We start from the raw sequence: 451681 nt of genomic DNA, 5'->3' as shown, positions 1-451681 counted from the left end.
GCCGCACCAGAAGTACGGCAGCAGCAGCCCCACGTCCGGCAGACCGAACGAGATCAGGATCAGCAGACTCAGCAGCGGGATGTTGCGGAAGATCTCGACGTACACGGTGGCGGCCCAGCGCAGCGGCGGGATCGGGCTGACCCGGGCGACCGCGAGCACGGTGCCGAGGATGAGCGCGAACGTGTAGCCCAGCAGGGTCAGGGCGACCGTGGTCCCGATGCCCTGGAGCAGCAGGGGGATGTTCTCGCGGATGGCGTCCATCTGGAACCTCTCGGTGCGGAAGGGGGACGGCCGACGGGGACCACCGGGCCGGGTGCGGCCGGGGTCCCCGTCGGCGCCGGTCGCCGCGGGGATCTGGCGGCGGTGGCAGGGATCAGGCGGGCAGCTCGCCGGGGACGGGCGGCTCGGGGGCGTCGCCCTCGATGACCTGGCCGATGGTGGCGGTCCAGAGCTGCTCCCAGGTGCCGGAGTCGATGATCTCCTGGAGGAAGGTGTTCACGAAGTCGAGGGCGTCCTCGTTGTCCTGGGACAGGCCGATGCCGTAGGGGTCGTCGACGAAGGGCTCGCCGACCACGGTGACGTCGGGGTCCGCGGCGGAGTTGCCGAGCAGCACGCCCTGGTCCAGGACGTATGCGTCGGCGCGGCCCTGCTTCAGCGCCGCGACGCAGGACTCGTTGTCCGGGAGGGTCTGGACGTCGCCCGGATCGGTGACGAACTCCTCGATCGCCTGGATGCCGGTGGAGTTGGCCTGGGTGACCAGGTTCAGACCGGTGAGGTCCCCGGGGCCGGAGATGGTCTCGGCATCCTCGGTGCGGACCTGGATGGCGGTGCCGGAGAGGTAGTAGGGGCCGGCGAAGTTGATGACCTCGAGACGCTCGGGGGTGATCGAGTAGGTCGCGATCACGCAGTCCACGGTGCCGTTCTGGACGAGGGTCTCGCGGGTCTCGACGGTGGTGTCGATGTACTCGACCTTCTCCTCGCCGCCCTCGCCCAGGATGTACTTCGCCAGCAGCTGGGTGATGCCGGCGTCGAAGCCGGTGGGCTGGCCGCCGGAGGTGGAGGCGAGGGAGAAGACCTGGTTGGCGAGGGTGCCGCCGCGAATGAGCTGGTCCTTGTCCTTGATGGCGGTGGCCCAGGCGCTCGCGGCGACGGCGTCGTCCGCGGCGACGGGACCGGAGGCGATCACGTCGGCGAAGGCGTCGCCGCCCGCACCGCCGCCGTCGCTGGCGTCGCCGCCGCTGTCACCGCCGCCGAGGTCGGGGCCCTCGCCGGTGTCCGAGGAGCAGGCGGCGAGGCCGACGAGGGGCAGGGTCGCCGCGGCGGCGACGATGGCCCGACGGCCGGGGCGGAAGCTGGTGCTGGTCATGGATCTCTCCGATCTTCGGTGCCGTCCGGTGGGACGGCGGTGCAGGGACAGGTGGGGAGCTGGTGGCGGTGCTCGCGCGGGGCGAGCTCCGGGAACGGGGGCGCCGGGTGCGGGGCGCTGTCAGGGGCGCATGTCAGGGGGTGCCGGTCAGTGGGCGAGGATCTTGCTGAGGAAGGCCTTCGCGCGGTCGCTGCGCGGGGCGGTGAAGAACTCCTCGGGGTCGCCCTGCTCGACGATCTCGCCGCGGTCCATGTAGACCACGCGGTCGCAGACGTGCCGGGCGAAGCCCATCTCGTGGGTGACGACCAGCATCGTCATGCCGGCCTCGGCGAGCTCGGTCATCACGTCGAGCACCTCGTTGATGACCTCGGGGTCGAGCGCGCTGGTGGGCTCGTCGAACAGCAGCGCCTTGGGCTTCATCGCGAGCGCCCGGGCGATCGCGACGCGCTGCTGCTGGCCGCCGGAGAGGGCGGTGGGCAGGGAGTTCGCCTTGTCGGCGAGGCCCACGCGCTCCAGCAGCTCGAGCGCCTGCTTGTCCGCCTCGGCCTTGGAGACGCCGCGGACCTTGCGAGGCCCGAGGGTGACGTTGTCGACGGCCTTCAGGTGCGGGAAGAGGTTGAAGCTCTGGAACACCATGCCGACGTCCGCGCGCAGGCGGGTGAGGTCCTTGCCCTCCTCGGGCAGCCGCTCCCCGTCGATGGTGATCTCGCCGCTGGTGATCGTCTCGAGCCGGTTCAGGCAGCGGCACAGGGTGGACTTGCCCGAGCCGGAGGCGCCGATGAGGGCGACGACCTCGCCGCGGTGGATGTCCAGGTCGATGTTCTTCAGCGCCTGGAAGTCGCCGAAGAACTTGTCGACTCCGCGCACGGAGATCAGCGGATCGCCGCTCGGCGCCGGGCGGCGCGTGCGGCCCGCGGACGGCGTGGTGCTCTCGTTCATGCCCCTGAGAATGCTGTGATGCGCGACATCTGTCCACATGACGGGTCAGAGGACCGCATTTCGGAACAGATTCGTGATCGAGGGACATACCCCGTCATCACCCCGGTGAACGGGGCAGAACGGCCCGAAGGGCGCCGCCTGCGCGACGCCCTCCGGTGAATCTCCTGCGGTCCTCGCCGCGGGGGCGGTGAGGCGCCCGCGACGCGGCCCGGCGGGGCCGACGGTGATCAGCCCTCGAGATCAGCCCTCGTAAGCGCCCTGGTAGACGGCGTCGAAGGGGGTGTGCCCGGACTGGCGGTGCTCGATGGAGCTGGTGACCACGGCCTTCGCGGTGCGGGCGGCCTCCAGCGGGGTCGCGCCCTTGGCGAGCTCCGCGGTGACGGCGGCGGCGAGGGTGCAGCCGGCGCCGGAGACGCGCTCGTCGCCGATCTTGGGGCTGCGCAGCTCGACGGTCTGCTCGCCGTCGTAGAACACGTCCACCGCGTCCTCGCCCTCGAGCACCACGCCGCCCTTGGCCAGCACGATCACGTCATAGGTGTCGTGGATGCGCTTTGCGGCCTCGGCGAGCTCCTCGACGGTCTCGATGGAGTCCATCCCGGACAGCGCGAGGGTCTCGAAGTGGTTGGGGGTGACGTAGGTGGCCAGCGGCAGGATCTTCTCCTTGAGCGCATTGTCCGTGTCCAGTGCCGCGCCGGGCTCCTGGCCCTTGCAGATCAGCACCGGGTCCAGCACCACGTTGGTGAAGGAGTGCTCGGACAGGGCGGTGGCGACCGTGTCGATCGTGACCGGGGTGCCGAGCATGCCGATCTTGACGGTGTCGATGTCGTTGACCGCGGTGGTCGCCTCGATCTGGTCGGCGATCACCTGCGGGTCCACCGGCACGAAGCGGTGGCCCCAGTCGTTCTTCGGGTCGAAGGAGACGATGCAGGTCAGCGCGGCGGTGCCGAAGGTGCCCAGCTGGTGGAAGGTCTTGAGGTCCGTCTGCGCGCCGGCGCCTCCGGAGGCCTCGGAACCGGCGATGGTCAGGGCGACGTGGGTCAATGCATGCCTTTCTCGATTCGCTGCTCGAGGGATGGTGCTGCCCTCGAGGACGCCGCGCGCTCCCAGGCGTCCGCGGCCCGAGGCCGTCGGCGCCGTCGCATCGGCGATGACCGCGCGCTCCCAGGGCGGGGCTCCGTCGTGGAGACCGCGCCCGTCGCAGCGGCCGTGCCGCGCGCTCCCAGGGCCGGGCACCTCGCCGCTCGTGTGAGGTGCCGCCGACCCGTCGCTGCGGCAGAACCTCGATCGTACCGCCTCGGGTACAGTGCCGCTCGTGCCGACCCCGGAACGGACGACGGAGCTTCCTGCCTCGTCAGATGCGAGCCCGGGCACCACTGTGCGCGAGGCCGGTCGGCCGGTGTCGGGCCGCGAGGCCCCGTCGGCCGCACCCGCAAACCCGTCGGGCACCCGCGCGGCCCCGTCGGCCGCCCCCGGGTCGACCCGCCCCTCCCTCGGCGAGCGCGCGCGGCTGCTGCTCGACGAGCACCTGAGCTCGACGGTCAAGTTCCTCATCGTCGGCGGGCTCGTGTTCCTGCTGGATGCGGCGATGTACAACCTGCTCGTGTTCTGGCATCCCACGCACGGCTGGGGTCAGGGGCTGATGCACGGCAACCCGCTGACCGCGAAGCTGCTGACGATCGCCGCGGCGTCGTGCCTGACCTATCTGGGCAACCGGCTGTGGACCTTCGGGGACCGGCCCCGCCCGGACACGACCCGCTCGATCATGCTGTTCATCCTGGTCAACGTCATCGCGACCGGTCTGCAGCTGGCATGCCTGGGCTTCTCCCGCTACGTGCTCGGGCTGGACTCGCCGCTGGCGGACAACATCTCGGGCACGTTCATCGGCCAGATCGTCTCGACGTCCTTCCGGTACGTCACCTACGGCCGGCTGGTCTTCCCCAAGCGCTGAGCGCGCGGACGATCACGGTCGGGCGCCCCCGAGGTCTGCGAGACTCGGGCGCATGAACACCTCCGGCCCCTGGACCCGCGCCGCCGCCGCTGCCGGTCTGCTCGTGGACGGGCAGGCCCGTCCCACGATCTTCGCCCAGATGTCCGCCCGCGCCCTCGAGCACGGCGCCCTGAACCTCGGTCAGGGCTTCCCGGACGACGACCCGCCCGCCCTCGTCGCCGAGGCCGCGATCGAGGCGATCCGCGCCGGGCGCAACCAGTACCCGCCGGGGGCCGGGGAGAAGGTGCTGCGCGACGCGATCGCCGTGCACCAGCAGGACTGGTACGGCCTGACCTGGGATCCGGCCACCGAGGTGCTCGTGACGACGGGCGCGACCGAGGCGCTGGCCGCGACGGTCCTGGCTCTCGTGGAGCCGGGCGACGAGGTGCTCACCCTCGAGCCGTTCTACGACCAGTACGCGGCACTGATCGGCCTGGCCGGCGGTGTGCACCGCACCGTGCCGGTCACCACCCGCGCCGACGAGGCGACCGGTGACCTGGTGCTCGACGTCGACGAGCAGGCGCTGCGCGCCGCCTTCACGGCGAGGACCCGACTGGTCCTGGTGAACACCCCGCACAACCCCACCGGGCTCATGCTTCCGGCCGCGCTGCTGCAGGCCATCGCCGAGGAGGCGGAGCGGCACGACGCCCTGATCGTCACCGACGAGGTCTACGAGCACCTCACCTTCGCCGCGCCGCACGTGCCGCTGGCGGCGCTGCCGGGCGCGCAGGACCGGACGGTCTCGATCTCCTCGGCCGGCAAGACCTTCTCGGCCACCGGCTGGAAGATCGGCTGGATCACCGCGCGCCGCGAGCTGATCACCGCGATCACCGGGGTGAAGCAGTGGCTGACCTACACCTCGGGTGCCCCGTTCCAGCCCGCCGTCGCCGCAGGCCTGGCGATGGACCGCGCCGCCTTCGACACCCTCACCGATGATCTGCGTGCGCGTCGCGACCTGCTCACGACGGGTCTGCGCCAGATCGGCTTCCGGGTCAACGAGGCGCAGGCGGGGTACTTCACCGTCGCGGACGCCTCCCCGCTCGGCGAGCCCGACGCCCGCGCTCTCGCGGACCGGCTCCCCGAGGAGGCCGGGATCGTCGCGATCCCGCTGTCCGCGTTCTACCGCGACGGGCAGGCCGGGGACGCCTCCGCCCATCTGCGTCTCGCGTTCTGCAAGAGCCGGGAGACGATCGAGCAGGCCCTCGAACGGCTCGAGACGTGGGCGGCCCCGCGGCGCTGAGCGCAGCCGCGGGGCCGGAGGGTCGAGGAGCCGGGCTCAGCTCGCGTCGACCCAGACGTCGTCGGCGCTGAAGTTCCACATCGGGCGGACAGTGAAGTACCCGTCCTGGACCTGGTCCTTCGGGACGATGAAGGCCAGGTCCCAGGTCGCGGTGCCGCCGTCGCGGAGCGTTCCGATGTTCAACCAGCTGTTCTCGACGTACGCCCCGGGCTCGTCGTAGGAGTTCCCGGCGTTCGAGACGTAGCTGGCGATCGTCATGAGGCCCGGCTCGGCGGAGTCATCGCCGTGGTAGGTCACCGTGATCGGGACGACCACGTAGGTCTCGTCGTCGCCGGGCTGCTCATTCCCGTCGTAGAAGCCCATGACCTCGTCGGTCGCATCCCAGTTGACCTCGCCGAGGCTGATGTCGAAGGTTCCCCCTTCGCCGTCCTCGACGGTGAAGGTCTCTCCGAGGGCGTACGGGGCGTCCTGAGTGCCCTTGCCGTCACCGGAGGCAGCGGCGGTGGCCTCGTCGGTGGTCGGAGCCTCGGTGGTGGCCTCATCGGTGGTGGGGGCCTCTGTCGTCGCCTCGTCGGTGGTGGCTTCGTCCGTGGTGGCCTCGTCCGTGGTGGCCTCGTCGGTCGAGGACTGCGCGGTGGTGGTCTCGTCGCCGCCGCCGGAGCCGCCTCCGCCCATGCCGAGCAGGAAGATCCCGCCGCCGACGAGGATGAGGAGCAGTGCGAGCACCGCGCAGCCGGCGCACACGATGATCGGCACCTTGATGGACTTCTTCGGCGCCCCGCCCTGCGGGGCGAAGTTCTGCTGGCCCTCGTTGCCGAAGCTCGGCGCGAAGCCCTGGTCCTGCCCGTAGGAGCCGTTGGGCGAGGGCTGGCCATAGCCGCCCGCGGACTGGGCGCTGTAGCCACCGGCCGGGGAACCCTGACCGTAGCCCTGCTGCTCATAGCCCTGCTGACCGTAATTCTGCTGGCCGTATCCCTGGGGGTCCTGGCCGTACCCGCCGTTGCCGGACTGCTGACCATACGGATCCTCCGGCTGGGGCTGACCCCACCCGTTCTGCGGTGGCTGCGACATCTTCTGCTCCGACGCCGGTCCGGGCGCCGACCCCTCTCTGCTGACACGACCTGCACTGGCCGAGCCCCGTGGCCCGTGCGCGCCATCGTACGGGGCGTCCAGGAACTATTCAGTGTCCGAAGTGTCGCGTTCAGGTTACGAAGCCGGGGAGTCACGGGACGGTCCGAGCGCCCCGGTCCGGCGGGGCAGGGATCGGTCGAAGTTGTCCACAATCGAGGCGAACCGTGGAGATCGGCCAGGCATCCCCGTTAGGTTGGCCGTGACCCGCTTCACTCCCCGGAAGGCACTCCCCATGCCCCGACGCCTCCTCAGCGCCGCTGCTGCCTGCGCTTTCGTCCTCGGACTCGCCGCGTGCGGCGACGGGAGCGATGACCCCGTCACCTCTGCCCCGCCCAGCATCGACATCGATGCACCGAGCGACGGCGGTGGGGATGCGAGTCCGAGCAGCGGGGGTGACGATGCAGAGCCGAGTGACGGTGGAGGGAATGAGGACACCACTGCCGCGTCCGACATCCCGGCCCCCGACCCGGCGGACTACCCGGGAATGGACGAGAACACGGAGGAGGGGGCGATTCAGGCGTCGCGATACTTCCTGGCGTCCATGCTTTGGGGGTATCAAACCGGCGAAACCGATGAGCTTGCCTCGCTCTTCGAGAAATCCTGCAAGACTTGCCAAGCCAATTTGGAAAACATCGAGGAACTGTCCGACATTGGCGAATATTGGTCCGAGACTCGGGTCACCTATGAAGACATCGTCCCCTCAGACCCCGACGAGACCTACGAGGCAATCATTGGATATTCGGCGACAATTTCCCCGCACACCGAACCTGACGGCAAAACGGGATCTAGAATAGAGGTGCCAGAAAATTATTACCAGATGGGGTTTGGCTTAAATTGGAGTGAGGGTCGATGGGTCATTAGCGGCCTCAGTATTGAGGTGTTCGAGTAATGAGACTTCGGGCCGCCCTCAACCTTGCGGGCGCGATACTCTTGTTCGCCGGAACTGCGACCGCCCCCCAGTCACCTGCGCTGGCCGCAGGCGAGTGCCGCTCCGGAAAAAGCTCCGCGGTGACTGCAACGGCCGACAGCGAGAAACTACATACGGCCGGAACGAGGTCATCAAGAGAATGCAAGCCATCCTCAAACTTCCTGGGGAGCGGAAATCAGTCCCCCAACGACCGCGGATCCTCCAACAAAAGCCAAGACGCCCGAGATAGCTCGCAGTCCTCCCGGGCCTCCAACCCCGCCCAGCAGATCCTCTTCCACACCTTCAACCGCTCCCTCCCCCTCCACGGCGTCTTCGAGCGCAGGGGGAACACCTTCACGGCCACGCGCAACGCCTGCAACAACACCGCGAACTACACGATCACCCAGACAGGGGACTTCGTCTCCGAGCGGCGCGCGGGCAGCGGCTCCCTCGGCGGCGTGCGCACGGTCGAGTCGATCACCCGGACCCTTGCCACCGGTGCTGAGCGGAGCAACGGCTACGCCTGCCTCGGCCCGGCCGCACCCGGCCAGCCAGGTGCTGCTCCCGCCGCAGGCACCCCCGGCGCCCCCGGCGCAGCTCCCGAGCCGATCGTCATCATCGTGACGCAGGAGGAATTCGCCTCACTCCCCATCACCCCGCTGGTCGCGAGCGCCGGCCCGCCGGACGGCTGGCTGCCGGTGAACATGGCCAACGTGCTCTACGCGGAGCCGGAGGTGCAGACTCTGGACACCGAACTGCTCGGCACCCCGGTCGCCGTCCGCGCCATCCCCGTCTCGTTCCACTGGGACCTCGGGGACGGCAACACGATCACCACGAGCACGCCCGGCAAGCCGTACCCGGCGGAGGACGTCTCGGCGACCTACCCCTCCGAGGGCTGGTACGACATCACCCTCACCACCACGTTCGCCGGGCAGTTCTCGGTGGACGGCGGCGAGTGGCAGGACATCGACGGGACGATCGAGGTCTCCTCCGACCCGATCCCCCTGTACTCCAAGTCCCTCGAGTCCAGGCTCGTGAACCCGGACGTCCCCGTGGACGAGTCCGAGGATCCCTGGATCCCGCCGCGCACCCCGGAGACCGAGGGTCCCAAGGACCCCCAGGCACGTCACCGCGAGATCTGACCCCGCACCGCCGCTCCCCGCACCGCCTCTCCCCGCACAGCAGAGCGCGGCGCCGCACCCCTCGTGCGACGCCGCGCTCCCCCGCACCCGATCAGTGCCCGCTGGCGCTCATTCAGCGTCCGGCGGTGAACCGCTCCCCGTGGAACGCAGCACCGGTGGTCCGCTCGGACGCACCGGAGGCGTCGAGGTAGGGCGTGATCCCGCCGCGGTGGCGCGGGAACCCGGCGCCGAGGATCATCGCGAGGTCCACCTGCTCCGGCTGCTCGACCACACCGGCCTCGAGCATCAGCGCGATCTCCTCGGCGAGCCCGTCCAGGACCTTCTCCAGCAGGGCCTCGCCGACCAGCGCCTCCACCCCGGCGACCTTCTCGCCCTCGCCGAACACCTGGGCGACGGTCGGGGAGACCGCAGGGTGCACGGCGGTCCGGCTGCGCTCGGTGAAGTGCGCCTTGCCCTGGGCCATGAGGCCGAGTCCGGGCGAGGCGTGGAAGCGGTCGCCGAGCTCCTCGACCAGCACCTGGCCCACGTGGTCGGCCACACCGAGACCCACGAGGTCCAGCAGTTCGAAGGGGCGCATGGGCATGCCCATCGCGTCCAGCGAGGCGTCGACCTCGGCCGGGTCCGCGCCGGCATCGACGGAGGCGAGCACGGCGCCGAGCACACGGAACAGCAGCCGGTTGACGATGAACCCCGGCGCATCGGCGCTGCGCACCGCGAACTTGCGCAGGCGGCGCACCACCTCGAGGCCGGTGGCGAGGGTCTGCTCGTTCGTCGCCTCGGTGTGGATCACCTCGACCAGCGGCATCTTCGCGACGGGGTTGAAGAAGTGCAGGCCCACCACGCGCTCGGGGTGCTGGAGATCCTCCGCCATCTTCGCGACCGACAGCGAGGAGGTGTTGGTGACCAGCAGGGCATCCTCGGCGAGGACCCCTTCGAGCTTGCCGAACACGGCCTTCTTGATCTTCAGCACCTCCGGGACGGCCTCGAGGACGAGGTCGCAGCCGGCAAGGTCAGCGATGTCAGCGGTCGCGGAGAGGTTGTTGGCGATCGCGGTCGCGGCCTCCTCGGAGAGCTTCCCGCGGGCGGCGGTCTGGGCGATGACGTCACGCGCGTTGGCGAGGCCCTTCGCGGCGATCTCCTCGTCGAGGTCGCGCATCACGACCGGGACCTGGAGGCCGAGCGCGAGCTGCGCGGCGATCTGGGAGGCCATGAGGCCGGCACCGGCCACGCCGACGCGGCGGATCTCGCGGGCCCCGTCCACGGGGGTGCGGCCGGGCTTGCCGCGGCGCAGCAGCTCGGCGGAGTAGAGGGAGGCGGCGGCGCCGTCGGAGCGGACGAGCTCGGCGAGCGAGGTCGCCTCGCGGGTGAGCGCGTCCTCGAGGGTGGAGCCGGGCAGTGCCTGGAGCAGCGCGAGGGCGCGGCCGACGGAGGGGGCGCCCTGCGCCTCGAGCCGGGCGGCCCAGGCGCGGCGGGTCTCGGCGGGGCTGTGGGGGGCGTCGAGCGCGTCCTGCAGCTCCTCGGCCTCGGGGGAGCCGGCGGCAGGCAGAGGCGCGGTGCGGCCCGGCCAGATGCCTGCGGCCTGCGGGGACCCATCGGCCGCGGCGTCCGCGACGTCGGGGGCGAGGACGTCGGCGTCGGCGCTGCCCACGTCGTCATGTGCGGCGACGAGGGCCGCGAACTGCTCGAGCGCCTCGCCGAGGTCGGCGGCGAGCTCGTCGACCAGGCCGATCTCCTCGGCCTGCTCGGCGGTGAGCTGCTTGTCGCGGGCGGGGTCCTCGAGGATCATCCGCACGGCGGTCTCGGGGCCCACCACGGACTGCAGCAGGGTGGTGCCGCCCCAGCCGGGCAGGATGCCGAGGCTGGTCTCGGGCAGGCCGATGCCTCGCACACCGGGGGCGGCGGTGCGCACGTCGGCCATGAGGGCGACCTCGAGGCCGCCGCCGAGGGCGACGCCGTTGAGGTGCGCGAGCAGCGGGACGGGGCTCTGGCGCACGCGGACCTGGAGGTCGTGGGCGGCGCGGGTCATGCCCTCGACGTTCTGGGCCGCGGTGGGGTCGGCGAACATCGACAGGTCGGCGCCGGCGAGGAACACCTTCCCGACACCGGTCATGGCGATGGCCTGGATCTCGCCGGCCTCGGCGCGGTCCAGGGCGGTGGCGATCGCGCCGGTGACGGCGTCGATCGAGAGGGGGCCGAGGGTGGCGGGGCGGCGCTCCTCCCCCTCCGGCGGCGCGAAGGTCAGCACCGCCACCGTCCCCAGTCCGGGGTGCTCGCGGTCCTCGGTGAGGACTCGGGTGACGTGCTCGGTGTAGCTGCTCATCAGTGACCTTTCGCGATCTCGTCATCGAGGGCTGTCGGTGCCCGCACGGTTGTCTGATACCGCGGGTTTCAGGTAGATCATGCCTCAGTTGGCGGCCGAGTGTCCACCGCAGGACCGAGGCCATGCGGGCCCATCAGTCCTCGGAGCTGCCACGGGGCTGTCATGGGGTCTCGAAATAGACCACGTCGCCGTTGAAGGTCTCCAGCCCCAGGCGGAAGGTGTTGATCTCGGCATCGGGGACGAGGAAGGCGCTCTCGAACTGGGCCGTGCCGCCTCCGCGCAGCGGAGGGACGGTGCGCATCGGGTCGGGCACCATGCCCTCGCCGACGTCGGGGAAGTAGGTGCGGTCGGACTCGCCGGTCAGCCACAGCTCCTCGGCCGGGGCGAGCTGGGCCGGGCCGTCGTAGCGCGCCTCGTAGCGGACGATGACGAGCCGGTAGCCGTCCTGGACGACGTCCGCCTCCCCCGCGCCGGGCACGGTCGCGTCGAGGTCGACCGAGAGCGGCGTGACCGAGAGCGTGCCGCCGGTCCAGACCGGCCAGCCCACGGTGTGCTCGCCGATGGTCGCGGGGTCGTCGTAGCCGCCGGTCCCGTCGGTGACCGCCCTCCCGTCGGAGTCGGTGACGGCGCCGGGCTCCTTGACCCGATCGGTCGGGTCGGCGGAGGTGGAGCGCGTGGCCTGGCCGCCGCTCGGGGCGGCCGACGGATCCTGCTGCCCACCGCCGAGCACTCCCTGGAGGGCGCCGAGCACGAGGGCGACGATGGCGACGGCCGCGGCGCCCTGGACGGCGACGATGCCGAGTATCGCCCAGGCCGGCAGCACGCGGTTGCGGTGCCGCTCGCTCACCTCGCCCTCCTCGTCGACGTCGTCGTAGGAGAAGACAGGGGCGCCGTAGGGTCCGGGGTCCTCGGGGATCCGCGACTCGCGGCTCAGCTCCTCAGGGATCCGCCGGGCGTCCGGCTCCGGGGCTTCGGCGTCCGACGGGGTCGTCGGCCCGGCGAACGCGCCGCGGCCGGCGGGGCCGACGTCGAGTGCGTGTGCCCGGCTCTCGTCCCGCGCCCGCGCATGGTCGGGCAGCGCGAAGTCCTCCGACCCGTCCGGCGCGAAGCTCTCCGCCCAGACGTAGTCGGAGGGGTTCTCCCGCCCCGATGTCATGTCTCGAGGATAGGGGCCCGCCGGGACGCGGGGGATCGGGCCGGCGCGACGGAGTGCCCGCCCCCGAAGATCTCCGGACGGCGGTCGCTCGTGGAGGCGTCACGACGCTCAGGACGGCAGCTTCGAGAAGATGTAGTGCTTGCCGTCGTAGGGATTGCGCTGGAGTCCGGGCTGAGCGGTGGCATACCAGGTGCCGTCCCCGCCGCCGTCCTCCGTGCCGGTCAGCTCGCAGATCGCATGGGCGCCGCCGTCGAGCATGGTGCAGGACGCGGCGATCTCGGCCGGGAGATCACCGTCCGGATGGGCTGCGTAGCTGACCCCGGAGATGACCGCGCGCTCCATGTCCTCCGCGGTGGGGTCCTCCCCGAGGTAGGGGTCGACCTTCCCTTGGGCGATCTCGACGCCGGCGGGGATCGCCAGGTCCGTGCGTCCGTCGGCGTTCACGCTGATCAGCAGGGCGGAGCCGCCGAAGGCGGTGGGCACGAGCCGCACCTCCGCCGGGATGCGCTCCTGCTCGTAGGGATCCGCGAAGGCATCGGGCACGACCATGCAGGTCGCGGAGTCCCCGGCGATGGTGGCGACTCCCTCGCACTCGGCGCCCTGCTCGGCCAGGAACATGGAGCCGTGGTTCACCGCGAGGTCCAGCTCCTGGACGCCGTGGAGGTCGCCGTAGAGGTGACTCACGTAGAGATAGCTGATCCCGTTCGAGGGTTCGAGGGTCTCGGCGGAGATGGTGCCGGCCCAGCCGGCGGGCAGCTCGACCTCGCCGGGGGTCCCGTCGCCCGGGTCCTCGCCGGGGTTCTGGCCGTGGTCACCGCCCTTGCCCTTGCCGTTCCCGCCGCCGTGGCCGGATCCCTTCCCCTTGCCCTGGCCGACTCCGCCGTTGCCGTTGCCGTCCTCGCTGCCGTTGCCGTTACCGGCGCCCTTCCCCTTGCTGCTGCCGGATCCCTCGCCGTTCCCGGACCCGCCTCCCTGGTGGCCGGACGGGGAGACCGTGATGGTCCCGCCGGTGCCGGCGCCATCGGCGCTGCCCTCGCCCGTGGAGTCGGCGCCGGCGCCCCCGAGGTCCGAGGACGCCTCCCCTTCGGCAGAGATCTCGTCCGCGGACGTGGCCGCCGGGGCACCGTCGGCCGTCGGCAGCGCGACGTCGGCCCCGCCGCAGCCGGCGAGGAGTGCGGCGCTCGCGAGCGCCGCGGTGAGTGAGGTGAGCGGCGTCGCGAGCCGCCCGCGGGTCGTGGTCCTGGTCATGTCTCTGTCCCCATGCATGGTCGTGCGGATGGCCCGACTCGAGCGATGCGCCATCCCCCGGCGCCGCGCCCCTGTCCCCCCGGACCGGTGGCCTCTGTGCCACCGAGAGTGACTTTACGAACTCTTTACCTTCGCAGCAATGACCCTCAGACCCCCTTCACGCAACCCGCACATCCCGCCCGAACCCTCTCGGCAGAGGCTCGGCGGACATCGCCGACCCCCTTGCTTCCACAACCGAACGGTTGTAGATTCTCGGCATGCTGTGGACCGATGAGGACCGGGCCGATGCCTGGTTCCACGCACTCTCCGACCGGACCCGGCGCGACATCCTGCGCCGCGTGCTCGAGGAGGAGCAGTCGGTCTCCGCGCTGGCCCGGAACTACCCGATCAGCCTCACGGCGGTGCAGAAGCACGTCGCGGTGCTGGAGCGGGCCGGACTGATCATCCGGAGGCGCCGAGGGCGGGAGACCCTCACCCGCGGCGACACCGAGAACCTGCTGGCCGCCGCCCGACTGCTCGAGGGCCTCGAGCGCCGCGGCCGCGAGCACGTCGAGCGGATCGATGCCCTCCTGGACGAGGAGAGCAGCGCTGCGCACCACGCCCGGACCCCAGGGCCCGCCCCTGAGGAGTGACCATGCCCGTCACCGACATCACCCACGACCCGGACGACCTCACCATCACCATCACCGCGCAGTTCGCGGCCCCCGTGGAACGGATCTGGCAGATCTACGCCGACCCGCGCCAGCTGGAGAGGGTGTGGGGGCCGGAGGAGTACCCCGCGACCGTCGTCGACCACAGCCTCACCCCGGGCGGGACGGTCACCTACTACATGACCGGCCCCGAGGGGGACCGCCACTACGGGTACTGGACGGTTCTCGAGGTCGACGAGCCGCACTCGTTCTCCTACGAGGACGGCTTCGCTCTCGAGGACTTCACCCCGGACTCCTCGCTGCCCGTCTCTCGCTGCGTCAGCACGTTCACCGCGCACGAGGGCGGCACCCGCGCCGTCTACGTCACGACCTTCGCCAGCCGCGAGGGCCTGCAGACGGTCCTGGAGATGGGCGTCGAGGAGGGCTCGCGCTCCGCGATCGACCAGATCGACGACCTGGTCGCCTGACCCCGTCGGCCGACAGGCCCGCCCCTCCGGAGGGCCGACGGCCCGCAGGGCCGACCCCTCCGCGGAGCCGACTGCCCGCCGGCCGCAGGCGGGTCACCCGGAGGGGTCCGCGCCTGCGCTCAGCCGCCCAGGAGGGAGGTGGCCACCCCATAGGCGACGAGGGAGGCGACAAGCACGATCCCGAGGAGGATCGCGGCGACGGCGCCCTTCGCGGGCCGACGGGGCCCGCCGGGCGGCGGGGTGGGCGAGGACTGCTCCATGGCTGGCGGCGCGGGCCGCTCTCCTTCCGACGAGTTCTGGCGACCCCTTGCGCGAGGAGCCGGTGGTGCACGCTACCGGGTGGACCTGCGCCCCTGTGCACTGCGGCTCTGTGCACTGCGGCTCTCCGCACTGCGCCCGTCCGCACCGCCGCCCCCCGGCGCCTTGACCACGCGCGCGACGACCCCGGCGGCCCCGCCGAGATCCTCGACCTGCTGCGGGGTCAGGGCATCGAAGACGTAGCGGCGCACCGCGGCGACGTGCCCGGGCGCCGCGGCCTCGACCTGCCGCCAGCCCTCCTCGGTGAGGCGCCCGAGGGTGAAGCGGCCGTCGGCCGGATCGGGAAACCGCTCCACCCATCCGACCTTCTCCAGCCGACTCAGCACCCGCGAGAGGTGGGAGAGGTTCATGTTGGCGACCAGGCCGAGCTCGCTGAGGCGCATGGTGCGCTCGGGCGCCTCGGAGATCTGGGAGAGGGCGCTGTACTCGGCCAGGCTCATCCCGGCGGCCGTGCGCAGCTGGGCGTCGAGCCGCGCGGGCAGCCAGGTCATCACGGCCCAGACCGCGCGCCAGGTGCTCTCCTCCTCGGAGGAGAGCCAGTCGGCGGCGGGCGGGGTGCTCATGCGGCCAGCCTACCGGTTACTTGACATGGAAAGCCATTCCGCCTAGCGTCGAGGCATCACTTTCCACGGAAAGCGGACCATGAACGGCGGCCGCCCTGCGGCCCCGTCGGACCGGCCGCATCCCGCCGACCCTGTCCCAGGAGGCACCATGACGACCACCCTCACCACCACGCGCATCAACCGCACCGACCTCGACATCCTGCCGCTGAACCTCGGCGGGAACACCTTCGGCTGGACCTCGGACCGAGAGACCTCCTTCGCCGTGCTGGACGCCTTCGTCGAGGCCGGCGGCAGCTTCATCGACACCGCCGACTCCTACGCCATGTGGGCCGAGGGCAGCGACGGCGGCGACTCCGAGCGCATCCTCGGCGACTGGATGGCCGAGCGCGGCAACCGCGAGAGCATCGTGCTGGCCACCAAGGTGGGCGGCAAGCCCGGCCGCCAGGGCCTCGCCGCCGAGAACGTGGACGCGGCGCTGGACGAGTCCCTCGAGCGCCTGCAGACCTCCTACGTGGACCTCTACTACGCCCACTACGACGACGAGTCGGTCTCCATCGAGGAGCAGGTCCGTATCGCCGACGGCCTGGTCCGCTCCGGCCGTGTGCGCCACGTGGCGCTGTCGAACTTCTCCGTGGACCGCATGCGCGAGTGGTTCGAGGTCGCGACCCGCGAGGGCCTGACCGTCCCCGTCGCGATCCAGCCGCACTACAACCTGCTGCACCGCGCCGAGTTCGAGCAGGGCTACGCGGCGATCGCCCGCGACTTCGACGTGGCGGTCTTCCCCTACTTCGCCCTCGCCTCCGGCGTGCTCACCGGCAAGTACCGCACCAAGGCCGACCTCGAGGGCCACGCCCGCCAGGGCTTCGCCGAGGACCTGCTCACCGACGACGCCCTGAAGGTCATCGACGCGCTGGTCCGGATCGCCGGAGACCACGACGTCGAGCCCGCCTCCGTGGCACTCGCCTGGCTGCTCGCCAAGGGCGTCACCGCCCCGATCGCCTCGGCCTCCACCCCCGAGCAGCTCCCGGCGCTCATCGCCGCGACCTCGCTCGAGCTCACGGCCGACGAGGTCGCGGCGCTGGACGACGCCTCCGCGCCCTTCGCCTGAGCCGCGCCGTCCCCGCGGGTCCGCCCGCACCTCCGCGCCGTGGGCGGGCCCGCGTCCGGGCCCGCCCACGGGCGCTGTGCGTACGACGGGGCGCGCGAGGAGTAGCGTGACCCGGTCGCCCGCCCCCGTCGGCCGCCGTCGCGCCCCCGCGCCCGGCCCGCGTCGGCCGACGGGCCCGCCCGCGAACGATGCACCCCGAGGTCCTGCGATGACGTCTCCCGATCCCACCCTGTCCGGCGCACACGCGACGAGCGCCGGCGCCGCGCCTGCCCCTGCCGCACCCGCCCCCGTCGCCTCTCCGGACGCCCCCTTCGCGGAGGAGACCGTGCTGGACAGCCCCATGTGGTCCTCGCTGACGGGCTTCCACCGCGACCTCGCGATCGGCAACGAGCACGTGCTGCGCTACCCCGCGGACGTCTCCCCCTTCGTGGGCGTGCGCGACTGGGAGCACCCGGACGTGTGGGACGCGATCCTGGACGTGTTCGGGCACGACGCGGTGGTGTCCGTGTCGCACGCCGATCCGGTGCTGCCCGAGGGGTGGAAGCCCGAGTACCAGTTGCCCGGGGTCCAGCTGGTCCAGACCGACCGGCTCAAGGCGCGCCCGGAGGAGGAGGCAGTCGAGCTCGGCGCCGCGGACAGCGAGGACATGCTCGCGCTGACCGCACTGACCAAGCCCGGCCCCTTCCTCCCGCGCACCCACGAGCTGGGACGTTACGTGGGCATCCGACGGGAGGGCAGGCTGGTCGCGATGGCCGGCGAGCGCATGCACCCGGGCGGCTGGACCGAGATCAGTGCGGTCTGCGTCCACCCCGACCACCGCCGCCAGGGCCTCGCCTCGCGCCTCGTGCTCGACGTCGCCCACGGCATCCAGCAGCGCGGGGACCGGGCGCTCCTGCACGCCTCGGCGGAGAACACCTCCGCGATCGCCGGCTACCAGAAGCTCGGCTTCGCGCTGCGGCGCACCCTCACCTTCGGCGCGGTCCGCACCCCCTGAGCGCGGGCCCCTCGAAGCGCGGGCGCGCCGCAGCGGCCGCGGCGCACTGACCGCGGCGCGCTGGCCTCGGGCGCGGCCCTGTGAGGGGGCGGCGCTCAGGCCTGCGGCAGGCGAGTGAACACGTAGGCGGCGGTGTGCCCCGGGTAGCCGCGCTGTGCGGTGGCGTACCAGGTGCCGTCGCCGCCGCCGTCCGGGGTGCCGGTGACCTCGCAGGTCCCGTGCACCCCGGCGTCGGAGACGGTGCAGTCGATGTCCAGGCCATGAGGCAGCTCGCCGTCGCTGGCCCACTGGAGCATCACGGCACTGAGGGCGATGTCGGAGAGATCCTGGTCGGTGACCGCGCCGACGTCCTCGGTGAAGGCGGGCTGGAAGCCGAGCTCGGCGCCCGGGGCGACCTCCAGCAGGTCCCCCTCGGCGGCATCCACCCCGTACAGCAGGGCGGTGTTGTCCCAGGCCGTGGGGACCAGGCGCACCTGGACCCGGTGCTCGGCGCCGTCCTCGCCGGTGAAGGTGCACGCCGCGGCGGAGCCGTCGAGCACGGCGGTGCCCTCGCAGGTCGCGCCGAAGCTGCCGAGGAACTCGGTCTGCTCGAGCTGCGCGGCGGCCATCTCGCGCGCCGCCCATTCGCCGTGGAGGTTCTCCATCGTGAGGTAGGAGCCGTCGGCCGACGGGGAGAAGCGCTCGGTCGAGACCGTGCCGGCCCAGCTCCCGGTCGCGCCGCCCGGTGCGCCCGACGGGCCGGTCGCGCCGCCGTCGGACGCTCCGCCACGAGCTGCGCCCCCATCGGTCGCGCCGCCGCTGTCCGAGGTCCCGGCCTCCACGCCCGCCGGGTCCGTGGGAGAGGGGGACTCCTGGGCGTCGGTCGGCCCGCACCCGGCGGCGAGCGCCGCGATCGCGCCGAGCGCGAGGAGTCCGGCGATGCGGCGCTGACGCGGCGCTGGGCGGCCGACACGCTCCGGCCCGGCGTATGCGGTGCGGTGGTGGATGGTGGAGGTCATCTGCCCTCTTCCCCCTCGACGAGCGGCCGGCCCCCTGCCGACCCCGGTGCGGCCGTCGGACGACGACCACGAGCCGACTTTACGATGTCTTTACCCTCGTCGGCGCCGACCTTCACCACTCCTCCGCAAGGCCTCCCCGCAAGGACTCCCCCGGCCCTTGGGGCGCGGTCTCACCGGTCGCCGCGCAAGGGGCTCACAGCCCCAGCACCTCCGGCGTGCAGCTGCTCGTCTCGACGTGGGCGCCGCGCATGCTGAGCCTGCCCTGCTCGTCCAGCACCAGCTCGGCACCATGGGCGTCCGTCGAGGTCACGCTGTACAGCGCGCCCTGCCGCCGGGGATCGCCGAGGTCCTCGAAGCCGTGCACGGCGAGCACCGGGTCCAGTCTCTGGGCGAGCTCGTCCCAGCCGTCCTCCCCCGAGACGCCGTCCAGGGTGCCCTCCGCCTCCCAGGTCCCCGGGGAGTACAGGCACTGCCCGTCCTCCTCGGCGACGCTCCGGCGGCCCTCGTCGAGGGTCCACTGCTGGGAGGAGAGCTCCGCGAGGAGCGCCTGTGCCGCCTGGTCGTAGTGCTCGACGGCGTCGGCCGCGGGGAGCGGCTCAGCCCCACCCGTGCAGCCGGCGAGCAGGAGTGCCGCCGCGCCGCACAGGGCGACGCGCCGCGTACGGGCTCCCTGGAGCGTGCCGCGAGAAGACCCTCCGCGCGGGCCGACTGCTCTGTCCATGGCTCCCCTCCCGTCCCCGTCGTGCGGCGGTGTCGTCCCGCGCCCCACGCCTCCGATGCCGCGGATCCTACGGGGCGCCCGGCGGACGGCAGCGCGGCCCTCCACCGCCGCACCGGCTACGGTCATGTCATGGACGAGCGCATCGGGTGGCCCGAGGACCTGCAGGACGTGGATCGCCGCGACGAGGAGCTGCGCGTCTGGGTGGCCGAGCGGATCCGGCGCCTGGAGGCCGATGCGCGACGCAGCGCCGACACCCATCTGGTGCCGCTGGACCTGCCCGAGGAGTGGGGCATCCAGCTCTACCTCAAGGACGAGTCCACCCACGCCTCCGGCAGCCTCAAGCACCGCCTGGCCCGCTCGCTGTTCCTGTTCGCCCTGGTCAACGGGCAGCTGCGGCCGGGGATGCCGGTGATCGAGGCGTCCTCGGGCTCCACCGCGGTGAGCGAGGCGCACATGGCGCGGATGCTGGAGATCCCGTTCATCGCCGTGATCCCGCTCGGCACCAGCGCCCGCAAGGTCGCGCTCATCGAAGCGGCGGGCGGCAGCTGCCACGTGGTGGACAGCGCCGAGCGGATGGGACCGGAGGCGCAGCGCCTGGCCGAGGAGCTGGGCGGGCTGTTCATGGACCAGTTCACCCATGCCGAGCGTGCCACCGACTGGCGCGGCAACAACTCCATCGCCGTCAGCGCCCTCGCGCAGCTGGAGCTGGAGCCGCATCCGGTGCCGGCCTGGATCGTGGTGGGCGCCGGCACCGGCGGGACCAGCGCCACCTTCGGCCGCTACCTGCGCTATCGCCGACTCCCCAGCGCCCTGTGCGTCGCGGACGTGGAGGGTTCGGCCTTCTTCGAGGGGTGGCGGCAGGGCGATCCGTCGGTGACCACCGGGCGCGGCTCGCGGATCGAGGGGATCGGCCGGCCGCAGGTGGAGCCGAGCTTCGTGCCCGGCGTCGTGGACCGCATGATCCGGGTGCCGGATGCCGCCTCGGTCGCCGGTGCCCGCTTCCTCTCGCAGCGTCTGGGCCGACGGGTGGGCGCCTCGACCGGCACGAACCTCGTCGCCGCCGCGCAGCTGATCGACGAGATGCGGCGGCGGGGCGAGAGCGGCTCGGTGCTGACGCTGCTGTGCGACGCCGGGGATCGCTACACGGACACCTACTTCGACGACGACTGGGTCGCGGCGCAGGGCTGGGACCTCGCCCCGTGGCTCGAGGCGCTCGCGGCGCGACTGCCGTCGGCCGAGGGGTGAGCGGCCCCGAGGCCGGGCCCGTCGGCCGACGGAGGATCCGGGCCCCTCACACCACCGAGGTCACGCCCCCGTCGACGTACAGCGTCTGGCCGTTGACGAAGGCGCTCGCGTCCGAGGCGAGGAAGACCAGCGGGCCGACCAGCTCCTCCACCTCGCCCCAGCGCCCGGTGGGGGTGCGCCGACCCACCCAGGCGGAGAACTCCTCATCCTCGACGAGGGCCCTGGTGAGCTCGGTGGCGAAGCAGCCGGGGCCAGGGCGTTGACCTGGATGCCATGCGGGGCGAGGTCCGCGGCGAGTCCCTTGGTGAGCATCACGATCCCGCCCTTGGTCGCGCTGTAGGCGGCAATCCACGGACGGGCGAGCTGGGACTGGAACGAGCCGATCTGAATGATCATGCCGCTGCCCCGCGCCGTCATGCCCGCCGCGACCCGGCGCGCGCAGTAGAACGCGGCGGAGAGGTTGGTGGCGACCAGCGCGTCCCAGTCCTCGTCGCGAAACTCGGCGATCGGTGCGCGGCGCTGGATCCCGGCGTTGTTGACCAGGATGTCCGGGGTGCCGTGCTCCGCCTCGATCTCGCCGATCGCCGCGTCGACCGCGGCGGGATCAGTGACGTCGACGCCGACGGACAGGGTGCTGCCCGAGCCTGCAGCGCCTGCGCCCGCAGTGTCCGGGCCCCCGGCGTCCGCGGAGCCGGAGGTCTCCGCGGCACCCGCCTCCCGGGCGATTTCGTCGGCCGCTGTCGCAGCCCGCTCGGGGTCGCGGCCGTGGACGATCACCCGCGCCCCGGCGCGCACGAGACCCGTGGCCAGGGCGCGGCCGATGCCGCGGGTCGACCCGGTCACGGGCGCCGTGCGGCCGGTGAGGCTGAACAGGGAGCTGCTGCCCACCCCGGGTCGGCTGTCGCGCACGGCGCTGCTCTCAGACATGGGGCTGCGATCGGTCACTCGATGCTCCTCGCTCAGGCGAACGCACTCACCCCGGTGATCGACCGGCCGACGATCAGCGACTGCATGGTGTCGGTGCCCTCGTAGGTGTGCAGGGCCTCGATGTCGCTCCGGTGGCGCACCACTCGGTTCTCGAGCAGGATCCCGGAGCCGCCGAGGAGATCGCGGGCGTCGGAGGCGATCGCGCGGGCGGCGCGAGTGTTGTGCACCTTGGCGAGCGACGCCTGCTCGGGCCGGATCTCGCCCTTCGCCTCGAGCTCGGCGAGGCGAACGCAGTACAGCTGCATCGAGGTGAGGGTCTGGAGCATGTCGGAAAGGCGCACCTGGACGTGCTGGGCCTTGGCCAGCGGGCGGCCGAACTGGATGCGCTTGGTGGCGTGCTCGAGCGCCGCCTCGTAGCAGGCGATCGCGTGGCCCAGCGCGCCCCAGGCCACGCCCGCGCGGGTCGCGAACAGGACCTTCGAGGTGTCCTTGAAGGAGCGTCCGCCGGGCAGCCGCGCATCCAGCGGGACGCGCACGTCGGCGAGGGTGATGTGGGCCTGGTGGATGGCGCGCAGGGCGACCTTCCCGCGGATCACCTCGGCCTCGTAGCCGGGCAGGGACTGGTCCACGAGGAAGCCGGAGACCTGACCGTGCAGCTCCGGCTGGGACTCGTCCTCGACGCGCGCCCACACCACGGACAGGTCGCAGCCCGCACCGTTGCCGATCCAGCGCTTCTCGCCCGTGATCACCCAGTCCTCGCCATCGCGGCGGGCCACGGTCTCCAGCGACACGGAGTCGGAGCCGTGGTCGGGCTCGGTGAGGGCGAAGGCGGCGTGCTTGGTCCCGGTGGCCAGGGCGTCCGCCCACTGGGCCTTCTGCTCCTCTGAGCCGAGCAACATGATCGAGCGCAGCGCGAGGCCGCCCTGCACGCCGACCATGGTGCCGATGCTGCCGTCGATCCGGGACAGCTCCATGTTCACCAGGCCCGTCGCGAGCGGCGTCAGGACGCGGTGGCCGGGGACGTCCAGGCCGTCGGTGAGCAGGTCCAGCTCGCCCAGGCGGGCGATGAGCTCGATCGGGTACTCGCCGCGGTCCCACCAGTCGTTGATGCGGGGCAGCACCTCGGCGGCGAGGGAGCGGGCGTCGCGCCAGGCGGCGAGGTCCTCGCCCGCGACGTCCTGGAACAGGGCCAGATGGTCCATGGTGCGCGGCAGCAGCTCGGCAGGGGTGGAGGCCGAGGCATCGGGCGCGGAGACGACCGCGCGCTCGGTGACCACGGAGTCCCGTCGGCCGTCCTCGCCCGAAGGGGCGACGGAGCCGCCGAGGGAGATGTGGCCGGGCGCGGCGGCGTCCCAGCCGCCGGTGCTGTTCTCGCTGGTCGCGTACCGGGGGGTCTGGGTCATCACTTGATCCTCTCGATGATCAGGGCCATGCCCTGGCCGCCGCCGACGCACAGCGTGGCCAGGCCGTAGCGGCCGTCGCGCTCGTCGAGGCCGTTCAGGAGCGTGGTGGTCAGGCGGGCGCCGGTGGAGCCCCAGGGGTGGCCGAGCGCGATCGCGCCGCCGTGGACGTTGAGCTTGTCGTGGTCGATGCCGAGGTCCTCGGCCGACGGGAGCACCTGCGCGGCGAAGGCCTCGTTCAGCTCGACGAGGTCGATGTCCTCGATGGTGAGGCCGGCGAGCGCGAGCGCCTTCCGCGTCGCCTCGACGGGGCCGAGGCCCATGATCTCGGGGCTGAGCCCGGAGACGCCGGTGGCGACGATGCGGGCGAGCGGGGTGATGCCCAGCTCCTTGGCGTACTCCTCCTCCATGATCACCAGCGCCGCGGCGCCGTCGTTCAGGGGACAGCAGTTGCCGGCGGTGACGGTGCCGTCCGGGCGGAACACGGGGTCGAGCCCGGCCACGGCCTCGTAGGTGACGCCGGCGCGCGGGGAGTCATCGGTGTCCACGACTGTCCCGTCGGCCAGCGTGATCGGCGCGATCTCGCGGGCGAAGAAGCCGGACTCGCGCGCGGCCTCGGCGCGGTTCTGGGACAGGACCGCGAACTCGTCCTGCGCCTGGCGGGTGACGCCGCGCAGCTCGGCGACGTTCTCGGCGGTCTGGCCCATGAGGATGTACGGGTCGGGCAGCTCGCCGTCCTCGCGGGGGTCGTGCCAGGGGGCGGGGATCTCGCGGGAGGCGCGCTTGTCGGTGCGCTCCCAAGCCTCGCGGAACTGCGGGTCGCGGGCGTCCTCCTCCATGAGCTTGCCGGTGCTCAGCGAGATCGACTCGACCCCGGCGGAGATCACGGCCCGCGCCTCACCCGAGACGATCGCGTGGAAGGCGGCGCGGGTGGTCTCGATCGAGGAGGCGCAGAAGCGGGTGACGGTCGCGCCGGGCACGGTGTCCAGGCCCAGCGCGACGGCGACGGTGCGGGCGAGGTTCCCGCCCTGATAGCCCTCGGGGATCGCGCAGCCGAGCTGGAGGTCGTCGATCGTGGTGGGGTCGAGCTGGGGCACCTTGTCCAGCGCCGCGCGGATCGTCTGGGCGGCGAGGTCGTCCGGGCGGACGTCCTTGAGCGAGCCCTTGCGGGCGCGGCCGATGGGTGAGCGGGTGGCGGCGACGATGACGGCCTCGGGCACGGGGTCCTCCTGGGACGGCGATGTCTTCGGGTGGGTTCTGCGACTTCCGACGGGTGCTACGGGCAGGGCCCGGCACCGGAGCGGTGCGCACCGTTAGTGATACTACGGGTTGCAGGTACCTGGTGGGAAGTCGGCCGGCGGGGCCGGGAGGTCCGTCGGCGCGAGCCGTCGGCGCCCCTCCTCGCGGCAGGGGCTGCGCGCCGGCGGCGCCCCTCCTCGCGGCAGGGGCTGCGCGCCGGCGGCGCCCCTCCTCGCGGGAGGGGCTGCGCGCCGGCGGCGCCTCAGCGGCGGCGCGGGCTCAGCAGGACCCGCGCGAGCAGGTCGATCACCGTGCCGAGCAGGCCGATCACCAGGATCACCACGAGCATCTCTTCGTAGGCGAGACGGTCCCGGGCGTTGAGGATCTCGTAGCCCAGGCCGCTGGTGACCCCGAGCATCTCCGCGGGGACCAGCACCACCCACGCGATGCCGAGAGCGAGCCGCACCGACTGCAGCACCGCGGGGCGCACCGACGGGATGACCACGGTGCGCAGGACCTCCGCGCGGCCGGCACCCAGGGTGTGGGCGACGGCGACGAGGCGCGGGTCGATCGCGGCGACAGCGGCCGAGGTTCCCAGCAGCACCGGCCAGACCGCGGCGGCTGCGACGAGGAAGACGACCGGCGCGGAGCCCACCCCGAGCAGGGCGACCGCGACGGGCGCCCAGGACAGCGGGGAGATCATCCGCACGAACTGGACCGGCAGGGCCGTGGCCCAGCGAGTGGGCCGGTGCAGCCCGATCAGCACCCCGGCGGGGATTCCGAGCACGGCGGCGATCGCGAGCCCGGACAGCAGCCGCATCGTGCTGGTGAGCAGATCCTGGAGCAGCACCCCGGTGGACAGCAGCGAGGCCAGCGCCCCCGGGACCCCGAGCGGGGAGACGGCGGCGAGCATCGGGTTGCCGGGTCCGCCGATGGCGGTCAGCGCCCACCAGGCGAGCACCGCGGCGACCGCCCCGAGCACGCCCCAGGCGAGGGCGCTCCCCCGGGGCACGGCGGGACGTGCGGGACCTCGGGCGCCCGACCCGCCGGGGCGGGCGCGCCCGGGTCCCGCCGGAGCGGGGTCCGCGGCGCGGGGGTCGAGGTCGGTCGGGGAGACGCTCATGGGTCGATCACCTCGGGATCTTCGAGTGCGGTCAGCGAGTCCGGATCCAGCCGTCGGGCTGCATCCCGCAGCGCGGTGTCGTCGACCACCAGGTCGTGGACCGCAGCAGGGTCCAGCTCCCCGAGGGCGCCCAGCGGAGCGTCCAGCAGGGTGGTGCCGAGCTCGCGCACGAGCTGGGCGGTAAAGCCGGGGCGCAGCACGGGGGTGAAGCCGATCTCCTCGCCCCGCCAGTCGGGGTGGGCGACGTGGGCGTGCCCGGCACCATCGCGGTGCATCGCGGCGCGGATCGCCGGCAGGGGCTGCGGAAGATAGGTGCCGGCGAGGTCGGCCGCGACGCCCTCGCGGTCCTCCCGGCAGTCGATCTGGGCGAGGACCAGGGCGTCGGCGACCGCCTGGAGCTGCTCGGCCGGCCGCCGCAGCAGACCGGAGGTGGCGACGGTGACGCAGCACGGATGGGAGCGCCACACGTCCCCGAGGAACCGGCCGATGGTGCCCACGCCCGTGGACTCCCCCATCGCGTTGAAGGGGTCCGCGACCGTGTATCCGCCGATCGAGCCCGCGTCAAGCGCGGGGATCATGTCCGCCGGGGCCATGGGCACGAGCGTCACCTCGCCACGGTCACGCGAGGCGGTGCGGCGCACGACGGGGGTCAGCCCCTCGGCGCGCAGCATCTGCTGGACGATGACGTTGTGGATCGAGTACCAGCCGGGGACGGCCAGGGTGCGGCCGGCGAGGGCCGCGACCTCGGGCACGTCCCTGCCGAGGGTGAGCGCGGAGCCGTCGACATGGTTCGCGCCGAGCACCCGGATGTCCGCGCCGAGGTCCAGCCGCATCCGCAGCGCCATCGGGAACAGCAGGTGGACGAGATCGACGCTCCCGGCCAGCAGGGCCTCGCCCATCGTGGACCAGGAACGCAGCCGGATCGGCTCGGCGACCTCGATGCCCGCCCTGGCGAAGTGCCCGCGCGCGTGGGCGATCAGCAGGGGTGCGGCGTCGGTGATGGGGAGGTAGGCGATGCGCAGCGGCCGCTCGGGGTCCGGCGGGGCCGCCTCCCCGCGGCGAGCTGCGAGGCCGAACCCGGCCCCGGTCGCCCCGGCGAGCGCGAGCGCTCCGCCCCCGCCGAGCAGCGCCCGCCGGGTCGGTCGCGGCCGGGAGCGCCCGCCCGCCCCTGTCCGTCCGGTCACCCCTTCCCGTCCGGTCACCGCAGCGCACCCGCCCGGTAGTGGGCGAGCACCTCGTCCCGGCCGGTGCCGTCCTCCCGGGGGCGCCACTGGGCGGTGATGCCCTGGCGACCGTCCAGGTACACGATGCGATCGGCGACGGTGAGCGCCTCGTCGATGTCGTGCGTGACCAGGACGGCGGAGATCCCCACCCGGGTGAGCACATCCCGCAACCAGGTCTGCAGGTCTGCACGGATGGCCGGGTCGAGAGCGGAGAAGGGCTCGTCGAGCAGGACCACCGCGGGCTGCACGGCGAGCGCCCGGCCCAGCGCCACGCGCTGCGCCTGGCCTCCCGAGAGCTCCCCGGGGAGCGCGTCGGCGAGCTCGGCGATGCCCAGGTCGGCCAGCAGCTCGGGGACCCGCTCGGGCCGGAAGTGCCCCGCGTTGGCGTCGTAGCGGCCGCCGAGGGCGACGTTCTCGGCCACGGTGAGCCAGGGGAACAGGTCCGGGGACTGCGGGACCAGGGCCGGACGGCGCGGGTCCGCCCCCCCGGTCGATGCTCCCCTGCTGGGGTCGGTCGAGACCAGCGAGCAGGCGCACGAGCGTCGACTTGCCGGCTCCGGAGGCCCCGAGCACCGCGAGCACCTCGTGCTCGCGGACCTCGAGATCGAGATCCTCGAGCACGGGCGCCGCGCTGCCGGGGTACTGGCGGGCCACGCCCCGCAGGGCGAGGATCGTCATGCCGGCCCGCCCGCGCTCAGCAGATGCCGCAGGTGGATCTCCGTCGGGGACTGCACGGGCAGGAACGCTGCCTCCCGCGCACGGCGGGAGGTGGCCGAGGCGAGGGCGAAGCCGCGCCCGCCGACGAGCTTCTGCTCGAGCCGGGTGGCGCTCCCGGCCAGCAGGGCGGCGCCCAGGCGCACGGCCACCAGGTCGCGCGGGGACGCCGGACCCGACGACCACGGCGGGGTCGACTGCTCGCTGAGCCGCACGAGCTCCGCCCGCAGCCGCTCCTCCTCCCGCGCGGCCTGCTCGAGCTCCCCGGCCAGGACGCGGCGCGCGGTGTCGTCGGCCGCGGCCTCGGCGGACTCCCGCGCCGCCTGCGCCAATCCCAGGCACATCGCGGTCTGGATCAGCAGGAACGGGGCGCGCACGCGGGCGCGGAACTCCTGGAGGTTGTCCGTGAGCACGTCCTCGGCGGGGACGCGCACGTCCTCCAGCCGCAGCACCCCGGAGGAGGTGCCCTCGAGCGAGGTGAGGCCGGCGAGGGGGACCACCTGCACCCCCTCGGCGTCGCGGCGGATCCGGACGATCGCACGGTGGCCGCCCTCCCCGCGCACGGGCGTGGTGACCAGCGCCCCGGGGCGGAGGTTCGAGCACCACGGCAGCGTCCCGGAGACGGACAGCGCGCCGCCCGGCAGCTCGGCGGCGACCAGGGGGATCTCGCCGAGCCCCGCCTCCTCCTTGAAGGCGGGCGCCATGCCGGAGGCGAGGGGGACCGTGCCGTCCTCGGACCCCTCGGGCCGCGGTGCGCCGGTCGCGTCGTGGAACGTGAGCGAGGCGCGGTGCCCCCACAGCGAGAACGCCGTGGGGGTGCAGCGGCGGGCGAGGGCGTGGGTCAGCTCGAGCGCGACCGGGAGCGGGGCCTGTCCGCCGCGATCCTGCTGCTGACCCTCATGCACCTGGGCAAGTTCCGCCAGATCCGCTCCGGCTTCGTCGACGGCGTCAAGGGCGCGCTGCTGCCGATCATGTCGGTCGCCTCCGAGGTCGGCTACGGCGCGGTCGTCGCCTCCGTCGCCGCCTTCGCGGTGATCCGCGACGCGATGTTCCAGGTCCCCGGCAACGCCCTGGTCACCTCGGTGGTCTCCACCTCCGCGACCGCCGCGATCACCGGCTCCTCCTCCGGCGGCCTGGACCCCCTGCCCCACTCGGGCGCCGTGGTGACCCTGCTGCTGGTCTGCGGCATGACCCACCGCCAGTCCTACAAGGACCTCGCGATGATGACGGTCGTGGCCCCGGTCATCACCGTGATCGCCCTGGTGGCGCTGGTCTCCGCCGTCGGCTCGTTCTGAGCCCCACGGCGCCGGACCGGCCCGCCACCAGCCCCGCGGCCACCGGAACCCGCAACCTCTCGCTCCGAAGGAGAATGCACCCCATGACCGACACCACCACCCCCGCCCCGCGCACCGACGGCTCCCTCGAGGGCCGACGGGCGCTGGTCACCGGCGGCGCCTCTGGCATCGGCGAGGCCTGTGCACGGGCCTTCGCCGAGCGCGGGGCGCACGTCACGGTCGCGGATCTGAACGGCGAGGCCGCCGAGGCGCTCGCCGCCGAGATCGGCGGCACCGCCTGGCAGGTCGACCTCGCCGACACCCCGGGGCTCGAGGACCTCTCGCTGGACATCGACATCCTGGTCAACAACGCCGGGATCCAGCGGATCGCCCCGATCCAGGAGTTCGACCCCGAGAACTGGCGGTTCATGCACCGCCTCATGCTCGAGTCGCCGTTCCTGCTGATCCGGGCGGCGCTGCCGGGGATGTACGAGCGCGGCTTCGGCCGCATCCTGAACATCTCCTCGGCCCACGGCCTGCGCGCCTCGGCCTTCAAGAGCGCCTACGTCTCGGCGAAGCACGGCCTCGAGGGCCTGTCCAAGACGACCGCGCTCGAGGGCGGCCCGCACGGCGTGACCTCCAACTGCATCAACCCCGGCTACGTGCGCACGCCGCTGGTGGAGAAGCAGATCGCCGACCAGGCCCGCACCCACGGCATCGACGAGTCCGAGGTCGTCGAGAAGATCATGCTCACCGAGAGCGCCGTCAAGCGCCTGACCGAGCCGGCCGAGGTCGGCTCGCTCGCCGCCTGGCTCGCCTCGGACATGTCCGGCATGGTCACGGGTGCCAGCTACACGATGGACGGCGGCTGGACCAGCCGCTGAGGCGGTCGCTCCGCACGGCCTTCAGCAGACGACCGACAGCGGATCACCGTCGACCGACAGTCGATCCCCGTCGGCCGATGCGACCCCGGTCCCTCCCCTGGAGGTGCCGGGGTCGCATCATGTCCGGGGCTGTCCGGTGTCCCCGTCGGACGGGGCGGGATCCCCTGCCCTCCGGTCGCCGCCGTCCCGCAGCGCCCGGTGCGCCTCGGCCTCGGCGGTCATGCGGGCGACGTGCAGGGCGAGGTAGGCGATCTCGTCGAAGGTGAGCTCCTCCCCCATCCGCAGGCGCACGATCACCGCGAGCTGCTCGGCGGTGCGGGTCGCCTCGGGGTACTCCTCGCGGATGGTCCGGGAGATGACCGACTGCTCCCCGGCGAGCTGACGGTGCTGCTGGATGCGCACGAACATGTAGCGCACGTGGGTGATGAAGCGTGCCGCCGCCATCGAGTGGCGGTCCACCCCTATCCCGTACCGCTCCCCCACGATGGTCAGCATCTGCTGGATGACCCCGGTCATCGTGTACGTGAAGGACAGGTCACCGGTGGAGAACCCGGCGTTGACCAGGTGCAGCGCGAGGGCAGTGGCCTCGTGCTCGGGAAGCTTCGGGTCCACGAGACGGTTCACCTCGACCAGCAGCGCCCACGCCTTGTCGTACTCCTCGGGGTAGAGGGTCTGCACCTCGGCCCGCAGCGGGTACTCGATCTCGATCCCGCCGCGCAGCCGGTCCAGCGCCCCGGAGACGTGGTCGGCCACGGCGATGGCGAGCGTGGGGCGGGAGGACTCGCGCCCCTCGGTGCCCGTCTCGCGCAGGGCGATCACGGTCGCGCGCAGCACCTCCGCGTCGATCATGGCGAAGGCCTCGGCGAGGTGGTCGGGGTCCCGCCCGTCGGCCGGGACGAAGACCTGCACGATCCGGGAGGGATCGACCTCGTCGCCCGGCTGGGCGCGGAAGCCGATGCCGCGCCCGGTGAGGATCACGCCGCGTCCGGAGTCCTCGCGCGAGAGGACCACGTTGTTGTTCAGGACCCGGAGCACTCGCATCGGTCCCTCACCTCCTGTCCTCCCTCGTCGTCGAGGGAACTGGTCGGCCGCGGCGCGCGCCCCTCTGCGCAGGAGGGTACGCGCACCGCGGCCGGTCGGTTCAGCGCTGACGAGTCAGACGGGGCTGCTCACCGCTGTCTGTTCAGCGCCGGACCACGACCGCCGCGTCGCCCGCGGCGACCTCGCCCGGCGCGGCGGGCTCCACCGCGGCAAAGTTCGAGGTGTTCGGGACGGTGAGCAGGGTGACCGTGTCGTACCCGGCGGCGCGGACGGCGTCGAGGTCGACCTCGGCCAGCAGGTCGCCGGCGCTGACCCGCTGACCCTGCGCGACGTGGACGGTGAACCCGGCCCCGTCCATCTTCACGGTGTCGATGCCGACGTGGACCAGCACCTCGGCACCGCCGTCGGCCAGCATCCCGAAGGCGTGCCCGGTCTGCGCGACCGTGGCGAGCAGGCCGTCGGCCGGGGCGAGGATCCGTCCGTCGGCCGGGACGATCCCGACCCCCTGCCCGAGAGCGCGGGAGGCGAAGACCGGGTCGGAGACGTCGTCGAGGGCGACGAGCCGCCCGGCGACGGGGGCGACCAGGGTGGTCGCGTCGGCCGACGGGGTCCCGCCGGCAGGCGACGCCTGACCGGCGGTGCCGGTCGAGGACGCAGTGCCGGCCGAGGACGCGGCGTCGGCGGACGACACAGCGCCGGCGCCGGCGGCGGCACCCGCCGCGGCCGGGGCGCCGACGGTCGCGAGCTCGCGCTCGTCGGCCGGGGCGGCGGCCTTCCCGCTCGCGGCCTCGGCGGCGTCACGGGCGGCGTTGGCCTCCGCGCGCTGCTCGGGGGTGCGGTAGTCGGAGACGTACACCAGCACCATCGCGATGACGAAGGCGACCGCGATCGCGATGACGTAGGTGAGCATCGGGTCGAAGACCGGGATGGTCAGCAGCGAGGTGAAGGCGAAGACGCTGGTGTTCACGCCGCCCAGGAGGCCCACGACCAGGCCGCCGGCGAGGCAGCCGACGAGCATGCGCGGGTAGATGCGCTTGAAGCGCAGGTGGATGCCGTACAGGGACGGCTCGGAGATGCCGCCGAACAGGCCCGCGGCGAGGGCGCCCGTGGCGGTCTGGCGCATCTCGGTCTCGCGGTGGCGGATCGAGAGCAGCAGCACGCCGGCGGTCGCGCCGAAGGCGGCGAAGTTCCATGCGCCCATGGGGCCCTGGATGAAGTCGTAGCCGAGGGCGTTGATGTTCTGGAGCATCAGCGCGTTCAGCGGCCAGTGCAGGCCCAGCGGCACCAGGAAGGGGTAGAGCAGCGGGATGAGGATCGCGAAGACGATCGGGGCGTTGCCGTTCAGCCAGGCCAGGCCCGCGCCGAGGCCGTTGCCTGCCCAGATGCCGAGGGGGCCGATGAGGAAGGCGGTCACCGGGATCATCACGAGCATCGAGATGAAGGGGACGAAGACGAGCTGCACGTTGGCGGGGAAGACCTTCTGCAGGCCCTTGTAGACCAGCGCCAGCACCGCCACCATCAGCAGCGGCACGAACACCTGGCCGCCATAGTCGTTCAGCTGCATGGGCAGGCCGAACACCTGGGCGACGCACTGCTGGGTGCCGAGCACCTCGTTGGTGGTGCAGGTGACGCCGGGGGTGGTGCCGCCCAGCATGCCCATGTAGTCGGGGGTCATCACCGCGGCCATGACGGCCGCGCCGACCCAGCCGTCGATCTGGAGCTTCTTCGCGGCGTTGAAGGCGACCATGATCGGCAGGAAGTACAGCACCGAGCGCCACATCGCATCGACGAACACCCAGGTCGCGGACTTGTCCTCGGCGCGGAAGTCGACCCAGCCGAGCGCGTCGAAGACCGAGGCGAGCGCGATGATGAGCGAGGCGCCCAGCAGCACGCCCATCAGCGGGCGGAAGGAGTCCGAGAGGTACTCGAAGAAGCTGTCCAGCCAGGCGAAGCGGCCGCGGCCCTTGGCGCGGATCGCGGCCTTGACCTCGGCGTCGGTCTGCGGGCGGGGGGTGCCGCCTGCGGCCATGGCGGGCAGGTTCATGATCTGGGAGTGGACGCCGGCGACGGCGCCGCCGATGACGACCTGGAAGCGGTCGCCGGACTGCGGCACGGTGCCCATGACGCCGTCGAGGGCATCGATGCCCTCGCGGTCGACCTTCTCGGCGTCGTGCAGCTGGAAGCGGAGCCGGGTGGCGCAGTGCGTCAGGCTCTCGATGTTCTCGGGGCCGCCGACGCCGCGGACGATGTCCTCGGCGATCGACGGGCGCCCGTCGGAGGAGGTGTTCATGGGGACCTCGTTGACCTTCCGGAAGTGGGGACTGCGGGGTGCGCTGCGTCCGCGGGCGACGTCGACGTGCCAGCGGGCGGCAGTGCGGGCAACAAAAAAGACCCGGGTCCCGAGGGTGCGCGACGAGCGCACGGCACGGGTCCCAGGTCTTGCTCCGCCGTCGTGGACGGCGGATGACAAACCGATGAACCCGAAGGTTCGGGGAGGATCGTAGCAGGCGCCCGGAGCGCGGCCGACGGGACCTGGGTCCCGGGGCGGCCGACGGGGCCGTCCTGGGCGACGGGTCATGTCGGGGTGGCCGGGGTGCCCAGGGTGCCCAGGGTGGCCGGGGAAGACGGTCCGGCCGGCTCCTGCCCTGGCAGACTCGTCCCATGTCCGGCTCCCCTTCCACCCGCACCACTTCCGACCCCGCGTTCCCCGACCTGCGCATCGGCGCGCCCGCCGCCGCACCCTCCCCGTCCGGACCGCGCCGCTTCACGATCGACGCTCCCGTCCCCGCCGATGCCGAGGCGATCGCCCGGGTGCACGTGCGCGGCTGGGAGGTGGCCTACGGACACGCCCTGGACGGCGAGGAGTGGTTCGGCGAGCCTGCGCTGCGCCGCCGCCTGGAGCAGTGGACCGCCACGCTCTCCGCCGGCCCTGACACCGAGGGCGCGCCGCGGGTGCTGGTGGCCCGCGACGAGGACGGGGTGCCCGTCGGCTTCGCCGCATCGTGGCCGGTCAGGGACCCGGAGCCCGTGCGGGAGCAGGAGCTGTCCACGCTGTACGTCGAACCGGGCTGGCACGGCACCGGCCTCGCCCGCGAGCTCGTGGAAGAGCTGCTCGGCGGCCGGTCCGCTAGCCTGTGGGTGGCCGAGGACAACCCCCGTGCCCGGCGCTTCTACGAGAAGCTCGGGTTCGCGCCCGACGGCACCCGGCAGGTCGACGAGCGCTGGCCGCAGCTGCCGGACATCCGCATGGTGCGCTGAACCGCTCGAGCGTCCGAGCACCGAGGTCACCAGGGTCGAGCGCAGGAGCGCTGAGTTCCAGAGTGAGGAGCGCCGGAACGCCGGAACGCCGGAACGCCGGAACGCCGAGGATCATCCCGCGGGATGACGAGGTCGCGCTTCCTGTCGGACGCGCGGGGATCCCCCGTCGGCCGAAGGTGGAGCCATGCAGAACGCCACCATCGCCACCAGCCGCACCCGAGCCACCGCCGACCACCTCATCGACTACCGCCCCCTGCCCGCGACCTGGGGAGACGTCGATGCCCTGCGGGCCGTGCGCGCCCGCCGGGCCCGCGCCGCCGCGCAGGGGATGGATCCCAGCACCGTCGGGTTCGCCCCGGACAGTGCCGACGCCTTCGCGCGACCCACCGGGCCCGCACGCCCCGCGGGGAGCGGGCGAAGGGCCCCGCGCCGTCGGCCGCAAGCCCGCCACCTGCGCCCGCGCCCTGCACTCGCGTTGTTCGGGGGCCTGCGCAGCTCCTGATCCCGTCGGACCAGCATCGCCGGCGTTCCCATCGGCCCCACGGTGACCGTTCCCGTCGGTGCCACGGTGACCGTTCCCGTCGGTGCCGGGCCGAGGCGTTCCAGCGCGCCGCACCGAGAGGTGCCTCCACGATCCGGACATGACGGAAGCCACGACGAGCACCTCCGACGGCAGCGCTGCCGACCGCAGCGCCTCCCCCCATCGCATCCCCGCGCTGCCGACCGTCGGCGCGACGACGCCCGTGCACCCCACCCCGCTGGATCGCGCGGTCCGCCTCGCCGTCGGGGCCCTCGGCCACCTGCCAGAGCCCGTCCTGCGTGCCGTCGCCGGCGCGCCCGTGGTCCGCGACGACCAGCACCTCGAGACGGAGGTCCAGGCGGGTCTGCGGATGCTGTCCGCGCTGCCCGAGGAGAGCTTCTAGGAGCTGCCGCTGGTGCAGGGTCGCAGGCAGATCGACATCGAGGCCTGGCAGTTCGGCGGCCGCCCCGCTCCCATCGGCCTGATGCAGGACCTGCTGATCCCCGGGGCCGACGGGCCGATCCCGGCGCGGCTGTACCGTCCGCTCGGCTCGCCCGGGACGGTCGGCGGCAGCTCCGGGAGCAGCAGGAGGAGCAGCTCCGGGAGCAGGGAATCCGCGCGCCCCGTCCCCCTCACGGTGTACTACCACGGCGGAGGCTTCGTGCTCGGCTCCATCACCTCGCACGACCCCATCTGCCGCTTCCTCGCCCACCGGGCCGGGGTCGCGGTGCTGTCGATCGGCTACCGCCTCGCCCCGGAGCATCCGTTCCCTGCCGGGCACGAAGACGCGATCGCCGCTTACGCCTGGGCCGCCGCGCACACCGAAACCCTCGGCCTCGCCCCGCACCTCGCCGTGGTCGGCGACTCCGCCGGCGGCAACCTCGCCGCTGCGGTGTCCCTCGCGGCCCGCGACCGCGGACTGCCGATGACCGCCGGCCAGGTGCTGATCTCGCGCTGGCTGGACCTCACCTCCTCGGCCCCGTCGCGCACCCAGTCCGCCAAGGGGTTCTTCCTCACCACCGCGCAGCTGGACTGGTACGCCGACCACCCGCTGCCGGACCCCGACCTGGCCACCGACCCGCGCGTCTCGCCGCTGCGCGCCCCCGATCTGTCCGGACTGCCGCCCACGGTGCTCTCCTTCGCGGGCTTCGAACCGCTGCGCGACGACTCCCTCGCGGCCGCCGCGCGGCAGGGCGAAGCCGGGGTTCCGATGACGACCCACCTGCAGGAGGGGCACATCCACGCCTTCTCCAACGTCCTCGGGGCGGGGCGCACCGGCCTCCGCGCCGCCGGGGAGATCGCGGAGATGCTCGCGGGTCTCCTCGCCGCGAGGTGAAAGCGCGCCGGGGCGGGATGACTGCACCGGAGCCAAGAGGCTGCGTCGCGGCGGAGAGGCTGCGCCGGGGCGGGATGAACGCGCACGACGCCCGGCCTCCGCGCGGTACCGGTCGCGGCCTAGGATCCAGGTCATGACCGGTTCAGCCGACAGCCCCGCACAGCCCGTCCACCACGACCTGGCCGGCGAGCGCCTCGACTACCTCGCCGGGTCCCTGGCCGACGACGCCCCTGCCGACCCGCTGGCGCTGCTCGACACCTGGCTGGACGAGGCCTTCGCCCGACGCGAGACCCACGGCGACATCTCGGACCCCTCGGCGGTGGTGCTCTCCACCATCGCGCTCGGCGAGGACGGCGCGCCGCGACCCCGCTCCCGCACCGTGCTGCTGAAGGGCCGCTCCGGCGAGGGGCTCGTGGTCTACACGAACCTCGCCTCCGACAAGGGCCATGAGCTCGCGGAGACCCCGCGCGCCTCCCTGCTGCTGCCCTGGTACCCGCTGCAGCGGCAGGTGCGCATCGAGGGCGCGGTCCACGAGGGGTCGGCCGCGGAGTCCGACGCCTACTGGGCCTCGCGTCCCCGCGGCTCTCAGCTCGGGGCCTGGGCGTCGCACCAGTCCGCGCCGATCGACTCGCGCGACGCGCTCGAGGCGCAGTACGCCGAGGTCGAGGCCCGTTTCGAGGGGCAGGACGTGCCGCGCCCCGAGTTCTGGGGCGGACTGCGCATCGATCCCGTGCGGATCGAGTTCTGGCAGGGTCGGGCGAACCGTCTGCACGACCGGATCGTGTACTCGCGAGCGACCGACGGCACCTGGGAGCGCCACCGGCTCCAGCCCTGAGAACGGTGTGCGGGCCGTCGGCTGGCCGCTGGGGTGGGGACCCGCGGGCCGTCGGCTGGCCGCTGGGGTGGGGACCCGCGGGCCGACGGATGGGCCGGGGTTTCGCACGCCGCTCAGTCGGGGTGGCGCAGGAAGCAGGCGGGCTCGTCGAGGAACGCCCGCCAGGTGCGCACGAGCTCGAGGTCGTCGTAGCCGCTGGGACGCAGCCCCCACTCCCCCAGCTCGTACAGGTCAGCGCCCGGCAGCGCGGCGAGGACCGGGGAGTGCGTGGACAGCACGATCTGGGACCCGCCCGCGGCAAGCTCCTGCAGACGGTCGAGCAGCGCGAGGCAGCCCGCCACGGACAGCGCCGACTCGGGCTCGTCCAGCAGCCACAGCCCGCGGATGCGGGAGCGCTCCTCGACCAGGGCGAGGAACGACTCGCCGTGGCTGCGCTCGTGCATCATCCCGCCCACCCCGATCTCCTCGTAATAGGTGAACAGGGAGTGCATCGTCTCGGCGCGCAGGAAGAACCCCGAGCGCGGGGCGCCGGCACCGCGGGTCACCTGCAGATGCTCAGCCAGCGGCGACTCGGTCGAGCGGGTGGCGTGCATCGCCCCGGTCCCGCCGCCCTCGGGGTTCAGCCCGCAGGCCCCGGCGAGCGCCTCGACGAGGGTGGACTTCCCGCTGCCGTTCTCGCCGGTCAGCACGGTGATCTGTCCGAGTGCGAGGCCTTCGCGGAGCACCTGGCGCACGGCGGGCACGGTCGCGGGCCAGGTCGCGGGGTCGGCGGGAGCCTTCGGGTGCCCGCGCACCTCGCGGACCGGCAGGGCGAGGTCCGTGAACGGGTCCCGGGACGGGCCGGGCTCGTCGAAGGAGTCGTCGAACAGGCCGTCCATCACGCCGCCGCTTCCCCGTGCGGCGCGTCGTCCCGCACCGTTCTCCCGCGCATGGCGCTCACACCCCGAAGGCGGGCGGGTAGACGATCTCGCCGCGCGGCACGGGACGGGCGGGGTCCAGGGCGAGGGCGAGGAAGGCCTCGTCGGGCACGTCGAACGGGGCGGTGACCCCGAACCGGGAGGCGGGGGTGAAGCCGAAGCGCGGGTAGTACTCGGCGTGCCCGAGCACGACCACGACGTTCTCCCCCAGCGCCCGCGCCGCCTCGAGGGCCGCGCGGATCGCCGCGGAGCCCGCGCCGCGGCGCTGGTGGGAGGGGAGCGTCGCACAGGGCGCGAGGGCGAGCACGGGCTCGCCGCCGACGTGCGCCCGGGTCAGCAGCGCCTGCGCGACCAGGCGGCGGGGCTCCGGTGCGGGCCCGTCGGCCGACGCCTTCTCGGCGGCCGCCGCATGCCCGTCAGCCGCCGCGTGCCCGTCGGCCCCCGTCGGCCCCGCGACCTCCCAGGCCGTGAGCGAGAGCCCGTCGATCCAAGCCTGCGGATCACGGCGCAGGGCGTCGACCAGGTCCGCCTCCTCGTCCGACGGGAACGCGGCCAGCAGCACCTCGCGCAGCGCCGATACGTCCTCCGGGCGCTCGGCTCGGGTCAGCCAGGCGGGATCCGGCATGGAGGACGAGGGAGGGGCGGACGGGGTGGGATGGTCGCCGGAGGCGGAGGAAGCAGCGGGCATGCCCCCAGCATGGCGGGTCCGGCGGACATCCGGCGACCCCTCACGCACCGTCCCCTCGCGCACCGTCGCCGGCTCCTGCGCGCCCGCGTCGCCTCCTGCGACCCGTCACGAGCTGCCCCGAACTACCCCGAACCGTCCCCTCAGCGACGACGATCGGTAGTGTCGGCCCCACGCAAGCATCCCGCCCCTCGCACACTTGCATCCCGCACCCCGTCCTCGGGAGGACCGCTCGTGAACACCCCGCGCTCGCGCACCCCGCTGATCATCGGCATCATTGCCGGCGCCGCCTGCCTCGTGGTCGCCGTGATCCTCGTGATCGCCGTCGCGACCGGCGGCTACCTGGTGCTGCGCGGGAATTCGGAGCCCGAGTCCGGCGGCGGCCCCGCTGGCAGCTCGGCCGAGCTCGTCAGCCCGCCCGGCGTGGCCGAGGACCAGCCCTACCTCGAGCTCAGCACCAGCGCCGACGGCCCCGTCGTGGACGTCTACCTCGACTTCCTCTGCCCGCACTGCAAGACCTTCCAGCAGGCCCAGGGCGAGGACATCACCGCGATGGCCGACGCCGGGGAGATCACCCTCCGCGTCCATCCCCGCCCGATGCTCGACGCGAACTCCACCCCGCCCGGGTACTCCGGCCGCGCCGCGAACGCCGCCCTGTGCGCCTACGCCGAGGACCAGCGCAGCTGGCCCGCGGTCGAGGCGGCCCTGTTCGAGGAGCAGCCCGGCGCAGAGGGGCTCGAGGACGAGGATCTCGTGGGGATCGTGGACGGCGTCGCCGGCACCGACATCGCCGAGTGCCAGGCCGCCGGCACCTACATCCCCTGGCTAGAGGACGTCGTCGAGCCCGAGGCGCGCGAGTCCACCTCCGGCACCCCGACCGTGCTGATCGACGGCGAAGTGGTGCAGGTGGACTTCACCCAGCCCGGTGCGATCCGCGGCGCGGTCGAGGCGGCCTGAGCGGGTCGAGAGGGCATTCGAGCTCCCGACTCGAGCCCGCGACACGCCGGGACCGGTGTCCCCCGGGAGACGACTGGACGAACAGCAGTGGACAGTCCGGTGCGATCGCTGGGCACCCCCGCCGCCCCGCCCTACCGTGGAGGCATGCAGACCGAGTCCTGGCACTCCCCCGTCGGCCTCACCCATGACGCCGGGTGGGAGCTCGACGTCCTCCGCTCCCTCCCCTCGTCCGTCGCCGAGACCTGGAAGCTCCTGATCGCCGAGTGGCTGCCGCAGTGGCTCGGCATCGACTCCGTCCCCCAGATGGTGGGCGCACCCCTGCGCCGCGACGGCCGCGTCCACGGCCGCGTGATCGGCTGCCATGTCGGCCGCCGCGTGCGCCTGCGCTGGACCCCCGACACCCTCGACCACGAGACGATCTTCCAGGTCACGCTACAGGAGGACCTCGAGTCCCCCGAGGGAGGGACCGTCATCGCGATCCACCAGGAGCGCCTGCTGGGCCCGGCCGAGCGGCAGGGCCTGCTGGACCGCTGGACGCAGGTGCTCGACGCCCTCGTCGGCGCGCACGAGCGCGAGCTCGCGGGCGGCGGGGCGGACCTTCCCGGCTGAGCGGGACCGGGCACGTCCGAGCGGAGCTGCCGCTCAGGCGTCCTCGGGGGCGTGCGTGAGCGCACCCTCCCCGCGGGGGATCTCCGCGTGCTCCCGCAGCATCTCGATGCGGGCCACGTCGATGTCGACCCCGCCCTCGATGCCCGAGACCGTCCCGTCGAACCTCAGCTGCCACACCGACCAGTCGTCCTGCGCCGGGCGTCCCCGCTCGGAGAACAGCCAGTCGGGACGGGAATCGGTCACCGGCAGCCCGTAGTGCTCGCGCCACTGCGACGACGAGTAGATGACCAGACGCCGACCCCACGCCTCCTCGACCACGGCGGTGAAGGCATCGATCTCGGCCTGGGCGCGCTCCGCCTCGGGCCGCTCCTCGCACGCCCCGTCGAACTCGAGGTCCAGCGCCGGGGGCAGGGCGGAGTCGTCCGGCGGCGCGGCGGCCAGGAAGTCCTCCGCCTGGTCCGCGCCCGGGGAACACAGGGTGAAGTAGTGGTAGGCGCCGGGCACGACCCCGGCCGCCTGCGCGCCGTCCCAGTTGCGGCGGAAGTGGGTGTCGGTGAACCCGGCGCCCTCGGTGGCCTTGATGTAGGCGAAGCCGAACCCGTCGGCCGCCACCTGCTCCCAGTCGATCTCCTGCTGGTAGCTGGAGACGTCGATGCCCATCACCTCGCCGGACTCGAGCTCGACCCCGTCGGGGAGGTTCTCGAGCCCGGGCGCGTCGCGCGGGGTGGCCGAGACCGTCATCGCCGCGTCATCGGCGCGGAAGGCCCCGGACTCGGTCAGCGGTGACGCGGCGCCCCCGCCTCCGCCGATCCCGCGGACGAGCGAGACCGTGCAGCCTCCGATCGCGAGGAGCAGCACGAGCACGATCGCGCCCGCGACGATCTGACGTCGGCGGACCTGCTCGGGCGTGTATCGGGGCACGGTGCGGACGGTACCGGAGCGGGCGCGCCGACCGTGGGAGACGTGCCGGGTCGGGCGGGTCTCGGGCGGGTCACGGGATGCGCTTGCCGCGCGAAGCGGGCCGGGCCGGCGGGGCTGGCGGGGCAGGCGGGTGCTCCCGCCGTCAGCGGGCGAACAGCGTCGCGAAGGCGCGCAGCAGTCGCGGCGGCTGGTCGGCGTCCACGTGCTGCAGCGACGTGAAGATGTCGTCCATCTCGTCGGGCGAGAAGTAGCCGTGGTCGCGGTAGGCACGGGCCCGCTCGATGATCGAGGGGACGTCGAGCTCCGGATGGAACTGGGTGGCGTACTGCCGGGTGCCCACGCGGAACATCTGCACCGGGCTGGTGCGGCCGGTCGCGAGGGTCACGGCGTGCTCGGGCAGGGTGTGCACGGCCTCCTTGTGGCCGACGAGTCCGGTGAACGTGTCCTCCAGCCGCGCCTCGCGGACCAGCGGATCCTCGCGACCGGCGTCGGTGAGGCTCACCTCGACGGCGCCGAGCGGCTCGCCGTAGGTGCGATCGATGCGGGCACCGATGTGGGTGCCCAGCGTGCCGATGCCGTAGCAGGCGCCGAGGAAGGGCACGTCGTGGGCGAAGACCGCATCCAGGACCCGGTCGATCTCCTTCTCGGCCCGCAGCTGGGCGTCGCTCTTGTCCTCGATCGGGTCGGAGGCCGTGAAGGGGCTGCCGCACAGGATGATGCCCGAGATCTCGTCCATCGCCAGGTCGGGGAAGGGCTCCCGGTCCAGCCGCGCCCAGAGCAGCTCTTCCTCGGCGAGGCCGGCGAAGTCGAGCACGGCGGCGCGCTCGGTGAGGGCGACGTCGTCCTCCGGACGGGTGGCGATCTGCACGAACGGTTTCACGGGTGCATGCTAAACCCCTGCAGGTGAGAGGTCGGGACGGTCGGTCCGGGCACAGCGCACCGGGTGCGGAGCGGAGGGTGATGACGCAGGACCACCACGATGCTGTTGACGCGCGCAGGGGCTCCTCTCACGCGCGCGCGGACTCCTCGACGCTCATCGGCGGACACCCCCTACCCGTCGGTCTGCGAGACGTCGCGGATCCCGCGCTCGTCGCGTGGCGGGACCGTCTGCCGGGCACCGTCGAGGCCGTGCTCGAGGCCTGGGAGCTGATCCCGGAGGCACCGTTCCAGCCGGGCGGCTCCAGCGCCTGGGTCGCGCCGGTGCGGGCTGCGCAGGGCGCTGCGGACGGCGCGTCGGAGGGCGGCGGGGATGGCGCTGCAGAGGACGCTGACCTGGTACTGAAGGTGGCGTGGGCGCATGAGGAGTCGCGAGACGAGGCCGCAGGGATGCGGGTCTGGCAGGGGCGGGGCGTGGCCCGGCTCCACCGCGCCGAATGGCGCGGGGACACGAGCGTGCTGCTGCTGGAGCGGGTGCGCCCGGGGACGCCGCTCTCGGAGCTGCTGACCGGGCCGGAGCGGGACGAGGTGGTCGCCGGACTGCTGCGCCGTCTGTGGATGCCGGTCCCGGCGGGGGCGGAGTTCCGCCCCCTTGCCGACATGTGCGAGGGGTGGGCCGAGTCGGCCCGGCGCCGGGCCGAGGTGGGGGCGAACCCGCTGCCGCCCGCCCTCGTCGAGCACGGGCTGGGGCTCTTCCGCGATCTGCCCCGGCAGTGGGACGGGGAGCCGATGCTGCTGGCCACCGACCTGCACCCGGGCAACGTGCTGAGGGCGCGGGGAGAGTCCGGCGGCTGGGCGGTCATCGATCCGAAGCCGTATGCGGGAGATCCGCATTACGACCTGCTGCAGCACATGCTCAATGATCCGGGTCGTCTGCGCTCGAGCCCCAGCCCCTTCGCCGACCGGATGGCCCGCCTCGCCGGCCTCGACCCCGCCCGCGCCCGGCGCTGGCTCCTCGCGCGCTGCGTGCAGGAGGCGGGGGTGTTCGACGCGGCGGCTCCGGCCGCCCTGCGGCTCGCGGCCGACGGGGTCGGGTGAGCGACATCGGGATCCGGCGGGCATCGTCCGAGGGGGGCTCGGTCGACGAGGGCTCACTCGTGCGGGTCTCGTCCGATGGGGGCTCGGTCGACGGGGCATCGTCCGACGACGTCCTCTCCGGACCCGCAGCGCTCGAGGCAGACTCCTCCCCCGACTCCTCCTCGCTGCGCAGTGGAGGCTGCGGTGGCCGCGGAGGCTGCGGCGGTTCCGGAGGCTGCGGTGGCCGCGGAGGCAGCAGCGGCGTCGGCCCGGTCTCGCGCGAAACGCCGGAGAGTCCGGTCCAGCGCACGCGGTGACCGGTGCCCTCGCCGTCCTCGATCCGCTCGACGGCCGCGGTGTCGCGCTCCTTCTGGTTGCAGTGGGCGCACAGCCCCTGCCCGTTGTCGAGGCTGGTGGTGCCGCCGCGGGAGACGGGGACGATGTGGTCGTTCTGGCGGATGGCCGCGTTGCAGTAGGGGCCGCGGCAAGAGGTGTCCCGCCACCGCAGGAAGCGGCGCATCGCGGGCGGGAAGGCGCGCGAGGTGGCGTCCATGGCGACGAGCTCCCCGGTGGTCGGGTGGGTGTAGAGGCGGCGGATCATCACCCGCACCGCGTCGCCGTCCTCGCCGTAGGGGTCGTCCTCGTCCTCGCCCGGCGCCTTGAGTGCACCGCGCAGCTGGGCGCGCACCGCCTCGGCGGGCACCGCGCCGTAACCCTCGAGATGGGCGACGTCCCCCGAGTCGGGGCGGAACAGAGCCCGGTCGGTGACGATCACCCCGACCTCGAGCGATACCGGTGCCGGCTGGTCCTCGGGCCGCAGCAGCTGGTCGGTCAGGGCGTCGGCCATCGCGGCGCCGTGCCCGATGCGGGAGCCCTCGGCCCGTCGGCGCTCCGCCTCCAGGGACAGCCGCCGATAGATCTGCTGGGCGTCGAGGGCGGTCAGGCGCGCACTGACCGTCGCCATCCCGTGCTGACCGGGGGTCATGGAGACGTGCCGCTCGGTGCGCGCCTTCCGGTGGCGCAGGGCGGCGCCCTCGGGATCGAGCTCCCCGGCAGTGGTCGCGACTTGATCCCTCCAGCGCCGCACCCCGGCACCGTCGAGCTCGGGGATCTTCTCGCCGAGCGCCCGGTCCACCTCGCCCACGATCTCGGGGTCGAGCACCGCGGAGGCGTCGGCGACCGCGTAGGCGGCGTCCCCGGCGATCCGTCCGTCGGCGAGCGCCGCCATGATCTCGGGCAGGGTCTCGACCAGGCGGCGGGCGGAGGCGAGGGTGCGGCCGGCCATGTGCGGGGAGCGGCGGGTGAGCAGGGTGATGTCGGCGATGGTGGCGCCATCGGCCTCCCGGTGGACCCGGGTCTGGGAGGGGGTTGCCTTCCCCTCGTGGGCGGCGCGGTCGCGGGCCGCATCCCAGCGCTCGCGGCGGGTGAGGTCCTGCAGCGCGGCCACCGCGCGTGCCTCGAGGGAGTCCAGCGCCCCGCGGGATCCCTGCAGCGCCCCGAGGAGATGGGTGAACTCCCGGCGCTGCCGACCCTCGATGTCGAACAGGGTTCCGGGGTCGGAGGCGAGGTGCTGCAGGAGGAAGGCGAGGTCGCCGAGCATCGCGGAGAGTGCGGCGGGGTCGCCGTCGCGCAACGCGTCCACGGCCGCGTCGGGGGACTGCTCCCCCGGCGGGTCCGGATACGTCTCTGCGCTGGTCATGGGGCCATGCTTCCCGGCGGGCGGCGCGTCGGGAACGGCGAGGCCGGGAATGTGGACGAGGAGGGGGTGGGGAGGAGAGGTCACCCGCCGGACAGTCCACCGGACCGTCCACCGGACCGCCCGCCACACCGCCCACCGCATCCCACCGCGCGGATCAGGACCACAATGACCCCATGACGACTCTCGCCGATTTCTCCGCCGCCTCCCTCGCCGGGAAGGACACCGACCTCTCCGCGCATGTCGGCTCCGTGGTGCTCGTGGTCAACACCGCCTCCAAGTGCGGCCTGACCCCGCAGTACGAGGGCCTGCAGGACCTCCATGAGCGCTACGTCGACCAGGGCCTTGCCGTGCTCGGCTTCCCGTGCGACCAGTTCATGCACCAGGAGCCCGGGACCGACGCCGAGATCTCCGAGTTCTGCCAGGTCAACTACGGCGTCACCTTCCCGATGTTCTCCAAGGTCGAGGTCAACGGCGAGGGCGCCCACCCGCTGTACCGGTGGCTGACCGGCGAGCACACCGCACCCGACGGCACCGCGATCGACGGCGGGGACATCGAGTGGAACTTCGGCAAGTTCCTCCTGGACCGCGCGGGCAGGGTGCTGCGCCGCTACTCCCCGCAGACCGAGCCGGCCGCCCTCACCGCCGACATCGAGGCCGCCCTCGCCGGGGAGCAGCTCCCCGCCTGAGAACCGCTTCCCGCCTGAGAACTGCTCCCACACCCGCGCCCAGCTCCGCGCCCGAGCGCGCCGCTCACCCGCCCGAGCGCGCCGCTCACCCGCCTAGCGTCCACCCCTCCGCGACCACCTGCTCCCGGTCCGCGCGCCGGTCGGTGTCCATCAGCACGGTGCGCCCGTCGGCCGCGAGGCCCCGCAGCCGTCCCACCCAGGCGCCGAGCCCGCGCGTGGAGCCGTCGGTGGTGAGCACGAGGCGGAGCTGCACCTCGCCGGTGAGCGCCTGCCCGCCCTGGACCAGCGGGAACGTCCCGTTCCAGACCACCCGCCGACCCCAGCCGGTGAGGGTGCCGTCCTCGACCTCGACAGGGTCCTGGTCCTTCGCGGTCAGCCGACCGGCCAGTGGTGTCCAGGTCGCGCCGTCGTCCGCGGAGGCCTCGAGGCGCAGCAGGTCGTAGCCGGTCTCGAGGTGGACGAACAGCTCCGCCTCGAGCGTCGCAGCGCCCGCGTCGGCCGCACCCCCGACGGCCGCACCCCCGTCGCCGCTCCCACCCGACGGGCCCTCCCCGAGCCCGACCGCGAGGGAGAGCACGCTGGTGGCAGCGTCGGCGTCGCCTGCGTGCCAGCCGTCGCGGACCTCGCGGGGCACGAGCCCGAGCGCACGGGCGACACAGGTGGAGACCTCGCGCCGCGTCACCGAGGTGGTGGACCACTCGCGCGTGGGGTGCACGGAGTTGGTCAGCAGTATGACGACCGTCTCTGTGAGGGGGTCGATGACCAGCGACATGCCGGTGAATCCGGTGTGCACACCGCTGTAGGGGCTGGTCAGGCCCGCGTGGTAGTACCAGGCCTCGAGCTCGGGGCCGAGGCCGCGGCGGGCCCCGCCCACCCCGGTGACCTCGGCGATGCGGTCGGTGAACATCGACTGCACGGTCTCGGCCCGGAGGATCTCCGCGCCGCCGTAGCGCCCGCCGCCGAGGAACATCTGCGCGAACACGGCGAGGTCGTCGGCGGTGGAGAACACGCCCGCGTGCCCGGCGACCCCGCCGAGGGAGTAGGCGTTCTCGTCGTGGACGTGCCCGTGCACGAGCCGGCCGTAGTACTCCACGTACTCGGTCGCCGCGATGCGCGGCAGCAGCTCGGCGGGCGGGTTGTACATGGTGTCGTCCACGCCGAGCGGCGCGGTGATGTGCTCGCGCACGTACGCGTCGAGGCTCTGCCCGGACAGCTTCTCGACGATCAGTCCGAGGGTGATCAGTCCCAGGTCGCTGTACACGTACCGGGTGCCGGGCGCGGAGGTGGGGGCGACGGTGAGCACCGCGTCCAGGCGCGAGGGGATGTCGGGGTAGGCGGAGTAGAGGTTGATGAAGGCGGGCAGCCCGCCGACGTGGGTGAGCAGCTGCTGCACGGTCACCTCGCCCTTGCCGTTCTCGGCGAAGCGCGGCAGGTGCGAGGCGACGGTGTCCTCGAGCCCGAGGCGCCCCTGCTCGACCAGCTGCATCACGGCGGTGGCGGTGAAGATCTTGGAGATCGAGGCGAGGTCGTAGAGCGTGTCGGTGCGGGCAGGGATCCGCTCGGCCTCGGGCAGCTCGATGGCGCGGCCCGCCCAGCGCAGCGCGTACCCGTCGGCGTGGCGGTAGGCGATCCCGCCCTGGGAGGCGACGAGCACGGTCGCGCCTGAGAAGCGCGGAGGATCGAAGTCCAGCCCGGCGCCGACGATCGCGGGGATCTCGCCCAGCACGCCGGCGTCCAGGCCCACGGCGCGAGGGGTCATGTCCTTCAGTGTCCTCCCGCTGCGCTGTCGGTCCCAGGGGTGGCGGTGGGGTCGGCCGCGGCTCCACTCCGGGGCGGAGCCCTGGGCACGGGCCGTGGGGCGGTCCTTGTGCGGGGCGGGGTCACCCATCGCGTGGGCGGCGGCAGGCAGGCCGACGGCGCCTGCGGCGGCCGTCAGCGCGGTCGCGGCGAGGGAGGCGCGGCGGGTGATGCCCGGCCGACGGGACTCCCCCGGGTGGTCGCGTCCGTCCTCCGGCGGGCGGGCATCCTCCGGCCGACGGGGCTTCTCCGGCCGACGCGGTTCCTCCGGCCGACGGGTTTCCTCCGGCCGACAGGCCTGGTCGTGCGAGGACGGGTGGGGGCGCTGCTGGTCCACGGGGACTCCTTCGCATCGGTCCCCGCGGTGCCGGGGCGTCGTCGGTGACGCCCCAAGCCGTCACCGCGGACGGGACCAGGCAGGCGCAGGGAGGCGGTGTCCCGTGGCGGTGCTCCAATGCAGTACCCCAGGGCAGTGCCGCGCGGCGAGCTCCCTCGCGCCGCCGTCCAACCTACCCGCGGGTCACCGGTGTGACAAGCGTCACTCCGGGCCTGGCCCCGCTACGCGGTGCCCGGGCAGGGCCGTCACGCGCGCGCCGCGCCCTTCCGTCGGACCTCCGAGATCCCGAGGATCACGACCACGACCCCGGCGAGCATCACGAGGCCGCGGAGCACGTCGACCACTCGCTCCATCAGGGCGAACGCGTTCCCCGCGGCCACCGCAGCGTCCGGCATCTGCGAGATGTCACCGGTGACCGTGAACGACACGGCCAGGCCCAGCAGCGAGCCGATGATGATCATGACCGCGCCGATGCGGAGCTTCCCCGAGCCGCGCACGGTCACGAGGATCGCGAGGACGAGCGCCGCGATCCCGAGCCCGAGCAGGACCGCCAACGCGGCGAGCGCCACCACGACGATCACCACGTTCGCCACCGTGCCGAGCATGGCATAGGCCTGGGAGGGGTCCACGATCGCGCCGGCCACCTCGGTCAGGACGCTGCCGAGGAGCAGCAGCGCCGTGACCACCACGAGCGCGGTCGCCGCACGCACGGGCTCCTGGGTCGGGGGTGCAGACGGCGGAGGCGGGTCCATCGGAGGGTTCGTCATCGGTCAGCTCCTTCGCAGCTCGAGCACCGGCACGTCGACCGGGCTGAAGCCCAGCACCTGTCCGTAGAAGGACAGCGACGCCTCGGTGGAGTCGATGATGGTCTCGGCCCGGCGGAAGCCGTGCTGCTCGCCGGGGTAGAGCAGGTAGGCGTGCGGGATGCCCTTGGCGGCGAGCGCGTCGCGGAACAGCTCGGACTGGCTGGGTGGCACGATCCGGTCCTCCTCGCCCTGGAGCAGGAGCACGGGCACCTCGAGCTCGTCGACGTGGCTGAGCGGTGCTCGCTCCACGTAGAGGTCGCGGCGCTCGGGGTAGGGGCCCACGAGTCCGTCGATGTAGCGGGACTCGAAGTCGTGGGTGTCCTGGCGGAACTTCTCGAGCTCGGCGACGCCGAAGCTGGAGACCCCGGCGGCGAAGGTGTCCGTGCGGGTCAGGCAGGCCAGCGTGGTCCAGCCGCCGGCGCTGCCGCCCTCGATGGCGAGCCGCTGCCCGTCGGCGATGCCCTGCGCGACCAGGTGCTCCATCACGGCGACGGTGTCCTGGACGTCCACCACGCCCCACTGCCCGCGCAGGCGGTCGCGGTAGGCGCGGCCGTAGCCGGTGGAGCCCCCGTAGTTGACGACCACCACGCCGAGGCCGCGGGAGGTGTAGTACGCGATGGGCAGCGACAGCACGGGCGGGACGTGCGCGGTGGGGCCGCCGTGGACCTGCGCGATGAACGGCGGCAGCTCGTCCTCGCGGCCGGCGAAGCCCTCCTGGCGGGGACGGTGCACGATCGCGTGGACCACTCCGCCGCCGGGCAGCGGCACCTCGATGCTCTCCGCCTCGGGCAGGAGCCCGGGGGCGGGGGCGTCGTCGCGGGAGGAGCGCAGCCCCGCCAGCGGTGACAGGGACGGGGCACCGCCGTCGCCGAGGTCGAGGTGCGCGGTGTGGATCGCGGAGAACTGGGTCGGGGATGCACCGGCGAGCACCAGCAGCCCGTCGGCCCGCAGCACCGCGGTGGAGATCTGGGTGAGCGGGCAGTCCAGGGCGGTCAGCTCGCCGGTGCTGATCCGCAGCAGCGACAAGGAGGTCGCAGCGCGGCCGTGCCGGACCAGCGCGAGATCGGCGCCGAGCACCTGGTACCAGGTGGTGCCGAGCGCCCACATCGCGCCCGCGAACTCCTGGTCGAGCTCGAGGATCTGGCGGGTGCCGGTCTCCGCGGACCACACCCACGGGTTCCACCAGCCGGAGGCGTCGGAGAGGAACATCAGGTGCTCGTCGTCGAGCCATTCGGGCTGCAGCACGGAGGTGTCGGTGCCGCCGACGATGATCTCGCCCTCCCCGGCGCTGCCGTTCATCAGCGGTGCGACGTGCAGTTCGGTGCCATCCCACGGCATCTGCGGATGCTCCCAGCTGATCCAGGCGATCTGGTCACCGCGCGGGCTGAGCCGGGGATGGGCGACGAAGCGGGCCGACGGGGTGACCCGGCGCAGGGCGGTGAGGTCCTCGGCAGCGGAGCCGTCCAGCGGCACCGCGGCGATGTACCGCTCGATGTGCGGGGCGCCGCCGCCATGCGAGCCCTCCGGGGCCTCGAGGGTGTGGTCCTCGCAGACCCACCAGACCTCGCTGCCGCCGCCGGGGAGGGCGACGACGGTGGGATCGGCCCAGCGCAGCGAGGGTCCCTGCGCGGTCTCGACCTCGGGGCCGACGGGGGTGAGCGGGCGCGGCTGCTCCCCCTCGACCAGGGCGTAGACCCGCTGGTCCTCGAAGTTCACGAAGACCACCAGCGGGGTTCCCTGCGGGGCCTCCTCCGCACCGGTGACGACGGTCCAGCTCGCGCCGCCGTACTCGTGCACGCGCGAGCGGGCGTTGTAGGGCGCGGGCAGCACGGTGACTGTCTCGACGCGGGCCTGCTCCCCCGCGCCTTCGCGGGCGGTGCCCTCCCAGGGCTGCGGGAGCGCGACCGGCCCGGCGGTGCGCACGATCGCCTGGCGCCCGCCCTCGGTGGCGATCCCCTCCGTCCACCACACGGCGTCACCGACCAGGCGCGGACCGCCCAGCTGGGTGCCCCCCGTCGCGAGGAGCTCAGCGGTGATGGGCGAGGGCCAGGAGCCGTACGGGAGAGAGGTCACCATGACACCACACTAGAGGGGATCCGCCGACGGCGGGGATGCTGTGGAGAGAGGACCGCTGCGCGCGGCACCACCCCTCACACCACAATCGCCCCCTCGGCCGTCAGCACCGTGTCCCCGCCCACCCGGATCGTCCAGTCGGCATCGAGGACCACGGCGAGCGGGTTGCCGCGCTGGGGCCGGTCGGCGAAGACGTCGAGCGGGACGAAGCGGCGGCGTGCGGACCGAGGAGGCGACATGCCGCTATGCTCGCACCGGTCCGTCAGAGGGGAGGGCCCTCGGACGTCTCGCCGCTCGGTCTCGGACCGCTCTCCTCGGTCAGCGGCATCCCGGCGAGCTTGGCATCGGCCTCGTCCAGATCGATCAGGCTGGTGCCGGGGGCGAAGGCGTGACCGGAGTTCACCGCCGCCCTCGCGATGATCGTCGAGCCCACCGCCGCGGTGGCCAGCTGCAGCACGACGGCCACGGCCGCTTTCACCAGGTTGGCGGTGGTGGGCATGGTGAGCACGGCCCCGATCGTGACCAGGGCGATGCCCAGGCCGGCAGCCGTGCCGACGGCAGAGGCACGCATATAGGCGTCACGGAACTTCAGCAGCCCCGCCCCGGCTCCGGCGAAGACGACCGCGCCGGCGAGGATCAGGACATACGCGATGACGGTCAGCACACTCATCGTCGACCTCCCATCAGTCCCCGCGCCAGGGAGACGGCCGCGAGGAACGAGACCAGCGTGGCGATCAGGACGAGATCGAACGTGCCGAGGCGCTCCCACCGCGCTCCGATGAGCACCAAGATCCCCACCACGCTGAAGGTGAGCAGATCCGCGGCGACGGCGCGGTCGGCGGCGGTCGGCCCCGCGACGATCCGGTACACGGAGGCCAGCAGCACGGCGGCGATGCACACGATGGCGATGTCGAGAGGAGTCATGAGCGACCTCCGATCGTGATCGAGCGGGTCATCCGCTGATCCATGTCGTGCAGATCCGCCAGGGCGCTCTCGTCGTCCTCGTGGTACATCGAGTGGACCAGGATCTCGCGGAACCCGGTCCCTCCGCCGAGCTGCCCGAGCGTCAGCGTGCCCGGGGTGAGCGTGATGAGGATGCTGATCATCACCACGTGCAGATCGCCGACCTCGCCCAGCTCCATCCGGACCACCCGAGGAGTGGAGGCGTGCCCGGGGGTGAGCGAATCGCGCACCACGGCGAGCGAGGACACCACGATCTCCTTCGCGAACCACAGCGTGAAGCCGATCAGGCGGAACGGCAGGGTGAGCAGGGATGCGTTCACGGCAGCACCGCCTCGACGTACGCAGAGGTGTCGTACAGACCCGCCGCGGCGACCTCCGACAGGGACAGCAGGCCCTGGGCGCCGAGGCCGAGGGTCAGGGTGACGGCGGCGAGGGCGAGGGCGGGAGCGGCAAGGGCCAGAGGCGTCGCACCCGGCAGGACCGCCGTCGCCGACGGCTCCGCGGGCGCGGGGTGGCCCTTGATCGTCGGCGAGAAGACGCCGTTGAAGATCTTCAGCATCGACTGCAGAGTGATCAGCGAGACGAGCAGGGCCACCACCGCAGCAGCGATCTGTCCCGCCTCGAAGGTGGAGGTGATGAGGGAGAACTTCGCGATGAAGCCGGAGAAGGGCGGCAGGCCCGCGAGGGACATCGCGGCGGCGCCGAAGGCGACCGCGAGCACCGGCTCCTTGCCGATCCGGCCCTTGAGCTCCGAGAGCTTGTCGGTGCCGAACCGCTCCTCGATCGCGCCGGTGGACAGGAACAGGGAGGCCTTCACGATCATGTGGTGCAGCAGGTAGGCGATGCCGGCCGTGAGGCCGAACGGGGTGAACAGGGCGACGCCCAGCAGGATGTAGCCGATCTGGCTGACCATGTGGAATGCCAGGATCGACCGCATCCGATCCTCGCCCACGGCTCCCAGCACACCGATCAGCATGGTGGCGCTGAACAGCAGGATCCCGATCCACAGGAAACGCTCGTCCCCCTCGAAGATCACCGCGTAGAGCCGGTAGATGGCGTAGATCGCGACCTTGGTGTGCAGGCCGGAGATCAGCGCTGTGATGGCTGGGGACGTCGAGGGGTAGGCCCGTGCCAGCCAGCCGTGCACAGGCACCACCGCGGCCTTCATCGACAGGGCGAAGAGACTCACCCCGGCGGCGGCGGCCACCAGCGGATCCTCGCTCGCCGCTCCCGCGAGCTCTCCGAGGTTCACGGTGCCGGCCGTGCCGTAGATCATCGCGACACCGGCCAGGAACAGGGTCGAGACGAACAGGTTGAACGTGACGTACAGGCGCGAACCGACCACCGAGGCGCGCGTCCCGCGCCCGCGTGCGGCCAGGACCAGCAGACCGTAGGTCGGCAACAGCATGACCTCGATGAACACGAACATGTTGAACACATCTGCGGTCAGCAGGGTGCCGACGACGCCCGCCTGGAGCACCATCACGAGCGGCGCGTAGAAGCGGTGACGGCCTGCATCGACCTGCAGCGCGAACAGCGTGCACACGAGGATGAGTCCGCCGGCGACAGTGAGCATCAAGGCGGAGAAGGCGTCGACCGCGAACGGGATCGCGATCCCGGGGATCCATCCGCCCACCTGGTGCGCATGCACGCTGCCGTCGGCGGTCTCGATCACGAGCAGGGTCGCCGCGACCAGCTGCGCGGTCTGCACCAGCAGCAGCACGACGACGGTCCAGGGCCGCCGTGCGCGTGCGAAGGCGGTGATGCCGGCGGCGAGGATGGGGATCGCGACCAGCAGGGGGAGCGCGGCATCGAGCGTCATCGGTCAGACCCCTGACGCTCGTCCGCGGAATAGGGGTCGGTGTCCCCTACCGGGGCGCCGAACTCGCCGTAGCGATCCTCGAGGGTGCCGACGGGAGCGGCGCTCTCGTCGGTCCCCTCCTCCGGGGGGTCCTCGTCCTTCGGCCCGGTCACCGCGAGGACCAGCAGGTAGATGGTGATCGCGAAGGCGATCACGATCGCCGTCAGCACGAACGCCTGAGGCAGGGGGTCGGCGGTCACGGAGGGGTCGAGATCCGCTCCGAGCGGCTCGTCACGGCGGAGGGTGCCGCCGGCGCTGAAGAGCAGCAGGTTGCAGGCATGACCGAGCAGCACGAAGCCGAGGATCACGCGCAGTCGGTCGCGCTGGAGCATGAGGTAGACGGAGCCGCCGAACAGCACACCGATCACGAGGGCGAGGATCATCGCGTTCCACCTCCATCTGTCGCGATCGATGCTTCCTGAACGGTCTCTGCGGCGGTGACGCTGTCCTCCGGCGCCGTGCTCCCCGTCGGCGGAGGATCGTCCTCCGGCCGCGGCCTGCGCCCCGTGCCGTCGTCCGGGGTGGAGACGCCCAGGCGGTTGATCGCGGCGAGGATGACCCCGAGCACCGCGAAGTACACGCCGAGGTCGAAGACCAGCGCCGTGGTGAAGTGGTAACCGAGGATGTCGACGTGCAGAGCACGCAGGAACGAGCCGTCGAACAGACCGATCAGGCCCGTGCCCGCGGCGACGACCATGCCCAGCCCCGCGATCGCCAGGTAGGGGCGCTGGACGCGCGGGACGTCATCGGTCGGCGCGGACAGGTAGGAGAGCACCACCGCGCCGGCGCCGAGCAGCGCCGCGATGAAGCCGCCGCCGGGGGCGGTGTGCCCCCGCAGCAGCATGAACAGGGAGGCGACGATCATCACCGGCACCAGCACGCGACCGAGCAGCCGCAGATAGTCGGCATTGCCGAACGGGTTGGCGAGTGCGGGCGAGGCGGGCGCCGGCCGCTTCCGCTCGACGAGCGGGCGGGCGTCCAGCAGGGCCGCGACGGCCACCGAGCCGATCGCGAGCACCACCAGCTCGCCGAGCGTGTCCAGGGCACGGAAGTCGACCAGGATCACGTTGACGATGTTCGTGCCGCCGGTGAGCTCCTCGGCACTGCCCATCATGTACTCGCCGACGTCCGACAGCCCCCGGTGGCCGGTGAACACGAGGGTCGCCGCCGTCGCAGCGGCCCCGGTGAACACCGCCGCGACCACCGCAGCGAGGCGCCGTCGGGCGTCCTCCTTCGGGAACCTCCAGGACATCCGGCGCAGCACCAGCACCATCACCACGACGGTGAGCACCTCGACCAGCAGCTGGGTCAGCGCGACGTCGGAGGCGCCGAGAGTGAAGAACGTGAGCACTACGGTGAACCCGACGATGCCGCTGGCGATCACACCGCCCAGCCGGGTGCGGGAGCGGACGATGGCGACCACGCCCGCCACGACGAGCACCAGCAGGATCCCGTCGAGGAAGGTCGAGGAGCTGTACTCTCCCACGCCCTGCCACAGCAGCGGCGTGGTCAGGGCGGCGGCGCCGATGAGCACGAAGGGGATCGCGAGCTGTCCCGCGGTGGAGTCGAACCGGGTCAGGTCTCCGACCCGGTGGCCGAACGAGATGATCCTGTCGTGGATCCCCTGGACCACGCCGACGCCGGTCACCGGGGCGACCCACTCGGCCGGCGCCTGGGCTCCGGACGCTGAGCGGGCTCTGTCGCGACGGCCCATCAGCACGGCGATCGCCAGACCGGCGGCGATCGCGAGGATCGAGAGCACGAGCGGGATGTTCACGCCGTGCCACAGGGCCAGGTGACCGACCTCCGTCGGCGCGACGCCCGCCGCGACAGCCGCTGCGGGAATGGCGATGGGGTCGAGGATCCCCACGGTCGGACCGAGCACCAGGCCGGTGAGGGCGGTGGCGCTGACGGCCACGGACATCGCGGCGGCATAGCGCCAGGGCTTGACCCCGTCCATCGCCGGGCCGGGCAGGGTGGGCAGGACGAGGCGAGCGCTGTACGCGACGGTGAACACCGTCGCGGCGGCGGCGAGCAGCGCCAGCAGCCATCCGCTCCCCCACGGCGAATGCAGCAGCGACTCGAAGATCAGTTCCTTGCTCACGAACCCGACCAGGGGGACGATCCCGGCCATGCTCGCGGCGGCCAGCACCAGCATGACCGCCTCCCAGCGCATCACGCGCCACAGCCCGCTCAGCTCGTGGAGGTCGCGGGTGCCGGTGCGCTTCTCGATCAGGCCCACGCCCATGAACAGGGAGGACTTGAACAGCGCATGTGCGATGACATGGATCGAGGCCGCGAGCATCGCCACCTCGGTGCCTACGCCGATCGCCGCGACCAGCAGCCCCAGCTGGCTCACGGTCGAGTAGGCGAGCAGGGACTTCAGGTCACGCCGGGTCACGGCCAGCACGGCGCCCAGTGCGGCGGTCAGCAGGCCGATCGAGACCAGCAGCGCGGGCCATATCACCGCATGCGAGGCGGCGGGCGAGAACAGCATCAGCAGGTAGATGCCGGCCTTCACCATCGCTGCGGCGTGGAGATAGGCGCTGACCGGGGCCGGGGCGACCATCGCGTCAGGCAGCCAGCTGTGGAACGGGAACTGCGCCGACTTGGTCATCGCCGCCACCGCGACCAGCGCGGCGACGGCCGTGGCGAAGCCGGCGTCCGAGGACCAGGCGGGGTCGGCGAGCGCGGCGCTGAGCTGCACCGTCCCGGTGCGCACGATGATTAGGCACACGGCGCCGAGCAGGCACAGTCCGCCCGCGACGGTGACCAGCAATGTACGGGTGGCCGCCGGGCCCGCATGCGGACCGGAGCGCAGGATCAGCAGGTAGGAGCACAGCGTGGTGAGCTCCCAGGCCACGTAGAGCAGCAGGAGGTCGTCAGCGAGCACCAGGGTGAGCATGGCGGCGGCGAAGGCCGTCATCAGCAGGTAGAAGCCCGGCGAGCGGGGCGCTCTGAGGTACGAGCTCGAGTAGATCAGCACGACCGCGCCGATGACGAGGATCAGCAGGACGAACAGGAAGGCGAGTCCATCCATCCTCAGCCTCAGCGCCACGTCCAGAACCGGGATCCACGGGACCGTCTGGCTCACGTCGCCGGCATCGAGGCGCAGTCCCGCCAGGATGCCCAGCGGGAACAGCATGCCCAGGGCGAGCGGCCACCCGGCGTAGCGGCCGAAGAGTCGCACGAGGACCGGAGCAAGCGGCACCAGGATCCAGGCGGAGGCGACGGCCAGCACGAGGCTCATGCACACTCCGCTCGCGCAGGGAGGCCCGCCCTCATCGCGTCGGTGTCCCTTCGTGGGGCCAGAGGTGTCGGTCCGCTCATCGTGTCACTCCGTTGTCGGCTGGTCGGGTGGGTAGAGTTCTAGCCTCTGCCGACCAGACTTCCCGGCTCACCGTCGACAGATCCGAGGGCCGGACCGCCGTCGGTGCAGACTAGCAGGATTCCCCGGGATGCCCGGACGCAGGGCCTCCTCAGAAGCGCGTCGGCGCCACGAAGTCGCGGGGCTTGACCAGCACCACCGGCACCGGCGACTCGATCGCGACGCGCTGGGAGGTGGAGCCCAGCAGGATCTTCCCGATCGGGGTGCGCTTGCGGATGCCGAGCACGGCCAGGACGGTGTCCTCGTGGTGCTCGATGGCGTCGAGGATGTCGTCGGCCGGGTCGTCGCGCTTGGGGACGGTGCGCAGCTCGAAGGCGAGCCCCGTCTCCTCCAGGCGCTCCTGGAGCGGGCGCAGATCGGTGACCCCGCGCGCCTTGCGGGGGTCGGGGGCGCGCTCCGAGGCCAGGACGAGCAGGCTCGCGTCGCGGCGCGCGGCCTCCTCGACGGCGAACTCGAAGGCGGCCTCGCTGGTGGCGCTGGGGACGTAGGCCAGCAGGACGGTGGGCATGGTGTCTCCCTCGTGGGTCAGGGGGTCGGGACGGGGCTCAGTGACCGAGGTCGTCGGGGTGGCGGAAGCGGGTGCGACGCGCCTTGACGGCGCTGTTGTAGAACCACGTGATGATGTACAGCAGCAGGCCGATGCCGAGCAGACCGCCGGCGATCACGTAGTTCTGCGTGGGCTGGGCGATGGGGCTGACCAGCAGGAAGGACGTGATCGCGCCGATCACCGGCAGCACCGTGGGGGTGCGGAAGTGACGGGCATCGACCTTGTCCTTGCGCAGCACCAGCACGGCGATGTTGACCAGGCCGAACACGGTCAGCAGCAGCAGCGCCGTGGTGCCGCCGAGGGCGCCGATGGTCTCCTCGGCCAGCACGAAGCGCACCGTGAACACGAGCACGAAGGCGAGCAGGGTGGAGAAGACGATGCCGGCCCAGGGGGTGCGGCGGGTCTTCAGCACGCCCCGCAGGAAGCCGGGCAGCACGCCCTGCTTGGCCATGCCGTAGAGCAGGCGGGAGGCCATCATCATGTTGATCAGCACCGTGTTGGCGACCGCGAAGATCGAGATGAACGCGAAGATCGTGTCGATCGGGATGCCGGGGGCACCGTGCTCGACCACGGTGAGCAGCGGGGTGGTGGCGCTGGTCAGCTCACCGATCGGCACCACGGCCACGGCCAGCACGGAGATCAGCACGTAGATGCAGCCGGTGATCGACAGGCCGCCGATGAGGGCCTTGGGGAAGTTCTTGACCGGGTCGACGGTCTCCTCGGCCATGTTCACCGAGTCCTCGAAGCCGACCATGGAGAAGAACGCCAGCGCCGTCGCGCCGATGACCGCCATGAACAGGCTCTTGTCGCCCTGGGTCTCGAACAGGATCACGCGGGAGAAGTCCGCCTGGCCCCGGGAGATCGCGAAGAAGCCCACCAGGATCACGAGGGTCAGACCGCTCAGCTCGATGAGGGTGAGCGCGACGTTCGCCTTCACCGACTCGGAGACGCCGTACATGTTGATGCAGGCGATCAGGGCGATGAAGAGGATCGCGATGGCGGTGGCGGTGCCGGCGGAGGCGCTGCCGAGCGCCTCCTCGAGCCGGAAGGCCTTCAGCACGTTCTCCGCGAGGAAGATCGCGCTGGTGGAGGCCGAGGTGATGCCGGAGGACAGCACCGCGAAGGTCACCATGAAGGTGAGGAAGTGGATGCCGAAGGCCTTGTGCACGTACAGCGCCGCACCGGCGGCCTGCGGGTACTTGGTGACCATCTCGACGTAGGAGAGCGCCGAGACCATCGCGACGGCGAAGGCGATGATGATCGGCAGCCAGCCTGCGCCGCCCACCTCGCCGGCCACGCGGCCGGTCAGGGCGTAGACGCCGGTGCCGAGGATGTCACCGACGATGAACAGGAGCAGGAGCTTGGGCGTGATCGCCTTCTTCAGCTCCGGCTGGTCGGTGCCCGACGGGTGGGTCTCGCCGGCCGCGGCGGGCGCGGACTCGTGGGGCTCGCTCATGGGGATTCCTCCCGGGGAAGGCAGGGACAGGAGTCGCCGGCGGGAGCGTGACGGGCCCGGGGAGCGGACCCGTCGCCGCGGGGATCCCGGCCGGCGGTGCAGGCACTCTACTCCCCGGTGATCGCCCTCACAGTATGCGCGGGGGTGCGTCGGCCCCGGTGGTGACGCTCTCCGCGCGTCCGACGGGGCCGCCCTCGCCCCTGCCGGGGTTCGTCCGGGCGTCCTTGTCGCCGTCCTTGCGAGCGTCCTTGGGGCGGTCCTTGCGAGAGTCCTTGTCGCCGTCCTCGTCGGCGTCACGGCTGCGGGAGTCCAGGCGCAGGGTCTGCACCCACTGCCGGGAGGCGTCGGAGCTGATCGCCATCACGCCGAGCGCGGAGGCCCCCGCGCCCACCAGGAGCGAGTGGGCGACGTCGCCGAGCATGGAGCTGGCCACGACCAGGCGCGCGAAGGCGTCGACCGTGAACAGGGCCATCAGCGCGATCCTGGCCCAGCGGCTGCGGCGCAGCACCCCGATCTGGAGCACGAGCAGCGCGGCGGCGAAGACGGTGGAGAGCACCAGGCTGTCCGGGTCCGGCAGCACGAGCGCCAGGTCCGGGAATCGCTCGGTGAGGTCGATGCCGCCGCCCACGAGCGACCACTGCACCGCCACCAGCACGGATTGGAGCAGCACGAGCGCTCCGGTGAAGATCACCGAGGGCGGGGGCAGGTGGTGGTCGGCGGCCCGGGCGATCGCCTCGTGGAAGTCGTCGACGGTCCCCTGCCACTGGGCGCTGATCTCGTCGGCGACCTCGGCGCGGCTGCCGCCGCCGCGGGTGGCGTGCAGGGCGGTCTGGGTGGCGGCGCGGGCGCGGGACTTCATCACGGACGTGCCCGTCGGCCGATGGCGCGCGAGCATCATGGCGCTCGCGCCGTCGGAGCGGGCGGCGGCGCCGGCCACGTCGATCACGGGCAGGTGGCCGTCGGTGCGGAAGCGGTCGCCCTGGCCGTTGCGGTCGTGGTACGAGGTGGAGAAGTCCTGGATGAGGTCGACCTGGATCACCGGGTCGGCGTAGCGGACCGTGTCCACGAGGTAGTCGCGCTCGACGTCGATGTTCTCGTCGATGCGGTGGGTGATCTGCAGGGTGAAGAAGGAGAATCCGACCGCACGGTCGTAGGTGCCGGCCGCGAGCCAGTCGGTGCGGTAGCCGCCCGGGAGCACGAAGTCCGGCGGCATCCGCCAGAAGCGCACGTGGTGGCGCTTGTCGGTGGTGCCGCCCACCTCCTGCTGGTAGGTGAAGTCGTGGCGGCGCCCCATGAGGTACAGGTCCGAGACGGGGGCGGCCGGGTAGGAGCGGCGGGTGAGGGTGGAGCGGACCATCGACCAGGCCGAGGAGAGGGTGCGCTCCTCGGCGAGCACCCAGCCCGCCCGTCGCAGCGCCACGTGGAGGTCCTTCTCGGGACCGTCCAGGGCGATGTTGATCGGGTCCGAGAGCACGCCCTCGGTGGTGCGGGTGCGGCCGAAGAAGTAGTCCGGGAGGTAGATCCAGGTCATCAGCTGGTGCAGGCGCGGGAGGGTGATGTAGGTCAGCAGGACCCAGAAGCCCAGCAGGTACAGCAGCCGCACCGGGGTCAGGGAGAAGCCCTCGACCAGGTACAGCAGCGCCAGCCAGATCGCGACCACCACGCCCGCGGCGATGAAGAGGTTGTCCAGCAGCGCGTACAGCTCGAAGCGCCGCCCCTGCGGGGTGTGGCCGCGGGCGTGGTCGTGGAGTGTCCCCGATTTTTCGGAGTGTGGTTTAGGCTGCGATTCCTGTGAGTGTGCGATGTCCTTTGTCCCATTCGGCTGGGGTGAGGTATCCCAGGTGTGAATGGCGGCGCTGTCTATTGTAGTAGTGTTCGATCCAGGTGAAGGTCTCTTTCCGCAATGTGGACAGGTTTACCCAGGGGCGGGTGTGGATGAGTTCCTTTTTGTAGGTCGCGAAGAAGGACTCGGCGACGGCGTTGTCGAAACAATCCCCGGTGCGACCCACGGAACGCCGGATGTGGTGGTCCTTACAGTACGTGGCGAATTCGGCCGATGTGAATTGAGACCCGCGGTCGCTGTGAAAGATGATTCCGGCCGGTGGCCGGCGGCGCGCGATAGCCAGCGTCAGTGCCTCGATGACAAGGTCGGTGCGCATGTGGTCGGCCAGTGCCCAGCCCACAACGGCTCGGGAGTGCAGGTCGATGACTATGGCCAGATACGCCCAGCCGTTCCAGGTCTTGATGTAGGTGATATCGGAACACCACTTCTGGTTCGGCCGCTCGGCTGTGAAGTCGCGCCCGATCAGGTCTGGGGCCGGCGCCGGGTCCGGGCCGCTGGTGGTCGTGCGCTTCCAGGCACGGGGGTGGCGTCCGCGCAGCCCGGCGGCCTGCATGAGGCGAGCGACGCGATTCTTGCCGACCCGTTCGCCCAGGGCGCACAGCTCGGCATGGATCCGTCGAACACCAGGGTTGCCGCGCAGCCGCCGGTAGGCCTCGGTGATGATCGCCAACAGGCGATCGTTGTCCTGATCGCGTGGGCTGGGCCCCCGGCCACGCCAGGCATAGAACCCGGAGGGCGACACGGCCAACTGCTTGCACATGAAATCCACCGGATACTCGTCACGGTCAGCCCAGTCCGCGATCGCGGCGTACTTCACCGCTGGTCTTTCGCGAACCAGGACGCTACTTTTTTTGCGAACTCCGCCTCCATGCGGGCGTGTTTGACTTCCTCCCGAAGCCGGATCAGTTCCTCGCGTTCGCTCTCTGACAGTGGCTTCTCGGGACGTTTCCCGCTCGAGTCACGCGCCTTCTTCACCCATTTACCCAACGTCATCTCGTGCACGCCGATATTCCTGGCGGTCTCGGCGATGCTGTGGCCATCATCCAGGACCAAGCCTACCGCGGACGCCTTGTACTCCTCCGTGAACGATCTCCTCGTCGAACCCATCACGACTTCCTTTCAGTTCAGAAAGGAATCACGACTTACCCCAACTATCCACCAAACCGGGGACGGTCCATCGTACTCCGGAGCGGTGGCGGGGACGGGCCGCTCCAGGGGCGCCAGGCGCAGCGGACGTGCCGGCGTCATGCGACGCGCGCCGGGCTGCAGGAGCTCATGAGCACCATCGTAGGGCCGAGGGCCTGATCGCCCACGGGCCGCCCGCGCCCAGCCCCGTCGGCCGACGGCGCCCGGCTCCGCCGGGCTCCCCCGCAGAGTCCCGTCAGGCGTGGGGCGTACTCTCGTCCCCGACCCGACGCCCCTCCCCGGAAGGACCCCCGATGTCCCCTGTGACCTCCGTGCCCCTGAACGACGGCCGCTCCATCCCCCAGCTCGGCTACGGGGTGTTCAAGGTCGACCCCGACGTGACCGCCGACGTCACCGGCCAGGCGCTTCGCGCCGGCTACCGCCACATCGACACCGCCAAGGTCTACGGCAACGAGTCCGGCGTGGGCCGGGCGCTGCGCGAGTCGGGTCTGGACCGCGAGGACGTCTTCGTGACCACCAAGCTGTGGGACGACGCCCATGCGCACGACGACGCGATCGCCGCCTGCGAGACCTCCCTGCAGGAGCTGGGCCTCGAGCAGATCGACCTCTACCTCATCCACTGGGCCGCCCCCTCGCAGGGGAAGTACCTCGAGGCGTGGAAGGCGCTCATCGAGCTGCGCGAGCGGGGCCTGGTGCGCTCCATCGGCGTCTCGAACTTCCCCCTCCCCCAGCTCGAGGAGATCATCGAGGCCACCGGCGTGGTGCCCGCGGTCCACCAGATCGAGCTGCACCCCTACTTCCCCCAGCACGAGCTGCGCGAGGCCCACGCCCGCCACGGCATCGTCACCGAGTCCTGGGGCCCGCTCGGCCAGGGCAAGTCCGACCTGCTGGAGAACGAGGTGATCACCTCCGTCGCGCAGGCGCACGGCGCCTCCCCCGCGCAGGTCGTGCTCGCCTGGCACCTCGCGCACGGCATCGTCGCGCTGCCGAAGTCGGTCACCCCGGAGCGCATCGTGGAGAACCTCGCCGCTGCGGAGCTCGAGCTCTCGGCCGACGAGATCGCTGCGATCGACGGCCTGGATCGCGGCCCCGCCGGTCGCGGCGGCACGGATCCGTCGAGCAAGTGACGGTCGGCTGAACGGTCCGGCGCGGTCCGTTCCACCGACGGCGCCGGACCGCAGCCTGTTGATGCAGGGGCTCCCGCTACGAGCTCCAGCGCATTCATCGAATCCCGGCCCCAAGTGCTGTCGCACGAACGATGGTGTGGAGGTGGACCGCGACGTGCTGGCGATATCGATAGCTCACTCCGAAGCGTGCGCCGACACCGGGCACGCCTGGTGCGGCGCAGAGGACATCTGCGCCGACATGGCACAGCGAGCCAGCTCCGCCCTTGCACGAGCCGATGAAGCATCGAGCTTCGATGCTGGACAGCTAACCTTGCGTTTCGAGCGCCAGATGCCCGACGAATCGTGGCCCACGGCAGCCCTGTTCGCTGTCGCCGAAAGGCTCCTCGTCGCACAACCGAATATCGACGGCGCCTTCCGGACCATCGCAGCCACCACAGCCTTGGCACGACTCGCAGAACGCGGCGTCGATGCGGACTGGGTCCTGCGCGAGCAGTTCGGCCCTTCGCTCCTCCGCGCGATCATCCTGGCCTCCGTGGGCGTGTGGAACCGGATGCGGATCGGAGAGATCGCCTGGCAACAGGTGCCGGAGCTGCACGGATGGTTGCGGCTGATCGCCGACGAAGTCCCTGATGAGTACACCCCCGAGAAAGACCTGCCTCGTCTCATCACGACCTGTCTCGCCGGGGATACATATGCACAGGGAGCGGAGTGGCTCATGGAGGCGAGCACATCCGACATCGTCGCCTGGCGGCTCGGCGACCACTTCTCCTCGCCGCCTCTGCAGGAGGACATGCGCAGAGCAGGCGGCCGCACTGCGCGACGCTGGCTGGCCGAGAGGTTCACTCGGACCTACCTTCACGACTGGAGCCCCGAATCGCTGGACTGGGAGACTGCCTTCCTCGAGAATCCCAGGGCTGTTTCCCACCGCGTCGGAATACCTGCATCGACGCTTGAGGAGCGCGCGGTCACAGGTGATCAGATCTCCGCTGCCACGAGCATGCATGTTCTCGAGGCTCTCGGAGAAGTGCTACCCGGGATGGACAAGGGCGAACTGCTCGATCGCTCATTGCGGCTGCTCGAGACTCGGAAGCTGAAGGAGGCCGTAGCCTTGAGCCGCGCCGCACTCGACAACAGGCCGTCGGACGAAGATCTTCGCGCCCTGAACGCCTTCTGCGAGATCCCCACGGACCCCTCACGAAGCCTGCGCACCATCCTCGAGCTCGACTCTCCTCGATGGATGGGGACCGCAGTGCGAGCCGTGAACGTCATCTGCTGCCGCTCTCTCGACGTGAAGAGCGCTCACGTGGAGACGGGGCGGATTCAAGCGGTGGGCGCAAGGAACTCTGCGAGCTTCTCTGATGGTGTCAGATAGCCCAGTGTCTTGCGGGGGCGTCCGTTGAGGCTGTCCTGGATCGCGTCCAACTTCTCGCGGCTGACGACGCTCAGGTCGGTGCCTTTGGGCAGGTACTGGCGCAGCAGGCCGTTGGTGTTCTCGTTGCTCCCCCGCTGCCAGGGCGAGTGGGGATCGCAGAAGTAGATCGGGATTCCTGTGGCGATGGTGAACGCGGCGTGCTTGGACATCTCCGCGCCTTGGTCCCAGGTGATCGTTCGGATCAACGAGGGCGGCAGCTTGCTGATTGCGGCGCGCATCGCGGCCTCGACCTGCTCGGCGCTCTTGCCGTCGGGCAGGTGCAGCAGCAGTGTCATTCGCGTCGAGCGCTCAACGAGCGTGCCGACGGCGCTGCGGCTGCCCTCGCCGAGGATGAGATCACCTTCCCAGTGGCCTGGCACGCCGCGGTCGTCGGCTTCTGCGGGGCGTTCGCTGAGCATGACCATGCCGGGGATGCGGCCGCGACCGTCCGTGGTTCGGCGGGGCTTGCGGGCCGCTCTTCCGGACCGCAGGCACCGCGCCAGCTCACGGCGCAGTTCGCCTCGGCCCTGCACGAACAGCGACTGGTAGATCGTCTCGTGGCTCACGCGCATCTCCGGGTCGTCGGCGTGATCCAACCGTAGGCGCGCCGCGATCTCCTCAGGTGACCACAGTTGCTCCAGCCGGCTGGCGACCTCCTCGAGCAGCCGGCCCGACGCAAGCTTGAACGGCTTCGGTCGACGTGCCTGCTCGCGGGCACGTTCATGACCACGCCACGCCGAGTAGCCGCAGCGACCCCCGCCGCGCTTCACCTCACGGCTGACGGTCGACACCGCACGCCCCAGCTGCTCGGCGATCGCGGTGAAGGTATCGCCACGATTGATCCCCAGCAGGATCTGCTCGCGCTCGTGGATCGTCAGACAGCCCTGACGTGGCTCCCACCCGAACGGCCTGGCGTCAAGGTGCCTGCCGGTGCGGGCCATGATGCCGACCATCGGCGCGCTGCAGCCGATCTCTTTCGCGATGTCGACCAGCCGCCAGCCCTTCCCGTGCAGCCTGAGCCCGAGCTGCTTCTGCTCCCGGCTGAGATGACCGTGCCTGCCCTGCATCCGGATCCTCCTGTGATCAGTGACTGCCTCATCTCACAGGACTCGTTGCACTGACCGCTTGAATCCGCCCGGGCATAGCCGCTCTTGACCTCTCGCTACCTGGATCCGAGGACCGCGCCTGGCTGTGGGACCCGCGAACGCTCCGCACAGACCCCCCTGTCATCTTCGCCAGCCCCTCGGAGTGGGCGTCACTCGCACGAAGGGCTTGAACTCACCGTGCTCAGTTGCGGATCTGCGCCGCGATGGCTGCGATGGGAAGGACGAGCTGCAGCTCTTCGACGGGCGACTCAAGGGCATCGGTGTGCCTCAGGTAGAACTGCTTCGCAGCGTGATCGCGGCAGTGGATCAACATCGCTGCTGCACCGATGGAGTCACTGGCCTGCACCGAGCGGGTCATGGCATCCCTGAGGAGCGCGGCACCCACGCCCTTGCCCTGGGCGCGCCGATCGACGGCCAGCCTGGCGAGGAGGACACAGGGGATCGGATTCGGACGATGCTTCGAGAAGGCTTCTGTCGTCTCCTCGTGAGCGACTCCCGCCGCCGCAATCGCGTAGTAGCCGACGACGACCTCGTTCATCATCGCGACATAGGTGACCGCGTTGTTCGCTCGCTGGTTCTGCCAGGCGAACTTCCTCAACCACGTGTCGAGCTCATCCGCCCCGCTATGGAACGACGAGCGGTCATCACCCTTCTCAAGACGCCTCGGCGCCTGCAGCACACCAACGGTCATCAGAAAGCACTCACGCCCCGTGGAGAAGTTCGGCCTGTACGCACTGGTGCACGATCAATCATCCAGCTCGAACGGCGCATCGAAGAGCGCGGGCCGAGCGAACAGTTCTGCCAGCTTCTCCGTCCGCGGCTTCCTGTCGAGCGCATCGACGAACTTGGCATAGGTCTCGGAGTCCACCTCGAACCACCGACGGTCGGCCAGGACCTTCTCTGCCTGCTCGACCGCGCTTCCGAGAACGAAGTCCGACAGAGTCGAGTCCTCGGTCTCTGCGGCGCGCCGCAGCACGGACTCCTGGTGCTCAGTGACACGAAGATTGATTCGCGAGCTCTTGGTCGCAGGCATGGAAGGCTCTCCTGATCGAAACACATGCCCGCAAGGGGCTCCGGCCTCGGCACTATCGAGGCGTACAGACAATGTACACACGACTTTGCGTGCGCGCAACGAGTTTCGTCACCGACCAGGCAGCCGTCACATCCCGGACCGAAATCCCAGGTGGAGCGGTGGGAAAGCGCGGCTCAGTAGTACACCGCGAGCGGCCCCGTCGGCCCCTCGACGACCTGCACCGGGGTGTCGAACACGCGGGAGAGCACCTCGCCGTCCATGATCCGCTCCACGGGGCCGGCCTCGACCACGGCGCCGTCCTTCATCGCGATGATGTGGTCGGCGTAATGGGCGGCGAAGTTGATGTCGTGCAGCACCACCACGATGGTGCGGCCCAGCTGCCGGGCGGCGTCGCGCAGGCGCCCCATCATCTGCACGCTGTGGCGCATGTCGAGGTTGTTCAGCGGCTCGTCCAGCAGCACGTACTCGGTGTCCTGGGCGAGGACCATGGCGACGTAGGCGCGCTGGCGCTGGCCGCCGGAGAGCTGGTCGAGGTAGCGGTCCTCGAGGTCGTCGAGGTTCAGGAAGTCGATGGCCTCGGTGATCTTCTGCTCGTCGAGCTTCGTCAGGCGCCCCTTGGAGTAGGGGAAGCGGCCGAAGCCCACCAGCTGGCGCACGGTGAGGCGGGTGATGAAGTGGTTCTCCTGGCGCAGCACCGAGAGGATCTTGGCGAGGTCCTTGGAGGCGGTGGAGGAGACGTCGTAGCCGGCCACCTCGATCACGCCCTCGTCGATGCCGAGCAGGCGCCCCACCATGGTCAGCAGGGTCGACTTCCCGGCGCCGTTCGGCCCCACGAGGGCCGTCACGCCGCCTTCGGGGATGGCGGTGGTGACCGGGCCGATGTCCACGGTCCCGGTGGCGGATCGGTACTGCTTGCGCACCGCGTCGATGGTGATCACAGGCGCCCCTTCCTCATGATGACGATCAGGAACACGGTCCCGCCGACGAGTTCGATGATGACGGACACGACGCCCTGCGCGTAGAACACGTGGTTCATGACGAAGTAGGCGCCGGCGAGGACGACGAAGCCGACGAGCGCCCCGAGCGGGAGCAGGCGCCGGTGGTCGTGGGTCCCCGCGAGCTGGTAGGTGAGGGTGGCGACCAGGAACCCGAAGAAGGTCATGGGGCCGACGAGGGCGGTGGAGACCGCCATCAGGATCGAGACCAGGACGAGCGCGACGATGGTCTGGCGGCCGTGGTCCACGCCCACGTTGATGCACACGTCGCGTCCGAGCGCGATGACGTTCAGGGTCCGCGCGTTCAGCCAGATCAGCAGCGCCGCGACGACCACGAGCGGGATCGCGTAGGGCAGGTACTCGGCGCTGGCGTTGCTGATGGAGCCGAACAGGCGCGCGGAGAGCACGTCGAACTCGCTGGGCGACAGGAGTCGCTGCATGAAGGTGGAGACCGCGCCGAGACCGCCGCCGAGGATGATGCCCACTAGGAGCATCACCTGGATGTTCGCGTAGCGGCCGCGCAGCAGCCAGCCGTAGAGCAGCAGGGAGAAGCCGACCATCGCCGCGACCTGGGCGAGGAACTGTCCCGGCCCCTGCAGGGCCGCGATCCCGGCCACGCCGAGGATGTACACGGCGGCGGTCTGGATGACCGTGTACAGCGACTCGAAGCCCATGATCGAGGGGGTGATGATGCGGTTGTTGGTGACGGTCTGGAAGGTGATCGTCGCGACCGCCTGGCAGACGGCGACCACCGCCATCACCACGAGCGACGTGATGCGCAGCTCGGCGATCAGCCAGAAGCCGGGGGTGCCCACCGGCATGGGGTTGCCGATCGCGAGCAGGCCGAGGGCGAGGCCCGCGGCGGCCACGATCATCACCACGAGCATGATCCGGTAGCGGCGGCGAGCCTTCTGGTCGGCGAAGGCGCCGGAGCCGCCGCGCACGCGGTGCGGGGCGGCGAGCGGGCCGAGGTCCCCCGCCACGTCCGACGGGGCGGTGCTCAGCTCGACCGGGGCCTCCTCGACGGCCCGTCCCAGGCGCCGCTCAGCCATGTCGGCGCTGCCGCATCAGGAGGGCGATGAACACGACCGCGCCCACGATCCCGAGGATCAGGGAGACGGGCACCTCGAAGGGCATGATGATCGTGCGGCCGATGAGGTCGCAGACGGTGACGATCGCGATGCCGAGCAGGCACACCCAGGGCAGGTTGGAGCGCAGGTCATCACCGCGGATCATCGAGACCACGTTGGGCACGATGAGTCCGAGGAAGGGCAGGTTGCCGACCACGACGGTGACCACGCCCGCGGCGATCGCGACCAGGCCCGTGCCCATCAGCACCACGCGGCGGTAGTTCACGCCGACGTTGGTGGCGATGTCCTCGCCGAGGCCCGCGACGGTCAGCCGGTCGGCCACCAGGAACACCGCCACGCCCACGGCCAGCACGATCCACAGCACCTCGTAGCTGCCGCGCAGCACGGAGGTGAAGGAGCCGGCGAACCACACCCCGAGGGTCTGCAGCGCGTCGAACTGGAGTGCGATGAAGGTGGAGAGCGACCCGACCACGGCGCCGAGCATGATGCCGATGATCGGGACGATCAGGGAGCTGCGCAGCGTGACCCGGCGCAGGAACAGGAAGAAGATCATCGTCCCCACGAAGGAGAACAGGATCGCCACGCTCATCCGGGTCAGCAGCCCCGCGCCGGGGGCGATCACCATGACGAGGATCAGTCCGAGGCCCGCCCATTCGGTGGTGCCGGTGGTGGTCGGCTCGACGAAGCGGTTCTGCGTCATCAGCTGCATGATCAGGCCCGACATCGCCATGGCGGCTCCGGCGAGGACCAGCGCGATGGTGCGCGGGATGCGGGTGACCTGGAACATCTCCGCGCCCGCCTCACCGCCGACCACGTCGTAGACGCCGGTGAACAGGGAGGCGACCAGCAGCAGCGCGACGATCACGATGCCGATGACGAGCTTGCCGTCGACGAGGCGCTCGCGGCGCCGGGAGGGGGCCGCGGCGGAGGCGTCGGGCGGGACGTCGGACGGCACGCCGGGCGAGGCGCCGGGCGACGCGCTGGACGAGGCGCCGGGCGACGCGCTGGACGAGGCGCCCGGCGACGCGGCGGGTGAGGGGGTGGACATTCAGTGCTCCTGGGAAGGGCGGGCGGCCGACGGGCCCGCCGGGTCGGCGGGGCGGCGCGTCGGCCGTCCGACGGGGTGCCCCGCGGCATGCCGCACGGCGGGCCGGACCGGGAGGGTCCTGCCCGCCGTGCGGCGGTCGTCGAGGTGTCTCGTGGCGGTGCTGTTCTCTGTGGCGCGGGGGTCTGCAGTGCAGGAACGCGCTGCAGCAGGCGGCGGAGCCCTCAGGCCTTGGCCTCGAGCGCCTCCGCGAAGGCGTTGAAGAACTCGGTGAAGGTCTGGATCGACTCGTTGGTGTAGGTGTCCGCGGGCATGTAGACGATGTTGCCCTCGGCCACGGCCGTGACGCCGGCGAGCGCGTCGGAGCTCTCGAGCAGCTCGTTGGCGGGCTTGTAGGCGGGGTCGTCGGCCGCGACGGCCGCATCGCGGTCCATCACCAGGATCCAGGTGGGGTTCGAGGAGGCGATCGCCTCGACGGAGATGTCGTCGCCCTCGTGGTCGTCGCTGGCACCCTCGACCTCGAGCGCGGGCACCAGGCCCAGCGCGTCGAAGGCCCAGCCCAGGGTGCGGCCGGCGCCGGGGGCGATGTAGCCGATCTCGCCGCCGGAGGTGTTCACGGCCATGACGGTGTCGGAGCCGTTGTAGGCGGCGGTGACGCGCTCGATAGCGGCGTCGAGGTCGGCGCCGAGGGTCTCGGCCTCGGTCTGCTTGGAGAAGATCTCGCCGAGCACGGAGATCTGGCGCTTGAGCTCGTCGGCGAAGGGCTGGTCCTCGCGGGGGTCGAGCTCGAGGACCACGGCCTCGGGGGCGAGCTTCACGAAGTCGTCGTGGTAGTCGACGAAGCGCTGGCCGTTGATGATCAGGGTCGGCTCGGCGGCGACGACGGCCTCGAGGTCGGGCTCGCGGTGGTTGCCGAGGTCGATGATCGACTCGTCGTCCTTGTAGGGGTTGGTGACCGGCATCAGGGCCCGGGCCGCGGCGGTGAGGGTGACGCCCCAGTCGGAGAGGGTCTCGAAGGTGCGGTTGTCGGTGGCGACGACGGACGCCGGCGGGACCTGCACGGTCTGGGTGCCGTTGTTGTCCTCGACCTCGATGGTGCCCGCGGCGGCGCTGTCGGCACCGCCCGCGTCGGAGGAGCTGCCCTCGGCGGCGTCACCCGCGCCGCCGCAGGCGGTGAGGGCGAGGCCGAGCATGCCGGCGGCGGAGAGGGCGCCGAAGCTGCGGCGGGAGAAGGGGATCATGGGAAGGCTTTCTCTCGGCGGGACGCGGCCGACGACCGGTGGTCGGGGGCGCCCCTCGCGGAAGGGACCGGGGTCGATGCCCGGGTGGGGACCCGGCGGCCCGCGGGGCAGGTGCCCGCGGCGACGCCACTGAGGCTAGCCTCACCTCCAAGGTTTTCGCCACTCCAGGCTTGCATTATTCGAATGCTGGACCTGTGATCGTTGGCACAGCGGGTGCGGCGCTCCCGCTAGGGTGGCTCCGACGCCGCGGGTGGGCGCGGCGCAGAACGCAGAAGCACGACGGCGCAGTAGCACGACGGCGCGCGGGGACGCGGCGAAGGGGAGCACGATGACCGATCAGCAGGGCGGCACCGGGCCGCGACTTCCCGACTTCTCCGCGGGGCCCGCGGGCGGCGCCGGGAGCGGCGGCCCCTCCCTCCCGGACTTCTCCCGCGGCGCAGGCGGCACGGGGCAGGGCGGCGGGCCGCACACCCCCTGGGGTGGGGAGAGCGGCGGCGCTGCCGGCAGCGGCCGCCCGAACGGCGGCCCTCCCGGCCGGGGCCCGCGGCTCGCGCTGCTGCTCGGCGGCGTCGGCTGCCTGGTCGTCGCCCTCGTCGTGGTGGCGCTGGTCCTGTCGCAGACCGTCTTCCGCGGAGCGGACGAGGAGGAGACCGCCTCCCCGTCGGCCGGCCCGACGCCCATCGAGGCGCCCTCCACACGCCCGCCGGAGGTCACCGACCCTCCGACGCCGACGGACCAGGATCCCGCCACCCCGGCCGAGGAGCCCACGGTCGCGTGCACCGTGCACGACAACGAGACCGTCACCGCCCAGGAGGACGGCGTCGTGCGCGGCGGCGGCCTCGAGTTCCCGGTCCAGGAGGGCTGGGAGGTGGGCAGCAACTGGGGCTCCCAGGGCTCCTACATGACCGACCAGCACTTCGCCGACCAGCCCGTCGAGGGCGGCTGGTACACCGTCGCCGGGGTCGGCGCCGTCGAGTTCCCCGAGGACGAGGGCGGCTACCCGGGCGCCGAGGAAGCGGCCCGGGCGATCTTCCAGTGCAGCCTCACCCGCGAGCAGGGCGAGGAGATCTACGGCTCCCCCGCCCAGCTGCGGAACCTGCGCGACGAGGCGACGACCATCGACGGGCACGACGCCTGGATCGTCTCGGCCGACGTCGAGATCTCCGATCTCGCGATCCTGCACTCCACCGATGCCTGGCGCCTGGTCGTCATCGTGGTCGACACCCCGAGCGGCCCCGCGGCCTTCGACGGCGGCGCCGCGCTCGGCCACTCCCAGCAGGTCACGGACCTGGAGGCGATGATCGACGGGCTGCGCGTGCTCTGACCCGTCGGCCGCCCCAGAGGGTCTCGTCGGCCGCCGCGCGCACGATCCCGCAGAACTTCTCTCCCCCAGGGTGTCGATTCCGCCCCACCCCGTTCGTCATAGTGGTGTCCGGACCGCACGGCTCGGTCGACACATCGAACGAGGAGTCACCATGAAGTACGTGCTGCTGATGATGGGAAATCTGGCCGACGACCGCTGCGGCGAGGCCGAGGAGGGCCCCGGCGAGGAGGACTTCATCGCCTTCGACGCCGAGCTCGAGAAGGCCGGGGTGCTGGCCGGCGGCTTCGCCCTGTCCGAACCGGAGGAGGGCACGAGCATCACCCGCGCCTCGGCCGAGGCGGAGCCGGTGATCACCGCCGGCCCCTACACGGAGAGCCGGGAATTCGTGGGCGGGACGATCATCCTCGACGTGCCGTCCCTCGACGAGGCCCTGGCCTGGGCGGCGAAGTGCCCGGGCGCGATCGGCGGACGCGTCGAGGTGCGCCCGCTGGTCGAGTACTGAGCGGCCGGGCGGGAGCGGCGGACGAGGGGCGGGGCGCGATGGACGCGCCGGACCCGGCGGGCGCGACGGGCGCAGCCGACGACGTGCTCGCCCGGGTCCACCGCGAGGAGCACAGCCGGCTGCTGGCCACCCTCGTGCGCCGCTTCGGGGATCTCGACCTCGCCGAGGACGCCGCCTCGGAGGCGATGGAGGCCGCCCTGCGCGCCTGGCCCGCGCAGGGCGTCCCCCGCGTGCCGCTCGCCTGGCTGACGACCGCCGCGACCCGCGCGGCCCTGGACCGGGTGCGCCGCGACGGGGTGCTCGCCCGGCGCCTGGCGGAGCTGCACCTCGAGGAGGGCGCCGGCTCCGGGCCGTGGCCCGACGGACGCCTCGCGAGCCCGGGCAGCGGAGCGGACGGCCGGGCCGACCGGAGCCCCGTCGAGTCGGCGGTGCTCGCCCGGGGCGACCTGCCCGACGAGCGGCTCGCGATGCTCATGGGCTGCTGCCATCCGGCGATCGCCCCCGCGGACCGGATCGCGCTCATGCTCCGCTTCGTCGGGGCGATGACCACCGCCGAGGTCGCCCAGGCCCTGCTGCTCCCGGTGCCCACGCTGCAAGCGCGGATCACCCGGGCGAAGAAGCGCATCGCCGTGAACCGCATCCCGCTCACCGTCCCCGAGGACGCGGGTGAGCGGGCGCGGCGCCTCCCGCTCGTGCTGCGCGCGATCTCCCTGATCTACACCGAGGGCTACGCCGCGACCAGCGGCGAGACGGTGCTCCGGCGCGAGCTCACCGCCGAGGCGATCCGCCTGGCCCGCATCCTGCACCGACTGCTGCCCGGCGCGGCGGAGACCCAGGGGCTCCTGGCCCTGCTGCTGCTCACCGAGGCCCGCTCCCCCGCCCGCGAGGAGACGGACGGCACGCCGATCCCGCTCGAGGACCAGGACCGCTCGCTGTGGTACCGCGACCTGATCGAGGAGGGGCTGCCCCTCGTGGAGGAGGCGGCGGGGCGCGAGGACGCCGGCCGCTTCACGCTCCAGGCCGCGATCGCCGCCCTGCACGCCGAGGCACCGACCTTCGAGGAGACCGACTGGGCGCAGATCGTGGCGCTGTACTCGATGTTGCTGGGCCTCGGCGAGGACCCGGTGGTGCGGATGAACCGGGCGATCGCCGTGGGGCGCGCCCGCAGTCCGCAGGAGGGCCTGACCCTGCTCGAACAGCTCGCCGACGAGCCGGAGCTGAGCTCCCACGCCCCGTTCCACGCCGCCCTCGCCCTCTTCCACGAGGAGACCGGGCAGCAGGCGCGGGCGGTCGAACACTGGGAGCGAGCGCTCGCCCTCAGCGGCAGCGGCGGCGAGCAGCGCTTCCTCGCCCGCCGACGCGACAGGGCCCGCGCCCGGACCTGACCTGCGAGGTGGCACCTCGGAGGTCGGTCGCGGGCGCGGGCCCCGGAGGCCGCGCGGCGCTTCAGCGGTTCAGCGGCTGCGTGGCTCTGCGGCTCAGCTGCTGGGACTCAGGCGTCGGCCTTGTCCTTGCCCTTGCCGGTGTTGGCGACGAGCAGCGCCGCGGCGATCGCGAGCAGCCAGGAGTCCTTGGCCAGCGCGGTGCCCTCCTGCGAGGGGCGCACGCCGTCGTCCTCGGTCATGCCGGGGGTGCGCAGGTACATCGAGACCATGGAGCCGGAGAAGCCGGCGAGCGCGAGGCCCGCGAGCTTGGTGGGCACGAAGGGCAGCAGCAGGGAGGCGCCCACCGCGATCTCGCCGTAGGAGAGGAACTTGGCGAACTGCTCGGGGGTCAGCTTGCCCAGCGGCGGCACGCCCTGCGCGGCCATGCCCTGGAGGTACTGGGCGGTGCCCGCGTCCATGCCGATCTTGCCGATGCCGGAGTTGAGGATGAACGCACCGGGGACGGCGCGGAGGATGGCGGTGCTGAGGCTCATGGGGCTCTCCTGGATCGGATCGTTGCGTTTTCAACTACACGATAGGGGCGGGAGCGCCTCCTGTCGAGTGCCGGGACCGTTCGCGGCGGTGCCGCCGCTCACACCCGGGCGAGGATCTCGCCGTGCAGAAGAGTGAACCACCCATCGGGGTCCGCTGACCAGCGTCGGAAGGTCTCGGCGATCTCCTCGCGCTCGGCCTCGTCGGCCCATCCCTCCCGCTCGAGCTGCGCGGCGAGCGGCGGCGAGGTGATCCGGCCCGCCCAGCTGGCAGCCCAGCTCTCGCGGCTCTCCGGGGTCGCGTACAGCCAGGTGGAGGTCGAGGGCTCGACGTCCGTGAAGCCGGCCGCGTGGGCCCATGCCAGCAGGCGCCGCCCGGCGTCGGGGGTGCCGCCATTGGTGCGGGCGGCGCGCAGGTACAGCTCGCGCCAGCGGCTGAGCCCAGGCAGATCCGGCCACCAGCGGAAGCCCTCGTAGTCGCTGTCGCGCACGGCGACGAGGCCCCCGGGCCGGGTGACACGCCGCAGCTCGCGGAGCACCCCGACGGGGTCGGCGACGTGCTGGAGGACCTGGTGGGCATGGACCACGTCGAAGGTGCCGTCCTCGAAGGGCAGGTCGTGCGCGTCCCCGACGACGACCTCGGCGCCGGGCCGGGCGTGCCCGTCAGATGCCGCGCCATGGGCCTCGCCGTCGGCCGACGGCTCACCGTTCGCGCCCGGGCAGGCGAGCAGACCCTGCCGGTCGAGCTCGGCGCGGGTGAGGGCCGCGGACTCCTCGGCGACCTCGAGGGCGACCAGGTGCTCGGGGCCGACGAGGCGGGCGAGGTCCGCGGTGATGGTGCCCGCGCCGCTGCCCACGTCGAGCAGGCGCTGGCCGGTGCGCAGGTGGGGCAGGAGATGGGCGGCGGAGTTCGCCGCGGTGCGGGCGCGGTGGCTGCCAAGCGCCGCCTCGCCGTAGCCGTGGGTGTAGGCGGCCATGCGGGTCTCCTCCGTCGAGGGTGTCACTGCGCCTGGGGCGGGGCGCCGCCGCTCGCGAGATGCTGCAGCAGCGCGGTCACCTCGCCGGACCGCGTGCGCTCGGCGACCTTGAAGGTGATGTCCTTGCCGCGGTGGAGCCGCACCCGGATGCGCCCCGAGAGCAGACGGGTCTCGAGCTCGGCGCCGGCGACGTCGGCCGCGGGGACCTCCCGCAGGATCTTCCAGCGGTTCCAGGGCAGGTCCTTGGTGACCAGCACTCGTCGGTCGGTGATGATCAGCAGCGGGAAGGTGTCGTCGCTCTGGCCGCCGACGGCGACGTCGTGCACCGTCTCGTCCGGCAGCAGGATCCGCTCGGGCAGGTCGATGTCGTGGAGGCCGCCACCGATCCCCGCGTTGCGCTGCATCGCCGCTCGGTACGTCTGCGCCGAGCGGGTGGCTCCTGCCGCGGCGACGTGGTCCTGCATCGCCTGCTGCGCACCCCCGGCCCTGTGCTGCTCCTCGAGCGCACGCTTGCCCTCGGCCGCCATCTTCATGGTCTCGCGCCATCCTCGTGCCATGGCGCCACCCTATGCGGCATCGGCCGACGGGGCCGGGAGATCTGGAGCAGCTGATCGGGAGGAGTGCGGGAGCAGTTCGGGGCATGGGGAGGGCATGGCGAGGAGAGGGGAGGACATGGGGAGTACTCCCCATTCACCCCGTCCAGCCGCGCACCTAAGGTGGGTCGCGCGGCGCCGGGGTGGCGGCGCGCACCAGAGGACGAGACGGGCGGAGCGGGGCACGATGGGATTCCAGGGAGCCGATACCGAGCAGCTGCGGACCCACCGCGAGCTGCTTCGCACGCGGGCGCAGTCGCTGTCGGAGCTGCGGGAGCGGCTCGAGCCGGCGGTGATGGACGAGAGCATCTGGCGGGGGCCGGATGCGGAGGCCTTCCGCGCGCGCTGGTCCTCGGAGACGGCGTTGCTGTTCTCCGAGGTCACCAGCGGGCTGGGCGAGAGGTCCGGGGAGCTGGAACGGCACGCGGACGAGCAGGACGAGGCCTCCGCGGGTGACGGCGGCGGAGTCTCCGGGGGCGACGGCGGCGGCTCGGGGCAGCAGGGCGGGGTCCCGGGCCGGCAGGGCGGGCCGCTCCGCGCCCAGGACGAGCCCTCGCTGTGGGACCGGATCACCGACGGCCTCGGGGTCTACAACAAGCTCCAGGGCCTGTTCTCCAAGGGGAAGAAGGTCTGGGACATCCTCTCGGACATCCGCACCTCGACCCGCTTCCTCGAGGGCGCCCAGGACATCTTCCAGGTCGCCGCGGGCACCTTCCTGTACGGCCAGAAGATGACCGACGCGGCGTTCTCCGCCGGCAAGGAGTTCGGGGGCCTGGCCGGCAAGCTGCTCGGCAAGCTCGGCGTGCCCACCGGCTTCGGCACCACGAACTTCTTCGGCTGGGTCGACGACGCGGCCCGGTGGGCCGGCGACGCGATGCCCTTCCTCTCGAAGGCCGCCCCATGGGTGGGCAAGGCCCTGCCGGCGCTCGACGTCGGCTTCGGTCTGCACCAGATGGTGGACGGCATCAACAGCGGCGACACCTTCAGCGCCGTCACCGGCGGCGCGAATGCGCTGGGCGGCGGGCTCATGCTCGCCGGCGGCGCGCTGTCCACCACGGGCGTCGGCGCGGTCGTCGGCGGGCCGCTGATGGCCGCGGGCGCGATCATCTCCGGCGGTGCGGCCCTGGCCGATGTGGGCAGGATGGTCTACGACAACTGGGACGGGATCACCGAGACCGCCTCGAACGTATGGAACGGGGCCGTCGAGGGGGCGTCGAACGCCTGGAACGGGCTCGCCGAGGGCGCCGGCAACCTCTGGGACGGCCTCACGGGCGCCTTCGGCTGACCCCTGCCCGACCCCCTCCCGGACCTCGCGGTCCCCCGCAGCACCTTCCGCCCCACCACCCAGAAGCCCACGACCCACCACAGGGAGCTCCGTCCATGACCCAGCCCGCACAGTCCCCGGCCGAGCCCACGATCACCGAGCGCGACATGCTCGGCGCGATGGAGGTGCTCTCGGGCGCCTCCGCGGAGCCGACGATCCTGCTGACGCTCACGGATGAGGAGATCATGGCGCTGGACGGCGCCTCCGCCCTCGAGCTGCTGGGCAGCCCCTACGTCTCCCAGGACGAGGTCGATGCCGAGGCGTCGGCCGCCGCAGCGCTGCGCTCGCTCGTGGCCCGCGCGATGGTGTTCACCGGCACCGAGGGGCGAGAGGAGGAGGGCGACGTGCTCAGCGGACCCGGCGACCCCGCGCAGCGCCCGGTCCAGCTGGACCGTCGCCTGGCCGGGGTGATCGCGCTGCGCCGCATCCCCGAGGGCATGGTGACCTCGCAGCGCACCCTCGCCGGCGGCACCACGACTCTGGCCCACTACTTCTACCCCAGCGGCGGCGTGCTCGAGGAGTACGTGACCATCGACGGCTTCCACCACTTCGCGGTGCCGGAGCTCGCCACGGTGGCCGAGCGGATCCGTGCCTTCACCGACCCCTTCGAGGTCGCGAGCGAGGACGGCCAGCCGCAGGCACTCCCGCTGCAGGAGGCCGTGGCCGCACTCGAGAACGAGGACACCCGCGCGCTGACCGTGGTCACCGCCGTCACCGACGGCGCGAGCCGGCGCGCGACGGTGGGTGCCACCTCGCAGGCGGTGCTGGTGCTGGACAACGGCCCGCTGGACCGTGAGCCCGCCCCGACCGAGACGGTCCAGGTCTCCGAGGTCTCCTCCGAGGCCCTGCGGACCGTGCTCGACGTGATGCTGCCGCGCGAGGCGGACGACGAGGCCGACGCGACGCCCGAGGGCTGATCGCCCCGTCGGCCGATCCTCAGGCGCCGACGGCGGCCTGCCGCTGCGTCGCCCGGCGCTCCCAGGCCCAGCGGCCGATCACCATCGCCAGGCCCACGACGGCACCGATCACGGTCTCCAGCACACGCGCCTGGAGCATCGGCCCGACGGGCTGGGTGTGGCCGAGCTGCACCATGAGCAGGGCGAGCGGGGTGATGAACAGCAGCGCGAGCGAGTAGTTGCGCATCACGTACATCTCGGCGAGGAACTGCAGGATCACGATCCACACCACGAGCTGCCAGGGCTCGACGGGGAAGGACAGCAGGAACGCGGTGACGACCACGCCGAGGGTGGTGCCGACGATGCGGTGCACGGCTCGCTCGGCGCGCGCGCCGTGGCCGGACGGGGTCAGCGGTGCGACCGCCGCGACCTGCGGCCAGTACGGGAAGGGCAGGCCGGAGGCGAGGCCGAGCACGCCCGCGATGAGCGCAGCGACCGTGTAGCGGGTGAACTCCGAGGCGAGCTCCCCGTGGGTGACCAGCTCGTGGTCCCGGCCGAGGACCACGTCCGGATGCCGCTCCCCCGCCCAATGGCCGAGCAGGCCGAGCAGCACGCACAGCCCCGCACAGGCCGCGGCGATCAGGCCTGCACCCCAGGACGGGGCGGCGACAGGGGCGGAGGCGACCGCGGCGGTCGCGAAGACGGGGAAGATCGCGCCGCCGGGCTTCAGACCCTTGGAGGTCACGAATGCGGCCGACGCCCCGGCGACCAGCGAGGTCACCACGATCACGAGCCACGACCCGGCCGCGGGCGGGATCAGCTCGGCGATCTGCGCGAGGCCCGCGCCGAGGGTCACGCAGAGGGTGAGCATGATCCCCGCCTGGGACTGTCGGCGGAACCGGTCGCGGGTGGGCTCGTACTTGGAGTAGATGCCGGTGAACGCGCCGAAGCCCGCGAACATCGCCCACTGGATGTTGTCGGTGAGCAGCAGGATCACCAGCGGGATCGCCAGTCCCACCGCGATGCGGAAGGCCGGGATGTGGTCCACCCGCGACGGGGCGAGGGTCACGAAGCCGCGCAGTCGCGCGGCGAGGGATCGCGAGGCGGGGGACGAGTCGGGAACGCGGCTCCTTCCGGGGTGGGCAGGCGGGAGCGCGACCGTCGGCCGGGGGCAGGGGGGACTCGCTCGAAGGGTAGTCCCGCCTGGGCCGATCCCGCCAAGACCCAGCAGACACGGCACCGGGATGTGGCCCGCGAGACCCGGGCGCGGGGACGGCGTGGGAGGATCTCGCCAGCGCATCCCGCATCCGCGGCGACCGTCGCGCGCCCCCGCGCGCTCGTCCCTCCTCTCCCCCGGAGCTGCCATGTCCACCACGTCCCCCGCGCCGGACGGCGCCCGGTCCTCGACCCTCGTCGAGACGACCGGCATCGAGATCATCGCCGAGTCCGAGCGGACCGCCCGGCCCCGCGATCTGTTCTGGCCCTGGTTCGCCGCGAACGTCTCCGTGTTCGGCATGAGCTACGGCTCCTACCTGCTCGGATTCGGCATCAGCTTCTGGCAGGCCACGATCGTCGCCGTCATCGGCATCATCATCAGCTTCATGCTGTGCGGGCTGGTCGCGATCGCCGGCAAGCGCGGCTCCGCGCCGACGATGGTGCTCTCCCGCGCCGCGTTCGGCGTGCACGGGCAGAAGGTGCCCGGCATCGTCTCGTGGCTGACGTCGATCGGCTGGGAGACGTCGCTGGCGATCTCCGCCGTGCTCGCCACCGCCACCGTGTTCGAGATCCTCGGCGTCGGCGCGGGCAGCACCGTCACCGTCATCGCGGCGCTCGCGATCGCGACGCTGATCGTGGGTGCCTCCGTGCTCGGCTACCACACGATCATGAGGCTGCAGTCGATCCTCACCTGGGCGACCGGCGCGATGACCATCCTGTTCATGATCCTCACCATCCCCCACATCGACCTCGCCGCGGTGCTGTCCGCCCCGTCCGGTCCGCCGCAGGCGATGATCGGTGCGCTCGTGATGGTGATGACCGGCTTCGGGCTGGGCTGGATCAACATCGCCGCGGACTGGTCGCGCTACCAGAAGCGCTCCGCGTCCGACGGCTCCATCGTCCTGTGGAACACGATCGGCGGCGCGGCCGCCCCGGTGGTGCTGGTGACCTTCGGCCTGCTGCTGGCCGGCTCGGACCCGGCGCTGGACGAGGCGATCGCTGGCGACCCCATCGGCGCGCTGATCTCGATCCTGCCGCTGTGGGCGCTGGTGCCGTTCTGGATCGTCGCCGTGCTGACCCTGGTCTCCGGCGCGGTGCTCGGCATCTACTCCTCGGGCCTGACCCTGATCAGCCTCGGCATCGACATCCCCCGCCCCGCCGCCGCGGCGGTGGACGGCGTGATCCTCACGGCCGGCACGATCTGGGTGGCGTTCTTCGCCCAGAACTTCATCGGCCCCTTCCAGAGCTTCCTGATCACCCTCGGCGTGCCGATCGCCGCCTGGGCCGGCATCCTCATCGCCGACGTCCTCTCCCGCCGCGCCGACTACGACGAGCAGGCGCTGTTCGATCCGCGCGGGCGGTACGGCGCCTTCGACTGGATCTCCATCGGCACCATGGTCGTCGCCTCCGTGATCGGCTGGGGCCTGGTGGTGAACTCCTTCGCGGAGGACGCACCGTGGAACAACTGGCAGGGCTACCTGCTGGAGCCGCTGGGCATGGGCACCTTCGTCGAGGACCCGGCCGGCTCCTACTGGGACGGCAACTGGGCGTACGCGAACGTGGGCGTGCTCTTCGCGCTGGTGTTCTCGTTCCTGGTCACCTGGTTCGCCCGACGCTCGCGGATCCGGGCGCAGGAGCGGGGCTGAGATTCCGTCGCTCGTCCACAGTCCCCCGGAGCCGCCTCGACCGCGCCGGTAGAGTCGCGTCATGGACAGCACCGTCTCCCCGCCCTGGCTGCTGATCGTCGACCCGCAGCGGGTCTTCGCCGACCCCGGCTCCGACTGGGCCTCCCCCTTCTGGGACGAGGCCTGGGAGAAGATCCGTGAGCTCGCCGCGCACATCGGTCCCGAGCGGACGGTGATCAGCCGCTGGCTGCCCACCGCGGACCGGGACACCGCCTGGGGCGACTATTTCCGCGTCTGGCCCTTCGCGGACGTTCCGGCCGAGGATCCGCTGTACGACCTCGTCGACGGGGCCGCGGAGCTCACCGCCCACCCCACCGTGGACGAGCCGACCTTCGGCAAATGGGGACCGCAGCTCGCGGCCCGGATCGGCGCGGCACCCGGCACCACCCCGCACCTGCTGGTCACCGGGGTGTCCACCGACTGCTGCGTGATCTCCTCGGTGCTCCCCGCGGCGGACGCCGGCGCCCGGGTCACGGTGGTCACCGACGCCTGCGCCGCCTCGACTGCGCAGAACGGCGCCGCCGCCCTGCACACGATGGGACTGTTCGGCCCACAGGTGGACCTGCGCACGAGCGCCGAGGTGCTCGCCGCGGGCGAGGATCATGCGGGAGGGGAGCGGTGATGGCGGCGAACGAGCCGGTCACCGCGATCGCTGGCGAGCGCCAGGTCACCTGCACGCACTGCGGCGAGGTCTGGTTCTGGTCGCGGCGGGTGGTCATGTCCAGCAGCTCGGCGTCGCTGTTCAACCTGGACGGGTTCAGCCCCACGGTCATCCAGCTCTCCTGCACCCGCTGCGGGAAGGTCGAGCTGTTCCAGCCCGACGCCCTGCTGACGCGCGGAGCCTCGGCGTGACGGTGCCGTCCCCGCCTACAGGTTCCGCTCCGTCCGGCGCTCCGAGCGGTGCCCACGGCACCGTCCCGCTCCCGCGCACCGCGCTGATCACCGGCGTCGGCCGACGGCAGGGGATCGGTGCCGCGATCGCGCGGGGCCTCGCCGAGGACGGGTTCGACCTGGCGCTGTCCTTCCACGCCGACTACGACCGGCGCGTGCTCGGGGCGGAGGCCGACGTGGACCTTCTTGCCGAGGAGCTGCGGGCTGGCGGCCGACAGGTCGTGCTGCTGCCCGGCGACGTCGCCGACCCCGCAGTGCCGGGCCGGCTCGTCGAGACCGCGACGCAGGAGCTCGGGCGGCTCGGCGCGCTGGTCACCTGCCACTGCGAGTCGGTGGACTCCTCACTCCTGGACACCACGGTGGAGAGCTTCGACCGCCACTACGCGGTCAACGTCCGCGCGACCTGGCTGCTGCTGAAGGCCTTCGCGAAGCAGCTCCCGCTCGTCGCGGCCGACGGGGGCCCGGATTCGGCGCCCGGCGGGGCGATGATCGCCCTGACCAGCGACCACACCGTGCACAACCTGCCCTACGGGTCGACCAAGGCGGCGCTGGACCGGCTGGTGCTCGCCGGCACCCACGAGCTCGCGGACCGCGGCCTGCGCACCAATGTCGTGAACCCCGGCCCGATCGACACCGGCTGGATGGATGACACGACCCGCAAGGCCCTCGCCGCGGCGACGCCCGGCGGGCGACTGGGCACCACGGACACCGTCGCGGATCTGGTGCGCTTCCTGCTCTCGGAGCAGGGCGCCTGGATCCGGGGGCAGCTGCTGCACTCCAACGGAGGGTTCGCGTCTCCGGCGCTGTGAGTGGGGGTCGGAGACCACGCCGGCCGCGCCCCACGCACCCCGCCCCGCACGCAGAAAGGTCGATCCCGTTCCATACCCGGGGGGATCTGGAACGGGATCGACCGATCTGTGCAGTGCGCCGGGCGGGCGACGCCGGGTGGGCCGCGCCGACTGGGCGGCGCCGGACCCGGGCCTCAGGCCTCGAGCTCGGCGTTGTCCTTCTTCCGGGCGGCGACGAGCGAGGCGATGATCGAGACGCCCATGGCGACGACGATGAAGCCCAGCGACATCCAGATCGGCACCTCGGGGATGCGCTCGAGCGCGTGGAAGCCGGGGATGAAGTCCAGCGGCGCCTCGTGGATCGCGTGGATCAGCAGCTTGATGCCGATGAAGCCGAGGATCGCGGCGATGCCGTAGTGCAGGTAGGCCAGGCGATCCAGCATGCCGCCGAGCAGGAAGTAGAGCTGGCGCAGGCCCATGAGCGCGAAGATGTTCGCGGTGAAGACAAGGAACGGGTTGCGGGTGACGCCGAAGATCGCGGGGATCGAGTCCAGGGCGAACATGACGTCGGTGAGGCCGAGGGTGATGAAGACCATCAGCATCGGGGTGAACATCTTCTTCCCGTCCACGACGGTGCGGATCTTGTTCCCGTCGTACTCCTCGGAGACGGGGATGAACTTCCGCACCACGCGCATGATCGGGGACTCGGCGTTGTCGCCCTCGTCCTCGAAGGCCTGCTTCCACGCGGTGTACAGCAGGAACAGGCCGAACAGGTAGAACACCGCCACGAAGCGGTCGATGATCACGGCGCCGACCAGGATGAACAGGCCGCGCGCGATGAGGGCGATGATGATGCCCACCATCAGCGCTTCCTGCTGGTACTTCCTGGGCACCTGTAACTTCGCCATGATCAGGATGAAGACGAAGAGGTTGTCGACGCTGAGGGAGTACTCGAGCAGCCAGCCGGTGACGAACTCGGAGGAGGGCTTCGCGCCGCCCACGAAGAAGAGCACCACGGCGAACACCAGCGCGAGGCCGACGTAGAAGCCGATCCACGCCGCGCACTCCTTCATGGAGGGCACGTGGGGCCGCTTGAGGACGAGCAGGAGGTCGGCGAGCAGGATCGCGCAGAGCACGACCAGCGCGACGATCTCGAACCCGAGATGGAGTTCTCCCATGGGACTTCTTTCAGGCGGCCCGGGTCGAGGAGGTCCCGGGAACAGGGGACGGGGATGTGCGGCTCGACTGTCGCTGGAGACATCGAGCGGCGCTGGTGAGGCTACTCCCCCGCCACCCCCGACGTCCCTCCTTCCGCGGTGACCTCCCGCTCATGACGCGGGACCTGCGCGTTCCCGCGCCTCTCGGACGGAACGGCCGACGGACCCGCCGCGTCTCCGACAGTCCCGTCGGCCGATGGCGTCTCCCAGCGCATGGCGCCTCCCCGTCGGCCGATGGCGCCTCAGCGCAGCGGCCCGACCACTTCGCTCGCGGCGGCCAGCACGCTTCCGTCCAGCAGTCGCGCCTCGGCGGCGGCGATGTCGGGCGCGAGGAAGCGGTCCGGGCCGGGCCCCTCGACGTCCTCGCGCAGCACGGCGATCGCGGCCGCGCAGGCGGCCGACGGGACCAGCGGCGCGCGGAGGTCGATCGCGCGGGCGGCGGTCAGCAGCTCGATCGCGAGGACGCGGCGGAGGTTCTCGACGCTGGTGCGCAGCTTGCGTGCTGCGTGCCAGCCCATGGAGACGTGATCCTCCTGCATGGCGGAGGAGGGGATCGAGTCCACGCTCGCGGGGACGGCCAGTCGCTTCGTCTCGGAGACGAGGCCGGCCTGGGTGTATTGGGCGATCATGAAGCCGGAGTCCACGCCGGGATCGTCGGCGAGGAAGGGCGGCAGGCCGTGGGAGCGGGACTTGTCGAGCATCCGGTCGGTGCGGCGCTCGGCGATGGAGGCGAGGTCCGCGGAGACGACGGCGAGGAAGTCGAGCACGTAGGCGACGGGGGCGCCGTGGAAGTTGCCGTTGGAGGTGACGGTGCCGTCCTCGAGGACGACGGGGTTGTCGATGGCGGAGTCGAGCTCCCGCAGGGCGACGGTGCGGGCATGCTCGATCGTGTCGCGGACGCCGCCGGCGACCTGGGGTGCGCAGCGCAGCGAGTAGGCGTCCTGGACGCGGGAGCCCTCGGAGGCGACGTCGGCGACGATCGGCGAGCCCTCGAGAAGTGCGAGGATGTTCGCGGCCGACGCCTCCTGACCGGGATGGGGGCGCAGCGGCGCGTGCAGCTCGGGGCGGAACACGGTGTCGCGTCCGCGCAGGCCCTGCACGGACAGGGCGGTGGTGAGGTCGGCGGTGCGGACCAGCTCGTCGAGGTCCGCGAGCGCCATCAGCAGCATGCCGAGCATGCCGTCGGTGCCGTTGATCAGCGCCAGGCCCTCCTTCTCCTCGAGCAGCACCGGCTCGATCCCGGCCTCCTCGAGCAGCTCCGGGACGGGGCGCTCCACACCGTCGCGGTCGCGGGCGCGGCCCTCCCCCATGAGCACGATCGCGCAGTGGGACAGCGGCGCGAGGTCGCCGGAGCAGCCGAGGGAGCCGTACTCGTGGACGATCGGGGTGATGTGCGCGTTCAGCAGCGCAAGCATCGTCTCGACGACGACGGGGCGCACGCCGGTGCGGCCGGAGGCGAGGGTGCGGGCGCGCAGCAGCATCAAGGCGCGCACCACCTCGGTCTCGACCTCGGGACCGGCACCCGCGGCGTGGGAGCGGATCAGCGAGCGCTGCAGGGCGTGACGCATGGAGGGCTTGATGGAGGTGTCGGCGAGGGCGCCGAAGCCGGTGGAGACCCCGTAGACGGGGGTCGAGGACGCGGCGAGCTCCTCGATGTGGCGGCGCACGGCGGCGACGTTCTCGCGCGCCTCCGGGGAGAGGTCGACGCGGGCGCCGTGGCGGGCGACGGCGAGGACGTCGGCGGCGGTGATCCCGGAGGAGTTCAGGACGACGGGGGCGGCCTGAGCGGGGGTGGAGGGGGCTGCGGTGGCGGTCATGGGGAGCCTTTCGGTGACGGAGCGGGCGGCCACGGGGCGGATGGTGAAGGGCGGGCACGAGGCGGAGGGGGCGGGACGGTCGGGTGCCGAACGGACCGGTTCGGGGCGGACGAGTGCGGGCGGACGGGCGGCGGCGCGGACGGGACCGCGACATTCACAGGCGGTGGGGAGCGCTCCTCGCGCCTATGACGCGAGCATCGCCGTATTCCGCCAGTGAATGCAGCCGACGCCGCGGACAGGTCGACGCCGCTGGCAGGTCGGCGCCGCGGCCCTAGAGCAGCAGATGCCCGAGCGGAGCGGCGATGAGGATCGTCAGCACCACGCGCTCGAACCACAGCAGGACGAGCTGGCCGACATTCACCGGGATCTTGGTGGCCAGCACGGAGGGCACCAGCGCCGAGAAGAACACGATCTGGGAGACGGCCGTGACGCCCACGGTGAAGCGCAGCACCTCGGACTCGTGCCCGGAGACGATCGTGGCGGGCAGGAACATCTCGGCGATGCCGACGGCGAAAGCCTTCCCCGCCAGGGCCGGGTCCGGCAGCTGCACCAACCAGGCGAAGGGCACGAACACCCAGCCGAGCACGTCGAACACGGGGGTGTAGGTCGCCAGCAGCAGGCCGGCGAGTCCGACGGACAGGATCGAGGGGACGATCGCGGAGGCCATGAGGACACCGTTCTTGAAGGTGTCCCAGCTGCCGCGCACGATGCCCGGCGCGATGGCCAGGGCGCGCATCGCCTCGTCCCAGGCCTGGCGGATCCGGTTGCCGCTGGAGACGGGCTCGGGCAGGTGCTGCACGCCCTCGTAGGGCTCGTCGGGGATGCCCCGCAGCGGAGGGATGCGCACAGTGATCGCGGTGACGGCGAAGGTGATCGCGAAGGTGAGGAAGAAGTAGAGCGTCCAGTGCTCCATCAGCGCGAGGGTGTCCGCGACGATCACCATGAAGGTCGCGGACACGGTGGAGAAGCCGGTCGCGATGATCGCGGCCTCCTTGCCGGTGTACCGGCCCTCACGGTAGACGCGGTCGGTGATCAGCAGGGCGAGGGAGTAGGAGCCGACGAAGGAGGCGACGGCGTCGACCGCGGCACGGCCGGGCACCTTCCACACCGGGCGCATAATCGGCTGGACCAGCACGCCGATGAACTCCATCAGCCCGTAGTTGATCAACAGGGCGAGGAACACGGCACCGACGGGGACGATGAGCCCCACCGGGATGCCGAGCCGCTCCCAGAGGAACGGGCCGATGTCGGGGTTGGCGAGGGGGCCGGGGTAATAGCCGAGCGCCGCGCAGACCGCCACGACCAGGCCGAGGATGTTCGCGAAGGCGAAGGCGGTGCGCAGCCGGGAGCTGCGCCAGGAGCCGGTGACGAAGGGGCGCACGGTCCCGAGCACCACGAGGGCGACCACCACCCAGGGCACGGCGGGGCCGAGCACCCAGCGCACGAGCGTCAGGGCATGGTCGACGAGGATCGTGGACTTCCCGCCGATCTCCACGCTCACGAAGAACATCACGATGCCGAGTGCGCTGTAGAGGAAGAAGCGCCAACGGCGCGGCGGGATGCTCCGCTCGGTGCCGTCGGCGCAGATCACGGACTCGGCGCGAGCGTGGGCGGAGCGGGCAAAGGGCTGGTCCCCGGGAACGGGCGTGGGCGTCGTCATCGACGGCCTCCTCAGTGGACGCGCACCCCGGCGCGCAGCACCTGGTGGGTGAGCGGCATGCCGGGGCGGTAGGCGAGATGGATGGCGGCGGGGGCATCGAGCACGTGCAGGTCGGCGCGGGCGCCGATCCCGAGGTGGCCGACGTCGGTGCGGCGCAGGGCGAGCGCCCCGCCGCGGGTCGCGGCGCGCAGCGCCTCGGCGAGGCTGAGGCGCATCTGGAGCACGGCGGTGGCGACGCAGAAGCCCATGGCGCTGGTGTAGCTGGTGCCGGGGTTGCAGTTGCTGGCGATCGCGAGGACCGCGCCGGCGTCCAGCAGCTCCCGCGCGGGGGCGAGCGGTGCGCGGGTGGAGAGGTCGCAGGCGGGCAGGACGGTCGCGACCGTCGGCCCCTGGTCCACGGTGAGCCGGCCGGACGAGTGACCGTCGGCCGCTCCCCCGTCGGCCGACGGCCCCGCGCCCTCAGGCGCGACCCCTCCCTCCGGCGCGACCGGCCGCGAGGCGGTGGCGGCGAGGGTCTCGACGTCGGAGGAGTCGAGGTGGTTGAGGTGGTCGACGCTGGCGGCGCCGAGCTCGGCGGCGAGCGCGACGCCGCCGCTGCGGCCCAGCTGGTTGCCGTGGACGCGCAGGCCGAGCCCGGCCTCCGCCCCGGCGCGCAGCACCCTCGCGGACTGCTCCGGGTCGAAGGCGCCCTCCTCGCAGAACACGTCGATCCAGCGCACGTGCGGGGCGACGGCCTCGAGCATCTCCCCGCAGACCAGGTCCACGTACTCCTCGGCCCGGCCCTCGAACTCACCGGGCACCAGGTGCGCGCCGAGGAAGGTGAGCTCGTCGATCTCCCCGTCGGCCGCGAGGTCAGCGAGCAGACGCGCGGCCCGGGCCTCGTCGGCGACCGTGAGGCCGTAGCCGGTCTTGGTCTCCATGGTGGTGGTGCCGCCGGCGGCGGCTTCGGCGAGGCGGCCGCGCACGAGGGCGCGCAGGCGCTCGTCGGACGCCTCCCGGGTCGCCGAGGTGGTCACGCCGATGCCGCCTGCGGCATAGGCCTGCCCCGCCATCCGCGCCTCGAACTCGGCGGCGCGATCGCCGTCGAAGACCAGGTGGGAGTGGGAGTCGACCCAGCCGGGAAGCACGGCCCGGCCGCCGAGGTCCTCGCGGGCGTCGGCGGCCGGGGCCTCCGCCGCCGGGCCGGTCCAGGCGACCTTCCCGTCCTGGATCACCAGCGCCGCCTCCCGCAGGACCTGTCCCTCGGCGACGCCGCCGGGCGCGGCGGGGTCGTCGAGGGCCGGGTCCAGGGTCCACAGCTCGGAGATGCCGGTCAGCAGCATCGAGGTCGGGGCGGTCATCGGGGTGGTCCTCAGTCCCGCCGGGTGGGGGTCATGGGGACGCGGACGCCGCGCTCGTGGGCGACCTCGTCGGCCCGCGAGTAGCCGGCGTCGACGTGGCGGATCACGCCCATGGCGGGGTCGTTGGTGAGCAGGCGCTCGAGCTTGCGGCGGGCGAGGTCGGTGCCGTCGGCGAGGCCCACCTGGCCGGCGTGCTGGGAGCGGCCGATGCCGACGCCGCCGCCGTGGTGCAGGGACACCCAGGTCGCGCCCGAGCTCGCGGCGGTCAGCGCGTTCAGCAGCGGCCAGTCGGAGATCGCGTCGGAGCCGTCGAGCATCGCCTCGGTCTCGCGGTACGGGGAGGCGACGGAGCCGGAGTCGAGGTGGTCGCGGCCGATGACGATGGGGGCCTTGACCTTCCCGTCGCGGACCAGGTCGTTGAAGAGCATCCCGGCCTTGTGCCGCTCGCCGTAGCCGAGCCAGCAGATGCGGGCGGGCAGGCCCTCGAACTCGACCTTCTCCGCCGCGCCGTCGAGCCAGCGGTGCAGGTGCTCGTTTTCGGGGAACAGCTCCTTCAGCGCGGCGTCGGTGACGGCGATGTCGTTGGGGTCGCCGGACAGCGCCACCCAGCGGAACGGGCCGAGGCCCTCGCAGAACAGGGGACGGATGTAGGCGGGGACGAAGCCGGGGAACTCGAAGGCGCGGTCGTAGCCGGCATGGCGGGCCTCGTCGCGGATGGAGTTGCCGTAGTCGAAGACCTCCGCGCCCTCGTCCTGGAACTCGACCATGGCCTTGACCTGGCGGGCCATCGCCTCGCGGGACTTCTTGGTGAAGCCCTCGGGGTCGGCCTCGGCCTCGCGCTGCCAGTCCTCGAGCGCGACCTCGGTGGGCAGGTAGCTCAGCGGGTCGTGGGCGGAGGTCTGGTCGGTGACCACGTCGATGTGCACGTCGCCGGCGCGGTGGCGCTCGAGCAGGGCAGGGAAGACCTCCGCGGCGTTGCCGACGATGCCGATGGAGAGCGCGCGGCCCTCCTCCTTGGCGCGATTGGCGCGCACGATCGCGTCGTCGAGGTCGGTGGCGATCTCGTCGAGGTAGCGCTTGTGGACGCGGCGCTCGAGGCGGGTGCGGTCCACGTCGGCGATGAGGCAGACGCCGCCGTTGAGGGTGACGGCGAGGGGCTGGGCACCGCCCATGCCGCCGCAGCCGCCGGTGAGGGTGATGGTGCCGAAGAGGCTGCCGCCGAAGCGCTTCTTGCCGACCGCGGCGAAGGTCTCGTAGGTGCCCTGGAGGATGCCCTGGGTGGCGATGTAGATCCAGGACCCGGCGGTCATCTGGCCGTACATGGTCAGGCCCTCGGACTCCAGGCGCCGGAACTCCGGCCAGTTCGCCCAGTCGGGGACGAGGTTGGAGTTGGCGATGAGCACGCGCGGCGCCCACTCGTTGGTGCGCAGCACGCCGACGGGCTTGCCGGACTGGACCAGCAGCGTCTCGTCGTCCTCGAGGTCCTTCAGGGTGTCGACGATCGCGTCGAACGCCTCCCAGGAGCGGGCGGCGCGGCCGGTGCCGCCGTAGACGACCAGGTCGTCGGGGCGCTCGGCGACCTCGGGGTCGAGGTTGTTCATGAGCATGCGCAGCGGGGCCTCGGTCTGCCAGGACTTGGCGGAGAGGGTCGTGCCGCGCGGGGCGCGGACGGGGCGGGCTCCGGGGAGGGACATCTTCGGCTCCTGGGGTCGTGAGTCGGGTCGCGTCGGCGGCGGCCGACGGGGCTGGTCGGCGGGACGGCGACGGGCGGTGCCCCCAAGGACATCACCGTCGGCGCGCCCGGAGAACCCCCGCCGACGCGATCATGTCCGGTATACCGGACGGACGGGGTGCGAGCCTCGTCGGCCGCTGCGTCCCTTCAGCCGCCGGGTGAGCTCCGCGGCGGCGTCCTGCACCGCCGCCTCGAGCCGGGCGCGGGCCGCGTCGTCGACGCGCCGCTCGAGGTAGGTCAGCGCCACGGACGCCGCGGGCCAGCCGGTGTGGTCGTGCACCACGGCGGCGACCGAGGCGAGGTCCTCGGTGACCTCGCCGCGCTCCCTCGCCACGCCCTCGCGCCGCACCTGGGCGAGCAGCTCGCGCAGCTCCCTGGGCCGGGCGGGGCCGGTCACCTCGGTGCGGGCGGAGAAGTCGCCCGCGCTGCCGTACAGCGCCCTGACCTGCGCGGGCGGCAGGGCGGCGAGGATCGCACGGCCGCTCGCGGTGAGGTGCGCGGGGATCCTCACGCCGACGTCGGTGACCAGGCTCGGCCGGTTCCGCGCCCGCTCCTCGACCACGTAGAGCACGTCGCGGCCGTGGAGCACGGCGAGGTGACCGGACTCCCCCACCTCGTCGACCATCGCCTCGACCACGCGCCGCCCGATCCGGGCCAGCGGCTCCTGGCGCGCATAGGCGCCGGAGAGCTCGTGGGCCGACGGGCCCAGCCCGTACAGCCGCTCCTGGTCCAGGTGCAGCACGTAGCCGTGCTCGACGAGGGTGGCGAGGAGGTCGTAGGTGCGCGAGCGGGGAAGGTCCAGCTCCTCGGCGATCCGCGCGGCGGCGACGGGCGCGCGGCGGGAGGCGAGGAAGGTCAGCAGGCGCAGCGTCGCGTCCGCCGCGGGGACCTTCGGGGTCGTCATGACGCCCAAGGATGCCATCGCGGGGCCGCGGTCAGCGGCTCGGGCCCGCCGTCAGCTGCCCTGGGCCCGCAGGGCGCGCTGGGCCTCCCGCTCCGCGGTGACGAGCTCCCAGGTGCGCACGAGGCGCGGCAGAGTGATGATCACGAGGCCCCCGACCATGTTCAGCGGGATCACCCAGGCGCACCAGACCAGCCACTCGAGGTAGGTCGTCTCCGCACCGGCATGCATCGCCGCGAAGATCACCGAGGAGGTCAGCGCGCCGTGGAACATCCCGAGACCCACAACGAGCAGCCCGGAGACGAAGGAGTTCGCGAGCGTCGCGATCCCCTCGTCGGAGCCCTGGCTCATGCGGGTCACGAGAGTGATGGTGAAGCCGGCGAGGATCGCGAGGCAGGCTGTCTCGAGGGTGAGGCCCGACTCCATGTACGTCGCGGTCGACTCCAGCAGCACGTCCTCGAAGTGGGGGAAGGCGGCCACGATCAGCCAGGTCAGCGCCCATCCACCGGCGAGGTTGGTCACGAGCGTGACGCTCCACAGCCGCAGCAGCTGCAGCCAGGTGCCGTGCCCGGCGACGATCGCGTTGATCGGGACCAGGAACTCCTCCGTGAACAGCTCCGAGTGCGCCAGGCGCAGGGCGTACAGGCCGACCCCGAAGGCGAGCCCGCCCAGCAGCTTCGACCCGGTCGCATCGACCACCGCGAGCATCGCCAGCAGGCCCAGGCCCACGTCGATCCCGCCGAAGAGCCCGGTGACCACGAGCGCCCGCCAGGTGCGGTTCAGCCGGTTCGCGCCCTCGGTGACGGTGTTCTCGAACTCCTCGACGAGGGCGTCCTCGATCGCGTGGTCGTGCTCGCCGAGGCGCCGCCTCTCCGCGGCCTCACCGCGCGGCTCCTCGCCCCGCGCGTCCTCGCCGTGCGCGACTCCGCCGTGCGGGTCCTCACTGCGCGGGGCCTCGCGCGGGACGTCCCCGGTCTGCGCTGCGACATCTGCCATCGTGCCTCCTCGTCGTGGGTCGCGACCCGTCTCCGGGCATCCTGCCGCTCCCTGACCTCCCGGAACGCGGCCGTCGAGCGCCCCGCGTTCCCTGTCCGGCGGGCCGGACGGCGGCGATGCTCCGTCGGCCGACGGCGACGCTCACGATGCCATGATGGGGGGAACCTACCCCCTGGACCGCCGACGAGGAGCCTTCGATGACGACCTCTCCCACCCTCGCATCCGCGTGGACCGGCCGACACGACGGCGACGGGCGCGAGCACGCCCGCTGGCACCAGGCGGTGCAGGTCGTGGAGCCGGGTGCGGCCGTCGCCGCCGGCACCCCGGACCCGGCCGCCGACCACGTCGCCCTCCTCGGGTTCCGCTCCGACGAGGGCGTGCGCCGCAATCGCGGTCGCGTCGGCGCGGCCGACGGTCCCGCGGCCCTGCGCGCCGTCCTCTCCCCGCTGGCCCTCCACGGACCGCTCGCGACCGGCGAGGTCGCCCTGCACGACCTCGGCGATGCGGAGACGGCCGGCGAGGACCTCGAGCAGGGGCAGGCCGACGCCGCGGCGCTCACCTCCCACGCCCTGGACCGGGCCGGGTCCCGCCTGACGGTGGTGCTCGGCGGCGGGCACGAGACCGCCTGGTCCAGCTACCTCGGCCTCGTCGGCTCCGGGATCGGCCCGCGGGCCGGGCAGCGCTGGGGCGTGCTGAACCTCGATGCGCACTTCGACCTGCGCGAGGAGCCCCGCCCCACCTCCGGCACGCCCTTCGCGCAGATGGCCGAGGCCGAGCGCACTGCCGGCCGGGACCTGCGCTACGCGGTCCTCGGCATCGCCGAGCCCTCCAACACCGGGGTCCTCTTCGACCGCGCCCGCGAACTGGGCGTGACGTGGTGGACCGACCAGCAGTGCCTGGACGCCGGGGCCGACGGGATCCGTGGGTTCGTCGAAGAGTTTGCCGCGGACCTCGACGTGCTCTACCTGACCATCGACCTGGACGTCCTGCCTGCGGCAACCGCGCCCGGCGTCTCGGCACCCGCCGCCTACGGGGTGCCGCTGCCACTGGTCGCCGCCGCCGTGCGCGCCGCCGCCGGCACCGGGAAGCTCGCACTGCTGGACGTGGTGGAGCTGAACCCGTCCCTCGACATCGACGGGCGCACCGCCCGCGCCGCCGCACGCCTCATCGACGACGCCGTGCGGGGCGCAGTAGGCGTCGAAAGCGCCTGAACCCTGCCCTGCCCCGGGGCCACGGTGCCCCACGCGTCGGTACCCCGGGGCCACGGTGCCCCACGCGTCGGTATCACCGTCGGATACCGACACACCAGGCGCCCTGGCCGCCCCTTCAGCGCAGGCGCACGAAGGCGCGCAGCTCCGCGGGGTGGTCGCGGACCTCGGTGAAGCCGAGCGCCTCGTAGAAGGCGCGCTGCCCCGGCTCGGCATCGGTGAGCAGCACCTGCTGGCGCACGGCGGCGAACGGGGCGAGTGCCTCCTCGACGAGGCGTCGGCCGATTCCTTCACCCTGCGCGTCGGGCCTGACCAGCACGTCCTGCAGGTATGCGATGACGGCCCCGTCGCCCACCACGCGAGCGAGTCCCAGCAGTTCCCCGTCCCGTCGGGCGGCGACCACGCGCAGGCTTCCGGCGAGGGCGCGCTCGAGGAGCGTCGGGTCCTGGGTGTAGGCGCTCCAGCCCACGGCGTCGTACACGACGAGAGCGTCGGCGAGCACGGGCACCTCAGCGCGGACCTGCACGTCCCCGCTCACTCCCCCGTCCTCCCGTCGATGACCTCGCACAGTAGGTCGAGGTGGCCGAGGTGGCGCGCGTACTCCTCGATGAGGTGCGTGAGGATCCAGCGCAGGTTCACCTCGGCCCCGCCACGGTCACCGCGCACCGGCAGGTCGAGGTCCTCCCACTCGGCCTGGGCCTCGCGCGCGGCCGCGACCTGCGCACGGTAGATCTCGAGGTCCTCCGGCGCGCTCTCGGCGGTGCCGTCGAGGTGGTCGCCGTCGGGGTTCTCCGGGGCGCAGTACGGGTCGGGCTGCTCGTCGTCCCACAGCACCTCGCGCAGCCAGTACGCCTCCACGGTGCCGAGGTGACGGACGAGTCCGAGCGGGCTCAGCGGGGAGGGCGGGATCGGCCGACGCGCCAGCTGCTCCGGGGAGAGCCCGTCGATCTTGCGCAGCACCGCCGCGCGGAAGTACTCGAGCCAGGCGTCCAGCGACTCCCGCTCCCCGGCGAGCAGCGGCGGGTCAGCGGCAGGCGGGGGCGCGGCCGAGGGCGATGCGACAGGCTGCGGCACAGGGGACGGCAATGCTGCCGCGGCAGGGTTCGGCGTGGTCATGGCCCGCACTCTCGCACGCCGGGCCGTGCGCGGCGAGTGGATTGTCGGTGCCACGGCAGTGCCGACGTCGGTGCCGGGTCCGCGCACCCCGCTCACGATGCCTGACGCGTCGGTATCCCGGGGCCACGGTGCCTGAAGCGTCGGAGCCCCAGGGCCAAGACGCCTCACGCGTCGGAACCCCACGGCCAAGACGCCTCACGCGTCGGAACCCCACGGCCAAGATGCCTCACGCGTCGCTATCCCGGCACGAGGGGTGCAGTTTGCGTCGCTGTTCTGCGTTGTGGCGACGCAAACTGCACCCCTGCCCCCGGGGCACCGCCGCGCGAGAACGCCGCCGCGGAAGGACGGTCCCGAGAGTGGACGCAGACGCGAGAGGGCACCGCCGCGGGAGCGCAGGGCCGCCCCGGGGTAGCGACAGCTCAGAGCAGCAGCGTCTCCACCAGGGTCACCACCGACACCCCGGTCAGCAGTGCCGCGAACAGCAGGGTGAGGGTGGAGGGGCGGGCACGGGCGGAGAGCGGTCCGCCGAGGATCCCGCCGAGCGCGGAGCCGGCGGCGAAGATCAGCGTCACCGGCCAGTCGATCTGCACGTCGGTGCCCAGGCGCGCCAGCAGGCTCGCGGCGGTGGCGATGACCATGACCAGCAGGCTCGTGCCGGAGGCGCGGCGCATCGCCAGGCCCAGGGCGAGCACGAGCATGGGCACGACCATGAACCCGCCGCCGACGCCGAAGAAGCCGGTGAGGAACCCGGTGACCGTCGCCGCCGCGATCACCACGCCGAGTCGCGGCGAGGAGGACGGGGGCGGGGTGTGCGGAAGCTCGGGGGTGCCGTGGTGGCGGTGGATCCCGTCGGCCGATTCGACCGTGTCGGGGCCGGGCTGGTCCAGGACCGGATCGTCGTGGGTGGCGATCGGGGCGATGGTGTCGGCCTCGCCGGGGAAGCCGTGGGCGGCGGCCTCCGCCGTCTCGGCCCGGCGCGTGCGCACGCCGCGCACGAGCATGGCGACGGCGACGCCGGCGAGGAGCACGCCGAACAGGGTCAGCAGCACGTCGGCCGGGACCAGGGCGGACAGGCGCGAGCCGAGCACGGCGCCGACCACCGAGACGCCCGCGAAGACGAGGCCGCTGCGCCACTGGACGTTCCCGTTGCGGGCATGGTGGGGCAGGCTCACCAGGGCCGTGATCAGCACGATCACGAGGCTGGAGGCGGTCGCCTGGTGGGGCGGCATGCCCAGGAGGAAGACCAGCACGGGGACGGCGAGGATGCCGCCGCCGGCGCCGAGCGCCCCGACCACGACCCCCACCCCGATGCCGACGGCGACCGCGAGCAGGACCATCTCCATCGGGGGGTCTCCTTCTCGCGGTGCGGTCTCTCGTGGTGCAGCGTCGCCTCATCGTATCCACGGCTCGTCTCCACGGTCGCCGCAGGTCGGTGCGGCACCGCGGCCCGCCCCACCGCAGGCCCGCCCCGTCGGCCGACGGACCCCGGCCGATAGAATCGTCGGACCCTCACGGAGGAGGATCCCCCATGGTCCGCGACCTGTCCCCGAGCGCCCCGGCGCCGCTGGATCCCGCCTCCCCGGCGATGGGGGCGCGGATCGTGGAGGCGTGGCGGCGCGGTGCGCTGGTGCTGCCGCTGCGGGAGGACGAGTCGCCGCTGCGTCTGCCGGGCCTGCACAAGTCCGTGCTGCCGCCGTCGCTGTCCGGGCAGGCGCGGGTCACGCTCGCCGGGGTCGGCGAGCGCTTCGCGGCCTGGCGGGTGATCCCGCAGGAGAACGCGCCGGTCATCGCGCGGATCGCGCATGTCGCGCCCGACGAGCTGCATCAGGACCTCGGCCACGAGATCGCCGCGCTCACCCTGGTCCCGCCGGAGGTGGGGCCCGACCCGATCGCGGTGCACCACGACGCCGAGACCAGTCCGCTCGGCCACCCGTACGTGGTGACCACCGAGGTGCGCGGCACCGCCGCGGCCCCCGAGGCGTGGACCGGCGCGCACCTGAGCGCGCACGCGTCGCGGCTCGCGCACCTGCACTCGGTCCCGGCCCCGGGCCGCGGCCCGGTGACCTTCGGCGAGGAGCCGTGGAGTTCGGTGCCGGCCGGCCCGCAGCGGCTGCTGGCCGAGGTGGAGGGCGAGGTCGCCTCCTGGCGGGAGCGGCACGGGGCGGTCATCGCCGAGCACGGCCTGGAGCCCTTCCTCGACGCGGCGCTCGCGGAGGTCGCCGGCATCGAGGAGCAGATCGCGGGGCTCGAGGCCTTCGTGCTCTCCCACGGGGACCTGTGCGCGACGAACATCCTGTGGGACAGGGTCGACCCTGGCGGCGCCCCGCATGTGCAGTACATCGACTTCGAGTGGGCGCAGGGCGACGACCCCGCCCGCGACCTGGCGATCATCGGCGGCCCGGTGCACGGCGGGCCCTGGTACGTGCCGCTGGACGAGGAGCAGGTCGCAGGCTTCGTCAGCACCTATGTCGCCGCTCGTCGCGAGCTCGGACCCGTCACCGACGCGATCGCCGACACCGAGGCGCTGCGCTCCCGGATGCGGGCCTGGACCGCGTACGAGCGCACCGCGATGCTGGTCCACGTCGCGACCCGCGCCGCGACCCGGTCGACCCATCGCCGGGTGCTGCCGGTGCTGCGCAGCACCCTCGCCGCGCACCTCGGCCTGCCGGACTGATGAACCCCGCGGGGCTGTCCCTCACACCACACCGCTGACCTGCGCGGTGGCGTCCGCCCGCCCCGGTGTGCCTACGGTGGGCGGCATGGACGACTTCCTCAAGCACGCACCGAACGCCCCCACGGGGTACGTCGCGGCCGAGGCGGCGGGCCTGCACTGGCTCGCCGAGCCGAAGGCCGTGCCCGTGGTGGAGGTCCTCGAGGAGGGGAAGGACTCGCTGCGCCTCGCGCGGCTCGAGTCCGTCTCCCCCACCCCCGAGGCCGCGCGCGAGCTGGGCCGGGGCCTGGCGCGACTGCACGACGCCGGCGCCCCCGCGTTCGGGTTCGCCCCGGCGGAGCCCGCCTTCTTCGGCCCGCTCGAGAGTCCCTTCCCCGTCGCGACCGACCAGCGGGAAGACTTCGCGGACTACTGGGCCGAGGACCGTCTGCGCCCTCTCGCGGACAGGGTCACCCGCCTGCTCGGGGCCGACGGGCACGACACCGTCGACGAGGCCATCGACGTGATCGCGGACGGCGCCTTCGACGGCGTGAGCGGCCAGGGCGCCGAGCAGCCCGCCCGCGTCCACGGCGACCTGTGGGCCGGGAACGTGATGTGGACGGCGAGCGGCGCGAGCCTCATCGATCCCGCGGCCCACGGCGGGCACCGCCTCGAGGACCTCGCCATGCTCGCCCTCTTCGGCGCCCCGCACCTGGAGGAGATCTTCGAGGGCTACACCGAGGTCCACCCGCTGCCGGACGGCTGGGAGCAGGACCTGCCCGCGCACCTGTTCTTCGGCCTGCTCGCGCACGTGCACCTGTTCGGCGAGGGCTACGTGGACCGCGCCATCGCCACCGCCGAGGCGATCATCGCCCGCGCCGACGCGCTGGGGGCCTGAGGGCAGGCACGTCGGCGCGGCTCAGTGGTCGTGGCCCCCGTGCCCGCCCTCGGACTCCTCGCCGCCCGCGCGCACCTCGTACTCGCCCGTGGCGGTGCCGGTGGTCACCTGGATCTCGTGGGGGACGACGGGAAGGTCGAGCTCGCGGTAGATCTCGCCGCTCGCGACGTCGACCATGCTGAGCTTCTGGTTCGCGGGGTCGACGACGAAGGCGGTGCCGTCGGCGACGGCCATCATCGGACCCGCTTGCTGCCAGTCGTCGGGCTCGATCCACTTCTGGACGACCGGAACCTCGTGGAGGATCTCCCCCGTCTCGGGGTCCAGGATGTTCAGCTCGCCGTCGTAGGTGAGCACGAGCGCCTCGCCGGAGGGACCGCGGTCGAGGCTGCGGAACCAGTAGGGGGAGCCCAGGTCGACGATCTGCTGGGAGTCGTCGCGGGTGTCGAGCAGCGCGATCTCGGTGGGCCGCTCGATGCCGTCCTCGGGGTCGGCCTCCACCTTCTGGTCGGCCAGCACGATCGGCGAGGACGGGTGGCCCTTCTGGTTGCCGTTGCGCTGGTAGTCGGCGGCGGGGGCGATCTTGTGGAACTCGCCGTCGCGGTAGACGACCGCGCCGTTCTCGCAGCCCAGCGACACCACGTCGCCGGACTCGGTGGGCTGGGCGACGGCCTCGCCGTGCACGCCGGGGCAGTCGTCGGTCTCGGCGGTGACGTTCCCGTCCGCGTCCAGGACCTGCACGGTGGAGCGGGAGTCCTCGGTGCCCTGGGTGGTGAGGAGGCCGCCGCCGGTCAGCGGCACCGCGACCCCGTGGTGGGGGTCGTCGGTCGCGGTCTCCTCGAGCACGTCGAGCTCACCGTCGGCGAGGGCCGACGGGTCGATCAGGGTGATCGCGCCGGTGCCGTCGGCGAAGATCGCGGTGCGTCCGTCGTGGGGGACGACGTGGCCGGGGTGGGGCGCCTCGACGGAGAGGTCGGTGAGCGCGGGGGACTGCACGTAGTAGTGGAAGTGGTCACCGTGGCCCTGGGCGAGCAGACCGGTGTCGTAGAAGGTGACGGCCTCGCCCGCGCTGACGGCGACGTGGCGGCCGTCGCCGGCGGGGTTCAGGCGCGCGTAGCCGTCGAGCTCGCTGGTGCCGAGCACCGCGCCGTCGGCCGAGTCGATCGTGGTGACGCCGCCGTCGTGGGCGAGCACGATCCGCGGGGTGAGCGCGCCGACCTCGGTGCGGTCCGAGGCGGGGGCCTCGGAGGCAGCGCTCGTGGCGTCCGTCGTTCCGCCGTCGGACGCGCCGCCCGAGGTGGTCTCCGGGGTGCTGCAGGCCGCGAGGGCGAGGACGCCGAGGCTCGCGACCATCGCCGCCCCGCGCTTGCTGATACTCATTCTCATATAGGACATGCTCCGGAGGTTATCAGCAGATGCGCATGATTCTCATTAGCGCTCCGTGTGTGGACACCCGCGAACGCCGACGGGGCGGCGGACCATGCGGTCCGCCGCCCCGTCAGGTGCGGTCGTGCATGCGGCGCACAGGCGCCGCGGGGTGCTCAGATCACGCCGAAGGCGAGCATCGCGTCGGCGACCTTGCGGAAGCCGGCGACATTCGCACCCACCACGTAGTCGCCCGGGCGGCCGAGCTCCTCGGCGGTCTCGAGGCAGGTGGTGTGGATGTTCTTCATGATCTGGGTGAGGCGCTGCTCGGTATGGTCGAAGCTCCACGCGTCGCGACTGGCGTTCTGCTGCATCTCGAGCGCCGAGGTCGCCACGCCACCGGCGTTCGCGGCCTTGCCGGGACCGAAGGCGATGCCGGCCTCGCGGAAGGCGGCGACGGCCTCGGGGGTGCAGGGCATGTTCGCGCCCTCCGAGACGGCGAGCACGCCGTTCTTGAGCAGGGTGCGGGCGGCGGTGCCGTCGAGCTCGTTCTGGGTGGCCGAGGGCAGGGCGATGTCCACCGGGACGTCCCAGACGCTGCCGCCCTTCACGAAGCGGGCACCCTCGCCGCGGCGCTCCGCGTACTCGTGGATGCGGCCGCGCTCGACCTCCTTGATCCGCTGGAGCAGCTCGAGGTCGATGCCGTTCTCGTCGACGACATAGCCGGAGGAGTCCGAGGCGGTGATCGGGATGCCGCCGAGCTGACGGGACTTCTCGATCGCGTAGAGGGCGACGTTGCCGGAGCCGGAGACGGCCACGCGGCGGCCCTCGAAGGACTCACCCCGCGCCTTCAGCATCTCGTCGGCGAAGATCGCCGCGCCGTAGCCGGTGGCCTCCTTGCGCACCAGGGAGCCGCCCCAGTCCAGACCCTTGCCGGTGAGCACGCCGGCCTCGTACCGGTTGGTCAGGCGCTTGTACTGGCCGAAGAGGTAGCCGATCTCGCGGGCGCCCACGCCGATGTCGCCGGCCGGGACGTCGGTGTACTCGCCGATGTGGCGGTGCAGCTCGGTCATGAAGGACTGGCAGAAGCGCATGACCTCGCCGTCGCTGCGACCGTGCGGGTCGAAGTCGGAGCCGCCCTTGCCGCCGCCGATGGGCAGGCCGGTCAGGGAGTTCTTGAAGATCTGCTCGAAGCCGAGGAACTTCACGATGCCGAGATTGACGCTCGGGTGGAAGCGCAGGCCGCCCTTGTACGGGCCGAGCGCGGAGTTGTACTCGACGCGGAAGCCGCGGTTGACCTGGACGACCCCCTGGTCGTCCACCCACGGGACGCGGAAGATGATCTGGCGCTCGGGCTCGCACATCCGCATGAGGATGCCGTGCTCCTGGTACTCGGGGTGGCGGTCCTGGATGAGCTCGAGGGACTCGAACACCTCCCGCACGGCCTGATGGAACTCGGGCTCGCCCGGGTTGCGGCGCAGCACGCGGTCGAAGGCGTCCTGGAGCGTCGAGTCGAGCATCGCAGTCCTTTCAGGGGCCCGGGGCCCGGAGTCGCGGGGCCCTCGGGGATGGAGGGCGGAGCGGGGCCAGAGTACGCGTACGGACGCAGGGTGGGAACGGGACGTTCGGTGAGTGGTCATGCATGCACCTGTCTCCCCATGCAGAACTGAGGCGGGGCTCACAAGCGCGCCGCCGAGCACTCTCTCGACTCGGCTCGTTCAGGTTGCGTACGATCGTACACATGTCGCTCGCACCAGCCCCCACCCGCGTCCCCCCGGACGAGTCCGTCGTGCGTCGGGCGCGCCTCGCCGTCGGCGCCCTGTTCCTCACCAACGGCGCACTGCTGGCGAACCTGCTGCCGCGCTACCCGGAGGTGAAGGCGGAGCTGGGTCTCGCCAACTCGACCTACGGGCTCGCGCTCGCCGCCTTCCCGACCGGCGCGATCCTCGCCGGACTGCTCGCAGCGACCCTGATCCGGCGCCTCGGCTCCGCCTCCGTGGCGGCGCTCGGCACGGCGGCGACCGCGGCCGGTCTGCTCGCCGCGGCCTGGGCCCCAGGCGCGGCACTGTTCGCGCTCGCGCTCCTGGTCGCGGGCGCCTTCGACGCCCTCACCGACGTCGCGCAGAACGCGCACGGTCTGCGGGTGCAGCGCCACCTGGGCCGCTCGGTGATCAACTCCTTCCACGCGCTGTGGCCGGTGGGCGCGGTGCTCGGCGGCGTGATGGCGGCCGCGGCGATCGCGCTGGACGTGCCGCTGCGGATCCATCTGCTCATCTCCGGGCTCCTGTTCACGGTGGTCGCGCTGGTGGCGCGACGCTTCGCCCTGCCCGGCCGGGACACGGACGACGTCGCGCACGCGGCCGACGGGTCGGGCGCGACCGACGGGGAGGGCTCCTCGGGTGCGGCTGACAGCGTGAGCGCGGCCGATGGGGCCGGCGGCTCCACCGCCCCCGCGACCTCCCCGGCACCCCGTCCCGGGCGCGGCCGCACCGCCGCGATGCTCGGCGCGCTCGTGCTCATCGCGATCGCGGGCACGCTGGTGGAGGACGCGGGCAACTCGTGGGCGACGCTCTATCTCTCCCGCGATCTCGGCGCCCTCGCGACGGTTGCCGCGAGCGGCTTCATCGCCCTGGTGGGGGCGCAGTTCGTCGGGCGGATGCTGGCCGACGGGTTCGTGGACCGCTTCGGGCAGCGCGCGGTGGCCCGCAGCGGCGGGGCGCTCATCGCGCTCGGCATGGGGGTGGCGCTCGCGCTGCCCACGGTGCCGGGCACGATCGCGGGCTTCGCCCTGGCCGGCTTCGGCAGCGCGAGCCTCGTGCCGGCCGCGATGCAGCAGGCCGACGCGCTTCCCGGTCTGCGTCCGGGCACCGGCCTCACCGTGGTCTCGTGGCTGATGCGGCTGGGCTTCCTGGCCTCGCCGCCGCTCGTGGGGGTGGTGGCCGACGCGGCCGGGCTGCGCGCGGGGCTGCTCCTGGTGCCGCTCGCCGGCCTCGCGGTGGTGCTGCTGGCCGGGGTGCTCACCGGGCGTCGGCCGACGGGCTGACCCGCCCCTCCCCTGCGATGCGGGCGACGCCGTCGCGGGCGAGGCCGGGCGGGGGCGGCGTCAGGTGCAGGGCGCGCTGGATGACCAGGCCCTCGTTCAACGCGTCCAGCAGCGCGGCGGTGCGCTCGTCGACGAACGGGGTGAGGCAGGCACGGGTGCGGGCCATCCAGGCGCTGGTGATCTCGCGGAACTCGGGGCGGCGCGCCGCGAGGGTGTAGAGCTCGAGGGCGAGCACGAGCTCGCGGTCGGTGCCGAAGACGTCCAGGTCGATGTTCGCCTCGAAGCCGGCGAGCGCCTCCTCGAGGGTGGTGGCGTTCTCGGTGCGGCGCTCCACGCGCTCGGCGGAGCGGTCCGCGAAGCGACTGAACGCCTCGCGCAGCAGCTCGTCCATGCCGGTGAAGTGGTAGGTCATGGAGCCGAGCGGCACGTCCGCCGCGGCGGCGATGCGGCGGTGCGAGGTGCCGGCGACCCCGTGCTCGGCGATCACGTCCAGGCACGCGTCGATGATCCGGTCGCGGCGCGCGGGATCGTGGCGACGGCGGCGGGGCGAGGGCGCGGACGGCTCGGGCATGCCCCGACGATAGCGAGGCCGGCGCCCGGACCGGTCGGCCCGCCGCGGTCAGACCGCGGCGAGCGCCTTCTCGTAGGCGGCGTAGGTCGCGTCGTCGAAGAGCCAGAAGCGCAGCTCCTCGACGCCGCCGAGCTCCACGGCACCGGCCCGCAGGGTGTCGATCGCGATCCGGGCGGCGCGGTCGACGGGGAAGCGGTAGACACCGGTGGAGATCGAGGGGAAGGCGAGGCGGGTGAGCCCGTTCTCGCGGGCGACCTCGAGGCTGCGGCGGTAGCAGGAGGCGAGCTGGGCGTCGCGCCGGGCGCGCCCGGCGGCGTCGGCCCCGGCGGACCAGATGGGGCCGACGGTGTGGATCACGTGCACGGCGGGCAGGTCGTACCCGCCGGTGATCTTCGCGTCCCCGGTCTCGCAGCCGCCGAGGGTGCGGCATTCGGCGAGCAGCCCGGGCCCGGCCGCGCGGTGGATCGCACCGTCGACGCCGCCCCCACCGAGCAGGGTCGAGTTGGCGGCGTTGACGATCGCGTCGACCTCGCCGTCGCGGGTGATGTCCCCGCGGTGGAGGGTGATCAGGGCGTGATCCGTCGCATCGCTCATGCCCTCGAGGCTACGCGGGACCTCCTGGCTGCGCGGCGGGGACGGCGCCGGGGCGGCTCCCTCTACCCGCCCCCCGCTGCTCACTCCCCGATGCTCAGCGCGATCTTGCCGGCCGTGTGCCCCTCCATGGAGGCGCGGAAGGCGTCCGCGGCCTGCTCGAGGGGGAAGGTGCGTGCCACGTCCACCCGCAGGGACCCGGCCTCGACGAGCTCGGCGAGACGGGCGAGGTCCGCGGCGTCGGGGCGCACCCACATGTAGGCGCCGCCGGCGCCGGCGACGGTCGGGTCGGCGATGGAGGCGTGGCGGCCGCCATCGGCGAGCACGGCGAGGGTCTGCTCGAGGACCCCGCCCACGTAGTCCACGACCACGTCGGCGCCCTCCGGCGCGAGCGCGCGGACCCGGTCGGCCAGGCCGTCGCCGTAGGCGACCGGCTCGGCGCCGAGCGCACGCAGCCGGTCGTGGTTCCGCTCGGAGGCGGTGCCGATGACCCGGGCGCCGAGCGCGGCGGCGATCTGCACGGCGAAGGAGCCGACGCCGCCGTTCGCGCCGTGGACGAGCACCGTGTCACCGGCGGAGACGCCGAGACGGGTGAGGGTCTGCCAGGCGGTGAGCCCGGCGAGCGGGAGGGAGGCGGCCTGCTCGAAGCTGAGGGAGGCGGGCTTGCGGGCGGCGGTGCGCACGGGCACCGTCATCTTCTCGGCGAAGGAGCCCTGCTGGATCCAGTCCTTGCGGGCGTAGGCCATGATCTCGTCGCCGACGGCGAACTCGGGCGCGTCCAGTCCCACCGCCTCGACGACTCCGGCGACGTCCCAGCCGGGGATCACCGGGAAGGTGGTGGTCAACAGCGGATCCAGGCCGCCGGACATCACCTTCCAGTCCACGGGGTTCACGCTCGCGGCGCGCACGCCGATGCGCACCTCCGCGGGGCCGAGCTTCGGCTCCTCGACCTCGCTCAGGGTCAGGTTCTCGGGTCCGCCATAGCTGCTGTAGGTGATCGCCTTCATGGGGACGGACAACGCGCACCGCCCGGCCCGCATTCCTGCGGGACGGGCGGTGCGCCGGTGATCACGATGGGCGCGTGGTGCGCACTCACGGCCGACGCTCACTGCGGGGCATCCTCCTCGGGGAAGAACACCTCCTCGATGCGGGTGCCGAAGAGCCGCGCGATGGCGAAGGCGAGCGGGAGGGAGGGGTCGTACTTGTCGTTCTCGATGGCGATGACGGTCTGGCGGGAGACGCCGAGCTCCTTGCCGAGCTCCGCCTGGGACCAGCGCCGCTCGGTGCGGCGGGCCTTGATGTCGTTGCGCATGGCGAGCCCCTCTCAGCGGTAGCGGACGACGGAGATGACGGTGCCGACGACCCAGCCGAGCATCAGGATCGAGAAGGCGAAGATCCAGTTGAGTGCCGGGAGGAAGAAGAACTGCAGGAACCCGACGGCGAGGATCAGGGGCACCGACGCGGCGAAGGCGATGAGGATCGCCTCGGCGATCTTGCGCTTCTCGAACTCGTCGGCGCTGCGGTACATCCCCACGTTCGCCCAGGCCATGAGGCCGGCGGCGGGGAGGACGAGCAGGGCCGGCAGCCAGGCGGGGATGGCGCTGCCGTCCACGGCGACGGCGAGGCTGAGGGCGATCGCGTACAGGACGATGCCGGCGACGAAGCGGGCGACGAAGGCGCGGTTGGCGCGGGATCGCGCGGAGCGGGCGGGGCGGCGGTCGGTGCTGTTCATGCCTCGAAGGTACAGAGTCCTTGACATAAGAGTCAAGGGTCCTTGACAAGAAAAGTCAACGTCCCTTGACTTCGCTAGTCAAGGAGCCTTGACCTCCCGGACTCGCCGCGATACGCGGCCTCAGCCCCGGACGTCGAGCTCGCGCTGCACCCAGGCGGGGTCGTCGGTGGTGATCGAGTCGGCGCCGCAGGCGAGGGCGATCTCGAGCTGCTCGGGATGGTTGATGGTCCAGGGGTTCAGCGCGAGACCGGCCTCCTTCGCGGCGCGGGCGGCAGCAAGACTGAGGCCGTCGATCGACGGCCCGATCCCGGTGGCGCCGAGCTCCACGGCGGTGGCGATGGCCTGCTCGTCGATGGTCTCGACGAGGTAGGAGACGGGGGTGTCGGCGTCGCGGCGGATCTCGGCGAGCGCCTCGGCGTGGAAGGAGATGACGGTGGAGGCGGCGGCCGGGGAGTCGGCCGGCAGGCGCTTCAGCAGCTCGGCGACGGCGCGGGCGGCGGCGGGGGCCTTGACCTCGATGAACACCGGCACCGACGTCATGGTCAGCAGCTCCTCGAGGGAGGGGACCTTCTCGCCGTCCTCGAGGACGACCTCGTCGAGCTCGGCGCGGGTGAGCTCGCCGAGCGCGCCGGTGCGCCGCGGGGAGTCCGCGGCGGCGGTGCGGTCGATGGTCTCGTCGTGCATGACGACGATGTGCCCGTCGGCGCTCAGGTGCACGTCGCACTCGAGCAGTCCGGCGCCATCCTCGATGGCCCGACGGAACGCGGCCAGGGTGTTCTCCGGCGCGTGCGAGGCGGCTCCTCGGTGGCCGACGATCGCGGGGCGGGCGGCGGACGGGACGGGCGGGGCGGTCATGGCTCTCCTCGGGAACGGGTGGCGCGGGCTGGACGGGATGGACTCGCGGTGCTGGCCGATGCTGCGGACCCCTGGATCTTCGCCGGGGCCGGGGTCACACTGGGGGTCCGCGCTCCGGCACGGCGCACGGTACCCGGCGACGAGGTCGGGGAGGGCCCGCTCGCGGTCCGGGAAGGGGAACATCGCATGTCGGGGAAGGAAACGCACCGCACAGCCACCGCTCCTCCGGGCCGACGCGCGCTGGCCGCGCTGGCCGGACTCGCCGCCGCCACGGCCCTGCTGGCCGGATGCGGAGGGGCCCGGGAGGCGGAACCCGCCTCCCCGTCGGCCGATGAAGCGACCTCCACCGCCGCGACCGCCAGCCCGGCAGGGACCGCGACGGACTCCGCCACCGACGACCCCGCGACCGACGACGGTGCCACGGACCCCGCCACCGACGACCCGACCACCGACCCGGTCACCCGCGACCCGGACTCCGACCACGCGATCGACGAGGAGCTCTTCGAGGGGACCTGGGGTTTCGGGCACGACGAGAAGGTCCTCGACGCCGACCAGCTCGCGGCCGTGCTCCAGCGGGAGGCGCTCTCGCGCGGTCCCGAGGGGATGAGCCTGGAGGTCCGCTGCGAGGACGGGGTCGACACCTCGATCCCGGACTACGAGGCGGACTGCACCGCCTACGCGGACGAGGGCGTCGCGCATGCCTGGCACGTCACCGTCGGCCCCGCGGACGCCGGGATCGGCGGCGAGGTCGAGAACGTCCCGGGCGGGGAGGGAACCGGCAGCGACAAGACCGACGGGGACGACAGCGCCGCCGGGGTGCTCGACGGGCCCTCCGAGCCGCAAGGACTGACGGGCCTGAACTTCTTCCGAGGCACCTGGGACGTCGCCACCGACCACACCTCGCTCGACCCCGCGAGCCTCGGGGACCTCCTCACCGAGCACGTGGGCCAGCACGGCCCACAGGACGTCAACATCCTGGTGACCTGCACGGATGCCGTGGACCTCTACACCGCCGACCTCGAGGCCGACTGCACCGCCGTCGAGGTCGGGAGTGCGCGGCACCCCTGGCACGTCACGATCGACGCCGCCGGAGAAGGGATCGAGATCTACGTCGAGAACCTCGGCTGAGGATCACGCACGACCGTCGGCCGCCCGCCGACCCGTCGGTCGCCCACCCCCTGACATCCGCGCCCGGCGGGACTAGGGTCCACACCATGAAGATGAGCACCGATCTCGAGAAGAAGTTCCAGGACCAGATCACCCTGGAGTTCGCCGCGTCCATCACCTACCGCCAGCTCGCCATCGAGGCGGACGAGCAGGACCTCCCGGGCATCTCCGCCTGGCTGCGCCACCAGGCCGACGAGGAGATCGTCCACGCCAACAAGTTCATCCAGCACGTCTCGGACCGCGGCAACCACGCCGCGATCGACACCATCCCCGCCCCCGGCGTCACCCCCGGGCTGTCGGTGCTGGAGATCTTCGAGGCCGCACTCGCCCACGAGGAGAAGGTCTCCGAGGCGATCCGCGAGCTCTACCGCAGCGCCGACAAGGAGGGCGACTACGATTCCCGCCCGCTGCTGAACTGGTTCGTGGACGAGCAGATCGAGGAGGAGGCCACGGTCTCCGAGATCATCGGCCGCCTGAAGCTGATCGGCGACGACGGCTCCGGCCTGCTGCGCCTGGACTCCGAGCTGGGCCAGCGTCCCACCGAGTCCACCGAGGCCGACGAGAGCTGAACTCCCCGTCCACCCCGCACCCCTCGCGGCCCGGGTGCCCGTGTCACACTGGCGCCCGGGCCGCGATGCCGCCGCCCCGCCGCACACCCCGGAGGTCACCATGCCGCAGCCCCAGAACTCCCCCTACCTCACCTTCCCCGGCAACGGCGCGGAGGTGCTCGAGCACTGGCGCGATCTCTTCGGCGGCGAGCTCGAGGTTCAACTCTACGGAGACCTCCCCGACCTCTCCGGCTTCCCCTTCGCTCCGCCGCCCGGCGCGGTCGCGCATGGCACGCTGACCGGTGGCCTGCTCACGGTCTCCGGCGGTGACGGGATCGCGGACGCCGGCCAGGAGCTCCCGCCGCTCGGCTCGGACGTCTACTCCTTCCTCATCGGCCTGGACTCGGTCGAGGAGGCTCGGGCGCTGATCGCGAAAGTCACCGGCGCGGGCGGCAAGCTCGCCATGCCCTTCGAGCTCGCACCCTGGGGCGACCACTACGGCCAGGTCCTCGACCGCTTCGGCGTGATGTTCGCGCTCGTCGTCGCCGGAGACCACGGCCCGGCCTGATCCCACAGGCCCGATCCCGCCGGGGCCAGATCCTGTGGGCCCGCCCCAGCCGCCGCCAGCCCGCGCACAGCCCCGCGGGTCTATGATGATGGAATATTCAACGACTTCGACGGGTTGGTGACGCCATGCGTGCTTTCGGATTCCTCAGCTTCGGCCACTACGGCGGCAGCCCCGCCCAGGGCGGGATCACCGCCCGCCAGATGCTCCACGACGCGATCGACATCGGTGTGGGCGCGGACGAGCTCGGCGTGAACGGCGCGTACTTCCGCGTCCACCACTACGCCCGCCAGTCCGCCTCCCCCATGCCGCTGCTGTCCGCGGTTGCCGCGCGCACCCAGCGCATCGAGGTGGGCACGGGCGTGATCGACATGCGCTACGAGAACCCGCTCTACCTCGCCGAGGAGGCCGCGGCGCTGGACCTCATCGCCGACGGCCGCGTGGCCCTCGGCATCTCGCGCGGCGCTCCCGAGGCGGCCGAGCGCGGCTGGGAGTCCTTCGGCTACACCGGCTCCAGCGACCCGCGCGGGGCGGACATCGCGCTGTCCAAGTTCGACGTGTTCCTGAAGGCCATCCAGGGTCATCCGATGACCCGCGCCGCCGCGCAGCCGTACATGTCGGACGCGCGCCCGCATGCACCGCTGGCGATCGAGCCGCAGTCCGAGGAGCTCATCCGCCACATCTGGTGGGGTGCCGGCTCCCGCGCGACGGCCGAGCGGACCGGGCAGATGGGCCTGAACCTCATGAGCTCGACCCTGCTCACCGAGGCCACCGGCGCCGCCTTCGGCGACCTGCAGGCCGAGCAGATCGACGTGTTCCGCGAGTCCTTCAAGGCCGCCGGGCACACCCACGCCCCGCGCGTGTCCGTCTCCCGCAGCGTGTTCCCGATCGTCACCGAGCAGGACCGTCGGATCTTCGGCATGCGCCCGGGCGAGGACTCCGACCAGATCGGCATCATCGACGGCACCCGCTCCACCTTCGGCCGCTCCTACACCGGCGAGCCCGATCAGCTCATCGAGCAGCTGAAGGCCGACGCGGCCGTGCAGTCCGCGGACACCCTGCTGCTGACCATCCCCTCGCAGGCCGGCGTGGACCTGAACCTCCACATCCTGCAGAGCTTCGCCGAGCACGTCGCCCCGGCGCTCGGCTGGAAGCCCAGCACAGAGGGCCCGGTCCAGGGCGATCCCGTCGCCTGACGCAGGGGGCCGGGCGCGCTCGCGCTCCCCGCCGACGGTGCCGGGCAGGCACGGCCATGCCCGCGTACGCTCGCAGGATGCTGCGCATCGCCACGGTCAACGTCAACGGGATCCGCGCCGCCCAGCGGCGCGGGTTCACGGACTGGCTCACCGGTCGCGGCCTCGACGTCGTCGCCCTCCAGGAGGTCCGCGCGCAGGCCGACAAGCTCCCCGGCGACGCCTTCGGCGACTTCCACGTCGCCGCGGACCTCGGCACGATCCCGGGTCGCAACGGCGTCGCGGTCCTGACGCGCGAGGCTCCCGCCGCGGTGCGCACGTGGAGCGGCGAGGCGCTGGTGGGCAGGGCGCCCGCGTGGGGCGACGGCGAGTCGTCGGGCGACAGCCCCTCGTCGGCCGGGTCTCCGTCGGTCGGGTCTCCGTCGGTCGGGTCCCCGTCGGCCGACGAGGGCCTCGCCCCCGCCCCCGCGCCCGATCGCGTCACCCTTCCCCTCGCCCTGCGGCCCTTCGCCCTCCAGGGCCGCTACCTCGAGATCGATCTCGCGGACGCGCCCCTCACCGTCGCGAGCCTGTACCTGCCCAAGGGCGGTCTGCCGGCGGAGATGCAGCGTCCGGAGCGGATGCGCGAGGCCCCGGACGGCGGGGCGCGCTACGCCCGCAAGATGGCGTTCATGGACGGCTTCGCCGCCTATCTCACCCGCACCCGCAGGGCGGCTCTCGCCGACGGCCGCGAGTACCTACTGATGGGCGATCTGAACATCGCCCACACCCGCCAGGACCTCGCCAACTGGCGCAGCAACCAGAAGAACGACGGCTTCCTGCCCGAGGAGCGGGAGTGGCTGGGCGCGCAGCTCTCCCCGCGCACGCTCGTGGACGTGGTCCGCACGCTGCACCCGGGCGAGGACGGTCCCTACTCGTGGTGGTCCTGGCTCGGCGGTGCCTTCGCACGGGACACCGGCTGGCGCCTCGATTACCACGTGGCCACGCCGCGCCTGGCCCGTGCCGCCGTGCACGATGCGGTGGATCGTGAGGTGGACGGGCAGCGGCTGTCCGATCATGCCCCGGTGGTCGTGGACTACGCCTGGCCCGCCGCCGACTGACCCCGCCCGAGGAGCATCTGACCAGGGATCCCGTCCCCTCCGGCGACCCGGGTACATCCCCGGGCACCCCCGGCGCGTCGCGCGGGGACGACCGTAGAGTACGGAGGTGGGCGCCGGTCGGTGCGCTCGTCCCGCACCAGCTCGAAGGACCGCGATGCCCTCGCCGCAGCCCGCCGCCCCGGCCGCACCCCGCCCTGCGCGGGGCGGAGCCGTCGCGACCGGCACCGAGGCCTCGCGCCGCCTCCTCGCCCCCACGGCCGACGCCCGGGCGCTGACCCTATGGGGCTCCTCCTCGATGAGCTCGGAGGGCGGGGACCAGTCCACGCCGCTCGCGGTGCGGATCCACGAGCACCTGGCGCTCGCCGCCGCGCCCGCCGCGGTGCACCCCTTCGGCGTCGGCGCGACCCGCTCCCCGCACACCGTGCTGATGCGGGGCCTGGACACCCCGTCCCTGCGTCTCCTCGGCGCGGCGGACCCCGACACCGGCGAGGTGGCCGTCGAGCTCGACTCCGGTCTCGCCCCCGCCGGTCCGCTGCGGATGCCCGGCGCAGTCGATGGGGTGCCCGGCACCCTCGACGGCACCCGCGGCACCTGGGCCTTCGTCCCGGACGATCCTGCCGCGAAGGTCCCGGAGGGCGTGTTCCGCTCGGCCCTCGCCGCGGTCGCCGCCGGGTCCCGCCAGGTGCTGTGGATGGGGAGGAACAACATCCTGCAGGTGGAGCGGGTCCTCGAGGACACCCAGCGCGTCCACGACGCGGCGGAGGATCCCGAGGCGGACAGCCTCGTGCTCGGCCAGTGGACCACCGCCCACGACCCCGTGGGCTCCGACACCGCCGAGGCCGTCGCCGAGGTCAATGCCGAGCAGGCCGCCCGCTACGGCGACCATTTCCTCGACCTCGGCGCGCTGCTGACCTCCGAGGAGGGGCTGTGCTGCCCGCCGCTCGCCCCGCTGCGACTGCTCGAGCAGGCCGACACCCAGGGTTCCCTCTCGCTGAAGGTGGTGCCCGCGGCCCTGCGCGCCCCGGACGGCCTGCACCTGAACGGCTGGGGGAACCTGGCGGTGAGCTGGGCGATCGTCCAGCGGATGCGGGAGCTGCGATGGCTGTGAGACGACCTCCGGCTCCGCGCCTGCGCCCCGGACGTCCCGGCGTCACCCCGGTGCCGCCTGTCACGACGCCGCCCGCCGCCGACACCGAGTTGTGTACGAATTCCTTCCAGGAACGTGGAAGCGATTCGTGCACAACCTCCGCGAAGCCCCTCGCCGGCTCGACTCCCGCGGCTGCACCCACCGCGACCGCACCCACCACCCCCGCTCCCGCCCGCCCCCGTCCGCGCCGCCGCACGGTCCTCGTCGCGGGCGCCGCCGCGGTCGTGGTGCCCGTCGGCGCAGCCGCCGTCGCGCACCGCAGTGCCTCGACCAGCGCCTTCACGGATGTGGCTGCGGGCTCCGAGAGCGCTGACGCGATCCGCTGGGCGAGCGACACCGGTGTGCAGCCGCCGCTGACCGCCACGGCCTACGGCCCGGAGGAGCCGGTCGCCCGCAGAGACCTGGCGCTGGCCCTCCACCGCTTCGCCGGCTCCCCCACCCTCGACCTCGCCGCCGCCCCGGCCCTGTTCAACGACCTGCCGGACGACGACGCGCAGGCCACGGCACTCGCCTGGCTGCACGGGCGCGGCGCGCTGTGGGGAGATGCGGAGCTGCGGGTGCGCCCGGCGGAGACCGCGACCCGCGACGAGGCCGCGATGATGCTCGCCGCGCTGCTGCGCCCGGCGCTCACGGCCGTCGGGGCGCGCTGGGACACGGGCACCCTGCCCGAGCAGGCCGACGGCGCCGACGACGCGGACCTCACCGCCCTCGCCGATCTCGCCTGGCTGACCGCCGCTGGCATGGTGCCGACCGCTGAGCTCTCCGGGGCCCATGACGGCGCGGCCCCCGTGACCCGGCAGGAGCTCGCCGTGGCCCTGCACCGTGCCGACCGGGTCGTCGAGGACGCGCTCGGCTGACCACCCCGTCGGCCGACACCAGCCCACACGACACCCGCGCACACGACACCGCACCCGCTGTTACCTGCCCGTCACAGCACGCGCTTAAGGTGGGGCGCATGTCGACGACGCCTGCCCATGCCGCGTACCTCCGCCACCCCGATGTGCGCGGTGACACGATCACCTTCACCGCCGCGAACGATGTGTGGCTCGCCCCGCTCGCGGGCGGGCGCGCCTGGCGGCTGACCGACGAGGGCGCCCCCGTCGGCTACCCGCGCTTCTCCCCCGACGGCGACCACATCGCCTACACCTCCCGCACCTCCGGCGGCCCCGAGGTGTGGGTGATCTCGGCCGAGGGCGAGACCACACCGCGCCGCCTGACCCACTGGGGTCGGCCCGCCACGAAGGTGGTCGGCTGGCTGGCGGACGGCCGGGTCCTGGCCACCACCAGCTACGGCGCCCCGATCGCGCGCGACGCCCAGCTGTGGGCGATCGACCTCGAGGGCCGCGCCGAGCTGCTGCCGCTGGGCCGCAGCGGCGAGCTCGCGATCCATCCCACCACCGGCGCCACGGTCGTCGCCAACCCGTGGCGCCGCGACCAGGCCTCCTGGAAGCACTACCAGGGCGGCACCGCCGTGAAGCTGTGGATCTCCCGGCAGGACGTGCCGCTGGACGCGCCCGCCGCCGAGCACGCCGCGCGCTCCTGGGAGCCGCTGCTGGACGACATCCTCGCCTCGAAGCTGCGGATCGCCTGGTACGGCGACCGGCTGCTGTTCGCCTCGGACACCCCCGGGCCCGGCGCCGCGCTCACCGACCGCGCCTCGGGGAACCTCTGGTCGATCGCGGCCGACGGGTCCGACCTGCGCTCCCACACCTCCTTCACCTCCGAGCAGGGCTACCTGCGCGAGCCCGCGACCGACGGCACGACGATCGTGTTCAGCTCCCGCGGGCGCCTGTACGCGATGGACTCGTTGGACGCGCAGCCCCGCGAGATCGAGGTGCTCGCCTCGGGCGTCGGCGCCGCGCGTCTGCCCCGCCCCGCCTCCCCGAGCAGGAACCTGCTGGCCATGCGGCCGGTGCACGACGCCCGCTCGTCGGTCGTCGAGTGGCGCGGCAGCGCCCACGCCCTCACCCATCGCGGCGGCCCGGCCCGCCTGCTCGCCGGGACCTGCGGGCTGCGGCTGCGCGAGGTGCGACCGCTCGGCCGCTCGCCCTTCGCCCTGTTCGTCTCCGACGTCGCCGCGCAGCGCGACCGCGAGGAGGGCGGCGTCGGCTCGGACATCCTCGCGCTCGCCCGCCTGGACGGCGGCGGCGAGGAGATCCGCCTGGACCTCGGCGAGGTGGGGCGCATCCTCCACGCGCTCCCCTCCCCCGACGGCTCCCGCATCGCGATCACCAGCCACGACAACGTGGTGCGCCTGGTGACCCTGCGCGGTCTCACCGACCCCGCCAGGAGCACCTCCGCCTCGGGTTCCGCATCGTCCATCGGGTCGTCGTCCACCGGGTCGTCCGCCGAGCAGACCGGCTGGGAGACCGACGCCGAGCACGCGATCGAGGCCCCGCGCCTGGACTCCGTGCGCGAGATCGGCCGCTCCGGCGGCGGGGAGGTGCGGGACCTGGCCTGGTCGCCCGACGGCCGCTGGCTGGTGTGGGCCGAGCCGAACTCCTGGCAGCTCTCGCGCCTGATGATCTCGGACACCGTGGACGCCGAGCCCACCGGCCGCGCCCTCACCGCCGGGAAGTACCTCGACTCCGCCCCGGCCTTCAGCGCCGACGGCAAGCACCTGGCCCTGCTGAGCCTGCGCACCTTCGAGACCGTGTACGACGACATGGTCTTCGACCTGGGCTTCGTCAACGCCGAGCGGCCCTTCCTGCTGCCGCTCGAGCGCAGCACCCCGGACCCCTTCGGACCCCATCCTGACGGCTGGGGCGCGGGGCCCGAGGCCGCCGAGAAGCCCGGGGCGCCCGGGACCGGTGGCACGTCGGCCGACGGAACCCCCGCGGGCGGCGCGACCGACGGCTCCGGCGCGAGTGCCGCCCCGACGGCGAGCGCCGCGGCGAGCGCGGCCGCGTCGGCCGAGGCCTCCTCGAAGCCGGCGACCTCCTCCTCCGCGGCGGGGGCCGACGAGGCCTCCCGGCCGCCGGTCACCACGATCGACCTCGACGCGGTCGAGTCGCGGCTCGTGCCCTTCCCGGTCGTCTCCGGCTACTACTCGCACCTCACCGCGGTGACCGGCGGCTTCGTGTGGCTGCGCCATCCCCAGCAGGGCGTGCTCGGCACCGCCCGCGCCGGGGTGAAGGGCGATGCCCCGGAGCCGACGCTCGAGTTCTGGTCGCTCGCGGACCGCAAGCTCACCGTGCTCGCCGAGGGGGTCACGGACCTGTCCGTCTCCGGCGACGGCGAGACCCTCGTGATCCGCCAGGGCGAGAACTGGGTGCAGGTCCCCGCGACCCGCAAGGCCGAGGACGAGGACCCCGCCCGCATCGTCATCGACACCTCCCGCCTGCGCCTGACCGTCGACCCGGTCAAGGAGCGGCGCGGCATGCTGTGGGACAACTACCGCCTCATGGCCCAGCAGTACTGGCGCGCGGACATGGACGGCATGGACTGGCACGCCATGACCTCCTGGTACGACCCGGTGATCGAGCGCCTGGTCACCGAGGACGACTTCCAGGACATGATGTGGGAGGTCCAGGGCGAGCTCGGCACCTCGCACGCCTATGTGCAGGGCGCGGTGTACAAGGCCGATCCGCCGATGCTCCCAGCCCATCTGGGGGCCGACGTCGAGCAGCGGGACGGGAAGTGGGTCATCACCCGCATCCTGCCCGGCGACTCCTCGGACCCGGACGCCCGCTCCCCGCTGCTCGCGCCCGGGGTCGGTGCGCAGGTGGGCGATGCGATCGTGCGCGTGGACGGCCGGGAGGTGGGTCCCGAGGGCGTGGAGGCCGCTCTCGTCGGCGCCTCCGGCAAGGCCACCGAGCTGGTGCTGCTGCGCGACGGGGCCGAGCACCGGGTGGCCGTGACCCCGCTCGGCGACGACTCCGAGCTGCGCTACCAGGCGTGGGTCGAGTCGCGCCGCGCCCTGGTCGCGGAGCTGTCCGGCGGACGCCTCGGCTACCTGCACATCCCCGACATGGTCTCCTCCGGCTGGGCGCAGATGCACCGCGACCTGCGCGAGGCGACGACCAAGGAGGGCCTGGTCGTGGACGTGCGCTACAACAGCGGCGGCCACACCAGCCAGCTGGTCACCGACCGTCTCGCCCGCCGCGTGCTCTCCTGGGACTACCCGCGCCACGAGCGGCCGGGCACCTACCCGCAGTCCGCGCCGCGCGGCGCGGTGGTGCTGGTGACGAACCAGGAGGCCGGCTCCGACGGCGACATCGTGAACGCGGTCTCGCGCGCGCTGAAGATCGGGCCGATCATCGGCACCCGCACCTGGGGCGGCGTGATCGGCATCGACGGCCGCTACGACCTGGTCGACGGCACCGGCGTCACCCAGCCGAAGTACGCCAGCTGGTTCGAGGGCGAGGACTGGGCGATCGAGAACTACGGCGTCGAGCCCGACATCGAGGTGCCGCTGCCCCCGAACGCCTGGGTGGCCGGGGACGACCCGCAGCTCGCCCGCGGAGTCACCGAGGCGCTCGCACTGCTGGAGGAGACGCCCGCCGCGACGGCGCCGCCCCTACCCGCGCCGCGCTTCGCCCCGCGCCGCGAGGACTGAGCGGGCGCTGCTGAGCGGGCGCTGCTGAGCAGGATCGCCCGAGCGGGCCCGGGACTCCCGGCCCTGGCTGGTCGGGTCCGCCGTCCGTACCCTTGGGGGTACCGACGGCGGGCCCGGCCGATGGGGGCGCCCCCGTCGACGGCCGCCCAGCGCCCCCGGATCCGGAGGCCCGCGATGAGCACCGACGACCGACTGTCCCCCCTGCCCGTCGAGCCCGAGGCCCACGACATCGGCGTCCTGGTGGGCTACGACGACTCCGAGCACGCGGTGCAGGCGCTGCACTTCGCCGCCGTCCTCGCCCTGCGCGCGCACTCGCGCCTGACCGTGGTCTCCGCGTACACGGTCCCGCCGATGGTCTACCCGAACATGGCCTCGCTGCCGCCCGTGCCCGAGAAGGAGGCACGGGAGCTGGCGACCCGGCAGATCCTCGATTCCGCCGAGGCGCATCTGCGCGGCTACCCCGGTGAGGTGGTGCTGCGGGCTGTCGAGGGCGATGCCGCCGGGGTGCTCGTGGAACTCTCCTCGCGGGCGACGATGTCCGTGGTCGGCGCCCGCGGTCGCGGCGGCTTCCTGGGCCGCCTGCTCGGCTCGGTCTCCGCGGCCCTGCCTGCGCACTCCCACTGCCCCACCATCGTGGTCCCCAAGAGCTACGTGGTCCCGGGCGGCACCGGGCCGGAGCGCTTCGCGAGCGAGGGCGGGATCGCCCCGGTGGTGCTCGGGATCGACGGGACCCCGCCGCGCGAGCTCACCGAGGTCGCGCTGAAGGTCGCCGCCGACGCCGGCGCTCCCCTGCACCTGCTGCTGGTGCTGCCGCCGCTGGAGACCTGGATGGCCTCCGCCCAGGCGATGGTCCCGGACAAGGAGATCCTCGAGCGGCGCCGCGACGAGCTCGCCGAGGAGATCCGGCGCGAGGCGCTGGCGCTCACCGAGGCCACGCCCGGGGTGACGGTCACGGCGGGCGTGGAGATCGGGGATCCGGCGGGCCGGCTCGCCGAGCACTCCCGCACCGCGCAGCTCACGATCGTCAGCACCCGCGGGCACGGTCGGATGGTCAGCGCACTGCTGGGCTCCGTCTCCCGCGGTCTGCTCGAGCGGGCCGAGGGCCCGGTGATGGTGGTGCCGGCGCCGGACCACGTCCGCCACGCGCCGCGCCGTCCGCGCTGAGGCGGGGCAGGACGGGGTCGGCGGCAGGGCGGGTTCGGACGCAGAGCGGAGCGCGCTCTGACAGACTCGTCCCGCACGCCGACATCCCGCCGGCCCGCACCCCAGGAGGGCCCATGACCACGCAGCAGCCGAGCACAGGGCAGCCCGACAGCCAGCAGCCCGACATCGACACCCGCATCCAGGACCTGCTGGTGCGGGCCGAGATCGCGGAGGACCTGCTGGTGATGGAGGTGGATGTCGCCGGCACCGCCGCGCAGCTGTGGCAGGCGATCACCGATCCCGCCCGGCTCGCGCAGTGGTCGCCCGTCGTACCCGACCGCGTGCTGCACTCGGTGGGCCCCGCCCTCTCGCGCGAGAACCCGGAGGACGACCCGGTCACGGCCGACGTCCTCGCGACCGCCGGCGACCACGCCCTCACCCATCGCTGGGGCGAGGCGACGGTGGCCTGGGTGGTCGACGACGGCCAGGTGGACCTGCAGATCACCCTGCCGGACGTGCAGCAGGCGCAGTACTTCGCGGCCGGCTGGCACGTGTGCCTCGCCGTCCTCGACGCCCAGCACTCCGGGGAGGAGCAGGCGCGGATCGTGGGGATGGACGCGCTGGACCACGGCTGGGACGCGCTGCGCGTGAGCTATGCCGAGGAGTTCGGCCACCCCGTCGGCCCCGCCCCCGGCGAGGACGCCTGAGCCCTCAGCCGTCCAGCGGGTAGTCGACGAACGCGAAGGCCGAGCCGTCCGTCGCCCAGCCGGGCACGTTCAGCGTGCCCTGCCCGCCGAAGAGGGTCACGAGCGTGCGCGGCGCGTCCCATTCCTCGCCCTCGACCAGGCGCAGCTCCACCTCGAGGTCGGCAGGGTGGCCGGTCGTGCCGGGCGGGAAGCTGAGGTAGACCGTCACCTTCCGGTCGGGGCTCGGATGCGGGAACCAGTTCACGCGCTCGTCGCGGGTGAGCTGGGCCAGCTCCGTGCCGTCAGGACGCACGCGGGCGATCTGCGCGTGGCCGGGGACCTCGGAGAACTGCTCGGTGTTCAGCAGGATCCACTCGCCGTCCGGGGTGAACTCGCTGCCGTCGGCCGGTCCGGGGTGGGTGGTCACGGCGCGGTCGCCGGTGCCGTCCACGCCGATCAGCCGGATCGTCGCCGCGGCCCACCAGTCCTCCCCCTCGAGGCGCAGGTGCACGTAGGCGAGGGTGGTCCCGTCGGGGCTGACCCCGTGGAGGAAGTGCAGGCCGCCGTCCTCGGGCGTGATCCGACGCGGCGCGCCCGCGGCCGCTCCGCCGTCCGGAGCGGACCCCAGCGGTACCTCCCACACGTGGAAGTCGTTGCCGGAGGCGTAGACCGCGGAGCCGTCCGGGGCGAGGACGTGGTCGTTGTTCACCGGCGGCAGTCCCGGCACGTCCAGCACCTCCGGGGCCGAGGACAGGGCGGTGGTGAACTCGGTGTCGCCGATCCGTGCGGTGACCGGGATGCAGCCCCAGCCGTAGCTCGCCTCCCGCGCGATGGCGGCGATCGCGTCGGCCGCCTCCTCGGGCATGCGCGCGAAGAGGTACGGCGGCGGTCCGCGCCACTCGAGGGTCGGCGCGCGGACGCTGAGATCCATGCACGGAAAGTAGCCCTCACCCCGCGCAGGGGCCCCGACGGGGAAGGTTCCACGGTCGGGACCAACGGCCGGACGGTGCAGCGCCCCGGTGCCTACGATGAGGGGACCGACGGCGGAGTCGATCACGGGGGCATCCCCGTCGGCCTCTGGAAGCCCCCGGCCCAGGAGGCCGAGATGTCCGACAACGACACCGCCCGCTCCGTCCCGTCCGCCGACCTCGGCGATCGCCCGCTGGGCGTGCTCGTCGGCTACGACGGCTCCGACCAGGCCGAACAGGCCCTCGTGTACGCCGCGCGCGCGGCGCAGCGCGCCGGCTCCCCCCTCACCGTGGTCACCGCGTACACCGTGCCGACCATGGACTACGCCGAGGCGGCACTCACCCCGGTGGTCCCGCCGGAGGTCGCCCGTCTGAACGCCGCCCGCGAGCTGCTGGACCAGGCCCGCGAGCACCTGCGCGGCTACTCCGGACAGCTCGACCTGCGCACCGAATACGGCGACGCCGCCGGGGTGCTGGTGGGCCTGTCCTCGCAGGCACGGCTCGCCGTGGTCGGTGCCCGTGGCCGCGGCGGCTTCCTGGGCCGGCTCCTCGGCTCGGTCTCCTCCGCCCTGCCCGCCCACGCCCACTGCCCGACGGTGGTCGTGAACCGCGGCTACGACGTCGGCGAGGGCGCGGACCGCTTCGCGCCGATCGAGGACGACGCCCCGGTCATCGCGGGTGTGGACCGCTCCGCGCACGCGGACCTGGCCCTCGCCCACGCGATCGAGGCCGCGGAGGGCCGCGGATGCCCGCTGCACATCCTCATGGTGATGCCGCCGCCGGACGACTGGGGCGGCTCCTACACCGCCTGGCTGCCCGACCCCGCGGTCCTCGAGCAGCACCGCGTCACCGCGGAGCGGGGCCTTGCCCGGGTCGCCGAGGAGCTCAGCGCCGCCCACCCCGGCCTCACCATCACCTCCGAGGTGATCGTCGCCGATCCGGCCGAGGAGCTCGTCAAGCGCTCCGGCGGTGCGCAGCTGACCGTGCTCGGCACGCGCGGCCACGGCCGACTCACCAGCACCCTGCTCGGCTCGGTCTCCCGCGCCGTGCTGCAGCTGGCCGAGGGGCCCGTCATGGTGGTGCCGAACCTCGATCCGCAGCGCGCGCACAAGGACTCCCAGCGCCCCCGATGAGCCGGGCGAGCCGATGAGCGCAGGGCCCGTCGGCCGCGGATCCCGCCGTGGATCCCGTCGGCCGACGGGCCCTTCCGCGCGCCGCGAGCCCGGGCCGCCGCGAGCGGCAGCCGGCCGTGGCAACCAGTGGCGAAGCCCCCGACGGGCCCGCATCGTCCCCCTATGCTGGCCACACAGCCCGCGCCCCCGCATCGCAGCCCTCCGGCGCGCAGGCCACCCGACGATCGCAGGAGATTCCCGATGCCCCGCTTCAACATCTCGGTCGACGACGCCCAGGGTCCTCTGGTCGTCGGGATCGACATCGGCTCCGGCGGCACCCGCGCCGCCGTGTACGACGTCTCCGGTCGCGAGGTCGGCAAGCTCAACCACAAGGAGGAGCACGCCTTCACCGTCGACGACGACGGCACCTCCACCATCGACGCCGACCAGATCGTCGAGGAGATCCGCACCTCGCTGCACAAGGTGCTGACGTCGGACAAGCTCCCCGGCGAGGTGCTCGCCATCGGCTTCGACACCTTCGCCTCCTCCCTCGTCGCGGTCGACGCCGCCGGCAACGCCCTGACCCCGTGCATCACCTACGCGGACACCCGCTGCACCAGCCACGTCGACGTGCTCGCGCAGTCCCTGGACGTGGACGCCCTCCACGAGCGCACCGGCGCCCGCCTGCACTCCTCCTACACCGCCCCGCGCCTGGCCTGGCTGCGCGAGTCCGCCCCCGACGTCTTCTCCCGCACCGCGCGCTTCATGGCACTCGGCGAGTACGTGGCCTTCAAGCTGCTGGGCACCCCGGCGCTGGGCACCGCGTCGGCCGCCTGGTCCGGCATGATCGACCGCCGCACCGGCGAGTACGTGCCCGAGCTGCTGGACGCCGTGGGCGTCGAGGCCTCGATGATGGGCACCGCCCTGGATCCCTCGGATGCGCTGCCCGTCGCGGACACCCCCCTCGCCGCCGAGTTCCCGCTGCTCGCCACGGCCGTGTGGGTGCCGGTGATCGGCGACGGTCTGGCCGCGAACCTCGGCATCGGCGCGCTCGGCACCGGCACCTGGGGCATCTCCACCGCCACCTCCGGCGCGATCCGCCAGCTGCTGGACACCGAGATCCCCACCCTCCCCCGCGGCCTGTGGGCCTACCGGGTCGACGCCCAGCGCACCCTGGTCGGCTCCGCGATGAGCGACTGCGGCCGCGTGCTGGACTGGTGCCGCAACGAGCTCGCCATGCCCTTCGACATCGACAAGACCGACACCGCCACCCTGTTCTCCGGCCCGCCCTCCAACGGCACACCGCTGGTGATCCCCTTCTTCTCCGGCGAGCGCGGCACCAAGTGGCGCGGCTCCTCCCGGGCCCTGTTCGCAAACGTCGGCGCGTCCACCACCTGGAAGGACATGCTCCTCGGCGCGATGGAGGGCGTGGCCCTGTCGTTCCTGCGCATCGCCGACCAGATGAAGGAGGCCGGCGGCGAGCCCGAGCGGATCGTGCTGTCCGGCGGCATGACCGGCGCGGTCCCCGGCTGGCTGCACCTGCTCTCCGACGCGCTCGCGATGCCGATCGACCACGTCGCGGTCTCCCGCTCCACGATGCGCGGCTCCGCCGTGCTGGCCCTCGAGCAGGCGGCCCCGGGCGTGGCCGTGGCCGAGGCCCCGGTGCTCACCCGCGTCGAGCCCGTCCTCGCCCACCAGGACTACTACCGCGAGCGCCTCGAGCGCTTCGAGAAGCTCGCCGACCTGGCCTGAGGCCCCGCGCACGAGAACGGCGCCCTCCCTCCGCACTGGAGAGAGGGCGCCGTTCTCGATGCGGCCTCAGTCTCAGGGCCGCGGGAGGCGCTTCTCCTCGGCGACCACAGCGACGATCAGCGGGTCGTCGCCCGCCACGTCGATCAGGGCCAGCAGCGCCGCGACGCGCTCGGTGTCGTCGGACAGCGCGGCCGCCTCGGCGATCTCGGCGCCCTTGGGGTCCTGGACCTCGTGGCCGGCGGCGACGCGGTCGGTGACCCAGGCGGTCCACGCGGCGACGGCCGCGACCTCGCCGGGGGCCTTGTCCGGGCCGCCGGACTCGGCGATCACCGGCAGCGCCCGCACGGGGAGCTTCGCGGTGCCGTCGGCGGCGATGCGGATGAGGTTGTCCGCCAGGCGCGGGTTGCGGAACCGCTCCTCGAGCGCGGCGGTGTAGTCGTCGAGCTCCTCGGCGGGCAGCGGCAGGGTGGCGCGGGCCTCGCTCCACAGCTGCTCGACCAGGGCGCGGACGTCCTTGTGGGCGATGGCCTCGTCCACGCGCTCCACGCCCGCGACCTGACCGGCGTAGGCCATGAGGGTGTGGGCGCCGTTGAGCAGGCGCAGCTTGCGCAGCTCGTGGACCTCGATGTCGTCGGTGAACTGCACGCCCGCCTTCTCCCACTCGGGGCGGCGGCCGCGGAAGCGGTCCTCGACGACCCACTCGGAGAAGGGCTCGGTGACCACGGGGACGGAGTCCTCGAGGCCGACCTGCTCGCGAACGGTCTCCGAGGCGTTCTCGTCGGCCGACGGGGTGATGCGGTCGACCATGGTGGAGACGACGTCGACGTGGTCGTCGAACCAGGCGAGCGTCTCCGGATCGAGCTCGGCGCGCACGGCCTGGCCCAGCACCTCGCCGTTGCCGGTGAGGTTGTCGCAGGAGACCAGGGCGATGGGCTCCTCGACACCGTCCTCGCGGCGGGCCTTCAGGCCGAGCGCGATGCGGGCGGGGGCGGAGGTGGCCGGGTCGCTGCCAGCGGAGTAGCCCTTCTCGGTGATGGTCAGGGTAACCACGGCGGTGAAGGGATCAGCGAGGAGGCCGACCAGGGCGTCGACGTCGGAGGCGGGGTGCACCTCGTCGATGACGTCGACGACGCTGACCTCGTCACCCTCGCGGCCGCGCACGATCAGGCCGTACTTGCCGCCCTGGGCGTTGAGCGCATCGGCCATGCGGGCGGAGCGGCCGGTGAAGGCGACCACGGACCAGCCGCCGGCGACGGCGGTGTTGTACAGGGTGTGGGCGCGGGCGAAGTTGCCGATGCCGAGGTGGACCAGGCGGCCGACGTCGGAGGCGGTGGGGGCGTTCATCCGAGGATCTCCTCTCAGGCGGACTCGCCGAGGCGGAAGACCTCGCGAGGCTGCTGCGTGGGCAGGGTGGCGACGAGCTCCTCGGCATCCTCGAGACGGATGCGGTGCTCGGCGACCAGGCCGGCCAGGTGGGTCGCGTCGATGCGGCGCGACATGTCGTGGCGCGCCGGGATCGAGCAGAAGGCGCGGGTGTCGTCGATGAATCCGCTGGTGCGCGAGTAGCCGAGGGTCTCGGAGACGGCGCGGCGGAAGCGGAGGATCGCGTCCGGCGAGTCGATGAACCACCACGGGGCCCCGGCGTAGACCGAGGGGTACACGCCGGCCAGCGGCGCGATCTCGCGGGAGAACACGGTCTCGTCGATCGTGAACAGCACGGTGCGGAAGCCCGGGTGGTGACCCACGTCGTTGAGCATCGGGCGGACGTGGCGGACGTAGTCGACGGCGACGGGGATGTCGAAGCCGACGTCGGCGCCGAACCTCTCGAACATCTTGTCGGAGTGGTTGCGGGAGACGGCCGGGTGCAGGGTCATCACGAGCCCGTCCTCGGCGGCCAGACGGGCCTGGTCGGCGAGCAGGTGGCGGCGCAGCGCGGTGGCCTCGTCGGCCGAGATGCGGCCCTCGCGGGCGGCGGTGTACAGGCGGCGGGCGTCCTCGAGCGCGAGGCGCTCGGTGCCCGGGTCGATGTGCGCGTGGTCCGAGGAGACCGCGCCGTGGTCGCGGAAGTAGAGGCGGCGCACGCGCATGGCCTCGAGGTGGCCGTCGTAGGTGCCGGTGTCCACGCCCGCGGCCTCGCCGAGCGCGTCGGCGAGGGCGACGAAGTCCTCGCGGCCGGGCTCGAGGTACTTGTCCGGGCGGAAGGTGGGCAGGACGCGGCCGGTGAAGGCCGTGTCCGCGGCGAGGGCGTCGTGCGGGGCCAGGTCGTCCACTGGGTCGTCGGTGGTCGCCATGATCTCGATCTTGAACTGGTCGAACAGGGCGCGGGGGCGGAACTCCGGGCGGGTGAACTTCTCGGCGATCTCGTCGTACATCGCGTCGGCGGTGCGCGGGTTCAGCACGGTCTCCAGGCCGAAGACCTCGTAGAACTCGTGCTCCATCCAGTAGCGCGAGGGGGTGCCGGCGTAGGCGTGCCAGTGCTCGGCCAGGAGGTGCCAGGCCGTGCGGGAGGCCTTCTCGTCCAGCGGGCCCTGGTTCACGCCGAGGTCCGCCAGGTCCACGCCGCGGGCGTGCATGAGGCGGTTGACGTAGTGGTCGGGCGTGATGAAGAGCGAGGTCGGATCGTGGAAGGGCTCGTCGTCGAGCAGCAGCCGGGGATCGACATGGCCGTGCGGCGAGACGATCGGCTGGTCCTTCTCCAGCTCGTAGAGGCTGCGGGCGATCCCGCGGACAGCCGGGTCCGCGGGAAGGAGTCGGTCGGGGTGCGGAACGAAGGCGTCGTTGCTCATGGCCCCATCCTCGCAATCACTCCGTGACCCGACGGGCGGTTGTCACAGGTTGCCGGGGTCACAGCGCGTCATACCAGGCTGGGGGCCCAGCTCGCGCGGCCCAGCGCCGCCGGCTCAACAGCCCCGGCTCAGGGCACCTCGCGGGGCCCGGTGGTGCCGCGCGGCACGAGCCGCACGGGCAGGGAGCCCTCGACGGGGGTGCGATGGGCCGACGGGTTCTCGATCCTGCGCACGAGCCGCTCCACGGCGGCGCGGCCCTGGGCGCGCTTGGGGCTGACGACGGTGGTGAGCCCGCCGCCGACCAGGCGGGAGAGCTGGATGTCGTCGTGGCCCATCACCGACAGCTCGCCGGGCACCCGGATCCCGGCGCGCAGGGCGGAGATGAGGAAGCCGAAGGCGACCAGGTCGTTGTAGCAGACCACTGCGTGGGGCAAGGAGTCGCGCAGCTCCTCGAAGGCTTGCTCGCCGCCGGAGGTGGTGGGGGCGAAGGGGCCGTGGCGCTGGATCTGCAGGCCGTGCTGGCGGGCGGCCATGCGGGCGGCGCGCCACCGCTCCCCGTCGGACCAGGAGTTCACGGGCCCGGCGACGTAGGTGACGGTGCGCAGCCCGTGCTCGGCCAGATGCGCCATCGCCTGGCCCATGCCGTGCTCGAAGTCGGGGGTCACCGAGTCCAGTCCCGCGACGCGGCGGTTCATGACCATGACGGGGATGCGCTTGGAGAGGTGGTTCAGGGTCGCGTCCGACAGTCGCGTGCCGGACAGCACGATCCCGTCGACCACGTTCACCGCGCTCTCCAGGCTCGAGCGCTCGCGGGCCTCGTCCTCGACGGTGTCCAGCAGCAGGAGCAGGAAGTCCTGCTCCTGGGCGGCCTCCTGCATGCCGGAGACGAGCTCGGCGAAGTAGGGGTTGGTGAGGTCGGGGACCTCGATGCCGAGGCGGTGGTGGCGGTGGCCGCGCTCCTGCGAGGGCGGGGCGGAGGTGCGGTAGTCCAGCTCCTTCGCGGCGGCCATGACCTTGGCGTGGGTGGCGGCGCTGACGCGGCCGGGCCGGGAGAACGCGCGGGAGACGGTGGACGGGGCGACCCCGGCCTGCTTGGCGACGTCGTAGATCGTCACGCGCTTGCCCGCCATGCGTGCGGCTCCCTCCCGCCTCTGCGGCGGCTCCTGCGCCCGATGCGCTGAGGGACGATCCTACCCCGACGATGGGGCAACCGGCGGCAACATCCGAGGTCCGGCGCGGGTCGCGCTGCTCGCGCCGCGGCGCGCCCGGGCCGGACCGTGGGGGTGCGTCAGTGGGTCCCGCCGAGCTCGACGAGGAGCACGCCGACGACGATCAGCCCCATCCCCGCGAGCATGGTCCGGGTGAGCGGCTCGTGGAACAGCACGCGCGAGAGGACGGCGGTCGCGACGATCCCCGCTGCGGTCCAGATCCCGTAGGCGACCCCGAGCGGCATCCCCGCGGAGAGGGTGGCGGAGAGCAGCCCGAAGGCGATCACGTAGCCGAGCGCGACCGGGATGTACGCCCAGCGCCGTCCGGTCGCGGCGACGCGCAGGCACAGGGTGGCGGCGACCTCGGAGACGATCGCGCCGGCGAGCAGCAGCCAGCTCATGCGCGCTTCTCCCCGCGGTCATCGGTGATCCCGGCCTCGAGCTCGTGGAGCAGCTCGGCCTCCCCACGGGAGCCGAGCGCGGTCGCCCCCGCGAGCCACTCGTCGGCCGCGAAGGGCGCGCTCGGACCGGCCGACGGGTCGGCCGACGAATCGGCCGACGGGTCATCCGACCGATGGGCGCCGGCCTCGTCGGCTGCGGCAGCCTCGTCGGCCGCCGCCTCCCGCCGCGCCTGCTGGGAGCCGAGCTCGACGACCGCGACCCCCGCGGCGATCAGCACGATGCCGGTGATCTTCAGGGCGGTGAGCGACTCGCCGAAGAGCAGCGCCGAGGCGCCGGCGGTGAGGACCACGCCGCTCGCGCCCCAGATGCCGTAGGCGACGCCGAGAGCCATGCTCCGGCTGAGCACCTGGGCGAGGAGCACGAAGGTGAGCAGGTAGCCGGCGACGACCACGCCGTACAGCGCGGGGTGGTCGAGCGCGCCGCGCAGGGAGAGGGTGGCGGTGACCTCGGAGAGGATCGCCGCGACGAGCAGCATCCAGGTGGTCATGCCGCACCCCTGCCCTCGACGAGGACCCCTTCGGCGAGCGTGCGCAACGCGGGCGCCTCGTCGGCCGAGGTCTCGAGCAGCCCGCTCGCGCGGTCGAACCAGAGCCCGTCGGCCATGAGCCGCACGGCCAGCAGGCGCGCACGCCGCGGCGCGGGGGCGTCCGCGGGGACGAGCAGCCAGCGCTCGATCTGACCCTGCCAGCGCTCGGTGAGCGCGACGCGCAGGTGCGGGTCGGCGAAGATGACGAGGTCGGCGGCGGAGAGGTCGGCTCGACAGGCCCAGTCGAGATAGGCGAGGACGCGCTGCTCGGCGGAGATCTCGCCGGGGTTCTCGCCGGTCATCACCGCGACTTCGGCGAGCATCTCGCGCTCGTAGCGCTCGGCGATGCGCTCGAGCACGGCCGCGAGCAGCTCCTCCTTGGTGGCGAAGTGGTACATCAGCCCGGGCTTGGTGACCCCGGCGGCGCGGGCCGCGGAGTCGAGGGTGAGGGTGCCGTCCGCGCCGAGGTGTGCCTCGGCGGCGGCGAGCATCGCCTCGCGGGCCGACGGGCGGTGCGCGGGGCGCGCGGGATCGGCGGGTGCCATGGAGCCTCCTCCGGAGTTGTCGGGAACGCGACTTACTTTACTTGCCGGTCGGCTAAGTAACGCAGGCCCCGAGAGGCGTCGCGTGCGTCACGAGGGGCTCGAGCCCCGCTCACTCTTCCGGCGCGGGGGCCCAGCGGGCGATCTGGGCGGCGAGGTGGCCGGCGCCGTAGCCGTTGTCGATGTTGACCACGCCGATGCCGGGCGCGCAGGCCGAGAGCATGGTGAGCGCCGCGGTGACGCCGCCGCTGGCGACCCCGTAGCCGACCGACGTGGGCAGGGCGACGACGGGCGCGCTGATCTGACCGGCGACCACGGTGGGCAGCGCCCCGTCCATCCCGGCGGCGACGACCACGCAGGCGGCCTCGCGCAGCTCGGGCAGGCGGCCGACGAGCCGGTGGAGCCCCGCGATGCCGATGTCGGCGATAAGGCGGGTGGGGCGGCCCAGGTAGCGGGCGGTGAGCTCGGCCTCGCGCGCGGCGGGCAGGTCGCTCGTGCCGGCGCAGGCCACGATCACGAGGCCGCCGGTCTCCGCGGGCGGCTCCGCGGGCCAGGCGAGCAGGCGCGCGGCGGGGTCGTGGAGGGCGCCGGGCAGCGCCTCGAGGACCACCGCGGCGCGGGCCTCGTCGGCCCGGGTGAAGAGCACCGGGCCGAGGTCCTCGCGCCCGGCCGCGGCCAGGCGCGCGTACTCGCCGGCGATCGCGGCGACCTGCTCGACGCTCTTGGCGTCGCAGAGCACAGCCTCCGGCGCCCCGCGGCGGCGGGAGCGGTCCAGGTCCAGCTCGAGCAGGCCCTCGATGCGCCCGTCGGCCGCACCGTCGCCGCCCGCGCCCGGCGCGTCTGCGCCCAGCGCGCCCGCGCCGTCAGCCACGCGCACCCTTTCCGACGATCTGGAGGGAGAACAGGCCCGAGCGGATGCCATCGAGGTCGATCGTGACGTGCTGGAAGCCCGCCTCCTTGCCGGCGGCGACGAGGGCCTCGCGGATCGCGGGCTCCATCGCGCGGGGCAGCTCGTCGGTGGGCAGCTCGATGCGGCCGACGGCGCCGTGGTGGCGCACCCGGCAGTCGCTGAAGCCCTGCTCGTAGACGACGTCCTCGAGGTCGTCGATCTGGCGCAGCTTCTCGGGGGTGACCTCCTGGCCGAAGGGGATGCGGGAGGCGAGGCACGGGGCGGCGGGCTTGTCCGCGACCGGGAGGGAGAGCTGCCGGGCGACCTCGCGGACCTGCGACTTCGTCATCCCCACGACCGAGAGCGGACGCAGCACCCGGTGACGGGTGGCGGCGCCGGCGCCGGGCCGGTCGTGGCGGGTGGCGTCGTCGGCGTTCTCGCCGTACGCGACGGCGTCGAGCGCGTGCGCCTCGACGACCTCGTCGCCGATGCGGGTGAACAGCTCGTCCTTGCAGTGGAAGCAGCGAGCGCCGTCATTCTTGCGGTACTCAGGATTCTCGCCCTCGTGGGTGTGCACCTCGGTGACCTCCACGCCGATCACGGCGGCGACCTGGTGGGCCAGGCGCCGCTCGCGGCGGGCGAGGGAGGGCGAGACTCCGAGGAGCGCGACCACGTTCTCTTCGCCGAGGGCGCGCACGGCGAGCGCGAGCAGGGTCGCCGAGTCGACGCCGCCGGAGTAGGCGACGCCCAGGCGGCGCACCCCGGCGAGGTCGGCGGAGACCGCGTCGGCCAGGGCGAGCGCCTCCCCGTGCAGGGACTCGGGGGTCATCCGCTCGGCCTCGAAGCCGGGGTGGCCGGGGCCGAACAGCGAGGTCGGGGCCTTGGGGGCGGTGCCGAGCGTGAGCGACACAGGGCCGCGGGACGGACTGGGGTCGGTGTGCTGCGCGGAGGTCACTGGTCCGTCGTCGCCCCGCCGTCGCGGTCGGAGGCCAGGCGGAAGAGCACCTCGCCGGCGTGGTCGATGACCAGGGTGTCGGGGTCCTCGCGCAGGGCGTCGAGGTCGAGGGAGGCCGGGTCCATGTACAGGACGTTGTAGGCCTCGGTCTCCTCCTTCGAGATGGCGGTGGCGAAGTAGCGATTCACGCGCTGCGTCTCCTCGCCGGTCTCGGGGTCGTAGGTGCCCAGGCCCGTCACGTGCGTGGAGTGCGCGAGCTCGCCCCACGGGTGGTCCTTGAAGCGGTCCCACTGCTTCGTGAAGTACTCGATGTTGTGGTACCCGATCTCGCGCAGGCCGGGGTGCATCGCGGCGACCTCGGTGATGTGCGGGGCGTAGATGATGACCTCGCCGCCGTCGGCGCACACGGGCTCGGACTTGTAGAAGCCCTTCGCGCCGGTCCACATGTCCTCGTACATCTCGGGCACGATCGCGACGATGCGCTTGTAGGGCTTGTCGACGTAGGTGATGTGGGTCTGCGCGGAGATCTTGGCGCAGGCGGCCCAGGCGGCCTGCGGGTCGCCGAAGGCGATGGCGCCGAGATCCGCTCCGCCCTCGGCGACGTCCATGGTGAAGCAGAGCTTCTCGGAGGGGATGAGGTCGCTCGCGGCGTCGATCAGCTGGCGCACGGGGGTGATTCCGAGGGCGCCGATGATGCGGCTGGCGGTGATGAGCGCGCCCACCCAGTGGGAGATGTCGATGACGTCGTGGACGGAGCAGCCGGGGAAGAAGTACTTGTTGCCGCCGGAGAAGCCGACGACCTCGTGGGGGAAGACGGGGCCGACGATGAGGTTGACGTCGGACTCGACGACGAGCCTGTTGATCTGCACGTCCATGGGCTGGCCGTTCAGCAGCCCGCCGGTGAGCTCGGAGATCTGCTCGGCGGAGATCACGCCGAGGTCGGCGATCTGGTCGGGGTCGTCCCAGGCGTGGTTGACGACCTCCCAGCCGGGGTAGGTCGCGGCGACGCCGCGCTCGGTGGAGCCCATGAGCCTGTCGATGGCCTGCTCGCTCATCGCGGCGTGGGTGCCGAGCGCGATGAGCACGGTGACGGAGGCGGCGCGGCCGTCGAGGGCGCCGTGGATGGCGGGGAGGACCTTGGGCAGCGGGACGGAGCGGGTGCCGTCGGGGACGATGAGGCAGATGCTCTTGCCGTCGAGGTCCTGGCCGGCGAGCTGCTCGAGAACGAAGTCGTGGATCTGCTGGTCGCCGAGGATGCCCTCGGGGCCGCCGAGGAGGGCCGCGCGCTCGGCGAGGCCTTCCGGGATCGGGGTGATCTGGGGGGTCCGGGTGTCCGTCCTCGCACTCATGCCCCCATGATGCTCCGTCGCCGCAGGCCGGACAAGGATGGCCCGTCGGTTGCCATAGCGTGCGGGCGGGCTCGTCGGCCGGGATCGTCGGCGGAGGGTCGGTTGCCCGCGCCCCACTGATCGAATCCGTAGACATGAGTAGACACTCGCGCCTACCTTGGAGCATGCGCACCATCTCGGTCGGCGAGCTCCGGCAGAACCCCACCCGCATGCTCGAGGACATCGCTGCGGGCGAGGTCTACGTCCTCACCCGGCACAACCACGAGGTCGCCCGCATCGTGCCGAGTGCGTCGTCGACCTCCCTGATCCCGCCTGCGCGCAGCGGCCCCGCGCGCACCAGCGGACTTCCTCGCGTCGACCTCCCGGACGGTATGTCGATGGACGAGTTCCTCGACGATCTCTCGGGGGACCGGTGACGGTCTTCTACCTCGACACCTCCGTCGCCGTTCGGATCCTCTTCCACCACTCCCCTGCCGCCGCCTCGTGGTTCGACGCGACGACCGGCGCCCCCGAGCATCTCCTGGTCTCCTCGCGGCTCCTGCGCACGGAGATCACCCGGGCTCTGCGACGCACCGGGGTGGAGGTGCAGCGGCGCGACGAGGTCCTCGAGTACCTCGGCACCCTCCCGGTGGACCACGCCGTGCTGCAGGAGGCAGAGGCCATCGTCCCGGCGGTGAAGACCCTGGACGCCATCCATCTGGCCTCCGCACTGCGCAGCGGCATCGAGGGGCTCGTGCTGGTCACCCACGACCGGGCGATGGAACGGGTCGCGGCGGAGATCGGCATGCGGACCCTGGATCCGGTCACCGACGACCCTGGACTCGCCTGAGCGCCGCCGCCCCGCAGGGGATCGGACCCGCTCCGGCGTCCCGTCGAGCCGTCGACGGTCGGCGATGGCCCTCGCGGCCTTCCAGGCGGGGCCGGTCTGGCCGATCGCAGTGCAGCAGCTCCGCTCGACGTGGTCGGACACACATACCCCCACCCGGCATCCCGGTCGTACCGTGGCAGTGGCACACCAGGTGTCACGGGCACAAGAAGTGCCTCCGTCCCCCACCCCGGAGCGTCCCCGCGCGATGAGCACGACCACCACGTCCCCCGGCGGCCCCGCCGCCGGCACCTCGTCCAACGGCTCGGCACCGGCCCGCCGCTCCCCCGGCCTGAAGGCCCGCCACCTGCACTTCATCGCGCTCGGCTCCGCGATCGGCACGGGCCTGTTCTACGGCTCGGCCGGCGCGATCCAGGCCGCGGGCCCCTCCGTGCTGCTGGTCTACCTGCTCGGCGGCGCGGTCGTGTACTTCATGCTGCGGGCGCTCGGCGAGATGGCCGTGCGCATGCCCATCTCGGGCTCCTTCGCCGAGTACACCCGGCGCTTCCTCGGCCCGTGGGCGGGGTACATCACCGGCTGGATGTTCGCCTTCGAGATGCTGATCGTGTGCCTGGCGGACCTCACCGCCATCGCGATCTACATGAGCTTCTGGTTCCCGGACACCGCACAGTGGGTGTGGGTCGCGGCGACGCTGCTGATCGTGGGCGCCGCGAACCTCGCGAGCGTGCGCTGGTTCGGCGATCTCGAGATCGTCTTCACGGTCGTGAAGGTCGGCGCGGTCATCGCGATGATCGTGGGCGGCGCGGCGATCCTCGCCTTCGGCCTCGGGGATCCCTCGACGCCGACGGGCCTCTCCAACCTCACGGCCGACGGGGGCTTCTTCCCGAACGGCCCGGGCGGCATGATCTCGGCGTTCATCCTGGTGCTCTTCGCCTTCGGCGGCACCGAGATCATCGGCGTGGCCGGCACCGAGGCGGAGGACCCTGGGCGGGCGATCCCGAAGGCCGTGAACACGGTCCCCGTGCGGATCCTGCTGTTCTACGTGCTCGCGATCGGCGTGATCCTGCTGCTGAACCCGTGGCGGGAGATCACGGGCGAGGAGTCGCCCTTCGTGCAGATCTTCGACACGCTCGGGGTGAACTGGGCGGCCGGTCTGCTGAACGTCGTGGTGATCACCGCGGCGCTCTCGGCGATCAACGCCGACCTGTTCGGTGCGGGCCGTGTGGTGGCGGGCATGGCCCGCACGCACCTGGCCCCGTCGGCCCTCGCCCGCACGGTGCACGGGGTGCCGGTGGTGACGACGCTCGCGATGCTCGGCGTGCTGGTGGTGGGCGTGGCGCTGAACTACGCCCTGCCCGAGGAGGTGTTCACCATCGTCGCGTCGCTGGCGACCTTCGCGACCGTCTTCGTGTGGCTGATGATCCTGCTGGCCCAGGTCGCCTCCCGTCGCGGCATGTCGCGGGAGGAGCGGGATGCGCTCGCGTTCCCGGTGCCGCTGTGGCCCTACGGGCAGCTGTTCGCGATCGCGTTCATCCTGTTCACCTTCGGGATCATGGTCTGGCAGCGCGAGTACCACACTGCCCTCGCCGTGGGCGTGGGCTTCGTGGTGCTGATGAGCGTGCTGTACCTGGTCACGGGCCGGCACCGTCTCCCCGCGGAGGACTGACGCCGCCGCCCCGCGGAGCCGTCAGGCCGTCACTGCGCGTACTGCGCGACCCCTCCTCCGAAGGACCAGTTCTCCTTGGCGACCTCGACGAGGGAGATCATCACGTCCTCGCGCCGCAGGCCGATCGCCTCGTGGAGCCCGTCGGCGATCGCCGCGTAGAGCGCCTTCTTCAGCTCCGTGGTGCGTCCGGCGTTCAGGGTGATCTGGATGATCAGCGCCCGCTCTGTGCGCTCGACGAAGTAGGTCGGGTCCATGACGAGACCAGTGCGGGGGTGGGAGGTGATCACCTGGAAGCGGTCGTCGGCCGGGGCGCCGGCGACCTCGACGAGGGCGCGGTGGACGACCTCGCCGATCGCCTCCTGCTCGAGCGGGGTGGTGATCTCGGGGACGTCGATGCGGACCAGTGGCATGGTGCTCTCCTTCGTGCAGCGGTTGACGGGGACGGCGGGCGCCGCCCCGCCGAACTCAGACCCGCTCCAGCTCCTCCTCGCCGACGGGCTTGCCGTCGTGGCGGACCATGATCGAGAGCACCGCGGCAATCGCGCACAGCGCCGCACCGCCCCAGAAGGCGTAGGCGTAGGTGCCGAACACGTCGCGGATGATGCCGGCGCCGGCGGCGGCGATCGCGGCACCGACCTGGTGGCTGGCGAAGACCCAGCCGAACACGATGGTGCCGCGCTGGCCGAAGATCCGCCGGCACAGCACGGCGGTGGGCGGCACGGTCGCCACCCAGTCCAGGCCGTAGATGATCACGAACAGCACGATCGGGGGTTCACGGTCTCGGCCAGCAGCAGCGGCAGCAGCACGAGACTCACGCCGCGGAAGGTGTAGTAGATCGCGAGCAGCTTGCGGGGGTCGAAGGTGTCGGTGAGCCAGCCCGAGGCGATGGTGCCGAGGATGTCGAAGACGCCCACCGCGGCGAGCAGTCCGGCGGCGGTGGTGGTGGCCATGCCGTGGTCGTGCGCGGAGGGGATGAAGTGGATGCCGATGAGGCCGTTGGTGGTCGCGCCGCAGATCGCGAAGGCGAGAGCGAGGGCCCAGATGGCGCGGTGGCGCACGGCGACGGAGAGGCCCTCCAGCGCCCGCTGCATAGCGCCGCCGTGGGCGCGGGGCGGGGCGACGTAGGTGGCGGGGTCGGCGCCGAAGGGCAGCACGCCGCGGTCCTCGGGGTGGTCGCGGATCACGGCGAGCACGAGCGGCACGGCGGCGAGCGCGACGGCGGCGATGACCAGGGACGCCGCGCGCCAGCCCACGTTCTCGGCGAGCGAGGCGACCGGCGGCAGGATCACGAGCTGCCCGGTCGCGGAGCCTGCGGTCAGCACGCCCATCACGAGGCCGCGTCGGGCGACGAACCAGCGGTTGGAGATGGTGGCGGCGAGCACGAGCGCCATCGATCCGGTGCCGGCCCCGATCAGCAGGCCCCAGAAGACCAGCCGCTGCCAGGACGCGGTCATGAGCACGCTGCCGCCGGCGCCGAGGGCGACGAGGGTGAGCGCGATCGCGATCACGCGGCGCATGCCGAAGCGGTCCATGAGCGCGGCGGCGAAGGGCGAGACCAGCCCGTAGAGCAGCAGGTTCACACTCACGGCGAGGGACATGATCGAGGTGGACCAGCCGAACTTGTGGTGCAGCGGCACCATGAGCGCGCCGGGCGCAGCGCGGAAGCCGGCGGCGGCGAACAGGGCGAGGAAGGCGACGGCGGCCACCCACCAGGCGGGATGGATCCGCCGACGGGCGCCGGGGTGCGGGGCGGGGCTGGTGGTCATCGGTCTCGCTCGGGCTCGGGGCGGGGCAGGTGCCGGGCACCGGGCATATCGCCCCGATCCGCGCGGTCTGGGAGCTCGCCCAGCCCTGGTACGGGGACCGCCTCGACGCCGACTTCACGCCCCACACCCGCGAGCACAACCAGCTGCTGCTCGAAAACTGCGGGTTCACCGGGGAGTTCTGGCGGCTGCCCTGAGAGGATGCTCAGTCGGTGCCGCGCCCCGTCCGCGACGACTGGCGCGGCGTACCGGGTCTTCATACCGGCCCAGCGATCCTGATACCCACCGGGGGTATAGCATCGGCGCGTAGGCCACCGCTCAGGAGGACCCCGATGTCGACCCATGGACTGCTCACCCGCCGGACTGCGCTCGTCGGCATCGGGCTCACGACCCTTGCCGCCTGCTCGGGCGGCGGCGGCGAGGAGATGCCCGGCATGGACCATGGCGGCGGCCACGGATCCGACCAGGGCGGCGCCCACGCCGGGCACGCCATGGACGGCGGAGCCCCGCCGGAGGGGATCGCGCAGGCCGCCGACCCCACCTACCCCGTCGGCACGGCAGTGACCCTCGCCGCGGATCACATGGAGGGCATGGAGGGCGCGAGCGCCACGGTCTCCGGGGCGTTCGACACCACGACCTACGCGGTCTCGTACACCCCCACCGACGGCGGCGCCCCCGTCAACGACCACAGGTGGGTCGTCCATGAGGAGCTGGACTCTCCCGCGCAGGCCCCGCTCGCCGAGGGCACCGAGGTGATGCTCCGCGCCGACCACATGCCCGGCATGGACGGCGCGGAGGCGACCATCGACAGCGCGACCGATGAGACGGTCTACATGGTCGACTACGAGGCGGACGGGATGATGATGACGCACCACAAGTGGGTCGTCGAGAGCGAGCTCCAGCCCGCCTCCTGAGCTCAGCGGCGTTCGCGCACCGTCTCGACGGATGCCTCCGGTGTGAGGTCCAGACGCCGCAGCGTCTGGGCGTTCAGCGCGACGATGATCGTGGAGAGCGACATGAGGACCGCTCCGACGCTCATCGGCATGATTACTCCGACCGGTGCCAGGACGCCCGCGGCGAGAGGCACGGAGATGAGGTTGTAGCCGGCGGCCCACCAGAGGTTCTGCGTCATCTTGCGGTAAGCGGCGCCGGAGAGACGGAGGACCGAGAGCACCGAGCGCGGGTCGGAGCCGGCGAGCACGACCCCGGCCGAGCCGATCGCGACGTCGGTGCCGGCGCCGATGGCGATGCCGACGTCCGCCTGGGCGAGCGCGGGGGCGTCGTTGACGCCGTCGCCGACCATCGCGACAGTCCTGCCCTCGGCCTGGAGCTCGGCGACCTTCGAGGACTTGTCCTCGGGGCGCACCCCGGCGTACACCCGGTCGATGCCGAGCTCGCGGCCGACACTGTGGGCCACGGCCTCGGCGTCGCCCGTGATCATGACGACCTCGATCCCGCGCTCATGGAGGGCCTCGACGGCCTCGCGGGACTCGGAGCGGATCTCGTCGGAGAGCTTCAGCCCGCCGACGACCTCGCCATCCCTCAGCACGTGGAGGATGATCGCGCCGTCCTCGCGCCACACCTCGGCGTCCTCGATCTCCGCGGCACCTACCTCCTCGAGCAGGCGTGGGCCGCCCACCCGGATCTCGTGGCCGTCGACCTGCGCGCTGACGCCGAGCGCCGGGGTCGAGGTGACGCCGGTGGCGGCGGGGATCTCGACCCCGTCGGCCTGGGCCTTCGCGACGATCGCGCGGGCGAGCGGGTGCTCGCTCTCCGCCTCGGCGGCGGCGGCGAGCGCCAGCACTTCGGCGGCGTCCAGGCCGCGTGGTGCGATCTCGGAGAGGACGGGCTCGCCCTTGGTGAGGGTGCCGGTCTTGTCGAACAGGACCGTGTCCACGGTGCGCATCTGCTCGAGGGCCAAACGGTCCTTGATCAGGACGCCCCCGCGGGCGGCGCGCTCGGTCGACACCGAGACGACCAGCGGGATCGCGAGGCCCAGGGCGTGGGGGCAGGCGATGACCAGCACGGTCACCGCGCGGACGACGGCCTGGTCGGGCATGCCGAGCACGGACCAGACGATCGCGGTGATCACCGCGGCGGTGAGCGCGAACCAGAACAGCCAGCCGGCGGCCTTGTCGGCGATCCGCTGGGCGCGCGAGGAGGAGTTCTGCGCCTCGGCCACGAGGCGCTCGATCCCGGCGAGGGCGGTCTCGTCCCCGGTCGCGGTGACCTCGATCCTCAGGCTCGAATCGGTGGCGACGGTGCCGGCCACGACCCGGTCCCCGACCTCGCGGGTGACCGGCCGCGACTCGCCCGTGATCATGGACTCGTCGACGTCGGCGCGGCCCTCGCGGACCATGCCGTCGGCAGGGACGTTCGCGCCCGGCCGTACCAGCACGAGGTCGCCGACGCGGAGGTCCGACGGGGCGACGGTGACGAGCCGGTCCCCCTCGATCCGCTCGGCCTCATCAGGGAGCAGGGCCGCGAGCGAGTCCAGAGCGGAGGAGGTCTGCGCGAGAGACCGCATCTCGACCCAGTGGCCGAGCAGCATGATCACGATCAGCAGCGCGAGCTCCCACCAGAACTCGAGCTCGTGGGAGAGGATCCCGAGGGCAGAGCCCCACGAGGCGAGGAAGGCGACGGTGATCGCGAGCCCGATCAGCAGCATCATCCCGGGCTTCCGGGCGCGGATCTCGGACGCTGCGCCCACGAGGAATGGTCGACCGCCCCAGACGTACATGACGGTGCCGAGCAGCGGCGCGATCCACATGGCTCCCGGGAAGCTCGGCACCGCGTAGCCGAGGACCATCGCGAACATCGGTGAGAACGCGACGACCGGCACCGCGAGGACCAGGTTTATCCAGAACAGACGCCGAAACTGCGTGACGTGGTCGCCGTGGCCGCCATGCCCCGAGTGGTCGCCGTGCATGGCGTGGCCCGCGTGAGCACCGTGACCCGCGTGCATGTCGTGGCCCGCGTGTATCTCCTGCTCCGCGTGAGTGTCATGCCCCGTGGAGGCGGTCATCGACGCATGGCCTAGCGTCGACCCATGGCCCCCATGTTCTCCGTGCCGTGTGGATCTCTCTGTCGCCATGGACTCGACATTATACCCCCCGGGGGTATCTGTCGAGAGGTCTGGGTGGCGGGTTCTGCATCCTGGTTCACATCGCTGTTCGGCGATATGATCGCTTCATGTCGATGAATCCGGCGGACGTGGTCCGCGACCCCGCCACGCCCCTCTTCGAGGTGGACGAGTCCCAGGCCGCGCTGTTCCACGCGCTGTCCGAGCCGACTCGCCTGGCGCTGCTGCGCCACCTGTCCACCGGCGAGCACCGGGTGCGGGACCTCGTGGACCACATGCACCTGGCCCAGTCGACGGTGAGCACGCACCTGGCCTGCCTGCGCGACTGCGGGCTGGTGCGCGGCCGGACCGAGGGGCGCGCCTCCTGGTTCTCCCTCGCGGACCCGGAGCGTCTCGTCGAGCTGCTCGCGGCGGCCGACGTCCTGCTCGGCGCCTCGGGCGCCTCGCTCGCCCTGCGACATCACGACCACGACGATCCCGTCGGCGGCGAGCTGCGATGACCGCGGGCCACGCGCACGGCGGGAGCTCCCCCTCGCACTCCCACTCCCACTCGCATGCCGGCGCCGACACCGGCCGCACCCGGCTCGCGATCGCCTTCGGCCTCACCGCCGCGATCGCCCTCGCGCAGCTGGTGGGAAGCATCGTCACCGGATCCCTCGCCCTGCTCACCGACACCGCGCACGCGGTCGTGGACGCCTCGGGCCTGCTGATCGCGCTGATCGCGGCGACGATGGTGGCCCGCCCTGCGACCAGCACCCGCACCTGGGGCTTCGCCCGGATCGAGGTGCTCGCCGCCCTCGCCCAGGCCACCCTCCTCATCGTGGTCGGCACCTACACGGCGATCGAGGGCATCTCCCGCCTCGGCGCCCCGCCCGAGATCGCCTCGGGGCAGCTGCTGGTCTTCGGCGTGATCGGGCTCGTCGCGAACCTGATCGCGATCCTGGTCCTCGCCGGCGGGCGGGGCACGAGCCTGAACCTGCGCGCCGCCTTCCTCGAGGTGCTGAACGACGCCCTCGGCTCCCTCGGGGTGATCGCCGCGGCGCTCATCATCACGTTCACCGGTTTCCAGCAGGCCGACGCGCTCGCGGGCCTGTTCATCGCGGCGCTCATCGTGCCGCGGGCGATCCGGATCCTGCGCGAGACGCTGCGGATCCTCATGGAGTACGCCCCGGCCGGGGTCGACCTCGACGAGGTGCGCGAGCATCTCCTGGCCCTCGAGCACGTGCAGGACGTGCACGACCTGCACGCCTCGAGCGTCGGCAGCCGCCTGCCGATCATCTCCGCCCACGTGGTGGTCTCCGAGGAATGCTTCGAGTCCGCGCACGCCCTGGCCATCCTCGAGGAGGTCCAGGACTGCGTGCGCACCCACTTCCCCGTCGCCTTCGAGCACGCCACGATCCAGATGGAGAGCCCCGCCGTGCGCGAGCGCGAGGCGGGCAAGGGCCTGCACGAGTAGCTCCTGCTCACCCCACCAGCAGGCAGAACGGATGCCCCTCGGGGTCGCCGATCACGTACAGCGGCTCCCCGGGATCATCGGAGCGATCCATGAGCACCCTCGCCCCGAGCTGCTCGGCGCGGGCGCGGTGGGTCTCGAGCGCGTCGACATCGGGCACGCGGAAGTCCATGTGCAGCTGCATGGGCACCTCCTCGCTCGGCCAGGTGGAGGGGCGCAGATCAGGCTTGGCCTGGACGGCGAGAACCCGTAGGCCGGACTGATCCAGGAGCACCAACCAGTCGGCCTCGTCGGCCGCAGGCGCCGCCGGCGGCTCATCGCCCGGCCGATACCGGAGTGCGAGCAGCTCCCGGTAGAACTCGGCGAGCGCGCGCGGGTCGCGGGCGTCGAGAGCCGTGTGCAGGAGCTCGGGGTACGCGCTCACAGCGCGAGCGGGACGACCTCGGCCCCGGGCAGCGCGGCCAGCTCCCGGCCGGGCACGAGGATCTTGGAGGTGCGCACACCGCCGCCGATCAGCGCCTCGTCGAGCTCCGCGACGGCCGGGTCGATGAGCACCGGCCATCCCTCGGGCAGACCGATCGGGGTGACGCCGCCGCCGGTCATCCCGGTCAGCTCCTCGGTGAGCTCACCCGGCGCGAAGGACAGCTTGCTCGCGCCCAGATGCTTCTTCACGGTGCGGTTCACATCGGCGCGGTCGCTCGCACGCACGAGGACCGCGGCGAGGATGTCCTGGCCGCCGCCGCGGCCCTTGACGATCACGCAGTTCGCGGTGACGGACTCGTCCACGCCGTAGGCGGCGCAGAACTCGGCGGTGTCGGCGAGATGGTCCTCGACGGGGGCCACGCGGGCGCTCGGCGCCGCACCGGCGCGCGCGGCCTCCGCGGTGGCCGGGGCAACGAGGTCGAGGGCCTCGGTGAGCGGGGTCCAGTCGAGGGGCAGGGTTCCGTGCTCGGGAGTCATGCCTCCACGATAGGTTCGGATGTGCCGCCGTCGAAGGCGTTCCGCACCCCGACTCGGAAGGAGCCGATGCCGTGCTGCTGACCGTCTGCGTGAACGGTGCCCGACTCCCGTCGGCCCATCCGGCCCTCTCCGCGGACCCCGAGGTCCTCGCCCGCGATGCCTCTCGCGCGATCGCGGCCGGGGCCGACGAGGTCCACCTGCACCCGAAGGACCCCGCCGGGCACGACTCCCTGCGAGGCGAGGACGTGGCCCGCTGGCTGGAGGTGTTCCGCCGGGTCCTGCCGGGGGTGAGGCTCGGCGTGACGACCGGGCTCTGGGCGGCCGACGGGCCGGCGGAGCGACTCGCCCTGGTCCGCTCCTGGGAGACGCTGCCGGATCTCGCCTCGGTGAACTGGCACGAGGAAGGGGCCGCGCAGCTCGCCCGGCACCTGCTCGAGCGCGGCGTCGACGTCGAGGCGGGGCTGTGGACCGCCGAGGCCGCCGAGGCCTGGGCCCGCTCCCCGCTCGCACCGCACTGCCACCGGGTGCTCGTGGAGCTGCCGGACGTGCCCGCCGGCCACCTCCGTCCCGCCGCCGAGGGGATCCGCACAGCGCTCATCGCCGCGGGTCACCGCCGCCCGCTGCTCCTGCACGGCGAGGAGCGCTCCGCCTGGCCCGGCGTCCTGCTCGCCCTCGAGGCCGGCGCGGACACCCGGATCGGACTCGAGGACACGCTGACCGGCCCCGGGGGTGCTCCCGTCGGCTCGAACGCCGAGCTGGTGACCCTGTGCCGGGAGTTCCTCGGCGGCTGAGTTCTGCCAGGTCATAGCCCCACTTAGAGCGCGACGGAGCACCGATGCCGGGCCCCTGCCGGCCGGGGCGCACGTACGCTCGCCTCATGGATGCCCCCTTCCGCCTCCGGCTCGCCACCCCCGACGACGCCGAGGCATGCGGCGCCGTCCACCACCGGTCCTGGGTCGAGACCTACTCCCACCTGCTGCCCCCGGAGCACTGGAGGACCGACACGGTGGAGCGTCGCGCAGCCCTGTGGACCCGGGTGCTCCGCGATGGCTTCGAGGTTCCCGTCGCCGAGGTCGACGGACGGATCGTCGGCCTCGCCCTGGCCGTTCCCGGCAGGACGATCGGGGCGCACGGCCCGGTGCGCGACCGCGAGCTGTCCACGCTCTACGTCCTCGCCGAGCACCACGGCACCGGCGCCGGTCAGGCCCTGCTCGATACGGCGCTCCCGCCGGGCACCCCCGCACAGCTGTGGGTGCTCGACGACAACCCCCGGGCCAGGCGCTTCTACGAGCGCAACGGCTTCACCCCCGACGGTGCCCGCCACCTCGACGAAGGACTCGGGTTCACGGAGCTCCGGTACATCCGCTGACCGTACCGGCGGGTCCGGGCGGTTCCGTCCGTCAGCCCCTGGGCCTACGCTCGCACTGAGCGTCCGGCACGGTGCCGTTCGCCATGCCGAGGAGGCATCATGCCCGCAGCCCTGCACCCCTACCTCAACTTCGACGGCAAGGCCCGCGAGGCGTTCGAGTTCTACGGCCAGGCCCTGGGTGGGACGCCGCAGTTCTCCACCTTCGGCGAGTTCCAGGCCGTTCCCGAGGGCCACCCGGCCTCGGACCTGATCATGCACGGCGCGCTCGAGGTCACCGACCTGATCCGCCTGTACGTCTCGGACTACATCGAGGGGATGAGCCCCGGGAAGTTCACCGTGGGCAACAACGTCACCCTCTCCCTGATGGGCGACGACGAGCAGGTGCTCCGCAGCGCCTTCGAGAAGCTCTCCGAGGGCGGCGAGATCACGATGCCGCTCGAGAAGCAGATGTGGGGCGACGTCTACGGCTCCTTCACCGACCGCTTCGGCATCGTGTGGCAGGTGAACATCTCCGGCGGCGAGGGCTGAGACGTCGCCGACGACCTCCGCGCCCTGCTCGAGGCGGAGCGCTCCCGCACCCGGGAGAGGATCGCCGCGCTGCGACGCGACCACGCCGCGATCCTCGACGGGATGGAGCTGACCTCCACGGACGACGAGCACGACCCCGAGGGGCAGACCACCGCGGTGGACCGCTCCCGTACCGAGGCGCTTCTGGCGAGCGCCGAGCAGCATCTCGTCGATCTCGACGCCGCGGAGCAGCGGCTCGAGGAGGGGACCTACGGCCGCTGCGAGGTGTGCGGCCGGGAGATCCCGCGCGCCCGGCTCGAGGTGCGGCCCACGGCGCGGACCTGCGTGGACCACGCCGCCTGACCGTAGGCTTCGCCGTATGAACGCCTCGACCCCGCCTCCGGCCGACGGCTCGATCGTCGTCGTCGGCTCCGTGAACGTCGACCTCCTCGCGCAGGTGCAGCGCCATCCCGCGCCCGGGGAGACCCTCCACGGCACGGGCGGGCAGATGCTGCCCGGCGGGAAGGGCGCGAACCAGGCCGTCGCGGCCGCGCGGCTCGGCGCGCGCGTCACGATGGTGGGCGCCGTCGGGACCGATGCGCAGGCCGAGGTGGCGCTGTCCGCGCTGCGCGAGGCCGGGGTGGACCTCACCCATCTCGCCGAGATCGAGGGGCCGACGGGCCTCGCGATCGTCACGGTCGCGGAGGACGGCGAGAACTCCATCGTCGTCATCGCGGGCGCGAACGACGCAATGGATGCCGGGCGGGTGCGCGCGGCGCGCGAGGCGATCGCCGCGGCGCGCATCGTGGTGTGCCAGGGCGAGATCCCGCGGGACGGCATCGAGGCGCTGCCCGCCCTGGTCACGGGACGTTTCCTGCACAATCCGGCACCTGTGATGGAGCTGGATCCGGCGGTGCTGCGTGCGTCGGACCCGCTGGTCGTGAACCAGCACGAGGCCGGGCTCGTCCTCGCCCAGCTCGCCGGCGAGGCCCCCGACGCTCCTGACACGCCCGCGCCGACGGATCCGGATGCGGTGGTCCGCGCCCTGCAGGCGCAGGCGATCGCCTCCGTGGTCCTCACCCTCGGCGCGGACGGCGCCCGGGTCGCGGACGCGGACGGCATTCAACCCATCCCGCCCGCACCCGTCGACGCGGTCGACACCACCGGCGCAGGCGACGCCTTCATCGGCGCGCTCGCCCTGGGCCTCGCGCGCGGCGACGACCTCGCCACGGCGGCCCGACTCGCCTCGCGCGTCGGCGCGTACGCGGCGACCGGCGAGGGCGCCCAGCCGAGCTATCCCTCCGCGGACGACACCCTCCCTGCGCTCCAGGAGACGTGAACCACCCACGCTCGGATCACGAATGTACAGGTCAGCGCAGCCCTCGCCGGACTGTCGCGGACGCCGCCTCCCCGCACCGGACCCAGGAGTATCCTGCGGCGGGACGTGACCCCACGAGGCCGCGTCCCCGCGCCGAGCGGTCCCGCTCGGCGGTCCCCGCACGATTGGATCCCCTCATGAGCAACCCCCGCGTCACCCCCCAGCAGGCCTGGGATGCCCTCGCCGAGGGGAACGAGCGATTCATGGCGGGGACGCTGAACCACCCCCAGCAGAGCGCGGCCCGGCGCAGCGAGCTGAGCACCTTCCAGGCGCCGAACGCGGCGTTCCTGGGGTGCTCCGATTCGCGCGTCGCGGCGGAGATCCTCTTCGACTGCGGCCTGGGGGATCTCTTCGTGGTGCGCAACATCGGCCAGATCGCCAACGAGAACACGGTCGCGACGATGGAGTTCGCGGTCTCGGCGCTGGGCGTGTCCGTGATCGTGGTGCTCGCCCACGGCTCCTGCGGTGCGGTGAAGGCCGCGATCGACCAGACCACCGCCGATCCGAGCCCCGTCACGCCGGCGATCCGCAAGGAGCTGGAGGAGATCCGCCCCGCCGTGCAGCAGGAGTGGTTCGCGACCCAGCAGGTCAGCCCGTACGTCGACACGGACCTCATCGAGGCCGACGCCGTGGGCCGCCGCCACCTCGCCGAGACCGTCAACGCGCTCATGCGCCAGTCCACCGTCATCTCCGACGCGGTCGCCGCGGGTGAGCTCGGGATCGTCGGCTGCCAGTACCAGCTCGAGGAGGGGCGCGTCGCCCCGATCTCCTGGGTGGGGAAGCTCGACGTCACGCGCTGAGCGGGCGGACCCCACCGCCAGACAGTACATCGCCCGCTGAACTATCGAGGCATGCATGAGACCGTCACCCTGAGCCATACCGCGTCGCTGGCCCGGCTGGGCCACGCGCTCTCCGATGCGACGCGGGCGCGCGCCCTGCTCGCGCTGCGGGAGGCCCCCGGGCTCCCCTCGGATCTCGCCGACGCCCTCGGCGTCTCCCGGCAGACGATGTCGAACCATCTCGCCTGCCTGCGCGGCTGCGGGCTGGTCGAGGGAGTGCGGGAGGGGCGACACACCTGGTACCGGCTCGCCGACCCGCAGGTGGCCGACGCCCTCTCGGGCCTCGTGGAGCTCGCGCTCGTGGTCGACCCCGACTGCTGCACCGGCGCGGAGTGCCGCTGCGCATGAGCACGTCGCACACCGCACTCACGCCTGCCCGTCGGCGCATCCTACAGCGCCGGATCCGCTGGGTGGTCGCCGCGACCATCACCTACAACGTCATCGAAGCAGTGATCGCGCTGGCCGCAGGGCGTGCGGCGTCCTCCTCCGCGCTGATCGGCTTCGGTCTGGACTCGATCGTGGAGGTGCTCTCCGCCGCGGCGGTGGCCTGGCAGTTCGCCGGGCCCGACCCGCAGCGGCGCGAGCGGATCGCCCTGCCGGTGATCGCCGTGGCCTTCTTCGCCCTCGCCCTCGTCGTCACGATCGATGCGCTGCGCTCCCTGCTCGGCACCGGCGCGGCGGAGCATTCTTCCGTGGGCATCACCCTGGCGGCCGTGAGCGTGGTGCTGATGCCCGCCTTCTCCCTGTTCGAGCGGCGCACCGGCCGCGAGCTCGGCTCCGCGAGCGCGGTCGCCGACTCGAAGCAGACGCTGATCTGCGCGTACCTCTCCGCCGCGGTGCTGATGGGGCTGGTGGCCAACAGCCTGCTGGGCTGGTCCTGGGCAGATCCGGTCGCCGCCCTGATCATCGCCGTCTTCGCCGTGCGCGAGGGAGTGGAGGCCTGGCGCGGGGAGGCGTGCGCGCAGCCGGTCTCCGCGCTCGTGCAGGAAGACAGCGGGAAGGAGGGCGGTGGGTGCTGCTGAGCAGGCGTACCCGCCCGCATGCCGCGGCCTGCCGGCCCCGTGCCCCCGGCCTCACGCCTCCACGCCGGCGTCGACAACGTCATGACCAACTACACCTAACCCCAGCTGTCACCCAACCGTGCACCAGTCCCACTTCGGCCGACGACCAGGAGTAGACCTCCAGGCCGTCAGCCGAATAGTGGCACTCAGTGGTTGCTGAACGACTCCGGGCGCGGGGCGGGATTCCTTACCTGCTTGGAACTACCCTTCCGCAAGAGGTGCCGCACGATCATAAAAACCGCCACTCCAACCAGTGCAGTCACGATTACAATCGTCGCGATGATCGGAAGTGTTTCTGCAACCCCCGGGGTGAACAGCCGGGGAGCTTCGGCAATCAGTTTGTCCATGCGCTGGACCCCCTAACGAATAGCTGAATATATCCGGTCGTGGTGGCACCAAGTCCGCCCACCTGAACGCGCATCTCTGCCTTGGCCGGCCCGTTCAGGTCCGCCGTCTTCTTGACGATGCCGGTCTTCTCGATGTTACAACCGAACCCGGCGCAGCCCCAGTTGTAAGCCTTGGAAATGTAGCTGTTGCCGCCGTTGACGAGAGTATAGTTCGCGTTGAACTGTCCCACGTAGAGAATAGTGCTGACCTTCACCTTGCAGTCGCTCATACTGGAGCCTCCACTGAACGTGCTAGTGGTGCAGCCAGTGATTCCCCTGGTAGTAATGCCGTCTACTGATTCGGCCCCTGTCTCGAGGTCAGATTTGGTGCGAGATCCATCCTCATAGACGTAGATGGTGCTTTCGAAGCCTGGCTGGTCGACGGGGATGGTGTCGATCGGCTCTGCAGCGACATTGAAGGAGTCGAGCAATTCGCCTCGCTCGAGCTTCTGGACAAGCTGTTGCTGTGTGGCATCGGCGATACCAAGCGAGTCCATGTTCTGCTCGATCTCGGCTCGCTCCTCTGCGGTGAGCGCGCTTGTTCCCCCCTCGGCGTTGGCGGGGGCGGCAAGCGATACCGCCGACAGTGTGGCGACGGCGAGAGCTGCGAAGAGGCGGCGGGGCTTCGTGATCATCGGTGATCCTCCGGCTGGTTGGCTGAGCGGCGCGGGCTTCTCCGACCGCGTGATCCACGTTACCTGGGGAGCGACTGGGAAGTGCCAGTTCACGGTTACTGGCAGTTGAGTCCCGCATAGTGGTGTAGCGCGGTGGCCTCGTCGTGAACGTCCCGGACGTGAACGCGGTCACCGTGTGATCCTTCGAGTTCACCTACCAAAGCTCTCTCGAACGGAGTCATCACGACGACCGCTCCTCATATTGTCGACCCTCATGGCCTGCTCAGCCACGCTCTGTCCGAAGCATCACCGGATCTGATGCGTGACCTGCTTCAGAACACCATCAACGTGCTGCTTTCCGCGGACGCCGACCTCGTCGCCGGCGCCGAGTACGGCCAGGCCAGCCAGTCCCGGACCGCCCAGCGCAACGGCTACCGCCACCGCGAGCTCGACACCCGCGTCGGCACGATCGACGTGGCCGTGCCCAAGCTCCGCACGGGCAGCTACTTCCCCCACTGGCTGCTCGAACGACGAAAGCGAGCCGAGGCCGCGCTGATCACCGTGGTCGCGGACTGCTATCTCGCCGGCGTCTCGACCCGCCGCATGGATAAGCTCGTCAAGACCCTCGGCATCGACGGGCTCTCCCGCTCCCAGGTCTCCCGCATGGCTGGCGAGCTCGACGAACAGGTCAAGACCTTCCGCCACCGCCCGCTCGGCGAGGCCGGTCCCTTCACGTTCGTCGCCGCGGACGCTCTGACGATGAAGGTCCGCGAGGGCGGGCGCGTGATCAATGCTGTCGTGCTGGTCGCAACCGGGGTGAACAACGACGGGCACCGCGAGGTGCTCGGTATGCAGGTTGCGACCAGCGAGACCGCCGCAGCGTGGAACACGTTCTTCGCCGACCTCGTCGCTCGCGGCCTGACCGGGGTGCGCCTGGTGACCTCTGACGCCCACCGGGGACTGGTCGAGGCAATCGCGGCGAACCTGCCCGGCACCGCCTGGCAGCGATGCCGCACCCACTACGCGGCGAACCTGATGAGCGTCTGCCCCAAGGCGGCCTGGCCCGCGGTGAAGGCCGGTCTGCACGCGGTCTTCGACCAGCCCGACGCGGCGTCCGTGAACGATCAGTTCGACCGGCTGCTGGAACAGACCAGCGAGCGTCTGCCCGAGGTCGCCGACCACCTCGCCGCCGTACGGGAGGACCTGCTGGCGTTCACCGCGTTTCCCAAGGAGATCTGGCGACAGATCTGGTCGAACAACCCCTAGGAGCGCCTCAACCGCGAGATCCGACGACGCACCGACGCCGTCTCGATCTTCCCCCATCGCGACGCGATCATCCGCCTCGTCGGCGCGGTCCTGGCCGAGCAGACCGATGAATGGCTCGAGGGTCGTCGCTACCTCGGCCTCGACGTCCTCCGCCGCTCCCAGCTCCACCTCATCGCCACCGAGACCACCGTCCAGGAGGTGACTACCCCAGACCACACGACCCCCGCCCTGACCGCCTGAACCACCCACACCGAAGGATCCGACCGCTACACCACTTCCCGGGACTTGACCCGACCTTGACGAGGAGTGGCCTGCGGGGATGCGTGTCATCGTCCGTCGCGAGCGTCCTCATCCCGGGGCGCAGCTGCGGTTCGACGACGTCGAGGGATACCGTTTGACCGCGTTTGCGACCAACACGACGCAGGGTCAGCTGGCGGACCTCGAAGTCCGTCACCGTCGGCGTGCTCGCTGCGAGGGCCGGATTCGGGCTGCGAAGGACATGGGCCTGCGGAACCTGCCTCTGACATCGTTCGCGCAGAACCGGATCTGGTGCCAGATCGTGGGCCTGGCCAGCGAGATCACTGCCTGGATGGGGCTGCTCGGCTACACCGACCAGCCCGCCCGGCGGTGGGAGCCAAAGCGCGTGCGCCACCGCCTGTTCCAGATCCCCGCGAGCATCGCACGGCATGCCCGTCAGCAGGTCCTCCACGTCTCGGACCGTTCGCGCTGGGCCGAGATCGTCCTGGCAGGCCACGCCCGCCACGTCCAACTCCCCGCCCCCGCTGGATAGCCACATGATCTCGCCGCTGACAGCACTCCCCGAGGACCACAGGCACTGGACGCCCGACCACCGCGACCGACACGCGGCGGACCGTCACACCCCGATGCCAGAATCAGCTGCGAACATCGGCGACGACGCCGACCGAGCTGACCGGCCTACCCCGTGAAAGATCGAGGTTAGAGTCCACTCATCATCGAGGACCTCGACGCCTATCCCCAGCCATCCCGCGCCACCGGCGCGCCCACACTCAGCTCTGAAGATCCAGATAACTAAACTGTAACGGTTCCTGTGAACGGGCAGGACCCACACTGCGCCGCTGTAGCCTTCGGAGGGAAAAGCCTTGGAGGCGACTTTTACCACATCAACCTAGGGGGACCCATGTTCACGGTCAAAGACCGGATCCCGCGACTCCTGGCGATCGGGCTGATCACCTTTGGGCTCATCGGTGTAGTCCAGGCCACCAACGCTACGCCCAGCTCTGCAGCAAATTGCGTTTCGATGAATAGTGTCGATACGCGTGAAGCCCGAACGAAGCCGTTGGTAGCGATTGCCTTGACGTCAACGTAAATCGCGTTTATTTCCCCGCACTCACACCGTATGTGACTAGCTGGGGACAGTATCAATCGAACGGCGTTTGGCACAACTCGATCATGGGCTCCAAGAAGCACACTTGGGGATTTTCTCAAAGCCAATGGGTAGCCATCAAGAATCTTGCCTCCGGATCGAAGTTCCGCATCAACTCGGACGTCAATACGCGGTTTGACCTTCGTGTGTGAATGCTTTCATACGGCAATCGCGTTCGATCGCACCGTCGGAGGTTCGAAGCATGCAGTGGCGGAATTCGGTCTGGCCTGCGGTGGTTCTTACAGCGCTCACACTGTCAGCGTGTGGAAGCCCTGATCCCGGAAACAGGGAGCTGGACGCACGTATAGTTAATGCGGTCGTCACCTCGCCGGGCGAAGGCGCCTACAAAGATCCGGTCTGGCTCCGCAATCAGCTCAGGGCGACACTCATGCCCGACATCGAAGACTGCTTAGAAGATGCGGGGCGCGCAGATGCGGTCGCCAGAGCAAGCGACTACGTCGCATACCATGAGGAAATGAACGAGTTCGCCTTCCCTGATCCGGATCGATACCGGAACGGCGGAGTGAGGCCCGCAGGTACATTGAACGGGATTCCTGACGCCGAACTTTCGGCGAACGACGCAACACTCCAGTGCTATTTCGATGCGACGCGGGGCCAGCAGAACCAAGCGGTCTCGTTTTTCGATTCTCTTCACTCGGAATGGACTTCGAAAGTGGAGTTGACGGCCGATCCGTCGCGTTTGCCGTCGGAGTTTGCAGAATTCGAGACATGCCTGTTCAAGGAGACAGGGTTTCCCGGTGGACAGACTGATGCAGGGACTTCGGTGACGATCTACGAGTTCCTGTATTGGTGGCCTGATCAGCACGGAGGCGAGGCGGCTATGACCGAGGAAGAGAACCTCCGAGGCGGACGGATCTTCGCTGACTGTCTTACGCCTCTTACGGAAGCTCAAGCAGAGATCGTCGCTGATGATCGTGCCGAGTACATCGAGCAGCACCACGACGATCTCGTCGTCATTGCAGATGCCATCCAAGGCTGATCGGCCCGAGCAGGCGGAACGGGGCGTCTTCACCCCGCGCCGCTCCGTCGTCGTCCTCGCGGTGGTCCTCACCGTCGGCATCATGCTCGGCCTCGGCCTCGGATACGTGGTACTCCGATCGCAGATGGCCACCCCGGAGCAGCGCGCGGCAGCAGCGTCACCGCTGGAGCCGCTCACAGTGACCGCTCCTGTGTTGCGAGAGGAGAGGCAGCAGACGGTCACCCTCACCGGCGCCGTGGAGAACTCAGACACCATCGCTGTCCGTCCTGCGCTCCCGCAGGATGGTTCGGCGTCGGTGTTGGTGAAGTCGAACATGAAACGCGGAGAAAACGTCGATCCGGGGATGTTCCTTGCCGAAATTTCGGGATATCCTGTCTTCGCCATATCCGGGGCTTTCCCGTTCTACCGGGATCTCACTCTCGGAGACACCGGCGAAGACGTCGCCCAGTTGCAGAAGGGTCTCGAGCAAGCTGGCTACTCTCCGGGAGAGCTTGATGGGGAACTCCGGTCCTCCACCCAGCGAGCGCTTGAGCACCTGTTGCGCGATGCCGGGTATCCCCCGGATCTTCTCTACGACGGAAGCGCCGACGAAGGGAGGGAATCCTCGGCGTCAGGAGGTGATTCCGCCCCGCTGCTGGTCCCGCGGAGCCTCTTCGTGGTGATGACAGATCTTCCGGTGTCCATAGTCGACGTGGGCGTTTCCGTGGGCGATCCGCTGGACGAGACCTCTACGCTTATGAGCGTCACCAACGGTCCACTCGTCGTCACTGCGTCGATCTCTACGGTCCAGGCTGCGAACGTCACCGAGGGACAGTCCGTCACCTTCACGGTGCAGGACCAGGATGGTGAACTCACCGGCACGGTGAGCGGCGTAGAGAGCGACCCAGACAACCCCGATCTTTCGTCGATCTTCATCACCCCCGACACCGCCCTTCCGGCCGACGCCGTGGGCCGTGACGCCCGAGCCGAGGTCGTGACCGCTTCCACCGATGGCGCCGTCCTCGTCGTGCCGATCGGCGCGGTGCGCAGCGACTCCTCCGGTTCTGACTATGTGCTTCTCGCCCCGGAGCGCGCGAACGACGAGACGGCGCTGCCCGAACGTCACCCCGTCGTGGTCCGTGAGGTCATCGACGGTGCCGCAGTGCTCGATGAGGGCACCGCCCCTCCGGAGGGCGCAGAGGTGATCGTCGCGCAATCGGAACGCGGCACCTCGCCGGCCAGTGATGACGCGGGTGACGGGGATGGCTCGTGATCACCGCTGCGCCGGTGATAGCTCTCGACGGCGTACACCGCTCCTTCGCCGGACCACCGCAGGTAGACGCCCTGCGGGGTCTCGACCTCCGCGTGCACGCTGGTGAGAGTGTGGCTTTGATCGGCCCAAGCGGTGCAGGAAAGTCGACTGCACTGAATATGTTGGGCTTGCTCGACACCCCGACCCGTGGTCGTGTCCTGCTCGACGGCCAGGACATCAGCAACCTCGGGGACGACGAGCTCTCGCGACTCCGCGGCCAAGAGCTCGGATTCATCTTTCAATCGTTCCACCTGATCCCGTACCGCACCGTCCTGCAGAACGTGGCCCTCGGGCTTCGCTACACCACACGAACACGTGCGATCACCACACACCGCGTCCGCGACGCCGTGAGCGCAGTCGGACTCGACGCCCGGCGCAATGCACGCTGCAGTGACCTCTCCGGCGGCGAAGCGCAGCGAGTGGCGATTGCTCGCGCCGTGGTGCACCGACCCCGACTGCTGCTCGCCGATGAACCAACCGGAAATCTCGACAGCGCCCGCGGCGCTCAGATCCTGGATCTCCTGGACTCGTTGCGCACTGACGAGTCCTCGCGCATCACCGTCACCCACGATCCTGCTGTCGCCGAACGTGCCGATCGCGTCATCGAGATCATCGACGGTCAGAGTGTTTCGGATGACATGCAATGATCCGAACCCGGGAACTGCACGCCTCTCCCCGACCTTCCGTCGCCGAAGCTGTTTCCGCCGTACGTGGCGACCCGGCCCGAAGCGCCGTCGCCGTCATCGCCCTCGCCCTTGCCGTCACCCTCGTCATCACGGTGAACTCACTCGTCAGCACCGTGCGATTCCAGGTCTCTGACAACTTCGACGCCTATGCCGCGTCAACTGTGCACGCCACGACGCAGCCCGACACCAGCGGCGCAGACCAGTCCCTCACCCCGGAGCACGTCGCACGCGCGGCGTCCCTCACGGGAGTGCGGAGAGCCGCCCGATACATCGATGCTTCTTCGGCAGGCATCTCCGTGGCCACCTCGAGCGTGCGCGAGTCCGCACTCGGGCACCGGGTCCCGGTGTTCGCCTCCGATGCGGGCTTCCTCGACACCGTCGATGCTCGTGTCAGCGGTCGTTCCTTGACCGGGGTGGATCCGGCGCTGCCTGTGGCGGTGATCGGTCGAAGCCTTGCTGACGAGATCGATCTGCGTCCGGAGGAGTTCGGCAGTCGCTCCCTGTTCCTCGATGGCGACGCCGTGACGATCATCGGCGTGATCGAGTCCAGTCCACGAATGGAGGCGCTGACCGTGGGAGTCCTCGTCCCCACGGACGCCCCGCTCCGGTCACTCGCTGCAATGCCGCCGAGTTCCCTCGTCGTTGCTGCCGACGATGGCGCAGCCTCGGCCGTCGCAGACGCTCTTCCGATGGTCCTGGATCCTTACCACCCCGAGCTGCTCCAGGTCACCGCCGTCGGTACGGGCTCCGGATTGCGGGGCGACGTCGACTCTCTGATCATCCGACTCGGGCTCGGGGCAAGCGCATTGGCTGCCCTCGTCGGCGCCATCGTCGTGGCCGCCCAGGCGATGGGAGGTGTCGCCTCTCGGATCGGCGAGATCGGGTTGCGTCGGTCTCTCGGTGCACGCCGCTCGCAGATCGGAGTCCAGTTCATCGCCGAAAGCGGCGTCGTCGGGCTCGCTGGAGGGCTGCTGGGCCTCGTCCTCGCTACCATCACGGTTCTTGCAGTCTGCGCTGCTCAGGGCTGGGTCCCGGTCATAGATCTACGACTCCTCCTCTCCGCACCTCTGGCTGCGGTGCTCATCGGAGTGATCGCCGGAACGGTCCCCGCGCTTCGCGCCAGTCGCATTGATCCCGCCCAAGCACTTCGACGGTGACGACGATTCCTCTCGGGGCCGACCACACCTGGTGTCGGACCGCGGCCTGATCCAGTCCGCCGCGAGCACGGCCCGTCGCCACCCGCGGGCGGAGCTGAGCAGCGCGATCTCCTCGGCCCGGTGCAGGTCCGCCACGGTGAGCTCTCGCTCCACGAGCGTCCCGTCCTCGCGCGCGAGGCGTCGCCCCACCCCGTCCAGGCAGCCGTCGGCCAGCGGCGGCGTGCACCAGGTGCCGTCCAGGCGCAGAGCCAGGGACGCGATGGTGGTCTCCACCAGCCGCCCGTGGACGCCGCGGAGGATCACGTCGTCGGCCTGCGGGTGGCGGGCGCGCGCCGCGACGAAGTGGTCGCGCACGGTGGTCTTGTGCGCGCTGAGCTCGGTGGGGATGTCGGTGAGCTGGTCGTCGACGGCGAGGAGCACCGGCTCCGGCGCGGCGGTGAGCGGGCGCGGCTCCGCGGCGCAGCTGCCGTCCCGGCGCAGTCGCAGCCGCACCAGCTGGGCACCGTCCAGGGAGGCGAGCCGTGCCAGCGCCGCGGTGAGCGACTCCTCGTCCACCGCGATCCGGAAGTGCGCGGCCGAGGCCCGCAGCCGGCGCAGGTGGTGCTCGAGGTGCCGGGCGTGCCCCTCATGCACGGCGATCGTCTCCAGCAGCGCGAAGGGCTCGCGCTCCCCCACCGGCAGCACGGCGGCCTTCGCGAGGAGCTCGTCGTACTCGCCGTCGGCCGTGGACCCCCAGGTGATGCCGCCTCCGGCGCCGTAGACGGCGGTGCCGTCGGCCCGATCCTGCACCACGGTGCGGATCGCGACGGAGAAGCGCGCCCGGGGCCTGTCACCGGGGGCCACCACACCGATCGCGCCGCAGTACACGCCGCGCGGGGAGTCCTCGAGGCGGGTGATCAGCTCCATCGTGGACAGCTTCGGGGCGCCGGTGATGGACCCGCACGGGAACATCGCCGCGAGCACGTCCACCAGCCCGGTGCCGGGCCGGGTGCGGGCGCGCAGGCGCGAGACCAGCTGGAGCACTGTCGGGTACTCCTCCACACCGAGCAGCTCGGTGACCTGGACGCTGCCTGGCTCGCTGATGCGGGCGAGGTCGTTGCGCAGCAGGTCCACGATCATGACGTTCTCGGCGCGGTCCTTCTCCCCGCCCACCAGCGCCTCCCGGGCGGCGCGGTCGCGGGCGGGGTCGCCGGTGCGCACGGCGGTGCCCTTCATGGGGGCGGTGGTGACCTCTTCGCCGTCCCAGGTCAGGAAGGTCTCGGGGCTCGCGCTGACGATCACGGCGTCGCCCAGGTCGAGGTAGGCGTGGTGGGCGCCGCGCTGGCGGCGGGCGAGGTCCCCGTACAGCCCGTACGGATCGCCGGTGAGCTGCGAGCGCAGGCGGGTGGTGAGGTTCGTCTGGTAGGTGTCCCCCTTGGCGATCGCGCCGCGGACGGCGGCGATGCGGTCGGCGTGCTCGGCGCGGGACCAGTCGGGGCGCCAGGGCTCGAGCGCGTAGCCGCCGGCGGGGGTGAGCGGGGCGGGGTGCGGGTCGGGGCCGTCGGCGATCCCTGCCCACACCAGCGGCACGCTCCCGTCGCCGGGGTGCGTCTGCGCCTGCGGGTCGAGCCCGGCGGCGGCCTCGTAGGCGAGCATCACCACCGCCCAGGAGCCCGCGGCGACGGCCTGCTCGATCTCGGCGAGCGCCGGGCGCACCTCCTCGGGCCGCTCGGCGCGGATCTCGCGCGTGAAGCGCTCGAACTGCAGCACCTCGCCGGTGACGAGGTCGTCGAGCCGGGCGCGTGGCACCGCGAGGGAACTGGAGGTCACCGCAGCATGATGCCCGATACGCTCCGGTCATGGATGTCATCGCCGCTCGCACCGCCCACATCGACGCGACCGCGGGGATCGCCGGGGACATGCTGCTGGCGGCCCTTATCGATGCCGGGGCGGATCTCGCCGGCGTGCAGGCCGTGCTCGACGCGCTGGTGCCGGGCTCCGTGCGCTTCGTGCGCGACGACGTGGACCGCGGCGGGCAGCGGGCGGTGAAGGTCGACGTGGAGGTGCTGGTGGAGGACCCGCCGCACCGCACCTGGGCTTCGATCCGGGCGATGCTCGAGGACGCGCGGGGCCGGGACGACGTCCCCGGGCGCACCCTCGACCTGGCGCTGGCGGTGTTCGGCCGTCTCGCCGACGCGGAGGGCGCGACCCACGGGGTCCCGGCCGACGAGGTCCACTTCCACGAGGTGGGGGCGCTGGACTCGCTGGCCGACGTGATCGGGGCGTGCGAGGCGTGGCGGCAGCTCGGGATCGAGACCGCGACCGGCAGCGTGCTCGCCGTCGGCTCCGGCCGGATCCGCGCCGCGCACGGCGACATCCCCGTGCCGGTCCCGGCGGTGACGCGGCTCGCGCTCGGCTGGCCGACGGTCGCCGGCGAGCTCCTCCCGCCCCGCGGTCATGGGCACGCGCACGGCCACGGCCACGGACACAGCCACGGGCACTCCCACAGCCACACCCACGCACATGGCGAGGAGCACGGCGAGGAGCACGACCACCCCCACGACCACAGCCACCCCCACGACCACCCGCACTCCCCCGTCCCCGACTCCGACGCGACCCTGCCCGCCCACGCCCAGGGCGGCCCGCACGAGCACGGCGGCCGGCGCGTGCCGGACGGGGTCGCCCCCGGCATCGGCGAGCTCGCCACCCCCACCGGCGTCGCGCTGCTGCGCGGCCTCGCCACGACCGCCGGCCCCCAGCCGATGCTGGTCGCCGACGCGCTCGGCGTCGGCGCGGGGACCAAGGACACCCTCGGCCGCCCGAACGTGGTGCGCGTGCTCGTCGGCCGCGCGTGGGGCGCGACCCCGTCGGCCGACGCCCCGCACCCCGCCGACGCCCACCAGACCCCCACCGCCGCCGTCCAGCTCGAGGCCAACGTCGACGACCTCGACCCGCGCCTGTGGCCGCGGGTCGTGGACGAGCTGCTCGAGAACGGGGCGCTGGACGCCTGGCTGGTCCCGATCTCGATGAAGCATGGCCGCCCGGCCGTGACCATCCACGCGCTCGTGCGCGAGGGCGAGGAGCAGGCCGCCTCGGACCTGCTCATGGACCGCACCGGCACCCTCGGCGTGCGCCGCCACCGCGTCGAGCGCACGATCCGCACCCGCGAGTTCACCCATGTCGAGGTGCGCGGGCAGCGGATCGCGGTGAAGATCGCCCGCGACGGGGACGGCGCCGTGGTGCGCCGCGAGCCCGAGTTCCGCGACGTCGCCGCGGCCGCGCGGGTGCTCGGCGTCAGCGAGCGGGCGATGCTCGATCTCGCACGGGAATCCGCATCCGGCCTCGCGGACGGGCGGGCCTGACCGATACTGGGGACGGACCACCGACGCTCCACGAGGAGGACCCCATGGCCACCCTGTCCGACGCGATCAACGTCGCCATCGCCCAGGCCCGCAAGGCGGAGCACGGCCGCCACGCCGAGCTGCTGATCCACGACGGGCCGCTGCGCCAGACGGTCCTCGCCCTGAAGCAGGGAGTGCGCCTGGCCGAGCACAACTCCCCGCCCGCCGCCTCGATCCAGATGATCCGCGGCCGCGTGAAGGTCACCGGCGAGGAGCCGGTGGTGCTCGAGACCGGCGAGGTCGCCGCCCTCACCCATCACCGCCACAGCGTCGAGGCGCTCGACGACTCGGTGTTCCTGCTGACCACGGTCACCTCCGTCCCCGGCTCCGAGAGCCACGGCGGGCCGGGCACGAAGACCGGCGAGCTGCGCCGGCTCCGCGAGGAGGAGCTCAGCGCCGCCGAGCGGGAGCGCGTCGGCGGCGCCTGAGCCCGCTCAGCGGCTCACCCCACCTCACCGCCGCCCTGGCTCGCCAGGCGCAGCCAGGTGTCCACGACGGTGTCGGGGTTCAGGGACATCGAGGCGATGCCCTGGTCCAGCAGCCACTCGGCGAGGTCCGGGTGGTCGCTCGGGCCCTGACCGCAGATGCCGACGTACTTCCCGGCGGCGCGGCACGCCTCGATGGCGCGGGAGAGCATGAACAGCACCGCCGGGTCGCGCTCGTCGAAGGCCTCGGCGACCAGGGCGGAGTCGCGGTCCAGACCCAGGGTCAGCTGGGTCATGTCGTTCGAGCCGATCGAAAAGCCGTCGAAGTGCTCGAGGAACAGCTCGGGCGTCGCAGCGTTCGAGGGGATCTCGCACATCATGATCACCTCGAGCCCGTCCTTCCCGCGCACCAGCCCATGGGTGGCGAGCAGGTCGATGACGCCCTTGCCCTCGGCGGGGGTGCGCACGAAGGGGATCATGAGCTTCACGTTCGTCAGCCCCATGTCCTCGCGCACGTAGCGCAGGGCCTCGCACTCCATGGCGAAGCACTCGGCGAAGTCCTCGGACAGGTACCGCGAGGCGCCGCGGTAGCCGATCATCGGGTTCTCCTCGTGCGGCTCGAACAGCGGACCGGCCAGCAGGTTCGCGTACTCGTTGGACTTGAAGTCGCTCATCCGCACGATCACGGGCTCGGGGTGGAAGGCCGCGGCGATCGTGGCGACGCCCTCGGCGACGCGCTGGACGAAGTACTGCCGCGGGCTCTCGTAGGCGGCGATCCTCTCCTTCACCTGCGCGGCCACCTGGGGCTCGTCCTTCTCCAGGCGGTCCAGCTCGAGCAGGGCGCGGGGGTGGATGCCGATCTGGCGGTTCACGATGAACTCCAGGCGTGCGAGGCCCACGCCGGCGTTGGGCAGGCGGGAGAAGGCGAAGGCCTGCTCCGGGTTGCCCACGTTCATCATGATCTTGGTGCGCAGCGGCGGCATGGAGTCCACCTCGGAGGAGGAGACCGTGAAGTCCAGCAGGCCGTCGTAGACGTAGCCGGTGTCGCCCTCGGCGGCGGAGACGGTGACCTCGTCCCCGTCGGCGAGCGCGGAGGTCGCCCCGCCGGTGCCGACCACGGCCGGGATCCCCAGCTCGCGGGCGATGATCGCGGCGTGGCAGGTGCGGCCGCCGCGGTTGGTGACGATGGCGCTGGCGCGCTTCATGATCGGCTCCCAGTCGGGGTCGGTCATGTCCGCGACGAGCACCTCGCCGGGCTGGAACTCGTGCATGCGGTCGATGGAGTCCAGCACCCGCACGGGGCCGGCGCCGATCTTCGCGCCGATCGCGCGGCCCTCCACGCGCACGGGGCCGCGCGCGGACAGGAGGTACTTCTCCACAGTGCCGCCGGCGCGGGACTGCACGGTCTCGGGCCGGGCCTGGAGGATGTACAGCTGGCCGTCGGCGCCGTCGAGGCCCCACTCGATGTCCATCGGGCGCCCGTAGTGCTCCTCGATGATCAGCGCCTGCTTCGCCAGGTCCGTGACCTGCTGGTCCGTGAGGGACAGGCGGGTGCGCTCGGCCGCATCGACGTCCACGAAGGCCGTGGTGCGGCCCACGGCGGAGTCGGTCGTGTAGACCATCTTGGTGGCCTTCTCGCCGACCTGGCGCTTGAGGATCGCGGGGCGACCCTCGCGCAGTCCGGGCTTGTGGACGTAGAACTCGTCGGGGTTGACGGCGCCCTGGACCACGCCCTCGCCGAGCCCGTAAGCGGAGGTGATGAACACGGCGTCCTCGAAGCCGGACTCGGTGTCGACGGTGAACATGACGCCGGAGGAGCCGATGTCGGAGCGGACCATCTTCTGCACGCCTGCGCTGAGCGCCACGGCAGCGTGGTCGAAGGAGTGGTGGACGCGGTAGGCGATCGCCCGGTCGTTGTACAGGGACGCGAAGACCTCGCGGATCGCCAGGAGCACGTCGTCGATGCCGCGCACGTTCAGGAAGGTCTCCTGCTGGCCGGCGAAGGACGCATCGGGCAGGTCCTCGGCGGTGGCGGAGGAGCGCACCGCGAAGGATGCCTCGTCGCCGCTGCCGGCGGCGAGCTTCTCGTAGGCCTCGCGGATGCCCTCCTCGAGCGTGGCGGGGAAGGGCTGGTCGATGACGAGGCCGCGGATCTCGCGCCCCGCCTCGGCGAGCGCGAGGGTGTCGTCGGTGTCGAGGTCCTTCAGCCGTTCCTCGATCCGCTCGGCGAGACCCGTCGCCCCGAGGAACTCGCGATACGCGTCGGCGGTGGTGGCGAAGCCGTCGGGCACCTGCACCCCGAGCCGGGAGAGGTTCGAGACCATCTCGCCGAGGGAGGCGTTCTTGCCTCCGACCTGCTCGAGGTCTGCCATGGCGAGCTCGGAGAACCATCGGATGCTCTGCGTCATTGCTGCTCCTTCGGGGGGTGGGGGTGAGGCGGTGGCGGCTCAGCGGGCGGTGGTGCCGCGCCGGGCGAGGGTCTGGAGGATGAGGGTGGACATCTCCTCGACGGACTTGTTCGAGGAATCGACGAAGGGGATCCTGTGCACGTCGTAGACGCGGCGGGCCCGGGACAGCTCCCAGCGCGTCTGCTCGACGGAGGCGTACCGGGAGTCGGGGCGGCGCTCGGAGCGCACGGCGGAGAGGCGCTGCGGGGAGGTGAGCAGGCCGAAGCAGCGGTCCGCCGCCTCGGCGATGGTGCGGGGCAGCACCTCGCCCTGGAGGTCCTCGTCCACCAGCGGATAGTTCGCCACGAAGATGCCGTGCATGAGCGCGAGATACATCGAGGTGGGGGTCTTGCCGCAGCGCGAGGGGGCGATGAGGATGACGTCGGCCTTCTCGATCGCGCGCACGGACTGGCCGTCGTCGTGCTCGATCGCGAACTCGACGGCCTGCATGCGGCGGTTGTAGCGGCGGGAGTCGCCCACGCCGTGCAGGCGGGCGGGGGCGTGGTCGCCGGTGACGCCGAGGCGGGCCTCGAGCTGGGCGAGGTGGTTGCTGACGAAGTCGATGACCGGCGCCTTCGTGGTCAGCAGCTCCTGGCGGACGGCGTCATCGACGACGGTGAGGAACACCAGCGGCGCGACGGGGCCGTCCATCGCGGCGTCGAGATCGTCGCGCACCTCGCGCGCCTCCTCGACGCTGCGCACGAAGGGGATCAGGCGGCGTTCGAAGGGGACCGAGGGGAACTGGAGCAGCAGGGCGTTGCCCATGGTCTCGGCGCTGATGCCGGTGGAGTCGGAGATGAAGTAGACCGGCACTGCGCCGTGGGCGCCGCTCGCGGCGGGGGCGGCCGACGGGCCCGGACGGTCCGGGGCGCGGGCGCGATCGGGCAGCGGCGGCGGTATCGGTAGCGATGCGTTCATTCGGCGCCCCTTGCTCGAAGCCCGGCCGGGACCGGGTGCACGTCGACGTGCTGGCCACACCGTAACCGGAGCATGCGCCGCGCGTCCTGCAGGTTCGTGACAGTGGCGCGGCTCACCCCGCCTTTGCGCGAGATCGCCGGGGTGTGCGCTCACCCGTGCGCGTTCGCGCAGAGCGCGGCCGACGGGGCGTCTCAGCCCTCGGTCTCGGCCTCGCTCTCCTCGTCGGATTCCTCCTTCGGGGCGGCCTCCGCCCGCACGGGCCAGCGCTGCACGACCGCGTCCCTCAGCGGCTGCTCGCGCTGGTGGAGCCAGACGCCGACGACGGCGGTGAGCAGCAGGACGACGAAGGCCGCGAGCGCCAGCCACGCACCCAGCGGCGCCGCGGCCCGCAGCGCGGGCCCGGCGGCGGCGTAGGTCTGCCAATCGGGCTGATCGGCGATAGCGTCGACGAACCACAGAGCGGCACCGAGCCCGACCGCGGTCCCGACGAGAACCTGCACCACGCGCAGCGAGGGCGGGGTCGAGGGTTCCAGCTCCGCCACGGGGCTCGCGTGCTCAGGGAGCGGCGCCCCGGGGTCGGCGAGCACGGCGCGGAACCTGCGCGTCGCGGCCCGGTGGATCACCACGTCGCAGGCCACGGCCCCCGCGAACGCGAGCAGTGCCAGCAGCGCGCAGACGGCCATGATCACTGCCAGCAGATCCACGACCTGCTCCGCGGCCTCGGTGAGCTCGGCCCGCTCCCCCACCTGCCCGCCGGGACCCCTCTCCGCGTCCGGGTAGGCGATGACGAAGATCAGCTGCAGGGCGATGAGCCCTACGCCCGCCGCGGGGCCGAGAATCGCGAACAGCGCCTGTTCGAGCCGCTTCGCCGTGGGGGCGGGGTGCCGCTCGGGCGGCAGCCCCGCCCGCCGCGCCTCGACCTCTGCGCGGGTGAGGACGTGCCCTGCGGCGATGATCCGGTGCTGCTCGGTCCAGTGCTCCTCGGCCCTCCGGAACCGCGTCTCCTGCCACCCGCCCATCACGCGTCCGGTCAGGGGGATCCCGCCGGCGACGAGCGCGAGCGCGAGACCGCCGCCGAGGACGATCCCGTCCGCGCCGTCACCCGAAGAGATCCCCGCCGCCACCCAGAGCAGGTAGAAGAATCCGCCGACGACCAGCACGGCGATCGCCACGTACTTGTACGGAGACCCAGTGGGCTCCTGCCCCCACCTCCACTGCTCCGGGTGCGGCACCTCCTGCGGTGGCGTCCTCTCCGCGGCGCGGTCAAGCGCCCATGCATGTGCCGGCCCGTGGAGAGATCCGGCGAAGGCCATGAGCAGTCCTCCGACCGCGCCGAGCACCAGTGCGGCACCCGCGGACGCGCGCGCCACCAGGTCCATCGTGGTCCCCACCTCGGTGCCCGCGAGGACCTCCTCACCGGCGAATCCCCCGATGAGGGCCATGACGAACAGCAGGACCAGGCCACCGAGCCCGAACAGCAGCGCCCCGGCGAGCTCCAGGGGCAGCGCCGCGAGCAGCCCCAGCCGCAGGTACCGCCACCGGGACTCCGCGATACGACTGCCCAGCTCACTCATGTCTCATCCCTCTCCCTCGTCGTCGGCGTCGTCGTTCGGTCCAACTTCCGCCCGCACGGGCCAGCGCTGCACGAGCACGTCCCGCAGCGGCTGCTTACGCTGGTGGAGCCACGTGCCGACGACGGCGGAGAGCGTCAGCAGGGCAAGGGCACCGAGTGCGCTCCACCCGCCGAGCGGACCCGCGGCCCGCAGCGCCGAGCCGGCGACGGAGTAGGTCCTCCAGTCGGGATCATCGGCGACGGCACCGACGAACCACAGTGCGGCGCCGAATCCGACCGCCGCCCCCGCGAGGGCCTGCAGCAGGCGCAGCGACGGCGGGGACGTCGGCGCCAGCTGCGCCACGAGCCTCCGATGCGGCGGCAACGTCGCCTCCGGGTCGGCGAGCACGGCGCGGAACCTGCGCGTCGCCACCCGGTGGATCACCACGTCGCAGGCCACGGTCCCCAGGTAGGCGAGCAGCCCGATCAGTGCGCAGACGGAGAAGATCAGGATCAGCAGATCGACGAGCTGCTCTCCGGTGTCGCTGAGGTCGGCCCGGTCCCCCGGCCGTCCGCCGGGCCAAGGCTCCCGGTCCGGGAAGACGAGGGCGAGGGCCGCCTGCAGAGCGGTCAGCCCCACGGCGGCAGCGGTGCCGAGGATCGCGAACAGCGCCCGCCCGAGCCATCGCACGCCGGGAGCGGGGTGCTCCTCGGGCGGCAGTCCCTTCCGCCGCGCCCCGAACTCGGCCCGGGTGATCACGTGCCCCGCGGCGATGATGCGGTGCGGCTCGGTCCAATGCGCGCGCACGACCTCGAAATGCCGCCTCTGCCACCGACCCATCACACCCCTCGTGAGGGGGATGCCCCCGGCGAGCAGCGCCATCCCTCCTCCGATGCCGGCGAGGATGGCCCAGGAGCCGTCGGTCCCGTCCATCACGCCCCACACCGCCGCCGCGAGGCCGATGCTCGCGACGAAGAGCACGATGACGGCGACGAGCAGGTATCCCGCCCCGCTGGGTTCGCGCGCCGCCTCCCACTGGACGGGGTAGGGGACGGCCGACGGAGGCGTGGACCCCGCGGCGCGGGAGAGCCCCCGGGCACTGAGCGGTCCGTGGAACGCGCGAGCGAGACCCCACGCCAGCAGCCCTGCCGCACCGAGGCTCAGCAGGGCACCGAGCACGCCGCGGCCCACGAGGTCGAGCGTGGTGCCCACCTCCGTGCCGGCGAGCAGCTCCTCGCCGAGAAACCCCGCCACCATCGCCGTGCCGGCGAGTCCCAGAAGGCCGAACAGCGCGAAGCGCAGTGCGGACGCGATCTGATGCGGCAGCGCCGCGGCCGGCCCGAGCGGCAGGTACCGCCAGCGGGAGTCCGCGATCCCGCCGCCGCTCTCAGCCATGGCTCAGCACTCCGACGAGGAAGTCGTCGGCCGCGGGGCGCAGGTCCCAGGTGGAGAAGCGCTGGGTGAGCCCCAGCTCGGCCGCGGCGGCGTCGGCCTCGAAGTCCGCGAGCGCGTATCCGCGGTCCAGGCCGAAGCCGACCACGAGGCGTCCGTCCTCCGCGAGGTGCGCGGCGAGCGCCGCGAGCGCGGGCCGACGCTCGGAGGCGGCGAGGAAGGTGAGGACGTTCCCGGCGCACACCGCGAGATCGAACTCCAGCCGCTCCCCGTCCTCGCCCCACAGGTCGAGCGCAGCGAGGTTCCCGGCCTCCCAGCGGGAGCCGGGGTGGTCGGCGCGGGCCACCTCGATCAGCTCCGCATCGAGGTCGACGCCGACGACCGCATGCCCCCGCGCCGCGAGATATCCGCCGACCCTCCCGGTGCCGCAGCCCGCATCCAGGATCCGCGACCCGCGTGCGGCCATGGCGTCCAGCAGCCGCGCCTCGCCGTGGATGTCCTGCCCCGACGCCTCGATGCGGCGCCAGCGCGCGGCGTAGCCGCGGGCGTGCTCGGGGTTCCGGCGCACGGCGGCGCTCCAGAGGTTCTCGGCGGGTCCGGAGGCGCGATCGGAGGAAGGGTCGGTACGGCTCATGGACCCTATGGTGCCCCGTCGGCCGCCGCGACCTCGCGCTCCTCCTCGACCCGAGCCGTCGGGCGCGGCGCGACCGCAGGGGCGAGCACCGCCGCGACGAGCACCACGGCGAGCGGCACGATCAGCGCGCCGCGCAGCCCGATCTGCTCGCCGAGCAGCCCGAGCACGGGCGGGCCGACGAGGAAGGCGAGGTAGCCGACCGTGGAGGTCAGCGCCATGCGGGCCGCAGGATCCGGGCCGGAGTCCCCGGCGGCGGAGAGGGCGAGGGGGAAGCCGAGGGAGGCGCCGAGGCCCCACAGCACCACGGCGGCGAGCGCCACGCCCGCGTGGTCAACGTAGGCGACGAGCCCGAGGCCGAGCGCGGCGAACAGGGCGCTGACCGTCAGCACCCGGGAGCGGCCCACGCGCTCCACGATCGGTCCGCCCACGAAGCGGCCCACGGTCATCGAGGCGGCGAACAGGGCGAACACCGCGGAGCCGAGCGTCGCGTCGAGGCCGTGGCCGTCGACCATGATCAGCGGCAGCCAGTCGTTGGCGGTGCCCTCGGCGAGCGCCATGGCCAGCACGATCGGGCCGAGGAGCAGCAGGCGCGCGTCCTTCCACAGCGCGGGACGCGGGGACTCCGCCCGGCCGGCGCGCTCGGCGGCGGTGACCTTCCCGGTGCCGGAGGGGATCGCAGGCAGGGCATAGGCGAGTAGTCCCGCCCCGACCACGGCGGCGAGCACGAGGTGCGCGACCACCGGGAAGCCGGCGGCATTGGCGAGGATGCCGAGCAGCGCGCCGAGCACGGTGCCGAAGCTGAAGAAGCCGTGCATGGCCAGGAGGAAGGGCCGCCCGCCGAGCTTCTCGACCTCACCGCCCTCCACGTTCATCGCGACCTCGCCGGCGCCCATGCCGCCGCCGAACAGCGCCAGCCCGAACGCGGTGAGGACGGGCTGCCCGAGCGCCGCGCCGAGCGCGATCACCGGCATCGACACGACCACGAGGGACGAGCCGATCGTGATCACGGGCCGGGTCCCGAGCCGCAGGACCAGCGGTCCCGAGGAGAGGATCCCGAGCATCGACCCGACGGACAGTCCGGCCAGCACCATGCCCATCTCCGCGGTGGAGGCGTCCAGCAGGTCCCGCACCGCCGGGGTGCGGGTGACCCACGAGGACATCGCGAGCCCCGGCATGAGGAACAGCGCGAAGAGCGCGAGGCGGCGCCTGCGAAGCGACACGGGCACCGCCGCGCCTCAGGCCATTACGCGGGAGTCGTCGCGGATCTGGCCCACGAGCTCCTCGAGCATGTCCTCGAGGGTGACCACGCCGATGACGCGTCCGTCCCTGTTGGTCGCGGCGCCGAGGTGGGCGCCGGAGTCCTGCATCTCGGCGAGCGCGTCGCGCAGCGGCTGGTCGCCGCCGATGCGGGGGAGGGCGCGGATGCGCGCGGCGGGGATCGGCTCGTCGCGGTGCTCCTGGACCGAGTCGAGCAGGTCCTTGATGTGGACGTAGCCGGTCAGGGTCCCGTCGGCCGCCTTCATGGGGAAGCGGGAGTAGCCCTCGACGGCCGCGGCCTCCGCCTGGGCGGCGGTGACGCCCTCGGGGAGGGTGGAGACCTTCTCGAGCGGGATGACCAGGTTCGCGACGCTGCGCGCCTCGAACCGCAGCGCGCCGAGCAGCAGCGCCTCGTCGTTGTCCTCGAGCAGTCCGCCCTCGCGGGACTCGCTGACCATCGCCGCGACCTCGTCGCGGGTGAAGGCGCTGGTGACCTCGTCCTTGGGCTCGATCTTCATCATCCGCAGCACGAGGTTGCCGGTGGAGTTCAGCAGCCACAGCAGCGGTCGCAGCACGGTCACCACGGCCACCAGCACGGGGCTGAGGATCATCGCCATCCGCTCCGGGCCGGCGAGCGCGATGTTCTTGGGCACCATCTCGCCGAAGACGACGTGGAGGTAGGTGACCAGGGACAGGGCGATCACGAAGGCGATCGGGTGGGTGAGCGCGCCGGGCACGTGCAGCCACTCCAGGGGCGCCTCGATGAGGTGGGCGATCGCGGGCTCGCTGATCGCGCCGAGCGCGAGGGAGCACACGGTGATGCCCATCTGGGCGCCGGCCATCATGAGGGACACCTGCTCCATCGCGGAGATGGTGACCTTCGCGGCCCAGTTGCCCTCGAGGGCCTTGGGCTCGATGACGGAGCGGCGGGCGGAGATCAGGGAGAACTCCGCACCCACGAAGAAGGCGTTGAACAGGAGCAGGACGAGGGTGGCGATCAGGCCGATGTAGTCGTTCATCGCTGCTCCTCGCGCTCGTCGTCGGCGCTCTCGTCGGACCGATCGGACTCGGTGTCCTCGTCGGGCGCGGCCTCGACCTTCACGTGCACGGTCTCGATCCGCATCCCGTCGATCTCGGTGACCTCGATGCGCAGCTGGGCGGGGTCCTCGCCGGGAGCGGGGTCGGTGTCCACCACGATCTCGTCGCCGACCTCGGCGAAGCGGCCGAGTTCCATGGTGACCAGGCCGCCGAGGGTGTCGTAGTCCTCGTGCTCGGGGACGGTCACGCCGAGGCGCGCGGTGGCCTCGTCGGGGCGCAGGCGCGCGTCGAGGTCCCAGGAGCCGTCGGCCTCGGGGGCGTCGTCGGTCTCCTCGTCGTGCTCGTCGCGGACCTCGCCCACGATCTCCTCGACGAGGTCCTCGAGGGTGATGAGGCCGGCGTGGTCGCCGAACTCGTCGACCACTATCGCCATCTGGAGGCCGCCGGCCCGCAGGGTGTCCATGAGGTCGTCCAGCGGCACGGTGTCGGGCACGAACGTCGCGGGCCCCATCACGGCGTCCACGCGGGTGGTGGGGCGCTGGTCGAAGGGGACGGCGAGGCCGTGGCGGATGTGGGCGACGCCCGCGATCTCGTTCTCGTCGTCGATCACCGGGAAGCGCGAGTGGCCGGTCTCCCGGGCGAGCTCGAGCAGGTCGGCGACGGACTGGTCGACCTCGAGGGAGTCCACGCGGCCGCGCGGCACCATCGCGTCGTGGGCGCGGCGGTCGCCGAAGGCAAGGGTGCGCTGCACGAGGAAGGCGGTCTCCTCGGCGAGGGCGCCCTCGTCGGCCGAGCGCTTGACCAGCACGGACAGCTCGTCGGCGCTGCGGGCGGAGCCGAGCTCCTCCTGCGGCTCCACGCCGAGGGCGCGCACCACGGCGTTGGCGTTGCCGTTGAACAGCCGGATCGGCAGGGCGAGGATCTTGGTGAACAGGCGCTGGAAGCCGACGACGGCCTTGGCCGTGCGCAGGGGCTGGGAGATCGCCATGTTCTTGGGGACCAGCTCGCCGAAGACCATGGTCATGCCCGTGGCGAGCACGAGGGCGAGGGCCACGGAGGCGGAGCGGGCGGCGACGGGGCTGAGCCCCGCGTCCTCGAGCGGCGGGCTCACGAGCGCCGCGATCGCGGGCTCGGCGAGGAAGCCGATGGCGAGGTTGGTGACGGTGATGCCGAGCTGGGCTCCGGAGAGCTGGGTGGAGAGGGTCTTCATGCCCTCCAGCACCCCGCCGGCGCGCTTGTCGCCGGAGGCCGCGGCCTTCTCGACGTCGTTGCGGTTGACCGTGATCAGGGAGAACTCGGCGGCGACGAAGGCGCCGCAGGCCAGCACGAGCAGGAGCCCGATCGCCAGCGAGAGGAGGGGACCGATCAGATCCATGGACGGATCCCCCCGAGGTTCGTGAATGTGTGCAGGCCCGAAGGCCTGGGACTGTCACTCGGGGCGTCGCTGGCGGCGCTCATGATCTCCTGGTGCTCCTCAAGATCCCCGCCGGCTCTCGGCGAGGGCTGAGGGAATGCTACAACCCGGTGCCTGGACGCGGCAGGGTGTGTGGACGACGTCTCGGACGGCGGTTCAGGAGGCGGCGGCGCGCTCGTCGGCCCGACGCTGGAGGAACGCGGCGACGGCCCGCAGCTCAGGCTCGTCCACGGCGTGGCCGAGGTAGGGCCGACGCTCCTCCTCGACCCGGGTGTGCGCGGTGAGGAACTCGCGCACCTGCTCCTCGATCTCGCCGCCGAACAGCGGGTCCAGCCCGCCGTGCCCCCACATCACGCGCGGGCGCACCTCGGCGAGGTGCTCGTCGCCGGGCAGCGGGGCGGGGAAGGGACGGCCGGAGAGGTTCACGACGAAGTCGAGGGAGGCGGGGTCGCGGCGCAGCAGGTGCAGGGCGAGCAGACCGCCCTGCGAGAAACCGATGATGCCGGCGATCTTGCGCCCGGCCTCGCGCTGCGCGGAGATCCACGCCTCGACCGCCTCGGCGGCAGGCTCGATCATCTCGGGGCGCGCCGGGTCCACGGGCATCTCGAACCAGGCGTAGCCCTGGACGTAGGCGAGGATGCCGCGCAGGGAGACGTAGGCGAAGTCCGGCGGGAGGAAGGGGACCAGGCCCGTCAGGTCGCGCTCGTGGCTGCCGAGGCCGTGCAGGAGCACGACGATCGGCTTCGCACCGTCGTCCTGCATGCGCACCGCCGCGTCCTCGTCGATGCGGGGGGAGATCAGCGTGAAGTCGCCGTGCTGCGCGGGAGTAGTCATGGCGCCAGAGTAGGGGAAGAACCCCCAGGTCGCGCGGTGCACTGAGCGGCGCGCTGGTCGGAGGGACGAGATCCGACCCCTGGGGGTCCCGGCAGCTCGGTGGTATTCGCTGCGCGTCCGGATGAACGGTCGCCTCAGCGGCGAGCCACCTCACACGTCCGATAAGAAATCACTTCTCGGATCACCTCCTTCCCTGTGGGCTACCACGGTAGGACCGTGCGACGCGCGCGGCAACGGATTTATCGCGACCGGGTCGATCTATTGCTTTTCGATAGATATCCCTCGATACTCGTCGCATGACATCACCCGCTTCGCGCCTCCGGATCGACGTGCTCCGCGCTCTGCTCGTTCTCGCCCTGGTCCTCGTCCTCGTCCTCCAGCTCGGCGTGCTGCCCTGGCTGTCCGGCGCTCTCGCCGAGGCCCTGCCCGACGAGGCATACATGCGCTGGCCGGTGCTTCTGCTCGCCGTGGCGGGCCTGGCCTGCGTGGAGGTGGGGATCGTATGCACACTGCGCCTGCTCGGCATCACCCGCCGCGGCGAGGTCTTCGCCGAGAGCTCGCTGCGCTGGGTCGACGGGATCATCGTCGCCTTCGTCGTGGGCGCCGCCGTGTGCGTCGCGACCCTCGTCTACCAGTCCTTCACCGTCGGCGGACCGCCCGCCTGGACCCTCCTGCTGCTCCTCACCACGCTCGGCGGGGTCGGGATGGCGCTGCTGATGAGCGTGATGCGCACCCTCCTCGTGCAGGCCACGACCCTGCGCCGGGAGATGGAGGCGGTGATCTGATGCCGATCGTGGTGCGGATCGACATCGAGCTCGCCCGGCGCAAGATGTCCGTCGGCGAGTTCGCCGAGCGGGTGGGCATCACCCCCGCGAACGTCGCGGTGCTGAAGAACGGCCGCGCCAAGGCGGTGCGGTTCAGCACCCTCGAGGCGATGTGCGAGGTCCTCGACTGCCAGCCCGGGGACCTGCTCGAATGGGTGCCGGACGGCGAGGACTGATCGCTGCTCCGCGGGTCTCAGGTCCCGCAGAAGGTCATGAAGTGCTCGCCGCCCTCGCCCGGGCCCTCGAGGTGCTCGAGCCCCGGCCGGCGCGTGAACGGTGCCCTCACCGCGTCGAGCATCTCGCGCACCGGCGCGAGGTCGCCGAGGTGCGCGGCACGCAGCGCCGCATCGAGGTGGAGGTTGCGCGGCGCATACAGAGGATTGCGCGCCGGGGTCCTGTCGTCCGCGCTCCCGTCGGCCGACGAGGCGCGCAGCGCCTCCCAGCGCGCGATCCACGCCCCCATCCCCGCAGGCAGCTCGCTCGCCCGCCCCTCCTCGAGGGTGCGGAAGGTGCCCGTGTGGTCGAGGCCGTGCTCCTCGAGCAGCGCGAACAGCTCCTCGCCGAGCGCGAGCACCGCCGACTGCTCCGCGCGGATCCCGAGCTTCCTCGCGAGCCCGTCGGCGTAGGCCTCGAGGTACCAGCCCTCGTACTGCTCGAGCACGGCGGTGGCGCGGGCGACCGCACCGTTCGGGTCGTCCTCGTCGATACGCTGGACGAGAGTCTCGGCGAAGCGGGAGAGGTTCCACAGCGCGATGCCGGGCTGGTTGCCGTAGGCGTAGCGGCCGCCGCGGTCGATCGAGCTGAACACGGCGCCGCGACGGTGCGCATCGAGCACGGCGACGGGGCCGTAGTCGATGCCCTCGCCGGACAGCGCCATGTTGTCGGTGTTCATCACGCCGTGGACGAGGCCGAGCAGCATCCACTGCGCGACGAGCCGCGCCTGGGCGCGGGTGACGGCCTCGAGGAGGCCGAGGGGCCCGTCGGCCGACGGGTGGTGGCGGGCGATGGTGTGGTCGACCAGGGCGCGGCGTACGCCGGGGTCGAGATGCCAGGCGGCGTACTCGAAGGTGCCGACGCGCAGGTGGCTCGCGGCGACGCGGACCAGCAGCGCGCCCGGTTCGGGGGTGATGCCCTGGCGCGGGGCGATCCGCTCGCCGGTGGTGAGCACGGCGAGGGCGCGGGTGGTGGGGACGCCGCAGGCGTGGAGCCATTCGCCGAGCACGGCCTCGCGCAGCATCGGGCCGAGCGGCGCCTTCCCGTCGCCGCCGCGGGCGAAGGGGGTGCGACCGGCGCCCTTGAGATGCAGGTCGCGGCGGTGGCCGAGGGTGTCGACGAGGTCGCCGAGCAGCACGGCGCGGCCGTCGCCGAGCACGGAGTTCGGGGTGCCGAACTGGTGGCCGGCGTAGGCCTGGGCGGTGGTGCCGTCGATCTGGCCGGTGAGCAGGGCGAGGCCGTCCTCGCTGCGCAGCCAGGCGGGGTCGATTCCGAGTTCGCGGGCGAGGTCCTCGTTCAGCCACTGGAGCTCGGGGTCGGGCGGCACGTCGGCGCGGAAGGCGACGGACAGCTCGGGGAGGGCGTCGGCGTAGGTCTGGTGGAGCGTCGGCGCAGCCGTGCTCGGAGCGGTCATCGCGCACCTCCTTCGGGCTCCACGGTAGCCCCGTGCGACCACCCGTTGACTTCGTGACGTGGAACACAGAGGGTGGCGGGGTCGGCTCGCACCGGCGGGCCACGGCAGGCAAGGAGGCCTCCCTCATGTCCAGCAACCGCGCGATCGCCTATCAGGGCCCCGGAAAAGTCGAGGTCGTCGACATCGACTACCCCACCTTCGAGCTGAAGGACGGCCCGGGCGTGAACCCTGCGAACGTCGGCCGCCAGCTGCCCCATGCAGCGATCCTCAAGGTCGTCACCACCAACATCTGCGGTTCGGACCAGCACATGGTCCGCGGCCGCACCACCGCGCCCGAGGGCCTGGTGCTCGGCCACGAGATCACCGGCGAGGTGATCGAGACCGGTCCGGGCGTCGAGTTCATCAAGGAGGGCGATCTCGTCTCGGTACCCTTCAACATCTCCTGCGGTCGCTGCGAGATGTGCAAGACGCGCCGCACTGAGATCTGTCTGAACGTGAACCCCGACCGTCCCGGCAGCGCCTACGGTTATGTCGACATGGGCGGCTGGGTGGGTGGCCAGGCCGAGTACGTCGTGGTCCCCTACGCCGACTGGAACCTGCTGAAGTTCCCCGACAAGGACCAGGCGATGGAGAAGATCCTGGATCTGACCATGCTCTCGGACATCTTCCCCACCGGCTTCCACGGCGCGGTCACCGCGGGCGTGGGCCCCGGCAAGTCCGTGTACATCGCCGGCGCGGGCCCGGTGGGCACCGCCGCCGCGGTGGGCGCGCAGCTGCTGGGCGCCTCGGTGGTGATCATGGCCGACATGAACGCGGACCGCCTGGCGAACGCCGCGAAGTTCGGCTGCGAGACGATCGACGTGTCGACGGAGGATCCGCGCGAGGGGATCGCCCGGATCCTCGGTCGCGAGGAGGTCGATGCGGGCGTGGACGCGGTGGGCTTCGAGGCTCGCGGCCACGGCAAGGACGCGGGCGAGGCGCCGGCGACGGTGCTGAACACGCTGATGGACGTGACCCGCGCGGGCGGCCGGCTCGGCATCCCGGGGCTGTACGTCACCGGCGATCCGGGCGGCGTGGACGCGGCGGCGCAGGAGGGCTCGCTCTCCCTGCGGCTCCGCCTCGGCTGGGCGAAGGCGCTGTCGTTCACCACGGGCCAGTGCCCGGTGATGAGCTACCACCGCCAGCTGATGGAGGCGATCCTGCACGACAAGGTGAAGATCGCCGACGCCGTGAACGCCACCGCGATCTCTCTCGACGACGCCCCGAAGGGCTACGCCGAGTTCAATTCGGGTGTCGCGAAGAAGTACGTCATCGATCCGCACGGCGTGACAGGGAAGGTGCAGGCCGCCTGACGGCTCGTCGGTGAGGCGCGCGGGACACGCGAGTCGGGCTCGCTGGGTTCGGCGGGTGCGCCGTGGGCGGCCGAGGGGATCTCTCGCTCGCACCTCACACTGATGTCAGGAATGCCGCCGACCGGGGATGTCGACCCAGGTCGGCGGCATTCCTCACGCGGCTGTCAGGGTGGGGGCCACCGGTGCCACGGCGGTCCGGGGTCGCGGGGGTCAGGGTCCGTGGGGGGAGCTGGGGCCGCGCATGCCCGGCGGTCAGAAGGGTGGTTCGCCGTAGTCGGGGTGGGGCGGGATGATGCGGCGCCGCTCGAGCTCGATCCGCTGCTCCCGCGTGAGGGCTTTGAGCTGCTCATGGATCGAGAGCTTCTCGGCGTAGGTGCGTTCGTGGATGCGGGCGGCCATCTCGAGTTCCGCGGCGACTATCGGGGTGAGCAGGTCCGTGTCCTCGTAACTGGTGGTGGTGATCCCGTCACCGAGGTGCCATGTCGTCGGGTAGGGACCGGCGATCGTGGTGCCGTCCCCGCGAGCAGGGTCCAGTGCCTCGTCCCGCACCGGGTCGAGGAGCTGCTTTGTCTTCACTTGATGGTGGATGTGACAGAGGCGGTGGAGGTTGAACAGACTCGTCTGGCCCCCTTCGTCGGGATGGTCATGGTCGTATTCGAGGATGTGATCGTCCTCGGCCATGAGGACTGTGGGTCTGTCACACCCGGGCATGGCGCAGACGGGGTGTCTGAGCCGGAGCTGTAATCGCATCTGCGCTGTGGGGGTGTAGGTGGAGGCGTTCACGGGAAGGTATGCGCCGGTGATCGGGTCGGTGAGGATCCTCTGCCACGTCTTCTCCCCCGCCGCGAGACGGCGGGCCTGCTCGGCCGGGATCGGGGTCATCCCCTCCAGCATCGCGGGCGTGTTCGAGTACCCCATCATCGTGGTCACCGGCACCGTCATCAACAGCTTCACCGCACTGGTGGTCTCCTGGACCGGGTCGATGTCGATCACCGAATGGGTCAGGATCGCGTAGCGCAGATGACGCAGAGACATCGGCCGGCCCTGCTCCCGCAGCACATCGTCGAGGTCGAACGGGAGAGGGCCTTCCTCCTCGTCCTGCAGCATCCGCCGCTGCTCCTTCTGGACCGTGTGCGCAGCAACATCGAGGCGGTGCATGAGAGCTTTGATCTCCAGGATCGGGCCCGTGATCGTGAGCGTCGCCGTCCCGGCGTCCTCATCGATCCCGACCAGATCCACCGAGCGGGCCTTCGACGGAAGAATCGGGACGGCGCCGGCGGTGACGAGCTTCGTCCCGACCCTCACCTGTTTCTCGAACGCGAGCTGGGGAACGTTCGCGATCTCCACCCCCGCCATGTACTCATCCAGGCGCCGCGCCTGCTCCGGCGTGAGACGACGCGCATGCCGCAGCAGGTAGCGGTGGAACGACTCCGGCATGTCCCCCGCCAGCAGGACAGCGAACGTCGAAGGCATGTCCTTCACAGCGCGGTGGGCGTCGTGGACCAGCGCCGTCGCCGACAGGTTCGAGACCCTGAGGCCGGTCGCGATCTTCACCGCCGTCACCTCTGCCCAGTCCAGCGACCCCTCATTCTCCGAATCGTCAGTGAACAGGTCCGCGACCAGCTGCAGATGCAGGCCGTACAGGTGGGCGCGTTCACGCATCAGCAGATGGATCTCCAGCACCGACCCCGCCAGCGGAGACTCGAACCCACCCGCATCCTCCACCACCACCGATGCGTCCAGCTTCCGCCGCGCACGGGTGTGGAACGACCGCGCAGGCTCCGGCGCAGAATCCGAGGGGTCTACCGCCTCCGCATCGTCCACAGCAGGCATCGGAACCGGGAAGTGAACAGGCCTCGGCGGGACGTCCTGGGCAGCGACAGCATCCGACGCGGGCGCGCGTCGCGACGACGTCTCAGCGTCCCCGGACTTGCTCGTCTTCCCGGTCTTACCCGGCACGTCGTCCTCGAACTCCCCCACCACACTCACCCCCTCCGCGAACCCCTCGAACACCCACCTATGGGCGCTCCATTTCGAATACCCCCACCCTACCGACCACACCCCCTATTACTAAAGAGTCAGAACCATATGGGGACGAATTTGTGGATAACCCTGGAGCGTGGAGGAAAGGTCAGCGACAGGGAGTGGTGCGCCACAGCCGAGAGGACGAACCGCGGGCACCAAGAGGGCGGCCACGGGACGTCGATCGGACACCCCGCGACACGAGTCCTCCCGTACCGGCCGAACCCCCAAAGTGGATCTCACCGCAGGCAGCATGGACATTCCAGATGCGGATCCCGGAGTCATGACGGACCACCCGCCCGGCGCTGGCGAGCACTCCGACGTCCATCTCGACGCCTACGCGAGCCCACCTCGGGAAATCCCCGCACGCCCTACCAGGAACCTCCGACAAACGAAGCCAGACCCCGAGTGAATTGTGGAAACGTGGGTCATGTGGAGAATCCATCACCCCCGCACAAAGAATTCTGCCCGCCCCCGCGATCACGTCCTCGCACCCGCTCTCACTCCCCGAGCCCGGCCCCGGGCGCCCGGCGAACGCCCACCCCGTCGGCCGCCCCGCAGCACCCACCCCGGCACGCCGACCCCGGCGAGCGCGTAGGGTTCGCACCATGACGGAACGCACCACGTACCTCCTGGTGGACGGCGAGAACATCGATGCGACGCTCGGCGTCTCGGTGCTGGGGCGTCGGCCGCAGCCCGAGGAGCGGCCGCGCTGGAACAAGCTGATCCAGCACGCGGAGAACGCCTGGCAGCAGCCGGTGAAGGGCCTGTTCTTCCTCGCGGTGGGCGACAACCTGCCCTCGGGGTTCGTGCAGGCGCTGATCGCGCTGGGCTACAAGGCCGTGCCGCTGCGCGGCGAGGGCAAGGTCGTGGACATCGCGATCCAGCGCACCGCGGAGGCACTGCAGGAGCGTCCGGCGGACGTCATGCTGGTCAGCCACGACAAGGACTTCGTCCCGCAGATGGAGGACCTGGCCTCGACGCCGGAGCGCCGCACGGGGCTCGTGGGCTTCCGCGAGTTCATGGCGGCGGACCTGCAGGACATCCCGGGGATCGAGTTCCACGACCTGGAGTACGACGTCTCGGCGTTCACGAACCGCCTGCCCCGCGTGCGGATCATCGACATCGACGAGTTCGACCCGCTGGAGTTCATCTGAGCACGTCGGCGGCGTCCGCGCCCCGCGCCCTGCTCACATCCACTTCAGCTTCTTGAACACGACGTACAGCAGCACGCCGAGGCCGAGCATCATCCCCAGCGCCATCGGGTAGCCGAAGGCCCAGTGCAGCTCGGGCATGTGGTCGAAGTTCATGCCGTAGATCGCGCCGATCAGCGTGGGCGCGAAGAGGATCGCGGCCCAGCCGGAGATCTTCTTCATGTCCTCGTTCTGCCGCTGGGCGACAAGGGTCGCGTTGACGGAGAGGATCTGCGTCAGCGCCTCGCGCAGCTCGGCCACGCGGTGGATCGCCCGGGTGAGGTGGTCGGAGACGTCGTCGAGGTAGGCCTGGAGAGCCTCGGGGATGGCGTACTTGTCGAAGCCGCCGCGCAGCGCCTCGATGACGTCCTCGAGCGAGGTGACGATCTGCTGCATCTCGACGACCTCCTGGCTGAGTCGGTAGATGCGCTCGGTGACCGCGGCATCCGCGCCGAAGACCTGCCGCTCGATCTGCTCCTTGTCGATGAGCAGGCCGCGTAGCACGGGCTCGTAGCCGTCGACGATCACGTCGAGCACCCGGTACACGACCGCCTCGGGGCCGAGGGTGAGCAGGTTGGTGCCGGCGGGCATGGAGCGCTCCCGACGGGTGGAGGTGAGCGGGTGGTCGGCGTCGAGCTCGGGGCTCGCGGTGCCGTCGATCCAGCGTCCGTCCTGGCAGAGCACGGCGACGGCGCCGGGGCGCAGCAGCACGTGGAACTCGGCCACGTCGATCTCCTCGCGGGCATCGTCGTAGCGGGCCGAGCGCAGCACGAGGAAGCGCACGTCCCCGTAGCGCTCGAACTTGGGCCTCTGGCGACCGGTGAGCAGGTCCTCCATGAGCACGGGGTGGAGGTCCCAGGCCTCGCCGAGAGCGAGCACGTCCTCCTTCCGCGGCTGGGGGTAGAAGAACATCGCCATCCGATCGGGAGCGGAGGCGGCGAACTCGAGCGCGTCGCCCGCGCTCGTCCCCGTCGGCGCGACGGAGGGGACGCCGTCCTGGACGTAGCGGATGAGGGCGTCGGAGCCGGGCTCAGGGGTCGGCTCCGGGGTGGGGCCGACGGTGGGGCGGGGGCGGCGGATCGCCATGTGAGAGCTCCTTCGGTGCGCCGGCGGACCGGCTGCGCCGGTCGACCCCGTATCCTCACACACCGGGGCGGGCGGGGCGCGCGAGGGCGCGGCCGACAGGGCCGGGCGGCCGACGGGGCTCCGCGTCCGACGGGGTCGGCCGACGGGCACGACTCAGTCTCCGGCGGGCACCAGCGAGGGCACGACGAACAGCCTCAGGTAGCGGCGGACCTCGTCGGCCGTCTCGGGGCGGCCGTCGGACTGCGACATGAACATGATCTCCAGGCGCACGATCCAATCGGCGACATCCTCGATCGCGAGGTCCTCGCGCAGCTGCCCGGTCTCCTGCGCCTCGCTCAGCAGCGGCTCCCAGACCTGCTGGTTCAGCTCGGCATACAGACGCGGCCGGCCGATGGAGGTCGAGGCGCCGCGCGGATCCGTGCTCAGCAGCGGGTCGGCGGAGCCGCGGGAGACGTCGTGGACGATCCCCTCGACCAGACGATCGGCGAAGGGGCGGCGGGACGCCTCGGGGCGCAGGTGCGGCGGGGGCTGCTCCTCGGCGACGACCTTCAGCACGTGGTGGCGCACGGTGGCCTCGACGAGGGTCTCGCGGTCGGCGAAGTAGCGGTAGAGCGAGGCGCGGGAGACGCCGGCGGCGCGGGAGACGTCCTTCATCGTGGTCTTCGCGATGCCCAGCCGGAGCAGGGTCCGCAGCGCGGCGTCGAGGATCCGCTCGCGGGTGTCCGGGCGTGGCGTGGTGGGCATCCGCTCATGGTAGCCAGAGACGCCTGCGCACGGGTTGAGACATGAGACAGCTAGTGTCTTATGTATAGTCGGAGGGAAGATCGCACGCGGACGTGCGGACGCCTGACGGAGGAGGAACTCCCATGAAGGCAGCGCTCATCAACGAGCTCGGCGGACGGTTCGAGATCGAGGAGGTGAGCATCGCGGAGCCGATCGGCAAGGAGGTGCTCATCGACGTCAAGGCCTCGGGCCTGTGCCACTCGGACCTCGGCACCAAGAACTACGACTACGGCTTCCCGATGCCGATCCTCGCCGGTCACGAGCCCGCGGGCATCGTCACCGCGGTCGGCCCCGACGTCGAGGGATCGCGGTCGGCGACCACGTCATCGGCTCCACCGCCGGGTACTGCGGCTACTGCGCGAGCTGCCTGCGCGGCGCGCGCGCCTGGTGCACGAACCTCGCCCCGCTGGTCCGCGCCGAGGGCGAGGCGCCCCGCGTGGCCGCGAGGACGGCACCCCGGTGTACCTCGCCGGCAACGTCGGCACCTTCGCCGAGCAGATGATCCTCCACGAGAACTACGTCGTGAAGTTCCCCGACGAGATCCCCTTCGACAAGGCCGCACTGCTGGGCTGCGGCGCGATCACCGGCGTCGGCGTGGTGCTGAACGTGGCCGACGTGAAGCACGGCTCCACCGTCGCCGTGATCGGCTGCAGCGGCGTGGGCCTGAACACCATCTATGGCGCGCACCCGGCCTCGGCCTCGCGGATCATCGCGATCGACGTGGCCGACGACAAGCTCGAGCTCGCCCGCAGCTTCGGCGCGACCGACGTCGTCAACTCCCGCGAGGTCGACCCCGTCGAGGCGGTCCGCGAGCTCACCGGCGAGGGCGTCGACGTGGCCTACGAGGTCATCGGCCTCGAGCCCACCCTGCGCCAGGCGCTGGACATGACCCGCCGCGGCGGCATGTGCTACGCCGTGGGCGTCGCGAAGCCCGGCACGAAGCTGCCCGTGGACATCACCGGCGGCATGGTGCTCGGCATCAAGGGTCTGCGCGGCACCTACATGGGCTCCTCGAACATCAAGCGCGACATCGCCTTCTATGCGGACCTCTACCTCCAGGGCCGCCTGAAGCTCGACGAGCTGGTCGCCCAGACCATCTCGCTCGAGGAGATCAACGAGGGCTACGCGGCCATGGCCGGCATCGTCGGCCGCAGCGTCATCACCTTCTGAGCCTTCCGGCCGCCGCCTCTCGGCGGCCGACGGAGAGGCCCCGGGACCCGCGAGAGCGGGTGCCGGGGCCTTTGCCCGTCCGGGGGGCCGGGACGCCGAGCCGACGTCAGACGGTCGCCGGGACCTGGATGAACGTGGAGTTCACGAACTCGCGGATGCCGTGGGGACCCATCTCCTTGCCGAGGCCCGAGCGCTTGGTGCCGCCGAAGAGCACGCCGGACTGGTTGTTGATCGACTGGTTGATGGCGACCATGCCGGTGTCGAGGCGGCGGGCGACGCGCTGGGCGCGCTCGATGTCGGTCGAGAAGACCGAACCGCCGAGGCCGTACTGCGAGTCGTTCGCGAGCGCGATCGCCTCCTCCTCGTCCGCGACGCGGAAGATCATCGGGACCGGACCGAAGATCTCCTCGTGGAAGACCGGGTTGTCCGGGGTGACGTCCAGCAGCCGCGTGGGCTGGACGAAGGTGGCGATGTCGGGCACCTTCGGGCCCATCTAGACCGCGGTCGCACCTGCCTCGACAGCGCGGCGGATCTGGTCCCGAACCTCGTCGGCGGCCTGGACCGAGACCATGGGGCCGTAGGTGGTCGCCTGATCCTTCGGATCGCCGGCCACCATGGAGTCGCCGAGGAAGCGGAACTGCTCGAGGTACTCGTCGAAGATCTCGCCCGCGACGATGATCCGCTTGTTCGAGATGCAGGCCTGGCCGGCGTTGAGGAAGCGGAACATGGAGCACTGGGCGGTGACCGCCAGGTCCGCGTCCTCGAGCACGACCATCGGGTCGGAGCCGCCGAGCTCGAGCACGGCGGGCTTGATGGCCACGTCGGCCTTCTCGGCGATGCGCGCACCGGCGGCGTCGCTGCCGGTGAGGGTCACGCCGCGCACGCGGGAGTCGGCGATGGTCGCGTCGGACTGCGCATGGGAGGCGTAGAGATTGGTGAACACGCCCTCGGGCAGGCCCGCCTCGCGGAAGATATCGGCCACGGCGTTCGCGCAGCCTGGCACGTTGCTGGCGTGCTTGAGGATGACGACGTTGCCAGCCATGAGGTTGCCGCAGGCGGGACGGACGGGCTGGTAGTAGGGAACGTTCCAGAACTCGATGGCGTAGATGATGCCCATCGGCTCGTGGGAGAGGTAGTCGGTGCCGCCCTCGGGCGCGGCGGCGATGGGCTCGTCGGCGACGAACGACTCGGCGTTGTCCGCGTAGTACTCGAGCATGTCCGCGATCATCTCGCCGGACATCATCACCGAGAAGCCGATCGGCATGCCCATCTCGGCGGTCTGCAGGGCGCCGAGCTCCTCGGCGCGCTCGCGGAAGAGGGCTGCAGCGCGGCGGATCGGCTCGGCGCGCTCGGCGAAGCTCAGGGCGCTCCAGCTGCGGAAGGCCTCGTGCGCGGTGGCGAGCGCCTGCTCGACCTCGGCATCGGTCGCGGTGGGGGCGGGGAAGACCTCTTCGCCGGACATGGGGTCGATGGACTGGTACGCCATCACGTCACTCATTCGTGTCGGGACGCGCGCGGCAACGCGCGATGGCGACGATGATACAGATCCTGTCTTATGTCTCAATGTGAGTCCGTCCCCGGAAACGAGAAGAACCCCCGCGATCAGCATTTCTGCTGATCACGGGGGTTCTCACCACGGTGCGCAAGGGGGGACTTGAACCCCCACGCCGTTTCCGGCACACGGACCTGAACCGTGCGCGTCTACCAATTCCGCCACTTGCGCGTGTCTCCGACACCGGGTCTCGAAGCGCCGAGGTCGAAGGTTCCTCCAGAGTACCCCCGGCCAGGCCGTCGGCGCGAACTCAGACACCGCACAGTAACCAACGCCACTCGCCGAGCGCGTCGGCGCCCGTCCGCAGCCGCGCGGGCCCGCGTCACCGCAGGGCCTCGGCCTCCTCAAAGGCGGCGTCGATGTCCTCGGGGACCAGCCGGCGTCGGCCGACGGCGACGTACAGGATCGTCGCGACCAGCACCGCCGGGATGCCCACCATCGCGGCGATCTGCATGCTCGGGCGCACGAACACGGTCGCGAACACGGCGGCCAGGCCCACCAGGCCCCCGCATGCGGTGACCACGCCGCCGGGCATCCGGAAGGAGGTGCCGTGGCCGCCGTGGCGGCGGAACGAGAGGTAGGTGACCAGGATCAGCGCCCACACCATGATCACGGAGAAGACCACGAGGCTCATCATGTAGCCGAACACGCCGCCCACGCCGGTGAAGGCGAGCAGCGCCGCACCGACCAGGCCGATCGAGGAGAAGGCGATGCCGACCGCGGGGACGCGGCGCGCGGTGAGGTGGGCGGCGATGCGCGGGGCGAGGCCGTCGGACGCGAGGGAGTGCAGGATCCGGCTGCCGGCATAGAGGTTCGCGTTCGCGGCGGACAGCGCCGCGATGAGCACCAGGAGGTTCGTGATGTGGGCGGCGCCGGGGACGCCGATCCGGTCGAAGACCATCACGAACGGGGAGGTGGCGACGTCCCCGCCGGTGCCGGCCGCCTGCTGCCACGGCACCAGGCACAGCACGATGCCTATGCAGAGCACGTAGAAGAACGCGAGGCGCACGATCGTGGTGCGCGCCGCGGTGCGGATGGAGCGGGCGGGGTCCTTCGCCTCGGCGGCGGTGATGGACAGCAGCTCGATGCCGCCGAAGGAGAACATCACGACCGACAGGGCGATCCACACGGCCGGCCAGCCCATGGGGGCGAAGCCCCCGTCGGCCGTGAGCGCCGAGAAGCCGGCCGCCGGCTGGCCGGGCATCCCGAAGAGCACGAGGAGCGCGCCGATCAGGATGAACACGACCACTGCGATGACCTTGATCGAGGACAGGAAGAACTCGATCACGCCGAAGGAGCCGACGGTGGCGAGGTTGATCGCGATGATCACCGCGGCGAACAGGAGGATCCCGGCCCAGATCGGCACCCCGGGGAACCAATAGGCGAGGTAGGCGGCGCAGGCGACGAGCTCGGTGCCGGTCACGCACACCGTGACGATCCAGTACAGCCAGCGGCTGAGGTAGCCCCAGAACGGGGAGAGGTAGCGGGCGGCGAGGGTGCCGAAGCCGCCGCGCACGGGGTGGCGGGAGGCCATCTCGCCCATGGCCAGCGCGATGGTCGCGGCGATCAGGGAGCCGACGGCGAAGGAGATGATCACGGCGGGGCCGGCGATGCCGATCGCCTCGCCGGAGCCGAGGAACAGGCCGGTGCCGAGCGCCGAGCCCATGGCGATCATCGCCATCTGGCCGTGGCCGAGGGAGCGGGCGAGGTGCCCGTCGCCCTGGGGGATGTCGGTGGTGGAGGAGGTCACCCGTCGAGGGTAGTCCGGGCCGGCGGGGCCGCACGGGACCTGGGGTCAGCCCTCGGTGTCGAGGTCGTCACGCACGGTGGCGTTCAGGCCCACCAGGAGCAGCACGCCGGCGGGGACGAGCACCAGCAGACCCATTCCGCCGATCCCGGGGACGAGGGTGAGGCCGTAGCCGAGGGAGAGCAGGAGGACCGCGAGGGCGACGAGCACCATCGCGGCGGGACCGCGGGGACGGCGAGGACCGCGGGGTCCAGGTCGGCGCGGGCGTCGAGGGGGCGAGGGGCGGAGGGCGGGGTCGAAGGTCGTCATGGGACGACTCTGCCGGAGCGTGCCGCGCGCCACATCCTGCGATCGGCGGAGGCGAGGAGGGAGTTGGTCGCGGGGGCGGCCGACGAAGGTCGTGGGGGTCGACCCCGTGGTCAGCCCCGTGCCTCGTACGCCTCGACCGCGTCCTTCGCGTCCTTGAGGCCCGCGCCCGTCTCCTCGCGGTAGACCTTGATCGCCTCGATCTTCTTGCCCTCGGCGAGGAGCTGCCGGCTGCGCTCGGGGATCTGCTGGCCGATCTCGCCGCGCAGGCGGAACAGCTCCGCCTCGCCGACGCCGGCGCGCTCCGCAAGGTGCGCGACCAGGCCCTCGAGGTCGCGGACCTGCTTCTGGAGGGTCTCGATCGGCTTCTGCTGCTGGGCGCTGCGGCCGAACATGGCGGCTCCTCGTCTGGGGGCGGGGTGCGGGGGCACCCATCCTGCCATCGGCCGACGGGGGCGGCGGGGGCGGCCGACGGGGCCGACCGGGTGGCAGGGCGCGGGATGCGGAAGGACCCCGCCTCCCGGGGTGCGGGGGGCGGGGTCCTTCGAGGGTCGTGCAGAGGGGGTCAGCCGGAGCCGATCAGGCCTTGGCCGAGCCCTTCGCGGCGACGACCTGGACGACGAGGTTCGCGAAGATGTCGTCGTGCAGTCGGACGGTCGCCTTGTGCTCGCCGAGCGAGCGGATGGAGGTCGGGAACTCGACCGTGCGACGGTCGATGTCCTTGCCGAACAGCTCCTTGACGCCCTCGGCCAGGTCCTTGGAGGACACGGCGCCGAAGAGGCGGCCGTTCTGGCCGGCGCGCTCCGCGATGACGACGGGCTTGGACTCCAGGGTCGCCTTGAGCGCCTGGGCCTCCTCGAGGCTGGCGATCGCACGCTTGCCGCGCGCGGCGCGGATCTGGTCGAGCTGACGCTGACCGCCCTTGGTCCACGGGGTCGCCAGACCGCGCGGGAGGAGGTAGTTGCGGGCGTAGCCGTCCTTGACCTCGACGACATCGCCGGCGGCGCCGAGGCCGGAGACCTCGTTGGTGAGGATGAGCTTGCTGGTCATGTGCTTCCCTTCCTCGCTCAGCGACCGGAGGTCGAGTACGGCAGCAGGGCGATCTCGCGGGCGTTCTTCACGGCCTTCGCGATCTTGCGCTGCTCCTGGACGGAGACGCCGGTGACCCGACGGGCGCGGATCTTTCCGCGGTCGGAAATGAACTTGCGCAGCAGCGCGGCGTCCTTGTAGTCGACGGTCTCGAGACCGGCGGCCTTCAGCGGGTTCTGCTTCTTCTTCGGCTTGCGAAGAACAGGCTTGGCCATCGTGGTGCTCCTTCTTTCCTGGGGAGCCCGGGCATGGACCCGGGATGGGGTTGTTCTGTGGTCTTTACTGCTCGGCAGGGCCGATCAGAAGGGCGGGTCGTCGTACCCGCCCTGGTTGCCGCCTCCGGCCCAGGGGTCGGAGTCGGGAGCGCCCTGCGGGGCGCTGTTGTAGCCGCCGCCCTGACCGCCCTGGTTGCCGTAGCCTCCCTGGCCGCCGCCCTGGGGGGCGCCGCCGCCGAAGCCGCCGCGGCCACCGCCACCGCCACCGCCGCGCTGGACCCGATTGGCCTTCGCGGTCGCGTAGCGGAGCGAGGGGCCGATCTCGTCGACGTCCAGCTCGATGGAGGTGCGGTTGTTGCCCTCACGGTCCGTGAAGGAGCGCTGCTTGAGGCGACCCTGCGCGATCACGCGGGAGCCCTTCTCGAGGGACTCGGCCACGTTCTCGGCGGCGTCGCGCCAGATGGAGCAGCGCAGGAACAGGGCCTCGCCGTCCTTCCACTCGTTCGACTGACGGTCGAAGGTGCGGGGGGTGGACGCGATGGTGAAGGACGCCACCGCAACGCCGGACTGCGTGAACCGCAGCTCGGGGTCGGCGGTGAGGTTGCCGATCACGGTGATGACGGTGTCATTCGCCATGGATGCTCCTGTGCTCCGTGTGGGGGGTGGGTGGTGCGAGGATCAGCGGCTGCAGGTCACTCGGCGTCGAGACGCATGAGCTTGGTGCGCAGCACGGACTCGTTGAGCCCCAGCTGGCGGTCGAGCTCCTGCGCGGTCGAGGACTTCGCGGTGAACTGCAGGACGATGTAGATGCCCTCGGGCTTCTTGTCGATCTCGTAGGCGAACTTCCGCTTGCCCCAGACGTCGACGTTGTCGATGGTGCCGCCCTCGGTCGGGATGACCTGGACGAGCTTCTCGAAGGTTCCGCTGACGGTCCGCTCATCGACGGACGGGTCGAGGATCACGACCATTTCGTACTTGCGCATGTTCTGGTACCCACCTCCTGTGGTCTCTGCGGCCACGGTCTTTCCGTGGCAGGAGGGTTCATGCCATCCGCTCGGGCATCGGCGATGCACGTCACGGACCGGCCCAGCGTACCCGCGCGCCCGAGCATCGGCCAGGGGACGCCGACGGGTGCGCGGCGCATCACAGACCGGCGCGCCGCGACGCTTCCGCGCCGCCGTGACCGATCGGTCCGGGTCCACGGCCGTCCGCCCACTAGCGTGGCCCCATGACCAGCACCGACGAACGCACCTCGCTGCGCCGCTCCGTCACCACCACCGGCCTGTTCCTGTTCATCCTGGGAGACGTCCTCGGCGCGGGGGTCTACGTCCTCGCCGGGGAGATCGCAGGCATCGCGGGCGGGGCCCTGTGGGTGCCGCTGGTCGTCGCCCTCCTGCTGGCACTGCTGACCGCGGGCTCGTACGCCGAGCTCGCCACCAAGTACCCGCGGGCCGGCGGCTCCTCCCACTACGCCACCCGCGCCTTCGGCCCCTTCGCGGGCTTCCTGGTCGGGTTCTGCATGCTCTCGGCCGGCATCGTCTCCGTGGGAGCCCTGGCGCTGGGCTTCGCCGGGGACTACCTCGGCGCCTTCGTCAGCCTGCCGACGGCCCTGGTCGTGATCGTCTTCCTCGGCCTGCTCGCCGCGCTGAACACCCGCGGGATCTCCGAGTCGCTCGGCGCGAACCGGGTGGCGACCGTGATCGAGGTGGGCGGTCTGCTGATGGTGATCGTGCTCGGCGCGATCGTGATCGGCCGCGGCGAGGGCGACCTGGGTCGCCTGACGGAGCTCGGGACCCCGGAGAACGGTCCCGTCGCCGCGGTGCTGGCCGGGACGGTGCTCGCCTTCTACTCCTACGTCGGCTTCGAGACCAGCGTGAACATCGCCGAGGAGACGAAGGACCCGGCCCGCTCCTACCCGCGGGCGCTGTTCGGCGCGCTGCTGGTGACCGGCGTCGTCTACGCGCTGATCGGAGTGGTCGCCGCCGCCGCGGTGCCGACCGCCGAGCTCGCGGGCTCCACCGCGCCGCTCGCGCTGGTGGTCGAGGCGGCGGGGATCGTGCCGCCGGTCGTGTTCAGCGCGATCGCACTGATCGCGGTGGCCAACGGCGCCCTGCTGACGGGCATCATGAGCTCGCGCCTGGCCTACGGGATGGCCACCGACGCCCTGCTGCCGCAGGTCCTCACCCGGATCCTGCGCGGGCGCCGCACCCCCTGGGTGGCGATCCTCGTGACCACGGCCCTGTCGATCGTCCTCGCCCTCACCGGCACCATCGACGTGCTCGCCGGCACGATGGTGCTGCTCCTGCTGGTCGTCTTCCTCTCCGTGAACGCGGCCGTGCTGGTGCTGCGCCGCGACCGGCCGGGGCACCGTCACTACCGGGTGCCCGTGGTGCTGCCGATCGGAGGCCTGGTCTCGTGCCTGCTGCTGATGACGCAGGTGGAGTGGGCGGTCTGGCGGCTCGGACTGCCGTTCCTCGCGGTGGCGGCGCTGCTGGCCGGCATCGCCGCGTGGCGGCGGCGCCGTCGCCCGGCCGAGGAGGCCGGGCGGGTCGACGCCGCCTGAGCAGGCCGCGGGGTCAGAGGCCGGCCGGGAACCGCTCCCAGACGCGGTGGTTCTCCAGCAGCGGGATGATCTCGCCGAGCACGGCCTGCCCGTCCTCCCCGGCGACGAGGCCCGCGCCCCGGGGGGCGGTGCGCGCCTCGAGCGCCTCCCGGCCGGTGCCCCAGGCGCCGATCGCCTTCGCATGGCGCCAGCACTCGTCGATCAGCTTCCCGACCCGGGGCTCGACCTCGCCGGATCCCGGTGCCCCGGCCTTCGGATCCACCGAGGGGCGCGAGTCCGGGGCGATCAGCGGGTTGCCCGCGAGCAGCAGGGCGTCGAACTCGACGGAGGCCGCGGTGCCGAGGGTGCGGCCCACCGGGATCCCGGCGACCTCTCCGCCGCGGGGCGCGATGACCACGGGGGTCATGGAGGCGCTGACGATCGTCTCGTGCAGGGCGAGCAGGTCCTCGTTGTCGGCGTCGGGGTCGACGACGATGCCGATCATGCGGCCGTCGACGGGCCAGCTGCCGCCGAGCTGGGACAGCGGCCCGCTGGTGACCACCGGTCCGTCGGCCCCCTGATCGGCGGCGATCGTCGGCTCCGGGGCGGGCATGCCGAGCGCCGCGGCGACCCGGGCGCAGAGCTCGCCGTCGATGTTCGCCAGGCACTGCAGCTGGCGTTCGCGGATCGTGTCCTCAAAGCACTTGCCGAGCTCGAAGGAGTAGGCGTCGACGATGTGGTCCTTCTCGACCTCGGTCATGCTGCGCCAGAACAGGCGGGCCTGGCTGTAGTGGTCCTCGAAGGTCGCCGAGAGCTCCCGCTCCTTCACGCCCTCGGGCACCCGCACCGGCAGGTCGGTGAGGGCGCCGTCGTGCTCCCCGGCCATGAAGGGGCAGCCGCCGTCCAGGGAGTTCGGGTGGTAGGGCGCGACCCCGGCGTGATCGGCCTGCTGGCCGAAGCCGTCGCGGAGCATGTCGTTGATCGGGGCATGGGCGCGGTTGATGGGGAGCTGGGCGAAGTTCGGCCCGCCCAGCCGCGTGAGCTGGGTGTCGAGGTAGGAGAACAGCCGCACCTGCAGCAGCGGGTCGTCGGTGACGTCGATCCCCGGGACGAGATGACCGGGATGGAAGGCGACCTGCTCGGTCTCGGCGAAATAGTTGCTGGGGTTGCGGTCCAGCGTGAGGCGGCCGACGCCCTGCACCGGTGCGAGCTCCTCGGGGACGAACTTCGTGGGGTCCAGCAGGTCGATGCCCTCGAAGGTCTGCTCCTCGGTGTCGGGGAACACCTGGATGCCGAGCTCCCAGGAGGGATGGGCTCCGGACTCGATCGCGTCGGCGAGGTCGCGACGGTGGAAGTCGGGATCGGTGCCGCCGAGGAGCTGGGCCTCCTCCCAGGTCAGCGAGTGGACGCCGAGCTTCGGCTTCCAATGGAACTTGACGAGGCTCGTCTCGCCGTCGGCGTTCGAGAGCCGGAAGGTGTGGATGCCGAAGCCCTCCATCATCCGGTAGGAGCGCGGGATGCCGCGGTCGCCCATGAACTACAGGGTGTGGTGCTGGGCCTCGGTGTGCAGGGAGACGAAGTCCCAGAAGGTGTCGTGCGCGCTCTGCGCCTGCGGGATCTCCCGGTCGGGGTGCGGCTTCGCGGCGTGGACGATGTCGGGGAACTTGATGCCGTCCTGGATGAAGAACACCGGGATGTTGTTGGCGACCAGGTCGAAGGTGCCCTCGTCGGTAAAGAACTTCGTCGCGAAGCCGCGGGTGTCGCGGGCGGTGTCCATCGAGCCGCGGGAGCCGACGACGGTGGAGAACCGGGTGAACACCTCGGTGCGCTTCCCCTGGGCGAGGAAGCCGGCCCGGCACACGGAGGTCGCGGTCCCGTATCCCTCGAAGACGCCGTGGGCCGCGGCGCCGCGGGCGTGCACCACCCGCTCCGGGATCCGCTCGTGGTCGAAGTGGGTGATCTTCTCGCGCAGGTGGTGGTCCTGCAGCAGGACGGGGCCTCGGCGACCGGCCTTCAGCGAGTGGTCGGTGTCGCGCAGGCGCGCACCCTGCGAGGTGGTGAGGAAGGCGCCCTGCTGGGCGGTGGTGGTGCGGTCGGGGCCGGGATCGGCGCCGGTCGCGGTGCGGGGCTGCGCCCCCTGCTGATCGGGCGCGGGAGGGAGCGGGCCGGTGGGCCGCGTGGGCTCCTCGAGCGAGGGCGGGCGGGCTCCGGGCCGGCCGGGAGCGGGCGTGGGGGTGTTCTTCTGGAAGGTCATGACGCGCTCCTCCTGGAGGGTCGGACGTATCGCCGTTGACCCCGTCCACCGTAGGTCCGGCCGCACCGCCCGGGACAGGGAGGAGACCGATCGGTCCGTCGGCACCGGACGGTCGGTCCGTCCCTGCCGGCACTGCCCCCGATGTGCCTACCGTGGGCGTGACCGTGCCGACCGCGCCCGTGCCGACCGGGAGCCGACCGAGGAGGGACCATGGACGATGCGCCCGCCGCGCGCTCCGGCGTCAGCGTGCTGGTGCTCAGCGATCCGGGGCAGTGCACCGCGCGCGCGGAGGTGGTGCAGGAGCGCTTCGAACAGGAGCTCACCAGGGTGTTCGGCGCTGCGACGGTCCGGGTGCGCCCCCAGTTCTTCGGCGTCAGCGACACCCGCACCCTGGATTTCGCCCCGATCGACACGCTGCGCGGCGGGTTCGACCGCGTCGACGCGGTGCTGATCCTCACCGAGATGCCGCGCCTCTCCCACGGCAGGCCGGAGATCGCGAAGCTCTTCCCCGAGGAGTCCGCCGCGGCGCTCTCGTATCCGGCCCTCGGGGTGCTCGCCGGGGAGCGACGGCTGGTCGGCCTGTTCATGTCCTGCGTGCTGCGGCTGGTCGACGGCGCCCCCGCCGAGGAGCGCGAGCGCTACGCGCTGCGATGGAACCGCTGGACGGAGCCTCGGGAGGGCTCACCGGGGTACCTGCACTCGCACACGATCACCGGGATGCCCCGCACGGTGCTCGGCATGGTCGCGACCAACGCACCGTGGCGGACCGCCCCGCAGCTGTCCTCGGCGCTGGCCGCGGCCGCCGCGGTCGGCGCGTTCGGCATCTTCTACACCTCGATCTGGCAGATGTCCGCAGCGCTGCCGACGACGCGCCTGCTCCTGATCGGACTGCTCGCCATCACCCTGATGGTGCTGTGGCTGCTGCTGAGCAACGGGCTCTGGGAGCGCGCGGGCCGCACGGCGCCCGGTGAGGTCTTCGTCTACTACAACCTCTCGACGCTGCTCACGCTGTTCCTGTGCGTCCTGGCCCTGTACCTCGCGCTGTTCGTGGTCATCCTGGGCGCGAGCCTGGTGGTGATCGACCCCGACTACATGACCGACATCATGGGGACATCGGTGGGGCTCACGAACTACGTGGACCTCGCCTGGCTGAGCGCGGCGATGGGCGTGGTCGCCGGTGGTCTGGGCACGAGCTTCGACGAGTCCACGGATCTGCGCCAGCTCACCCACGGCCGCCGGGAGATGCAGCGGCGTCCGGAGGAGGGAGGTGCCGAGGGGTGAGGTCCTCGACGGCGGGCCCCTCGAGCAGGGCCCCGTCGGCCGCGAAGCGCGAGCCGTGCAGGGGGCAGTCCCAGGAGCGCTCCGCATCGTTCCAGCGCAGGACGCCGCCCAGGTGGGTGCAGACGCCGGAGACGGCGCAGGTGCGTCCGTCCACGGTCGAGACCGCGACCGGCGCCCCGTCGGAGCGGCCGACGACGCCCTCGCCCTCGGCCGGTGCCTCCGAGGGGAGCGCCGTCAGCTCGGCCTGCACCCAGTCCTTCGCGAGGTGGGCGCCGACCTGGGCCGCCATCGCCGCTCCTGACGCGATCGCCCTGGGGCCCGTGCCGCTGGTGAGCCCGGCATACCAGTCCGGCGCACGCCCCTGGAGCAGTCCGGTCATGGCGAGGGCGGCGGCGACGCCGCCCGTCATCCCCCATTTCGCGAATCCGGTGGCGGCGACGAGGGTGCCGCCGCTGCCGGGCAGCGCGCCGACGAGCGGGAGCCCCGAGGCGCTGTGGTAGTCCTGCGCGGCCCAGTGATGGGTGCGCACGGCGCCTGGGACGAGGTCGCGGGCCCAGGCGTCGATCTCCTGGACGCGGCCGGCCGGGGACTCGGCGCGGCCCGTGACGTGGTCGCCGCCGCCGACGAGCAGCAGCTCCTCGCCCTCGTGCGGGACGGAGCGCAGGGTCCGGGAGGGGCCGTCGGCGGCGATGTGCATCCCCTGCGGCACCCAGGCGCCCGCCGGCACCCGGTAGGTCATGGCGTAGGAGCGCCGCGCCGTCATGCGCTCGGCATGCCCGCTGCGGTCCAGGATCGTGCTGCCGGTGGCGAGGACCAGTCGCTCCGCGCGCACCTCACCGCGCGAGGTGGTGAGCGTGAACGGGCCGCGCCGGCCCGCGCCGGTGACGCGCACGCCCTCGACCAGGACCCCGCCCAGGGCGTGCAGCTCCCTCGCGAGGCCGACGAGGACCTGCATCGGGTCGAACTGCGCCTGGTCCTCGAGCACCACCGCGCCGGTGGCGGGGAAGGGCAGCTCGGTGGTCTGCGTGAAGGAGGCCGCGAGTCCGAGCTCCCGGGCCGTCCGCCACTCCTCGCGCACCTGCTCCGCCCCCTCCGGGGTGGTCGCATAGGTCGTGGCGGGACGGCGCTGGACGGGGACGTCCTGGGCCGCGCACGCGGCGAGCAGCCAGCGCTGGGCCTCGGCGCCGGCCGCGAGATAGGCGCGTGCCGTCTCCAAGGAGTGGCGGGAGCGGAGATCCGAGAGCCGCGTGGCCTGCAGAAGTGTGAGCTTCGCGGTGGTGCTCCCGGTCGCCCCCGCGCCCGCTTCCCGCGCCTCCAGGACGATGACGCGGAGGCCGGCGCGCGCCAGCATCACGGCCGTCGCGAGGCCGGTGAGGCCGGCGCCCGCCACGGCGACGTCGAAGGAGATCCCGCGCGGCATCTCCCCGACCGGGATCTCGGAACGGTCCAGGGTGTCGAGCCAGAGCGAGCGCATCCGCCCTCCTCCATCGGTCGCCGGGCATGGTCAGGCCACCCTACGGAGGCGCGCGGCGCGGGACACCGGTACCGGACGGACTGGACCGAACGGTCGTGTCGAGTATTGTCCGTGCGGAGAAGCGCTTCTAGTGTTCGCGGAGGCGAGGTCCCCCTGAGAACCTCCGCTCGGGAGGAGTCGACATGAGCGTTGCGGCACGGACCGCCCCCACGGCGATCCCCCGTCGACGACGACGGCGGTTCGACCGGGAGGCCCTGGCAGGCTACGCCTTCATCTCGCCCTGGATCATCGGGTTCCTGGTTTTCACGGTGATCTCGATGAGCTACAGCGCCTACCTCTCGGCGACCGACTACGACCTCGCCACGAACACCGCCCCCTGGGTCGGCGGCGAGAACTACGCCCAGCTGATCGAGGACCCGAAGGTGCTGCAGTCGCTCGGCAACACCTTCACCTTCGCGCTGATGTCCGTGCCGCTGGAGACCGCGTTCGCGCTGCTGCTGGCCATGCTGCTGATGTCCATACCCCGCGGCCAGGGGTTCTTCCGGGTGCTGTACTACCTGCCGAAGATGACACCGGCCGTCGCCACCGCCGCGGTGTTCCTCCTCCTGCTCAACGGCAATCAGGGGGCGGTGAACCAGTTCCTGGGCCTGTTCGGCATCCAGGGACCGCAGTGGCTACTCGATCCCGACTGGATCATCCCCTCGATCGTGCTGATGTCCGCCTGGGCGGTGGCCGGCTCGATGATCATCTACATGGCAGCGCTGCAGGCCGTCCCGGCCGACCTGTACGAGGCGGCGGCTCTCGACGGCGCCGGAGCGGTGCGCCGCTTCTGGCGGATCACGGTGCCGCTCATCTCGCCCACCACGTTCTTCCTGGTCGTCACCAACACCATCTCGTCCCTGCAGATCTTCGACCAGGCGTACCTGCTCTTCTATCGCGACACCAGCAGCTCGGCCCCGTCCGACTCGCTCTTCTACGGCATCTACCTGTATCAGCAGGCGTTCCAGCAGTTCAACTTCGGTCTCGCCGCCGCGATGGCCTGGGTGCTGTTCGCGATCATCATGGTGATCACGCTGGTCCAGGTGAAAGTCTCGAAACGCCTCGTGCACTACCAGGGGGAGTCCCGATGACCACGGTCAAGCGCACGATGCCCGCGAAGCCCGCCCAGTCCGCGATCCAGGACGCGGGAGCCCTCGGAGCCCGCGTCGCCGCTGCTCCCGACCGCCGCACCGCGGCGCTGTCCGGGGCGGTCACCGGGCACGCCGACGGCCCCCGGCGGGTGATGCGCCGGATCGGCACGGTGCTGCGCTGGGCGCTGACCCTCGCGATCGGCGCGATGTTCCTCTACCCGCTGGTGTGGCTGCTGGCCGCGAGTCTCAAGCCCCGCGCAGAGGTGTTCGACAACCGGCTGATCCCCAAGACCTGGTCCTTCGAGAACTACACCGAGGTCTGGTCGCAGCTGCCGCTGGCGAGCTGGTTCCTGAACTCGGTGTTCATCGCCGTGGCAGGCGCGACGCTGATGACCCTGGCCAGCTCGATGGTCGCCTTCGGCTTCGCCTACTTCCGCTTCCCGGGGAAGAACGTCCTGTTCGGCCTGGTGCTGGCCACGATGATGCTGCCGGGAGCCGTGACCCTGGTGCCGAACTACCTGATCTGGAAGTACCTGGGATTCCTGGGCACCACCGTGCCGCTGTGGGGCGGTGCGCTGTTCGGCTCGGCCTTCTACATCTTCCTCATGCGTCAGTTCTATCGCGGCATCCCACGGGAGCTGTTCGAGGCCGCCCGGGTGGACGGCTGCACGTACTTCGGGCTCTTCCGCCGGATCGCCTTCCCACTCGCGCTGCCCTCGGCGGTGATCGTGTGGCTGTTCGAGTTCCAGGCGTCCTGGAACAACTTCCAGGGAGCGCTGATCTACCTGAACTTCGGCACGCCCGAGGAGTACACGGTGCCGCTCGGCATCAACTACGCGATGACGCTGTTCTCCCCGACAGCCGGCGGCCACGGCGACTACCAGTACGTGATGGTCGCGTCCGTGGCCGTCACGCTGCCGATGCTGATCCTCTTCGCGTTCGGCCAGCGCTACTTCGTCGGCGGCCTCGCCGGTGTCGGGGTGAAGGGCTGAGCGACTCCCTCAGGAGGCGCTCTCGAAATCTCCCTGCGCGCTCGCCTGCGCGTCGGCGAGCGCCTGGGCGGGCTCCTTCTCACCGTTGAGAGCGGCTGTCGTGGCGTCCAGCAGCGCCTGCTTGATCTGCTCCCCGACCGGGGACGAGCCGGTGGACCGGGGCTCGGCGAGGACGTCGTAGTAGACGGAGATCGCCTGATCGAAGTCGGGATCGCCGGAGGGGTCCACGAACTGCTCGCGCACCTGCTGGTCCGCCTCCGGGGAGCCGGTGAACAGTCCGGTGTTGATCCCGCCCGCCTCGGCCGCGGTGGCCTGACGCGCTTCGCCGGCCTTCAGCCAGGCCTCGGTGGAGGTCGCCGCGAGCGCCCAGGCGAGCGCGCCGTCGGCGTTGGCGGCAGCCGTCGGGACCGCGAAGGCCGAACCGCCGGCGAAGCCGATCGCGGTGCCGTCGAGGCTGCGGACGGGCACCGCCTGGATCTCCACGGCGTCCGCGAAGTCGGTGAGGACGTTGAGGTACCACTGCGCCCAGGACTGCGCGACGACCTGATCGGTCACGTACTGGTTCTGCTCGCCGAACACGTCCATCGCGTTCTTCAGGGAGGTGACCTCGGCGTACCCTCCCTGCAGGTCGAGCAGCTCCTTGATCCAGGTGAGCGCCTCGACGTTCTCGGCCCGGTCGAGGGTGGGGGCCCCGTCCTCGCCCACGCTCCCCCCGCCGAACACCTGCATCCACATCTCGGCCGAGCCGGGGATGTCGCCGTCGAACCCCAGGGTGACGGGGGCGGAGCCCTCCATCGTGGTGCCCTTCTCGACCACGCGCAGCAGCGCGTCCGGGTCGGAGGTGTCGAAGTCCCCCGGGGCCAGCCCCGCGGCCTCCGCCGCCCGGGTGTTGACGAGCAGGGCGCTGGGCTGGAAGAACTGCGGGACCGCATAGATCGCGCCGTCATGGGTGACATCCCGCAGGGCGGCGTCGTAGTACTGCGCGGCAGGATCGACCCCGTGCACCTCGAACCCCTGGTCCAAGGGCATGATCAGACCGTTCGCGGCGAAGGTCGCCACCAGGGCACGATCGAACTGGATGAGGTCCGGGACCTGACCGGCGGCGGCCTGCGCGGTGAACTTCTGCGAATCGAAGTTGGTGGTGTCCATCTCGACCTGGAGGTCGGGAAGCTGCGCGGCGGCGTAGTCCGCGCGCGCCTGACCCACCTCGTCCGAGGGATTGAAGCCCATCGAGGCCAGCGACCCGCTCGCAGTCGTGGTGAACTCGTGCGGCCCCTCGCCGCCGGCATCACCGGAGGCGCCGCCGCCGCGGGAACAGGCGGCCAGCCCCAGGACGGAGGTCGCAGCTCCGATCTGCAGGGCACGTCGTCGACTCAGCATAATGATCTCCTCCCGGGGCGTACGGTCGGCACCGGCCGGGACGGCTCGTATCGCTCCTGGTCGCAGGCTAGGACTGCACGGTACGAGCGGCAACGAAACCGTCCGAGCGGTCCGCCGCCCTCACGCCGGTCCCTCGCTCCGGGTGCGTGCCGCCGCCTCCCGCGCCCCGCCGTGCCAGACCTCGCCGTGGCCGGGCAGCACCGTCGTGGCCTCGGTGCCGGCGATCGCATCCAGCGAGCGCAGCGCCATGGCGCTGTCCGCCGTCGCGGCACCGGCGATGATCCGCGGCCCGGTGCGGGCGGTGTACGGATCGAGCGTCACCAGCGCATCACCCGTGAGCACCGCGTCCCGGTCCGGCAGGTGGAGGGCCACGTGGCCGTAGGTGTGCCCGGGGGTGGCGATCACCCGCGGTGCACCGGGCACGTCGAGCACGGTGTCGACCCCCAGCGCCGTCGTGCGATCGATCCCGCGCACCCACGCCGCGCCGCCGGCGACCATCGCCCCGAGGACCGGCAGGGCGCGCGGGTGGCGCAGCGGATAGAGCGCCCGCGGGTTCTCGTGCGCATACCGGTAGGGGTGGGCGGCGAGCTCCGCGTCCTGGTGATGGACGAGGACCGGGATGCCCAGTCGTTCCACCAGGCGCCGCGCGACGCCGACGTGGTCGAAGTGCGCGTGGGTGAGCACCAGGGCGCGCAGGTCCTCGGGACGACGGCCGAGGGTCCGCAGGGCGAGACCGAGCTCGTGCCAGACGCCGGGGAGCCCGGCGTCCACGAGCAGCAGCCCGTCCCCGCCCTCGATGAGATAGCAGTTCACCTGGGCGTGCGCGATCCGGTGCACGCCGGGGGCGACGTCGCGGTCCAGCATCCGTCCTCCTTGCTCGATGTGCAGGAGGGTACGGCCGAGGGACGACGCGGGTCACGGGTCGACCGGTCGGCTGATCGCCCGGTCTCGCTACAGCGCGCCGATGACGTCGGCGTCCGTGCCGGTCCCGCCGCCGCGCCCCGAACCCTGGCCGCGGCCGGTATCGGCGGTCCCGCCGCCCTGCGCCTCGTTCGTCGGGTCCTCGGTCGGCTGGACGTTGTCATCCCCGCCGCCGCCGGGCTGGGCCGGCTCGGAGGCCTCCTCGCTCGACTCCTCCGACGGCTCCTCGCTGGGCTCCTCGGACGGCTCCTCGCTCGGCTCCTCGGACGGCTCCTCCGAGGGCTCCTCGGACGGCTCCTCGCTGGGCTCCTCGGACGGCTCCTCGCTGGGCTCCTCGGACGGCTCCTCGCTGGGCTCCTCGCTCGGCTCCTCCGTCGGCTCGGGCGCCTGCGTGGTGGGCGGCGGAGGCGGCGGCGTAAAGCTGCGCTCGCGGTTCTCGTTGTCGAGCCTGACCTCCTCGGGGAACTCGAGCACCTCCTGGCCCTCCAGCGAGGGCGCCATGATGTCGCCCCAGATCGTGGTCGGGAAGTTGCCGCCGGTCATGTTCTCCACGCCGCCGAAGGGGGTCAGCGACTGCTCGGAGCCGTCCTCGCCCGGCTGGAACATGCCCACGGACGTGACCAGCTGCGGGGTGAAGCCGACGAACCAGGCCGAGCGGAACTTCTCGGAGGTGCCGGTCTTCCCCGCCACCGGACGGCCGTCCATGGTGCTCCGGAGGCTCCGGGCGGAGCCCTGCGTCGGCGGGCCCTGGAGCGCGACGGTCGCGTTGATCGCGACCTCCTCGTCCATCGCCCGCGTCTCCTCCTCCTCGTGCTGATAGCGGGAGGAGCCGTCCGGCCGGGTCACGGACTCGACGATGTAGGAGTCCCGGTGCACGCCGCCCGCGGCGATGGTCGCGTAGACCTCGCCCATCTCGGCGACCGTCGGGGAGGCGGAGCCCAGCACGTTGGAGGCGTCGGCGGTCAGGCCCGGGGTGTCCTCCGGGAGTCCGAGCGCGATCGCGGTGTCCATCGTGCGCTGCGGGCCGATCTCGATGTTCGCCTCCGCGTAGGCGGTGTTGATCGAGCTCGTGGTGGCCTTCTGGAGCGTCACGCGGCCGTAGTCGGTGTTGTTGAAGTTGTTGACCTCCCAGCCGCCCGGGAAGGTCTTCGGGGAGTTCCCGTCCCAGCGGGAGTCCAGCGGGTAGCCGTCCTCGAGGGCCGCGATCAGGGTGAAGGTCTTGAAGATCGAGCCCGCCTGCATCCGGGACTGGGTGGCATCGTTCTGCGCCTGGGAGACGTAGTCCGGCCCGCCGTACATGCCGCGGATCGCCCCGGTCGCGGGATCGATCGTCACCGTGCCGACGCGGTTGTTCTCCGGGCGGTCGTCCGGCAGGTTCTCGACGGCCTGGACGGTGTTCTCCTGGATCGACGGATCGATCGTCGAGACGATCGTGAAGCCGCCGGTGTTGATCTCGTCCTCGGTGAATCCCTCGGCGAGCAGCTCCCTGCGCACCTCGGCCAGGAGGTAGCCCTCGGTGCCCCCGAGGGAGTTCTCGCTGCGCGGCTCGATCGTCTCGGGGAACTCGAGTGCGTCGGCCTCGGCCGGGGTCATCTGCTCCTCGGCGACCTGCCGGGTGATCACCCGGTCCCAGAGGCGCGTGGCGTCCTCGGGGCTGTTCGCCGGGTCGTAGGTGGAGGGGCTGGGGATCACGGCCACCAGCAGCGCCGCCTCGGCGTCGGTGAGCTCGGCGGCGTCCTTTCCGAAGTAGGCCTGCGAGGCCTCCTGGACGCCGTAGGCGCCGCGACCGAAGTAGATGGTGTTGAGGTAGCGGGAGAGGATCTCGTCCTTGCTGAGCTCCTGGTCGATCTTCAAGGCCATGATCGCTTCCTTGGCCTTGCCCAGGTAGGACGTCTCGGTGCCGGTGTAGTACCGCTCGACGTACTGCATGGTGATGGTCGATCCGCCCTGTCGGGCCCCACCCTGGAGGTTGTTGACCAGCGCGCGCACGATGCCGCGCGGGGAGACGCCGCGGTTCTCGTAGAAGCTGTCGTCCTCGCTGGCGACGACCGCCTGCTTGATGTTGTCGGGGATCTCGTCGGCCGGCAGCTCGGTGCGGTTGATCTCGCTGAACGAGCCCATCTCGGTCTCGCCGTCGGCGAAGTAGACGCGGCTGGTCTGCGCGAGCGCGAAGTCGGAGGGCTCGGGCACCGCGGTGTCGTTGTACAGCCACACCGCGAAGCCGAGGCCGGCCAGGACGAACAGCGCCATCGCGCCGACGATCATGCGCAGCGAGGGGATCCAGCGCCAGGGGTTCTTCTTCCCGGCGCGCGGGTAGTTCAGGAAGTTCGTGGCCGCGACCTTCTTCTTGTCGCCCTTCGCGGCACCTGCGCCCTTGGGGGCGGCACCGGCGTGGCGCGCGGCGACGGAGGTGCGGGCGACCGGCTTCTTCGACGCGCCCGAGGCGGCGGCACCGGAGGCGGCGGCGCCTGCGGCCGACGGGGTCTTCGCGGCCGACGAGCCCGTCGCGGACGAGGACTTGGCGGTGCGGCTGCTGCCCTTGGCGCTGCCCGGGCTCTTCGCCGGCTTCGCGGCGCCGGACTTCCCCGAGGGGGCGCGGCGCACTCCGGCGGCACGGCGGGCACCGCCGCCGTTGGTCGAGCGTCGAGAGTCGCTCATGGCTGCTCCTGGTCCTTCGGGGGCACGGACATGGTCGGGTGCCGCGGCACCCAGCTCCCCAGTATGAGCACGCCCCCCGCACGGACGGAACGACCCGGCGGCGAAACACACAGGGTGTGCACGTCCGGTGCGGTGCCGCTCACATCTGCTCAGGCGCTCCCGCGGGCCTCCCACCAGGCGCGCAGCTCCGCCTCGGCGCGCTCCTCGCCGAGCGGTCCGTGCTCCATCCGCAGCTCGAGCAGGTGCTTGTACGCTTCGCCGACCTCACGCCCCGGGGGCAGGTCCAGGATCTCCATGATCCGGTTGCCGTCCAGGTCAGGACGGATCCGGCCGATCTCCTCCTGCTCGGCGAGGTGGTCGATGCGGGCCTCGAGCTCGTCGTAGGCGCGGGCGAGGGAGCGGGCCTTGCGGCGGTTGCGGGTGGTGACGTCCGCGCGGGTGAGGCGGTGGAGGTGCTGCAGCAGGTCGCCGGCGTCGGTGACATAGCGGCGCACGGCCGAGTCGGTCCACGGCGAGTCGACGTAGCCGTGGAAGCGCAGGTGCAGCTCGACCAGGCGCGCCACCTTCTTGGTGGTGTCCTTGTCGAAGGTCAGCGCCTTCATCCGCTTCGCGGTCATCTTCGCGCCCACGGTCTCGTGGAAGCGGAAGGTGACCACCCCGCCCTCCTCGAAGCGGCGCGTGGCGGGCTTGCCCACGTCGTGCATGAGCGCGGCGAGGCGCAGCACCAGGTCGGGGCCCTCGCAGGGACCGCCGGAACCGGCGGGGCTCTCGAGGTCGATGGCCTGGTCGAGCACGGTGAGGGTGTGCTCGTAGACGTCCTTGTGGTGGTGGTGCTCGTCGATCTCGAGCTGCAGGGCCGGCAGCTCGGGCAGCACGTGCGCGGCCAGGCCCAGCTCGGTCATCAGCTCGAGGCCGCCGCGGGGGTGAGCGCCGAGCATGAGCTTGACCAGCTCCTCGCGCACCCGCTCGGCGGAGACGATGGTGATCCGCTCGGCGAGCTGCTCGATCGCGTCGGCCGTGGCGTCCTCGATCATGAAGCCGAGCTGGGCGACGAAGCGGACCGCCCGCATCATCCGCAGCGGGTCGTCGTCGAAGGACTGCTGCGGGGAGACGGGGGTGCGCAGGCGGGTCGCGGCGAGGTCGGCGAGCCCGTCGAAGGGGTCCACGAGCTCGAGGGAGGGCAGGCGCACCGCCATGGCGTTCACGGTGAAGTCGCGGCGGGACAGGTCGCCCTCGAGGGTGTCGCCGTAGGCCACCTGCGGCTTGCGGCTGGAGGGGTCGTAGGACTCGGTGCGATAGGTGGTGATCTCGACCTTCACCCTGTCGCGCACCCCGCCGAGGGTGCCGAAGTCGCGGCCCATGTCCCAGATCGCGCCGTCGCGGGTCCAGCCGCGCAGGATCTGCTCGGTCTGCTCGGGGCGAGCGGAGGTGGTGAAGTCGAGGTCCGCGCTCGAGCGGCCCAGCACCGCGTCCCGCACGGGACCGCCGACGAGGGCGAGCTCGTGCCCGGCGGCCTCGAACATCCGACCCAGCTCATGGACCTCCGCGGGCAGGGCGCGGAACATCGAGGCGGCGCGGGTGCGGGCGGTCCCGAGCCGCACTGCGGCGTCGGGCGCTGCGGTCTCGGGCACTGCGGCGTCGCGCGCTGCGGTGTCGGGAGCTGCGGGGTCGGTCACGGGCGGTCCTGTCCGGAGGTCGGCGGTCTGGGGCGGGGAGCGGGCGGGGCGACGGTTGTGGAGGTCCGGTGCCGCCTCGGCCCTACTACGGTAGCCGCCGCTTACAGTGTCCCCATGCCGTCGTCCCTCCCTGCCGTGCGCCCTGCGCTCGCGGCACTGCTGACGGCGCTGCTCGTGGCCGCGTCGGTGCTGGTCGGCGGCATGGCGCTCCCTCTTCCGGCGGCCTCGGCGGCATCGGCCGACGTCCCCGCCGCGCCGCCCGCCCCGTCGGCCGACGCGCCGGTGAGCATGGATCTGGTCTCCCTGACTCCCACCTCCCTCGCCCCCGGCGGCACGCTCGAGGCGACCGTGGAGGTGACCAACACCTCCTCGGCCCCGCTGAGCGACGTGGCGCTCGAGCTGCGCACGCGCGACTCCCGCGTCACCGACCGCGCCGTGCTCTCCTCCTGGCAGGCCGACACGGCCCCGGACGCCGAGGGCGCGGCGCTCACGACCTCGCCCTCACATCCGACGCTCGCCCCGGGCGAGTCCGCGACCCTCACCGTCAGCCTCGACGCGGAGGAGCTCGGCTACTCGCCCGAGGCCTACTACTGGGGGACCCGCCGGATCTCGCTGACCGTCACCGCCGGGGACGAGGGCCTCGCGAGCCTGCGCAGCTTCGTGGTGTGGCGGCCGAGCGGCACGGACACGACGATCACCCAGTCGGTGCTGCTGCCGGTGTCCGACCCCGATCCGGCCGCCGCCGTCCTCGCCCCCGAGGAGCAGGCCGCCTCGCTCGACCAGGGCCGCCTCGCCCAGCTGGGGCAGCTCGCCGCCCGCGCCGACGTGGACTGGTGGCTCGACCCCGCCCTGCTGGACCCGCCCGCCGTCGCGGAGGACCCCGCCGGCGGTCCCGACGCGGACGAGTCGGCCTCGACGGTCCTCACCTATGCCGCGTCGCCGCAGGCCACCGCGCTCGCGGACGCGCTGGACGGCGCCGTCGGGGAGCGCACCGTCCTGGCCATGCCCTACGCCGGGGCGGACACCGTGAGCCTCGAGGCAGCCGGCACGGAGACGCTCCAGGGCGCGGTGCGGGACGCCGGCGACCGGGTGTGGGAGGAGCACGGCATCTCCCCGCGCAGCACGACCCTGCGGATCGACGGGCAGGAGGCCGACGCCGAGGCCCTCGAGGACGCCCTCGACGCGGGCGCCACCTCGGTGATCGTGCCGTCGAGCTCGCTGCGCGCGGACCCGTCGGCCGGGATCACCCCGAGCTCGATCGGGGTCTACGAGTCCACCCGCACCGAGGGGGCGCAGCTCGCGCTGCTCGCCCCGGATCCGGTGCTCTCCGACGAGTTCTCCCTGCTCACCGGGCGCTCGGACACTGAGCAGACCCGTCAGCGACTGCTCGCCGAGACCGCGACCATCGCCTCGGAGTTCACCGAGGCGCCGCGCCACCTGCTGATCGCCCCGTCGGCCGACGCGGCCCTGGACCCCGCAGCGGCCGGGGCGGTGCTCGACGCCTTCTCCGAGGCGCCGTGGATCGAGACCGGCCCGACCTCGCGCCTGCTCGACGCGGCGGAGCACGGCGATCTGACTACGAACCCCAGCGCGACCGGGGAGGACCTCCTCGCGCTCGGGACCGTGGCCGCGGGCTCCGTGGTCCCGAGCGGTCCGGCCGACGGCACCTGGCGCCACCTCGAGGCGGTGCGCGCCCGCACGCTGCTGGACCCCGACGCGCTCACCGCGCTCCAGGGCACGTGGGAGCACCTGGACGTGCTCGCCGAGGTCATGGAGGACCGCGCCCCGCTCGAGGGTCCCCGGCTGGAGGTGCTCGGCGCGACCTCGCAGCGCTGGCGCGGCGACGCGGAGGCGACGGCGACCCGCGCCGCCGATGCCGCGGAGCGGACCGCCGCGCTGCGCGAGAGGATCCAGGTGCTCCCCGCCTCCGGCTACAACGTCATCTCCGACAGCGCCGCGGTCCCGATCACGATCACGAACGACCTGGACACCCCGATCACGGTGCAGGTCGTGGTCGCGTCCGACAAGCCGCTCGTGCAGGTCGGGGAGCCGCAGACGGTCGAGGTCCCTGCGCGTGGCCAGGTCGACGCCTCCGTCTCCGTGGAGGCCGTCGCCAACGGCCGGGTCACCCTAACCACCACCCTCGCCACACAGGACGGCCGCGAGCTCTCCGAGCCCGTGGACGTGCCGCTGACCGTGAACCCGTCCTGGGAGAACTGGACCACCTTGGTGCTGGTCATCGCAATGGGGCTGCTGGTGGTCGTCGGCGTCGCCCGCGCCCGGCGCACCGGGTCGAGCACGCGCGCCCCCGCGATGCGCGGCCCCGAGGACCCCGAGGTGCTGGCCCGCACAGGACGCTCCACCCCGGACACCGGGCCGAGCGCGAAGGTGTGGGCCGCCCGCAGAGCGGAGGAGCCCGGCACCCCTGAACCCCTCGACAGCCCCGACAGCCCCGACAACCCCGACCGCACGGATCCCGAGGAGGACCCCCGATGAGCACCACCCGCCGGGTCCACCACGTCCCCCGTCACCGTCGCCACGGCACCCCGTCCAGCCGCTCCCGCCTGCTGCAGGCGAGCGTGGTCATGGCCGCGGGCTCGATGGTCTCGCGCCTGCTCGGCTTCGTGCGCAACTTCCTGTTCGGCGCGATCCTCGGCGGTTCGATGTCCGCCGCGGCGAACGCCTTCTCCGCCGCGAACACCCTGCCCAACACCATCTGGCTGCTGGTGGGCGGCGGCACCCTGAACGCGATCCTGGTCCCCGCGATCGTGCGCGCGGTGAAGCGGCCCGACCGCGGCAGCGACTACATCTCCAAGCTGATGACGCTGGTGGCGACGGTGTCGCTCGGCCTCACCGCGATCTGCATGGTCGCCGTGCCGGTGCTGCTCACGGTCACCAGCGGCGTGCTGCCCACCGAGACGTACGCGCTCGCGGTGCAGCTGGGCTACTGGATGATGCCGCAGATCTTCTTCTCGGCCCTGTACGTGATGTGCGGGCAGCTGCTGAATGCCCACGACTCCTTCGGGCCGTACCAGTGGGCGCCGGTGCTGAACAACCTCGTCGGCATCCTCGGCGCGGCCCTGTTCCTCGGCCTGTGGGGGACCGTCGGCGAGCCCGAGCAGTGGACGCTGCAGATGATCGTCGCGATGGCGCTGATCAACGTCGGCGGCTCCGCCGCGCAGGTGCTGTTCCTGTTCTTGTACGTCAAGAAGCTCGACCTGCGCCTGCGCCCGAAGTGGGGGTTGCGCGGACTGGGCCTGGGGAAGCTCTCCCGCATCGGCCTGTGGTCGCTGGCGATGCTGGGCCTGGGGCAGCTGGGCATCTGGGCGACCCGCTGGGCCACCGGCGGCGCGGTCGCCCTGACAGAGCAGTATCAGGAGCAGCCGGACCTCGCCGCCCGCTACCCGGCCCTGCTCACCCTGGAGTGGGCGTACCTGGCCTTCATGATCCCGCAGGGCATCATCGCGGTCACCCTGGTCACCGCAGCGTTCCCGTCGATCTCCCGCAGCGCCGCGGAGCACGATCACACCGGGGCGCTCGCCCGCTACGCGGAGACCAACCGCATGCTCGCGGTGCCGATGGTGCTGTGCACCGCCGTGTTCGTGGCGCTGTCCGGGCCGATCATGTGGGTGATCGGCGGCGGCACCGGCGAGATCGGGGCGCGCGCCAACGGCGCCGTGCTGGTCGCCTACATGCTGGGCCTGGTGCCCTTCGCGTCGCTGTACCTGATCAAGCGCGTGTTCTACGCCTACGAGGACGCCCGCACCCCCTTCATGGCGCAGATCCCGATCGCGGTGGTCACGCTCGTCTCGGTGCCGGTGATCCTCACGGTGGTGGATCCGATGTACGCAGCGGCGGCCGCGGCGGGCGCCTCGAGCCTCGGCAATCTCGCGGGCTGGCTGTACGGCGTGTGGCGCCTGCGCAAGGTGGCCGTCGCCCACGACGCGGCCCCGAAGGCGTCGCTGTCCGGCGGTCCCGTGCTCGCGAAGCTGATCGGCGCGGGCGTGGTGAGCTGGGCGGTGGGCACGGGGCTCGTGCTGCTGCTCGGTGACCTGTTCTGGCTGCACCGCGCCCTCGCGGTGGTGCTGGGGATGCTGGTGGGCGGCGTGATGGTCGCGGTCTTCGCCGCGGTCGCGTACGCGCTGAAGGTGCCGGAGGTGCGCCAGCTCGTCGGCGCCGCGCAGCGACTGGCCGGACGGCTGGGTCGGCGCGGGGCGGGGGTGACCTCGTAGCATGGTCGAGCCAGGTGGCGGGCACGGTCCCGCCGGACGAGGAGAGGGAGGGTCCGTGAACGCGAGCCCTGAGCAGGATGCGCTGAGCGCGAGGTGGACGCTGGAGGGCAGAATCCCGCTGTCCGGTGTCGCCGACGGTGCCGAATGGTGCCGCGCCCGCTCGGTCGCCACGGGCGAGGGCGTCGTGCTCTTCATCGTGCGCGGGGAGGCCGCCCTCGAGGCGGCCGACGCGGTGCGCCGCGCCTACCTCGTGGAGGATCCGCGCCTGCTTCCGGTCCAGGAGATCGTCGTGCTCGACGATCCGCGCGAGGACTCCGAGGGCGGCGAGGACTCTGCGGCCGACGGGGGCCCGAGCGATGAGGGCGCGGCCGACGAGGGCCCGACCACCGTCGTGCAGTACCCCCTGCCGCCCGCGCCGCCGCTCGCGGCGCTGCTCGGCTCCGGTCCACTGCACCCCGAGACCGCTCGCGCGATCATCGGCGAGGCCGCCCAGGGGCTCGAGGCCGCCCGTCGTCGCGGTGTGCGCCACCAGTTCCTGGACTCCAACCGCGTGTTCGTGGACACCCGCTCCGGCGCGGTGACCGTGCTCGGCGTCGGGGTGGAGGCCGCCGCGCACCCGGGGCTGGACCGCTCGCGGGAGACCGCGTCCTTCCAGGACACCGCGGCGCTGGTCGCCCTGCTCTACCGGGCGCTGACCGGCCGCACCCCGCAGCCTGGGGAGGACGGCGTCGTGCCGCGCCCCTCCACCGTGGTCGACATCGACATCCCGGCGGACCTCGATCTGCTGTGCGAGCTCGTGCTCAACGAGACCGACGAGGACGTCCCGGAGACGACCCGCGGCCTCATCGAGGCGCTCGAGCCCTGGCAGTCGATCCCCGTGACCCTCGAGGCGTACCCCCGCGGGGGGCGCAGCGCAGGAACGGGGACGGGCGCAGCGGCGGCAGCGGCATCCGCCGCAGGGTCGGCGGAGGAGGGCGCGGTCGCGCAGGAGCCCGCCGGCGAGCAGGCCGGCGTCGACGAGGCCGGCGTCGACGAGGCCGAGAGCCTTCCCGAGGACGACACGGTCGCGCGCCCCGTCGGGGCGACCGACGGGTCCGACGCCGAGGCGTCTGCCGACGACGAGGATCCCGTCGACGAGCAGGCCCGCGAGCACTCCGCGGCGGCGTCCGAGAAGCTGCCGGAGGACGACACCGTGGCCCGCCCGGTGGCGGGCGCCGTTGCGGGTGCTGCGGCGGGTGCCGGCGTCGCCGGAGCCGCGGCTGTCGCCGCGCAGGACGCGCACGGGGAGGGCGGCGACGCGGCCGCGAGCTCGGCGGCGTCTGCCCCGAGCAGCTCCGACGCGCCCGAGTCCGACCCCACGCCGACCGCCACCACCTCCGCCCCCACCACGTCCGCCGCCGCGGCGGAGACCTCCCGCGAGGCGAAGGCGCTGGTCGATGACCTGCACCTGAACGAGAAGCGCAGCACCAGCCCGTTCCCCGGCCGGCTGGACATCGTCGCACCGGTCGCCCCCGTCGAGCCCGGGCCCGCTCACGAGCCCGCGGACGAGGCCGGGAGCGCCGAGGGCGCGCCGGGCGCCGGGACGCAGTCCCCGTCGGCCGCTCCTGCCGCGGCGGGCGCTGCCCTCGCGGGCGGCGCGGCAGCCGGCGGGGCCGTCGCCGGTGGGGCCGCCGCCGGTGGTGCAGCCGCGGACGAGGACGCGATCCCGTCGGCGACCTCCGGCACCCAGTGGACCCTGAGCCCGGCCCGGGCCCCCCAGGGGACCGACGGCCGTGCCGAGCAGCCCCCGTCGGCCGCCCGCGCGGAGACCGCGACCGCCGACCATTCCGCGCCCACGCCGGATGCCGAGGAGCTCGCCGGCGCGGTAGGCGCCGACGACCCGTCGGCCGACGACTCGGCGACCGTGCCGGTCGCGGTCTCCGGTCGCACAGTCCCGATGGCGCAGGTCGACGAGGACCGGCCGATCGTGGTGCAGGGGCGGCGCACGTCCCTGCTCGACGACGCTCCGGAGGAGTCGACGGTCCCGCTCTCGCGCGGGTCCCTGCTGCGCGACGTGGTGGGCGTGGCCGTGGATGCGGACGATCCGGACACCTTCACGATGGGTCCGCGCGACGAGGACAAGCGCTCGCTGCAGTCGCAATGGATCATCGTCGGCGGCGTGATCGTGGTGATGTTCGCGCTTGTCTTCGCAATCACCGCCGTCACCCGGGACCTGAGGGAGATCGTCTCGGACCCGCTGGCGACCTCGCAGGCGGAGACCACCGAGCCGCCCGCGGAGGAGGACACCGGCGAGGCGCCGGTCGAGCCGACCCCGACGGACACCGAGACCCCGGAGCTGCCTGCGCCGGAGGTCTCCGGCATCGAGCTGTTCGCACAGGGCAGCGACAACCCGCCGGACAACGCCGACCAGCTCGACCGCATGACCGACGGCGACCCTGCGACCTTCTGGTCCACCCAGCACTACGCCAGCCCCGACTACGGCGGTCTGAAGGAGGGGGTGGGCGTGCGGATCGACTTCGCCGAGCCCTCGCAGCTGACCACCGTCACCGTCACCACCGCCCGCAACAACGGCGGCACCCTCGAGCTGCGCGCCGTGAACGACGACGGCTCGCTCGGCGACGTGCTGGACAGCGGGGAGCTGGTGGGCGACGGCGAGATGCTGCTCCAGCCCGATGAGCCCGTGGACGCGAGCGCTGTCGCGCTCTACATCCCCGAGCTGCCCGCGGACAGCAACGAGGCCGGTCGCTTCCGCGCCCGGATCGCGGAGATCCGCGTCGAATGACCCCTCGCGCCGTCCGGGGCTCGTCCGCACGCAGTGCGGGCGGCAGTCGCTCGCGCTTCCCGACGGTGCTGGGCATCCCCCTGCCGCTGATCGTGATCGCGCTCGTGCTCGCCGCCCTGCTGGGTGCCCAGCTCGCCGGCGCCCTCGAGCAGTCCACGACCAGCCGCTCCCACATGTCCGGGGCCTCGGTCGACTCCCTGACGGGCACCGGGAACAATTCCACCGGCCTGCCCGTTGTCACGGAGACGACGCTCGGCGCCGAGGTGCAGCGGTTGGTCGACACCGGAACGATCCAGCCGATGACCAGCTTCGATGCCGCCCAGTGCCTGCGCGAGCAGGGCGTCGACGAGTCGATCCTGATTATGGACGAGATCGCATGGGGCGGGGAGGAGGCTCCCGGCTGGCTGCTTGTCCACGGTCCTGTGGACCGCGAGACGCTGCGCGCCAATGGCGGTGTCATCTCGGCGACCGTGGTGCTCCCCGAATGCGGCACGGGCGTCCACACCGACGACCCGGGCCAGGACCGCATCTGGTCCGGGGACGTGATGATCGGCTCTCTCTGACCTCGCTCACGACCCCTCCCGCGTTGCTCCTCGCACCCGCATACTGGACGACGGTCCTCCCGCTGACCGTCCACCGCACCTCACCCCGGAAGGACATTCCATGACCCAGCCGATCCAGGCGCTGAACATCCTCGGCAGCCCCGCCCCGGCCGCGCAGCCCGCCCCCGTCGCCCAGGACGGCGGCGACGGCACCGTGCACGAGGTCGTGATCGTCGGGTCCGGCCCCGCCGGGTACACCGCCGCGATCTACACCGCCCGCGCCGAGATGAGCCCGATCGTCATCGCGGGTGCTCTCGACGCCGGCGGCGCGCTCATGACCACGACCGACGTGGAGAACTTCCCCGGATTCCCCGAGGGTGTGCAGGGTCCCGAGCTCATGGCCTCCCTGCAGGAGCAGGCCGAGCGCTTCGGCGCCGAGGTGGTCTACGAGGACGCCGTGGATCTCCAGCTTGAGGGCGACATCAAGACCGTCACCCTCGACGACGGCACCGTGTACCGGGCGAAGGCCCTGATCATCACGACCGGCTCCGCGTACCGCAAGCTCGGCGTGACCGGCGAGGAGACCCTCTCCGGCAAGGGCGTCAGCTGGTGCGCGACCTGCGACGGGTTCTTCTTCAAGGACCAGGACATCATCGTGGTCGGCGGCGGTGACAGCGCGGTCGAGGAGGCCACCTTCCTCACCCGCTTCGGCAAGTCCGTGACCCTCGTGCACCGCCGCGACGCGCTGCGCGCCTCGAAGATCATGGCACGCCGCGCCGAAGCCGATCCGAAGCTGAGCTTCGCGTGGAACAGCGAGATCGTCTCCATCAACGGCGAGGACAAGGTCGAGTCCGTGACCCTGCGGGACACCGTCACCGGTGAGGAGCGCGAGGTCGCGACCAACGCCGTGTTCGAGGCGATCGGACACCTGCCCCGCACCGACCTGCTGCGCGACAAGCTCGAGCTGGACGACGAGGGCTACATCGTCTGCCAGGGTCGCAGCACCTACACCTCGGTGCCGGGCGTGTTCGCCGCCGGCGACGTCGTGGACCACACCTACCGCCAGGCCATCACCGCCGCGGGCACCGGCTGCCAGGCAGCGCTGGACGCGGAGCGCTGGCTCGCCGACCGCGCGGCCGGCATCGACGCCTCCGAGGAGGCCGCGGCGGACGACGTCGCGGTGGAGGTCGCCGCGCAGTGACCGCGGCGGAGGGGAGGGTCCCCGTCCTGGTGCTGCTGAGCGCCGACTGGGCCGGGCCCTCCCGCCCCGCGCCGACGCTCCTTCGCGAGCTGGCGCGGCGCTGGGGCTCCTCCATGCACACCCTCCTGGTGGAGGATCCCGACGACGGGATCCTCGATCGGTGGCAGGTCGAGCACCTTCCGACGTGGTTGCGGTTCGTCCCGGCCGACGAGGGCGGCGCGGATGAGCCGCTCGGCTGTGAGGGACCGGAGGGCAGCGAGGGAGCTGCTCCCGTGGTCGAGGCGGAGCTGCGGGGACTCTCCCCGCGCGGGGAGGAGAGTCTCCTCCCCGGACCCTGGCGGCTGGACGTGCGACGAAGCGGCGCCCTGCCCAAGCATGTCGTCGATGCCGAGCTGGGTCCGCTCGCCGTGCCCGATGCCGCCGTGAAGCCGGTTCCCGGGGACTGTCAAATCACCTGAGAACGACCCTTCTGACGTGCACGAACTGACTGTCCACAGTGTCGTCCACAACGATGTCCACACTGTCGCACGCCCCTGTCCACAGAGTTGTCCACAGAAGAATGTGGATAACTCGGCGTGAGGGATCAGCCATCCTCGGCGGCCGGATTGTGCCGCTGACCTGGGCGTTCTCTCTCCACGGGGGCGCGGCTTGCCGCGCCTGGACCATCGGTGGTATGGCCGCGGGGAGGCTCCGGACAGATTCCTGACACGCGTCGGAATCGAGTTGTCCACAAGGTTCTGCACACTGTGCACGAACACGCGACGACGCCGTTCTCGCGACATCGGGCAGACCGTGCCGGGCGTACAAGGCGCCACGTGGAACGGCCGATCGGTCACGTAGATCGAGCGCATCCCCCGCAGAGCCGAACTGCATGTGCGACCCAGTAGAGCGGGGCCGAAGGCGTTGCACGTGAACCCCCTCGATCTCGCTGCGCGGCGCAACGGACCGTGAGGACCGACCCGACCGGCCATCACTCGGCCACTCCCCGTTCATTTACCGGAGAAGGATGTTCCCCGTGAAACGTCAGTCTGTGCTGACCAGTCGGCGACCACCTCGGGCGGCAGTGGGGGCGGGCATCGAGGTTCGGCTCCCGGACAGGCGCAAGGCCAGGGGCAGGGGTCGCTGCCTGGCACACCCATGGTCCTCGCCAATGTGGATCGGTTGGCACCACTGCGGAGTCCCCTCATGCCCAGCTCTGCACTTCGTCCTCCCTCTTGCGGCATGGTGGACGGCAGTGCCGTGTACCGGCCGGCCTAGCGGGCGTGAGCGTGGGGTGTAGGAACCCCTGAGATCGGAGCGCAGCCCGGCCCCGAGGGCGTGGAGGTCAGCGTGGACCAGGCCGCTCGATGGTGACGTTTCCCGTGGAACGCCTCGACTCGTGAGCCCGATACCCGGATGCAGGCGAAAAAAGCGTGGGGAAACTCCGCTGGAGTCAGTGCTGCTAACACTGATCTGCGTGCGACCAGCGATGCTCCACCGTGTGCAGAAGGCGACGACGCTCGAGCCAGTCACGGATGTTCCCCGTGAAACCCGCTGGCGCGCGCACGGCAATGGAGTAATCAATTGGACATTGGGGGCTGAAGTCTTCCAGGGATGGCGGATGCCATCTCGGCAGCCCACGGCGTCTCACGGGAAACGTGCCTCGCTGTACTACCTCAACCGCGACCTCCTTCAATGAAGGCACTACACACGGAACGGCGGGAGTGGGGCACTCCCCTGGGGGAGGGTAGGGGATGCGCAGCACGCCGCTTGAACAGGTCGAACATGCGATGTTCCATCGTCGAGGTTTCACGGGAAACCAGTGTAGGCATGTAGCTTGGTTCAGTTCATTGTCGAGCGCCGGCGCTGCCATCCCTGAGTGCCAGAGAGTCCTGTCGGGTACTGCGTGGGGATCACACTCGAGTCGGAGACCGATCGTCCTGGAAAGCCGGGCAAGAAGTTTCACGTGAATCCGTCTCCCCTTCCTGGAGGAGGAGGCTGGAGGTGGAGGAGGAGTAGGAACTACGTTTCACGGGAAACGCTGCTGACTAGCAGGGTGACGAGCGAAGTAGCGCCGGCACCAGTCCACTCCATCGACGGTATCTGCTCCCGCCGTGGATGCACCCCGAGCAGAGACACACCGACTCTCTTCGCATCGCAAGCCCGACGAATGCGGTGTTTCACGGGAAACCACGCAGTGGCCTGTCTGCTGTTCCGATTGCACAGCCCCTGGCATGCCCTGCCACTCGGGCAGGTGCTCATGACGCCGCCAGCGGTTCACGGGAAACCCACTCCCCTGGGGCAGAGGGGCGATTCTGGTGCAGTCGTCCATGTTTCACGGGAAACCAAGGGTTCGGTGCAGCTGGTTGTGAAACTCTCTCTCACCTAGAGGAAGGCTCAGAGCTCTTCAGACGTAGTTCTACGTGAATCATCCTCACTTCCAACGCGATCATCATCGCTTGCACTGCTCCGTCAGACCACGAAGTGGGCTCTGCATAAGCGCCTTTGAATCTCTCTGCTGCGACAGGCGGCTGTGCCTCGTACCGCTCGCTTGAGATGTCGTCTGCTGCGATCGGTGGAGGACGCCATCTCCTGTGACGAACAAGGAGTGTTTCCCGTGAAACTCAGCCAACTCTCCGAGGAGCGGACGCACCGGGGGGAGATACGCCGAGGTGCTCACGGGATGGACCGAGGGCGTCCACATCATCTTTTGGTCCGCAATAGGGTGAACTACGAGAGAGGGGTGGGCTCTGCACGGCGGAGAAGCACGCGCGCGTTTCACGTGAATCTCTGCAGTGGTAAACAGTTCACACGCTTCTGGTCGCCAGGAGCTCGACAACCTCACGCGACTCCTCCCCTGGAGAGATAGCCTCAAGAATTTCATCTCCCGATCGACCGATTCGCGAGGGTGATCAAGAGCTTCGACGTGCCGGCCCCATGGCCCGTTCGCCAGCGGACCCGACGTACGATGCCGCGGTTTCGCGTGAAACCTCGACCCCAGGGTGAACGACGAGGTCCACACCAGTGGAAGTGGTGGGCGATGGTCGAGACGGCTGCACATGACGTGAACACCCGCGCACTCACCGCCACGGGATGCGGCGACGAGGAGCTTCCCATGACCTGGCGTCCCGACCCCCTTTCGTCCATACTCTCCAGCAGGGCAGGTGAGGTTTCGCGTGAAACCCACAGCCAGGGAGTACGACGCCGGAACTCGTGGTCAAAAGGCCTTCCGCGAGTTGTGCGTGTCTGGCACTCACGAAAGCGTCACAACGCATGCTCGACCTCGCTGTCCACACTGTTGTACACAGTGGTGGAGAACCGCTGCGCAGCCCTCTCACCTGCACACCTGCACACTCTGCGACGTCTCGTCCACTGCAGGTGCACAGAGTCCGTCCGAGGAACTCTCCTATCCGCTGTCGGTGCCTCCGGGGGAGCGGGGATTCGCTTATCTGACGTTATATCTACTTTCCGTCATCTCCGGGGATGGCCCTTCCCGAGGGGAGCTGTCCGCCCCTTCGCTCCTCGCCGGATGACCGCCGTCCGATGCAGAAGAGGGACCCGCCGTCGTCCGGCGGGTCCCTCCGTGGTCGTGCTACTCGAGCTCAGTGCTCGCTGGTCTGCTGCTGCTCGGGGAGCGGGATGTCGAGGCCCATGTTCTCCACGAGACGCTCGAGATCCTCGAGGTTCGTGAACTCCAACGTGATGCGGCCCTTGCGCTTGCCGACATCGATCCGGACGGGTGCCTCAAGCCGGTTGGACAGACGGCTGGTGAGGTCGACGACGTGGGGATCGTAGGTGCTGCGACGCACGGTCCGGGTGCCCGTCTGCTGCTGCCCTCCCCTCGCCACGAGGCGCTCCACCGCGCGGACAGAGAGGCCCTCGCTGACGATCCGCTGCGCCAGCTCCTCCATCAGCGCCGGGTCGTTTAGGGAGAGCAGGGCGCGGGCATGACCGGCGCTCAGGGCACCGCTGGCCAGGCGCCGCTGCACGAGGGCCGGCAGGCGCAGCAGGCGCAGGGTGTTGGTGATCTGCGGGCGCGAGCGGCCGATGCGCTCTCCGAGCTCGTCCTGCGTGCAGCCGAAGTCGTCGAGGAGCTGCTGGTAGGCGTTGGCCTCCTCCAGCGGGTTCAGCTGGGCACGGTGCAGGTTCTCCAGCAGAGCGTCGCGGAGGAGATCGTCATCGCTGGTCTCGCGGATGATCGCCGGGATCGCGGTGAGTCCTGCGCGCCGCGCGGCACGCCAGCGGCGCTCGCCCATGACCAGCTCGAAGGACTCCCCGTCCTCGGTGACCGGGATCGGTCGCACGACGACGGGCTGCAGGACGCCCACCTCGCGCAGGGAGTACGCCAGCTCGTCGAGCTCGTCCTCGTCGAACATCGTGCGAGGGTTGCGCGGGTTCTCGCGGACCTCGTGGATCGGGATCTCGGCGAACTCGGCACCCGGGACGCTGACCAGGCCCTGGTGGTCAGCTCCGGAGTCAGCCGACTCCGCGGGCGAGGTCTCGGCCAATTCCTCGGCGGGCTCCTCGGCAGAGACGTCAGTCGACTCGTCCGCGGAGTCGTCAGCGGACTCCTCTGCGGGCGCGGGCGCCTCCACAACGGGAGTCGACTCGACCTTCTCGACATCGACGACGGGGCTCTGCTCGCGCTCCTCCGCGGCCGGCTCGGCGGCGGTGGGCGCGCTCGGTGCCTCGGCGGCCGCGCCGGCGGGCTGCTGCGGGGTCGAGGTCGCGGGGGTCGACGCCTCGGCCGGCTCCGATGCGGCGGAGGTGGCCTCGGGGGAAGGAGTCGCCGACGTCGTCGCCTCCGTCGCCTTCGCGGGGGTGGTCGTCGCAGCAGCGGACCTCGACGTGGCGGTCTTCGACGCGGCAGTCTTCGAGGCCGGGGTCTTCGCAGGCGCACTCTTCGCCGGAGCGCTCTTCGGCGCCGCCTTCTTCGCGGGGGCGCTCGTGGACGCAGAGCTCTTCGTGGCAGTCGTCGAGCCCGTCGACTTCGCGGTGCTGGTCTTGGCAGTACCGCTCTTGGCGGTGCCGGCCTTCGCAGTGCCGGACTTGGCAGTGCTGGTCTTGGCAGTGCTGGTCTTGGCGGTGCTGCTCTTCGAGGAGGCCGTCTTCGAGGAGCTCGGCGCCTTCGCCTCAGCGCTGTCCTTCTCGGAGGCGGACGCAGTGGTGCTGCCCTTGGCAGCACTGCTGCGGGAGCCGTTCCGTCCGCGGCGCTCGGCGGCGGCGCGGGCCATGCCGGTGGCGAGATCGCGCGCGCTCTCGCTGCCGCGCTGGGGAGCCTCGTCGGCCGCGACCTTCTCGCCGGAGAAGAACATGTCCACGGGGCGGGTGGTGCCGTTGCGACCGCCCTCCCCAGCGGACGGGCGCGTGCGCGTGCGCAGCTCCTGCTCGGGGGCGGGCGAGGTGCCCGCTCCCGGGATCAGGGCGCCGAGACCTCTGCCGAGTCCTCGCTTCTGCGTCATGCCGTTGTCCTTCCGGGAGAGATCGTCATCGTCGCGGAGACCTCGATGTCAGCGCGGCGTGCGCGCGGTGCTGCGGCCCAGCGGGGTGAATGTCAGGAGTGGGGTCGTGGTCGGGATCAGGGAGCGGGACGCGTGTTCAGCTCGTACGCCGCCGCACGGTACGCCAGGGCTCCGCTGGAGCTCGGATCGTAGGTCAGCACGGTCTGGCCGTAGCTGGGCGCCTCGGAGATCCGCACCGACCGCGGGATCGTGGCCTCCAGGGTCTGCTCCGGGAAGTGTTCGCGCACGTCCTGGGCGACCTGCGCCGCCAGCCGCGTGCGGGCGTCGTACATCGTCAACAGGATCGTGGAGACGACCAGCTCCGGGTTCAGGTGCTGGCGGATCAGATCGATGTTGTTCAGCAGCAGCGTCAGACCCTCGAGCGCGTAGTACTCCGCCTGGATCGGGATCATCACCTCGCGGGCCGCGACCAGGGCGTTCACCGTCAACAGGCCGAGAGACGGCGGGCAGTCGATGAGCACGTAGTCCAGCCGCGGCAGACCCCGGGCGGCGCGGTCCTCGAGGTGGTCGCGGATGGCGTTGCGCAGCCGGTTCTCCCGCGCCACGAGCGAGACCAGCTCGATCTCGGCGCCGGAGAGGTTGATCGTGGCGGGCGCGCACTGCAGGCGCTCCATGTCCGGGACGTCCTGGACCACGTCGGAGATCGGCGCGGACTCGACAAGCACCTCGTACATGCTGGGCACCTCGGCATGGTGCTCGATGTTCAGCGCGGTGGAGGTGTTCCCCTGCGGATCCGCATCGATCACCAGCACGTGCAGGCCACCCATCGACAGCGCTGCCGCCAGGTTCACGGCGGTGGACGTCTTGCCCACGCCGCCCTTCTGGTTGGCGATCGTGATGATCCTCGTGCTCTCCGGGGCGGTGAACTCCACGCCCTCGAGCTGCCTGCGCCGGGCGTGATCCCGGGTGAGCTCCCGCATCAGCGGGGTGTCGTCCATCGACCCCGCCCCCTGGGAGGAGTCGTCGCGCTTCTCAGCCACGCGCATCTCCCTTCCTGCTCGCCTTCGCTCGGCGACGCACTTGGACCACTGTAGTGGGAACCTCGACCTCGCCCGTCCCGTACTGCGCAATGGTGGGATCGACCCCGCCGAGCTTCGTGAGGACCTTCTCGGCCTTGACGATCTCGTCGGCCGCGGAGGAGCCCTTCATCGCCAGCAGCACCCCGCCGTCCTCCACCAGGGGGAGGGTCCAGCGGGCCAGCTTGTCCAGCGCCGCGACCGCCCGGGCGGTGACGACCTCGAAGGTCCGCTGCCCGTGCAGGTCCTCGGCCCGGGCGCGCACCACCTCGAGGCCGAGGCCGAGCTCGGCGTCGACCTCCTCGAGCCACGTCGTACGACGCTGCATGGTCTCGATCAGGGTGACCGACAGGTCCGGGCGCGCGATCGCGAGGACCACCCCGGGCAGGCCGGCGCCGGAGCCGACGTCGGCCAGGGTGCGGGCGTCCGACGGGATCGCATCGGCCATCAGCGCGCAGTTGAGCAGATGCCGCTCCCAGAGCCGGTCCACCTCACGGGGACCGATGAGCCCGCGCTCGGGACCCTGCTCGGCGAGCAGGTCGACGAAACGCTCGGCGAACTCGAGACGGTCCCCGAGGACGCGCTCGGCCGCCGGTCGCAGCGGATCGGGAAGAGGCAGCACGGGGAGCCTCAGGAGGCCGGGTAGATCACGACGTGGCGGCCCTTGCCGTCGCCGTCGGACTCGGAGCGCAGGCCCTCGCGCTTGGCGACGTCGTGGACCACCTTGCGCTCGAAGGGGTTCATCGGGCGCAGCGGCACGGGGGCGCCGGTCTCCTTCGCCTCCGCGATCGCGGTGGCCGCGAGCTCCTCGAGCCCGCCCTTGTGCTCGGCGCGGAAGCCGCCGATGTCGAGCATGAGGCGGGAGCGGCTGCCGGTGCGGGTCTGCACGGCCAGACGCGCGAGCTCCTGGAGGGCATCCAGCAGCTCGCCCTTGGGGCGGTTCAGCTCGGCGAGGCGGTCGGCGCCGCGGATCTCGACGGAGGCCCGGTCGCCGTCCACATCGATGTCGATGTCGCCGTCGAGATCGGCGATGTCCAGCAGCTCCTCGAGGTAGTCGGCGGCGATGTCGCCCTCCTCCTCCAGGCGGCGCAGGCGCTCCTCCGCGCTCTCGCCGGCCTGGTCGTCGTCGGACGGGTCGCCGCCGGCCCGCTCCTCCGCAGCCTGGTCGTCGGCGTCGTTGTCTGCGTCGGTGTCGGTGTCAGCCGATACGGCCGACGGCGCGGCGCTCTCCTGCGGGGCAGTGCTCTCCTGCGGCGCAGCGCTCTCCAGCGATGCGGCCTCGCCCTGCGTCGCGATCTCCTGCTGCACGTCGTCGTCGACCGCGGGCGCGTCGGGGGTGGTCTCGTTCATTCGGGGTCCTCCGGGAATGCTGGGGATGGATGTCTCCCGGGAGCGACCGTGCTCCCGGGGGTGAGGTCACTTCTTCCGCTTCTTCTTCGCGCCCTTGTCCAGCGCGCTGGAGCCCTTCTGGGGAGCGGAGGGCGTCTCTCCGGCGGCTTCCTGCGCCGCACGGCGCTCCTCGGCGGCCTTCGCGCGCGCCTCGCGGGCGCGCTGCAGCTTCTCCTCGTCGGAGAGCTTCTTGCCGCCAGTGTTCTTGGCGGAGGGCTGGACGCGGATCTGGCGCTCCGGCTCCGGATCGGGCTCGGAGACCTTCTTCGGCGGGGTGAAGTCCAGCGGCTCCAGACCCTTCTTCGCACGCTTGTCGTTGATCCGCTCCTGGCGGTCCTTCTCGGCGTCGGAGCCAGGGGTCGGGGTCGCGCGGATGACGATGTACTGCTGGGCGAAGGTCCACACGTTCGTGGTGAGCCAGTAGATGAGCACACCGATCGGCATGCCCGGTCCCGTGATCACGTAGATGAACGGGAGCATGTACAGCATCATCTTCTGGGTGCTGGCCATGGGACCCTCGAGGGCCGCCTTGGGCATGTTCTTCATGGTCAGCTCCTTCTGGGTGAAGAAGGTGACCGCGCACATGGCCGCGATGATGATGCCGGCGACGATCTTGGTGGTGATCCCGCCGTCGCCCGAGTTCAGGAAGCTGTCGGCGATGGTGACGTCGCCGAAGAAGGTGGAGTTGCTGGCGGAGCGCGCGAGCTCCGGGGTCAGGGGGCCGAAGCCCTCACCCGCGGCGGCCTGGGGCAGCTTGTTGAACAGGACTCGGAACAGGCCGAAGAAGATCGGCATCTGCAACAGCACCGGCAGGCACGAGGAGAACGGGCTGGCGCCCGCGTCCTTGTAGATGGCCATGGTCTCCTCGGCCATCTTCTGGCGGGAGTCCGGGTCCGTCTTGCCCTTGTACTTCTTCTGGACGGCCTGCAGCTCCGGGGAAACCATCTGCATCGCCCGCGACGCCCGGATCTGGCGCACGAACAGCGGGATGATCAGGGTGCGGACCACGACCGTGAGGCCGACGATGGACAGGGCCCAGGTGAGGCCGGAGTCCGCCTCCATGAACAGCGACAGCAGCGCATGGAACTGGACCATGAGCCATGCCACGGCCCATTCGATCGGATACAGGGGATTCATCGGCCTGGTCTTCCTGCCGCACGGATGCGCATGTCGTTCATGCGAGGTGACGGCTGTGGTCGGGAGTCTTGGACAAGGGTAGGCCTTAAGGGGCCGGGTGCCGCAGTCGGCGTGGATTGCTCCACATGCCGGGCGCGGGCACCGGGTCGAGCCCGCCCCTGGTGAAGGGGTTGCAGCGCAGGATGCGCCAGGTGGTGAGCAGGGTCCCCTTCACCGCGCCATGGGTCCGCAGGGCGTCCATGCCGTACTGCGAGCACACCGGGTCGTACCGGCACGCGGGCGGGGTGTAGGGAGAGATGCCCACCTGATAGGCGCGCACCGGCAGCATCAGCAGCCGGCGAGGTAGCCTCGTGAGGGAGCGGAGCGGACCGGGGGCGGTCACGGCGCGGCCCTCATGGCACTGCCGCCGTGCGCCGCTCGAGCTTGCGCTCGGCGGTGCCGAGCGCCGAGTCGACATCGTCCCGGAGCTCGGCGAAGGACTGGTCCTGGATGCCCGGAAGCGCCCGCAGCACGAGCGCGCTGCCGGGGGGCAGGGTCTCGAGGTGCGGGCGCACGATCTCGCGCAGCCGACGGGTGACGCGGTTGCGCACCACGGCGTTGCCGATCTTCTTGGACACGACGAATCCCACGCGGGGTGCGTGCTCCCCCTGCGTCAGCAGGGTCAGATGCACGACCACGTGGGATCGGGCGCTGCGCACACCACCGCGGGTGACCGCACGGAACTCGTCGCTGCTGTGCAGTCGACGAGCGGACCAGTACACGCCGTGAGGCTCCGGCCCGGTTCGCCGCTCAGGCGGAGAGCTCGGAGCGGCCCTTGGCGCGACGGGCGTTCAGGATGGCGCGGCCGGCGCGGGTGCGCATGCGGGCGCGGAAGCCGTGCTTCTTGGCGCGGCGACGGTTGTTCGGCTGGAACGTGCGCTTGCTCATGGTTCTCCTCGATGGTCGGGCACGGACGTGCCCCTCGCGGTGGCGTGTGGTCTGCTGCGCGGACGGGTGTCCGGGCGCACCCGCGTGAGCGGGGCGGCTGCCATGGCCCCTGGGAGCCCAGGGACGGCGCCGGAACGGGCGGCGCGCAGCGCTGACTGCACGATTTTAGGCGCGAGGGTGCACGGGGTCAATGGAAGATCCCCGGAGAGGCCTGGTTGTGGCCCGATTCTCACTGCCTGGCACGGCGCGGAGGGGGTCCTGTGGGGACGCCCACCTTCTATCCACATCTCCTGTCCACAATACTGGGGATCTTGTGGAAAACTGTTCCGACCCGCGCCCGACCTGTAGGGAGTGACTGATGTCCGAGGCTGACGCCGACGCGATCTGGGAGCGCACGCTCAGCACGCTGCGCCGCGACGACACCGTGTCGCAGCGCGTCATCGCCCTGCTGACCCTGTCCCGTCTGATGGCCGTGGTGGCGGACACCGCCCTGCTCGCCGTGCCCTCGACCTCGGCGAAGGAGCTGATCGAGCACCGGATCGCCGGCTCGCTCAAGGCCGCGCTCAGCGAGGCGACCGGCAAGGACCTGCGCTTCGCGGTCACGGTGGACGAGTCGCTGCTGCTCGAGGGCGACGACGACGAGGCGCCCGCCGCGGCACCGTCCGCACAGACCGCCTCCGCGGCCCCGTCGGCCCCGCTGACCTCCTCCTCCACCTCCTCCGGTGCACATTCTGTGGACAACGATGTGGACAGTGCCGGACAGGATGTCCACAACGCGCCGTTCCGGCGTGGGGACGGCTACTCCGCGGGCCCCTCGGACGCCGACGGCGGCCGCGGCTCGGTCCTTCCCCGCAGCGGCGAGCTGGGCCGGGCCGCCCTGCCCTCGAGCACGTCGGCCGGCTCGGCCGGCGCCTCCCCGTCGGCCGGACCCTTCACGCGCGGCGGCGCGCGCCTGGACACCGGATTCCACGGCTCCGCGGCCGACGACCCCAGCGCCTACGCGGGACTCTCGGCGCTGACGGGCTCGTCGGCCCCCTCCCCGATGCCGGCTCCCTCCCGGCCCGCCCCGTCCGCGGGCGGCTCGACCCTCGGCGAGGACTCGCGCCTGAACAGCAAGTACACCTTCGACACCTTCGTGATCGGGTCCTCGAACCGATTCGCCCAGGCGGCGGCGTCGGCCGTGGCGGAGACGCCGGCGAAGGCCTACAACCCGCTGTTCATCTACGGCGGCTCGGGCCTCGGCAAGACGCACCTGCTCCACGCGGTGGGCCACTACGCGCAGAGCCTGTACCCGAACGTGGTGGTGCGGTACGTGAACTCCGAGGAGTTCACCAACGAGTTCATCAACTCCGTGCAGTCCGGTCAGTTCGGCAAGGCGCAGGAGTTCCAGCGCCGGTACCGCGACATCGACATCCTGCTCATCGACGACATCCAGTTCCTGCAGCGCGCGCCCGAGACGATGGAGGCGTTCTTCCACACCTTCAACACGCTCTACAACTCGGACAAGCAGATCGTCATCACCTCCGACCTGCCCCCGAAGGAGCTCGGCGGCTTCGAGGACCGGATGCGCTCCCGGTTCGAGATGGGCCTGATGACGGACGTGCAGCCGCCGGACCTCGAGACCCGCATCGCCATCCTGCGCAAGAAGGTGGCGCAGGAGAACACCGGCGAGGTCCCGCACGACGTGCTGGAGTACATCGCCTCCCACATCGCCACGAACATCCGCGAGCTCGAGGGCGCGCTGATCCGCGTGCAGGCGCTGCACTCCCTGTCGCGCCAGCCCATGGACGTCACCCTCGCCGAGTCGGTGCTCAAGGACCTGCTCTCCCACGACGACGGCGCCCAGATCACGGCGTCGACGATCATCGCGCAGACCGCGACCTACTTCGGGCTCTCGGTCGAGGAGATCGTGGGCACCGGCCGCAGCCGGCGCCTGGTCTCCGCCCGCCAGATCGGCATGTACCTCTGCCGGGAGCTCACCGACATGCCGCTGATCCGCATCGGCGAGGAGTTCGGCGGCCGCGACCACACCACCGTCATGCACGCGAACAAGAAGATCAGCGAGCTCATGAAGGAGCGTCGGGCGATCTTCAACCAGGTCACCGAGCTGACCGCACGGATCAAGAGCTCCTCGAGCCGTCAGTAGTCGCCCTCGCGCAGTGTGGGACAGCCGTGAGGCGCCGCTGCGCGTGACGTCGGCAACGCTTCCGTCGGCCGACGAGCGGCGGGAAGTGCGCGGAACCGCGACGAAGGGGAGCTGTGGATGCTCTGGGGACGAGCGAATGACAGTCCAGGTCATCCTGTCGCTCTCCCCAATTGTGGATAACTCTGTGGACAGTGTGGAACGACGAGCATCCGCGCAGGAGCCGATGTGCATGGAGAAATGACAGGAACCGGCGGAGCACGCTGATCCGTGCACAGTCCGCCCACGGAGGAGTTGTCATTCTCCACGAGCGACCCACGCCGTCAGTTCCGATTGCGACCTGCGCGAATGACACTTTTCCACGGAATCCACAGCCGTGATGATGAGGACTGCAGGTAGTTGCTCGACGGGGATGTGGACGGGGAGGGCCGGGCGGCGACGGCCGGCGGAGGGCAGCGGCGGAGCGAGGAGCACGGACGAGGAGGGGATCGGATGTCAAGGATCGGCGCCGGTGTGTCGGCGGCAGGGCTCGAGACCCGATACGCTGTGCACCGTTCGACGACGTCGATCACGTTCTGGCATTCGACCACTGCGAAGGAGTGGAAACGGTGAAGTTCCACCTCGATCGCGGCGTCCTCGGTGACGCCGTCTCCTGGGCCACCCGTACCCTCCCCGTCCGTCCGGCGATGCCGATCCTGCAGGGCGTGCGCATCGTCGCCGATGCCGGCGGTGAGCTACAGCTGTCGACCTTTGACTACGAGGTCAGCGCGCAGATCCGGCTCGAGGCCGAGGTCGAGCAGCCCGGCGAGGTGCTGGTCCAGGGCCGCATGCTCTCCGACATCGTCCGGGCCCTGCCGAACAAGGACGTCTCCATCGCGCTCGAGGGCACAAAGCTCCAGGTCCGCTGCGGCAGCGCCCGCTTCGCCCTGGCCACCCTCCCCGTCGAGGAGTACCCCCAGCTGCCCGCGATGCCGCCGGTCGCCGGCACCGTCGCCGCCGACCTCTTCTCCGAGGCGATCTCCCAGGTCACCGTCGCGGCGTCGAAGGATGACACCCTTCCGCTGCTCACCGGTGTGAAGGTCGAGATCGCCGGGGAGACCATGACCCTCATGGCCACCGACCGCTACCGCCTGGCGCTGCGCGAGCTGACGTGGAACCCCTCGACCCCCGGCACCGAGCTGACCGCCCTGGTCCGCGGCCGCACCCTGCACGAGGTCGCCCGCTCGCTGGCCACCGGCGGCGGCGTCGAGATCGCTCTGAACGACGACGACTCCGCGAACCTCATCGGCTTCGAGGCCGGCGGTCGCCGTACCACCTCCACCCTCGTTGACGGCGAGTACCCGCCGGTCAGGCGCCTGTTCCCCGACACGACCGCGATCACCGCCGTGGTCTCCACCGGCGCTCTCATCGACGCGGTCAAGCGCGTCTCCCTCGTCGCCGAGCGCAACACCCCCGTACGCCTGTCCTTCACCGAGGGCCAGGTCGCCCTCGAGGCCGGCGCCGGTGACGACGCCCAGGCCAGCGAGGTGCTCGAGGCGCAGCTCGAGGGCGAGGACCTGGTCGTCGGCTTCAACTCCGGTTTCCTGCTCGACGGCCTCGGCGCGCTCGGCACCGAGTTCGCGCGCCTGACCTTCACCGACTCCATCAAGCCGTCCGTCATGACCGGCCAGGAGTCCCTCGAGGGCGAGCCCGACAACTCGTACAAGTACCTGATCATGCCGATGCGGATCTGAGGGAGGTCGAGCTCCCTCCGTGCAGCTGACCGCCCTCGATCTCACCGCCTTCCGCTCCTACCAGCGGCTGAGCCTGCCCGTCGAGCCCGGAATCACCGTCATGGTGGGCCCGAACGGCCAGGGCAAGACCAACATCGTCGAAGCCGTCTGGTACCTCGCGACCCTCTCCAGCCATCGCGTCCCCCACGACGCGGCGCTCGTGCACCGCGGGGAGTCGACCGCCATCATCCGGGCGAGCTTCGTGCGCGCCGGGCGTCCCCTCCAGGTCGACCTCGAACTCACCCCCGGGCGCTCCAACCGCGCCCGACTGCAGGGTCAGAACGTCTCCCGCCTGCGCGACCTGCTCGGCGAGGTGCGCGCGGTGCTCTTCGCCCCCGAGGACCTGGGCCTGGTCAAGGCCGACCCCGAGGGCCGGCGCCGCTTCCTCGACGAGCTGCTGTTCGTCATCGCCCCCCGCTACGCCTCGGTGAAGGCCGACTACGACCGCGTCCTCAAGCAGCGCGGCAACCTGCTCAAGCAGATGCGCTCCATGCGCCGCGGCGGCAGCGGCCGCAGCGTGGGCGGGCTCGACCCGGCCGAGTCCGCGGCGAGCACGCTCGAGGTGTGGGACCAGCAGCTCGCCCGCCACGGCGCCGACCTGCTGCGCGCCCGGCTCCACCTCGTCAACCGCCTCCGCCCGCATCTGGGCTACTCCTACCTGCGGGTCGCGACCGACGAAGGTGCCGAGGCGGCACTGGATCTGCCGCCCGCCCAGCGCGGCGAGGTCAGCTCCCCGGCCGACGTCCGCTACCGCTCCGCGGTCCTCGACGAGCTCGGCACCGCGCCCGGCGAGCTGCCCGGGCTGCGCGAGATCCACGACGCCATGCTCGAGATGATCGCCGCCCGGCACGACGAGGAGATCGACCGCGGCGCCTCCCTCACCGGACCCCACCGCGACGACCTCGAGATTCGCCTGCACGACTTCCCCGCCAAGGGCTACGCCAGCCACGGCGAGTCCTGGTCCCTCGCCCTCGCTCTGCGCCTGGCCAGCTACGACCTGCTGCGCCTGGAGGAGGGGGACCTCGGCGACGGTGAGCCGATCCTCATCCTCGACGACGTGTTCAGCGAGCTCGACGTGCACCGCCGCGAGCGCCTCGGTCGGATCGTCACCGGCGCATCCCAGGTCCTCATCACCACCGCCAACGACACCGACATCCCCGCCTCGCTCGACGGGGAGATCCACGTGGTCGACGTGCGCCTCGGCGAGGCGGTGCCGCGGTGAGCAGCAGCGGCGGCCGACGGGGCGGGGCGGGGCGCGCCGGCCAGGGCGGTGCAGCCGCCGGCGGGAGCGGCAGGGCCGCGGGCCCCGCGCGGCCGCGGCTCGCGAACCCCTACGACCTCGGCACCTGGCGAGGTGCGGGAGCGGCGGGGCCGGGAGAGGCGGGTCCAGCCGACGGGACCGCACAGCTCGGCGCCGCGGCCGGTGTCCCAGGCGATGTCCCGGCCGACGCCGCACCCCGCGTCGAGGCCCCCGTCGGCCGCCGTGCGCCGCGCGTCGCGCTGCCGGCCGAGCCCGGCGACGGGGCTGCCCCCGCGCTCGGGCCCGAGCCCGACCAGGAGCTCTACGACCCGCCGGACCTGCCCACCCCCGCCGATCCTTTCGAGCTCGCGCGCCGCACGGTGAACCGCTCCCGCGCCGCCGCCCGCGACCGCGGACTCTTCCCCATCTCCGCGAAGACTCAGGCCAGGGATCTGCGCGACCGGTCCGACCGGGCGCCGGGCTACTCCGGCTCCCGCCCCGACCCCCGCGACCCGCAGGGCATCCAGTCGGTGCTGAAGAAGGTGCTCGGCAACCTCGGCTGGATGGAGGGAATGAGCACCGGCCGGGTCCTGGACGAGTGGGACGAGATCGTGGGCGAACGGATCGCGACCCACTGCCGGCCCGTGTCCTTCGAGGACGGGGTGCTCGTGGTCAGCGCCTCCTCCTCCGCCTGGGCGGCGCAGCTGCGGATGCTCACCCCGCAGCTGATCACCACCATCGAGGAGCACGTGGGCTCCCACGTGGTCTCCGAGCTGAAGGTCACCGGGCCCGCCGCGGCCGAGCGCAGCTGGAAGAAGGGACGCCGCACCGTCACCTGGCGCGGCCCGCGCGACACCTACGGGTGAGCAGCATGGTGGGGCTGCGCGGCTGACCTGCGGCGTCTCGTCCCGCGTTCACAGGAGGACACGCACCCGGGTGCGCTTGCTACGGTGTGGGAGTCGAGCTGACACAGCTCGCGTGCACTGGGGTCGGTGAAATTCCGAGCCGGCGGTGACAGTCCGCGACCCGAGGGCTCTCAGGCCCCCGGTTGACCAGGTGGAACTCCTGGACCGACGGTGAGAGTCCGGATGGGAAGAGCACGCGACGACGTCCATGGGACGGTCCGCCGTCGGTGCTTCCGTGCACCGTCCGCGCCGCACCCTGCGGACGTCGCCCTCGTCGCCCCTCCCTCTCCTCGGACCGCGAGCCGCGGACCGGAGGAGAGCAGATGAGCAGGGCCGATACCGAGGCCACCACCCCGTGCACCACCATGTCGTGCACCACCGAGGCGGAGCGCGCCGCACTGCACCACGCCCTCGACCTCGCCGCAGCTCCGGGAGTGCCCGCCGGTCCGAACCCCCGCGTCGGCTGCGTGCTCCTCGCCCCCGACGGGCGGATCCTCGGCGAGGGCCGCCATCGCGGCGCCGGCACCGCCCACGCCGAGGTCGACGCGCTGCGCAGCGCCACCGGTCCCGTCCGCGGAGCGACCGCCCTGGTCACCCTCGAGCCCTGCGACCACCACGGCCGCACCGGCCCCTGCACGCAGGCGCTGCGTGACGCCGGCATCGCCCGCGTCGTCGTCGCCCGCCGCGACCCGAACCCCGTCGCGGCCGGGGGCCTGGACACCCTGCGCGAGGCCGGGATCGACGTCGCCGTCAGCGAGGACCCGCAGCTCACCGCGCGGGCCGAGGAGCTGCTTCGCGGCTGGGAGCACGGACTGGTCCACCACCGCCCCCTGGTCACCGCCAAGCTCGCCCTCACCCTCGACGGCCGCGCCGCCGCGGCCGACGGCACCAGCCGCTGGATCACGGGCCCCGCCGCCCGCGCCGAGGTCCACGACCTGCGCGAATGCTGCGACGCGGTGCTGGTCGGCACCGGCACCGCGCGCCTCGATGCCCCGCAGCTCACCGCCCGCCATGAGGACGGCACCCTCCGCGCCCGCCAGCCCCTCCGGGTCGTCATGGGCGAGGGCGAGGCGCCGGCCCTGCCCACCCTCCCTGGCGCCGGTGAAGCCCTCCGCCTGCGCACCCGTGACCCCGAGGCCGCACTCGAGGACCTCTTCGACCGAGGCATCCGCCATGTGCTGGTCGAGGGCGGGCCGACCCTCGCCGCGGCCTTCCTCACCGCGGGCCTCGTCGACGAGCTGATCGTCCACCTCGCTCCGAGCCTCCTCGGCGCCGGCCCCGCCGGCATCGGAGACCTCGGCATCACCACGATCACCGACCGGCTCGACCTCGAGCTGCGCGACCTCCGCCCGCTCCCCACCCCGGACGGCCCCACCGACCTGCGCCTGCTGCTGCAGCCCCGCACCCGCTGACCACCCCACCGCTCCCACCAGGAAGGACGCCCATGTTCACCGGCATCATCGAGGAGCTCGGCACCGTCGAGTCCCTCACCCACGACGCGGACGGTCCCGCACGCCTGCGCATCCGCTCCCCGCACGTCCTGGACGGCATCCGCCTCGGCGACTCGATCGCCGTGGACGGCTGCTGCCTCACCGTCACCTCCCACGAGGGGGAGGTCTGGACGGCCGACGTCATCGCCACCACCCTCGCCGCCACCACCCTCGGCCGCCGCACCTCCGGCGACCGCGTCAACCTCGAGCGCTGCGTCCGCGCGGACGGGAGGCTCGACGGCCACATCGTGCAGGGCCACGTCGACGCCGTCGGCGAGATCGTCGGCCGACGCGAACAGGACGGCACCACCCTGATCGATATCGCCCTGCCCGCCGGGCTCGCCCGCTACGTCGTGGACCGCGGCTCCCTCGCCGTGGACGGGGTGAGCCTCACCGTCGCCGGTCTCGAGGACGGCGCGATCGACGTGGGCACAGCCGACGAGGTCACGGCCGACGGCGGCGCCCGGGTGACGATCGGGCTGATTCCCGAGACCCTCGCGCGCACCACGCTCGGCCACCGGGCGGTCGGCGAGGGCGTGAACCTCGAGGTCGACGTGCTGGCCAAGTACGTCGAGCGGCTCACCGGCAGACTCCTTCCGGCGGCTGCGCGGGGTGCAGCGACTCCCGTCGGGGAGACCTCTGTCCCGGCGACCTCTGTCGCGGGGGCCGTGCGATGAGCGGCCTGCGCCTGGACCCGATCCCGGACGCGCTCGCCGCCCTCGCGGCCGGCCGCCCGGTCGTCGTCGTGGACGACGAGGACCGCGAGAACGAGGGCGACCTGATCCTCGCGGCCTCCGCCGCGACCCAGGAGTCGATCGCCTTCGCCGTCCGCCACTCCAGCGGCCTGCTGTGCGCCCCGATGAGCGCCGAGCGGGCCGACGCCCTCGAGCTCCCGCTCATGGTGGCGGACAGCACCGACCCGCTGCGCACCGCCTACACGATCAGCGTCGACGCCCGCGAGGGCGTGACCACCGGCATCTCCGCCGCCGACCGCGCCCGCAGCCTGCGCCTGCTCGCCGATCCGGAAACCGCCCCCACCGACCTCGCCCGCCCCGGCCATGTCCTCCCGCTGCGCGCCCGTCCCGGAGGGGTGCTCGAACGTCGCGGGCACACCGAGGCGGCCGTCGACCTCACGCGCCTCGCCGGCCTCGAGGCCGTGGGCATGATCGTCGAGCTCGTCCACGACGACGGCACCATGCAGCGCGGTCCGGCCCTGCGCGAGTTCGCCGACCGGCACGGCCTGGTGTTGATCTCCATCGAGGACCTCGCCGTCCACCGTCTGGCCACCGGCGACCTGGCCCTGGACGTCACCGCCCCGGTCACCCTCCCCACCGACCACGGCACCTTCGAGGCGCTCGCCGTGCGCGAGCCCGGCCGCGGCGGCGGGGCCGACGCCGAGCACCTCGTGCTCGTGCGCGGCGACGTCACCAGCGACGAGCCCGTCCTCACCCGGGTCCACTCCGAGTGCCTGACCGGGGACGTGCTGGGCTCGCACCGCTGCGACTGCGGCCCCCAGCTGCACGAATCCCTGGACCGCATCGACCGCGCCGGACGCGGCGTGCTCGTGCTGCTGCGCGGCCACGAGGGACGCGGCATCGGCCTGGCCGACAAGCTGCGCGCCTACGCCCTGCAGGACGCGGGCCGCGACACCGTCGAGGCCAACCTCGACCTCGGCCTGCCCGTGGACGCCCGCAGCTACGGCATCGTCCCGCGGATCCTCGCCCACCTCGGCGTGCACAGCATCGACCTGCTCAGCCACAACCCCGACAAGGCCCGCGAGCTCACGGCCGGCGGGGTCGAGGTGCGCCGCGTCGTGGACCTCGACACCCACCCCACCGCCCAGAACCTCGCCTACCTCACCACCAAGCGCGACCGGCTCGGCCATCACCTCCTCGGCCTGCCCGAGCCGGTGCTGACCCGTCCCACCCCCACGAGCACCACCCCCTCGAGCACCGCCCCCACGAACGGAGTCCCCGCATGAGCGGCCACGGAGCCCCCGCCCCGCAGATCACCCCCGCCCGCCCCGGCACCCGCGTCGCGATCGTCGCCGCGTCCTGGCACGAGGAGGTGATGGACGGCCTCGTCAGCGGGGCCCTGCGCGCCTGCGCCGAGGCCGGGATCGAGCGGCCGCGCCTCGTACGGGTCCCCGGCTCCTTCGAGCTGCCGCTCGTCGCGGACCGCCTCGCCCGCGACCACGACGCGGTGATCGCCCTCGGCGTCGTGATCCGCGGAGGCACCCCGCACTTCGAGTACGTGTGCGCCGCGGCGACCGACGGGCTCTCCCGCGTCGCCCTCGACCATGGAGTCCCCGTCGGGTTCGGCCTTCTGACCTGCGACGACGATGACCAGGCCCGGGATCGCGCCGGGCTTGCCGGCTCACACGAGGACAAGGGGCACGAGGCGGCGGCCGCCGCGCTCGCCACGGCCGGGCTGCTCGCGGAGCTCGGGGACCCGGCGCCCGCCGAGGAGGTGCCCGTCGCGGGCTGAGCACCCCCGGGGTTCGGGCGCCGGACCGACGGGCGGAGCGCGGTGACCCGCCGGTCACCGGAGCGCGGAGATCGGGAGCGTCAGACGCGCCGCAGCCGCTTCAGCACCCCGGGGGGCGTACCCGCCCCCATTTCCCGCCCTCCCCGCGCGTTCCCGAGGCCGCCACGAGGCGTCTGAGGCGGCTTCCGGGCCGCGTCGTCCACAGGATCGGGGCGTCCGAATAGGTTCACAGGGCCTTCTTCGCTAGAATGGGGGAGGTTCGGCCGACGTCGACCGGGGGACCCCCACCAGGGCGCGCCCGCCCGGCGATCTCGATGCCGTCGGCCCGATCTCCGCGGCCTGCGGATGCTGCTCGCGCGCACGCGCGCGAGGGAGTCCGCGGGCCTCGTGTGTGTCGGTCCGCAGCGGGCGCCCGCCCGACGGCGCCGCCGGACCACCCTCGGTCCTCCCCCGATCGAGGGACGCCAGGACTGCGAGGAGCCACATCAGGTGAGCGACAGCGACCGCCCCATGCCCGATCAGGACGTGCCGGAGACGACCCCGGACCCGGCACCGGGAGGGGCAGCACCTGCCGAGGCTCCCCACGAGACCGCGCCTCATGAGACCGCGGGCGAGCGCGCCGCGCACGCACCGGCGCACTACGAGGCCTCGGACATCACCGTCCTCGAGGGCCTCGAGGCGGTCCGCAAGCGCCCCGGCATGTACATCGGCTCCACCGGTGAGCGCGGCCTGCACCACATGGTCCAGGAGATCGTCGACAACTCCGTGGACGAGGCGATGGCCGGCCACGGCGACACCATCGAGGTGACGCTCCTTCCCGACAACGGCGTGCGCGTGGTCGACCACGCCCGCGGCATCCCCGTCGCGATGCACCCCACCGAGGGCCGCCCGGCCGTCGAGGTCGTGCTCACGGTCCTGCACGCCGGCGGCAAGTTCGGCGGTGGCGGGTACGCCGTCTCCGGCGGTCTGCACGGCGTGGGCTCCTCCGTGGTCAACGCCCTGTCCACCCGCATGGAGGTCGAGATCCGCCGCGACGGTCACGTCTGGCGCCAGGCCTACTCCCGCGGCGTGCCGCTGGTCGACCTCGAGCAGGGCGAGGCGACCGACGAGACCGGCACCACCATCACCTTCTGGGCCGACGACGAGATCTTCGATACGACCGTCTACGACTTCGAGACGCTGCGCAAGCGGTTCCAGCAGATGGCGTTCCTGAACAAGGGCCTGCGCATCACCCTGACCGACGAGCGCGCCCCCGAGGGCGGCGAGGATCAGGACGAGGAGGTGGACGTCGAGCTCGAGGCCGAGAAGAAGGAGGGCCCCCGCAGCGTCTCCTACCTGTACGAGCGCGGTCTGCAGGACTTCGTCGAGTTCATCAACAGCGCCAAGCGGGCCGAGGTGATCCACCCCGACATCATCTCCTTCGAGTCCGAGGACACCGACGCGAAGATCAGCGTCGAGGTCGCGATGCAGTGGACCGGCGCGTACACCGACTCGGTCCACACCTACGCCAACACGATCAACACCCACGAGGGCGGCACCCACGAGGAGGGCTTCCGCTCCTCGCTCACCTCGATCGTGAACCGGTACGGCCGCGCCCAGGGCCTGCTCAAGGAGAAGGACGCCAACCTCACCGGCGAGGACATCCGCGAGGGCCTCACCGCGGTGATCTCCGTGAAGCTCGGCGAGCCCCAGTTCGAGGGCCAGACCAAGACCAAGCTCGGCAACACCATCGCCCGCACCTTCATGGTCAAGGTGATGACCGACCAGCTCACTGACTGGTTCGAGTCCCATCCGAACGAGGCCAAGGCCATCGTCCTGAAGGGCCAGGCCGCCGCGGCCGCCCGCGAGGCGGCCCGCAAGGCCCGCGACGCGACCCGCCGCAAGTCGCCGCTCGAGACCGGCGGCATGCCCGGCAAGCTGCGCGACTGCTCCTCCCGCAACCCCGCCGAGTCGGAGATCTTCATCGTCGAGGGCGACAGCGCCGGCGGCTCCGCCGTGCAGGGCCGCGACCCGCGCACCCAGGCGATCCTCCCCATCCGCGGCAAGATCCTCAACGTCGAGAAGGCGCGGCTGGACCGGGCGCTGGACAACCAGGAGGTCCGCTCGCTGATCACCGCCTTCGGCACCGGCATCGGCGAGGACTTCGACGCCACCAAGCTGCGGTACCACAAGATCATCCTGATGGCCGACGCGGACGTCGACGGCCAGCACATCTGCACCCTGCTGCTGACGCTGCTGTTCCGCTACATGCGCCCGCTCATCGAGCTCGGCCACGTGTTCATCGCGATGCCGCCGCTGTACCGCCTGAAGTGGTCCAACGCCCCGCACGAGTACGTCTTCAGCGACGAGGAGCGCAACGAGCGCCTCGCCGCCGGCCAGTCCGCCGGTCGCCGCATGCCCAAGGACAACGGCATCCAGCGCTACAAGGGCCTGGGCGAGATGGACTGGAAGGAGCTGCAGTCCACCACCATGGATCCCGCCTCCCGCACCCTCAAGCAGGTCACGGTCGACGAGGCCGCCGACGCCGACACCATCTTCTCCGTCCTCATGGGCGACGACGTCGAGTCCCGGCGCCGCTTCATCCAGGAGAACGCCAAGGACGTCCGCTTCCTCGACATCTGACCCCGACGTCGGACCCCAGGTCCCGTCGGCCCCCGGCGCGGCGCCCTCGCGGCGCGCCCCCGGGGGCACCCTGAACCACCGGCCCCACCCGAAAGGCCCTCCGCCCCATGAGCGACACCCCGCAGGACCCCACCACCCCGGACGAGACCCCGTCGGGCGACCAGACCCCGTCGGGCGAGCAGACTCCGTCGGACGGCCCGACCCCGTCGGCCGACGCCCCCACCCCCGCCGAGAGCGCGGGCCTCGGCGGGCAGGAGACCCCCGAGGGCTCCGTCGAGCTCTCGGCCGACGAGGCCGCCTCCCGCACCGTCACCCTCGTGGACCCGCTGGACGAGGGCGAGGTCGACCGCATCACCCAGGTCGACCTCAACCAGGAGATGCAGCGCTCCTACCTCGACTACGCGATGAGCGTCATCGTCTCGCGCGCCCTCCCGGACGTGCGCGACGGCCTCAAGCCCGTCCACCGCCGCATCGTCTACGCGATGTACGACGGCGGCTACCGCCCCGACCGCTCCTTCTCCAAGTGCGCGAAGGTCGTCGGCGAGGTCATGGGCAACTACCACCCCCACGGCGACTCCGCGATCTACGACGCCATGGTGCGCCTGGTCCAGCCGTGGAACATGCGCTACCCGCTGATCCTCGGCCAGGGCAACTTCGGCTCCGCCGGCGACGACGGCGCGGCCGCCCCCCGGTACACCGAGTGCAAGATGGCGCCGCTGGCCCTGGAGCTGGTCCGCGACATCGAGCAGGACACCGTGGACATGCAGGGCAACTACGACAACACGGTCGACGAGCCGACCGTGCTGCCCGCTCGCTTCCCGAACCTGCTGGTCAACGGCTCCGCCGGCATCGCCGTCGGCATGGCGACCAACATCCCGCCGCACAACCTGCGCGAGGTCGCCGACGCCGTCCAGTGGCTGCTGCAGAACCACGAGGCCACCAAGCCCGAGCTGCTCGAGGCGTGCCTGAAGTTCATCAAGGGCCCCGACTTCCCCTCCGGCGCCACCATCGTGGGCACCGACGGGATCGAGGACGCCTACCGCACCGGCCGCGGCTCCATCACCCAGCGCGCCGTGGTCTCCACCGAGGAGATCAACGGGCGCATGGCGCTTGTGGTCACCGAGCTTCCCTACCAGGTCAACCCGGACAACCTGGCGCGCAAGATCGCCGAGATGGTCAAGCTCGGCAAGATCCAGGGCATCGCCGACATCACCGACGAGACCTCCGGCCGCACCGGCCAGCGCCTGGTCATCACCCTCAAGCGCGACGCCGTCGCCAAGGTGGTGCTGAACAACCTCTACAAGCACACCCAGCTGCAGGAGAACTTCTCCGCCAACATGCTGGCGCTGTCCGGCGGGGTGCCGCGCACCCTGTCCATTGACTCCTTCGTGCGCGAGTGGACCAAGCACCAGATCGACGTCATCGTGCGCCGCACCCGCTTCCGCCTGAAGAAGGCCGAGGAGCAGATCCACATCTACCGCGGCTACCTCAAGGCGCTGGACGCGCTGGACGAGGTCATCGCGCTGATCCGCCGCTCCCCGGACGTCGACGAGGCCCGCACGGGCCTGATCGAGCTGCTGGACATCGACGAGATCCAGGCCAACGCCATCCTCGCCATGCAGCTGCGCCGCCTCGCCGCCCTGGAGCGCCAGAAGATCATCGAGGAGCACGACCGGCTCCAGGCCCTCATCGAGGAGTACACCGCGATCCTCGCCGACCCGGCGCGCCAGCGCCAGATCGTCTCCGAGGAGCTCGCCGAGGTCGTCGAGAAGTACGGCGACGACCGCCGCACCCAGATCCTCCCCTTCCACGGCGACATGTCGATGGAGGACCTCATCCCCGAGGAGGACGTGGTCGTCACCATCACCCGCGGCGGCTACGTCAAGCGCACCCGCGAGGACCAGTACCGCGCCCAGAAGCGCGGCGGCAAGGGCGTGCGCGGCGCTTCCCTGCGCGAGGATGACGTGGTCGAGCACTTCTTCACCACCACCACGCACCGCTGGCTGCTGTTCTTCACCAACCAGGGTCGCGTCTACCGCGCCAAGGGCTACGAGCTGCCTGAGGCGCCGCGCGACGCGAAGGGCCAGCACGTGGCGAACCTGATGGCCTTCCAGCCGGACGAGCGGATCGCCTCCGTGCTCGCCATCGACTCCTACGAGGACGCCGAGTACCTGGTCCTCGCGACCGAGTCGGGCCTGGTGAAGAAGACCCCGATGACGGCCTTCGACTCCAACCGCACCGGCGGCATCATCGCCATCAACCTGCGCGACATCGACGGACCCGACGGCACCCATCCGGACCGCGTGATCGCGGCCCGCGCCGTCGACTCCGACGACCACATCCTGCTGGTCTCCCGCAACGGCCAGTCCGTGCGCTTCCCCGCAGCGGACGATGTGCTGCGCCCGACCGGCCGCGCCACCAGCGGCGTCACCGGCATGAAGTTCCGTCACGACGACCAGCTGCTGGCCATGGACGTGGTGCGCCCCGGCACCTTCGTGGTCACCGTGACCGACGGCGGCTTCGCCAAGCGCACCAGCATCGACGAGTACCGCCTCCAGGGACGCGGCGGCCTGGGCATCCGGGTCGCGAAGCTGCCCGACGACCGCGGCCACCTCGCCGGCGCCGCCGTGGTCGAGGAGACCGACGAGCTGCTCGTGGTGATGGCGCGCGGCCGCGTGGTCCGCTCCAAGGTCGCCGAGGTCCCGCCGAAGGGCCGCACCACCATGGGCGTCACCTTCGCCAAGCCCGACAAGGGCGACCGCATCCTCCTGGTCACCACCGGCCCGGAGAGCGAGCTCGACGAGGACGAGGCCGAGAAGCCCGTGCTCGAGAGCGCCGATCCGGCCGGCGAGGAGCAGGCCGGTGAGGACTCCTCAGGCGAGGATGCTGTGGAGATCACCGACACTGAGGGAGCGGAGGACCCGTCGGCCGAGGGCGATGATCTAGGCTCGGAGCAGTCCGAGACGTCGCCGACCGGCGACGCCGGGACCGACGACGAGTCCGACGACGACAGCGAGGAGTGACCCGTGAGCACCAGCGACTCCCGAGCGGGTTCCGCCAAGGCCCCCGCGGCCGAGTCCACCACGAAGCTCCCGGCCTTCGACAGCGCCTCCTCCCCGTCGGAGAAGGGCGCGGAGAAGGGGCTCGGCACGGGCAAGGGCTCCGCCAGCCGCGGCGCGAGCCGCAGCCCGCAGAAGTCGGCCGGCAGCGGCAAGGGCACCGAGAAGGAGCGCCGCGGCCCGCGCCGCGTGCGCCTGACCCTCGCGCGTCTGGACCCGTTCTCGGTGATGAAGCTGTCCTTCCTGGTCGCCATCGCGATCGGCATCGCCACCGTCATCGCCGTGGTGCTGCTGTGGAACCTCGTCGAGGCCATCGGCCTGTGGGACCAGATCGACCAGCTGGGCCGTGACCTCAACGGCGGCGACCCGCTGCCCTTCATGGAGTTCTTCAGCTTCTCGAAGATGACCAGCTACGGCACCATCGTCGCCGTGGTGAACGTCGTGATCATCACCGCGCTCGGCACGCTGCTCGCCTTCCTGTACAACCTGGTGGCGGCGCTGCTGGGCGGACTGAAGATGACCTTCACCGACGAGTGAGTCCGGGGGCCGGCGGGCATGTCCTCCGCGACGCCCGCCCGCCCTGCCGGGCACTGACCCGCCCGGCGGAGGTGACAGGCTCGCCCGCAGAGCAGCGACGACTCCCTCGACGCCGCCGCGCCTCCCCGAGGCCGGCGGCGTCGTCGTGTCCGGGACCATCCGACCCTCGCCCGGTGCCCCGAGGGGCCGGCTCGGGTCGGCGCGGCCCCCTGGTGAGCACCTTTTGTGGCCCGGAGGACTCATGCGGGGGTCGACATGAGTCGCCAGCGCAGCAAACATTGGAGGATGGCGGTCCCGAAGGCCCTGGTTCGCTAGGGACAGGGATCCGCCGGCCAGTGGCGGATGTCGGGTGTCGGTGGTCCAGGGCGGGGTGCCGGATATCTGCCGTCCGCCCGGGGTCAGGGCTGCTGGAGCTCGGTGACGTCGGCGACCTGGGCGTCGAGGCGGGCGAGGGTCTCCTCGGCGGGGACGGTCGCGGCGACGCCGTGCGCGCCGGCGCCCATCGAGATCCGCCGCTCGGGATCCCCGGCCAGGGACGCGTCGGCCACCACCGGCCAGGCCGTGGTCGCGCCGAAGGGCGTGATCGTGCCGCGCTCGTAGCCGGTGACCTCCTTGGCGACCTCCTTGTCTGGCATCGACAGGCGGTTCACGCCCAGCAGCGCGCGCAGCTTCGGCCAGGAGATCTCCCGGTCGCCGGGCACCAGCACGAAGAGGAAGTCGCCCTCGCCACGTCGCACCACGAGGGTCTTGACGATGTCCCGGGGCTCGACGCCGCGCGCCGCAGCGACTTCGGCGAGGGAGCCGACCCTCCCGTGCCGGGTGATCTCGTGGGGCAGGCCCAGGGCCTCCAGGGCGTCGGTCGCACGCTGCTCGCTCATGAAGCCAGCGTAGGCCCCGAGCCCGGGCACGCAGTCTCCGGGCGCGCAGTCACTGAGAGCGAAGCTCCATCCGGCCGTCGGGACCCTCGAGCGGCGTCCAGCCCGCCCTCTCGTACAGCGGCCTGCCCGCCTCGGACACGCCTGCAGCACGATTCGGTTCGGCCCCATCGGCTCCAGGTCCTCCCGGACGCGGTCGACCTGGGCGGCGCCCAGTCGTCGTCCCCTGTGCGCGGGAGCCACGATCGATTCGGCGAGCCTGGCCAAGGTGACGCGGTCGGCGGTGGACGTGAGCGCGGTCGCGCTGACCTGGGGAGCTCGCGGGCGCCGCGCTACGGTCGAGGGATGTCCGTCGCGTGTCCCGATTCCCTGCCTGCTGCAGTCGCCCCCGAGGAGTACCCGTGGCTCGGGCCGTCGGCGACCTCCGCTCTCCTGCTGGCCGACGGGGTGGTGGGTCTCGAACCGGGTACGGACGGCGGCGGGCGGCACGACGACGCTGCGTACGACGGCGGATCGGCCGGGGACGGCCTGCACCACGCCGGTCGGGAGGCCGACCGCGTCGCCCGGGCGCGTCCGGCCGAGGACCAGGACCGCCCGTTCGTGGACCGAGGGGAGATCGAGCGGGCCCTCGCCGCGGCAGGCGCCGCGCCGCTGGCCGAACGGACCCTGGTCCTCGCCGTCGGCTCCAACCAGACTCCCCGGACCATCGCGCGGAAGTACCGACGTGCTGGGCGCGAGCTCGACGTGACCACGCCCTTCGTGCGCTGCACCGTGCACGGCCTCGCCGTCGGCCATGTCGCGCGGGCCGCCGCTCCCGGCTACGTGCCCGCCGCGCCCTATCGCGCCGAGGGTGAGCGGATCGAGCTGGTCGCGACCTGGTTCGACGAGGAGCAGCTGGCTGTCGTCGATCGGACCGAGCCGAACTACGACCGGCTGCGTCTGGCCGCGGCCGACCTCCCCCTCGTGCTCGCGACGGGCGAGCGGCCGGCGCGCGTGGACGTCTACGCCTCGCGCTGGGGCGTGCTGGCCCGCGACGGGGTGCCGATCCCGCTGCGGCACCGGCAGCAGGAGCTGTTCGACGAGCTCCAAGGACTCACCGGCGAGACGCGCCTGATCGGCGACGCGGCGGAGGTCTGCGGCCGGCTCGCCGCGCAGCCCGACCTGGTGCACGACCTCGCCCGCGAGCACCGCCTCGTGGTCGCCGACGGGCTGCCGAGGTCCTGAGCTCCGCGCGAGCCCGCGCAGTGCGGGGACAGGGGGCGACAGAGGCCTCACGGCGATCATTCGTTAGCATCATTCGTTAGCTAGGCTACGTAATGACGGGTGCCTCGCCGACCCATGATCCGTCGAGGACAGGAGCACCTCCGATGACCGCTCTCTGGTGGGTGCGCGACGACCTGCGCCTGCACGACAATCCCGCGCTCGCCGCCGCCGCGGAGGACGGCGACGTCATCGCCGTGCACATCGACGAGCGCATCGAGGGCGTGCGGGAACTGGGCGGGGCGACCCTGTGGTGGCTGCACCACTCGCTGACGCGCCTCGGCGCCGCGCTGCGCGCACTGGGCGTCCCGCTGGTGCTCGTCAGCGGGGACCCGGAGGAGCTGATCCCCCAGCTGGTGCGTGACAGCGGCGCCGATTCCGTGCTGTGGAACCGCCGGTACCACGCCCCCCGCAGGGCCGTGGACGCTCGGCTGAAGGGCGCGCTGCGCGAGCAGGGCCTGCGGGCGGAGAGCTTCGACGGCTATCTGCTGCACGAACCCTGGACGATCACCACGCAGTCCGGCGACCCGTACAAGGTGTACTCGGCCTTCGCCCGCGCCTGCGGTGAGGCGGGTCCGCCCCGCGCCGCCGCCGGCCTCCCGCCGCGTCTGGCCGGACCGCCCGACGGAGTGCGCGCCGGCGGGCACGAGATGCGCACCTGGCTCCGCGCGGAGCACTTCGGGCAGGCCCTCGACCGTCGGGGCTGGCTGCCGACGTCGCCGGACTGGGCGGGTGGGCTGCGCGAGGCCTGGTCCCCGGGGGAGAAGGTCGCCCGGCAGCGCCTCGAGGACCTCGACGGGGTGCTGGGCGCGTACGCGGAGGATCGGGAACGGCCCGCCATGGAGGGGACCACCCGCCTGTCCCCGCATCTGCGCTTCGGCGAGGTCTCGCCTCATGAGGTGTGGCATCGGAGCGTGGAGTGCGGCCGCGGGACGGGCCCGGAGTCCTTCCGCAGGGAGCTGCTGTGGCGGGAGTTCGCGTGGCACCGGCTGTTCCACCTGCCGGAGCTCGCGACCCGCAATGTCCGCCGGCAGTTCGACCGCTTCGACTGGCGGGAGGACTCGAAGGAACTCCGCGCCTGGCAGCGGGGACGCACCGGCATCGACCTCGTCGACGCCGGAATGCGACAGCTCTGGGAGACCGGGTGGATGCACAACCGGGTGCGGCTCGTGACCGGTTCCTTCCTCACCAAGAATCTCCGGCAGCACTGGCGGCGCGGGGAGGAGTGGTTCTGGGACACGCTGGTGGACGCCGACGAGGCCTCGAACCCGTTCAACTGGCAGTGGGTGGCGGGGAGCGGGGACGACGCCGCGCCGTACTTCCGCGTGTTCAATCCCGCCCGGCAGCAGGAGCGCTTCGACCCCGACGGCGACTACGTGCGTCGGTGGGTGCCCGAGATCGGCACCGAGCGTCGGGACGACCCGATCGTGGACCTGCGCGACTCGCGGCGAGACGCATTGGCCGCCTACGAGGAGGTCAGGGGCTCGCCGGACGGGGTGTGACCTCGCGAACAGCGGTCCGGGTCGGTTGGACGGGGTAGGGCTGTTCGGGGTAGCGTTATGCGTCGGCGGAGATCACCGAGATTCGTCCCGAGATCGCCCCGCACGGGCCTATAGCTCAGTCGGTTAGAGCGCTGTCCTGATAAGACAGAGGTCGCTGGTTCAAGTCCAGCTAGGCCCACTTCGAGGATCGGAGGAACTCATGAAGAAGTTCATCGCGACCACCGCTGTCGTGCTCACCACGGCTGTCGCCGGGATCCTCACGTGGCGGAAGGTCGAGTCCGACCGGATCCGCAACGATCTGTGGAACGAGGCGGAGCGCGTCTCCGTCGAGCAGGACATGGCGGCGCGGAAGCACGCGCAGCACTCCTGATCCACACCGGTGCCGCAGCGAGTACGATCGGCACCACCCACGGGGACTTAGCTCAGTTGGTAGAGCGGTAGCTTTGCAAGCTTCAGGTCAGGGGTTCGACCCCCCTAGTCTCCACCAGGCAGGACAGACGAAGGCGCCCCTCCCCCAGGAGGGGCCTTCTGCGTGTCCGGTCGTGTCCGCACCGCCGTCGACTCGGGCCGGCCTCACTCCCGCGCCGTCGTCTCCGCGACCGTCCCGTCGACGCTCACGAGCGTGACGACGTCGTCGTCGCCGAGACGGGCCCCGGGCGGGACCTGCGCATCGTCCTGCACGAGACAGCCGCGCAGACGGGCTCCGGAACCCACGCGCGCACCGTCGAGGACGACGCATTCCACCAGCTCGGCACCGGCCTCGACGACCGCGCCGGGACTGATCACGCTGCGGGTCACGCTGCCGGCCACGTCGCTGCCCTGGGCGAGCAGGGAGGTGCTCACCGCGGCGCCGTCCCGGACGCGGGCGGGCAGCAGCTGAGGCTGGGCGGAGAAGATCGGCCAGTCGGGATCGTCGAGGGTCACGCCGTCGCCGTCGAGCAGGTGCATGTGCGCCTCCCAGTACGAGGCGAGGGTGCCGATGTCTCTCCAGTACCCCTCGAGGCGGTGCTCGACGGTCCGTTGCCGCTCGACGAAGTGGGGAATGAGGTCGTCGCCCCAGTCCTGCAGCTCGCCGACCTGGTCCGGCAGAGTCCTCAGGGCCTCGAGCAGCGCGGGGGCGTCGAAGCAGAAGATCTCGGTGGCGACGAGATCGGTGGGCGGGTACTTCGGCTTGTACCAGAACTCCTCGACGATGCCGCCCTCCCCGGTGCGCACCACGCCGTGGCGGGAGGCGTCCTGCGGGAGGCGGGTGGTGACCATGGTGAGCTCGGCGTCGGCGGCCGCGTGCGTGTCCAGCACGTCCAGCAGATCGATCGTGTAGAGGTGATCAGCGCTGAGCACCAGCACGATCTCCGGGGCGAACTCGGCGATGAGCTCCTTCTGCCTCCACAGGGTGTCGCTGTTGCCGGTGGCGAAGCCTTCGCCCTCGGCGCCCTCGAAGGGGGTGAGGGTGCGCAGCCCGTCGTGGGTGCGGTCGAGGTCCCAGGGCCGGCCGGCCGACAGGTGCTCGTTCAGCGAGTGCGGGAGATACTGCTCGACCACCCACACCGCCCTGAGGTGGCTGTTTGCGAGATTGGACAGGGCGATGTCGATCAGCCGGTAGGAGCCGCCCACGCGGAGGGCGGGCTTGGCCTGCTCGTCGGTGAGCGCTCCCATCCGGGAGCCCTGTCCGCCGGCGAGCACGATCGCGAGGGTGCGGGGGATGCGCATACGGGCCAGGGTACGGCCGTGGCGCGCGGGGGAGGAGCGGACCGACCGGCGGGTCCAGCCCGTCGGCCGCCCCGCCGAGACGCCGAGGGGCCGCGATCCGGTCGTGCGGAGTCCGTGGCCGCGCCCCCTCCCGTTCCGGTGGACGGTCGGCTAGATTCTCCATGCACGACACTCGACCCCGTCATCCGCCTCCGACTCTCGACGATGATGTTCCTGGAGTTCTTCGTGTGGGGCGCCTGGTTCGTCACGCTCGGCACGTACCTCGCCGCGGACCTCGGCGCGAGCGGCAGCCAGATCGCCCTGGCTTTTCTCACCCAGTCCCTCGGCGCGATCCTCGCCCCCTTCATCGTGGGCCTGATCGCGGACCGCTGGTTCGCCGCGCAGCGCATCCTCGGCGTGCTGCACCTGTTCAGCGCCGTGATGCTCTTCCTCGCCGGCCGGCAGGGCGAGTTCGGGGCGTTCTTCGTGTTCGCGCTGCTGGCGATGATCTCGTTCATGCCGACGCTCGCGCTGGCGAACTCGATCTCCTTCCGCCGCCTGACCAGCCCCGAGCGGCAGTTCCCCGCGATCCGCGTGTTCGGCACGATCGGCTGGATCGTCGCGGGACTCCTCATCGGCTGGCTCGGCTTGGAGGCCGGGGGAGCGCTCGAGAACACCTTCGTCATGGCCGCGATCGGCTCGGCGCTGCTGGGCGTCTACGCCTCCACCCTCCCGCACACCCCGCCGGAGACCACGGGGGAGCGCGTCACCGTGCGCGACGTGCTGGGCCTGGACGCCCTCGCGCTGCTGAAGTCCCGCTCCTAGCTGGTGTTCTTCCTCGCCTCGATCCTGATCTGCATCCCGCTGGCGTTCTACTACAACTTCACGAACCTCTACCTCAACGAGATCGGGGTGCAGTCCGCCGCGGCGGTGCAGTCCCTCGGCCAGGTCTCCGAGGCGCTGTTCCTGCTGGTCATGCCGCTGATGCTGAGGAAGCTCGGCGTGAAGCGGACGCTGCTGATCGGCATGCTCGCCTGGGCGCTGCGCTACGCCCTGTTCGCGTTCGGGGACGCCGGCTCCCTGCTGTGGCTGGTGATCATCGGGCTCGTGCTGCACGGCGTCTGCTACGACTTCTTCTTCGTCGCGGGGCAGATCTACACCGACCGCTTCGCCCCAAGCACGTGCGCAGCGCCGCCCAGGGCCTGATCTCGCTCGCCACCTACGGCGTCGGCCTGCTGATCGGCTCTCTGATCTCCGGCCCCATCGTCGACGCCTTCCTCGCGGCCGATGGCACGCACGACTGGCGCACCGTCTGGCTCATCTCGGCGGCGCTCGCCGTCGGCGTCGCGCTGTTCTTCGCGGCGCTGTTCCGGGAGCGGGAGACGGCCGAGGCGGTGGAGGTCCCGCACGGGCCTGAGGCGGCCCGGAGTCCGGGGGAAGCCCTGCGTCACACCGTCCGCAGCGAGCTGAACAGCAGGTTCGTCTGCGTGGTGCGCACCCCCGGGGTCGCCCGGACCCGCTCCAGCACGAGGTCGAACTCGGCGAGGTTGCGCGCCCGGATCTGCAGCACGAGGTCCCAGGTGCCGGTGGTGGAGTGGACCTGCTCGAGCTCGGGATAGCCGCGCAGCTCGCGCACGATCTCGGGGCTGCGGCTGTTCTCGGTCGCGACCAGCATCACGCCCTGGACCGAGTCGTGCTCGATGTCGCCGCTGACCCGGATCGTGAACCCCTCGATCACGCCGTTGTCCACGAGGCGGTCGATCCGCGAGGTGACGGTGGAGCGGTTGACCCCGAGCTCGCGGGCGAGGACGGCCACCGGGGTGCGGCTGTTCGCGCGGAGGAGGGCGATGAGGCGGTAGTCGAGATCGTCGAGCACGCAGACAGCCTAATACCGCCCAGCAGACTGCTCGTCATGATGCCGTTCTGTCCGGCATCTCGATCGTTGCGACGCCGCATCGCCGCCTCCTAGAGTCACTGTCGGCCCAGGTGAGGGCGTGATTCCGGGAGCTCCTCCCGCAGTGAGATCAAGGTGGTGAGAAGTGCTCGACGTGTCCGTCCTGCCCGCCTTCCTGCTGGCCGTCACGGTCATCCTCGTGACTCCCGGACCGGACATGGCGTTCATGGTCGCCACCGGCATCAACCAGGGCAGGCGCGCCGCCGTCCAGGGCGCCTTCGGGGTCACCTCGGCGATGACGATCTGGGTGCTGGTCGCGGCGACGGGTCTCGGCGTCGCGCTGACCCAGCTGCCGGCTGCGCTGGACGCGATCCGCCTGGCCGGCGCCGGCTATCTGGCGTTCCTCGGGGTCACGACCTGGCGCCGGGCCGGCGGGCCGCTCGCGGAGGCCTCGGTCGTGCCGAACGTCTTCCGCCGCGGCTTCGTCGTCAACATCACCAACCCCAAGATCGCGCTGTTCTTCGTCGCCTTCCTGCCCCAGTTCCTGGGCACGACGGGCGGCTCCGGGGAGAACCCCTTCGCGCAGATCCTCATGCTGGGCCTGCTGCTGCAGCTGACCGGCCTGCTCACCGATCTCGCGATCGGCAGCGCCGCGGGGCTCTTCCGCGACGCCGTGCTCAGCCGGCCGCGCCTGCGCTACCTGCTCGACGGCGCGGCAGGCACCGTCTACGGCGCGCTCGCGGTGCTGCTCGTGCTCGGGGTCGTGCACGGCTAGACCCGCGCCGCCGGTCGGTAGCAGACTGGACGCATGACCACCGCCGAACAGCACAGCACCACCCCTCGCACGGCTCTCGTCACCGGCGCGACCAGCGGGATCGGCCGCGAGGTCGCCCTGCAGCTCGCCGAGCTCGGCTGGAGGGTGATCGCCGTCGGCCGCGACCGCGAGGCCCTCGCGCATCTCGCGGAGGCCTCCGCGCTGATCACCCCGCGCGCCGCGGACTTGCTCACGGGCGACCTCGCCGCGCTCGTGCCCGACCGCGTGGACGCCCTGGTCCACGCCGCCGGGATCTCTCCCTCCACCCGGGTCGAGGACACGGCCAATGCGGACTGGGAACGGGTCTTCGCCCTCAACGTCACCGCGGGTGCGGCGCTCGTCCGGAACGCCCTGCCCGCCCTGCGCGACGCGCGCGGCACCGTGGTGCTCGTGAACTCGGGCGCCGGCACTGCCGCCCGTCCCCGCAATGCCCCGTACGCCGCGAGCAAGCACGCGCTCCGGGCGCTCGCGAACGGCCTGCGCGCCGAGGAGGAGGAAAACGGAGTGCGGGTCTCGACCGTGTACCCCGGCCCCACGGACACCCCGATGTTCGGAGGGGACGTCGACCGGCGCGAGCTGATCCGGCCCTCCTCCGTCGCGAGAGCGGTGGTCATGGCCATCACCGCGAGCGAGGACGTGCAGCTCACGGACATCCACGTCCGACCCCGCCGCGAGCTGACCTGGTGAGCAGGCCGACGGCCCCGGGACCGATGCGCTCTGCGCGGTCCCGGGGTGTCGTGCGTCGTGGACGCAGGGCCTGCCCTTCGTCAACGCCGACGCAGAACATCCGCGAGCGGCATGCGCGGCTGTGGGGTCATGTCGAGAGGGCGATACGTCTCGCCGACGTGGCGGAGATGCGTGACAACTCCCGACCCTTGGCGCCGTTCCGGCTGTGCGCGAGGTTCGAGCATGGGGTGCGGATCGGGGATCCGGACTGGCCGTCCTGGGCGCCCGACGAGCTCCGAGGGATCCCGGGATCGCCCTGACCGGCGCGTTCGCTCGACCCGGTCCGGCGACGTCTCCGAGCCGGTCCTTGCGCCCAGTCCCCGTCTGCTCAGCTCCCGTCGGCCGACGGCGCCTGCGGCTGTGCCGGCGCCTGCGGCTCCGAGGGCGCGTGCCGCTCGAGGAACTCGAGCATCGCCACCCGGTCCACCCCGGTGAAGGTGCCCGTCGGCATCGCGGCGAGCAGCGAGGCGTGCAGGCGCGCGACCGGCCACACCGAGCCGTGCCAGCGCTCGACCAGCTCGGGGGACGGGCGGCGGCAGCAGTCCGGGTCGGGGCAGCTCGAGGAATGGCGCACGCTCGTCTCCCGGCCGCGGAACCACTTGGTGTGCGCGAAGGCGGTGCCCACCGAGATCGAGAACTCCCCGCCGGAGCCGGACTCGATGCGGGAGGTGCACCAGTAGGTGCCGCCCGGCTTGTCCGTGTACTGGCTGTACTGCGCCATGCGGTCCTCGCTGCGGAACACGCGCCGCGCGCTCCACCACCGGCACACCAGCTGCCCCTCGACCGCGCCGAGCGCATCGGTCGGGAAGTGCACCTGATCGTTCTGGTAAGCCTTCACGATCGTGCCGGAGGAGTGGACCTTGAGGAAGTGCACGGGGATCCCCAGATGGTGGGTGGCGAGGTTCGTGAAGCGGTGCGCGGCCAGCTCGTAGGTCACCGCGAACTCGTCGCGCAGGTCCTCGACCGACAGCTCCCGCTGCGCCTTCGCTCGCTGGAGGAACTCGCTCGCCCCCGCCTCGGGCACCAGCATCGCCGCGGCCAGGTAGTTCACTGCCACCCGTTGGCGCAGCAGCTCGCCGTAGTCTGCCGGCTCCGCCATCCCCAGCAGGTGCGCGGCCAGGGCCTGCAGCACGGTGGTGCGGGGATCCGCGGCGCCCCGCCCGAGCGGCAGGTAGATCCGCATCGACGCCGCGTCGGTGATCGAGCGGGCCGAGTGCGGCAGGTCCGGCACCGAGTGCAGGCTGAAGCCGAGGCGCTCGGCCAGCAGCGACACCTTGCGGTGCGAGAGCGGCCCGCCCGTGTGGTCGATCCTGCCCAGCAGGTCCCGGGCGGTCTCCTCGAGGTCCGGGTAGTAGTTCCCCGCGGCGGACTGCTCCTCGCGCAGCTGCCCGTTCACGCGCCGCGCCTCCTCCGGGGTCGCCGCCCGCTCCTCGTGCAGGCGCCGCAGCTCCCCGTGCAGGGCGAGGATCGTCTCGATCGCCGCGTCCGAGAGCGACTTGCGCACCGGCAGATCTGGCAGGCCGAGCCCCTGGTACAGCGCTCCGGCCTGCGCCTTCTCCAGCGCGATCTCGAGCGCCGCCCGACGGGTGGGCGGCTCGGGGTCCAGCAGCTCGTCCACGCCCACCTCGAGCACCCGCGCGATGCGCCGCAGCTCCCCGAGCCGCAGCTCGCGCCGGCCGTTCTCGATCACCGACAGCTGCGAGGGCGCCCGGTCCAGGCGTGCGGCGAGCTCGGCGAGGGACAGACCGCGCGCAGTGCGCACGGCGCGGATGCGCCTTCCGATCAGCAGCGGATCGAACTCCTCGTCGTCGGCCGACGGGATGACGGCCGACGGGGCCTGGGTCTGGGTTCTCTGGGCCATGCGGGACAGAGTGACACAGGTTACTTCTGAAGAACAGAAATATCGCAGAAGTTCTCCGGAACAAGGTCTTCTGAGGGGCTTGCGCAGCCGACAGAGTGTGACCACTCGACGAAGTTCGCCGAGGACGGCAGCCCCACCGGCTGCCGCAGCACCCCCGAGGAGCCGACGATGACCGACTCGACCCCGCGCACCGCCCCCCGACCCGGCGATCCGACCATGACCGCCGAGGAGCTCGCCCGCGATTGGGAGATCGACTCCCGCTGGGCGAACGTGCGCCGCGACCACACCGCCGCCGACGTCGTCTCCCTCGCCGGTCCCGTCCGCGAGGAGCGGACCCTCGCCCGCCGCGGCGCCGAGGCGCTGTGGGAGATGATCCAGCGCAACACCGAGGACCCGGAGTCGTGGGTCTACGCGCTCGGCGCGCTCACCGGCAACCAGGCCGTCCAGCAGGTCCGGGCGGGGCTGAAGGCCATCTACCTCTCCGGCTGGCAGGTCGCCGCGGATGCGAACCTCTCCGGCCAGACCTACCCCGACCAGTCCCTGTACCCGGCCAACTCCGTCCCCGCCGTCGTGCGCCGCATCAACAACGCCCTCAAGCGCGCCGGGCAGATCGAGTTCGCCGAGACCGGCACCACCAGCCGCGACTGGATGGCCCCGATCGTCGCCGACGCCGAGGCCGGGTTCGGCGGGCCGCTGAACGCCTACGAGCTGATGCACCAGATGATCGAGGCGGGCGCGGCCGGGGTCCACTGGGAGGACCAGCTGGCCAGCGAGAAGAAGTGCGGGCACATGGGTGGGAAGGTCCTCATCCCCACCTCCCAGCACGTGCGCACCCTGAACGCGGCCCGGCTCGCGGCGGACGTCGCCGGCACCCCCACCGTCATCATCGCCCGCACCGACGCGCTCGCCGCGACGCTGCTGACCAGCGACGTCGACGAGCGGGACCGGCGCTTCCTCACCGGTGACCGCACCGCGGAGGGCTTCTACGAGGTCACCCCCGGCATCGAGCCCGTCATCGCCCGTGGCCTCGCGTATGCGGAGTACGCGGACCTGCTGTGGGTCGAGTCGGCCACCCCGGACCTCGAGCTCGCCCGCCGCTTCGCCGAGGAGATCCACGCGCAGTTCCCGGACCAGAAGCTCGCCTACAACTGCTCGCCGAGCTTCAACTGGAAGCGCAATCTCGACGACGACCAGATCGCCCGCTTCCAGCGCGAGCTGTCCGCGATGGGCTACGCCTTCCAGTTCATCACCCTGGCCGGCTTCCACTCCCTGAACCACGCCATGTTCGAGCTGGCCAGCGGCTACCGGGATCGGCAGATGAGCGCCTTCGTCGAGCTGCAGGAGGCGGAGTTCGCCTCCGCCGCCCACGGCTTCACCGCCCACAAGCACCAGGCCGAGGTCGGCACCGGCTACTTCGACCGGGTCGCCACCGCCCTGAACCCCACCTCGTCCACGCTGGCGCTCGCCGGCTCCACCGAGACGGCGCAGTTCCACTGAGCGCCGACGGCCCCGTAGCCGGGGCAGCGAGCGGAGACCCCGCCGCCCCCGGTCGATCCCTCAGCACCCTTCTGACCTGCACCGCAGGCCCGCCACCCCGCGCCGGGCCACCTCCCGATCATCACCGCATCTCCCCGTAAAGGATCCCGCCATGACCCTCATCGACTACCGCCGCCCGATCTCCGAGCAGCGACGCCCCGGCCAGACCCCGTCGGCCGCGCCCCGGCCCGCCCCGCGCGGACGGATCGAGATCACCGCCCCGCTCCAGCCCCGCTTCGAGGAGATCCTCACCCCCGAGGCGCTGGACTTCCTCGCCCTGCTGCACGACCGCTTCGCGGTGCGCCGCACCGAGCTGCTCACCGCCCGGGCCATGCGCCGCGAGTCCATCTCCGGCGGGGCGATGTTCGACTTCCTGCCTACCACCCGGCACATCCGCGAGGATCCGACGTGGCGGGTCGCGGGCGCCGGCCCGGGCCTCGAGGACCGGCGCGTGGAGATCACCGGCCCCACCGACCGGCGCATGACCATCAACGCCCTGAACTCCGGGGCGAAGGTGTGGCTGGCCGACCACGAGGACGCCCTGAGTCCCACCTGGGACGGCGTCATCGGCGGGCAGCTGAATCTGCGCGACGCGATCCGTCGGCAGATCGACTTCACCGGCGCGAACGGGAAGGAGTACCGGCTGAAGGAGGAGACCGCGACGATCGTGTTCCGGCCCCGCGGCTGGCATCTCCCCGAGCAGCACCTGCGCTACGTCCGCGCCGACGGGCGCACCTCGCGCACCTCGGCGTCGCTGATCGACGCGGGGCTGTACCTCTTCCACAACGCGGCCGAGCTGATCGCCCGCGGCTCCGGCCCCTACCTCTACCTGCCCAAGCTCGAGTCGCACCTGGAGGCGCGGCTGTGGAACGAGGTGTTCACGCTCGCCGAGCAGGAGCTGGGCATCACCCACGGCACCATCCGGGCGACCGTGCTCATCGAGACGCTGCCGGCAGCGTTCGAGATGGAGGAGATCCTCTACGAGCTGCGCGAGCACTGCGCGGGCCTGAACGCGGGGCGGTGGGACTACCTCTTCTCCATCATCAAGATGTTCCGCGACCGCGGGCGGCGCCGCGTGCTGCCGGACCGCTCGCAGCTGACCATGACCGTCCCCTTCATGCGCGCCTACACCGAGCTGCTGGTCTCCACCTGCCACCGTCGCGGCGCCCACGCGATCGGCGGGATGAGCGCCTTCATCCCCGACCGCGGGGACGAGGAGGTGACCCGGCAGGCGCTGGTCATGGTCTCCGAGGACAAGCGCCGCGAGGCCGGCGACGGCTTCGACGGCACCTGGGTGGCGCACCCGGACCTCGTCCCCGCCGCGCGCGCCGAGTTCGACGCGGTGATGGGCGAGCGCCCGAACCAGCTGGAGCGCCTGCGGGAGGACGTGCACGTCACCGCCGAGGACCTGCTCGACCTCACCGTCGAGGGCGGCACCATCACCGCCGCCGGGATCCGGCAGAACATCCGGGTGTCCCTGCGCTATCTCGACGCGTGGCTGCGCGGCTCCGGGGCGGTCGCGATCGACCACCTCATGGAGGACGCGGCGACCGTGGAGATCTCCCGCTCGCAGCTGTGGCAGTGGATCACCCAGGGCATGCTCACCGACGAGGGCATGCCGGTCACCCGGGAGCGGGTCGAGTACTTCATCGACCGGGCCGTGCTCGAGCTGGACACCGAGCAGGGCAGCCGCGTCCCCGAGGCGGCCGAGCTGCTGAAGGAGGCGGTGCTGGGGGAGGACTTCCCGGCCTTCCTCACCACCGGCGCGTACGACCGTCACCTGGGGTGATGCCGGCGCGCTGACCACCGTCGGTGAGCGCTGCGGATGAACGCCGGGGCGGGGTGCGGGGAACAGTCTGGAACATCAGGCGCCCCGCACCCCGTCCCGGCTAGATTCATGCCTATGCGGATCGGAATCGACATGGGCACCACGAGGACCATCGCGGCAGGGGCGGACCGGGGCAACTACCCCGTGCTGCACTTCCTGGACCCCGACGGCGACGCGCACGAGCACTTCCCCTCCCTGATCGCCCTGGACGGCGAGGAGCTCGTGCACGGCTTCGAGGCCGAGCGCGCCGCCCGCGCCGGCGCCCCGCACCTGCGCTCCTTCAAGCGCCTGCTCGGCGACCCGGGCACCCATCCCGGCACCACGGTCGAGCTCGGCGGGCGCGAGTTCGCGCTGCTGGACCTCATGACCGCCTACCTCACCGCCGTCCGCGAGGCGCTGCCCGTCCCGCCCGGCCAGGTCGCCGTCTCGGTCCCCGCCCACGCCCACTCGGTCCAGCGCGTCATGACGCTCGAGGCCTTCCGACGCGCCGACATCGACGTGATCGCGATGCTCAACGAGCCCTCCGCCGCCGGCTTCGAGTACACCCACCACCAGTCCCGCAGCCTCACCGCCCGCCGCACCCGCATCGCGGTGTACGACCTCGGCGGCGGCACCTTCGACAGCTCCCTGGTGGAGGCCGACGGGGCCGGGCACTCCGTGCTCGGCAGCCGCGGCGAGAACCGCCTCGGCGGCGACGACTTCGACCTCGCCCTCGCCGAGCTCGTGCTCGAGCGAGCGGGCCTCACCGAGGCGGACCTCGGGGAGCAGGGCGCGACGCTGCTGCTCGAGGAGTGCCGCGCCGCCAAGGAGCGCCTGACCCCGCAGACCCGCCGGATGATGATCGACCTCGGGGACGACCACGACCCCGTCGTGCTGCCCGTCGAGAACTTCAACACCGCGGTCACCCCGCTGGTGGAGCGCACCCTCGAGGTGATGGCGCCGCTGGTCGGCGACCTCGACGCCGACTCCGGCATCGCCGGGATCTACCTCGTCGGCGGCGGCTCCGGCCTGCCCCTCGTGGGCCGGATGCTGCGCGAGCGCTTCGGCCGCCGCGTGCACCGCTCCCCGCACCCCGCCGCCTCCACCGCCATCGGGCTCGCGATCGCCGCCGATCCCGAGGCGGACGCCACCCTCACCGACCGGCTCTCCCGCGGCATCGGCGTGTTCCGCGAGGCCCGCGCCGGCGAGGCCGTCGCCTTCGACCAGGTCCTCACCCCCGACGCGCCCCTGCCGAAGTCCGGCACCACCACCGTGACCCGCACCTACACTGCCGCGCACAACCTCGGCTGGTTCCGGTTCGTGGAGCACTCGGCACTGGACGAGGGCGGCGAGCCGCGCGGCGACCTCGTGCCCTACGCGGACGTGCTCTTCCCCTTCGATCCGGCGCTGCGCGGCCTGGACGAGGCCGCGCTCGCCGAGGTGCCGGTCGAGCGCCGCGAGGGCGGGCCGCAGATCGAGGAGATCTACTCCGTGGACGCCTCCGGCGTGGTGCGCGTGCGGATCACGGACCTGACCAGCGGATACAGCCGCGAGTACGGGCTGGCGCGCCGCGGCTGAGAGCCGCGGCGGAGTCACTCCGGGCGGCCGACGGGCCGGGCGGGCTCGGGGATTCGGCCGACGGGGCTCAGCCCCGCGGGGCGTGCTCCTCGAGCACCTCGTCGAGGATCTCGGCGGTGTCGCGCAGGCGCGCGATCCGGGCATCGATCCGACGACGGTGCTCCCGCAGCGCACCGATCCCTTCGGCCGCGCCGTCCTCCCGGCCCAGCAGGCTCGGCAGCAGCGGCGAGATCTCGGCGCTGGAGAGGCCGGCCGCGAACAGGCGCTGGATCAGCAGCACCCGGTCCACCGCCTCGGCGTCGAAGCGGCGGTGACCGGCCGGGGTGCGGCGCGGCGCGAGCAGTCCCTGCTCCTCGTAGTACCGCAGCGAGCGGGGGCTGACCCCGGTGCGCACCGACAGCTCGCCGATCCCGAACAGGGACGACTCCCCGGCGGGCCCGGTCGCGGGGTTCACACGGGTGTCAGCATCGTTCACACGGGTGTCAAGAGCGGTCATGGAAGCACCGTACTCGTGCGGATCGCAGGATTCGTGCAGGTCAGCGGCGTGTCGTCGGAAATGACATTGATGTGATCCCTGGGGTCGTGGGGGGCGGCGCGGACGGGGCTGGGGGACACTGGTGCGCATGCTGACCCTCCGCCTCGACGGCGCCCGCATGCGCGACATCCCCACGTTCTACGACGAGATCAACCGCGTGTTCATGGCCGGGGAGGACTGGACGCTCGGGCCGAGCCTCGACGCGCTGGACGACATGCTCCGCGGCGGCTACGGCGCCCTCCACGGCGCGGGCGAGGCAAAGGTGATCTGGCAGGACCACGCGATCGCGGCCGAGGCGCTGGGACTCGAGACCACCAGGGCGCAGCTCCTCGCGAAGCTCGAGGACCCGCGCTTCGACCGGGACGCCGCGCAGCGGAAGCTCGACCGGCTCGAGGCCGACGGCGGGCCCATCTACTTCGACACTGTGCTCGAGATCTTCGGCGAGCACCCGCATATCGACCTCGTGCTCGCCGGAGAGCCGACGGTCCTCTGACGGCGGGTGGGTCAGGCGGTGTCGTGCGCGGCGATCACCGAGACCACCACGATGAACAGCGCGATCACCCCGAGGCCGGCACCGAACGCAGCCGGCAGCACCCGGTGCTCGAGCCCGCGGTCGTGCCGGCTTACCCCGAGGTAGCCGAGCACCAGTGCGGCGAGGCCCGGCGGCACCGCGAGCACGTCCCCGACCACGGGGACGAAGGCGCAGAGCAGGGCGATGATCCCGAAGCCGAGGGAGAGATCGCCGGGGGAGCGCCGCCCGCGTCGGGGCGGACGGGCGGAGTCCATGCCCGCATCGTAGAGCGGTGGGGAGGTCGGCGGGCGCGCGGCGCGGCTCCACGCGGCCGATGGCACGCGACCTGCACGAGCGAGCACGGGATCGATCACCGGTGCCGGTGCCTGCTCGAGGACCGTCAACCTCCAGGGGGCCGCAGGTCGCAGTACGATTCGCGGACGCGAGCAGACGGACCATGACATGCCGCGCCCGCTCTGATCCGACGACGCCCGGGAGCCGGAATGACCACCCCACTCACGGAGGGACGAGCCTTGCTTCGCCGCCTCCGCTGCATGGGGGACCGCTCAGTGCTGCGGGACTGGTCGGCGGACACGGAAGGGACGGACCTTCCGGACACGGAAGGGAGGGACGGTTCATGAGGACGCTGTTCACCGCTGCGGGCACCGTCCTGGGGTGGATCGTGCTCGCGCCGCTGTGGCTCGCAGTGATGGTCGTCCTCCTTCCCATAGCCGCGGTCTTCGGGGCCGTGGAAGAGGTCCTGGCCATGGTGAGGAGGGAGCCGCGAGTGCGGCTTCCCGAGACGGGTGTCGTCCTCATCGGGGGGCCGGAGGAGGAGACGAGCCGCGAGATCGTTGCGACAGCCATCCTGTCGCAGTGCTCGAGCCCCGTGAGCCGTCGGGTCGGTGAGGACGGGGACATCACGCTCACCGCACAGGGGGCGGCCCAGCGGCGGGTGGTCGTCCGGCGGGTCGAGGAGCTCTCCGAGCAGGATGACGAGATCGGGGAGGAGCTCGAGGTGGACATCGGCCCTTGGACGGTGAACAGCCCCGACGGATACGACAACGGTGAGGGGGATGTCGCGGTCGCCATGGCCGCGACGTATCTGGACCGCGGTCTCGTCTGCCGCGTGGTCGGTAAGCGCACCGTGGCCCTGCTGCGGTGGGAAGGGGCAGGGTTCGAGGGGGCAGAGGTCGACGAGGCAGGCGTCTGGTGGCGTCCTGAAGCTGACGGCGGCGGGCCCTTCAACCAGGAGTGGTTCCGGGACCTGCCGGGTAGGCCCGCCACCGAGGCCGAGCGCCCGCGCCACCTCGCGCGGGACGTCACGACATGACGAGGAGGGCGGGTGATGATTCCGCGCGACGAGTCCGAGGAGTTCATGAGAATCGACGGGGGCAGGCGCATGGGCGGAGGTGACCGATTGCGCTGGTGACGAACGATGACGCCCTGGCTGCCCACTGCCGGGCGGGAGGATCTAGGGTTGAGGCATCACCTCGACGAAAGGACTGATCATGGCGGACTACACGCTTCCGGATCTCGACTACGACTACGGGGCGCTGGATCCCTCGATCTCGGGCCGGATCATGGAGCTGCACCACTCCAAGCACCACGCGACCTACGTCAAGGGCGCGAACACGGCGCTGGAGAAGCTCGCGGCGGCGCGGGAGGCGAACGACTTCGGGTCGATCAACCAGCTCTCGAAGGACCTCGCGTTCAACCTGGGCGGTCACACCAACCACTCGATCTTCTGGAAGAACCTCTCCCCGGAGGGCGGCGACAAGCCGACCGGCGAGCTGGCGGCCGCGATCGATGAGTACTTCGGCTCGTTCGACGCGTTCCGTGCGCACTTCACCGCGGCGGCGCTGGGCATCCAGGGCTCCGGCTGGGCCGTGCTCGCCTACGAGCCGGCCGGTGGGAACCTGGTGATCGAGCAGTTCTACGATCAGCAGAACGGTGTGCCGGTCGCGACGATCCCGCTGTTCCAGCTGGACATGTGGGAGCACGCCTTCTACCTGGACTACCAGAACGTGAAGGCCGATTACGTCAAGGCGATCTGGGACATCGTGAACTGGGCGGATGTCCAGGCACGGTTCGAGAACGCCCGCTCGAACGCGTCCGGGATCGTCGTCCCCGGCGCCTGAGCCCCACTCCGCTCGCTCCCTTCCCGTCATCGCGGGGGAGTGACAAGACAGCGGCCGGTCCCTCCACGAGGAGGGGCCGGCCGCTGTCATGTCCGGGTCCGGACTGACCCCGTCGGCCGCCCTCAGCCGTGCCGCCCTCAACCCCGCCGTGCCGCCGCGCGCTCGAGCAGCCGGCGGTGGAAGCGGTCCTCCCCGGCGACCTCCGGATGGAAGGCCGTCGCCAGCAGCGACCCCTGCTCGACGGCCACGATCCGCCCGTCCTCGAGCTGCGCCAGGACGGTGGCGCCCGGGCCGACCTCCGTCACCTCGGGGGCCCGGATGAAGGTCGCCGTCACCGGCGCGGGGCCGAGCGCCGGCACCGCGAGCGTGGTCTCGAAGGACTCCGTCTGCCGGCCGAAGGCGTTGCGGCGCACCGTGACGTCGAGCCCGCCGAGGGTCTGCTGCCCCGCGATCGCGTCCTCGACCCGGTCCGCCAGCAGGATCATCCCCGCGCACGTCCCGTACACAGGCAGTCCGTCCACGATCGCGGCGCGCAGCGGCTCCCGCAGCCCGAACTGCCGCGAGAGCTTGTCGATCACGCTGGACTCCCCGCCCGGAAGCACGAGCGCGTCGAGGCCCTCCAGCTCGGCGGGACGGCGCACCTCCGCCGCCTCGGCCCCCAGCCGCTGCAGGGTGCGGGCGTGCTCGCGCACGTCCCCCTGCAGGGCGAGGATCCCGACCCGGAGCGCGATCGGGGCGCTCACCAGCCGCGCTCGGCCAGGCGGTGCGGGGCGGGCAGGTCGGCGACGTTGATGCCGACCATCGCCTCGCCGAGACCGCGGGACACCTCGGCGATCACCGCGGGATCGTCGTGGAAGGCCGTCGCCTTCACGACCGCGGCGGCGCGCTTCGCGGGCTCGCCGGACTTGAAGATCCCGGAGCCGACGAACACCCCGTCGGCCCCGAGCTGCATCATCATCGCGGCGTCCGCCGGGGTCGCGACCCCGCCCGCGGTGAACAGCACCACCGGCAGCTCACCGGTCTCGGCGACCTCCGCGACCAGGTCGTAGGGGGCCTGGAGCTCCTTCGCCGCGACGTATAGCTCATCCGGGCTCAGGTGGCGCAGGCCCGCGATCTCCGCACGGATGCGGCGGATGTGCTTGGTGGCCTCGGAGACGTCGCCGGTGCCGGCCTCGCCCTTGGAGCGGATCATCGCCGCGCCCTCGCTGATGCGGCGCAGGGCCTCGCCGAGGTTCGTCGCGCCGCAGACGAACGGGACGGTGAAGCGGTGCTTGTCGATGTGGTGCGTGTAGTCCGCCGGGGAGAGGACCTCGGATTCGTCGATGTAGTCCACGCCCAGCTCCTGCAGCACCTGCGCCTCCACGAAGTGGCCGATGCGGGCCTTGGCCATGACCGGGATCGAGACGGCCTCGATGATGCCGTCGATCATGTCGGGGTCGCTCATGCGGGAGACCCCGCCCTCGGCGCGGATGTCGGCCGGGACCCGTTCGAGCGCCATGACGGCCACGGCGCCCGCGTCCTCGGCGATGCGGGCCTGCTCGGGGGTGACGACGTCCATGATGACGCCGCCCTTGAGCATCTCGGCGAGGCCGCGCTTGACGGTGCGGGTGCCGGTGCTGGGCACAGCAGAGGTGGGTGCGGTGGGGGCAGGGGCGCTCATCGGAGCTCCTTCGCAGCTCGCGCGGCGCGGGCCGACGGCTCCTGACGCCGCGACCCTCCCTGCACCACTTTGATCTAGGCCAAAAGGTAGCACGGGCGGGCCACGGGGCCGACGGCCGCCCTACACTCGAGCACGTGGAGGCCCCCGCGAGCGCGCAGATCAGCGGCACCACCGCGGCGGAGATCGCGGGCAGTGTGCGGTCCCTCGTCGAGCGCGGCGAGCTCGGGGCCGCTGACCTGCTCCCGCCGGTGCGCGCCCTCGCCGAGCGCCTCGGCGTCAACCGCAACACCGCCGTTGCCGCCTATCGCCGCCTCGCCCGCGACGGGGTCGTCGTCGGACAGGGTCGCGCCGGCACCCGCGTGGCCGGCACCCCCGATGTCCCCCAGGAGGGCTTCGCCGCCGCCTCCACGCTCGCAGGGCTCTCCGCAGACGTTCCCGCGGGAACGCTGCGCGACCTCGGCACCGGCAACCCCGCCCCCGCCCTCATCCCCGATCCCGCGCCCGTGCTGCCCGGCGTCGTCGGCCGCCCCGTGCTCTACGGCGAACCGGTCATCGACCCCGGCTTCGAGGCCTGGGCGCGGGGGTGGATGGCGCCCGACGTGCCGGGCGGGACCCGTGCGGCCGACGGGCCGGGCAGCGCCGACGCGGGCGGCGACGGCGGCGCGGAGATCGCCCTGACGCTGACCAGCGGCGCCGTCGACGCGATCGAGCGCCTGCTCACCCAGGCCCTGACCCGCGACGACGCGGTCGCGCTCGAGGACCCCTGCTTCCTCGCGAGCATCCAGACCGTCCGCCACGCCGGCTACCGCGCGCACCCGGTGCCGGTCGACGACGAAGGCATGACCCCGGACGGTCTGCGCGCCGCGCTCGAGGCCGGGGCCCGGGCCGTGGTGCTCACCCCGCGCGCCCAGAACCCGACGGGCGCCTCGCTCACCGAGCAGCGCGCGGAGGAGCTGCGACAGGTGCTCGCGGAGCACCCGTACGTGCTGGTCATCCAGGACGACTACTACTCGATGCTCTCCCGCAGCCCCTTCCGCTCGGTGGTCCCCGCGGAGCACCGGCGGTGGGCGCTGATCCGCTCGGTCTCGAAGTTCCTCGGCCCGGACCTGTGCCTCGCCGTCACCGCCACCGATCCGGAGACCGCGCGGCGCCTGGCCCTGCGCCTCAGCCCCGGCACCACCTGGGTGAGCCACCTGCTGCAGCGCCTCGCCCACGGCATGCTGCGCGCGGAGGGGACGCGGGAGATCATCGAGCGCGCCGGCGACCACTATGCCGAGCGCAGCGCCGAGGCCGCCCGCCGCTTCACCGCCCAGGGCGTGCCGGTGACCCCCGGGGACGGGATGAGCCTGTGGGTGCCGGTGCCCCGTCCCGCCGCGCAGGTCGCGGCCGACCTCGCGCGGAGCGGCTGGCTGGTGCGCACCGGGGACGAGTTCCGCCTGGTCCCGGACGAGCCCGGCGCCGCAGCGGAGGATCACCTGAGGATCACCGTCCACGACCTCGACGACGCCGAGCTGGACGCCCTGGCCGCAGATCTCGCCGCGGCGTGCCGCTGACCCGGGGTGGAGGAGAGCACAGGGCGTCCGACCGTTCCGGCGGTCAGCAGGCTCACGCCTCCGCGGTCTCCAGCGCATGCACGTGCCCGTCGCGCAGGGAGATGACGCGGTCCGCGTCCTCGGCGAACTCCTCGTCGTGGGTGACCATCACGGTGCCCACCTGCAGCTCGCGGGTGATCCCCACCAGCAGGTCCACCACGGCGCGGGAGCGCTCGTGGTCCAGGGCGCTGGTCGGCTCGTCCACCAGCAGCACCGCCGGATCCGTCACCAGCGCGCGGGCGATGTTCACCCGCTGACGCTGGCCGCCGGAGAGCTCATGGGGGCGGCGCCGGGCGTACTCGCCCATGCCCACCCGCTCGAGCATCGCGTCGGCCCGCTCGCCGAGCGCCTGCAGCGCGCGCCCGCGGAGCCCTGCGATGTGCCCGGTGATGGTGAGCTGCTTGCGCACGGTGAGGGCGGGCAGCAGGTTCGGCTGCTGGAAGACCACGCCGATCCGGTCGCGGCGCACTGCGGTGCGGCGCTTCTCGGAGAGGCCGGCGAGGTCCGTGCCGCCCACGAGCACGTGCCCAGCATCGGGGACGACGAGCCCGGCGGCGACCGAGAGGAGGGTGGACTTCCCCGAGCCCGAGGGGCCGAGGATGACCGCGAACTCGCCGCGGCCGACGCTCAGGTGCGCGTCGTCGAGCGCGGTGACGGTGCGGGGAGTGCCGTCGGCCTCGCGACCGTCGGGATAGCGCACGCTCACCCCGGAGATCTCGAGGGCGGGGGCGGTGATGACAGTGCTGTCAGTGGTGGCAGTGGGTTCGGTGGTGTGCATGGGGATCAGTTCCCTCCCAGGGCGAGCAGCGGATCGACGCGGGTGACGCGCCGGGTGGCGAGGATCGAGCCGAGCAGCCCGATGACGAGCACCCCGCCGACCGGCAGGGCGACGGTGAGCGCGGAGGACTCGAAGGGGGCGACGGTCGCGAGGGCCGCCCCGCCGGCGCCGCCGACGAGACCTCCCACGGCCGCGCCGACGACGAGCAGGATCGCGGCCTGGCCCACGGTGTCCCGCAGCACGTAGCCGCCGGTCGCGCCGAGGGCGCGCAGCACCGCAATGTCGCGGGTGCGCTGGATCGTCCACACGGACAGGAACGCGATCGTGACCAGGGCGGAGATGCCGTAGAGGAAGGCCTGGATGAGGGTGAGGGAGCCGTTCTCCGAGGAGTAGCTCGGCAGCGCCTGCAGCGAGGCGCCCACGCTCATCACGCGGGTGCCGGTGGCGTCCGCGGCGCTCACGGCGGCAGGAGCCTCCGCACCCTCGCCCCCGTCGCGCACCAGCAGCGCGCTGCCCGCCGTGTCCTCACCCTGGTGGGCGAGCGATCGGAAGGTCGCCGCGTCCACGTACCCGACCTCGGAGTGGGAGTACCAGGTCGTCCCCACGGTGCCGGCGACGGTGAGGTCCTGGCCGTTGACGCTGACGGGGTCGCCGGTGGCGACGTCGAGTGCGTCCGCGATGTCGGCCGGCAGCAGCACCTCGCCGTCGGCGGGCGCAGCGGGCAGAGCGGCGGCGACCTCGCCGTCCGGGGCGATGCCGAACAGGGCCAGTGAGGTCACGGCGTCGTCGGCCGCGATCCTCATCTGCCCGACCGACAGCGGCTCGGTCCCGAGCCCGGGGGTGTCCTCCCAGGTCGCGGCCTGGTCGGTCGTGATCTGCGAGTCGGCCCAGGAGACGGAGTCCCCGAGGGTGGGGGTGAGGACCACGGCATCGGCCGGGAGCTCCTCGATGGCGGAGATGTTCTGGTGGGCGAGGCCCCGGGTGAGGCCCGTGAGCAGCACCAGCAGGAGGGTGAGCAGGGCGATCACGCCGATCATCAGCGTGAACCTCCCCTTGGCGTGGACGATGTCTCTCAGTGCGACGAACATGCCCCCATCCCATCGCCGCCGGCGCCCGGGCACATCGGCCCGCGAGGGCCCCGTCGGCCGACGGACGGACCGTTCCGGACCGGTCCTTTCGGACGATGCCGCGCGGAGCGCGCGGACCTAGAGTGGCCGGGTGACCGCCCTGCCCGCCCCCGACCCCGCCCTGCCCAGCGCCGCCGAGCCCGCCGCGCCGCGCACCCTCGCGACCGTTCTGCGCGGCGCGATGCACCTGGCCTTCGCGGCGCTGCCGGCGCTCGGGGCGCTGCGCGCGATCACCGCCGACCACGTCCACCCCGCCCTCGCTATCGCCGCAGCACTCCTGGTCGCCGGGATCTACGCCGCCGGCTCCGCCCTCGCCCGCCGCGGCCGAGGCCCCGCCGACGTCGCCGCGACCGACCTGCTGCTGCCCTCCCCGGCCTGGATGCTGGGCCTGCTCGCCGCCTGGGTCGCCGCGACGCTCGTCTCCGCCGCGTTCGTGTGGGTCGCGTTCCCGCTGTTCTTCCTGGTCCTGTTCACGCTCGGCCGCCCCGCCGGGCCGCTCGCGCTCGCCGCCGTCACCGCCTGGGCCGTACTCGCCCCGCTCGCCGTCGGCGCCCAGGACTCCCTCGGCGTCGGCGAGATCGTGGGCCCCGTGGTCGGAGCGGTGTTCACCCTCGTCGCCCACACCGTGTGGCGCTCCCTGCTGGAGGAGTCCGCGCGGACCCTTCGCCTGCTCGCCCAGCTGCGCGAGGCCCAGGCCGACCTCGCCGACTCCGAGCGGCGCAAGGGCGTTGCCGAGGAGCGCCAGCGCCTCGCCCAGGACATCCACGACACCCTCGCCCAGGGCCTGAACTCCATCGTGCTGCTCTCCCGCAGCGCCGGCGCCGCCCACCCCCAGGCCGCCGGCGACTTCACCCGCATCGAGGAGACGGCCCGCGCGAATCTCGCCGACGCGCGCCTGCTCGTGCGCGACCTCGCCGAGCGCACGTCGGCCGACGACCTCGAGCAGGCACTGCGCGCCGTCGTCGACCGCACCGCCCCGCTCGCCCCCGCCACCCGACTCGAGCTGCGCGTGGACGGGCAGGCCCGCGAGCTGCCCGCGGCCACGGTCGGGACCGTCCAGCGCGCCGCCCAGTCGCTGCTCGCAAACGTGCTTCGCCACGCGCGCGCCGAGCGGTGCGTGCTCACGCTCGGCTGGTTCGAGGACCGGCTCACCCTCGACGTCGTCGACGACGGGATCGGCTTCGACCCCTCGGCCCCGGCCCGGCCGACGGGGGAGGGCGGGGACGGGCTGCGCCTGCTGCGCTCCCGCATCGCCGCCGCGGGCGGCACCGTGAGCATCGACTCGACCCCGGGGGAGGGCACGACCGTCGGCCTCGCCCTGCCGTTCGCGGCGCCGGGGCCACAGGCTGACCTGCAGAGGGAGACGCGATGAGCATCCGCGTGATGATGGTGGACGACCACCCCGTGGTCCGTGCCGGGCTGCGCGCCCTGCTCGAGGCCGGCGGGAACGTCGAGGTCGTCGCCGAGGTCGACACCGGCGAGGCGGCGCTCGCGCGGATCGACGAGCTGGCCGCCGCCCCGGAGGGCGCACCGGACCTGGTGCTCATGGACCTGAACCTCGGCGCCGGGATCGACGGCATCGAGACCACCCGTCGACTGCGCGCCGCCCATCCCGGCGTGCAGGTCCTCGCCGTGACCACCTTCGACGCCGAGGCGGACATCGTCGGCGCCCTCGAGGCCGGCGCCACCGGCTACGTCCTCAAGGATTCCCCGACCGAGGCGCTCTCCGCCGCCGTGCACGAGGCGGCGAGCGGCCGCAGCGTCCTCTCCCCGGAGGTCCAGCAGCGCCTGGTGCGGCGGATGACCGACCCCGCCGGCGCCCTGTCCCCGCGCGAGGCGGAGATCCTCGAGGCCCTCGCCTCCGGCGCCACGAACCGCGAGGTCGCCAGACGGCTGTTCATCTCCGAGTCCACGGTGAAGACCCACCTCGTCCACCTCTACGAGAAGCTCGGCGTCACCAGCCGCACCGCGGCGCTGCGGGTGGCGCGGGAGCGGCGGCTGATCCGCTGAGCAGCCCTGACATGACGGACCGGTGATCCCGAGGGCGGGATCACCGGTGCGTCGGTGGAGCGGGGTGCGAGGTCACCACTTGTGGGCGACGTCGATGACGAGGCGGGACCCGTTGCCGGGACCGTCCAGCACGAGCACCCTCATGGGGAGCCGGGCGCGGACGCCCAGACCCAGCGTGGTCTCGCCCTCGAAGCTGCCCGCCATCGCGACCTGGCGGAACGTCGTGTAACCGCTGACGTTCACGAGCTGACGCGGGTTTGAGCGGGGGTTGTAGGTGATCCGGCCGTTGTCGTCATAGGCCGGAGCGAGAACGGTGATCTGGAGATCCGCGGCGCCCGACAGCGGCACAGCGAATCCGGAGCCGGGCGAGCGCACCACGTCGACGTAGCGCACGGAGTAGCCCTTGACCTTGTAGTTCAGGTCGACGACGAGCCGGTCGAAGCAGTCATGCTTGCCGGCGCGGAAATCGGTGATCTTGGCCGTGGACATCCCGGCCTTGGACTTCTGGAGGGACCCCCAGGTGATGCCGCAGTACGGTGCGGCCTCCGCTGCGGGTGCGACGGTCATTCCCAGACCGAGGACGAACGCCGCGCTCGCGAGCGCGGCGAGGATACGCTTTCTCATCCCAGCCTCCTTCATAGGACGACCGGGTCGGGCGACCACGGCCGATAAGGTATGGTGCGCCTTTCCCGCGCCCGGAATCCAGTGACCGGGAAGTCATGACTGTCAAACCGTAATAATTGGCTGAACTGGGCTTTCGCTCACTCCCGTCCGGTAGTGGAGGAGCTGTGGAGGCGGTGTGGAGGAGGTGCGGACACGGCCCGCGGAAAAGGGCTCGGAAATGCTTTTCGTGCACTCTTCGCCCATTTCTCGGGGTTCTGCGGGCCCTTCGGCGCGCAGGATGGCCGGCCGGGCGGCCAGAGGTCCCGAAGGGGCGGCCGACGCGCCTGGCACGATGAGCGGCATGACTGCGCTCGTCGCCTACGCCACTCATTCCGGAGCCACCCGCACCCTCGCCGAGACGCTCGTCGGCGCCCTGACGGAGCAGGGGGTGGACTGCGCGCTCGTGGACCTCGCCGAGGCCCCGGACCCCGCCGGCTACGACGCCGTGGTGCTCGGCTCCGGCGTGCGCATCGAGTCCGTCGAGAAGAGTGCCTCCTCCTGGGCGAAGAAGTACGAGTCGACCCTGGCCGCGAAGCCCTTCGCCTTCTTCTCCTGCTCCGGCGGTGCCGCGAACCCCGCCAAGCGCGAGCACAGCAAGGCCACCGACGGCCTGCTGAAGGACCTCTCGCTCACCCCGGTGGCGGTCGCGAACTTCCCCGGCTGGGTGCTCATGGATCGCATCCCCCTGCACGAGCGCGTGATGCTGAAGTCGATGCGCACCCCCGTCGGCGACTTCCGCGACCTCGACGCGGTCGCCGCCTGGGGGCGCGAGATCGCGCCGCTGCTGAAGGGCTGACTGCTCAAGGGCTGACGCCGCTCGCGGGGTGAGGGCCGAGGTCCTGGAGGGCCGGGTCCGGCCGACGCGGTGAGTGCTCGGCCGGCGGGTGCGCCCTGGACCTCAGTCCTTTGCCTCGATCGTTCCCACGATGCGCCGGCTGATGGCCAGGAGCTGCCGCTTCTGGACGGTGGAGAGCGGATCGATCGCCAGGTCGCGCACCTCGTTGGCGTGGCCGGGCGCGGTGGCGACCACCTTGTCCCAGCCCTGCTCGGTGAGGGTCGCCAGGGTGAAGCGGCCGTCGGCCGGATCGAGCCTGCGCGAGATCCAGCCCTTCTTCTCCAGGCGTGAGACCACCTGCGAGAGGCGCTGCAGGCTCGAGTCCGTGCGCTCGGCGAGCTCGCTCATCCGCAGGGTGCGTCCCTCCTGCTCGGAGAGGTGCGACATCACCTGGTAGTCGAAGTGGGTGATCCCTGCGTCCCGGCGCAGCTGCGCGTCCAGCGCCGCCGGCAGGCGCACGATCAGGCTGCCCAGGGCGCGCCAGGTCTCCTGCTCCTCCGCGGTGAGCCAGCGGGGTTCGTCGTCGGCCGTCATGAGGAGAAGAGTACTTCTGGGAGCGCGCTGGATCGGCGCAGCTCCGCGGCACGGGGCCGCAGAGCACCGCGCAGATCCGCAGACCTCCGCAGAGTTCCGCCGAGGCCCCGCGCATCGCGGGCACCTTCCCGCTCTCCCAGGGCGTCGAGGCCTTCGCGGCCGACGCCTCCTCCCGCGGCAAGACCGTGGTGACCATGGGGGCCTGATCCCCTCGATCGCGGTGCACGATGCCTGAGGCGTCGGCATCGCTGGACCAGGATGCCTGGGGCGTCGGTATTCGCGCGAATACCGACGCACCAGGCATCCTCGCGTTCTAGGGAGAGGTGCTTCGGGGAACCTTCGGCAAGGCCTTCGCGCATGATGCCTGGCACGTGCCAGGCGAGGATTCGGCAACGATGGAAAAGGGTTGCCCCGGACCCCTGTCCCGTCAACCGCCCGAGGGGCAGCTTCCCGGGACATGACCCTTGACCCCGTCATCCGCCTCCGTCTGTCGACGATGATGTTCCTGGAGTTCTTCGTCTGGGGAGCCTGGTTCGTCACCCTCGGCACCTATCTCGCCTCCGACCTCGGCGCCTCCGGCAGCCAGATCGCGCTGGCCTTCCTCACCCAGTCCCTCGGGGCGATCCTCGCGCCCTTCATCGTGGGCCTCATCGCCGACCGCTTCTTCGCCGCCCAGCGCATCCTCGGCGTGCTGCACCTGTTCAGCGCCGTGATGCTCTTCCTCGCCGGGCGGCAGGACGACTTCGGGGCGTTCTTCGTGTTCTCGCTGCTGGCGATGATCTCGTTCATGCCGACGCTGGCGCTGGCGAACTCGATCTCCTTCCGCCGCATGCAGAGCCCCGAGCGGCAGTTCCCCTCCGTGCGCGTGTTCGGCACCATCGGCTGGATCGTCGCGGGCCTCCTCATCGGCTGGCTCGGCTGGGAGACCGGCGGACTGCTCGCCAACACCTTCGTCATGGCCGCGATCGGCTCCGCGCTGCTCGGCGTGTACGCGTTCACCCTCCCGCACACCCCGCCGGAGCAGACCGACGGCCCCACCACCGTGCGCGACATCCTGGGCCTCGATGCGCTCGCGCTGCTGAAGACCCGCTCCTACCTGGTCTTCTTCATCGCCTCGATCCTCATCTGCATCCCGCTCGCCTTCTACTACAACTTCACCAACCTCTACCTCAACGAGATCGGCGTGCAGCGCGCCGCGGCGCTGCAGTCCCTCGGCCAGGTCTCCGAGGCACTGTTCCTGCTGATCATGCCGCTGATGCTCAAGCGCCTCGGCATCAAGAAGACCCTGCTCCTCGGCATGATCGCCTGGGCCCTGCGGTACACCCTGTTCGCCTTCGGCGACGCCGGCTCCCTGCTGTGGATCGTGGTCATCGGCCTGCTCCTGCACGGCATCTGCTACGACTGCTTCTTCGTCGCCGGGCAGATCTACACCGACCGCTTCGCCCCCGCGAAGGTGCGCTCGGCCGCGCAGGGCCTCATCTCGCTGGCCACCTACGGTGTGGGCCTGCTGATCGGCTCGCTCATCTCCGGCCCGATCGTCGACGCCTTCATCGCCGCCGACGGCACCCATGAATGGCGCGCCATCTGGCTGATCCCCGCCGGGCTCGCGGTGCTCGTGACGCTCTTCTTCGCGACCCTGTTCAAGGAGAAGGAGGCGCCGGAGCCGGCGGCCGTGCAGTCCTGATCCCGTCAGCTCGTCACGCGCCACAGGGCCCGCACCTCACTGACATCGGTCAGCAGGTGCGGGCCCTGTGGTGTCGGTGCGGTGCGGTCAAGGTGCCTGACACGTCGGAATTCCGAGGCCACGGCGCCTGGTGCGTCGGTGCTACGGCGCCGTAGCGACGCACCAGGCACCGTGCCCGACGTGCACCGACCCTCGCTAGGATCGACACCGGCCCACGCCCCTCCAGCGACGGAGACCCACCCCATGCCCCAGCAGGACCCTCCGGCCATGCACGACCTCGCCGCCCCGCTGCGGGTCGGCATCGTCGGCACCGGCGAGATCGCCCGTGCGCACCTGCCCGGCTGGCAGGACCTCGGTGCGGAGCTGCACTGCGTCGGCCTCCAGGGCGCGGACGAGTTCGCCCGCGAGGCCGGTGCGACCGCCCACGGCTCCCTCGAGGCGCTGCTCGCCGCGGTCGACGTGGTGGACGTGTGCACCCCCACCCCGGACCACCCCGCGATCGTGCGCGCCGCCCTCGACGCGGGCCGCGACGTGGTCTGCGAGAAGCCGCTGGCGCTGACGGGGGAGGAGGCGCTCGACCTCGTCGCCCATGCCGAGCGTGCAGGTCGCATGCTGTTCCCCGCGCACGTGGTGCGCTACTTCCCGCAGTACGTCGCGGCGCGCGAGGCGGTGCGCCGCGGCGACATCGGGACCCTCGCCGTACTGCGCTTCGAGCGCACCGGCGCGCTCCCGGACCGCCCCTGGTACGCGGACGAGGAGCTCTCCGGCGGGATCGTGATGGACCAGATGATCCACGACCTCGACCAGGCGCTCTGGCTCGCGGGCGATGCCGAGCGCGTCTACGCCCAGCAGAGCATCGCCGCCTCCGACGGCGCCGTGCGCACCGCCCACGTGGTCCTCACCCACCGCTCCGGCGCGCTCAGCCACTGCCGCGGCTTCTGGGGGCCGGAGGGCACGCAGTTCCGCTACACCTTCGACCTCGCCGGGGACGCCGGGCGCCTCCAGTACGACAGCGCGGCCGACGTCGGCATTGCTTTCGACCCCGTCGCCTCCGCGCGCCAGGCCGCCGGCGACGGCTTCCTCCCGGACGTCTCTACGATGCGCGATCCCTACGCGGCCGAGCTCGCCGACTTCGTGCGCGCCCGCGCCACGGGTGCTCCCGCCCGGGTCGAGGCGGCGGACGGGGCTCGCGCCGTCGAGGTCGCCCGTGCGGCCCTCGAGTCCCTCCGCACCGGACGGAGCATCGCATGCTGACCTCGCCCTCCACCTCGCCCCAGCCCCAGTCCCAGGCCGCGCGTCGGCCCCTGCGCATCGCGCTGCTGAGCTGCGCCCACACCCACGCCGCCACCTACGCGGCCCTCCTCGAGGCGCGCGACGACGTGGAACTCGTCGTCGCCGACCCCGACGGGTACGGGGACGTGCAGGGCGTGCGGGTCGTCGCCGGCTACGAGGAGGCGTGGGAGGCCTGGCCGGGCGGGCCCGACGCCGTCATCGTCACCAGCGCCAACGCCCACCACTGCGACCTCGTGCTCGAGGCCGCACGGCGCGGTGTCCACGTGCTGTGCGAGAAGCCGCTGGCCACCACCGTCGCCGACGCCGAGGCCATGCGTGCCGCATGCGACGAGGCCGGCGTGGTGCTCATGACCGCCTTCCCCGTCCATTTCTCCCCGGCCGTGCAGGCGCTGCGCGCCGCGATCGCGGACGGCACGCTCGGCGAGGTCGTGGGCCTGACCGGTACGAACAACGGCGTGCTTCCCACCGCGCGGGATTGGTTCACCGACGTCGCGCTCGCCGGCGGCGGATCGCTCGTGGACCACACCGTGCACGTCGCCGAGATCCTCGACTCCGTGCTCGGCGAGCCCGCGAGCGTCCACGCCGTCACGAACCGCATCCTCGCCGCCGACCGGGCGGGGGAGGGCGCCGAGACCGGGGGACTGGTGACCCTGACCTACGACTCCGGCGTCGTCGCGACGATCGACTGCTCCTGGTCCCAGCCGGCCGACGCCCCCACCTGGGGCGGCCTGACCCTCCAGGCCGTCGGCACCGGCGGACAGCTGCAGATCGACGCCTTCGCCCAGCACGTGGGCGGGCCCGGACGCTGGCTGCCCTACGGCACCGATCTCGACGCCCTGCTGCTGGACTCCTTCCTCACCGCCGTGCGGCGTGGGGAGGCCGCGGCGCCGGACGGCGAGGTGGGGCTGCGGACTCTCCGCGTGGTCGCCGCAGCGCAGGAGTCGGTGCGCACCGGGCAGCCGGTCGCGCTGGCGCGCTGACCTGCGCCCTCTGGTCGACAGCGCCCTCACGTCGACGGCGCCCCCAATTCCGCAGCGCCCTCACCCCTCCAGATCCCGCTCCAGCACCGGCGCGAGGCGGAACGGGATCAGCTCGCCCATGGCGAGCGACGTGTCCGTGCGGATCACGCCCTCGCAGCCGAGCACGAGCTTGTTGACCCGGTAGAGGTCCTCGGTGTCCCGGCACACGCAGCGCACCAGGATGTCGTTCAGGCCCGAGAGGCCGTGGACCTGCACCACCTCGGGGATCTCCCGCAGCTGCTCCACCACGTGCTCGAGGTGCGGCTGGTCCACCTGCGTGGTCATGAAGACCGTCAGCGGGTAGCCGAGCGAGGCGGCGTGCAGGCGCCGGTCATAGCCCTGCAGCGCCGGGCCCGCCTCGAGCGCCGCGAGCCGTGCCTGGACGGTGTTGCGGGACAGGCCCAGCTTCTCCGCGAGCGCCACGATCGTCGAGCGGGGGTTCTCGGTCATCGCCAGCAGGATCCGACGATCGGTGTCATCCACGGTGTGCATAGTGCGTGATCCTACGGGACCGTAGGCTCCCAGGAAGAGCGTTATGCACAATCTGGGACGGCATGATTGCTCGGACTGCACCGGGCGCGTAGCGTGGAACGGGACGACGACGTCACGGCGCCCACAAGGCGCCGCGGAACCTGGAGGTCCGTATGTCGACGACCATCCCGGAGACCGACCACGATCTGGTCGGCGGCCCGGACCAGCCGCTGCAGGTGCTCGCCGAGGACGGCACCCGCCATCGCAGCCCTACGCTCGACCCCCTGCTCACCGACCTCGACCAGGACGCCCTCGCCGACCTGCTCGCCGACATGACCGTGCTGCGCGCGATCGACGACGAGGCCGTCGCCCTGCAGCGCCAGGGCGAGCTCGGGCTGTGGCCGCCGCTGAAGGGGCAGGAGGCCGCGCAGATCGGGCTCAGCCGCGCCCTGGACCCGGACGACTTCCTGTTCACCTCCTACCGCGAGAACGGCCTGGCCTGGCTGCGCGGGGTCACCCCGGCGGAGATGCTCGCCGTCTGGCGCGGCACCGCCCTGTCCGGCTGGGACCCCTTCGCGCGCCGCATGGCCACCCCGCAGGTGGTCATCGCCGCCCAGACCCTCCACGCCGTCGGCCACGCCATGGCCACCCGCACCCGCGGGGAGGACGGGATCACCGTCGCCTGCTTCGGCGACGGCGCCACGAGCCAGGGCGACTTCGCCGAGGCACTCGTGTTCGCCGCGTCGTTCCAGGTCCCGGTGCTGTTCTTCTGCCAGAACAACCAGTACGCGATCTCCGAGCCGATCGGGGTGCAGTCCATCGTGCCGCTGTCCCACCGGCCCGTCGGCGTCGGCATCCCCGTGCTGCGCGTGGACGGCAACGACGTCCTCGCCGTCCGCGCCGCGAGCCGGCTCGCCGCCCAGCGTATCCGCGCCGGCGGCGGCCCGATGTTCCTCGAGGCCGTCACCTACCGCCTCGGCCCCCACACCACCAGCGACGACCCCACCCGCTACCGCGATGAGGCCGAGCTCGACCGCTGGCGCCGGCGCGACCCGATCCTGCGCCTCGAGCGCCACCTCGAGCAGCTCGGCGCGCCCGTGGAGCAGGTCCGGGCCCGGGCCGCCGAGCGTGCGGCCGAGGCTGCCACCGCCCTGCGCGCCGCGCTCGCCGAGCTCACCCCGCCGGACGTGGAGAGCATGTTCCGCCACGTCCTGGAGACCGAGCACCCCGGCCTCGTGCGCCAGCGCGATCAGCTCGCCGCCCTCGAGGCCTCCCTCGGCCCCGCGCTCGGGGAGGACTCATGAGCGCCCCCACCACTCCGGCCCCCGTCGGCCGACGCGACCCCGCGCCGGAGGGCGCGCCCACCACGGAGACCATGACCATGGCGCAGGCCCTGAACGCGGCGCTCGCCGACGAGCTCGCCGGGGACGACCGCGTGGTTCTCATCGGTGAGGACATCGGCACCCTCGGCGGGGTCTTCCGCATCACCGACGGGCTGAAGACCCGCTTCGGCGGCGAGCGGGTGATTGACGCGCCGCTGGCCGAATCGGGGATCGTCGGCACCGCGATCGGCATGGCCTACGCCGGTCAGCGTCCCGTCTGCGAGATCCAGTTCGACGGCTTCGTGTACCCGGCGTTCGACCAGATCGTCTCCCAGGCCTCCCGCCTGCGCTATCGCACCGGCGGGTTCGTGGCGATGCCGCTGACCATCCGGATCCCCTTCGGCGGTGGCATCGGCGCGGTCGAGCACCACTCCGAGTCGCCCGAGGCGTACTTCGCCCACACCCCGGGGCTGCGCGTGGTCACCGTCGCCGATCCGCAGGACGCCTACTCGACCCTCCGCGCCGCGATCCGCAGCGAGGACCCGGTGATCTTCCTCGAGCCCAAGCGCCGCTACTGGGGCAAGGGCGAGGTGGACCGCACTCTCCGCGCCGACCTCGACAGTGCGCGGGTGCTGCGGCCCGGCCGGGACGCGACGCTCGTCGCCTACGGCCCGCTCGTCCTCACCGCGCTCGAGGCCGCCGTCGCCGCCGAGGACGACGGCATCGACCTTGAGGTCATCGACCTGCGCTCCCTCGCACCGCTGGACCGGGCGACCGTCGCCGCGAGCGTGCGCCGCACCGGCCGCCTCGTCGTCACCCACGAGGCCCCCGGGACCGTGTCCCTCGCCGCCGAGGTGATCACCTCCGCCATCGAGGACTGCTTCGACCATCTCGAGGCCGCGCCCGAGCGCGTGACCGGCTACGACATCCCCTACCCGCCCTCCGCGTTCGAGGAGCACCACCTGCCCGGCATCGACCGGATCCTCGACGCCGTCGACCGCACCCTCGGCAGGCGCCACTCCCGGGAGGTGCGCGCATGAGCATCTTCCGCGTCCCCGACCTCGGCGAGGGCCTCACCGAGGCGACCGTCGTGACCTGGCACGTCGCCGTCGGCGACGAGGTCGCGCTGAACCAGGTCCTCGCCGAGGTCGAGACCGCCAAGGCCACCGTCGAGCTGCCGAGCCCTCGGGCGGGACGCATCACCGCCCTGCGCGCCGAGGAGGGGGAGACCCTCGACGTGGGCGCGCCGCTCGTCGAGTTCGCGGAGATCGCGGCCGACGGGGACGCCCCGGCGGGGCCGGCCGACGGGATCGGCGCGGCCGACGGGATCGGCGCGGCCGACGGGGAGAGTGCGGCCGACGTGGCGAGGTCGGCCGACGCGCCCGCGCCCGAGGGCACGCGTGGTCCGCGCCGCCAGCAGGTGCTCGTCGGCTACGGCCCGAAGCTCCCCACCACCGGCCGACCTCGTCGTCGGCCCCGCGTCTTCGAGACCGTCGCCTTTGTGGGGCGAAGCGCCGAGGCCGCCGCCCGCGAACGGCCGGCCGCGATGCCGCCGGTGCGCCGACACGCCCGTGACCTGGGCGTCGACCTCGAGACCGTGCACGGCAGCGGACCGGGCGGGCGCATCCTCCGCGAGGACGTCGACGCGTGCGCGAAGGGCGGCACAGCGACCTGCCCGGCTCCAGGCACCACGCGCTCCCCCAGCGCATGCTCCGACACGGTGCGCCCAGACACCGCGCTGGCCGATTCTGCTGCGAAGGCGGCGAGCCCCGCCGAGGCGACCACCGCCCAGCCCCCGTCGGCCGCCCCCGCCTCCCACCGGATCCCGGTGATGGGGCTGCGCCGCGCGACCGCGGCGGCGATGACCGCCTCGACCACAGCGCCGCAGGCCGCGGTGTTCCACACCGTCGACGTCACGCCCACCCTGAAGCGCCTGCGGCGAGCGGAGCAGGAGGGACGGCGCACCTCCTTCCTCGCGGCGGTGTGTCGGGCGGTCCTCCCCGCCGTCGACCGGACGCCCCTCGCGAACGCCCGCTTCGACGCCGGCACCGGCGAGATCGAGCAGTTCGACGACGTCGCGCTCGGGATCGCCGTCGCCACCGACCGCGGCCTCGTCGTCGTGCGCGTACCCACCGGGACGGACGAGGACGCCCCGGCACACACCGGCCATCTCGCGGGCGGACCCGCCCTCACCGCCCGCATCGCCCGCGCCGCCGCCCGCGCCCGCGAGGGCTCGGCGACCCCGGCCGAGCTCACCGGCTCCACCCTCACCCTCACCAACGTCGGCGTGTTCGGCGTCGAGGGCGGCGTGCCTCTGCTGAACCCCGGCCAGAGAGTCATCCTCGCGATCGGCGCCGTGCGCACCCAGCCCTGGGAGCACAGGGGACGGATCCGGCTGCGCGAGGTCGTCACCCTCACCGTCTCCTTCGACCACCGCGTCCTGGACGGGGCCGAGGCCTCCGCGTTCCTTCGCGACGTCGCCGACGTGCTCGCCGACCCTGGCCTGCTGCTGACGAGGTGACCATGACCAGCACCCGCAGCGAGCCCAGCACCCGCACAGACCCCGTGACCAGCACCCAGCTGACCATGGACGCGCTGGTCACCGAGCTGCGCACCCGCCTCGCCGCCGTCGCCGAGGGCGGACCGGTGAGCGCCCGCGCGAAGCACCGCGCCCGCGGGAAGCTGCTCGCCCGGGAGCGGATCGACCGGCTCCTCGACCCTGGCAGCCCCTTCCTCGAGATCGCGCCGCTGGCCGCGTGGGGGATGTACGAGGACGAGGCCCCGTCGGCCGGGGTCGTCGCAGGGATCGGCATGATCCACGGCCGCCACTGCCTGGTCCTCGCCAACGACGCGACCGTGAAGGGCGGCACCTACTTCCCGCTCACCGTGAAGAAGCACCTGCGCGCCCAGGAGATCGCGCAGGAGAACCGCCTGCCCTGCGTGTACCTCGTCGACTCCGGCGGCGCCTACCTCCCGCTGCAGGACGAGGTGTTCCCCGACCGCGACCACTTCGGGCGGATCTTCTACCACCAGGCGAGGATGAGCGCCGACGGGATCCCGCAGCTCGCCGCCGTGCTCGGCTCCTCCACCGCCGGCGGCGCGTACGTGCCCGCCATGAGCGACCAGACCGTCATCGTCCGCGGCCAGGGCACGATCTTCCTCGGCGGGCCGCCGCTGGTGAAGGCCGCGACCGGCGAGGAGGTCAGCGCCGAGGAGCTCGGCGGGGGAGTGCTGCACACCGAGGTCTCCGGCGTCGCCGACCACCTCGCCGAGGACGACGCGCACGCCCTCGAGATCCTCCGCGACATCGTCGACACCCTCCCGCCGTCGGCCGAGCCCGCGACCGGCGCTCGGAGCGAGCCTGCGCCGCCCGCGAAGGATCCCGCGACCCTCGCGGACGTGGTCCCCGTGGACCTCTCCACCCCCTACGACGTGCACGAGGTGATCGACCGCCTCGTCGACGCCGGTTCCGTCAGCGAGTTCAAGCCGCTCTACGGCACCACCCTCGTCACCGCCTTCGCCCGGATCGACGGGCACCACGTGGGCATCGTCGCGAACAACGGGGTGCTGTTCAGCGAGTCCGCGCTCAAGGGCGCCCACTTCCTCGAGCTGTGCGACCAGCGCGGCATCCCGCTCTTGTTCCTGCAGAACATCGCCGGGTTCATGGTCGGCGCCGAGTACGAGCGCGGCGGCATCGCCAAGGACGGCGCGAAGATGGTCGCCGCCGTCGCCTGCGCCCGCGTGCCCAAGCTGACCGTCGTCATCGGCGGCTCCTTCGGCGCGGGCACCTATTCCATGTGCGGGCGCGCCTACTCGCCGCGCTTCCTGTGGCTGTGGCCGAACGCGCGCGTCTCCGTGATGGGCGGGGCGCAGGCCGCGTCCGTGCTCGCGACCGTGCGCCGCGACGGCATCGAAGCCCGCGGCGGCACCTGGAGCGAGGCCGAGGAGGAGGAGTTCCGCCGCCCGATCCGGGAGCGCTACGAGTCCCAGGGCAGCCCCTACTACTCCAGCGCCCGGCTGTGGGACGACGGGATCATCGACCCCGCCGAGACCCGCACCGTCCTCTCCCTCGCCCTCGACGTCGTCACCCGCACCCCGCTGCCCCCGCCCGCGCGACCGATCTACCGGATGTGAGGCCGCGATGACCAGCCTCTTCACCCCGGCACCCCTGTCCCTCACCACGGTCCTCATCGCCAACCGCGGCGAGATCGCGCTGCGCATCCTGCGCACCGTCCATGCCCTCGGCCTCACCGCGATCGCCGTCCACACTGACGAGGACGTGGACGCGCCGCACGTCGCCGCTGCCGACCGCGCCGTGCGCCTCGACTCCTATCTCGACGTCGACGGCCTGATCGCCGCGGCCCGGGCCGCAGGGGCCGACGCGCTCCACCCCGGCTACGGCTTCCTCTCCGAGCGCCCGGCCCTCGCCCGCGCCTGCGAGGAGGCGGGCATCGCCTTCGTCGGCCCCTCGGCCCGCGCGATCGAGACCATGGGCGACAAGATCGCCGCCCGCGCCGCGGTCACCGCACGCGGTGTCCCGGTCGTGCCGGGGCTGTCCGCGCCGGGCCTCGACGACGCGGTGCTCGTAGCCGGCGCGGCGGAGGTCGGGTTCCCGCTGCTGGTCAAGCCAGCGGCGGGTGGGGGAGGCAAGGGCATGCACGTCGTCGAGTCCGCGGACGCGCTGCCCGCCGCGCTCGCCGCCGCGCGGCGTGAGGCCGTGGGGGCCTTCGGCGACGACACCCTCTTCCTCGAGCGGTACGTCGCCGCGCCCCGCCACCTCGAGGTGCAGATCCTCGCCGACGCCCACGGCCGCGCCCTCCACCTCGGTGAGCGGGAGTGCTCCCTCCAGCGTCGCCACCAGAAGGTCATCGAGGAGGCGCCGAGCCCCGACCTCACCGCTGACCAGCGCGAACGCCTTGGCGCGCTCGCGCTCGAGGTCGCCCGCTCCGTGGACTACGTGGGCGCCGGCACCGTCGAGTTCCTGCTCGACGCTGCCTCCCCGGACGAGCCGTACTTCCTCGAGATGAACACCCGCCTCCAGGTCGAGCACGCCGTCACCGAGGAGGTCACCGGCACGGACCTCGTCGCCGCCCAGCTCCGCATCGCGGACGGCCAGCGGCTCGCCGCCCGGCAGGAGGACGTCCAGGTGCGCGGCCATGCGCTCGAGGCCCGCGTCTACGCCGAGGACCCCGCCGCCGGGTTCCTCCCCACCGGCGGTACCGTCCTCTCCCTCGCCCTGCCGCAGAGCGCCCGGGTGGACCACGCGCTCGCCACCGGCATGGACGTGACCAGCAGCTATGACCCCATGCTCGCCAAGGTCATCACCCACGCCGGAACCCGCGAGGCCGCCCTCACCGCGCTCGACCGCGCCCTCGAGCAGACCCACATCCTCGGCGTCCGCACCAACGCGTCGTTCCTGCGCGCACTGCTCGCCCTGCCCGAGACCCGCGCCGGGAGGGTCGACACCGGCCTCATCGAGCGCTCCCTGGACCGGCTCGCGCCGGCGTCCCCGGGCGCGGCGGTGTGGGCGGTCGCCGCGGCGGTGCGCTGGCAGGAGATCGCGGCGGCGCGCCGGTCGGGGATCTGGCAGGCGCCGACGGGCTGGCGCCTCGGCGCGCAGGCTCCGCTCGTGGTCCGCTTCGCGGCCGACGGGGAGGCGGTCGAGGTCGCGCTGACCGGCACGCCCGAGCGTGCGGTGGCGGAGGTGCGCAGCGGCTCGACGGCGGCCCTGTCCGCGACGGCCGAGCACGTGGTCGAGCTGCACCCCGGGGCGGTCACCGTCGACGGCCACCGCGTGCCGATGACCTGGGCGACCACCGCGCAGGCCGTATGGCTCGGATTGCCGGGCGGAGACCACGAGCTGGCCTTCCACGTCCCTGCTCGTCGCACGGGTCCCGGTGCCGCGGCCCCCACCCTCGCCTCCCCGATGCCGGGCATCGTCACCGCCGTCCTCGCCGAGGGCGGCAGCGCGGTCACCGCCGGGGACCCCGTGCTCGTGGTCGAGGCGATGAAGATGGAGCACACCCTCACCGCCCCGAGCGACGGCACCGTGCGCCTGCACGTCCGCCGCGGAGACCGCGTGGTGCGCGGCCAGGAGCTCGCCCAGGTCGTCACGGAAGAGACCCCGCTGGCCGCCCCATCGCTCCAGGAGGTGCACCCATGAACGAGCGCCCCGCCCCGCCGCGGATCGTGCAGCGCGGCCTCTACGCCGACGAGCTGCAGATCGGCGCGATCTACGAGCACCGGCCCGGCCGCACCGTCACCGAGGCGGACAACGTCCTGTTCACGACCATGACCATGAACCCGCAGGCCCTGCACCTCGATGCGGCGTGGGCGGCGGGCACCGAGTTCGGGCAGCGCCTGGTGAACTCGATGTTCACCCTCGCCACCGTGGTCGGTGCCTCGGTCGCCCAGCTCACCCAGGGCACGCTGGTCGCGAACCTCGGGTTCGGCGAGGTCACCTTCCCCGCACCGCTGCTGCTCGGCGACACCCTGTACTCCGAGACCGAGGTGACCGCGGTGCGGCCCTCCCGCTCCCGCCCCGGTAAGGCGGTGGTCTCCCTCGTCCACACCGGCCGCAACCAGCACGGTGAGGTCGTGGTCCGCGCCGTGCGCACCACGCTCATGCACTGCGCGCCGACGGACGAGCCCGCTCCTGGGAGCCCGTCATGACGCGCGAGCCGGCCCCCGGCGAGCATGTCCAGCGCCGGGCCGGGGAGGTGCCGTTGGGCGCGGAGGAGCTCGCCGCCCTCGGCCCTGCCCTGCTGTTCTGCCCCGGAGACCGCCCGGACCGCTTCGCGAAGGCCGCCGCCCGCGCCGATGCCGTCATCCTCGACCTCGAGGACGCGGTCGCCCTCCCGGACAAGCCCGTCGCGCGCGCCGCGGTCGCCGCCCACCAGCTCGACCCCGCACGCACCATCGTGCGCGTGAACCCCGCACGCACCGCCGAGTTCGAGGCCGACACCGCCGCTCTCGCCGCCCGCCGCCCCACGTGGGTGATGCTCGCCAAGACCGAGAGCGCCGCGGACGTCGGCCGCCTCGTCGCCCGCCTTCCCGGGACGCGCGTCATCGCCCTGTGCGAGACGGCGCGCGGCGTGCTCGCCGCCGGGGAGATCGCCGCGCATCCCGACGTCGCCGCGCTCATGTGGGGCGGGGAGGACCTCATCGCCTCGCTCGGCGGCACCTCCTCCCGCCGGTCCGACGGGAGCTACCGCGACGTGGTCCTCCACGCCCGCTCGGCCGTGCTGCTCGCCGCCCGGGCCCACCAGCGCGCCGCGATCGACGCTGTCCACCTCCACCTCGCCGATCTCGAGGGTCTGCGTGAGGAGGCGGAGGACGCCGCGGCCTCTGGCTTCACCGCCACCGCCTGCCTGCACCCGGACCAGGTGGCCGTGGTCCGTGCCGCCCACGCCCCGGATCCCGCCCAGCTCGCCCGCGCCCGGGACCTGCTCGCCGCCGCCGCGGAGCATCACGGTGGGGTGTTCGCCCACGAGGGCGCGATGGTCGACGAGCCGCTCCTGCGTCACGCCCGCACCCTCGTCGCCCGCGCGGAGCACGCCCCCGATCCTGAGGTGCCAGAAGCCGTCGATCCCGTCCCGTTCCCCACCTGACCAGCAGCGCCGCTCGAAGGAGAACCCCATGACCACCACCGTCGCCCCCTCGCCCCCGCCCGGCACCGAGATGCTCCCCGAGGACCACCAGCGCCTCGCCGCGCAGGTGCGCGACTTCGCCGACGAGGTCGTCGCCCCCGCCAGCTACACCTACGACACCGAGCGCCGCCTGCCGATGGAGATCATCGCCGAGATGGGGAGGATGGGCCTGTTCGGCCTGCCGGTGCCGCGCGAGTTCGACGGTCAGGGCCGCGATTACCTCTCCCTCTGCGTCGCCGTCGAGCAGCTCGCTCGCGTGGACCAGTCGATCGCCGTCACCCTCGAGGCGGGGCTCGGTCTCGGCACCATGCCGATCCTCAGCTACGGCACCCGCGCCCAGCAGGAGCGCTACCTGCCGTCGCTCGCCCGTGGGGAGCAGCTCGCCGCCTTCGGACTCACCGAGGCGGACGCCGGCTCCGACGCCGGTGCCACCCGCACCACCGCCCGCCTCGAGGACGGGACCTGGGTGATCGACGGGTCCAAGCAGTTCATCACCAACTCCGGCACCCCCATCACCTCGCTGATCACCGTCACCGCCGTGACCGGGCAGAAGGAGGGACGGGACGGGAAGCAGGTCCCCGAGCTGTCCACGATCATCGTCCCCGCGAACACCCCCGGGCTCACCGTCCTGCCGAGCTACGACAAGGTCGGCTGGCACACCTCGGACACCCACCCGCTGCTGCTCGAGGACGTGCGCGTGCCCGAGGAGAACCTGCTGGGGGAGCGGGGCCGCGGCTTCGCGAACTTCCTCGCCAGCCTCGACCAGGGCCGCGTCGCGATCGCGGCGCTGTGCGTCGGCGCCGCCCAGGGCTGCCTCGAGCAGGCGGTCGAGCGCTCGAAGAGCCGCATCGTGTTCGACCGCCCCCTCGGCGAGCACCAGCACGTCGCCTTCACCCTCGCTCGCATGCAGGCCCGCGTGGCCGGGGCGCGCGCCCTCATGCACGAGGCCGCGCGCCGCCTCGACGCCGGGATGCCCTTCTCGAAGGAGGCCTCGATCGCCAAGCTCGTGGGCAGCGAGGCCGCGGCCGACAACGCCCGCGACGCCTGCCACATCTGGGGCGGCCAGGGCTTCCTCAACGAGAACGTCGTCGCCCGCCACTACCGCGACTCGCGCGTGCTCCAGGTCGGCGAGGGCACCAACGAAGTGCAGCTCGCGATCATCGCCAGGCACCTCGGGTTCCCGAACGCGCTGGCGAGGTGAGGGGGAGAGCTCAGCGGCCGGTCGCCGGGCCGTCCTCATCGTCGGCGAAACGGGTGCGCAGGAACTCCTGGTGCACGTCGAGGGTGCGGGTGACGCCGGAGACGACGTCGTCCTCGATCCTCGCGACCCGGCCGTCCAGCGTGGTCAGCTGCTGCTCGATGCGCTGGAGGTTCGTCATCGCCTTCCGCTGCGCATCGCCCTCCACGGTGGTGAGGATCCCCGCGGTCTCCTCGAGCGCGTCCAGCAGCTCGGGGACGTAGCGGGTCGCCATCCCCTCCAGCGCCAGCACGTCCGCGTCCGAGGCGCGGCGGGACTGCAGGGTGCCGGAGGCGAGGAGCCCGTCGATCCGCTGCAGCAGCGTGTCGGCGCGGTCCAGCGCCGGGGTGAGAAGTGGACCGCGGGTGTGGCGCCGGGCCCGAAACAGTCGGCGGCGCTGCTGGGACGTGGCGTGGAGGATCTTCACGAAGACGGCGCGGGTGCCGGCGGTGAGCTCCTCGGATGAGCCGCTGAGCGTCACCCGCTTCGGCCGCCGGTTCCGCAGCAGGAACGCGCTGCCACCACCGATCACGGCGGTGACGCCGAGTCCGGCGAGGGTGGGGGCGAGCAGACCGGCACCGCCGACGAGGCTGCTGACGCCGAGGATCAGGAAGGTTGTGAAGCCGAGGGTGCCGCCGAGCACGGTCGGCACGCCGACGGTGAGCCAGCGCCCGCGGCGACGATGCTTCGACAGGGCGCGGGAACGGGGCGGGAGGATCGTGCCCTCGTGCACCTCGTTGCGCGGCGGGGCCCACCTCTGCTGCGGCTGCGACCAGGTCTCCCGCTGCCGTGCCCAGGACTGCGGAAGACCGGGTATCCCCCCGGGCCGTGAGGGAGCACGGCCCTGGACGGGCCGGCCGTTCCTCGGCAGTCGGTTCTGGGTGTTCACAGCGGGGTGCAGACCTCTCGGGGCTCGCGGCGTCGTCCGGTGGGGGCGGGCCGCCGGCACGGCGGCCAGGTCCTCAGCCTAGTCGCGGCCTCCGAGAGCCGACTGGGGGCTGACGCGCCGCCGGGGCGGGGGATGGCCCCCGGGGCTCGGTGCGGATCAGCTCGGTACCGGGGCGCTTCCCCGTCGTTGAGCGAACTCCATGGGCAACGCGCCGCCCGCCCCGGTCGGCCGACCTCCCCACCCGCGCGCCCCGCCCACCCGCCATACCCACCGGTCACCCCCATCTCTAAGACTGAATCAGCCGTCCCCCCTCCCGATTTGCGCCGATAGTCACGCAGCGGCTCGTCCCGCCTGCGCGGCCTCCCGCGGTCGGTCCCGTCCGGACACGCCCCTTCGGGACCAGAAGACACACATGGCATTCGTAGGCATCGTCCGCAACAACTCCACGGACTCGACGAACCGGTCCCTGATGCAGTGCATCGCCGCTCACTTCGCGGACAGGGTGCAGGTCGAGCCGTTCGAGATCCGTCCGCTCCCGGCGTTCCGCGCGAAGGACTCGCAGACCCCGGAGGTGCGCTTTGATCGACGCGGTCTCCGCCTCGGACGGCGTCATCATCGCCACCCCGGAGTACGACCCCTCGTTCTCCGCCCCGGTACACCTCGAGACCGACGTGGTCGTGGTCGGCGCCGGCGGTGCGGGCCTCGCCTCCGGGCGTACCTCGCCGTTGTCGAGCGCACGGAGCAGCACCTCCTCGACCCTCGCTGCGGTACCGGATCCAGACCTACAAGGCCGGCAAGCGCACCGACCTCACTGGCCGCAGCGTCTACGGCAACTGCGACCTGGTCAAGATGCTCACCGACAACGTGCTCGACTCCGTGCACTGGCTCGAGGACATCGGCGTCGAGTTCGACTACGGCACCCTGACGTCAAGAAGCTCGTCCTCGAGGACGGCCGCGTGGTGGGCGTCGAGGCGCAGAACACCGACCAGCGCGTCATCGTGCGGGCCGGCGCCGTGGTGCTCGCCTCCGGCGGCTTCGGCGCGAACACCAAGATGCTGCAGAAGTACAACACCTATTGGGCGGAGATCGTCGACGACACCACCACGCCGAACTCCCGGGCCATCCAGGGCGACGGCATCACCCTCGGCCTCCAGGCGGGCGCGGTCGTCGTGGGGTGAGTGTAGGCCGCTTCGACTTCGGCCGGGGTGCGATAGTCGAGTGCTTCGTGCAGGCGCTTCGTGTTCCACCAGGTGACCCAGTCCAGAGTGGCGATCTCGACGGCGGTCGCTGAGGGCCAGGTGCGGCGTCGGTGGATGAGCTCGGCTTTGTAGAGGCCGTTGACGGTCTCAGCCAGGGCGTTGACGCTCCTATAGTTGTCAACCCGCGATTTCGCCGGTGCGGGGGTTGACCTTGATGAGGTGGTAGACCTCGCGGATGACGTAGCGCTTCAGGCAGCGGATGATGTCGCGCTTGCTCTTGCCCTCGGCGGTCCGACGGGCAACGTAGGCGATGGTCGGCTCGTGGAGCTTCGGAGGGATCGACGCACGACCCACCTACTGGGAGACCTCGAGCTCGATACGGTCGAGCAGTGACTCGAGCGACAACTCGAACTCCTCGGCGCCGTGGTTCTCGCTCAGCATCGGGCGCAGTCGCAGCACCTCGCTGCCCGGGGAGAGCTGGATGCGCCCGTCCCGGTTGGGCACGTCCGCGTCCCCCTCGTCGAACGGTTCCTCCGGCGGCGCGACCCCGTCGCCGCGCGCGGCCGCCTCGAGAAGCAGCTGGCCCAGCAGGAAGCTCGTGAAGGAGCGATACGCGCCGACCTTCTGCTCGTCGCTGAAGCCGAACTCGCCGAGCGTCGTGAGGAAGTCCTCGACCACCTCGAGGCTGCGCAGCGGCGGCCGCAGCCACGGGGCGGCAGGATGCCGGGTCGCGACGAGCGGGAAGGCGAGCGGGTGCTCGAGAGCTAGATCACGCACGATGTGCGCGAGGGTTTGCAGATACTGCTGCCAGCTCGCCGGGCGCGCGTTCGCGAGCTCGGCCGTGACGCCCTCGAGCAAGCACACGACGATGCCCTCGAGAAGATCCTCACGACCCGTGACGTAGCGGTACAGCGACATGGCCTCGACGCCGAGCTCCTGACCGAGGCCGCGCATCGTGAGCGCGCGAGAACCTTCTCGATCGACCACGCGCAGCGCCTCCTTGATGACCGTGTCGCGGTCGAGCCGCCGACCGCTCCTGCGGGATTCCGTGCCCTCTGCCGTGCTGTCCATGGAGCCAGTATCCAGTCCTCGCTGATTCGATGCCACCCCGACCTCGCAGTACATCGTTAGCCTTACGGTGTAAGAACGCGATTGAGAGGATGGACGATGTCACGACAGGCGACCCACGACCACGAGAACCCGGCTGATGCCCCTGACCCTGAAGACGACCGTAAGCCCGACAGTCCGGCGGAGATCACGGCTCCATCCTGGAAATACGTGATGCGCACGACCGTGCGGGAGTTCTCGGCCGATGGGTGCACGGACCTCGCGTCCGGGCTCACCTACCGCACCGTGCTCTCGATGTTCCCCGCGCTCGTGGCGCTCGTCTCGATTCTCAGCCTCTTCGGCCAGAGCGGATCGTTGACCTCGATCCTCGATCAGGCTGAGGGCATCATCCCGGCCGACACGTGGCAGACGATCCGGCCCGCTCTCGAGTCCGTCCTGACCGCTCCCGCCCCCGGTCTGGGCCTGGTCATCGGCCTCCTCGCGGCCCTCTGGTCCGCCTCGAGCTACATCAAGGCCTTCGGGCGCGCGATGAACCAGATCCACGACGTCCCCGAGGGGCGCGGTGCGATCAAGCTAACCGTGCAGATGTACCTACTGACCGCACTCGTGCTCGTACTCGGCGCGGTGGGCCTCATGATCGTCGTGCTGTCCGGCCCGGTCGCCGAGGCCGTCGGCGGCGCGATCGGGCTGGGCTCGACGGCGATCACCGTGTGGAACGTTGGGAAGTGGGTGGTACTCGCGGCAATCGTCGTGATCGTGGTCGCGCTGCTCTACTACGCGACACCCAACGTCCGCCAGCCGAAGATGCGCTGGATCAGCCTGGGCGCCCTGATCGCGATCATCGTCGCTGTGCTCGCGAGCCTCGCGTTCTTCTTCTACGTCTCCAACTTCGGCAACTACAACAAGACGTACGGTGCCCTGGCCGGGGTGATCATCCTGCTGCTCTGGCTCTACATCATCAACGCGATCCTGCTGTTCGGCGCGGAGGTCGACAGCGAGATCGAGCGGGGCCGGGAACTGCAGGCGGGCATGTCAGCCGAGGAGACACTCCAGCTGCCGGCCCGCGACACCAAGGCCAGCGACAAGCGCGAGCGGAAGTTCGCCGAGGACGTCGAGCGGGCGCGCCGGCTGCGGGAGACCGCGGGCCGCAGCCAAGAGAAAGGCGACATGGACGCGTGACCCCCGCGCACCACGGCGGGTGGACGAGGGACGCCCCTGAGCCCGGCCGGGCTCAGGGGCGTCCCTCGCGGGGCGGGGTCCAGGTCGTCAGTTTCCGGGCCATTCTCCGAACACGCGCTGGAACCCTCGCGCACCTCCGCGGTCGACGAGCGCCTTGACGAAGGCGAAGATCGCACCCTGCAGCGCGGCTGCGAGAAGTACCTGGCCGAGGTTGAAGTCTGACTTCAACGCTTTGGGGGCTTCGTTGCTCCTGGATTGTGGGGTGAGGAGCTTCCACGCCTGCTTAAAGATGACCCCGGCGATCGCTCCGCTCACGAGGCCGCCGAGCATGCCGATTGGGCGGTAGAGGATCTTGGCAGACGTGCTGGTGGACTCATTCTTGGACATGCGATGCCTTTCGTTGTCGACGGGGTCCCCGTGGCCTCAGCGGCGGGCCGCGTGGATGATCAGGTAGATCCCGAGGGCGACCCCGGCACCGGCCACGGAGGCGGCGATCCAACCGTTGCGATTGAGCTGACCGTCGTCGTCGGTGACCGCGTCGCGGGCCGCCGAGAACTGTTGTGCGGCTCGATCCTTCACGTCGTCGAGCTGCCGACGAGCTCGTTCGGTGGCCTGGCCGACCTGCTGCTTGGCCTGCGTCTTGACATCAAGAGCGGAGGTCAGCTGCTCAACGGTCTTGCCGAGCTCCTCACGGGTACGGGCGATATCGGCCTCGAGCTCCTCGGGCGAAGCGTCGGCGTCGGGCTCGGGATGCTGGGGATCAGGCATGCTCATGGTGTGTGTTTCCCTTCACTTCGGCGACGTCTTCCTGCAGGCTGTCGATTGTGCGCTCGGGGGCGAGGGAAAGGTCCTGGACCTTCTTCTTGCCGACGAGGGCCGCGATGGCCGCCGCGATGAACAGGACGGCCGTGACGATCAGTGCTGCCGCCCATGCCGGGAGCACAAGGGCAAGGGCGATGATGGCAGTCGCGATCAGCGCCGCGAAGCCGTAGGCGGCGAGCACGCCGCCGGCGCCGAGAAGCCCAGCGCCGACCCCTCCCTGCTTGGCCGTAGCGGTCATCTCGGCGCGTGCGAGCTTGAACTCCTCGCGCACGAGGCGCGAAGTCTGCTCCGACAGACGGCTGATGAGTTCGGCCGGCGATGGCTGCGATGAGGATTCCGGATGACTCATGGGGACTCTCTTTCTCTCGGACGAGGCGAGCGGCTCCAAGGACGCCCGTTCCACGATGAGTTCCGGATCGCCGGGACGTACGCCCGAGGATCACGCCGGGCAACGACGAACCGTCCGCACATCGGGGGGACGAGAGCCCCGGACGACCTAACCCACCGGGGATGATGCGTTCAACCTTACAACGTACAACCTTACAACGTAGGGGGTGAGCAGCCGAGGCATTGACGGCTCCTGGCGACGCGCTCGGGGCACACCCCGACCGAGTTCCACGCGCCGTGTTTACATTGTAAGCTCACGGCGATACGGTGGCCAGACCCGGCATTCGGGAAGGCAGACCGTCCGGCCAGAGGGCGGTGATGAGCAAGGAAGCGAGATATCACATGGGCGATGACAAGAACGATCTCCAGGCGCTCGAGAACTCCACCGTCTACGACAGCGAGAACAAGAAGATTGGGTCCGTCGGACAGGTCTACGTCGATAACGAAACCGGGCGACCGACGTTTGTGACGGTCAACACGGGTCTCTTCGGCACGCGCGAGACCTTCGTGCCCGTCGATGCCGCCCGCCCCGCCGACGGCGACCTGGTGGTGCCCTTCACGAAGGACTTCATCAAGGACGCCCCCAGCGTCGAGGCCGACGGCCAGATCTCGCCCCAGGAGGAGCAGGAACTGTTCCGCTACTACCAGAACGGTGGCGGCACCACCGACCGCACCGCTCCGGCGCCCACGGCTGACACCGCCGGTCGGGACGAACGCCGCGACGATTCTCGCGCCCAGGCGGGACGCACCGCCGCGGGTGACGGGGTCGAGGACGACAGCCAGATGGTCGCCCACGAGGAGCGGCTCCGCGTCGACACGCATCAGCAGGAGGCCGGACGGGCGCGGCTGCGCAAGCGCGTCCGCACCGAGGCCCAGAACATCGAGGTCCCCGTCCGGCGCGAGGAGCTCGTCGTCGAGCGCGAGGCGATCGACCCCGACTCGGCGGATGCGCGCTCGACCGGGTCGATCGACGAGTCCGCCAACGAGGAGGAGGTCGTCACCCTCAAGGAGGAGCGGCCCGTCGTCCAGAAGGAGACCGTCGCCACCGAGAAGGTGAACGTGGGAAAGCGCACCGTGCAGGAGACTGAGACCGTCAGCGCGGACCTGCGCAAGGAAGAGATTGACGTCGATCGGGACACCGATCCGCGCGGGCGCTGACAACCCGCTTCGACGGCTCCCGGGGTCGAAAGGCCCCGGGAGCCGTCGCACGTGCGGCCTGTGAAGATCTCGCCTGCTGGTGATCACAGCTTGAGCATCAGCGCGATCAGGTCGGCTAAGAAGCCCGGATTGAAGCGCCCTGGGTTCCGTTCCGTGGTTAGACGGTCGCGGGCGCGGTCGTCGTGGGGTGAGTGTAGGCCGCTTCGACTTCGGCCGGGGTGCGATAGTCGAGTGCTTCGTGCAGGCGCTTCGTGTTCCACCAGGTGACCCAGTCCAGAGTGGCGATCTCGACGGCGGTCGCTGAGGGCCAGGTGCGGCGTCGGTGGATGAGCTCGGCTTTGTAGAGGCCGTTGGCGGTCTCAGCCAGGGCGTTGACGCTCCTATAGTTGTCAACCCGCGATTTCGCCGGTGCGGGGGTTGACCTTGATGAGTTGGTAGACCTCGCGGATGACGTAGCGCTTCAGGCAGCGGATGATGTCGCGCTTGCTCTTGCCTTCGGCGGTCCGACGGGCGACGTAGGCGATGGTCGGCTCGTGGAACCTCATCCGGACGATCACGGTGCGGTAGATCGCGGCGTTCAGCTGCCGATGGCCGCCGTGGTTGATGCGATGTCGACCGCTGGTCATCCCGGAACCGGTCGGGACGGGGCTGATACCGGCGAGCTTCGCGAATGCGGCTTCGGAGTGGATCCGCTCGGGGTTGTCGCCAGCGACGATCAGGATCTCGGCTGCGGTATCGACGCCGATGCCGAACTGCTCCAGCAGCTGGGGTGCGGTGCGAATGACGAGCGCCTCGATCGACGCCCTTAGTTCCTTGGCTTCGCTGTCCAGGTGCTGCCATCTGCGGGCCAGTGACCGCAGCGCATGGCGGAGAGAGTCTGCGGGCGTCTCGAGGTTGCGAGGGCGCAGCGCTGCGAGGTGTCGGGCGAGCTTGATCGGCGTCATCCGGTTCGTCTCCCGGCGCAGCGTGTCGTCGGCGTGGACGAGCATCGCCTTCATCGAGATCATCGCGGCGGAGCGGTCGGTCACGGCTGAATCGTGCGCGATCTTGAGCTGCCTGATCATCTCGACGCTGCTGTCCGCGGTCTTCGGAATGACCGTCGCGAACCCCGCGAGCACGGAGCGGGCGGCGTTCTCCGCGTCGAGGGTGTCGGATTTCCCGTTCAGGCGCCGCTGGCGGCGATCAGGGCGTCCTGCTTCGACGACCTTGTGTCCGTGGCGGCGCAGGAACGATGTCAACGTCGCACCATAGGAACCGGTGCCCTCGATGCCGAACGCAAGGACCTTGCCGAACGAGTCCGCCCAGGTGAGAAGCTGCTCGAAGCCACCCGTGTCGGTGGGGACGGTGAGTGTCGCCAGGATGCCGCCGATGGTGTCGAGCACGGCGGCGACATGGATGTGCTTATGGGTGTCGACGCCGATGACGACGTGCCCGGAGCGGACGGTTTCGAGTGTGCTCATGGTGCCTGTCTCCCTTGACGGTTAACGTGGTCTCACGCTGTCGCCGGCGGGTGGACAGGACTGTCACGGGGACGCTCTCGACATGCTGCTCCAGGCTCCTATTAGGTCACGCCCGATCCGGCGGCAGCGCTTACTGCGTGCCCGGCCGGGCGGTCGACAGATCAACGCAAAGGCACCACTCGGGCCAATCGTAAGCAAGGGTCAGACCGCGCCGGCCGGGGCTCCCCAATCCTCGCGGGACCGGGTAGAAAGAGACTGACAGTCGTAGCTGTCTCCGACGGATCCGACCGAGGCCTGGACTCCGGCGGTGATCAGCGCATCGGAGTAGGCCAGCGAGACGTAGTTGTTGCCCCTATCGCTGTGATGGGTCAGCCCAGTCCGAGACGCTTCTGCCGGGGAGGTCTGGAGGGCCTGCTCGAGAGCCTGCAGTGGCAGTGCCTCAGTGCGGAGGCTGGTGGCCACTGCCCAGCCGACGATCCTTCGCGTGAAAACGTCTGTGATGAACGCGGTGTAGCAGAACCCGGACGGGATCCGGACGTAGGTGATGTCAGCGACCCAGAGCTGATTCGGTCCGGCAGCCGTGAAGTTCCGCTCGACCAGATCAGGACGACGGTCCAGGCCACCAGCAGGGCTCGTCGTGAACACCTTTCGACCACGGCGTATCCCGCACAGACCAGCAGCTTTCATCAGCCGAGCGGTCTGGTCGCGGCCGACTTCCCATCCGGCACGGCGCATCGCGTGATGCATCTTCCGATACCCGTAGAGGCCGTAGTTCTCGGCATGAATCCGACGGATCTCTTCGACGAGCACCTCGTCACGGACCGCTCTGGCCGATGCCGGGCGCTGCTTCGCGGCACGGTAGCCGCGAGAGGTGAGGAACCCACGTTCCGTCGCGCCCAGGACGCGGCAGATGGCCTCGACCCCGAAGTGATCGCGATGCCTATCGATGAAGGCAATCTTTTCGTCGTGGGGTGGCCTGGTTCCCTGGCGAAAAACACGGAGGCGGCCTTGAGGATCTCGTTGGCCCGCCGGGACTCGGCGAGCTCTCGACGCAGTCTGCGGTTCTCCTCCTCGAGAGACTCCGCGGGGCCGGCCGAGGGCTCGGCTGGCCCGTAGCGGTTGCACCAGATCCTCAGCGTCTCCATGCCAACGCCGAGTTGGGGCGCGACAGCTCGGATCGACTCCGATCGTGGGCCACCTTCGAGTGCCTGGCGGTCGTAGACCATGCGCACGGCACGGTCACGCAGCTCCGGACTGAACTTCTTGGGCATACTCCGATTCTCCTTGCTGAGACTCGGAACGGAACCCAGGGCGCTTCAGTCCAAGAAGTGAGCCGACTCATCCCATGAACCGATGACGGCGGCACCGAGGCCGGTGCCGCCGACCCGGTCACCAGTTGTAGTCGAGGAACTTGCCGTCGAGGGTCACCACGACCCGGTCACCCGAGGGGTCGGGCCGTCGGGACACGTCGAGCTTGAAGTTGATCGCGCTCATGATCCCGTCGCCGAACTCCTCGTGGATCAACTCCTTGATCGCCGGGCCGTAGACGTTGATCGCCTCGATGAAGCGGTAGATCGTCGGATCGTTGGCGGCATCGCCAAGCCCCGTCCGGTAGGGCTGACGCTGCAGCGCCTGCACCGACTCGTCGCTGAGCCCGAGCAGTTCGCCCACCTTCACCGCCGCATCCTCGGGGACGGGATGCTGCCCGAGGAGGGCGGAGACGGTCCACTCCTTCGGCTTGCCGATCGCCTCGGCGATCTCGGCCCAGGAGAGTCCCTCCCTCTGTTTCGTCGCCCGGATCTCCTCGGCAGCCTTCGCCTTGGCCTCGTTCATGATGCACCGCTCCTTCGTGTGGTTATCTGAATGGTTCTGCCAAACCTAGACGTAGAGGATGTAACTGTCCCCCGGCAAGGGGGCGTGTGACCCGAAACTTGACTGGCGGCCCCGCAGGGGGTCTGTCTTTGATCTGAACCGTCCACGACCCCTTCGCCGGTGGGGTGACCGACGAGGAGCGCCGGTCGAAGGCCTTGCATGACCTCATATGAGCCTGGAGAGCCCCATCAACGTCTTGTCTGCCCGGCCCCCGACCGACGTGCCCACCATCAGGAAGGCAGACCACCATCATGACAACAACAACTGTCCCGCGTAAAGTAGTTGGCACGTTTTCGGTGGTGGGAAAGGTAGGGGTGTAGGGGTCGGCGTGGTCGAGGTGGACGTCCAGCGGTCGGTTCCAGGCCAGGGCCTCGTGAGGACGGATCTGGTTGTACTCGCTGCGGTAGGCGTCGGCGTGCTCGACCAGCGCCAGGACGTCGTCGATCTCCTCGAGGAACAGTCTTTCGTACTTTAGCGTGCCGAACCCGCGTTCACGGGACCCGTTCTGTCCCGGAGTGCGAATTCTGGTGCGGACGTGGCGCAGCTCGGGATGGCTGGTGATGAAGTGCTCGAATCGGAATGAGCGGAACGGGCCGCCGTTGTCCGTCACGATCGTGAGGGCGGGGATGACCTCGCCGTTCTCGTCTGCCTGGCAGGTCTCGATCAGCGGATGACCGAACAGGGCTTCGTAGTGTTCCAGGGCGGTCTCGATCGCGGTGATCGCGTCGTGCTGGTTCGCGGTGGGAGAGACGTGCCAGGGATACTCGTACTTGCTCCAGTAGTCCCGGCATCCTGCGATCCTCCAGGTCCCGCCGGTGTTGGTCTCGAACTCGGAGAAGTCCAGCTGCCATACCTGGTTCGCCCCGGTGGGTTCCTCCGCGAATGCCGCCTTGCGCCTCTGGGCGAGCTGGCGGCGTTCGCGCTGGTAGGCGGCGGGAAGGGGCTCTTCACGAATGAGGGTGTAGCGCGGGTCTGAACCCTCCGGCTTCGAGCAGCGACCGAGCGATGTAGTGGGTGAGGTTGCGGAAGCCGAGGGCGGAGCCGCGGAGGTGTTCGAGTCGCCCGTTGAATCTCCTATGTCTGTCAAGCCCCGGTGAGCTCATTCTGAGCGGCGGTGTTGAGGCGGCGGTAGATGTCGCGGGCGAGGTAGCGCTTGAGGCAGCGACGGATCTCCCGGAGGGTGCGCCCTTCGGCGGTACGGCGCTCGACGTAGGCGCGGGTTCGCGGGTCCATTCGCATGCGGGTGACGACGGCCATGTGGAGTGCTCGGTTGAGGCGCCGGTCGCCACCCCGGTTGATCCGGTGCCGGACGGTGTTGCCCGATGACGCGGGGATGGGGCTGGTTCCAGCGAGGCTGGCGAACGCGGACTCGGATCGAATGCGGCCCAGGTGTGACCACGCGGTCAGAGCGACGGCGGCGGTGACTGGGCCGATGCCGGGCTGGTTGAGCAGGCCACCGGCGGGGCTCTGCCGGACCAGGTCCGTGATCCGCGTGGTGATCTCCTTGAGCTCGCCGTCGAGGGCGGCGACGCGTTTGGCGAGCCGGATCGCTTCACCACGGGCGGTGGCCGTGGCGAGCTCTTCGTCGCGGGTGCGCCACGCCGCGGTCGTGGCGATCTGGGTCGCGGTGAGCGGGCGGCGGGCATCGATACCGAGGTCGACCACGCGCAGTAGCGCGGTGAGCGCGTTGATCGTCGCGGTGCGCTCGGTGCTCATGTGGTCGCGGGAGGCCAGCAGGACCTTTATGGCAGCGCGAATACCTTCGTCGGCGCGCGGTTGACGCAGTTGCGTCTGCTGCAGCGGGAGCGCTGCTGCGGCGATGCGGCGCGCATCCAGCGGGTCGGACTTGCCGATGCCGCGGTTCGCCCGAGCGTTCATCCGCGGGGCCTCGACGACGGTGTGTCCGGTGTCTGCTGCAGTGCGGGCAAGGCGTGCGCCGTAGGTGCCGGTGCCCTCGATCACCCACAGCGTGTCGAGGTCCCCTCCGGTGCGGCGCCCGACCCAAGACACCGCGCGTGACAAGCCTGCTGCCGTTGCGGGAAACTGAGCCTCATCGACAATCTCGCCCGTCGGGCAGGCCAGGATCGAGACAGCGTGGTTGCGGGCGTGGGTATCCACGCCGATGACGAACGGGCGGGTATGCGCGACGATAGCCATGGCGATCGACGCTCCTCTCTTCGAGACGGACATGGTCACGGTCGCCAAGCGGCCGGCACGGGTCCGGGAAGAGGTCACTTCGGGGCGAATCTGTGATGGGCCACGGCCCGAGGGCCGGGCAGTCTCCTGATGAGGTCACCGAGGTGGGCCGGACGGTGTCGGCCGCACCGACCCGGGCGGACAATTCAACGGGAAGACACCGCAAGCGGGCCAATTGCTTCGAGAGTCACACCCGGTTCGATACGACCGACATCCATCCTGACCGGCCAGTCCCAGACCAGCCAGATCCAGACTCACAGATGGCCTCGGTCGGGCCGTTGCTGGTGCCGGGGCGGTCGAAGAACGCGAGGATGTCGCCCGCCCGCGGCTTCATGGTCCGGCCGAGCTTGCGGACCTCGACGAGCGCCGCGGGAACGCCGCTGCTGATCGCAGCGATCACCTCCTGCATCATCGCCTTCGCTTTCTTCTTGTCGGGCTCCCGGTAGGCCGCGACGATGCGCTGGTAGATGCCCCAGGTCGCCTCGACCTCGACGTGCTCCTCGCTCGCGAACACTGCGTCCAGGCGTGCCCGCTGCCGGTCGGTGAGCAGGCTCGCCCCGGTGTGCAGGGTGCGGCGGGCTTTGTAGAGCGGGTCGCCCTTGAGCCCGCGGTGACCGGTGGTGTCTTGCTGGACCCGACGCCGGCAGACATCCAGCGCGTCGCCGGTGAGGCGGACCACGTGGAACGGGTCCATGACGGGGACGGCGTCGGGGAGTTCCTCGGCGGCAGCGGTCTTGAACCCGGCGAAGCCGTCCATCGCGACCACCTCGATCCGCTTCGCCCAGTCCGCAGGGCGGGCGGCGAGCCACTGCTTGAACACCGCCTTGGAGCGGCCCTCGACCATGTCCAGCAGCCTCGCCGGCCCGGTCTTGTTCCTCGCGGGCGTGAGGTCGATGATCACGGTGACGTACTTGTCGCCCAGCCTCGTGTGTCGCCAGACGTGCTCGTCGACACCGATCGTGGTGACCCCGTCGAACCGGGCGGGGTCGTCGATCAGGCGCCGCTTGCCTTCCGCGAGGACGGCGGCGTTCGCGGCACTCCAGGACACCCCGAGACCTGCGGCGACGCGGGTGACGGTGAGGTGGTCGATGACGATGCCCCGCAGCGCCCACTCCAGGCCGCCGCGGGAGATCTTCGCACGCGGCGCCGCTGCCCGCGTCATGTCCTGCCGCCACGTGCGCCGGCAGTGTCCGCACCGGTACCGGCGCACCCGCACCAGCAGGGTCGTCGGCCTGTGCCCGAACGGCTCGTGCGCCAGTCGACGCGTGACCGTGTCCCGCGGCACGCCCTCGACACCGCACTTCCGACACCACGGGTCGTCCTCGACGACGCGGCATTCGATCGTGGCCCGATCCGGCTCGATCAGCTGGCCGACGGCGACGAGGCCGAGCTCGTCGAGGCGGCAGAACGTGGTCAGGTCAGGGGTCGCGAAAGTAGGGTGGAGCACGTCGAGGTCTTTCGGGATGGCGAGCGTGAAGAACTTCCATCATCCGGGAGACCTCGACCCCTACCCGGCCACCGACGCGCTCAACCGACTACACCCTCGTTCGTGAAGAGCCCCATTTGGTCCCGAAGGGCACCAGTGACACGAGGATCCACAGCGGTTGGAGGGTCGCGACCATGGACAGCGCGGGCCAGCGCGACAGGACGGCGTAGACGGTCGTGGCCGGCCCGCCAACGCCCCCGATCACCGTGCCGAGCCCCACCCCGACCCCGGTCGCGACCTGCACGGGAACCCCGTCCACAGTGGTGTTCACCCGGGCCAGCAGGACGGAGATGACGAGGCTCAGCAGCACGAGCGAGGCGACCACGAGGTAGAGCGGTGCGGGTGGGGAGATCGAGGACAGCCACGCCGCGAAGGGCATCACCGCGATCGCGGGCAAGCCGATGCGCAGCACCTTGCCCTATTCGATCCGGGACCAGATCCGCGGCAGCATCACGATCGGCACGAGCCCGCCGAGGAGGTTCGCGAGCATGATCCCCTCGTGCGCGCCGATCAGCACCACCGCGTACGGAGCGAACACGATCCCGAGGCCCATCCCCGCCACGCGCTGGATGATCGCGCAGACCAGCACCAGGCCGATCAGGGTGAGGGAGAGGGGGAGCGTCACCCGGCCACCGTATCCAGCGGGCGCGTGGGGCGGGACCGCGTCCGGGGCAGCGGTCCCTCGTGGTGAATGGGGGCGGATTCTGGCGGACCTCGCGCTCAGGAGGGCCGCTCGGCAGCCTTCCGCCAGCATTCGCCGTATCGCCGGCTCAGGCCACACCGCCGGTGAACGCCACGGTGCAGATCCGCCCCGCCGCCCACGACCGACGGATCGGGGACGGCCCTACGGATGCTCCCAGAGCGCGGAGACGGGAAGCCCCCAGATGCGCTCGGCCAGCTGACGGCTCTCGGGGATGAGCCCGAGCACGGCCCCTCCGAGGAATCGCGGCCCCAGGCGCTCCGCGAGCGCCCGGATCCCCTTCGAGTGATCGGCACGGAGAGTGGACGACGCTTTCACTTCGAGGAGGAAGACGCGGCCGTCGTCGAACTCCATGACGACATCGACCTCCAGCCCGTCGCGATCGCGGAAGTGGAAGACCTCGAAGTCCTCCGCGGACCATCCACGCTGCGCGAGCAGTTGTGCCACGACGAAGGCCTCGAGCTGAGCGCCGAGCACCTCGGCGCTGCGCACCTGCGCGAGCTGTGCGGCACGGAGCCGGGTCAACCTGGTGGCGAGCCCGGAGTCGGCGACGGAGACCTTGCGGCGGCCGACCTCTCGCTTGGTGAGGTTCGCGCGCCACGGGGGGAGATCGTGCGTGAGGTACATCGTGGAGAGCGCGGCGAGGTATGCGGAGACGCCGGAGCGGGGCATGGACAGCTCGTCGGCGAGGCGCGCCTGAACGAGCTCGCCGCCCTGGTTCGCCGCCACGAGTCGGAGGACGGCCGCGAGCCGGTCGGTCGACAGGCCGCGGGAGACGTCACCGACATCCCGGGTGAGCAGACGGTCCAGGTAGCTGTCGAACCAGGTGCGATGGTGGCGCTCGGCTAGTCTCTGGATCTCCGGGTAACCACCCTTCATCACCGCGTCGATGTAGGCCTCACGGGGCCACCCCGGGCGACTCCCGGCGAGGGAGCCGTCAGCGGCACGGACCCAGCGTGCGAAGTCCTCGGCTTCCCCGCGGATCTCGCCCTGGCTCAGTCCATGGAGATCGAGCGTCACGGCGCGACCGGCGAGGGAATCGGGGGAGCGGGAGAGGCGCAGGAGATCCGAGGAGCCGGTCAGGAGGAAGCGTCCGGGCGAGCGGTCGGCGTCGATCGCCGACTTGATCGCGAGCAGGATCTCGGGGCTCCGCTGCACCTCGTCGATCACGAGGAGGCCCTCGCCCGCCTGACGCACGAACGCACGAGGATCCAGCTTCGCGGACTCCCGGACATCATCGTCGTCGAAGCTCACCGAGACGTGCGGCCTTCCCTCGGCCACCATCGCGGCGAGAGTGCTCTTCCCGACCTGCCGTGCGCCCTGCATGACGACGGCGGGGAAGGCGTCGAGCAGGTCGGTGGCTTGGGGGAGAAGGTGCCGTGTGAACAGCGAGTTCATAACGGCACCGTACCTCAGGTCGAACATTCGCGGTAGGCCAGGTCGAACAAACGCGGATGACTAGGTGCTACAAACGCGGAGAGTCAGGTGCTACAAACGCGGAGTCGTAGGTCGAACAAGCGCGACCGCTGAGCTCGCCCGTCCGGGGCAGAGGGCCGTCGTGGTGAGCGGGCCGTCGTGGTGAAAGGGGGCGGAATACGGCGGACCTCGCACTCACGAGCGGAGCTGCCCGCATGCCGCCAGTGATCGCCATACCGCCGATGAACGTCACGGCCCGACCTGCTTCGGGGCTCAGCCCCTCCGGCTCAGCCCCCCTCCGGCTCAGCCCCTCCCGAACAGCGCCGCGATCTGCGGGTGCCCCGCCTCGTATCCCTCGAGCAGCTTCCGCCCCAGCTCCGGGGAGCTGACCAGCGGGTGGGTGGAGAAGCCGCGCCAGGCGGCCTCGCGGGAACCGGTGCGGGCTGCCTCCAGGATCGCCCGCTCGGCGGAGCGCAGCGTGGACATCATGCCGATCCGCCCCAGCTCCACCGGGGCGACGGGCAGGGGGTGCACCCCGTCGCCGTCGACCTCGCACAGCACCTCGAGCACGAGGTCCGCGGGCAGCTCGGGGACGATCCGTTCGCTCGCGGGGGCGTCCTCACGGCCTGCGGCGATGTTGCCGACGTCCAGGATCATCCGCTCCTTCGTGCCGGTCGCGATCGCGGTCATCAGCCGCATCGCCACCTCCTGGTAGCCGCCGCCTGCGATGTCCTCCTCACGCCGCTCCTCGTCGCGGGACTCGGCCATGTAGGTCGCCTCGCGCTCGTGCAGGGTGGAGCGCCAGAGGTCCAGGGGCGAGGAGCAGCACGCGCCGCCTGCCCTCGCAGGCCCGTCGGCCGCCTCCGCCGCCGCGAGGTAGAAGTCCCCCTGCTGCTTGGCGAGGAACTCGCCGCGCGTGGTGGCCGCGGCGGTGATCCGGCGGATCGCCTCGTCGGTGTGCAGGTAGTAGAAGAGGTACTCGTTCGGCAGCGCCCCGTCGGCGCGGACCCAGTCCTTGCCGATCAGCCGCGCCTCCTCGATCTCCTCGAGCGCCGCGTCGTCGGCCAGCAGCCCCGGCAGGCGGTCCACGCCCTCCACGGTCGCCGCGCGCAACCATCCCAGGTGGTTCAGGCCCACGTAGTCCACGCCCGTGCCCGGCGTGCCGGCGACCAGGTCCGCGCCGAGCAGTCGGCCCACGCGGCGCACCAGGCCGATGGGGGTGTCGCAGATGCCCACGGCGCGGTCGCCGAGCACGCCGCGCAGCGCCTCGGTGACGATCCCGGCGGGGTTGGTGAAGTTGATGACCCAGGCGTTCGGCGCGACCTCGGCGATGGTCCGGGCGATGTCGAGCGCGACGGGAAGGGTGCGCAGAGCGTAGGCGAGGCCGCCGGGGCCGATGGTCTCCTGGCCCAGCAGGCCGAGGCCGAGCGCCACCCGCTCGTCGACGGTGCGGGCCTCGGCACCGCCCACCCGGATCGCGCTGAACACGAAGTCCGCGCCGGTCACGGCCTCGCGCACGTCGGTCGTGGCGGTCAGCCGCGGCAGCGCCGCCACCCGACCCGAGGCGAGGAGCTGCGCGCCGAGCCCCTCGATGACCGAGGTGATGGTGCGCAGGCGCGCCGCATCGACGTCCTGCAGGGAGATCTCGTCGACCACCAGACCCGTCGCGCCGATGGCCGCTGCCTCGTAGACCAGCGGGACGCGGAACCCGCCTCCGCCCAGGATCGTGAGCCTCATGGCGTCACCGTAGCACCGCACCTCAGCCGCGCCGAGACCCGTCATCGCAGGTCACCACCTGGTCACGGTTCGCGCCGCGAGGCCTCGCGCGTGAGACGATGACGAGCCCGGGCGTCCCGGCCCGGTCGCTGCTCAGGAGGCCTGCCATGCGTCGTCGTCCCGTCCTGCTCACCGGTGCCGCCCTCGGCGCCCTCGGCCTGCTCGCCGCCTGCGCGCCCGGCTCCGACTCCGGCGGCGGGGATGCCTCCGACGGCGGCGCCGCGGCCCCGTCGGCCGACGAGGTCGTCACCGACGTCGCCTCCCTCGGCGACGTCACCCTCGTGGTGTGGGACCAGGAGGTCCGCGGCGCCCAGAACGACGCGATCACCGCGCTGATCGACGCGTTCCAGGAGAAGTACCCGAACATCACCGTCGAGCGGCAGAGCCAGTCCTTCGACGACCTCCAACAGCAGACGGGCCTGGCACTGTCCGGCAACGACGTCCCCGACGTCCTCCAGGTCAACAACGCCCGCGGCGACATGGGCACCTACGTCGCCGACCAGCTGCTCACCGACCTGTCCGGCTACGCCGAGGCCTACGGCTGGGAGGACCGCTTCAGCGCGAGCGTGCTGGGCAAGATGCGCTACTCCGAGGACGGCGTCACCTTCGGCGAGGGCAACCTCTACGGCCTCGCCCAGACCGGCGAGGTCTGCGGTATCTACTACTCCCAGGCGAAGTTGGACGCCCTGGGCCTCGAGGCCCCCACCACCTGGGAGGAGGTGTTCGCCCTGGTCGACGCCGCCTCCGCAGCCGGGGAGCAGCCGATCATGCTCGGCAACCTCGACCAGTGGCCGGCGCTGCACGTCTTCGGACCGCTGCAGGCGAACTACGTCCCGGCCGACGAGATCGTCACCCTCGGCATGGGCAACGCCGGTGCCGCCTGGACCGACGACGCGAACGGGGAGGCGCTCGCGAAGCTCGCCGAGTGGGGCAGCTCCGGGGCCCTCGGCGACTCCCCGAACGGTCTCGCCTACGACGACGCGTGGCCGCTGTTCACCAAGGGCACCGGTGTGCTCCTCATCGGCGGGTCCTGGCTCGGCCCGGACATGGAGGCCGTGATGGGCGAGGACCTGCGCTTCATGGCCCCGCCGCCCGGCGTCGACGGAGGCGTCGCCACCACCGGCGGCACCGGCATCCCCTTCTCGATCCCCGCCGCGGCCGCGAACAAGGACGCCGCTGCTGCGTACATCGACTTCATCACCAGCGACGACGCGATGGCGCTGATCGCCGAGAACGGCGGCATGCCCGTGAACCGCACCGCCGAGCTGGCGCCGGAGTCCGGCGTCAACAAGGACATCTACGAGGCGTTCGACGCGGTCTCCACCGAGGGCACCCTGCTGCCCTACCTCGACTACGCGACCCCGTCCTTCGCTGACACCGCCGGCGCCACCCTCCAGGAGGTCATCGGCGGGCAGACCGACCCGGTCACGGCCGCCCAGGCGCTCCAGGAGGACTACGCGGCGTTCACCGAGGGCTCCTGACACCCCATGTCGGTGACCACCCCGGCCCCTCGCAGCACCCCGGCCGCGGGCTCTGCCCCCACCGCGGGCGAGTCCCGGGCCCGGGGGCGGAGCGGGCGGCCCTCCGCGGTCGCCCGCTCCGCCCTCTCGCCGTACCTGTTCATTTTCCCCGCCCTGCTGGTCTACGGCGCGTTCGCGCTGTACCCGCTGCTGCGCGCCGCTCAGTTCTCCCTCTACGAGTGGCGGGGCTTCGGCGCCAGCACCTTCGTGGGCCTGCAGAACTACATCGACCTCGCCGGGGACGCCGCCTTCCGCGCCGCGATCGGGAACGCGCTCGTGCTCATCGTGTTCTATGCGGTGATCCCGCTGGTCGTCGGGCTCGTGCTCGCCGCGATCCTGCGCCGCGGCCAGGTGCGCGGCATGGGCTTCTTCCGCACCGTGATCTTCCTGCCCCAGGTGATCGCCCTGGTCGTCGTCGCGGTCGCGTGGCGGCAGATCTACTCGCCCGTCGGCCCGCTGAACCAGCTGCTCAGCGCCGTGGGCCTCGACGGTCTCACCCGCGGCTGGCTCGGCGACCCGCAGACCGCGCTCGCGTCCGTCGGGTTCATCGGCACCTGGATCGAGATGGGGCTCGTGATGCTGCTGATGCTGTCCGGCATGAGCCGCATCCCCGCGGAGCTGTACGAGGCCGCGCGGCTGGACGGCGCGGGTCCGCTGCGCGAGTTCTTCGCGATCACCCTGCCCGCCGTGCGCGGCGAGATCACCGTCGCGCTGGTGCTCACGATCATCGCGGCGCTGAAGACCTTCGACCTCGTCTACATGACCACCTCCGGCGGGCCCGGCAACGCCACGACCGTGCCCAGCTACGAGGTGTACTTCCGCGCCTTCGACCTGCGCGAGGTGGGCTCCGCGTCCGCCGTCGCGATCGTGCTGACGCTGCTGATCTTCGCGATCAACGTGGGCGTCACCCGCATCGGGGAGCGCGAGTCATGAGGGTCTCCCGCGGCGAGGCCGTCATGAACTACGTGCTGCTGATCGCCTTCGCGGCCTTCGCTCTCGGCCCGGTCCTGACGATCCTCGCGACCTCCGTCTCCGCGCCGCTGGGGGAGCCGGCCGGGTTCTACCTCTCCAACTTCGTCGACGCCTGGACGATCGGCGGCTTCGGCAGGTCCCTGCAGAACTCGATCGTGGTCGCCGCGATCGTGGTGGTGGCCGCGACCGCGCTGTCGATCCTGTCCGGCTACGCCTTCGGGACCATGCGCTTCCGCGGCGCGACGGCGCTGTTCTACCTGTTCCTGCTCGGCATGATGATCCCCGCCGAGGCGACGATCATCCCGCTGTTCTTCGACCTGCGCACCCTGGGCCTGACCGACACGTACCTCGCGATCGCCCTGCCCCAGGTCGCCCAGTCCATCGCCTTCGGCACCTTCTGGCTTCGCGCCCAGTTCCGCGCCATGCCCGTGAGCCTCCTCGAGGCCGCGGCGCTCGACGGCGCCGGCGCCTTCCGGGCCCTCAGGAGCATCCTCGTCCCCGCCAGCCGCCCCGCGATCGTGACGATGCTGGTGCTGGTGTTCATGTGGACCTGGAACGAGTTCCTCATCGCCCTGATCATGACTCCGTCGGGGAAGCTGCGCACCGCGCCGCTGGGCCTCGCGAACTTCCAGGGCCAGTACACCTCCGAGATCGCGCTGCTCTCCGCCGGCGCCGTGATCGTCGCGCTTCCCACCGTGATCCTGTTCCTCTTCCTGCAGCGCCACTTCATCCGCGGGATGCTCGAAGGAGTCGCCAAGTGATGACCGAGAACAGCAAGATCCTGTCGGCCAACGGGGCTCCCGCCGCCGGCGGCCCCGTGCCCGCCCCTCCGGAGGCTCCCGAGGTGGGGGACTGGGACCCGCTGGCCGCGCAGCGCACCGCCGACGACCCGCCGCTGGACGTGCTGCTGTCCGGCACGGTCTTCTTCGACATCGTCTTCACCGGCATGGACCGCCTCCCGCAGCCCGGCGAGGAGCTATGGTCCAAGGGCATGGGCTCCAGCCCCGGCGGCATCGCGAACCTCGCCACCGCCACCGCGCGGCTGGGCCTGCGCACCGGGCTCGTGGCGGGGTTCGGCGACGACGCCTACGGCGACTGGATGTGGCACACCCTGGCCGACGAGGAGGGCATCGACCTGTCCGCCTCGAAGCAGTTCCGGGACTTCCACTCGGCGCTGACCGCGTCGATCGCCGCCCACGGCGACCGCGCCATGGTCACCCACGGGCACGAGCTGCCGGAGCCCCTCTCCTCCCTCATCGCCCGCGCCCCCGCCGCCCGTGCGGCCGTGGTGGACCTGGCAGGGGAGACGTCCTGGTGGTCGGAGCTCGCCCGCGGCGGCGCGCTGATCTTCGCCGACATCGGCTACGACAGCACCGGGAAGTGGGACCCTGCCGACCTCGCCCCGCTCCAGCACTGCCACGCCTTCACCCCCAACGCGCTGGAGGCCACGGCCTACACCCGCACCGACAGCCCCGGGAAGGCGGTGCGCGCGCTCGCCGACCTGGTGCCCCTTGCGGTGGTGACCGACGGGGTGGACGGCGCCTACGCGATCGACTCCTCCACGGGCGAGGAGGTGTACTGCCCCGCCGTGCCCGTGCACGCCATCGACACCACCGGCGCCGGGGACGTGTTCGCCGCCGGGCTCGTGCTCGGCACCCTCGCGCAGTGGCCGCTCGCGCAGCGGCTCCGCTTCGCGTCGCTCTGCTCCGCCCTCGCCGTCCAGCAGTTCGGCGGCTCGCTGGCGGCCCCCGGCTGGGGCGACATCACCGACTGGTGGCGCCACCTCTCGGCGGCCGCGGCCGACGGGGACCTGCGCGCCGCCTACACCCGCGGCGGCTACGAGTTCCTCGACGGCGTGGTCCCGGACCACCCGGTGCTGGGCCGACGCCGCGCCCAGGGCACGTTCGCGCTGCGCAGCGACGCGGGCGGGCACTGACCGGGAGCGCCTCGAGTGGTGCTCCCGATCTGTGGTGCCGCCGGCGTCAACACCTCCCTTCTCCCCACGACCTCCCCACGACGAAAGGACCCTCCTCCTCCCTGATCGCAGCATCCCCACGTCTGCACGACTCGGCGTGAACCCCACCGGCGCCCCCGCGACGCCGTCCGCCCGGCGCAGTGACGCGCCGCCGCACGAGAGAAGTCAGCACCCATGTCGCAACAGTCCACCCTCACCGTCTCCCGCCGTCGCCTGCTGCAGGGCACGGCCGTCCTCGGTCTCGCCGCCGGCGCGACCGCCCTCGACCTCACCGAGCTCACCCCGACGGAGCGAGCGCTCGCCGATGGCGGCGTCGACCTCGACATCCTCTACATCGGAGCCCACCCGGATGACGAGGCCTGGACCCTCGCCGCCTTCGGCCAGTGGAACGAGTACGAGGGGCAGCAGGCCGGCGTCATCACGATCACCCGCGGTGAGGGCGGCGGCAACGCCGTGGGCCTGGAGGAGGGCCCGCCGCTGGGTCTGATCCGCGAGGGCGAGGAGCGCACGGCCGTCGGCTTCGCCGGCATCGAGCACGTCTTCAACCTCGACGCGGTCGACTTCTTCTACACGCTCTCGGCGCCGCTGAGCTACGACGTGTGGGGCGGGCAGAACGTGCTCAGCCGTGTGATCCGCGTGGTCCGCGCGACTCGGCCGGACGTCATCGTGACGATGAATCCTTCGGCCGTGCAGGGCAACCACGGCAACCACCAGCAGGCCGCGATGTTCGCCGTCGAGGCCTACCTCCTGGCCGGGCGCGAGGACGTCTTCCCGGAGCACTTCGACGAGGGCCTGAAGCCGTTCTCCCCGCGACGCCTGCTGCGCTCGGGGTCCGACGGGCAGGGACCCACGGGACCGGACGCGGTCTCCACCGGGTACACCCCCGTGATCGCGAGCGACGTTGTCTTCGGCGCCTGGAACGGCACCGAGTCGCGCCGCCACGGCAAGCGGTGGAGCGCTGTGCGTGACGATTCGATCCACGCCTACCGCACCCAGGGCTGGCACGTCTTCCCGCCCACCACCTCCGACCCCGCGAAGATCCCTGCTGCCTGGTTCACCCTCATCGACTCCCGCACCCCGCTCGCGGACCCGACCAGCTCGGACACCGCAGCGCTGCAGGGCGCGACCCTCCCGATCGAGGGCGGGCTGCCGCTGGGCACCACGCTCGAGCTGCGCAGCGAGCTGTTCGCCGTCCGTCCCGGCGCGAGCGTCGACGTCGACGTGGTGATCGGCGCGCCCGGCAGCGCGCTGCCGGGGGTGAGCGTCGCTCTCGAGGTGCCCGAGGGCTGGTCCGTCGGCCGTGCCCAGAACGTCGGCACCGTCCCTGCCAAGCAGTCCCGCACCGCGACCTTCACGGTGCAGGTCCCGGCTGACGCCGCCCCCGGGCAGCATGTCCTGCTGCGTGCCCGTGCGACCTCGAAGAAGGGCAGCGGCGAGAACGTGCTGCCTCTGCGCACCGCCGGGATCGTGGAGGCCGGGATCGCCGACCGCCCCGAGATCGCGGCATTCCTGCAGTGGACCGAGGAGCTCGGGATGCAGCGCCTGGACGCGCTGGTCCCCACCCGGCGCTCGCTCGGCCAGGGCCGCGCCGAGGAGTTCGGCATCGTGGTGCGCAACAACTCCGAAGAGGTGCGCGACGCGGAGGTCACCCTCGAGCTGCCGGAGGGCTTCGCCGCCGACCCGCCGCAGCTGCTCGTCGAGGGCGTGCCCGCGCTCGGCGAGGCGACGGCGACGGTGCGGATCGAGAACACCGATCCTTCATTGCCCACCGCCAACCGCGCCCCGGACGGCGGGGTGTACGCGGTGACGGTCACCGCCGCGGCGGGCGGCGTGAGCGCGCCGAGGGCGCAGGGCCTGCACCTGGTGCCGCGCCTGGTCGCCACCCGCACCGAGGGCGTGGAGGTCGATGCGCAGCGCGGCACGGGCGAGTACCCGGGCGACCCGATCGACATCGGCACCCTGTGGGAGGGCCAGGCCGTCACCCCCGAGGACGCCTCCGGCACCACCTGGGTCACCTACGACGACACGGCGCTGCACGTGTTCGTGCAGGTCACCGACGACGTGCTCGGCACCCTGCTGCCCCCGGAGGACAACAAGCAGCGCTTCCGCACCGACTCGATCGAGATCATGATCGACCCGCGCGGCACCTCCGACAACACCGCCACCACCTTCATCCTCGGTGCCCTGCCCGGCACCGCGGTGGACGGCGGGATCGGAGGCCCGGTCGCCGGGCGCGACCACGACAACCGCCAGGGCCCGATCGACCAGGTCGCCCCGTCCGTGCGGATCGCCGCGAAGATCTCGGACCCCTACGAGGGGTACGTCGTCGAGACGACGATCCCCTTCGCGGAGCTGCCCGACGGGATCGACCCGACGAAGGTCGGCTTCAACGTGGTCGTCTACGACTCCGACACCCAGGACAACACCGGTCAGTCGCGTATCGGCTGGTCGACCTTCCCCGGGGTGCAGGCGGATCCGTTCCGCTGGGGCGTGCTCGAGCTTCCCGGCCTCGCGCCGGGGCCCGACGCGCCGGTGGAGCCGCGCATCCCCGATACGTCCGCGCGCTCTGTCGAGTCCGTGCAGTCGATCCTGCAGGCGGCGGCCGACGAGGTCGGGCTCGGCGGGTTCCCCTGGCTGGGCAGCGGCGCGCTGCGCCTGGACCAGGCCTCTCGCCGCGGCGGCGAGGTGTCGGTGCGGATCCGCACCGGTGAGGCGGGGACGCTGCGCGCGTACCTTTGGGACGGGGAGAAGCGGGTCGGTGCGCTGGACGCCCAGGACGTCGGCGCCGGCCGGTCCACCTACGCGATCCCGGTCGACGCAGATGTTCCCGCGGGAACGTCCCTGACGGTCGCGGTGTCGCTCGAGAACGACCACGGAGCCGTTGCCGGGACCGTGGCAGTGAAGTGAGCGACGCGGAGTAGTTCCTGCTCATGCGGGGAAGGCGGGTGCCGGAGCGATGCTCCGGTGCCCGCACTCCGGCGCTCACGCGACGAGGACGCGGCGCGCGTCCTCAGTCATGCCTCCCCTCGACCGCCTGCGCCAGGCTCTCGAGCGACTGCTCGAGGAACTCCTGGCCGAAGGGCGGGAGGCTGAACCTCTCGCGCAGGGGCTCGGGCACGGCGGACCAGTCGTAGGTCAGGGTCACGTCGGTCGCGGCGGCAGCTCCGTCGGCGGCAGTCCCGTCGGCGGCAGTCCCGTCGGCGGCAGCCCCGTCGGCCGACGGGCCCGCGGTCGGCGCGAGGTCGTACCGCCAGGTCCACCCGGCCGCGCCGATCTCGCCGTCCGGCCCGTACTGCCCGGGCATCCAGGCGATCACGCGGTTCGGCTCCAGGGCGAAGACCGCGGAGAGCGGGGCATTCACCTGTCGGCGGGCGGACATCTGGGCGGTGGACTGGTCCTGCGTGGCGGTCATGGCGACTCCTCCTCGTGCTCGGAGTGGTGCTCGGGCGGTGCGTCGGGTGCGGTCTGTCGGGCTCGGGCGGCGTTCCAGCGGGTGTAGGTGATGCCGGAGGCGAAGGAGAGGTGCTCGACGAGCTCCAGCGACTCGACATGCCCCTCGGGGAACAGGCGACGGCCGCGCCCCTGGACGTACGGATATGTCCACAGGACGTAGGCGTCCACGAGCCCCGCCGCGATCAGGGCGTGGCACAGCGTGATCGAGCCGGTCAGCGAGATCTCCTCGCCCTCCGTCGCCTTCAGCCCCCGCACCTGCGCGACGGGGTCGCCGGACAGGATGGTGGAGTTCTGCCAGCCGGGGTCGGTCATGGTCGAGCTGACCACGTACTTCTGCAGCGCGTTCAGCTCGTCGGTGATGCCGGTGGTGTCGTCGGCCTGCTGCGGCCAGTAGCCGCGGAAGTCCTCGAAGGTCTTCCTGCCCAGCAGGATCGCGTTGCAGGCAGCGCTGCCGCGGGCGGTGATCTCGAGCTGGTCGGAATCGTCGGCCGACGGGTCGAACCAGTCGTCGAGCATCTCGATGCTGCCGTCGGCGGTGACGTTCTGGGTGAGGACGAGCGGGCGCATGAGGCCTCCTTCGGTCCCCTCCACCGTAGGGCAGGCGCACCGGCGGGGTGTGTCCGATCCTGCGGCGCCCTGCATGACGACGAGCCGGTCCCGCCGCGGGAGCACCCGCGCCGGGACCGGCCCGCTGAGGGTCGAGGAGGATCGAGAAGGCTGTCAGCCCACCTGGACCGCCGCGCCGGTGCGGCTGGACTCCAGCGCCGCGCCGACCACGCGCATCATCGCCGTCGCCGCGGCGAAGTCGGTGTCCATCGCGGAGCCCTCGCCGATCGCGCGTACGAACTCCTGGATCTCGGCGGTGAACGCCTCGGCGTAGCCGGTGCCGACGCCGCCGCCCGGCATCGCGGCGACGTCGCGGAAGTAGGGGTGCTCGGGGCCGGTGACCACGGTGCGCGGGCCGTTGTAGGCGTCGTCGGTGAGCCCGGCCTCGAAGATCGTGAACTCGCCGGCGCGCTGGGACTCGAAGGTGACGTGCCCGTTCGTGGCGAACACCTCGACGCCGAGGGAGTTGGGAACGCCCTGGGCGATGCGGCTGAGCTCGATCTGGCCGGCCGCACCGTTCTCGAAGGCGACGTTCAGCAGCGCGATGTCGTCGTTGTCGACGGGGCCGCGCTCGGTGGAGGTCGAGGCGCCGTGGCCGATCGCGCCGGCGGCGGGCTTCGGGCGCTCGGTGATCACGGTGCGCCACACTTCGGGCATGACCAGCTATGCGAGCTCCACCAAGCTCAACCATCTCCACCGCCGCACCCTGCGCGCCTACGGCGAGGCCGGCTCCTACGAGGCGGAAAGCACTGATGTGCAGGCCCAGGCGATCTTCGCCGGCAAGCGTCCCGCGGACGACCCGAGATCCTGGGGCTACGACGCCCCTGAGTACTGGGGCACCCTCCACACCGCCGCCGGCGACCGCGAGATCCCCTCGGCCCAGGGCTCCTAAGTCGAGTACTACGAGCAGTTCGCCGCCGCCCGCCGCTCCGCGGAGACCGGGGAGGTCGTGCGCCTGGGGTGAGTGGTGGGCGTCGGCCGGCAGCCATTCGGCTGGCACCCATCCGCCGGGCATCCACCCATCGCCCGGAGCCCACCCGATCGGGCGCCCACCCGGTCAGCCCCTCGCCCCCGCGGCGGCGTCGGCCTACCCTGTCGCCGGACAGGGACGCCCACCCCGTGCGTCCCGCCCGCAGCATCGAGAGGACCCGCGATGACCGAGAACGACCCCACCCCCGGGAACTCTGCCGAGCAGAGCGACACCGCCCCCGCCGAGGGCGACTACACGCTCGGCAGGCCCGTCCACTTCGAGATCCAGGCCGAGGACCCCGCTCGCGCCGTCGCCTTCTACTCCGAGGTGTTCGGGTGGAGGAGCGAGGACTGGTCCGGGTTCGCGGGCATGCCCTACTTCGGGATCACTACCGGCACCTCGGGCGCTGGCATCGACGGCGCGATCATGGGACGTCCGGGCGGGACGAACGCCGAGGTGGGTGGCCCGGTCATGGGCGCCGTGATCACGATGGGGGTTGCCGACTACGACGCGGTCGCCGCGAAGATCCTCGCCGCCGGCGGCACGGAGGCGCTGCCCAAGTACGCGCTGCCGGGCATGGCATGGCAGGGCTACTTCCACGACACCGAGAACAACGTCTTCGGCATCCACCAGCCCGATCCCGAGGCCAAGTGAGTCCTGCCCCGTAGGGGTTACCCGAAAGGCATGTGCGTCTGTGTTCCATGGATGGAACACAAACGCACATGACTTGTCAGTAACCGGGGGAGGGGCGCCTCAGCACCGCGCCTCGGCCACCTGCCCTCAGCGCGCCCCCACCCGCGTCACCGGTCCTCGATCTCCAGCAGGCTCGCGGCGCTCTCGATCTCGGCGTGCTCGGGGCGCTCCTGCTGCATCCGCTCCAGGTAGGGGCGGGCGCGCTGGACCTGGTGCTCCAGGTTCGTCACCGTGGTGAGGAAGTTCTGGTTCGCCTGGGTGCGGAAGGTGTCGATGCCGTCCATCGTGGTGAACAGGTTGTCGAACGCCTTCTGCAGCGTCTCCGCGGAGACGCCCGAGGTCGCGGCCTGCTGCTGGATCTTCACCGAGTTCTCGGCCAGCATCTTCGAGGTGCTGTTGATGAGGCCGTCGGTGGTGGCGTTGACGGCATCGATCTGGTCGAGCACCAGCTTCTGGTTCTCCAGCGCCTGCGCCGTGATCACCGCGGTGCGCAGTGCCGTGACGGTGGTCGTGCGTGCCCGCTCCACGCCCTGCTGGAGCTTGGTGTTGTTGTCCTCGATGACGCCCATGGACATGTAGGCCTGGACGGTCACCGCGATCTGGGTGGCCACGTCCTGGCGCCGCTGGCGCACGGCGAAGAGCACGTCGCGCTCGAGCGCGTCCGCCTCGGCCTGCTTGCCGGTGGCGCGCAGCTCGTCGGCCTTCGCGACCGCCCGGTCGTCCAGCAGTCCCAGCAGGTGTGAGGCCTTCTGCAGGGCGCCGAGGTCGTCCCACAGCGCCCTTCGCTCCACGGCCAGCTCCGCGTTGTCGCGCTGCAGACCCTCCTGCCCGCGGGAGAGGGAGGAGAGGACGGCGTCGAGCTGGTCCTGGTTCGACTCGAAGCTGCGGAAGTAGCGTTTGGCGCGGTTGCGGCCGGGCAGGAAGCCGAGCGCCTTGTCGCGGAAGGTCTCCTCCTTGGGGGCGAGTTCCTCCATGGTGGTGCGCAGCTCGCTGAGCGACTTGGCGACCGACTCCTGGGCGTTGCCCTTGTCCTTCGCCTGGCGCAGCGACTGCTCCATGAACCGCGACGACGTCTGGGAGGTGCGCTCGAAGGTGCGGCGGGCCACGGCGCCGAGGGCGTTGACCTGGTCGGTGAACTCCTGGGAGTGCGGGTTCATCGCCGAGACCTGGTCCACCCAGGCGTCGGCGCGCTGCTCGAGCTGCTGCTGCTGCTCGGCGGGCAGGTCCGGGAGCACGGAGACGGCGTCGGAGTCGCTGATCTCCTCGACCGGCTCGGCCGGGGTGATCTCCTGGGCGGGGGTGGGGGGCTGGAGCTTGTCCATCGGTGCCTCCTGGCGGGTCGGTGGGATGGTCTGCGGGTCTGTCTGTGTGGGTCTGGGCGGGTCGACCGACGGGATCGGCCGACGGGGTCTGCCGACGGGTCGGGTCAGACGTCGATGATCGGGTTCAGGTGCTGGTCGGCGAAGCGGGCGCGGAGGAACTCGGCGTGCACCTCGAGGGAATGGGAGACCCCGCCCACGACGTCCCGCTCGATCCTCTCCACGCCCTCGCCGAGCACGCCGAGCTGCTGGTCGATGGCGGTGAGGTTCGCCAGCGCCTCCTCGCGGGCGGTGCCGGCGAAGGTGCGCAGGAAGCCGATGATGTCGGCGGCGGAGTCGACGAGGTCGGGGACGTAGCGGGTCGCCATGCCCTCAAGCATGGTCACCTCCCCGGCCGACGGGCGCAGCGACTGCACCTGCTCGGAGCCGACGAGCGCGTCGATCCGCTCCAGCAGCGTCTCCACGTCGGTGAGCAGCTTGGCGGCCGGCGCCGCGCTCGCCGCAGGGCGCAGGCTCACGAGCCGCTCGCGGGTGCTCGCGTTCGCGTCCAGGATCCGCTGGAGCACCTCGCGGGTGCCGCCGTGCAGGGACGTGTCCAGCACCGGCCGGTCGGCACTCTCCTTCTCGGGCAGCAGGCGCACGGCCGCGCCGGTGCCGCTGCCGGCGACGATGCCCACGCCCGCCGCGGCGACGAGCGCGAGCAGGGGGCCGACGATCCCGGTGCCGAGGCCGAGCACGAGGGTGGCGACCCCGGCGATCCCGCCCACCAGCAGCGGCACGCCGAACCGCAGCAGGGGGCTGTGGCCGCGGGGGCGGTCCAGGGCGCGCGAGGCGGGGGAGCGGACCGTGCCCTCGAGCGCGCGGTTCTCGTCGGGCGCCTTCGGGCCCCACAGGTCGCGCCGCTCGGCCGTCGCCTTCCACGGCAGGTCCTGGTCCCCGGGCCGCACGTGCTCGGGGCGGGCGTCGGCCGACGGGCGGGCCTCTGCCGACGGACCGGCGTGCTCGGGCGCGGGCACAGCGCCTTCGGGCAGAGCGGCTTCGGGCACGGCGTCTCCAGGCACAGCGGGGTCCGGGAGGCGGCTGGCGCCGGAGCTCCCGTCGGCCGACGGCTCGTGTCCTCGGGTCACTGGCTCCTCATGGCTCACTGGAAGTGGCGGGCTTCTGGAAGGCTATCGCGCCGGCCTCCGCGGAACATGGGGGTTAACCGGACGGTGCATGGGCGCGATCCCCCGGCCCGCCGCCCGCCGCCTGCACCACCACCGCACGACCTACCACTGCCGGCGAGATGCCCGATCCGCCAGGGATGGGGAGTTCTCCCCAGGGAGTTCACCCCATCGCGCTCCCGCCGGTCACGCCCTAGATTTCAGGTACTGGGTGCGGGCCTCGCAAGGGGCGCGGGAACAGGGCACGGGACCGGCCTTCGCGGGAGTCGGACCGGACGGCGGGGGCCGTCCGGACGGCGCGGATCGTGGCAGGTCTGGTCCCCGTGCTCCGTCCCGCACACACGGGGGAAGGGCCGACGAGGCTCCGCGGGGGCGGAGCCGGCCCGCAGGGCCTTGCGCCCGGTGAAGGAGGCGGGACGCTGAGCGGGGGCTCCGGGATCCCGCCTCCGCTGTGCGCTCTGACTGCAGTCGGTCCGCCAGGCGATGAGCTGCTCAGTCGCCCGCCAGCATCGCGAGCACCGCGGTCGCCGCGGCCGTGGTGCCTGTGGTGAGGGTGGGCTGCTCATCCGGGGCGAAGAAGGGGGAGTGGTTCGGGAACGTCTCCCGCCCCTCGACGAAACCGCCGAACACCCAGTAGCAGTACGGGGCGCCGAACGCATCGGGGATCGTGGAGAAGTCCTCCGAGGCGGTCACCGGGTCCAGGTGCTCCACGTTCTCCTCGCCGAGCTGCGCCACGAACGCCTGCCGGACGCGCTCTGCGACCTGGGCGTCGTTGCTGGTCAGGGGGACGTGGTTGTACAGCTCGATCTCCGGGTCCTTCGGGAATGGGCCGCCTCGCACTCGGCGTGCACGATCCGCTGCACGCACGCGACGGGGTGGTCGAGCACCAAGTCGTCGTAGGCGCGGAAGTTCAGCTCCATGGTCGCCCGGTCGGGGATGACGTTCGCGCTGGAGCCTGCATGCAGAGAACCGACCGTGACCGCGCCGAAGTCGCCCGGGGCGATCTCGCGCGCCACCAGGGTCTGGATGCGGGTGACGATCGCAGCGGCGAGCACCACCGGATCCACGCCCAGGTGCGGCATGGAGCCGTGGGAGCAGGCGCCGTGCACGACGATGCTCATCGACACCGCCGCGCTCATCGCCGGCCCCGCCGTCACCGCGACCTTCCCGGCCACGGGCCCTGCGAGCACGTGCTGGCCCAGGCACACGTCCGGCGTGGGGACCTTGTCGACCAGGCCGTCCTCGACCATCGAGCGGGCGCCGGCGGCGATCTCCTCGCCGCGCTGGAACAGGGCGATGCAGGTGCCGGTCCAGTCGCCCCGGTGCTCGGCGAGCACGGTCGCGGCACCGAGCGCGGCGGTGACGTGGGTGTCGTGGCCGCAGGCGTGCATGGTCGCCTGCTCGGCGCAGTCCTCGAGCGCGGCGGTCAGGTGCGCGGGCAGGTCACCGCGACTGAAGTCCTCGGGGCGCGGCTCGCGCGGGCGCGTGTGTGATCCCGCCGACGAGGGGACCTGCGACCTTCCCTGGGCGGGCCGCACGCCCCTAGTCTTGTCCTGCGCACCAGAAGTGTGCGTATTTCTTGTCTGACCTGGCACGACGCGCCCCTCGATGTGGGCGTGGCCCTGTAGTACGAACGGAGGTCCGCGGCGTGGATCCTCGCCCCGAGAACCCCCTGCTCCCCGAGCTTGCCGTCACCACCGAGACCGGGCAGATCCCGGCTCTCCCCACCGCGGCCGACGCGGGCGAGCGCACCACCACCTGGCGCACCACCGCCGGGGTGGGAATCGCGCTCGTGGCGGTGTTCGTAGTCATCGTGCTGATGGGGCTCTGAGGGGCCCACGAGAGCCCGCCGACTCGATCTTGGAGCGTCGAAGATCCGGCTGCTGCACCGCACCCTGAACGGCTCCTCTCCACCGTGAGACAGATCAGTACATCTGTCTGAATATGGTGGTCATGGACGAAAGTCCCGTGCCAGGCGGTCGTTGGACCATAATCTTTCGGCGGCTCCCTCGGTGGAGCGAGGGGGCGGAGCATCGCGGCCGACGCCCTCGTCCGCGCGCGCGGACCAGGCGACGAGTCAGAAGGACGGGCATGGCCCCTCAGCACCCCACGACGCCGGAATCCGACGACATCGGATCCTGGCCCTCGGCCCCCAGCTTCGGCACCTCGCCCACCGGAGGGCGCGAGCAGCGTTTCACCCCGGTGGCCCCGCGACCCCCGCAGAACGCCCGCCGTACGGGCCCGACTCCTCAGCGCCCGGTCCCTGCGACGCTGAAGAGCTTTCCGGTCGCCTGGGCGCTGTCGCTGTTCCTCGGTGTGTGGGGTGTGGACCGCTTCTACCTGGGCAGGTGGAAGACCGGACTGCTGAAGCTCGTCACCTTCGGCGGCCTGTGGATCTGGTGGCTGATCGACCTTCTCCTGCTGACCACCGGCAGGGTGAAGGACGCCAAGGGCCGGCCCCTGCGCCAGTTCGACACCGTGAAGTGGCCCTCTCGCGTGATCTCGGGACTGGTCACGCTCGGGCTCGTCGGCATGTTCGCGATCGGAGCCTCGGTCGACACGTCCGAGACCCCGCCCACCGAAGCCGCCGGTGTCAAGGCGGCGGTGGTCGAGGAGGATGCGGTCCCGAGCGAGGAGCCGACCACGGCGAAGCCGACCGAGACCGTCACCCCGACGCCCGTAGCCACCACCACCGCGTCGCCCAGCCCGTCCCCGCGCCCCACACCGTCGGCCACCCCCAGCCCGACTCCCGAGGTCGTGGAGGCGGCCAACGGGACGGCGCTCGCCATGCTGGTGGGGCTCGAGGAGAAGGGTCGCGCGCCGAAGACCGGGTATGACCGGGAGCTGTTCGGCTGGCGTGAGGACATGGATCGCAACGGTTGCGACACCCGCAACGACATCCTGCGCCGCGACCTCACCGCCTTCACGCTCAAGGCCGGCACGAACGGGTGCGTGGTCCTCACCGGCACCCTCGACTCGCCGTACAGCGGCAGCACCGTCGACTTCGACCGTGCGAACAGCACGGTCGACATCGACCACGTCGTCGCCCTCTCCGACGCGTGGCAGACCGGTGCCGCGAGCTGGGACGAACAGACCCGCCGCGAGTTCGCCAACGACCCGCTGAACCTGTTGGCTGTCGAGTCGAGCCTGAACCGGCAGAAGGGCGACGGCGACGCCGCCACCTGGCTCCCGCCGAACAAGTCCTTCCGCTGCGAGTACGTGGCACGGCAGCTCGCGGTGAAGGACAAGTACGACCTGTGGGTGAAGCCCGCCGAGGCCGACGCCATGGAGCGCGTGCTCAACGACTGCGAGGGCTTCGAAGCGATCACCGACCAGGACCCGTGGCCCGCGACCGGCGAGGGCGACGTCGTCGCCACCGAGGAGGAGCCCGCGCCGGAACCGGCCCCCGCGCCCGAGCCCGCCCCGGAGCCCGCCCCGGAGCCCGAGCCGGAACCCGCGCCCGAGCCTGCGCCGGCCCCCGCTCCGGTGTACGAGCCCGCGCCGAAGGAGGAGTCGAACGACGGCGGCTCCGGCGGCGGCAGCGTCTACTTCAAGAACTGCGACGCGGCTCGCGCGGCCGGAGCTGCACCCGTGCACGCCGGCGACCCCGGCTACAGCAGGAAGCTGGACCGCGACGGCGACGGGGTCGGCTGCGAATGAGGCCGACGGCGCGGCCATGACCTGACCGGTCACGCCCGCGCCTGGCGGAGGATTCTTGCCCCTGTCTGCTGTGCCTGCTGAGGGCGAGCGGTCGTCAGCGCCGCCGCAGCACCAGCACTGCGTCGAGGTGCTCGCCCACCGAGCCGTCGGGGGCAGTCGCGGCACGGGTCCGCTCCTCGGCGAGCTCGACCTCCCACTCCTCGGAGGAGCCGACGAGCTGCTCGGCCTCCTCCTGCACGGAGACCATCTTCGCAGGGTGGTCCTTCGCCCAGGACGGCGGTGCCGCGTGCGAGATCGTGACCAGGCGCCCGCCGGGGCGCAGCGCCGTCATGGCCCGGCGCAGGATCGCCGTGCGGTCGAGCGCAACGTTCGACTGGAAGAAGCTCGCGGTGACCAGGTCGACCGAAGCAGGGCCGGGTTCCCACGCGTCGAGGTCGACTGCCTCGAAGCTCGCCCCGTCGAGCCCTCGTGCAGCGGCCTCATCCCGCCCGCGCCCGACGGCGGTCGCCGAGATGTCCAGGCCGAGCGCTTGCCAGCCCTGCTCGGCGAGCCAGAGCACGTCCCCGCCCTCCCCGCAGCCGAGGTCGATCGCTGTGCCCGGCGCGAGCTCGGCGACGACCGAGGCCATGGTCTCGTTGACCTTCCCCGACCAGACCCGCTCGCTGCCGGAGTAGCGCTGCTCCCAGTACTCGGTGGGGGAGAGATCGGGGTCCGGCTCGGCGTGCGCGGGCGCGTGGGCGTGCGAGGCGTGGTGGTGTGCGGTCATGGACTGAGCCTCGCAGACCCTGCCGCGGCGTGGAAGCGCTCTTGCCGGGGACGCCAGGGAGGGGCGGTCCGGCATGCGAAGTGCGTGGCTCGGGGTAGATTGTCGCCACTTCCAGCGGCTCTGCTCCGTGGGCCGACGCGGGAGACGAGGGGAGGGGACCCGATGACGAGCACGCGCCCGAGCCGCGCCGAGAAGGTCGACGCCGCGACGCCCGCGAGCCGTAATCGCGTGGTCGACTTCCTCCGCGCCGCGGCGATCACCGTGGTGGTCCTCGGGCACTGGACGATCATCGCCGTCGACCCCGACGGCGGGGTCCTCCCGCACGGCGTCCTCGACGGCGCGAGGTGGACGCACCCGCTGACCTGGGCGTTCCAGGTGATGCCGATCTTCTTCCTCGTCGGCGGCTACTCCAACGGCCTCTCCTGGCGCTCCGCGAGGCGCAAGGAGATCGGCTACGCGGAATGGCTGCGCACGAGGCTCCGACGCCTCGGGATCCCGCTGATCCCGCTGCTGCTCGCCTGGCTCGTGATCGGGGTGGTCGCCGTTCGGGCGGGGGCGCCGACGGCGACCGTGCAGCTCGCCTCGCAGATGGCGCTGATCCCCAGCTGGTTCCTCGCTGCGTACCTGATGGTGATCCTCGTGGGCCCGCCGTGCCTGTGGCTGTGGGAGCGCTTCGGGTGGTGGTCGATCGTGGGCGGCATCGCGCTCGCCGGGATCGTCGACGCGACCAGCATCGCCGCCGACCAGCCGCTGCTCGGCTACCCGAACTACCTGCTCGTCTGGGCGGCGTTCCACCAGGTCGGCTACGCCTGGCTCGACGGCCGGCTCTCCGGCATGGACCGACGGATGCTGCTGGCCGGGATCGGTCTGGTCGGCCTCCTGCTACTCGTGCTGGTGGGCCCTTATCCGCTCTCGATGATCACTGCCGGGGGAGATGCGATCTCCAACTCGAGCCCGACGCGCGTGACGATGGCGTTCCTCGGCATGCTCCAGGCCGGGCTCGTGCTCTCGCTGGAGAAGCCGCTCGAGGCCCTGCTGCGCCGGCCGAGGCTGTGGTTCGTCACCGTGCTCGTGAACCAGCGGATCATGACCTGGTTCTTGTGGCACCTCACGGTCATGGTGGGCCTCGCCCATCTGCTGCTCGCGCTCGATGCGCGGGTGCTGCTGCCCGAGCCGCTGACGGGGATGTGGTGGGTGACGCGGCCGTTGTGGGTGTTCGTGCTGCTCGCTCTGACGGGCCTCGTGGTGCTGGTGATGGGCCGCTTCGAGACACCGCGCGCCGACGACCGCCCTGCGCCGCCCGTGTGGAAGCCGATCGCCGCAGCGGTGTGCGTGATCGCGGGCCTCGCCGTGATGGCGTCCGTGGGCGTGGTGGGGGAGAGCGGCGTGACCTGGTGGTGGCCGCTGCTGCCGGTGGCGGGGATGTGGATGTTCGGGGTGGTGGCAGTCGCAGGCCAGAGGACATCGGCGACCCGGCCCTAGCGCGTCCGCTTACGCCACCGCCCGAGCTTCCATGAACAGGTCAGCCGGCATCGTCCGGTCTAGCCGCCACACGATCTGCATTGGCCGTGACCCCGTCGCCTGCTGGAACTGCGCTATGCCGAGGCACGTGTAGGGCTCGGTGCCGATGTCGCCTGTCTTCGCGCGCCGAACGAAGAGTACGACGCTTGAACCCCGCGAGGCGTGGTTGATGTATCGCTGACCAGTGCGACTCTCCACGCTTGTCGTGCTCTGGGACTCCCAGTGGAAGAGCTCCTGGTTGATCGCGTAGTCGCGGTACATGGTGGTGGGGGAGTAGTCCGCTTCTGACTTCTTCAGCGTCACCAGCAAGGCGTCCACGCTCATGCTGGGCAACCACTTCACGCCTTCGCGAATCGAGCCCGGCGCGCCGGTATCTAGAGTGCCAAGCCCCAGTCCGGCCAGAAGTTCCTCGCGCGAGTAACTCGCGTGCGATCGCAGCGGAGAGCGCGCGACAGAGCCCGTCAGTGCCTCCGGTCGCACTCTCGAGGACTGCTCTAGGTACGTCAGCAGCTGGAGGATCTCCTTCACGACAACGGGATGGGAACGCAGCTGCTCGAGTCCTTCGCGGATGCTCCGCTCGCCAGTAGGCCAGAAGGAGTACACGAGCATCGCTGCGTAGAGGTCCGTCTCGACAGCTGAGGGGAGAGACGGTGCCGTAAGCAGCCGGCGATACGCCTGAATCCGCTCCGGATCGTCGACGTGGGTCAGCGTGACGAGTCGTCGAAGGAGCGCGTCGGCTGCTTCCGTCAAATCTTTCGTTCGGCTGGCAGGGAAGGCCCAGTCCACGAGAGTGGACCAGCTCGCAGAACGCTTCTGGCTGTTCAAGCTGCGCGTCCCCGGTCCGTAGATGTCAGCGAGGGACCGCTCTGCCGAGTGCAGGTACGAGCCCAAGCCGTAGTCCACAGGGGTAGCGTCGGCCGGCTTGTGCTGACGAACGTCTGCCACCAAGTCACGCGTGGACAGCTTGAGTTGCTTCTTCACGTTCGACAGCACGATGTCCTGTGCGACGCGGTCGAAGACGATCTGCGTTCCAGGAGGGAGAAACGGAAATCCGTCCCGGATGCTCCGCTCGAGCTTGTTCCGGGAGAGCCCGGTCAGCGCGCGGTACTTCAGGTCGAAGCGGAAGTTCGTGTGCTGGAGGCCGACGAAGTCGAGCACGGTGAGTACGGCCTTGTTGTCCGCTCGACGGAGCCCGCGGCCCAGCTGTTGGAGGAAGATTGTGGCGGACTGCGTGGGGCGCAGCATGAGGACCGTGTCGATCATCGGGATGTCGAGGCCCTCGTTGAAGAGGTCGACGGCGAACAGGCACACGATCTCGCCGCGCCGTAGCTTCGCGAGCCCCTCCTGTCGCACATCGGACCCGGAAGCGCCGCTGAGTGCAAGCGAGGGGAGACCTGCGCGACGGAACACCTCGGCCATGTAATGGGCGTGCTCGACACTGACGCAGAACCCGAGCGCTCTCATTCGACTCGGGTCGGTGACCTTGTCACGCAGGGCCTGAAGCACCTTTGCGGCTCGAGCATCGTTGCCGGTGTACAAGCTGTTCAGCTGGTCAATGTTGTACGCACCGCGAGTGAATCGCATCCCGCTGAGGTCCACTCCGTCGGCGATCCCGAAGTAGTGGAAAGGCACAAGCAGGTCGGCGCGGAGCGCGTCCCACAGCCGCAGCTCGCTCGCCACGCGACCCTCGAAAAACGCTTGGGACACGTCCACCCCGTCGGCCCGCTCGGGTGTCGCGGTGAGCCCAAGGAGTGCTCTGGGGGTGAAGTGGTCGAGGACCTTTCGGTACGTCGCCGCCTCGGCATGATGGAACTCGTCGATGACGATGATGTCGAAGTGGTCGCGCGCCCATCGCTCGAGCTCGCCGGCTTGCTGCAGCGACTGGATCGAGGCGAAGACATGGCGCCGCCGGATGGGCTTCCGCCCGTCGACGAACAGTTCCCCGAACGCGCCGTCCTTCAGCACGTCGCGGTAGGTCCTCAGGGACTGCTCGAGGATCTCCTTGCGGTGCGCGACAAAGAGGATGGTCGGTTGGTCGGCGTCCGATGTCTGCAAGCGCTTGTAGTCGAGCGCGGCAACCACGGTCTTGCCCGTGCCTGTTGCCGCGACAAGCAGGTTGCGGCGTCGATCGTGCACCTCCCGCTCGGCGGCGAGGTCATCCAGCATCTCTGTTTGGTGCGGGTATGGACGTACGTCGAGATGGCTGATCGACAGGTCTGTCGAGGTGGCGCGGCCGCTGTTCTTCGCGAGGAGTGCATCGAGGAATTCGGCGTCGGTGTCTGGGTTGTACGGCGCAAACGCCGCGTCGTCCCAGTAGGTCTCGAAGGTCGACTCAAACTTGTCGACCAGGCTCGGGGTCGCGAGGTGCGAGAGACGGACGTTCCATTCTAGTCCGTCGACGAGCGCTGCCCGGCTCATGTTCGAGCTGCCCACATACGCGGTGGTGTAACCGCTGGACCGATGGAACATCCACGCCTTCGCGTGGAGATGGGTGGACTGCGCGTCGTAGTTGACCCGCACCTCGGCGTTCAGTGAGCGCACGAAGTAGTCCAGCGCCTTCCGGTCCGTGGCACCGATATACGTGGTGGTCAGAACCCGGATGGGCACTCCGCGATCAGCCGCCTCGCGCAAGGCCGATTCCAGCACGCGGATCCCGCTCCACTGCACAAACGCGCACAGCAGGTCAATCCGATCCGCGCTCCCCATCTCGAGGCGCAGTTCCGAGCCGAGCTGCGGATCCATTCGTGAGTTCGTGAAGAGCGCGACGTCGCTGAGCGGTGTCGACGGACGGGGCAGGAGGGGTGTCTCCGGTGGCGTCACCGAGGTGAGAAGGCGCGGCCCAGGAGACACTTCGGGATCCGGGGCAGTGGAGGGCAAAGCCGAGAGGAGACGGTTCGCGAGGGCGATGCGCTCCTCACGGGGTGCAGTCTTCAACGCCTGCTCGACGGTTCGTGCGACGTGCTGGGAGAGGACATGCACGACATCCGCGTCGTCCACGTCCTCCGTCGGAGTGAGGAAGCCCTGCTCTTCGGTCGACTGCACCGCATCAGTGAGGCCCGTGGTGAGGAGCAGTTCGTAGAGGCCGGGATCCAGGGCCGGCTGCGCCTCCATCACTTCGCCTTGGACTCGTCGCGGAGAGTTGCGAGCCGCTCTGGCAAGCCCTCGAGGAGTGGGACATCGCCAGGCGCCCATTGCAGCGAGGACAACTCCGTGAGAGGCACCCACTGCATCGCGTCGTGGTCGCTGCTGGTAGTCGGATCCTCGCCCGTGAACTGCGCGGCGTAGCAGGAGAGCTCGATGCGCGCGGTGCCAACATCGCTCAGGCTCCGGTCGACGAACGGGCCAACAGCGACGTCGACACCCAGCTCCTCCTGAAGTTCGCGGCGCAGTGCGGCCTCGGGCGTCTCGCCGGTTTCGATCTTGCCCCCGGGGAATTCCCACAGCCCGCCGGCGCTGCGCTCGGCGTTGCGTCGAGCGGCGAAGACCGCGCCGTTTCGTTCGACGATGGCGCCGACGACTCGGATGACTGGATTCTCCACCGCGCAATCTCCTCTGCCTGGGCCGACACCGTCGATCGTACGAAGCGGCGGTGACATGCGCAGCGAAAGCCGAGGGTCGAGAGGTGCCGCGGCTGGGGAAGCGAGGGTTCTCAAGTGTCTCGAGGCGCATGGCATGTGGATCTTCGACCGGCGGCCGTCGGCCCCCTCTGTCATGATCACGCCATGAACCAGGCGGACCTGCTGAAGCTGTCCAACCACGAGATCGAGGCCCGAGCCATCGAGGCCGTGATCGCCTACGAGCGCGCTGCTGGACGGATGGCCGTCGACCTGCGCAGCAAGAAGGACGCCCTGGTCGATGTCGAGTCCTTCGACGACACCACCGGTGAGAAGCGCCTGATCGAGATCAAGGCCTTCGGCGGCGCCGGCCGCGGCGACTTCCTGTGGCTCGAGCCCAACCAGGTCGAGGCCTTCGAGACGGATCCCGCCGCGCACCTCTACCTCGTCACGAACGTCCGCTCGGCGGACCCGTCGGCGATAAGGATCCTCGACCTCGCGGGGGACCAGCTCCGCGAGAGGATCGAGCAGAAGCGGGAGAAGCACTACTTCGAGGTGCCGATGCCCGTCGCCCTCTACGACGACCTCGTCGCGAGCGCCGCATCACTGCCCGCCCTGGTCGGCACCGGCTTCCTCCTGCAGATCCTGGACGGCGTCATCGCCCTGCACGACCGCGGCTATCACCGGACCCGCTTCGCGGTGACATGGGCGCCCGACGGGCTTCACGTCCGCCTGCACGTCGGCCGGGAGTCGGAGATGCCGGGCGACCCGCTCCAGGTGACGACCTCGGATCTGATCCTGTCCACCTCGCTCGAGGACGTGCAGAGGACGGCCCGCGAGTTCGCGGGCGTCATGATCCCCGCCTGGTGGGACCGCGACCAGATCGCCGACCAGCTCCTCGCCGCGCTCCCGCCGATGGAGCCGGCCGGTGACGATCCGGAGTACCGGGATCACCTGCGCGAGCTGTACGAGCGCCACCGCGCCGCGGGCACGCTCCCGCTCACCGACGGCGAGGGCGGCGCCTGGGGCTGAGCCCGCGGACGCCGCCCGTCGGCCGAGTGCGACGCCCTCAGCGTCGCCCCGCCCGCACCCCCAGCACCCACGCCCCCACCAGCGCCACCACGATCCCGGTCAGCGGCGCGATGCCGATCCCGTACTCATTGCTCACCCACGCCACCACGCAGCCGAGCACGTACGGCACGAGCGCCTGCCAGCGCACCTTCTCGGTCAGCGTGGACAGGGCCGGCTGCCCGCCGCGCCAGCGAGCGATCCAGTCGCCGATGAGCACCCCGCCGACCGGCGGGATGAGGATGCCGATGAGGCTGAGGTAGCCCACGATGTGCCCCTCGACGCCGAGCAGCGCGAGCACGGTGCCGATGGCGACGCCGCCGATGATGAAGGGGCCCTTGCGCCGGGCGTTCGCGAGCTCGGCCCCGGCGACGCCGAAGGCGTAGGCGGCATCGGCGTTGGACTTCCACAGGTTCCCGAACAGGAAGAACAGGCCCCAGCCGATCATGCCCATGCCCAGCAGCAGCGTGGTGAAGTCGCCTTCTCCGAAGGCCAGCGCGGAGACGGCGCCGAAGAACACCATCAGCCCGTTGCCGATCACGAAGCCGAGCCCGCAGGCGATCACGGCGTCGCGGCCGCGCTTCGCGAAGCGGGTCCAGTTCGCGGCCTGCGTCCCGGCGGAGGCGAAGGTGCCCACCACGGTCGTCACGGCCGCGGCCCAGGTCATGGAGGTGGTGGGCGCGATGTCGAACAGGCCCCGTCAGCCGCCCACCTCGGTGAGCGCGAGCGCGGTGATCCAGAAGGCGAGCACCAGGATCAGCGGCGTGGAGATCAGCGAGACCCAGTACATGCCCTCGTAGCCGTACAGCGCCGTGAGCATCATCAGGGCGGAGACCCCGATCATCACCAGCGCCGGCGCCCAGGCGCTCTCCCAGCCGAAGGCGAGCGCGGTCATCTGCCCGATCGAGCCGACCGCCACCCCGTACCAGCCGATCTGCGTGCCGCCCAGCAGCACCGAGACCAGCTTCGACCCGGCGGTGCCGAAGGTGTACCTCGACATCACCACCGTGGTCAGACCGGTGCGGGCGCCGAGGAAGCCGATCGCGGCGACGTACGCGCCGAGCACCACCGAGCCCACCAGCAGCACGGCCAGGAACTCGCTGAAGCGGAAGGCCGCGCCGATGGAGGCGCCGGCCATGAGCGTCGGCGCGAAGACGGTGAACCCGATCAGCACCACCGAGATCGAGACGACACCGCGCCGCGCCGAGGCGGGGACCGGAGTGACCGGGTAGTCGGGGTCGACGGGCTCGGTGCCCGCCTCCTGGCGCAGCTCGGCCGCGGTCACCGGCCGGCGCCGTCGACGTCGGAGCCCTCGGCGCCGGCAGCGCGCGCGCCGTCGGCCGACGCGCTGAGCTCGCCCGTCTCCACGCCGATGTCCTCGCTCCAGATCTCGGGCCGCTCGGCGATCATCCGCTCCATCAGCGCGATGCAGTCGGGGTCGTCGAGCACGTCCACGGTGACGCCGCGCTCGCGCAGCAGGTCCTCGGCCATCTCGAAGGTGCGGTTCTCGCCCACCACGATCCGCGGGATCTCGTACAGCAGCGCGGTGCCGGAGCACATGATGCACGGCGACAGGGTCGTGTACAGCACCGACTCCCGGTATACGCTCGCGCGCAGACGCCCGGCCTTCTCGATCGCGTCGGTCTCGCCGTGCAGGATCGCGGAGTCCTTCTGGACGCGCTGGTTGTGCCCGGCGCCGAGCACCTGCCCGTCGTGGACGAGCACGGCACCGATCGGCACCCCGCCCTCGTCCCAGCTGGTGCGCGCCTGCTCGATGGCGAGGGCGAGGAAGCGGCGGTCGTCCTCGGCGGTGGGGGTCCAGGCCATGGGGGAGTGCTCCTCTGCTCGGGAGCCGGTGGGGCTCGGCGACGGCTCAGCTCCGCATCGTAGAAGCCCCCGCCCACCCCTGGGACGCCACATCACGGAACGGTCACGGCGCCCTCCCGGCCTTCGTGTCCGGGGGACGAGAGCCCAGGATGGCCGCACCCCGCTGCAGGCGCACGGGACATGACCACCCTCCACTCTCCCCGGGAGATGCCATGTCCTACGTCCAGCCCGTCGACCTCGTCGACCGCCTCACCGCGGCCGGTGCCTCGAAGGTGAAGTACTCCGCCGGCGCCACCATCCTGCGCGCCACGATGGCCGGCGCGATCCTCGCCCTCGCCGCCGCGTTCGCCGTCTCCGTCTCCACCCAGACCGGGCAGCCGCTGCTCGGCGCGATGCTCTTCCCGGTCGGCTTCATCATGCTGTACCTGATGGGCTTCGACCTCCTGACCGGTGTGTTCACCCTCGTGCCCCTCGCCTGGATCGCGAAGAAGGACGGCGTCACCCTCCCCGCGATGCTGCGCAACTGGGGCCTGGTGTTCCTCGGTAACCTGATCGGCGCGGTCGCCGTCGCGCTGCTCATGGCCATCTACTTCACCTACGGCTTCTCCACCGAGCCGAGCGCCGTCGGCCAGGCCATCTCCGAGATCGGCCACGGCCGCACCGTCGGCTACGCCGAGTACGGCGCCGCCGGGATGCTGACCCTGTTCGTGCGCGGCGTGCTGTGCAACTGGATGGTCTCCACCGGCGTGGTCGGCGCGTTCATGTCCGACAGCATCCTGGGGAAGATCGCCTGCATGTGGATGCCCGTGATGCTCTTCTTCTACATGGGCTTCGAGCACTCCATCGTGAACATGTTCCTGTTCCCCTCCGGCCTTCTGCTCGGCGCGGACTTCACCCTCATGGACTACCTGCTCTGGAACGAGATCCCGACCGTGGTCGGCAACCTCGTCGGCGGCCTCACCTTCGTCGGCCTCCCCCTCTACTTCGCCCACCGCCGCAAGCAGGCGTCGGCCGGCGCCCCCGGCGCGCTCCCGTCGGCCGACGTGGCCGGCGCCCCCGCTGCGACCGGCGCCCCCGCGGCCGACGTGCCCGCCCTCGCCCTCCCGTCGGCCGCCGAGGCGGAGGCGCCCCTGGTGGGAGCGACCCGATGAACAGCCCCACCCCGCAGAGCCCCACCACCCAGAGCCCCCGGATCGTCGTGATCGGCGCGGGCATGGCCGCGCACCGCCTGGTCGACTCCCTCGTCACCCGCGCTGAGGAGCGGATCTCCGTGACCGTCCTCGGCGACGAGTCCCGCCTCCCGTACGACCGGGTGGGCCTGACCCGCTACTTCGACGGCGAGGGCGAGGACGCCCTGACCCTGCCCGCCACGATCTTCGCCGACCCCCGCGTCACCCTCCACGAGGGCGACCCGGCCCTGGCGATCGACCGCGGCGCCCGCACCGTCACCACCGCCTCCGGCGCCGTCCACACCTACGACCACCTCGTCCTCGCCACCGGCTCCGTCGCCTCCCGGCCCCCGGTCGACGGGGCGGAGCTGCCCGGCTGCTTCGTCTACCGCACCCTCGACGACGTCGCGGCCCTGCGTGTGCACGTCGAGGAGCGGGCCGCCGCGCTCGGCCGGCCCGTGCGCGGGATCGTCGTCGGTGGCGGACTGCTCGGCCTCGAGGCCGCCGGCGCCCTGCAGGGCATGGACGCCGAGGCGACCGTGCTCCAGTCCAACGACCGGCTCATGTCCGCCCAGCTCGACCTGCCCGCCGGCGGCGTGCTGCGCCGCCTCATCGAGCAGCGCGGCATCGCCGTGCGCACCGGCGCCCGCACCACTGCCGTGCTCGCCGGGGACACCGGTGCCGTCCGCGGCGTGACCCTGAAGGACGGGGACGAGCTGGAGGCGGATCTGGTCGTCTTCACCGTCGGCGTCCGCCCCCGTGACGAGCTCGCCCGCGCGGCGGGCCTCATCTGCCATCCCCGTGGCGGTGTCGAGATCGACGCGGGCTGCGCCACCTCCGACCCCCAGGTCCTCGCGATCGGCGAGGTCGCCTCCTACGAGGGGCAGTGCGTGGGCCTGGTCGCCCCCGGCAATGCCATGGCCGAGGTGGCCTGCGACCGGATCCTCGGCGGGGACGCCGAGTTCGCCGGCTACGACCTGTCCACCAAGCTCAAGCTCTCCGGGGTCGAGGTCGCCAGCTTCGGCGACGCCTTCGCCACCACTCCCGGCGCGCTGGACGTGGTCTACACCGACCCCGTCGCCGGGGTGCACAAGAAGCTCGTCCTCTCCGACGACGCGAAGACCCTGCTCGGCGGCATGCTCGTGGGCGATGCCTCCGCCTACGGGGCGCTGCGTCCCCTCGTCGGCGGTGCGCTCGGCGGGGACCCCGCCGCCTATCTCGTCCCTGCCGGCGGCATCGCTCCGCCGACCGCGGAGCTGCCGGACGAGGCCGTGGTCTGCTCCTGCTCCTCGGTGACCGCCGGCGCGATCCGCCACGCCGTCGCCGAGGAGGGATGCGCCGACCTCGCCGACGTGAAGGCCTGCACGAAGGCCGGCGCCACCTGCGGGTCCTGCGTCGTCGCGGTGAAGGGCCTGATCAGCGGGCAGCTGACGAAGATGGGCCGCAGCGTGGGGACGGGGCTGTGCGAGCACTTCGCCCTCACCCGCCGTCAGCTGTTCGACGCCGTGCACGTCTCGGGCCTGACCACGTTCAGCGCCGTCATCGAGCGGTTCGGCCGCGGCCGCGGCTGCGACACCTGCAAGCCCGTGCTCGCCTCCATCCTCGCCGTCCTCGGCGGGGAGCACGTGCTGGACGGCGAGAACGCCACCCTGCAGGACACCAACGACCACGTCATGGCGAACCTCCAGAAGGACGGCACCTACTCGGTCGTGCCCCGCATGCCCGGCGGCGAGGTCACCCCCGAGGGCCTGATCACGGTCGGGGAGGTGGCCCGCGACTACGGGCTGTACACCAAGATCACCGGCGGCCAGCGGGTGGACATGTTCGGTGCCCGCCTCGAGCAGCTGCCCGAGATCTGGAAGCGCCTGGTGGACGCCGGCTTCGAGTCCGGCCACGCCTACGGCAAGTCCCTGCGCACCGTGAAATCGTGCGTGGGCTCCACCTGGTGCCGCTACGGCGTGCTGGACTCCACCTCCATGGCCGTGCAGCTCGAGCTGCGCTACCGCGGCCTGCGCGCCCCGCACAAGTTCAAGCTCGGCGTCTCCGGCTGCGCCCGCGAATGCGCCGAGGCCCGCGCCAAGGACGCCGGCATCATCGCCACCGCCCAGGGCTGGAACCTGTACGTGGGCGGCAACGGCGGCGCCACCCCGCGCCACGCCGAGCTGCTGGCCGAGGGGCTGGACGACGCCACCCTCATCCGCACCCTGGACCGCTACTTCATGTACTACATCCGCACCGCGGACAAGCTCCAGCGCACCGCCCCGTGGATGGTCTCCCTCGAGGGCGGGATCGACGGGCTGCGCGAGGTGATCATGGAGGACTCGCTGGGCCTGTGCGCCGACCTCGACGCGGCGATGGAGCGCCACGTCGCGAACTACCGCGACGAGTGGGCCGAGACCCTGGCCGACCCCGCCAAGCTCGCCCGCTTCCGCTCCTTCGTCAACGCCCCCACCACCCCCGACCCCGACCTCGCCTACGTCCCCGAGCGCGGACAGGCCCGCCCCGCCCGCCCCGAGGAGCGCACCGACAGCCGCGTCCTGATCGCCGGCACCACCCTGGAGGTACGACGATGACCACGACCCACTCTTCCGACATGCACCTCGCGGTCCCGCACACCACCCCCGGCGCGCGCCGCCACCGCGCCGTGCCCAAGGCCCTGCCCCGCGCGATCGCCGCGAACTGGGTGAAGCTGTGCCCGCTGACCGACCTCGAGGTCGAGCGCGGCCGCGCGGCGCTCGTGGACGGGGAGCAGGTGGCGCTGTTCCTCCTGGCCGACGGGGACGTGCGCGCCGTCGACAACCACGACCCCTACTCCGGGGCGAACGTCATCTCCCGCGGCATCGTCGGCTCCCGCGGCGACCGCCCCACCGTCGCCTCCCCGATGTACAAGCAGATCTTCGACCTGCGCTCCGGCACGTGCGTGGACACCCAGGGCAAGGAGTTCCGGCGCCTGCGGGTCTGGCCCGTGCGCACGCTCGACGGCGACCTGTACCTCCTGCGCGGCGGCGCGCGGTGACGGGGGGCTTCGCGACGGGGAACGTCGCGACGGGGCGAGTCGCCCTGGTCGGCGGCGGACCGGGACCGCTGGACCTCCTCACCGTGCGGGCGCTGCGGCTGCTGCGCGCGGCGGACGTGGTGGTCGCCGACCGGCTCGGCCCCGGCGCCGAGATCCGCGCCGAGCTGCGCGAGGACACCCTCGTGCTCGACGTGGGCAAGCGCCCCGGCCACCACCCCGTCCCGCAGGACGGCATCAACGCCCTGCTCATCGAGCACGCCCGCGCCGGCCGGAACGTGGTGCGGCTGAAGGGCGGGGACCCGTTCGTGCTCGGTCGCGGCGGGGAGGAGCAGCTCGCCTGCCTCGCCGCCGGGATCGAGGTCGAGGTCGTCCCCGGGATCTCCAGCGCCCTCGCCGTCCCGCAGGCCGCCGGGGTGCCTGTCACCCACCGCGGCGTCGCCCAGTCGGTGCATGTGGTCTCCGGCCACGATATCGACGGGGTGCACGGACCGTCGGCTGCGACCCTCGCGGCGCTCGCCGACGACACCATCACCACCGTGGTGCTGATGGGCGTGCGCGCCCTGCCCTCCCTCGTCGCCGCGGCGCTCGCGCACGGGGTCCCTGCGGCCCGGCCCGTCGCGATCATCGAGAACGGCCACAACCCGCGCCAGCGCACCACCCGCACCACCCTCGGGGACGTGCGCCGCGCGGCCCGCGAGGCCGATGTGCGCAGCCCCGCCGTCATCGTCATCGGCGAGGTCGCGAGGCCCGGCCTGCTGGGGGAGGACCCGTCGGCCCGACGCAGCACGGATACTGGAGCGGCAGTCCCCGCCCTCGCCGTCCCCGCCCCGCCCCTCCAGGAGCCCGTGCCGTGACCGACCCGTCCCGCCCCGACGCGCCCCGGCTCTCTGGCGCTCTCCAGGGACGGCGGCTCGTCCTCGCCCTGGATCGCCGGGCCGACGAGCTCGCCGCCGCCCTGCAGCGCCACGGTGCCCGGATCCAGCACGCCCCGGCGATGAGCATGATCCCGCACGTGGACGATCCCCAGCTCCTCGCTCGCACCGCCGAGCTCCTCGCCGCCCCGCCGCAGCTGCTGATCGTCACCACCGGCGTGGGCGTGCGCGGCTGGTTCGAGGCGGCCGACGCAGCCGGGCTCGGCCAGGCCCTGCGCGACGCACTCGCCCGCACTTTCGTCATCGCCCGCGGGCCCAAGGCCCGCGGCGCCGCGCAGGCGATGGGGCTCGGCGTCGGCTGGGTCGCGCCCGACGGCACCTCCGCCGAGATCCTCGACCACCTCGAAGGTGCCGACCTCACCGACGTGCGGGTCGCCGTCCAGCACCACGGCTCCGGGGCCGACGGGCTGGACGAGTTCCTGCTCGATGCGGGCGCGGACCTCGTGGCCCTGACCGTGTACCGCTGGGGCCCGCCGCGGGACCCCGAGGCCGTGCACCGCTCCGTGCTCGACTGCGCCGCGGGCGAGGTGGACGCGGTGCTGTTCACCGCCGCGCCCGGCACCGAGAACTGGCTCGCCGTCGCCGAGCGCGCCGGCGCCCTGCCCGGCATCACCGAGCACGTGAGGAGCGGGAGGCTGCTCATGGCGGCCGTCGGTCCGCTCACCGCCGGACCCCTCGAGGCCCGCGGGCTGCCCGCGATGATCCCCGAGCGCAGCCGCATGGGCGCGCTGGTCCGCGCGGTGGTGCAGCACTACGACCCCACGACCGTCCCCAGTTCCGCGGGCGCGACCCCCGCCTCCCCGAACCCTGCCCCCGCTGCTGAGGAGCCCGCCCCGTGACCACCCTCGTCGCCTGCTCCCACGGCACCAGCTCCCCGGACGGTCGCGCCGAGATCGTCCGGATCCGCGAGGGTCTTGCCCGCACCCTGCCGGAGGTGAAGGTGCGTGAGGCCTACGTCGACGTCGAGCAGCCCGAGGTGGCGGACGTCGTCGCCGAGGCGCTGGGCGCGGAGCATGGTGCGCCCGGCTCGTCCGACGAGCCCGGTGCGCCCGTGGTGGTCGTGCCGCTGCTGCTGTCTACCGGGTTCCACACCTCCGTCGACATCGCCGCCGCTGTCGCCCCGCACCCGGGCGCCCTTGCCGCTCCCGCCCTCGGCCCCCATCCGGGCCTCGTGCGGGTGCTGCGCGAGCGCCTCGCGGAGGTGAGCGGCGGGGACGCCGGGCATCGTCCCGGCGACCACGTGGTCCTCGCCGCGGCCGGCTCCACCGACCCCGCCGCCGCGCTCGCGGTCGAGGAGATGCGCGCTCAGCTCGCCGCGCACCTGCCCTGCCCGGTCAGCGTCGGCTACGGCGCCGGCTGCTCCCCGCGCCTGCCGGACGCGGTCGCGGCGGCCCGCGCGGGCGGGGCGCGGCGTGTGATCGCCGCGAGCTACGTGCTCGCCCCGGGCCACTTCGCAGGCCTTGTCGAGAAATCCGGCGCGGACCTCGTCACCGCCCCGCTCGGCGCGCACCCCGAGGTGATCGTCGTGGCCGCCGAGCGGTTCCGCAGCGCTGCCGACGCGCTCGCTGTCACGGCGAGCTGACGCGGAGTACTCGGCGAGAGGCGTTCCCGCGGGAACGCCCGGCATGCAGACCCGTCCGGCGAAGAACGTTCCCGCGGGAACGTTTCTGGGCCCGCGGTCAGGCCCGCGCCTCGGCCCGATCGTCGGCCGTGACGTCGTGCTTCGTGCCGGACAACAGGTGCTCTCCGCCGACGGGGCTCGCCTCCCAGTCCTCGACGCTCCAACCGCTCTCCACGCTGCCCACCACCGTGACCAGGCCCGTGTTGAACAGCGGACGCTCCGCGAGGCTCGCCGCCCCGAGCCCGCCCGCGACCGCGGCGAAGGTGCGGATCGCGGCGCCGTGGCTGACCACGACCACGGAGGCGCCTTCCGCATAGAGGCCGGAGATATGGCGCAGCGCCGCGGTCCAGCGGTCCCAGAACTGCTGTCCACTCTCGCCGCCGGGCACGCCGTCGTCGAACTCGCCCGCGCTCCAGCGGTGGTGCATGCCCTGGTAGGCGCGCACCGCGTCGGCGTCCTGCCGGCCCTGCAGCTCCCCGGCGCGGATCTCCTCAATCCCCTCGGTCAGGCGCGGGCTGATCCCGCGCGCGGCCGCGAGCGGGGCGGCGGTCTCATGGGTGCGCAGCAGGCGCGAGACGTGGATCCCGGCGATGTCCTCTCCCGCGAGCGCGTCCGGGACGGCGCGGGCCTGGGCGTGACCGAGGTCGGTGAGACCGGGCCCGGGGTAGGCGGCATCCAGGATCCCGCCGACGTTGCTGGGGGTCTGGCCATGGCGGAGCAGGAGAAGTCGCATGACCAGCAAGGTACGGAATCCGCGGAGAGCCTGCCGAGTTGGCCGACCACTGCCCGCCCCACCCACGCCCTCCAGGTGCCCGCAGGGCATGCCACCACGGAGGTCCCGGTCACAGGGGCAGGTCCATGGCCGGTCGACAGCAGATGCACAGACTCCGTTCCTACGTTTCCCTCATCAGCCCCCGCGACGAGAGGACCCGCCATGAACCAGACCGAGGACACCCCGGGCCGCCGGCCCGTCGGCCACCGCTTCGGCCGCCCCTTCCCCGAGGCGCGCGAGCACGACCCCCACGACCCCAGCGCCGCCGGCACCACGACCGACGCCCGCTTCGAGGGCCGGCGCCTGCACCACCCCGAGGAGGACGTGGAGGACCAGGGCCTCGCCTTCGACGTCGCCACCGTCGTCACCCGCCGCGGCGCGCTCGGCGTGCTCGGCGCGGGCAGTGTCGTCGCGGTCCTCGCCGCCTGCTCCAGCACCGACGCCTCGACCACCACCGGCACGAGTGGCGGGACGAGCGCGAGCGACGGCGGCGGCAGCGCCTCGTCGGCCGACTCCGCCCTCACCGAGATGCCGGGCGAGACCGCCGGGCCCTACCCGGGCGACGGCTCCAACGGTCAGGACGTGCTCGAGACCAGCGGGGTGGAGCGCAGCGACATCCGCACCAGCATCGACTCGGACACCACCGCCGACGGCGTGGGCCTCGAGATCACCATGACCATCATCGACATGGCCGCGGGCGACGTGCCGATGGAGGGCGCGGCGGTGTACCTGTGGCAGTGCGACGCCGAGGGCCGGTACTCCATGTACTCCTCGGGCGTGGAGAACGAGACCTACCTGCGCGGCGTCCAGATCGCCGACGCGCAGGGGAAGGTCACCTTCACCTCGATCTTCCCCGGCTGCTACTCCGGCCGCTGGCCCCACCTGCACTTCGAGGTGTTCCCCGACGCCGAGTCGATCGTCGACTCGACCAACGCGATCCTCACCTCGCAGATCGCCCTGCCGCAGGACGCGGCCGACGGCGTCTACGCGCTGGACGCCTACACCGGCAGCGCCGAGAACCTCGCCCAGCTCACCCTGGAGACCGACGGGATCTTCTCCGACGGCTACGACCAGCAGCTCGCCCAGCTCTCCGGCAGCCTCGAGTCCGGCTACTCCTTCAGCATCGACGTCCCGATTGACACCACCACCGAGCCCGAGGCCGGCGGCATGGGCGGCGGCGGGGCCATGGGCGGCGGGGAGCCCCCGTCGGGCGGGGAGGGCGGCCCCGGCGGGGCGTCCGACGGCGGCGGCATGGGCGGCCCCGGGGGCGAGCCCCCGTCGGGCGAAGCGCCGTCGGGTGAGGCGCCGGCCGACGGGAGCGGCAGCACCGAGAGCGACAGCACTGATACCAGCGGCTCGGACACCAGCAGCTCGGACACCAGCAGCTGAGAGGGATTGTGCCGAGGGGCGGCGGGCGGTGGAGCCCCCGCCCCGTCGGCCGACCCGTCAGCCGAATTGCGGGAAGCCCGCCATCATCGTCTGGCTGCCGACGATGAAGAAGGTGATGAACACGAGCATCACCACGGCGACGACGATCTTCACGATCGCTCCGCCGGGGGAGAGGCTGCGCCCGTTGTGCGGGGCGATGAACTGCTCGGGGCGGTCGCGGTCGTAGAAGACGGGGACGGTCATGCCCTGGCGGTCCACGGACTTGTGGTCTGCCACGGTCGGGTTCGCGCGGATCGTCTGCCCGCGGTCGGTGACGAACTCGATCGTCTCGACCAGCCTCGAGGTGCGGTTCTCGCGCGAGCCGCTGTAGTGGATGTGCGAGGAGATCACCAGGCCCTGCGTCTGCTGGCCCTGGGAGGTCAGGCGCGAGGAGCGCCGCAGGTCCCGCACCGCGGTGATCGCCATCCACAGCGCGCTCAGCCCGATGATCGCCGGGATCAGCAGGAAGAACAGTCGGAACATCCCGAAATCCATGGCCACCCTTCGTCTGGCCGGCACCCCCGCGCCGACACCGAATGTCTGTCAGGGAGAGGTTACCGCCGGGTGCGGCGGCTGCGATCGCGGGCGGTGTCGCAGTTCTGCGACCTTCAGCGCAGCGACCCGTGTGGAACGCGAATCCCCGTCACTTGTCGCCGGCGTGCTCGACGGCAATCTTGGACGCCTTCAGCTGGAACTTGTCGGCGAGGCGCAGGAACTCCACATCCAGAGGGTCATCCACGTAGAAGGCCTCGTTGTTCATGGACTCCATGACCACGAGCGTCGGCTGGTGCTCAGCCTCGACGTGCTCGGACGGGTCGAACGAGGGCTGGGTCGTCATCTCTGCCACCTCCTCCGAAGTGTGTCCTCAAGTCTACGGGCCCCAGCAGTGACGGCGGAAGTGGGCCGTGGCCGTGGGGCCGGATCGTCGTGGGCATCGCCTTGGGGAGTCGCGGTGGGGGCGGAGCCAACTGAAGGCGCCGGAGACGTCTCAGAGGCGCGTCTCGCGCGGGCGGTGATCTCGTTGATCAGCACTTGATTGGCCTTCCCCAGGGTGACGACGTCAGCGGCATCCCACCGTTCGTCGTCCAGCAGGCCATAGAGGAGAACCATGCCCGTGTTCCGGCCGACCTTGTTCTCTTCGCGGATGAGGTCCAAGGCGTACTCGGCGCGGGTCCACCATTCCGCCCGGCTGTCGGCTCGGATTCGGTGGCGGAGGGTGAGGAGTGCGATTGCCGCCGCGACGGCCGCAACTGTTGCCGTGACGTAGGGGGCGAACGGCTCGGCGAGTCCGAGCCAATGCGCCAGCCCATCAGCCGTATCGCGCAACCAGTCGCCCATCGGGTCCTCCTCGGAGCAGGGGGTTCGCGTTTGCGGATGAGGCGGACGCGCTGCGTCAAGTGTGGCGCACCTGCTCCGGTGGAGGAAAGGTATGTGGATAGAGGGCCGCGGCTGCGCTGAGCTCAGCCCCGCGACCTCCGGTGCAATGCCAGCCCCACACCCACCGCAGCCGCGCGCACCGCCTGCATGCTCACCCGCGCCACGAGCACGACGCCCACGGCGTACAGCGGCCACGACGGCGGGCGCGGCACCCGCTCGGGCTCGACCGGCAGGGGGATGTCGGTGAGGTCGGTGGGCTCGCCGAGCTTCTCGGTGAGGGCGGCGCGGACGTCCGACGGAGGTTTCTGCGGGAGGGCGCACCAGTTGGTCGAGTACGAGCCGTCCCCGCCGTAGGCCCACAGTCGAAGGCGCGAGTCGGGCGGGATCCGGCCCAGACCGCAGGCGGTGGTCTGCTCGTGGGTGCCGAGGCGGATCGTCCGGGCGTGCTCGCCCTTCCAGACCCTGTCGACGACGGCGTAGTAGGTGACGTAGCCGTCCTCGGCCTCGAGCTCGTGCTGAACCCGTACGTCGGCGATGAGGTCCGCCTCTTCGACCGCTTCGTCGAAGTCATAGCCGACGCAGCTGCAGGCGTGGGCGACCGGCGCCCCGCCGAGCGCGAGCAGCAACAGGCCCACGAGCACCGCCAGCAGCGTCCCTCCCCGACGGGCCGTGGTGGTGTCCATGGCTGGAGGATAGGCTCGACGAGGGCGCTCCGTCCCGGCCCTCGAGCATCCGTGCTCGAGACGTGACCGGGTCCGTGCCCTGCCCGCCGCCCCCGACCGGAAGGCGCTCCCGTGCGACGCAGCATCCTCAACGACCCCGACCAGATCGTGCCCGAGGCCCTCGAGGGCTTCGTGCTCTCCCACCCTCACCTGCTCGACCTCGACGCCGAGCACCGCTTCGTCGCCCGCAAGGAGCGTGCCCGGGACAAGGTGGGCCTCGTCTCCGGCGGCGGCTCCGGTCACGAGCCCCTGCACGCCGGCTTCGTCGGCACCGGCATGCTCGACGTCGCGGTCGCCGGCGCCGTGTTCGCGAGCCCCACGGCCCTGCAGGTCCTCGAGGCGACCAAGGCCGCGGACTCCGGCCGCGGCGTGGTCCAGATCGTCAAGAACTACACCGGCGACGTGCTGAACTTCCGCATCGCCGGGGAGATCAGCGGCGACGATGCGATCGACACCGAGATCGTGCTGGTCGACGACGACCTCGCGACCGAGTCCTCCGACGGCGAGGGCCCTGGCCGGCGCGGCACCGCCGCCACCGTCATCGTCGAGAAGGTCTGCGGCGCCGCCGCGGAGGAGGGGAAGGACCTGCACGAGGTCGCGGAGGTCGGCCGACGGGTCGCCGCGTCGGCCCGAACGATGAGCCTCGCGCTCGCCGCCGGCACCCACCCCGGGGACGACGCGCCGCAGTTCGAGCTCGGCTCCGACGAGGTCGAGCTGGGCGTCGGCATCCACGGCGAGCGCGCCGCCCGCCGCGTCCCCTTCACGGATGCTGACGGGCTCACCGACCTCCTCCTGGACCCGCTGCTCGAGGAGCTGGGGCTCGCCAAGGGCGACCGCGTGCTCGCGATCGTCAACGGGCTCGGCGCCGCCTACCCGCTCGAGCTGAACCTCGCCGCCCGGCGCCTCCACCACCGCCTGCGCGATGCTGGCATCGAGGTGGGCCGCTCCCTCGTCGGCTCCTACGTGACGAGCCTGGACATGCACGGCTTCTCGCTGACGCTCATGCCGCTGGACGACGAGCTGCGCCGCCTCTGGGACGCCCCCGTCCGCACCCCCGCCCTGACCTGGTGAGGAGACCACGATGAACGACACCACCAGCACTTCCCGCACCCTGCCGGACGACCTCGGCCACGCCTTCGTCACCACCCTGCGCGAGGTCCTGCTCTCCGCGGCCGACGCGCTCGGCGACCTCGACCGCCGCGCGGGCGACGGCGACTTCGGCGCCAACGTCCGCACCGCCATGAAGAACGCCGAGAAGGAGTTCGACACGGCGGGCGAGGGCTCCTACCGCGACTGGGTCACCGCCATGTCGCGTGCCTGGCTCGGCGTGGGCCGGACGAGCGGGCCCCTGTTCGGGATGTTCTTCCGCGATCTCGCCCGGGCGGTCGATGGGGATGCGGTCCCCACCCTCGGCGAGCTCACGGAGGCGCTCGCCGCTGGCCAGGCCGTGATCCAGAAGTACGGCGAGGCGAAGGTCGGGGACCGGACCATGGTCGACGCGCTGGCGCCTGCCGTGGACGCGCTGCGCCAGCAGTCGGACGAGGGTGCGGGAGAGGGCGAGGGAGGCGCCGACCCGTCGGCCGCCCTCGCCGCCGCCGAGCAGGCCGCCGTCGACGCGGCGACGGCGACCGCGGACCTCACCGCCCGCCGCGGACGCGCCAGCTACGTCGGCGACAGCGCCAAGGGCGTCATCGACCCTGGCGCCGCTGCGATGGCGCTGGTCATCGGCGCGCTGCGCGCGGCGGTGAGCGGCGGGGGAGAGGTCGACACCGCCTGGATCCGGTAGGTCCTGCCCGATAGCGCGAGCGCGCCCTCGAATCCGCCGGTCGTGAGGGGCGCGCCGCTGGCCGCCCGGTGCCTCCCTTCCCCGGACGCCAGAAGCTCCGCACGCATGGCGCTGGTAGGTTGACCATCCGTGCCTGATCTCGCTTCCCTGCTGCCGACCCTCCCCGCCGCGTCCTGGGCGCTGGTGGTGCTCGGCGCGCTGATCGTCGGCTTCTCCAAGACCGCCCTGCCCGGTGCCGGAACCCTCGCCGCGGGCGCGTTCGCGCTGGCCATGCCCGCGAAGGAGTCGACCGCCGCGCTCCTGCTGCTGCTGATCGTGGGAGACATGACGGCGCTGTGGGTCTACCGGCGCGAGCCCGACTGGCGCACCCTCGTCCGCCTGCTGCCGAGCGCCATGGTGGGCGTGATCATCGGGGTGTTCTTCTTCGCCGCGGTGGACGACACGACCGTGCGCGTCACCATCGGCATCATCCTCATCGCCCTCGTCGCGCTCACCGTCGCACGGCGGATGCGCGCCCAGCGCCGCGCCGAGGCGGAGAAGGCGAGTGACACGCCCTCCGGCGCCGCCTCGAGCGGCACCACTGCCGCCACCCCCGAGGTCGGCTCGCAGAAGGGCGCCGCCGCGACCGCGCAGGGCGTCGCCTACGGCCTGCTCGGCGGGTTCACCACCATGGTCGCCAACGCCGCCGGGCCCGTGATGTCGCTGTACCTGCTGATGATGCGGATGCCGGTGATGACGTTCCTCGGCACGAGCGCCTGGTTCTTCGCGGTGATCAACCTGTTCAAGCTGCCCTTCTCGGCGGGGCTGGGCCTCTTCACCCGCGAGACGCTGATGATGGACCTGGTCCTGATCCCGGTGGTGCTGATCGCCGCCTACTTCGGCGCGAAGGTCGCCCGGCGCATCCCGCAGCAGGTCTTCGACAAGCTCGTCCTCGGCCTCACGGTCCTCGCCGCGATCGGCCTGCTCATCCCCTGACGCCCCTGGGGTGCAGGCCCCGCCTCACGCCGCCGGCTTCACCCCGCCTGCATCACCCCGCCGCTTCACTCCGGTCGCCACCCGAGCTCCCAGCCGTGCTCGTCGAGGTCCTCCTCGGTCGCGGCGAACACCGCCTCCCGCACCGCGACGGTGCGAGGCGCCCTGGCGCCGACGCCGAGCTCGGCCGTCCACAGCCCGTCCTCGCGGTCGAAGTACTCGCTGGCCGAGCGCTGGTCCAGCAGCAGCGCCGAGTCCTCTCCGCAGTGCAGCCACGACTGCCGACCCGCGTTGTGGTCCATGTCGTCCCGGCCCACGGCCTCGCAGATGGTCCCGTCGGCCAGCACCACCAGCATCGGATGCGGCTGCTCCATCGCGGGCTCCGCGTACCCCGCGATCGCGGGGGAGTGGATCCGCGCCGCGCGCCGCTCGCTCACGTCCTGCAGGCACAGCGCCTCGTCCCCGCCCACCGGCGCGCAGGCGATCAGCAGATCCGCGGGGGCTCCGCACGCGAAGCGTGCCTCCCCGATCGCCCAGCGGGTGCGCTGGGGGGCCCGGCCCTCGCAGGCGTCCCCGGGAAGCTCCTCGACCTGCCAGCTCTCGTCGGGCCAGACGCCGGAGATGCGGGTGCGTGTCGGAGGGGCCGCGCCGGGGGCGCGACCGTCGGCCGCCTCCCCGTCGCTCGCAGCCCCGTCGGTCGGACCGCCGGCCGACGAGCCCTTGCCCGCAGTGCCCTCGTCGGACCCCGACGGCGCGCTCGCCACCGGCACCTGCCGCGGCTCGCCCACCCGCGCGGGGATCGTGTCCTGCGCGGTGGGGGCGGGCTCCTCGACGCTGCCGCCGCAGGCGGCGAGCATCCCGGCCAGCAGGAGTGCGGCGGCGAGCAGCGCCGCGGCGCGCGGCTGCGGTCGACGGGGCTGCGTTCGAACTGGCTGAGGGCGGCGTGCTGGCATGGCGGTGCGGCGTCCGTTCCCGAGAGGAAGGCGGCCCTGTCCGCCTCCCCGCACAGGTCCCCAGGGTACGTCGGCCGCACCCTCGATGGTAGGGGATATGTCCGATTCGTTCAGCGTGTGTGCAGGTCAGGGGGTACCAGGAGGTCAGTGCCTCGGCCTGGCGACGCGGGCGTCGTCGCCGCCAGCCGCGTGCCGCTCACCGCGCCGCTCACCTCGCCGAGGCCGCCCACCGTCCGAGCGCCTGGATCTCCTCCAGCAGCTCCGGCGGCTCGATCACCTCCACCCCCTCGCCGAGCTGGGCCAGGAAGAGCACCACCCAGCGCATGGTGTCGGCGCCGGCGCGGAGGATGCACGCCTGGTCCCCGTCGGGCGTCAGCGTGCCGGCCCGCGCCCCGATCTCGGGGGCGACCCGTTCGTAGGGGGCGAGGATCCGCACCGTGCAGGCCGTCTCGTAGGCGCGCACCGTGATCGACTCGCGCACCAGGTCCTCGACATCCGGGGTGGGGCGCGGCGGGAAGGTGAAGGTCGAGACGTGCACGGCCTGCATGCGGTCCAGTCGGAAGGTGCGCCAGTCCTCCCGGTCCAGATCCCAGGCGAACAGGTACCAGCGACCCTCCATCGACCGCACCCGGTAGGGCTCCAGGCGCCGCTCGAACCGCTCCCCGTCGGCCCGCTCGTAGTCCACCCGCGCCCGCACCACGTCCCGCACGGCGGTGGCGAGCGCCGTCAGCACCTCGGCCCGCACCCCGGGCGCGCTGCGGGAGATGACGCCCATCGCGTCCGAGACCGCGCCGACCTCGGCCCGCACGTGCGCGGGCAGGATCCGGTCCAGCGCCGCCAGCGCCCGCAGCGCCTCCTCGTCCAGCCCCTCCACCCCGGAGCTCGCCGCGAGCCGCAGCCCGACGGCGACCGCGACCGCCTCGCTCGAGCTCAGCAGCAGCGGCGGCAGCGCCCGGCCCGCGCCGAGCTGGTAGCCGCCGCCGTGCCCGGCCGAGGTGAGCACCGGATAGCCCATCTGCCGCAGCCGGTCGATGTCGCGCCGGACGGTCCGCGTGGTCACCTCCATCTCCGCGGCCAGCTCCGGCCCGGTCCACAACGAGCGCGACTGCAGCAGCGCGAGCAGGCGGAGGGCCCTCGTGGTCACGTCGCTCATGGAGCCTCCTCGCGGGGCGGAGATCGGGGGTCGGGGTGATGGGCGACAGTCTGTCCCGCTTCGAGGACAGGATCTGTCCTCCCGGGGGGAGGAGAGTGCGGGGTACGCCCACTCCGGCACGCCCACGCCCACACGCCCTCAGCAAGGAGCCCCCGATGCCGTTCCTCACCGCCGACGTCACCACGGAGCACGACGGACTCGCCGTCTACGCCGCCCAGCAGGTCCACCAGGTCGCCACCACCCTCCAGGGCCTCTCCCGCGAGCAGCTGGAGCAGCGCCCCACCGTCTCCCGGTTCACGCTCGGCACCCTCGCCCGCCACGTCCTCGCGGTCACCACCGGCTTCACCGACGAGACCCGCGCGGCGACCGCCGCGGCGCGCGGGATGTCGGCCGACGGGGGAGCGGTGGGCGAGGCCGACCCGAGCGCGCCCGACAGCGACGCCGCCTCGAACACCACCGACGCCCTCTCCGGCGACGACTCCGGCGAGCTGCGTCCGGGGGACACCGCTGACTCCCTGATCGCCGAGCTCGAGTCGGCCGCGACCGCGCTCGCCGATGCCCTGCGCGGCGCCGAGCTCGACGCCCCGGTCCCCACCCCGGAGGCGCCCTGGTTCAGCGGCGAGGAGCGCTGGACCGTGCGCTGGGTGGCGCTGCACTGCATCGAGGAGGTCGCCAGGCACGCCGGCCACGCGGACATCCTGCGCGAGAGTGTGGACGGGCAGTTCGCCTACGCCCTGAACGCCATCGCCGACGGGGAGCCCTGGCCGCCGGCGAACTGGTGACGCCGTCGGCCGCCCGGCCCTCGTCACGTGCCCAGCCCCCGGGCAGGCCCGCTCGATACCATCCCCGCATGGCAGCTGACGCGCCCCGGTACCGCCGCATCGCCGAGATCCTGGCCCGCAACGGGCTCGGGGCCCTCGCCGCCCAGATCGGGCTGCGCGAGCACCTTCCCGAGATGGTGCGCCGCCGCCTCCCGCGCGAGGACGCGGCGGCCGACGGGCCCAGCCGCCTCCGCCGCGCCCTCGAGGAGCTCGGCCCCACGTTCGTGAAGCTCGGCCAGATGCTCTCCACCCGCGACGACCTCCTGCCCGCCGAGTACACCGAGGAGCTGCGCAGCCTCCGAGCCCACACCGCGCCCGTCCCGTACGCGCAGGTCGCCGACGTCATCGAGCGGGAGCTCGGCGCGCCCCCGCACGAGCTCTTCGCCGCGCTCGACGAGGAGCCGCTCGCCACCGCCTCCATCGGCCAGGCCCACCTCGGCCGCCTCCACGACGGCTCCGAGGTGGTGGTCAAGGTCCGCAAGCCCGGAGTCAGCGAGGTGGTCCTCGCCGACCTCGAGCTGATGCGCACCCTCGCCTCCCTCGCCGCCCGCGAATGGGAGACCGCCCGCAACGTCGACGTGGTCGCCCTGGTCGCCGGCTTCGACCGCACCATGCGCGGCGAGCTCGACTACCGCGCCGAGGCCGCCCACGCCGAGCGCATGCGACGCAACCTCTCCGCCGCTCCCACCGTGCGCATCCCGACCGTCCATCACGAGCTCACCACCGCCGAGGTCCTCACCGAGCAGCGCGTCACCGGCCTGCAGATCGACGACGTCGCCGCCCTGGACGCCGCCGGCATCGACCGCACCGCCCTCGCCACCCGCGCCACCCGGGCACTGGTGCGGATGGTGCTGGTGGACGGGTACTTCCACGCCGACCCCCACCCCGGGAACCTGTTCGTCGGCGAGGACGGCACGATCACGCTGATCGACTTCGGGATGGTCGGGCAGCTCTCCGAGTCCGTGCGCGAGGAGATCCTGCGGCTGCTGTTCGCCCTCACCCACGGCGACCACGACGGCGCCGTCTCGGCGCTCGTGCGCCTCGCCCCGCCGCGAGGCGCCCTGGACCGCCGCCGCCTCACCCGCGACCTCGAGAACATGCTCGAGGCCCTCTCCGCCCAGCCCCTCGCCGAGGTGCCCACCGCCCGCATCGTCGAGGAGCTCACCGCGATGCTGCGCCGCCACCACCTCCAGCTCCCCTCGGACGTGTCCTCGCTGCTGCGCATGCTCGTGCTCACCGAGTCCACCGCCACCGTCCTGGACCCGGGCTTCCACCTCTCCACCGTCCTCACCGAGGTCATCCCCGTCGCCCTCGCCGAGCTGCTCAGCCCCGAGGCGCTCGCCCGCCGCGTGCGCACCTCGTCGCTGAACGCCCTGCGCGTGGGCGGGGAGCTGCCCGAGCGCGCCGGACGGCTGCTGGACGAGGTCGAGGCCCGCGGAGTGCCCGTGCGCCTGCACCCCGAGGACCTCGACCGCGCCGTGGACCGGCTCGAGAACACCGCCGACCGCCTCATCGTCGGCATGACCATGAGCGCGCTCCTGGTCGGCATCGGCACCGTCGTCGCCGCCCAGCCCGGCCGCATCAGCCTGCGAGACCCGCTCATGCTCGTCTCCGGCGGCGCGACCGCGCTGCTGGGCACCTACCTCGCCGCCGGCGCCGGGCCCGCCCGACGGCTCGGACGGATGGTGCGCCGGGGCCTCAAGGGACCGCAGTGACCGCAGCCCCCGTCGGCCGCGCCCGACCCACCTGCCCACCCCCGGAAAGCGGTCCCACCTAGACTGCCGGGGTGACCACCCCCGCCCCGTCGGACGACCCCCGCAGCGCTGCGGCCGTACCAGCGACCGGCCCCTCCCGCCGCCGCACCGCCGGTGCCCGCATCACCCTCACCCTCGCCGCGCTCGGCATGCTCGGCCCCTTCACGATCAACACCGTCTTCCCCGCGTTCCCACGGATCGGTGAGGAGTTCGGCGCGTCCGACGTGGTCCTGCAGCAGCTGATCAGCGTCTACCTCGCCTCCTTCGCCGTGATGAGCGTGTTCCACGGACCGATGTCCGACGCGCTCGGCCGCAAGAAGGTCATGCTCACGGGCCTGGCGATCTACATCCTCGCCATGTTCGGCGCGACCCTCGCCACCGGCATGGGCATGCTCATCGCGCTGCGGATCCTGCAGGGGGTCAGCGCCGGCGCCGCCACGATCGTCTCCCGCGTGGTGGTGCGCGACCTGTTCGCCGGGGCCGAGGCGCAGAAGCTCATGGCCCGCATCATGATGATCTTCGCGCTCGCGCCGGTCATCGCGCCCGTGCTCGGCGGCTGGCTGCTGCTGCTCGGCGACTGGCGCTGGGTCTTCGCGGGCGTGGGTCTGTACGGCGTGGTCGTCCTCGTGCTCACCGCGCTCATGCCCGAATCCCTCCCGAAGGAACAGCGGATCCCCCTGCGGATCGGCGCCGTCGTCGGCGCGCTGTGGGAGGTGGGGCGGTCGCTGACGATGATGCGGATCGCGCTCGCGACCGCGTTCGGGTTCGCCGCCCACTTCGTGTTCGTCGCCGCCGCCCCGATCATCGTGGTGCGCCTGCTGGGCCTCGGCGAGCAGGACTTCTGGGTGCTGTTCGTCCCGCTCATCCTCGGGATGATGGCAGGCTCCTTCGTGGTGGGCCGCGCGGCCGACGTCATGGAGCGCACGCGCCTGATCACCCTCGGCTACCTCGGCACCCTCGCCGCCAGCGTCATCAACCTCGTGCTCGTCCTGATCGCCCCCGCGCCGTCGGGCGGGCTCGACGTCACCCTGCTGCCGGTGCTGATCGGGCCGATGCTCATGTCCTTCACCGCGTCCCTCTTCTTCGCCCCCATCCAGCTGGAGATCCTCGACCTCTTCCCGCACCAGCGCGGCGCCGCCGCCTCGCTCGGCACCTTCTTCACCCTCGTGATGAACGCCCTGCTCTCCGGGGTGATCGCGCCCCTGATCACGGGCAGTCTCGCCGTCGTCGCGCTCGCCGCGCTCGGCTACGTCATCGTCGGCGCGCTGCTGTGGGCCTGGCATCTGCGCGGCCGACGGGTTGGCTCCGACGCCGCCTCCGGGTGACCATGGACCCCATGTCCTTCGATCTGGATCCCTCCGAACTCCTGAACGGTGCGCTCACGGCCGTCCTGTTCGCGCTCCCGGTCGCCTTCGTCGTCGCGGCGGCCGTGACCAGCGGACCCCGGGAGCTGTGGAACCGCTCCGGGCTCGCCCTCGGCATCGGGCTGATCGCCGGGCTGCTGCTGGCGGTCGTGCGCGCCTTCGCCGGACCGTTCCCCCTGGTCACCGCCCTCACCGGCGCCGGAATGGTGCTGGGGTTGCTGTGCGCGGCCGCCGCGGCCATCGCCGTGGTCGTGCTCGGCGAGGGACGGACCTGGACCGCGGCCCTCGGCACCGCCGCGTGCCTGCTGATCGGCATCGGCGAGCCCGGCCGGATCCTCGCCCCCATGCTCGTGCTCACCGACTCGATCCTCGTGGTGCTCGCCTCCCTCATCGTCGAGGGCATGGCGCTCGCCGCGCTCGTCGGCTTCCTCATGGCCGCGACCGGTCAGGCCCGCGCCCTCCAGACCGGGCTCGCCGTCGCCGGCGCCGTCGCCGCGCTCCTCCTCACGGCCGACGTCTCCCTCGGACTTCTCGAGCAGGCCCTCTCGCGCACCGTCGGCGACATCCCGGACCTGCCGATCCTCATCACCATCCTCATCGCCCTCGTGATCGGCGGGATCCTCGGCGGGATCCGCGAGTACCGCCGCGTGGACCGGGCGCGGAGGCCGGAGCACCTCTCGCGCTGAGGGGGCGGGCCCCGTCGGCCGAATCGCGTCGGCCGGATCCCGATTCGGACAAGGCGTTCCCCGCGCCCCGCCGAGGGGCGACGATGGCGCCTCCTTGCTCATGCAGGTCCTCGCCCAGGTCGGCTCGCGCACCACCTGCGGCGTCCCTGACGGCGTCACGCTCCCGGTCGTGCTCATCGCCCTCGTTCTCGGCAGCATCCTCGGCGGGAGCCAGGCGCGCTGCGGAGCCGGCGGGACGGAAGCGGCAGTACAGGCGGCGCCGCACCGAGCGCACCCTGATCGGGCTACGGTGGGCGCATGAGCATCTCCGGCACCCTCGACGGATCCGACCTCGTGCTGCGGCGCGTGGTCCCCGCCGCCCCCGCCCAGGTGTGGCAGCACGCCGTCGACCCGGGCCGCCTCGCCACCTGGTACGGCACCTGGACCGGTGATCCCGCGAGCGGCACGGTCGAGGTCACCATGAACGCCGAGCCCGGCGAGGCGACCCCGTCGACCTACACGATCCACGCCTGCGAGCCGGAGCGACTGCTCACGGTCAGCTCGTCGATGGGGGAGGGGTCCTGGCTGCTGTCCCTCGAGCTCGAAGGCGGGTCCGACGGGGCCGGCGGCGCGGCCGGCGAGGTCACGTACCTCGCCCTGCGCCACCACGACGTTCCCCGCGACATGCTCCAGAACGTCGGCCCCGGCTGGGAGTGGTACCTCGACCGCTTCGTCGGGTCGCTGAGCGGCGGCGACGTCCCCACCATGGAGGTGTGGGACAGCCACTACATGCCCCGCGCGGGGGAGTACGAGGCGCTGGGGAGCTGACGGGTCGGGCGCGGGCGGCCCGAGATGTGGCAGGGTTCGTCGGCCGACGGCAGCGCGCGCCTCAGAGCGCGAGCAGCCCGCGCCCGAGCGCGAGCAGTGCCCCGCCGATCGCCAGGACCATCACGATCCGCATCCCCACGTCCGGGTCGAGCTTCGGCGCGAGCCATGACCCGATCCCGATGCCGAGCGCGAGGGCGACCAGCAGCACCGCCCAGGTGGGGGCTGCGAGGGAGGGCAGCGCGCCCTTGGCGAGCAGCGACGCTGCGCCGAGCACGATGAACTGCAGCTGCGCGGTCGCGGCGAACAGGTGGTGCGGCCAGCCGGTGGCGCGCGCGTAGACCACCAGGCCCGGTCCGCCGGCGCCCGCGGTGACGTTGAGGAACCCTGAGGTGAAGCCGCCGGCCGCGGCGAGCGCGCGGGAGCGAGGCAAGGTCCGGCCCCGCAGCAGCAGCGTGAGGGCGAGCGCGACCAGGATCAGCGCCGCGACCGCGACAGCCAGCGGCGCCTCCGGCAGCCACCGCACCGCGAGCGCCCCGGGCACGATGCCGACGATCCCCATCGGGGCCAGCACCGCCGCACGCGGCCAGTCCACGTCGCGCCACATCAGCACCAGGTTCACCACCGACGAGACCACCCCGAACGCATTGGTCACGAGGATCCCCTCGAGCGGCCCGAGCGCCAGCACCAGGAACGGCGCGATCAGCAGCGCGAACCCCATCCCCGTGGTGCGCTGCGCGACTGCGCCCACCACTATCGTCAGCGCCAGGCCCAGCAGGGCCAGGAGCTCGGGGGTGGTCATCGGGTCAGGGTACGGGGTGGCCGGCAGGACTCGTCGCGGCCAGGGGAAGGCAGAAGCCCCCGCCCCGCCGCATCAGCGGCAGGACGGGGGCTACTCCTCAGGTGACGTCAGTCGGAGATCCGGGACCTCAGACCTCGTCGCCGGCGGTGATCGCCTCGACCTCCTCGGCCGCGGTGAGGTGGTGCTCCTGGCGGACGTGGGACAGGTGGCGTCGGCCGATCGCGAGGATGATCATGCTGAGCACGAGCGAGACGGCGGCCATCAGGTACGGCGCACCGGAGGTAGTCGCCTCCGCGAGCGGGCCGGCGACGGCCGGGGCGATCGCACCGCCCAGGAAGCGCACGCCGGAGTAGGCGGAGCTGGCCACGCCGCGGGGCAGGTCGGTGGCCTCCATGACGGTCTCGGTCAGTGCCGTGTTCATGACACCCAGCAGCAGGCCGCCGATGACGATGAGGGTGACGATCCCGGTCATCGAGGTGTGGAAGACGGTCAGCACGAGCATCACGACGGTGAGCAGGCCGAGGGTGGTCAGCAGCGTCGGGATGAGGCCGATCTTGCGGGTCAGGACGGGGGCGACGAACACCGAGGTGATCGCGAGCGCCAGGCCCCAGCCGAAGAAGACCCAGCCGATGCCCATGGCGCCGAACTCGATGCCGGCGGCGGCCGCGGCGTGCTCGAGCGGGAAGGGCGAGTAGGCCAGCAGGGTGAAGAAGCCGATGTTGTAGAACACGGCGGTCAGGGCCAGGGTGCGCAGGGCCGGGTTCTTCAGGGCCTTCAGTGCGGCGACCGGCGAGACCGGGGCCGGCTTCGCCTCGCGCTGGAGCAGGATCGCGATGGCGAGGAAGCCGATGCCCATGAGCACGGCGGTGCCGGCGAACGGTGCGCGCCAGGACACGGTGCCGAGCAGGCCGCCGAGCAGCGGGCCGAGGGCCATGCCGATGCCGAGCGCGGTCTCGTACAGGATGATCGCGCCGCCCGACGGGCCGGCGGTCGCCCCGACGATCGCCGCGAGAGCGGTGGAGATGAACAGGGCGTTGCCGAGGCCCCAGCCGGCGCGCAGGCCGATGATCTCGTTGACGCTGCCGGCGGTCGAGGCCAGCGCCGCGAACACGACCACGAAGGCCAGGCCGACGAGCAGGGTGCGCTTCACGCCCACCTTGCTGCCGAACCAGCTGGTGAAGAACATGGCGATCGCAGTGACGAAGAGGTAGCTGGTGAACAGCAGCATCGCCTGCGAAGGCGAGGCGTCCAGCTGCGAGCTGATCGCGGGGAGGATCGGGTCCACCAGGCCGATGCCCATGAAGGACACGGTGGCGGCGAAGGCGATCGCCCACACGGCCTTGGGCTGGTGGAAGGCGTCGCGGAGAGTCGGGATGGACGAGGCGGCGGGTGCCGCCTGGGCCGGGGCCGAGGTGGTCCCGGTGGTGGTCTCGGTGCTGCTCATACAGGACTTCTTTCCGTGGGGAGAGGACGGGTGGGGGAGCGGGCGGGCAGAGGGGTGCGGGGGTCCGTCGGCCGACGGGACCTCAGCGGTCAGGGGGATCAGCGGCCGGGGGATCAGCGGTCGTGGACCTCGAGGACCCCGGCGAGGATCTCCGAGGCCCGGGAGAGGGTCGCCAGATCCTCCTCGGGCAGGTGCTCGAGCAGGGAGCCGACGCCGACGGCGAGCTGCTCGCGCCAGATCGCCAGCTGCGCCGAGCCCTTGTCGGTGGTGCTGACCAGGACGGAGCGGGAGTCGGTGGGGTCCGGCTCCCGACGCACCAGCCCCTCCTCCTCGAGCCGCTTGATGACCGTGGTCGCCGTGGGGCGCGAGACGCGCTCGCGCTCGGCGATCTCGCTCAGCCGCAGCTTCCCGAAGCGCTCGATCGTGGCCACCACCCGCCAGGACACGGTGCCGACGCCCACCTCGGACCGTCGGGCCGCCATGCGGGCGAACAGGCTGCACACCAGCGCGAGGTGCTGGGGCAGCTCCTCGCGGGAGGGGTTGCCGGGCGCGGACTCGGTGCTGGAGGTGGCCGCGGCGTCGGGCGCCGCCGGGCGCTCGTCACCGGTCGCGGAGGGCAGAGAAGTTCTGGTCACGACGACTGATAGTAGTTCGCAATGCTAACTATGGCAAAAGGGGGCGAGGTGTGACGGTTCCTCCACAGCGCCGCTTCGTCCACATTCCCGGCCCGGGGGATGCGCCGTGTGCGCAGGGCGACTGGACTGGACGGACGCACTCGAACGCCCGTCCGATCCCGCCGTCCGTCGCACGCTTTTGCCGCACGCTTCTGCCGCACACCCCGGGAGACCGCCATGACCCTCGCCACTCCGCATCCCTCCCGCCCGACGGGCGAGGACCCGCCCCCGCCCGAGCCCCTCACCGCCGAGGAGGCCGAGGAGATGGGACAGCAGATCCAGCAGCGCGCGGCGCTCCTCGCGGCGGCGACCTGCGAGTTCCTGCTGATGCTCTCCGAGTTCGAGGCCCGCGGCGGGGTCGGCCACTACGTGGGGCTGAAGTCCACCGCGCACTGGCTCGCCTGGTCCTGTTCCATGTCCCCGGGCACCGCCCGAGAGCACGTCCGCGTCGCGCGGATCCTTCCCTCCATGCCGCTGACCGTCGCCGAGTTCCGTCGGGGGCGCCTGTCCTACTCCAAGGTCCGCGAGCTCACCCGCGTCGCGGACCGGGTCGACGAGGTGGTGCTCGTGGAGATGGCCCGTGCCATGACCGCCTCGCAGCTCGCCGCGACGATCGCCGGGTTCCGTGCGGCGGATGGCTCCCGCCTCGGCCAGGACGCCCGACGCCAGGCCCGCTGGTTCGTGCGCGACGACGGGATGGTCGAGGTCCGCGCAGTGCTCCCCGCCGAGCTCGGCGCCGAGGTCATCACCGCCCTCGAGCTCGCACTGGACCGTGACGGAAGCGCGCCGCCATCGGAGATTGAGGGTGAGCACGCCGACGCCTCGGCTTCACGCAACTCCGCCGCCGATGCACCGGCAGCCACCGCCGTCGATGACCCGCTCGCCGAGCGCCTCGCCGAGGTCACCACCGACGCCACCCTCGAGCAGCGCCGGGCCGACGCCCTCCACGACCTCGCCCGCACCTACCTCGACGCCACTCCGGACGACCGCTCCGGCGAAGACCGTCATGTCGTGATCGTGCAGGTCAGCGCCGAGGCGCTCGCGAAGAACGTTCCCGCGGGAACGCTTGCGCGCCCCGACGAGGAGCGAGACCCGTCGGCCGCAGCAGCGACCGCAGCCAGCGAGCCCGCCGACCCCTCAGACGTTCCCGCGGGAACGCCTCCGCGCAGCGGAGCGCTCGGCGCCGGACCCCTCGAACCCGCCACCGCCGAGCGTCTGGCATGCACGGGGAAGGTGTCCGTCGCGATCACCGATGCCGGCGGCGAGATCCTGCACCTGGGGCGCTCGCGCCGCCTCGCCTCCCGCGCCCAGCGCCGGGCCCTGCGCCTGCGCGATCGGACCTGCGGCTTCCCCGGCTGTCACCAGACCAAGCACCTCGACGCCCACCACCTCACGCCCTGGTCGCAGGGCGGCGCGACCGACCTGGAGGGACTCGTGCTGCTGTGCCGCCGCCACCACGTGATGGTCCACGAGGGCGGGTTGCGGGTGGTGCGCACCGTCACGCCGGGCGAGGGCGCGAGGTTCCGGGTGCTCGACTCCGACGGGATGCCCGTGCAGGCGGCATGGCCGGCGATGCTCGAGCACCTCGTGATCCGCCGCGGGACCGCCCTCGGGGGAGGACCCGACGCCCCGACCTCCGAGCTCCCGTCGGCCGACCCGGACCTCGCACATGGCGCCGGGCCCGTGGTCGACCCGGACCCCGAGCGCATCGCCGCGACCACCCGTGGGGAGGGCTTCAGCCTCGCGGCCTGCGTGGACGTGCTCTGCGAGAACGTGCTGCGGCTCGCCGCGTGAGAGCACTGAGCTCCCGTCGGCCGCACGACTCTCGCGCCAAGCCCCCCGCACACACGAGGGGCCCGACGGGCACCACGCCCGTCGGACCCCTCGATCCGGTCCTGCTCAGGTTGACCCGGCTCAGCCCTGCCGGCCGGTCAGCTCCCGCGCCTGCTTCTGCGCTGTCAGCGCGAGCTCCACGGCCTTGAAGGCGTGGGCCTGGGTCATGGCGTTCTCGGTGCGGTTCAGGACATCCAGGACCAGCTCGCCGAAGAACGGGTAGCCGACCTTGCCGTGGGCCTCGAGGCGGTGCTCGCCCGTGCCGTCCACGAGGATGACCTGGTCGGGGCCGTTGTCGGTGGTGACGTCGAGGTACTTGCGCAGCTCGATGTAGCCCTCGGTGCCGATCGCGAAGAAGCGGCCGTCGCCCCAGGTGCGCAGGCCCGAGGGGGTGAACCAGTCCACGCGTACGTAGCCGGTAGCGCCGGAGGACAGCGCGACGTGCGCGTCGCCGAAGTCGTCGAGCTCCGGGTGCTCGGGGTTGCCGAAGTTGCCGATCGCCGAGGAGAGGATCTCGGCGTCTTCCGAGCCGGTGAAGGTGAGCATCTGCTCGAAGTTGTGGGAGCCGATGTCGGTGAGGATGCCGCCGTAGCGGGCGCGCTCGAAGAACCAGTCGGGGCGGGTGGACGGATCGCCCATGCGGTGCGGGCCCTGGCCCTGGACCTGGATGACCTTGCCGATCGCGCCCTGCTCGATGAGCTGGGTGGCGAGCATGGCGGCCTCGACGTGGATCCGCTCGGAGTAATAGACCATGTACTTCCGGCCGGTGCGCTCCACGGCGGCCTTCGCCTCGGCGAGCTGCTCGAGCGTGATCAGCGGCGTCTTGTCGGTGAAGTAGTCCTTGCCGGCCTCCATCACCCGGATGCCCAGCGGTGCGCGCTCGGACGGGACTGCGGCGGCGGCGACCAGGTGCACCTCGGGATCGGCGAGGACCTCCTCCTCGCTCGAGGCGACCTGCACCTCGGGGAACCGCTCCTTGAACGCGGCGATGCGCTCCGGCTGCGGGTCGTACACCCACTTCAGCGTCGCGCCGGCGCCCAGCAGACCTTGGGTCATGCCTCCGATGTGGCCGTGGTCCAGGTGCATCGCGGCGAACACGAACTCGCCCGGGTCCACCACCGTCTTCGGCATCGCGGCGGGGGCGTAGTTGGCTCCTTCGGAGACGGCCATCGACAGTCCTTTCGGTCGAGTGTGCGGGCGGGCGCCCGGACGCAGTCCCTGCCAGTGTCGTGCATCACGACGGCCGACGGGGAGGGGTGCCGGAGGTTGCCAGGTCCGAACGGGCGCCCCGCACCACCCGCCGTCGGCCGCACCTACCGTCCCGTCGGCGTGACCTCGGACAACCCGGCCCCACGTCGCCGCCCCGTCGGGCCTACCCTGGACCCGAACGCCACATCGAGGTGCCCGCGACCAGCGCGCCCACCCCCGTCGGCCCCTCGCGGGCACGGGAAGGAGCAGCGTGATCGTGGTCCTCGCGAGCAGCCCCCTGCTCACGCTGTTCCTGGTCGTCGCGACCGGCGCCGTGCTCGGCGCGATCCCCTTCGGCCGCGTCCGCTTCGGCGCCGCCGGCGCCCTGTTCACGGGCCTGGCCCTCTCGGCGATCGCCCCGCAGCTCGGCGACGGGATGCAGATCGTGCAGTCGCTGGGCCTGGCGCTGTTCGTCTACACCGTCGGCATCTCCGCGGGTGCCGCCTTCTTCACCACCCTGAACAGGCAGCTGCCGCTGCTGGCCGCCGCGACCGGCAGCACCGTCCTCGCCGCGATCGCCACGATCGTGCTCGGCCACGTCCTCGGCCTCCAGCAGGACCTGACCCTGGGTCTGTTCACCGGCGCGCTCACCGCCGCCCCGGCGCTGGACGCCGCCTCGCGCTTGACCGGGACGGCCGGCCCGTCGGTCGGCTACGCCTTCGGCTACCCGATCGGCGTGATCGTCGGGATCGTGCTCGTCTCCACCGTCGTCACCCGCGCCTGGCCGGGCCGGAAGGACACCCCTGCGCTCGCCGGGAAGAGCCTGCGCTCGGCGACCGTGCGGGTAGACCATGCCGTGAACCTGCGCGATGTGCCCCAGTGGCACGAGCAGCGCGTGCGCTTCTCCTACCTGCGCCGCGACGGGAAGGTGCGCGTCATCGTCCCCGGCGAGGACCTGCTGGCCGGGGACGAGGTGGTCGCCGTCGGCATGCCGGAGGCGGTCGACGAGGTCATCGCCGAGCTCGGCGAGATCTCCGACCGGCACATCGCCCACGACCGCTCCCTCGTCGAGTTCACGCGCCTGACCGTCTCCAACCCCGACCTCGCCTCCCGCTCCATCGCCGAGCTGAGCCTGCCCGTCCGCTTCGGCGCCGTGGTCACCCGCGTGCGGCGCGGCGACCTCGAGCTGCTCGCCCGCGACGACCTCGTCCTGGAGCCCGGGGATCGGATCGCCGTGGTCGTGGACCGCCGGAAGCTCGAGGACGTCCACGCCTACCTCGGGGACTCCGACCGCAAGGCCAGCGAGCTCGACGCCCTCTCCGTGGGCCTCGGACTCGTGCTCGGCGTCGCCGTCGGCCTGGTCAGCGTGCCCATGCCGGGCGGCGGCAGCTTCGCCCTCGGCCCCGCCGCCGGCCCCCTCATCGTCGGCATGGCGCTCGGGGCGCTGCGCCGCACCGGCCCGATCGTGTGGTCCCTGCCGGGCGGCGCGAACGCGACCGTGCGCCAGCTCGGCCTGCTGCTCTTCCTCGCCGCACTCGGCCTCACCGCCGGGCCCGAGGTCGCGACCGTGCTGTCCTCCCCGACGGCCTGGCGGGCCGCGCTTCTCGCGGTCGTCGTCGCGGGGCTCAGCTGCGCGGTGCTGCTGATCGCGGCGCGCTGGATCCTCGACCTCTCCGCCCCGCGCTCGGCCGGCGCGGTCGCCGGCTTCCTCGGCCAGCCCGCAGTGCTGGACGCCGCGAACTCCAAGGTCGGCGACGAGCGCATCGAGACCGCCTACGCGACCCTCTTCGCCTTCTCGATCGTCGTGAAGATCGTGCTGGTCCCGGTGATCTGGAACCTCTGATCTCCCGTCAGGCCCCGGCGCCCGGCACCGCCGCCGGGCGCTCCACGGTGCTCGTGATCTCGACCCGCGCGCCCGAGGCCGCGGCCTCGAGCACACCGTTCATGACCTCCAGGACGTGCTGGCCGAGCGCGCCGCTCGCCCGCAGATCCGCCCCGCGCACCGCCATGTCCTGCAGCCCGATGCCGCGCCTGGCCTCGGCGTAGCCGCCGGTGACCGGCAGGGTCTCCCAGCCGTCGCCGCCCAGGCGGTGCAGCTGGACGTCGCCGTCGAACCGGTTGGGGTCCGGGACGGCGAGGGTGCCCGCGGTGCCGTGGATCTCGAGCGGATGGGCGCTGGTCGCGACCGCGTCGAAGCTCATCACGAGCGTGGACAGCACCCCGCTCTCGTGCACGAGCACGCCGGTGACATGGGTGTCGGTCGTGACCGGGATCGTCTCGCCCTCGCGCGGGCCCGAGCCGATCGTCCGCTCCGAGCGCAGACGGCTCGCGGCACCGACCACCGCCTCCACCGGACCCAGCAGCGTGACCAGGGCGTGGATGTAGTACGGGCCCATGTCCAGCAGCGGACCGCCGCCGGGTACGTAGTAGAAATCCGGCTGCGGATGCCAGCGCTCGTGACCCGGCGTGACCATCGTGGCCATCGCCGCGATCGGCGTGCCGATCACGCCGTCGTCGATCACGGCCCGGGCGGTCTGGGTGCCGGTGCCGAGCACCGTGTCCGGCGCGGAGCCGACCAGCACCCCGGCCTCCTCCGCCGCGGCGAGCACCCGCGCACCCTCCTCGGGGGTCACCGCGAACGGCTTCTCCGAGTACACGTTCTTGCCCGCCGCGATCGCGCGCAGGTCCACGTCCGCATGCGCGGCGGGGATCGTCAGGTTCAGGACCGTGTCCACCTCGGCATCGGCCAGCAGCTCGTCGACGGTGAGGACCCGGACGCCCTCCCGCCCCTCGGCCGCCGCTTCGGCGCGGGAACGGTCGAGGTCCGCGACCGCGACCAGCTGCGCGTCCGCGAGGCGGTCGAAGGTCTCGAGGTACTGGCGAGCGATGACCCCGCAGCCGATCATGCCCACCTTCATCGGGTCACCTCCGCGGCGGCCTTGCGAGGGGTGGTGCCGGCGTGGTCGCCGTAGGGCTGGTCGGAGCCGCGCGCGGCCCACAGCATGCCCCGCTCGATGACGGTGCGGACGTTCGGGTCCTCGAGCACCTCGACCCGGTGACCGGGGGTGGAGACGAAGATCCGGCCCTCGCCCCACTGCCTCGTCCAGATGGCGGGGGAGGTGATCTCGCGGTGCCACGGGTCCCACTCGCGGACCTTCTGGGTGGTGGTCGCGAGCACATCGCAGTAGTCGTCGGCGAGGACCCAGTACTGCTCGGTGACCAGGTCGTAGTCCTGGATCCCGGCGGTGATGGGGTGGTTCGCCGCGACCGGGAGCATGTTGACCGTGTAGGGGACGTAGTTGTCGGCCTGCTCGCCCTTTCTCTCGTCCGGGTGCTTGCCCGGATGGCAGCCGAACTGCCCGCCGATGAGGGTGAGGTAGTCGGATTCGTGGCGGTAGGAGTCGGCGATGCCGCCGTGCCAGCCGGCCATGCCGGTGCCCGCCTCGATCGCGCCGCGCAGCCCCTCGAACTCGGGCCGCTCGATCGTGGCCATGGTGGTGCACTGGACGATCAGGTCCACCGTGGCCATGTACTCGGCGTCGGCGTAGATCGCGGGGGACTCCTCGATGCGCACCGAGAAGCCGTTCTCCTCGAGGAACGGGATGAACAGGTTCGTCGCCTCGACGGGCTGGTGCCCGTCCCAGCCGCCCCGGACGACGAGGGCGGTGCGGGGGGTGGTCATCGTTGGGTCTCCGTCGCGGGGGTGGTGTGGGGGCCGACGGGGGTCCAGCGGGACTCGTCGGCGTCGCTCGCCTCGACGGCGGCGAGAATCCGCTGCACCTGGAGGGCCTCGGCGAACGAGGGGGAGGGGTCGGTGCCCTCGCCGATCGCGCGCACGAGGTCGGCGACCTCGTGGGTGAAGGTGTGCTCGTAGCCGAGGCCGTGGCCGGTGGGCCACCAGTGCGCGGCGTAGGGGTGCTCGGGCTCGGTGGCGAGCACGCGGGTGAAGCCCTGGCGGCCCGCTGGGGCGGTGGCGTCGTAGATCTCCAGCTCGTTCATGCGCTCGAAGTCGAAGGCGATCGAGCCCTTCTCGCCGTTGATCTCGACCCGGATCGCGTTCTTGCGGCCCTGGGCCATGCGGGTCGCCTCGAAGGCGCCGAGCACGCCGCCGGTGAAGCGGGCGGAGAACAGGGCCACGTCGTCGACGGTGACCGTGCCGTGCTCGCCGTCGGCCGAGCCCTTCCCTCCCAGGTTCTGCGCGGAGCCGGTGAGGGGGCGGGTGGGGATGACGGTGGCGAGCGTGCCGGAGACCGACTCGATCTCCAGGCCAGAGATCCACTGGGTCAGGTCGATGACGTGGGCGCCGATGTCGCCGAGCGCCCCGGAGCCGGCCTTGGACTTGTCCAGCCGCCAGGCCATGGGAGTGTTCGCGTCGGAGAGCCAGTCCTGCAGGTAGTCCGCGCGGATCTGACGGATCTCGCCGACGAAGCCCTCCTGGACCAGCTGGCGGGCATAGGCGAGGGCGGGGGTGCGGCGGTAGGAGTAGCCGCAGATCGAGCGGACCCCGCGCGCTGCGGCCTCTTCCGCCGCGCGGGCCATCTCCTCGGACTCCTCGACCGAGTTCGCCAGCGGCTTCTCGCACAGCACGTGCTTGCCCGCCGCGAGCGCGGCCAGCGCGATCTCGGCGTGGGTGTCGCCCGGGGTGCAGATGTCGATCACGTGGATCTCGGGATCCTCGATCACGTCCTGCCAGCGGGTGGTGGCGTTCGAGATGCCGTACTTCGTCGCGGCCTCGGCGAGCGGCCCCTCGGAGCGGCCGACGAGGGTGTGCAGCACGGGGGTGACCGGCAGGTCGAAGAAGCGCGGCGCGGTGCGCCAGGCCTGGGCGTGGATGGCGCCCATGAAGCCGTAGCCGATGATGGCGACGTTCAGGGTGGGGGTGGTGGGGGCGTCGGCCGACGGGGCGGCGGTCGTGCTCATCGGTGATCTCCTTGCGATGGTGCGGTGGATGGCTGCGATGGATGACGATGCAGATGAGAGAGGGGCGGGCGGTCACCGAGTGCGGGCGATCCACTCGCCGGGGGCGGTGAGGACCGGCTGGAGGGCGGCGCGAGCGGCGCCGTGCAGGGCAGGATCGGTCTGGTCGTCGCTGCGCTCGATCCGCACCGGTCCGGCCTCGACCGCGAGGGCGTGCGCCTCCACGGTGCCACGGATGAACGGGTCGAGCTCCGCGGCGATGGGGGCGAGGTAGCCGGACAGGACCACGGTGTCGAGGTCGAGGATGTTCAGAGCGTTGGCGAGCGCGAGGCCGAGGGAGCGCCCGATCAGTCCGATCACCGCGGCGCGGTCGCCGCTGCCGGCGAGGGCGTCGACCAGGTCCTCGATCCGCACCTCGTCGCCCAGCCCGGCCCGCTCACGCAGGGAGTGGTAGGAGACGTAGGCCTCCAGGCAGCCGCGCCGCCCGCAGCGGCACAGCGCCCCGCCGGGCTCCACGACCGTGTGCCCGAGCTCCCCGGCCCAGCCGTTCCGGCCGTCCATCAGCTCCCCGTCCAGCACGATCGCACCGCCCACGCCGGTGGAGCCTCGCAGATAGAGGAACGAATCCCCGGGCCGACGGTCGATCTCGGTGAGCACCGAGAGGCGATTGTCGTTCTGGGCGCGGACGGTGAGGTCCGCGAGCTCGGGCCGCTCCAGCAGCCGCCCCACCAGCGGCACCTCGGTCCAGTCGAGGTTCGGGGCCGAGAGGACCCGGCCGTCGTCGGGCGCGATCCGGCCCGGCACGGCGACGACCGCGCCGACCACCGGCAGGTCGCCGGCGTCGGCCCGCACCTGCCCGACCACGCGCGCGCAGGCCCGCAGGGCCTCGTCGGCCGACGAGGCGGTGACCCTCAGGTACTCGAGACGATGCGCGACGACCTCGCCGGAGAGGTCGATCCCGAGGCAGGCGACGTGGTCGGCCGCGATCTCCAGACCGATCGCGAGCAGCGTGCGGCGGGCGGGGGAGAGGGGCACCATCGGCCTGCCGGCGCCGACGGGCACGGGCGCACCCTCGGTGATCAGGCCCGCGCCGATCAGCTCCTCGACGAGCTTGGAGACCGTGGGCTTGGTCAGGCCCGTCGCCGTTGCGAGGGTCGCGCGGGAGACGGGGGAGTCGGCGGCGACCAGGGCACCGAGCAGCGCGGAGAGGTTGTGCTCGCGCAGGTGCGTGGACTGCACGCGGGCTCCTTCCGCAGGGGCCGACGGATCGCGGCGGGGTGGGTGGTGCCGAGTGGGTGGTGCCGGGTGGGTGGCACCGAGTGGGTACAGCGTGGCACACGATCGTTAGTTATAGTGACTTACTAACCCGTCAGGCGGTATCCGGCACGACGCTGTTCCCGCCACGACGCAGTTCCCGCAACGACGCAGTTCCCGCCACGACGCAGTTCCCGCCACGACGCAGTTCCCGCAATGACGCAGATCCAGAAGGAGCGCTCCTGATGACCGCACCCACCCCCACCCGTGACGACAAGTTCTCCTTCGGTCTGTGGACCACCGGCTGGGAGGCGCGCGACCAGTTCGGCCTCGCGACCCGCCCGCCGTTGCAGCTCAGTGCCCATATCCGCCGCCTCGCCGAGCTGGGCGCGTGGGGCTTCACCTTCCACGACAACGACGTGGTCCCCTTCGACGCGACCCCCGCCGAGCGCGAGACGATCCTCACCGAGCTGAAGTCCGTCACCGAGGAGACCGGCCTCGTGATCGAGATGATCACGACCGACACCTTCGCCCACCCCGTCTTCAAGGACGGTGCCCTCACCTCCAACGACCGCTCCGTGCGCCGCTACGGCCTGCGCAAGGTCCTCGCCAACGTCGACCTCGCCGCCGAGCTCGGCGCGACCACCTTCGTGATGTGGGGCGGCCGCGAGGGCGCCGAGTACGACAGCGCCAAGGACCTCCTGGCCGCACACCAGCGCTACGCCGAGGGCATCGACACCGTCGCCGCCTACATCAAGGACAAGGGCTACGACCTGCGCATCGGCCTGGAGCCCAAGCCCAACGAGCCCCGCGGCAACATCTTCCTGCCCACCGTCGGCCACGCCCTCGCCTTCATCGAGAAGCTCGAGCACGGCGACATCGTCGGCATCAACCCCGAGACCGGCCACGAGCAGATGGCGACCCTGAACTACACCCACGGTCTCGCCCAGGCGCTGTGGGCGGACAAGCTCTTCCACATCGACCTCAACGGCCAGCACGGCCCGATGTACGACCAGGACCTCGTGTTCGGCCACGGCGACCTGATCAGCGCGTTCTTCACCGTCGACCTGCTCGAGAACGGCTTCCCGTCCAAGCCCGGCGCCTACGAGGGCGCCCGCCACTTCGACTTCAAGCCCTCCCGCACCGAGCACGAGCAGGGCCAGTACGACGCGGCCGCGGCCAACATGGAGATGTACCTGATGCTCAAAGAGCGCGCGATCGCGTTCCGCGCCGACTCCGAGGTGCAGGAGGCGCTCGCGTACTCCGGCGTCCCGGACCTCGCCGAGCCCACCCTCGCCGAGGGCGAGACCGTCGATGACCTGCTCGCGGACCGCTCCGCCTTCGAGGACTTCGACGCCGACAAGGCGGGGGAGCGCAACTACGGCTTCGTGCGCCTGCAGCAGCTGGCCATGCAGCACCTGCTCGGGTTCCGCGCCTGACGCCACGCCCTTGCGGCAGACTCGTGCGCGCTCACGGTCGATCCCGGCGACGGCATCGACCGTGAGCGCGCACAGCCCGTCCGCCGCCGTCCGTCTCCGTCCGCCCCGCACCATCCCGCACCTCGGAAAAGCTCGCTGATGAGCACCTACGTCCTCGGCATCGACTCCTCCACCCAGTCCACCAAGGCGCTGCTCGTGGACGCGGGGACCGGTGAGGTCGTCGACCAGCGCCGCGCCACCCACCCCGACGGCACCGAGGTCGACCCCCGCGCCTGGCTCGCAGCGGTCGACGAGGCCGCCGGGCCCCTGCTCGCGCGGGCCGACGCCGTCGCCGTCGGCGGACAGCAGCACGGCATGGTGCTGCTGGACGGTCGCGGCGAGGTGGTGCGCGACGCGCTGTTGTGGAACGACACCCGCTCGGCGGGGGAGGCCGCCGCGCTCATCGAGGAGATGGGCGGGGCGGAGGCGAGCATCGAGGAGATCGGCAGCCTCATGGTCGCCTCCTTCACAGCCTCCAAACTGCGCTGGGTGCGTGACCACGAGCCGGAGAACGCGCAGCGCGCCGCGCAGGTGATGCTCCCGCACGACTACGTCTCCCTCCACCTCGCGGCCGACGGGACCGAGGCGTTCACCGACCGCGGCGACGCCTCCGGCACCGGCTACTACTCCACCCGCGAGGAGGCGTGGAAGCCGGAGCTCGTCGAGCTCGCCCTCGGCCGCGGCCTCGACCTGCCGCGCCTCCCGTCGGCCCCCCAGGAGGTCATGGGGTACGCCGCCGCGACCACCGGGAACGGCGGCGGCGCCGCGATCGCCGCCGGCACCGGCGACAACATGGGCGCCGCGCTCGGCCTCTCCCTCGGCCCGGGGGACGTGTCCGTCTCGATCGGCACCTCCGGCGTGTGCGCCATGGTCTCCGACACCCGCCCCGGCGACGCCTCCGGCACGGTCACCGGCTTCGCCGACGCGACCGGGCGCTTCCTGCCCATGACCACCACCATCAACGCCTCCCGCATCCTCGAGACCGGCCGGGCGCTGCTGGGCGTGGACCACGAGGAGCTCTCCCGCCTCGCCCTCGCCTCCGTCCCCGGCGCGCACGGCGTGACCCTGCTGCCCTACTTCGACGGGGAGCGCACCCCGAACCGCCCGACCGCCCGCGCGACCCTGACCGGCATGAGCACCTCCACCACCCGGGAGGACATCGCTCGCGCCCACGTCGAGGCGCTGCTCTGCTCGCTCGCCGATGGGATCGCCGCGCTCGAGGAGCGCACCGGCACCGCCGCGCAGCGCATCACCCTCATCGGCGGCGGCGCGCGCAGCCGCGCGGTCCAGGAGCTCGCGCCCGCGGTCATCGGCCGCGAGGTCACGATCGCTCCCGACGGGGAGTACGTCGCCCTCGGCGCCGCCCGTCAGGCCGCCTGGGCCCTCTCGGGGGAGGGCGAGCCCCCGACCTGGGGCATCAGCGGCTCGCGCGTGGTCGGCGCGGACCCGACGCCCGAGGTGCTGGAGGCGTACCGGGTGCTGAAGGAGCGCACTGCGGACTGGGGGTGAGGGGTGCGCCGAGGACTCTCTCGGCGCCGGCAGACGAAAGGCCCCGGGTCGAGTCGTCCGGCTGGGGTCCCAAGGCCTTCTTCCCGATCCGTCCTGACGGTGGGCTGAGTCAGGTTAGCCGGCGTTCCCACGGCAACGTCGTGACCGACTGGTGGATGCGCATGGCGGAGGATCCGCACTTCCCGGCCCGGCGCGACAGCGCCTACCGCGTCCGCGCCCAGGTCGACGTGCTCATGCGCGGCTCCGAGGTCCACTTCGGCACCACCCGCGAGGACGCGATCATGGACTCCTACGGGAAGGACGGCGGCATCACGCTCGGCGAGATGCAGCGCACCGCGATGAACGTGCTGCGGTACCTGCTGCGCGTCGGGTGGCTGGGGGTGCGGGCGTAGGTCGCGTCGGACGACGGGGCGTCGTCCGACGGAGCAGGGTCACTCCGCGCGGAGTTCCTGCTCCCACTCCGGATTCGCACCGAGCTCGGCGAGCAGGGCGGCGACCTCTTCGATGGCGACCCAGCGATGACCGTGGTGGGGGACGATGCGGGCGAATGCCTCGCCCTCCTCGCTGACCGTCCAGCTCCTCCCCGCCTGCACGTCCGTAAGGATCCGAGGCAGTTCTTCGCCGAGCAGCGCGGCATCGACCGTCGGTTCCATGGCGCATGTCCCTCCTGCTGGGTGCTCGAGAGGATCAGTCTGCTGGCTGCTACGGAGAGAGGGAATGCCTCGCCGCTCTGACGCCGACGTCGCCGCAACTCGTGCCGCTGGGTGGCGCACGTTCCCGCGGGAACGTTTCCGGGGCATGTGGGACTGGCGGCCGACGGGGGCGCACGGCAGGATCGCAGCCATGGTCGAGCCCGGTGTACCCGAACTCCCCTCGCTCACCGCGAGCACCCTGCACGAGATCGCTCTCGACCGTGCGCTCGAGCTGCCTGCCGCCGTGCTCGAGCAGCCCTTCGGCCCGGGCGCCGAGGTGGTCAAGGTGCTGGGGAAGATGTTCCTGCTGGCCGGGGAGCTGCACGGTGAGCCGATGGTGGTGCTGAAGGCCGATCCGCGCGACGCCGAGATGCTGCGCGAGAACGTGGACGGGATCAGTCCCGGCTATCACATGAACAAGCGCCACTGGATCACCGTGGTCGCCGGCCCCGACGTGGGCGCCGCACTGCTCCGGGACCTCGTCACCGACTCCTACCGGCTCGTCGTCGCGACGCTGCCCCGCAGCACGCGGCCGATCGATCCAGAGACCTTCGAGGCGGCGGTGGAGTAGCGGCAGGCGGAGCCGCGGCAGGGGGCAGTGGAGGCGTTCCCGCGGGAACGCCTGCCGACTCTGTTGTTACGCAGAGCCACGGCGTAACATGGTGTCCATGAGCAGTGCGACGCACGAGTACTCGGCCCGGCTGGAGGACGCGCTGGAGAGGCGTGGCAATCCGCTGAGCGTCGACGTCCTGCTCGAGATCCTCCACGAGGCCAGCGAGACCACCGCCGAGGCGCTGAGCGCGGGGGAGCGCGAATTCCTCCTTGCCTCCACGGACCTCGTCGAGGACGACCTGACCCCGGAGGGTCGCGCCCGCTCCGCCGACGTCGCCGCCCTGGACCGCGCACGGGCCGAGCAGGAGGCCTGGGCCTCGTCGCTCACCACGGCCGAGGTCGCAGCACTGCTCGGGCGGAAGGACGCGAGCATCCGCCGGTCGAAGGCGGCGGGGGACCTGTTCGCCCTGCCCACGAGTGCCGGGCGGTCCGCCCGCTTCCCCGCCTGGCAGTTCGACGACGGCCGGGTGATGCCCGGCCTGCGCGAGATCATCCCCGCCTTCCCCCGATACACCCACCCCCTCTCGATCCAGCGCTTCATGATGAGCCCCGCGGAGGAGCTGGAGGGCCTGTCGCCGGTCCGATGGCTCCTGCGCGGAGGCGCCGTGGATGCCGTGGTGAGCCTGGTCGACGAGCGGGACCGGCTGTGAGCCGTGCGCATCCGAAGAATCCACGGAGTCCCAGGAGCGAACTGACGCTGCCGGAGGAGTGCGTCCCCGGATACTCCGGTCCGCTGTGGCGAATCCATGCTGTCGTCGGGCCCTACAGGATGGCGTGGGACGAACTGCGATGGCACGGCCCCTTGCGGCGGAGCAGGTGGGACCCGCAGCCCGGCCCGCTCGCCGAGCGCTCGTCGGTCGGCGTCTCGTACACCGCGCCGGCCCCGACGACCTGCTTCGCCGAGGTGTTCCAGGACGACCGGGCGATCACGCTCACGAGCGACCTGGCGCTGTCAGGATGGGTGCCGAGCCGCGAGCTGGCGCTGCTGGATCTCACCGGGGGCAGCGGAAGCGGCGACTGGGCCGTCCAGAACGGTGCGTCGGCCTCGTTGGCGCAGGCTCCGAGGGGCACCTGCCGCGCCTGGGCCCAGGCCATCCATGAACAGCTCGGGGAGCAGATCGACGGGCTGCTCGCTCCGTCCACTGTCCTCGGCGACCCGATCATCGTGCTGTTCGCCAGGGCGGCCGACGCGTTCCCGGCCGGCCCGAGCTTCTCCCGCACGCTCGAGCAGGCCGATGTCCTCACCCTGGCCGTTCGTGTGAGGGACCGCCTGGGGTGGCCGATCCGCTGACGCCGGGGCTGAGAACCTCCCGGCGAGGCACCTCAGGATCTGAGGCCCCTCCAAAGTCAGAGAAGCGGGGTCGACGTCTCGCGGGTGCCTCCCCGCCTCACACCCGCCGCAGGATCGCGTCGGCGAAGGGCTCGGCCGCCTCGGACACGACGTGCAGGTTGAACAGGGGCTCGAACAGCTCCGCCTCCAGCAGCACCAGGCCGTGCGCCGCGGTGTCCACGGTGTCGATCCGGGCGTACAGCGGCATGTCCTGTCCGGTCACCTCGGCGACGGCGGTGAGGACCCGCTCGGCGAAGGCCCGCTCCTCGGCCGACGTCTGCATGACCTGCGGGGACTCCTGGTAGGTGCCGCCGCGCAGACCGCCGCCGCGGGCGAGCAGGGCGCCCTTGGAGATCGAGTGGGTGAAGTGCCCGTCCACCACGTACAGCGCCTTCTCCCGTCCCTCGGACAGCTCCGCCACCTCGGGCTGCAGCATCACCACGCCGCCCTCGGCGAGGATCTGCCGGCCGAGCTCGGCGGCGGCGGGGTCGGCGGGGGAGAACAGGCCCGTGTGCTTCGCGCCCGCGCTCACGGCGGGCTTGAGGACGACGTGCGGCTCGGCGGCGCCCCCGTCGGCCGCGCCCGCCCCGTCCGCCGCCTCCGCGAGCGCCGCGCGCAGCGAGGCCTCGTCCTCGAGCCAGCGGGTGGGGACGCCCGGGATCCCGGCCTGCTCGAGCTGGTCGAGGTAGCGCTTGTCCATGTTCCAGCGCACGAGCGCCGGGTCGTTCAGCACCGTGGTCACGGCGCTCGCACGGTCCAGCCACGCCTCCCACTCCTCGCCCCGCTCGAGGTAGTCCCAGGGGCTGCGCAGCACGGCCACGTCGTAGGCGGACCAGTCCACCCCGGCGTCGTGCCAGACGACGGCGTCGGCCTCGGCGCCGCGGGCGCGCAGGGCCGAGACGAGCGGGCCGGAGTCCAGGGTGGTGTGGGCGTGGGGGAAGTCCTCGGAACCGGTGATCACGATGGCGATGCGGGGCATGGACCCGACTCTAGGACAGGGTGCTGACCTGCGCAGTGGCGTCCGTGAGGCCCACAGGTCGGCATCCCGGGGGCGGCGGTCGCGCAGCCGCCTCCGCAGCCGTGCGGGCCGGGTCCCGCGGCCCGCCGTGCGGTCCCGCGCCGGGCTTGAGCGCCGGGCGGAGGACGTGCTCGCGGTGCTTGAGCGCGGCGCGAACCTGGACCTGGTGCGACAGCGGGCCGCCGGACCGGAGGGCGCCCGCCGTGTCGAGGAGCTGTTCACCTCCGCCGAGCGGGACGTGGTGCACCTGGTCGCCCAGGGCTGCACGAATCGCGCCATCGCCCGGGAGCTGTACCTCTCGGTGCGCACGGTCGAGCTGCGGCTGACCAACGTGTACCGCAAGGCCCGGGTGAGGTCCGGGTTCGAGCTGATCCGCCTGCTCGCCGAGGCCGGCGATGAGCAGACGGCCGACGCCGCCTCCCGCCCCGCCTGAGCGGACGGGGCGGGCGCGGGTGGGCCCAGGCGGGCCCGGCTCGCGAGGGTTCGGCTCGTCAGGCGGCGTGTGTCAGGCGGCGGGGCCGACGCCCGAGAGGCGGTAGGCTTCCTTGAGGATCCGCAGCGACTCCATCGACTCGCCGGGTCCGATCCAGAACGGCTCCGGTGCCTCGAGGGTCTCGTAGAAGTCGCGGATGAGCAGCTCGTGGGAGACGCCCCAGTAGGAGCGGCCGCCCGAGGTCAGCGAGCGCTCGCCGAGGACGTCCACGCGCCCGTCCTTCCAGCGGATCGTGAGCCCGCCCTCGGTGCCTCCGCGCAGGGAGACGTACGCGTTCGCGCAGTCCAGCTCGATCTCGACAGGGCGGTCCTGGGGTGCGGTGAGGGTCGCGTAGAACGAGGTGGTGGCGCCGCCGGGGTGGGTGAGGAGCAGCTCGGCGGTGTCCTCGACCTCGATGACGTCGGCGAACTTCCGGGTCGCGACGTGCCCGTCGATCGTCTCCACACCGCCCATCAGCCACTGCACGAGGTCGAGGGTGTGGATCGCCTGGTTGATCAGCAGGCCGCCGCCGGAGCCGTCCCAGGTGCCGCGCCAGGGCTTGGCCCGGTAGTAGTCGGCGCTGCGCGCCCACACCACCGACGCCCACGCACCGTTGACGGCGCCGAGCTCGCCCGAGTCGAGCATGCGGCGCAGGTGCTGGGAGGCGAGGTTGTAGCGGTTCTGGAAGCAGATGCCCACCTTCGGAGCGTCCGGGCCCGCGGCGGCCAGCGCGTCGACAAGGCGCTGTCCCTCCTCCAGGGTGTGCGCGAGCGGCTTCTCCTGCAGCACGTGCACGCCCGCGGCGAGCGCGGTGAGGGAGGGATCGATGTGCTCGTGGTGCGGAGTGGTCACGTGCACGGAGTCGGGGTGGACGCCGCCGATCAGCTCCTGCGCGGAGGCGAAGCCGGGCACCCCGGTCGCCTCGGTCGCACGGGCGAGCACCGCCGGATCGTTGTCGGCGATGCCCACCAGCTCCAGGCCCTCGATGTCGTGGATCGCCTCGATGTGCACCACGGAGACGTCCCCCGCGCCGATCAGTCCGATGCGTCGGTTCGCCATGTGTTCTGCCTCCTCGCCGCTCCGCTGCGGCACGTGGGAATGAAGTGGAGAGTTCGCGCCATTCTGTCGTGCCCGGTCCGGGGAGGGGCACAGGTTGCCGGGGGATGTCCTCCGCCCTCGCGTCGGCCTCGACCAGCACGCTCTCGAGGCCGAGGTTCACGGCCCGCACGTCGGACGGGGCGGTCGGGGTGCGCGAGGCGGCCAGTGCGCTCACGGCGACTCCTGCGGCCAGCCCCGCCAGGACCGTGCGCCGGGAGGGGCCCGGGGCGCGGCCGGTGCGGGGGGAGGGGATGGTCATGCGGTCACCGGCGTCCGGGTTTCGGAGCGCAGGGAGTCGGTGGTGAGCCCCTCGGCATCGAGCTCGCCGACGCTCGCGGTCCCTGCGGGGAACACGCCGACGGGCTCGCCGGGCCGGGCGAGGCCGACCACGCCCGTGCGCTCGACCTCGTTCCATGCCGCGGGGCGGCGCGCGCGATCACGAGTGTCAGCACCAGCCCCAGCCAGCCCAGCAATGCCCAGAAGCCGGTGGAAAGGTGGTTCTCGCCGCCGAGCGCGAGGACGGGCAGCAGGGCCAGCAGCAGCTGCAGCCGGGGCATGATGATCATGGTCAGGGTGTTGAACGCCAGGTACAGGCCGAACATGCCGCGGCGCGGGTCGCCGACCGCTTCGCGATGCTTCAGCGTGGTCTGCAGCAGGCCGCGGGCCCAGCGCACGAGCTGCTTCCACAGCCCCAGCAGCGTCGAGGGCGACTCGGCCATCACCAGGGCGCGGGGTGCGAAGCGGACCTGCCGGCCGGCGCGGTGCACCCGCCAGGTCAGCTTGAGGTCCGCGCCGATGGTGTGCTCGTCGAAGCCGCCGATCGAGGGACCTGCCGCGCGTCAGCGCGCCGCCCCTCCGAGCGCTCCGATCCCGGAGCGCCGAGGTCGACGGCAGGCAGGTGCGGGCCGCGCGGCCGTGGCGGGGGTCGCAGACGGCGGAGCCCTTCAGGAGCCGTGCGGAGCCGCAGATCCTCTGCGGGATCCGGGTCACATACGCATGCGGGACCCCTCCACACTCGCAGCGGGGTCCGGGCAGCGCCAGCGCCGGGTCAGGGCCGGGTCAGGGCGCGATCAGCGCCGGGTCGGCGCGGGATCAGGGCACGATCCAGCCGGCGGCGCGGAACAGCTCGTACCACTCCGGTCGCGTCAGCGGGATCTCGGAGCCGGCGGCCGCATCGGCGACGCGCTGCGGGGTGGTGGTGCCGAGCACGACCTGCATCTGTGCGGGGTGGCGGGTGATCCAGGCGGTCGCGATCGCCTCGGGAGCTACCTCGTACTTCGCCGCGAGCCGGTCGATCACGGTGTTCAGCTCCGCGTACTCCGGGTGTCCGAGGAACACGCCGTCGAAGAAGCGGGCCTGGAACGGGGACCAGGCCTGCACCGTGATGTCGTGCAGGCGGCAGTAGTCCAGGATCCCGCCGCCGTCGCGCACGAGCGACTGCTCGGTGGATTGCATGTTCGACGCGACGCCCTGGGCGATGATCGTCGAGTGCGTGATCGACAGCTGCAGCTGGTTGGCGACGATCGGCTGGTTCACGTGCTTCGCGAGCAGATCGATCTGGCGCGGGGTGTGGTTGGAGACGCCGAAGTGGCGCACCTTCCCGGCCGCGTGCAGCTCGTCGAACGCGGCGGCGACCTCCTCGGGCTCCACCAGCGCATCGGGGCGGTGCAGCAGCAGGATGTCGAGGTAGTCGGTGCCCAGCGCGCGCAGCGAGCCCTCGGCCGCGGCGACGATGTGCTCGCGGGAGTAGTCGAAATAGGGGCCGTCGGTGACGATCCCGGCCTTGGACTGGATGGTCACCTGCTCGCGCTCGGAGGGGCTCAGCTGCAGCGCCTCCGCGAACCGCCTCTCGCACAGGTGCACCTCGCAACCGTAGATGTCGGCGTGGTCGAAGAAGTCGATGCCCGCGTCGCGCGCGGCACCCACGAGGGTGCGGATCTCCTCGTCGGACTTCTCGGCGATGCGCATCAGGCCGAGCACCACGTTCGGGGCGGTGATGTCGGTGTGCGGCATGGTGAACTGCTTCATGGTGACCTCGGATCGCGGGGGAGCAGGGGCGGCTGTGCCGGGGAAAGCCTATGCCCGCCGGGGTCGGAGGGGTGCCGGCGGAGTGTCGGCGGCGAGTGGTGTGGCGAGAGCCGTCGCCACAACTGCTGGTTGTGGCTGCGTTCCTGACCATTGCTCGCATCGCATTGCCGCCCCCAGGTGACGGCCTGGCGACCCGACGGTGACGACCCGGCGACGATCCGCCGGGAGTCCCTCCGGGCCGACGGGGCGGCCGGTAGGCTCGCAGGTGCACGTCAGGCACCGATCGGCCTGTCGCCCAGGCGGGTCGGGGGCCCCAGTGCCGCCCAGTTCTCGAGTCGAGGGAGACACCTCCATGCCCACGTCGGACGCCACCACCACCACCGCCCCTGATCGCAACCTCGCCCTCGAACTGGTGCGCGTCACCGAGGCCGCCGCCATCGCCGGCGCCCGCTGGGTGGGCGCGGGGGACAAGAACCGGGCCGACGGCGCCGCGGTCGACGCGATGCGCTCCTTCATGGACACCGTGCGCATGAACGGCACCGTCGTCATCGGCGAGGGTGAGAAGGACGAGGCCCCGATGCTGTTCAACGGCGAGGCCGTCGGCGACGGCACCGGCCCGGACGTGGACGTCGCGGTCGACCCGATCGACGGCACCCGCCTGACCGCCATGGGCTACAACAACGCCCTCGCCGTGTTCGCGGTCGCCGAGAAGGGCAGCATGTACGACCCTTCGGCCGTGTTCTACATGGAGAAGATGGTGGTCGGGCCCGAGGCCGCGGAGTTCGTGGACCTGCGCCTGCCGATCAAGCAGAACATCCACCTGGTCGCCAAGGCGCTCGGCAAGCCCGTCTCCCAGGTCACCGTGTGCGTGCTCGAGCGTCCCCGCCATGAGCCGCTGGTGCAGGAGATCCGCGACGCCGGCGCGCGCGTCAAGTTCATCATGGACGGCGACGTCGCCGGCGCCATCGCCGCGGCCCGCGGCGCCGGGGTCGACATGCTGCTGGGCACCGGCGGCACCCCCGAGGGCATCATCGCCGCCTGCGCCGTCAAGGCCACCGGCGGCATGATCCAGGGGCGCCTGGCCCCCACGGACGACGACGAGAAGCAGAAGGCCATCGACGCCGGCCACGAGCTGGACCGCGTGCTCACCACCAACGACCTGGTCACCTCCGACAACTGCTACTTCGCTGCCACCGGCATCACCGAGGGCGACCTGCTGCACGGGGTCCGCTTCCGCGGCGACCGCATCGTCACCCAGTCGATCGTCATGCGCTCGCACTCAGGGACCGTGCGCCTGGTCGAGGCCGAGCACCGCGCCGAGAAGTGGGACCGCTGGCTGAGCTGAGGTCGTGAGGCGCGGTACCGGAGTCCCGCCGCGACGGCGGCCGGGGCGAGCGCTCGGTCGTTACTTGTGAGTCACCCCGCCTATTGGTGTCAAAGTGACCATAACTCTGTCTATCGTGGACACATGCAAGCCTCAGCGTCCGAGAGCACCGCGTCAGACAGCACCGCACCCGAGATCCGCGTCGCCGTCGACCTCATCGTCCTGACCCTGCGGGACGGTGCGCTCAGCGTGCTGCTCATCCAGCGCGAGGACGAGCCCCACCGCGGCGCCTGGGCGCTGCCCGGCGGCTTCGTCCGCCACGGTGAGGATCTCGACGGTGCTGCCTACCGGGTGCTGGCCGACGAGGCCTCGCTCGGCTCCGGCGCCGTGCACCTCGAGCAGGTGCGCACCTTCGGCACCCCCGGCCGCGACCCCCGCGGGCACGTCGTGTCGGTGGCGTTCATGGCCCTCGGCGCGGACCTGCCCGACCCCGAGCGCGGCGAGGACGTGGCCGACGCCCGCTGGTGGTCGCTGGCGGACCTCGCCGATGTCACCCTCGCCTTCGACCACGCCGCCGTGCTCGAGGTCGCGATCGAGCGGGCCCGTTCCAAGCTCGAGTACACGACCCTCGCGGTCACCTTCCTGCCCGGGGAGTTCACCGTCTCTCAGCTGCGCGGGGTGTACGAGAGCGTGTGGGGCCGCCCGCTGGACGCCGGCAACTTCCACCGCAAGGCCACCCGCACCGAGGGCTTCCTCGTGGAGCTGGACCGCCACGCCGCCCCGACCGGCGGCCGCCCCGCCCGGCTCTACCGCGCCGGGACGGGCACGCGCCTGGTCCCGCCGCTGCTGCGCATCAGCGAGTAAGGCAGAGCGCGCGGCAGGGAGTACGGCGCTTCTCGGCGAAAGGCCAGGTCCCGCCGAGGAAGGCGTGGGAGGATCGCCCCCGTGACCGCCGACACCCCCGCCAGCAACGACACCCCCGCCAGCAACGACACCTCCGCCAGCACCGCCGCTGCGCCGCATGCCGTGTTCGCCGAGGCCTACGCCGCCCGGCGCGAGCAGATCCACACCCTCTCCCGCGCCCTGCACGCGGACCCGGAGACGGCCTTCGAGGAGCATCGCGCCCACGACCGCTGCGCCGACCTGCTGGAGGACGCCGGCTTCACCGTGGAGCGCGGGATCGCCGAGCTGCCCACCGCCTTCCGCGCCACCCTCGGCACCGGCTCCCTGGTCGCCTCGCTGTGCGTCGAGTACGACGCCCTGCCCGGGATCGGCCACGGCTGCGGCCACAACCTCATCGCCGGCTCCTCCCTCGGTGCCGCCCTCGCGCTCGCCGAGCACGTCGACGCGCTGGACGTGACCCTGCAGGTCATCGGCACCCCCGCCGAGGAGCACGGCGGCGGCAAGCAGCTGCTCATCGAGCGCGGCGTCTTCGAGGGCGTGCACCTGTCCCTCATGGCCCACCCCACGACGCATACCGACACCTACGACGTGCTCGGTTCGACCAGTCAGGCCGTCGGCCGCTGGCGCGCGACCTTCACCGGTCGCGGCGCGCACGCCGCCGCCAATCCGGCCGACGGGATCAACGCCAACGACGCCGCCGTGATCGCCCAGGTCGGCGCCGGTCTGCTGCGCCAGCGCCTGAAGGACGGCCAGCGCCTCGCGCTCGTCCCGCAGCAGTCCGGGGTCACCAACATCGTCCCCGAGCAGGCCGTCGTCGACTTCGAGTGCCGGGCGCTGACCCTGCCGGAGTTCGAGGAGCTGCGCCGGCGGCTCGTCGCCTGCTTCGAGGGCGCCGCCCACGCCACCGGCACCACCCTCGAGATCGTCGCGAGCGAGCCGACCTACGAGCCTCTCCTGCAGGACGAGACCCTCGGCCGGGCCTGGAACGCGGCCATGGCCGAGCTCGGCAGGCCGCTCGCCGGCTCCCTCGGCGCCTTCGCCGCCTCCACCGACATGGGCAACGTGTCCCAGCGCGTGCCCGGCCTGCACCCATTCGTCGGCATCACCGGCGCCGGCGGCGCCCTGCACACCCGCGAGTTCGCCGCCCACGCCGCCTCGCCCGAGGGCTACCGGTTCATGGACGATGCGGCGGTCGCCATGGCCTGGGTGATCCGCGACGTCGCCGCCGACCCGGACGCCCGCGCCGCGGTCCTCGCGCAGGCCGCAGCCCTCGCGCAGGCTGCGGCGCCGGGCGAGACTGCGGCGCTTGCGCAGGCTGCGGCGCCGGACGAGGCCGTCGCGCCGGGGATCGCCGCGGCCGACGAGGCTGCCGCGCCTCCCGGGCCCGGCGGGGGAGCGCAGGGATGAGGGGGCTCCGGAGGCGCGGCGCCGGCGGCGCCGAGAGCACGGGCGGCGGCCGCCCGCGACTGACGCGCCGCGAGCTCGCCGTCGCCGCGCTCACGCTGGGCCCGTCGGCCGCCGCGATGCTCGCCGGCTGCACGGGCGAGTCCGAGCCCGAGACGCCCGAGACCCCGGATCCCACCCCGGTCAACGAGCTCGGCGTCGAGGTCCCCGCCCCCTCCGGCGAGGTCTCCGCGGTGCTCGATGCCGCCGGCGACTCCGTCGGCGTGATGCTGCGCGACGCCGAAGGTGAAGACTTCTGGGCCGACGACTTCCTCTACACCCGCGATGCCCTGCCCTCCCTGCTCTGGCAGACCGACGCCGACGTGCTGTGGGTGATCGCGACCGACGGCAGTGCCACCCGCATCGCCGCCGACGACTCCGGCGCCTGGCTCATGGAGGAGGACGCCGAGGTGCCCGAGGAGATCAGCGCCCGGCTGTGAGGGCCCGGCTGTGAGAACGGGTGCGGGAGTGCGCCGGAACTCGGGACCCAGGTCCCGTTCCGGGCCCGCGAGACAGCCCTACTGTTGCTGTATCGCCTCCCCCGGGGAACCGGGGTCGAGGCCTGATGGACCCCGGGTCGGCAGGGGAGAGCGGACTCGGCAGAAAGGGCGGTGAGCACAGCTCACCGCCCTTGGTCCGTCCCGGGGGCTCTTGCCCCAGGGCCTGCTGCGCTCAGCGCGCGAGGAGCTCCTCGGTGCTGGTGCCCGGCAGGGAGACGGTGACCGGGGTGCCCCACGGATCGTTGACGTTCACCGAGCGGCCCTCGTCGGCGTAGGAGAGGCCGGCCTTCTTCAGGCGCGCGGTGAGGGCGTCGAGGTCCTCACGGCCGGGGACCGTGATGGCGACGTCGGCCAGGCCCAGCGCGGCGGCGCGGGGGCCGGCGCCGCGGCTGTTCCAGGTGTTCATCGCGACGTGGTGGTGGTAGCCGCCGGCCGCCGCGAACAGCGCGCCGGGGTGGCTGCCCACGGTGGTCTCGAAGCCGAGGGTGTCGATGTAGAAGCGGCGGGCGGTCTCGACGTCGCCGACCTGCAGGTGCACGTGGCCGACGATGCCCGGGCGCATGCCGGGGTTCGAGGCGACTTCCTCGGTCAGGTGCTGGGAGAGGTAGGCGTTGGGGTCGATGAACAGGGTGTCCATCGCGACCTCGCCGTTGGTCCACTGCCACTGGTCGCGGGGACGGTCCCAGTACAGCTCGATGCCGTTGCCCTCGGGGTCGGTGAAGTAGAAGGCCTCGGAGACCAGGTGGTCGCCGGTGCCGGCGAAGCGGGAGCGCGGATCCTGCGCGGCGCGCAGCACGGTGCCGGCGAGGGAGGCCTGGTCTTCGAAGAGGAAGGCGGTGTGGAACAGGCCGGCCTGGCGGGGGTCGACGCCGGGCAGGCCCGGGGTCGCGATCAGGCGGACGAAGGGCACGTTGCCACGGCCGAGCACGCGGTGGACCTCGCCGCCCACACGGGCCTGCTCCTCGATGGGCTGCAGAGCCAGCGCGTTCTCGTAGTAGGAGCTCATGAGCTCGAGATCGCCGACGCGCAGGGTGACCGCGTCCATCGCGAGGTCCGCGGTGAAGTGCTGCTCGTCGACGGTGCGGGCGGCGACCGGCGCGGTGCTCGAGGACGCAGCGGTGCCAGGAGCGGAGGGGCTGGCGGGGGAGGTCAGGGGCGAGGCGGTCATGGCGTGCCTTTCGGATCGGCGGGCGATGGATCCATCATGCGCCGAACTGATAGAAGCTTCAACCATTAAGTCATGGCGAGTGGGGCAGGCCACGTCGGGCAGGGTTTCGGGGGTCCGACGACGGAACCCCTCGGCCCGCTCCCGGTGGGGGAGGGGCGAAGGGGTCCTGCGGTGAATGCGGAGGTGGGGCTGCTCAGTCGCAGGTGCCGTCGGCCGCGCAGGCCTGGCCGCCAGCGAAGGAGCCGCCCAGCAGTGAGGAGAGGGAGGAGAGGGTCTGTGGGGCCGTCGCCTCGCCGGCCTGGGAGGCCGCGTCGACCTCGGGCGCGGGGGCACCGGCCGGCTCGGCCGACGGGGCCCCCTCCGTGGCGGCGCGGCTCGCGGGGGCCGCGGTGCTGCTCTGCGCGTCGCTCACCGCCTGCGGGTCGCTCATGCCTGCTCGCCCTCGGTGCCCTTCGCGCCCGCGCCCGCGGACTCGCCGCGCTCGGCGCGGGCTTCGTCGGCGATCTGGCGCAGGGCCTGGCGGAAGGCGTCCATCGGCAGCGCGCCGGGGGCGGTGTACTTGTCGTTGAACAGGAAGAACGGCACGCCGCGGGCGCCCATCGACGCGGCCTCGCGCACCTCGGCGTCGACCTTGTCGTCGTGCGAGCGGCCCTCGTGGGCGGCGCGCGCGGTCTCCTCGGCAAGGCCCGCCTCGACGGCGCGGGTGACGACCACGTCGGCATCGAAGGGATCCAGCGCGCCGGTGAAGTAGCCGCGCTGGAGCTGCATGAAGAACTCGGTGGCGGCGTCGGCGCCCTTCGCCTCGGACAGCGCCTGCATCACGCGGTGCACGCCGCGGGTGTTCGCCATCGGGCGGTCGGTGACGTACTCGCGACCGATCTCCGCGGCCATCTCCTTGATCTGGGACTCCATCTGGCGCACCTGGTCGGCGTCCAGGCCCTTGGCCCGCACGAGGTGCTCGATGTTGTCCTGGTCCGGGGTGACGGGGGAGGTGGGGTCCAGCTCGAAGGAGTGGGCGCGCAGGTGGACCTGCCCGGTCAGGCCCTCGGCCTCGATCGCGTCGTGCAGGCGGGACTCGCCGATGTAGCACCAGGGGCAGACCACGTCGGTCCACACGTCCACGGTGATCAGCGGCGCGGCCTGGGTCGGATCGGTCGGGGCCTGGGTCATGGGGTCCTCCAGGGGGAACGGATGCCGGGGCTCCCGGCGACGAAGTCATTGAAAACTGTACGGGCCGGGGCGTGGGGCGGCCAGGGGGCGGGGGAGGGTTTCGCTCCCGGCGCAGGCGGGGCCGGGGCGTTCCCGCGGGCGACCCGGCCGCCCCGTCGGCCGACCCCGCGCCCCGTCGGCAGGCCCGGGCCCCGTCGGCCGGCACCCGAGCCCCGTCGGCCGCTCCTCGCGCCCCGCAACTCGTCCCCCGCCCGCCCGCCGGGCTCCACCGGGCCGACACCTCGAGGACACCCGTGCCTGTCACCGTGAGGGAGCATTGCCCGGGTCCGGCCCGTCGGCCCCGGGGACACGCCCCATGGGAGGAAGCCAGGCGCATGCGCATCTCGGTGATAGGAGTCGGATACCTCGGCGCGGTGCATGCCGCCGCGATGGCCGAGCTGGGCCACGACGTGATCGGGCTGGACGTCGATGCCGCGCGTGTCGTGTCCCTGCAGGCCGGGCGCGCGCCCTTCCACGAGCCCGACTTCGAGGAGATCCTCCAGCGGGGCCTTGAGGCAGGACGCCTCCGCTTCACCACCGACTACGCGGAGCTCGCCGATGCCGAGGTGCACTTCCTGGGCCTCGGCACCCCGCAGCGCGCCGACGGCTTCGGGGCCGACCTCACCTACCTCGAGGCCGCCGTCACCTCCCTCGCCGGTGTCATCGCGACCCGCGGCGGCGCCCCGACCCTGGTGGTCGGCAAGTCCACCGTCCCCGCCGGTACAGCCCGCACCCTCGCCGGTCGCCTCGCGCACCTGCCCGGCACCGACCTCATGTGGAACCCCGAGTTCCTGCGCGAGGGCTTCGCGGTCAAGGACACCCTCACCCCCGATCGGCTCGTCTACGGCGTCGCCGAGCCCGGCGCCGCGTCGGCCGACGCGCAGGTCGCGCTCCTGGATGCCGTGTACGCGCCGCTGCTCGCGGCCGGGACGCCGCGCCTGGTCATGGGCCTGGAGACCGCGGAGCTCGTGAAGGTCTCCGCCAACGCGTTCCTGGCCACCAAGATCTCCTTCATCAACGCGATCGCCGAGATATGCGAGGCGCTCGGCGGGGACGTCACCGAGGTCGCCGCCGCGATCGGCATGGACGACCGCATCGGGAGGAAGTTCCTGCGCGCCGGCGTCGGCTTCGGCGGCGGCTGCCTCCCCAAGGACATCCGCGCCTTCATCGCCAGCGCCGAGGACGCCGGCGTGGGCGAGGCCCTCGGGTTCCTCCGCGAGGTCGACGCCGTCAACCAGCGCCGGCGCCAGCGCGTCGTGGAGCTCGCCCGCGAGATGCTCGGCGACCTGCGCGGCCGACGGATCACCGTGCTCGGCGCCGCGTTCAAGCCCGACAGCGACGACGTGCGCGACTCCCCGGCACTCGAGGTCACCGCCCGGCTCATGTCCGCCGGGGCGCACGTGACCGTCACCGATCCCGCGGCGCTCGCCAACGCCGCCAGGCGCGTGCCGGGCCTTCACGGCGAGCCCGACACCGATGCCGCTCTCGCCGGCGCCGAGCTCGTGGTGCTGCTGACCGAGTGGCGCGAGTACCGCGACTTCGACCCGGTCCGCACCCGCGCCCGCGTCGCCGCGCCCCGCATGATCGACGGCCGTACGGTCCTGGATCCTGTGGCGTGGAGGGACGCCGGCTGGGAGCTGCGCTCGCTCGGGCGAGGGGAGGTCCCGTCGGCCGACGAGGCTCCCGCCGCGGAGCCGGTGGGTGCGAGCGGGCAGGTGCCTATCGCGGGCAGGTGACTGTCACCTTGCCCCTCTCCGCCGCTGCGCGTGGCGTGCGGGCCCGTTGTGTGCGCCCCCGGACGCGATAGCCGGTGGCGCGCGGTGGAGACATGTCGGAATGGCCGCGGAATTCCCGCATGTGTTCACCGCGCGTGGTGGCCGGGGACGGACGTGTGCGCGCTGACGGTCGATGTCGCGGCCCGCATCGACCGTGAGAGCGCGCAACTCGGGCTGATCGGGGCTCCCCGACTCTGAGAACGTCCTCATCGACGGCTCATCGCCACCTCACCGCCGCCCGTCAGGCTCCTCGTGTTCGCACAGCACAGGAGGGCCGAGACATGGTCGGAACGCGAGGCGCAGCGGGAACGCGGAGCGCAGCGGGAACGCGGAGCGCAGCGGGAACGCGGAGCGCAGCGGGGCCGCAAAGCGCGGCGGGGACGCGAGGCGTCGCAGGTGCGCACGCAGCACCAGGTGCACGCGGCGCGGCAGGCGCGACGATCGCGCTGTACTCCCACGACTCCGTCGGGCTCGGGCATGCGCGCCGCAACCGGGCGCTGGCCCATGCGCTCGCCGAGCACCTGCCCGCCCTCGTCGGCGGTCCTGTGCGCGGCCTGCTCATCGCCGGCCACCCCGACGCCGGCCGCGACCCCCTCCCCGAGGGCTGGGACTGGCTGATCCTGCCGGGCCTGACCCGCGGCCCCGAGGGCTGGATCCCGCGCCGCCTCGGCATGGATCCCGCCGCCCTGCGCGACCTGCGCAGCGCCGCCCTCCTCGCGACCCTCGACGCCCTGGACCCCGACCTGTTCATCGCCGACCGCCACCCCTTCGGCATCGACGGCGAGCTGCGCCCCGTGCTCGAGATGCTCCGCGCCCGCGGCTGCCGCACCGTGCTGGGCCTGCGCGAGGTGCTGGACACCCCGCGCGTCGCCGCCGGTGAGTGGGAGGAGCTCGGCGGGGCCGACGGGGTCGCGAAGCTCCTGGACGCCGTGTGGATCTACGGCGACCACCGCGTCTACGACCCGCGTCTGACCGGGGAGCTGCCTGGACCGCTCGCGCGCCTCGCCGAGCCCACCGGATACCTCTCCGCAGGTCGCCCCGCCGCCCGGCCCCGTCGCAGCGACCGTCCCTCCCCGGCGCCGCCGCCCCCGTACCTGCTCACCGTGCTCGGCGGCGGCTCCGACGGCGCCGAGCTCGCCCGCCTCGCCCTGCAGGCCACGCCGCCGCCCGGGCACCGCCACCTGCTGATCACCGGCCCGCAGATGCCGACCGCGGACCTCGAGGAGCTCCACGAGATCGCCGACGGGCACGCCACCGTGGTCCGCTCCGCCCCCGACGTGCCCGAGCTGATCGCCGAGGCCGCGGCCGTGGTGTGCATGGGCGGGTACAACACCGTCGCCGAGGTCCTGGACACCACCACCCCCGCGCTCGTCGTGCCCCGCGCCCGCCGCCGCCTGGAGCAGCCCCGCCGCGCTGCGGCCCTCGCCGCCGCGGGGGCGCTGGAGACGCAGGAGGCCGCCGGGCTCACCGCGGCGGACATCACCGAATGGTGGGCGCGTGCCGTCACCGGCCGCACCGTCCGCAGCGGCATCGACCTGGACGGTCTCGCCGTCGTCCCGCGCCTGGCCGCCCGTCTGCTCGACCCGTCGGCCGCGCACGAGATCGCCGCCCCTGACGTCGCCGCCCCTGACGTCACCGTCCCCGCCCGCGTCCTCCCGGAGGTGCACAGCCATGCCGTCTGACCAGCCCACCACCGCGAAGCTCACCCCTGACCGGCCCTGCCGCATCGGGTACGTCCTGAAGATGTACCCCCGCTTCTCGGAGACGTTCATCGTCTCGGAGATCCTCGCCCGCGAGGCCGCCGGCGAGCAGATCGTCATCTTCTCGCTGCGCCCGCCGACCGACGCCCGCTTCCACCCCGAGCTCGCCCGGGTCCAGGCGCCGGTGATCCCCGTCGGCCGCTCCGCGAGCCCCCGCCGCCTGTGGGAGACCTGGCGGGCGACCATGGCCGATCCCGAGCTCGCCGACGGTGCGGCACAGATCCTTCCGGAGCTGGTCCAGGCAGAGGCCGACGACGCCGAGCAGGCCCTCACCATCGCGCGCCTCGCCCGCGAGCACGGGCTCACCCACCTCCACGCCCACTTCGCCTCGATGGCCACGGGCGTGGCCCGGATGGCCGGCGCGATCGCGGGGCTGCCCTACTCGTTCACCGCCCATGCGAAGGACATCTTCCACCAGGACGTGCGCGACGAGGACCTCGAGCGCAAGCTCTCCGGCGCCCACCACGCCATCACCATCTCCGCCTACAACCTCGATCACCTGCGCGGCCGCTTCCCGGGCGCCGTCGGCCGCCTGCGCCTGGTGCGCAACGGTCTCGAGCTCGAGCGCTTCCCCTACCTGCCGCGCCCCGCGATGGCCGAGGTGCCGCGCGTGCTCGGCGTGGGCCGGCTCGTGGAGAAGAAGGGATTCGCCCAGCTCATCGACGCGATCGCCGCCCTGCGCGATGCAGGCACCGCGATGACCGCCGAGATCGTCGGCGACGGCCCGCTGCGCGAGGAGCTGCAGGAGCGGATCGACCGCCTCGGCGTCGGCGACCGGGTGACCCTGCTCGGCCCCCGCACCCAGGAGGAGGTGCGCGCCCTGCTGCAGGAGGCGGACCTCTTCGCCGCCCCGTTCGTCATCGCCGAGGACGGCAACGCCGACGGCCTGCCCACCGTGCTGCTCGAGGCCATGGCCAGCGGCATCCCCTGCATCGCCGCCGGCGTCACCGCCGTCCCCGAGGTGATCCGCACCGGCGAGACCGGGTGGCTGATCCCCTGTGACGACACCGCCGCCCTGGTCACCGCCCTCGACGAGGCCGCCGGGGCGGGCGCCGAGGAGCGCCGACGCCTCACCGACGCCGCCCGGGCGCTCGTCGAGGCCGAGTACTCCTCTCCGGCCCAGGCCGCCCGGCTGAGGGCCCTCGTCGAGTCCGACGTGCCGCTCGCCGAGGCCGATGCGCTGCTCGCCGAAGCCGACGCGCCGCTCGCCGAAGAGGACCCGGCCGCGCAGGCGCTGTCGGCCGACCCGGCCCCGTCGGCCGATCCGGCCCCGTCGGCCGACCCGGCCGCCACCGACCCGACCCCCGCCCCCGACGCCGCGCCCCTCGCGGCCGCCACCAGGAGCTGATCATGAGGATCGCCTACGTCCTGCTCGACCCCGGCATCGGGGTGTTCGGCACCAAGGGAGCCTCCGTGCACGTCCAGGAGGTCACCCGGGCGCTGCGCGCCGACGGCCACCAGGTCACCGTGTTCTGCACCCGCACCGACGAGCACGTGCCCGTCGACCTCGCGGACCTCGACGTGCGCCGCCACCGCCTCCCCAAGGGCAAGGGCCCTGAGCGCGAGGCCGCCGTCGCCCGCGCCGCCGCCGACATCGCCGCCGAGATCCTCGCGGAGGGCTTCGACCTCGCCTACGAGCGCTACTCGCTCTTCTCCGACGTCGCCGCGCGGCTCGCCGCCCCGTCGGGCGAGGGCGGGGCCGACGGGATGGGCGCGGCCGACGGGGCCCGCCCGATCCCGACGATCCTCGAGGTCAACGCGCCGCTGATCACCGAGCAGCGCCGGCACCGCAGCCTCTACGACGAGGAGGGGGCGGTCGAGGCGACCCGCCGGCAGCTCGAGGCCGCCGCGGTCGTCTCCTGCGTCTCGCCGCCCGTCGCCGAGTGGACGATCCAGCAGGGCGCCGTCGCAGCGCGCGTGGTCGTCACCCCGAACGGCGTGAATACCGACCGCATCACCCCGCGCCCGCTGGGAGCCGCTGCGGGAGCCCCGTCGGCCCACGGGATCGGGAGCGACGGACTCGCGGCCGACGGACGTGCGAACGACGGCCTCGAGGCCGACGGCGCCGCCGGCCCGGTCACCGTCGGCTTCGTCGGCACCCTGAAGCCCTGGCACGGCACGGACCTGCTGCTGCGGGCGCTCGCCCGCACCCGCGGCGACCTGCGCCTGGACGTGGTCGGCACCGGCCCCGAGCAGGGGAGCCTCGAGGCGCTCGCCGCGGAGCTCGGCATCGCGGACCGGGTGCGCCTGCGCGGCGCCGTCGCCCCGGAAGAGGTGCCCGCCGCGCTGCGCGGCATGGACATCGCGGTCGCTCCCTACCCGGCCGGTGACCACTACTTCTCCCCGCTGAAGGTGTACGAGTACCTTGCCGCCGGGCTGCCCGTCGTCGCCTCGGCGATCGGCACCATCCCTTCGATGCTCGAGGACGGCGCGCTCGGCGTGCTCGTCCCGGCCGGCGACGTGGACGCCCTCGCGAGCGCCCTCGACGAGCTCGCCGCCGACCCGGGCCGTCGCGCGCACCTCGGCCGCGCGGCGCGGGAGACGGCGGTCGCCGAGCACGACTGGCGTCGTCGCTGCCGCGACCTGATGGATCTCGTGCAGGTGGCGGCATGATGGCCATCGGCACCTCCCGCACCGGCCTGCATCCCCGCGCCGGGGTCAACCCCCGCGCCGGCCTGGCCTCGCGCGCAACGGCACCGCCGAAGCACCAGCGCCCCGATGAGCTCGCCCCGACGCCCGTCGAGCCCCCGCGGGAGCCGGCGAAGGCGAGCACGAAGAAGTCCGGGAAGAAGTCCGGGAAGAAGAAGGACAAGGACAAGCTCGATCCCTCCGCGCTGCGCCGCACCCTGCACGTGGTCCGCCCGCATCTGCCCCGCCACATCGGACTCATCCTGCTGGGCCTGGTGGCGCTGCTGGCCGACGTCGCCTTCCGGGTGCTCGAGCCGTGGCCGATGAAGTTCGCGATCGACGCGGTCACCTCCGCCCTCGGCGCGACCATGCCGGACGCCACCCCGTTCGGCCTGGACGTCACCGGCACCGTCGTCGCCTCGGCGCTCGCGCTGCTGATCATCGTCGGCGGCCGCGCCGGCGCGAACTACCTCTCCACCGTCTCCTTCGCCCTGGTCGGGGCCCGGATCGCGACAGAGCTGCGCACCCGCGTGTTCGACCACGTCCAGTCCCTGTCCCTGCGCTACCACCAGCGCGCCTCGATCGGCGACACCTCCCAGCGCCTGGTCGGCGACATGGGACGCCTGCAGGACGTGGCGGTCACCGCCGGTCTGCCGCTGGTCGGGAACGTGATCACCCTGGTCACGCTCCTGGTCGTGATGGCGCTGCTCGAACCGAGCCTCGCCGGGATCGTCATCGTCGCCGCGATCGGGTACCTGCTGCTCTCGCGCGCGTCCTCGCCGGGCATCGTCTCCGCCTCCCGCTCCACCCGCAAGGGCGAGGGCGCCCTCGTCGGCTCCGCCGCCGAGGCGCTCGGTGCGATCCGCGTGGTCCAGTCCTACGGGCTGGAGGGCACGGTCGCCTCCGAGTTCGCCGGCGGCAACGAGAAGGCGATGAAGGCCGGGGTGAAGGCCAAGAAGCTCTCCGCCGGGCTCGAGCGCACCACCGACCTCGTCGTCGGCATCGCCCAGGCCGCCGTGCTGCTCTCCGGTTCCCTGCAGGTGCTGCGCGGCACCATGACCCCCGGCGACCTGGTGCTGTTCGTGATGTACCTGAAGATCGCGATGAAGCCGCTGCGCGACATGGCCAAGTACACCGGCCGCATCGCCCGCGCCGCCGCCTCCGGCGAGCGGATCGCCGACCTTCTGGACGAGCAGGTCGAGATCCAGGACCCGCCTCATCCGCGCCCCATGCGCATGAGCGACGGGACCGTGGAGATCAAGGGCCTCACCTCCCGCGACGGCCACGGCCGCCCCCTGTTCGAGGACCTGGACCTGTACGTCCCGGCCGGGCAGCACGTGGGCATCCTCGGCCCCTCCGGCGGCGGCAAGTCCACCCTCGTCTCCTACCTGCTGCGCCTGGCCGAGCCCGACGACGGGATCCTGCGCGTCGGCGGCTACGACGTGCAGACCGTGCGCCTGGCGGACCTGCGCCGCCACGTCGCGATCCTGCCCCAGGAGTCGGTGCTGTTCTCCGTCTCCGTGCGGGAGAACATCCGCTACGGCCGACGCGACGCCACCGACGACGAGGTGGAGGAGGCCGCGCGCCGCGCCGGTGCCCACGACTTCGTCATGGCGCTGCCGGACGGCTACGACACCGTGCTCGGCAACCGCGGCGACACCCTCTCCGGCGGGCAGCGGCAGCGCCTCGCGATCGCCCGCGCGATCATCCGACGCTCCCCGGTGGTGGTGCTCGACGAGGCCACCACGGGCCTCGACCCTGCCTCGAAGGCGCAGGTCAACGAGTCGATCGTGGAGCTCTCCCGTGGCCGCACCACCCTGTCGATCACGCACGATGCCGCGATGGTCCAGGGCCTGGACCGGGTGCTGTGGATCGAGGACGGCGCCATCCTCGAGGACGGCTCCCCGGCCGTGCTGGCCGCCGACCCCGACTCCCGCTACGCCCGCTGGATGCTCGCCCAGAGCACCGAGCGGGAGGCGGGGGAGGACGCTGCGGCGGCGGGCGCGGGCGATTCGCCGGAGGTCGAGGCGCCCCAGCGCCCGGCGGCCGACGAGGCCGAGGTCAACGCCTGGGCCGTGCTCGACACTGCGCCCCACACCGCACCCGGCACCGACGCCTTCCGGCCCCATGACGGCAAGGAGACCCGATGACCCCGCACGTTCTCACCGCCCCCAGCGACCCGCTGGACCTGCTCACCGCCCACGCCGACCTGCCCGGCGCCGCCCGGATCCTGGACCCGGCGCAGCTCACCGCGCTGCTCGGTCGCTCCGTGGAGCTCTCCCGGGTGCGGATCAAGCCCGGCGCGAGCGTCATGGTCGGCCACCGTAGCCCCGGCTCCCGCCCCGGCGGGGACACTCCGGCTGACGTCGGCTGGGCGATGCTCACGGCCGACGCCGACAAGCGCGACGGGGCCCTGCGCCGCGCCGCCCGCCGCGACGTGCCCCTCCAGGTCCGCGAGGAGTCGGGCACGACCCTGCTCACCGGCGGCCTGGACGCCGACCCGCGCCTGGGACGTTCCGTGGACCGCGCCCTGCGCCGCGCCCGCCGCGCCGGTGCCCAGCGGATCCGCGTCCTCTCCTACAACCCCGCAAAGCACGTGGTCCTCGGCGTCCCCGCCTCCGAGCAGGTGCTCCGCATCGCCTCCCGCCCCCTGGACCGGCTGCTGCGCGCCGCCGAGGCGTGGCGCGCGCTGGAGTTGCCCACCCTGGCTCTGCGGCCCACGTCGGACGCCCACGCGGTGCGCAGCGCCCACTGGGGTCAGGGTGATCTCGCCGACCCCGCGCTCGGGCCGACGGACTCCGCCGCCGCGCACGCCGCCCGGGCGACCGGCGCGGCGATCGCCCGCCTCCACGGCGCGGAGCCGTCGGCGGCGCTGCCGGCCGCGCGCCTGGGCCGCACCGTCCCCGACTCCCTCGACCTGCTCGGCGAGCTGCTCCCGCACCGCGGCCGCGCCGTGCGCACCCTCGCCGCCCGCCTCGACGAGGCCCTGCCCGACGCGCCCCGCACCGGCCTGCTCCACGGCGACCTCACCCCCGACCAGGTGCTCGTGGACACCCACGCCGAGGGCACCGCGGCCGAGCCCGCCATCCGCATCGTCGACCTCGACCGCTCCGGCACCGGACCGCTCGGCGCGGACCTCGGTGCCTGGCTCGCGTCGTGCCTGGTCATGGGGCGGCCGCGTCTCGCCGAGGCGTTTCTCGAGGGATACGTCGCCGCCGGGGGCGCGCTGCCGGAGACCTCGGAGCTCGCGGCGTGGACCGCCCGCGCTCTCGCCGCCGCGTCGGTCGACCCGATGCGCCGCGCGCAGGAGGGCTGGCCCCTGCTGCTCGAGAAGCGCCTGGACCTCGCCGGCGCCGTGCTCGGCGAGCCCGCCTGGCTGCCCCTGCCGGGCGGGGCTGCGGAGTCGGGTGTCGCCGCCCCCGCCGGTGTCGCAGCGCCCGCCGGCGCTGCTGCGCCCGCACCGGTCGCACCCCCTGCCTCGGGCACCGCGCCGACGACCCGGATCCCCGCTCAGGTCAGCGACGGTGGGGCGACGTGGCGCGTGGAGCGGGCCTGGCCCGACGACGGCCGCGGCATGCCGCTCGAGCTGCGGGCCGTCGGCGGCTCGGCCGACGAAGAGGCGGCCGACGAGCACGCGACCGACGGCGGCGCGCACTCCGAGGGAACCCCGTCGGCCGAGGGCGGCGCCGGCTCCGGCGCCCTCCGCGGCGCGCGCGTCGACCCCGCGACCGGCGCGCTCACCCTCCACCGCCTGGGGGAGGACCCGCGCCTGCCCGGTCTTGCCCGCACCCTCACCGCGCACCCCGACGGACAGCTCGTCTCGCTGCGCCCGGGCAAGCGCGCCGTGGTGCGCCTGGCGGCCAGGCCCGGGCAGCGCCCCGCCCGGTACGTGAAGATAGTCCGCCCCGGCCGGGCCGCGAGACTCCGCGACGCCCTCGCTACGGCGGCGCCCTTCGACGGCCCCTTCCGCACCCCCGCCCTGCTCGCGGCCGACGAGGACACGATCATCCTCGCCGAGCTCCCCGGCCGCACCCTCCACGAGCCGCTCCGGCGCGAGGACGGGACCTGGCAGCGCGCCTGGCGCGGCGTGATGGACGCCTGGTCGCAGGCGATCACCCGCTCCCGCGAGGAGCAGAGCGTGCTCGGCGACCTCCACGGCGCCGACGCCGAGGCGCAGGTGCTCATCACCTGGCTCGAACGCGCCCGCGCCGTCGATCCGGACGGGGCAGCGGGCCGCGAGGCCGCCGTCGGCGCCGCCCTGCGCGCCCTCGCCGGCACCCCTGCACCGGCGCGACCTGCGCTCGTGCACCGCGACCTGCACGACAAGCAGATCCTCCACCTCGAGGGTGCCGCACCCGGCCTGCTCGACGTGGACACCGCGACCTGGGGCGACCCCGCCCTGGACCTCGGAAACCTCCGCGCCCACACCCGCTGGCGCGAGCTGCAGGAGATCTGGAGCGCGGACCACGCCTGCGAGGTCCAGGGCGAGATCGACGGCGCCGCGGACCGCGAGGGCATCGACCCCGACACCCTCGCCGCCTACGAGGCCGCGACCCTAGCGCGCCTCACCTGCGTGTACGCATTCCGTCCGCGCTGGCAGGAGAACGCCCGACGCCTCGCCGCCGAGCTCGCTCAGTCCGCGTCGGCCGGCACTGCCCCGTCGGCCGCACTCGCTTCCACCCCTCCCCACCCCGCAGTCCCCACCACGAAAGGACCGTGACGTCATGACCCAGAAGATCTCCGTGATCGGCGTCGGCTACCTCGGCGCCGTCCACGCCGCCGCTATGGCCGAGCTCGGCCACGACGTGATCGGCCTGGATGTCGACGCCGAGCGCGTCGCCGCCCTGCAGTCCGGCCGCGCCCCCTTCCACGAGCCCGGCTTCGAGGAGCTCCTCCGGCGCGGCCTCGCCGCCGGACGCCTCCGCTTCACCACCGACTACGCCGAGCTCGCGGGCGCCGACGTGCACTTCCTCGGCCTCGGCACCCCGCAGCGCGCCGACGGCACGGGCGCGGACCTGAGCTACCTCGAGTCCGCGGTCGACGCGCTCGCCGCCGTGCTCCCCGCCCGCGCCGGCGCCCCCACGCTGGTCGTCGGCAAGTCCACCGTTCCCGCCGGCACCGCCCGCGCCCTCGCCGCCCGCCTCGAGCACGTCCCCGGCGCGCAGCTGATGTGGAACCCCGAGTTCCTGCGCGAGGGCTTCGCCGTGCGGGACACCCTCACCCCGGATCGGCTCGTCTACGGGATCCCGTCGGCCGACGGGTCCGCCCCCGAGCAGGACCCGCGCGTCCGGGCCCTCGACGCGGTCTACGCGCCGCTGCTCGAGGCCGGGACCCCGCGCCTGGTCATGGGCTACGAGGCGGCGGAGCTGGTCAAGGTCTCCGCCAACGCGTTCCTGGCCACCAAGATCTCCTTCATCAATGCGGTGGCGGAGATGTGCGAGGCCACCGGCGCGGACGTCACCGACGTCGCCGTTGCGATCGGCATGGACGACCGCATCGGCAGCAGGTTCCTGCGCGCCGGCGTCGGCTTCGGCGGGGGCTGCCTCCCCAAGGACATCCGCGCCTTCCTCGCCAGCGCCGAGCAGCACGGCGTCGGCGAGGCGCTCGGGTTCCTGCGCGAGGTGGACACGATCAACGAGCGCCGCCGCGCGCGGGTCGTGGAGCTCGCCTCCGAGATGCTCGGCGGGCTGGGCGGCCGACGGATCACCGTGCTCGGCGCCGCGTTCAAGCCCGACAGCGACGACGTGCGCGACTCCCCGGCCCTCGACGTCGCCCGCCGGCTGCTCGACGCCGGGGCCGACGTCACCGTCACCGACCCCGCCGCCCGTGCCGGTGCCCAGCGGCTGGTGGGGGAGGACCGCTTCGTGCAGGACACCGACGAGGCGCTTCATGGTGCTGAGCTGGTGGTGCTCCTGACCGAGTGGCCCGAGTACCGCGAGCTGGACCCTGCGCGGACCGCCGGGCTCGTCGCCGCGCCCCGCATGCTGGACGGGCGCACCGTGCTGGACCCGGCGGCGTGGAGGGAGGCCGGCTGGGAGCTGCGCAGCCTCGGCCGCGGCGAGGCCCCGCAGGCGGCGGCCGCGGCGGAGAGGTTGGACACGAGCGATCAGGTGGCTGCCGCGTAGTGCGCGCGCGGGCAGGTGATCGACAGCGTGCCGCGCGGCGCTGACGTGAGCAGCGCGCGGGGAACACGTGCAGGAATGCGTGAGGGATTCCAGCAACTGTTCCCCATGCACGATGGCCGTGGCTGAGTTGTGCGCGCTCACGGTCGATGTCGGCCTCGGCATCGACCGTGAGCGCGCAGAAGTCGGCTGTACCCGGCCGCCAGCTATGCCGTGACGGGCTGCGCCGCGGCCGCAGGATCGTCGGCGTCGTCCTCCTCGGCCCGTGCGCCGGCGCCGAGCCGGCGGCGCTGCACCGCTGAGCCGAGCAGGCCCAGCACAAGGCCGAGGACCAGCCAGGCGGACAACCAGGAGATGTCCCCGACCGGGTCGATCCAGCCGCCGCCGATCGCGCCGCGGAAGGCGTCGACCGCATGGGTCATCGGCAGGAACGGGTGGATCACCTGGAAGAAGGCAGGCAGCGTGCCGGTCGGGTAGGTGCCGCCCGCCCCGGAGATCTGCAGGGCGACCAGCACCAGCGCCACGAACTTCCCGACCGGGCCGAACAGCGCACCGAAGCCGTGGTTCAGCGCCACGAACACGAGCGACGTCAGTCCTGCCATGGCGAGGAACGCGCCCATGTGCTCGATCCCGATGCCCACCCCGAACCGCAGCGCGGCGACCGCGACCGCGGTCTGGACCAGGCCCAGCAGGAGCGCCGGGACGAGCCCGCCGGCCAGGAGCCGCACGGGGCCGACGCCGCGGGCCATCGCCTCGGCGGAGAACGGCGGCATCATCAGGAAGATCGCCATCCCGCCGACCCACAGGCTGATCGCCAGGAAGAGCGGGGCCAGGCCCTCGCCGAAGCGGGTCAGCTCGTGGTCGCGCACGAAGCTCATCTGCACCGGGTCCGCGGCCGTCTCGGCGAGGTGCTGGCTCTCGGAGTCGGTGTAGGAGGGGACCTGGTCCTCGGAGTCCGCGAGTCCGTCGGCGAGCGTGCCCGCCCCGTCGGCGAGCTGCCCGGCGCCCTCGTCGACCGAGACCGCGCCGTCCTCGAGCTCCCCGGCCCCGTCGGCCGCCTGGTCGGCGCCCGTGGCCAGCTCGGCGGTGCCGTCCGCGAGGGTGTCCGCGCCGGCCTCCAGGCGGCGAGCGCCGTCGTCCGCGGAGGCCGCGCCGTCGGCGAGGGTCCCCGCCCCGTCGGCGAGCTGGTCCGCGCCGGAGGCGACCTGGCGGGCGCCGGAGTCCGCAGCGGCGACCCCGTCGGTGTACGTGCCGATGCCCGAGGACAGCTGCGAGGCGCCGTCGCGGGCGGTCCCGCTCGCGTCGGCGAGCTGCTGGGCGCCGGTGGAGACCTGCTGGGCGCCGGAGTTCAGGGTGCGCACGTCCTCGGCCCCCTGGCCCAGCAGGCGGTACGCCTCGGGCAGCTCCTGCGCGGCGGTGCGCGCCTGGCTGGTCAGGTCCCCGGCCAGCTCGCTCGCGCTGCGGCCCGAGGCGGGCGCGGGCACGGCCGCCTCGGCGTCCTGCTGCACGGTCGTGAGGTCGCCGTGCAGCGTGGAGGCGCCGTCGGCGATCGTCGTGGTGGTGTCGGAGAGCGCCGAGGTGCCCTCGGCGAGGGTGGACGTCGCGGTGTCGAGCCCGTCGAGGTAGTCGACGAGGGAATCGGCGGCGCCGGTCATGGACTCGGCGGTGCCGGCGACGTCGGTGGAGGTGTCGGCGGCGGTGGTCGCGAGGTCGTTCGCGCCGGTCGCGTCCGTCGCGGCGGTCGAGGTCTCGTCCCGCACCTGCGGGGAGGCGGCCGACAGGTCGGTGAGCTCCTGGCAGAAGGCGGGGTCGGCGCCGGAGTCCGCACAGCGGGTGGCGAGGTCGTCGACGGTCTCGGTGTAGGTGCGGGCTGTGTCCGCGGCGGTGCCGGTGCTGTCCGCGGCGGTCGCGGCGGCGCCCGCGGCGTCCTGCACGGCGGTGTCGAGGCCGGAGACGTCCTCGCCGATCGTCGCGGCGCCGTCGCGCACGGTGCGTGCGTCCGTGGCGCGGTCGGCGGTGGAGTCGGCGAGGTCCTGGGCAGCGTCGTCCACGTCCGAGACGGCCTGGTCCAGGGTCGAGGCGGAGGTGGAGAGCGTGCTCGCATCGCTGATCGGGGTGTCGAGACGTCCCGGCATGCCGCTCGCCGCGCGGTCCAGGGCGTCGATGGCGTCGACCAGGTCGTCGCTCGTGGTCTGCACCGACTGCTCCGTGATCCCCAGCTCCGCGGCGCGCTGCTGGGCATCGGTGACCGTGTCCTCCAGCAGCTGGGTGCCGTCCGCGACCTGTCCCGCACCGGTGGCGAGGTCGGAGGCGCCGCCGGCGAGCTGGGAGGTGCCGGTGGCGAGGGCGTCGGCCCCGCTGCGCAGCGTCGGGCTGTTCGCGTCCAGGGTCGCGAGCCCGCTGCTGAGGTCGCCGGCGCCGGTGGCGAGGGTGGCGCTGCCGTCCTGCAGGGTCACCGCACCGGCGGCGAGCTGGTCCAGTCCCACCACCAGGTCGACGGTGCCGTCGTGCAGCGTTGCGGCGCCGTCGGCCGCAGAGTGCGCGCCGTCGGCGACCTGGGCGGTGCCGTCGGCGAGCTGGGTGCTGCCGTCCACGAGCTGCCCGGTGCCGTCGTGCAGCGTCGCGGCACCGTCGGCGAGGTCGCTCGCGCCGTCGGCGGCGTCGACGAGCCCGTCGTGGATGCTCGTGAAGCCCACGTAGATCTGGTCCAGGTACTGCTCGAGCACGCTGCCGCGCAGCGCCTCGGTGAGCGCCGTCCCCACGGACTTGGTGAAGTTGCCGCCCACGTAGTTCACCGAGTCGTTCGTGGTGACCGTGAGCATCGCGGGTGCGGCCTGTTCGGCGTCGCCCCCGAGAGAGGCGATGTTCGCCGAGAAGTCAGCGGGGATCTCGACGGTCGCCCCGTAGGTGCCGTCCTCGAGGCCCTGCCGCGCCTCGGCGGCGGGAACCTCCACGAAGCGGTAGAGGTTGGGCTGGTCCTTGCTCAGCAGCGTGTCCGTGAACTCGGCCCCGACGTCCAGGTGGGAGACCGTGCCGTCCGGGGCGGTCGAGTCCGCGCCGACGTCCTCGTTGACCACCGCCGCGGTGATCTGGTCGAGATTGTTCGAGGGGTCGTGGAAGGACCAGGTCATGTTCCCCGAGTAGATCATCGGAACCATGGCCAGACCCGTCACGAACAGGGCAGCGATCGGCTTCTTCCACTCGCGGGGGAGGAGGGCGGCCGCGCCCCGACCGGCGGCGGAGAGGCCGCGGCCGATGGCGGTCCCCGCGCTCCCGAGAGCGGTCAGGACGGTGCGCAGCGCTGAGGAGAGGGCGGTGAGGAGAGCACGCAGGAGTCGTTGCACGGGCGACACGATACATTCGTGTATCCAATCTCGTCACCTGCTGCCGACAAGTGTGGCGGGGCAGACCCTCCGGCCGTCGCCCGGCGCCGCGCCACCGGCCCCTCAGCGGGGGAGGTCCACCACCCAGGGCTCTCGCGACAGGGTCTCCGGATCCCAGCGCGCGAGCAGGTCGGCGGCCGTGCGGCAGCCCGGCACCCCGAGCGAGTCCCCGATCCGCTCGACCACGTCCCCGGCGTCCTCCCCGGCCGCGAGCCGGTCCCGCAGGGTGACGGCGCCGTCGCGCTTCGCCAGGCGCACCCCGGCCGTGTTCACGGCGAGCGGGACGTGCGCATAACCGGGCTCGGGCAGACCGAGGAGGTGAGCGAGGTGCGCCTGGCGTGGGGCGGAGCTGAGCAGGTCGTCGGCCCGGACCACCTGGTCCACGCCGGCGTACGCGTCGTCCACGACGACCGCGAGGTTGTAGGCGACGACCCCGTCGCCGCGGCGCAGCACGAGATCGTCCACCGTCCCGGTGACCTCCCCGGCCCAGCGGTCGTGCACCCGCCAGGAGCTCACCTCGGCGCGCAGGCGCAGAGCGGGCTCGCGGTCAAGCGCCGTCATCCGTGCGCGCCCGGCCTCGCGCTCTGCGGGGGAGAGGTCGCGGCAGGTGCCGGGGTAGGCGCCGGGTGGGGCGTGCGGAGCCGACGGCGCCTCGAGGATCTCGCGGCGCGTGCAGTAGCACTCGAAGACGAGGTCGCGCTCCTGGAGGGACGCGATCGCCGCCTCGTGCGCGGCATGGCGGGCGGACTGGTGGACGACTTCTCCGTTCCAGTCGATGCCGAGGGCGGCGAGATCCTCGAGCTGCCGTGCGGCGGCGCCTTCCTGCACCCGGTCCAGGTCCTCGATGCGCAGGTGGAAGGCGCGGCCGGTGCCACGGGCGAGCACCCAGGCGAGCAGGGCCGTGCGCAGATTCCCGAGATGCAGATCGCCGCTCGGGGACGGTGCGTAGCGGCCCGCGCCGACGGGGTGCCCGGCGGGTCGGCCGACGGGGTCGCCGGAGGGTCGGGAGGCGTCTGGCATGCGCGTCAGTCTAAGGAGCGGGCGTGCGGCCCGGCGGGGCGCCGCCCGGGCGGACCAGCAGTACGTCGTCCGGGCGGCCGCCGGGCACGGGGCCGTCCGACGGAGCAGAACGGAAGCGGAGCCGGGCGGCGAGGGCGCGGGAGGGCCCGTTGCCTGCAGCCGTGATCGCGACGACCTCGCGGTTCCCCGGACCGAGATGCGGGTCCGCGAGCAAGGCGGACATCGCCTCGGTCGCGACGCCGCGGCCGGTCACGGCGGGGGAGAGGCGCCAGTAGGCGCTGAGGAGCTCCTCGCCCGCGCCCGTGGTGAGCGGGGCGAGGCCGACGACGCCGAGCAGCCCAGGCGGGAGCTCGTCGCGCGCCCCCGTAGGCCGCGCCCCCGTCGACTGCGCCCCCTCCCGCGCCCGCACGCAGACGTATCCGATCCCGTGCCGCGCCCAGCTCTCGCGCCACTGCGCGAGCACCCAGCGCATCTGCGCGGGGTCGGTGAGCGGGGTGGTGGAGTCCTCCGCGAAGGCGCGGGGATCGGCATGGAGGGCGAAGAGCTCGGCCTCGTCGGCCGCCGCGACCGGAGTGAGCCGCAGGCGGGAGGTGAGCAGCGCGCAGGGCAGGACGCCCCCGTCGGCCGCCGCGACCCCATCTGCGCCCCCGCCCCCGGACGCGCCGACGGCGCGGCGCTCCTCGTCCGGGGACGGGATCGCCGCGCCGTCGGGCACGTGCGTCACGCGAGGGCCTCGCGCTGCGGAAGGCCTGGGATCAGGCGTCGCCGCGGTGATTGCCGCGCTTCTCCTCGTCGGCCGCGGTGGAGGCGGTCTCGTCGGACTCGACCTTGACCTCCTTGGGCTCCACGTCGGAGGAGCGGTCCTCGCCCTTCAGGGCGGAGGCGACGTCACCGGCGTCGGCCGAGCCGACGGTGTCGGACACGGTCGAGGAGTCGGACTCGGTGCCCGCCGAGGCGGGGTAGTGCGCGCGGGCGAAGTCCGCCGGCGGCGCCCACGGGTCCTCGACCGGACGCGTCTTCTGCCAGGCGATGTAGCCCGCAGCGGCACCGGCGGCGGCCAGGCCCAGGATGAGCAGGACCTTGCCGGCGCGGCCCTTCTTCTTCTGCGGGGTGGGCTCCACGATCGCGGCGCGGATGTCGCCCTGGCCCTTGTCGAGCTCCTTGCGGGCGGCGTCGACGGCGGCCTTGAGCACCGAACCGGTGGTCTCGGCGGTCTTCTTCGCACGCGGCAGGTAGTCGTCCTCCACGTCGTGGCGGAGCTTCTGCGCGCGCGGGCCGAGGTTCTGGGTCAGCTTCTCGGACTGCTCGCGCAGTCGGGCCTGCGCCTCGGGCGCGTACTGGCCGTACAGATCGGACGCCTTGGAGCGCGCCTCGCGGGCGCCCTCGGACACCACGGGGCCCACCTGGGCGGCGAGCTTCTGCAGCTCCTCGACCGCCTTCTGGGCGTTCTGGGCGGTGCTGCTGACCGCGTCCGACGCGGCGTCGGCGGCCTTGGACGCGTGCTTCTCGGCCTTCTTGGCCTCACGCTTGGTGGAAAGCGCCATGGGGTTCCCCTTTCGGTCGTATCCGTCGGGTCGGGCCGACGGCGGTCCCTGGGCCCGGACGGCACAGTGACCCCTGGGGGGAGACTCTGCTGTCACGGACCCGTGTGGCACAACTCTAACGCTACGGGCCCACACCGCTCACAGCCGGGACGGAGGTGCGGCCGTCCAGCCGGTCGGGGAGGCGTCTGTGCGAGGATTGCGCCATGTTCGCAACTCTGCACACCAATTACGGGGACATCCGCATCGAGCTGTTCCCGAACCACGCACCCAAGACCGTCGAGAACTTCGTGGGCCTGGCCGAGGGCTCCAAGGAGTTCTCCGACGCCGAGACCGGCGAGAAGGTCACCCGTCCGTTCTACGACGGCGTCATCTTCCACCGCATCATCTCCGGCTTCATGATCCAGGGCGGCGACCCGCTGGGCACCGGCACCGGCGGCCCCGGCTACACCTTCGACGACGAGATCTCGCCCGAGAAGAACTTCAACGAGCCCTACGTCCTCGCCATGGCCAACGCCGGCAAGCGCCGCAACGCGCTGACCGGTCGCCCCTCCGGCACCAACGGCTCCCAGTTCTTCATCACCGTGGGCCCCACCCCGCACCTGCACGGCAAGCACACCGTGTTCGGCGCGGTCGCCGACGAGGACTCCAAGAAGGTCGTCGACGAGATCGCGTCCGTGAAGACCGACATGCGCGACCGTCCCCTCGAGGACGTCGTCATCGAGAAGGTCACCATCGAGAAGTGACCGGCCGGGCGGTCCGCCGCCCACCGCAGTGAGCGCCGCCGGCGCCCCCCCAGCCCGAGAGGGTGCGGGAGGCGCCGGCGGCGCTCCTGTGTGCGGGGGTTGTGTGTGGGGGTCGGCCGACGGATCGGCCCGGGTGGGCTGCCGGCCGACGTCGACTGCTCGGTCGACGGCGACCGCTCAGCCGACGGCGACGCCGAGGGCCGCGCCGATCCCGTAGGTCACCAGGATCGCGAGCAGACCGCCGATGATGGTGCGGACCGTGGCGCGGCGGGCCTGGGACTGGCCGAGCTTCGCGCTGGCCCAGCCGAGCAGGGCGAGCGCGACGACGACGGCGAGCATCGTCATCGGAAGGCGCAGCACCGGCGGCGAGAGCAGGATCGCCAGCAGCGGGATCGTGCCGCCGATGGAGAACGAGATCAGCGAGGCGATCGCGGCGCCGAGCGGGGAGACGACCTCGTCGTCCTCCACGTTGTGGCGGAAGCGGGTGTGGGCGCGCAGGGCGTCGTGCCGCTCGAGCGAGTCGGCCACGTCCTCCACCACGTCGTCCGGGATCCCGGTCTCGGCGAGGGACTCGACCAGGTGCGTGTGCTCCCCGGTGGGGTCCGCGGCGAGGTCGCGGCGGGTCCGCTCGATGAGGGCGCGGTCGGTGTCGCGCTGGGTGGAGACCGAGACGTACTCGCCCATCGCCATGGACAGCGCGCCCGCGATCAGCGAGGCGAGACCGGCGATCAGCAGCCAGCGGGTGTCGGTGGTGGCACCGGCGACGCCGACGGCGAGGCCCGCGACCGAGACGATGCCGTCATTCGCGCCGAGCACCCCGGCGCGCAGACGGTTCACCTTCTCGGAGCGAGAGCTGCGCTCCTTGTCGTGGTGGCTGCGGCCGGGGGAGTCCTTCGTCGAGGAGTCCTCGGGCGAGGCGTCCTTGGGCGAGGCGTCCTTGCCCTCCGCGCCCGGGTGCGGCGCGGAGTCGTGCTGCCGCGCGGACTCGGGGCCGCTGCCGACGGGCCGCGCGGTGGCGCCGTCGGTGCGGGATGCGGTGGGTTCGAGGAGCGTCATGGCTCCACGGTACTCTTTGGACTTAGTCCAGACAAGCAAGGTAAGGCTCTCCTGAGCTGTGGTGATGGAAGGCTCGCCTTACCTGATCGTGCCGGTGCACGGCGCGTGAGGACAGGTCCGGTCCGCCCGCTCCGTACTCTCGAGTCATGACCTCGCGACATCTCGCCGGCGCCCGGATCCTCGCCCAGGGCGTTGCCGGCCCGACCCGGTTCGAGACCCCGGCCGACGCCGCACGCGCCTTCGGTGCCCATCAGGGTCAGGACCTGCCCGGCGTGCTCGCCTCCCTCGCCCTGCGCACCGGCGGCGACCTCGCCCCCGTCCTCGCCGCGCTCGACGCCGGGGAGGTGGTGCGCGGCTACCCGATGCGCGGGACGGTCTTCGCCGTCGCCGCGGACACCCTCGCCTGGCTCACGGAGCTCTGCGTCGAGGGCCCGCTGCGCGCCGCGATCTCCCGTCGGCCCCATCTCGAGCTCACCGAGCGTGACGTGGAGCGCGCCCGCGAGGTCCTCGAGGAGCTCGCCGCGCCGCGCTCGCAGCGGGGCGTCGGTCGTGGGGTGCTGCGCGCCGAGGTGCAGCAGGCGTGGGAGCAGGCCGGGATCGGCGGGAAGGGCGGGCGCGGCTACCACCTGCTCGCCGAGCTCATCTCCATGGGGCATGCCGCCTACGGGCCCTGGCGCGAGGGCGAGATGACCGTGGTCCTCGCCCGCGACTGGCTGCCGGCCGGGACCGACCTCGAGGGCGGCTTCAACGGCGACCGCGCCGGCGCCGCGGCCGAGCTCGCCCGGCGCTACTTCACCAGCCACGGCCCGGCGGGGGAGCGGGACCTCGCCTGGTGGTCCAAGCTGCCCCTCGGCCTGCTGCGCCAGGTCCTGCCCGGCGTCGAGGCCGAGCTCGAGAGCGGCTACGCCGACGCCCAGGGCCGCCTCCACGCCCGCGCCGACGAGGCCCGCGGCGGCGACGGCGAGCGGCTGTACTGGCGGCCGGGCCTGATGGAGGAGTACGCCGAGCTCGAGAAGGAGACGATGCGCGAGCTGCTCCTGCCCGGCTTCGACGAGCTCGTGCTCGGCTACCGCGACCGCCTCTACCTCATGGACGAGGACCGCCACCGCGCCCTCGTGCCCGGCAACAACGGGGTGTTCAAGCGCTCCGCACTCCGCCGCGGCGAGGTGGTCGGGGTGTGGACCCGCGCCGGCTCCGGGGCGAAGCGGCGACTGGACCTCACCGCCCTCGCCCCGATCAGCGACCCGCAGCGGGCGCGGTTCGAGAAGCGGTACGCAGCGTTCCCCTTCGCGAGCTGAGGCAGGGGCGGGCGGGCGTCGGCCGGCGGGCCCCGAGCGGGCGGGCGCCCCGTCGGCCGGCGCGCCCCGCCCCGCCCCAGGCGCGCGTGATGGAATGAGCGCCATGGATCGACCCACCTACGGCTACAGCGCCGACGACGCCCCGCCGCCCCAGGGGCCCCCGCAGGGACAGCCGCCGGGCCAGCCCGTCTGCCCCCGCCACCCCGACCGGGTGAGCTACGTGCGCTGCAAGCGCTGCGACCGCCCCGCCTGCCCCGAGTGCCAGCGCCCCACCGACGTCGGCGTGCTGTGCGTGGACTGCGAGCGCGACATCGCCCGTCAGCAGGCGAGTGCCCGGCCCCGCACCGCCATGGGCGGGCGCATGGGCAAGCGCACCCCCGTGGTCACCTACACGCTCATCGCGCTGTGCGTCCTGGCGTACCTCGGGCAGATGGTCGCCCCGCAGATCGTCGAGCAGCTGGGCATCTTCGCGCCCTTCCGTGCGCTCGCCATGCCGTGGACCTTCCTCAGCGCCGGGTTCCTGCACGGCGGGATCATGCACCTGGCGCTGAACATGTACGCGCTGTGGGCGGTGGGGCAGTACCTCGAGCAGACCCTCGGCCACGTCCGCTACGCCGCGGTGTACCTCGTCTCCGTGCTCGGCGGTCACACGGCCGTCTATCTGCTCGCCGACCCGATGGGCCAGTCGTGGGTGACCGGCACCGTCGGCGCCAGCGGCGGCGTGTTCGGCCTGTTCGCGGCGATGTTCATCGTCAACCGGCGCCTCGGCGGGCAGACCGCGCAGATCCTGGTGCTCATCGCGCTGAACCTCGTCATCACCTTCACGTTCCCGAACATCTCCTGGCAGGGCCACCTCGGCGGACTCGTCTTCGGTGCGCTGGTCACCGCCGGCATGTTCGCCCTGCGCCCCAAGGCCACCCCGGGCGCCGACCGCGAGGCCCTCGCCAGGCGCTCCGCCCTGCTGCACACCGGCGTGGTGGTCGCAGCGGTGCTGCTGTGCGTGGTGCTTATCGCGGTGAAGACCGTGATGGTGCTCGGGGGCTGAGGGCCGCTGGCCGGGCGGCCGAGCGCCGGGCGGCCCCGGGCCGGGCGGCTTGCCGCAGCCCGACCACCCGCAGTCGGGCCACCGGACTTGTGCGCCCTGACGGTCGATGTCGGATCTGACATCGACCGACAGGGCGCACAAGTCTGTCCGGGGCAGGCGCGGGGGCCGGGGCCGGTGTGCGGGAGTGACAGAGCGGGGGAGCGGCAGGGGCGGCGGAGACGTTCCCGCGGGAACGTTCGTCGGCCGATGGGGCGCGGTGCAGGGGAACTACACGGGTGTGGTTTTCCCCAGCTGTGGACAAGGATGGGGACAACCTGCCCCCTCCTTGGGGATTGCGGCGTCTTGCTGTGGATAACTCGGGATGCTGTGTGGATGGACGGTGGGGATGACGACGTCCCGCAGCGGCCGCCCGCGGCCCGAACAGTGCCCTCACACCAGGTGATCAGCGGCCCGACAGGCCCATCGAGAGAGCTTTCCGAGCCGTGGAGGCCCAGCTCGCACGGCAACTTTGCGAGCCCTTGACCTGCATCTTCGTGAAGTTACTGCGTGGTTGCACCTCTAGTTGAGGTTGAGGCTTCGCCGCCGCACGGCCGCGGACGGCTCCCGAGGCGCGACACGCCCGGCATCTCGCTCGCACCTGCGGAACTACAAGTCTGTGATTCCTCCACCGCGGTGGAAAACGTTGTGGATAACTATTGCGGAGGGGTGGAAGAGGGGCGGTTGTCCACCTCGAGGGCGTTGCGCACGGCCCGATGTGCACAGTCGGAAGCGTCGCTCATCCCCGGCACGGGGAGGGTGTTGACAACGGCCGCGCCGTGCGGGGCGGAACGTTCCCGCGGCACGGCTTGGAGGGGGATGACACGGCTCGGTACGGCACGGTGCAGCGCGGCACGGCGCGGAGCCGGCGCGCTGCAGGTGCGGAGGCGGGGTGCGACCGGGCCGTCAGTGCTCGGCGCCGCCGACAAGGCGGACGTCGGCCTCCGTCGCGAGCGCCACCTCGACCATCAGTGCGACGGCGCGGGCTGCGGCGGGGGAGTCGACCACGTCGGCCGATGGGACATGCACGAACCCGCCGCGGATCCCGGCCAGCTCAGGCTCCGTCTCCAGCAGGTGCAGCAGTGCGTAGAAGACGTCGTTGCAGACGTACGTCCCCGCCGTCTGCGAGACGGCCGCGGGGATCCCGTCGGCCGCGAGCGCGGCGACCATCGCCTTCACGGGCAGGTGCGAGAAGCGGCCTACGGGCCCGCCCTCGACGACCGGCTCGTCGATCGGCTGTGCGCCGGCGTTGTCGGGGATGCGTGCGTCGCGCACGTTGATCGCGACGCGCTCCGGCGTGATCGCGCTGCGCCCGGCGGCGAGGCCGACGGCGATCACCAGGCGCGGGCGCAGCTCCCGGACGGCCTTCGTGAGCAGGGCGGAGGCGGCGCCGAACTCGACCGGCAGCTCCAGCGCCTCGGCCGCGATCCCGCGCTCGCCCAGCAGCGGCGCCGCCGCGCGCACCGCCTCCCAGGACTCGTTGAGCGCCGCGCCGTCGAAGGGGGCGAAGCCGGTGAGCAGCACGTCGGTGGTCATGGAGCCACTGTACGGAGGGCGTGAGCTGTGCAGCGCGGCGGGTGCGCCGGTGCGCGACCGGAGGCCAGTTGACGTCGACATGCCCGGGTGTGACGCACACGGCATGAGTCCCTATGACTCAACTGTGGAATAGAAGGCCGACTCATGCGTTGTACTCCCCGCCGACATCGAGAGATGTCACCCGGAACGCCAGAAATGCACACAGGAGGACACACCATGGCACGCACCCTCAGCCCCTTCCACGAGGTCGACCGTCTCTTCTCCGACCTCTCCCGCACCCCCGCCTCCGTCGGCATGCCGATGGATCTCTACCGCGACGGCGACAGCTTCGTCGCCGAGATCGACCTGCCGGGCGTGGACCCTGCCAGCATCGACGTGGACGTCGAGGACCGCACCCTGACCATCCGTGCCGAGCGCAAGGCCACCCCCGTCGAGGGCCAGCGCTCCTGGCTCACCCGTGAGCGTCCGACCGGCACCTTCGCCCGTCAGCTGACCCTCGGCAACCGGGTCGCGCTGGACCGCATCGACGCCGGCTACAGCGACGGCGTGCTGCGCCTGACCATCCCGGTCGCCGAGGAGGCCAAGCCGCGCAAGATCGCCGTCACCCACAGCGACCGTCCGGTCGCCCTCGAGGGCGGGTCCGCCACCGGCGAGTCAGTGAGCCCCGAGCCCGAGGGCTCCGTCGAGTCCGCGCCGGAGAGCACCGAGGCCCAGCCGGTCAACGCCTGACCAGACCCGCGCCTGAGCGCGCAGAGCGCGTGACCGATGGCCGCGCCTGATCCGACCGGGCCCCGAGGCCAGGCCGACGTCCGGGCGCCGCGCACCGCCACCGAGATCGGGGGCGGAGACCATCGTTCCCAGCACTACGCTGGAGCGATGGCCTCCGCCCCCGATCTCTCTGCGTCCGGATCCTCCGTGCCCGGCTCCTCTGCGTCCACCGTCGACCCTGCGCTCGTCACGCTCCACCCGCCCTTCGGGCTCGTCGTGCGGGCCGGGGACCTGACCCTGAGGGTGCTCGCAGACGCGGATCTGCCCGAGTACGCGGCGCTGATCCGTCGGCCGATCTTCGAGGACGAGGGTGCCTCCTACGTGTTCGGCTGGTACCGCGCCGAGCCCGACGAGCGCGTGCGCGAGGCGCTGCGCTTCCAGTGGCGCCTGCGCAGCGGGCTCGGGCCCGAGGAATGGACCCTCCCGTTCGGGATCTGGGCGGGCGGCAGACTCCTCGGCGTGCAGGACGTGGCCGCGGAGCGGTTCGCCGAGCGGCGCACCGTCCACTCCGGCTCCTGGCTGACGCGCGATGCGCACGGCCGCGGGTACGGCCGCCTCATGCGCCAGGCGATGCTCGTGCTCGCCTTCGACCACCTCGGCGCCGAGCGGGCCGAGTCCGCCGCGGCGGTCGAGAACCATCGCTCCGCCGCGGTCTCGCGCGCCTGCGGCTACGAGGACAACGGCATCCAGATGTCCACCGAACCCGGCCCAGTGACCCTGCAGCAGCGGTTCCTGGTCACCCCGGACACTTTCCGCAGGCCGGAGATGCCGGTCGAGGTGGAGGGCGTCACCGCGGAGCTGAAGGCGCTGCTCGGGGCGCGCTGAGGGCGCGCCCCGACCGCCGGCCCCGCTACATCGACTCCTGCCACGCCTGGTACAGCGCGGCGAAGCGCCCGCCCGCGGCGACGAGCTCGGTCGGCGAGCCGTCCTCGACGACCTGGCCGTCGTGGACCACGAGCACCCGGTCGGCGATCATCACGGTGGTCAGGCGGTGGGCGATGATCAGCGAGGTGCGCCGGCCCAGGAGCTTCGTGAGACCCTCCTGCACCATCCGCTCCGAGGGGATGTCCAGGGAGCTCGTGGCCTCGTCGAGGATCAGCACGCGGGGGTCGGCGAGGAAGGCGCGGGCGAAGGAGATCAGCTGGCGCTGCCCGGCGGAGACGCGTCCGCCGCGCTTGTTCACGTCGGTGTCGTAGCCGTAGGGCAGCTGCTCGATGAAGGCGTCCGCACCGATCGCGCGGGCGGCCGCCTCGATCTCCTCGCGGGACGCACCGGGCTTGCCGAGCGCGATGTTGTCCGCGACGGTGCCGGAGAACAGGTACGCCTCCTGCGTGACCATGACGATGTTGCGGGTGAGGTCCTTCATCGAGATGTCGCGCAGGTCCACGCGGTCCAGCAGCACCCGGCCCTCGGTCGCGTCGTAGAAGCGGGAGATGAGCTTGGCGACGGTGGACTTCCCGGCGCCGGTCTGGCCCACGAGCGCCACCGTCTGCCCGGCCGGGATGTGCAGGTCCAGGGGCTGGAGGACCAGCGGGCCGTCGGCCGAATAGCGGAAGGACACGTTCTCGAAGTCGATCTCGCCGCTCGAGGTGGGCAGCGGCGTGGGGGTGGGGGACTCCTTGACGTGCGGCTGCTCGGCCAGCAGGTTCGCGATCTTCTCGAGCGCCGCCACGGCGGACTGGAAGGCGTTGTAGAAGTTCGCGATCTCGTCGATCGGCTGGAAGAAGCGCCTCGAGTAGAGCACGAGCGCGACCAGCACGCCCACCTGCAGATCCCCGGCCAGCACCCGGAACCCGCCCACCACCAGCACCGCGGCGATCGTGACGTTGGCGAGCACGCGCAGCGCAGGCTGGTAGATGCCGAACACCTTGATCGAGCGCAGGGAGGCGTTGCGGTAGTCCATCGCGAGGGTGTCGAAGCGCTCGTGGTTGCGCTCCTCCTTGCGGAACGCCTTGACGGCGCGGATCCCGGCCATCGCCTCGACGAAGTGGACGATCAGCCGCGCGGAGTGGGTGCGGATCGCACGGTACTCGCGGGAGGAGCGGCGCTGGAACCACACGGTCAGCGCGATGCAGGGGATCAGCATCAGCAGCATGACCAGGCCCGTCACCGGGTCCATCACCACGATCAGCACGATCGTGAAGACCATCGACAGCGCCGCGCCGACCATGACGTTCACGCCCGAGTCCAGCAGCTCGCGCAGCGCCTCCATGTCGGAGGTCTGGCGGGAGACGATCCGTCCGGAGGTGTAGCGCTCGTGGAACTCGAGGTCCTGGCGCTGGGTGAAGCGGAAGACCTTCCGCCGCAGCGTCAGCAGCATCCGCTGCCCGACCACGACGGACTGGCGCACGTAGCCGAAGGTCAGCACGCCGCCGACGAGCGCGCAGGCGATGTGCAGCGCCGCGGCCTGCAGCGCCGGGCCGCCGTCGCCCTCCATCAGCGCCGGGATTCCGTGGTCGATGCCCCAGGCGATGATCGCGGGACCGGCGACGACGGCGAGCTGGGCGACGACGACCATCAGCGCCATCACCACGAACTGGCCCTTGACCGGGGAGATCAGCTCGCCGAGCAGCGCCATGGAGCGCTTGCGGGAGGCCTTCGCCTCCTCGGGGGTGAGGTCGCGCTGCTCGTCGTCGCGTCGGCCGGGGGCGGTCTGGGCGGTCATCGGGCACCTCCCGCGGTGGTGTCGTCGGCCGACGGGGTCGCGCCGCGCAGGTCGAGCTCGCCGGTGAGGGTCTCGATGTCCTGGTCGCGGCGCTTCTCCTCCTCCTGGTTCGCGATCACCCAGCGGTAACGGGCGCTTCTCGCCATCAGCTCGCTGTGGGTGCCGACGGCGACGACCCGCCCGCCGTCCAGGAGTGCGACGCGGTCGGCGAGAGCGACGGTGGAGGTGCGGTGGGCGACGATCAGGGTGGTGGTCCCCTCGAGCACCTCGCGCAGCCGGCCCGTCACGGTCTCCTCGGTCTTGGTGTCCAGCGCCGAGAGCGGGTCGTCCAGCAGCAGCACGGTGGGCCGGGCCGCGATCGCGCGGGCGAGGGCGAGGCGCTGACGCTGCCCGCCGGACAGGCTCATCCCCTCCTCGCCGATGCGGGTGTCCACGCCCTGGGGGAGGTCGTAGGCGTAGGTCGCGTCCGCCGTGCGCAGGGCCAGGTGCAGCAGCTCCTCCGCCTCCTCGTCGGACAGCTCCGGATCGGCGCCGAGCAGCACGTTCTCCCGCACGGAGTCGGAGAACAGGGTCGCGTCCTCGAAGGCGACGGCGGTGAGAGTGCGCAGCGCGGTGAGGTCCATGTCCCGCACGTCCACGCCGTCGATGGTGATCCGCCCACCGGTCACGTCGTACAGCCGCGGCACCAGCTGCAGCAGCGTCGACTTGCCGGAGCCGGTCACGCCCACCAGCGCCATCGTCTCGCCGGGGCGGATCTCCAGGTCCACGCCGTCCAGCACGTCGTCGACGTGGTCGGGGGCGTCCTCGTAGCGGAAGTGCGCGTCCTCGAACACCACGGCGCCGCGCGCGGCCGACGGGTCGATGCGGGTGGGCGCGTCGGGCGAGACGATGCGGTTCTCCTCGTCCATCACCTCGTAGTGGCGGTCCAGCGCCGTGGAGGCGTTGACCATCTGCCCGAACAGCATGCCGAGCATCCGCACCGGGCCGACCACCAGCGTGGCGGTCGCGAAGTAGCTGGCCAGCTGGCCGACGCTGATCGCGTCGCGTGCCACCAGGTGCAGGCCCACGAACAGCGCGATGCCGAGGGCGAGCTCGGGGAGCATGAACATGAACATGTCGAAGCGGGCCATCGAGGTCGCCTTGCGCACCTCGGTGCGGCGCAGCTCCTCGGCCTGCTCGGTGAAGCCCTCTAGGGCCGACGGTCCGCGGCCGAACGCCTTCAGCACACGGATGCCCTGCACGGACTGCTCGATGGTGGTGGCGAGGTCGCCGTTCTGGTCCTGCGAGAGGCGGGAGAGGTAGGAGTACTCGCGGTGGAAGCGGAAGGCGATGATCGTCACCGGCACCGCGGCGAGGAAGAAGATCAGCGCCAGGATCCACGACGAGCGGATCAGCAGCGCCATGCCCACCACGATCGTCACCGATGACGTGACCAGCATGATCATTCCGAACGCGATCCAGCGCCGGATCAGGTTGATGTCGCTCATCATGCGCGAGAGCAGCTGCCCGGAGCCCCATCCGTCGTGGAAGGCCACCGGCATGTTCTGCACCTTCTCGTAGAAGGCGACGCGGATGTCCTTCTCCACGAGCGTGGAGGGGGAGACCGCGAAGACGCGGCGCAGCCAGATCAGCGCCGCCTCCACCAGGCCCAGGCCCAGCACGATCGCGCCGCCGGTCCACACGGTCGCGGCGGCGGCACCGATGTGCAGGCGGTTGACGACGAACTCGAGCACCTGCGGGATGCCGAGGGCGACGAGGGAGGCGGTCAGGGCGCTGAGGAGCCCCAGGTAGAGACGGAAGCGGATCGGTCGGACGGTCGTCCACAGACGACCCATGGTGCCGAGCATGGGGTGGAAGAACCTCGAGGGGAGTGGGAAGGCGGGGGGTGCGGGAGGGCTGGGGGATCGAGTGGGCCGGGGGATCGAGTGCGCCGGGGTGCGGGAGGCCCGACGATCGGGGCCGGAGTCTTAGCCTAGTCAACTATTCGCTCGGCGGATAGCGTTTAACAGGGCGCGGAGAGCGTCACTGCGGCGTCGGCAAGGGGCGTGCGTGTCGCCATCGCGTGGCCACGGTGCCTGGTGCGTCGCTATGAGTGTGCGGTAACGACACATGAGGCACCGTGCCCTGGTGTGACCACGGCCATGGTGCCTGGTGTGTCGCTATCGCGGAGCCAGGGTGCCTGAGGCGTCGCTATTTGTGCGCGGTAGCGACGCGTGAGACACCATGCCCTACTGCGTGGCGGCAGCGCGGAGGGCTCAGGCCTCGTCGGCGTCGGGCATCCAGTCGCTGTAGGCGGCGTCGGACAGCAGCGCAGCGGCGCCGGCGGAGACGCCCGCGACGGTCAGCACCGACGGCCAGGCGCCGATCTTCTTGGCCAGCGGGTGGGACAGGCCGAAGCCGAGCACATAGGTCGCGCCGAGCAGAGCGGTGGTGGCGGGGCCGCGGCGGGCCAGCCAGGTGCGTCCGGCGTAGACGCCGGCGGCGGCGAGGACCACGCCGCCGAGGGGTCGGATGCCGGTCTCGCGGGCGGTCAGCCACCCTCCCACCAGCCCGAGGGCGACGACGGGGGCGGTCTTCACGGACTCGGCAGGCTTGATCGCAGTGCTCATGGGGACGAGCCTACGCCGGGCCGCCGGGCCGAGCCTGGGACGGCACTCGCCTGGCACCACAATTGCGCCGCCTCCTGACAGCAACTGCACGATGCGGGGTATCCCCGCTGGTCAGGCTCCATCGGTTCAGCGGGAGCGGTCGTCATTGATTGCGTGACGCTCGATCACTATTTGCGCGTGCCCCGTTGGGCGCGAGCCTCAGCGCACCACCGCGATGCCGTGGGCGGGGACCTCGCCGGGGGCGGCGGGGCCGACACCGTCGAGCATGTCCGCGCCGGAGACGACCTCAAGAATCTCGCCGGGCGCGGGCCGGGCCTCGTCGCCGAGGTTCAGCACGAGGGTGAGGGGCTGCGCGGGTGCGCCATCGGGGCCGACGGCACCGCCCTCGGCACCACCGGCGGCAGCTCCGTCGGCCGCGGCGCCGCCGGCCCCGTCGGCCGACGGGGTCAGCACGATCTGCGCCCACGTGTTCTCCAGCGTCCCCTCGTCCACCGACACCGACGCGGTGGACAGCCAGCGCTCTCGGCGGCGCAGGGAGAACAGGCGCCGGTGGACCTCGAGGATGCGTCCGGCGGCGTCGGGCTTGAGCAGGCGCAGCGAGCGGGGCACGTCGCCGGGCTTCGGCTCCGCGCCGGGCGCCTCCTCGCCACCCGGCACCGCCGCGATCGTGCCGGTGTCCGTGGTGGCACCGGCGGCGAGGACCTCGTCCGGCGAGCCGGGGAACCAGGGGCGGATCGCGTCGTCGCCGCCTGCGCGCTCCTCCTTGACCGCGGCCGCGCCGAACTCGTCCCCGGCGTAGACGGCGGGGATCCCGGGCAGCAGCGCGAGCAGGCCGATCGCCGCGGCGAGGTCGCGCCCGTCGGTCAGCTGGGAGGCGATGCGGGTGGTGTCGTGGTTGCCCACGAAGGTCAGCGGCAGCCCGTCGGCGCCGGCGTCGCGCTGCGCGGTGAGGAAGTCCTGGTGGCGGCCGAGCGCGTGGGCGAGCTCGAAGAGGTTCCCGTCGTGCAGCGAGGACCAGATCGCCTTCCACAGCTCGTACTGGGTGATCGAGTCGGCGCCGGACGCGGCGGCGAAGGCGGGGTAGTCGCCGTGGATGACCTCGCCGAGGATCCACGCTTCGGGGTGCGCGGCGCGGACCCGCTGAAGGATCGGCGCCCACGCCTCAGCCCCCGCGGCGTACATCGCGTCCAGCCGCCAGCCGTCGGCCCCGCGGGTGAGCCACTTGTCCATGATCTCGACGATGCGGTCCTGGACGACCTGGTCGGCGAGGTCCACCTCGATGAGGTCGGGGTTGCCCTCGAAGCCGTAGGGGCTGGTGCCGGCCCAGCGGATGCGGCCGCCCTCCTCGGTGTCGGGACCGGCGGCGATGGCGCGGCGGGCGGTGGGGTGGCGGTCGGAGATGTGGTTGAACACCCCGTCGAGGACCACGCGGATCCCGCGCTCGTGGCAGGCGGCGACCAGGGCGTCGAAATCGGCGTCGTCGCCGAGGCGCGGGTCGATGCGGCGGTGCTCGAGGGTGTCGTAGCCGTGGGAGACGGAGTCGAAGATCGGGTTCAGCACCAGCACGTTCGCCCCGAGGGCGACCAGGTGGTCCAGCCAGCCCGTCAGTCGGCGCAGGCGGTGCACGACGTTCTCGCCGGCGCCGCCGCCGTAGGCCTCGCCGGTGAGGTCCTCGCGGTGGCGGGGCGCGCCGCAGAAACCCAGCGGGTACACCTGCCAGCAGATCGCGTCGGTGATCCAGGACGGGGCGGTCGTGGTGCTCATGCGGCCATCGTAGGCTGGCGGACCTGCGAGGTCACGGCCGACGGGGCGACTCGGGGCGCGGCCGACAGCGCCGCAGGGAGACTGTCAGGCCCTCCCACGCCCCGGCCGCGTCGTGGCCTTCTGTGTCGCATCTATGGAGCGATCATCCACGCCGCCGGCGACGCGGTCACCACCGTGAAGGTCGGCGATTTCGTGGTCGGCGGGTTCAACCCCTCCGACGGCACCTGCCCCCTGTGCCGCAAGGGCGCCACCGCCAACTGCCTGCACAAGCAGTCCTACGACGGCGCCCACGCCGAGCAGGTGCGCATCCCGCACGCCGACGGCACCCTCGTCGCCACCCCCGAGATGCCCGCAGACGACCTGATCCCGAGCCTGCTGACCCTGTCCGACGTCATGTGCACCGGCTGGCACGCGGCCGTCAGCGGCGGCGTCACCGAGGGCAGCACGGTCGCGGTGGTCGGCGACGGCGCTGTGGGCCTGCGCGGCGGGCCCGCCAACTGCGGCGCTTACCTGCCCCGGCTCATGGAGAAGGTGCTCGCCCGCGAGATCGAGCCCGGGCTCGTCTTCGACCTCGAGCTGCCGCTGACCGACATCGCCGAGGCGTACGCCGCGATGGACGAGCGCCGCGCGATCAAGGTGCTCGTGCGCCCCTGAGGGACGGGCGGCCGACGGGGCGGGGCGGCCGGGTGCGATGCTGGTGCCTGGCCGCCGGGGTCCCGTCGGCCGCCGCCCCGCACCGTCGCCCCGTCCCGAGGAGAGCCATGATCCGCCTGCGCACCGACTTCTTCGCCGAGTCCCTCGGCATGGGCACCTCGATGGTGGTGCTGATGCCGCAGGCCGCGGCCGGGATCGGGATGGAGGGCGCGGGCGCCGCGGGGGAGGAGGGCGCGGCCGACGGCCGCCATCCCGGCGTGCCCGTGCTCTACCTCCTGCACGGCCTGAGCGACGACTGCACCATCTGGGAGCGGCGCACCTCGATCGAGCGCTACGCCAGCGAGAAGGGCATCGCGGTGGTCATGCCCGAGGTGCGGCGCTCCTTCTACACCGACGAAGCCGTGGGCGAGGCGTACTGGACCTTCGTCGCCGAGGAGCTGCCGCAGCTGGTCGCGCGCACCTTCCGCGTCTCCACCGCGCGGGAGGACACCTTCGTGGCGGGTCTGTCGATGGGCGGCTTCGGCGCGTTCAAGCTGGCCCTGCACCACCCGGGCCGGTTCGCGGGCGCCGCGAGCCTGTCCGGCGCGGTCGACCCCGCCTCCCTGCCGCTCGAGCTGAACGCCGGCCACCTCGCCGAGCGGGTCTGGGGCGGACGCGGCATCTCCGGCACCGACGACGACCTGCTCGGCCTCGTGCGCCGCGCCGACCCCGCCTCGCTGCCGGCGCTGTTCCTGGACTGCGGCACGGAGGACGAGCTGCTGCCCCAGAACGAGCGCTTCCTCGCCGAGGCCGAGGCCCGCGGCGTCGAGGTCACCTCGCGCCTGCGCCCCGGCGCCCACACCTGGGACTTCTGGGACCAGGGCATCCAGGACGTCCTGGACTGGCTGCCGCTGCGCCGCTGACCCGCACGCCGGATCAGCCGGCGAGGAGCGCGACCACGACCAGCGCGACGTAGAGCGCGATGTCCACCGCGATCGTCGCGATGCTCGGGCGGGTGAGGAGCTTCGCCTCCTTGGGCGTCGGCCGCGAGGGTGGGTGCGAGACCAGCAGACGCCGCAGCGCGATCGCCGCGGCACCGATCGTGAGCACCACCGGCAGCCACAGCAGCCACCACAGCGAGTCGGGCAGCACCGAGGCCAGGCCGATCACGCCGATCGTGGTCGCCGCGCCGAGCACCCGCAGCGCGATCCGCCACGGATGCAGGTAGCGCACGCACAGCGTGAACCACGAGACCAGCAGCGCGCCGGCGAGGACGAGGACTGCGAGCAGCGGCAGGAGCAGCAGGAACGTCGTCACAGGGCCACCTCCCCGGTGAGGATGCGGACGCCGAGGGTGTCGATGCTGCGGGCCGTGTCGGTGAGCAGCACGATTCCCCGGCCCGTCTCGGGGACGAAGCCGAGGAAGGACGCGAAGCCGCCGGTCTGGCCGTTGTGGAAGGTCACCCACACCCCGTCGCCCACGTCCTGGTGGAACCAGTTCATGCCGTTGCGGCTGGTGGCGCTGCCCTCGAAGAGCACCTCGGTGGCGGCATCGGCGCCCGGTGCGGAGCCGTCCAGGGTGCCCTGGAGGTAGACGGCGAGGTCCGCGGCGGTGGAGCGCAGGCCGCCCGCGGGGGCGCTGCCGTCCAAGGTCCAGGCCGCGCTGCCGAGCCCGGTCGCGGTGTGCCCGCGCGGCGCGCCCTCGCGCATACCCGCCTCGGTGAGCGGCAGATAGGTGCCGGCGAGGCCCAGCGGGTCGAGGACCCGCTCGGCGAGCAGGGAGCCGTAGCCCGTGCCGGCGGCGCGGGCGAGCAGCTGCCCCTCGAGCGCCGCACCGATGTTGGAGTAGGCGTACTCGCCGCGGCCCGACGGCGTGGTCGCGAGCGCGTCGGCGATCACCTGGTCCGCGTCGCGGCCGGCATAGGGATCCTTGCGCAGGAACGTCCCGGCGAGGGACGCGCCGAGGGTCGCGCCGCCGAGCCGCGGCATGCCGGAGGTGTGGGTGGCGAGCTCCGCGAGGGTCACGTCCGCGATCGCGCTGTCTGCGGCCTCGTCGCCGAGGATCTCCTCGACGGTGGTCTCCGCGGTGACCTCGCCGCGGGCGATCCCCTCGGCCATGAGCGCGCCGGTGAAGGTCTTGGTCGCCGAGCCGATCTCGAACTCGGTGCTCTCGTCCGCCCCGAAACCGCAGAAGCGCGTCTGCCCGGAGCCGTCGAGGTAGGCGATGGCGACGTGGCGGTGCCCGTCCAGCTGCCCGGCGATCGCGCTGGTCAGCGTCTCGTCGCCGGTGGGCTCGCCGAGCCGGGCGGGGCGCGGGGCGGTCAGCGCCGTCAGCCCCACGAGCGCGGCGACGGTCGGGACGCCGACGGCGAGAGCGGTGCGGCGGGTCACGGCCGGGAACCCCGCAGCAGGGTCGGGGGTGTCGTCATCGGCGCGGTCGGGGGTGCCGTCGGGTGCGGACACGGTCAGCCTCTCTCGAGAGCGATCAGGATGGTCAGCAGGGGGATCACGCGGTCGGCGGGCAGCGCCCAGCTGCCGCGGCGCGGGGAGTGGACCCAGCTTCCGGACTGCAGGGCCGAGAGGTGGTGGTAGGCGACGCCCGTCGATCCGAGCTCGAGCTCCTCGACCAGCTGGGCGACGGTGCGCTCGCCGTCCAGCAGGTGACGCAGGATCGCCATCCTGAGCGGGTGCCCGAGCGCGGCGAGCGCGTCGGCGCGCCCGGTCCAGTCGGTCTCCAGCAGGTGCTCGGTGGGGCGCGCCCACTGGTAGTCGAGGCGCCCGGCGCCCACCTCGACCGCGCCGGTCAGGAGCACGCCGCCCGGTGCGGGCACGCGCTCCTTCAGCCCCTCGAGCGCCCAGAAGACGTCCTCGTGGGACGGGGGATCGGCAGGGCGGGCGCTCTCGTCGCGGCCGACGGGATCGCCGCCCCTGGCGGCAGTGTCTGCGATGTCTGCCCCGCCGCCGCCGAGGCGGGTTTCGAGCTGATGCACGCGCTCCTCGAGCGCGACCAGCCGGTCCTGGAGCGCGGGATCGCCGGCGCGGGCCTCGGCAGGGTCCGCAGCGGACATCCCAGCGACGTCGGACATCGCTCCTCCTTCCGATCGGCAGGGCTCCCGTGAACGAGATCCATGTTATCCGTAATTCCGGAAAAGTAAACCTTCAATGCTGGGCCCCGCCCACGGGCTACTCCGCTGCCTCGGGTCGGACGGCCCGCCCCGGGCCCGAGCGTGTGGGGGAGGATGGTCGTCAGGTCCTCCGGCCCGCGCCCTCGTCGGCCGACGGACCCCATCCTGCCCGCCGAGCGCTCCAAGGGGGAGTCATGGCCACCTTCGCCGTCCAGTACACCTACATCGACGATGCCGACCGCGTGGGGACGTTCCGACCCGAGCACCGCGCGCATCTCGCCGAGCTGCACAGCCAGGGCGTCGTGGCGCTGTCCGGGCCGCTCGCCGACGGTGCGCCGGGTGCGCTCGTGATCGTGCGGGCCGACTCGGCCGACGCCGCGCTCGCCGCCCTGGACGCCGATCCGTTCTGGCGCGAGCAGGTCATCACCGAGCGCACCGCGCGCGAGTGGACCGTCGTGGTGGGCGAGCTGCCCGAGGCCTGAGAGGTCGGCCGGTCGGCGGGGCCGGTCGGCCGCGGGGTCAGTCGGCCCGGGATCGGCCGACGGATCAGTCGGCCGACGGGTCAGTCGGCCGACGGGCTCCCGCCGCGGCGCCGCTCCTCGTCCTGGCGCCGCTGCTCCTCCTGACGGCGCTCGAGCTCCGCGGCGGTCACGGCCGTCATCACGTCCTCGCCGATGAGGACCAGCGGCAGCGCGTCCGCGCCGCCGTGCTGCTCGACGAGCGCCCGCGCCTCGGCGTCGTGGAAGACGTTCACCCACACCACCTCCTGATCCTCGCGCGGGGTGCGCACCACGGCCTGCAGCCGGGCGGACAGCGGGTTGCCCGGCGCCCACAGGATCACGGTCGCGCCCTCGTCCTTGCGGGCCAGGGCATCGGCGAGCGAGGTGTGGGGGCCGGAGCGCAGCGGGCTCGTCCAGTAGGCCATGAACAGCGCGAACAGTGCCGCGAGCAGGGCGGCGAGGCGCTGGTCGGCGAGCATCAGCAGCCCGGCGAGCAACAGCCCGCCCAGCAGCATGAGGATCGGCCGCAGCCACGCCCGCGCGGGCGCGGTGGTGGCCATCGGGGTGCGGTCGGGGTCGCTCGGGGTGCGGTCGCCTGGGGTGCGGTCGCGGGGGGCGCCTGCGTCGGGCGTCTCGGGGGTGCGGTCGCCGGGGACGGCGTCGTCGGAGGCGGCCATGCTCAGATCATCACCGCGGTGGCCAGGCGCTCGGTGGTCTCGGCGACCAGCGCGTCGCGGAGCGCGCCGACGGCGGGGATCGACAGGGCGCCGCGGCGGTTCAGCAGGCCGATCATGCGGTTGTCGAGGTCGGGGATCGCACGGACCACGAGGTCGGCGGCCGGGGCGGCCTCGAGCGCGGTCTCGGGCACGAGCGCCACGCCGCCGCCGTGGGTGATGAGCTGCTGGACCACGATGGTGTCGTCGGTCGAGTGGCGCACGATCGGGGAGAAGCCGGCCCGGCGGGCGGAGGAGATGAGGTTCGCGCGGCAGCGCTCGCAGCCGGCGATCCACTCGTCCTTGGCGAGATCGCCGAGGGTGAGGTCGGGGTCCTCGGCGTGGGGGTGGTCCGTGGGGAGGACGAGCATGACCCGGTCCTCCATGAGCGGGGTCCACTCCAGGGTGCCCTCGTCGCCGATGTCGCTGCAGGGGTAGCGGAACACGAGCGCGAGGTCGAGATCGCCCTCGCGCAGCGCGTCGACGGCGTCCGGCGGCTCCAGCTCGGAGAAGGTGACGTCGAGGTCGGGCGCGGTCTCGCGTAGCCGGTTCAGCACCTGGGGCAGGATCATCGCGGCGGCTGACGGGAAGGTCCCGAACTTCACGCTGCCTCGGCGCAGCGCCGTGATCGCCTCGATCTCCTCCTCGGCCGCGTGCAGCTGGGCGGCGATCGCCTCGGCATGCGCGGCCAGGCGCGAGCCGGCCTCGGTGGGGGTGATGCCGGAGGAGGAGCGCAGCAGCAGCTGGGTCCCGACCTCCTTCTCGAGCGCCGCGAGGTGCTGGGAGACCGCGGGCTGGGTCCAGCCGAGCTCGCGGGCGCCGGCGCCGATCGAGCCGTTGCGCACCACGGTGCGGAAGATGAGCAGGCGTCGAGGATCCATGCGCACCATCGTACCCGTGGGTGGATAGCTGTGCTTATGGGTTGGGGCACGTCGGGGGCGCGACCGTGATGGTCGCGCCCCCGAGGTCCCTCTGCCCCTGAGCGGTCAGGCCGCGCGGCAGCCAGCGGTCACAGCGGCGGCAGGCCCAGGTTCTCCCGCAGGGTGTCCCCGGCGTAGTCCTCCGGGTACACGCCCCGCTCCTGCAGGCGCGGAATGAGGTGGTCGACGATGTCGTCCAGGCCCGACGGGATCAGCCACGGGGTGATGTTCAGACCGTCGATCGCGCCGAGCGCCGCGTACTCCGCGAGCCGGTCGGCGACCGCGTCGTAGCTGCCGGTGAACTCGCCGCGGCGGGCGCCGGACTTCACGCGGGCGAACTCGAGGATGTTCTGCCCCTTCTCCTTCGCCTCCTCGCGCCAGGTGCGGGTGAGCTCCTCGGCCTTGGCGTACTGGAAGCCGGCACCCCGGGTGACCCCGGACTCCTCGACCTCCGGCGGCACGTCCGGCAACGGACCCTCCGGGTCGAACTCGGAGAGGTCCCGGCCCCAGTACTGCTCGAGCAGGGCGATGGCCTGCTCGGGGCCGATCTGCAGGTCGCGCACCCAGCGCACCTTCTCGTCGGCCTCCTGCTCGGTCTCGGCGAGGACGATCTCCGCGCCGGGGAGGATCTTCACGGCGCCCGCGTCGCGGCCCGCGGCGACGGTGCGCTCCACGATGGAGCGGCGGAAGTCGACCGCGGCGGAGAGCGAGGCGTGGGGGGAGAAGATGACGTCCGAGGTGCGGGCGGCGAAGTCCTGCCCGGCGGGGGACGCACCCGCCTGGAACAGGGTCGGGCGGCCCTGCGCGGAGCGGGGCAGGGTCCCCTCGGCGCGCACGGTGTAGTGGGCGCCGTCGTGGGAGATCTTCTCTCCGCGCCAGAACTGCTCGGCGACCTGCACGAACGCCTCGGCGTGGGTGTAGCGGTCGGCGTGGTCGAGGTAGCCGCCGCGACGGAAGTTCTCGCCCGTCCAGGCGTTGTCGGTGGTGACGATGTTCCAGCCGGCGCGGCCCCCGGAGAGCAGGTCAAGGGTCTGCAGGCGGCGGGCGAGGTCGACCGGGTCGTTGAACGTGGTGTTCTGCGTGGCGACGAGACCGATCTTGGAGGTCACCGCGGCGAGGGCGGAGAGCAGGGTCTGCGCGTCGGGGCGCCCGGCGACGTCGAGCTCGAAGGGCACGCCGCGGTGCTCGCGCAGGCGCAGCCCCTCGCCGAGGAAGAACGCCGCGAACTTGCCGCGCTCGGCGGTGCGGATCAGGGACTCGAAGGACTCCCACGCCACCTGGTCGCCGCTCTCGGGCAGGCGCCAGATGGTCGAGGAGTTCACGCCCTGGAAGAACACGCCGAAGGCGAGCTGCCCGGTGGGGGTGTGCTCGGGGTGGATCGGGTGCTCGGCGGTGCCGGTGGCGAGGGCGCGCGCCTCCTCGGACAGCTCCGGGGCGGTCGGGAGGGGCCAGTGGCCGGCGGTCATGCGGACTCCTTCGAGGTCAGGCGGGCGCGGTCGGAGCGACGCACAGGATCTGCGACGTGGGGGGCGGGCGCGAGGCCCAGCTGGGTGCGCAGGTCGACGCCGGCCGACGGGACCGGGGCGATCAGGCCCGCGGCGCGCAGGTCCGCGGCGAGCGCCTGCACGGTGCCGAGCGGATCGGCGTCGAGGTCCAGGCCCGTCAGGCGCACGAGGCGAAGCGCGGGCTGCCCCTCTCCGGCCTGCCCGTCCTCTGCGCCCGAGAGGGCGGTCTCGAGGGCGGAGCGCACGGCATCGGCGCCGGCGGCGAGATCGACGTCGAGCACGCGCCCGTCGGCCGCGGCCGTCGCCGCCTCGCCCACAGCCTCGCGGTCGGTGTCCGCGACGAGCACGGGCAGCAGGCCCTGCGGGGAGCGGGGGGTGATGGCGGGGCCGCGCACGGAGAAGGTCTCCGCCCGGGCGTCCGCGTACTGCAGGCGCGAGGCGTCGAAGTACAGGCCCTTCTCGGTGTCGCGCACCACGGCGTCGTCGGCCCAGGAGTCCCAGACCAGGCGGGCGGCGGCGAGCACGTCGGCCGCCTCGCGGGCGGTCTGCTCGAGGCTCAGCAGCTCACGGCCGACGGTCGGCGGGACGGCCGGGTCGGTCTCGGCGAGCAGCAGCCAGCCGGCGCGGCCGTGGCTGATGTGGTCCAGGCTCATCAGCTGGGTCGCGAGGTGGAAGGGCTCGACGTAGATCGCGTCGGTGCGGGGCAGCAGGCCCACGCTGCGGGTCAGCGGCGCGAGGTGGGAGGCGACGTGGATGGGGTGCAGGCCCCCGTCGCTGAGGGTCAGCGCGCCCACTCCCGCGTCCTCGAGGCCGCGGGCGAGCTCGGCGAGGGAGCCGAGCAGCTCGGGGGTCGTGACGAGGTCGACGGCGAGGACGGGCAGGGTGCGACCCTGCGCGTCCGAGGCCGCGCCGGCCGCGGCGGCGGAGTCGGTGGTGGGGGCGTCGGTGGTGGTCACAGGGGCGCTGTTCTCCTTCTCGGTGGTGGCGGCGACGGTCACGGGTTCTCCTTGGTGTGGGCGCGGGAGGAGGGCAGGGCCTCGTCGCTCAGCAGCCAGCGGTCGAGGACCTGGGCATAGGTGCCCTCCTCGATCAGGGCGTTGAGCGCGGCAGCATAGGGCTCGGCCAGGCCGCTGCCGCCGGGGAAGGTCGCGGCGACCAGGGTCTCGTCGGGCCAGCCGGCGTTGATGCGGCCCTGCAGCTCCATGTCGTCGCGGCGGTCGGCGACGAAGCTCAGCGAAGCGTAGGGGGCGATGTAGCCGTCCACGCGGCCGGAGCCGAGGGCGAGCAGGGTGTCGGCCTCGGTGGAGTAGTTCTTCAGCTCCGCCGGCTCCTTGCCCGCGGCGACGAGCTCGGCGTTCCAGTCGGTGAGGATCCGCTCCTGGTTGGTGGCGGCGCCCACGGCGATGATGCGGCCGGAGAGGGAGTCGGCGTCCTCGAGCCAGAAGTCCGCCCCCTTCTTGACCAGGAAGGACATGTAGGCGGCGCGGTAGGAGGCGAAGTCGAACTTCTGCAGGCGCTCGGCGTTGATGCCGATGTTGGAGTGGACCACGTCGAACTCGCCGGCCTCGAGCTTCAGCGGCCAGTTCTCCCAGGTGGTGGTGCGCAGGTCGAACTCGAGCCCGAGCTTGTCGGCGACGATGCGCGCGATGTCGATCTCGGAGCCGATCAGGGTCTGGTTGTCGTCGGCCAGGAACGTCAGCGGCGCCGAGCCGGTGCCGTTGACGCCCACGCGCAGCACGCCGGCCTCGGCGATCTCGGGCGGCAGCAGGGCGGCGACCGACTCGTCGGGCGTGGAGCGGATCAGCTCCTGGGTGCCGGTGGTGTCCACGGAGCCGGCGCTCTCGCCGCCGCCGTCGGAGGCGGAGGATCCGCCGCCGTCGCTCGCGGCCGCGGCACCGCCGCCGGTCGCGGTGGGGGCCGGATCGGAGCAGGCGGCCAGCAGGCCGAGCGGCAGCAGCAGGCCGGAGGCGGCGACGGAGCGACGGGAGAGGCGGCGCGGGGCAGGACGGGTGGTGCGGGGGTTCATGACTGGTCCTCGGAGGATCGGGGGAGGGCGGGGGAGGCGGGGGTGGGGACGGGCTCGTCGAGGTCGGGCTGCTCGGTGCTCGGCTGCTCCGTGCCGGTGCGCACGCGCTGGAGGAAGGTGCGGGTGCGCTCGTGGGAGGGATGGTCGATGACCTGGGAGGGCGGTCCCTGCTCGACGATCACGCCGCGGTCCATGAACACGACCGTGTCGGCCACGTCCCGGGCGAAGGAGATCTCGTGGGTGACGATCACGAGGGTGGTGCCGGCGCGGGCCAGGTCGCGGATCACGGCGAGCACCTCCTCGACCAGCTCCGGGTCCAGCGCGCTGGTCGGCTCGTCGAACAGCAGCACCTTCGGCTCGAGCGCGAGGGCGCGGGCGATCGCGACGCGCTGCTGCTGGCCGCCGGAGAGCTGACGGGGGTAGACGTCGAGCTTGTCCTCCAGGCCCACGAGCGCGAGCAGCTCCCGGGCCCGCGCCTCGGCGGCGGCCTTCGGGACGCCGAGGGCGCGGCGGGGCGCCTCGGCGACGTTCTGCACCGCGGTCATGTGGGCGAAGAGGTTGAAGCTCTGGAACACCATCCCGATGGCGGTGCGCTGGCGCAGCACCTCCTTCTCGTGCAGCTCGTGCAGCAGGTCCCCGTCGCGGCGGTAGCCGATGATCTCTCCGTCCACGCTGATCAGGCCCTGGGTGACGGGCTCGAGGTGGTTGATGGAGCGCAGCAGGGTCGACTTGCCCGAGCCCGAGGGGCCCAGGATCGCCGTGACCGAGCCGGGCGGCAGGGTCAGGTCGATGCCGCGCAGCACCTCGAGGTCGCCGAAGGACTTGCGCACCCCGCGGATCTCGATGAGCCCGCCGCGGGCGGCGGGGGCGTCGGCCGGCGGGGTGCCGGCCGACGGGGCGGGCGTGAGGGAACCGGCCGACCGGTCCGGCGCGGGGGTGCCGACGGCGTCATGGCCCGTGCGGCGGCGGAGCAGGGACAGCGGGCTCATGCGGAGGCTCCCGAGGGGGTGGGACGGAGGCGGGCGAGACGGGTGCGGACCTGCTGCAGCGGAGTGGGCGGCAGGGTGCGCACGGCGCCCTTGGAGTAGTGGCGCTCGATGTAGTACTGCGCGATCGACAGCGCGGAGGTGATGACGATGTACCAGACCGTCGCGACCAGCAGCATCGGCAGCACCTGCTGGGTGCGGCCGTAGATCAGCTGGACGGTGAAGAACAGCTCGGCGTGGGCGAGGACGTACACGATCGCAGTGCCCTTGACCAGGCCGATGATCTCGTTGAACGCCGTGGGCAGGATCGCCCGCATCGCCTGGGGCAACACGATGCGCAGTGAGCGGTCGCGGGCCGGGATGCCCAGTGCGCTCGCCGCCTCGAGCTGACCCTGGTCGACCGACAGGATCCCGCCGCGGATGAGCTCGGCCGCATAGGCCGCCTGGTGCAGGCCCAGGCCCAGGACCGCGGCCAGCATCGGGGTCATCAGGTCGCTGGTGCGCGCATCGACGAAGGTCACGTCCGTCAGCGGGATGCCGAGGGTGACGCGCTCGTAGAGGTAGCCCAGGTTGTACCAGAGCAGCAGCTGGACCAGCAGGGGCGTGGAGCGGAAGATCCAGGAGAACGTCCAGCTCACCGACGAGATCAGCGAGGACGGGGACAGCCGCATGAGCGCGAGCACCAGGCCCAGGCCGAAGCCGACGGCGCCGGCGAGCGCGGTGAGCTTCAGGGTCTCCAGCAGTCCGCGGATGATCGACTCGGCGAAGAACCACTGCGCCACCACGCCCCACTCCCAGCGAGGGTTGGTGACGAAGGAGTAGAGCACCAGGGCGACGAGCAGGCCGACGACCACCGCGAGGACCACGCGGCCCGGATGCTTCGCGGGGACCACCTTCAGCCGCGAGAGCTCCGCGTCGGAGACGGCGGTGATCGCGCCGGGACGGGGCCCGTCGCCGGAGCCGCTGCCGGAGCCGTGGGGGTCCGCGCCGTGGGGAGTGGAACCGGACGGGCCCGACATGACGTCGGACCCCATCGCGGCATCGGTCGCGGGGGTGCGACGCGCGGTGTCGTGGGTGACGACGGAGGAGGTCATGTCTGTGCCTTCCGTGACGGTGCGTGAACCGTGATGCGGTCCGGGGTTGCAGAGGCAGACGATATTAGTGAATCTAATGGAGATGCAAGGTGCTCACTATGAGTGGTCATGCAGCGACATAGATGCACGTCAGAAGGGACCCGACCGGATGAACTCCCGGATCAGCGCAGGCAGCGGGACGGCCGCCCAGGGCGCCGCCGCCAGTGCGCCCACCCGCCTGGTGATCGTCGGCGGCGGACCCCGCGCCATCGGCGTGGTCGAGCGCCTCGGCGCTAGCGCCGCACAGCCCGAACATGCCTCCCAACTGGAGGAACGCCCTCTCCATATCGACGTGATCGACCCCCACATGCCCGGCTCCGGCCGCATCTGGCGGGCCGACGAGTCCGGTCTTCTGCTGATGAACTCCCGCGCGGCCGATGTGTCGATCTTCACGGACGAGACCGTCGAGATCGCCGGCCCCGTCGTCGCGGGGCCGTCGCTCGCCGAATGGGCCGACGGGATCCGCCGCGGCGAGATCGCCGCGCCCACCGCTGGCACCGAGCGCCTCGAGGAGATCAAGGCCCTCGGTGAGACCGACTTCGCCAGCCGCCGCGTCCAGGCCCTGTACCTGGAGTGGTTCTTCGGCCAGGTCCTCGCGGCGCTGCCCGGAACGGTGTCGGTCACCGTGCACCGCACCATCGCGACAGGGGTGCGCCGCGGCCGGGCCAACGGCGCCGGGTCGGGGGATGCGGCGTGGACCGTCGCCCTCGAGGACCGCGCCCCGCTCCCCGCGGACCTGCTCCTGCTGGCCGCCGGGCACACCGACTCGCGCCCGTCGGCCGCGCGCCACGAGCTGGCCGCCTTCGCTCGCCGCCACGGCGGCGCCTACCTGCCGCCCTCCCAGGCGAACGACGCGCGCCTCGAGCAGCTCGGAGAGGGCGAGGACGTCATCGTGCGCGGCATGGGGCTGGGGTTCATCGACCTCATGGCCCTGCTCACCGAGGGCCGCGGCGGAGAGTTCACGCCCGCCCCGCGCCCGGACGACCCAGGCCGCCTCGAGTACACCGCCTCCGGCCTGGAGCCGCGCCTGTGGGTGGGCTCCCGTCGCGGCGTGCCCTACCACTCCAAGGTCCGCGCCGAGGGTGAGCCCACCGGCCTGACCGCCTTCCAGCACGTCACCGCCGAGAACCTCGCCGCCCGTGAGGACGAGCGCGGCCTGCTGGACTTCCGAGCCGACGTGCTGCCGCTGATCGCCGCGGAGATCGCCGCACAGGTCCCCGGCGCCCCCGCCCCCGTCGAGGGCGAGGAACCGCTCGCGTGGCTGGACGATCCGCTGGCCTGGCTGGACGGTGAGGCCGACCACCAGGTCACCCGCGACGCCGTGGTCCGCTACATCGAGGCGGACCTGCGCGAGCGCACCCACGGCGACGTCACCCCCGCCCGCACCCTCTTCCAGCTGCTCCTGCGCCTGCACGGCGCGCTCGTGGACCAGCTGCCCGCCTCGCGGCTGCGCGAGGAGTCCCGCGGCGACTACCCCCGCTGGTGGCACTCCCTGTTCAGCTTCGTCGACTCCGGACCGCCCCCGCATCGCCTCCAGCAGCTGCTCGCCCTCGAGCGCGCGGGCGTCGTCCGCTTCCTCGGACCGCGCACCCGCGTGCGCGCCGACGACGCCACCGGCCGCTTCATCGCCCGCGGCGGCGCCGGCACCGAGGTCTCCGCGACCGCGCTCGTGGACGCGTTCCTGCCCGAGGCGTCCCTCGCCGAGTCCACCAACCCCCTGCTGCGCGACCTCGTCGCCGGCGGTGGGGCGGCGGTGGGGCGCGAGTCCGCCGCGGCCCCGGGCGCCCTGGATGTGGACGACCACCACCGCGTGATCGCTCCCGACGGCACCGTGCAGCCGCGCCTGTGGGCGGTCGGCCCGTGGACCTCCGAGCTGCCCATCGGTGCCTTCGCCCGCCCCCGCACCAATGCTCCCTGCCATCGACGGAACGACGCGCTGGCCCGCGAGCTGCTCGACGCCGCCTCCCGCGGTCGCGAGGGCGCTCCGGGCGCGGCCGACGAGGGCTCGGCAGGCGGGACCTGGGACGATGTGGACGCTCACGTGGCCTCCGATCTCGCCGGCCTCGATGCGCCCGCTGCCGCGACCGCGCTGCAGTCCGCGGCGCACGGCCGGCCCGAGGACTCCGCGTGGCGTCGACAGGCGGTGCTGGCCGGGGTCACGGCGCTCGCACCCCGCGGCCTCCGCACCCCGCGGCTGGGTCTGCTGGGCCCGGGAAAGATCGGCACCGCGCTCGCCCGCACGGCCCTGCGCGCAGGTCTCGAGGTGCACGTGTCCGGCCGCGCGGCCGCGCCCGTGCTCGCCGCGAAGCTGCCCGGCGCCGTCCCGACCCCGCTCGCGGACCTCGCCGCCACCAGCGACATCGTGCTGCTCACGGTGCCGCTGCACGTCGCACTCACCCTCGACCCGGCCGCGCTCCACGGTGCGATCCTGGTCGACGTCACCAACCCCTGGGGCGAGGCGGACGCCGCCGCCGTCACCGCCGCGCGGGACGCCGCCGGGGATGTGCACGGGGAGCTGTCCACCTCCGAGCTGCTGGCCCGCCACTTCACCGGCGCGACCGTCGTGAAGGCCCTGAACCACATCGGCTACCACGACGTGGAGGACCACGGCCGCCGCGCCGAGCACCCCGAGCGCCGCGCCATCGCGGTCGCCTCGGACGACGCCCGCGCCGCGGAGGCTGTGAGCCGGATCCTCGACCGCCTCGGCTACGACGCCGCGCTGCTCGGCTCCCTCGCCGCCGGTCGGCAGATCGAGCCGGGGGAGGGGCTGTTCAGCGGCTGGACCACCCGCGCCGAGCTGCGCAGCCGCTATGAGGAGCTCGCCCGCGTGGCGTGAGGGGAGCGCCTCCGGGCGCCGCGGGCGTCCGCTCTGGTCCGCAGCTCAGATCGGTCGATTCCGTTCCAGTTCTGGGCCGGATCTGGAACGGAATCGACCGATCTGCGGCAGGGCGCGGGGTCCTCCGCCGAGCGTCATTGGTCGGCAGCGAGCCAGTAGGAGCCGCCGTCCGCTGTGCGTGCGAGCACCCCGGCATCCACGGCATCGCGCCGCACTACCGGCACGTTCGCCGTGAACATCGCCAGCGCCGCGTTCAGCTCCGGCTCCCCGAGCCGGCGTCCCGGTCCGACCCGCTCGAACACCGTGCGCACGATCCGGCAGCTCACCTCTCGGCTCTCCTCGATGTCCACCGGCAGCTCCTCCAGCCGGCCCACCTCCAGCAGCACCTGGTCCGAGCGCAGGAACCCCAGGGACTCCGCCGTGGCCCGCACGGTGTCCAGGTCGATCCGTCCCTCGGCATCCAGCCAGTCCAGTGCGGACAGCGGGCCTCGCACCCCCGGGTCCTCGTCGACCGCGGATCCGGTGAGTCGCGCGCCGAGCCCGGCGCGGAGCGTCGGGGCCGCCAGCATGGCGAACAGCATCCGGGCACGGGCGAGCGCGCCGTCGAGGTCGGAGGAGAGAGCCATGGTCACCGCGTTTCAGATCCTGGAAGAGCTGCCATCCTGACATGGAGACTCACTGTCGGGGCAGGGCTGCGATGCTCCCCGTCGGGTGCGGGGCAGCGGCGTCAGGGAAGGGTCTTCTCCATCCACTCGTCGGTCTCGGTGGCGGTGCGGGTGGCGCCCTCCGCACCGACATAGTCGTACGTGGTCGTCGTGCGCTCGCCTGTCGGCCGTAACCCGAGCCGCTCGTAGAGCGCGCGTGCCGACGGGTTGTCGACCCCGACACCGAGGCGCAGACCGCCGGCGGGCGCCGCCCGCCGTTCCGCCTCCCTCATCAGCGCGGAGCCGATGCCGTGGCCGCGGTGCGGCGCGAGCACGCCGACGTTGCACACCTCGGGGATCACGCCGTGGACCAGCTGAGCGACACCGACGGGAGCTCCGTCGAGCAGAGCGACCAACAGCGTGGTGCGGCCCTCGTCCATGCTCCGTCGCCATGCCGGGACAGCTGATGCCCAGACGGGGATCGAGTCGGCCATGAACTGCGCAGTCGTGTCGTCCAGCGTGGTGATCGTGAGGTCGGGCATGGCCGTGACCGTATCTGTGACCGGACGCCAGGCTCAACGCCTTTTGCGCTGTCCGCGTCCACCCCGAGCTGCCTGCTCGGTGCGCATCCCTGGGGGAGCGGCCGGGCAGTCCTCGATACCTCCTGATACTTGACGCCATCTATACGAAGGTGTCGGCACCGAGGTCAGATCTCGAACTCCTCAACGCCGCCCGCGCTCTTCGCGGCAGACTCCCGCTCCTCTCGCTCCTCCCGCTCCTCCCGCTCCTCCCGGGCCCGGCGCACGTGCGAGCGCGCATGCGCGAGCGCGTCGTCGAAGGTCTCGAACAGGTGGTGCTGGTGGCGCAGGGCGCGCAGCACGCCCACCTTGCGCAGCAGCTCCGAGTGGCGGGCGCCTCGCGGGCTCGCTCGCCGGCGGTGCGCGGCGCGGGCTCGGGCGCGAGAATCGACGGGTCGAGGGTGGGCCGGGACGCGGGGGCGCTCATGCGCCGGCCCCTGTGGAGGCGGGCTCGGCCGACGGGGACTCCACGGGCTCCGACGGGGCGCCGGGCAACGCCGGGAGGTCCTCCGCGTCGCCCAGCAGGTCGTTCTCCGCGGAGAGGATCCCGATGAGCAGCTCGCGGGCGACGGCGAGCAGCTCGGCGGTGCGCCGGTCGGCCAGGCGGTAGTAGACGTGGCTGCCGCGCCGCTCGGAGATCACCAGGTGGTGGCGGCGCAGCACGGCGAGGTGCTGGGAGAGGTGGGAGGCCTCGAGCTCCGTCTCCTGCTGGAGGCTCGCGACAGAGACCTCGGGAGCGGCGGAGAGCAGCTCGAGGATCCGGATGCGGAAGGGGTGGGCGAGGCCCTTGAAGAGGTTCGCCTTGATCTCGTACAGGGGGCGCTGGGCGCGGGATAGCGGCATGATGAAGTCATCATATCGACGGGTGCGGCGAAGGGAAGGCCTGTGGGCGGACCTCGCGCGGCAGGGGGACCGGGCGGCCGATCCTCTGGGGCGGCGGCGCCGTCACGCCTAAGGTGTTCGCATGGGGAATCGATGGGGATCAGAGAGTCATGACCCGGAGGGCGACCCCTCCTGGCTCGGCGGCAAGGGCCGCGGGCGCGCGGGGGTCGGCGGCCCGGGGAGCGGGGGCGCGGCCGACGGGGGCTGGTCCTCGGACTTCACCCCGGACAGTGCGCAGACCGCCGAGGGGCGGAGTGTGCCCGAGGAGTCCGCGCCGCGCTTCGGCGAGTTCACCGGTGACCAGGCCCGGAGCAGCAGGCGCACCCGTCAGCCCCAGGGCCGGCCGAGTACCAAGGAGCTGATCTCGGCCCTCGTCTCGATCGTCGTGCTGATCGTCATCGCGTTCACGTTCTACCGCTCGGGCTGGAACGCCTGGTGGCTGATCTTCGTCGTCGGCATCCCGCTCGTCCGGCGCATCGCGAACCTCGCCTCCCGCTACTTCGGGGACTGAGCGCGCCCCCTGCGCACACTGGTCTCGCCCTCTACGCTGGTGGGCATGGGGAATCGTCGGGGAAACGATGCGCAGGGGCCGGGTGACGGGCCGCACTTCGGGCAGTTCACGGGGGAGGGGGCCGTGGGTGGCACGAGGCCGTCGTCGCGGCGCTGGGAGCTCACCCCGTTCGAGCGGAAGCTGGCGATCGGCGTCTACCTGGTCCTCCTCGCCGTCCTGATCTGGCTCGGCTTTCAGGGATGGCTGGACAACAGATTTCTGACCCTCATCCTCGTGGTCGCCGGCGCCCCGCTCGGAGCGGGCCTCCGGAAGCTCCTGCGGAAGTCGAGGGATGAGGACGAGACTGACCCGGTGATGAAACGGAACTTCTGAGCGACTATCCGTCGTCACCTCTGTGGGTCCGCTTCTGCGGTCTGCCCCGCCCCCCTTGCCCGCTCTGCGCCTTGGACTCGAAGCTCGAATGTCCGACCGCTCGCCGATACTTGATCCGTCAAGTGTCAGGGTCTGCGGAAGGCGGATGCGGTGGTGGCGGGCGGAAAGCACACCCGAGGGCAGCACGGGGCGGTCGGCACCGGGACGCGGCGGGGCGTTCTCGCGACCCTCGTGGCCGGGGTCGTGGTGGTCGGTGCGGTGGCGGCCGGTGCCGTGGGTGGGATCGGCGGTGACGGCCGGGGAACCGTGGTGCGCGTGGTCGACGGGGACACCCTCATCGCGGACATCCGCGGCGAGGAGACGACGATCCGCCTGCTGAACATCGACACCCCCGAGACGAAGGACCCAGACCAGCCCGTGCAATGCCTGGGCCCGGAGGCGAGCGAGTTCCTCGCCGAGCGACTGCCCGCGGGTACCGAGATCGAGCTCGAGTACGACCAGGAGCGCACCGACCGCTACGGCCGCACACTCGCCGGCGTGTTGGAGTCCGACTCGCTGGTCAACGCCGAGATCGCCGCGGCCGGGCTGGGCGTGCCCGTGCTCTTCGAGCCGAACGATCGCTTCCTGCCCGAGGTCGAGGAGGCCGCCTCGACGGCGCAGGCCGACGGGCTCGGGCTGTTCGCCGCCGACATCGCCTGCACGATCCCTGCGCAGATCGCCGAGGTCGCCCAGGCGGCCGACGGGATCCCGACCACCGTCGAGGGTGATCCGGCGGGTCCCCTCGCCGAGGCCGCGACCGTCGTCGAGGACGCCGACGCGCTCGTCGCGGGGCTGGCCGACGACGGGCTGCCCGGGCTCGGCAATGCCGTCCTCGCCGCGCCGCTGATGGCGCAGTACATGTCGGAGCGCCGTGAGGAGGCCGGCGACGTGCTGGAGCGCGGCACCACCGGCCACGAGCGGATGCAGGAGGCGAAGACCGCCTACGACGAGGAGCAGGAGCGCCTGCGCAAGGAGAAGGAGGAGCGCGAGCGCCGCGAACGCGAGGAGCGCGAGCGGCAGGAGCGCGAAGAGCGCGAGCGCGAGGAGCAGGAACGGGAAGAGCGCGAGGAGAGGGAGCGGAAGGAGCGCGAGAGGAAGGCACAGCAGCAACCGGCTGCGTCCTCCTCCGGGTCCTCCTCCTCCGGGAAGTCCGGCGGCAGTTCGTCCGGCTCCTCGTCCGGTTCGTCCATCGGATCCTCTTCCGGCTCCGGTACGTCCTCGGGCTCAAGCTCCTCTGGCTCCGGCTCGTCGGGCGGGTCCTCCTCCGGGAAGTCCTCCTCGGGCGGCTCCTCCGGTTCCAGCTGCGTCCCGTACGGCCCGGAGATCCTCTACTCCGACGACGGCGGGTACACCGGCAAGCGCTACGGCATGCCCGGCGGCAAGACCTTCCGCAAGTGCTCCTGAGCACCGTCTGCCGCCGGATCGCCGCCGCAGCGGCGACCCGGCGCGAACGGCTCAGGCGTGCCGGAGGGTCCTCACCGGGGCGGGCCTGACCTCACCGGACAGGAATGACAGACCGACCAGCACGATCGCAGCACGAGGTACGTCCAGGTGTCGACGAGGTTCAGCGGCACGAAGTTCGACATCGACCCGGGCGCGACGAGCAGGCCGAAGACGAACAGCAGCGCCGCGACGCCGATCGCGAGGAAGAACATCCCGCAGATGATCGCCGCCCGGCGCGGTGGAGCGGGAAGGGGGGAACTGGCAGCCCCTCCCGTCGGCCGAGCGGCGGTGCCAGCATGGACGCGTCGGGCGCACAGCGCCCACGACTCCGCATCCGCGCATCCGAAGGAGCACCGCATGGACTACGTGAAGCTGGGCAATACCGGACTGGATGTCTCGCGCCTGTGCCTGGGCACGATGGGCTTCGGCGACCGGGAGCGCTGGATCCACCAGTGGGTCCTGGACGAGGACGCCTCCCGCCCCGTCATCAAGCACGCCCTGGACCAGGGCATCAACTTCTTCGACACCGCCAACGTGTACTCGATCGGCCGCAGCGAGGAGATCGTCGGCAAGGCGCTGGTGGACTACGCCAAGCGCGAGGAGTACGTGCTGGCCACCAAGGTGCACGGGAAGATGCACGAGGGCCCCAACGGCGGGGGGCTCTCCCGCAAGTCGATCATCGCCGAGGCCGAGGCGAGCCTGCGCCGGCTCGGCACCGACTACATCGACCTGTACATCATCCATCGCTGGGACCATACGGTCCCGATCGAGGAGACGATGCAGGCGCTGGATGACCTGGTCCGCTCCGGCAAGGTCCGCTACCTCGGGGCGTCGGCGATGTTCGCCTGGCAGTTCCTCAAGGCCCAGCACGTCGCCGAGACCCACGGCTGGACCAAGTTCGTCTCCATGCAGAACCACTACAACCTCCTGTACCGCGAGGAGGAGCGGGAGATGATGCCGCTGCTGCGGGACCTCGGCGTCGCCTCCACCCCGTACAGCCCGCTGGCCGCCGGGCGCCTGACCCGCGACTGGGACGCGGACACCGAGCGCGCCCGCACCGACCAGACCGCGAAGTCGAAGTACGACTCCAGCGAGGAGACCGACCGCGCGATCGTCGAGGCCGTCGCCCGCATCGCGCAGGAGCGCGGCGTGGAGCGCGTGCATGTGGCGCTCGCCTGGCTGCTCGCGAAGAACCCGGTGATCTCCCCGATCATCGGCGCGACCAAGACCTCCCACATCGACGGCGCGCTCGGCGCGCTCGACCTCGAGCTCTCGGCCGACGAGATCGCCGAGCTCGAGGCCCCGTACGTCCCGCACAAGGTGGTCGGCGCCCTCGCTCCCGGCGAGTCAACCCTCGGCGCGGGCGCGAAGACCCGCTGAGGTACGACGGGTCATGCGTGCGGAGTTCGGAGCCAGGGAATTCCGCGGGCATGACTGATCGGTAATAGTTCGGGGAGTCGCCGATAAGCTTTTCCCGGACATTCCTGTTCGGCCCGGACCGAAGAAGAATCCCCCACCCATTGCTGTCTGAAATGTCCGATGCAATACTCCGGGCATCTCCGAGCTTTCGTAGGGCTCGGGAACCCAGCTCCACATTCCGACACCGAGGTGATGGCGCCCGGTGAGCGCGGTGCACCAGCGAGGGGGAGACCATGGACATGCAGAGACCATCTGGAGGAAGTCCCGCGGCATTCATCGTCGCCGGCGCGCTCCTCACCGTGCTCGCCCTCGTGGCCGCGCTGGGCGTCTACTTCGTCTTCCTCGGCGGGGGCTCGTTTCTCTCCCGCTCGGGCGGCGGGCCGACCAGCCCCGTCTCCGAGCAGGTGGAGGAGCAGGGGATCAGCGAGCCGATCTCCGATCCGCCGGGCGTCACCGGAGACGAAGAGGATCCCGTCTCGGATGGGCCCGCCGAGGAGTCGGACGAGGAGCAGGAAGGGCCCATGGCTCCTCCGACGACCACGGATGAGCCCGAGGGAGATTTCGTGTCCACGTATGACGAAGTGTCCGACGGGGTGGTCCGCGTGGCCGTGGGCATGTGCGGCGACTACGCGGGAATGGGCAGCGGCGCGCTGGTCGCCAACGACCTCGTCCTCACCGCCGCCCACGTGGTCCAGGGCTACTCGAGCATCCAGCTGCAGCTCGGGGACCAGGCCGTGGTCGGCGAGGTCGTCGGCTACTCGCCCGGTGACGACCTCGCGCTGGTCAGTGCGGAGCGTCCGCTGAGCGGTCACATCTTCGAGGTGTCCGACGAGCGCGCCCCCGTCGGCACACCGGTCGCGGCGCTCGGCTACCCGCTGAGCGGCCCCCTGTCCTTCTCCGGCCCGGGCACCATCAGCACCCATGACGAGCCGATCGAGTACGGGGAGTCGGGCATCGCCGTGCCGAACGCGATGCGGATCTCCACAGCGATCAACCCGGGCAACAGCGGTGGTCCGCTGATCGATGCGGACGGCGAGATCGTCGGCGTCGTCACCGGTCAGCGCGTCGAGAGCACGGGCAGTGCGGTGCCTGGCTACGGCTATGCGGTGCCCTCCGATCTCGCCGCCGCGCGCGTCGACGACTGGCGGGACACCCCCGAGCCGCTGTCGGCCGAGAGCTGCGACTTCGAGGAGGTCGAGGAGGACTCTGTCTACGACCCCTCCGTGCTCGTCACGTCGATCGCCGAGGGGCCCGACGTCGATGCGGTCACGCACGTCTACTACGACTACTTCGACGGCATCAACAGCTCGGACTACGAGCGGGCCTACGCCCAGCGCTCCGAGCGGAACCAGTCGAGCTACTCGCTCGAGGCGTTCAGCGAGGACCAGAGCACCAGCGTCATCGAGGATGTGCTGATCCTCGACGTCAGCGGCAGCGGCGACACACGCAGCGCGGTGGTGACCTTCCTGTCCTGGCAGGCGCCGAAGTACGTCCCCGAGGGGGAGTCCTGCGCGTACTGGACGGTGCAATATGAGCTCACCCGCGGAGGACCGCACGGCTGGGTGATCGACGACGCCGGCGGCTATGACAACAAGGGCGGATGGGACCACTGCTTCGCCGACTGAGCGGAGCTGCCGCGCATCGGGCGCGTCCCGAGGGCGGCGATGTCACGGACAGGAGCTGTGATGGGTGGCGAAGGGACTGCGAAGAGCAGGTTCGGGTGGGGCGCACTGTTCGGTGCCTTTGTGGCACTTGCAGTACTCATGGGGCTCTTCTTCGCGGGGGTGATCCCCCTTCGGGGTCCGCGACGAGGGCGAGGGCGATGCCGAGGCGCTGGCGCATGCCGAGGGAGAAGTCGCGGACCTTCTTGCGGCCGGTGCCGGAAAGGCCCACCACCTCCAGCAGCTTCTCCTCGATGCCGGGGTCGGGCACGCCGCGCAGCAGGCGGTGAAGGTGCATGTTCTGCCGCGCGGTCATCGCGCCGTGCAGGGTGGGGGACTCGATGAGGGTGCCGATCCGGGCGAGGTCCTGCTGGCGAGGGTGGCCGGTGCCGGAGCCGAACAGCTCGATGGTGCCGGAGGTGGGGAGGCTGAGCCCGGTGATGAGCCGCATCAGCGTGGTCTTCCCGGCGCCGTTGCGGCCGATCAGCCCGTACACCCGCCCGCGCTCGAGGCGGAGGCTCACCGCGTTCACGGCGGTGTGCGCGCCGTAGCGCTTGGTGAGGCCACGGGTGATGAGCACCGGGTCGCTCATGACTGGGTCGCTCATGACTGGGTCGCTCACGACGGGGTCGCTAATGGCGGGGCTCCCTCCTGCTCTCGCGCTGCTCTCGTCTTCTGCTGGTGACGTCGACGCTACGGAGCGGAAGTCCGGCCGGGGTGGGGATCGGGGGCGAGAAGGTCAGGATTCGGTGAAGGTCGCGGGGCCTCGCAGACCGGCAGAACGGGGCGGCGGGGACTACCGAAACGCTGCCTGGTACTCCTGGTGGAATCGCTCCCGGCTGTAGAGCTGCCTCGCCTGTGCTGACGCCGCCCGTGCTCGCTTGGGGGCATCCGTGTCCTGCAGAGCGGCGATGGTGGCTCTCGCCAGCTCTGCGTCGTCATCCCCGACAGCTTCCGCGAGGTCCGGCTCGATCCCCTCGATGCCCACCGAGGTGGTAATCGTCGGTAGGCCGCGAATGATCGACTCGAGGATCTTGAACTTCACCCCAGCACCGGTCGAGATCGGCGAGAGGGTGGCGCTGAACCGCCGGTACTGCGCATCGAGGTCGTCCACGAATCCGGTCACTTCCACACCGGGAACTTCCAGGAATCCCGCCTTCGTCGAGAGATCGAGTCCGCCTCCCACGAGGATGAGGCGTGCATCGGGAAGTGCCTGGTGGATGAGCGGCCAGACGGAGTGCACGAGGCGATGCGCGGCGTCCCGGTTCTCCTGGCGTCCGAGGGCGGACACGAATCCTACGGCTGCTTCTCGGTGCTCGGTGTCGACCATTGGAATACTTGAATCAGCCAGAGGCGGTGGCACCACACGGGTGGGAGCCCCTGGGGCGACGGAGGTGAGCACTTTCTTGTCCTTCTCGGAAAGCACGAATGCTGCGTCGAGCCGCGCAGTCAGTCTGCGTTCAGCGCGCTGTACTTGTCTGAGCTGTCGCCGCGCTTTCTTGATGCTTGTCGTGTCGGCGGCATGAAGCCGGCGCGTGGCCCGCTGGTCGTTCACGTCATGGAACATGCACGTGATCAGGGATCCGGGGGACAGCATCTTCACGAGGGGCGCGAGCCGTCCGTACTCTTCCCACTGAAGGTCTACGACGTCGGCGCCCCGTAGCAGAGCGCGGAGTGAGGGATCGGTGAGCAGGTCGAGGACCAAGGGGATCCACGGGAGATACGGATCCCACCGAAGCATCGGAGGCATTGCTCGATGCGCGAGTGTCAGAAGCAGCCGTCGCAATCCACGATTGTCGCGAGGGCGACCCAGAAGCCGGGTATCACAAATGACCTTGGTTCGTTCAAGCTCGACCAGCGTTGGGGCGGTGGAGGGGGCGAGAAGTACGACGTGGTCACCGAGGGAGCGATACGACATCACGATGGAGGAAACCAGCTGACCCCCAGCATGGCCCGGGGCCTCGAGCGCCGGAGTTGGGCTGACCACGACGATTCGACGGGCTGCTTGGGTCACGCCTCGCTCCCGTGGGTGACGGGGGTGAGGAGTTCGACCGTGAGCCAGTCGGGGTCGAAGGCTTCACGATTGCGATGCCCGTCCTCATCGCGCAGGTGATAGGGCGGTGCGATCCCGATGTGGTCGTTACGAGTGGCCGCGGCGAGGAAGGCACCCCAGAAGGAGAATGTCGAGTTGGTGATGACTGACGTTCGTGCAAGTGACAGAGCTGCGAGGTCGTCGAATGGCCCGCTCCGGCCATCGTCGATGATCACCTTGCCGTCAAGGGCCGGGCTGACATGCTCGCGACACCACGGGATGTCGTCGGAGACGAGGAAGAACCTTTCGCTGCCTCGTCCCGCCTCGGCGGCCAGCCTCACCGCCGCTGGAACGTAGAGCTCATTCGCCAGCCCGTAGGTGCTGGAGAGGTGCTCGTACTGGTAGTAGTCGCCACGTCGGACATTGATGACGATCGTGCCGTCGTCGATGAGAGACCGGAGCCTCTCTCGACGGTCCAGAAACCTTGGTGAGGACTCGATTAGTCGGTGGGAGAAGCTAGTGACATCCGACCTGTCGAAGTCGACTCCGAACCTGTGACGGCGTCCGCTGACCCACTCGGTGCGCAGGAGCGGCACCTCACCCTTGGCGACAGTGAGTTGAGCAGCGAGAGGGAACTCAGCCAGCCAGTCCTGGATGGACTCCTGAAGCTGTACTCTCGCGGGCCGACGTTCGGAGTCCATGCCGGCTGCCCACATCCAGTAGTACAGGAAGTTTCCTCCCCTGATCAGTGGTGACGCGACATGCACCCTTGGAGCACCGGTCGCTGCCCCAATCGGTGTGGTGACTGCCCGGCGCAGGAGATCCTTCGCGGATGTCACGGCAGCGGTTGATGCCACGTCTCTCTCTCCTATCCGTTTCGGGGCTGCCAAGGTTGCGACACCGGAGCACACCGCTCACGTTGGCGCCCTTGCCGATGTAACGATCCTGCCACTGCGTGCTGAGTGCGGGATGCTGTGGAGTGCACGTCAGAATCACGCTTCCCACATCCCGGCATTGTCGGAGGGCTGCTCGGAGTTGAGCGATTCCAGAATCCGACGGGCCACCGAAGGCCATGTGAAGAGATCGGCTCTCTTGCTGGCGGCGAGTCCCATGCGCTCCCCGGGGGTGCCGACCATCGCTCGCATTGCGGCGTGCAGTGCGCTCACGTCTCCAGGGGGGACCGCGACACCGCCGGAACCCACGAGATCGGCTGCGCCTCCGACATCTCCACAGATGGAAGGAATGCCCTGATGTGAGGCTTCGATGAAGACGATGCCCGCAGCTTCGAAGGCCCCGGGCAACACAAGGCATGTTGCCCGGCCATACAGGTCCGCGAGTTTGCGCTGATGTTCAGCATTATCCCGTGCGAGGAAGCCGTGGGTGCTCACTCCGGGTTCCTTGAGGTCAGGGTGTTCACCGACGATGTCGAGCGTGGCGGAGGGATGTTCCTCGCGGAGACGACGGAAAGCGGCTAGCACGGTCGGGCCGTTCTTCCGCTCCCACCGAGTGCCGACGAACAAGTATTTCGGAGTGCTGAAATCCCGGATCTGTCTTGAAGCATCTAGAGGGCGTGCCCCGATGCCCACAGCGTGAACCTTCGCGGAGGGAACTCCATGTTCCTCCACGACAGACCGTGCAGCCCATGGCGTGGAGGCACAGATGACATCAACGCGACGGAATGCACGATCCGCAGCGCGGACGCGCGATTCGTCGAGTCCTGACAGACTGTCCTTTGGCGTGAACATTCGGTGCTCGATCGCTTGATGTGTGGTCATATCCAGGTACATCGCCACGCGAGGATGCTCGACTGCCCATCCTTCTCCTGCCTGGACGATCACATCAGGGCGGGCTTTCCGGAGCCTCTGCCTCGCCGAAAGACCCAGAACAGTGCTCCACTCGGATCCGTAACGTGCGGCGGCAAGGGCGCCCGTCGGCGAGAACCGAGGACCCGTGATGAGCCTCTTCGCGGCGATAGCACTCAGAGCCGCTCTGCGCGGAAGTCTCGGCGGCAGCGCATCGACAGGGACCACCTCGTGCCCGAGCGCCTTGAAGCCGGCCATTAGACCGGCAGGGGTCCCCGACCAGGTCGTCGGATCCGTGGGATCACCGACTGCCACAACTGCGATCCGCAATCGGCGGAAGCTGTCGGGTACTGAGGCCATACCGCACAGGATAGGTGGGCGCGGCGGGCGACGCGGCGACTCTTCTCGAGGTCGCGGTACGGGTCAGCCCACGGCCACCCGCTACCTCGAGCACTCGACAGTCATCGAACGGGAGCAGCAGACTAGAGCTCCCGCAACCGGTACCCGAGCCCCCATACCGTCTCGACCGGGTCGAGCGCCCGCGCGGCCTCGCGCAGCTTCGCGCGGAGGTTCGAGACGTGCGTCTTCACGGCCGCGTCGTCGCCCACGAAGGGCTCCTCCCACACCGCCTCGTAGAGCCGGGGCCGGGAGAACACCTGCCCGGGACGCTCCACCAGCACGGTGAGCAGGCGGTACTCGGTTGCGGTCAGCGACACCTCGGCGCCGTCCAGGTGCACTCGGGCGGTCTGCGGGTCCAGCTCGAGCGGGCCGTGGACGAGCACCGTCGGGGCCGACGCGTGCGGGGCGGCGCGGCGCAGCAGCGCCTCGATGCGGGCGGTGAGCTCGGAGAGGTTGAAGGGCTTGGTGACGTAGTCGTCCGCACCGAGGCGCAGCATGTCCACCTTCGTGTACACCGCGTCCTTCGCCGAGAGCACGAGCACCGGCAGAGGTCCGGCGGCGCGGATCTCGGCGAGCAGCAAGGACCCGTCCACGTGGGGGAGCATCAGGTCCAGCACCACCAGGTCCGGGGCGGGCCGAGTCTCCGGGGCGAGCGCTCGGCGGGCCGCGAGCCCGTCGGCCGCGGTCGTCACGTCGTGACCCTCGCCCTGCAGGGTCTCGACCAGCAGGGCGCGCGCGTCCGGGGAGTCCTCGACGACGAGGATGCGGGACGTCGTCACCTCCGGGCGGGAGCGGCGGCCGTGCGGAATGCACGGACGCGACCAGTATGCCGCCCGCCGCCCCGGCACTCGCAGGACGCTCGACTCCCCGCGGCCGACCGGACAGGAGGATCGACCGGTCCGCACACGGCGCGCGGCTGCGCCCCAGCGGGGCGACCAGCACGGGACGAGCGGGGAGCAGGAGCGGATGCGCGGGGCAGGAGTCGGGGCCGGTGGCCGCGTATGAGCACGCTGTCGATGCTTGTGTGGCTGCTGGCAGGGCTGTGCCTGTTCGGCACCCTCATCTCGATCCACACCACCGTGGTCACCGCCCGCAACACGCACTTTCCGCGCTGGGTGCTGGTCCTCGCCGCGGTGACGCTGGGCCTCGTGATGGTCGCGGTGCTGACGATGCTGGTCTGACAGGGGCCCGGCGCGCTCAGCCGCCGAGCTCGAGCACCCGGATCGCGAGCTGCACACGGTTGGTGACCTGCATCTTCTGGTACAGCCGGCCCAGATGCGTCTTCACCGTCGCCAACGACATGAACAGGCTCTGCCCGATCTCGGTGTTGCTCAGCCCCTGCGCGACCAGCCGCGCCACCTCCCACTCGCGGTCCGTGATCCCCTCGGGCGCAGGGGCCGCGGGGGAGTCGGCCGACGGGGGCTCCTCGCCCGGCGGCGGCTGGGTGCCCGGCGCACGCTGCGAGCCCGGCGCACGCTGCGAGCCCGGCGCGCCACTCGCGGCCGACGGGCGCACCCCGGCCGGACCGGCCGGGTCGCCGCCCGGCCCCGAGGCGAGGCGCACCAGGCGCTGCAGCACGTCGGGAGAGAAGCGGGAGCGGTCCGCTGCGGCGTCAAGCACCGCGGCGACCACCTCGTCCGGCGGGGAGTCCTTCAGCAGGAAGCTGGTGGCGCCGGCGCGCAGGGCCTGCAGCAGGAACTCGTCGGTGTCGAATGCGGTGAGGACCACGATGCGCGGGGCAGGAGCTGCCGTCTCACCGGGCGCGACGGCTCGCTCCTGCAGGGCGCGGAGCATCTCGAGGCCGGTCATGCGGGGCATGCGCAGGTCCAGCAGGACCACGTCGGGGGAGAGGCGGTCGATGAGGGCGAGGCCCTCGTGGCCGTCCACCGCCTCGCCGACCACCTCGATACCGTGGGCGCCGTCAATCATCATCAGCAGACCGGCGCGCATCAGCGCCTCGTCATCGATCAGCAGCACGCGCACGCGCTCAGTCGTCGTCCCGTCGCTCACCACGGCATCCATGCTTCCACCTCGAAAAACCCCTCCGTCGTGCGATCTTCCGTCGTGCGATCTTCCGTCGTGCGTTCCCTGGCAGGGACTCGTCGTCCCCAGCGGGCATCCCCGCCGAGCAGCCGCGCCCGTTCCTGCAGACCCTGCAGCCCGTGCCCGGTCGAGGTCGGGGCGATGACCGGCTCCGAAGGCAGCGGGGAGCGCGCCCGCAGCACCACGCGGTCCTTGCTGTCATGCCCCTCGCTCGTCCTCTCGCCCTCCCGCGCGATCCGCACCTCGAGCGGCAGGCCCGGTGCATGCTTCGCGGCGTTCGCGGCGACCTCGGCGAGGATCCGCACCAGCGCGACCACGGTCGTGCGGGGACGTCCGGCGAGCTCTTCGGCATCTGTGCCCTCCCAGGTCAGGGTCACGTCCTGCCCCTCCTCACGGCAGCGCTCCACGAGCGCGGCGAGACTTGGGACGGTCGCGAGCGGGGCGTCGGCGTCGGTGGTGCGCAGGGTGGTCAGCACCGTGCGCAGCTCGCGGTTCGCCTGCTGGGCGGCGTCGCGGACGGTCTGTGCGGCGCGGCGCACCTGCTCCGGGGGGAGGTCGTCGCGGTAGGCCATGGCGCCGGCGTGCATGGCGATCGTGGCCAGGTGGTGGGAGATCGAGTCGTGCATGTCGCGGGCGAGCGCGGTGCGCTCCTCGGCCCGGACCCGGGCGGCATCGGCCGTCCGCTCCCGCACCAGCGCCTCGCGCTCTCCTTCCAGCGCCTGCGCCTCCCGCTCGGCCGACGCGGCCCGTTCGCGCAGCGCCGTCATCAGCAGCGCCCGGGTCGCCAGCACGTGCCCGAGCAGCAGCGGCAGGGCGGCGAGGAGCGCCGTGACGAGGACCGCCACGACGACGATCACGGCGGGGGTGGGAGCGCGCAGCGCCGCGTCGAGCCACAGCCCGGCCGCGGCGAGCACCGCCATCGCGAGCGCCACCGCGATCGACAGTCCGAGCCGGCGCCGGGTCCCGATCCGGTACAGGGCGAGCATCCCGGCCGGCAGCGCCCACACGCTCAGCGCCGCGACGAGGGCGAGCAGGACATGCACCGCCGTGTGCGCGCGGCCCGGTGGCAGGAACCTCGAGGGGCCGATCACGAGCGCGGCGCCGAGGCCGAGCAACAGATCGATCCCGTGGAAGGCGAGGACGATGGGCGGTGGGTCGTCGTTGTACTGGAGGAGGGCGTCGCCGAAGCTGAACGTCCAGGTCAGTGCACCGAGCAGCAGGCACGCCGCCGACTGCGCCGCGGCGACGAGCCATGGGCGCAGGCGCCGCGGGGACGGCGCGGGCAGGGCGGGTCCCGCCGCGTCGAGGGTCGTGGCCGGGGAGGTCATGGACTCACAGTAGGGAAGGGGAGAGCGGGCGGGGATCGTCCGTCCGGCCGACGGGCCTGTCGGCCGACCCCCGACGAAAGGCGAGGGCGTCAGCCGCTCGGCCATGCCGGAGCATGGCCCGTCGGCCGATGTCCGGCCTGGCCGGCGCGGGCCACGATTCCGGCATGACCACCACCGAGCTGCTGGACAGCCCCCGAGCCCCCCGCCCCGCCGACGCTCCCCGCCCCGCCACTCACCACGCTGCCGCTCCGCTCGTCCAGCCTCCCCACGACGTCCTGAGCTCCGCCGCTCCCACTGCCCCGACCATCCTCGCCGACCCGACCGTCCCCACCGCCCCGGCACCGCAGCCCTTCCACCGCCTCGCACTGACCCGTCCGCACCGTCGCCGATGGCACCGGCCCCTCATCGCACTGGCCGTCACCGGCGCGGCCGCGGGAGTGCTCACCGCCGCGCTGATGGTCCCGCTGCTGGTGTTCTCCGCCGTCACCGGTGTGACCTCGCCGATGCTGGACAGCGGCGTGCTCGACCCGCATGACCCGCTGGGGATGCTGATCGGCCTGGGATCGATCGCGATCCTGATCCCCGCGGTGCTGCTCGGGGTCCGCGTCGCCTACGGGCGGGCCGGCATCGCCCACTCCGTGCGCGGGCGGTTCCGCTGGGGTCTGCTGGGCCGGGCCGCACTCGTGGTCATGCCCGTGTACGTGCTGGTGAACTCAGTGCTGACCCTGATCGTCGAGCGCGACGGGATCGAGGTGCCCCAGCTGACCGCGCCGGTGCTCGCCGCCTGGGCGATCGCGGTGCTGCTCGCGCCTCTGCAGTGCGCGGGGGAGGAGTACCTCTACCGGGTGCTCCCCCTGCAGGTGCTCGGCACGTGGCTGCGCTCGCCGCTGGTCGGGATCCTGCTGCCGGTGCCGCTGTTCATGGTCTCCCACGGCTACGACTGGGTGGGTCAGGTCAGCACCGGGGTGTTCGCCCTGGTGATGGGTCTGCTCGCGTGGAAGACCGGCGGGATCGAGATCCCGATCCTGCTGCACGTGGCCAACAACCTCACCCTGTTCGCGATCGCGCCGCTGCTGCCGGGCTCGCTCGTCCAGGGGCATGTGCCGCCGATTGCGCTCGTCGTCTCGCTCGCCCCGATGCTCCTGCTCAGCGCCGGGATCTGGGTGTGGTTCTCCCGCCGCGAGGGCCTGAGGATCTGGGAGCCGCTGCGCGGCACCGGCGGTGTGGATACGGGCAGTGCGGAACCGGGCGGTGCGGGCCGGGGCTGACCGAGCCCTCGGAACCTCTCCCTCAGACCCTCGCGCCGAGCGCGGCCAGGACCTCCTGGCCGCGCTCGGTCTCGGGGAACCGCTCCACGATCGCGGCGAGCTCGGCGGCATCGCCCTTGGACCCGAACGCCTCGGTGTAGGGCTGCAGGCGCACGCCTTCGGTGAGCGGGCCGATGGGCAGCGGGTCGAAGCCGAGCGCATCCACGAACCGGGCGACGGGCGGGAGCGCCTCCTCAGGCCCGGCGATCGCGATGGCGGCGCGGGGCGCGGGACGGCCGGCGAGGTCCTCGAGGTCGTGGTAGCCCATGTGGTTGAAGGCCTTCACGACGGTGGCGCCTGGCAGCTGCTCCTGCACGAACTCGCTGGTGGAGGCGGCGGGGGAGGAGAACTCCTCGAGGATCCCGTCGGTCTCCCACCAATAGTTCATGGCATCGAGGACGAGCTTGCCCTCGAGGGCGTGCGCGGGGATGCTCGCCTGCTTGCCGAGGGGGAGCGCGAGGATCACGAGGTCCGCCCGCTCGGCCGCTTCGCGGGAGGTGACCGGCTGCGCGCCCGGGGCGAGGAACTGGGTGATCAGGGCGATCTTCTCCGGGTCGCCGGAGCCGGAGATCAGCACCTCGTACCCGGCGCCGAGCGCCAGGCGCGCGAGCACCGTCCCCACCTTGCCGGCACCGAGGATGCCGACCACGGTCAGGGCAGAGCCGGTTGCCGTGCCATCAGAGGTCGCGGAGGAGTGCCCAGTCGTGTCCACGCCCCGCCACAACGCGCCGACCCGCATCTCTCTTCCCGCTCGTGGCGGCCCTCACTGCGGTTCGGGCCAGCCGGTTCTACAGTGGAGACGCCATGTGCCGACTCTTCGCTCTCCATTCCGATACCCCCGTCACCGCCGATTTTTGGCTGCTCGACGCCCCCTACTCGCTCGTGAACCAGTCCCGCTTCAACGCCGACGGGACGGGCCTGGGCTGGATCGACGCCGACGGCGCCGCGCACGTCGCCAAGCGCCCCGTCGCCGCCTACGAGTCCGTGCGGTTCGGCCAGGTCGCCACCGCCCTCCACTCCTGCGCGATGATCGCCCATGTGCGCCTGTCCTCCGGGACCGAGCACTGCGACGAGAACACCCACCCCTTCCTCCAGGACGGCATCGTCTCCGCCCACAACGGCGTCCTCGAGGTCACCGACCAGATGAAGCAGCGCGTGCGGGATCTGGGCGCTGCGCACCACGTCCACGGCAGCACCGACTCCGAGTGGATGGCGGCGCTGGTGACCGGGGAGACCGCCGCCCACGGCGGGGACCTCCACGACGGCGTCGTCGCGGCCCTGACCTGGATCGCGGGCAACGTGCCCGTCTACTCCGTGAACCTGCTGGCGATGAAGGGGGAGGAGCTGATCGCCGTGCGCCTGCCCGCCACCAACGAGCTGTGGGTCCTGGACCGCGACGCCTCCGCCACCAGCCCCCGCGAGGCGCTCGACCAGGCCTCGGACACCCTGCGCACCCGCAGCGAGGACCTCGCCGGCGTGGACTCCGTGGTCATCGCCTCCGAGCCGATGGACGACGATCCCGCCTGGCGCCTCATGGACTCCGGCGAGCTGCTCCACCTCACCGCCGACGGGCAGATCCGCACCGAGAAGCCCTTCGGCCCCCTCGCGCACCCCCTCACCATCGACGACCTGGGCCTGTCCGCCGCGGCCTCCCAGGCCCACGCCGCCCAGGACCGCGCCCAGCAGCAGCGCCGCCGCCGACTCGCCGAGCGCGCCGCATGAGCGCCGCCGACGCCGCGACCCCAGCCGCGACGCCCACCCCCGCCGAGGGCACGGCCTACCACCGCATGGCGACCCTGCGCCCGGAGTGGGCCCGCCCCACCAAGGCGCTCCTCGCCCTCGCCGCCGCATTCATCGCTTACGTCGTGCTGATCTCCGTGGTGCTGGTCGGCATGGTGCTGATCCTCGCCGTCGCGCCCGGGGTGAACGTCGCCCGCGGCGTCACCGCGGGCGACCCCACGAGCCCCCTGGACGTGGGCCTGGCGCTCGCGATGGGTGCGATGTGGCTGCCCGCCGGGATCATCGGCGTGCGCGCCGGCGGCTGGCGGCCGCTCGGCACCGCCTGGTCGATCGCCGGACGCCTGCGCCGCGAGCTGCGCGGCCCGTACGTCACGGCCGGGCTGGTCGGCGGACTCGCCGTGATCGCCCTCGCCGCCCTCGCGGGCGGGATCGCCGGCGGCGCGGGTGGGGCTGCAGGCGGGGCATCCGCGGCGGCCGACGGGATCGCGGCCGACGGCGGCGCTTCCTCGCCCCTGCAGCTGCTCCTCCTCGCCGTGCTCGTGCTCCTGCTCGCCCCGCTCCAGGCCGCCGGGCTCGAGCTCGCTCTCAGGGGCGTGGTGATGCAGGCCTTCGGCGCGGTGCTGCGCAGCCCCGCCGTGCCCGTGGTCATCGGCGCGCTCGTGATGCTGGTGGGCCGCGAGCTCACCCCCGCGGTCGTGCTGCCGGCCCTCGCTCTGGGCCTCGCCTCCGGGCTGCTCGCCTGGAAGAGCGGCGGGCTCGAACTGCCGATCGCGCTGACCACCACGATCACGGCGGGCTCCCACCTCGTCTCCGCGCTCGCCGCCGGCACCGGCGCCGGTGCCGGCACCGCGGTGCTCACCGCTGCTGCCGCGGCACCCGGCACCTCCGCCGCCGCGCTCGCGGCGTCGACTACCGGTGCGCACGCCGCCACTCTCGCCGGTGGCGTGACCTCGGCGATCGCGCTGCTCGCCCTCGCCGTGCTCCTCGCCGCCTGGGTGGGCAGGCGCGCCGGGGTGCCGTTCCTCGCGCCGGTCACCCGTCCCGCCTCCGAGCCCGCCCCCGCCGCGATCCCGCACTGAGCCGCGGCGGCGCCTGCACAAAAGGGTGTCTCAGAGCACGCGCTGACAATATTCGTTCCGCTGTGCACTGAGACGCCCCATTCTGCAGCTCCATCCTCCGCGCCGCCCCTCCCCGCCGCCCCTCCCCGCCGCCCCTCCCACCGACGCATGCGGACGAGTACCGTCGCCGCATGACCGCTGATGCTCCCGTGCCCGACCCGCTCCTCCTGCTGCCCCTGCGCCAGCGGATCCTCGAGCAGCACCTCGGCGTGCGCGCCCTGCACCTGCACCGCACCGGTCACGAGGAGCTCAGCCACCGCTTCGTCGAGGACACCGCCGAGAACGTCTACTCCGTCTCCAAGACCGTCACCGCCCTCGCGATCGGCATCGCGATCGACGAGGGTCTGCTGGGCCTGGACGACCTGGTCGCGGGCCACCTGGCCGCCCCCGCCGGCGGATACGGCTCAGGTGTCGAGCAGATCCGGATCCGCCACCTGCTCTCCATGACCACCACCTCCCCGGTCCTCGGCTTCGAGGACTCCGAACGGGACAGCGAGGACCTCACCTCCCTCATCCTCGGCACGGACCTGCGGGGCGAGCCCGGCACGGCCTGGGAGTACTCCAACGGCTCGATCTTCCTGCTCTCGAGGCTCCTCACCGAGGTCACCGGGCAGACGATGCGCGACTGGCTGATGCCGCGACTGTTCCTGCCGCTCGGGATCCTGAACCCCCAGTGGCACACCACCCGCGACGGCCACACATGGGGTGCGACGGGCCTGCACCTGAAGAGCGGCCAGCTCGCCCGGATCGGCCGGCTCCTCCTGGACCGTGGCGCCCACGAGGGCACCCAGCTCGTGCCCGCCTCCTGGATCGACGCCCTGCACGCCGAGGAGATCTGGGTCGCGACCGGTGACCCGGAGCCGGAGTCCGCCCGGTACGGGTTCGGGGTGTGGGACTGCACCACCCCCGGTGCGTGGCGGGCCGACGGCGCCTACGGCCAGTTCCTCCTCGTCCTGCCAGAGCAGCAGGCGGTGCTGACCGTCACCTCGCACCTCGAAGGCCGCGGTGGCGCCGTGATCCTGGCCGCGATCCGCGAGGAGCTGCTGCCACTGCTGTGAGGGACCTGCGTAGCGGGCGAGTAGCGTAGGCGCCATGGACTGGATCGCCGTGCTCAACTTCGGCCTCGTGCTGCTCTTCGTGCTCATCGGCGGCCTTTTCGCCGGCACCGAGATGGCGATCGTCAACCTGCGCGAATCGCAGATCAAGCAGCTCGAGGAGACCGGCGACAGCGGCGCGAAGACCGCGAAGCTGGTGCGCGACCCGAACCTGTTCCTTTCCGCCGTGCAGATCGGCGTGACGGTCGCTGGCTTCTTCTCCTCCGCCTACGGCGCCTCCACCATCGCCCCCTCCCTGGTGCCGTGGCTGACGAGCCTCGGCCTGTCCGAGGGCATGGCGGGCACCGTGGCGCTGATCGGCATGACCCTCCTGATCGCCTACCTGTCGCTCGTGTTCGGCGAGCTGGTCCCCAAGCGCCTCGCGATGCAGAACGCGCTGGGGCTGACCAAGGTCGTCGGCCCGCCGCTGAACCTCTTCGGCCGTCTTATGCGCCCGGCGATCTGGCTGCTGTCCGTCTCCACCAACCTCGTGGTGCGCCTGCTGGGCGGTGACCCCGACGCCAACCGCGAGGCCGTCTCCGCCGAGGAGATCAAGGCGATGGTCCGCGACTCCGACGCCCTGGACCAGGCCGAGTCCAAGGTGCTCGCCGACGTGTTCGACGCGTCCGAGCGCACCGTCGTGGAGGTCATGCGGCCCCGCCACCAGGTCCACTTCCTCGACGGCGACCAGAGCGTCGCCCAGGCCCGCGAGGAGATCCGCGGCACCGGCTTCTCCCGCTACCCGGTCACCGGTGAGGACGTCGACGACGTCCTCGGCTTCATCCACGTGCGCGACATGCTCCTGGTCGAGGACGCCGCCACCACGAAGATGTCCTCCCTGGTGCGGCCCATCGAGCACATCCCCGGCACCGTCCAGGTGCTCTCGGCGCTGAACCGCATGCGCGCCCACGCCGACCAGATCGCCGTGGTCGTGGACGAGTACGGCGGCACCGACGGCATCGTCACCCTCGAGGACCTGCTCGAGGAGCTCGTGGGCGAGATCTACGACGAGTTCGACCGCGAGACCTGGCCGAGCCCCGGCAACCTCGACCGCATCGTCGGCCCCGACGGGCAGCTCGACGGCGGCCTGATCCTCCAGGAGTTCGAGGCCGCCACCGGCATCGCCCTGCCCGACACCGGCGGCTACGAGACCGTGGGCGGGTTCCTCATGGCGGAGCTGGGCCGGATCCCCGAGGTCGGCGACCGCGTCGAGATCGACGGCGGCAGCCTCGAGGTCCTCGAGATCGACGAGCGCCGGGTCAAGACCGTGCGGTTCGTGCGGTCGGGCGGGGGAGAGGCGGCCGACGGGGGCGCTGGCGACGCCGCGGCCGACGACGGCGCGCACGTCGAGCACGACCGGGCCTGAGCAGCCCTCATGCCTGTCGGCTGAAGCGTCCAGAGGTGTCCGGGAGGTGGCCATACCATCACAGACCGGTCACAGCGCCCGAGATAGTCCTGGGCATTTGTCCAGGAGCCTGCTATGTTGAGCGCGGGCTGGAGCGCGATGTCCGATTTGCGCTACTCCTGAGTAATGCAGATGCTGTGCAAAGCAGGGGGCTCTCGGGCCCGTGGACGTGATGGTGCGCGACTCCTGTGCGGGGGCGGCAAGGACAGGAAGCAGGAACGATGACTGAGCAGAAGACCTCGAGCCGCCGGGCTCTTATGAAGGGTGTAGCGTGGGCTGCGCCCGTGGCGGCTGTGGCGGTGGCGGCTCCGGCGTACGCCGCATCCAACCCGGTGACGATCACGGTCGATCCGACGCTCTCCTGCAAGCAGACTCCGCCGCCCGGACGTAAGGATGCGTACTACTACCTGACGTTCAGCATGAAGAACAATCTGAGCGTCCCGATCAACTACGACTTCACGGCGCTCTGGGTCCAGGCCACGTCCGGTCAGCCGGTCAACTTCACCTACCCGCCCGATGGCACGCTCGCCCCGGGAGCGACAGTGACCTGGACAGTGTGCTCCGGCGTCGTGACCAACACCGCTCAGGGCACTGCCGGAGCGACGGTAGAGGTCTCCGCGGGCACGAACACCTTCGTGGTGACCAAGCCGCTCGAGGTGGCCTCGCTCCCGCCCTGCAACAACAACGCCAATACCCCCGACTACCCGTGCCCGATCGGGGCACCTGCTCCGGTCGCTCCGGCGGAGGAGTCGGCGGCTGCGAAGGAGCCCTCTTCGGAGCAGGCTCCCGCGGAGGACCCCGCCGCGACCGACCAGACGGCTCCCGCCACCGAGCCTGCGCCCGCCACCGAGTCCGCGCCCGTGGAGGAGACCTCACCGGTTTCGGAGGAGCCCGCGGAGGCTGACGCAGAGAGCAACAGCTGAGCACTGCAGTGCTGATGAGCGCCCTCGGCCGTTGCGTCAGCAGCCGCTGAGGGCCTCATCATGGAGCGGCGCCCTCCACGTCGCCGCTACGGGTGTTCCGGCGCCGCGCAGGAGCGGACGGAGGCGACCTCGATGCGGAGGATTGTTGTGAGGGCCGACCCGACCCGGCCCTCGAGTTTTGTCATTGATCCTGAACGGTGCATTGCGTGACTATCGAAGACTTCCTCAGAATGATGTTGCGCAATGCGCTGGTCCTGCTCGTGCTGACAATCGTGGGAGCGGTAGCTGGGCTCGGTCTCTCCTTCACGCGTTCCCCGGTGTATGCCGCCAGTGCTCTCGGGTATGTCTCTGCGAACACCAGCACGGATGAGAGCGGAAGCCCGGTTGCGCAGTCCGGTGGCAACATGGAACTGCAGTACTCCAAGGCGCAGAGCTACCTGCCGCTCTTCAGGACGCGCGCGGTCGGTGAAAGGGTCGTCGAGGACCTGGGCCTGCAGCAGAGCCCCGATTCCATCGCGGGCTCGTTGCAGGCGACCGTGGATCCGAACGCGCCCATCATCACGGTGACTGCGTACGCCGGGTCCGCCGAGGACGCGTCGGCCATTGCGAACTCCGCTGTCGAAGCGACGGCTGCCGAAGCCCTGGAGCTGGAGACCGGGGCGGACGGTCGCGGGACGCCGTCGGTGCAGCTCGTGCCCTATCAGACTGCCCTCGTCCCGGGTGGCCCCGCCTCTCCGGACCGGAGCCGCTTCCTTCTCGCGGGTGCTGCCCTGGGTCTGCTCCTGGGCCTGGGGCTTGGGTGGTTGCGCAGCCGGAACGACTCCCGGTTGAGGACCCCCGAGGACATCACCGCGCTCGTGGGCGTTCCCGTTCTCGGTAGCCTGCCGGACGTCAAGGATTTCACCCGGACCAAGGACGGTGCGCTGCCGGAGCCGGAGAGCTTCGCGGCGCGTGAGTCTATGCGGAAGCTGCGCACCAATCTGCGTTTCGTCGACGTCGACTCCCCGCCCCGCTCGATCGTCGTCACCTCCTCCACTGCCGCGGAGGGCAAGTCGACGGTCGCAGCGAATCTCGCCCGCGTGATGGCTCGTGCCGGCCAGCCCACCCTTCTCATCGACGCGGACCTGCGACGTCCCACGGTTGCCGCGGCATTCGGGGTCGACGGCAAGGTTGGACTGTCGCAGCTGCTGGCGAAGTCGATCTCCGTGGAGGACGCGCTCCAACTCTCCGGAACCCGTGGCCTCACCGTGCTCCCGGCCGGGCATATCCCTCCGAACCCATCGGAGCTTCTGGGATCGCGCAGCATGCACGAGCTGGTCGAGGAGTTCTCCCGCAGCTACTTCGTCATCATCGATGCCCCGCCGCTGCTCGCCGTCACCGATGCCCAGCTCCTGTCACGGCAGGTGGACGGGGCACTGGTCGTCGCCGTGTCGGGCAGGTCCCGCAGCGACGAGCTCCTCCGTGGGGTGGAGGCGGTGCGAAGCATCGGAGGCACTGTGTACGGCGTGGTGATGAACCGGGTCCCGTCGAGCCGCCTGACCCGCATCGCCTATGGCGCGTCCGCGGAGTACGGGGGCTATGGCAAGGCCTATGACAAGGCTGCGAATATCCCGGAGATGGATGAGATCGAGATCGCCGCGATCGACGGTCGCGAGGTCGAGTCATCCGCCCCGTCCCACCTCGACTCCGGGCAGGCCCGCACCACCTCTACCCCCGTCGCGCGCACGAGCGGGCGCCGCCGCGCCGACGTCGAACCAGACTCCTGATGACATTGCGACGCCTCGGAGCGGTGATCCCGGTCCACGGCCCGCTCACTCCCGTCGTGCCGCTCCTCGACGACCTCGTGGGCGACGACGTCGATCACGCTGATCGTCCAGCGGTGGTCGTGCTCGTCGACGACGCGTCCGACCCCGCTGTCGCTCCGGACGCGCTACCCGATGGTGTCCAGCTGGTGCGCCGCGATCGCAACGGTGGTTTCGGCGCTGCGGTGAACACCGGCCTCGAGACCATCGCAGAGCTGGCTCCGGAGGTCGAGCAGGTTCTCGTGCTGAACTCCGATCTCCGGCTGCCGCAGGGATTCGCGCGGCAACTTCTCAACCACGCCGCGCCCTGGATGCCCGCGGCCGTCGGATGCCGTGTCGTGGGGGAGGACGGACGGTCCGGATACTCCGCGCGGTACTTCCCCCGCACCTCGCACCAGGTGATCGAGTGGCTCGTGCCGCTCGCGTCCCAGCGCCATCGCGATGCGCTCCACCGTGCCGTCGGACACGATCTTCGCGCCGAGCGCGCGCACGGGATGGTTCCCGTGGACTGGGTCAGCGGGGCGATGCTCCTCCTCCCCCTCGCCGAGGTGCGCGACGCCGGCAGTTTCGACGAGGGTTACTTCATGTACACCGAGGAGGTCGACCTGCAGCTGCGCCTTCGCCAGCGAGGCATCCCCTCGTTGCTCGACGCAGATCTCGAGGTCTCGCATGTGGGCGGCGGCTCCTCCGGAGGTGAGGCGCGACGGCGCCGCTGGCTCGTCGGCGCGAGGATGCGCTACGCCCGTAAGCACGGTGGAGTCCGTCGTCTCCGTGCCGGTCTCACTGCCGCGACTGCCGCGAACCTGGTGTGGAACACCGGCCGGCGCGCGGCGGGACGTGATGTCGACCCGCTCGCCGGCGCCCGCGAGGAGCTGTCGCTGATCTACTCCGCGGGGAAGGACCTGCCGCGATGAGCCCTGCACCACGGCTCCTGCTCGTCTCCCCGACCTTCCACACCTACTGGAAGAGCATCGAGGAAGCCTTCGCCCGTCGCGGGTACGACGTCACAACGGTCCGATACGACGCCTACGATGCGGTCGCGGAGAAGGCCCGGCTTAAGGCGACCGTCGAGCTACCCGACCGGCTTCACCTGCCGGGCGATCGGGCGAGTGCCGAGAAGCGCCGCCTCACCGACCGGGTGCTCACTTCCCTGACGACGCTGCAGCCCGACCGCGTCCTGGTCATCAAGGGCGACGGACTCGACGAGCGATTCTGGGACGCCACGGCCTCGCTGCCGCGGATCCTGTGGCTCTACGACGACCTGCGCCGTCACGACTATGACGACGACTTCCTCCGCGAGGTCGGGCCCGTCGTCGACTACGCGCTTTCCGAGACCGAGATGCTGCGCGAGCGCGGAGTCGACGCCCACTTCGTCCCCAACGCCTTCGACCCCCACCGCAGTGCACCGACGGGGAAGCGCACCGGCGAGCTGGTCTTCATCGGCTCCGGGTACGCGAACCGTCGCGAGAGCCTCGAGCACCTCGCTGGGCAGGGGTTGCCTGTCCATGCATGGGGCCGGGACTTCTCCCGCCACCCCTTCGACCGCGCCCGCACCTTCTCCTGGAACCGCCCGAGCTTCCCGACCTCCCGCGAGGTCCCGCTCGAGAGGGCCTATCAGATCCACGCTGAGGGTGCTGCGGCGATCGCGATCCACGGGCTCCAGAACGGCCATGCGATGCGCACCTTCGAGATCCCCGGTATGGGCGGGGTGCAGCTCGTGGACCGCGATGACGTGGCACAGTTCTATGAGATCGGCACCGAGGTCGCCGTCTGGCACGACCTCGACGAGCTCACCGAGCTCTCGCGCCGCGCGCTCACCGATACGGTCTGGGCGGAGCGGATGAGGGAGCAGGGTCGGGTTCGTACCCTCGCCGAGCACACCTTCGATCATCGGATCCAGGAGGTCGATGCCCTGTGGCAGGACTGATCCATCCCGAGAACTTCGAGCTGTGGACCGAATGGTCCCGCTCTCGGCACCGCCTGCGTCGCGCGAAGCACGCCGTCACGGGCACGGCCTCGGCAGTGCGGCACCGGCTGCCCGGCGGCGCATCGGATGAGGACGCGCCCGCGGAGGACGTACCCGCTGCCTGGGTGCTGCGCTCCCGCCAGGCCGAGGACGCCGACGCGGGGGAGCGGCGCATCCTCTTCGCCGTGGACTCCGGGACGCCCACCTCCCGTGCCGCGCTGCTGAGCAGCTTGCTCTACCAGCGCGTCGGCGTCGACGTGCTGGCACCGGGTGACGTCGAGCTGCCGGAGCTCGACGGGGAGGAGTGGACCACGCGCTCCCTCGACATCCCCGACGACGCGGCGAGCACGTCGAACGGCGCGATCGTCTCGATCGGCCAGCACCTCGCCGCCGGCGCCGCGGCGCACCGTCTCGCACGTCGTCGAGGCATTCCCGAGTTCGTGGTCCAGCACGGCGCGCTCACCCCCTACGCGCCGCCGCTCCCGTACGGCGCGACCCTGCTCGCCTGGTCCGCGGCCGACGGAGAGTTCTGGCGCAGCGACCGCGAGGACGTGTCGACGATCGACGTCGGCTCCCAGCTGCTCTGGCAGGCCGCGCACGAGTCCCCTGGTACCTCGGCCGGGACCGAGTCTGAATCTCCTGTTGAGTTGCCAGATCCGGAGCGCCCGATCTTCCTCGGCCAGCTGCATGGCGCCGAGCTGTCCCGTCGCCTCACCGGTGGCGCCGCAGTGCGGTTCTGCAAGGAGAACAACGGGCTCTACCGCCCGCACCCGGCGGAGACCGACGTGCTCTCCCGCACCCAGCACCGCCTCTGGCAGCGGCGCGGGCTCGAGTTCGCTCCCACCGACGTGCCGCTCCGTGAACTCCCGAACCCTGTCGTCTCCGTGTTCTCCACCGGCGTGCTCGAGACCGCGGCGCGCGGCGGCGATGCGTGGGTGTTCTGCCCGGGCGCCCCTGGCTGGGTCAAGGAGATGTGGCACCGCTACGACATGCGCCAGGTGGGCGGTGCACCCACCCCGTCCCCCGTCGCTGAGGGCGAGGAGCCCGCGGCGCGCATCGCCCGGGTGCTCGAGGACGTGCTGTGACCGCACTCGTCGTCATCCCGGCGAGGGGAGGATCCAAGGGCATCCCTCGCAAGAACCTGCTCGAGGTGGGCGGCAAGCCGCTCATCGCCTGGACCATCGCGCAGGCCCTTGAGGCCCGCACTGACGAACCGGACCTGATCGTCGCGGTCTCCACCGAGGACGCCGAGATCGCCGAGGTCGCCGCCGCCCACGGTGCTCGCGTCATCGAGCGCCCGGCGGAGCTCGCCACCGACACCGCTCCCACCGAGCCGACCGTCCTCCACGCGATGGACGTGGTTGAGGGGGAGGGGATCGAGCTCAGCGCAGTGCTGCTTCTTCAGGCGACCTCGCCGGTGCGGCAGCGGGACACCATCGCTCGCGCGCTCGCCCAGTTCCGCGCCGACGGCGTCGACTCCCTCGTCGGCGTCGTGCCTGAGTCGCCCTTCTTCTGGCGCCTCCCCGAGTCCCGTGAGCTCAGCGCCCGTGCCGCCTACGATGTGGATGCTAGGCCGCGCCGCCAGGAGCTGCGCCCCGAGCAGATGCATTATTTCGAGAACGGCAGCCTCTACGTCACCGCCCCGCACATCTACCGCGAGCGCGGCAACCGCATCGGCGGGAAGGTGGGGCTCTTCGTGCTCGACGAGGTCGAGGGGGTCGACATCGACACCCTCGCCGACGTCGCCGCGGCAGAGAGCATGCTGACCCGACTGGGATGGAGGACCTCATGATCCTGGACCGCCGCACAGCGCCCTACGCGGTGGACCCGCAGGCCACCGTGCTCGAAGCCCTGCGACGCATCGACGCTAACCGCGCCCGCGTCGTGTTCCTCGTCGACACCCACGGGATCGTCCAGGGCACCCTCAGCGACGGGGACGTGCGCCGCTGGCTCGTCGAGCAGCCCGTCCCCGACCTCACCACCCCCGCCCTCAGCGCCGCGAACACCCGCTTCGTCTCCGTCACCGAGGGCACCCCGGCCACGGACATCACGAGCCTGTTCCGACGAGGCGTGGACCGCATCCCCGTCCTGGACGACGCCGGCCGCCTCATCGCGGTCGCCACCCCCGGCACCCGCACCCTGCAGATCGGCCGTCGTGCCGTCGGGGAGGGGGAGCGGGCCCTGGTCATCGGCGAGATCGGCAACAACCACCAGGGCGACCTCGACCTCGCCCGCACCCTCGTGGACCGCTGCGTCGACGCGGGCGTGGACGCCGTGAAGTTCCAGCTCCGCGACATGGCGACCCTCTACCGCTCCGGCGGTGCGGCCTCCGCCGGCGAGGACCTCGGCCCGCAGTACACGATGAACCTCCTGGCCAAGTACTCCCTCTCGGTCGAGGACATGTACCGCGTCTTCGACCACTGCGCCGCCCGGGACGTCGACGTGCTGTGCACCCCGTGGGACCTCGCCTCCGCGGACGCGCTCGCCGAGTACGGCATCCCCGCCTACAAGATCGCCTCCGCCGACCTCACCAACGACGACCTGCTCGCCCACGTCGCGGACCTCGGCGCCCCCATGATCGTCTCCACAGGCATGAGCACCGAGCAGGAGATCAGCGGCGCCGTCTCGCTGCTGCGCTCGCACGGCGCCCCGTTCGCTCTGCTGCAGACCCAGTCCACCTACCCCGCACCGTTCAAGGACGTGAACCTGCGGTACATGGACCGCCTCGCCGAGCTCGGCGACTGCCCCGTCGGCTACTCCGGCCACGAGCGCGGCTGGCACGTCCCGGTCGCCGCCGTCGCCCGCGGCGCTTCCATCATCGAGAAGCATGTGACCGTGGACCGCTCCCTCGAGGGCAACGACCACAAGGTCTCCCTGCTGCCCGACGAGCTCGCCGCCATGGTCACCCAGATCCGCGAGGTCGAGCAGGCCCTCGGCAGCGACGCCCCCCGCGAGCTGTCCACCGGCGAGCTCATGAACCGCGTGAACCTCGCCAAGTCCCTCGTCGCCGCCCGCGACCTCCGCAGCGGCGACGTGGTCACCGCCGCAGACGTGGACGTCAAGAGCCCCGGCCGCGGCCTCCAGCCCAACCGTCGCGACGCGCTGCTCGGCACCACCCTGCACCGCGACGTCCCTGCCGGCGACTTCTTCTACCCCGGCGACCTCGCGGGCCGCCCCACCCAGCGCGGCGAGCACAGCTTCCGCCGCCCGTGGGGTCTGCCCGTGCGGTTCCACGACTTCCGCAGCCTGCTGGACGTCTCCCGCCCCGACTTCCTCGAGTTCCACCAGTCCGCCAAGGACATGGACCTCGACCTCTCCGAGATCCTCTCGCCCGGCGAGACCTTCGAGCAGTTCGCGACCGTCCACGCCCCGGACCTCTACCCCGGCGACTTCCTGATCGACCTCGCCTCCCCCGACGAGGCGATCTGGGAGCGCTCGATCCGCGAGGTCCAGCGCGTCGTCGACCTCGCCCGCGACCTGCGCGAGCACTTCCCGAGCGAGCAGGACCCCATCGTCATCGTCACCATGGGCGGGTTCCTCCCGGACCGCCACCTCCGCCCCGAGGAGCGGTATCCGCTGTACGAGAGGGTCCAGCAGGGACTCGAGCGGATCGACGAGAGCGGCGTGCGCCTGACCGCCCAGACCCTCCCGCCCTTCCCGTGGCTCATGGGCGGTCAGCAGTACCACAACCTGTTCATGGAGCCCGAGGACACCGTCTGGTTCTGCGAGACCTACGGGCGGCGTCTCACCTTGGACGTCTCCCACTCCAAGCTCGCCGCGAATTTCTTCGGCCGCCCCTTCAGCGAGTACCTCGAGGCGATGGGCCCCTATACCGAGCACCTCCACATCGTCGACTCCGTGGGCGTCGACGGCGAGGGCGTACAGGTGGGGGAGGGTGAGGTCGACTTCAAGGACCTCGCCGAGCGGATGGACCGCCTCGCCCCGTCCGCTCCGTTCATCCCCGAGATCTGGATGGGGCACGTCAACACCGGCGAGGGCTTCTTCGTCGCGCTGGATCGGCTGGCGGAGTGGTTCTGAGTCCGACTCCTCGCACCGCCTGCTGGCTCGTGCCCGTGGCCGAGCTGGGAGGCGTGGCTCGCCATATCCTGGATGCGACCGAGGTCGGCATCCCGGGATGGCGTGTCGTGGTGGTGTGCCCCGAGGGGCCGCTCGCCGAGGCACTCCGCGCGCAGGGCTCGCCCATGGTCACCGCGGCGGTCTCACCGGCCGACGGGACCGGTCGTGCAGTCTCTGAGGTGCGCGCCGTGCTGCGCCGACTCGCCCCGGATCTGCTGCACACCCACCTCGCGTTCGCCGATCTCATCGGCGTCGCCGCGGTGACCGGGCTGCGCTCCGGTCGCGGTGAGCGGATCCGGCTCGTCTCCACCGAGCACGGCATCTCCGGCGTGCGCGGCTACTTCCAGCCGGGACGGATGAGCGCGGCGGCGAAGTCCGCAGCGCATCGTGCGCGACTGCACCGCACCGACCACGTTATCGCCGTCAGCGAGTCGACCCGCGAGCAGATTCTCGAACAGTGGGGGAGAGGCGCCCCGATCACGGTGATCCGCAATGAGGTGGACCCACCTTCCGACGTCCCCGCGCCGCGTCCGGGCCTCCGGGTCCTGTCCCTCGCCCGGCTCGCCCCCGAGAAGCGCATCGACCAGCTGCTGCGCGCAATGTCCCTGGTGGTCGCCGAACATCCCGAAGCCACGCTGACCGTCGCCGGCGACGGACCACTGCGCGACGATCTGGAACGGTCGAGCGCTGAGCTCGGACTTCAGAACGCGGTGACGTTCAGCGGATTCGTGGACTCACAGGACGCACTGGCGTCCCACGACGTGGTCGTACAGCTCTCCGTGTGGGAGAACCTCTCCTACACGCTGCTCGATGCACTCTCACGCGGGCTCGGGATCGTCGCGACCGACGTTGGGGGCAATTCTGAAATCATCCCGGCACAGTGCCTGGTCGACTCTGCCGACGTCCGCACCATCGCAGACACCATCCGGAGACAAGGGGTCGACCTTATGCAGAGGCCGTCGCCCGAGCCGCTGGTCGGGGGACGGGAGCGGATGACGGGGAGAATCGCCTCCATCTACGAGGAGGCGGGTCGATGATGTCCACCCGTCTGTCCAGCCCGCGAGGCCGCTCCACGGACGCCGCGCACCGTATGGGGCACTCCCTCCGTGTCGAGACGCTGGCCGCGGCGCAGGGCGTCGCGTCCATCCGACTGGGGGAGTTCCTGCTCTTCTTCCTCCTGGTGGTCAGTGGCACCATCGATGCAGGGATCGCTGGAACGAATCTTCCGCTCGCGGCGATCCTCGGGTACTCGTTGCTCCGGAAGCCGTTCTACGACCTGGGCAGGTTTCAGGCACTCCCGTGGATCTTCGCGGTCATGCTCACCTATGCCGGGATCGTGTCGCTCTTCTCCGACCCAGGCGAGTACTCGGCCGATTGGCAAGGCCGTCTGCTGCGCATGGCGGCGGTCTGCATCCTGGTGCTGGTCACCGCCACCGGCAGGATCGATCTGCGTTCGGCGATCTACGGCTTCTGCGCCGCACTGCTCCTGAACGTGCCGTTGTTCTACATGGGCCTCCTCCCGGACCTCTACGGAGGATTCCTCACCGGATTCGTGGGGGACAAGAACGTCGCGGGGCTCTCCTACTGCCTGTTCGGTCTGCTCGCGATCGCCATCGCTCGGCGAACGAGCCACCGGCTCGTCCTCTTCATCGCGTTCGGCGCCTGTGTGTGGTGGACCGGCTCCCGCACGTCCATCGCCGCTTACATCGCAGCGTGCTGCTGGGTGAGCATCGCCCCCCGGCTGCCCCTGATCGGAAGGTGGGTTCTCGGCGCGGTCACGGCATATCTGGTGTGGCTCACCGCCGAGGACTTCTCCCAGATCGGCGTCTTCTCCGACCGCCAGGGCTCTGATCTCCTGCGAGCTCGAATCGATGCCGCCTCGCTCGACAAGGTTCAGGAGACAGGATTCTTCGGCCGAGGGCTCGGCGAGGCCTGGGTTCCGATGGACGACGGCCGCTGGTTCTTCCACAACTCGTACTGGACCGCCCTCGTCGAGGGCGGGTGGCCCTGGACCATCGCTGTCGTCGGAGTCACTGCGCTGGTCATGCTGCGACCGTTCGCCAAGAGTCTGGACTCGCAGAAGATCTTCGCCCAAGCTCTCGGGATCGCCGTCCTCATCTGTGCGACGAGACTCGGTGAAGTGTTCTTGACGATCTACTGGGCGATGCCGCTTGCCTTCGCACTCCAGTGCGGTCTCTCTCCACGCGTGGAGCGCGGGCTGACCATTGGTGCTCGAACAGCAGAACCGGCCTCGGCCGGGAACTTCGCGGAGGGGAAGGATGCCTGATCCCAAGCATCCGGAGGCGTCAGTGATCATCTGTGTGCGGAATGGTGGCGCCACCATCCGTCGGCAGCTCGAAGCGCTGGACGCTCAGGAGGACGCCCCCGCCTTCGAGGTCATCGTCGTCGACAATGGGTCCACCGACGACACACTGGACGTGGTCCGGGAGTGGCAGGCCCGGACGAGGCATGCCACGGACGAGATCCGCATCGTGGACGCCGGTGGACGGCCGGGCATTCCGCGCGCCCGAAATATCGGAGCGACGGCGGCCAGGGGGCGGCGGCTGCTGTTCTGCGACGCCGACGACAGGGTCTGTCCTGGGTGGGTGGTTGCTTTCGTGCGGGGAGTGGACGACGGTCAGCTGGCGGGCGGGCGGATTCTCGCCTTCGATGGGCAGGGGGTGGAGCACCCGGAGGTGTTCGGGCCAGGATTGATGGAGAGCCCCTATCTTCCCCACGTCGGGAATGCGAACTGCGCTGTCGACAGGGCGGCGTTCTTCGCCGCGGGAGGATATGACGAGTCGCTCCCGCGGTACGGATTCGAGGACGTCGACCTCTCGTGGCGGATGCAAGAAGCCGGTTTCCCGATCGTCTACGTCCCCGGCGCAGTCGTGCACTTCACCATGAGCGGTGCCGGAACGTCACTGCGCAAGAAGTTCATGCCTGGCAGAGGGCGGGTCCTGATGGCTTCGCGATATCCCCTGTACGACAACAGGCGGTATACCGCCCGCGTCGTCCTGCGAGACGTCATCTCGACATCTCTCGGTGCGCTGAGAGCATCCCTGCGGCAACGGTCAGTGGACAGGGCGAGCGCCGGACGTGTCGTGGCCGCGGTCGGTCGGGTGCACGGGTACATCGACTACGTGCTGCTGAGAAGGCTTCCGGAGCGGGAGCTTCTTGGAACGGGTCGTGATTCGTGACTGCGCCACACATCGCGATCGCCACGAACAACGGAGAGATCGGTGGCGGCGAGGTGATGCTGCTCGGCATCGCCTCAGCGCTGCGGGACATCGGCGTGGAGGTGCTGGTGATCGGTCCGACCGTTCCGGGCACGCTCCTCTCGGAGGCCGAGGCGTCGGGTTTTCGGACGACACGACTTCTCGCACAGGGGCGACGGCAGTACATGACAGCACTCCGGGACTGGCGGAGGAACCATCGTGATGTGCCGCTCTGGTGCAACGGCCTCGTGCCCTCCACCGCGACCGTCGCGCAGGGACCCCGCGTGGTCCATCTCCACGCGGTACCGGGCAGGACTCATCGGATGATGCTGCGAGCGGCTCGCGCCGGCGCGCGCGCGGTCCTGGTCCCCTCGCAGTGGATGGCGGCCGAGGTGCCCAGAGCGCGCGTGCTGGAGAACTGGACCGCGGACATCGACTACCGCCCCCGCGTGATGCCGACCGACCGAGCGGCGAGGATCGGATACCTCGGCCGGCTCACTCGGGACAAGGGTGTGGACGTTCTCGCTCGTGCCATAGGCCTTCTTGCTCGCGAGGACGGTCAGGAGGCCGACCTCGTCGTCGCTGGCGAGAACCGCTTCGGAAACACGACGGACGATGCTGCGGTCGCTGCCGCTCTCGCCCCTCTCGAGGGGATGGTCGAGCGGCAAGGATGGGTGCCCAGGGAACAGCTATTCGAGGACGTGGACATGCTCGTCGTCCCCTCTGCCGCGCCGGAGACGTTCGGTCTCGTCGCCGCGGAAGCGATGGCAGCCGGTCTGCCGGTGGTCGTCTCCGACGCAGGCGCTCTGCCGGAGGTTGTCGGTGGAACGGCAGCAGGGATCGCCCGCGCCGGTGATGCTGACCACCTCGCGCGCGTGATCCGCGCAGCACTCCGTCGGGAGCCCGAGAAGCAGCTCACCCTCGCCGCGGCAGCACGTGCGCGCTGGGAAGCCCTCTTCTCGCCCGCCGCAGGCACCCGTCGCGTCACCAACCTGCTGACCGCGCTTTCCGATGAGGTGACGACATGAGTGACGACTTGATTCGCGGGAACGGTGCAGAGGCCAGCATCATCGTCCCCACCTACCGCGGGGTGGAGCGACTTCCGTGCCTGCTCGACGCACTGGCCGCCCAGCAGCGAGGCACTCCGGCCTTCGAGGTCATCCTCGTGATCGACGGTGTCGACGATGGCTCCGCGGCGCTCGCCGAGGCGGAGCGCCGAGTCGCCGTCCGCCACATCCTCTTGCCGCAGAACCAGGGAAGGGTCGCCGCGCTCAACGCCGGATTCGATGCTGCGCAGGGGAGGGTGCTGATCCGCTGCGACGACGATCTCGTCCCCGCTCCCGATTACGTCGCGCAGCACGTCGCCGCGCACGCGTCCGGTGAGCGCGGTGTCATCGGCCTCTACCGCAATGAGTTCCGTCACACCGCCTACGCCACCGTGTACGGCCGGGACGCCGACGAGCGCTTCCGCCGCGACGCGTATGCCACCCCCTCCGACCGGACGTGGCGTTTCTGGGCCGGGAACTGCTCGATCACCCGGGACACGTGGAAACGGGTCGGACCCTAC

The 451681-nt window shown here is 72.0% G+C and carries 411 protein-coding genes, 3 tRNA genes, 18 pseudogenes and 1 riboswitch (2 of these 433 running past the window's edge); of the genes and pseudogenes, 207 read left to right on the top strand and 225 right to left on the bottom strand.

The genetic code is table 11. The features are described from left to right. The 4 genes from HNR70_RS15090 to HNR70_RS15075 all read right to left on the bottom strand — a co-directional run. Positions 1 to 261, bottom strand: the start of a protein-coding gene (locus HNR70_RS15090) for an amino acid ABC transporter permease (protein ID WP_184326377.1). 438 nt of this gene lie to the left of the window's left edge; the window shows 261 of its 699 coding nt (coding positions 1-261); it begins with the start codon at positions 259 to 261; its stop codon lies off the left edge, out of view. Positions 262 to 373: 112 nt separating this feature from the next. Then, complete coding sequence (locus HNR70_RS15085) at positions 374 to 1366, bottom strand: glutamate ABC transporter substrate-binding protein (RefSeq protein ID WP_184326376.1); 993 nt, start codon at positions 1364 to 1366, stop codon at positions 374 to 376. Between the two features lie 147 nt (positions 1367 to 1513). Then, positions 1514 to 2305 carry an amino acid ABC transporter ATP-binding protein gene (locus HNR70_RS15080; protein WP_281383224.1) on the bottom strand — a complete coding sequence of 264 codons (792 nt, stop codon included), beginning with the start codon at positions 2303 to 2305 and terminating at the stop codon, positions 1514 to 1516. Positions 2306 to 2545: 240 nt separating this feature from the next. Then, a complete protein-coding gene (locus HNR70_RS15075) occupies positions 2546 to 3346 on the bottom strand; it encodes a hydroxymethylpyrimidine/phosphomethylpyrimidine kinase (RefSeq protein ID WP_184326375.1) in 801 nt (266 codons plus the stop codon). A gap of 271 nt (positions 3347 to 3617) precedes the next feature. Between HNR70_RS15075 and HNR70_RS16110 the strand changes: the two genes are divergently transcribed. Then, positions 3618 to 4253, top strand: coding sequence for a GtrA family protein (locus tag HNR70_RS16110; RefSeq protein ID WP_184326374.1), 636 nt, complete (start codon positions 3618 to 3620; stop codon positions 4251 to 4253). A 52-nt stretch (positions 4254 to 4305) separates the two neighbouring features. Further along, complete coding sequence (locus HNR70_RS15065; RefSeq protein ID WP_184326373.1) at positions 4306 to 5532, top strand: aminotransferase class I/II-fold pyridoxal phosphate-dependent enzyme; 1227 nt, start codon at positions 4306 to 4308, stop codon at positions 5530 to 5532. A 36-nt stretch (positions 5533 to 5568) separates the two neighbouring features. Here HNR70_RS15065 and HNR70_RS15660 read toward each other — a convergent pair whose 3' ends face one another. Further along, positions 5569 to 6603, bottom strand: a complete 1035-nt coding sequence (locus HNR70_RS15660; protein WP_221421151.1) for a DUF4352 domain-containing protein — start codon at positions 6601 to 6603, stop codon at positions 5569 to 5571. 292 nt (positions 6604 to 6895) lie between these two features. Between HNR70_RS15660 and HNR70_RS15055 the strand changes: the two genes are divergently transcribed. Together HNR70_RS15055 and HNR70_RS16105 are read left to right on the top strand one after the other, a co-directional pair. Then, entirely contained in the window at positions 6896 to 7552 is a 657-nt protein-coding gene (locus HNR70_RS15055; RefSeq protein ID WP_184326372.1) for a DUF6318 family protein, read from the top strand. Between the two features lie 119 nt (positions 7553 to 7671). After that, on the top strand, positions 7672 to 8712 hold the full coding sequence (locus HNR70_RS16105; RefSeq protein WP_246375253.1) for a PKD domain-containing protein: 1041 nt from the start codon (positions 7672 to 7674) through the stop codon (positions 8710 to 8712). Positions 8713 to 8824: 112 nt separating this feature from the next. Here the strand turns inward: HNR70_RS16105 and HNR70_RS15045 are convergent, their stop codons facing one another. The 3 genes from HNR70_RS15045 to HNR70_RS15035 form a co-directional block, all read right to left on the bottom strand. Beyond that, entirely contained in the window at positions 8825 to 11032 is a 2208-nt protein-coding gene (locus tag HNR70_RS15045) for a 3-hydroxyacyl-CoA dehydrogenase NAD-binding domain-containing protein (RefSeq protein ID WP_184326371.1), read from the bottom strand. Between the two features lie 160 nt (positions 11033 to 11192). After that, positions 11193 to 12188: a hypothetical protein gene (locus tag HNR70_RS15040; RefSeq protein WP_184326370.1), complete on the bottom strand. Its 996-nt coding sequence runs from the start codon at positions 12186 to 12188 to the stop codon at positions 11193 to 11195. Between the two features lie 108 nt (positions 12189 to 12296). After that, entirely contained in the window at positions 12297 to 13436 is a 1140-nt protein-coding gene (locus HNR70_RS15035; RefSeq protein ID WP_184326369.1) for a hypothetical protein, read from the bottom strand. 257 nt (positions 13437 to 13693) lie between these two features. On the opposite strand from HNR70_RS15035, the gene HNR70_RS15030 reads away from it, so the two are divergent. After that, a complete protein-coding gene (locus HNR70_RS15030) occupies positions 13694 to 14068 on the top strand; it encodes an ArsR/SmtB family transcription factor (RefSeq protein ID WP_184326368.1) in 375 nt (124 codons plus the stop codon). Positions 14069 to 14070: 2 nt separating this feature from the next. Continuing rightward, positions 14071 to 14553 (top strand): SRPBCC family protein, encoded by a 483-nt coding sequence (locus tag HNR70_RS15025; protein ID WP_184326367.1) that lies wholly within the window; start codon positions 14071 to 14073, stop codon positions 14551 to 14553. Positions 14554 to 14672: 119 nt separating this feature from the next. On the opposite strand, the gene HNR70_RS15020 is transcribed toward HNR70_RS15025, so the two are convergent. Both HNR70_RS15020 and HNR70_RS15015 read right to left on the bottom strand, forming a co-directional pair. Continuing rightward, positions 14673 to 14813, bottom strand: coding sequence for a hypothetical protein (locus HNR70_RS15020; RefSeq protein WP_184326366.1), 141 nt, complete (start codon positions 14811 to 14813; stop codon positions 14673 to 14675). Between the two features lie 72 nt (positions 14814 to 14885). After that, positions 14886 to 15434, bottom strand: a complete 549-nt coding sequence (locus tag HNR70_RS15015; RefSeq protein WP_184326365.1) for a MarR family winged helix-turn-helix transcriptional regulator — start codon at positions 15432 to 15434, stop codon at positions 14886 to 14888. A 148-nt stretch (positions 15435 to 15582) separates the two neighbouring features. On the opposite strand from HNR70_RS15015, the gene HNR70_RS15010 reads away from it, so the two are divergent. Further along, the gene (locus tag HNR70_RS15010; protein ID WP_184326364.1) at positions 15583 to 16542 is read left to right on the top strand and encodes an aldo/keto reductase; all 960 of its coding nucleotides are present in this window, start codon (positions 15583 to 15585) and stop codon (positions 16540 to 16542) included. 340 nt (positions 16543 to 16882) lie between these two features. After that, a complete protein-coding gene (locus tag HNR70_RS15005) occupies positions 16883 to 17536 on the top strand; it encodes a GNAT family N-acetyltransferase (RefSeq protein WP_246375841.1) in 654 nt (217 codons plus the stop codon). 95 nt (positions 17537 to 17631) lie between these two features. On the opposite strand, the gene HNR70_RS15000 is transcribed toward HNR70_RS15005, so the two are convergent. Both HNR70_RS15000 and HNR70_RS14995 read right to left on the bottom strand, forming a co-directional pair. Continuing rightward, complete coding sequence (locus tag HNR70_RS15000) at positions 17632 to 18534, bottom strand: hypothetical protein (protein ID WP_184326362.1); 903 nt, start codon at positions 18532 to 18534, stop codon at positions 17632 to 17634. A 193-nt stretch (positions 18535 to 18727) separates the two neighbouring features. Further along, positions 18728 to 19255, bottom strand: a complete 528-nt coding sequence (locus tag HNR70_RS14995) for a hypothetical protein (protein WP_184326361.1) — start codon at positions 19253 to 19255, stop codon at positions 18728 to 18730. Between the two features lie 129 nt (positions 19256 to 19384). Here HNR70_RS14995 and HNR70_RS14990 point away from each other — a divergent pair, with 129 nt between their 5' ends. Further along, positions 19385 to 20500 carry a PLP-dependent cysteine synthase family protein gene (locus tag HNR70_RS14990; RefSeq protein ID WP_184326360.1) on the top strand — a complete coding sequence of 372 codons (1116 nt, stop codon included), beginning with the start codon at positions 19385 to 19387 and terminating at the stop codon, positions 20498 to 20500. A gap of 46 nt (positions 20501 to 20546) precedes the next feature. Here the strand turns inward: HNR70_RS14990 and HNR70_RS14985 are convergent. The 8 genes and pseudogenes from HNR70_RS14985 to HNR70_RS14955 form a co-directional block, all read right to left on the bottom strand. Beyond that, positions 20547 to 21427, bottom strand: a pseudogene (locus HNR70_RS14985) (SDR family oxidoreductase). 32 nt (positions 21428 to 21459) lie between these two features. Then, on the bottom strand, positions 21460 to 22830 hold the full coding sequence (locus HNR70_RS14980) for an acyl-CoA dehydrogenase family protein (RefSeq protein WP_184326359.1): 1371 nt from the start codon (positions 22828 to 22830) through the stop codon (positions 21460 to 21462). Next, positions 22830 to 24047, bottom strand: coding sequence for an acetyl-CoA C-acetyltransferase (locus HNR70_RS14975; RefSeq protein ID WP_184326358.1), 1218 nt, complete (start codon positions 24045 to 24047; stop codon positions 22830 to 22832). The genes HNR70_RS14980 and HNR70_RS14975 overlap by 1 nt, the downstream gene beginning before the upstream one ends. Before the next feature lie 281 nt (positions 24048 to 24328). Next, positions 24329 to 25189, bottom strand: coding sequence for an ABC transporter permease (locus HNR70_RS14970; RefSeq protein WP_184326357.1), 861 nt, complete (start codon positions 25187 to 25189; stop codon positions 24329 to 24331). Beyond that, a pseudogene (locus HNR70_RS14965) lies at positions 25186 to 26211 on the bottom strand (ABC transporter substrate-binding protein); the annotation flags it as partial. The gene HNR70_RS14970 and the pseudogene HNR70_RS14965, both read right to left, overlap by 4 nt. Positions 26212 to 26387: 176 nt before the next feature. Beyond that, complete coding sequence (locus HNR70_RS14960; RefSeq protein ID WP_312857692.1) at positions 26388 to 26834, bottom strand: ATP-binding cassette domain-containing protein; 447 nt, start codon at positions 26832 to 26834, stop codon at positions 26388 to 26390. A gap of 124 nt (positions 26835 to 26958) precedes the next feature. Beyond that, positions 26959 to 27090 (bottom strand): annotated as a pseudogene (locus HNR70_RS16305) (ABC transporter ATP-binding protein); the annotation flags it as partial. Further along, a complete protein-coding gene (locus tag HNR70_RS14955) occupies positions 27087 to 28031 on the bottom strand; it encodes an acyl-CoA dehydrogenase family protein (RefSeq protein WP_184326355.1) in 945 nt (314 codons plus the stop codon). The pseudogene HNR70_RS16305 and the gene HNR70_RS14955, both read right to left, overlap by 4 nt. Between HNR70_RS14955 and HNR70_RS14950 the strand changes: the two genes are divergently transcribed. Together HNR70_RS14950 and HNR70_RS14945 are read left to right on the top strand one after the other, a co-directional pair. Beyond that, positions 28026 to 28421 (top strand): hypothetical protein, encoded by a 396-nt coding sequence (locus HNR70_RS14950; RefSeq protein ID WP_184326354.1) that lies wholly within the window; start codon positions 28026 to 28028, stop codon positions 28419 to 28421. The two genes, HNR70_RS14955 and HNR70_RS14950, sit on opposite strands and share 6 nt — an antisense overlap. Before the next feature lie 83 nt (positions 28422 to 28504). Continuing rightward, entirely contained in the window at positions 28505 to 29284 is a 780-nt protein-coding gene (locus HNR70_RS14945; RefSeq protein WP_184326353.1) for a 3-hydroxybutyrate dehydrogenase, read from the top strand. Between the two features lie 117 nt (positions 29285 to 29401). Here the strand turns inward: HNR70_RS14945 and HNR70_RS14940 are convergent, their stop codons facing one another. Together HNR70_RS14940 and HNR70_RS14935 are read right to left on the bottom strand one after the other, a co-directional pair. Beyond that, positions 29402 to 30325, bottom strand: coding sequence for a PRD domain-containing protein (locus tag HNR70_RS14940; protein WP_184326352.1), 924 nt, complete (start codon positions 30323 to 30325; stop codon positions 29402 to 29404). A gap of 142 nt (positions 30326 to 30467) precedes the next feature. Then, positions 30468 to 32615 carry a glucose PTS transporter subunit IIA gene (locus tag HNR70_RS14935; RefSeq protein WP_184326351.1) on the bottom strand — a complete coding sequence of 716 codons (2148 nt, stop codon included), beginning with the start codon at positions 32613 to 32615 and terminating at the stop codon, positions 30468 to 30470. A 371-nt stretch (positions 32616 to 32986) separates the two neighbouring features. Between HNR70_RS14935 and HNR70_RS14930 the strand changes: the two genes are divergently transcribed. The 5 genes from HNR70_RS14930 (at position 32987) to pdxH (ending at position 36274) form a co-directional block, all read left to right on the top strand. After that, positions 32987 to 33583, top strand: a complete 597-nt coding sequence (locus HNR70_RS14930) for a GNAT family N-acetyltransferase (RefSeq protein WP_184326350.1) — start codon at positions 32987 to 32989, stop codon at positions 33581 to 33583. A gap of 184 nt (positions 33584 to 33767) precedes the next feature. Then, positions 33768 to 34085 carry a hypothetical protein gene (locus HNR70_RS14925; RefSeq protein ID WP_184326349.1) on the top strand — a complete coding sequence of 106 codons (318 nt, stop codon included), beginning with the start codon at positions 33768 to 33770 and terminating at the stop codon, positions 34083 to 34085. Between the two features lie 139 nt (positions 34086 to 34224). After that, complete coding sequence (locus HNR70_RS15655; protein WP_221421150.1) at positions 34225 to 34506, top strand: hypothetical protein; 282 nt, start codon at positions 34225 to 34227, stop codon at positions 34504 to 34506. 12 nt (positions 34507 to 34518) lie between these two features. After that, positions 34519 to 35439, top strand: coding sequence for an alpha/beta hydrolase (locus HNR70_RS14920; RefSeq protein WP_221421149.1), 921 nt, complete (start codon positions 34519 to 34521; stop codon positions 35437 to 35439). Between the two features lie 133 nt (positions 35440 to 35572). Beyond that, the gene (gene pdxH, locus HNR70_RS14915) at positions 35573 to 36274 is read left to right on the top strand and encodes a pyridoxamine 5'-phosphate oxidase (protein WP_184326348.1); all 702 of its coding nucleotides are present in this window, start codon (positions 35573 to 35575) and stop codon (positions 36272 to 36274) included. A 113-nt stretch (positions 36275 to 36387) separates the two neighbouring features. Here pdxH and HNR70_RS14910 read toward each other — a convergent pair whose 3' ends face one another. Both HNR70_RS14910 and HNR70_RS14905 read right to left on the bottom strand, forming a co-directional pair. After that, positions 36388 to 37152 carry an AAA family ATPase gene (locus tag HNR70_RS14910; RefSeq protein WP_184326347.1) on the bottom strand — a complete coding sequence of 255 codons (765 nt, stop codon included), beginning with the start codon at positions 37150 to 37152 and terminating at the stop codon, positions 36388 to 36390. 58 nt (positions 37153 to 37210) lie between these two features. Next, the gene (locus HNR70_RS14905) at positions 37211 to 37879 is read right to left on the bottom strand and encodes a GNAT family N-acetyltransferase (RefSeq protein WP_246375251.1); all 669 of its coding nucleotides are present in this window, start codon (positions 37877 to 37879) and stop codon (positions 37211 to 37213) included. 231 nt (positions 37880 to 38110) lie between these two features. On the opposite strand from HNR70_RS14905, the gene HNR70_RS14900 reads away from it, so the two are divergent. Both HNR70_RS14900 and HNR70_RS14895 read left to right on the top strand, forming a co-directional pair. After that, positions 38111 to 38833 carry a DsbA family protein gene (locus HNR70_RS14900; RefSeq protein WP_184326346.1) on the top strand — a complete coding sequence of 241 codons (723 nt, stop codon included), beginning with the start codon at positions 38111 to 38113 and terminating at the stop codon, positions 38831 to 38833. A gap of 144 nt (positions 38834 to 38977) precedes the next feature. Beyond that, on the top strand, positions 38978 to 39442 hold the full coding sequence (locus HNR70_RS14895) for an SRPBCC family protein (protein ID WP_184326345.1): 465 nt from the start codon (positions 38978 to 38980) through the stop codon (positions 39440 to 39442). Positions 39443 to 39475: 33 nt separating this feature from the next. On the opposite strand, the gene HNR70_RS16100 is transcribed toward HNR70_RS14895, so the two are convergent. After that, positions 39476 to 40363 (bottom strand): GH25 family lysozyme, encoded by an 888-nt coding sequence (locus HNR70_RS16100; protein WP_184326344.1) that lies wholly within the window; start codon positions 40361 to 40363, stop codon positions 39476 to 39478. 142 nt (positions 40364 to 40505) lie between these two features. Beyond that, the gene (locus tag HNR70_RS14885) at positions 40506 to 41243 is read right to left on the bottom strand and encodes a glutamine amidotransferase (protein ID WP_184326343.1); all 738 of its coding nucleotides are present in this window, start codon (positions 41241 to 41243) and stop codon (positions 40506 to 40508) included. Positions 41244 to 41323: 80 nt separating this feature from the next. Here HNR70_RS14885 and HNR70_RS14880 point away from each other — a divergent pair, with 80 nt between their 5' ends. Further along, on the top strand, positions 41324 to 42337 hold the full coding sequence (locus tag HNR70_RS14880; RefSeq protein ID WP_184326342.1) for an aminoglycoside phosphotransferase family protein: 1014 nt from the start codon (positions 41324 to 41326) through the stop codon (positions 42335 to 42337). A gap of 352 nt (positions 42338 to 42689) precedes the next feature. Here HNR70_RS14880 and HNR70_RS14875 read toward each other — a convergent pair. Continuing rightward, positions 42690 to 43916: pseudogene (locus tag HNR70_RS14875) on the bottom strand (HNH endonuclease); the annotation flags it as partial. A 272-nt stretch (positions 43917 to 44188) separates the two neighbouring features. Between HNR70_RS14875 and HNR70_RS14870 the strand changes: the two are divergent. Continuing rightward, on the top strand, positions 44189 to 44701 hold the full coding sequence (locus HNR70_RS14870) for a glutathione peroxidase (RefSeq protein WP_184326341.1): 513 nt from the start codon (positions 44189 to 44191) through the stop codon (positions 44699 to 44701). A gap of 85 nt (positions 44702 to 44786) precedes the next feature. Here HNR70_RS14870 and HNR70_RS14865 read toward each other — a convergent pair whose 3' ends face one another. The 15 genes from HNR70_RS14865 to HNR70_RS15650 all read right to left on the bottom strand — a co-directional run bounded on the left by HNR70_RS14865 (position 44787) and on the right by HNR70_RS15650 (position 60879). Continuing rightward, positions 44787 to 46835, bottom strand: coding sequence for a serine hydrolase domain-containing protein (locus tag HNR70_RS14865; RefSeq protein ID WP_184326340.1), 2049 nt, complete (start codon positions 46833 to 46835; stop codon positions 44787 to 44789). Positions 46836 to 47080: 245 nt separating this feature from the next. Further along, positions 47081 to 47602 carry a hypothetical protein gene (locus tag HNR70_RS14860; protein WP_184326339.1) on the bottom strand — a complete coding sequence of 174 codons (522 nt, stop codon included), beginning with the start codon at positions 47600 to 47602 and terminating at the stop codon, positions 47081 to 47083. Positions 47603 to 47605: 3 nt separating this feature from the next. Next, positions 47606 to 49717, bottom strand: a complete 2112-nt coding sequence (locus HNR70_RS14855) for a prolyl oligopeptidase family serine peptidase (protein ID WP_184326338.1) — start codon at positions 49715 to 49717, stop codon at positions 47606 to 47608. Positions 49718 to 49791: 74 nt separating this feature from the next. Continuing rightward, positions 49792 to 49953, bottom strand: coding sequence for a hypothetical protein (locus HNR70_RS14850; protein ID WP_184326744.1), 162 nt, complete (start codon positions 49951 to 49953; stop codon positions 49792 to 49794). Between the two features lie 23 nt (positions 49954 to 49976). Beyond that, positions 49977 to 50384 (bottom strand): cation:proton antiporter, encoded by a 408-nt coding sequence (locus HNR70_RS14845; protein WP_184326337.1) that lies wholly within the window; start codon positions 50382 to 50384, stop codon positions 49977 to 49979. Beyond that, positions 50381 to 50638 carry an MrpF/PhaF family protein gene (locus HNR70_RS14840; RefSeq protein ID WP_184326336.1) on the bottom strand — a complete coding sequence of 86 codons (258 nt, stop codon included), beginning with the start codon at positions 50636 to 50638 and terminating at the stop codon, positions 50381 to 50383. Before HNR70_RS14840 ends, HNR70_RS14845 begins: the two co-directional genes overlap by 4 nt. Next, positions 50635 to 50997: a Na+/H+ antiporter subunit E gene (locus HNR70_RS14835; protein ID WP_184326335.1), complete on the bottom strand. Its 363-nt coding sequence runs from the start codon at positions 50995 to 50997 to the stop codon at positions 50635 to 50637. Before HNR70_RS14835 ends, HNR70_RS14840 begins: the two co-directional genes overlap by 4 nt. Continuing rightward, on the bottom strand, positions 50994 to 52499 hold the full coding sequence (locus HNR70_RS14830; protein ID WP_184326334.1) for a monovalent cation/H+ antiporter subunit D family protein: 1506 nt from the start codon (positions 52497 to 52499) through the stop codon (positions 50994 to 50996). Before HNR70_RS14830 ends, HNR70_RS14835 begins: the two co-directional genes overlap by 4 nt. Continuing rightward, positions 52496 to 52921 carry a sodium:proton antiporter gene (locus HNR70_RS14825; protein ID WP_184326333.1) on the bottom strand — a complete coding sequence of 142 codons (426 nt, stop codon included), beginning with the start codon at positions 52919 to 52921 and terminating at the stop codon, positions 52496 to 52498. The genes HNR70_RS14830 and HNR70_RS14825 overlap by 4 nt, the downstream gene beginning before the upstream one ends. Then, positions 52918 to 55788, bottom strand: coding sequence for a hydrogen gas-evolving membrane-bound hydrogenase subunit E (gene mbhE, locus HNR70_RS14820; protein ID WP_184326332.1), 2871 nt, complete (start codon positions 55786 to 55788; stop codon positions 52918 to 52920). Before mbhE ends, HNR70_RS14825 begins: the two co-directional genes overlap by 4 nt. 229 nt (positions 55789 to 56017) lie before the next feature. After that, complete coding sequence (locus HNR70_RS14815; RefSeq protein ID WP_184326331.1) at positions 56018 to 56434, bottom strand: universal stress protein; 417 nt, start codon at positions 56432 to 56434, stop codon at positions 56018 to 56020. A 37-nt stretch (positions 56435 to 56471) separates the two neighbouring features. Beyond that, positions 56472 to 57929, bottom strand: a complete 1458-nt coding sequence (locus tag HNR70_RS14810) for an APC family permease (protein WP_184326330.1) — start codon at positions 57927 to 57929, stop codon at positions 56472 to 56474. A 127-nt stretch (positions 57930 to 58056) separates the two neighbouring features. Continuing rightward, positions 58057 to 59592: an LssY C-terminal domain-containing protein gene (locus tag HNR70_RS16300; RefSeq protein ID WP_312857691.1), complete on the bottom strand. Its 1536-nt coding sequence runs from the start codon at positions 59590 to 59592 to the stop codon at positions 58057 to 58059. Between the two features lie 112 nt (positions 59593 to 59704). Beyond that, positions 59705 to 60589 carry an IS3 family transposase gene (locus HNR70_RS14800; RefSeq protein WP_221421069.1) on the bottom strand — a complete coding sequence of 295 codons (885 nt, stop codon included), beginning with the start codon at positions 60587 to 60589 and terminating at the stop codon, positions 59705 to 59707. After that, positions 60586 to 60879: a transposase gene (locus HNR70_RS15650; protein WP_221421070.1), complete on the bottom strand. Its 294-nt coding sequence runs from the start codon at positions 60877 to 60879 to the stop codon at positions 60586 to 60588. The genes HNR70_RS14800 and HNR70_RS15650 overlap by 4 nt, the downstream gene beginning before the upstream one ends. A gap of 332 nt (positions 60880 to 61211) precedes the next feature. Between HNR70_RS15650 and HNR70_RS14795 the strand changes: the two genes are divergently transcribed. Further along, complete coding sequence (locus HNR70_RS14795) at positions 61212 to 62045, top strand: aldo/keto reductase (RefSeq protein ID WP_184326329.1); 834 nt, start codon at positions 61212 to 61214, stop codon at positions 62043 to 62045. 142 nt (positions 62046 to 62187) lie between these two features. Next, entirely contained in the window at positions 62188 to 63417 is a 1230-nt protein-coding gene (locus HNR70_RS14790) for a hypothetical protein (RefSeq protein ID WP_184326328.1), read from the top strand. On the opposite strand, the gene HNR70_RS14785 is transcribed toward HNR70_RS14790, so the two are convergent. The 7 genes from HNR70_RS14785 to HNR70_RS14755 all read right to left on the bottom strand — a co-directional run bounded on the left by HNR70_RS14785 (position 63366) and on the right by HNR70_RS14755 (position 69967). Then, the gene (locus HNR70_RS14785; protein ID WP_184325325.1) at positions 63366 to 64523 is read right to left on the bottom strand and encodes an IS30 family transposase; all 1158 of its coding nucleotides are present in this window, start codon (positions 64521 to 64523) and stop codon (positions 63366 to 63368) included. The genes HNR70_RS14790 and HNR70_RS14785 overlap by 52 nt on opposite strands. A 220-nt stretch (positions 64524 to 64743) precedes the next feature. After that, positions 64744 to 65253, bottom strand: coding sequence for a GNAT family N-acetyltransferase (locus HNR70_RS14780; RefSeq protein WP_184326327.1), 510 nt, complete (start codon positions 65251 to 65253; stop codon positions 64744 to 64746). Between the two features lie 54 nt (positions 65254 to 65307). Continuing rightward, positions 65308 to 65595: a type II toxin-antitoxin system TacA family antitoxin gene (locus HNR70_RS14775; protein ID WP_184326326.1), complete on the bottom strand. Its 288-nt coding sequence runs from the start codon at positions 65593 to 65595 to the stop codon at positions 65308 to 65310. Positions 65596 to 65768: 173 nt separating this feature from the next. Continuing rightward, a complete protein-coding gene (locus HNR70_RS14770; protein WP_184326325.1) occupies positions 65769 to 66533 on the bottom strand; it encodes an iron ABC transporter ATP-binding protein in 765 nt (254 codons plus the stop codon). After that, positions 66530 to 67642, bottom strand: coding sequence for an iron chelate uptake ABC transporter family permease subunit (locus HNR70_RS14765; RefSeq protein WP_184326324.1), 1113 nt, complete (start codon positions 67640 to 67642; stop codon positions 66530 to 66532). The genes HNR70_RS14770 and HNR70_RS14765 overlap by 4 nt, the downstream gene beginning before the upstream one ends. Then, a complete protein-coding gene (locus HNR70_RS14760; RefSeq protein ID WP_184326323.1) occupies positions 67635 to 68729 on the bottom strand; it encodes an ABC transporter permease in 1095 nt (364 codons plus the stop codon). Before HNR70_RS14760 ends, HNR70_RS14765 begins: the two co-directional genes overlap by 8 nt. Positions 68730 to 68950: 221 nt before the next feature. Next, entirely contained in the window at positions 68951 to 69967 is a 1017-nt protein-coding gene (locus HNR70_RS14755) for a siderophore ABC transporter substrate-binding protein (RefSeq protein ID WP_184326322.1), read from the bottom strand. Positions 69968 to 70295: 328 nt separating this feature from the next. Between HNR70_RS14755 and HNR70_RS14750 the strand changes: the two genes are divergently transcribed. The 3 genes from HNR70_RS14750 to HNR70_RS14740 all read left to right on the top strand — a co-directional run bounded on the left by HNR70_RS14750 (position 70296) and on the right by HNR70_RS14740 (position 73178). Next, positions 70296 to 71291 carry a hypothetical protein gene (locus tag HNR70_RS14750; protein ID WP_184326321.1) on the top strand — a complete coding sequence of 332 codons (996 nt, stop codon included), beginning with the start codon at positions 70296 to 70298 and terminating at the stop codon, positions 71289 to 71291. Positions 71292 to 71442: 151 nt separating this feature from the next. After that, complete coding sequence (locus HNR70_RS14745) at positions 71443 to 71793, top strand: YciI family protein (protein ID WP_184326320.1); 351 nt, start codon at positions 71443 to 71445, stop codon at positions 71791 to 71793. Between the two features lie 38 nt (positions 71794 to 71831). After that, entirely contained in the window at positions 71832 to 73178 is a 1347-nt protein-coding gene (locus HNR70_RS14740) for an RNA polymerase sigma factor (protein ID WP_184326319.1), read from the top strand. A gap of 107 nt (positions 73179 to 73285) precedes the next feature. Here HNR70_RS14740 and HNR70_RS14735 read toward each other — a convergent pair whose 3' ends face one another. The 3 genes from HNR70_RS14735 to HNR70_RS14725 form a co-directional block, all read right to left on the bottom strand. Then, entirely contained in the window at positions 73286 to 73711 is a 426-nt protein-coding gene (locus HNR70_RS14735) for a DoxX family protein (protein WP_184326318.1), read from the bottom strand. A 98-nt stretch (positions 73712 to 73809) separates the two neighbouring features. Further along, the gene (locus tag HNR70_RS14730) at positions 73810 to 74685 is read right to left on the bottom strand and encodes a methyltransferase domain-containing protein (RefSeq protein WP_184326317.1); all 876 of its coding nucleotides are present in this window, start codon (positions 74683 to 74685) and stop codon (positions 73810 to 73812) included. Between the two features lie 23 nt (positions 74686 to 74708). Beyond that, positions 74709 to 75242, bottom strand: a complete 534-nt coding sequence (locus tag HNR70_RS14725; protein ID WP_184326316.1) for a PH domain-containing protein — start codon at positions 75240 to 75242, stop codon at positions 74709 to 74711. A 223-nt stretch (positions 75243 to 75465) separates the two neighbouring features. Here HNR70_RS14725 and HNR70_RS14720 point away from each other — a divergent pair, with 223 nt between their 5' ends. Then, the gene (locus tag HNR70_RS14720; protein WP_184326315.1) at positions 75466 to 76563 is read left to right on the top strand and encodes a hypothetical protein; all 1098 of its coding nucleotides are present in this window, start codon (positions 75466 to 75468) and stop codon (positions 76561 to 76563) included. A gap of 95 nt (positions 76564 to 76658) precedes the next feature. Then, positions 76659 to 77519, top strand: a complete 861-nt coding sequence (locus HNR70_RS14715) for a hypothetical protein (RefSeq protein ID WP_184326314.1) — start codon at positions 76659 to 76661, stop codon at positions 77517 to 77519. Between the two features lie 19 nt (positions 77520 to 77538). Here the strand turns inward: HNR70_RS14715 and HNR70_RS14710 are convergent, their stop codons facing one another. Then, a complete protein-coding gene (locus HNR70_RS14710) occupies positions 77539 to 78567 on the bottom strand; it encodes an FUSC family protein (protein WP_312857690.1) in 1029 nt (342 codons plus the stop codon). Positions 78568 to 78862: 295 nt separating this feature from the next. Between HNR70_RS14710 and HNR70_RS14705 the strand changes: the two genes are divergently transcribed. The 4 genes from HNR70_RS14705 (at position 78863) to HNR70_RS14690 (ending at position 82098) form a co-directional block, all read left to right on the top strand. Continuing rightward, the gene (locus tag HNR70_RS14705; RefSeq protein ID WP_184326312.1) at positions 78863 to 80359 is read left to right on the top strand and encodes a purine-cytosine permease family protein; all 1497 of its coding nucleotides are present in this window, start codon (positions 78863 to 78865) and stop codon (positions 80357 to 80359) included. Between the two features lie 61 nt (positions 80360 to 80420). Then, positions 80421 to 81020 (top strand): cysteine hydrolase family protein, encoded by a 600-nt coding sequence (locus tag HNR70_RS14700; protein ID WP_184326311.1) that lies wholly within the window; start codon positions 80421 to 80423, stop codon positions 81018 to 81020. Continuing rightward, on the top strand, positions 81020 to 81250 hold the full coding sequence (locus HNR70_RS14695; protein WP_184326310.1) for a DNA-binding protein: 231 nt from the start codon (positions 81020 to 81022) through the stop codon (positions 81248 to 81250). Before HNR70_RS14700 ends, HNR70_RS14695 begins: the two co-directional genes overlap by 1 nt. Before the next feature lie 83 nt (positions 81251 to 81333). Further along, entirely contained in the window at positions 81334 to 82098 is a 765-nt protein-coding gene (locus tag HNR70_RS14690) for an SDR family oxidoreductase (protein WP_221421511.1), read from the top strand. A gap of 173 nt (positions 82099 to 82271) precedes the next feature. On the opposite strand, the gene HNR70_RS14685 is transcribed toward HNR70_RS14690, so the two are convergent. The 7 genes from HNR70_RS14685 to HNR70_RS14655 form a co-directional block, all read right to left on the bottom strand. After that, positions 82272 to 83255: a TerC family protein gene (locus tag HNR70_RS14685; protein ID WP_184326309.1), complete on the bottom strand. Its 984-nt coding sequence runs from the start codon at positions 83253 to 83255 to the stop codon at positions 82272 to 82274. A gap of 281 nt (positions 83256 to 83536) precedes the next feature. Then, the gene (gene hutH / locus HNR70_RS14680; RefSeq protein WP_184326308.1) at positions 83537 to 85111 is read right to left on the bottom strand and encodes a histidine ammonia-lyase; all 1575 of its coding nucleotides are present in this window, start codon (positions 85109 to 85111) and stop codon (positions 83537 to 83539) included. A gap of 271 nt (positions 85112 to 85382) precedes the next feature. Beyond that, on the bottom strand, positions 85383 to 86771 hold the full coding sequence (locus HNR70_RS14675) for a YjiH family protein (protein WP_184326307.1): 1389 nt from the start codon (positions 86769 to 86771) through the stop codon (positions 85383 to 85385). Positions 86772 to 86782: 11 nt separating this feature from the next. Then, a complete protein-coding gene (locus tag HNR70_RS14670) occupies positions 86783 to 88111 on the bottom strand; it encodes an amidohydrolase family protein (RefSeq protein ID WP_184326306.1) in 1329 nt (442 codons plus the stop codon). Between the two features lie 11 nt (positions 88112 to 88122). Continuing rightward, a complete protein-coding gene (gene hutU / locus HNR70_RS14665; protein ID WP_184326305.1) occupies positions 88123 to 89805 on the bottom strand; it encodes a urocanate hydratase in 1683 nt (560 codons plus the stop codon). 129 nt (positions 89806 to 89934) lie between these two features. After that, positions 89935 to 90747 carry an IclR family transcriptional regulator gene (locus HNR70_RS14660; protein WP_184326304.1) on the bottom strand — a complete coding sequence of 271 codons (813 nt, stop codon included), beginning with the start codon at positions 90745 to 90747 and terminating at the stop codon, positions 89935 to 89937. A gap of 51 nt (positions 90748 to 90798) precedes the next feature. Next, the gene (locus HNR70_RS14655; RefSeq protein WP_246375249.1) at positions 90799 to 91740 is read right to left on the bottom strand and encodes a formate/nitrite transporter family protein; all 942 of its coding nucleotides are present in this window, start codon (positions 91738 to 91740) and stop codon (positions 90799 to 90801) included. A 197-nt stretch (positions 91741 to 91937) separates the two neighbouring features. Between HNR70_RS14655 and hutG the strand changes: the two genes are divergently transcribed. Beyond that, a complete protein-coding gene (gene hutG / locus HNR70_RS14650) occupies positions 91938 to 92951 on the top strand; it encodes a formimidoylglutamase (protein ID WP_184326303.1) in 1014 nt (337 codons plus the stop codon). 115 nt (positions 92952 to 93066) lie between these two features. Here the strand turns inward: hutG and HNR70_RS14645 are convergent, their stop codons facing one another. The 3 genes from HNR70_RS14645 to HNR70_RS14635 all read right to left on the bottom strand — a co-directional run bounded on the left by HNR70_RS14645 (position 93067) and on the right by HNR70_RS14635 (position 95407). Next, positions 93067 to 93486, bottom strand: a complete 420-nt coding sequence (locus tag HNR70_RS14645; protein WP_184326302.1) for a GNAT family N-acetyltransferase — start codon at positions 93484 to 93486, stop codon at positions 93067 to 93069. Next, complete coding sequence (locus HNR70_RS14640; RefSeq protein WP_184326301.1) at positions 93483 to 94064, bottom strand: DinB family protein; 582 nt, start codon at positions 94062 to 94064, stop codon at positions 93483 to 93485. The genes HNR70_RS14645 and HNR70_RS14640 overlap by 4 nt, the downstream gene beginning before the upstream one ends. 419 nt (positions 94065 to 94483) lie before the next feature. Next, on the bottom strand, positions 94484 to 95407 hold the full coding sequence (locus tag HNR70_RS14635; protein ID WP_184326300.1) for a sulfite exporter TauE/SafE family protein: 924 nt from the start codon (positions 95405 to 95407) through the stop codon (positions 94484 to 94486). A 185-nt stretch (positions 95408 to 95592) separates the two neighbouring features. Here HNR70_RS14635 and HNR70_RS14630 point away from each other — a divergent pair, with 185 nt between their 5' ends. Together HNR70_RS14630 and HNR70_RS14625 are read left to right on the top strand one after the other, a co-directional pair. Further along, positions 95593 to 96738: a phosphotransferase family protein gene (locus HNR70_RS14630; RefSeq protein ID WP_184326299.1), complete on the top strand. Its 1146-nt coding sequence runs from the start codon at positions 95593 to 95595 to the stop codon at positions 96736 to 96738. Positions 96739 to 96823: 85 nt separating this feature from the next. Beyond that, complete coding sequence (locus HNR70_RS14625) at positions 96824 to 97612, top strand: fructosamine kinase family protein (RefSeq protein WP_184326298.1); 789 nt, start codon at positions 96824 to 96826, stop codon at positions 97610 to 97612. Between the two features lie 21 nt (positions 97613 to 97633). Here HNR70_RS14625 and HNR70_RS14620 read toward each other — a convergent pair whose 3' ends face one another. Both HNR70_RS14620 and gdhA read right to left on the bottom strand, forming a co-directional pair. Beyond that, on the bottom strand, positions 97634 to 98989 hold the full coding sequence (locus HNR70_RS14620; protein ID WP_246375248.1) for a hypothetical protein: 1356 nt from the start codon (positions 98987 to 98989) through the stop codon (positions 97634 to 97636). 161 nt (positions 98990 to 99150) lie between these two features. After that, on the bottom strand, positions 99151 to 100494 hold the full coding sequence (gdhA, locus tag HNR70_RS14615; protein ID WP_184326297.1) for an NADP-specific glutamate dehydrogenase: 1344 nt from the start codon (positions 100492 to 100494) through the stop codon (positions 99151 to 99153). Positions 100495 to 100715: 221 nt separating this feature from the next. On the opposite strand from gdhA, the gene HNR70_RS14610 reads away from it, so the two are divergent. Beyond that, positions 100716 to 102017 carry an MFS transporter gene (locus HNR70_RS14610; protein ID WP_184326296.1) on the top strand — a complete coding sequence of 434 codons (1302 nt, stop codon included), beginning with the start codon at positions 100716 to 100718 and terminating at the stop codon, positions 102015 to 102017. On the opposite strand, the gene HNR70_RS14605 is transcribed toward HNR70_RS14610, so the two are convergent. From HNR70_RS14605 to HNR70_RS14580, 6 genes are all read right to left on the bottom strand, one after another. Continuing rightward, entirely contained in the window at positions 101992 to 102588 is a 597-nt protein-coding gene (locus HNR70_RS14605; RefSeq protein WP_184326295.1) for a TetR/AcrR family transcriptional regulator, read from the bottom strand. The genes HNR70_RS14610 and HNR70_RS14605 overlap by 26 nt on opposite strands. A gap of 48 nt (positions 102589 to 102636) precedes the next feature. Further along, positions 102637 to 103182: an O-acetyl-ADP-ribose deacetylase gene (locus HNR70_RS14600; RefSeq protein WP_184326294.1), complete on the bottom strand. Its 546-nt coding sequence runs from the start codon at positions 103180 to 103182 to the stop codon at positions 102637 to 102639. Between the two features lie 80 nt (positions 103183 to 103262). Continuing rightward, positions 103263 to 104186, bottom strand: coding sequence for an NADP-dependent oxidoreductase (locus HNR70_RS14595; RefSeq protein ID WP_184326293.1), 924 nt, complete (start codon positions 104184 to 104186; stop codon positions 103263 to 103265). 98 nt (positions 104187 to 104284) lie between these two features. After that, positions 104285 to 104491 (bottom strand): helix-turn-helix transcriptional regulator, encoded by a 207-nt coding sequence (locus tag HNR70_RS14590; protein ID WP_184326292.1) that lies wholly within the window; start codon positions 104489 to 104491, stop codon positions 104285 to 104287. A 12-nt stretch (positions 104492 to 104503) separates the two neighbouring features. Beyond that, positions 104504 to 104911, bottom strand: a complete 408-nt coding sequence (locus tag HNR70_RS14585) for a hypothetical protein (RefSeq protein WP_184326291.1) — start codon at positions 104909 to 104911, stop codon at positions 104504 to 104506. Positions 104912 to 105031: 120 nt separating this feature from the next. Then, positions 105032 to 105766: a glycerophosphodiester phosphodiesterase gene (locus HNR70_RS14580; RefSeq protein WP_184326290.1), complete on the bottom strand. Its 735-nt coding sequence runs from the start codon at positions 105764 to 105766 to the stop codon at positions 105032 to 105034. Between the two features lie 186 nt (positions 105767 to 105952). Here HNR70_RS14580 and HNR70_RS14575 point away from each other — a divergent pair, with 186 nt between their 5' ends. The 10 genes from HNR70_RS14575 (at position 105953) to HNR70_RS14530 (ending at position 117894) form a co-directional block, all read left to right on the top strand. After that, positions 105953 to 106894 (top strand): hypothetical protein, encoded by a 942-nt coding sequence (locus HNR70_RS14575; RefSeq protein WP_184326289.1) that lies wholly within the window; start codon positions 105953 to 105955, stop codon positions 106892 to 106894. 86 nt (positions 106895 to 106980) lie between these two features. Then, positions 106981 to 107502: a ferritin gene (locus HNR70_RS14570; protein WP_184326288.1), complete on the top strand. Its 522-nt coding sequence runs from the start codon at positions 106981 to 106983 to the stop codon at positions 107500 to 107502. Positions 107503 to 107602: 100 nt separating this feature from the next. Then, entirely contained in the window at positions 107603 to 108049 is a 447-nt protein-coding gene (locus HNR70_RS14565; RefSeq protein ID WP_184326287.1) for a VOC family protein, read from the top strand. 125 nt (positions 108050 to 108174) lie between these two features. Then, positions 108175 to 109242 (top strand): LLM class flavin-dependent oxidoreductase, encoded by a 1068-nt coding sequence (locus tag HNR70_RS14560; protein ID WP_184326286.1) that lies wholly within the window; start codon positions 108175 to 108177, stop codon positions 109240 to 109242. A 77-nt stretch (positions 109243 to 109319) separates the two neighbouring features. Further along, a complete protein-coding gene (locus HNR70_RS14555) occupies positions 109320 to 110339 on the top strand; it encodes an exodeoxyribonuclease III (protein WP_184326285.1) in 1020 nt (339 codons plus the stop codon). A gap of 154 nt (positions 110340 to 110493) precedes the next feature. Further along, positions 110494 to 111447 (top strand): hypothetical protein, encoded by a 954-nt coding sequence (locus HNR70_RS14550; RefSeq protein WP_184326284.1) that lies wholly within the window; start codon positions 110494 to 110496, stop codon positions 111445 to 111447. A gap of 266 nt (positions 111448 to 111713) precedes the next feature. Further along, the gene (locus HNR70_RS14545) at positions 111714 to 112343 is read left to right on the top strand and encodes a hypothetical protein (protein WP_184326283.1); all 630 of its coding nucleotides are present in this window, start codon (positions 111714 to 111716) and stop codon (positions 112341 to 112343) included. Between the two features lie 98 nt (positions 112344 to 112441). Beyond that, positions 112442 to 116044, top strand: a complete 3603-nt coding sequence (locus tag HNR70_RS14540) for a S41 family peptidase (RefSeq protein ID WP_184326282.1) — start codon at positions 112442 to 112444, stop codon at positions 116042 to 116044. A 174-nt stretch (positions 116045 to 116218) separates the two neighbouring features. Next, entirely contained in the window at positions 116219 to 117208 is a 990-nt protein-coding gene (locus HNR70_RS14535; RefSeq protein WP_184326281.1) for a universal stress protein, read from the top strand. 113 nt (positions 117209 to 117321) lie between these two features. After that, entirely contained in the window at positions 117322 to 117894 is a 573-nt protein-coding gene (locus tag HNR70_RS14530) for an SRPBCC family protein (RefSeq protein WP_184326280.1), read from the top strand. 4 nt (positions 117895 to 117898) lie between these two features. Here the strand turns inward: HNR70_RS14530 and HNR70_RS16090 are convergent, their stop codons facing one another. Beyond that, positions 117899 to 118804, bottom strand: a complete 906-nt coding sequence (locus HNR70_RS16090) for a DUF1905 domain-containing protein (RefSeq protein ID WP_184326279.1) — start codon at positions 118802 to 118804, stop codon at positions 117899 to 117901. Between the two features lie 174 nt (positions 118805 to 118978). Here HNR70_RS16090 and HNR70_RS14520 point away from each other — a divergent pair, with 174 nt between their 5' ends. Together HNR70_RS14520 and HNR70_RS14515 are read left to right on the top strand one after the other, a co-directional pair. Further along, positions 118979 to 119974: a universal stress protein gene (locus HNR70_RS14520; RefSeq protein ID WP_184326278.1), complete on the top strand. Its 996-nt coding sequence runs from the start codon at positions 118979 to 118981 to the stop codon at positions 119972 to 119974. 240 nt (positions 119975 to 120214) lie between these two features. Then, positions 120215 to 121705, top strand: coding sequence for a gluconokinase (locus HNR70_RS14515; RefSeq protein ID WP_184326277.1), 1491 nt, complete (start codon positions 120215 to 120217; stop codon positions 121703 to 121705). 72 nt (positions 121706 to 121777) lie between these two features. Here the strand turns inward: HNR70_RS14515 and HNR70_RS14510 are convergent, their stop codons facing one another. From HNR70_RS14510 to HNR70_RS14470, 9 genes are all read right to left on the bottom strand, one after another. Further along, entirely contained in the window at positions 121778 to 123049 is a 1272-nt protein-coding gene (locus tag HNR70_RS14510; protein WP_184326276.1) for a mannitol dehydrogenase family protein, read from the bottom strand. Positions 123050 to 123063: 14 nt separating this feature from the next. Further along, complete coding sequence (gene uxaC, locus HNR70_RS14505) at positions 123064 to 124491, bottom strand: glucuronate isomerase (RefSeq protein ID WP_184326275.1); 1428 nt, start codon at positions 124489 to 124491, stop codon at positions 123064 to 123066. A gap of 128 nt (positions 124492 to 124619) precedes the next feature. Next, complete coding sequence (locus HNR70_RS14500; RefSeq protein WP_184326274.1) at positions 124620 to 125621, bottom strand: LacI family DNA-binding transcriptional regulator; 1002 nt, start codon at positions 125619 to 125621, stop codon at positions 124620 to 124622. 158 nt (positions 125622 to 125779) lie between these two features. Continuing rightward, the gene (locus HNR70_RS14495) at positions 125780 to 126100 is read right to left on the bottom strand and encodes a DMT family transporter (protein ID WP_184326273.1); all 321 of its coding nucleotides are present in this window, start codon (positions 126098 to 126100) and stop codon (positions 125780 to 125782) included. Beyond that, positions 126097 to 126648, bottom strand: a complete 552-nt coding sequence (locus HNR70_RS16430) for a DMT family transporter (protein ID WP_184326272.1) — start codon at positions 126646 to 126648, stop codon at positions 126097 to 126099. The genes HNR70_RS14495 and HNR70_RS16430 overlap by 4 nt, the downstream gene beginning before the upstream one ends. Beyond that, positions 126645 to 127232: a TetR/AcrR family transcriptional regulator gene (locus HNR70_RS14485; protein WP_184326271.1), complete on the bottom strand. Its 588-nt coding sequence runs from the start codon at positions 127230 to 127232 to the stop codon at positions 126645 to 126647. The genes HNR70_RS16430 and HNR70_RS14485 overlap by 4 nt, the downstream gene beginning before the upstream one ends. 109 nt (positions 127233 to 127341) lie before the next feature. Next, a complete protein-coding gene (gene larB, locus HNR70_RS14480) occupies positions 127342 to 128100 on the bottom strand; it encodes a nickel pincer cofactor biosynthesis protein LarB (protein WP_312857689.1) in 759 nt (252 codons plus the stop codon). After that, the gene (gene larE / locus HNR70_RS14475; RefSeq protein ID WP_184326722.1) at positions 128093 to 128947 is read right to left on the bottom strand and encodes an ATP-dependent sacrificial sulfur transferase LarE; all 855 of its coding nucleotides are present in this window, start codon (positions 128945 to 128947) and stop codon (positions 128093 to 128095) included. Before larE ends, larB begins: the two co-directional genes overlap by 8 nt. 122 nt (positions 128948 to 129069) lie before the next feature. Continuing rightward, the gene (locus HNR70_RS14470) at positions 129070 to 130422 is read right to left on the bottom strand and encodes a lactate racemase domain-containing protein (RefSeq protein ID WP_184326269.1); all 1353 of its coding nucleotides are present in this window, start codon (positions 130420 to 130422) and stop codon (positions 129070 to 129072) included. 164 nt (positions 130423 to 130586) lie between these two features. Here HNR70_RS14470 and HNR70_RS14465 point away from each other — a divergent pair, with 164 nt between their 5' ends. From HNR70_RS14465 to HNR70_RS14455, 3 genes are all read left to right on the top strand, one after another. Then, positions 130587 to 130838: a type II toxin-antitoxin system Phd/YefM family antitoxin gene (locus HNR70_RS14465; RefSeq protein WP_184326268.1), complete on the top strand. Its 252-nt coding sequence runs from the start codon at positions 130587 to 130589 to the stop codon at positions 130836 to 130838. Next, positions 130835 to 131251, top strand: a complete 417-nt coding sequence (locus HNR70_RS14460; RefSeq protein WP_184326267.1) for a type II toxin-antitoxin system VapC family toxin — start codon at positions 130835 to 130837, stop codon at positions 131249 to 131251. The genes HNR70_RS14465 and HNR70_RS14460 overlap by 4 nt, the downstream gene beginning before the upstream one ends. 244 nt (positions 131252 to 131495) lie before the next feature. After that, positions 131496 to 132914, top strand: coding sequence for an amino acid permease (locus HNR70_RS14455; RefSeq protein ID WP_246375246.1), 1419 nt, complete (start codon positions 131496 to 131498; stop codon positions 132912 to 132914). Positions 132915 to 132943: 29 nt separating this feature from the next. Here HNR70_RS14455 and HNR70_RS14450 read toward each other — a convergent pair whose 3' ends face one another. After that, on the bottom strand, positions 132944 to 133324 hold the full coding sequence (locus HNR70_RS14450; RefSeq protein WP_184326266.1) for a tautomerase family protein: 381 nt from the start codon (positions 133322 to 133324) through the stop codon (positions 132944 to 132946). Between the two features lie 55 nt (positions 133325 to 133379). After that, positions 133380 to 134680 (bottom strand): annotated as a pseudogene (locus tag HNR70_RS14445) (MFS transporter). A 29-nt stretch (positions 134681 to 134709) separates the two neighbouring features. Between HNR70_RS14445 and HNR70_RS14440 the strand changes: the two are divergent. Next, positions 134710 to 134874, top strand: a complete 165-nt coding sequence (locus HNR70_RS14440; protein ID WP_221421147.1) for a hypothetical protein — start codon at positions 134710 to 134712, stop codon at positions 134872 to 134874. Positions 134875 to 135009: 135 nt separating this feature from the next. Continuing rightward, entirely contained in the window at positions 135010 to 135591 is a 582-nt protein-coding gene (locus tag HNR70_RS14435) for a YdhK family protein (RefSeq protein ID WP_184326265.1), read from the top strand. A 2-nt stretch (positions 135592 to 135593) separates the two neighbouring features. On the opposite strand, the gene HNR70_RS14430 is transcribed toward HNR70_RS14435, so the two are convergent. Continuing rightward, on the bottom strand, positions 135594 to 137771 hold the full coding sequence (locus HNR70_RS14430; RefSeq protein ID WP_184326264.1) for a heavy metal translocating P-type ATPase: 2178 nt from the start codon (positions 137769 to 137771) through the stop codon (positions 135594 to 135596). A 104-nt stretch (positions 137772 to 137875) separates the two neighbouring features. On the opposite strand from HNR70_RS14430, the gene HNR70_RS14425 reads away from it, so the two are divergent. Further along, positions 137876 to 138259, top strand: coding sequence for an ArsR/SmtB family transcription factor (locus tag HNR70_RS14425; RefSeq protein ID WP_376768840.1), 384 nt, complete (start codon positions 137876 to 137878; stop codon positions 138257 to 138259). Then, a complete protein-coding gene (locus tag HNR70_RS14420) occupies positions 138256 to 139215 on the top strand; it encodes a cation diffusion facilitator family transporter (RefSeq protein ID WP_184326262.1) in 960 nt (319 codons plus the stop codon). Before HNR70_RS14425 ends, HNR70_RS14420 begins: the two co-directional genes overlap by 4 nt. A 7-nt stretch (positions 139216 to 139222) precedes the next feature. On the opposite strand, the gene HNR70_RS14415 is transcribed toward HNR70_RS14420, so the two are convergent. After that, positions 139223 to 139636, bottom strand: coding sequence for a VOC family protein (locus HNR70_RS14415; RefSeq protein ID WP_312857687.1), 414 nt, complete (start codon positions 139634 to 139636; stop codon positions 139223 to 139225). Beyond that, positions 139633 to 140172, bottom strand: a complete 540-nt coding sequence (locus HNR70_RS16080; RefSeq protein ID WP_246375242.1) for a YbaK/EbsC family protein — start codon at positions 140170 to 140172, stop codon at positions 139633 to 139635. The genes HNR70_RS14415 and HNR70_RS16080 overlap by 4 nt, the downstream gene beginning before the upstream one ends. Positions 140173 to 140243: 71 nt before the next feature. On the opposite strand from HNR70_RS16080, the gene HNR70_RS14410 reads away from it, so the two are divergent. The 8 genes from HNR70_RS14410 (at position 140244) to HNR70_RS14375 (ending at position 145287) form a co-directional block, all read left to right on the top strand. After that, the gene (locus tag HNR70_RS14410; RefSeq protein WP_312857686.1) at positions 140244 to 140963 is read left to right on the top strand and encodes a 3-keto-5-aminohexanoate cleavage protein; all 720 of its coding nucleotides are present in this window, start codon (positions 140244 to 140246) and stop codon (positions 140961 to 140963) included. An 86-nt stretch (positions 140964 to 141049) separates the two neighbouring features. Beyond that, the gene (locus tag HNR70_RS14405) at positions 141050 to 141541 is read left to right on the top strand and encodes a GNAT family N-acetyltransferase (protein WP_184326260.1); all 492 of its coding nucleotides are present in this window, start codon (positions 141050 to 141052) and stop codon (positions 141539 to 141541) included. 99 nt (positions 141542 to 141640) lie between these two features. Continuing rightward, entirely contained in the window at positions 141641 to 142069 is a 429-nt protein-coding gene (locus HNR70_RS14400) for a VOC family protein (protein WP_184326259.1), read from the top strand. Between the two features lie 102 nt (positions 142070 to 142171). Further along, positions 142172 to 142411 (top strand): TraR/DksA family transcriptional regulator, encoded by a 240-nt coding sequence (locus HNR70_RS14395; RefSeq protein WP_312857685.1) that lies wholly within the window; start codon positions 142172 to 142174, stop codon positions 142409 to 142411. Between the two features lie 16 nt (positions 142412 to 142427). Next, positions 142428 to 143387, top strand: a complete 960-nt coding sequence (locus HNR70_RS14390) for a ribokinase (protein WP_184326258.1) — start codon at positions 142428 to 142430, stop codon at positions 143385 to 143387. Between the two features lie 176 nt (positions 143388 to 143563). Next, positions 143564 to 144226, top strand: a complete 663-nt coding sequence (locus HNR70_RS14385; protein WP_115414309.1) for a carbonic anhydrase — start codon at positions 143564 to 143566, stop codon at positions 144224 to 144226. Positions 144227 to 144277: 51 nt separating this feature from the next. Further along, positions 144278 to 144613 (top strand): ArsR/SmtB family transcription factor, encoded by a 336-nt coding sequence (locus HNR70_RS14380; RefSeq protein WP_115414310.1) that lies wholly within the window; start codon positions 144278 to 144280, stop codon positions 144611 to 144613. Continuing rightward, positions 144610 to 145287, top strand: coding sequence for a cation efflux transmembrane domain-containing protein (locus HNR70_RS14375; RefSeq protein WP_184326257.1), 678 nt, complete (start codon positions 144610 to 144612; stop codon positions 145285 to 145287). The genes HNR70_RS14380 and HNR70_RS14375 overlap by 4 nt, the downstream gene beginning before the upstream one ends. 373 nt (positions 145288 to 145660) lie before the next feature. Here HNR70_RS14375 and HNR70_RS14370 read toward each other — a convergent pair whose 3' ends face one another. Then, a complete protein-coding gene (locus HNR70_RS14370) occupies positions 145661 to 146347 on the bottom strand; it encodes a DUF4148 domain-containing protein (RefSeq protein WP_184326256.1) in 687 nt (228 codons plus the stop codon). Between the two features lie 219 nt (positions 146348 to 146566). On the opposite strand from HNR70_RS14370, the pseudogene HNR70_RS14365 reads away from it, so the two are divergent. The 6 genes and pseudogenes from HNR70_RS14365 to HNR70_RS14340 all read left to right on the top strand — a co-directional run bounded on the left by HNR70_RS14365 (position 146567) and on the right by HNR70_RS14340 (position 153131). Continuing rightward, positions 146567 to 147832, top strand: a pseudogene (locus tag HNR70_RS14365) (IS256 family transposase). A 67-nt stretch (positions 147833 to 147899) separates the two neighbouring features. Further along, positions 147900 to 148382: pseudogene (locus tag HNR70_RS14360) on the top strand (transposase); the annotation flags it as partial. Between the two features lie 1090 nt (positions 148383 to 149472). Next, positions 149473 to 149997: a hypothetical protein gene (locus HNR70_RS14355; protein WP_184326255.1), complete on the top strand. Its 525-nt coding sequence runs from the start codon at positions 149473 to 149475 to the stop codon at positions 149995 to 149997. Further along, complete coding sequence (locus HNR70_RS14350) at positions 149927 to 151249, top strand: peptidoglycan-binding protein (protein ID WP_184326254.1); 1323 nt, start codon at positions 149927 to 149929, stop codon at positions 151247 to 151249. The genes HNR70_RS14355 and HNR70_RS14350 overlap by 71 nt, the downstream gene beginning before the upstream one ends. Continuing rightward, positions 151246 to 151935 carry an ABC transporter ATP-binding protein gene (locus HNR70_RS14345; RefSeq protein ID WP_184326253.1) on the top strand — a complete coding sequence of 230 codons (690 nt, stop codon included), beginning with the start codon at positions 151246 to 151248 and terminating at the stop codon, positions 151933 to 151935. The genes HNR70_RS14350 and HNR70_RS14345 overlap by 4 nt, the downstream gene beginning before the upstream one ends. After that, positions 151932 to 153131 (top strand): ABC transporter permease, encoded by a 1200-nt coding sequence (locus HNR70_RS14340; protein WP_184326252.1) that lies wholly within the window; start codon positions 151932 to 151934, stop codon positions 153129 to 153131. Before HNR70_RS14345 ends, HNR70_RS14340 begins: the two co-directional genes overlap by 4 nt. Here HNR70_RS14340 and pabB read toward each other — a convergent pair. Further along, positions 153018 to 154940 carry an aminodeoxychorismate synthase component I gene (pabB, locus tag HNR70_RS14335; RefSeq protein ID WP_184326251.1) on the bottom strand — a complete coding sequence of 641 codons (1923 nt, stop codon included), beginning with the start codon at positions 154938 to 154940 and terminating at the stop codon, positions 153018 to 153020. The genes HNR70_RS14340 and pabB overlap by 114 nt on opposite strands. 29 nt (positions 154941 to 154969) lie before the next feature. Between pabB and larC the strand changes: the two genes are divergently transcribed. Then, positions 154970 to 156472 carry a nickel pincer cofactor biosynthesis protein LarC gene (larC, locus tag HNR70_RS14330; protein ID WP_184326250.1) on the top strand — a complete coding sequence of 501 codons (1503 nt, stop codon included), beginning with the start codon at positions 154970 to 154972 and terminating at the stop codon, positions 156470 to 156472. A gap of 44 nt (positions 156473 to 156516) precedes the next feature. Further along, entirely contained in the window at positions 156517 to 156939 is a 423-nt protein-coding gene (locus tag HNR70_RS14325) for a cupin domain-containing protein (protein WP_184326249.1), read from the top strand. A 14-nt stretch (positions 156940 to 156953) separates the two neighbouring features. Here the strand turns inward: HNR70_RS14325 and ppsA are convergent, their stop codons facing one another. The 9 genes from ppsA to HNR70_RS14280 form a co-directional block, all read right to left on the bottom strand. Further along, positions 156954 to 159344, bottom strand: a complete 2391-nt coding sequence (gene ppsA, locus HNR70_RS14320; RefSeq protein ID WP_184326248.1) for a phosphoenolpyruvate synthase — start codon at positions 159342 to 159344, stop codon at positions 156954 to 156956. 39 nt (positions 159345 to 159383) lie between these two features. After that, positions 159384 to 160301: a pyruvate, water dikinase regulatory protein gene (locus HNR70_RS14315; protein ID WP_184326247.1), complete on the bottom strand. Its 918-nt coding sequence runs from the start codon at positions 160299 to 160301 to the stop codon at positions 159384 to 159386. Between the two features lie 191 nt (positions 160302 to 160492). After that, positions 160493 to 161875, bottom strand: coding sequence for a hypothetical protein (locus tag HNR70_RS14310; RefSeq protein WP_184326246.1), 1383 nt, complete (start codon positions 161873 to 161875; stop codon positions 160493 to 160495). A 3-nt stretch (positions 161876 to 161878) separates the two neighbouring features. Beyond that, the gene (locus HNR70_RS14305) at positions 161879 to 163249 is read right to left on the bottom strand and encodes a hypothetical protein (RefSeq protein ID WP_184326245.1); all 1371 of its coding nucleotides are present in this window, start codon (positions 163247 to 163249) and stop codon (positions 161879 to 161881) included. Continuing rightward, positions 163242 to 163880, bottom strand: a complete 639-nt coding sequence (locus HNR70_RS14300) for a class I SAM-dependent methyltransferase (protein ID WP_184326244.1) — start codon at positions 163878 to 163880, stop codon at positions 163242 to 163244. The genes HNR70_RS14305 and HNR70_RS14300 overlap by 8 nt, the downstream gene beginning before the upstream one ends. 5 nt (positions 163881 to 163885) lie before the next feature. After that, positions 163886 to 165100, bottom strand: coding sequence for an MFS transporter (locus tag HNR70_RS14295; protein ID WP_312857684.1), 1215 nt, complete (start codon positions 165098 to 165100; stop codon positions 163886 to 163888). A gap of 15 nt (positions 165101 to 165115) precedes the next feature. Further along, entirely contained in the window at positions 165116 to 166156 is a 1041-nt protein-coding gene (locus HNR70_RS14290) for a hemolysin family protein (RefSeq protein ID WP_184326242.1), read from the bottom strand. Further along, entirely contained in the window at positions 166153 to 167550 is a 1398-nt protein-coding gene (locus HNR70_RS14285) for a hemolysin family protein (protein WP_184326241.1), read from the bottom strand. Before HNR70_RS14285 ends, HNR70_RS14290 begins: the two co-directional genes overlap by 4 nt. Before the next feature lie 195 nt (positions 167551 to 167745). Further along, on the bottom strand, positions 167746 to 168423 hold the full coding sequence (locus tag HNR70_RS14280) for an alpha/beta hydrolase (protein WP_184326240.1): 678 nt from the start codon (positions 168421 to 168423) through the stop codon (positions 167746 to 167748). A gap of 296 nt (positions 168424 to 168719) precedes the next feature. Here HNR70_RS14280 and HNR70_RS14275 point away from each other — a divergent pair, with 296 nt between their 5' ends. Both HNR70_RS14275 and HNR70_RS14270 read left to right on the top strand, forming a co-directional pair. Further along, the gene (locus HNR70_RS14275) at positions 168720 to 169208 is read left to right on the top strand and encodes a DUF2975 domain-containing protein (protein ID WP_184326239.1); all 489 of its coding nucleotides are present in this window, start codon (positions 168720 to 168722) and stop codon (positions 169206 to 169208) included. Next, positions 169208 to 169423, top strand: a complete 216-nt coding sequence (locus HNR70_RS14270) for a helix-turn-helix domain-containing protein (protein WP_184326238.1) — start codon at positions 169208 to 169210, stop codon at positions 169421 to 169423. Before HNR70_RS14275 ends, HNR70_RS14270 begins: the two co-directional genes overlap by 1 nt. Before the next feature lie 17 nt (positions 169424 to 169440). On the opposite strand, the gene HNR70_RS14265 is transcribed toward HNR70_RS14270, so the two are convergent. Further along, positions 169441 to 170874 (bottom strand): protein adenylyltransferase SelO, encoded by a 1434-nt coding sequence (locus tag HNR70_RS14265; protein WP_184326237.1) that lies wholly within the window; start codon positions 170872 to 170874, stop codon positions 169441 to 169443. A 125-nt stretch (positions 170875 to 170999) separates the two neighbouring features. Here HNR70_RS14265 and fdhA point away from each other — a divergent pair, with 125 nt between their 5' ends. Further along, positions 171000 to 172226 (top strand): formaldehyde dehydrogenase, glutathione-independent, encoded by a 1227-nt coding sequence (gene fdhA / locus HNR70_RS14260; RefSeq protein WP_184326236.1) that lies wholly within the window; start codon positions 171000 to 171002, stop codon positions 172224 to 172226. A 252-nt stretch (positions 172227 to 172478) separates the two neighbouring features. Here the strand turns inward: fdhA and HNR70_RS14255 are convergent, their stop codons facing one another. Beyond that, positions 172479 to 174059 (bottom strand): HNH endonuclease signature motif containing protein, encoded by a 1581-nt coding sequence (locus HNR70_RS14255; RefSeq protein ID WP_376768839.1) that lies wholly within the window; start codon positions 174057 to 174059, stop codon positions 172479 to 172481. Between the two features lie 797 nt (positions 174060 to 174856). Here HNR70_RS14255 and HNR70_RS14250 point away from each other — a divergent pair. Further along, a complete protein-coding gene (locus HNR70_RS14250; RefSeq protein ID WP_184326234.1) occupies positions 174857 to 175405 on the top strand; it encodes an NYN domain-containing protein in 549 nt (182 codons plus the stop codon). A 33-nt stretch (positions 175406 to 175438) separates the two neighbouring features. On the opposite strand, the gene HNR70_RS14245 is transcribed toward HNR70_RS14250, so the two are convergent. Continuing rightward, a complete protein-coding gene (locus HNR70_RS14245; protein ID WP_184326233.1) occupies positions 175439 to 176527 on the bottom strand; it encodes a magnesium and cobalt transport protein CorA in 1089 nt (362 codons plus the stop codon). Positions 176528 to 176680: 153 nt separating this feature from the next. Next, the gene (locus tag HNR70_RS14240) at positions 176681 to 177271 is read right to left on the bottom strand and encodes a TetR/AcrR family transcriptional regulator (RefSeq protein ID WP_184326232.1); all 591 of its coding nucleotides are present in this window, start codon (positions 177269 to 177271) and stop codon (positions 176681 to 176683) included. 122 nt (positions 177272 to 177393) lie between these two features. Between HNR70_RS14240 and HNR70_RS16075 the strand changes: the two are divergent. Next, positions 177394 to 177555: pseudogene (locus HNR70_RS16075) on the top strand (alcohol dehydrogenase); the annotation flags it as partial. 214 nt (positions 177556 to 177769) lie between these two features. Continuing rightward, positions 177770 to 178480, top strand: coding sequence for a zinc-binding dehydrogenase (locus HNR70_RS16065; RefSeq protein WP_312857682.1), 711 nt, complete (start codon positions 177770 to 177772; stop codon positions 178478 to 178480). A 106-nt stretch (positions 178481 to 178586) separates the two neighbouring features. Here HNR70_RS16065 and HNR70_RS14225 read toward each other — a convergent pair. The 9 genes and pseudogenes from HNR70_RS14225 to rpsF all read right to left on the bottom strand — a co-directional run bounded on the left by HNR70_RS14225 (position 178587) and on the right by rpsF (position 184372). Continuing rightward, positions 178587 to 179966 (bottom strand): annotated as a pseudogene (locus HNR70_RS14225) (aldehyde dehydrogenase family protein). A 153-nt stretch (positions 179967 to 180119) separates the two neighbouring features. Continuing rightward, positions 180120 to 180203 (bottom strand) — tRNA-Leu (locus tag HNR70_RS14220). Between the two features lie 151 nt (positions 180204 to 180354). Continuing rightward, the gene (locus HNR70_RS14215) at positions 180355 to 181713 is read right to left on the bottom strand and encodes an amino acid permease (protein ID WP_221421507.1); all 1359 of its coding nucleotides are present in this window, start codon (positions 181711 to 181713) and stop codon (positions 180355 to 180357) included. Between the two features lie 114 nt (positions 181714 to 181827). Further along, complete coding sequence (locus tag HNR70_RS14210) at positions 181828 to 182088, bottom strand: hypothetical protein (protein ID WP_184326228.1); 261 nt, start codon at positions 182086 to 182088, stop codon at positions 181828 to 181830. 110 nt (positions 182089 to 182198) lie between these two features. Next, positions 182199 to 182480: a ribosomal protein L7/L12 gene (locus HNR70_RS14205; protein ID WP_184326227.1), complete on the bottom strand. Its 282-nt coding sequence runs from the start codon at positions 182478 to 182480 to the stop codon at positions 182199 to 182201. Positions 182481 to 182664: 184 nt separating this feature from the next. After that, positions 182665 to 183135, bottom strand: a complete 471-nt coding sequence (gene rplI / locus HNR70_RS14200; RefSeq protein ID WP_184326226.1) for a 50S ribosomal protein L9 — start codon at positions 183133 to 183135, stop codon at positions 182665 to 182667. Between the two features lie 17 nt (positions 183136 to 183152). Further along, the gene (gene rpsR, locus HNR70_RS14195) at positions 183153 to 183389 is read right to left on the bottom strand and encodes a 30S ribosomal protein S18 (protein ID WP_010533203.1); all 237 of its coding nucleotides are present in this window, start codon (positions 183387 to 183389) and stop codon (positions 183153 to 183155) included. Positions 183390 to 183473: 84 nt separating this feature from the next. Then, complete coding sequence (locus HNR70_RS14190; protein ID WP_184326225.1) at positions 183474 to 184025, bottom strand: single-stranded DNA-binding protein; 552 nt, start codon at positions 184023 to 184025, stop codon at positions 183474 to 183476. 56 nt (positions 184026 to 184081) lie between these two features. Then, positions 184082 to 184372: a 30S ribosomal protein S6 gene (gene rpsF / locus HNR70_RS14185; RefSeq protein WP_184326224.1), complete on the bottom strand. Its 291-nt coding sequence runs from the start codon at positions 184370 to 184372 to the stop codon at positions 184082 to 184084. Between the two features lie 245 nt (positions 184373 to 184617). Here rpsF and HNR70_RS14180 point away from each other — a divergent pair, with 245 nt between their 5' ends. Beyond that, on the top strand, positions 184618 to 185952 hold the full coding sequence (locus HNR70_RS14180) for an APC family permease (RefSeq protein WP_184326223.1): 1335 nt from the start codon (positions 184618 to 184620) through the stop codon (positions 185950 to 185952). Positions 185953 to 185965: 13 nt separating this feature from the next. Here HNR70_RS14180 and HNR70_RS14175 read toward each other — a convergent pair. Beyond that, a pseudogene (locus HNR70_RS14175) lies at positions 185966 to 188185 on the bottom strand (catalase). Between the two features lie 210 nt (positions 188186 to 188395). Here HNR70_RS14175 and HNR70_RS14170 point away from each other — a divergent pair. Continuing rightward, positions 188396 to 189466, top strand: a complete 1071-nt coding sequence (locus HNR70_RS14170; RefSeq protein ID WP_184326222.1) for a hypothetical protein — start codon at positions 188396 to 188398, stop codon at positions 189464 to 189466. On the opposite strand, the gene HNR70_RS14165 is transcribed toward HNR70_RS14170, so the two are convergent. Further along, the gene (locus HNR70_RS14165; protein WP_184326221.1) at positions 189408 to 190940 is read right to left on the bottom strand and encodes an FAD-dependent oxidoreductase; all 1533 of its coding nucleotides are present in this window, start codon (positions 190938 to 190940) and stop codon (positions 189408 to 189410) included. The genes HNR70_RS14170 and HNR70_RS14165 overlap by 59 nt on opposite strands. Before the next feature lie 182 nt (positions 190941 to 191122). On the opposite strand from HNR70_RS14165, the gene HNR70_RS14160 reads away from it, so the two are divergent. Continuing rightward, positions 191123 to 192070, top strand: coding sequence for a carbohydrate ABC transporter permease (locus HNR70_RS14160; RefSeq protein ID WP_184326220.1), 948 nt, complete (start codon positions 191123 to 191125; stop codon positions 192068 to 192070). Beyond that, positions 192067 to 193062 (top strand): carbohydrate ABC transporter permease, encoded by a 996-nt coding sequence (locus HNR70_RS14155; protein ID WP_184326219.1) that lies wholly within the window; start codon positions 192067 to 192069, stop codon positions 193060 to 193062. Before HNR70_RS14160 ends, HNR70_RS14155 begins: the two co-directional genes overlap by 4 nt. Positions 193063 to 193071: 9 nt before the next feature. On the opposite strand, the gene HNR70_RS14150 is transcribed toward HNR70_RS14155, so the two are convergent. From HNR70_RS14150 to HNR70_RS14135, 4 genes are all read right to left on the bottom strand, one after another. Continuing rightward, entirely contained in the window at positions 193072 to 194442 is a 1371-nt protein-coding gene (locus tag HNR70_RS14150; RefSeq protein WP_184326218.1) for an extracellular solute-binding protein, read from the bottom strand. A gap of 120 nt (positions 194443 to 194562) precedes the next feature. Next, positions 194563 to 195306 carry an MBL fold metallo-hydrolase gene (locus HNR70_RS14145; protein WP_184326217.1) on the bottom strand — a complete coding sequence of 248 codons (744 nt, stop codon included), beginning with the start codon at positions 195304 to 195306 and terminating at the stop codon, positions 194563 to 194565. Between the two features lie 87 nt (positions 195307 to 195393). Next, complete coding sequence (locus HNR70_RS14140; protein ID WP_184326216.1) at positions 195394 to 198021, bottom strand: transglycosylase domain-containing protein; 2628 nt, start codon at positions 198019 to 198021, stop codon at positions 195394 to 195396. Positions 198022 to 198170: 149 nt separating this feature from the next. Continuing rightward, entirely contained in the window at positions 198171 to 199586 is a 1416-nt protein-coding gene (locus tag HNR70_RS14135) for a CCA tRNA nucleotidyltransferase (protein WP_221421506.1), read from the bottom strand. A gap of 225 nt (positions 199587 to 199811) precedes the next feature. Between HNR70_RS14135 and HNR70_RS14130 the strand changes: the two genes are divergently transcribed. The 6 genes from HNR70_RS14130 to HNR70_RS14105 all read left to right on the top strand — a co-directional run bounded on the left by HNR70_RS14130 (position 199812) and on the right by HNR70_RS14105 (position 208912). Further along, a complete protein-coding gene (locus tag HNR70_RS14130) occupies positions 199812 to 202193 on the top strand; it encodes a DUF6049 family protein (protein WP_221421146.1) in 2382 nt (793 codons plus the stop codon). Further along, positions 202190 to 203929: a murein biosynthesis integral membrane protein MurJ gene (gene murJ / locus HNR70_RS14125; RefSeq protein WP_184326215.1), complete on the top strand. Its 1740-nt coding sequence runs from the start codon at positions 202190 to 202192 to the stop codon at positions 203927 to 203929. Before HNR70_RS14130 ends, murJ begins: the two co-directional genes overlap by 4 nt. 55 nt (positions 203930 to 203984) lie before the next feature. Continuing rightward, a complete protein-coding gene (locus HNR70_RS14120) occupies positions 203985 to 206711 on the top strand; it encodes a protein kinase family protein (RefSeq protein ID WP_184326214.1) in 2727 nt (908 codons plus the stop codon). Between the two features lie 65 nt (positions 206712 to 206776). Further along, positions 206777 to 207274, top strand: coding sequence for a hypothetical protein (locus HNR70_RS14115; protein WP_312857681.1), 498 nt, complete (start codon positions 206777 to 206779; stop codon positions 207272 to 207274). A gap of 100 nt (positions 207275 to 207374) precedes the next feature. Further along, positions 207375 to 208454: a thioredoxin-disulfide reductase gene (gene trxB, locus HNR70_RS14110; RefSeq protein WP_184326212.1), complete on the top strand. Its 1080-nt coding sequence runs from the start codon at positions 207375 to 207377 to the stop codon at positions 208452 to 208454. Then, on the top strand, positions 208451 to 208912 hold the full coding sequence (locus HNR70_RS14105) for a YbbN family protein (RefSeq protein ID WP_184326211.1): 462 nt from the start codon (positions 208451 to 208453) through the stop codon (positions 208910 to 208912). Before trxB ends, HNR70_RS14105 begins: the two co-directional genes overlap by 4 nt. Before the next feature lie 3123 nt (positions 208913 to 212035). On the opposite strand, the gene HNR70_RS14100 is transcribed toward HNR70_RS14105, so the two are convergent. The 8 genes from HNR70_RS14100 to rpmH form a co-directional block, all read right to left on the bottom strand. After that, positions 212036 to 213895 (bottom strand): ParB/RepB/Spo0J family partition protein, encoded by a 1860-nt coding sequence (locus tag HNR70_RS14100; RefSeq protein WP_184326210.1) that lies wholly within the window; start codon positions 213893 to 213895, stop codon positions 212036 to 212038. 116 nt (positions 213896 to 214011) lie between these two features. Then, positions 214012 to 214941: a ParA family protein gene (locus HNR70_RS14095; RefSeq protein ID WP_246375240.1), complete on the bottom strand. Its 930-nt coding sequence runs from the start codon at positions 214939 to 214941 to the stop codon at positions 214012 to 214014. After that, a complete protein-coding gene (gene rsmG / locus HNR70_RS14090; RefSeq protein WP_184326209.1) occupies positions 214928 to 215593 on the bottom strand; it encodes a 16S rRNA (guanine(527)-N(7))-methyltransferase RsmG in 666 nt (221 codons plus the stop codon). The genes HNR70_RS14095 and rsmG overlap by 14 nt, the downstream gene beginning before the upstream one ends. Positions 215594 to 215601: 8 nt before the next feature. After that, on the bottom strand, positions 215602 to 216321 hold the full coding sequence (locus tag HNR70_RS16060) for a Jag family protein (protein ID WP_246375238.1): 720 nt from the start codon (positions 216319 to 216321) through the stop codon (positions 215602 to 215604). Positions 216322 to 216387: 66 nt separating this feature from the next. Next, positions 216388 to 217497 (bottom strand): membrane protein insertase YidC, encoded by a 1110-nt coding sequence (gene yidC, locus HNR70_RS14080; protein ID WP_184326208.1) that lies wholly within the window; start codon positions 217495 to 217497, stop codon positions 216388 to 216390. A gap of 85 nt (positions 217498 to 217582) precedes the next feature. Then, complete coding sequence (yidD, locus tag HNR70_RS14075) at positions 217583 to 217879, bottom strand: membrane protein insertion efficiency factor YidD (RefSeq protein ID WP_184326207.1); 297 nt, start codon at positions 217877 to 217879, stop codon at positions 217583 to 217585. A gap of 10 nt (positions 217880 to 217889) precedes the next feature. Continuing rightward, positions 217890 to 218258 (bottom strand): ribonuclease P protein component, encoded by a 369-nt coding sequence (gene rnpA, locus HNR70_RS14070; protein ID WP_184326206.1) that lies wholly within the window; start codon positions 218256 to 218258, stop codon positions 217890 to 217892. Positions 218259 to 218286: 28 nt separating this feature from the next. Next, complete coding sequence (rpmH, locus tag HNR70_RS14065; RefSeq protein ID WP_102235578.1) at positions 218287 to 218424, bottom strand: 50S ribosomal protein L34; 138 nt, start codon at positions 218422 to 218424, stop codon at positions 218287 to 218289. Positions 218425 to 218782: 358 nt separating this feature from the next. Here rpmH and dnaA point away from each other — a divergent pair, with 358 nt between their 5' ends. The 11 genes from dnaA to HNR70_RS16415 all read left to right on the top strand — a co-directional run bounded on the left by dnaA (position 218783) and on the right by HNR70_RS16415 (position 234679). Further along, entirely contained in the window at positions 218783 to 220570 is a 1788-nt protein-coding gene (gene dnaA / locus HNR70_RS14060; protein ID WP_184326205.1) for a chromosomal replication initiator protein DnaA, read from the top strand. Between the two features lie 605 nt (positions 220571 to 221175). Continuing rightward, positions 221176 to 222300, top strand: coding sequence for a DNA polymerase III subunit beta (gene dnaN / locus HNR70_RS14055; RefSeq protein WP_184326204.1), 1125 nt, complete (start codon positions 221176 to 221178; stop codon positions 222298 to 222300). A 19-nt stretch (positions 222301 to 222319) separates the two neighbouring features. Continuing rightward, positions 222320 to 223561 carry a DNA replication/repair protein RecF gene (gene recF, locus HNR70_RS14050; RefSeq protein ID WP_184326203.1) on the top strand — a complete coding sequence of 414 codons (1242 nt, stop codon included), beginning with the start codon at positions 222320 to 222322 and terminating at the stop codon, positions 223559 to 223561. Continuing rightward, on the top strand, positions 223558 to 224445 hold the full coding sequence (locus HNR70_RS16420) for a DciA family protein (protein WP_184326202.1): 888 nt from the start codon (positions 223558 to 223560) through the stop codon (positions 224443 to 224445). The genes recF and HNR70_RS16420 overlap by 4 nt, the downstream gene beginning before the upstream one ends. 108 nt (positions 224446 to 224553) lie before the next feature. After that, positions 224554 to 224684: riboswitch (FMN riboswitch) on the top strand. A 123-nt stretch (positions 224685 to 224807) separates the two neighbouring features. Next, positions 224808 to 225896, top strand: coding sequence for a bifunctional diaminohydroxyphosphoribosylaminopyrimidine deaminase/5-amino-6-(5-phosphoribosylamino)uracil reductase RibD (gene ribD, locus HNR70_RS14040; RefSeq protein ID WP_246375236.1), 1089 nt, complete (start codon positions 224808 to 224810; stop codon positions 225894 to 225896). A 32-nt stretch (positions 225897 to 225928) separates the two neighbouring features. Continuing rightward, entirely contained in the window at positions 225929 to 226651 is a 723-nt protein-coding gene (locus tag HNR70_RS14035; protein ID WP_184326201.1) for a riboflavin synthase, read from the top strand. After that, a complete protein-coding gene (ribB, locus tag HNR70_RS14030) occupies positions 226648 to 227955 on the top strand; it encodes a 3,4-dihydroxy-2-butanone-4-phosphate synthase (RefSeq protein ID WP_184326200.1) in 1308 nt (435 codons plus the stop codon). Before HNR70_RS14035 ends, ribB begins: the two co-directional genes overlap by 4 nt. After that, positions 227952 to 228461, top strand: coding sequence for a 6,7-dimethyl-8-ribityllumazine synthase (gene ribH / locus HNR70_RS14025; protein ID WP_184326199.1), 510 nt, complete (start codon positions 227952 to 227954; stop codon positions 228459 to 228461). The genes ribB and ribH overlap by 4 nt, the downstream gene beginning before the upstream one ends. 510 nt (positions 228462 to 228971) lie before the next feature. Continuing rightward, on the top strand, positions 228972 to 231083 hold the full coding sequence (gyrB, locus tag HNR70_RS14020) for a DNA topoisomerase (ATP-hydrolyzing) subunit B (protein WP_221421499.1): 2112 nt from the start codon (positions 228972 to 228974) through the stop codon (positions 231081 to 231083). Positions 231084 to 231190: 107 nt separating this feature from the next. Further along, complete coding sequence (gene gyrA, locus HNR70_RS14015) at positions 231191 to 234106, top strand: DNA gyrase subunit A (RefSeq protein WP_221421144.1); 2916 nt, start codon at positions 231191 to 231193, stop codon at positions 234104 to 234106. Between the two features lie 3 nt (positions 234107 to 234109). Further along, positions 234110 to 234679 (top strand): DUF3566 domain-containing protein, encoded by a 570-nt coding sequence (locus HNR70_RS16415; RefSeq protein WP_184326197.1) that lies wholly within the window; start codon positions 234110 to 234112, stop codon positions 234677 to 234679. A 398-nt stretch (positions 234680 to 235077) separates the two neighbouring features. Here HNR70_RS16415 and HNR70_RS14005 read toward each other — a convergent pair whose 3' ends face one another. Further along, on the bottom strand, positions 235078 to 235557 hold the full coding sequence (locus HNR70_RS14005; protein WP_184326196.1) for an aminoacyl-tRNA deacylase: 480 nt from the start codon (positions 235555 to 235557) through the stop codon (positions 235078 to 235080). A 342-nt stretch (positions 235558 to 235899) separates the two neighbouring features. Between HNR70_RS14005 and HNR70_RS14000 the strand changes: the two genes are divergently transcribed. The 5 genes from HNR70_RS14000 (at position 235900) to HNR70_RS13980 (ending at position 238803) form a co-directional block, all read left to right on the top strand. Then, positions 235900 to 236778 carry a hypothetical protein gene (locus HNR70_RS14000; RefSeq protein ID WP_184326195.1) on the top strand — a complete coding sequence of 293 codons (879 nt, stop codon included), beginning with the start codon at positions 235900 to 235902 and terminating at the stop codon, positions 236776 to 236778. 143 nt (positions 236779 to 236921) lie between these two features. Then, complete coding sequence (locus HNR70_RS13995) at positions 236922 to 238316, top strand: cryptochrome/photolyase family protein (RefSeq protein WP_184326194.1); 1395 nt, start codon at positions 236922 to 236924, stop codon at positions 238314 to 238316. Between the two features lie 104 nt (positions 238317 to 238420). Further along, a tRNA-Ile gene (locus HNR70_RS13990) sits at positions 238421 to 238494 on the top strand. A 21-nt stretch (positions 238495 to 238515) separates the two neighbouring features. Beyond that, complete coding sequence (locus HNR70_RS13985) at positions 238516 to 238686, top strand: DLW-39 family protein (protein ID WP_184326193.1); 171 nt, start codon at positions 238516 to 238518, stop codon at positions 238684 to 238686. A gap of 41 nt (positions 238687 to 238727) precedes the next feature. After that, positions 238728 to 238803 (top strand) — tRNA-Ala (locus HNR70_RS13980). 86 nt (positions 238804 to 238889) lie between these two features. Here HNR70_RS13980 and HNR70_RS13975 read toward each other — a convergent pair. Further along, positions 238890 to 240026 carry a glucose-1-phosphate adenylyltransferase family protein gene (locus HNR70_RS13975; protein WP_184326192.1) on the bottom strand — a complete coding sequence of 379 codons (1137 nt, stop codon included), beginning with the start codon at positions 240024 to 240026 and terminating at the stop codon, positions 238890 to 238892. Between the two features lie 204 nt (positions 240027 to 240230). Here HNR70_RS13975 and HNR70_RS16045 point away from each other — a divergent pair. Continuing rightward, positions 240231 to 241327, top strand: a pseudogene (locus HNR70_RS16045) (nucleoside permease); the annotation flags it as partial. A 125-nt stretch (positions 241328 to 241452) separates the two neighbouring features. Here HNR70_RS16045 and HNR70_RS16410 read toward each other — a convergent pair. After that, the gene (locus tag HNR70_RS16410; protein ID WP_184326191.1) at positions 241453 to 241881 is read right to left on the bottom strand and encodes an Lrp/AsnC family transcriptional regulator; all 429 of its coding nucleotides are present in this window, start codon (positions 241879 to 241881) and stop codon (positions 241453 to 241455) included. Positions 241882 to 242044: 163 nt separating this feature from the next. Between HNR70_RS16410 and HNR70_RS13960 the strand changes: the two genes are divergently transcribed. Beyond that, a complete protein-coding gene (locus tag HNR70_RS13960; protein WP_184326190.1) occupies positions 242045 to 242674 on the top strand; it encodes a LysE family translocator in 630 nt (209 codons plus the stop codon). A 33-nt stretch (positions 242675 to 242707) separates the two neighbouring features. Next, positions 242708 to 243400 carry an SDR family NAD(P)-dependent oxidoreductase gene (locus HNR70_RS13955; protein ID WP_184326189.1) on the top strand — a complete coding sequence of 231 codons (693 nt, stop codon included), beginning with the start codon at positions 242708 to 242710 and terminating at the stop codon, positions 243398 to 243400. Between the two features lie 367 nt (positions 243401 to 243767). Here the strand turns inward: HNR70_RS13955 and HNR70_RS13950 are convergent, their stop codons facing one another. Beyond that, the gene (locus HNR70_RS13950) at positions 243768 to 245300 is read right to left on the bottom strand and encodes a helix-turn-helix domain-containing protein (protein WP_184326188.1); all 1533 of its coding nucleotides are present in this window, start codon (positions 245298 to 245300) and stop codon (positions 243768 to 243770) included. 168 nt (positions 245301 to 245468) lie between these two features. On the opposite strand from HNR70_RS13950, the gene aceA reads away from it, so the two are divergent. The 3 genes from aceA to HNR70_RS13935 all read left to right on the top strand — a co-directional run bounded on the left by aceA (position 245469) and on the right by HNR70_RS13935 (position 250221). Then, positions 245469 to 246797, top strand: coding sequence for an isocitrate lyase (aceA, locus tag HNR70_RS13945; protein WP_184326187.1), 1329 nt, complete (start codon positions 245469 to 245471; stop codon positions 246795 to 246797). A gap of 151 nt (positions 246798 to 246948) precedes the next feature. Continuing rightward, positions 246949 to 248625, top strand: a complete 1677-nt coding sequence (gene aceB / locus HNR70_RS13940) for a malate synthase A (RefSeq protein WP_184326186.1) — start codon at positions 246949 to 246951, stop codon at positions 248623 to 248625. A gap of 114 nt (positions 248626 to 248739) precedes the next feature. Further along, the gene (locus HNR70_RS13935) at positions 248740 to 250221 is read left to right on the top strand and encodes an Hsp70 family protein (protein ID WP_184326185.1); all 1482 of its coding nucleotides are present in this window, start codon (positions 248740 to 248742) and stop codon (positions 250219 to 250221) included. Positions 250222 to 250288: 67 nt separating this feature from the next. Here the strand turns inward: HNR70_RS13935 and HNR70_RS13930 are convergent, their stop codons facing one another. Beyond that, entirely contained in the window at positions 250289 to 250717 is a 429-nt protein-coding gene (locus HNR70_RS13930; protein ID WP_184326184.1) for a MerR family transcriptional regulator, read from the bottom strand. Positions 250718 to 250844: 127 nt separating this feature from the next. Between HNR70_RS13930 and HNR70_RS13925 the strand changes: the two genes are divergently transcribed. After that, complete coding sequence (locus tag HNR70_RS13925; RefSeq protein WP_184326183.1) at positions 250845 to 251249, top strand: barstar family protein; 405 nt, start codon at positions 250845 to 250847, stop codon at positions 251247 to 251249. An 11-nt stretch (positions 251250 to 251260) separates the two neighbouring features. Here the strand turns inward: HNR70_RS13925 and HNR70_RS13920 are convergent, their stop codons facing one another. Continuing rightward, positions 251261 to 251542 (bottom strand): hypothetical protein, encoded by a 282-nt coding sequence (locus HNR70_RS13920; protein ID WP_184326182.1) that lies wholly within the window; start codon positions 251540 to 251542, stop codon positions 251261 to 251263. A gap of 362 nt (positions 251543 to 251904) precedes the next feature. Here HNR70_RS13920 and HNR70_RS13915 point away from each other — a divergent pair, with 362 nt between their 5' ends. Together HNR70_RS13915 and HNR70_RS13910 are read left to right on the top strand one after the other, a co-directional pair. After that, positions 251905 to 252600 (top strand): hypothetical protein, encoded by a 696-nt coding sequence (locus HNR70_RS13915; RefSeq protein WP_184326181.1) that lies wholly within the window; start codon positions 251905 to 251907, stop codon positions 252598 to 252600. Positions 252601 to 252778: 178 nt separating this feature from the next. Next, positions 252779 to 253408 (top strand): superoxide dismutase, encoded by a 630-nt coding sequence (locus tag HNR70_RS13910; protein ID WP_184326180.1) that lies wholly within the window; start codon positions 252779 to 252781, stop codon positions 253406 to 253408. Between the two features lie 137 nt (positions 253409 to 253545). On the opposite strand, the gene pdxT is transcribed toward HNR70_RS13910, so the two are convergent. Further along, positions 253546 to 254151 carry a pyridoxal 5'-phosphate synthase glutaminase subunit PdxT gene (pdxT, locus tag HNR70_RS13905; protein WP_312857680.1) on the bottom strand — a complete coding sequence of 202 codons (606 nt, stop codon included), beginning with the start codon at positions 254149 to 254151 and terminating at the stop codon, positions 253546 to 253548. Then, positions 254148 to 255068, bottom strand: a complete 921-nt coding sequence (gene pdxS / locus HNR70_RS13900) for a pyridoxal 5'-phosphate synthase lyase subunit PdxS (protein ID WP_184326179.1) — start codon at positions 255066 to 255068, stop codon at positions 254148 to 254150. Before pdxS ends, pdxT begins: the two co-directional genes overlap by 4 nt. A gap of 134 nt (positions 255069 to 255202) precedes the next feature. On the opposite strand from pdxS, the gene HNR70_RS13895 reads away from it, so the two are divergent. Then, positions 255203 to 256621, top strand: a complete 1419-nt coding sequence (locus tag HNR70_RS13895) for an aminotransferase class I/II-fold pyridoxal phosphate-dependent enzyme (protein ID WP_184326178.1) — start codon at positions 255203 to 255205, stop codon at positions 256619 to 256621. A 52-nt stretch (positions 256622 to 256673) separates the two neighbouring features. On the opposite strand, the gene HNR70_RS13890 is transcribed toward HNR70_RS13895, so the two are convergent. Both HNR70_RS13890 and HNR70_RS13885 read right to left on the bottom strand, forming a co-directional pair. Continuing rightward, entirely contained in the window at positions 256674 to 257438 is a 765-nt protein-coding gene (locus tag HNR70_RS13890; protein ID WP_184326177.1) for an ABC transporter ATP-binding protein, read from the bottom strand. 5 nt (positions 257439 to 257443) lie between these two features. Next, a complete protein-coding gene (locus HNR70_RS13885) occupies positions 257444 to 258526 on the bottom strand; it encodes an ABC transporter permease (RefSeq protein ID WP_184326176.1) in 1083 nt (360 codons plus the stop codon). A gap of 130 nt (positions 258527 to 258656) precedes the next feature. On the opposite strand from HNR70_RS13885, the gene HNR70_RS13880 reads away from it, so the two are divergent. Together HNR70_RS13880 and HNR70_RS13875 are read left to right on the top strand one after the other, a co-directional pair. Continuing rightward, positions 258657 to 259937 (top strand): sensor histidine kinase, encoded by a 1281-nt coding sequence (locus HNR70_RS13880; RefSeq protein ID WP_312857679.1) that lies wholly within the window; start codon positions 258657 to 258659, stop codon positions 259935 to 259937. Further along, the gene (locus HNR70_RS13875; protein ID WP_184326175.1) at positions 259934 to 260575 is read left to right on the top strand and encodes a response regulator; all 642 of its coding nucleotides are present in this window, start codon (positions 259934 to 259936) and stop codon (positions 260573 to 260575) included. The genes HNR70_RS13880 and HNR70_RS13875 overlap by 4 nt, the downstream gene beginning before the upstream one ends. Before the next feature lie 72 nt (positions 260576 to 260647). On the opposite strand, the gene HNR70_RS13870 is transcribed toward HNR70_RS13875, so the two are convergent. After that, positions 260648 to 261199 (bottom strand): AMIN-like domain-containing (lipo)protein, encoded by a 552-nt coding sequence (locus HNR70_RS13870; RefSeq protein ID WP_184326174.1) that lies wholly within the window; start codon positions 261197 to 261199, stop codon positions 260648 to 260650. A 340-nt stretch (positions 261200 to 261539) separates the two neighbouring features. Here HNR70_RS13870 and HNR70_RS13865 point away from each other — a divergent pair, with 340 nt between their 5' ends. Then, positions 261540 to 262034 carry a flavodoxin domain-containing protein gene (locus HNR70_RS13865; RefSeq protein WP_184326173.1) on the top strand — a complete coding sequence of 165 codons (495 nt, stop codon included), beginning with the start codon at positions 261540 to 261542 and terminating at the stop codon, positions 262032 to 262034. Between the two features lie 102 nt (positions 262035 to 262136). Here the strand turns inward: HNR70_RS13865 and HNR70_RS13860 are convergent, their stop codons facing one another. Further along, positions 262137 to 262607: a MarR family winged helix-turn-helix transcriptional regulator gene (locus tag HNR70_RS13860; RefSeq protein ID WP_184326172.1), complete on the bottom strand. Its 471-nt coding sequence runs from the start codon at positions 262605 to 262607 to the stop codon at positions 262137 to 262139. Positions 262608 to 263064: 457 nt separating this feature from the next. Here HNR70_RS13860 and HNR70_RS13855 point away from each other — a divergent pair, with 457 nt between their 5' ends. The 3 genes from HNR70_RS13855 to HNR70_RS13845 all read left to right on the top strand — a co-directional run bounded on the left by HNR70_RS13855 (position 263065) and on the right by HNR70_RS13845 (position 266564). Further along, complete coding sequence (locus tag HNR70_RS13855; protein WP_184326171.1) at positions 263065 to 264291, top strand: nucleoside permease; 1227 nt, start codon at positions 263065 to 263067, stop codon at positions 264289 to 264291. A 243-nt stretch (positions 264292 to 264534) separates the two neighbouring features. Continuing rightward, positions 264535 to 265545, top strand: a complete 1011-nt coding sequence (locus HNR70_RS13850) for a Gfo/Idh/MocA family protein (RefSeq protein ID WP_246375234.1) — start codon at positions 264535 to 264537, stop codon at positions 265543 to 265545. Continuing rightward, positions 265539 to 266564 (top strand): Gfo/Idh/MocA family protein, encoded by a 1026-nt coding sequence (locus HNR70_RS13845; RefSeq protein WP_184326170.1) that lies wholly within the window; start codon positions 265539 to 265541, stop codon positions 266562 to 266564. Before HNR70_RS13850 ends, HNR70_RS13845 begins: the two co-directional genes overlap by 7 nt. Before the next feature lie 60 nt (positions 266565 to 266624). Here HNR70_RS13845 and HNR70_RS13840 read toward each other — a convergent pair whose 3' ends face one another. Beyond that, complete coding sequence (locus tag HNR70_RS13840) at positions 266625 to 267095, bottom strand: Lrp/AsnC family transcriptional regulator (protein ID WP_184326169.1); 471 nt, start codon at positions 267093 to 267095, stop codon at positions 266625 to 266627. A 152-nt stretch (positions 267096 to 267247) separates the two neighbouring features. Here HNR70_RS13840 and HNR70_RS13835 point away from each other — a divergent pair, with 152 nt between their 5' ends. The 8 genes from HNR70_RS13835 to HNR70_RS13800 all read left to right on the top strand — a co-directional run bounded on the left by HNR70_RS13835 (position 267248) and on the right by HNR70_RS13800 (position 277246). Further along, positions 267248 to 268378: a thiamine pyrophosphate-dependent enzyme gene (locus tag HNR70_RS13835; protein WP_184326168.1), complete on the top strand. Its 1131-nt coding sequence runs from the start codon at positions 267248 to 267250 to the stop codon at positions 268376 to 268378. Between the two features lie 71 nt (positions 268379 to 268449). Then, complete coding sequence (locus HNR70_RS13830; protein ID WP_184326709.1) at positions 268450 to 269436, top strand: alpha-ketoacid dehydrogenase subunit beta; 987 nt, start codon at positions 268450 to 268452, stop codon at positions 269434 to 269436. Then, on the top strand, positions 269433 to 270917 hold the full coding sequence (locus HNR70_RS13825; protein ID WP_184326167.1) for a dihydrolipoamide acetyltransferase family protein: 1485 nt from the start codon (positions 269433 to 269435) through the stop codon (positions 270915 to 270917). Before HNR70_RS13830 ends, HNR70_RS13825 begins: the two co-directional genes overlap by 4 nt. A 65-nt stretch (positions 270918 to 270982) precedes the next feature. Then, positions 270983 to 272530, top strand: a complete 1548-nt coding sequence (locus HNR70_RS13820) for a carboxyl transferase domain-containing protein (RefSeq protein WP_246375792.1) — start codon at positions 270983 to 270985, stop codon at positions 272528 to 272530. A gap of 7 nt (positions 272531 to 272537) precedes the next feature. Further along, the gene (locus HNR70_RS13815; RefSeq protein ID WP_184326165.1) at positions 272538 to 274559 is read left to right on the top strand and encodes an ATP-binding protein; all 2022 of its coding nucleotides are present in this window, start codon (positions 272538 to 272540) and stop codon (positions 274557 to 274559) included. Then, complete coding sequence (locus HNR70_RS13810; protein ID WP_184326164.1) at positions 274556 to 275068, top strand: MaoC family dehydratase; 513 nt, start codon at positions 274556 to 274558, stop codon at positions 275066 to 275068. Before HNR70_RS13815 ends, HNR70_RS13810 begins: the two co-directional genes overlap by 4 nt. Next, positions 275065 to 276006, top strand: a complete 942-nt coding sequence (locus HNR70_RS13805; RefSeq protein ID WP_184326163.1) for an HpcH/HpaI aldolase/citrate lyase family protein — start codon at positions 275065 to 275067, stop codon at positions 276004 to 276006. Before HNR70_RS13810 ends, HNR70_RS13805 begins: the two co-directional genes overlap by 4 nt. 70 nt (positions 276007 to 276076) lie before the next feature. After that, positions 276077 to 277246: an acyl-CoA dehydrogenase family protein gene (locus tag HNR70_RS13800; protein WP_376768838.1), complete on the top strand. Its 1170-nt coding sequence runs from the start codon at positions 276077 to 276079 to the stop codon at positions 277244 to 277246. Positions 277247 to 277256: 10 nt separating this feature from the next. On the opposite strand, the gene HNR70_RS13795 is transcribed toward HNR70_RS13800, so the two are convergent. Beyond that, positions 277257 to 278015, bottom strand: coding sequence for a hypothetical protein (locus HNR70_RS13795; protein WP_312857678.1), 759 nt, complete (start codon positions 278013 to 278015; stop codon positions 277257 to 277259). An 827-nt stretch (positions 278016 to 278842) separates the two neighbouring features. On the opposite strand from HNR70_RS13795, the gene HNR70_RS15630 reads away from it, so the two are divergent. Continuing rightward, positions 278843 to 279349 carry an FAD-binding protein gene (locus tag HNR70_RS15630; RefSeq protein WP_312857713.1) on the top strand — a complete coding sequence of 169 codons (507 nt, stop codon included), beginning with the start codon at positions 278843 to 278845 and terminating at the stop codon, positions 279347 to 279349. 2 nt (positions 279350 to 279351) lie between these two features. Here HNR70_RS15630 and HNR70_RS13785 read toward each other — a convergent pair. From HNR70_RS13785 to HNR70_RS13775, 3 genes and pseudogenes are all read right to left on the bottom strand, one after another. Further along, a pseudogene (locus HNR70_RS13785) lies at positions 279352 to 279558 on the bottom strand (integrase core domain-containing protein); the annotation flags it as partial. After that, positions 279548 to 279685: pseudogene (locus HNR70_RS13780) on the bottom strand (IS110 family transposase); the annotation flags it as partial. The pseudogenes HNR70_RS13780 and HNR70_RS13785, both read right to left, overlap by 11 nt. 39 nt (positions 279686 to 279724) lie before the next feature. Beyond that, positions 279725 to 280441: a TetR/AcrR family transcriptional regulator C-terminal domain-containing protein gene (locus HNR70_RS13775; protein WP_184326161.1), complete on the bottom strand. Its 717-nt coding sequence runs from the start codon at positions 280439 to 280441 to the stop codon at positions 279725 to 279727. Positions 280442 to 280651: 210 nt separating this feature from the next. Here HNR70_RS13775 and HNR70_RS13770 point away from each other — a divergent pair, with 210 nt between their 5' ends. Next, positions 280652 to 281617 (top strand): YihY/virulence factor BrkB family protein, encoded by a 966-nt coding sequence (locus HNR70_RS13770; protein WP_246375232.1) that lies wholly within the window; start codon positions 280652 to 280654, stop codon positions 281615 to 281617. Positions 281618 to 281704: 87 nt separating this feature from the next. Here HNR70_RS13770 and HNR70_RS13765 read toward each other — a convergent pair whose 3' ends face one another. Genes HNR70_RS13765 through HNR70_RS13755 form a run of 3 tightly spaced genes read right to left on the bottom strand, consistent with a single transcriptional unit; the run spans position 281705 to position 282788 of the window. After that, positions 281705 to 282004, bottom strand: coding sequence for a DUF4235 domain-containing protein (locus HNR70_RS13765; RefSeq protein ID WP_184326159.1), 300 nt, complete (start codon positions 282002 to 282004; stop codon positions 281705 to 281707). Positions 282005 to 282040: 36 nt separating this feature from the next. Next, positions 282041 to 282391 carry a DUF3618 domain-containing protein gene (locus HNR70_RS13760; protein ID WP_184326158.1) on the bottom strand — a complete coding sequence of 117 codons (351 nt, stop codon included), beginning with the start codon at positions 282389 to 282391 and terminating at the stop codon, positions 282041 to 282043. After that, positions 282378 to 282788 (bottom strand): phage holin family protein, encoded by a 411-nt coding sequence (locus tag HNR70_RS13755; protein ID WP_184326157.1) that lies wholly within the window; start codon positions 282786 to 282788, stop codon positions 282378 to 282380. Before HNR70_RS13755 ends, HNR70_RS13760 begins: the two co-directional genes overlap by 14 nt. A 380-nt stretch (positions 282789 to 283168) precedes the next feature. Between HNR70_RS13755 and HNR70_RS13750 the strand changes: the two genes are divergently transcribed. After that, on the top strand, positions 283169 to 283984 hold the full coding sequence (locus HNR70_RS13750; protein WP_184326156.1) for a DUF2382 domain-containing protein: 816 nt from the start codon (positions 283169 to 283171) through the stop codon (positions 283982 to 283984). A gap of 157 nt (positions 283985 to 284141) precedes the next feature. Here the strand turns inward: HNR70_RS13750 and HNR70_RS13745 are convergent. The 12 genes and pseudogenes from HNR70_RS13745 to HNR70_RS13690 form a co-directional block, all read right to left on the bottom strand. Continuing rightward, positions 284142 to 284384, bottom strand: a pseudogene (locus tag HNR70_RS13745) (integrase core domain-containing protein); the annotation flags it as partial. After that, on the bottom strand, positions 284374 to 285444 hold the full coding sequence (locus HNR70_RS13740) for an IS110 family RNA-guided transposase (protein WP_184326155.1): 1071 nt from the start codon (positions 285442 to 285444) through the stop codon (positions 284374 to 284376). The pseudogene HNR70_RS13745 and the gene HNR70_RS13740, both read right to left, overlap by 11 nt. Positions 285445 to 285645: 201 nt before the next feature. Further along, the gene (locus tag HNR70_RS13735; RefSeq protein WP_184326154.1) at positions 285646 to 286569 is read right to left on the bottom strand and encodes an IS3 family transposase; all 924 of its coding nucleotides are present in this window, start codon (positions 286567 to 286569) and stop codon (positions 285646 to 285648) included. Continuing rightward, a pseudogene (locus tag HNR70_RS16545) lies at positions 286494 to 286715 on the bottom strand (transposase); the annotation flags it as partial. The gene HNR70_RS13735 and the pseudogene HNR70_RS16545, both read right to left, overlap by 76 nt. A gap of 118 nt (positions 286716 to 286833) precedes the next feature. Then, the gene (gene cynS, locus HNR70_RS13725) at positions 286834 to 287277 is read right to left on the bottom strand and encodes a cyanase (protein ID WP_145009476.1); all 444 of its coding nucleotides are present in this window, start codon (positions 287275 to 287277) and stop codon (positions 286834 to 286836) included. 22 nt (positions 287278 to 287299) lie between these two features. Continuing rightward, positions 287300 to 287926 (bottom strand): integrase core domain-containing protein, encoded by a 627-nt coding sequence (locus HNR70_RS16030; protein WP_312857677.1) that lies wholly within the window; start codon positions 287924 to 287926, stop codon positions 287300 to 287302. A gap of 473 nt (positions 287927 to 288399) precedes the next feature. Next, positions 288400 to 289473, bottom strand: coding sequence for an IS110 family RNA-guided transposase (locus tag HNR70_RS13715; RefSeq protein ID WP_184325815.1), 1074 nt, complete (start codon positions 289471 to 289473; stop codon positions 288400 to 288402). 298 nt (positions 289474 to 289771) lie between these two features. Beyond that, positions 289772 to 290959: pseudogene (locus tag HNR70_RS13710) on the bottom strand (ISL3 family transposase); the annotation flags it as partial. Positions 290960 to 291047: 88 nt separating this feature from the next. Then, a complete protein-coding gene (locus HNR70_RS13705; RefSeq protein ID WP_184326153.1) occupies positions 291048 to 291410 on the bottom strand; it encodes a hypothetical protein in 363 nt (120 codons plus the stop codon). Positions 291411 to 291416: 6 nt separating this feature from the next. Next, complete coding sequence (locus HNR70_RS13700) at positions 291417 to 291623, bottom strand: hypothetical protein (RefSeq protein WP_184326152.1); 207 nt, start codon at positions 291621 to 291623, stop codon at positions 291417 to 291419. A 219-nt stretch (positions 291624 to 291842) separates the two neighbouring features. Beyond that, positions 291843 to 293096, bottom strand: coding sequence for an ATP-binding protein (locus tag HNR70_RS13695; RefSeq protein ID WP_184326151.1), 1254 nt, complete (start codon positions 293094 to 293096; stop codon positions 291843 to 291845). A 321-nt stretch (positions 293097 to 293417) separates the two neighbouring features. After that, complete coding sequence (locus tag HNR70_RS13690; RefSeq protein WP_184326150.1) at positions 293418 to 294851, bottom strand: family 4 glycosyl hydrolase; 1434 nt, start codon at positions 294849 to 294851, stop codon at positions 293418 to 293420. Positions 294852 to 294997: 146 nt separating this feature from the next. On the opposite strand from HNR70_RS13690, the gene HNR70_RS13685 reads away from it, so the two are divergent. From HNR70_RS13685 to HNR70_RS13665, 5 genes are all read left to right on the top strand, one after another. Beyond that, positions 294998 to 296371 (top strand): ABC transporter substrate-binding protein, encoded by a 1374-nt coding sequence (locus tag HNR70_RS13685; protein WP_184326149.1) that lies wholly within the window; start codon positions 294998 to 295000, stop codon positions 296369 to 296371. A 6-nt stretch (positions 296372 to 296377) separates the two neighbouring features. Further along, positions 296378 to 297343, top strand: a complete 966-nt coding sequence (locus tag HNR70_RS13680) for a carbohydrate ABC transporter permease (protein ID WP_376768829.1) — start codon at positions 296378 to 296380, stop codon at positions 297341 to 297343. Next, complete coding sequence (locus HNR70_RS13675) at positions 297340 to 298143, top strand: carbohydrate ABC transporter permease (protein ID WP_184326148.1); 804 nt, start codon at positions 297340 to 297342, stop codon at positions 298141 to 298143. Before HNR70_RS13680 ends, HNR70_RS13675 begins: the two co-directional genes overlap by 4 nt. Further along, positions 298143 to 299318, top strand: a complete 1176-nt coding sequence (locus tag HNR70_RS13670; protein ID WP_184326147.1) for a carbohydrate kinase family protein — start codon at positions 298143 to 298145, stop codon at positions 299316 to 299318. The genes HNR70_RS13675 and HNR70_RS13670 overlap by 1 nt, the downstream gene beginning before the upstream one ends. A 213-nt stretch (positions 299319 to 299531) precedes the next feature. Then, positions 299532 to 302264, top strand: coding sequence for a sugar-binding protein (locus HNR70_RS13665; protein WP_184326146.1), 2733 nt, complete (start codon positions 299532 to 299534; stop codon positions 302262 to 302264). Between the two features lie 103 nt (positions 302265 to 302367). Here HNR70_RS13665 and HNR70_RS13660 read toward each other — a convergent pair whose 3' ends face one another. From HNR70_RS13660 to HNR70_RS13650, 3 genes are all read right to left on the bottom strand, one after another. Then, complete coding sequence (locus HNR70_RS13660; RefSeq protein ID WP_184326145.1) at positions 302368 to 302769, bottom strand: SRPBCC family protein; 402 nt, start codon at positions 302767 to 302769, stop codon at positions 302368 to 302370. Then, complete coding sequence (locus HNR70_RS13655) at positions 302766 to 303377, bottom strand: dihydrofolate reductase family protein (RefSeq protein WP_184326144.1); 612 nt, start codon at positions 303375 to 303377, stop codon at positions 302766 to 302768. The genes HNR70_RS13660 and HNR70_RS13655 overlap by 4 nt, the downstream gene beginning before the upstream one ends. 153 nt (positions 303378 to 303530) lie before the next feature. Next, a complete protein-coding gene (locus tag HNR70_RS13650) occupies positions 303531 to 304073 on the bottom strand; it encodes a Gfo/Idh/MocA family oxidoreductase (protein WP_184326143.1) in 543 nt (180 codons plus the stop codon). Here HNR70_RS13650 and HNR70_RS13645 point away from each other — a divergent pair. Both HNR70_RS13645 and HNR70_RS13640 read left to right on the top strand, forming a co-directional pair. Then, positions 304072 to 304308 carry a hypothetical protein gene (locus HNR70_RS13645; RefSeq protein ID WP_184326142.1) on the top strand — a complete coding sequence of 79 codons (237 nt, stop codon included), beginning with the start codon at positions 304072 to 304074 and terminating at the stop codon, positions 304306 to 304308. The genes HNR70_RS13650 and HNR70_RS13645 overlap by 2 nt on opposite strands. Positions 304309 to 304569: 261 nt before the next feature. Then, positions 304570 to 305040, top strand: coding sequence for a VOC family protein (locus HNR70_RS13640; protein ID WP_184326141.1), 471 nt, complete (start codon positions 304570 to 304572; stop codon positions 305038 to 305040). A 146-nt stretch (positions 305041 to 305186) separates the two neighbouring features. On the opposite strand, the gene HNR70_RS13635 is transcribed toward HNR70_RS13640, so the two are convergent. The 4 genes and pseudogenes from HNR70_RS13635 to HNR70_RS15620 form a co-directional block, all read right to left on the bottom strand. Further along, positions 305187 to 306401, bottom strand: coding sequence for a toxic anion resistance protein (locus tag HNR70_RS13635; protein ID WP_184326140.1), 1215 nt, complete (start codon positions 306399 to 306401; stop codon positions 305187 to 305189). Between the two features lie 104 nt (positions 306402 to 306505). Continuing rightward, positions 306506 to 307444: a hypothetical protein gene (locus tag HNR70_RS13630; RefSeq protein WP_221421140.1), complete on the bottom strand. Its 939-nt coding sequence runs from the start codon at positions 307442 to 307444 to the stop codon at positions 306506 to 306508. A gap of 609 nt (positions 307445 to 308053) precedes the next feature. Beyond that, positions 308054 to 308470 (bottom strand): annotated as a pseudogene (locus HNR70_RS15625) (M20/M25/M40 family metallo-hydrolase); the annotation flags it as partial. Then, positions 308449 to 308952, bottom strand: a pseudogene (locus tag HNR70_RS15620) (M20/M25/M40 family metallo-hydrolase); the annotation flags it as partial. The pseudogenes HNR70_RS15625 and HNR70_RS15620, both read right to left, overlap by 22 nt. A gap of 257 nt (positions 308953 to 309209) precedes the next feature. Between HNR70_RS15620 and HNR70_RS13620 the strand changes: the two are divergent. After that, positions 309210 to 309392 carry a hypothetical protein gene (locus HNR70_RS13620; RefSeq protein ID WP_184326138.1) on the top strand — a complete coding sequence of 61 codons (183 nt, stop codon included), beginning with the start codon at positions 309210 to 309212 and terminating at the stop codon, positions 309390 to 309392. A 260-nt stretch (positions 309393 to 309652) separates the two neighbouring features. Then, positions 309653 to 311221: a GmrSD restriction endonuclease domain-containing protein gene (locus HNR70_RS13615; RefSeq protein WP_184326137.1), complete on the top strand. Its 1569-nt coding sequence runs from the start codon at positions 309653 to 309655 to the stop codon at positions 311219 to 311221. 94 nt (positions 311222 to 311315) lie between these two features. On the opposite strand, the gene HNR70_RS13610 is transcribed toward HNR70_RS13615, so the two are convergent. Then, a complete protein-coding gene (locus HNR70_RS13610; RefSeq protein WP_184326136.1) occupies positions 311316 to 311987 on the bottom strand; it encodes a class I SAM-dependent methyltransferase in 672 nt (223 codons plus the stop codon). A 162-nt stretch (positions 311988 to 312149) separates the two neighbouring features. Between HNR70_RS13610 and HNR70_RS13605 the strand changes: the two genes are divergently transcribed. After that, positions 312150 to 313469: an acyltransferase family protein gene (locus tag HNR70_RS13605; protein WP_184326135.1), complete on the top strand. Its 1320-nt coding sequence runs from the start codon at positions 312150 to 312152 to the stop codon at positions 313467 to 313469. A 9-nt stretch (positions 313470 to 313478) separates the two neighbouring features. Here the strand turns inward: HNR70_RS13605 and HNR70_RS13600 are convergent, their stop codons facing one another. After that, a complete protein-coding gene (locus tag HNR70_RS13600; RefSeq protein ID WP_184326134.1) occupies positions 313479 to 316619 on the bottom strand; it encodes a DEAD/DEAH box helicase in 3141 nt (1046 codons plus the stop codon). Then, entirely contained in the window at positions 316619 to 317047 is a 429-nt protein-coding gene (locus HNR70_RS13595; RefSeq protein ID WP_184326133.1) for a (deoxy)nucleoside triphosphate pyrophosphohydrolase, read from the bottom strand. Before HNR70_RS13595 ends, HNR70_RS13600 begins: the two co-directional genes overlap by 1 nt. Positions 317048 to 317230: 183 nt before the next feature. On the opposite strand from HNR70_RS13595, the gene HNR70_RS13590 reads away from it, so the two are divergent. After that, positions 317231 to 318094 carry a protein NO VEIN domain-containing protein gene (locus HNR70_RS13590; protein ID WP_184326132.1) on the top strand — a complete coding sequence of 288 codons (864 nt, stop codon included), beginning with the start codon at positions 317231 to 317233 and terminating at the stop codon, positions 318092 to 318094. A gap of 37 nt (positions 318095 to 318131) precedes the next feature. Here HNR70_RS13590 and HNR70_RS16540 read toward each other — a convergent pair whose 3' ends face one another. The 3 genes from HNR70_RS16540 to HNR70_RS13580 are packed head-to-tail and all read right to left on the bottom strand — an operon-like array spanning position 318132 to position 319957. Further along, a complete protein-coding gene (locus HNR70_RS16540) occupies positions 318132 to 318797 on the bottom strand; it encodes a cytosine permease (protein ID WP_376768828.1) in 666 nt (221 codons plus the stop codon). A 33-nt stretch (positions 318798 to 318830) separates the two neighbouring features. Continuing rightward, on the bottom strand, positions 318831 to 319415 hold the full coding sequence (locus tag HNR70_RS16535; protein WP_376768827.1) for a cytosine permease: 585 nt from the start codon (positions 319413 to 319415) through the stop codon (positions 318831 to 318833). Beyond that, a complete protein-coding gene (locus tag HNR70_RS13580; protein WP_184326131.1) occupies positions 319412 to 319957 on the bottom strand; it encodes a nucleoside deaminase in 546 nt (181 codons plus the stop codon). Before HNR70_RS13580 ends, HNR70_RS16535 begins: the two co-directional genes overlap by 4 nt. A 212-nt stretch (positions 319958 to 320169) precedes the next feature. Here HNR70_RS13580 and HNR70_RS13575 point away from each other — a divergent pair, with 212 nt between their 5' ends. The 6 genes from HNR70_RS13575 to HNR70_RS13550 are packed head-to-tail and all read left to right on the top strand — an operon-like array spanning position 320170 to position 326656. Next, a complete protein-coding gene (locus tag HNR70_RS13575; protein ID WP_184326130.1) occupies positions 320170 to 321108 on the top strand; it encodes a formate/nitrite transporter family protein in 939 nt (312 codons plus the stop codon). Further along, positions 321105 to 323699, top strand: coding sequence for a nitrite reductase large subunit NirB (gene nirB, locus HNR70_RS13570; RefSeq protein WP_184326129.1), 2595 nt, complete (start codon positions 321105 to 321107; stop codon positions 323697 to 323699). The genes HNR70_RS13575 and nirB overlap by 4 nt, the downstream gene beginning before the upstream one ends. Continuing rightward, on the top strand, positions 323696 to 324142 hold the full coding sequence (gene nirD, locus HNR70_RS13565) for a nitrite reductase small subunit NirD (protein ID WP_246375230.1): 447 nt from the start codon (positions 323696 to 323698) through the stop codon (positions 324140 to 324142). Before nirB ends, nirD begins: the two co-directional genes overlap by 4 nt. Continuing rightward, positions 324139 to 324996: a uroporphyrinogen-III C-methyltransferase gene (gene cobA / locus HNR70_RS13560; RefSeq protein ID WP_184326128.1), complete on the top strand. Its 858-nt coding sequence runs from the start codon at positions 324139 to 324141 to the stop codon at positions 324994 to 324996. The genes nirD and cobA overlap by 4 nt, the downstream gene beginning before the upstream one ends. Then, a complete protein-coding gene (locus HNR70_RS13555; protein WP_184326127.1) occupies positions 324993 to 325913 on the top strand; it encodes a uroporphyrinogen-III synthase in 921 nt (306 codons plus the stop codon). Before cobA ends, HNR70_RS13555 begins: the two co-directional genes overlap by 4 nt. Continuing rightward, positions 325910 to 326656 carry a sirohydrochlorin chelatase gene (locus HNR70_RS13550; RefSeq protein WP_184326126.1) on the top strand — a complete coding sequence of 249 codons (747 nt, stop codon included), beginning with the start codon at positions 325910 to 325912 and terminating at the stop codon, positions 326654 to 326656. Before HNR70_RS13555 ends, HNR70_RS13550 begins: the two co-directional genes overlap by 4 nt. A gap of 97 nt (positions 326657 to 326753) precedes the next feature. On the opposite strand, the gene HNR70_RS13545 is transcribed toward HNR70_RS13550, so the two are convergent. Further along, positions 326754 to 327428, bottom strand: coding sequence for a histidine phosphatase family protein (locus tag HNR70_RS13545; RefSeq protein ID WP_184326125.1), 675 nt, complete (start codon positions 327426 to 327428; stop codon positions 326754 to 326756). A 201-nt stretch (positions 327429 to 327629) separates the two neighbouring features. On the opposite strand from HNR70_RS13545, the gene HNR70_RS13540 reads away from it, so the two are divergent. Next, positions 327630 to 328856: an intradiol ring-cleavage dioxygenase gene (locus HNR70_RS13540; RefSeq protein WP_184326124.1), complete on the top strand. Its 1227-nt coding sequence runs from the start codon at positions 327630 to 327632 to the stop codon at positions 328854 to 328856. A gap of 57 nt (positions 328857 to 328913) precedes the next feature. Here the strand turns inward: HNR70_RS13540 and HNR70_RS13535 are convergent, their stop codons facing one another. The 4 genes from HNR70_RS13535 to HNR70_RS13520 all read right to left on the bottom strand — a co-directional run bounded on the left by HNR70_RS13535 (position 328914) and on the right by HNR70_RS13520 (position 330955). After that, positions 328914 to 329378, bottom strand: coding sequence for a DUF3592 domain-containing protein (locus HNR70_RS13535; protein WP_246375229.1), 465 nt, complete (start codon positions 329376 to 329378; stop codon positions 328914 to 328916). 160 nt (positions 329379 to 329538) lie between these two features. Beyond that, on the bottom strand, positions 329539 to 329733 hold the full coding sequence (locus HNR70_RS13530; RefSeq protein WP_184326122.1) for a hypothetical protein: 195 nt from the start codon (positions 329731 to 329733) through the stop codon (positions 329539 to 329541). Beyond that, on the bottom strand, positions 329730 to 330233 hold the full coding sequence (locus HNR70_RS13525) for a hypothetical protein (RefSeq protein ID WP_184326121.1): 504 nt from the start codon (positions 330231 to 330233) through the stop codon (positions 329730 to 329732). The genes HNR70_RS13530 and HNR70_RS13525 overlap by 4 nt, the downstream gene beginning before the upstream one ends. A gap of 122 nt (positions 330234 to 330355) precedes the next feature. Continuing rightward, the gene (locus tag HNR70_RS13520; protein ID WP_184326120.1) at positions 330356 to 330955 is read right to left on the bottom strand and encodes a hypothetical protein; all 600 of its coding nucleotides are present in this window, start codon (positions 330953 to 330955) and stop codon (positions 330356 to 330358) included. A 111-nt stretch (positions 330956 to 331066) separates the two neighbouring features. Between HNR70_RS13520 and HNR70_RS13515 the strand changes: the two genes are divergently transcribed. The 3 genes from HNR70_RS13515 to HNR70_RS13505 all read left to right on the top strand — a co-directional run bounded on the left by HNR70_RS13515 (position 331067) and on the right by HNR70_RS13505 (position 333755). Next, the gene (locus tag HNR70_RS13515) at positions 331067 to 332065 is read left to right on the top strand and encodes a dihydroxyacetone kinase subunit DhaK (protein WP_184326119.1); all 999 of its coding nucleotides are present in this window, start codon (positions 331067 to 331069) and stop codon (positions 332063 to 332065) included. A gap of 10 nt (positions 332066 to 332075) precedes the next feature. Then, positions 332076 to 332780, top strand: coding sequence for a DAK2 domain-containing protein (locus HNR70_RS13510; protein ID WP_184326118.1), 705 nt, complete (start codon positions 332076 to 332078; stop codon positions 332778 to 332780). A 129-nt stretch (positions 332781 to 332909) separates the two neighbouring features. Next, entirely contained in the window at positions 332910 to 333755 is an 846-nt protein-coding gene (locus tag HNR70_RS13505; RefSeq protein ID WP_184326117.1) for a sulfite exporter TauE/SafE family protein, read from the top strand. 65 nt (positions 333756 to 333820) lie between these two features. Here HNR70_RS13505 and HNR70_RS13500 read toward each other — a convergent pair whose 3' ends face one another. Together HNR70_RS13500 and HNR70_RS13495 are read right to left on the bottom strand one after the other, a co-directional pair. After that, positions 333821 to 334705: a hypothetical protein gene (locus HNR70_RS13500; protein WP_184326116.1), complete on the bottom strand. Its 885-nt coding sequence runs from the start codon at positions 334703 to 334705 to the stop codon at positions 333821 to 333823. A gap of 208 nt (positions 334706 to 334913) precedes the next feature. Then, positions 334914 to 335858 carry a helix-turn-helix transcriptional regulator gene (locus tag HNR70_RS13495; protein WP_184326115.1) on the bottom strand — a complete coding sequence of 315 codons (945 nt, stop codon included), beginning with the start codon at positions 335856 to 335858 and terminating at the stop codon, positions 334914 to 334916. 155 nt (positions 335859 to 336013) lie between these two features. On the opposite strand from HNR70_RS13495, the gene HNR70_RS13490 reads away from it, so the two are divergent. The 5 genes from HNR70_RS13490 to HNR70_RS13470 all read left to right on the top strand — a co-directional run bounded on the left by HNR70_RS13490 (position 336014) and on the right by HNR70_RS13470 (position 341290). Then, positions 336014 to 336640 (top strand): mycothiol transferase, encoded by a 627-nt coding sequence (locus HNR70_RS13490; RefSeq protein WP_184326114.1) that lies wholly within the window; start codon positions 336014 to 336016, stop codon positions 336638 to 336640. A 68-nt stretch (positions 336641 to 336708) separates the two neighbouring features. Next, positions 336709 to 338394: an ABC1 kinase family protein gene (locus HNR70_RS13485; RefSeq protein WP_184326113.1), complete on the top strand. Its 1686-nt coding sequence runs from the start codon at positions 336709 to 336711 to the stop codon at positions 338392 to 338394. Between the two features lie 71 nt (positions 338395 to 338465). Then, the gene (locus HNR70_RS13480; RefSeq protein ID WP_184326112.1) at positions 338466 to 339758 is read left to right on the top strand and encodes a Bcr/CflA family efflux MFS transporter; all 1293 of its coding nucleotides are present in this window, start codon (positions 338466 to 338468) and stop codon (positions 339756 to 339758) included. Between the two features lie 11 nt (positions 339759 to 339769). Then, positions 339770 to 340483 (top strand): hypothetical protein, encoded by a 714-nt coding sequence (locus tag HNR70_RS13475; RefSeq protein WP_184326111.1) that lies wholly within the window; start codon positions 339770 to 339772, stop codon positions 340481 to 340483. Positions 340484 to 340780: 297 nt separating this feature from the next. Then, on the top strand, positions 340781 to 341290 hold the full coding sequence (locus tag HNR70_RS13470; RefSeq protein WP_184326110.1) for an SRPBCC domain-containing protein: 510 nt from the start codon (positions 340781 to 340783) through the stop codon (positions 341288 to 341290). Between the two features lie 61 nt (positions 341291 to 341351). On the opposite strand, the gene HNR70_RS13465 is transcribed toward HNR70_RS13470, so the two are convergent. From HNR70_RS13465 to HNR70_RS13455, 3 genes are all read right to left on the bottom strand, one after another. After that, complete coding sequence (locus HNR70_RS13465) at positions 341352 to 342089, bottom strand: sulfite exporter TauE/SafE family protein (protein ID WP_184326109.1); 738 nt, start codon at positions 342087 to 342089, stop codon at positions 341352 to 341354. Positions 342090 to 342216: 127 nt separating this feature from the next. Further along, on the bottom strand, positions 342217 to 343533 hold the full coding sequence (locus HNR70_RS13460) for an MFS transporter (protein ID WP_184326108.1): 1317 nt from the start codon (positions 343531 to 343533) through the stop codon (positions 342217 to 342219). A 113-nt stretch (positions 343534 to 343646) separates the two neighbouring features. After that, positions 343647 to 344168, bottom strand: a complete 522-nt coding sequence (locus tag HNR70_RS13455; RefSeq protein ID WP_312857676.1) for a MarR family winged helix-turn-helix transcriptional regulator — start codon at positions 344166 to 344168, stop codon at positions 343647 to 343649. Positions 344169 to 344384: 216 nt separating this feature from the next. Between HNR70_RS13455 and HNR70_RS13450 the strand changes: the two genes are divergently transcribed. Next, complete coding sequence (locus HNR70_RS13450; protein ID WP_184326107.1) at positions 344385 to 346001, top strand: HNH endonuclease signature motif containing protein; 1617 nt, start codon at positions 344385 to 344387, stop codon at positions 345999 to 346001. 120 nt (positions 346002 to 346121) lie between these two features. Here HNR70_RS13450 and HNR70_RS13445 read toward each other — a convergent pair whose 3' ends face one another. Next, a complete protein-coding gene (locus tag HNR70_RS13445; protein ID WP_184326106.1) occupies positions 346122 to 347210 on the bottom strand; it encodes a Gfo/Idh/MocA family protein in 1089 nt (362 codons plus the stop codon). Positions 347211 to 347499: 289 nt separating this feature from the next. Here HNR70_RS13445 and HNR70_RS13440 point away from each other — a divergent pair, with 289 nt between their 5' ends. Continuing rightward, the gene (locus HNR70_RS13440; protein ID WP_184326105.1) at positions 347500 to 349071 is read left to right on the top strand and encodes an aspartate:alanine exchanger family transporter; all 1572 of its coding nucleotides are present in this window, start codon (positions 347500 to 347502) and stop codon (positions 349069 to 349071) included. Between the two features lie 7 nt (positions 349072 to 349078). Here the strand turns inward: HNR70_RS13440 and HNR70_RS13435 are convergent, their stop codons facing one another. The 4 genes from HNR70_RS13435 to HNR70_RS13420 form a co-directional block, all read right to left on the bottom strand. After that, positions 349079 to 350146: a Gfo/Idh/MocA family protein gene (locus tag HNR70_RS13435; RefSeq protein ID WP_184326104.1), complete on the bottom strand. Its 1068-nt coding sequence runs from the start codon at positions 350144 to 350146 to the stop codon at positions 349079 to 349081. Then, a complete protein-coding gene (locus HNR70_RS13430) occupies positions 350143 to 350910 on the bottom strand; it encodes a ThuA domain-containing protein (protein WP_184326103.1) in 768 nt (255 codons plus the stop codon). The genes HNR70_RS13435 and HNR70_RS13430 overlap by 4 nt, the downstream gene beginning before the upstream one ends. Beyond that, positions 350907 to 352148 (bottom strand): Gfo/Idh/MocA family protein, encoded by a 1242-nt coding sequence (locus tag HNR70_RS13425; RefSeq protein WP_184326102.1) that lies wholly within the window; start codon positions 352146 to 352148, stop codon positions 350907 to 350909. Before HNR70_RS13425 ends, HNR70_RS13430 begins: the two co-directional genes overlap by 4 nt. Positions 352149 to 352220: 72 nt before the next feature. Further along, positions 352221 to 353384, bottom strand: coding sequence for an ROK family transcriptional regulator (locus HNR70_RS13420; RefSeq protein ID WP_184326101.1), 1164 nt, complete (start codon positions 353382 to 353384; stop codon positions 352221 to 352223). A 260-nt stretch (positions 353385 to 353644) separates the two neighbouring features. On the opposite strand from HNR70_RS13420, the gene xylA reads away from it, so the two are divergent. The 3 genes from xylA to HNR70_RS13405 all read left to right on the top strand — a co-directional run bounded on the left by xylA (position 353645) and on the right by HNR70_RS13405 (position 356778). Next, complete coding sequence (gene xylA / locus HNR70_RS13415; RefSeq protein ID WP_184326100.1) at positions 353645 to 354838, top strand: xylose isomerase; 1194 nt, start codon at positions 353645 to 353647, stop codon at positions 354836 to 354838. A gap of 138 nt (positions 354839 to 354976) precedes the next feature. Continuing rightward, positions 354977 to 356386 (top strand): xylulokinase, encoded by a 1410-nt coding sequence (xylB, locus tag HNR70_RS13410; RefSeq protein ID WP_184326099.1) that lies wholly within the window; start codon positions 354977 to 354979, stop codon positions 356384 to 356386. A gap of 140 nt (positions 356387 to 356526) precedes the next feature. Beyond that, positions 356527 to 356778 (top strand): hypothetical protein, encoded by a 252-nt coding sequence (locus HNR70_RS13405; protein ID WP_184326098.1) that lies wholly within the window; start codon positions 356527 to 356529, stop codon positions 356776 to 356778. 39 nt (positions 356779 to 356817) lie between these two features. On the opposite strand, the gene HNR70_RS13400 is transcribed toward HNR70_RS13405, so the two are convergent. Then, positions 356818 to 357039 carry a hypothetical protein gene (locus HNR70_RS13400; RefSeq protein ID WP_184326097.1) on the bottom strand — a complete coding sequence of 74 codons (222 nt, stop codon included), beginning with the start codon at positions 357037 to 357039 and terminating at the stop codon, positions 356818 to 356820. Positions 357040 to 357229: 190 nt separating this feature from the next. Between HNR70_RS13400 and HNR70_RS13395 the strand changes: the two genes are divergently transcribed. From HNR70_RS13395 to HNR70_RS13385, 3 genes are all read left to right on the top strand, one after another. Next, the gene (locus HNR70_RS13395; protein ID WP_184326096.1) at positions 357230 to 357649 is read left to right on the top strand and encodes an MmcQ/YjbR family DNA-binding protein; all 420 of its coding nucleotides are present in this window, start codon (positions 357230 to 357232) and stop codon (positions 357647 to 357649) included. A gap of 97 nt (positions 357650 to 357746) precedes the next feature. Further along, positions 357747 to 358340, top strand: coding sequence for a hypothetical protein (locus HNR70_RS13390; RefSeq protein ID WP_184326095.1), 594 nt, complete (start codon positions 357747 to 357749; stop codon positions 358338 to 358340). Further along, positions 358274 to 358981: an RES family NAD+ phosphorylase gene (locus tag HNR70_RS13385; protein WP_281383220.1), complete on the top strand. Its 708-nt coding sequence runs from the start codon at positions 358274 to 358276 to the stop codon at positions 358979 to 358981. The genes HNR70_RS13390 and HNR70_RS13385 overlap by 67 nt, the downstream gene beginning before the upstream one ends. A gap of 97 nt (positions 358982 to 359078) precedes the next feature. Here the strand turns inward: HNR70_RS13385 and HNR70_RS13380 are convergent, their stop codons facing one another. Further along, a complete protein-coding gene (locus HNR70_RS13380; protein ID WP_184326093.1) occupies positions 359079 to 359999 on the bottom strand; it encodes an ATP-grasp domain-containing protein in 921 nt (306 codons plus the stop codon). 166 nt (positions 360000 to 360165) lie between these two features. Between HNR70_RS13380 and HNR70_RS16405 the strand changes: the two genes are divergently transcribed. Beyond that, positions 360166 to 360471, top strand: coding sequence for a response regulator transcription factor (locus HNR70_RS16405; RefSeq protein WP_184326092.1), 306 nt, complete (start codon positions 360166 to 360168; stop codon positions 360469 to 360471). A gap of 72 nt (positions 360472 to 360543) precedes the next feature. Here HNR70_RS16405 and HNR70_RS13370 read toward each other — a convergent pair whose 3' ends face one another. The 3 genes from HNR70_RS13370 to HNR70_RS13360 form a co-directional block, all read right to left on the bottom strand. After that, complete coding sequence (locus HNR70_RS13370; protein WP_184326091.1) at positions 360544 to 361569, bottom strand: Gfo/Idh/MocA family protein; 1026 nt, start codon at positions 361567 to 361569, stop codon at positions 360544 to 360546. 302 nt (positions 361570 to 361871) lie between these two features. Beyond that, positions 361872 to 362375 carry a glycosyltransferase family 2 protein gene (locus HNR70_RS13365; protein WP_376768826.1) on the bottom strand — a complete coding sequence of 168 codons (504 nt, stop codon included), beginning with the start codon at positions 362373 to 362375 and terminating at the stop codon, positions 361872 to 361874. Positions 362376 to 362700: 325 nt separating this feature from the next. Continuing rightward, entirely contained in the window at positions 362701 to 363636 is a 936-nt protein-coding gene (locus tag HNR70_RS13360) for an aldo/keto reductase (RefSeq protein WP_184326090.1), read from the bottom strand. Between the two features lie 352 nt (positions 363637 to 363988). On the opposite strand from HNR70_RS13360, the gene glpX reads away from it, so the two are divergent. The 4 genes from glpX (at position 363989) to HNR70_RS13340 (ending at position 367746) form a co-directional block, all read left to right on the top strand. Continuing rightward, positions 363989 to 364981, top strand: a complete 993-nt coding sequence (glpX, locus tag HNR70_RS13355) for a class II fructose-bisphosphatase (RefSeq protein WP_184326089.1) — start codon at positions 363989 to 363991, stop codon at positions 364979 to 364981. A gap of 123 nt (positions 364982 to 365104) precedes the next feature. Next, the gene (locus HNR70_RS13350) at positions 365105 to 365824 is read left to right on the top strand and encodes an NUDIX hydrolase (protein ID WP_184326088.1); all 720 of its coding nucleotides are present in this window, start codon (positions 365105 to 365107) and stop codon (positions 365822 to 365824) included. Between the two features lie 81 nt (positions 365825 to 365905). Next, positions 365906 to 367270 carry a M20 family metallopeptidase gene (locus HNR70_RS13345; RefSeq protein ID WP_312857675.1) on the top strand — a complete coding sequence of 455 codons (1365 nt, stop codon included), beginning with the start codon at positions 365906 to 365908 and terminating at the stop codon, positions 367268 to 367270. Then, on the top strand, positions 367267 to 367746 hold the full coding sequence (locus HNR70_RS13340) for a hypothetical protein (RefSeq protein WP_184326087.1): 480 nt from the start codon (positions 367267 to 367269) through the stop codon (positions 367744 to 367746). The genes HNR70_RS13345 and HNR70_RS13340 overlap by 4 nt, the downstream gene beginning before the upstream one ends. A 232-nt stretch (positions 367747 to 367978) precedes the next feature. Here the strand turns inward: HNR70_RS13340 and HNR70_RS13335 are convergent, their stop codons facing one another. The 3 genes from HNR70_RS13335 to HNR70_RS13325 all read right to left on the bottom strand — a co-directional run bounded on the left by HNR70_RS13335 (position 367979) and on the right by HNR70_RS13325 (position 370144). Next, the gene (locus HNR70_RS13335; RefSeq protein WP_184326086.1) at positions 367979 to 368974 is read right to left on the bottom strand and encodes a VOC family protein; all 996 of its coding nucleotides are present in this window, start codon (positions 368972 to 368974) and stop codon (positions 367979 to 367981) included. Between the two features lie 193 nt (positions 368975 to 369167). After that, positions 369168 to 369404 carry a hypothetical protein gene (locus HNR70_RS13330; protein WP_184326085.1) on the bottom strand — a complete coding sequence of 79 codons (237 nt, stop codon included), beginning with the start codon at positions 369402 to 369404 and terminating at the stop codon, positions 369168 to 369170. After that, entirely contained in the window at positions 369401 to 370144 is a 744-nt protein-coding gene (locus tag HNR70_RS13325; RefSeq protein ID WP_184326084.1) for a DsbA family oxidoreductase, read from the bottom strand. Before HNR70_RS13325 ends, HNR70_RS13330 begins: the two co-directional genes overlap by 4 nt. A 374-nt stretch (positions 370145 to 370518) precedes the next feature. On the opposite strand from HNR70_RS13325, the gene HNR70_RS13320 reads away from it, so the two are divergent. From HNR70_RS13320 to HNR70_RS13290, 7 genes are all read left to right on the top strand, one after another. Further along, entirely contained in the window at positions 370519 to 371919 is a 1401-nt protein-coding gene (locus tag HNR70_RS13320) for a UDP-glucose dehydrogenase family protein (protein WP_184326083.1), read from the top strand. Positions 371920 to 372503: 584 nt separating this feature from the next. Then, positions 372504 to 373640 (top strand): glycosyltransferase family protein, encoded by a 1137-nt coding sequence (locus HNR70_RS13315; RefSeq protein ID WP_312857674.1) that lies wholly within the window; start codon positions 372504 to 372506, stop codon positions 373638 to 373640. Then, entirely contained in the window at positions 373630 to 375066 is a 1437-nt protein-coding gene (locus HNR70_RS13310) for a glycosyltransferase family 4 protein (protein ID WP_184326081.1), read from the top strand. Before HNR70_RS13315 ends, HNR70_RS13310 begins: the two co-directional genes overlap by 11 nt. Positions 375067 to 375068: 2 nt before the next feature. Then, a complete protein-coding gene (locus tag HNR70_RS13305; protein WP_184326080.1) occupies positions 375069 to 376331 on the top strand; it encodes a glycosyltransferase family 4 protein in 1263 nt (420 codons plus the stop codon). Then, positions 376328 to 378496 (top strand): ABC transporter ATP-binding protein, encoded by a 2169-nt coding sequence (locus HNR70_RS13300; RefSeq protein WP_246375227.1) that lies wholly within the window; start codon positions 376328 to 376330, stop codon positions 378494 to 378496. The genes HNR70_RS13305 and HNR70_RS13300 overlap by 4 nt, the downstream gene beginning before the upstream one ends. After that, a complete protein-coding gene (locus HNR70_RS13295) occupies positions 378493 to 381066 on the top strand; it encodes an aminoglycoside phosphotransferase family protein (protein ID WP_184326079.1) in 2574 nt (857 codons plus the stop codon). The genes HNR70_RS13300 and HNR70_RS13295 overlap by 4 nt, the downstream gene beginning before the upstream one ends. A gap of 4 nt (positions 381067 to 381070) precedes the next feature. Beyond that, entirely contained in the window at positions 381071 to 382471 is a 1401-nt protein-coding gene (locus tag HNR70_RS13290; RefSeq protein ID WP_184326078.1) for a UDP-glucose dehydrogenase family protein, read from the top strand. A 203-nt stretch (positions 382472 to 382674) separates the two neighbouring features. Here HNR70_RS13290 and HNR70_RS13285 read toward each other — a convergent pair whose 3' ends face one another. From HNR70_RS13285 to HNR70_RS13270, 4 genes are all read right to left on the bottom strand, one after another. Beyond that, positions 382675 to 385812 carry a YhgE/Pip domain-containing protein gene (locus tag HNR70_RS13285; protein ID WP_184326077.1) on the bottom strand — a complete coding sequence of 1046 codons (3138 nt, stop codon included), beginning with the start codon at positions 385810 to 385812 and terminating at the stop codon, positions 382675 to 382677. A gap of 102 nt (positions 385813 to 385914) precedes the next feature. Beyond that, positions 385915 to 386871, bottom strand: coding sequence for a tRNA glutamyl-Q(34) synthetase GluQRS (gluQRS, locus tag HNR70_RS13280; protein ID WP_184326076.1), 957 nt, complete (start codon positions 386869 to 386871; stop codon positions 385915 to 385917). A 10-nt stretch (positions 386872 to 386881) separates the two neighbouring features. Next, a complete protein-coding gene (locus HNR70_RS13275) occupies positions 386882 to 387595 on the bottom strand; it encodes a GNAT family N-acetyltransferase (protein ID WP_184326075.1) in 714 nt (237 codons plus the stop codon). A gap of 31 nt (positions 387596 to 387626) precedes the next feature. Next, positions 387627 to 388415 carry a hypothetical protein gene (locus HNR70_RS13270; RefSeq protein WP_184326074.1) on the bottom strand — a complete coding sequence of 263 codons (789 nt, stop codon included), beginning with the start codon at positions 388413 to 388415 and terminating at the stop codon, positions 387627 to 387629. Positions 388416 to 388618: 203 nt separating this feature from the next. On the opposite strand from HNR70_RS13270, the gene HNR70_RS13265 reads away from it, so the two are divergent. Then, positions 388619 to 389158 carry a peptidylprolyl isomerase gene (locus tag HNR70_RS13265; RefSeq protein ID WP_184326073.1) on the top strand — a complete coding sequence of 180 codons (540 nt, stop codon included), beginning with the start codon at positions 388619 to 388621 and terminating at the stop codon, positions 389156 to 389158. Positions 389159 to 389335: 177 nt separating this feature from the next. On the opposite strand, the gene HNR70_RS13260 is transcribed toward HNR70_RS13265, so the two are convergent. Continuing rightward, positions 389336 to 390214 (bottom strand): VIT1/CCC1 transporter family protein, encoded by an 879-nt coding sequence (locus HNR70_RS13260; RefSeq protein WP_184326072.1) that lies wholly within the window; start codon positions 390212 to 390214, stop codon positions 389336 to 389338. Positions 390215 to 390360: 146 nt separating this feature from the next. On the opposite strand from HNR70_RS13260, the gene HNR70_RS13255 reads away from it, so the two are divergent. After that, complete coding sequence (locus HNR70_RS13255) at positions 390361 to 391512, top strand: winged helix DNA-binding domain-containing protein (protein WP_184326071.1); 1152 nt, start codon at positions 390361 to 390363, stop codon at positions 391510 to 391512. 103 nt (positions 391513 to 391615) lie between these two features. Continuing rightward, positions 391616 to 392557 carry a rhomboid family intramembrane serine protease gene (locus HNR70_RS13250; protein ID WP_184326070.1) on the top strand — a complete coding sequence of 314 codons (942 nt, stop codon included), beginning with the start codon at positions 391616 to 391618 and terminating at the stop codon, positions 392555 to 392557. Positions 392558 to 393499: 942 nt separating this feature from the next. On the opposite strand, the gene HNR70_RS13245 is transcribed toward HNR70_RS13250, so the two are convergent. Further along, positions 393500 to 394129 (bottom strand): pyroglutamyl-peptidase I, encoded by a 630-nt coding sequence (locus tag HNR70_RS13245; RefSeq protein WP_184326069.1) that lies wholly within the window; start codon positions 394127 to 394129, stop codon positions 393500 to 393502. A gap of 216 nt (positions 394130 to 394345) precedes the next feature. On the opposite strand from HNR70_RS13245, the gene HNR70_RS13240 reads away from it, so the two are divergent. After that, complete coding sequence (locus tag HNR70_RS13240; protein WP_184326068.1) at positions 394346 to 394858, top strand: Hsp20/alpha crystallin family protein; 513 nt, start codon at positions 394346 to 394348, stop codon at positions 394856 to 394858. Positions 394859 to 395005: 147 nt separating this feature from the next. Further along, a complete protein-coding gene (locus HNR70_RS13235; RefSeq protein ID WP_184326067.1) occupies positions 395006 to 395722 on the top strand; it encodes a GNAT family N-acetyltransferase in 717 nt (238 codons plus the stop codon). Between the two features lie 25 nt (positions 395723 to 395747). Here HNR70_RS13235 and HNR70_RS13230 read toward each other — a convergent pair whose 3' ends face one another. The 4 genes from HNR70_RS13230 to HNR70_RS13215 all read right to left on the bottom strand — a co-directional run bounded on the left by HNR70_RS13230 (position 395748) and on the right by HNR70_RS13215 (position 401935). Next, positions 395748 to 397562: an ABC transporter ATP-binding protein gene (locus tag HNR70_RS13230; RefSeq protein WP_184326066.1), complete on the bottom strand. Its 1815-nt coding sequence runs from the start codon at positions 397560 to 397562 to the stop codon at positions 395748 to 395750. Beyond that, positions 397559 to 399409 (bottom strand): ABC transporter ATP-binding protein, encoded by a 1851-nt coding sequence (locus HNR70_RS13225; protein WP_184326065.1) that lies wholly within the window; start codon positions 399407 to 399409, stop codon positions 397559 to 397561. The genes HNR70_RS13230 and HNR70_RS13225 overlap by 4 nt, the downstream gene beginning before the upstream one ends. A 408-nt stretch (positions 399410 to 399817) precedes the next feature. Next, a complete protein-coding gene (locus HNR70_RS13220; RefSeq protein WP_184326064.1) occupies positions 399818 to 400171 on the bottom strand; it encodes a hypothetical protein in 354 nt (117 codons plus the stop codon). Between the two features lie 198 nt (positions 400172 to 400369). Beyond that, complete coding sequence (locus HNR70_RS13215) at positions 400370 to 401935, bottom strand: alpha-amylase family glycosyl hydrolase (protein ID WP_184326063.1); 1566 nt, start codon at positions 401933 to 401935, stop codon at positions 400370 to 400372. Here HNR70_RS13215 and HNR70_RS13210 point away from each other — a divergent pair. Both HNR70_RS13210 and HNR70_RS13205 read left to right on the top strand, forming a co-directional pair. Continuing rightward, complete coding sequence (locus HNR70_RS13210; RefSeq protein ID WP_376768825.1) at positions 401849 to 402589, top strand: alcohol dehydrogenase catalytic domain-containing protein; 741 nt, start codon at positions 401849 to 401851, stop codon at positions 402587 to 402589. The genes HNR70_RS13215 and HNR70_RS13210 overlap by 87 nt on opposite strands. Positions 402590 to 402696: 107 nt before the next feature. Continuing rightward, positions 402697 to 403491 (top strand): alpha/beta hydrolase, encoded by a 795-nt coding sequence (locus HNR70_RS13205; protein WP_184326062.1) that lies wholly within the window; start codon positions 402697 to 402699, stop codon positions 403489 to 403491. 13 nt (positions 403492 to 403504) lie between these two features. On the opposite strand, the gene HNR70_RS13200 is transcribed toward HNR70_RS13205, so the two are convergent. The 3 genes from HNR70_RS13200 to HNR70_RS13190 are packed head-to-tail and all read right to left on the bottom strand — an operon-like array spanning position 403505 to position 405653. After that, positions 403505 to 403885 carry a hypothetical protein gene (locus HNR70_RS13200; RefSeq protein WP_184326061.1) on the bottom strand — a complete coding sequence of 127 codons (381 nt, stop codon included), beginning with the start codon at positions 403883 to 403885 and terminating at the stop codon, positions 403505 to 403507. Continuing rightward, positions 403882 to 405030: a serine hydrolase domain-containing protein gene (locus HNR70_RS13195; protein ID WP_312857673.1), complete on the bottom strand. Its 1149-nt coding sequence runs from the start codon at positions 405028 to 405030 to the stop codon at positions 403882 to 403884. Before HNR70_RS13195 ends, HNR70_RS13200 begins: the two co-directional genes overlap by 4 nt. Positions 405031 to 405032: 2 nt before the next feature. Next, positions 405033 to 405653 (bottom strand): ArsR/SmtB family transcription factor, encoded by a 621-nt coding sequence (locus HNR70_RS13190; protein WP_246375226.1) that lies wholly within the window; start codon positions 405651 to 405653, stop codon positions 405033 to 405035. A 233-nt stretch (positions 405654 to 405886) separates the two neighbouring features. On the opposite strand from HNR70_RS13190, the gene HNR70_RS13185 reads away from it, so the two are divergent. Next, the gene (locus HNR70_RS13185) at positions 405887 to 406174 is read left to right on the top strand and encodes a YciI family protein (protein ID WP_184326060.1); all 288 of its coding nucleotides are present in this window, start codon (positions 405887 to 405889) and stop codon (positions 406172 to 406174) included. A gap of 80 nt (positions 406175 to 406254) precedes the next feature. Here the strand turns inward: HNR70_RS13185 and HNR70_RS13180 are convergent, their stop codons facing one another. The 7 genes from HNR70_RS13180 to HNR70_RS13150 form a co-directional block, all read right to left on the bottom strand. Next, the gene (locus HNR70_RS13180; RefSeq protein ID WP_246375225.1) at positions 406255 to 406869 is read right to left on the bottom strand and encodes a hypothetical protein; all 615 of its coding nucleotides are present in this window, start codon (positions 406867 to 406869) and stop codon (positions 406255 to 406257) included. A 2-nt stretch (positions 406870 to 406871) separates the two neighbouring features. Then, positions 406872 to 407786 (bottom strand): LysR family transcriptional regulator, encoded by a 915-nt coding sequence (locus HNR70_RS13175; protein WP_184326059.1) that lies wholly within the window; start codon positions 407784 to 407786, stop codon positions 406872 to 406874. Positions 407787 to 407914: 128 nt separating this feature from the next. Then, positions 407915 to 409291, bottom strand: a complete 1377-nt coding sequence (locus HNR70_RS13170; RefSeq protein WP_221421136.1) for an LLM class flavin-dependent oxidoreductase — start codon at positions 409289 to 409291, stop codon at positions 407915 to 407917. Beyond that, positions 409288 to 410328, bottom strand: coding sequence for an LLM class flavin-dependent oxidoreductase (locus tag HNR70_RS13165; protein WP_312857672.1), 1041 nt, complete (start codon positions 410326 to 410328; stop codon positions 409288 to 409290). Before HNR70_RS13165 ends, HNR70_RS13170 begins: the two co-directional genes overlap by 4 nt. Beyond that, positions 410325 to 411356 carry a transporter substrate-binding domain-containing protein gene (locus tag HNR70_RS13160; RefSeq protein ID WP_184326058.1) on the bottom strand — a complete coding sequence of 344 codons (1032 nt, stop codon included), beginning with the start codon at positions 411354 to 411356 and terminating at the stop codon, positions 410325 to 410327. The genes HNR70_RS13165 and HNR70_RS13160 overlap by 4 nt, the downstream gene beginning before the upstream one ends. Then, the gene (locus HNR70_RS13155) at positions 411353 to 412345 is read right to left on the bottom strand and encodes an amino acid ABC transporter ATP-binding protein (protein WP_184326057.1); all 993 of its coding nucleotides are present in this window, start codon (positions 412343 to 412345) and stop codon (positions 411353 to 411355) included. The genes HNR70_RS13160 and HNR70_RS13155 overlap by 4 nt, the downstream gene beginning before the upstream one ends. Beyond that, complete coding sequence (locus HNR70_RS13150; RefSeq protein ID WP_246375224.1) at positions 412342 to 413436, bottom strand: amino acid ABC transporter permease; 1095 nt, start codon at positions 413434 to 413436, stop codon at positions 412342 to 412344. Before HNR70_RS13150 ends, HNR70_RS13155 begins: the two co-directional genes overlap by 4 nt. 148 nt (positions 413437 to 413584) lie before the next feature. Here HNR70_RS13150 and HNR70_RS13145 point away from each other — a divergent pair, with 148 nt between their 5' ends. After that, a complete protein-coding gene (locus tag HNR70_RS13145; RefSeq protein WP_184326056.1) occupies positions 413585 to 416311 on the top strand; it encodes an FAD/NAD(P)-binding protein in 2727 nt (908 codons plus the stop codon). Positions 416312 to 416445: 134 nt separating this feature from the next. Here the strand turns inward: HNR70_RS13145 and HNR70_RS13140 are convergent, their stop codons facing one another. The 4 genes from HNR70_RS13140 to HNR70_RS13125 form a co-directional block, all read right to left on the bottom strand. After that, the gene (locus tag HNR70_RS13140) at positions 416446 to 416937 is read right to left on the bottom strand and encodes a DUF2087 domain-containing protein (RefSeq protein ID WP_184326055.1); all 492 of its coding nucleotides are present in this window, start codon (positions 416935 to 416937) and stop codon (positions 416446 to 416448) included. 101 nt (positions 416938 to 417038) lie between these two features. Beyond that, positions 417039 to 417497 (bottom strand): GNAT family N-acetyltransferase, encoded by a 459-nt coding sequence (locus HNR70_RS13135; protein WP_246375223.1) that lies wholly within the window; start codon positions 417495 to 417497, stop codon positions 417039 to 417041. 164 nt (positions 417498 to 417661) lie between these two features. Continuing rightward, positions 417662 to 417835, bottom strand: a complete 174-nt coding sequence (locus HNR70_RS13130; protein WP_184326054.1) for a hypothetical protein — start codon at positions 417833 to 417835, stop codon at positions 417662 to 417664. A 121-nt stretch (positions 417836 to 417956) separates the two neighbouring features. Next, positions 417957 to 418376 carry an ArsR/SmtB family transcription factor gene (locus HNR70_RS13125; RefSeq protein WP_184326053.1) on the bottom strand — a complete coding sequence of 140 codons (420 nt, stop codon included), beginning with the start codon at positions 418374 to 418376 and terminating at the stop codon, positions 417957 to 417959. 121 nt (positions 418377 to 418497) lie between these two features. On the opposite strand from HNR70_RS13125, the gene HNR70_RS13120 reads away from it, so the two are divergent. The 3 genes from HNR70_RS13120 to HNR70_RS13110 all read left to right on the top strand — a co-directional run bounded on the left by HNR70_RS13120 (position 418498) and on the right by HNR70_RS13110 (position 420741). Further along, positions 418498 to 418926 (top strand): hypothetical protein, encoded by a 429-nt coding sequence (locus tag HNR70_RS13120; protein ID WP_184326052.1) that lies wholly within the window; start codon positions 418498 to 418500, stop codon positions 418924 to 418926. Positions 418927 to 419049: 123 nt separating this feature from the next. Continuing rightward, positions 419050 to 419298 carry a hypothetical protein gene (locus tag HNR70_RS13115; protein WP_184326051.1) on the top strand — a complete coding sequence of 83 codons (249 nt, stop codon included), beginning with the start codon at positions 419050 to 419052 and terminating at the stop codon, positions 419296 to 419298. Positions 419299 to 419448: 150 nt separating this feature from the next. Next, complete coding sequence (locus HNR70_RS13110; protein ID WP_312857671.1) at positions 419449 to 420741, top strand: thermonuclease family protein; 1293 nt, start codon at positions 419449 to 419451, stop codon at positions 420739 to 420741. A 71-nt stretch (positions 420742 to 420812) separates the two neighbouring features. Here the strand turns inward: HNR70_RS13110 and HNR70_RS13105 are convergent, their stop codons facing one another. Next, positions 420813 to 420992: a hypothetical protein gene (locus HNR70_RS13105; RefSeq protein WP_184326050.1), complete on the bottom strand. Its 180-nt coding sequence runs from the start codon at positions 420990 to 420992 to the stop codon at positions 420813 to 420815. A gap of 145 nt (positions 420993 to 421137) precedes the next feature. Between HNR70_RS13105 and HNR70_RS13100 the strand changes: the two genes are divergently transcribed. Together HNR70_RS13100 and HNR70_RS13095 are read left to right on the top strand one after the other, a co-directional pair. Then, entirely contained in the window at positions 421138 to 422160 is a 1023-nt protein-coding gene (locus tag HNR70_RS13100) for an aldo/keto reductase (protein WP_184326049.1), read from the top strand. Positions 422161 to 422432: 272 nt separating this feature from the next. Beyond that, complete coding sequence (locus HNR70_RS13095; protein WP_184326048.1) at positions 422433 to 423824, top strand: S1C family serine protease; 1392 nt, start codon at positions 422433 to 422435, stop codon at positions 423822 to 423824. Positions 423825 to 423960: 136 nt separating this feature from the next. Here HNR70_RS13095 and HNR70_RS13090 read toward each other — a convergent pair whose 3' ends face one another. The 5 genes from HNR70_RS13090 to HNR70_RS13070 form a co-directional block, all read right to left on the bottom strand. Beyond that, complete coding sequence (locus tag HNR70_RS13090; protein WP_246375222.1) at positions 423961 to 424467, bottom strand: ATP-binding cassette domain-containing protein; 507 nt, start codon at positions 424465 to 424467, stop codon at positions 423961 to 423963. A 189-nt stretch (positions 424468 to 424656) separates the two neighbouring features. After that, the gene (locus tag HNR70_RS13085; protein WP_221421135.1) at positions 424657 to 425565 is read right to left on the bottom strand and encodes a glycosyltransferase family 4 protein; all 909 of its coding nucleotides are present in this window, start codon (positions 425563 to 425565) and stop codon (positions 424657 to 424659) included. Positions 425566 to 425870: 305 nt separating this feature from the next. Then, positions 425871 to 426749, bottom strand: a complete 879-nt coding sequence (locus HNR70_RS13080) for an alpha-1,2-fucosyltransferase (RefSeq protein WP_184326046.1) — start codon at positions 426747 to 426749, stop codon at positions 425871 to 425873. Positions 426750 to 426884: 135 nt separating this feature from the next. Continuing rightward, positions 426885 to 427679, bottom strand: a complete 795-nt coding sequence (locus tag HNR70_RS13075) for a glycosyltransferase family 4 protein (RefSeq protein WP_246375758.1) — start codon at positions 427677 to 427679, stop codon at positions 426885 to 426887. A 497-nt stretch (positions 427680 to 428176) separates the two neighbouring features. After that, positions 428177 to 428872 carry a response regulator transcription factor gene (locus HNR70_RS13070; protein WP_184326044.1) on the bottom strand — a complete coding sequence of 232 codons (696 nt, stop codon included), beginning with the start codon at positions 428870 to 428872 and terminating at the stop codon, positions 428177 to 428179. Positions 428873 to 429094: 222 nt separating this feature from the next. Between HNR70_RS13070 and HNR70_RS13065 the strand changes: the two genes are divergently transcribed. Then, positions 429095 to 429274: a hypothetical protein gene (locus HNR70_RS13065; RefSeq protein WP_184326043.1), complete on the top strand. Its 180-nt coding sequence runs from the start codon at positions 429095 to 429097 to the stop codon at positions 429272 to 429274. 16 nt (positions 429275 to 429290) lie between these two features. Here the strand turns inward: HNR70_RS13065 and HNR70_RS13060 are convergent, their stop codons facing one another. Then, on the bottom strand, positions 429291 to 430115 hold the full coding sequence (locus HNR70_RS13060; RefSeq protein WP_184326042.1) for a response regulator: 825 nt from the start codon (positions 430113 to 430115) through the stop codon (positions 429291 to 429293). After that, complete coding sequence (locus HNR70_RS13055; protein WP_184326041.1) at positions 430100 to 431464, bottom strand: sensor histidine kinase; 1365 nt, start codon at positions 431462 to 431464, stop codon at positions 430100 to 430102. The genes HNR70_RS13060 and HNR70_RS13055 overlap by 16 nt, the downstream gene beginning before the upstream one ends. A gap of 164 nt (positions 431465 to 431628) precedes the next feature. Here HNR70_RS13055 and HNR70_RS13050 point away from each other — a divergent pair, with 164 nt between their 5' ends. Next, positions 431629 to 432732 (top strand): CPBP family intramembrane glutamic endopeptidase, encoded by a 1104-nt coding sequence (locus tag HNR70_RS13050; protein WP_184326040.1) that lies wholly within the window; start codon positions 431629 to 431631, stop codon positions 432730 to 432732. A gap of 22 nt (positions 432733 to 432754) precedes the next feature. On the opposite strand, the gene HNR70_RS13045 is transcribed toward HNR70_RS13050, so the two are convergent. Beyond that, a complete protein-coding gene (locus HNR70_RS13045) occupies positions 432755 to 433483 on the bottom strand; it encodes an NADPH-dependent F420 reductase (RefSeq protein WP_312857670.1) in 729 nt (242 codons plus the stop codon). A 92-nt stretch (positions 433484 to 433575) separates the two neighbouring features. Between HNR70_RS13045 and HNR70_RS13040 the strand changes: the two genes are divergently transcribed. From HNR70_RS13040 to HNR70_RS12965, 16 genes are all read left to right on the top strand, one after another. Further along, positions 433576 to 434493, top strand: coding sequence for a class II glutamine amidotransferase (locus HNR70_RS13040; protein WP_184326038.1), 918 nt, complete (start codon positions 433576 to 433578; stop codon positions 434491 to 434493). Beyond that, positions 434490 to 435590, top strand: coding sequence for a type II CAAX prenyl endopeptidase Rce1 family protein (locus HNR70_RS13035; protein ID WP_184326037.1), 1101 nt, complete (start codon positions 434490 to 434492; stop codon positions 435588 to 435590). The genes HNR70_RS13040 and HNR70_RS13035 overlap by 4 nt, the downstream gene beginning before the upstream one ends. Positions 435591 to 435760: 170 nt before the next feature. After that, positions 435761 to 436687 carry a serine hydrolase domain-containing protein gene (locus HNR70_RS13030; RefSeq protein ID WP_184326036.1) on the top strand — a complete coding sequence of 309 codons (927 nt, stop codon included), beginning with the start codon at positions 435761 to 435763 and terminating at the stop codon, positions 436685 to 436687. 34 nt (positions 436688 to 436721) lie between these two features. Beyond that, positions 436722 to 438089: a hemolysin family protein gene (locus tag HNR70_RS13025; RefSeq protein ID WP_184326035.1), complete on the top strand. Its 1368-nt coding sequence runs from the start codon at positions 436722 to 436724 to the stop codon at positions 438087 to 438089. A gap of 260 nt (positions 438090 to 438349) precedes the next feature. Further along, the gene (locus HNR70_RS13020) at positions 438350 to 439051 is read left to right on the top strand and encodes a hypothetical protein (RefSeq protein ID WP_184326034.1); all 702 of its coding nucleotides are present in this window, start codon (positions 438350 to 438352) and stop codon (positions 439049 to 439051) included. Positions 439052 to 439257: 206 nt separating this feature from the next. After that, positions 439258 to 440817: a tyrosine-protein kinase domain-containing protein gene (locus HNR70_RS13015; RefSeq protein ID WP_184326033.1), complete on the top strand. Its 1560-nt coding sequence runs from the start codon at positions 439258 to 439260 to the stop codon at positions 440815 to 440817. Further along, complete coding sequence (locus HNR70_RS13010; RefSeq protein ID WP_184326032.1) at positions 440817 to 441767, top strand: glycosyltransferase family 2 protein; 951 nt, start codon at positions 440817 to 440819, stop codon at positions 441765 to 441767. The genes HNR70_RS13015 and HNR70_RS13010 overlap by 1 nt, the downstream gene beginning before the upstream one ends. Next, positions 441764 to 442780 (top strand): CgeB family protein, encoded by a 1017-nt coding sequence (locus tag HNR70_RS13005; protein WP_184326031.1) that lies wholly within the window; start codon positions 441764 to 441766, stop codon positions 442778 to 442780. The genes HNR70_RS13010 and HNR70_RS13005 overlap by 4 nt, the downstream gene beginning before the upstream one ends. Further along, positions 442768 to 443904 (top strand): hypothetical protein, encoded by a 1137-nt coding sequence (locus HNR70_RS13000; protein WP_184326030.1) that lies wholly within the window; start codon positions 442768 to 442770, stop codon positions 443902 to 443904. Before HNR70_RS13005 ends, HNR70_RS13000 begins: the two co-directional genes overlap by 13 nt. Then, positions 443901 to 444611, top strand: coding sequence for an acylneuraminate cytidylyltransferase family protein (locus HNR70_RS12995; RefSeq protein WP_184326029.1), 711 nt, complete (start codon positions 443901 to 443903; stop codon positions 444609 to 444611). Before HNR70_RS13000 ends, HNR70_RS12995 begins: the two co-directional genes overlap by 4 nt. Then, on the top strand, positions 444608 to 446857 hold the full coding sequence (locus HNR70_RS12990; RefSeq protein ID WP_184326028.1) for an N-acetylneuraminate synthase family protein: 2250 nt from the start codon (positions 444608 to 444610) through the stop codon (positions 446855 to 446857). Before HNR70_RS12995 ends, HNR70_RS12990 begins: the two co-directional genes overlap by 4 nt. A gap of 53 nt (positions 446858 to 446910) precedes the next feature. Continuing rightward, entirely contained in the window at positions 446911 to 447933 is a 1023-nt protein-coding gene (locus HNR70_RS12985) for a glycosyltransferase family 4 protein (protein ID WP_312857669.1), read from the top strand. Next, entirely contained in the window at positions 447933 to 449183 is a 1251-nt protein-coding gene (locus tag HNR70_RS12980; protein WP_184326027.1) for an O-antigen ligase family protein, read from the top strand. Before HNR70_RS12985 ends, HNR70_RS12980 begins: the two co-directional genes overlap by 1 nt. Continuing rightward, positions 449176 to 450096 (top strand): glycosyltransferase family 2 protein, encoded by a 921-nt coding sequence (locus HNR70_RS12975; protein ID WP_184326026.1) that lies wholly within the window; start codon positions 449176 to 449178, stop codon positions 450094 to 450096. The genes HNR70_RS12980 and HNR70_RS12975 overlap by 8 nt, the downstream gene beginning before the upstream one ends. A 56-nt stretch (positions 450097 to 450152) precedes the next feature. Continuing rightward, entirely contained in the window at positions 450153 to 451142 is a 990-nt protein-coding gene (locus tag HNR70_RS16400) for a glycosyltransferase (protein WP_184326025.1), read from the top strand. Further along, positions 451139 to 451681: the 5' portion of a glycosyltransferase family 2 protein gene (locus HNR70_RS12965; protein WP_184326024.1), read on the top strand. The gene runs 414 nt beyond the window's last position; 543 of the gene's 957 nt are visible here — the first part of the coding sequence; it begins with the start codon at positions 451139 to 451141; the stop codon falls past the right edge of the window. Before HNR70_RS16400 ends, HNR70_RS12965 begins: the two co-directional genes overlap by 4 nt.

Origin of the sequence: Brachybacterium aquaticum (genome assembly GCF_014204755.1) — a bacterium.
GTDB lineage: Bacteria > Actinomycetota > Actinomycetes > Actinomycetales > Dermabacteraceae > Brachybacterium > Brachybacterium aquaticum.
The sequence above is the reverse complement of the archived record's forward strand: the minus strand, read 5'-3'. Positions and strand labels throughout refer to the sequence as shown.

Excerpts from the sequence above, each read along its gene's own strand:
- HNR70_RS15085 (WP_184326376.1), bottom strand. The coding sequence starts at position 1,366 with ATGACCAGCACCAGCTTCCGCCCCGGCCGTCGGGCCATCGTCGCCGCC.
- HNR70_RS15080 (WP_281383224.1), bottom strand. The coding sequence starts at position 2,305 with ATGAACGAGAGCACCACGCCGTCCGCGGGCCGCACGCGCCGCCCGGCG.
- HNR70_RS15065 (WP_184326373.1), top strand. The coding sequence starts at position 4,306 with ATGAACACCTCCGGCCCCTGGACCCGCGCCGCCGCCGCTGCCGGTCTG.
- HNR70_RS15660 (WP_221421151.1), bottom strand. The coding sequence starts at position 6,603 with ATGTCGCAGCCACCGCAGAACGGGTGGGGTCAGCCCCAGCCGGAGGAT.
- HNR70_RS15055 (WP_184326372.1), top strand. The coding sequence starts at position 6,896 with ATGCCCCGACGCCTCCTCAGCGCCGCTGCTGCCTGCGCTTTCGTCCTC.
- HNR70_RS15045 (WP_184326371.1), bottom strand. The coding sequence starts at position 11,032 with ATGAGCAGCTACACCGAGCACGTCACCCGAGTCCTCACCGAGGACCGC.
- HNR70_RS15040 (WP_184326370.1), bottom strand. The coding sequence starts at position 12,188 with ATGACATCGGGGCGGGAGAACCCCTCCGACTACGTCTGGGCGGAGAGC.
- HNR70_RS15035 (WP_184326369.1), bottom strand. The coding sequence starts at position 13,436 with ATGACCAGGACCACGACCCGCGGGCGGCTCGCGACGCCGCTCACCTCA.
- HNR70_RS15030 (WP_184326368.1), top strand. The coding sequence starts at position 13,694 with ATGCTGTGGACCGATGAGGACCGGGCCGATGCCTGGTTCCACGCACTC.
- HNR70_RS15025 (WP_184326367.1), top strand. The coding sequence starts at position 14,071 with ATGCCCGTCACCGACATCACCCACGACCCGGACGACCTCACCATCACC.
- HNR70_RS15020 (WP_184326366.1), bottom strand. The coding sequence starts at position 14,813 with ATGGAGCAGTCCTCGCCCACCCCGCCGCCCGGCGGGCCCCGTCGGCCC.
- HNR70_RS15015 (WP_184326365.1), bottom strand. The coding sequence starts at position 15,434 with ATGAGCACCCCGCCCGCCGCCGACTGGCTCTCCTCCGAGGAGGAGAGC.
- HNR70_RS15010 (WP_184326364.1), top strand. The coding sequence starts at position 15,583 with ATGACGACCACCCTCACCACCACGCGCATCAACCGCACCGACCTCGAC.
- HNR70_RS15005 (WP_246375841.1), top strand. The coding sequence starts at position 16,883 with ATGTGGTCCTCGCTGACGGGCTTCCACCGCGACCTCGCGATCGGCAAC.
- HNR70_RS15000 (WP_184326362.1), bottom strand. The coding sequence starts at position 18,534 with ATGACCTCCACCATCCACCACCGCACCGCATACGCCGGGCCGGAGCGT.
- HNR70_RS14995 (WP_184326361.1), bottom strand. The coding sequence starts at position 19,255 with ATGGACAGAGCAGTCGGCCCGCGCGGAGGGTCTTCTCGCGGCACGCTC.
- HNR70_RS14990 (WP_184326360.1), top strand. The coding sequence starts at position 19,385 with ATGGACGAGCGCATCGGGTGGCCCGAGGACCTGCAGGACGTGGATCGC.
- HNR70_RS14980 (WP_184326359.1), bottom strand. The coding sequence starts at position 22,830 with ATGACCCAGACCCCCCGGTACGCGACCAGCGAGAACAGCACCGGCGGC.
- HNR70_RS14970 (WP_184326357.1), bottom strand. The coding sequence starts at position 25,189 with ATGAGCGTCTCCCCGACCGACCTCGACCCCCGCGCCGCGGACCCCGCT.
- HNR70_RS14950 (WP_184326354.1), top strand. The coding sequence starts at position 28,026 with ATGCACCTGGGCAAGTTCCGCCAGATCCGCTCCGGCTTCGTCGACGGC.
- HNR70_RS14945 (WP_184326353.1), top strand. The coding sequence starts at position 28,505 with ATGACCGACACCACCACCCCCGCCCCGCGCACCGACGGCTCCCTCGAG.
- HNR70_RS14940 (WP_184326352.1), bottom strand. The coding sequence starts at position 30,325 with ATGCGAGTGCTCCGGGTCCTGAACAACAACGTGGTCCTCTCGCGCGAG.
- HNR70_RS14935 (WP_184326351.1), bottom strand. The coding sequence starts at position 32,615 with ATGAACACCTCCTCCGACGGGCGCCCGTCGATCGCCGAGGACATCGTC.
- HNR70_RS14930 (WP_184326350.1), top strand. The coding sequence starts at position 32,987 with ATGTCCGGCTCCCCTTCCACCCGCACCACTTCCGACCCCGCGTTCCCC.
- HNR70_RS14925 (WP_184326349.1), top strand. The coding sequence starts at position 33,768 with ATGCAGAACGCCACCATCGCCACCAGCCGCACCCGAGCCACCGCCGAC.
- HNR70_RS15655 (WP_221421150.1), top strand. The coding sequence starts at position 34,225 with ATGACGGAAGCCACGACGAGCACCTCCGACGGCAGCGCTGCCGACCGC.
- pdxH (WP_184326348.1), top strand. The coding sequence starts at position 35,573 with ATGACCGGTTCAGCCGACAGCCCCGCACAGCCCGTCCACCACGACCTG.
- HNR70_RS14910 (WP_184326347.1), bottom strand. The coding sequence starts at position 37,152 with ATGGACGGCCTGTTCGACGACTCCTTCGACGAGCCCGGCCCGTCCCGG.
- HNR70_RS14905 (WP_246375251.1), bottom strand. The coding sequence starts at position 37,879 with ATGCCCGCTGCTTCCTCCGCCTCCGGCGACCATCCCACCCCGTCCGCC.
- HNR70_RS14895 (WP_184326345.1), top strand. The coding sequence starts at position 38,978 with ATGCAGACCGAGTCCTGGCACTCCCCCGTCGGCCTCACCCATGACGCC.
- HNR70_RS14880 (WP_184326342.1), top strand. The coding sequence starts at position 41,324 with ATGACGCAGGACCACCACGATGCTGTTGACGCGCGCAGGGGCTCCTCT.
- HNR70_RS14870 (WP_184326341.1), top strand. The coding sequence starts at position 44,189 with ATGACGACTCTCGCCGATTTCTCCGCCGCCTCCCTCGCCGGGAAGGAC.
- HNR70_RS14860 (WP_184326339.1), bottom strand. The coding sequence starts at position 47,602 with ATGACGAACCCTCCGATGGACCCGCCTCCGCCGTCTGCACCCCCGACC.
- HNR70_RS14855 (WP_184326338.1), bottom strand. The coding sequence starts at position 49,717 with ATGGTGACCTCTCTCCCGTACGGCTCCTGGCCCTCGCCCATCACCGCT.
- HNR70_RS14850 (WP_184326744.1), bottom strand. The coding sequence starts at position 49,953 with ATGTCGCCTCCTCGGTCCGCACGCCGCCGCTTCGTCCCGCTCGACGTC.
- HNR70_RS14845 (WP_184326337.1), bottom strand. The coding sequence starts at position 50,384 with ATGAGTGTGCTGACCGTCATCGCGTATGTCCTGATCCTCGCCGGCGCG.
- HNR70_RS14840 (WP_184326336.1), bottom strand. The coding sequence starts at position 50,638 with ATGACTCCTCTCGACATCGCCATCGTGTGCATCGCCGCCGTGCTGCTG.
- HNR70_RS14830 (WP_184326334.1), bottom strand. The coding sequence starts at position 52,499 with ATGACGCTCGATGCCGCGCTCCCCCTGCTGGTCGCGATCCCCATCCTC.
- HNR70_RS14825 (WP_184326333.1), bottom strand. The coding sequence starts at position 52,921 with ATGATCCTCGCCCTCGTGATCGGTGTGCTGTTCGGCGGCTCCGTCTAC.
- mbhE (WP_184326332.1), bottom strand. The coding sequence starts at position 55,788 with ATGAGCCTCGTGCTGGCCGTCGCCTCCGCCTGGATCCTGGTGCCGCTT.
- HNR70_RS14815 (WP_184326331.1), bottom strand. The coding sequence starts at position 56,434 with ATGCCCACCGTCCTGCTGGCCTACGTCCCCAGCGCCACCAGCGAGGCC.
- HNR70_RS14810 (WP_184326330.1), bottom strand. The coding sequence starts at position 57,929 with ATGAGCGAGCCCCACGAGTCCGCGCCCGCCGCGGCCGGCGAGACCCAC.
- HNR70_RS15650 (WP_221421070.1), bottom strand. The coding sequence starts at position 60,879 with ATGGGTTCGACGAGGAGATCGTTCACGGAGGAGTACAAGGCGTCCGCG.
- HNR70_RS14795 (WP_184326329.1), top strand. The coding sequence starts at position 61,212 with ATGTCCCCTGTGACCTCCGTGCCCCTGAACGACGGCCGCTCCATCCCC.
- HNR70_RS14785 (WP_184325325.1), bottom strand. The coding sequence starts at position 64,523 with ATGCAGGGCAGGCACGGTCATCTCAGCCGGGAGCAGAAGCAGCTCGGG.
- HNR70_RS14780 (WP_184326327.1), bottom strand. The coding sequence starts at position 65,253 with ATGACCGTTGGTGTGCTGCAGGCGCCGAGGCGTCTTGAGAAGGGTGAT.
- HNR70_RS14775 (WP_184326326.1), bottom strand. The coding sequence starts at position 65,595 with ATGCCTGCGACCAAGAGCTCGCGAATCAATCTTCGTGTCACTGAGCAC.
- HNR70_RS14765 (WP_184326324.1), bottom strand. The coding sequence starts at position 67,642 with ATGGCTGAGCGGCGCCTGGGACGGGCCGTCGAGGAGGCCCCGGTCGAG.
- HNR70_RS14760 (WP_184326323.1), bottom strand. The coding sequence starts at position 68,729 with ATGTCCACCCCCTCACCCGCCGCGTCGCCGGGCGCCTCGTCCAGCGCG.
- HNR70_RS14755 (WP_184326322.1), bottom strand. The coding sequence starts at position 69,967 with ATGATCCCCTTCTCCCGCCGCAGCTTCGGCGCCCTCTCCGCCGCCGGC.
- HNR70_RS14750 (WP_184326321.1), top strand. The coding sequence starts at position 70,296 with ATGACCGATCAGCAGGGCGGCACCGGGCCGCGACTTCCCGACTTCTCC.
- HNR70_RS14745 (WP_184326320.1), top strand. The coding sequence starts at position 71,443 with ATGAAGTACGTGCTGCTGATGATGGGAAATCTGGCCGACGACCGCTGC.
- HNR70_RS14740 (WP_184326319.1), top strand. The coding sequence starts at position 71,832 with ATGGACGCGCCGGACCCGGCGGGCGCGACGGGCGCAGCCGACGACGTG.
- HNR70_RS14735 (WP_184326318.1), bottom strand. The coding sequence starts at position 73,711 with ATGAGCCTCAGCACCGCCATCCTCCGCGCCGTCCCCGGTGCGTTCATC.
- HNR70_RS14730 (WP_184326317.1), bottom strand. The coding sequence starts at position 74,685 with ATGGCCGCCTACACCCACGGCTACGGCGAGGCGGCGCTTGGCAGCCAC.
- HNR70_RS14725 (WP_184326316.1), bottom strand. The coding sequence starts at position 75,242 with ATGGCACGAGGATGGCGCGAGACCATGAAGATGGCGGCCGAGGGCAAG.
- HNR70_RS14720 (WP_184326315.1), top strand. The coding sequence starts at position 75,466 with ATGGGATTCCAGGGAGCCGATACCGAGCAGCTGCGGACCCACCGCGAG.
- HNR70_RS14715 (WP_184326314.1), top strand. The coding sequence starts at position 76,659 with ATGACCCAGCCCGCACAGTCCCCGGCCGAGCCCACGATCACCGAGCGC.
- HNR70_RS14705 (WP_184326312.1), top strand. The coding sequence starts at position 78,863 with ATGTCCACCACGTCCCCCGCGCCGGACGGCGCCCGGTCCTCGACCCTC.
- HNR70_RS14700 (WP_184326311.1), top strand. The coding sequence starts at position 80,421 with ATGGACAGCACCGTCTCCCCGCCCTGGCTGCTGATCGTCGACCCGCAG.
- HNR70_RS14695 (WP_184326310.1), top strand. The coding sequence starts at position 81,020 with ATGGCGGCGAACGAGCCGGTCACCGCGATCGCTGGCGAGCGCCAGGTC.
- HNR70_RS14685 (WP_184326309.1), bottom strand. The coding sequence starts at position 83,255 with ATGGGAGAACTCCATCTCGGGTTCGAGATCGTCGCGCTGGTCGTGCTC.
- hutH (WP_184326308.1), bottom strand. The coding sequence starts at position 85,111 with ATGACCGCCACCGCAGCCCCCTCCACCCCCGCTCAGGCCGCCCCCGTC.
- HNR70_RS14675 (WP_184326307.1), bottom strand. The coding sequence starts at position 86,771 with ATGACGACGCCCACGCCCGTTCCCGGGGACCAGCCCTTTGCCCGCTCC.
- HNR70_RS14670 (WP_184326306.1), bottom strand. The coding sequence starts at position 88,111 with ATGACCGCCCCGACCTCGATGCTGCTGACCGGCATCTCCGAGCTGTGG.
- hutU (WP_184326305.1), bottom strand. The coding sequence starts at position 89,805 with ATGTCCCTCCCCGGAGCCCGCCCCGTCCGCGCCCCGCGCGGCACGACC.
- HNR70_RS14660 (WP_184326304.1), bottom strand. The coding sequence starts at position 90,747 with ATGACGACCCCGAAGGTCCCCGCGGCGGACGCGACGCTGCGCCTGCTG.
- HNR70_RS14655 (WP_246375249.1), bottom strand. The coding sequence starts at position 91,740 with ATGGCAGATGTCGCAGCGCAGACCGGGGACGTCCCGCGCGAGGCCCCG.
- hutG (WP_184326303.1), top strand. The coding sequence starts at position 91,938 with ATGACGACCTCTCCCACCCTCGCATCCGCGTGGACCGGCCGACACGAC.
- HNR70_RS14640 (WP_184326301.1), bottom strand. The coding sequence starts at position 94,064 with ATGACCACGCCGAACCCTGCCGCGGCAGCATTGCCGTCCCCTGTGCCG.
- HNR70_RS14635 (WP_184326300.1), bottom strand. The coding sequence starts at position 95,407 with ATGGAGATGGTCCTGCTCGCGGTCGCCGTCGGCATCGGGGTGGGGGTC.
- HNR70_RS14630 (WP_184326299.1), top strand. The coding sequence starts at position 95,593 with ATGGTCCGCGACCTGTCCCCGAGCGCCCCGGCGCCGCTGGATCCCGCC.
- HNR70_RS14625 (WP_184326298.1), top strand. The coding sequence starts at position 96,824 with ATGGACGACTTCCTCAAGCACGCACCGAACGCCCCCACGGGGTACGTC.
- HNR70_RS14620 (WP_246375248.1), bottom strand. The coding sequence starts at position 98,989 with ATGAGTATCAGCAAGCGCGGGGCGGCGATGGTCGCGAGCCTCGGCGTC.
- gdhA (WP_184326297.1), bottom strand. The coding sequence starts at position 100,494 with ATGCTCGACTCGACGCTCCAGGACGCCTTCGACCGCGTGCTGCGCCGC.
- HNR70_RS14610 (WP_184326296.1), top strand. The coding sequence starts at position 100,716 with ATGTCGCTCGCACCAGCCCCCACCCGCGTCCCCCCGGACGAGTCCGTC.
- HNR70_RS14605 (WP_184326295.1), bottom strand. The coding sequence starts at position 102,588 with ATGCCCGAGCCGTCCGCGCCCTCGCCCCGCCGCCGTCGCCACGATCCC.
- HNR70_RS14600 (WP_184326294.1), bottom strand. The coding sequence starts at position 103,182 with ATGAGCGATGCGACGGATCACGCCCTGATCACCCTCCACCGCGGGGAC.
- HNR70_RS14595 (WP_184326293.1), bottom strand. The coding sequence starts at position 104,186 with ATGAAGGCGATCACCTACAGCAGCTATGGCGGACCCGAGAACCTGACC.
- HNR70_RS14590 (WP_184326292.1), bottom strand. The coding sequence starts at position 104,491 with ATGCGCAACGACATCAAGGCCCGCCGCACCGAGCGGCGCTGGTCCCAG.
- HNR70_RS14585 (WP_184326291.1), bottom strand. The coding sequence starts at position 104,911 with ATGAACAGCACCGACCGCCGCCCCGCCCGCTCCGCGCGATCCCGCGCC.
- HNR70_RS14580 (WP_184326290.1), bottom strand. The coding sequence starts at position 105,766 with ATGACCGCCCCGCCCGTCCCGTCCGCCGCCCGCCCCGCGATCGTCGGC.
- HNR70_RS14575 (WP_184326289.1), top strand. The coding sequence starts at position 105,953 with ATGTCGGGGAAGGAAACGCACCGCACAGCCACCGCTCCTCCGGGCCGA.
- HNR70_RS14570 (WP_184326288.1), top strand. The coding sequence starts at position 106,981 with ATGAAGATGAGCACCGATCTCGAGAAGAAGTTCCAGGACCAGATCACC.
- HNR70_RS14565 (WP_184326287.1), top strand. The coding sequence starts at position 107,603 with ATGCCGCAGCCCCAGAACTCCCCCTACCTCACCTTCCCCGGCAACGGC.
- HNR70_RS14560 (WP_184326286.1), top strand. The coding sequence starts at position 108,175 with ATGCGTGCTTTCGGATTCCTCAGCTTCGGCCACTACGGCGGCAGCCCC.
- HNR70_RS14555 (WP_184326285.1), top strand. The coding sequence starts at position 109,320 with ATGCTGCGCATCGCCACGGTCAACGTCAACGGGATCCGCGCCGCCCAG.
- HNR70_RS14550 (WP_184326284.1), top strand. The coding sequence starts at position 110,494 with ATGCCCTCGCCGCAGCCCGCCGCCCCGGCCGCACCCCGCCCTGCGCGG.
- HNR70_RS14540 (WP_184326282.1), top strand. The coding sequence starts at position 112,442 with ATGTCGACGACGCCTGCCCATGCCGCGTACCTCCGCCACCCCGATGTG.
- HNR70_RS14535 (WP_184326281.1), top strand. The coding sequence starts at position 116,219 with ATGAGCACCGACGACCGACTGTCCCCCCTGCCCGTCGAGCCCGAGGCC.
- HNR70_RS14530 (WP_184326280.1), top strand. The coding sequence starts at position 117,322 with ATGACCACGCAGCAGCCGAGCACAGGGCAGCCCGACAGCCAGCAGCCC.
- HNR70_RS16090 (WP_184326279.1), bottom strand. The coding sequence starts at position 118,804 with ATGGATCTCAGCGTCCGCGCGCCGACCCTCGAGTGGCGCGGACCGCCG.
- HNR70_RS14520 (WP_184326278.1), top strand. The coding sequence starts at position 118,979 with ATGTCCGACAACGACACCGCCCGCTCCGTCCCGTCCGCCGACCTCGGC.
- HNR70_RS14515 (WP_184326277.1), top strand. The coding sequence starts at position 120,215 with ATGCCCCGCTTCAACATCTCGGTCGACGACGCCCAGGGTCCTCTGGTC.
- HNR70_RS14510 (WP_184326276.1), bottom strand. The coding sequence starts at position 123,049 with ATGAACGCCCCCACCGCCTCCGACGTCGGCCGCCTGGTCCACCTCGGC.
- uxaC (WP_184326275.1), bottom strand. The coding sequence starts at position 124,491 with ATGAGCAACGACGCCTTCGTTCCGCACCCCGACCGACTCCTTCCCGCG.
- HNR70_RS14500 (WP_184326274.1), bottom strand. The coding sequence starts at position 125,621 with ATGGCGGGCAAGCGCGTGACGATCTACGACGTCGCCAAGCAGGCCGGG.
- HNR70_RS14495 (WP_184326273.1), bottom strand. The coding sequence starts at position 126,100 with ATGAGCTGGCTGCTGCTCGCCGGCGCGATCGTCTCCGAGGTCGCCGCC.
- HNR70_RS16430 (WP_184326272.1), bottom strand. The coding sequence starts at position 126,648 with ATGACCACCTGGATGCTGCTCGTCGCGGCGATCCTCTCCGAGGTCACC.
- HNR70_RS14485 (WP_184326271.1), bottom strand. The coding sequence starts at position 127,232 with ATGGCACCCGCCGATCCCGCGCGCCCCGCGCACCGCCCGTCGGCCCGC.
- larE (WP_184326722.1), bottom strand. The coding sequence starts at position 128,947 with ATGACCCCCGAGTCCCTGCACGGGGAGGCGCTCGCCCTGGCCGACGCG.
- HNR70_RS14470 (WP_184326269.1), bottom strand. The coding sequence starts at position 130,422 with ATGAGTGCGAGGACGGACACCCGGACCCCCCAGATCACCCCGATCCCG.
- HNR70_RS14465 (WP_184326268.1), top strand. The coding sequence starts at position 130,587 with ATGCGCACCATCTCGGTCGGCGAGCTCCGGCAGAACCCCACCCGCATG.
- HNR70_RS14455 (WP_246375246.1), top strand. The coding sequence starts at position 131,496 with ATGAGCACGACCACCACGTCCCCCGGCGGCCCCGCCGCCGGCACCTCG.
- HNR70_RS14450 (WP_184326266.1), bottom strand. The coding sequence starts at position 133,324 with ATGCCACTGGTCCGCATCGACGTCCCCGAGATCACCACCCCGCTCGAG.
- HNR70_RS14435 (WP_184326265.1), top strand. The coding sequence starts at position 135,010 with ATGTCGACCCATGGACTGCTCACCCGCCGGACTGCGCTCGTCGGCATC.
- HNR70_RS14430 (WP_184326264.1), bottom strand. The coding sequence starts at position 137,771 with ATGGCGACAGAGAGATCCACACGGCACGGAGAACATGGGGGCCATGGG.
- HNR70_RS14425 (WP_376768840.1), top strand. The coding sequence starts at position 137,876 with ATGAATCCGGCGGACGTGGTCCGCGACCCCGCCACGCCCCTCTTCGAG.
- HNR70_RS14420 (WP_184326262.1), top strand. The coding sequence starts at position 138,256 with ATGACCGCGGGCCACGCGCACGGCGGGAGCTCCCCCTCGCACTCCCAC.
- HNR70_RS16080 (WP_246375242.1), bottom strand. The coding sequence starts at position 140,172 with ATGACTCCCGAGCACGGAACCCTGCCCCTCGACTGGACCCCGCTCACC.
- HNR70_RS14405 (WP_184326260.1), top strand. The coding sequence starts at position 141,050 with ATGGATGCCCCCTTCCGCCTCCGGCTCGCCACCCCCGACGACGCCGAG.
- HNR70_RS14400 (WP_184326259.1), top strand. The coding sequence starts at position 141,641 with ATGCCCGCAGCCCTGCACCCCTACCTCAACTTCGACGGCAAGGCCCGC.
- HNR70_RS14395 (WP_312857685.1), top strand. The coding sequence starts at position 142,172 with ATGGAGCTGACCTCCACGGACGACGAGCACGACCCCGAGGGGCAGACC.
- HNR70_RS14390 (WP_184326258.1), top strand. The coding sequence starts at position 142,428 with ATGAACGCCTCGACCCCGCCTCCGGCCGACGGCTCGATCGTCGTCGTC.
- HNR70_RS14385 (WP_115414309.1), top strand. The coding sequence starts at position 143,564 with ATGAGCAACCCCCGCGTCACCCCCCAGCAGGCCTGGGATGCCCTCGCC.
- HNR70_RS14380 (WP_115414310.1), top strand. The coding sequence starts at position 144,278 with ATGCATGAGACCGTCACCCTGAGCCATACCGCGTCGCTGGCCCGGCTG.
- HNR70_RS14375 (WP_184326257.1), top strand. The coding sequence starts at position 144,610 with ATGAGCACGTCGCACACCGCACTCACGCCTGCCCGTCGGCGCATCCTA.
- HNR70_RS14370 (WP_184326256.1), bottom strand. The coding sequence starts at position 146,347 with ATGATCACGAAGCCCCGCCGCCTCTTCGCAGCTCTCGCCGTCGCCACA.
- HNR70_RS14355 (WP_184326255.1), top strand. The coding sequence starts at position 149,473 with ATGAACGAGTTCGCCTTCCCTGATCCGGATCGATACCGGAACGGCGGA.
- HNR70_RS14350 (WP_184326254.1), top strand. The coding sequence starts at position 149,927 with ATGATCGTGCCGAGTACATCGAGCAGCACCACGACGATCTCGTCGTCA.
- HNR70_RS14340 (WP_184326252.1), top strand. The coding sequence starts at position 151,932 with ATGATCCGAACCCGGGAACTGCACGCCTCTCCCCGACCTTCCGTCGCC.
- larC (WP_184326250.1), top strand. The coding sequence starts at position 154,970 with ATGGATGTCATCGCCGCTCGCACCGCCCACATCGACGCGACCGCGGGG.
- HNR70_RS14325 (WP_184326249.1), top strand. The coding sequence starts at position 156,517 with ATGGCCACCCTGTCCGACGCGATCAACGTCGCCATCGCCCAGGCCCGC.
- ppsA (WP_184326248.1), bottom strand. The coding sequence starts at position 159,344 with ATGACGCAGAGCATCCGATGGTTCTCCGAGCTCGCCATGGCAGACCTC.
- HNR70_RS14315 (WP_184326247.1), bottom strand. The coding sequence starts at position 160,301 with ATGAACGCATCGCTACCGATACCGCCGCCGCTGCCCGATCGCGCCCGC.
- HNR70_RS14310 (WP_184326246.1), bottom strand. The coding sequence starts at position 161,875 with ATGAGTGAGCTGGGCAGTCGTATCGCGGAGTCCCGGTGGCGGTACCTG.
- HNR70_RS14305 (WP_184326245.1), bottom strand. The coding sequence starts at position 163,249 with ATGGCTGAGAGCGGCGGCGGGATCGCGGACTCCCGCTGGCGGTACCTG.
- HNR70_RS14300 (WP_184326244.1), bottom strand. The coding sequence starts at position 163,880 with ATGAGCCGTACCGACCCTTCCTCCGATCGCGCCTCCGGACCCGCCGAG.
- HNR70_RS14290 (WP_184326242.1), bottom strand. The coding sequence starts at position 166,156 with ATGAACGACTACATCGGCCTGATCGCCACCCTCGTCCTGCTCCTGTTC.
- HNR70_RS14285 (WP_184326241.1), bottom strand. The coding sequence starts at position 167,550 with ATGGATCTGATCGGTCCCCTCCTCTCGCTGGCGATCGGGCTCCTGCTC.
- HNR70_RS14280 (WP_184326240.1), bottom strand. The coding sequence starts at position 168,423 with ATGACTACTCCCGCGCAGCACGGCGACTTCACGCTGATCTCCCCCCGC.
- HNR70_RS14275 (WP_184326239.1), top strand. The coding sequence starts at position 168,720 with ATGACATCACCCGCTTCGCGCCTCCGGATCGACGTGCTCCGCGCTCTG.
- HNR70_RS14270 (WP_184326238.1), top strand. The coding sequence starts at position 169,208 with ATGCCGATCGTGGTGCGGATCGACATCGAGCTCGCCCGGCGCAAGATG.
- HNR70_RS14265 (WP_184326237.1), bottom strand. The coding sequence starts at position 170,874 with ATGACCGCTCCGAGCACGGCTGCGCCGACGCTCCACCAGACCTACGCC.
- fdhA (WP_184326236.1), top strand. The coding sequence starts at position 171,000 with ATGTCCAGCAACCGCGCGATCGCCTATCAGGGCCCCGGAAAAGTCGAG.
- HNR70_RS14255 (WP_376768839.1), bottom strand. The coding sequence starts at position 174,059 with ATGCCTGCTGTGGACGATGCGGAGGCGGTAGACCCCTCGGATTCTGCG.
- HNR70_RS14250 (WP_184326234.1), top strand. The coding sequence starts at position 174,857 with ATGACGGAACGCACCACGTACCTCCTGGTGGACGGCGAGAACATCGAT.
- HNR70_RS14245 (WP_184326233.1), bottom strand. The coding sequence starts at position 176,527 with ATGGCGATCCGCCGCCCCCGCCCCACCGTCGGCCCCACCCCGGAGCCG.
- HNR70_RS14240 (WP_184326232.1), bottom strand. The coding sequence starts at position 177,271 with ATGCCCACCACGCCACGCCCGGACACCCGCGAGCGGATCCTCGACGCC.
- HNR70_RS14215 (WP_221421507.1), bottom strand. The coding sequence starts at position 181,713 with ATGGCGATGATCGCCATGGGCTCGGCGCTCGGCACCGGCCTGTTCCTC.
- HNR70_RS14210 (WP_184326228.1), bottom strand. The coding sequence starts at position 182,088 with ATGACGACCTTCGACCCCGCCCTCCGCCCCTCGCCCCCTCGACGCCCG.
- HNR70_RS14205 (WP_184326227.1), bottom strand. The coding sequence starts at position 182,480 with ATGTTCGGCCGCAGCGCCCAGCAGCAGAAGCCGATCGAGACCCTCCAG.
- rplI (WP_184326226.1), bottom strand. The coding sequence starts at position 183,135 with ATGACCAGCAAGCTCATCCTCACCAACGAGGTCTCCGGCCTCGGCGCC.
- rpsR (WP_010533203.1), bottom strand. The coding sequence starts at position 183,389 with ATGGCCAAGCCTGTTCTTCGCAAGCCGAAGAAGAAGCAGAACCCGCTG.
- HNR70_RS14190 (WP_184326225.1), bottom strand. The coding sequence starts at position 184,025 with ATGGCGAATGACACCGTCATCACCGTGATCGGCAACCTCACCGCCGAC.
- rpsF (WP_184326224.1), bottom strand. The coding sequence starts at position 184,372 with ATGCGCAAGTACGAAATGGTCGTGATCCTCGACCCGTCCGTCGATGAG.
- HNR70_RS14180 (WP_184326223.1), top strand. The coding sequence starts at position 184,618 with ATGACCAGCACCGACGAACGCACCTCGCTGCGCCGCTCCGTCACCACC.
- HNR70_RS14170 (WP_184326222.1), top strand. The coding sequence starts at position 188,396 with ATGGACGATGCGCCCGCCGCGCGCTCCGGCGTCAGCGTGCTGGTGCTC.
- HNR70_RS14165 (WP_184326221.1), bottom strand. The coding sequence starts at position 190,940 with ATGCGCTCGCTCTGGCTCGACACCCTGGACCGTTCCGAGATCCCGGTC.
- HNR70_RS14160 (WP_184326220.1), top strand. The coding sequence starts at position 191,123 with ATGAGCGTTGCGGCACGGACCGCCCCCACGGCGATCCCCCGTCGACGA.
- HNR70_RS14155 (WP_184326219.1), top strand. The coding sequence starts at position 192,067 with ATGACCACGGTCAAGCGCACGATGCCCGCGAAGCCCGCCCAGTCCGCG.
- HNR70_RS14150 (WP_184326218.1), bottom strand. The coding sequence starts at position 194,442 with ATGCTGAGTCGACGACGTGCCCTGCAGATCGGAGCTGCGACCTCCGTC.
- HNR70_RS14145 (WP_184326217.1), bottom strand. The coding sequence starts at position 195,306 with ATGCTGGACCGCGACGTCGCCCCCGGCGTGCACCGGATCGCGCACGCC.
- HNR70_RS14140 (WP_184326216.1), bottom strand. The coding sequence starts at position 198,021 with ATGAGCGACTCTCGACGCTCGACCAACGGCGGCGGTGCCCGCCGTGCC.
- HNR70_RS14135 (WP_221421506.1), bottom strand. The coding sequence starts at position 199,586 with ATGTTCCGCGCCCTGCCCGCGGAGGTCCATGAGCTGGGTCGGATGTTC.
- HNR70_RS14130 (WP_221421146.1), top strand. The coding sequence starts at position 199,812 with ATGCCGTCGTCCCTCCCTGCCGTGCGCCCTGCGCTCGCGGCACTGCTG.
- murJ (WP_184326215.1), top strand. The coding sequence starts at position 202,190 with ATGAGCACCACCCGCCGGGTCCACCACGTCCCCCGTCACCGTCGCCAC.
- trxB (WP_184326212.1), top strand. The coding sequence starts at position 207,375 with ATGACCCAGCCGATCCAGGCGCTGAACATCCTCGGCAGCCCCGCCCCG.
- HNR70_RS14100 (WP_184326210.1), bottom strand. The coding sequence starts at position 213,895 with ATGACGCAGAAGCGAGGACTCGGCAGAGGTCTCGGCGCCCTGATCCCG.
- HNR70_RS14095 (WP_246375240.1), bottom strand. The coding sequence starts at position 214,941 with ATGCGCGTGGCTGAGAAGCGCGACGACTCCTCCCAGGGGGCGGGGTCG.
- HNR70_RS16060 (WP_246375238.1), bottom strand. The coding sequence starts at position 216,321 with ATGAACGAGACCACCCCCGACGCGCCCGCGGTCGACGACGACGTGCAG.
- yidC (WP_184326208.1), bottom strand. The coding sequence starts at position 217,497 with ATGAATCCCCTGTATCCGATCGAATGGGCCGTGGCATGGCTCATGGTC.
- rpmH (WP_102235578.1), bottom strand. The coding sequence starts at position 218,424 with ATGAGCAAGCGCACGTTCCAGCCGAACAACCGTCGCCGCGCCAAGAAG.
- dnaA (WP_184326205.1), top strand. The coding sequence starts at position 218,783 with ATGTCCGAGGCTGACGCCGACGCGATCTGGGAGCGCACGCTCAGCACG.
- ribD (WP_246375236.1), top strand. The coding sequence starts at position 224,808 with ATGAGCAGGGCCGATACCGAGGCCACCACCCCGTGCACCACCATGTCG.
- HNR70_RS14035 (WP_184326201.1), top strand. The coding sequence starts at position 225,929 with ATGTTCACCGGCATCATCGAGGAGCTCGGCACCGTCGAGTCCCTCACC.
- ribB (WP_184326200.1), top strand. The coding sequence starts at position 226,648 with ATGAGCGGCCTGCGCCTGGACCCGATCCCGGACGCGCTCGCCGCCCTC.
- ribH (WP_184326199.1), top strand. The coding sequence starts at position 227,952 with ATGAGCGGCCACGGAGCCCCCGCCCCGCAGATCACCCCCGCCCGCCCC.
- gyrB (WP_221421499.1), top strand. The coding sequence starts at position 228,972 with ATGCCCGATCAGGACGTGCCGGAGACGACCCCGGACCCGGCACCGGGA.
- gyrA (WP_221421144.1), top strand. The coding sequence starts at position 231,191 with ATGAGCGACACCCCGCAGGACCCCACCACCCCGGACGAGACCCCGTCG.
- HNR70_RS14005 (WP_184326196.1), bottom strand. The coding sequence starts at position 235,557 with ATGAGCGAGCAGCGTGCGACCGACGCCCTGGAGGCCCTGGGCCTGCCC.
- HNR70_RS14000 (WP_184326195.1), top strand. The coding sequence starts at position 235,900 with ATGTCCGTCGCGTGTCCCGATTCCCTGCCTGCTGCAGTCGCCCCCGAG.
- HNR70_RS13995 (WP_184326194.1), top strand. The coding sequence starts at position 236,922 with ATGACCGCTCTCTGGTGGGTGCGCGACGACCTGCGCCTGCACGACAAT.
- HNR70_RS13985 (WP_184326193.1), top strand. The coding sequence starts at position 238,516 with ATGAAGAAGTTCATCGCGACCACCGCTGTCGTGCTCACCACGGCTGTC.
- HNR70_RS13975 (WP_184326192.1), bottom strand. The coding sequence starts at position 240,026 with ATGCGCATCCCCCGCACCCTCGCGATCGTGCTCGCCGGCGGACAGGGC.
- HNR70_RS13955 (WP_184326189.1), top strand. The coding sequence starts at position 242,708 with ATGACCACCGCCGAACAGCACAGCACCACCCCTCGCACGGCTCTCGTC.
- HNR70_RS13950 (WP_184326188.1), bottom strand. The coding sequence starts at position 245,300 with ATGGCCCAGAGAACCCAGACCCAGGCCCCGTCGGCCGTCATCCCGTCG.
- aceA (WP_184326187.1), top strand. The coding sequence starts at position 245,469 with ATGACCGACTCGACCCCGCGCACCGCCCCCCGACCCGGCGATCCGACC.
- aceB (WP_184326186.1), top strand. The coding sequence starts at position 246,949 with ATGACCCTCATCGACTACCGCCGCCCGATCTCCGAGCAGCGACGCCCC.
- HNR70_RS13935 (WP_184326185.1), top strand. The coding sequence starts at position 248,740 with ATGCGGATCGGAATCGACATGGGCACCACGAGGACCATCGCGGCAGGG.
- HNR70_RS13930 (WP_184326184.1), bottom strand. The coding sequence starts at position 250,717 with ATGACCGCTCTTGACACCCGTGTGAACGATGCTGACACCCGTGTGAAC.
- HNR70_RS13925 (WP_184326183.1), top strand. The coding sequence starts at position 250,845 with ATGCTGACCCTCCGCCTCGACGGCGCCCGCATGCGCGACATCCCCACG.
- HNR70_RS13920 (WP_184326182.1), bottom strand. The coding sequence starts at position 251,542 with ATGGACTCCGCCCGTCCGCCCCGACGCGGGCGGCGCTCCCCCGGCGAT.
- HNR70_RS13915 (WP_184326181.1), top strand. The coding sequence starts at position 251,905 with ATGAGGACGCTGTTCACCGCTGCGGGCACCGTCCTGGGGTGGATCGTG.
- HNR70_RS13910 (WP_184326180.1), top strand. The coding sequence starts at position 252,779 with ATGGCGGACTACACGCTTCCGGATCTCGACTACGACTACGGGGCGCTG.
- pdxS (WP_184326179.1), bottom strand. The coding sequence starts at position 255,068 with ATGAGCGCCCCTGCCCCCACCGCACCCACCTCTGCTGTGCCCAGCACC.
- HNR70_RS13890 (WP_184326177.1), bottom strand. The coding sequence starts at position 257,438 with ATGCACACCACCGAACCCACTGCCACCACTGACAGCACTGTCATCACC.
- HNR70_RS13885 (WP_184326176.1), bottom strand. The coding sequence starts at position 258,526 with ATGTTCGTCGCACTGAGAGACATCGTCCACGCCAAGGGGAGGTTCACG.
- HNR70_RS13875 (WP_184326175.1), top strand. The coding sequence starts at position 259,934 with ATGAGCATCCGCGTGATGATGGTGGACGACCACCCCGTGGTCCGTGCC.
- HNR70_RS13870 (WP_184326174.1), bottom strand. The coding sequence starts at position 261,199 with ATGAGAAAGCGTATCCTCGCCGCGCTCGCGAGCGCGGCGTTCGTCCTC.
- HNR70_RS13865 (WP_184326173.1), top strand. The coding sequence starts at position 261,540 with ATGACTGCGCTCGTCGCCTACGCCACTCATTCCGGAGCCACCCGCACC.
- HNR70_RS13860 (WP_184326172.1), bottom strand. The coding sequence starts at position 262,607 with ATGACGGCCGACGACGAACCCCGCTGGCTCACCGCGGAGGAGCAGGAG.
- HNR70_RS13855 (WP_184326171.1), top strand. The coding sequence starts at position 263,065 with ATGACCCTTGACCCCGTCATCCGCCTCCGTCTGTCGACGATGATGTTC.
- HNR70_RS13850 (WP_246375234.1), top strand. The coding sequence starts at position 264,535 with ATGCCCCAGCAGGACCCTCCGGCCATGCACGACCTCGCCGCCCCGCTG.
- HNR70_RS13845 (WP_184326170.1), top strand. The coding sequence starts at position 265,539 with ATGCTGACCTCGCCCTCCACCTCGCCCCAGCCCCAGTCCCAGGCCGCG.
- HNR70_RS13840 (WP_184326169.1), bottom strand. The coding sequence starts at position 267,095 with ATGCACACCGTGGATGACACCGATCGTCGGATCCTGCTGGCGATGACC.
- HNR70_RS13835 (WP_184326168.1), top strand. The coding sequence starts at position 267,248 with ATGTCGACGACCATCCCGGAGACCGACCACGATCTGGTCGGCGGCCCG.
- HNR70_RS13830 (WP_184326709.1), top strand. The coding sequence starts at position 268,450 with ATGACCATGGCGCAGGCCCTGAACGCGGCGCTCGCCGACGAGCTCGCC.
- HNR70_RS13825 (WP_184326167.1), top strand. The coding sequence starts at position 269,433 with ATGAGCATCTTCCGCGTCCCCGACCTCGGCGAGGGCCTCACCGAGGCG.
- HNR70_RS13820 (WP_246375792.1), top strand. The coding sequence starts at position 270,983 with ATGGACGCGCTGGTCACCGAGCTGCGCACCCGCCTCGCCGCCGTCGCC.
- HNR70_RS13815 (WP_184326165.1), top strand. The coding sequence starts at position 272,538 with ATGACCAGCCTCTTCACCCCGGCACCCCTGTCCCTCACCACGGTCCTC.
- HNR70_RS13810 (WP_184326164.1), top strand. The coding sequence starts at position 274,556 with ATGAACGAGCGCCCCGCCCCGCCGCGGATCGTGCAGCGCGGCCTCTAC.
- HNR70_RS13805 (WP_184326163.1), top strand. The coding sequence starts at position 275,065 with ATGACGCGCGAGCCGGCCCCCGGCGAGCATGTCCAGCGCCGGGCCGGG.
- HNR70_RS13800 (WP_376768838.1), top strand. The coding sequence starts at position 276,077 with ATGCTCCCCGAGGACCACCAGCGCCTCGCCGCGCAGGTGCGCGACTTC.
- HNR70_RS13775 (WP_184326161.1), bottom strand. The coding sequence starts at position 280,441 with ATGGACAGCACGGCAGAGGGCACGGAATCCCGCAGGAGCGGTCGGCGG.
- HNR70_RS13770 (WP_246375232.1), top strand. The coding sequence starts at position 280,652 with ATGCGCACGACCGTGCGGGAGTTCTCGGCCGATGGGTGCACGGACCTC.
- HNR70_RS13765 (WP_184326159.1), bottom strand. The coding sequence starts at position 282,004 with ATGTCCAAGAATGAGTCCACCAGCACGTCTGCCAAGATCCTCTACCGC.
- HNR70_RS13760 (WP_184326158.1), bottom strand. The coding sequence starts at position 282,391 with ATGAGCATGCCTGATCCCCAGCATCCCGAGCCCGACGCCGACGCTTCG.
- HNR70_RS13755 (WP_184326157.1), bottom strand. The coding sequence starts at position 282,788 with ATGAGTCATCCGGAATCCTCATCGCAGCCATCGCCGGCCGAACTCATC.
- HNR70_RS13750 (WP_184326156.1), top strand. The coding sequence starts at position 283,169 with ATGGGCGATGACAAGAACGATCTCCAGGCGCTCGAGAACTCCACCGTC.
- HNR70_RS13740 (WP_184326155.1), bottom strand. The coding sequence starts at position 285,444 with ATGAGCACACTCGAAACCGTCCGCTCCGGGCACGTCGTCATCGGCGTC.
- cynS (WP_145009476.1), bottom strand. The coding sequence starts at position 287,277 with ATGAACGAGGCCAAGGCGAAGGCTGCCGAGGAGATCCGGGCGACGAAA.
- HNR70_RS13715 (WP_184325815.1), bottom strand. The coding sequence starts at position 289,473 with ATGGCTATCGTCGCGCATACCCGCCCGTTCGTCATCGGCGTGGATACC.
- HNR70_RS13695 (WP_184326151.1), bottom strand. The coding sequence starts at position 293,096 with ATGAACTCGCTGTTCACACGGCACCTTCTCCCCCAAGCCACCGACCTG.
- HNR70_RS13690 (WP_184326150.1), bottom strand. The coding sequence starts at position 294,851 with ATGAGGCTCACGATCCTGGGCGGAGGCGGGTTCCGCGTCCCGCTGGTC.
- HNR70_RS13685 (WP_184326149.1), top strand. The coding sequence starts at position 294,998 with ATGCGTCGTCGTCCCGTCCTGCTCACCGGTGCCGCCCTCGGCGCCCTC.
- HNR70_RS13680 (WP_376768829.1), top strand. The coding sequence starts at position 296,378 with ATGTCGGTGACCACCCCGGCCCCTCGCAGCACCCCGGCCGCGGGCTCT.
- HNR70_RS13675 (WP_184326148.1), top strand. The coding sequence starts at position 297,340 with ATGAGGGTCTCCCGCGGCGAGGCCGTCATGAACTACGTGCTGCTGATC.
- HNR70_RS13670 (WP_184326147.1), top strand. The coding sequence starts at position 298,143 with ATGACCGAGAACAGCAAGATCCTGTCGGCCAACGGGGCTCCCGCCGCC.
- HNR70_RS13665 (WP_184326146.1), top strand. The coding sequence starts at position 299,532 with ATGTCGCAACAGTCCACCCTCACCGTCTCCCGCCGTCGCCTGCTGCAG.
- HNR70_RS13660 (WP_184326145.1), bottom strand. The coding sequence starts at position 302,769 with ATGACCGCCACGCAGGACCAGTCCACCGCCCAGATGTCCGCCCGCCGA.
- HNR70_RS13655 (WP_184326144.1), bottom strand. The coding sequence starts at position 303,377 with ATGCGCCCGCTCGTCCTCACCCAGAACGTCACCGCCGACGGCAGCATC.
- HNR70_RS13645 (WP_184326142.1), top strand. The coding sequence starts at position 304,072 with ATGACCAGCTATGCGAGCTCCACCAAGCTCAACCATCTCCACCGCCGC.
- HNR70_RS13650 (WP_184326143.1), bottom strand. The coding sequence starts at position 304,073 with ATGCCCGAAGTGTGGCGCACCGTGATCACCGAGCGCCCGAAGCCCGCC.
- HNR70_RS13640 (WP_184326141.1), top strand. The coding sequence starts at position 304,570 with ATGACCGAGAACGACCCCACCCCCGGGAACTCTGCCGAGCAGAGCGAC.
- HNR70_RS13635 (WP_184326140.1), bottom strand. The coding sequence starts at position 306,401 with ATGGACAAGCTCCAGCCCCCCACCCCCGCCCAGGAGATCACCCCGGCC.
- HNR70_RS13615 (WP_184326137.1), top strand. The coding sequence starts at position 309,653 with ATGGCCCCTCAGCACCCCACGACGCCGGAATCCGACGACATCGGATCC.
- HNR70_RS13610 (WP_184326136.1), bottom strand. The coding sequence starts at position 311,987 with ATGACCGCACACCACCACGCCTCGCACGCCCACGCGCCCGCGCACGCC.
- HNR70_RS13605 (WP_184326135.1), top strand. The coding sequence starts at position 312,150 with ATGACGAGCACGCGCCCGAGCCGCGCCGAGAAGGTCGACGCCGCGACG.
- HNR70_RS13600 (WP_184326134.1), bottom strand. The coding sequence starts at position 316,619 with ATGGAGGCGCAGCCGGCCCTGGATCCCGGCCTCTACGAACTGCTCCTC.
- HNR70_RS13590 (WP_184326132.1), top strand. The coding sequence starts at position 317,231 with ATGAACCAGGCGGACCTGCTGAAGCTGTCCAACCACGAGATCGAGGCC.
- HNR70_RS16540 (WP_376768828.1), bottom strand. The coding sequence starts at position 318,797 with ATGACCTGGGCCGCGGCCGTGACGACCGTGGTGGGCACCTTCGCCTCC.
- HNR70_RS13580 (WP_184326131.1), bottom strand. The coding sequence starts at position 319,957 with ATGGCCTGGACCCCCACCGCCGAGGACGACCGCCGCTTCCTCGCCCTC.
- HNR70_RS13575 (WP_184326130.1), top strand. The coding sequence starts at position 320,170 with ATGTCCTACGTCCAGCCCGTCGACCTCGTCGACCGCCTCACCGCGGCC.
- nirB (WP_184326129.1), top strand. The coding sequence starts at position 321,105 with ATGAACAGCCCCACCCCGCAGAGCCCCACCACCCAGAGCCCCCGGATC.
- nirD (WP_246375230.1), top strand. The coding sequence starts at position 323,696 with ATGACCACGACCCACTCTTCCGACATGCACCTCGCGGTCCCGCACACC.
- HNR70_RS13545 (WP_184326125.1), bottom strand. The coding sequence starts at position 327,428 with ATGCGACTTCTCCTGCTCCGCCATGGCCAGACCCCCAGCAACGTCGGC.
- HNR70_RS13540 (WP_184326124.1), top strand. The coding sequence starts at position 327,630 with ATGAACCAGACCGAGGACACCCCGGGCCGCCGGCCCGTCGGCCACCGC.
- HNR70_RS13535 (WP_246375229.1), bottom strand. The coding sequence starts at position 329,378 with ATGTTCCGACTGTTCTTCCTGCTGATCCCGGCGATCATCGGGCTGAGC.
- HNR70_RS13530 (WP_184326122.1), bottom strand. The coding sequence starts at position 329,733 with ATGACGACCCAGCCCTCGTTCGACCCGTCCGAGCACGTCGAGGCTGAG.
- HNR70_RS13525 (WP_184326121.1), bottom strand. The coding sequence starts at position 330,233 with ATGGGCGACTGGTTGCGCGATACGGCTGATGGGCTGGCGCATTGGCTC.
- HNR70_RS13520 (WP_184326120.1), bottom strand. The coding sequence starts at position 330,955 with ATGGACACCACCACGGCCCGTCGGGGAGGGACGCTGCTGGCGGTGCTC.
- HNR70_RS13510 (WP_184326118.1), top strand. The coding sequence starts at position 332,076 with ATGAACGACACCACCAGCACTTCCCGCACCCTGCCGGACGACCTCGGC.
- HNR70_RS13500 (WP_184326116.1), bottom strand. The coding sequence starts at position 334,705 with ATGCCAGCACGCCGCCCTCAGCCAGTTCGAACGCAGCCCCGTCGACCG.
- HNR70_RS13495 (WP_184326115.1), bottom strand. The coding sequence starts at position 335,858 with ATGAGCGACGTGACCACGAGGGCCCTCCGCCTGCTCGCGCTGCTGCAG.
- HNR70_RS13490 (WP_184326114.1), top strand. The coding sequence starts at position 336,014 with ATGCCGTTCCTCACCGCCGACGTCACCACGGAGCACGACGGACTCGCC.
- HNR70_RS13485 (WP_184326113.1), top strand. The coding sequence starts at position 336,709 with ATGGCAGCTGACGCGCCCCGGTACCGCCGCATCGCCGAGATCCTGGCC.
- HNR70_RS13475 (WP_184326111.1), top strand. The coding sequence starts at position 339,770 with ATGTCCTTCGATCTGGATCCCTCCGAACTCCTGAACGGTGCGCTCACG.
- HNR70_RS13470 (WP_184326110.1), top strand. The coding sequence starts at position 340,781 with ATGAGCATCTCCGGCACCCTCGACGGATCCGACCTCGTGCTGCGGCGC.
- HNR70_RS13465 (WP_184326109.1), bottom strand. The coding sequence starts at position 342,089 with ATGACCACCCCCGAGCTCCTGGCCCTGCTGGGCCTGGCGCTGACGATA.
- HNR70_RS13460 (WP_184326108.1), bottom strand. The coding sequence starts at position 343,533 with ATGAGCAGCACCGAGACCACCACCGGGACCACCTCGGCCCCGGCCCAG.
- HNR70_RS13450 (WP_184326107.1), top strand. The coding sequence starts at position 344,385 with ATGACCCTCGCCACTCCGCATCCCTCCCGCCCGACGGGCGAGGACCCG.
- HNR70_RS13445 (WP_184326106.1), bottom strand. The coding sequence starts at position 347,210 with ATGGCCGTCTCCGAAGGAGCCAACTACGCCCCCGCCGCGATGCCGAAG.
- HNR70_RS13435 (WP_184326104.1), bottom strand. The coding sequence starts at position 350,146 with ATGAAGGTGGGCATGATCGGCTGCGGGGTCATCGCTCGCCAGTACCTC.
- HNR70_RS13430 (WP_184326103.1), bottom strand. The coding sequence starts at position 350,910 with ATGACCACCCCCCGCACCGCCCTCGTCGTCCGGGGCGGCTGGGACGGG.
- HNR70_RS13425 (WP_184326102.1), bottom strand. The coding sequence starts at position 352,148 with ATGAGCACGACCGCCGCCCCGTCGGCCGACGCCCCCACCACCCCCACC.
- xylA (WP_184326100.1), top strand. The coding sequence starts at position 353,645 with ATGACCGCACCCACCCCCACCCGTGACGACAAGTTCTCCTTCGGTCTG.
- xylB (WP_184326099.1), top strand. The coding sequence starts at position 354,977 with ATGAGCACCTACGTCCTCGGCATCGACTCCTCCACCCAGTCCACCAAG.
- HNR70_RS13400 (WP_184326097.1), bottom strand. The coding sequence starts at position 357,039 with ATGGAACCGACGGTCGATGCCGCGCTGCTCGGCGAAGAACTGCCTCGG.
- HNR70_RS13395 (WP_184326096.1), top strand. The coding sequence starts at position 357,230 with ATGGTCGAGCCCGGTGTACCCGAACTCCCCTCGCTCACCGCGAGCACC.
- HNR70_RS13390 (WP_184326095.1), top strand. The coding sequence starts at position 357,747 with ATGAGCAGTGCGACGCACGAGTACTCGGCCCGGCTGGAGGACGCGCTG.
- HNR70_RS13385 (WP_281383220.1), top strand. The coding sequence starts at position 358,274 with ATGGCTCCTGCGCGGAGGCGCCGTGGATGCCGTGGTGAGCCTGGTCGA.
- HNR70_RS13380 (WP_184326093.1), bottom strand. The coding sequence starts at position 359,999 with ATGCCCCGCATCGCCATCGTGATCACCGGTTCCGAGGACTTCCCCCAC.
- HNR70_RS13370 (WP_184326091.1), bottom strand. The coding sequence starts at position 361,569 with ATGGCGAACCGACGCATCGGACTGATCGGCGCGGGGGACGTCTCCGTG.
- HNR70_RS13360 (WP_184326090.1), bottom strand. The coding sequence starts at position 363,636 with ATGAAGCAGTTCACCATGCCGCACACCGACATCACCGCCCCGAACGTG.
- glpX (WP_184326089.1), top strand. The coding sequence starts at position 363,989 with ATGCCCACGTCGGACGCCACCACCACCACCGCCCCTGATCGCAACCTC.
- HNR70_RS13350 (WP_184326088.1), top strand. The coding sequence starts at position 365,105 with ATGCAAGCCTCAGCGTCCGAGAGCACCGCGTCAGACAGCACCGCACCC.
- HNR70_RS13340 (WP_184326087.1), top strand. The coding sequence starts at position 367,267 with ATGAGGGGGCTCCGGAGGCGCGGCGCCGGCGGCGCCGAGAGCACGGGC.
- HNR70_RS13335 (WP_184326086.1), bottom strand. The coding sequence starts at position 368,974 with ATGACCGCCTCGCCCCTGACCTCCCCCGCCAGCCCCTCCGCTCCTGGC.
- HNR70_RS13330 (WP_184326085.1), bottom strand. The coding sequence starts at position 369,404 with ATGAGCGACCCGCAGGCGGTGAGCGACGCGCAGAGCAGCACCGCGGCC.
- HNR70_RS13325 (WP_184326084.1), bottom strand. The coding sequence starts at position 370,144 with ATGACCCAGGCCCCGACCGATCCGACCCAGGCCGCGCCGCTGATCACC.
- HNR70_RS13320 (WP_184326083.1), top strand. The coding sequence starts at position 370,519 with ATGCGCATCTCGGTGATAGGAGTCGGATACCTCGGCGCGGTGCATGCC.
- HNR70_RS13310 (WP_184326081.1), top strand. The coding sequence starts at position 373,630 with ATGCCGTCTGACCAGCCCACCACCGCGAAGCTCACCCCTGACCGGCCC.
- HNR70_RS13305 (WP_184326080.1), top strand. The coding sequence starts at position 375,069 with ATGAGGATCGCCTACGTCCTGCTCGACCCCGGCATCGGGGTGTTCGGC.
- HNR70_RS13300 (WP_246375227.1), top strand. The coding sequence starts at position 376,328 with ATGATGGCCATCGGCACCTCCCGCACCGGCCTGCATCCCCGCGCCGGG.
- HNR70_RS13295 (WP_184326079.1), top strand. The coding sequence starts at position 378,493 with ATGACCCCGCACGTTCTCACCGCCCCCAGCGACCCGCTGGACCTGCTC.
- HNR70_RS13290 (WP_184326078.1), top strand. The coding sequence starts at position 381,071 with ATGACCCAGAAGATCTCCGTGATCGGCGTCGGCTACCTCGGCGCCGTC.
- gluQRS (WP_184326076.1), bottom strand. The coding sequence starts at position 386,871 with ATGCCAGACGCCTCCCGACCCTCCGGCGACCCCGTCGGCCGACCCGCC.
- HNR70_RS13270 (WP_184326074.1), bottom strand. The coding sequence starts at position 388,415 with ATGGCGCTTTCCACCAAGCGTGAGGCCAAGAAGGCCGAGAAGCACGCG.
- HNR70_RS13265 (WP_184326073.1), top strand. The coding sequence starts at position 388,619 with ATGTTCGCAACTCTGCACACCAATTACGGGGACATCCGCATCGAGCTG.
- HNR70_RS13260 (WP_184326072.1), bottom strand. The coding sequence starts at position 390,214 with ATGACGCTCCTCGAACCCACCGCATCCCGCACCGACGGCGCCACCGCG.
- HNR70_RS13255 (WP_184326071.1), top strand. The coding sequence starts at position 390,361 with ATGACCTCGCGACATCTCGCCGGCGCCCGGATCCTCGCCCAGGGCGTT.
- HNR70_RS13250 (WP_184326070.1), top strand. The coding sequence starts at position 391,616 with ATGGATCGACCCACCTACGGCTACAGCGCCGACGACGCCCCGCCGCCC.
- HNR70_RS13245 (WP_184326069.1), bottom strand. The coding sequence starts at position 394,129 with ATGACCACCGACGTGCTGCTCACCGGCTTCGCCCCCTTCGACGGCGCG.
- HNR70_RS13240 (WP_184326068.1), top strand. The coding sequence starts at position 394,346 with ATGGCACGCACCCTCAGCCCCTTCCACGAGGTCGACCGTCTCTTCTCC.
- HNR70_RS13235 (WP_184326067.1), top strand. The coding sequence starts at position 395,006 with ATGGCCTCCGCCCCCGATCTCTCTGCGTCCGGATCCTCCGTGCCCGGC.
- HNR70_RS13230 (WP_184326066.1), bottom strand. The coding sequence starts at position 397,562 with ATGACCGCCCAGACCGCCCCCGGCCGACGCGACGACGAGCAGCGCGAC.
- HNR70_RS13225 (WP_184326065.1), bottom strand. The coding sequence starts at position 399,409 with ATGCTCGGCACCATGGGTCGTCTGTGGACGACCGTCCGACCGATCCGC.
- HNR70_RS13220 (WP_184326064.1), bottom strand. The coding sequence starts at position 400,171 with ATGAGCACTGCGATCAAGCCTGCCGAGTCCGTGAAGACCGCCCCCGTC.
- HNR70_RS13215 (WP_184326063.1), bottom strand. The coding sequence starts at position 401,935 with ATGAGCACCACGACCGCCCCGTCCTGGATCACCGACGCGATCTGCTGG.
- HNR70_RS13205 (WP_184326062.1), top strand. The coding sequence starts at position 402,697 with ATGATCCGCCTGCGCACCGACTTCTTCGCCGAGTCCCTCGGCATGGGC.
- HNR70_RS13190 (WP_246375226.1), bottom strand. The coding sequence starts at position 405,653 with ATGTCCGACGTCGCTGGGATGTCCGCTGCGGACCCTGCCGAGGCCCGC.
- HNR70_RS13185 (WP_184326060.1), top strand. The coding sequence starts at position 405,887 with ATGGCCACCTTCGCCGTCCAGTACACCTACATCGACGATGCCGACCGC.
- HNR70_RS13180 (WP_246375225.1), bottom strand. The coding sequence starts at position 406,869 with ATGGCCGCCTCCGACGACGCCGTCCCCGGCGACCGCACCCCCGAGACG.
- HNR70_RS13175 (WP_184326059.1), bottom strand. The coding sequence starts at position 407,786 with ATGGATCCTCGACGCCTGCTCATCTTCCGCACCGTGGTGCGCAACGGC.
- HNR70_RS13170 (WP_221421136.1), bottom strand. The coding sequence starts at position 409,291 with ATGACCGCCGGCCACTGGCCCCTCCCGACCGCCCCGGAGCTGTCCGAG.
- HNR70_RS13160 (WP_184326058.1), bottom strand. The coding sequence starts at position 411,356 with ATGAACCCCCGCACCACCCGTCCTGCCCCGCGCCGCCTCTCCCGTCGC.
- HNR70_RS13155 (WP_184326057.1), bottom strand. The coding sequence starts at position 412,345 with ATGAGCCCGCTGTCCCTGCTCCGCCGCCGCACGGGCCATGACGCCGTC.
- HNR70_RS13150 (WP_246375224.1), bottom strand. The coding sequence starts at position 413,436 with ATGACCTCCTCCGTCGTCACCCACGACACCGCGCGTCGCACCCCCGCG.
- HNR70_RS13145 (WP_184326056.1), top strand. The coding sequence starts at position 413,585 with ATGAACTCCCGGATCAGCGCAGGCAGCGGGACGGCCGCCCAGGGCGCC.
- HNR70_RS13140 (WP_184326055.1), bottom strand. The coding sequence starts at position 416,937 with ATGGCTCTCTCCTCCGACCTCGACGGCGCGCTCGCCCGTGCCCGGATG.
- HNR70_RS13135 (WP_246375223.1), bottom strand. The coding sequence starts at position 417,497 with ATGCCCGACCTCACGATCACCACGCTGGACGACACGACTGCGCAGTTC.
- HNR70_RS13125 (WP_184326053.1), bottom strand. The coding sequence starts at position 418,376 with ATGCCGCTATCCCGCGCCCAGCGCCCCCTGTACGAGATCAAGGCGAAC.
- HNR70_RS13120 (WP_184326052.1), top strand. The coding sequence starts at position 418,498 with ATGGGGAATCGATGGGGATCAGAGAGTCATGACCCGGAGGGCGACCCC.
- HNR70_RS13105 (WP_184326050.1), bottom strand. The coding sequence starts at position 420,992 with ATGTTCTTCCTCGCGATCGGCGTCGCGGCGCTGCTGTTCGTCTTCGGC.
- HNR70_RS13100 (WP_184326049.1), top strand. The coding sequence starts at position 421,138 with ATGGACTACGTGAAGCTGGGCAATACCGGACTGGATGTCTCGCGCCTG.
- HNR70_RS13095 (WP_184326048.1), top strand. The coding sequence starts at position 422,433 with ATGGACATGCAGAGACCATCTGGAGGAAGTCCCGCGGCATTCATCGTC.
- HNR70_RS13090 (WP_246375222.1), bottom strand. The coding sequence starts at position 424,467 with ATGAGCGACCCAGTCATGAGCGACCCGGTGCTCATCACCCGTGGCCTC.
- HNR70_RS13075 (WP_246375758.1), bottom strand. The coding sequence starts at position 427,679 with ATGTACCTGGATATGACCACACATCAAGCGATCGAGCACCGAATGTTC.
- HNR70_RS13065 (WP_184326043.1), top strand. The coding sequence starts at position 429,095 with ATGAGCACGCTGTCGATGCTTGTGTGGCTGCTGGCAGGGCTGTGCCTG.
- HNR70_RS13060 (WP_184326042.1), bottom strand. The coding sequence starts at position 430,115 with ATGGATGCCGTGGTGAGCGACGGGACGACGACTGAGCGCGTGCGCGTG.
- HNR70_RS13055 (WP_184326041.1), bottom strand. The coding sequence starts at position 431,464 with ATGACCTCCCCGGCCACGACCCTCGACGCGGCGGGACCCGCCCTGCCC.
- HNR70_RS13050 (WP_184326040.1), top strand. The coding sequence starts at position 431,629 with ATGACCACCACCGAGCTGCTGGACAGCCCCCGAGCCCCCCGCCCCGCC.
- HNR70_RS13040 (WP_184326038.1), top strand. The coding sequence starts at position 433,576 with ATGTGCCGACTCTTCGCTCTCCATTCCGATACCCCCGTCACCGCCGAT.
- HNR70_RS13035 (WP_184326037.1), top strand. The coding sequence starts at position 434,490 with ATGAGCGCCGCCGACGCCGCGACCCCAGCCGCGACGCCCACCCCCGCC.
- HNR70_RS13030 (WP_184326036.1), top strand. The coding sequence starts at position 435,761 with ATGACCGCTGATGCTCCCGTGCCCGACCCGCTCCTCCTGCTGCCCCTG.
- HNR70_RS13025 (WP_184326035.1), top strand. The coding sequence starts at position 436,722 with ATGGACTGGATCGCCGTGCTCAACTTCGGCCTCGTGCTGCTCTTCGTG.
- HNR70_RS13020 (WP_184326034.1), top strand. The coding sequence starts at position 438,350 with ATGACTGAGCAGAAGACCTCGAGCCGCCGGGCTCTTATGAAGGGTGTA.
- HNR70_RS13010 (WP_184326032.1), top strand. The coding sequence starts at position 440,817 with ATGACATTGCGACGCCTCGGAGCGGTGATCCCGGTCCACGGCCCGCTC.
- HNR70_RS13005 (WP_184326031.1), top strand. The coding sequence starts at position 441,764 with ATGAGCCCTGCACCACGGCTCCTGCTCGTCTCCCCGACCTTCCACACC.
- HNR70_RS12990 (WP_184326028.1), top strand. The coding sequence starts at position 444,608 with ATGATCCTGGACCGCCGCACAGCGCCCTACGCGGTGGACCCGCAGGCC.
- HNR70_RS12980 (WP_184326027.1), top strand. The coding sequence starts at position 447,933 with ATGTCCACCCGTCTGTCCAGCCCGCGAGGCCGCTCCACGGACGCCGCG.
- HNR70_RS12975 (WP_184326026.1), top strand. The coding sequence starts at position 449,176 with ATGCCTGATCCCAAGCATCCGGAGGCGTCAGTGATCATCTGTGTGCGG.
- HNR70_RS16400 (WP_184326025.1), top strand. The coding sequence starts at position 450,153 with ATGCTGCTCGGCATCGCCTCAGCGCTGCGGGACATCGGCGTGGAGGTG.